At 37.6% G+C, this 420,298-nt stretch carries 379 protein-coding genes, 2 tRNA genes, 1 other RNA gene and 1 CRISPR repeat array; of the genes, 174 read left to right on the forward strand and 208 right to left on the reverse strand.

Annotated elements, in window-relative coordinates; all coding sequences use genetic code 11:
- Positions 1 to 166: 166 nt before the first annotated feature.
- Positions 167 to 3,706: a chromosome segregation protein SMC gene (gene smc / locus R2Q70_RS04520; RefSeq protein ID WP_316806459.1), complete on the reverse strand. Its 3,540-nt coding sequence runs from the start codon at positions 3,704 to 3,706 to the stop codon at positions 167 to 169.
- A 340-nt stretch (positions 3,707 to 4,046) separates the two neighbouring features.
- On the reverse strand, positions 4,047 to 6,344 hold the full coding sequence (locus R2Q70_RS04525; protein ID WP_316806813.1) for an ATP-dependent helicase: 2,298 nt from the start codon (positions 6,342 to 6,344) through the stop codon (positions 4,047 to 4,049).
- A gap of 308 nt (positions 6,345 to 6,652) precedes the next feature.
- Between R2Q70_RS04525 and R2Q70_RS04530 the strand changes: the two genes are divergently transcribed.
- Positions 6,653 to 6,976 (forward strand): DUF493 family protein, encoded by a 324-nt coding sequence (locus R2Q70_RS04530; RefSeq protein WP_316806460.1) that lies wholly within the window; start codon positions 6,653 to 6,655, stop codon positions 6,974 to 6,976.
- A 70-nt stretch (positions 6,977 to 7,046) separates the two neighbouring features.
- Here the strand turns inward: R2Q70_RS04530 and R2Q70_RS04535 are convergent, their stop codons facing one another.
- Genes R2Q70_RS04535 through R2Q70_RS04545 form a run of 3 tightly spaced genes read right to left on the reverse strand, consistent with a single transcriptional unit; the run spans position 7,047 to position 10,120 of the window.
- Positions 7,047 to 8,546: a PH domain-containing protein gene (locus tag R2Q70_RS04535; protein ID WP_316806461.1), complete on the reverse strand. Its 1,500-nt coding sequence runs from the start codon at positions 8,544 to 8,546 to the stop codon at positions 7,047 to 7,049.
- Entirely contained in the window at positions 8,539 to 9,090 is a 552-nt protein-coding gene (locus R2Q70_RS04540) for a PH domain-containing protein (protein WP_316806462.1), read from the reverse strand. Before R2Q70_RS04540 ends, R2Q70_RS04535 begins: the two co-directional genes overlap by 8 nt.
- A 55-nt stretch (positions 9,091 to 9,145) precedes the next feature.
- Entirely contained in the window at positions 9,146 to 10,120 is a 975-nt protein-coding gene (locus R2Q70_RS04545; RefSeq protein ID WP_316806463.1) for an SGNH/GDSL hydrolase family protein, read from the reverse strand.
- A 257-nt stretch (positions 10,121 to 10,377) separates the two neighbouring features.
- On the opposite strand from R2Q70_RS04545, the gene R2Q70_RS04550 reads away from it, so the two are divergent.
- Together R2Q70_RS04550 and R2Q70_RS04555 are read left to right on the forward strand one after the other, a co-directional pair.
- Positions 10,378 to 11,748, forward strand: coding sequence for a dipeptidase (locus tag R2Q70_RS04550; protein WP_316806465.1), 1,371 nt, complete (start codon positions 10,378 to 10,380; stop codon positions 11,746 to 11,748).
- Positions 11,749 to 12,833: 1,085 nt separating this feature from the next.
- Positions 12,834 to 13,814 carry a glycoside hydrolase family 43 protein gene (locus R2Q70_RS04555; protein ID WP_316806466.1) on the forward strand — a complete coding sequence of 327 codons (981 nt, stop codon included), beginning with the start codon at positions 12,834 to 12,836 and terminating at the stop codon, positions 13,812 to 13,814.
- A 40-nt stretch (positions 13,815 to 13,854) separates the two neighbouring features.
- On the opposite strand, the gene R2Q70_RS04560 is transcribed toward R2Q70_RS04555, so the two are convergent.
- The gene (locus tag R2Q70_RS04560; RefSeq protein WP_316806467.1) at positions 13,855 to 15,081 is read right to left on the reverse strand and encodes an MFS transporter; all 1,227 of its coding nucleotides are present in this window, start codon (positions 15,079 to 15,081) and stop codon (positions 13,855 to 13,857) included.
- A gap of 92 nt (positions 15,082 to 15,173) precedes the next feature.
- Between R2Q70_RS04560 and R2Q70_RS04565 the strand changes: the two genes are divergently transcribed.
- A complete protein-coding gene (locus tag R2Q70_RS04565; protein WP_316806468.1) occupies positions 15,174 to 16,043 on the forward strand; it encodes a glycoside hydrolase family 25 protein in 870 nt (289 codons plus the stop codon).
- A 461-nt stretch (positions 16,044 to 16,504) separates the two neighbouring features.
- On the opposite strand, the gene R2Q70_RS04570 is transcribed toward R2Q70_RS04565, so the two are convergent.
- The gene (locus tag R2Q70_RS04570) at positions 16,505 to 17,602 is read right to left on the reverse strand and encodes a dipeptide epimerase (RefSeq protein ID WP_316806469.1); all 1,098 of its coding nucleotides are present in this window, start codon (positions 17,600 to 17,602) and stop codon (positions 16,505 to 16,507) included.
- 186 nt (positions 17,603 to 17,788) lie between these two features.
- On the opposite strand from R2Q70_RS04570, the gene R2Q70_RS04575 reads away from it, so the two are divergent.
- A complete protein-coding gene (locus tag R2Q70_RS04575) occupies positions 17,789 to 19,810 on the forward strand; it encodes a thioredoxin domain-containing protein (RefSeq protein WP_316806470.1) in 2,022 nt (673 codons plus the stop codon).
- Positions 19,811 to 19,820: 10 nt separating this feature from the next.
- Positions 19,821 to 20,327, forward strand: coding sequence for a peptidylprolyl isomerase (locus R2Q70_RS04580; protein WP_316806471.1), 507 nt, complete (start codon positions 19,821 to 19,823; stop codon positions 20,325 to 20,327).
- 61 nt (positions 20,328 to 20,388) lie between these two features.
- Here R2Q70_RS04580 and R2Q70_RS04585 read toward each other — a convergent pair whose 3' ends face one another.
- From R2Q70_RS04585 to R2Q70_RS04620, 8 genes are all read right to left on the reverse strand, one after another.
- Positions 20,389 to 20,841: a hypothetical protein gene (locus R2Q70_RS04585; protein ID WP_316806472.1), complete on the reverse strand. Its 453-nt coding sequence runs from the start codon at positions 20,839 to 20,841 to the stop codon at positions 20,389 to 20,391.
- 203 nt (positions 20,842 to 21,044) lie between these two features.
- Positions 21,045 to 22,316 carry a hypothetical protein gene (locus tag R2Q70_RS04590; protein ID WP_316806473.1) on the reverse strand — a complete coding sequence of 424 codons (1,272 nt, stop codon included), beginning with the start codon at positions 22,314 to 22,316 and terminating at the stop codon, positions 21,045 to 21,047.
- Positions 22,309 to 22,893, reverse strand: a complete 585-nt coding sequence (locus tag R2Q70_RS04595) for an RNA polymerase sigma factor (RefSeq protein WP_316806474.1) — start codon at positions 22,891 to 22,893, stop codon at positions 22,309 to 22,311. The genes R2Q70_RS04590 and R2Q70_RS04595 overlap by 8 nt, the downstream gene beginning before the upstream one ends.
- A gap of 116 nt (positions 22,894 to 23,009) precedes the next feature.
- Positions 23,010 to 23,711, reverse strand: a complete 702-nt coding sequence (locus R2Q70_RS04600; protein WP_316806475.1) for a DUF4397 domain-containing protein — start codon at positions 23,709 to 23,711, stop codon at positions 23,010 to 23,012.
- 102 nt (positions 23,712 to 23,813) lie between these two features.
- Positions 23,814 to 24,467, reverse strand: coding sequence for a hypothetical protein (locus tag R2Q70_RS04605; RefSeq protein ID WP_316806476.1), 654 nt, complete (start codon positions 24,465 to 24,467; stop codon positions 23,814 to 23,816).
- Between the two features lie 40 nt (positions 24,468 to 24,507).
- Positions 24,508 to 25,167, reverse strand: coding sequence for a hypothetical protein (locus R2Q70_RS04610; RefSeq protein WP_316806477.1), 660 nt, complete (start codon positions 25,165 to 25,167; stop codon positions 24,508 to 24,510).
- Positions 25,168 to 25,242: 75 nt separating this feature from the next.
- On the reverse strand, positions 25,243 to 26,865 hold the full coding sequence (locus R2Q70_RS04615; protein WP_316806478.1) for an ABC-F family ATP-binding cassette domain-containing protein: 1,623 nt from the start codon (positions 26,863 to 26,865) through the stop codon (positions 25,243 to 25,245).
- Between the two features lie 204 nt (positions 26,866 to 27,069).
- Positions 27,070 to 27,291, reverse strand: a complete 222-nt coding sequence (locus tag R2Q70_RS04620; protein WP_316806479.1) for a hypothetical protein — start codon at positions 27,289 to 27,291, stop codon at positions 27,070 to 27,072.
- 8 nt (positions 27,292 to 27,299) lie between these two features.
- Here R2Q70_RS04620 and R2Q70_RS04625 point away from each other — a divergent pair, with 8 nt between their 5' ends.
- From R2Q70_RS04625 to R2Q70_RS04640, 4 genes are all read left to right on the forward strand, one after another.
- A complete protein-coding gene (locus tag R2Q70_RS04625; RefSeq protein ID WP_316806480.1) occupies positions 27,300 to 27,848 on the forward strand; it encodes a hypothetical protein in 549 nt (182 codons plus the stop codon).
- A 184-nt stretch (positions 27,849 to 28,032) separates the two neighbouring features.
- Entirely contained in the window at positions 28,033 to 28,605 is a 573-nt protein-coding gene (locus R2Q70_RS04630) for a nitroreductase (RefSeq protein ID WP_316806481.1), read from the forward strand.
- A 176-nt stretch (positions 28,606 to 28,781) separates the two neighbouring features.
- Positions 28,782 to 29,126, forward strand: a complete 345-nt coding sequence (locus tag R2Q70_RS04635; protein WP_316806482.1) for a DUF1801 domain-containing protein — start codon at positions 28,782 to 28,784, stop codon at positions 29,124 to 29,126.
- Between the two features lie 67 nt (positions 29,127 to 29,193).
- The gene (locus R2Q70_RS04640) at positions 29,194 to 29,646 is read left to right on the forward strand and encodes a 3-oxoacyl-ACP synthase (RefSeq protein WP_316806483.1); all 453 of its coding nucleotides are present in this window, start codon (positions 29,194 to 29,196) and stop codon (positions 29,644 to 29,646) included.
- A gap of 866 nt (positions 29,647 to 30,512) precedes the next feature.
- On the opposite strand, the gene R2Q70_RS04645 is transcribed toward R2Q70_RS04640, so the two are convergent.
- From R2Q70_RS04645 to R2Q70_RS04660, 4 genes are read right to left on the reverse strand one after another with little or no spacing between them, the layout of a single operon-like run.
- Positions 30,513 to 31,685: a DUF3298 and DUF4163 domain-containing protein gene (locus R2Q70_RS04645; RefSeq protein ID WP_316806484.1), complete on the reverse strand. Its 1,173-nt coding sequence runs from the start codon at positions 31,683 to 31,685 to the stop codon at positions 30,513 to 30,515.
- Positions 31,686 to 31,724: 39 nt separating this feature from the next.
- Positions 31,725 to 32,606, reverse strand: coding sequence for a polysaccharide deacetylase family protein (locus tag R2Q70_RS04650; protein WP_316806485.1), 882 nt, complete (start codon positions 32,604 to 32,606; stop codon positions 31,725 to 31,727).
- A 10-nt stretch (positions 32,607 to 32,616) separates the two neighbouring features.
- The gene (locus tag R2Q70_RS04655; protein ID WP_316806486.1) at positions 32,617 to 33,975 is read right to left on the reverse strand and encodes a M1 family aminopeptidase; all 1,359 of its coding nucleotides are present in this window, start codon (positions 33,973 to 33,975) and stop codon (positions 32,617 to 32,619) included.
- Positions 33,976 to 34,027: 52 nt separating this feature from the next.
- A complete protein-coding gene (locus R2Q70_RS04660) occupies positions 34,028 to 34,906 on the reverse strand; it encodes a polysaccharide deacetylase family protein (protein WP_316806487.1) in 879 nt (292 codons plus the stop codon).
- A gap of 174 nt (positions 34,907 to 35,080) precedes the next feature.
- On the opposite strand from R2Q70_RS04660, the gene R2Q70_RS04665 reads away from it, so the two are divergent.
- Positions 35,081 to 37,588 carry a S9 family peptidase gene (locus R2Q70_RS04665; RefSeq protein ID WP_316806488.1) on the forward strand — a complete coding sequence of 836 codons (2,508 nt, stop codon included), beginning with the start codon at positions 35,081 to 35,083 and terminating at the stop codon, positions 37,586 to 37,588.
- Positions 37,589 to 37,718: 130 nt separating this feature from the next.
- Here R2Q70_RS04665 and R2Q70_RS04670 read toward each other — a convergent pair whose 3' ends face one another.
- From R2Q70_RS04670 to R2Q70_RS04685, 4 genes are all read right to left on the reverse strand, one after another.
- Positions 37,719 to 38,180: a MarR family winged helix-turn-helix transcriptional regulator gene (locus R2Q70_RS04670; protein ID WP_316806489.1), complete on the reverse strand. Its 462-nt coding sequence runs from the start codon at positions 38,178 to 38,180 to the stop codon at positions 37,719 to 37,721.
- The gene (locus tag R2Q70_RS04675; protein WP_316806490.1) at positions 38,152 to 38,613 is read right to left on the reverse strand and encodes an EVE domain-containing protein; all 462 of its coding nucleotides are present in this window, start codon (positions 38,611 to 38,613) and stop codon (positions 38,152 to 38,154) included. Before R2Q70_RS04675 ends, R2Q70_RS04670 begins: the two co-directional genes overlap by 29 nt.
- Positions 38,614 to 38,623: 10 nt before the next feature.
- The gene (locus R2Q70_RS04680; protein ID WP_316806491.1) at positions 38,624 to 38,986 is read right to left on the reverse strand and encodes a VOC family protein; all 363 of its coding nucleotides are present in this window, start codon (positions 38,984 to 38,986) and stop codon (positions 38,624 to 38,626) included.
- Between the two features lie 175 nt (positions 38,987 to 39,161).
- The gene (locus R2Q70_RS04685; protein WP_316806492.1) at positions 39,162 to 39,527 is read right to left on the reverse strand and encodes a helix-turn-helix domain-containing protein; all 366 of its coding nucleotides are present in this window, start codon (positions 39,525 to 39,527) and stop codon (positions 39,162 to 39,164) included.
- Between the two features lie 98 nt (positions 39,528 to 39,625).
- On the opposite strand from R2Q70_RS04685, the gene R2Q70_RS04690 reads away from it, so the two are divergent.
- Both R2Q70_RS04690 and R2Q70_RS04695 read left to right on the forward strand, forming a co-directional pair.
- A complete protein-coding gene (locus tag R2Q70_RS04690; protein ID WP_316806493.1) occupies positions 39,626 to 40,156 on the forward strand; it encodes an NAD(P)H-dependent oxidoreductase in 531 nt (176 codons plus the stop codon).
- Positions 40,157 to 40,270: 114 nt separating this feature from the next.
- Complete coding sequence (locus tag R2Q70_RS04695; RefSeq protein ID WP_316806494.1) at positions 40,271 to 40,693, forward strand: PepSY-like domain-containing protein; 423 nt, start codon at positions 40,271 to 40,273, stop codon at positions 40,691 to 40,693.
- 57 nt (positions 40,694 to 40,750) lie between these two features.
- Here R2Q70_RS04695 and R2Q70_RS04700 read toward each other — a convergent pair whose 3' ends face one another.
- Both R2Q70_RS04700 and R2Q70_RS04705 read right to left on the reverse strand, forming a co-directional pair.
- Positions 40,751 to 41,170, reverse strand: a complete 420-nt coding sequence (locus tag R2Q70_RS04700) for a VOC family protein (RefSeq protein WP_316806495.1) — start codon at positions 41,168 to 41,170, stop codon at positions 40,751 to 40,753.
- A gap of 45 nt (positions 41,171 to 41,215) precedes the next feature.
- The gene (locus R2Q70_RS04705; RefSeq protein WP_316806496.1) at positions 41,216 to 41,644 is read right to left on the reverse strand and encodes a hypothetical protein; all 429 of its coding nucleotides are present in this window, start codon (positions 41,642 to 41,644) and stop codon (positions 41,216 to 41,218) included.
- Between the two features lie 103 nt (positions 41,645 to 41,747).
- Between R2Q70_RS04705 and R2Q70_RS04710 the strand changes: the two genes are divergently transcribed.
- Positions 41,748 to 41,936, forward strand: a complete 189-nt coding sequence (locus R2Q70_RS04710) for a winged helix-turn-helix transcriptional regulator (protein ID WP_316806814.1) — start codon at positions 41,748 to 41,750, stop codon at positions 41,934 to 41,936.
- On the opposite strand, the gene R2Q70_RS04715 is transcribed toward R2Q70_RS04710, so the two are convergent.
- Both R2Q70_RS04715 and R2Q70_RS04720 read right to left on the reverse strand, forming a co-directional pair.
- The gene (locus tag R2Q70_RS04715) at positions 41,877 to 42,194 is read right to left on the reverse strand and encodes a nuclear transport factor 2 family protein (RefSeq protein ID WP_316806497.1); all 318 of its coding nucleotides are present in this window, start codon (positions 42,192 to 42,194) and stop codon (positions 41,877 to 41,879) included. The genes R2Q70_RS04710 and R2Q70_RS04715 overlap by 60 nt on opposite strands.
- 21 nt (positions 42,195 to 42,215) lie before the next feature.
- Positions 42,216 to 43,010 (reverse strand): SDR family oxidoreductase, encoded by a 795-nt coding sequence (locus R2Q70_RS04720; protein WP_316806498.1) that lies wholly within the window; start codon positions 43,008 to 43,010, stop codon positions 42,216 to 42,218.
- 125 nt (positions 43,011 to 43,135) lie between these two features.
- Here R2Q70_RS04720 and R2Q70_RS04725 point away from each other — a divergent pair, with 125 nt between their 5' ends.
- Positions 43,136 to 43,495, forward strand: a complete 360-nt coding sequence (locus tag R2Q70_RS04725) for a winged helix-turn-helix transcriptional regulator (RefSeq protein WP_316806499.1) — start codon at positions 43,136 to 43,138, stop codon at positions 43,493 to 43,495.
- A gap of 42 nt (positions 43,496 to 43,537) precedes the next feature.
- Here the strand turns inward: R2Q70_RS04725 and R2Q70_RS04730 are convergent, their stop codons facing one another.
- From R2Q70_RS04730 to R2Q70_RS04845, 25 genes are all read right to left on the reverse strand, one after another.
- Complete coding sequence (locus tag R2Q70_RS04730; protein WP_316806500.1) at positions 43,538 to 44,446, reverse strand: helix-turn-helix transcriptional regulator; 909 nt, start codon at positions 44,444 to 44,446, stop codon at positions 43,538 to 43,540.
- Between the two features lie 35 nt (positions 44,447 to 44,481).
- A complete protein-coding gene (locus R2Q70_RS04735) occupies positions 44,482 to 45,342 on the reverse strand; it encodes a Bro-N domain-containing protein (RefSeq protein WP_316806501.1) in 861 nt (286 codons plus the stop codon).
- Between the two features lie 98 nt (positions 45,343 to 45,440).
- Positions 45,441 to 45,797, reverse strand: a complete 357-nt coding sequence (locus R2Q70_RS04740) for a hypothetical protein (RefSeq protein ID WP_316806502.1) — start codon at positions 45,795 to 45,797, stop codon at positions 45,441 to 45,443.
- A 38-nt stretch (positions 45,798 to 45,835) separates the two neighbouring features.
- A complete protein-coding gene (locus R2Q70_RS04745; protein ID WP_316806503.1) occupies positions 45,836 to 46,615 on the reverse strand; it encodes an SDR family oxidoreductase in 780 nt (259 codons plus the stop codon).
- Positions 46,616 to 46,808: 193 nt separating this feature from the next.
- Positions 46,809 to 47,849, reverse strand: a complete 1,041-nt coding sequence (locus R2Q70_RS04750) for a hypothetical protein (RefSeq protein ID WP_316806504.1) — start codon at positions 47,847 to 47,849, stop codon at positions 46,809 to 46,811.
- A gap of 95 nt (positions 47,850 to 47,944) precedes the next feature.
- Positions 47,945 to 48,499 carry a hypothetical protein gene (locus tag R2Q70_RS04755; protein ID WP_316806505.1) on the reverse strand — a complete coding sequence of 185 codons (555 nt, stop codon included), beginning with the start codon at positions 48,497 to 48,499 and terminating at the stop codon, positions 47,945 to 47,947.
- Positions 48,486 to 49,358: a hypothetical protein gene (locus tag R2Q70_RS04760; protein ID WP_316806506.1), complete on the reverse strand. Its 873-nt coding sequence runs from the start codon at positions 49,356 to 49,358 to the stop codon at positions 48,486 to 48,488. The genes R2Q70_RS04755 and R2Q70_RS04760 overlap by 14 nt, the downstream gene beginning before the upstream one ends.
- A gap of 236 nt (positions 49,359 to 49,594) precedes the next feature.
- Positions 49,595 to 50,227 (reverse strand): class I SAM-dependent methyltransferase, encoded by a 633-nt coding sequence (locus tag R2Q70_RS04765; protein WP_316806507.1) that lies wholly within the window; start codon positions 50,225 to 50,227, stop codon positions 49,595 to 49,597.
- On the reverse strand, positions 50,202 to 50,957 hold the full coding sequence (locus tag R2Q70_RS04770; RefSeq protein ID WP_316806508.1) for a hypothetical protein: 756 nt from the start codon (positions 50,955 to 50,957) through the stop codon (positions 50,202 to 50,204). Before R2Q70_RS04770 ends, R2Q70_RS04765 begins: the two co-directional genes overlap by 26 nt.
- A gap of 437 nt (positions 50,958 to 51,394) precedes the next feature.
- Positions 51,395 to 52,036, reverse strand: a complete 642-nt coding sequence (locus R2Q70_RS04775; RefSeq protein ID WP_316806509.1) for a DNA alkylation repair protein — start codon at positions 52,034 to 52,036, stop codon at positions 51,395 to 51,397.
- A 188-nt stretch (positions 52,037 to 52,224) separates the two neighbouring features.
- Entirely contained in the window at positions 52,225 to 53,043 is an 819-nt protein-coding gene (locus R2Q70_RS04780) for an AraC family transcriptional regulator (protein ID WP_316806510.1), read from the reverse strand.
- 14 nt (positions 53,044 to 53,057) lie between these two features.
- Positions 53,058 to 53,948, reverse strand: a complete 891-nt coding sequence (locus R2Q70_RS04785; RefSeq protein ID WP_316806511.1) for an SDR family NAD(P)-dependent oxidoreductase — start codon at positions 53,946 to 53,948, stop codon at positions 53,058 to 53,060.
- A gap of 298 nt (positions 53,949 to 54,246) precedes the next feature.
- Entirely contained in the window at positions 54,247 to 54,594 is a 348-nt protein-coding gene (locus tag R2Q70_RS04790; RefSeq protein WP_316806512.1) for a hypothetical protein, read from the reverse strand.
- A gap of 189 nt (positions 54,595 to 54,783) precedes the next feature.
- The gene (locus R2Q70_RS04795; protein ID WP_316806513.1) at positions 54,784 to 55,863 is read right to left on the reverse strand and encodes a cell division protein ZipA C-terminal FtsZ-binding domain-containing protein; all 1,080 of its coding nucleotides are present in this window, start codon (positions 55,861 to 55,863) and stop codon (positions 54,784 to 54,786) included.
- A gap of 179 nt (positions 55,864 to 56,042) precedes the next feature.
- Positions 56,043 to 56,687 (reverse strand): hypothetical protein, encoded by a 645-nt coding sequence (locus R2Q70_RS04800; protein ID WP_316806514.1) that lies wholly within the window; start codon positions 56,685 to 56,687, stop codon positions 56,043 to 56,045.
- Positions 56,688 to 56,697: 10 nt separating this feature from the next.
- Positions 56,698 to 57,141 (reverse strand): DUF1569 domain-containing protein, encoded by a 444-nt coding sequence (locus R2Q70_RS04805; RefSeq protein ID WP_316806515.1) that lies wholly within the window; start codon positions 57,139 to 57,141, stop codon positions 56,698 to 56,700.
- A gap of 11 nt (positions 57,142 to 57,152) precedes the next feature.
- Positions 57,153 to 57,503 carry a transcription initiation protein gene (locus R2Q70_RS04810; protein ID WP_316806516.1) on the reverse strand — a complete coding sequence of 117 codons (351 nt, stop codon included), beginning with the start codon at positions 57,501 to 57,503 and terminating at the stop codon, positions 57,153 to 57,155.
- An 85-nt stretch (positions 57,504 to 57,588) separates the two neighbouring features.
- Positions 57,589 to 58,170, reverse strand: coding sequence for a cyclic nucleotide-binding domain-containing protein (locus R2Q70_RS04815; protein ID WP_316806517.1), 582 nt, complete (start codon positions 58,168 to 58,170; stop codon positions 57,589 to 57,591).
- Positions 58,171 to 58,335: 165 nt separating this feature from the next.
- Positions 58,336 to 58,827, reverse strand: a complete 492-nt coding sequence (locus R2Q70_RS04820; protein ID WP_316806518.1) for a hypothetical protein — start codon at positions 58,825 to 58,827, stop codon at positions 58,336 to 58,338.
- A gap of 229 nt (positions 58,828 to 59,056) precedes the next feature.
- Positions 59,057 to 60,331: a hypothetical protein gene (locus tag R2Q70_RS04825; protein ID WP_316806519.1), complete on the reverse strand. Its 1,275-nt coding sequence runs from the start codon at positions 60,329 to 60,331 to the stop codon at positions 59,057 to 59,059.
- A gap of 192 nt (positions 60,332 to 60,523) precedes the next feature.
- A complete protein-coding gene (locus R2Q70_RS04830) occupies positions 60,524 to 61,210 on the reverse strand; it encodes a hypothetical protein (protein WP_316806520.1) in 687 nt (228 codons plus the stop codon).
- A 217-nt stretch (positions 61,211 to 61,427) separates the two neighbouring features.
- Positions 61,428 to 61,712 carry an addiction module antidote protein gene (locus R2Q70_RS04835; protein ID WP_316806521.1) on the reverse strand — a complete coding sequence of 95 codons (285 nt, stop codon included), beginning with the start codon at positions 61,710 to 61,712 and terminating at the stop codon, positions 61,428 to 61,430.
- A gap of 3 nt (positions 61,713 to 61,715) precedes the next feature.
- The gene (locus tag R2Q70_RS21885; RefSeq protein WP_410478356.1) at positions 61,716 to 61,892 is read right to left on the reverse strand and encodes a type II toxin-antitoxin system RelE/ParE family toxin; all 177 of its coding nucleotides are present in this window, start codon (positions 61,890 to 61,892) and stop codon (positions 61,716 to 61,718) included.
- 361 nt (positions 61,893 to 62,253) lie between these two features.
- The gene (locus tag R2Q70_RS04840) at positions 62,254 to 62,922 is read right to left on the reverse strand and encodes a hypothetical protein (protein ID WP_316806522.1); all 669 of its coding nucleotides are present in this window, start codon (positions 62,920 to 62,922) and stop codon (positions 62,254 to 62,256) included.
- Between the two features lie 168 nt (positions 62,923 to 63,090).
- Positions 63,091 to 63,558: a DUF6210 family protein gene (locus tag R2Q70_RS04845; protein ID WP_316806523.1), complete on the reverse strand. Its 468-nt coding sequence runs from the start codon at positions 63,556 to 63,558 to the stop codon at positions 63,091 to 63,093.
- A 297-nt stretch (positions 63,559 to 63,855) separates the two neighbouring features.
- Here R2Q70_RS04845 and R2Q70_RS04850 point away from each other — a divergent pair, with 297 nt between their 5' ends.
- Entirely contained in the window at positions 63,856 to 65,505 is a 1,650-nt protein-coding gene (locus R2Q70_RS04850; protein WP_316806524.1) for a M28 family metallopeptidase, read from the forward strand.
- A 429-nt stretch (positions 65,506 to 65,934) separates the two neighbouring features.
- Here the strand turns inward: R2Q70_RS04850 and R2Q70_RS04855 are convergent, their stop codons facing one another.
- Both R2Q70_RS04855 and R2Q70_RS04860 read right to left on the reverse strand, forming a co-directional pair.
- Positions 65,935 to 66,537: an outer membrane beta-barrel protein gene (locus R2Q70_RS04855; RefSeq protein ID WP_316806525.1), complete on the reverse strand. Its 603-nt coding sequence runs from the start codon at positions 66,535 to 66,537 to the stop codon at positions 65,935 to 65,937.
- A 429-nt stretch (positions 66,538 to 66,966) separates the two neighbouring features.
- Complete coding sequence (locus R2Q70_RS04860; protein ID WP_316806526.1) at positions 66,967 to 67,524, reverse strand: NAD(P)H-dependent oxidoreductase; 558 nt, start codon at positions 67,522 to 67,524, stop codon at positions 66,967 to 66,969.
- A 103-nt stretch (positions 67,525 to 67,627) separates the two neighbouring features.
- Between R2Q70_RS04860 and R2Q70_RS04865 the strand changes: the two genes are divergently transcribed.
- A complete protein-coding gene (locus R2Q70_RS04865; protein WP_316806527.1) occupies positions 67,628 to 68,830 on the forward strand; it encodes an MFS transporter in 1,203 nt (400 codons plus the stop codon).
- 83 nt (positions 68,831 to 68,913) lie between these two features.
- On the opposite strand, the gene R2Q70_RS04870 is transcribed toward R2Q70_RS04865, so the two are convergent.
- The 7 genes from R2Q70_RS04870 to pyrE form a co-directional block, all read right to left on the reverse strand.
- Complete coding sequence (locus R2Q70_RS04870; RefSeq protein WP_316806528.1) at positions 68,914 to 69,429, reverse strand: DUF6646 family protein; 516 nt, start codon at positions 69,427 to 69,429, stop codon at positions 68,914 to 68,916.
- Between the two features lie 383 nt (positions 69,430 to 69,812).
- Entirely contained in the window at positions 69,813 to 70,310 is a 498-nt protein-coding gene (locus tag R2Q70_RS04875) for a hypothetical protein (RefSeq protein ID WP_316806529.1), read from the reverse strand.
- Positions 70,311 to 70,320: 10 nt separating this feature from the next.
- On the reverse strand, positions 70,321 to 70,974 hold the full coding sequence (locus tag R2Q70_RS04880; protein ID WP_316806530.1) for a hypothetical protein: 654 nt from the start codon (positions 70,972 to 70,974) through the stop codon (positions 70,321 to 70,323).
- A gap of 300 nt (positions 70,975 to 71,274) precedes the next feature.
- On the reverse strand, positions 71,275 to 73,875 hold the full coding sequence (gene clpB / locus R2Q70_RS04885; RefSeq protein ID WP_316806531.1) for an ATP-dependent chaperone ClpB: 2,601 nt from the start codon (positions 73,873 to 73,875) through the stop codon (positions 71,275 to 71,277).
- A 224-nt stretch (positions 73,876 to 74,099) separates the two neighbouring features.
- Entirely contained in the window at positions 74,100 to 76,766 is a 2,667-nt protein-coding gene (locus R2Q70_RS04890; protein WP_316806532.1) for an alpha-L-rhamnosidase, read from the reverse strand.
- Between the two features lie 146 nt (positions 76,767 to 76,912).
- Positions 76,913 to 77,311 (reverse strand): SRPBCC family protein, encoded by a 399-nt coding sequence (locus tag R2Q70_RS04895; RefSeq protein WP_316806533.1) that lies wholly within the window; start codon positions 77,309 to 77,311, stop codon positions 76,913 to 76,915.
- Positions 77,312 to 77,343: 32 nt separating this feature from the next.
- Positions 77,344 to 78,003, reverse strand: a complete 660-nt coding sequence (gene pyrE, locus R2Q70_RS04900) for an orotate phosphoribosyltransferase (RefSeq protein WP_316806534.1) — start codon at positions 78,001 to 78,003, stop codon at positions 77,344 to 77,346.
- On the opposite strand from pyrE, the gene R2Q70_RS04905 reads away from it, so the two are divergent.
- Entirely contained in the window at positions 78,002 to 78,613 is a 612-nt protein-coding gene (locus tag R2Q70_RS04905; RefSeq protein WP_316806535.1) for an NUDIX hydrolase, read from the forward strand. The genes pyrE and R2Q70_RS04905 overlap by 2 nt on opposite strands.
- Positions 78,614 to 78,724: 111 nt before the next feature.
- On the opposite strand, the gene R2Q70_RS04910 is transcribed toward R2Q70_RS04905, so the two are convergent.
- The 5 genes from R2Q70_RS04910 to R2Q70_RS04930 all read right to left on the reverse strand — a co-directional run bounded on the left by R2Q70_RS04910 (position 78,725) and on the right by R2Q70_RS04930 (position 82,340).
- On the reverse strand, positions 78,725 to 79,330 hold the full coding sequence (locus R2Q70_RS04910) for a hypothetical protein (protein WP_316806536.1): 606 nt from the start codon (positions 79,328 to 79,330) through the stop codon (positions 78,725 to 78,727).
- The gene (locus R2Q70_RS04915) at positions 79,320 to 79,823 is read right to left on the reverse strand and encodes a sigma-70 family RNA polymerase sigma factor (RefSeq protein ID WP_316806537.1); all 504 of its coding nucleotides are present in this window, start codon (positions 79,821 to 79,823) and stop codon (positions 79,320 to 79,322) included. The genes R2Q70_RS04910 and R2Q70_RS04915 overlap by 11 nt, the downstream gene beginning before the upstream one ends.
- A 157-nt stretch (positions 79,824 to 79,980) precedes the next feature.
- Positions 79,981 to 80,451 (reverse strand): pantetheine-phosphate adenylyltransferase, encoded by a 471-nt coding sequence (gene coaD, locus R2Q70_RS04920; protein WP_316806538.1) that lies wholly within the window; start codon positions 80,449 to 80,451, stop codon positions 79,981 to 79,983.
- A gap of 555 nt (positions 80,452 to 81,006) precedes the next feature.
- Entirely contained in the window at positions 81,007 to 81,543 is a 537-nt protein-coding gene (rsmD, locus tag R2Q70_RS04925) for a 16S rRNA (guanine(966)-N(2))-methyltransferase RsmD (protein WP_316806539.1), read from the reverse strand.
- Entirely contained in the window at positions 81,534 to 82,340 is an 807-nt protein-coding gene (locus R2Q70_RS04930; protein WP_316806540.1) for a DUF3822 family protein, read from the reverse strand. The genes rsmD and R2Q70_RS04930 overlap by 10 nt, the downstream gene beginning before the upstream one ends.
- Positions 82,341 to 82,587: 247 nt before the next feature.
- Here R2Q70_RS04930 and R2Q70_RS04935 point away from each other — a divergent pair, with 247 nt between their 5' ends.
- From R2Q70_RS04935 to R2Q70_RS04945, 3 genes are all read left to right on the forward strand, one after another.
- Positions 82,588 to 83,727, forward strand: a complete 1,140-nt coding sequence (locus R2Q70_RS04935) for a putative sensor domain DACNV-containing protein (protein ID WP_316806541.1) — start codon at positions 82,588 to 82,590, stop codon at positions 83,725 to 83,727.
- 286 nt (positions 83,728 to 84,013) lie between these two features.
- On the forward strand, positions 84,014 to 85,447 hold the full coding sequence (locus R2Q70_RS04940; RefSeq protein WP_316806542.1) for an ATP-dependent RecD-like DNA helicase: 1,434 nt from the start codon (positions 84,014 to 84,016) through the stop codon (positions 85,445 to 85,447).
- 193 nt (positions 85,448 to 85,640) lie between these two features.
- A complete protein-coding gene (locus tag R2Q70_RS04945) occupies positions 85,641 to 86,309 on the forward strand; it encodes an MCP four helix bundle domain-containing protein (RefSeq protein WP_316806543.1) in 669 nt (222 codons plus the stop codon).
- Between the two features lie 71 nt (positions 86,310 to 86,380).
- Here the strand turns inward: R2Q70_RS04945 and R2Q70_RS04950 are convergent, their stop codons facing one another.
- Positions 86,381 to 87,226, reverse strand: coding sequence for a S1 RNA-binding domain-containing protein (locus R2Q70_RS04950; protein WP_316806544.1), 846 nt, complete (start codon positions 87,224 to 87,226; stop codon positions 86,381 to 86,383).
- Between the two features lie 70 nt (positions 87,227 to 87,296).
- Positions 87,297 to 87,428 (reverse strand): hypothetical protein, encoded by a 132-nt coding sequence (locus R2Q70_RS04955; protein WP_316806545.1) that lies wholly within the window; start codon positions 87,426 to 87,428, stop codon positions 87,297 to 87,299.
- Positions 87,429 to 87,600: 172 nt separating this feature from the next.
- On the opposite strand from R2Q70_RS04955, the gene R2Q70_RS04960 reads away from it, so the two are divergent.
- The 5 genes from R2Q70_RS04960 (at position 87,601) to R2Q70_RS04980 (ending at position 93,469) form a co-directional block, all read left to right on the forward strand.
- The gene (locus R2Q70_RS04960) at positions 87,601 to 89,337 is read left to right on the forward strand and encodes an ABC transporter ATP-binding protein (RefSeq protein ID WP_316806546.1); all 1,737 of its coding nucleotides are present in this window, start codon (positions 87,601 to 87,603) and stop codon (positions 89,335 to 89,337) included.
- Positions 89,282 to 91,081 carry an ABC transporter ATP-binding protein gene (locus R2Q70_RS04965; protein WP_316806547.1) on the forward strand — a complete coding sequence of 600 codons (1,800 nt, stop codon included), beginning with the start codon at positions 89,282 to 89,284 and terminating at the stop codon, positions 91,079 to 91,081. The genes R2Q70_RS04960 and R2Q70_RS04965 overlap by 56 nt, the downstream gene beginning before the upstream one ends.
- A gap of 73 nt (positions 91,082 to 91,154) precedes the next feature.
- A complete protein-coding gene (locus R2Q70_RS04970) occupies positions 91,155 to 92,036 on the forward strand; it encodes an SMP-30/gluconolactonase/LRE family protein (RefSeq protein WP_316806548.1) in 882 nt (293 codons plus the stop codon).
- Positions 92,037 to 92,147: 111 nt separating this feature from the next.
- Entirely contained in the window at positions 92,148 to 93,053 is a 906-nt protein-coding gene (locus R2Q70_RS04975) for a hypothetical protein (protein ID WP_316806549.1), read from the forward strand.
- Between the two features lie 47 nt (positions 93,054 to 93,100).
- On the forward strand, positions 93,101 to 93,469 hold the full coding sequence (locus R2Q70_RS04980) for a luciferase family protein (RefSeq protein WP_316806550.1): 369 nt from the start codon (positions 93,101 to 93,103) through the stop codon (positions 93,467 to 93,469).
- 166 nt (positions 93,470 to 93,635) lie between these two features.
- Here R2Q70_RS04980 and R2Q70_RS04985 read toward each other — a convergent pair whose 3' ends face one another.
- Positions 93,636 to 93,986 carry a hypothetical protein gene (locus R2Q70_RS04985; RefSeq protein WP_316806551.1) on the reverse strand — a complete coding sequence of 117 codons (351 nt, stop codon included), beginning with the start codon at positions 93,984 to 93,986 and terminating at the stop codon, positions 93,636 to 93,638.
- 323 nt (positions 93,987 to 94,309) lie between these two features.
- Between R2Q70_RS04985 and R2Q70_RS04990 the strand changes: the two genes are divergently transcribed.
- The 5 genes from R2Q70_RS04990 (at position 94,310) to R2Q70_RS05010 (ending at position 102,103) form a co-directional block, all read left to right on the forward strand.
- Entirely contained in the window at positions 94,310 to 94,951 is a 642-nt protein-coding gene (locus tag R2Q70_RS04990) for a hypothetical protein (RefSeq protein WP_316806552.1), read from the forward strand.
- A gap of 174 nt (positions 94,952 to 95,125) precedes the next feature.
- Positions 95,126 to 95,492: a transfer-messenger RNA gene (gene ssrA, locus R2Q70_RS04995) on the forward strand.
- A 501-nt stretch (positions 95,493 to 95,993) separates the two neighbouring features.
- Positions 95,994 to 99,281, forward strand: a complete 3,288-nt coding sequence (locus tag R2Q70_RS05000; RefSeq protein ID WP_316806553.1) for a SusC/RagA family TonB-linked outer membrane protein — start codon at positions 95,994 to 95,996, stop codon at positions 99,279 to 99,281.
- A gap of 14 nt (positions 99,282 to 99,295) precedes the next feature.
- The gene (locus R2Q70_RS05005; RefSeq protein ID WP_316806554.1) at positions 99,296 to 100,729 is read left to right on the forward strand and encodes a SusD/RagB family nutrient-binding outer membrane lipoprotein; all 1,434 of its coding nucleotides are present in this window, start codon (positions 99,296 to 99,298) and stop codon (positions 100,727 to 100,729) included.
- Entirely contained in the window at positions 100,730 to 102,103 is a 1,374-nt protein-coding gene (locus R2Q70_RS05010) for an MFS transporter (RefSeq protein WP_316806555.1), read from the forward strand.
- 89 nt (positions 102,104 to 102,192) lie between these two features.
- Here the strand turns inward: R2Q70_RS05010 and R2Q70_RS05015 are convergent, their stop codons facing one another.
- Genes R2Q70_RS05015 through R2Q70_RS05035 form a run of 5 tightly spaced genes read right to left on the reverse strand, consistent with a single transcriptional unit; the run spans position 102,193 to position 107,219 of the window.
- Positions 102,193 to 103,026, reverse strand: coding sequence for a glycosyltransferase family 2 protein (locus R2Q70_RS05015; protein ID WP_316806556.1), 834 nt, complete (start codon positions 103,024 to 103,026; stop codon positions 102,193 to 102,195).
- Positions 103,019 to 104,047 (reverse strand): glycosyltransferase, encoded by a 1,029-nt coding sequence (locus R2Q70_RS05020; protein ID WP_316806557.1) that lies wholly within the window; start codon positions 104,045 to 104,047, stop codon positions 103,019 to 103,021. Before R2Q70_RS05020 ends, R2Q70_RS05015 begins: the two co-directional genes overlap by 8 nt.
- Complete coding sequence (locus R2Q70_RS05025; RefSeq protein ID WP_316806558.1) at positions 104,040 to 105,104, reverse strand: glycosyltransferase; 1,065 nt, start codon at positions 105,102 to 105,104, stop codon at positions 104,040 to 104,042. The genes R2Q70_RS05020 and R2Q70_RS05025 overlap by 8 nt, the downstream gene beginning before the upstream one ends.
- Complete coding sequence (locus R2Q70_RS05030) at positions 105,101 to 106,123, reverse strand: glycosyltransferase (RefSeq protein ID WP_316806559.1); 1,023 nt, start codon at positions 106,121 to 106,123, stop codon at positions 105,101 to 105,103. Before R2Q70_RS05030 ends, R2Q70_RS05025 begins: the two co-directional genes overlap by 4 nt.
- A gap of 13 nt (positions 106,124 to 106,136) precedes the next feature.
- A complete protein-coding gene (locus R2Q70_RS05035; RefSeq protein WP_316806560.1) occupies positions 106,137 to 107,219 on the reverse strand; it encodes a glycosyltransferase in 1,083 nt (360 codons plus the stop codon).
- A 511-nt stretch (positions 107,220 to 107,730) separates the two neighbouring features.
- Between R2Q70_RS05035 and R2Q70_RS05040 the strand changes: the two genes are divergently transcribed.
- The 4 genes from R2Q70_RS05040 (at position 107,731) to R2Q70_RS05055 (ending at position 115,780) form a co-directional block, all read left to right on the forward strand.
- Complete coding sequence (locus tag R2Q70_RS05040; protein WP_316806561.1) at positions 107,731 to 111,000, forward strand: SusC/RagA family TonB-linked outer membrane protein; 3,270 nt, start codon at positions 107,731 to 107,733, stop codon at positions 110,998 to 111,000.
- Positions 111,001 to 111,012: 12 nt separating this feature from the next.
- Entirely contained in the window at positions 111,013 to 112,575 is a 1,563-nt protein-coding gene (locus R2Q70_RS05045) for a SusD/RagB family nutrient-binding outer membrane lipoprotein (RefSeq protein WP_316806562.1), read from the forward strand.
- Positions 112,576 to 112,592: 17 nt separating this feature from the next.
- Entirely contained in the window at positions 112,593 to 114,131 is a 1,539-nt protein-coding gene (locus tag R2Q70_RS05050) for a DUF5689 domain-containing protein (RefSeq protein WP_316806563.1), read from the forward strand.
- Between the two features lie 77 nt (positions 114,132 to 114,208).
- Positions 114,209 to 115,780 (forward strand): calcineurin-like phosphoesterase family protein, encoded by a 1,572-nt coding sequence (locus tag R2Q70_RS05055; protein WP_316806564.1) that lies wholly within the window; start codon positions 114,209 to 114,211, stop codon positions 115,778 to 115,780.
- 351 nt (positions 115,781 to 116,131) lie between these two features.
- On the opposite strand, the gene R2Q70_RS05060 is transcribed toward R2Q70_RS05055, so the two are convergent.
- From R2Q70_RS05060 to R2Q70_RS05075, 4 genes are all read right to left on the reverse strand, one after another.
- Entirely contained in the window at positions 116,132 to 116,500 is a 369-nt protein-coding gene (locus R2Q70_RS05060; RefSeq protein WP_316806565.1) for a hypothetical protein, read from the reverse strand.
- Between the two features lie 282 nt (positions 116,501 to 116,782).
- On the reverse strand, positions 116,783 to 117,013 hold the full coding sequence (locus R2Q70_RS05065; RefSeq protein WP_316806566.1) for a helix-turn-helix transcriptional regulator: 231 nt from the start codon (positions 117,011 to 117,013) through the stop codon (positions 116,783 to 116,785).
- A gap of 281 nt (positions 117,014 to 117,294) precedes the next feature.
- Positions 117,295 to 118,494 (reverse strand): pyridoxal phosphate-dependent aminotransferase, encoded by a 1,200-nt coding sequence (locus R2Q70_RS05070; protein ID WP_316806567.1) that lies wholly within the window; start codon positions 118,492 to 118,494, stop codon positions 117,295 to 117,297.
- Between the two features lie 60 nt (positions 118,495 to 118,554).
- Entirely contained in the window at positions 118,555 to 118,956 is a 402-nt protein-coding gene (locus R2Q70_RS05075; protein ID WP_316806568.1) for a DUF1573 domain-containing protein, read from the reverse strand.
- A 168-nt stretch (positions 118,957 to 119,124) separates the two neighbouring features.
- On the opposite strand from R2Q70_RS05075, the gene R2Q70_RS05080 reads away from it, so the two are divergent.
- Positions 119,125 to 121,548 (forward strand): thiamine pyrophosphate-dependent enzyme, encoded by a 2,424-nt coding sequence (locus R2Q70_RS05080; protein ID WP_316806569.1) that lies wholly within the window; start codon positions 119,125 to 119,127, stop codon positions 121,546 to 121,548.
- A gap of 343 nt (positions 121,549 to 121,891) precedes the next feature.
- Positions 121,892 to 124,099, forward strand: coding sequence for a tetratricopeptide repeat protein (locus tag R2Q70_RS05085; RefSeq protein ID WP_316806570.1), 2,208 nt, complete (start codon positions 121,892 to 121,894; stop codon positions 124,097 to 124,099).
- A 253-nt stretch (positions 124,100 to 124,352) separates the two neighbouring features.
- Here the strand turns inward: R2Q70_RS05085 and R2Q70_RS05090 are convergent, their stop codons facing one another.
- From R2Q70_RS05090 to R2Q70_RS05145, 12 genes are all read right to left on the reverse strand, one after another.
- A complete protein-coding gene (locus tag R2Q70_RS05090) occupies positions 124,353 to 125,105 on the reverse strand; it encodes a LytTR family DNA-binding domain-containing protein (RefSeq protein WP_316806571.1) in 753 nt (250 codons plus the stop codon).
- Positions 125,106 to 125,224: 119 nt separating this feature from the next.
- On the reverse strand, positions 125,225 to 125,833 hold the full coding sequence (locus tag R2Q70_RS05095; protein WP_316806572.1) for a DUF1684 domain-containing protein: 609 nt from the start codon (positions 125,831 to 125,833) through the stop codon (positions 125,225 to 125,227).
- A gap of 100 nt (positions 125,834 to 125,933) precedes the next feature.
- Entirely contained in the window at positions 125,934 to 127,031 is a 1,098-nt protein-coding gene (gene aroC, locus R2Q70_RS05100; protein ID WP_316806573.1) for a chorismate synthase, read from the reverse strand.
- 60 nt (positions 127,032 to 127,091) lie between these two features.
- Positions 127,092 to 128,363, reverse strand: coding sequence for a 3-phosphoshikimate 1-carboxyvinyltransferase (aroA, locus tag R2Q70_RS05105; protein ID WP_316806574.1), 1,272 nt, complete (start codon positions 128,361 to 128,363; stop codon positions 127,092 to 127,094).
- A 176-nt stretch (positions 128,364 to 128,539) separates the two neighbouring features.
- Complete coding sequence (locus tag R2Q70_RS05110) at positions 128,540 to 129,679, reverse strand: chorismate mutase (protein WP_316806575.1); 1,140 nt, start codon at positions 129,677 to 129,679, stop codon at positions 128,540 to 128,542.
- Positions 129,680 to 129,794: 115 nt separating this feature from the next.
- The gene (locus R2Q70_RS05115) at positions 129,795 to 130,628 is read right to left on the reverse strand and encodes a prephenate dehydratase (RefSeq protein WP_316806576.1); all 834 of its coding nucleotides are present in this window, start codon (positions 130,626 to 130,628) and stop codon (positions 129,795 to 129,797) included.
- Between the two features lie 338 nt (positions 130,629 to 130,966).
- Positions 130,967 to 131,296, reverse strand: a complete 330-nt coding sequence (locus R2Q70_RS05120; protein ID WP_316806577.1) for a type II toxin-antitoxin system RelE/ParE family toxin — start codon at positions 131,294 to 131,296, stop codon at positions 130,967 to 130,969.
- Positions 131,293 to 131,484, reverse strand: a complete 192-nt coding sequence (locus tag R2Q70_RS05125) for a hypothetical protein (protein WP_316806578.1) — start codon at positions 131,482 to 131,484, stop codon at positions 131,293 to 131,295. The genes R2Q70_RS05120 and R2Q70_RS05125 overlap by 4 nt, the downstream gene beginning before the upstream one ends.
- 30 nt (positions 131,485 to 131,514) lie before the next feature.
- Positions 131,515 to 131,763 carry a hypothetical protein gene (locus tag R2Q70_RS05130; protein ID WP_316806579.1) on the reverse strand — a complete coding sequence of 83 codons (249 nt, stop codon included), beginning with the start codon at positions 131,761 to 131,763 and terminating at the stop codon, positions 131,515 to 131,517.
- 57 nt (positions 131,764 to 131,820) lie between these two features.
- Positions 131,821 to 132,774: a sterol desaturase family protein gene (locus R2Q70_RS05135; RefSeq protein WP_316806580.1), complete on the reverse strand. Its 954-nt coding sequence runs from the start codon at positions 132,772 to 132,774 to the stop codon at positions 131,821 to 131,823.
- 1 nt (position 132,775) lies between these two features.
- Positions 132,776 to 133,834 (reverse strand): 3-dehydroquinate synthase, encoded by a 1,059-nt coding sequence (gene aroB, locus R2Q70_RS05140; protein WP_316806581.1) that lies wholly within the window; start codon positions 133,832 to 133,834, stop codon positions 132,776 to 132,778.
- Positions 133,834 to 134,040, reverse strand: coding sequence for an RNA-binding S4 domain-containing protein (locus R2Q70_RS05145; RefSeq protein WP_316806582.1), 207 nt, complete (start codon positions 134,038 to 134,040; stop codon positions 133,834 to 133,836). The genes aroB and R2Q70_RS05145 overlap by 1 nt, the downstream gene beginning before the upstream one ends.
- Positions 134,041 to 134,133: 93 nt before the next feature.
- On the opposite strand from R2Q70_RS05145, the gene R2Q70_RS05150 reads away from it, so the two are divergent.
- Positions 134,134 to 135,321, forward strand: coding sequence for a proline dehydrogenase family protein (locus R2Q70_RS05150; protein WP_316806583.1), 1,188 nt, complete (start codon positions 134,134 to 134,136; stop codon positions 135,319 to 135,321).
- A 337-nt stretch (positions 135,322 to 135,658) separates the two neighbouring features.
- Here the strand turns inward: R2Q70_RS05150 and R2Q70_RS05155 are convergent, their stop codons facing one another.
- On the reverse strand, positions 135,659 to 135,979 hold the full coding sequence (locus R2Q70_RS05155; RefSeq protein WP_316806584.1) for a DUF962 domain-containing protein: 321 nt from the start codon (positions 135,977 to 135,979) through the stop codon (positions 135,659 to 135,661).
- Positions 135,980 to 136,020: 41 nt separating this feature from the next.
- On the opposite strand from R2Q70_RS05155, the gene R2Q70_RS05160 reads away from it, so the two are divergent.
- Positions 136,021 to 137,256, forward strand: a complete 1,236-nt coding sequence (locus R2Q70_RS05160; protein WP_316806585.1) for a carboxypeptidase-like regulatory domain-containing protein — start codon at positions 136,021 to 136,023, stop codon at positions 137,254 to 137,256.
- On the opposite strand, the gene R2Q70_RS05165 is transcribed toward R2Q70_RS05160, so the two are convergent.
- Both R2Q70_RS05165 and R2Q70_RS05170 read right to left on the reverse strand, forming a co-directional pair.
- Entirely contained in the window at positions 137,233 to 137,868 is a 636-nt protein-coding gene (locus R2Q70_RS05165; protein WP_316806586.1) for an HAD family phosphatase, read from the reverse strand. The two genes, R2Q70_RS05160 and R2Q70_RS05165, sit on opposite strands and share 24 nt — an antisense overlap.
- A gap of 59 nt (positions 137,869 to 137,927) precedes the next feature.
- Positions 137,928 to 138,110 (reverse strand): hypothetical protein, encoded by a 183-nt coding sequence (locus R2Q70_RS05170; protein WP_116167787.1) that lies wholly within the window; start codon positions 138,108 to 138,110, stop codon positions 137,928 to 137,930.
- Positions 138,111 to 138,331: 221 nt separating this feature from the next.
- Here R2Q70_RS05170 and R2Q70_RS05175 point away from each other — a divergent pair, with 221 nt between their 5' ends.
- The 5 genes from R2Q70_RS05175 (at position 138,332) to R2Q70_RS05195 (ending at position 142,319) form a co-directional block, all read left to right on the forward strand.
- Positions 138,332 to 138,553, forward strand: coding sequence for a cold shock domain-containing protein (locus R2Q70_RS05175; RefSeq protein ID WP_316806587.1), 222 nt, complete (start codon positions 138,332 to 138,334; stop codon positions 138,551 to 138,553).
- A 499-nt stretch (positions 138,554 to 139,052) separates the two neighbouring features.
- On the forward strand, positions 139,053 to 139,238 hold the full coding sequence (locus tag R2Q70_RS05180) for a cold-shock protein (RefSeq protein ID WP_010599510.1): 186 nt from the start codon (positions 139,053 to 139,055) through the stop codon (positions 139,236 to 139,238).
- 6 nt (positions 139,239 to 139,244) lie between these two features.
- Complete coding sequence (locus tag R2Q70_RS05185; RefSeq protein ID WP_316806588.1) at positions 139,245 to 139,442, forward strand: cold-shock protein; 198 nt, start codon at positions 139,245 to 139,247, stop codon at positions 139,440 to 139,442.
- Positions 139,443 to 139,739: 297 nt separating this feature from the next.
- On the forward strand, positions 139,740 to 140,516 hold the full coding sequence (locus R2Q70_RS05190) for an AraC family transcriptional regulator (protein WP_316806589.1): 777 nt from the start codon (positions 139,740 to 139,742) through the stop codon (positions 140,514 to 140,516).
- A gap of 384 nt (positions 140,517 to 140,900) precedes the next feature.
- Complete coding sequence (locus R2Q70_RS05195) at positions 140,901 to 142,319, forward strand: arylsulfatase (RefSeq protein WP_316806590.1); 1,419 nt, start codon at positions 140,901 to 140,903, stop codon at positions 142,317 to 142,319.
- A gap of 40 nt (positions 142,320 to 142,359) precedes the next feature.
- Here the strand turns inward: R2Q70_RS05195 and R2Q70_RS05200 are convergent, their stop codons facing one another.
- The 3 genes from R2Q70_RS05200 to R2Q70_RS05210 form a co-directional block, all read right to left on the reverse strand.
- A complete protein-coding gene (locus R2Q70_RS05200) occupies positions 142,360 to 143,628 on the reverse strand; it encodes an Hsp70 family protein (RefSeq protein ID WP_316806591.1) in 1,269 nt (422 codons plus the stop codon).
- Positions 143,629 to 143,851: 223 nt separating this feature from the next.
- Positions 143,852 to 144,352, reverse strand: coding sequence for a peptide-methionine (S)-S-oxide reductase (locus tag R2Q70_RS05205; RefSeq protein WP_316806592.1), 501 nt, complete (start codon positions 144,350 to 144,352; stop codon positions 143,852 to 143,854).
- Between the two features lie 27 nt (positions 144,353 to 144,379).
- Entirely contained in the window at positions 144,380 to 144,649 is a 270-nt protein-coding gene (locus tag R2Q70_RS05210) for a hypothetical protein (RefSeq protein WP_316806593.1), read from the reverse strand.
- Positions 144,650 to 144,857: 208 nt separating this feature from the next.
- Here R2Q70_RS05210 and R2Q70_RS05215 point away from each other — a divergent pair, with 208 nt between their 5' ends.
- Both R2Q70_RS05215 and R2Q70_RS05220 read left to right on the forward strand, forming a co-directional pair.
- Positions 144,858 to 145,718 carry a PAS domain-containing protein gene (locus tag R2Q70_RS05215; RefSeq protein WP_316806594.1) on the forward strand — a complete coding sequence of 287 codons (861 nt, stop codon included), beginning with the start codon at positions 144,858 to 144,860 and terminating at the stop codon, positions 145,716 to 145,718.
- A gap of 153 nt (positions 145,719 to 145,871) precedes the next feature.
- Positions 145,872 to 146,954 (forward strand): acyl-CoA desaturase, encoded by a 1,083-nt coding sequence (locus tag R2Q70_RS05220; protein ID WP_316806595.1) that lies wholly within the window; start codon positions 145,872 to 145,874, stop codon positions 146,952 to 146,954.
- A gap of 2 nt (positions 146,955 to 146,956) precedes the next feature.
- Here R2Q70_RS05220 and R2Q70_RS05225 read toward each other — a convergent pair whose 3' ends face one another.
- From R2Q70_RS05225 to R2Q70_RS05250, 6 genes are all read right to left on the reverse strand, one after another.
- Entirely contained in the window at positions 146,957 to 147,532 is a 576-nt protein-coding gene (locus R2Q70_RS05225) for a DUF4833 domain-containing protein (RefSeq protein ID WP_316806596.1), read from the reverse strand.
- Positions 147,510 to 147,986 (reverse strand): GtrA family protein, encoded by a 477-nt coding sequence (locus R2Q70_RS05230; protein ID WP_316806597.1) that lies wholly within the window; start codon positions 147,984 to 147,986, stop codon positions 147,510 to 147,512. The genes R2Q70_RS05225 and R2Q70_RS05230 overlap by 23 nt, the downstream gene beginning before the upstream one ends.
- On the reverse strand, positions 147,979 to 148,656 hold the full coding sequence (locus tag R2Q70_RS05235; protein ID WP_316806598.1) for a CDP-alcohol phosphatidyltransferase family protein: 678 nt from the start codon (positions 148,654 to 148,656) through the stop codon (positions 147,979 to 147,981). Before R2Q70_RS05235 ends, R2Q70_RS05230 begins: the two co-directional genes overlap by 8 nt.
- 167 nt (positions 148,657 to 148,823) lie before the next feature.
- The gene (locus R2Q70_RS05240) at positions 148,824 to 149,630 is read right to left on the reverse strand and encodes a phytanoyl-CoA dioxygenase family protein (RefSeq protein ID WP_316806599.1); all 807 of its coding nucleotides are present in this window, start codon (positions 149,628 to 149,630) and stop codon (positions 148,824 to 148,826) included.
- Between the two features lie 218 nt (positions 149,631 to 149,848).
- On the reverse strand, positions 149,849 to 150,637 hold the full coding sequence (locus R2Q70_RS05245) for an SDR family oxidoreductase (RefSeq protein WP_316806600.1): 789 nt from the start codon (positions 150,635 to 150,637) through the stop codon (positions 149,849 to 149,851).
- Positions 150,638 to 150,653: 16 nt separating this feature from the next.
- Positions 150,654 to 150,725, reverse strand: a tRNA-Cys gene (locus tag R2Q70_RS05250).
- 152 nt (positions 150,726 to 150,877) lie between these two features.
- Here R2Q70_RS05250 and R2Q70_RS05255 point away from each other — a divergent pair.
- The 3 genes from R2Q70_RS05255 (at position 150,878) to R2Q70_RS05265 (ending at position 153,091) form a co-directional block, all read left to right on the forward strand.
- Positions 150,878 to 151,114, forward strand: a complete 237-nt coding sequence (locus R2Q70_RS05255) for a hypothetical protein (RefSeq protein ID WP_316806601.1) — start codon at positions 150,878 to 150,880, stop codon at positions 151,112 to 151,114.
- 83 nt (positions 151,115 to 151,197) lie between these two features.
- Entirely contained in the window at positions 151,198 to 151,704 is a 507-nt protein-coding gene (locus R2Q70_RS05260; RefSeq protein WP_316806602.1) for a DinB family protein, read from the forward strand.
- Positions 151,705 to 151,732: 28 nt separating this feature from the next.
- Positions 151,733 to 153,091, forward strand: coding sequence for a YeiH family protein (locus tag R2Q70_RS05265; protein WP_316806603.1), 1,359 nt, complete (start codon positions 151,733 to 151,735; stop codon positions 153,089 to 153,091).
- Between the two features lie 114 nt (positions 153,092 to 153,205).
- Here R2Q70_RS05265 and R2Q70_RS05270 read toward each other — a convergent pair whose 3' ends face one another.
- The 3 genes from R2Q70_RS05270 to R2Q70_RS05280 all read right to left on the reverse strand — a co-directional run bounded on the left by R2Q70_RS05270 (position 153,206) and on the right by R2Q70_RS05280 (position 156,862).
- Positions 153,206 to 154,786, reverse strand: coding sequence for a Na+/H+ antiporter (locus R2Q70_RS05270; protein WP_316806604.1), 1,581 nt, complete (start codon positions 154,784 to 154,786; stop codon positions 153,206 to 153,208).
- A gap of 38 nt (positions 154,787 to 154,824) precedes the next feature.
- Positions 154,825 to 155,844 carry a bestrophin family protein gene (locus tag R2Q70_RS05275; RefSeq protein ID WP_316806605.1) on the reverse strand — a complete coding sequence of 340 codons (1,020 nt, stop codon included), beginning with the start codon at positions 155,842 to 155,844 and terminating at the stop codon, positions 154,825 to 154,827.
- A 169-nt stretch (positions 155,845 to 156,013) separates the two neighbouring features.
- Positions 156,014 to 156,862, reverse strand: coding sequence for a hypothetical protein (locus tag R2Q70_RS05280; protein ID WP_316806606.1), 849 nt, complete (start codon positions 156,860 to 156,862; stop codon positions 156,014 to 156,016).
- Positions 156,863 to 157,285: 423 nt separating this feature from the next.
- Here R2Q70_RS05280 and R2Q70_RS05285 point away from each other — a divergent pair, with 423 nt between their 5' ends.
- From R2Q70_RS05285 to R2Q70_RS05310, 6 genes are read left to right on the forward strand one after another with little or no spacing between them, the layout of a single operon-like run.
- A complete protein-coding gene (locus R2Q70_RS05285) occupies positions 157,286 to 160,453 on the forward strand; it encodes a TonB-dependent receptor (RefSeq protein WP_316806607.1) in 3,168 nt (1,055 codons plus the stop codon).
- Positions 160,454 to 160,469: 16 nt separating this feature from the next.
- Positions 160,470 to 162,005 carry a RagB/SusD family nutrient uptake outer membrane protein gene (locus R2Q70_RS05290; RefSeq protein WP_316806608.1) on the forward strand — a complete coding sequence of 512 codons (1,536 nt, stop codon included), beginning with the start codon at positions 160,470 to 160,472 and terminating at the stop codon, positions 162,003 to 162,005.
- A gap of 48 nt (positions 162,006 to 162,053) precedes the next feature.
- A complete protein-coding gene (locus R2Q70_RS05295; RefSeq protein ID WP_316806609.1) occupies positions 162,054 to 163,136 on the forward strand; it encodes a glycoside hydrolase family 43 protein in 1,083 nt (360 codons plus the stop codon).
- A 1-nt stretch (position 163,137) separates the two neighbouring features.
- Positions 163,138 to 164,184, forward strand: a complete 1,047-nt coding sequence (locus R2Q70_RS05300; protein WP_316806610.1) for a glycoside hydrolase family 43 protein — start codon at positions 163,138 to 163,140, stop codon at positions 164,182 to 164,184.
- Positions 164,185 to 164,220: 36 nt separating this feature from the next.
- Entirely contained in the window at positions 164,221 to 165,297 is a 1,077-nt protein-coding gene (locus R2Q70_RS05305; protein ID WP_316806611.1) for a cellulase family glycosylhydrolase, read from the forward strand.
- A 50-nt stretch (positions 165,298 to 165,347) separates the two neighbouring features.
- Positions 165,348 to 169,376 carry a two-component regulator propeller domain-containing protein gene (locus R2Q70_RS05310; protein ID WP_316806612.1) on the forward strand — a complete coding sequence of 1,343 codons (4,029 nt, stop codon included), beginning with the start codon at positions 165,348 to 165,350 and terminating at the stop codon, positions 169,374 to 169,376.
- 28 nt (positions 169,377 to 169,404) lie between these two features.
- On the opposite strand, the gene R2Q70_RS05315 is transcribed toward R2Q70_RS05310, so the two are convergent.
- From R2Q70_RS05315 to R2Q70_RS05335, 5 genes are all read right to left on the reverse strand, one after another.
- Positions 169,405 to 170,880, reverse strand: coding sequence for a TolC family protein (locus R2Q70_RS05315; protein WP_316806613.1), 1,476 nt, complete (start codon positions 170,878 to 170,880; stop codon positions 169,405 to 169,407).
- 12 nt (positions 170,881 to 170,892) lie between these two features.
- Positions 170,893 to 172,248, reverse strand: coding sequence for an HlyD family secretion protein (locus tag R2Q70_RS05320; RefSeq protein ID WP_316806614.1), 1,356 nt, complete (start codon positions 172,246 to 172,248; stop codon positions 170,893 to 170,895).
- Between the two features lies 1 nt (position 172,249).
- A complete protein-coding gene (locus R2Q70_RS05325; RefSeq protein ID WP_316806615.1) occupies positions 172,250 to 173,254 on the reverse strand; it encodes an ABC transporter transmembrane domain-containing protein in 1,005 nt (334 codons plus the stop codon).
- Positions 173,255 to 173,345: 91 nt separating this feature from the next.
- Entirely contained in the window at positions 173,346 to 173,627 is a 282-nt protein-coding gene (locus R2Q70_RS05330) for a hypothetical protein (protein WP_316806616.1), read from the reverse strand.
- A gap of 212 nt (positions 173,628 to 173,839) precedes the next feature.
- Entirely contained in the window at positions 173,840 to 174,454 is a 615-nt protein-coding gene (locus R2Q70_RS05335) for a Crp/Fnr family transcriptional regulator (RefSeq protein ID WP_316806617.1), read from the reverse strand.
- A gap of 254 nt (positions 174,455 to 174,708) precedes the next feature.
- On the opposite strand from R2Q70_RS05335, the gene R2Q70_RS05340 reads away from it, so the two are divergent.
- Positions 174,709 to 176,541, forward strand: coding sequence for an MGH1-like glycoside hydrolase domain-containing protein (locus tag R2Q70_RS05340; RefSeq protein WP_316806618.1), 1,833 nt, complete (start codon positions 174,709 to 174,711; stop codon positions 176,539 to 176,541).
- Positions 176,542 to 176,688: 147 nt separating this feature from the next.
- Here R2Q70_RS05340 and R2Q70_RS05345 read toward each other — a convergent pair whose 3' ends face one another.
- Genes R2Q70_RS05345 through R2Q70_RS05360 form a run of 4 tightly spaced genes read right to left on the reverse strand, consistent with a single transcriptional unit; the run spans position 176,689 to position 183,036 of the window.
- Positions 176,689 to 177,606, reverse strand: coding sequence for a glycerophosphodiester phosphodiesterase family protein (locus tag R2Q70_RS05345; RefSeq protein ID WP_316806619.1), 918 nt, complete (start codon positions 177,604 to 177,606; stop codon positions 176,689 to 176,691).
- Position 177,607: 1 nt separating this feature from the next.
- Positions 177,608 to 178,876, reverse strand: a complete 1,269-nt coding sequence (locus R2Q70_RS05350; protein ID WP_316806620.1) for an ectonucleotide pyrophosphatase/phosphodiesterase — start codon at positions 178,874 to 178,876, stop codon at positions 177,608 to 177,610.
- 1 nt (position 178,877) lies between these two features.
- Complete coding sequence (locus R2Q70_RS05355) at positions 178,878 to 179,657, reverse strand: S1/P1 nuclease (RefSeq protein WP_316806621.1); 780 nt, start codon at positions 179,655 to 179,657, stop codon at positions 178,878 to 178,880.
- A gap of 46 nt (positions 179,658 to 179,703) precedes the next feature.
- Positions 179,704 to 183,036: a TonB-dependent receptor gene (locus R2Q70_RS05360; protein ID WP_316806622.1), complete on the reverse strand. Its 3,333-nt coding sequence runs from the start codon at positions 183,034 to 183,036 to the stop codon at positions 179,704 to 179,706.
- A 554-nt stretch (positions 183,037 to 183,590) separates the two neighbouring features.
- Between R2Q70_RS05360 and R2Q70_RS05365 the strand changes: the two genes are divergently transcribed.
- A complete protein-coding gene (locus R2Q70_RS05365) occupies positions 183,591 to 185,336 on the forward strand; it encodes a glycoside hydrolase family 13 protein (RefSeq protein ID WP_316806623.1) in 1,746 nt (581 codons plus the stop codon).
- Between the two features lie 98 nt (positions 185,337 to 185,434).
- On the opposite strand, the gene R2Q70_RS05370 is transcribed toward R2Q70_RS05365, so the two are convergent.
- Positions 185,435 to 185,508: transfer RNA gene (locus tag R2Q70_RS05370), tRNA-Ile, on the reverse strand.
- A gap of 123 nt (positions 185,509 to 185,631) precedes the next feature.
- Complete coding sequence (locus tag R2Q70_RS05375; RefSeq protein ID WP_316806624.1) at positions 185,632 to 185,877, reverse strand: hypothetical protein; 246 nt, start codon at positions 185,875 to 185,877, stop codon at positions 185,632 to 185,634.
- Between the two features lie 262 nt (positions 185,878 to 186,139).
- Between R2Q70_RS05375 and R2Q70_RS05380 the strand changes: the two genes are divergently transcribed.
- The 5 genes from R2Q70_RS05380 (at position 186,140) to R2Q70_RS05400 (ending at position 196,518) form a co-directional block, all read left to right on the forward strand.
- Positions 186,140 to 187,357: a Pycsar system effector family protein gene (locus R2Q70_RS05380; protein ID WP_316806625.1), complete on the forward strand. Its 1,218-nt coding sequence runs from the start codon at positions 186,140 to 186,142 to the stop codon at positions 187,355 to 187,357.
- A 9-nt stretch (positions 187,358 to 187,366) separates the two neighbouring features.
- On the forward strand, positions 187,367 to 189,400 hold the full coding sequence (ppk1, locus tag R2Q70_RS05385) for a polyphosphate kinase 1 (RefSeq protein ID WP_316806626.1): 2,034 nt from the start codon (positions 187,367 to 187,369) through the stop codon (positions 189,398 to 189,400).
- An 11-nt stretch (positions 189,401 to 189,411) separates the two neighbouring features.
- The gene (locus tag R2Q70_RS05390; protein ID WP_316806627.1) at positions 189,412 to 190,317 is read left to right on the forward strand and encodes an SdiA-regulated domain-containing protein; all 906 of its coding nucleotides are present in this window, start codon (positions 189,412 to 189,414) and stop codon (positions 190,315 to 190,317) included.
- A 39-nt stretch (positions 190,318 to 190,356) separates the two neighbouring features.
- The gene (locus tag R2Q70_RS05395) at positions 190,357 to 193,962 is read left to right on the forward strand and encodes a BamA/TamA family outer membrane protein (RefSeq protein WP_316806628.1); all 3,606 of its coding nucleotides are present in this window, start codon (positions 190,357 to 190,359) and stop codon (positions 193,960 to 193,962) included.
- A gap of 141 nt (positions 193,963 to 194,103) precedes the next feature.
- A complete protein-coding gene (locus R2Q70_RS05400) occupies positions 194,104 to 196,518 on the forward strand; it encodes a GAF domain-containing protein (protein ID WP_316806629.1) in 2,415 nt (804 codons plus the stop codon).
- A 64-nt stretch (positions 196,519 to 196,582) separates the two neighbouring features.
- On the opposite strand, the gene R2Q70_RS05405 is transcribed toward R2Q70_RS05400, so the two are convergent.
- Positions 196,583 to 197,185: a GIN domain-containing protein gene (locus R2Q70_RS05405; protein ID WP_316806630.1), complete on the reverse strand. Its 603-nt coding sequence runs from the start codon at positions 197,183 to 197,185 to the stop codon at positions 196,583 to 196,585.
- Positions 197,186 to 197,455: 270 nt separating this feature from the next.
- On the opposite strand from R2Q70_RS05405, the gene R2Q70_RS05410 reads away from it, so the two are divergent.
- Positions 197,456 to 197,812, forward strand: coding sequence for a two-component system response regulator (locus R2Q70_RS05410; protein WP_316806631.1), 357 nt, complete (start codon positions 197,456 to 197,458; stop codon positions 197,810 to 197,812).
- On the opposite strand, the gene R2Q70_RS05415 is transcribed toward R2Q70_RS05410, so the two are convergent.
- Together R2Q70_RS05415 and R2Q70_RS05420 are read right to left on the reverse strand one after the other, a co-directional pair.
- Positions 197,813 to 199,117, reverse strand: coding sequence for an AarF/ABC1/UbiB kinase family protein (locus R2Q70_RS05415; RefSeq protein WP_316806632.1), 1,305 nt, complete (start codon positions 199,115 to 199,117; stop codon positions 197,813 to 197,815).
- A 5-nt stretch (positions 199,118 to 199,122) separates the two neighbouring features.
- Complete coding sequence (locus R2Q70_RS05420) at positions 199,123 to 199,776, reverse strand: TetR/AcrR family transcriptional regulator (protein ID WP_316806633.1); 654 nt, start codon at positions 199,774 to 199,776, stop codon at positions 199,123 to 199,125.
- A 223-nt stretch (positions 199,777 to 199,999) separates the two neighbouring features.
- Between R2Q70_RS05420 and R2Q70_RS05425 the strand changes: the two genes are divergently transcribed.
- The 5 genes from R2Q70_RS05425 to R2Q70_RS05445 all read left to right on the forward strand — a co-directional run bounded on the left by R2Q70_RS05425 (position 200,000) and on the right by R2Q70_RS05445 (position 206,505).
- A complete protein-coding gene (locus R2Q70_RS05425; protein ID WP_316806634.1) occupies positions 200,000 to 200,854 on the forward strand; it encodes an HD domain-containing protein in 855 nt (284 codons plus the stop codon).
- A 65-nt stretch (positions 200,855 to 200,919) separates the two neighbouring features.
- Positions 200,920 to 201,057 (forward strand): twin-arginine translocase TatA/TatE family subunit, encoded by a 138-nt coding sequence (locus tag R2Q70_RS05430; protein WP_316806635.1) that lies wholly within the window; start codon positions 200,920 to 200,922, stop codon positions 201,055 to 201,057.
- Between the two features lie 56 nt (positions 201,058 to 201,113).
- Positions 201,114 to 201,320, forward strand: coding sequence for a hypothetical protein (locus R2Q70_RS05435; RefSeq protein WP_316806636.1), 207 nt, complete (start codon positions 201,114 to 201,116; stop codon positions 201,318 to 201,320).
- Between the two features lie 680 nt (positions 201,321 to 202,000).
- Entirely contained in the window at positions 202,001 to 205,492 is a 3,492-nt protein-coding gene (locus tag R2Q70_RS05440) for a PKD domain-containing protein (protein ID WP_316806637.1), read from the forward strand.
- Between the two features lie 2 nt (positions 205,493 to 205,494).
- Complete coding sequence (locus R2Q70_RS05445) at positions 205,495 to 206,505, forward strand: type IX secretion system membrane protein PorP/SprF (protein WP_316806638.1); 1,011 nt, start codon at positions 205,495 to 205,497, stop codon at positions 206,503 to 206,505.
- A 65-nt stretch (positions 206,506 to 206,570) separates the two neighbouring features.
- Here R2Q70_RS05445 and rpoN read toward each other — a convergent pair whose 3' ends face one another.
- Positions 206,571 to 208,043 (reverse strand): RNA polymerase factor sigma-54, encoded by a 1,473-nt coding sequence (gene rpoN / locus R2Q70_RS05450; protein WP_316806639.1) that lies wholly within the window; start codon positions 208,041 to 208,043, stop codon positions 206,571 to 206,573.
- A 163-nt stretch (positions 208,044 to 208,206) separates the two neighbouring features.
- Between rpoN and mscL the strand changes: the two genes are divergently transcribed.
- Positions 208,207 to 208,656 (forward strand): large conductance mechanosensitive channel protein MscL, encoded by a 450-nt coding sequence (gene mscL, locus R2Q70_RS05455; RefSeq protein ID WP_316806640.1) that lies wholly within the window; start codon positions 208,207 to 208,209, stop codon positions 208,654 to 208,656.
- Between the two features lie 41 nt (positions 208,657 to 208,697).
- On the opposite strand, the gene R2Q70_RS05460 is transcribed toward mscL, so the two are convergent.
- On the reverse strand, positions 208,698 to 209,570 hold the full coding sequence (locus R2Q70_RS05460; protein ID WP_316806641.1) for a ChaN family lipoprotein: 873 nt from the start codon (positions 209,568 to 209,570) through the stop codon (positions 208,698 to 208,700).
- A 129-nt stretch (positions 209,571 to 209,699) separates the two neighbouring features.
- Here R2Q70_RS05460 and R2Q70_RS05465 point away from each other — a divergent pair, with 129 nt between their 5' ends.
- From R2Q70_RS05465 to tsaB, 7 genes are all read left to right on the forward strand, one after another.
- Complete coding sequence (locus R2Q70_RS05465) at positions 209,700 to 210,461, forward strand: LiaF transmembrane domain-containing protein (RefSeq protein ID WP_316806642.1); 762 nt, start codon at positions 209,700 to 209,702, stop codon at positions 210,459 to 210,461.
- Between the two features lie 117 nt (positions 210,462 to 210,578).
- Positions 210,579 to 211,595 carry a sensor histidine kinase gene (locus R2Q70_RS05470; protein WP_316806643.1) on the forward strand — a complete coding sequence of 339 codons (1,017 nt, stop codon included), beginning with the start codon at positions 210,579 to 210,581 and terminating at the stop codon, positions 211,593 to 211,595.
- Positions 211,573 to 212,307, forward strand: a complete 735-nt coding sequence (locus R2Q70_RS05475) for a LytR/AlgR family response regulator transcription factor (protein ID WP_316806644.1) — start codon at positions 211,573 to 211,575, stop codon at positions 212,305 to 212,307. The genes R2Q70_RS05470 and R2Q70_RS05475 overlap by 23 nt, the downstream gene beginning before the upstream one ends.
- 163 nt (positions 212,308 to 212,470) lie before the next feature.
- A complete protein-coding gene (rpmH, locus tag R2Q70_RS05480; protein WP_010601723.1) occupies positions 212,471 to 212,629 on the forward strand; it encodes a 50S ribosomal protein L34 in 159 nt (52 codons plus the stop codon).
- A 66-nt stretch (positions 212,630 to 212,695) separates the two neighbouring features.
- Positions 212,696 to 213,094, forward strand: a complete 399-nt coding sequence (locus R2Q70_RS05485; RefSeq protein ID WP_316806645.1) for a ribonuclease P protein component — start codon at positions 212,696 to 212,698, stop codon at positions 213,092 to 213,094.
- Complete coding sequence (gene yidD / locus R2Q70_RS05490; protein ID WP_316806646.1) at positions 213,078 to 213,308, forward strand: membrane protein insertion efficiency factor YidD; 231 nt, start codon at positions 213,078 to 213,080, stop codon at positions 213,306 to 213,308. The genes R2Q70_RS05485 and yidD overlap by 17 nt, the downstream gene beginning before the upstream one ends.
- A gap of 119 nt (positions 213,309 to 213,427) precedes the next feature.
- Complete coding sequence (tsaB, locus tag R2Q70_RS05495) at positions 213,428 to 214,111, forward strand: tRNA (adenosine(37)-N6)-threonylcarbamoyltransferase complex dimerization subunit type 1 TsaB (RefSeq protein ID WP_316806647.1); 684 nt, start codon at positions 213,428 to 213,430, stop codon at positions 214,109 to 214,111.
- On the opposite strand, the gene R2Q70_RS05500 is transcribed toward tsaB, so the two are convergent.
- Together R2Q70_RS05500 and R2Q70_RS05505 are read right to left on the reverse strand one after the other, a co-directional pair.
- Positions 214,112 to 215,521: a DUF5723 family protein gene (locus R2Q70_RS05500; protein ID WP_316806648.1), complete on the reverse strand. Its 1,410-nt coding sequence runs from the start codon at positions 215,519 to 215,521 to the stop codon at positions 214,112 to 214,114.
- Between the two features lie 29 nt (positions 215,522 to 215,550).
- On the reverse strand, positions 215,551 to 217,119 hold the full coding sequence (locus R2Q70_RS05505) for a hypothetical protein (protein WP_316806649.1): 1,569 nt from the start codon (positions 217,117 to 217,119) through the stop codon (positions 215,551 to 215,553).
- Between the two features lie 90 nt (positions 217,120 to 217,209).
- On the opposite strand from R2Q70_RS05505, the gene R2Q70_RS05510 reads away from it, so the two are divergent.
- Entirely contained in the window at positions 217,210 to 217,596 is a 387-nt protein-coding gene (locus tag R2Q70_RS05510; protein ID WP_316806650.1) for a DUF423 domain-containing protein, read from the forward strand.
- Positions 217,596 to 220,076 carry a primosomal protein N' gene (gene priA / locus R2Q70_RS05515; protein WP_316806651.1) on the forward strand — a complete coding sequence of 827 codons (2,481 nt, stop codon included), beginning with the start codon at positions 217,596 to 217,598 and terminating at the stop codon, positions 220,074 to 220,076. The genes R2Q70_RS05510 and priA overlap by 1 nt, the downstream gene beginning before the upstream one ends.
- On the opposite strand, the gene R2Q70_RS05520 is transcribed toward priA, so the two are convergent.
- Positions 220,073 to 220,753, reverse strand: coding sequence for a hypothetical protein (locus tag R2Q70_RS05520; RefSeq protein ID WP_316806652.1), 681 nt, complete (start codon positions 220,751 to 220,753; stop codon positions 220,073 to 220,075). The genes priA and R2Q70_RS05520 overlap by 4 nt on opposite strands.
- 187 nt (positions 220,754 to 220,940) lie before the next feature.
- On the opposite strand from R2Q70_RS05520, the gene R2Q70_RS05525 reads away from it, so the two are divergent.
- Complete coding sequence (locus R2Q70_RS05525) at positions 220,941 to 221,597, forward strand: protein-L-isoaspartate(D-aspartate) O-methyltransferase (protein ID WP_316806653.1); 657 nt, start codon at positions 220,941 to 220,943, stop codon at positions 221,595 to 221,597.
- A 91-nt stretch (positions 221,598 to 221,688) separates the two neighbouring features.
- Here the strand turns inward: R2Q70_RS05525 and smpB are convergent, their stop codons facing one another.
- Entirely contained in the window at positions 221,689 to 222,138 is a 450-nt protein-coding gene (gene smpB, locus R2Q70_RS05530) for an SsrA-binding protein (RefSeq protein ID WP_010603102.1), read from the reverse strand.
- Positions 222,139 to 222,354: 216 nt separating this feature from the next.
- Here smpB and R2Q70_RS05535 point away from each other — a divergent pair, with 216 nt between their 5' ends.
- Complete coding sequence (locus R2Q70_RS05535) at positions 222,355 to 222,834, forward strand: TlpA family protein disulfide reductase (protein WP_316806654.1); 480 nt, start codon at positions 222,355 to 222,357, stop codon at positions 222,832 to 222,834.
- Here R2Q70_RS05535 and R2Q70_RS05540 read toward each other — a convergent pair whose 3' ends face one another.
- Positions 222,835 to 224,697, reverse strand: coding sequence for an Nramp family divalent metal transporter (locus R2Q70_RS05540; protein ID WP_316806655.1), 1,863 nt, complete (start codon positions 224,695 to 224,697; stop codon positions 222,835 to 222,837). It abuts the gene before it with no gap.
- Positions 224,684 to 225,346 carry a metal-dependent transcriptional regulator gene (locus tag R2Q70_RS05545; protein WP_316806656.1) on the reverse strand — a complete coding sequence of 221 codons (663 nt, stop codon included), beginning with the start codon at positions 225,344 to 225,346 and terminating at the stop codon, positions 224,684 to 224,686. The genes R2Q70_RS05540 and R2Q70_RS05545 overlap by 14 nt, the downstream gene beginning before the upstream one ends.
- A 126-nt stretch (positions 225,347 to 225,472) precedes the next feature.
- Here R2Q70_RS05545 and R2Q70_RS05550 point away from each other — a divergent pair, with 126 nt between their 5' ends.
- Positions 225,473 to 225,943: an Lrp/AsnC family transcriptional regulator gene (locus tag R2Q70_RS05550; protein ID WP_010602066.1), complete on the forward strand. Its 471-nt coding sequence runs from the start codon at positions 225,473 to 225,475 to the stop codon at positions 225,941 to 225,943.
- Positions 225,944 to 225,980: 37 nt separating this feature from the next.
- Here R2Q70_RS05550 and R2Q70_RS05555 read toward each other — a convergent pair whose 3' ends face one another.
- From R2Q70_RS05555 to R2Q70_RS05570, 4 genes are all read right to left on the reverse strand, one after another.
- Positions 225,981 to 226,331, reverse strand: a complete 351-nt coding sequence (locus R2Q70_RS05555; protein ID WP_316806657.1) for a GxxExxY protein — start codon at positions 226,329 to 226,331, stop codon at positions 225,981 to 225,983.
- A 120-nt stretch (positions 226,332 to 226,451) separates the two neighbouring features.
- Positions 226,452 to 227,120, reverse strand: coding sequence for an alpha/beta hydrolase (locus tag R2Q70_RS05560; protein ID WP_316806658.1), 669 nt, complete (start codon positions 227,118 to 227,120; stop codon positions 226,452 to 226,454).
- A complete protein-coding gene (ung, locus tag R2Q70_RS05565) occupies positions 227,121 to 227,801 on the reverse strand; it encodes a uracil-DNA glycosylase (protein WP_316806659.1) in 681 nt (226 codons plus the stop codon).
- A gap of 64 nt (positions 227,802 to 227,865) precedes the next feature.
- Positions 227,866 to 228,384 carry a TlpA family protein disulfide reductase gene (locus tag R2Q70_RS05570; RefSeq protein WP_316806660.1) on the reverse strand — a complete coding sequence of 173 codons (519 nt, stop codon included), beginning with the start codon at positions 228,382 to 228,384 and terminating at the stop codon, positions 227,866 to 227,868.
- Between the two features lie 116 nt (positions 228,385 to 228,500).
- Between R2Q70_RS05570 and R2Q70_RS05575 the strand changes: the two genes are divergently transcribed.
- The 3 genes from R2Q70_RS05575 to R2Q70_RS05585 all read left to right on the forward strand — a co-directional run bounded on the left by R2Q70_RS05575 (position 228,501) and on the right by R2Q70_RS05585 (position 231,237).
- Positions 228,501 to 229,040, forward strand: coding sequence for a DUF2892 domain-containing protein (locus R2Q70_RS05575; RefSeq protein WP_010602061.1), 540 nt, complete (start codon positions 228,501 to 228,503; stop codon positions 229,038 to 229,040).
- 149 nt (positions 229,041 to 229,189) lie between these two features.
- On the forward strand, positions 229,190 to 230,437 hold the full coding sequence (locus R2Q70_RS05580) for a sodium:proton antiporter (RefSeq protein ID WP_316806661.1): 1,248 nt from the start codon (positions 229,190 to 229,192) through the stop codon (positions 230,435 to 230,437).
- A gap of 245 nt (positions 230,438 to 230,682) precedes the next feature.
- Positions 230,683 to 231,237: a pyridoxamine 5'-phosphate oxidase family protein gene (locus tag R2Q70_RS05585; RefSeq protein WP_010602059.1), complete on the forward strand. Its 555-nt coding sequence runs from the start codon at positions 230,683 to 230,685 to the stop codon at positions 231,235 to 231,237.
- 67 nt (positions 231,238 to 231,304) lie between these two features.
- Here R2Q70_RS05585 and R2Q70_RS05590 read toward each other — a convergent pair whose 3' ends face one another.
- The 3 genes from R2Q70_RS05590 to R2Q70_RS05600 form a co-directional block, all read right to left on the reverse strand.
- Positions 231,305 to 231,517, reverse strand: a complete 213-nt coding sequence (locus R2Q70_RS05590; protein WP_316806662.1) for a hypothetical protein — start codon at positions 231,515 to 231,517, stop codon at positions 231,305 to 231,307.
- A gap of 101 nt (positions 231,518 to 231,618) precedes the next feature.
- Positions 231,619 to 233,328, reverse strand: a complete 1,710-nt coding sequence (gene lysS, locus R2Q70_RS05595; RefSeq protein WP_316806663.1) for a lysine--tRNA ligase — start codon at positions 233,326 to 233,328, stop codon at positions 231,619 to 231,621.
- Positions 233,329 to 233,749: 421 nt separating this feature from the next.
- The gene (locus R2Q70_RS05600; protein WP_010602057.1) at positions 233,750 to 234,208 is read right to left on the reverse strand and encodes a MaoC family dehydratase; all 459 of its coding nucleotides are present in this window, start codon (positions 234,206 to 234,208) and stop codon (positions 233,750 to 233,752) included.
- Between the two features lie 149 nt (positions 234,209 to 234,357).
- Between R2Q70_RS05600 and R2Q70_RS05605 the strand changes: the two genes are divergently transcribed.
- A complete protein-coding gene (locus R2Q70_RS05605) occupies positions 234,358 to 234,870 on the forward strand; it encodes a hypothetical protein (protein WP_316806664.1) in 513 nt (170 codons plus the stop codon).
- A gap of 52 nt (positions 234,871 to 234,922) precedes the next feature.
- Here R2Q70_RS05605 and R2Q70_RS05610 read toward each other — a convergent pair whose 3' ends face one another.
- From R2Q70_RS05610 to R2Q70_RS05625, 4 genes are all read right to left on the reverse strand, one after another.
- Positions 234,923 to 236,839 carry a long-chain fatty acid--CoA ligase gene (locus R2Q70_RS05610; RefSeq protein ID WP_316806665.1) on the reverse strand — a complete coding sequence of 639 codons (1,917 nt, stop codon included), beginning with the start codon at positions 236,837 to 236,839 and terminating at the stop codon, positions 234,923 to 234,925.
- A 290-nt stretch (positions 236,840 to 237,129) separates the two neighbouring features.
- A complete protein-coding gene (locus tag R2Q70_RS05615; protein WP_010602055.1) occupies positions 237,130 to 237,456 on the reverse strand; it encodes a HesB/IscA family protein in 327 nt (108 codons plus the stop codon).
- Between the two features lie 84 nt (positions 237,457 to 237,540).
- Positions 237,541 to 237,954, reverse strand: a complete 414-nt coding sequence (iscU, locus tag R2Q70_RS05620; protein WP_010602054.1) for a Fe-S cluster assembly scaffold IscU — start codon at positions 237,952 to 237,954, stop codon at positions 237,541 to 237,543.
- A gap of 225 nt (positions 237,955 to 238,179) precedes the next feature.
- Positions 238,180 to 239,391 (reverse strand): IscS subfamily cysteine desulfurase, encoded by a 1,212-nt coding sequence (locus R2Q70_RS05625; protein ID WP_316806666.1) that lies wholly within the window; start codon positions 239,389 to 239,391, stop codon positions 238,180 to 238,182.
- A gap of 119 nt (positions 239,392 to 239,510) precedes the next feature.
- Here R2Q70_RS05625 and mce point away from each other — a divergent pair, with 119 nt between their 5' ends.
- The 8 genes from mce (at position 239,511) to R2Q70_RS05665 (ending at position 245,859) form a co-directional block, all read left to right on the forward strand.
- Complete coding sequence (mce, locus tag R2Q70_RS05630; RefSeq protein ID WP_316806667.1) at positions 239,511 to 239,918, forward strand: methylmalonyl-CoA epimerase; 408 nt, start codon at positions 239,511 to 239,513, stop codon at positions 239,916 to 239,918.
- 236 nt (positions 239,919 to 240,154) lie between these two features.
- Positions 240,155 to 240,442 (forward strand): hypothetical protein, encoded by a 288-nt coding sequence (locus R2Q70_RS05635; protein ID WP_316806668.1) that lies wholly within the window; start codon positions 240,155 to 240,157, stop codon positions 240,440 to 240,442.
- A 520-nt stretch (positions 240,443 to 240,962) separates the two neighbouring features.
- Positions 240,963 to 241,211: a type B 50S ribosomal protein L31 gene (locus tag R2Q70_RS05640; protein ID WP_025142617.1), complete on the forward strand. Its 249-nt coding sequence runs from the start codon at positions 240,963 to 240,965 to the stop codon at positions 241,209 to 241,211.
- A 72-nt stretch (positions 241,212 to 241,283) separates the two neighbouring features.
- Entirely contained in the window at positions 241,284 to 242,456 is a 1,173-nt protein-coding gene (locus R2Q70_RS05645; RefSeq protein WP_316806669.1) for a putative sugar nucleotidyl transferase, read from the forward strand.
- A gap of 48 nt (positions 242,457 to 242,504) precedes the next feature.
- Positions 242,505 to 243,266, forward strand: coding sequence for a triose-phosphate isomerase (gene tpiA / locus R2Q70_RS05650; protein WP_316806670.1), 762 nt, complete (start codon positions 242,505 to 242,507; stop codon positions 243,264 to 243,266).
- Positions 243,267 to 244,106 carry a 50S ribosomal protein L11 methyltransferase gene (gene prmA, locus R2Q70_RS05655; protein ID WP_316806671.1) on the forward strand — a complete coding sequence of 280 codons (840 nt, stop codon included), beginning with the start codon at positions 243,267 to 243,269 and terminating at the stop codon, positions 244,104 to 244,106. It begins immediately after the preceding gene.
- A gap of 80 nt (positions 244,107 to 244,186) precedes the next feature.
- Positions 244,187 to 245,539, forward strand: a complete 1,353-nt coding sequence (locus R2Q70_RS05660) for a UDP-N-acetylmuramate--L-alanine ligase (RefSeq protein WP_316806672.1) — start codon at positions 244,187 to 244,189, stop codon at positions 245,537 to 245,539.
- Entirely contained in the window at positions 245,539 to 245,859 is a 321-nt protein-coding gene (locus tag R2Q70_RS05665) for a helix-turn-helix transcriptional regulator (RefSeq protein WP_316806673.1), read from the forward strand. Before R2Q70_RS05660 ends, R2Q70_RS05665 begins: the two co-directional genes overlap by 1 nt.
- 196 nt (positions 245,860 to 246,055) lie before the next feature.
- Here the strand turns inward: R2Q70_RS05665 and R2Q70_RS05670 are convergent, their stop codons facing one another.
- The 5 genes from R2Q70_RS05670 to R2Q70_RS05690 form a co-directional block, all read right to left on the reverse strand.
- A complete protein-coding gene (locus R2Q70_RS05670) occupies positions 246,056 to 247,174 on the reverse strand; it encodes a GNAT family N-acetyltransferase (protein WP_316806674.1) in 1,119 nt (372 codons plus the stop codon).
- 72 nt (positions 247,175 to 247,246) lie between these two features.
- Positions 247,247 to 247,438: a hypothetical protein gene (locus R2Q70_RS05675; protein WP_010601824.1), complete on the reverse strand. Its 192-nt coding sequence runs from the start codon at positions 247,436 to 247,438 to the stop codon at positions 247,247 to 247,249.
- 88 nt (positions 247,439 to 247,526) lie between these two features.
- Entirely contained in the window at positions 247,527 to 248,093 is a 567-nt protein-coding gene (scpB, locus tag R2Q70_RS05680; RefSeq protein WP_316806675.1) for an SMC-Scp complex subunit ScpB, read from the reverse strand.
- 252 nt (positions 248,094 to 248,345) lie between these two features.
- On the reverse strand, positions 248,346 to 251,339 hold the full coding sequence (locus R2Q70_RS05685; RefSeq protein ID WP_316806676.1) for a two-component regulator propeller domain-containing protein: 2,994 nt from the start codon (positions 251,337 to 251,339) through the stop codon (positions 248,346 to 248,348).
- A 1-nt stretch (position 251,340) separates the two neighbouring features.
- Positions 251,341 to 252,126 (reverse strand): LytTR family DNA-binding domain-containing protein, encoded by a 786-nt coding sequence (locus R2Q70_RS05690; RefSeq protein ID WP_316806677.1) that lies wholly within the window; start codon positions 252,124 to 252,126, stop codon positions 251,341 to 251,343.
- A gap of 125 nt (positions 252,127 to 252,251) precedes the next feature.
- Between R2Q70_RS05690 and R2Q70_RS05695 the strand changes: the two genes are divergently transcribed.
- Together R2Q70_RS05695 and R2Q70_RS05700 are read left to right on the forward strand one after the other, a co-directional pair.
- Entirely contained in the window at positions 252,252 to 252,974 is a 723-nt protein-coding gene (locus R2Q70_RS05695) for a ferritin-like domain-containing protein (protein ID WP_316806678.1), read from the forward strand.
- Positions 252,975 to 252,991: 17 nt separating this feature from the next.
- Positions 252,992 to 253,852, forward strand: coding sequence for a ferritin-like domain-containing protein (locus R2Q70_RS05700; RefSeq protein WP_316806679.1), 861 nt, complete (start codon positions 252,992 to 252,994; stop codon positions 253,850 to 253,852).
- 342 nt (positions 253,853 to 254,194) lie between these two features.
- Here the strand turns inward: R2Q70_RS05700 and R2Q70_RS05705 are convergent, their stop codons facing one another.
- Positions 254,195 to 255,223, reverse strand: coding sequence for a hypothetical protein (locus R2Q70_RS05705; RefSeq protein WP_316806680.1), 1,029 nt, complete (start codon positions 255,221 to 255,223; stop codon positions 254,195 to 254,197).
- Between the two features lie 126 nt (positions 255,224 to 255,349).
- On the reverse strand, positions 255,350 to 256,474 hold the full coding sequence (locus tag R2Q70_RS05710) for a CofH family radical SAM protein (RefSeq protein WP_316806681.1): 1,125 nt from the start codon (positions 256,472 to 256,474) through the stop codon (positions 255,350 to 255,352).
- A 175-nt stretch (positions 256,475 to 256,649) separates the two neighbouring features.
- Here R2Q70_RS05710 and R2Q70_RS05715 point away from each other — a divergent pair, with 175 nt between their 5' ends.
- Together R2Q70_RS05715 and R2Q70_RS05720 are read left to right on the forward strand one after the other, a co-directional pair.
- Positions 256,650 to 257,894 carry a pitrilysin family protein gene (locus R2Q70_RS05715; RefSeq protein ID WP_316806682.1) on the forward strand — a complete coding sequence of 415 codons (1,245 nt, stop codon included), beginning with the start codon at positions 256,650 to 256,652 and terminating at the stop codon, positions 257,892 to 257,894.
- Entirely contained in the window at positions 257,887 to 259,158 is a 1,272-nt protein-coding gene (locus R2Q70_RS05720; protein WP_316806683.1) for a pitrilysin family protein, read from the forward strand. Before R2Q70_RS05715 ends, R2Q70_RS05720 begins: the two co-directional genes overlap by 8 nt.
- Before the next feature lie 130 nt (positions 259,159 to 259,288).
- On the opposite strand, the gene R2Q70_RS05725 is transcribed toward R2Q70_RS05720, so the two are convergent.
- The 4 genes from R2Q70_RS05725 to cas9 all read right to left on the reverse strand — a co-directional run bounded on the left by R2Q70_RS05725 (position 259,289) and on the right by cas9 (position 269,393).
- Positions 259,289 to 259,570, reverse strand: a complete 282-nt coding sequence (locus tag R2Q70_RS05725; RefSeq protein WP_316806684.1) for a pyrimidine/purine nucleoside phosphorylase — start codon at positions 259,568 to 259,570, stop codon at positions 259,289 to 259,291.
- Positions 259,571 to 259,722: 152 nt separating this feature from the next.
- Positions 259,723 to 263,485: a CRISPR direct-repeat array (repeat unit 46 nt; unit sequence GTTGTGATTTGCTTTCATTCTTTGAACTACTGATATTTACAACAAC).
- Positions 263,486 to 263,597: 112 nt separating this feature from the next.
- Complete coding sequence (cas2, locus tag R2Q70_RS05730; RefSeq protein ID WP_316806685.1) at positions 263,598 to 263,927, reverse strand: CRISPR-associated endonuclease Cas2; 330 nt, start codon at positions 263,925 to 263,927, stop codon at positions 263,598 to 263,600.
- Between the two features lie 3 nt (positions 263,928 to 263,930).
- On the reverse strand, positions 263,931 to 264,962 hold the full coding sequence (cas1, locus tag R2Q70_RS05735; RefSeq protein WP_316806686.1) for a type II CRISPR-associated endonuclease Cas1: 1,032 nt from the start codon (positions 264,960 to 264,962) through the stop codon (positions 263,931 to 263,933).
- 3 nt (positions 264,963 to 264,965) lie between these two features.
- The gene (cas9, locus tag R2Q70_RS05740; protein ID WP_316806687.1) at positions 264,966 to 269,393 is read right to left on the reverse strand and encodes a type II CRISPR RNA-guided endonuclease Cas9; all 4,428 of its coding nucleotides are present in this window, start codon (positions 269,391 to 269,393) and stop codon (positions 264,966 to 264,968) included.
- Between the two features lie 327 nt (positions 269,394 to 269,720).
- Between cas9 and guaB the strand changes: the two genes are divergently transcribed.
- The 4 genes from guaB to R2Q70_RS05760 all read left to right on the forward strand — a co-directional run bounded on the left by guaB (position 269,721) and on the right by R2Q70_RS05760 (position 276,465).
- Positions 269,721 to 271,190, forward strand: coding sequence for an IMP dehydrogenase (guaB, locus tag R2Q70_RS05745; protein ID WP_316806688.1), 1,470 nt, complete (start codon positions 269,721 to 269,723; stop codon positions 271,188 to 271,190).
- Positions 271,191 to 272,584: 1,394 nt separating this feature from the next.
- Positions 272,585 to 275,164 carry a TonB-dependent receptor gene (locus R2Q70_RS05750; RefSeq protein WP_316806689.1) on the forward strand — a complete coding sequence of 860 codons (2,580 nt, stop codon included), beginning with the start codon at positions 272,585 to 272,587 and terminating at the stop codon, positions 275,162 to 275,164.
- Positions 275,165 to 275,337: 173 nt separating this feature from the next.
- Positions 275,338 to 275,931, forward strand: a complete 594-nt coding sequence (locus R2Q70_RS05755) for a TIGR00730 family Rossman fold protein (RefSeq protein ID WP_010602541.1) — start codon at positions 275,338 to 275,340, stop codon at positions 275,929 to 275,931.
- Positions 275,932 to 276,000: 69 nt separating this feature from the next.
- A complete protein-coding gene (locus tag R2Q70_RS05760; protein WP_116167907.1) occupies positions 276,001 to 276,465 on the forward strand; it encodes a MaoC family dehydratase in 465 nt (154 codons plus the stop codon).
- Positions 276,466 to 276,493: 28 nt separating this feature from the next.
- Here the strand turns inward: R2Q70_RS05760 and R2Q70_RS05765 are convergent, their stop codons facing one another.
- Positions 276,494 to 276,937 (reverse strand): DUF2721 domain-containing protein, encoded by a 444-nt coding sequence (locus R2Q70_RS05765; protein WP_316806690.1) that lies wholly within the window; start codon positions 276,935 to 276,937, stop codon positions 276,494 to 276,496.
- 622 nt (positions 276,938 to 277,559) lie between these two features.
- On the opposite strand from R2Q70_RS05765, the gene R2Q70_RS05770 reads away from it, so the two are divergent.
- The 7 genes from R2Q70_RS05770 (at position 277,560) to R2Q70_RS05800 (ending at position 285,350) form a co-directional block, all read left to right on the forward strand.
- Positions 277,560 to 279,188 (forward strand): acyl-CoA carboxylase subunit beta, encoded by a 1,629-nt coding sequence (locus tag R2Q70_RS05770; RefSeq protein WP_316806691.1) that lies wholly within the window; start codon positions 277,560 to 277,562, stop codon positions 279,186 to 279,188.
- 36 nt (positions 279,189 to 279,224) lie between these two features.
- Positions 279,225 to 279,770 (forward strand): hypothetical protein, encoded by a 546-nt coding sequence (locus tag R2Q70_RS05775; RefSeq protein ID WP_316806692.1) that lies wholly within the window; start codon positions 279,225 to 279,227, stop codon positions 279,768 to 279,770.
- A 16-nt stretch (positions 279,771 to 279,786) separates the two neighbouring features.
- Positions 279,787 to 280,953, forward strand: a complete 1,167-nt coding sequence (locus R2Q70_RS05780; protein ID WP_316806693.1) for a dipeptidase — start codon at positions 279,787 to 279,789, stop codon at positions 280,951 to 280,953.
- A 149-nt stretch (positions 280,954 to 281,102) separates the two neighbouring features.
- Positions 281,103 to 282,059, forward strand: a complete 957-nt coding sequence (gene trxB, locus R2Q70_RS05785) for a thioredoxin-disulfide reductase (protein ID WP_010601986.1) — start codon at positions 281,103 to 281,105, stop codon at positions 282,057 to 282,059.
- A 196-nt stretch (positions 282,060 to 282,255) separates the two neighbouring features.
- Positions 282,256 to 284,166 carry a beta-N-acetylhexosaminidase gene (locus tag R2Q70_RS05790; RefSeq protein WP_316806694.1) on the forward strand — a complete coding sequence of 637 codons (1,911 nt, stop codon included), beginning with the start codon at positions 282,256 to 282,258 and terminating at the stop codon, positions 284,164 to 284,166.
- Between the two features lie 60 nt (positions 284,167 to 284,226).
- The gene (locus R2Q70_RS05795; protein ID WP_316806695.1) at positions 284,227 to 284,829 is read left to right on the forward strand and encodes a hypothetical protein; all 603 of its coding nucleotides are present in this window, start codon (positions 284,227 to 284,229) and stop codon (positions 284,827 to 284,829) included.
- Between the two features lie 176 nt (positions 284,830 to 285,005).
- Positions 285,006 to 285,350 (forward strand): diacylglycerol kinase family protein, encoded by a 345-nt coding sequence (locus R2Q70_RS05800; protein WP_316806696.1) that lies wholly within the window; start codon positions 285,006 to 285,008, stop codon positions 285,348 to 285,350.
- On the opposite strand, the gene R2Q70_RS05805 is transcribed toward R2Q70_RS05800, so the two are convergent.
- The 3 genes from R2Q70_RS05805 to R2Q70_RS05815 are packed head-to-tail and all read right to left on the reverse strand — an operon-like array spanning position 285,342 to position 287,030.
- Complete coding sequence (locus tag R2Q70_RS05805) at positions 285,342 to 285,911, reverse strand: DUF922 domain-containing protein (protein ID WP_316806697.1); 570 nt, start codon at positions 285,909 to 285,911, stop codon at positions 285,342 to 285,344. The two genes, R2Q70_RS05800 and R2Q70_RS05805, sit on opposite strands and share 9 nt — an antisense overlap.
- 29 nt (positions 285,912 to 285,940) lie before the next feature.
- Positions 285,941 to 286,546, reverse strand: coding sequence for a hypothetical protein (locus tag R2Q70_RS05810; protein ID WP_316806698.1), 606 nt, complete (start codon positions 286,544 to 286,546; stop codon positions 285,941 to 285,943).
- Positions 286,533 to 287,030, reverse strand: coding sequence for an RNA polymerase sigma factor (locus R2Q70_RS05815; RefSeq protein ID WP_010601992.1), 498 nt, complete (start codon positions 287,028 to 287,030; stop codon positions 286,533 to 286,535). The genes R2Q70_RS05810 and R2Q70_RS05815 overlap by 14 nt, the downstream gene beginning before the upstream one ends.
- Positions 287,031 to 287,191: 161 nt before the next feature.
- Here R2Q70_RS05815 and R2Q70_RS05820 point away from each other — a divergent pair, with 161 nt between their 5' ends.
- From R2Q70_RS05820 to R2Q70_RS05835, 4 genes are all read left to right on the forward strand, one after another.
- A complete protein-coding gene (locus R2Q70_RS05820; RefSeq protein ID WP_316806699.1) occupies positions 287,192 to 288,565 on the forward strand; it encodes a dicarboxylate/amino acid:cation symporter in 1,374 nt (457 codons plus the stop codon).
- A gap of 162 nt (positions 288,566 to 288,727) precedes the next feature.
- Positions 288,728 to 289,228, forward strand: coding sequence for a hypothetical protein (locus R2Q70_RS05825; RefSeq protein WP_116167915.1), 501 nt, complete (start codon positions 288,728 to 288,730; stop codon positions 289,226 to 289,228).
- A 110-nt stretch (positions 289,229 to 289,338) separates the two neighbouring features.
- A complete protein-coding gene (locus tag R2Q70_RS05830) occupies positions 289,339 to 289,701 on the forward strand; it encodes a BlaI/MecI/CopY family transcriptional regulator (protein WP_307288361.1) in 363 nt (120 codons plus the stop codon).
- 4 nt (positions 289,702 to 289,705) lie between these two features.
- A complete protein-coding gene (locus R2Q70_RS05835) occupies positions 289,706 to 291,178 on the forward strand; it encodes a M56 family metallopeptidase (RefSeq protein ID WP_316806700.1) in 1,473 nt (490 codons plus the stop codon).
- A 221-nt stretch (positions 291,179 to 291,399) separates the two neighbouring features.
- Here R2Q70_RS05835 and R2Q70_RS05840 read toward each other — a convergent pair whose 3' ends face one another.
- Together R2Q70_RS05840 and R2Q70_RS05845 are read right to left on the reverse strand one after the other, a co-directional pair.
- Positions 291,400 to 294,063 (reverse strand): carboxypeptidase-like regulatory domain-containing protein, encoded by a 2,664-nt coding sequence (locus R2Q70_RS05840; RefSeq protein WP_316806701.1) that lies wholly within the window; start codon positions 294,061 to 294,063, stop codon positions 291,400 to 291,402.
- The gene (locus R2Q70_RS05845; RefSeq protein ID WP_316806702.1) at positions 294,060 to 295,013 is read right to left on the reverse strand and encodes a GLPGLI family protein; all 954 of its coding nucleotides are present in this window, start codon (positions 295,011 to 295,013) and stop codon (positions 294,060 to 294,062) included. The genes R2Q70_RS05840 and R2Q70_RS05845 overlap by 4 nt, the downstream gene beginning before the upstream one ends.
- Before the next feature lie 317 nt (positions 295,014 to 295,330).
- On the opposite strand from R2Q70_RS05845, the gene R2Q70_RS05850 reads away from it, so the two are divergent.
- The 3 genes from R2Q70_RS05850 (at position 295,331) to rpmA (ending at position 296,414) form a co-directional block, all read left to right on the forward strand.
- Complete coding sequence (locus tag R2Q70_RS05850) at positions 295,331 to 295,513, forward strand: hypothetical protein (protein ID WP_316806703.1); 183 nt, start codon at positions 295,331 to 295,333, stop codon at positions 295,511 to 295,513.
- A gap of 127 nt (positions 295,514 to 295,640) precedes the next feature.
- Positions 295,641 to 295,952 carry a 50S ribosomal protein L21 gene (gene rplU / locus R2Q70_RS05855; protein ID WP_010601215.1) on the forward strand — a complete coding sequence of 104 codons (312 nt, stop codon included), beginning with the start codon at positions 295,641 to 295,643 and terminating at the stop codon, positions 295,950 to 295,952.
- Positions 295,953 to 296,003: 51 nt separating this feature from the next.
- Positions 296,004 to 296,414: a 50S ribosomal protein L27 gene (gene rpmA, locus R2Q70_RS05860; RefSeq protein WP_316806704.1), complete on the forward strand. Its 411-nt coding sequence runs from the start codon at positions 296,004 to 296,006 to the stop codon at positions 296,412 to 296,414.
- 230 nt (positions 296,415 to 296,644) lie between these two features.
- Here the strand turns inward: rpmA and R2Q70_RS05865 are convergent, their stop codons facing one another.
- The 4 genes from R2Q70_RS05865 to R2Q70_RS05880 form a co-directional block, all read right to left on the reverse strand.
- A complete protein-coding gene (locus R2Q70_RS05865; RefSeq protein WP_316806705.1) occupies positions 296,645 to 297,619 on the reverse strand; it encodes a polyprenyl synthetase family protein in 975 nt (324 codons plus the stop codon).
- Between the two features lie 45 nt (positions 297,620 to 297,664).
- Complete coding sequence (gene rnr, locus R2Q70_RS05870; RefSeq protein ID WP_316806706.1) at positions 297,665 to 299,797, reverse strand: ribonuclease R; 2,133 nt, start codon at positions 299,795 to 299,797, stop codon at positions 297,665 to 297,667.
- A 238-nt stretch (positions 299,798 to 300,035) separates the two neighbouring features.
- Positions 300,036 to 301,739 (reverse strand): ABC transporter ATP-binding protein, encoded by a 1,704-nt coding sequence (locus R2Q70_RS05875; RefSeq protein ID WP_316806707.1) that lies wholly within the window; start codon positions 301,737 to 301,739, stop codon positions 300,036 to 300,038.
- On the reverse strand, positions 301,739 to 302,452 hold the full coding sequence (locus R2Q70_RS05880) for a 3'-5' exonuclease (protein ID WP_316806708.1): 714 nt from the start codon (positions 302,450 to 302,452) through the stop codon (positions 301,739 to 301,741). Before R2Q70_RS05880 ends, R2Q70_RS05875 begins: the two co-directional genes overlap by 1 nt.
- A gap of 73 nt (positions 302,453 to 302,525) precedes the next feature.
- On the opposite strand from R2Q70_RS05880, the gene R2Q70_RS05885 reads away from it, so the two are divergent.
- Entirely contained in the window at positions 302,526 to 303,029 is a 504-nt protein-coding gene (locus tag R2Q70_RS05885) for a DUF1579 domain-containing protein (protein WP_316806709.1), read from the forward strand.
- A 70-nt stretch (positions 303,030 to 303,099) separates the two neighbouring features.
- Here R2Q70_RS05885 and R2Q70_RS05890 read toward each other — a convergent pair whose 3' ends face one another.
- The 5 genes from R2Q70_RS05890 to R2Q70_RS05910 all read right to left on the reverse strand — a co-directional run bounded on the left by R2Q70_RS05890 (position 303,100) and on the right by R2Q70_RS05910 (position 306,843).
- Positions 303,100 to 303,999: a DUF72 domain-containing protein gene (locus R2Q70_RS05890; protein ID WP_316806710.1), complete on the reverse strand. Its 900-nt coding sequence runs from the start codon at positions 303,997 to 303,999 to the stop codon at positions 303,100 to 303,102.
- 9 nt (positions 304,000 to 304,008) lie between these two features.
- Complete coding sequence (locus tag R2Q70_RS05895) at positions 304,009 to 304,362, reverse strand: DUF5615 family PIN-like protein (protein ID WP_316806711.1); 354 nt, start codon at positions 304,360 to 304,362, stop codon at positions 304,009 to 304,011.
- Positions 304,355 to 304,591: a DUF433 domain-containing protein gene (locus R2Q70_RS05900; protein WP_316806712.1), complete on the reverse strand. Its 237-nt coding sequence runs from the start codon at positions 304,589 to 304,591 to the stop codon at positions 304,355 to 304,357. Before R2Q70_RS05900 ends, R2Q70_RS05895 begins: the two co-directional genes overlap by 8 nt.
- 120 nt (positions 304,592 to 304,711) lie before the next feature.
- Positions 304,712 to 306,100 (reverse strand): arginine decarboxylase, encoded by a 1,389-nt coding sequence (locus tag R2Q70_RS05905; RefSeq protein WP_056850254.1) that lies wholly within the window; start codon positions 306,098 to 306,100, stop codon positions 304,712 to 304,714.
- Positions 306,101 to 306,480: 380 nt separating this feature from the next.
- Positions 306,481 to 306,843, reverse strand: coding sequence for a hypothetical protein (locus tag R2Q70_RS05910; RefSeq protein WP_316806713.1), 363 nt, complete (start codon positions 306,841 to 306,843; stop codon positions 306,481 to 306,483).
- 180 nt (positions 306,844 to 307,023) lie between these two features.
- Between R2Q70_RS05910 and R2Q70_RS05915 the strand changes: the two genes are divergently transcribed.
- Positions 307,024 to 307,257: a hypothetical protein gene (locus R2Q70_RS05915; RefSeq protein ID WP_010601204.1), complete on the forward strand. Its 234-nt coding sequence runs from the start codon at positions 307,024 to 307,026 to the stop codon at positions 307,255 to 307,257.
- Between the two features lie 78 nt (positions 307,258 to 307,335).
- Here the strand turns inward: R2Q70_RS05915 and R2Q70_RS05920 are convergent, their stop codons facing one another.
- From R2Q70_RS05920 to R2Q70_RS05930, 3 genes are all read right to left on the reverse strand, one after another.
- Positions 307,336 to 307,914, reverse strand: a complete 579-nt coding sequence (locus R2Q70_RS05920; protein WP_316806714.1) for a PhnA domain-containing protein — start codon at positions 307,912 to 307,914, stop codon at positions 307,336 to 307,338.
- Positions 307,915 to 308,423: 509 nt separating this feature from the next.
- Positions 308,424 to 309,338: a citrulline utilization hydrolase CtlX gene (gene ctlX / locus R2Q70_RS05925; RefSeq protein ID WP_316806715.1), complete on the reverse strand. Its 915-nt coding sequence runs from the start codon at positions 309,336 to 309,338 to the stop codon at positions 308,424 to 308,426.
- Between the two features lie 113 nt (positions 309,339 to 309,451).
- The gene (locus tag R2Q70_RS05930; protein ID WP_316806716.1) at positions 309,452 to 310,897 is read right to left on the reverse strand and encodes an arginine deiminase family protein; all 1,446 of its coding nucleotides are present in this window, start codon (positions 310,895 to 310,897) and stop codon (positions 309,452 to 309,454) included.
- Positions 310,898 to 311,202: 305 nt separating this feature from the next.
- Here R2Q70_RS05930 and argS point away from each other — a divergent pair, with 305 nt between their 5' ends.
- The 3 genes from argS to R2Q70_RS05945 all read left to right on the forward strand — a co-directional run bounded on the left by argS (position 311,203) and on the right by R2Q70_RS05945 (position 314,485).
- On the forward strand, positions 311,203 to 312,975 hold the full coding sequence (gene argS / locus R2Q70_RS05935) for an arginine--tRNA ligase (protein WP_316806717.1): 1,773 nt from the start codon (positions 311,203 to 311,205) through the stop codon (positions 312,973 to 312,975).
- Positions 312,976 to 313,070: 95 nt separating this feature from the next.
- Positions 313,071 to 313,835, forward strand: coding sequence for a sulfite exporter TauE/SafE family protein (locus tag R2Q70_RS05940; RefSeq protein ID WP_316806718.1), 765 nt, complete (start codon positions 313,071 to 313,073; stop codon positions 313,833 to 313,835).
- A 2-nt stretch (positions 313,836 to 313,837) separates the two neighbouring features.
- Positions 313,838 to 314,485, forward strand: a complete 648-nt coding sequence (locus tag R2Q70_RS05945) for a DNA-3-methyladenine glycosylase 2 family protein (protein ID WP_316806719.1) — start codon at positions 313,838 to 313,840, stop codon at positions 314,483 to 314,485.
- A 1,176-nt stretch (positions 314,486 to 315,661) separates the two neighbouring features.
- Here R2Q70_RS05945 and R2Q70_RS05950 read toward each other — a convergent pair.
- The 3 genes from R2Q70_RS05950 to R2Q70_RS05960 all read right to left on the reverse strand — a co-directional run bounded on the left by R2Q70_RS05950 (position 315,662) and on the right by R2Q70_RS05960 (position 317,599).
- Positions 315,662 to 315,862, reverse strand: a complete 201-nt coding sequence (locus R2Q70_RS05950) for a YtxH domain-containing protein (RefSeq protein WP_316806720.1) — start codon at positions 315,860 to 315,862, stop codon at positions 315,662 to 315,664.
- Between the two features lie 72 nt (positions 315,863 to 315,934).
- Entirely contained in the window at positions 315,935 to 316,459 is a 525-nt protein-coding gene (locus R2Q70_RS05955; protein WP_316806721.1) for a protease, read from the reverse strand.
- 18 nt (positions 316,460 to 316,477) lie between these two features.
- Positions 316,478 to 317,599: an AI-2E family transporter gene (locus tag R2Q70_RS05960; protein ID WP_316806815.1), complete on the reverse strand. Its 1,122-nt coding sequence runs from the start codon at positions 317,597 to 317,599 to the stop codon at positions 316,478 to 316,480.
- A gap of 469 nt (positions 317,600 to 318,068) precedes the next feature.
- Between R2Q70_RS05960 and R2Q70_RS05965 the strand changes: the two genes are divergently transcribed.
- Positions 318,069 to 318,338, forward strand: a complete 270-nt coding sequence (locus R2Q70_RS05965; protein ID WP_316806722.1) for a hypothetical protein — start codon at positions 318,069 to 318,071, stop codon at positions 318,336 to 318,338.
- 71 nt (positions 318,339 to 318,409) lie between these two features.
- Here R2Q70_RS05965 and R2Q70_RS05970 read toward each other — a convergent pair whose 3' ends face one another.
- From R2Q70_RS05970 to R2Q70_RS05985, 4 genes are all read right to left on the reverse strand, one after another.
- Positions 318,410 to 318,775 carry a DUF3592 domain-containing protein gene (locus R2Q70_RS05970; RefSeq protein WP_316806723.1) on the reverse strand — a complete coding sequence of 122 codons (366 nt, stop codon included), beginning with the start codon at positions 318,773 to 318,775 and terminating at the stop codon, positions 318,410 to 318,412.
- An 11-nt stretch (positions 318,776 to 318,786) separates the two neighbouring features.
- On the reverse strand, positions 318,787 to 319,242 hold the full coding sequence (locus R2Q70_RS05975) for a hypothetical protein (protein WP_316806724.1): 456 nt from the start codon (positions 319,240 to 319,242) through the stop codon (positions 318,787 to 318,789).
- Positions 319,243 to 319,428: 186 nt separating this feature from the next.
- Positions 319,429 to 320,031: a hypothetical protein gene (locus R2Q70_RS05980; RefSeq protein WP_316806725.1), complete on the reverse strand. Its 603-nt coding sequence runs from the start codon at positions 320,029 to 320,031 to the stop codon at positions 319,429 to 319,431.
- 73 nt (positions 320,032 to 320,104) lie between these two features.
- Positions 320,105 to 320,590 carry a hypothetical protein gene (locus tag R2Q70_RS05985; protein WP_316806726.1) on the reverse strand — a complete coding sequence of 162 codons (486 nt, stop codon included), beginning with the start codon at positions 320,588 to 320,590 and terminating at the stop codon, positions 320,105 to 320,107.
- Positions 320,591 to 320,707: 117 nt separating this feature from the next.
- On the opposite strand from R2Q70_RS05985, the gene R2Q70_RS05990 reads away from it, so the two are divergent.
- Positions 320,708 to 321,370 (forward strand): TetR/AcrR family transcriptional regulator, encoded by a 663-nt coding sequence (locus R2Q70_RS05990; RefSeq protein ID WP_316806727.1) that lies wholly within the window; start codon positions 320,708 to 320,710, stop codon positions 321,368 to 321,370.
- A 185-nt stretch (positions 321,371 to 321,555) separates the two neighbouring features.
- Here the strand turns inward: R2Q70_RS05990 and R2Q70_RS05995 are convergent, their stop codons facing one another.
- Complete coding sequence (locus R2Q70_RS05995) at positions 321,556 to 321,819, reverse strand: helix-turn-helix transcriptional regulator (RefSeq protein WP_316806728.1); 264 nt, start codon at positions 321,817 to 321,819, stop codon at positions 321,556 to 321,558.
- A 253-nt stretch (positions 321,820 to 322,072) separates the two neighbouring features.
- Here R2Q70_RS05995 and R2Q70_RS06000 point away from each other — a divergent pair, with 253 nt between their 5' ends.
- Positions 322,073 to 322,639 carry a fasciclin domain-containing protein gene (locus tag R2Q70_RS06000; RefSeq protein WP_316806729.1) on the forward strand — a complete coding sequence of 189 codons (567 nt, stop codon included), beginning with the start codon at positions 322,073 to 322,075 and terminating at the stop codon, positions 322,637 to 322,639.
- Positions 322,640 to 322,715: 76 nt separating this feature from the next.
- Here the strand turns inward: R2Q70_RS06000 and R2Q70_RS06005 are convergent, their stop codons facing one another.
- Complete coding sequence (locus R2Q70_RS06005; RefSeq protein WP_316806730.1) at positions 322,716 to 323,162, reverse strand: GNAT family N-acetyltransferase; 447 nt, start codon at positions 323,160 to 323,162, stop codon at positions 322,716 to 322,718.
- A gap of 62 nt (positions 323,163 to 323,224) precedes the next feature.
- Positions 323,225 to 323,947, reverse strand: a complete 723-nt coding sequence (locus R2Q70_RS06010) for an SDR family oxidoreductase (protein WP_316806731.1) — start codon at positions 323,945 to 323,947, stop codon at positions 323,225 to 323,227.
- A 180-nt stretch (positions 323,948 to 324,127) separates the two neighbouring features.
- On the opposite strand from R2Q70_RS06010, the gene R2Q70_RS06015 reads away from it, so the two are divergent.
- Together R2Q70_RS06015 and R2Q70_RS06020 are read left to right on the forward strand one after the other, a co-directional pair.
- Complete coding sequence (locus R2Q70_RS06015) at positions 324,128 to 325,648, forward strand: choice-of-anchor I family protein (protein ID WP_316806732.1); 1,521 nt, start codon at positions 324,128 to 324,130, stop codon at positions 325,646 to 325,648.
- Positions 325,649 to 325,789: 141 nt separating this feature from the next.
- Complete coding sequence (locus tag R2Q70_RS06020; RefSeq protein ID WP_316806733.1) at positions 325,790 to 327,145, forward strand: ectonucleotide pyrophosphatase/phosphodiesterase; 1,356 nt, start codon at positions 325,790 to 325,792, stop codon at positions 327,143 to 327,145.
- Between the two features lie 49 nt (positions 327,146 to 327,194).
- On the opposite strand, the gene R2Q70_RS06025 is transcribed toward R2Q70_RS06020, so the two are convergent.
- Positions 327,195 to 328,091 (reverse strand): helix-turn-helix transcriptional regulator, encoded by an 897-nt coding sequence (locus R2Q70_RS06025; protein ID WP_316806734.1) that lies wholly within the window; start codon positions 328,089 to 328,091, stop codon positions 327,195 to 327,197.
- Between the two features lie 250 nt (positions 328,092 to 328,341).
- Here R2Q70_RS06025 and R2Q70_RS06030 point away from each other — a divergent pair, with 250 nt between their 5' ends.
- The 6 genes from R2Q70_RS06030 to R2Q70_RS06055 are packed head-to-tail and all read left to right on the forward strand — an operon-like array spanning position 328,342 to position 332,979.
- Positions 328,342 to 329,181: an aldo/keto reductase gene (locus tag R2Q70_RS06030; protein ID WP_316806735.1), complete on the forward strand. Its 840-nt coding sequence runs from the start codon at positions 328,342 to 328,344 to the stop codon at positions 329,179 to 329,181.
- Between the two features lie 21 nt (positions 329,182 to 329,202).
- The gene (locus R2Q70_RS06035; protein ID WP_316806736.1) at positions 329,203 to 330,186 is read left to right on the forward strand and encodes an aldo/keto reductase; all 984 of its coding nucleotides are present in this window, start codon (positions 329,203 to 329,205) and stop codon (positions 330,184 to 330,186) included.
- Positions 330,187 to 330,230: 44 nt separating this feature from the next.
- Positions 330,231 to 331,355 (forward strand): aldo/keto reductase, encoded by a 1,125-nt coding sequence (locus R2Q70_RS06040; RefSeq protein WP_316806737.1) that lies wholly within the window; start codon positions 330,231 to 330,233, stop codon positions 331,353 to 331,355.
- A 22-nt stretch (positions 331,356 to 331,377) separates the two neighbouring features.
- On the forward strand, positions 331,378 to 332,004 hold the full coding sequence (locus tag R2Q70_RS06045) for a flavodoxin (RefSeq protein WP_316806738.1): 627 nt from the start codon (positions 331,378 to 331,380) through the stop codon (positions 332,002 to 332,004).
- A 7-nt stretch (positions 332,005 to 332,011) separates the two neighbouring features.
- On the forward strand, positions 332,012 to 332,587 hold the full coding sequence (locus R2Q70_RS06050; RefSeq protein WP_316806739.1) for an NAD(P)H-binding protein: 576 nt from the start codon (positions 332,012 to 332,014) through the stop codon (positions 332,585 to 332,587).
- A gap of 2 nt (positions 332,588 to 332,589) precedes the next feature.
- Positions 332,590 to 332,979, forward strand: a complete 390-nt coding sequence (locus tag R2Q70_RS06055) for a cupin domain-containing protein (protein WP_316806740.1) — start codon at positions 332,590 to 332,592, stop codon at positions 332,977 to 332,979.
- 10 nt (positions 332,980 to 332,989) lie between these two features.
- Here R2Q70_RS06055 and R2Q70_RS06060 read toward each other — a convergent pair whose 3' ends face one another.
- Together R2Q70_RS06060 and R2Q70_RS06065 are read right to left on the reverse strand one after the other, a co-directional pair.
- On the reverse strand, positions 332,990 to 334,054 hold the full coding sequence (locus R2Q70_RS06060) for a glycoside hydrolase family 43 protein (RefSeq protein WP_316806741.1): 1,065 nt from the start codon (positions 334,052 to 334,054) through the stop codon (positions 332,990 to 332,992).
- 18 nt (positions 334,055 to 334,072) lie between these two features.
- Complete coding sequence (locus R2Q70_RS06065; RefSeq protein ID WP_316806742.1) at positions 334,073 to 334,897, reverse strand: ATP-binding protein; 825 nt, start codon at positions 334,895 to 334,897, stop codon at positions 334,073 to 334,075.
- Positions 334,898 to 335,266: 369 nt separating this feature from the next.
- Here R2Q70_RS06065 and R2Q70_RS06070 point away from each other — a divergent pair, with 369 nt between their 5' ends.
- The 6 genes from R2Q70_RS06070 to R2Q70_RS06095 all read left to right on the forward strand — a co-directional run bounded on the left by R2Q70_RS06070 (position 335,267) and on the right by R2Q70_RS06095 (position 342,774).
- A complete protein-coding gene (locus R2Q70_RS06070; protein WP_316806743.1) occupies positions 335,267 to 338,092 on the forward strand; it encodes an FAD-binding and (Fe-S)-binding domain-containing protein in 2,826 nt (941 codons plus the stop codon).
- 15 nt (positions 338,093 to 338,107) lie between these two features.
- The gene (locus R2Q70_RS06075) at positions 338,108 to 338,299 is read left to right on the forward strand and encodes a hypothetical protein (protein WP_316806744.1); all 192 of its coding nucleotides are present in this window, start codon (positions 338,108 to 338,110) and stop codon (positions 338,297 to 338,299) included.
- A gap of 318 nt (positions 338,300 to 338,617) precedes the next feature.
- Positions 338,618 to 340,708, forward strand: coding sequence for an FUSC family protein (locus R2Q70_RS06080; RefSeq protein WP_316806745.1), 2,091 nt, complete (start codon positions 338,618 to 338,620; stop codon positions 340,706 to 340,708).
- 99 nt (positions 340,709 to 340,807) lie between these two features.
- Entirely contained in the window at positions 340,808 to 341,602 is a 795-nt protein-coding gene (locus tag R2Q70_RS06085; RefSeq protein WP_316806746.1) for an SDR family oxidoreductase, read from the forward strand.
- Between the two features lie 33 nt (positions 341,603 to 341,635).
- Entirely contained in the window at positions 341,636 to 342,127 is a 492-nt protein-coding gene (msrA, locus tag R2Q70_RS06090) for a peptide-methionine (S)-S-oxide reductase MsrA (protein WP_316806747.1), read from the forward strand.
- 116 nt (positions 342,128 to 342,243) lie between these two features.
- A complete protein-coding gene (locus R2Q70_RS06095) occupies positions 342,244 to 342,774 on the forward strand; it encodes a DinB family protein (RefSeq protein WP_316806748.1) in 531 nt (176 codons plus the stop codon).
- Between the two features lie 40 nt (positions 342,775 to 342,814).
- Here R2Q70_RS06095 and R2Q70_RS06100 read toward each other — a convergent pair whose 3' ends face one another.
- From R2Q70_RS06100 to R2Q70_RS06125, 6 genes are read right to left on the reverse strand one after another with little or no spacing between them, the layout of a single operon-like run.
- Positions 342,815 to 345,943, reverse strand: a complete 3,129-nt coding sequence (locus R2Q70_RS06100; RefSeq protein ID WP_316806749.1) for a CusA/CzcA family heavy metal efflux RND transporter — start codon at positions 345,941 to 345,943, stop codon at positions 342,815 to 342,817.
- 28 nt (positions 345,944 to 345,971) lie between these two features.
- Complete coding sequence (locus tag R2Q70_RS06105) at positions 345,972 to 347,069, reverse strand: efflux RND transporter periplasmic adaptor subunit (protein WP_316806750.1); 1,098 nt, start codon at positions 347,067 to 347,069, stop codon at positions 345,972 to 345,974.
- 5 nt (positions 347,070 to 347,074) lie between these two features.
- Entirely contained in the window at positions 347,075 to 348,340 is a 1,266-nt protein-coding gene (locus R2Q70_RS06110; RefSeq protein ID WP_316806751.1) for a TolC family protein, read from the reverse strand.
- Between the two features lie 34 nt (positions 348,341 to 348,374).
- Entirely contained in the window at positions 348,375 to 349,745 is a 1,371-nt protein-coding gene (locus R2Q70_RS06115) for an ATP-binding protein (protein WP_316806752.1), read from the reverse strand.
- Positions 349,745 to 350,422: a response regulator transcription factor gene (locus tag R2Q70_RS06120; protein ID WP_316806753.1), complete on the reverse strand. Its 678-nt coding sequence runs from the start codon at positions 350,420 to 350,422 to the stop codon at positions 349,745 to 349,747. Before R2Q70_RS06120 ends, R2Q70_RS06115 begins: the two co-directional genes overlap by 1 nt.
- Positions 350,423 to 350,476: 54 nt before the next feature.
- Positions 350,477 to 351,175, reverse strand: coding sequence for an NUDIX hydrolase (locus tag R2Q70_RS06125; protein ID WP_316806754.1), 699 nt, complete (start codon positions 351,173 to 351,175; stop codon positions 350,477 to 350,479).
- A 152-nt stretch (positions 351,176 to 351,327) separates the two neighbouring features.
- On the opposite strand from R2Q70_RS06125, the gene R2Q70_RS06130 reads away from it, so the two are divergent.
- Positions 351,328 to 352,479, forward strand: coding sequence for a galactokinase (locus R2Q70_RS06130; RefSeq protein ID WP_316806755.1), 1,152 nt, complete (start codon positions 351,328 to 351,330; stop codon positions 352,477 to 352,479).
- A 135-nt stretch (positions 352,480 to 352,614) separates the two neighbouring features.
- Here the strand turns inward: R2Q70_RS06130 and R2Q70_RS06135 are convergent, their stop codons facing one another.
- Positions 352,615 to 352,935 carry an RNA-binding protein gene (locus R2Q70_RS06135; RefSeq protein ID WP_316806756.1) on the reverse strand — a complete coding sequence of 107 codons (321 nt, stop codon included), beginning with the start codon at positions 352,933 to 352,935 and terminating at the stop codon, positions 352,615 to 352,617.
- 394 nt (positions 352,936 to 353,329) lie between these two features.
- Here R2Q70_RS06135 and R2Q70_RS06140 point away from each other — a divergent pair, with 394 nt between their 5' ends.
- The 4 genes from R2Q70_RS06140 (at position 353,330) to treY (ending at position 360,519) form a co-directional block, all read left to right on the forward strand.
- Complete coding sequence (locus tag R2Q70_RS06140; protein ID WP_316806757.1) at positions 353,330 to 354,193, forward strand: OmpA family protein; 864 nt, start codon at positions 353,330 to 353,332, stop codon at positions 354,191 to 354,193.
- Positions 354,194 to 354,360: 167 nt separating this feature from the next.
- Complete coding sequence (locus R2Q70_RS06145) at positions 354,361 to 354,594, forward strand: hypothetical protein (protein ID WP_316806758.1); 234 nt, start codon at positions 354,361 to 354,363, stop codon at positions 354,592 to 354,594.
- 14 nt (positions 354,595 to 354,608) lie between these two features.
- Positions 354,609 to 356,483, forward strand: coding sequence for a malto-oligosyltrehalose trehalohydrolase (gene treZ / locus R2Q70_RS06150; RefSeq protein ID WP_316806759.1), 1,875 nt, complete (start codon positions 354,609 to 354,611; stop codon positions 356,481 to 356,483).
- Positions 356,476 to 360,519 carry a malto-oligosyltrehalose synthase gene (treY, locus tag R2Q70_RS06155; protein ID WP_316806760.1) on the forward strand — a complete coding sequence of 1,348 codons (4,044 nt, stop codon included), beginning with the start codon at positions 356,476 to 356,478 and terminating at the stop codon, positions 360,517 to 360,519. Before treZ ends, treY begins: the two co-directional genes overlap by 8 nt.
- Here the strand turns inward: treY and R2Q70_RS21890 are convergent, their stop codons facing one another.
- Complete coding sequence (locus R2Q70_RS21890; protein ID WP_410478357.1) at positions 360,520 to 360,726, reverse strand: DUF3606 domain-containing protein; 207 nt, start codon at positions 360,724 to 360,726, stop codon at positions 360,520 to 360,522.
- Positions 360,727 to 361,399: 673 nt separating this feature from the next.
- On the opposite strand from R2Q70_RS21890, the gene R2Q70_RS06160 reads away from it, so the two are divergent.
- The 5 genes from R2Q70_RS06160 to R2Q70_RS06180 all read left to right on the forward strand — a co-directional run bounded on the left by R2Q70_RS06160 (position 361,400) and on the right by R2Q70_RS06180 (position 366,613).
- Positions 361,400 to 362,035: a Crp/Fnr family transcriptional regulator gene (locus R2Q70_RS06160; protein ID WP_316806761.1), complete on the forward strand. Its 636-nt coding sequence runs from the start codon at positions 361,400 to 361,402 to the stop codon at positions 362,033 to 362,035.
- A gap of 371 nt (positions 362,036 to 362,406) precedes the next feature.
- Entirely contained in the window at positions 362,407 to 362,976 is a 570-nt protein-coding gene (locus R2Q70_RS06165; RefSeq protein WP_316806762.1) for a UbiX family flavin prenyltransferase, read from the forward strand.
- 121 nt (positions 362,977 to 363,097) lie between these two features.
- Positions 363,098 to 364,420 (forward strand): tRNA (N(6)-L-threonylcarbamoyladenosine(37)-C(2))-methylthiotransferase MtaB, encoded by a 1,323-nt coding sequence (gene mtaB, locus R2Q70_RS06170; RefSeq protein ID WP_316806763.1) that lies wholly within the window; start codon positions 363,098 to 363,100, stop codon positions 364,418 to 364,420.
- 194 nt (positions 364,421 to 364,614) lie between these two features.
- Positions 364,615 to 365,766, forward strand: coding sequence for a prolipoprotein diacylglyceryl transferase (locus tag R2Q70_RS06175; RefSeq protein ID WP_316806764.1), 1,152 nt, complete (start codon positions 364,615 to 364,617; stop codon positions 365,764 to 365,766).
- A 58-nt stretch (positions 365,767 to 365,824) separates the two neighbouring features.
- Complete coding sequence (locus R2Q70_RS06180; protein WP_316806765.1) at positions 365,825 to 366,613, forward strand: inositol monophosphatase family protein; 789 nt, start codon at positions 365,825 to 365,827, stop codon at positions 366,611 to 366,613.
- Positions 366,614 to 366,752: 139 nt separating this feature from the next.
- On the opposite strand, the gene R2Q70_RS06185 is transcribed toward R2Q70_RS06180, so the two are convergent.
- From R2Q70_RS06185 to R2Q70_RS06205, 5 genes are all read right to left on the reverse strand, one after another.
- Complete coding sequence (locus R2Q70_RS06185) at positions 366,753 to 367,304, reverse strand: NifU family protein (protein WP_010601945.1); 552 nt, start codon at positions 367,302 to 367,304, stop codon at positions 366,753 to 366,755.
- A gap of 87 nt (positions 367,305 to 367,391) precedes the next feature.
- Positions 367,392 to 368,738 carry an adenylosuccinate lyase gene (gene purB / locus R2Q70_RS06190; RefSeq protein WP_316806766.1) on the reverse strand — a complete coding sequence of 449 codons (1,347 nt, stop codon included), beginning with the start codon at positions 368,736 to 368,738 and terminating at the stop codon, positions 367,392 to 367,394.
- 164 nt (positions 368,739 to 368,902) lie between these two features.
- On the reverse strand, positions 368,903 to 369,100 hold the full coding sequence (locus tag R2Q70_RS06195) for a hypothetical protein (RefSeq protein ID WP_316806767.1): 198 nt from the start codon (positions 369,098 to 369,100) through the stop codon (positions 368,903 to 368,905).
- Between the two features lie 141 nt (positions 369,101 to 369,241).
- Positions 369,242 to 369,439 carry a hypothetical protein gene (locus tag R2Q70_RS06200; RefSeq protein WP_265799246.1) on the reverse strand — a complete coding sequence of 66 codons (198 nt, stop codon included), beginning with the start codon at positions 369,437 to 369,439 and terminating at the stop codon, positions 369,242 to 369,244.
- Positions 369,440 to 369,580: 141 nt separating this feature from the next.
- Positions 369,581 to 369,778 (reverse strand): hypothetical protein, encoded by a 198-nt coding sequence (locus R2Q70_RS06205; RefSeq protein ID WP_010601862.1) that lies wholly within the window; start codon positions 369,776 to 369,778, stop codon positions 369,581 to 369,583.
- Positions 369,779 to 369,984: 206 nt separating this feature from the next.
- Between R2Q70_RS06205 and R2Q70_RS06210 the strand changes: the two genes are divergently transcribed.
- From R2Q70_RS06210 to R2Q70_RS06225, 4 genes are all read left to right on the forward strand, one after another.
- The gene (locus R2Q70_RS06210; RefSeq protein ID WP_316806768.1) at positions 369,985 to 370,551 is read left to right on the forward strand and encodes a sigma-70 family RNA polymerase sigma factor; all 567 of its coding nucleotides are present in this window, start codon (positions 369,985 to 369,987) and stop codon (positions 370,549 to 370,551) included.
- Between the two features lie 8 nt (positions 370,552 to 370,559).
- Entirely contained in the window at positions 370,560 to 371,657 is a 1,098-nt protein-coding gene (locus R2Q70_RS06215; protein WP_316806769.1) for a S1C family serine protease, read from the forward strand.
- Positions 371,658 to 371,815: 158 nt separating this feature from the next.
- The gene (locus R2Q70_RS06220) at positions 371,816 to 372,451 is read left to right on the forward strand and encodes a peroxiredoxin (RefSeq protein WP_316806770.1); all 636 of its coding nucleotides are present in this window, start codon (positions 371,816 to 371,818) and stop codon (positions 372,449 to 372,451) included.
- A gap of 208 nt (positions 372,452 to 372,659) precedes the next feature.
- Positions 372,660 to 372,857, forward strand: coding sequence for a cold-shock protein (locus tag R2Q70_RS06225; RefSeq protein WP_010601866.1), 198 nt, complete (start codon positions 372,660 to 372,662; stop codon positions 372,855 to 372,857).
- Between the two features lie 62 nt (positions 372,858 to 372,919).
- Here R2Q70_RS06225 and R2Q70_RS06230 read toward each other — a convergent pair whose 3' ends face one another.
- Genes R2Q70_RS06230 through R2Q70_RS06245 form a run of 4 tightly spaced genes read right to left on the reverse strand, consistent with a single transcriptional unit; the run spans position 372,920 to position 376,554 of the window.
- The gene (locus R2Q70_RS06230) at positions 372,920 to 374,104 is read right to left on the reverse strand and encodes a THUMP-like domain-containing protein (RefSeq protein ID WP_316806771.1); all 1,185 of its coding nucleotides are present in this window, start codon (positions 374,102 to 374,104) and stop codon (positions 372,920 to 372,922) included.
- A gap of 11 nt (positions 374,105 to 374,115) precedes the next feature.
- Positions 374,116 to 375,384: an aspartate kinase gene (locus tag R2Q70_RS06235; protein WP_316806772.1), complete on the reverse strand. Its 1,269-nt coding sequence runs from the start codon at positions 375,382 to 375,384 to the stop codon at positions 374,116 to 374,118.
- Between the two features lie 3 nt (positions 375,385 to 375,387).
- Complete coding sequence (locus R2Q70_RS06240) at positions 375,388 to 375,855, reverse strand: GNAT family N-acetyltransferase (protein WP_316806773.1); 468 nt, start codon at positions 375,853 to 375,855, stop codon at positions 375,388 to 375,390.
- Positions 375,856 to 376,554 carry a YggS family pyridoxal phosphate-dependent enzyme gene (locus R2Q70_RS06245; RefSeq protein WP_316806774.1) on the reverse strand — a complete coding sequence of 233 codons (699 nt, stop codon included), beginning with the start codon at positions 376,552 to 376,554 and terminating at the stop codon, positions 375,856 to 375,858. It abuts the gene before it with no gap.
- 70 nt (positions 376,555 to 376,624) lie between these two features.
- Between R2Q70_RS06245 and R2Q70_RS06250 the strand changes: the two genes are divergently transcribed.
- From R2Q70_RS06250 to R2Q70_RS06270, 5 genes are all read left to right on the forward strand, one after another.
- Positions 376,625 to 377,182, forward strand: a complete 558-nt coding sequence (locus tag R2Q70_RS06250) for a DUF4296 domain-containing protein (RefSeq protein ID WP_316806775.1) — start codon at positions 376,625 to 376,627, stop codon at positions 377,180 to 377,182.
- 1 nt (position 377,183) lies between these two features.
- The gene (locus R2Q70_RS06255; protein ID WP_316806776.1) at positions 377,184 to 379,562 is read left to right on the forward strand and encodes an endonuclease MutS2; all 2,379 of its coding nucleotides are present in this window, start codon (positions 377,184 to 377,186) and stop codon (positions 379,560 to 379,562) included.
- A gap of 465 nt (positions 379,563 to 380,027) precedes the next feature.
- Entirely contained in the window at positions 380,028 to 380,729 is a 702-nt protein-coding gene (locus tag R2Q70_RS06260) for a CoA transferase subunit A (protein WP_316806777.1), read from the forward strand.
- 50 nt (positions 380,730 to 380,779) lie between these two features.
- Entirely contained in the window at positions 380,780 to 381,142 is a 363-nt protein-coding gene (locus R2Q70_RS06265) for a four helix bundle protein (protein WP_316806778.1), read from the forward strand.
- A gap of 29 nt (positions 381,143 to 381,171) precedes the next feature.
- Positions 381,172 to 381,834: a CoA transferase subunit B gene (locus tag R2Q70_RS06270; protein ID WP_316806779.1), complete on the forward strand. Its 663-nt coding sequence runs from the start codon at positions 381,172 to 381,174 to the stop codon at positions 381,832 to 381,834.
- A gap of 41 nt (positions 381,835 to 381,875) precedes the next feature.
- Here the strand turns inward: R2Q70_RS06270 and R2Q70_RS06275 are convergent, their stop codons facing one another.
- Together R2Q70_RS06275 and R2Q70_RS06280 are read right to left on the reverse strand one after the other, a co-directional pair.
- Complete coding sequence (locus tag R2Q70_RS06275) at positions 381,876 to 382,520, reverse strand: uridine kinase (protein ID WP_029204365.1); 645 nt, start codon at positions 382,518 to 382,520, stop codon at positions 381,876 to 381,878.
- 2 nt (positions 382,521 to 382,522) lie between these two features.
- On the reverse strand, positions 382,523 to 384,043 hold the full coding sequence (locus R2Q70_RS06280) for a LysM peptidoglycan-binding domain-containing protein (protein ID WP_316806780.1): 1,521 nt from the start codon (positions 384,041 to 384,043) through the stop codon (positions 382,523 to 382,525).
- Positions 384,044 to 384,325: 282 nt separating this feature from the next.
- On the opposite strand from R2Q70_RS06280, the gene R2Q70_RS06285 reads away from it, so the two are divergent.
- The 3 genes from R2Q70_RS06285 to R2Q70_RS06295 all read left to right on the forward strand — a co-directional run bounded on the left by R2Q70_RS06285 (position 384,326) and on the right by R2Q70_RS06295 (position 389,207).
- Positions 384,326 to 384,805, forward strand: a complete 480-nt coding sequence (locus tag R2Q70_RS06285; protein WP_316806781.1) for a DNA starvation/stationary phase protection protein — start codon at positions 384,326 to 384,328, stop codon at positions 384,803 to 384,805.
- A gap of 105 nt (positions 384,806 to 384,910) precedes the next feature.
- On the forward strand, positions 384,911 to 386,746 hold the full coding sequence (locus tag R2Q70_RS06290; protein ID WP_316806782.1) for a UbiD family decarboxylase: 1,836 nt from the start codon (positions 384,911 to 384,913) through the stop codon (positions 386,744 to 386,746).
- A gap of 46 nt (positions 386,747 to 386,792) precedes the next feature.
- Positions 386,793 to 389,207 (forward strand): hypothetical protein, encoded by a 2,415-nt coding sequence (locus R2Q70_RS06295; RefSeq protein WP_316806783.1) that lies wholly within the window; start codon positions 386,793 to 386,795, stop codon positions 389,205 to 389,207.
- Between the two features lie 51 nt (positions 389,208 to 389,258).
- Here the strand turns inward: R2Q70_RS06295 and R2Q70_RS06300 are convergent, their stop codons facing one another.
- Positions 389,259 to 390,788 carry a hypothetical protein gene (locus R2Q70_RS06300; RefSeq protein WP_316806784.1) on the reverse strand — a complete coding sequence of 510 codons (1,530 nt, stop codon included), beginning with the start codon at positions 390,786 to 390,788 and terminating at the stop codon, positions 389,259 to 389,261.
- Positions 390,789 to 390,806: 18 nt separating this feature from the next.
- On the reverse strand, positions 390,807 to 391,799 hold the full coding sequence (locus tag R2Q70_RS06305; RefSeq protein ID WP_316806785.1) for a hypothetical protein: 993 nt from the start codon (positions 391,797 to 391,799) through the stop codon (positions 390,807 to 390,809).
- 199 nt (positions 391,800 to 391,998) lie between these two features.
- On the opposite strand from R2Q70_RS06305, the gene proS reads away from it, so the two are divergent.
- The 10 genes from proS (at position 391,999) to R2Q70_RS06355 (ending at position 410,096) form a co-directional block, all read left to right on the forward strand.
- Positions 391,999 to 393,471, forward strand: a complete 1,473-nt coding sequence (gene proS, locus R2Q70_RS06310) for a proline--tRNA ligase (RefSeq protein ID WP_316806786.1) — start codon at positions 391,999 to 392,001, stop codon at positions 393,469 to 393,471.
- Between the two features lie 78 nt (positions 393,472 to 393,549).
- Positions 393,550 to 394,689: a cystathionine gamma-synthase gene (locus R2Q70_RS06315; RefSeq protein WP_316806787.1), complete on the forward strand. Its 1,140-nt coding sequence runs from the start codon at positions 393,550 to 393,552 to the stop codon at positions 394,687 to 394,689.
- A 98-nt stretch (positions 394,690 to 394,787) separates the two neighbouring features.
- Positions 394,788 to 395,597: a TIGR02757 family protein gene (locus tag R2Q70_RS06320; protein ID WP_316806788.1), complete on the forward strand. Its 810-nt coding sequence runs from the start codon at positions 394,788 to 394,790 to the stop codon at positions 395,595 to 395,597.
- A gap of 117 nt (positions 395,598 to 395,714) precedes the next feature.
- Entirely contained in the window at positions 395,715 to 396,329 is a 615-nt protein-coding gene (locus R2Q70_RS06325; protein ID WP_316806789.1) for a Crp/Fnr family transcriptional regulator, read from the forward strand.
- A 511-nt stretch (positions 396,330 to 396,840) separates the two neighbouring features.
- Entirely contained in the window at positions 396,841 to 403,935 is a 7,095-nt protein-coding gene (locus R2Q70_RS06330; RefSeq protein ID WP_316806790.1) for a hypothetical protein, read from the forward strand.
- 8 nt (positions 403,936 to 403,943) lie between these two features.
- Positions 403,944 to 404,450, forward strand: coding sequence for a hypothetical protein (locus R2Q70_RS06335; protein ID WP_316806791.1), 507 nt, complete (start codon positions 403,944 to 403,946; stop codon positions 404,448 to 404,450).
- An 11-nt stretch (positions 404,451 to 404,461) separates the two neighbouring features.
- Entirely contained in the window at positions 404,462 to 407,029 is a 2,568-nt protein-coding gene (locus tag R2Q70_RS06340) for a hypothetical protein (RefSeq protein ID WP_316806792.1), read from the forward strand.
- A gap of 4 nt (positions 407,030 to 407,033) precedes the next feature.
- Positions 407,034 to 408,326 (forward strand): gliding motility-associated C-terminal domain-containing protein, encoded by a 1,293-nt coding sequence (locus R2Q70_RS06345; RefSeq protein WP_316806793.1) that lies wholly within the window; start codon positions 407,034 to 407,036, stop codon positions 408,324 to 408,326.
- 10 nt (positions 408,327 to 408,336) lie between these two features.
- Entirely contained in the window at positions 408,337 to 409,311 is a 975-nt protein-coding gene (locus R2Q70_RS06350; protein WP_316806794.1) for a type IX secretion system membrane protein PorP/SprF, read from the forward strand.
- A 137-nt stretch (positions 409,312 to 409,448) separates the two neighbouring features.
- Positions 409,449 to 410,096 carry a response regulator transcription factor gene (locus tag R2Q70_RS06355; protein ID WP_316806795.1) on the forward strand — a complete coding sequence of 216 codons (648 nt, stop codon included), beginning with the start codon at positions 409,449 to 409,451 and terminating at the stop codon, positions 410,094 to 410,096.
- Positions 410,097 to 410,115: 19 nt separating this feature from the next.
- On the opposite strand, the gene R2Q70_RS06360 is transcribed toward R2Q70_RS06355, so the two are convergent.
- Positions 410,116 to 410,292: a hypothetical protein gene (locus R2Q70_RS06360; RefSeq protein ID WP_316806796.1), complete on the reverse strand. Its 177-nt coding sequence runs from the start codon at positions 410,290 to 410,292 to the stop codon at positions 410,116 to 410,118.
- Between the two features lie 77 nt (positions 410,293 to 410,369).
- Complete coding sequence (locus R2Q70_RS06365; protein ID WP_316806797.1) at positions 410,370 to 410,750, reverse strand: response regulator transcription factor; 381 nt, start codon at positions 410,748 to 410,750, stop codon at positions 410,370 to 410,372.
- A 343-nt stretch (positions 410,751 to 411,093) separates the two neighbouring features.
- Here R2Q70_RS06365 and R2Q70_RS06370 point away from each other — a divergent pair, with 343 nt between their 5' ends.
- On the forward strand, positions 411,094 to 411,411 hold the full coding sequence (locus tag R2Q70_RS06370) for a hypothetical protein (protein ID WP_316806798.1): 318 nt from the start codon (positions 411,094 to 411,096) through the stop codon (positions 411,409 to 411,411).
- Between the two features lie 313 nt (positions 411,412 to 411,724).
- Positions 411,725 to 411,919: a cold shock domain-containing protein gene (locus R2Q70_RS06375; RefSeq protein ID WP_316806799.1), complete on the forward strand. Its 195-nt coding sequence runs from the start codon at positions 411,725 to 411,727 to the stop codon at positions 411,917 to 411,919.
- A 248-nt stretch (positions 411,920 to 412,167) separates the two neighbouring features.
- On the opposite strand, the gene R2Q70_RS06380 is transcribed toward R2Q70_RS06375, so the two are convergent.
- From R2Q70_RS06380 to R2Q70_RS06395, 4 genes are read right to left on the reverse strand one after another with little or no spacing between them, the layout of a single operon-like run.
- Positions 412,168 to 413,139: an MlaD family protein gene (locus R2Q70_RS06380; protein WP_316806800.1), complete on the reverse strand. Its 972-nt coding sequence runs from the start codon at positions 413,137 to 413,139 to the stop codon at positions 412,168 to 412,170.
- Between the two features lie 2 nt (positions 413,140 to 413,141).
- Entirely contained in the window at positions 413,142 to 413,915 is a 774-nt protein-coding gene (locus tag R2Q70_RS06385) for an ABC transporter ATP-binding protein (RefSeq protein ID WP_316806801.1), read from the reverse strand.
- A 6-nt stretch (positions 413,916 to 413,921) separates the two neighbouring features.
- Positions 413,922 to 414,725 carry an ABC transporter permease gene (locus tag R2Q70_RS06390; protein ID WP_316806802.1) on the reverse strand — a complete coding sequence of 268 codons (804 nt, stop codon included), beginning with the start codon at positions 414,723 to 414,725 and terminating at the stop codon, positions 413,922 to 413,924.
- Entirely contained in the window at positions 414,716 to 415,057 is a 342-nt protein-coding gene (locus R2Q70_RS06395; RefSeq protein ID WP_316806803.1) for a hypothetical protein, read from the reverse strand. Before R2Q70_RS06395 ends, R2Q70_RS06390 begins: the two co-directional genes overlap by 10 nt.
- A gap of 282 nt (positions 415,058 to 415,339) precedes the next feature.
- Between R2Q70_RS06395 and R2Q70_RS06400 the strand changes: the two genes are divergently transcribed.
- Both R2Q70_RS06400 and R2Q70_RS06405 read left to right on the forward strand, forming a co-directional pair.
- Positions 415,340 to 416,206 (forward strand): S41 family peptidase, encoded by an 867-nt coding sequence (locus tag R2Q70_RS06400; RefSeq protein WP_316806804.1) that lies wholly within the window; start codon positions 415,340 to 415,342, stop codon positions 416,204 to 416,206.
- Between the two features lie 164 nt (positions 416,207 to 416,370).
- Positions 416,371 to 416,586: a hypothetical protein gene (locus R2Q70_RS06405; RefSeq protein ID WP_316806805.1), complete on the forward strand. Its 216-nt coding sequence runs from the start codon at positions 416,371 to 416,373 to the stop codon at positions 416,584 to 416,586.
- A gap of 177 nt (positions 416,587 to 416,763) precedes the next feature.
- On the opposite strand, the gene R2Q70_RS06410 is transcribed toward R2Q70_RS06405, so the two are convergent.
- Positions 416,764 to 418,197 (reverse strand): DNA/RNA non-specific endonuclease, encoded by a 1,434-nt coding sequence (locus R2Q70_RS06410; RefSeq protein ID WP_316806806.1) that lies wholly within the window; start codon positions 418,195 to 418,197, stop codon positions 416,764 to 416,766.
- Between the two features lie 717 nt (positions 418,198 to 418,914).
- Between R2Q70_RS06410 and R2Q70_RS06415 the strand changes: the two genes are divergently transcribed.
- Positions 418,915 to 420,298: hypothetical protein (locus R2Q70_RS06415; RefSeq protein WP_316806807.1), on the forward strand; the 1,384-nt coding region annotated here is incomplete at its 3' end.

Consider the following 420,298-nt stretch of genomic DNA (forward strand, 5'->3'; position numbering starts at 1 on the left):
AGATATTAATTATTAGCTTATTGGAAGGGAAACGTGGATTTTTATGCTGTATTGCGTAGCTGAAGCTTTGTCAGGCAGAGGATTAGTTTATTATACAAATCTCCTCGCTAGAAAGTCATTCGAATGATATGCTTTCAGCTTTAGTCTTTAAGCTCTTGGCTCAAGCTTAGGCTGCAACTTCCCTTAAATCGACCGCTACAACCCTCGAAACCCCTTGCTCAACCATCGTAACACCATAAATAATATCAGTGCTGGCAATGGTTCGTTTGTTGTGTGAAACGATGATAAATTGAGATTGATCGGAGAATTTCCGGATGATGTTGTTGAATTTATCGATGTTGGTATCGTCTAACGGCGCATCTACCTCATCAAAAATACAGAATGGCGCAGGTTTTAATAGATAAAGGGAGAATAACAAGGCTGTTGCCGTTAATGTTTTCTCTCCTCCGGATAACTGATTGATGGATAATGGCCTTTTGCCTTTCGGACGGGCAACAATATCAATATCGGCTTCTAAAGGGTTGTTAACATCAGAAAGGATTAAATCGCAGCTATCTTCTTCATTAAAAAGCGAACGAAAAACAATGATGAAATGCTCACGTGCCTGTGTAAAGGCTTGCATAAATTTATCTTTTGCAGTATCATCAATCTCTTTTATGGTTTGCAAAAGATCCGTTTTGGCCGCGTTGAGGTCTTTTTTCTGATTTTGGATGAACACGTAACGCTCTTCCATTTCTTTAAAAGCTTCCATCGCCATAGAATTTATCGCCCCGAATTCATCCAGCTGGCGTTTCATTTTTTCCACCTTCTGTCTGATTTCAAACTCGCTTTCCAGTGCCTCAACTTCCGTTTCTGTTTCCAGAAGATCGTTGATATCAATGTTGAATTCCACAGCCAGCCGCTCTTTCAATGAGTTCAAATCTATTTTCAACGTATTCTTTTTATCCTTGATTTCGTTTAAAAGGAAATCTGTTTCCTCCCGGTTTTTGCGGATATTGGTGAGGCTGTTTTCCAGTTCATTGATGTTGCCCTTTTGCTCAAAATACTCTTTTTCAACATCAGCAAGGCCTTTCTCCATGTCTTCACGTTGCTGGTACATCTCCAAAAGTGTATCATCACTCAGATCGGTATGTTGCAAGGTAGCCGTAATTTGCGTCAGCGTTTCCTGCAATTCCTTATCATTCTGTGCAACCCGTTTATTTAAAGCTTCCTCTTGCACAAACCGGTAGTCCAGGTCTTTTTCTAAACCGGATAATTTGTTTTGCTGCTGATGAAAACGAATATTATCCTGATTATACTTCCCTGCGGATTCATTTACCTGATCAGCAAGATCCTGATAATTCAATTGCTGTTCCTGCAGGTTAATATGTTCCTGTTGTTGCTTTCTCTGCAATTCTACCAGCGCTGGTAATTTTTCTGCCAAAGATTTTTCTATCGAAACAATTTTCTGTGCAATATCTGTTTTACGGTTTTCGCTCGTTGTAATAAATTCCTGGTATTGATCGCGACGGGTTTGAACTGAAATTTGTTCATTAATCAAACGGTTCAGCTCCTGCTGTAGCGTATTTATCTGACTGATTTTTGATGCTTCTTTCAGATTAGAAATTTGATCTGTTTCAGTAGTAATTGCCTGATTGTATTGATTAATCAAGGACTCGGACACTTTGATTTCTTTCGCTAAATTTTCAAGATTTTTAGCCCGGCCAATTCTTTTTCCTTCGAATAAACCAACAGAACCGCCTGCCAGAGTGAATTTGGTTTGTGCATATTTTCCATTTTTTGCCAGAATGGTTATACTTTCAGTTGGTGTTTCTTTGAAAATATTTTCCTGCTCAGCAATGGCGATGTATACGTTTTGTAATAAGAGGTTACAAAGTTGCTGGTACTTTTTGTCTACTTCAATAACTGATAAGGCAGAAATCAAGCCTTCATAAGTTGCCAGCGTTGCATTTTTATCCGGAATGTTTTCTAAAATAAAAAAGTTCGCCCGCCCGCGACTGGAATCTGTGAGCAGGTTAATCGCCTGAACGGCATCAGCATAATGATCCACCACATAGTGATTCATTACTGGTTCGAGATAATTTTCAATGGCGATTCGGTAATCCTCATCACAGAACAAAATATCTGATAGGAGTAAGGCGCTTTTTGAAAATGCACTGTTCTTTTTAAGGAAACGTATAGATTCCGGGAAGCCCTCCAGGCTATCTACAAGTGATTTTGTAAGGTTGTATTCATTCTGTTTGGCATCCTTTTTACGGTTTTCTGCCGTAAGTTTCTCCTTATTAACTGCGAGGTTAATTTCCGATTTCGCCAGGTTTTCCTTTAAAATTTCTTCGGCTTCTTTAAGTTGTTTAATGTTCGTTTGCTTTTCCGAAACCTGGATGTCAAGTTCGGCTAAGGCATGATCAAAAGCCTTTAGTTCTGATGTTTTAGTTTCCGTATCATCAACATTTCTGCTGGTTTCCTGCACCAAAGCATCTTTTTGAATGTTTAAAATATCAATTTCCTTTTGTGATTGATAAACCTGGTTTTGTAAATCGTTCACTGACTTTACGAGGTCGTCAATTCGGTTTTTTTCCGTCTGCTGTTGCTCACGAAGTGTATCAAGCGAAGACTTTAAGCCTTGCAAATCTGACGCTACCTTATTAAAAACTTCTGTTTCAGTTAAAACCTCTTCATTTAAACGCTTGATGTTATATTTAATGTGGTTGAGCTGATTTTTATCCTTTTCCAATTCGCCCGACAAGCGGGTTTCCTTTTCCTGTAAAAAACGCATCTGCTCATTCTTGACCTTTTTCTCACTTTCATAAGCACGGATTTTGGATACCAACTCATTGGTGGCTTTTTGCTGAACAGAAAGGTTTTTTTCCTGGTTTATACTTTCCAGTTTAAACTTTTGCAATTCCGCCTCTTGGGTATCAATTTTAGTGCTTAATTCAGTTCTAAAAATCTGCTGATTTTGCTCTTGAGATTCCAGTGCATTTAAATCGGTGCGGAAAAACGCAATGCGATGCGTTGCCAACTGAACGCTTAATTCGCGGTATTGCTCTTTCAGTTTGTAGTAACGTTCAGCTTTTCGGGCTTGGTTTTCGAGTGTTTTTAAGTTTTTTTCGATCTCAAAAAGCAAGTCTTCTACACGCTCTAAATCGGTTTCTGTATCTTTTAATTTGTTGAACGTTTGCTTTTTACGCAACTTATATTTCGAAATTCCAGAGGCTTCTTCAAATAACGAGCGGCGGCTGTGTTCCTTATTGGTTATAATTTCATCAACCATTTTCAGCTCAATGATGGAGTAACTATCAGAGCCAATTCCCGTATCGAGAAATAAATCTGTAATATCCTTTAAGCGGCACTGCACATCATTTAAACGATATTCGCTATCACCGTTCCGGTACAACTTTCGGGTAACGGTAACCTGAGAATAGGCCGTAGACAGAATGTTCTTTGTGTTATCAAAGCTCAGAGAAACCTCAGCCAGTTGTGCCTGTTTGCGGTTTTTTGTACCATTGAAAATGATGTTTTCCATCTTTTCAGAACGTAGTGCTTTGGTGCTTTGCTCACCCAAAACCCAACGCATGGCATCAATAACATTTGATTTTCCGCAACCGTTAGGGCCCACAATAGCCGTAACTCCTTCATTAAAATTGATGGTCACTTTGTCGCCAAAGCTTTTAAATCCTTTAATTTCTAACTTAGTAAGTTGCATGGTTTGTGATAGGAGGAACCGAGCTCAATAATAGGTATAAATTTGCTTTTTTTCAAGGCGATATACCGAATTTAACCGTTATTGATACTTAATTTAACACAGCTTCAAAAGGGATTTGCGATGGAGTGCATTGGCTATTTGAAAAGAATTGCCACGGAAGCACGGAATACAAAGAAAGTTGTTTAGGTAAGAAAACTTTCCACCTTAGTTTTGAAATTTTTGAATTTGATGGTGCTCTTCATCACCTGAATCATTTTAGGATTTTAAAATAAAAAAAGCACAAATTACTTTGTGCTTTTAATTTTTTGTGGTGAAAATTACGGCTTATTTGCTATTAAGCTTACTTTACAATCATTAGCTTAGCAAACTTTAATAACAATTGCTTGTTGCCTAAACCCTGAAAAAATACGGTTGCTTTTACATCGGGCAAAGCACCTTCGAGGCTGATAATTTTTCCGAAACCAAATTTTTCGTGTTCCACTTCCATTCCACCCTGAAATTCGTGTGGTTGTGAAGGCGCAAAACCAGGCGTTGGTACATGGGCTTTCGCCAGTAACGAAGTCGTTTTTGGGCGAGGTGGTGGGGCAGAAGTTGTACCTGCTGGTTTTGGTTTGCTAAAGAAATCACGGGGTTGCGAAGTCCATGTTTTACGTTCATCATCAAAACTACCTTCAAAAACATTACTCTTAGCAGGTTTAACATCCAACTCTAAAAACTTTGGGTTAATTTCATTAATGAAACGGCTTGGTTCGCAGTTGGTAAGTGTTCCCCAGCGATAGCGGGAGGTAGCGTAAGTGATCGTTAATTTTACTTCAGCCCTTGTAATCGCAACATAAAATAAACGGCGTTCCTCTTCTAAATCAGATCTTGAATTAACCGACATTTGAGAGGGGAAAAGGTTCTCTTCCAAACCCACAATAAAAACGTTCTTAAACTCCAATCCCTTCGCGGAGTGGATTGTCATTAGAGAAACTGTATCCTTGTTTTTATCGCCATCTTTATCATCATTGGTTAAGAGCGCCACATCCTGCATAAAAATATCCAGTCCTTTTTCTTCAATATCTTCACGCTCGGCAAACTCCTTAATACCATTTAACAACTCCTGTATATTTTCATATCTCGCTCGTCCTTCAACGCTATCATCGGTATACAATTCTTTTAAAATACCAGCATGCTGAGCAATAAACAAAGCAGAATCGTAGGCATCAAGCTTTTTTGCTTCCGCTTGAAAGCTCTGAACCATCATCGAGAAATCGTTCAGCTGGTTAGCCAAACGGCCATCTACATATTGGTGTGCATTCGAAATCACATCCCACATGGTGATGTTATTTTGATCTGCGGCTACAATAATTTTGTCAATCGATGTATCTCCAATTCCACGCTTTGGATAATTGATTACCCTTTTGATGGCCTCTTCATCCTTCGGATTAAAAGTTAAACGGAAATAGGCAATTAAATCTTTAATCTCCTTACGCTGATAAAAAGAAGTACCGCCATAAATTTTATAGGGAACATTGAGTTTGCGTAAACCTTCCTCCATGGCCCTGCTTTGGGCATTGGTGCGGTATAAAATCGCAAAATCATGGTATTGGTAACCCTTTAAACCACGTTCCTGGATAATGGATTCGGCAACTAATTTACCTTCCTCATTATCCGTAAACGCTCTGGAAACCTTAATCCGGTCTCCCTCAACATTTTCTGAAAAAACATTTTTCTCCAGTTGATTTTTATTATTGGCAATGATGCTGCTGGCGGCATCAACAATATTTTGGGTAGAGCGGTAATTTTGCTCCAGTTTATATACTTTTAAATCAGGATAATCGCGTTCAAAATTCAGGATGTTTTGAATGTTTGCACCACGGAAAGCATAAATACTTTGCGCATCATCACCCACTACACATATATTTTGGTAAGCTGCAGCCAGTTTTTTTACAATGGTATACTGCGAAAAGTTGGTATCCTGGTACTCATCCACCATTAAATACCTGAATTTTTGCTGGTATTTATTCAAAACATCCGGATGTTCTTTAAGCAGAATGTTCGTTTTGAAAAGTAAATCATCAAAATCCATGGCACCAGCCCTAAAACAGCGTTTAGCGTATTGCTCATAAATCTGCCCCATTAACGGACGTTTATTTTGAATATCTTCAGCCTGTATCTGGTCGTTCGATTGATATTCGCCCCATGATATCAGATTATTTTTTGCAGAAGAAATACGACCGTAAACAAAGTTTGGTGCATACAATTTATCATCAAGCTGCATTTCTTTCAAAATGGCACGAATTACACTTTTACTATCATCGGTATCGTATATGGTAAAGTTATTCGGATAACCGATTTTTTCGGCTTCAACACGCAAAATTTTTGCAAAAACAGAGTGAAAAGTACCCATCCAAATATTTTTAGCCTCCGCACCAACCACTTTCGAAATACGCTCTCGCATATCTTTACTGGCCTTATTGGTAAAGGTTAACACCAAGATATTAAAAGGGTCGGTTCCGGTTTGGATCAGATGTGCTACGCGAAAAGTAATCACACGTGTTTTGCCCGAACCAGCACCCGCAACAATCATTACCGGTCCTTTTGTATTCTCTACTGCTGCTCTCTGTTGTGGGTTTAATCCTTCTAAATAATCCAAATCGATTCCTGTTTTTTTGAGGTTCAAAAATAACAATTCTCAAGTCTTTTGCGAAAAGTGTTAGTAATTACTTTAATACTCATTGCAATCCTGTCTAGAATATTTTAGTGTTCTTAATCGTCCGCTAATAAATGTCGTCAAGCTGTTCTGAAATTTCGGAATCAACGTTATTTATGGAAGCAAACATTAATATTAACGCCGAAATAATTAGGGTGACGACCATTCAAACATTTTTGAGGGCGAAAACTTACAATTATGCCAAAATTACATATTGTTTTTTTAGGAATGGATTTTGATATACTGCTGTTATGGATGATAATAATATTAACAATAATATAGAGTTTACGGATATCCCAGAAGGATCGAGTACTGATATTTATGCTAATTTGAAAGAGAAATTAGAGAGCGTAGAAAAGTTTCCGGGTATTTACAACTTTAAGTTCATTATTACAGGCGGACTAGATAAAATTGAAGAGTTGCGCAAAGTTTTGCCTGATGATGAATTTATAGAACAGCCTTCTAAAACCGGTAAGTATGTTTCTATTACCGTTAAAAAGCAAATGCAAAATGCTGATGAGGTAATTGCCATTTATAAACAAACGGCAGACATTAAAGGCATTATGACACTTTAGGTTTTTCCGCAGATCTCGTAGATTGTTGCAGAACATTTGTGAGGTCTGCAGGAAACAAAGTAGGGTTCAGTTACATCCAATTTTCACTGCCACTTTCTACCTGGTAAAGCCAATAATTTACAAGACGTTTGATTTCGGTGTAATTTCCATATTTAAAATGGATTCTACCCGCCGCGGTATGCAGGCATAAATGGCCAACATCTACAGCCTTGTGCCATGGATATTGCGAAGCCGTAATGGCTTGTATTTTATGAGGCATGATAATTTCATTGGAAATATCCCAAATGCCGCTTGTTTTAATGATAAATTCCTGGTTTACAGCAATTCGATGTCTGCGGTAACTAATGTAAATCATGAATCCCCCAATAATGAAGTAAGCAAGACCAAATCCGATAAAAGGCTTCACTTCCGGAATATTAACTGCTACCAGTAAAAAGATTGCCAAGGGTAAAATCAGTTTAAAAAAAATCGGCAGGTTCAGGAAACGCCAGTCTGGAATAAAGGTTTTTCCTTTAACCGGAACCTGGCCTAATATCATACGCAGCAATTCATCACGCTCCACTGCATTGCAGCCAACAATTTCAAGGGTGTTGCCCTGCATTTCCTTTCCGTTTTTACTCACCCCGAAATTAGCCTGCTTTAAACTGATGTTGAGCATATTCAATTTCTTTTGAAAATAATTCTGGCTGTGTTTGGTAATCTGTACCTTATTCGGACTGATCATCGTATTCTTTTTCGCAACTAAACCCGATGACAGGATAAGGGAATGTTTGTGCTGTCCGATTTCAAGATCGAAATATTTATAAAAAGTTCTAACCAGATTGATAACCAGCAAAGCTACCAGAAGCACTACAATGATAATGGCCACAGAAAACAACGTAGCTAAGCCCATCACGGCACTTTCTACATAACCTTCTTCAAGTTCTAAAAGATCCATGATGTGCCTGGCCTCCTGAATGAGGTATATAAAAAACAGGAACATCAGTGCTAGGCTTTGCCCGTAGTTAGATGTTAAGCCAACCTTTAACAAGGTAAAAGTACTAATCTTTAAAACAGGTGTTGCCATTTCGGGCTCAGGTGCAAGTTCAGCGGTTTCATTTACCGAATTTGTTTTTCTGTTTAATAGATGTTCTTTCAGGTTATATGCTGAAGCTTCGTCTATCGCGTAAATAACTACTTCTTCTCCGCTGGCGCCGGCAGTATCGATCTTTAAACCATAAACGCCGAAAATTTTTTGCAAAACATTTTGGTTGATGTTAACCTGCTGTATCTTTTCGAGATGTATAATTACCTGATCACGGTTTAAAATACCCTTATTCACCACAAACTCTTGATTTTGTTTGTTAAGGAAAAAAGTAAAGTTGCGGTACCATAAGTAGGAGATGATAACAGCAATGATTAAAAGGGCTAAAAGACCTAACAAAAGGTAGTGTTTATTTTCTGATGTTCTGAAAAAAGCAATGATGATAGGAATAATAAGTGCCTTAATTACCCGAAATGAACCATGTACCACAATTACAATAATACCTGTTGCCGATTGACGCTGCGGTTTACTGAAATCGTTATTCATCAAGATTCGTTTCAGTTTCCACAGATTCAATTAAATCAAGTTTCCTGAGAATTATATCTCTGATGCTTTTCGCTTCATCAATCGGTATTCCACCAATTCGCAAATGGCCGCTTACTCCACCTGCAGTAAATATTTGTAGTGAGCCTAATTTAAACATCCGAGATAAAATACCTTCATTTAGTTCGATATGCTGAATCCTGTTCAGCGGTACAATGGTTGTCGATTCTGCAATAATCCCGTCTTTATAAATTACATCATGGGTTCTGATGGCGTAACCACGTTTGCTAAAACTCGCCCAAAAAACCAAAAAGAAAATAATCAGCAAAATAACATAAGCCGAAACAACTGCTAGGAGGTATGGCTTAATCTTTTCATTAAAAACTAACAACAGGCCAGCAATGATTCCAATAAATAGAAAGCAGATGATCAGATTAATACAAATGACTTTCCAGTAACTGGCGTGAGGTTTTTTTAACGCAATTTCCTGATACTTGGGAAGTGAATCAATATCAATTGCATCATTTGTAAAGTTTTCGCTAAGCATGGCTTAAATATTAAAGCTAATAAATCCTTATTCAGACGGATGGTTATACCTTTTGTTACCTCGCTACAATAAACTTTTTCGCAGCATTATATTGGCCTGAATCAGAAGTTAGTTTTAAAAAGTATATTCCGGGAACAAAGGTTGAAGTATTGATCTCTAAAGTATGTTTACCGATATTCAGGTATTCATTGAGTACCGTTTTGACCAGCCTTCCCATCATATCGTAAACTTGTATGGTTAGCTTATCAGTTTGTGGCAATACAAGATCTAGATAAGTTTGGCTTCCGGCAGGATTTGGATAATTTTGCGACACCACAAACATTAGAAATCTATCAAAAATAGCCTTGTTAATTGAGTCGAAGATTACATAACTAATCAATCGGTATCCTCTGGCATTCGGGTGAAATGCATCCTGGTACAAAGTAAAATCACGCCTCATGGCAGCATTAACATCGGCCAGGTAAATTTTATACTCCGTAACTAATCTCCTGTAAATCACATTCAAAGCCCTGATGGTGTTATTAACCGCCACTAGAGAGGGTGTACTGCGGTCGTCAGCGTATTGAAGTGTACAAAGAATAGGAACTAATTTTTGCCTCAAGGCTGTAGAAATCAGCGAGCGCATATTGGCTTCCGTTTCGGCAATACTGCCCCGGTTATTAGCAATGGCCAGCGCATCATTAATGCCCATAGAAATCACGATGAAACCGGTTCTGTCTTTAATGGCATTATCAATCCTTAGTAGACCCTGAAAGGTAGTTTGTCCCCCAATACCATGATTGGTAATGTCTACAACTTTGTTTGTATAACAGTTAACGAAATTGTTTTTCAGCATGGTTTGAAAGCCGGCACCATTTACCCCCTCAACAGTACTCGCACCGAAGGTTACAATATTAATACTGTCTCTAGCGTAAAATTGGGCAGCTTCCGGGCAACTTACTCTGGGTGGAGTAGTAGTTTGAGAAAAAGCAGAAATACCAAAAGAAAAAAGCAACACCAAAAGGAGATAAAGTCGCGTGCTAATTTTCATTACAATTGATTCATTCGGATTTTAATTATGGATATCTCTTAAATGGTGCAATTTAAGAAAAAATGGTTTAAAATATATTTCAATAAGTTGAATTTTATTTAAAAACAACAATTAATTAACAAATCTGGTTTGTGTGAAATGCTCGGGCTTTTATGATATAAAAATGGTAAGACCTGAAGTTGAAAATTATATCCAATTGACTTATTCCCTTATGCCTTTTGTGCTAAAATCATATATTTGCCCAAATTCATTTTGTTATGCAAGAGATTAAAAATTATGTAGAAACGCACAAAGAACGCTTTTTAGCAGAGTTGTTTGAATTATTGCGTTTTCCTTCGGTGAGTGCTGATCCAAAATATAAAGACGATGTTTTAAAAACAGCGGATTATGTGGCGCAAAAACTGAAAGATGCCGGAGCAGACCAGGTTGAGATTTGCCCTACAGCAGGATATCCTATTGTTTACGGAGAGAAAATTATAGATAGCGCTTTGCCTACGGTTTTAATTTATGGCCATTATGATGTGCAGCCTGCAGATCCCTTAGAACTTTGGCACACACCACCATTTGAACCAACCGTTCGTGATGGTAAAATTTATGCCCGCGGTGCCTGCGATGATAAAGGCCAGTTTTACATGCATGTAAAAGCATTTGAATTGATGATGCAAACCAATACTTTGGCTTGCAACGTTAAGTTTATGATTGAAGGTGAAGAGGAGGTAGGTTCTGCAAACCTTGGTATTTTTGTTAAAGAAAATGCGGAGCGTTTAAAAGCTGATGTGGTGTTAATTTCTGATACATCGATGATTAGCATGGAGCATCCATCTATCGAAACCGGTTTACGTGGCCTGGCTTACATGGAAGTTGAGGTTGTTGGTCCGAACCGCGATTTACACTCTGGCGTTTATGGCGGAGCAGTGGCCAATCCGGCAACTATTCTTTGCAAAATGATCGCTTCTTTACATGATGAAAATAATCACATCACCATCCCTGCGTTTTACGATAAAGTTGTAGAGCTCACCGATGAAGAGAAGAAAGCATTAAACTCTGCGCCTTATGATGAAGCTGAATACAAACAGGATTTAGCTATTGATGAAGTTTGGGGTGAAAAAGGCTATTCTACATTAGAGCGTACAGGAACCCGCCCTACGTTAGAGGTAAACGGAATTTGGAGCGGTTACATTGGCGAGGGTGCAAAAACTGTATTGCCGAGCAAAGCCAATGCAAAAATTTCGATGCGTTTGGTTCCAAATCAAAGTTCAGAGGAGATTTCAGAAATTTTTGCCAAACATTTTGAAAGCATTGCACCTAAAAATGTAAAAGTTAAGGTTACGCCACACCATGGCGGAGAGCCAGTAGTAACACCTACTGATAGTATCGCTTACCAGGCTGCTGAAAAAGCTATTGAAGATAGTTTTGGTAAAAAAGCTATTCCAACCCGTGGTGGGGGCAGTATTCCAATCGTTGCTTTATTCGAAGATGTTTTGGGTATTAAATCTGTTCTTTTTGGTTTCGGTTTAGATAGTGATGCCTTGCATTCGCCAAACGAGAAATACGATATTTACAATTATTACAAAGGGATAGAAACTTTGCCTTTGTTTCATAAATATTTCGCTGAATTAAGCAAATAATCGATTTATCTTCCAAGCAAGATAACCTAAAAATCCCTGTTTATTTTAATAAACGGGGATTTTTTTTTTGGGGAATGAATACTTTTTTTAATTGATCTGCAACCCTTGTGGTTCTTATTTACTAAATGTTTTGGAGCAGAAAACGACTCCAAAGCCCTCCTCGAAGACAAGACAGGAAGCTGGATCATACAGTTATTGGAGGGGGGAAGGATTCTAAAACTTTGAGGGGAACTCCCCTCCTAATTTAGGAGGGGTTGGGGGTGGTTAAAAACATTCATAGCAAAACAAGCCAAGCCACCTAAACCCGACCTGAATGTAAAATCCTTTACCGATTTTTTTTCGGTAAAGATTTGCAATGGGGGCGGGACTGAATTGAGCCATAAGCACAGCAACTGCTTTTCTAAAAAATAAAAATCGTTTTTGGCTATTTTTTTAAAGGGTTATTCTGGAGCAGAAAACGACTCTTAATCCCTCCTCGAAAACAAGATGGGGAGCTGGATAACGTAGTTATTGAAGAGGAAGGGGAAGGATTCTAAAACTATGAGGGGAACTCCCCTCCTAATTTAGGAGGGGTTGGGGGTGGTTAAAAACATTCATAGCAAAACAAGCCAAGCCACCTAAACCCGACCTGAATGTAAAATCCTTTACCGATTTTTTTTCGGTAAAGATTTGAAATGGGGGCGGGACTAAATTGAGCCATAAGCACAGCAACTGCTTTTCTAAAAAAGAAAAATCGCTTTTGGCTATTTTTTTAAAAAAAATATTTTGGAGCAGAAAACGACTCCTAAGCCCTCCTTGAAAACAAGATGGGGAGCTGGATCTACAGTTATTAGAGGGGAAGGGGAAGGATTCTAAAACTATTAGGGGAACTCCCCTCCTAATTTAGGAGGGGTTGGGGGTGGTTAAAAACATTCATAGCAAACCAAGCCAAGCCACCTAAACCCGACCTGAATGTAAAATCCTTTACCGATTTTTTTTCGGTAAAGATTTGAAATGGGGGCGGGACTGATCTGAGCCATAAGCACAGCAACTGCTTTTCTAAAAAAGAAAAATCGTTTTTGGCTATTTTTTTTTAAATTGTGCACATGAAATACCTATTCTCATCTCTTTTACTTTTGGCAGGATCTGTTTCTTTTGCTCAAAGTACTAAATCGATTAAGCAATCCGGAAATCCAATATTTCAAGGTTGGTATGCAGATCCTGAAGCTGCTATTTTTAATAACAAGTATTGGGTTTACCCTACCTACTCTGCAAAATATAGGGAACAGGTTTTCCTTGATGCTTTTTCGTCTGATGATTTGGTAAAATGGAAAAAACATCCCCATGTTTTAGATACGGCGGCGGTAAAATGGGCGAATAAAGCCATGTGGGCACCATCAATTGTACAGAAAGATAAAAAGTACTATCTGTTTTTTGGCGCAAACGATATTCAAAGTGATAACGAAGTTGGTGGAATCGGTGTAGCTGTGGCCGATAAACCTGAAGGGCCTTACAAAGATCATCTGGGAAAACCGCTGGTAGATAAGTTCCACAATGGTGCGCAACCTATTGATCAGTTTGTTTTTAAAGATAAAGACGGACAGTATTATTTAATTTATGGTGGCTGGAAACATTGTAACATTGCCAAATTAAATGCTGATTTTACAAGTTTTGTGCCTTTTGAGGATGGAACTACATTTAAAGAAATTACGCCAGAAAATTATGTAGAAGGGCCTTACATGTTTATTAAAGATGGTAAATATTATTTTATGTGGAGCGAAGGCGGCTGGACTGGTCCGGATTATTCTGTAGCTTATGCCATTGCCGATTCACCTTTCGGTCCGTTTAAAAGAGTGGATAAAATTTTGAAGCAAGACCCGGAAGTAGCGAGAGGGGCAGGACATCATTCTTTACTAATTAACGAGAAAAAAGGTACCTACCATATTGTTTATCACCGCCGTCCTTTAAGCGAAACAGATGGAAATCACCGTGTTACCTGTATTGATGAAATGAAATTTGATGCTGATGGAAAAATCCTTCCGGTAAAAATTACAAATGAAGGTGTTAAAGCGCAAAAGGTTAAATAAATTCTCTAAAGTCAGTTCTTAGCTTTTTTAAAAACTGACTTTACTTGCTTTCTGACACATTACCCGCCTGATTTTTATCTAACAAACTGAAGCCGTAAGCACAAATTAAAAGGATGCAGGCCAATCCGAACCAAAGCCAATTATAACCGAGGTGCTTTGCGATAAAAAAACCTGCCATTGGACCAACTACCTGCGCACAACTCCAGCTTAGCGTATATCCTGCAGCATATAAACCTCTATTATGCTCGTTACTTCTACTAATTACCACCGTATTTATAAAGGGAAGTACGAACATTTCGCCAATGGTAAAAGTCACGATGGTTAGTATTGCCGTAAAAACGTGAAAAATGATCGGTGCACTAAGCAGCAAATATGAAACTGCAAAGAAAATGGAACCGATTATGATAAAAAACATCGGCGACCTTTTCTTTTCAATTTTATTGATCATAATCATTTCAAAGAGGGCAATTATCGCTCCGTTTATGCCAATGATTATGCCGATGGCGAACTCATCAATATGCCATTGCTCCTTAAAAAATACCGGAACAACCCTAAACATCAGGAAAGCACACGTAATAAAGAGTGTGGTTAACAGTATGAAGCGAACATAAAAAGCATCTTGCCAGGGTTTCAAAATAACCATATTGCTGCGGTTTTCTTTTGCTTTTTTTATAAAATCTTTAACCTGAGGTAGTAAAAATAAAATGGCTATACCTACTAAAATGCTTACGCCGCCTTCTACAACAAATAATAGCTTGTAATTTATCGAAGCAATTATTCCCGCCATACTTATTCCCGCCGACCAGCCAATGTTTACGGCAAGTCGGTTTAACGAATATGAACGCGTTATTGTACCTTCCTTAGCGTAATGCGCTACTGCTGTAAAATTGGCCGGGCGAAAAGCTTCGGAGAAGAAACTGATCACAACTGCCAAAACACAGAGTGTAGAAAAGTGCGTTATGGTCGAAAATAAGATGAACAGCAGTCCGCCAATAACTGAAGAAAGTATTTGAACTGGTCTGAAACCAATGATATCAGTAAGCTTTCCCCCGGTAGCCGAACCCAAAATAGAACCGACACCAAACAAGGTAATGATTAAACCCGCATCGATTTCACTACGGTGCAAACTTTGGGTTACGTACAAACCCATAAACGGAACGGCCATACTGCCGCATCTGTTAAACATCATTACAATGCTTAGCAGCCAGGTTTCCCTGCTTAAACCGCTGAAAGATGATTTGTAAGTATCAAAAATAAGTTTGAACATAGAGATATTTGGTTTGCAAAAGTAGCGAAACCATTATCAAATAGATCAGCACAAAACTGATAATTTTTTACAAATTTGCAGTTGAATAAACTATGCCTCCAGAAAAAAGAAAGCCTGCTGTTACCCGGAAACCCGCAACCCGAAAAACCACGGTACGCAAGAAGAAATCAAAACCTTTTCCTACACAATGGAAGGTAGCTATTGCAGGTTTACTGTTGATTTTACTTTCTCCGTTTTACTACGGATATATTCTAAATGGATTTGTTTCTACCTGGCGATGGATAAAAGACTGGGGGCAAGATCCCAACTACCGGACTTACGAGAGTTTCAATATTAAGATACCCAAAAAATATGTAGTGCATGGCATTGATGTTTCTTATTACCAGGGCAAAATTAACTGGGGAAAGGTGAAGGCGATGAAAGAGGATGAAGTGAAAGTAAGTTTTGCTTTTATTAAAGCCACCGAGGGTATCTTAACAGTTGATCCGTATTTTCAGCGAAACTGGAGGGAAGCCCCAAAAGCGGGTATTGTTTGTGGTGCTTATCATTTCTTCAGGCCTAAAAAAAGCGGTAAAGCACAGGCAAAATTCTTTTTGCAGGTAGTTAATATTGAGAAAGGGGATTTGCCACCTGTAGTAGACATTGAAACTTTAGATGGTGTTTCGCCTTTAAGGATGCGTTTAGAGCTATCTGATTTCCTTACCTATGTCGAATTGAAAACTAAAGTTCGCCCCATCATTTACACCGGGCTTAAATTTTACGAAGATCATTTAGAAGGAAAATTAGATGATTATCCACTTTGGATTGCCCATTACTATCAGCCAAAATTACGACTGGATGAAAGCCGATGGAAGTTCTGGCAACATTCTGATAAGGCCAAAATTAATGGGATCGGCCATGTTGTGGATTTCAATGCCTTCAGCGGTGATAGTACAGCGCTGGCGGAGATGTTGGTGAAATAGAGCAACACTCATGGCAAGGGTGAAAATGACTAGGATTAGAAATCCTGTTTTATTTTTAAATTCGGTGAAAATGTAAAATAGGATTAGAAATCCTATTTTATTTCTAAGTTCGAGATGCGCTGCGCTAACATCTCGAACAGCAGCCTTTAGCGGCGATAGCAAAGCGCTGGCGGAGATGTTAGTGAAATAGAACTACGCTCCCGGAAAGGGTGAAAATGCGTACTAGGATTAGAAATCCTATTTTATTTCTAAGTTCGAGATGCGCTGCGCTAACATCTCGAACAGCAGCAATAGCAGCAACAGCAGCCAGTGGTGGCCATAGCAAGGTGCATTGGTAACTAAACAACCAATGAACCAATAAACTAATGAACTAATGAACGAATGATCTCGAACAGCAGCATCCTTTTCAATTTGCTAATTAACTAATGAGCCAATCAACCAATGAACTAATGACAAATCATCTAAATCGTCCAGCTTTCGCATTTCTCCAGGAAAAATTCATCCGCTTCGGCGCCAATGCCTATTTCATCAGAAACATCTAAAAAATACCCGTTATAGGTTAATCCACCAATGCAAGGATCGGCCAAATGGCCTAAAAGAGCGGTATCTAAATCAAAAAATTCTACATTAGGACTGGCCAAAGCAAAGTGAAGATTTGCCGTCAACGCAATTCTGCTTTCCAGCATACTGCCAATCATACATTTTACTCCTGTTTGTAAAGCTTCTTCGTGTATCTTCTGGGCTTCCAAAATGCCTCCCGATTTGGAGAATTTAATGTTCAGGTAAGTGGTTGATTGGCTATTGATCAGTTTACGTGCGTCATGATGATTGTAGCAACTTTCATCAGCCATTAACTTAATAGGTGAGTTTACATTTAATGCTGGCAATTGATCATCGTACCAGGTACGCATGGGTTGTTCGCAGAATTCAATGTCGTATTTTTCAAGTTCGCCCAATGCGAATAATGCATCGTCAAAACTCCAGCCCTGGTTCGCATCTAGGCGCAAAGTAATGTCGTTTCCAACTGCCTCGCGGATGTGTTTTACCCGTTCAATATCATCATGAATTTTTTTACCCAGTTTAATTTTGATGATCCTGCAGCCCTTTTCCACATATTTTAATGCTGTAGCAGCCATTCCCTCCGGACTGTCGATGCCAATGGTCATATCCGTTTCGATGGTTTTTTTTGAGCCACCCAAAAATTTATATAAAGGTAGTCCGGCATTTTTCGCTGCGATATCAAAAAGCGCCATATCAAAAGCACTTTTAATGGTGCTGTTATGATCTGCATAGCCCAGTAATTCATTCATCCGCTCGGGTATTTCCAGTGGATCTTTTCCTTTTAGAATTGCGGCGAAATCTTTGGCCATGGCAATGCAGGTTTCCTGAGTTTCACCCACAATCATCGGAAAGGCTGAGCATTCACCAATTCCGTGAATCCCGGCATCAGTATAAATTCTGATCAGCACATTCTGGGCAAAATGCATGGTTCCTGTAGCAATTACAAAAGGCTCCATCGGGATGCTGAAGCGGTATATTTCGGTATGTGTGATTTTCATGGTTGTTATTGATTGATGGTATAAATCAGAACATCTGGGATTTAAAATATATACTTGTTATCGATATATTATTCACCTGTTCCATTACTCAATAGATTTCCAACTAAAGTATAAAAACAAAACTAAAACAAAACAGCTTTGTAGATAATTAATAGCTTTACCAATTCATTTTTATACCGCAAATTCATGTCAAACGTACATTCTGAACCCAATAGCCTAATTAATGCTTCATCGCCATATCTACTGCAACATGCTTATAATCCTGTTCAATGGTACGAATGGGGCGAAGAGGCATTAGAAAAAGCCAAAACTGAAAATAAACTTATTTTAGTAAGTATTGGTTATTCGGCCTGCCATTGGTGCCACGTAATGGAACGTGAAAGTTTTGAAAACTTTGAGGTAGCCGAAGTGATGAACAAACATTTCGTTTGTATTAAGGTAGATCGTGAGGAGCGCCCGGACATCGACCAGATTTATATGTACGCCATCCAGTTAATGACGGGCAGTGGCGGCTGGCCTCTGAATTGTATTTGCTTGCCTGATCAACGCCCAATTTACGGTGGAACTTATTTCAGGAAAAATGACTGGATTAATATCCTTGAAAATGTGGCTGCGCTATGGACAAACGAGCCTGAGAAAGCCATTCAATACGCAGAGCGATTAACCTCAGGCATCCGCGATAGCGAAAAAATAATTCCATCGGTTACAAAAGAAGAGTACACTGATGAACATTTAACCGAAATTATTGAACCCTGGAAACGCCATTTTGATATTGGTTTTGGTGGTTATAACCGGGCGCCTAAATTTCCATTGCCTAACAACTGGGTTTTCTTATTGCGTTACGGCTACTTAAAAGATGATGAATCGGTTTTTACAGCGGTTTGCCATACACTAGAGGAAATGAGTAGGGGCGGAATTTATGATCAGATTGGCGGTGGCTTTGCCCGATATTCCGTTGATGATAAATGGCATGTGCCGCATTTCGAAAAAATGCTATATGATAATGCACAGCTCATTAGTTTATATACCGAAGCTTATCAATGTACCAAATTCGATTCTTTTAAGCAGACAGCTGTTGAAAGTATTAATTGGGTTTTCAATGAGATGACATCTGCTGAAGGTTTGTTTTTTTCGGCATTGGATGCAGATAGCGAAGGGGTGGAAGGTAAATTCTATGTGTGGGATAAAACTGAATTTGATCAAATATTAGGAGATGATGCATCACTATTGGCTGATTATTTTAATATTACAGAAGATGGTAACTGGGAAGAAGAACACACTAACATCTTAAGAAAAACCCTTACTGATGATGAGTTGCTATCTAAATATGATATAGATGCAGCAGCCTTGTATGATCGGGTAAACGCAGCAAAAGCGAAATTAATGGAAGTTAGAAACAAGCGGGTACGGCCAGGTTTGGATGATAAGTGTTTAACCGCCTGGAATGCCATGATGATTAAAGCACTGGCTGACGCGGCAACCATTTTAAGCCATGATTTATATTATCAAAAAGCAGCGGCAGCAGCCCGGTTTACTTTAGGTAATTTAAAAACAATAAATGGTGGTTTGTATCGTAATTATAAAAATGGAAAAGCTTCCATCACTGCTTTTTTAGATGATTATGCATTTTTAATAGAGGCTTTAATTGCGCTTTATGAATATGACTTTGATGAAAACTGGTTGAATGAGGCAAAATTATTAACCGATTATGTTATTGAAAACTTTAGTGATCCTGATTCACCAATGTTTTTTTATACCTCAGCAACCGGCGAAAGCCTGATTGCCCGTAAACATGAGGTTATGGATAATGTAATTCCAGCATCAAATTCAACAATGGCACAAAATTTAACAAAATTAGGTTTGTTATTCGATTTGGAAGACTACGCCAATAAAGCCTTGGAAATGCTGGCTTCGGTTCAGCCGAAAATTAAAACTTATGGCTCAGCCTATTCAAACTGGGCAATACAACTGCTTAATGAAGTTTATGGAATCAATGAAATTGCCCTCTCCGGCTTAGAAACAGAGGCCATTAAGCTGGAGTTAAGTATTTATTATATTCCCAACAAAATTACATTAGGCGGAACAAAAAGTAACCTGCCGCTGTTAAAAGGTAAGCAAAGCAATGAAACAAAAGTTTATATTTGCCGAAATAAAGTATGCCAGTTACCGGTTAACACTGTTGAGGACGCATTAGCATATTTACATTAAAAAAGATTAAATGAATATTTCACCAAACTCAGTAGTCGCAGTAACTTATGAATTGCACACTACAAACGAAGAAGGACAACAAGTTTTTGTTGAAAAAGCTGATGAGCAAAATCCTTTAGTATTTTTATATGGCGTTGGCATGATGTTGCCTAAATTTGAAGAGCATTTAGCTGGTTTAACTACTGGTGCTGAATACAGCTTTGAACTATCTGCTGCTGATGGTTACGGAGAAATTGATCCAGGCGCTTTCGCTGATCTTCCAAAATCGATGTTTACAGAAGCTGGCGGTGAAGTTCCATCTGTTGGTGATGTAATTCCTTTACAAGATAACAATGGTAACCAATTCAGAGCTGGGGTTACTGCTGTTCATGATGAAACAGTTGCAGTTGATTTAAACCACCCTATGGCTGGTAAAAATTTATTGTTCGCTGGAACCATTTTAAATGTTCGCGAAGCTACGCAAGATGAGTTGGCTCATGGCCACGCTCACGGTGCTGATGGCCACTCAGGTCACTAGAATATCTTGATTTTATAAATAATCAATAAAAAAATCCCGATGATGAATCGGGATTTTTTGTTTATAATAATTTTGATGTAGATAAGAGCACCGGAGGATTATCCATCGTGTTGGTGGTGCTCAATTTCAACACACCTTTCACCGTAATGGGTTGATAAGTGAACTTAATTGGTTCGGCCATTTCCACTAAAACCATAATCGGAATCCCATTTTTACCACAATAAAAACACTGATTAATGGGTAAAGTAGAAAGCATAAACTTCGTTTGCTTCATGCCATCTTTAATGGGGACAATATACCCCGAAAGCTCAAACGGTTTGTTTTCAAATTTTTTAATGCCCGGTGAGTAAACAGCATATTTTTCTGTCGGCTTTACAGTTTTAAAAGTGATGCCGCCAATTACATCCCAGTTTGGAGAATCCATTTGATCGCTGGGATCATGCTGTGCCTGGGCATTAAAGCCAATAAAAATTAACAATATAAATGCCAGTGCTTTCATTATTCCTTTTCTCATGTCAGCACAAATATAAGAAAGATGTAGGTTGGCTAGTGTAATTCATTTATAACAAAATCAACGTAACTGCTGCTGTAACAGGGGTTGAGTAAGGTTGCTGAATATGTTATTCCTTAGGTTTCGATATCAGCATCTTCCTGCGTATACAATCAAAAGACTTAGCAGATCAATTAAAAAACTTAATTTTTGATCCGCAATGAATTTTAAAAATCAATTTTTAGCCTTAAGCCGCCATTGGTTAGGTTGAGGTTATCATTCGAAAAAGTTTTCATTGGCACCCTCAGAAAAGGTTCTATGGCAAAGTCAGTTTTCTTCGATATTTTTTGCTTGTATCCTAAAGAGAAATTATAGAAGCCAATATATTTATCAGTTACACTTGATGCCTGGGCTTGCGGTTCAGAGATCCGCTCGGTAACAATAAGCATTCGCTGTTCAGCTACGCCCGCTGTGTTGGCTACGGTAACATTTTTTCCACTGCTTACCAGGTAATTATTGTCTTGCCTGTTGTTTAAAATGGCCAGTGCCGAAACACCAACTCCTGTATAAACCTTTTTGCTGATGTTATATTTTAATTCCAGTGGGATGTTTATTCCGCGAACACTGGCATTAACCGATTCCAGGCTTCGGGCATTATTAGACGAATATGTTGCCAGTGCCGCCGAACTTGGTACAGCACTCGCCATTGCATCATTACTGTTTCCATTTTGTGCCGATGGATTGCTTGTTGAACTCAACGATGAATATGCAATACCAGAACTGATGGAAAGTTTTTCGGCCAATTTGTAGGAAAGCGAAAAGCCATAATTCATGTTCACTTTATTGTCATTCCCCATCGCAGGCGCCACATACACTCCCGGTTCCCATTTTGCATTTGCCTGGGTTTTACTGGTATTTTTCAACTCATTTATTTTGCTGTCTTGTGCCAGCAAATCTTCAAAGGTTGGCTTTTTAAACGGTTTTTCTTTTTTAGGTTCGGCTTTAATTTCTAATTTCCTATCACCGTAAGAAGCAAGCGGTATGTTGATTAGCGCATTAGCTAACACGTTGTGGTTTTTAATTTCATTAACCGGATCATTTGTATTTGAAATTTCGGTAATAACCTGATCCGTTATCTGGCTATTTAGGCTTGCCGGGGCAACTCGAGCATGGCTATTTTTGATGCGGGGCGTATTTAATGATGTAACCATTTCAACCTCATCATTCTTAATCGCCGGTTTGTTATTTGGTGCTACAGGTTTTTCTTCGATCGTTTTTTTATTTAGGATGACTAAATCCTGTTTATGATTTTGATTATTTAATATCAAAAATGTACTGCTCAAAACTAAAATCAATGCAGCAGCTATCCATACAGGCCAAAGAACAAAACCTTTCGGTTTATTTTCCTTTTCAGCAAAACGCTCCCATGCACCCGGAGAATAAGATTCCTCATGGTGTTGAAGCTGTGTAGCAATATGGTCTATTAATTCTTTATCCATTTTTTTTATAGGAACCAACCATTGTATTCAGGTAAAGTGTACGTAATTTATTTTTCGAGCGGGTTAAATACACGCGGCTTGAGCTTTCGGGAATGTTTAACATTTTCGAAATTTCATCATGTGCGAAACCTTCAATTTCATATAAATTAAAAACCAGTCGTTGCGTATCTGGTAAATGATTAAGTAAGTTTAAAATATCATTTACATGTAACTCAGAAGCGATTGAAACCTGCGTTACAGGATGTTCGTCTTCGCCAAGGTCATCTACATAGTACTGTGTTTTTGCGGTCCTGATTTTATCAATTGCAGTACGCGATGCAATCTGCGCAATCCAACCTTTGAACGATCGTTGCAATTCTTCCGGGTTTTTAGGCGATTTAAAATTGCCGACATGTTTAAAAATTTTGATAAAACTATCATTTACAAGCTCTTCGCTATCTGAAGCATTTTTGGTATACCTTAAAATAATGCCCATTAAATAGCCATAAAATGATTTATACATCATTTCTTTACAGCTACTGTCGTTTTTTACACAGCCTTTTAAAATTTCCTCAAAACTGAGTATCTTTTTTATCACTCCTGTAAAGGACTATTTAAAGTTTGATTTTTTTATAAGCGTTTTAAACCCTTATTCAAAATTAACGAAATAACACCATTCCAGCTTTAGAATGGTGCTTATTTCATAAGTAGATATTATTTGTTTGTCATCACAGCTAGTCCAAATTTTGTGCTATCTGTTTTGCTGCTCAATCCTTTTGCCCAAATGGTGTAAATTTTTCCTTTTTCGATTTTTACTGCGGGTAAAGTTGCTTTTACCGTTGCCGATCCTGCTTCTTTTACCTGGAAAGTATAACTTTCTGATGGGTTGATGGATGCAAATGGGGTAAATTCTTTAAATGCTTTTGCAGTAAATAACGCAGTGGCATTTCCTTCAACAGCTAAATCTAAGGCGGTGGAACCTGGACTTAAGTTAATGAAACGTACTTTAGCTTTATCTGCATCCGGTGCTTTCAAATCATCTTCAACCAATAAAATTTTAGTCGATTTAAGAGTATCTACTACAAAAGCAGAATAAAAAGCACCTTGTTTCAAAGTTCCTGTGCCGCTGGTTAGGTATTTTAACGAATCTTTCTTGGCAACGCCGATAATCCTGTTTCCTGGATATGCTGCGTAGTAACCGCGATCGTTAGTGTAAGTAAAGCTGCCGATTTTTTGATTATCTAATACAAAATCAAGCGCAGCTGTACCTGGCGAAGCATGAACGAAGCCAATGCCTGCAGCTTCAATCGGATCATTATCCCAATCTTTTTTACAGGCAGAGAATATGGTGGTTATAGCGAGAAGAGAGAGTGCAATTTTTGTTGTTAAGCTAAAGTTTTTCAAATGAGTTTTCATGTTTTAAATCAATTTTAGAATTAAAATTGGTTAACGGCCATTAACACTTTTTTCTTCTAAAACGATAAACGGGGCGAAAACGCTACACAGACATAGAAGTTTTTAATTTATTGTTAATTTAGTTTCCCATACGAGGGTGCTAGGTACCGGTTTCCCATTTTTAATCGCTGGTGAAAACTCAAAATCTTCTTTTCGAAGTTTATCTAAATTGATCACATCAATTCTATTATAAACTGAAGAGGCAACTTTTGTTTCAAATTTTATGAGTTTTCCTGTATCATTTAAGGTAAAAATATAAAATAAGCTGGCAACTCCTGCTGCCGTTCTTAGCTCAAGCGGTGCTTTAAACTCACGCAATAAATAATATAATGAGTAAGTAAATCCGCCAATTTTAACGGGGTAGATTATTCGGTCATTAGTTTTTACAGAATCGATATAATATGTGAAATCCTTATTTGGTGCATTATATTCTATTTGTTTTGATGTATAGTTATATACTTGTTCTAAACTATCTTGAAGATTAAAGAACCTCCATCTACCAATGCGTTCATTATTTTTATAGATGCCAGAAGCAATAACTTTTCTTCCAGAAATCATTTCGCAGAACCCATTTTTGATATTTGGTTTAGATTTTAGTACAGTTTGATGCGAAATTATACCACGAGTGATCCGATAATGCATATGTGTTGAATCACTTTTTTGAGCAAATGCCGTAAAGCAAAGTGCAAGCAATAGGAATGTGTAGAGCGTTTTCATTATTTTAGATTATTTTTTTGGATGATTTAGAATATTCTTTTTACTGCACAGTTAGCTTAGCTTTTAACACGATCTTACTTTCTTTGGGTTTGCCATTCACATATGCTGGTATGAACCTGAACTCATCATTCAGAAATTTATTCAACTTAAGCGCAGTGGTTTTTGTGTTGTAATCTTTTGATGAAACCTTTTCCTCTACTTTGGTTAAAATTCCTGCTTCATTAACTGTGAAAATGTAGAACTGATCGTAAATTGCTGGGTTGATTGGAATTCCGTAATGGTGTGATTCCTGGAATATCGCCTTAAATGCCATTCTAAAGCCGCCAATTTTTACAGGTTTTATCACACGGTCTCCTTCCTTCAGGCTATCAATTACGTAAGATATCGTATTTATCGGGCGATTATAATCAACTTTGTTTAAATCATAATTAAAGATTTGTTCTACACTATCCTTGTGTTTAAAAAAACGCCATCGGCCAACCCGTTTATCATTTTTATACAAACCATAAGCTAATATTACTTGGTCTTGAAATATTTGAGTTAACCCATTTCTAATGCCAGGTTTAGAGATTAATTCAGTAAAATTCTCCTTAAAACCAAAGGCGTTCTTTTTAGAGCGTACTTTTGTCGAATCGCTTTCCTGAGCGACGGCCAAAAAAACAATAAAAAAAAGTAGGAGCGTAGAGAGCGTTTTCATCATGTTTGATTAGGCTATAAAGAAAAAGGGTTTTGACGTAATATCAAAACCCTTTTGAAAATATATTTTAGCAAAAAGTTAAGCGTACATTTCTTCGCGAAGTTTTGCCACATCAGGACTGTTGATGTACTCATCGTAGGTCATTAATTTATCGATGGTGCCTTTCGGTGTAATCTCAATAATTCTGTTGGCTACGGTTTCAGTTAACTGGTGATCTCGTGAAGTAAACAAAATCGCACCTTTAAAATCTTTCATACCATTGTTCAACGCTTCAATTGATTCTAAATCCAGGTGGTTGGTTGGTTCATCAAACATTAACAGGTTAGCTTGCTGTAACATCATCCTTGAGAACATACAACGCATTTTTTCACCTCCTGAAAGCACTTTTACATTTTTCAGAACTTCCTCACCCGAGAATAACATCCGACCTAAAAAGCTACGCACAAATTGCTCATCGGCATCCGTTCCAGAATATTCACGTAACCAATCTACCAGGTTTTCATCCTTGCCCGCAAAATATTCAGAGTTATCATTCGGAATATCAGCAGTGCTAATGGTAACACCCCATTTAAATTCACCTTTATCAGCAGGGGCTCTACCCGTTAACACATCATAAAATGCTGCGGTTGCTAAACTGTTTTGAGATAAAACGGCAATTTTATCGCCCTTATTTACCATAAAAGTCACTTTGTCGAACAACAGGCCATCGTTTCCAGATTTACCTAATCCATCAACCTGTAAAATCTGGTCACCCGCCTCACGACCGGTATTGTTGAAAATAATGGCCGGGTATTTACGGCTCGATGCTTTAATTTCAGTAATATCAATTTTATCTAAAGCCTTTTTACGTGAAGTTGCCTGCTTTGATTTCGATGCATTCGCACTAAACCTGCGGATAAATTCCTGCAACTCTTTCACCTTATCTTCCATCTTTTTGTTCTGGTCGCTACGTTGTTTTAACGCCAGCTGACTCGATTCATACCAGAACGTATAGTTACCGGTATAAATGCTCATTTTAGCAAAGTCGATATCAACAATGTGCGTACAAACTGCATCTAAAAAGTGCCTGTCGTGAGAAACCACCAATACTATGTTCTGGTAATCAGCTAAGAAATTTTCCAGCCAGGCAATGGTTTCAATATCCAAATCGTTGGTAGGCTCATCCAATAATAAAATATCCGGATTGCCAAATAAAGCCTGAGCCAATAACACACGTACTTTTTGTGTATTATCCAGTTCCTTTAATAATTTATAGTGGTTATCTTCCGTAATACCCAAGTTGCTCAACATGGTTGCAGCGTTGCTTTCCATGTTCCATCCGTCCATTTCAGCAAAAAGATTTTCCAATTCTCCGGCACGTTCGCCATCTTTTTCGGTAAAATCTTCTTTCATGTAAATGGCATCTTTCTCTTTCATAATGGCATAAAGTTCTTTATGGCCAATCATAACAGTTTCTAATACCGAAAACTCATCAAATTCGTAGTGGTTTTGTTTTAAAACCGCCATTCTTTCTCCTGGAGTAAAGGCTACACTACCTGAAGTTTGGTTCACCTCTCCCGATAAAATTTTAAGGAAAGTAGATTTACCTGCACCATTAGCCCCAATTACACCATAGCAGTTGCCCTGGGTAAATTTTAAGTTAACATCTTCAAATAATGTGCGTTTGCCGTATCGTAACGATAAATTAGAAACTGAAATCATATTAAATAGAAATAAGCCGCAAAGATAGGGTTTATAGTCCGAAGTCAAAAGCCAATAGTCGGTTAGTGTTTGCTTTTATTTGAAAATGAAGGCTCGGCATTTTATGGCAGTTGCAGTCCCGCTTTCACTTCAATCTTTTTGTTGTCGTCAGTCTGAGTCTGTTGAACACTGCAACAAAAAGTATTTTCATTCAATCGGGTTTATTTAACAATGGTTTGTGCTTTTGGCTAGAAAGAAAACCCAAAGTACTATTTTGCCTAAAGCCGATTTGGCAAATGTTTTTATCCGTTGGTTGAAACCAACGGCAATGAATCGCGTTAGGTTTAATGATTTAAAACCAACGGCAATGAATAAGCCATTGCCTGTACATTTAGCCATTTCATTGCCGTCTGCTTCAGCTGACGGAATTTTTTTTAATTTTATCATTCATGCGAATGTTAACAGATCTCTTACAAAAACCAGTTGGCAAAATAGAAGTGGAGCAGTTGGCCGCAAAGGCATCTGCGCAAACTTTTTCTGCAAAAGATTTGATCGATTTAAGTTTCCATCAAGATGAACAAATTGGTTTCAGGGCCGCGTGGATTTTGGAACGTATTTATTCCAATCATCAGGATCGGTTTTTGCCTCATGCTACATATTTCCTCGAAAAACTTCCGTTGCAACAAAATCTTTCTGCCTTACGCCATTACGTTAAAATTCTGGCTTTTATTACAAACAGAAAAACATCACCTGATATTAAAGCCATCATCACAGATTATGAAACTGACACTATTGTAGAAGTTGTGTTCGCCTGGTTAATTGATGAAAATATTCCCGTAGCGGTAAAATCACATTGTTTAAATATTCTCGCCAATTTGATTCCAAAACATCAATGGATTAAAGAAGAATTAATTGATACTATGGCGTTTCTGGTAGATAAAGAAAGTATCGCTTTTTTTGCAAAAGTTAAACAAATCAGGAAGCAGCTTAAGGTAAAAAGTTGAAAGTTTAAAGTGAAAAGTGCCAGCAGTAGAGCGAAATATTTAAGGTTTAAATTTTGCTTTCAGCATTGTCGTATACTATGGAATCCTTGTCTGGCAAGACATTAAAACGTCAAATCTTTTTGTTTAATACGTTTTATCAATTGCTTTCAACTTTAATCTTTTTGCTTTTAACTATTTTTACAAAATGAGCAATTATGAAATCGTATCTCAGGTTATAAAAGAACGACGCAGTATTTTTCCTGCCAGTTATATCAAAAAAGAAATTCCTGTTGAGGTGATCAACCAAATTTTGGAAACGGCAAATTACGCACCTACACATAAGCTAACACAGCCCTGGCGGTTTACTGTGATCAGAAAAGCAGGCTTGGCCAAACTTGGGAAAGAACTTGGTAGGTTATATAAAAATCTTGTTTCGCCACAAAATTTCCTTCAGAAAAAATATGATAGTTTCGCTGAGAAAACGGCGCAGGCAGATTGTATTATCGCCATTAATATGGCAGTAAGTGGTAAAATTCCGGAATGGGAAGAATTGGCAGCCGTTTCTTGTGCTGTACAAAATATGGCAATCACTGCCGAGAGTTTAAAAGTTGGTACTTACTGGAGTTCGCCACCCTTAATTCATGATTTGGGCGAATTTTTAGGTCTTGCGGAAAATGAAAAATGTATCGGCCTTTTTTACATGGGCTACCATAATGAAAAACCCTGGGCGCCTAACCGTAGCTCGATTGAAGAAAAGGTGAAGTGGATGGAGGAGTAAGGTTTATTGGTTCATTGGTTCACTGGTTTATTTGTTCATTGGTTCACTGGGTAACTGGTTCATTGGTTCATTGGGGAATTGATAACTGGAAACTGATAATTGGAAACTGAAAATTGGTAATTAGTTGAAAATGTCCAACAATTTAGCAATCAAACAATATATCCAATCTTTAAAAGATGCTTAATCCATTAGATAATTTCTTTGAGGAAAAAGATGAGCCAATGAAAGGCTGCCTGCAGTATTTAAGGCTGCTGCTTACTGGCTGTGAAAATATCACGGAACATTGGAAATATGGTTTGCCGTTTTATTATCATAAAGGAAAAATGTTCTGCTATCTTTGGATTCATAAAAAATATTATCAGCCTTACATTGGTTTTGTTGATGGAAACAAAATAGACCACGAAGACTTGCTACAGGAAAAAAGAGCTAAAATGAAAATTTTATTAGTCAATCACCTCGAAGATATATCAGAGGATAATATAAAATCTATGCTCAAGCAAGCCTTGGCCTTACGCAGTTAATCCATTTCCCATTATCCATTTCCAATTTACATTATCCATTTACCCTTTTCCACCTTCCATTCAAAATATGTCTACCTTAAAATCTCAATTGTATCAGCTTTGCCTAACATTTATTCAAAACCGAATTGAAAATATTGAGTATTCATTGCAACAGGCTAGGCAGGCATCTAACGACGACACCAAAAGTAGCGCCGGAGATAAGTACGAAACCACCCGAGAGATGATGCAGCAGGAAATGGATCGGAACAATAAATTGCTTTATGAAGCTGGTCAGCAGAAAATAGCATTACAGCAGGTTGAAAATGTTGACGCTGCTAAAGTGGTAAAAAATGGAAGTCTGGTTTTAACTTCCAAAGGAAATTTCTACATCAGTATCAGCGCAGGTGAAATCAAAGCAGATGGACAAAGCTTCATCGCCGTTTCACAGGCATCGCCTATAGGAAGGCTTTTTATTGGAGCCAAAGTAGGAGATGAGCTGATTCTTAATGGAAATAAATATGTTGTAAAAGAGATTCTGTAAATTTCTTCGATGGCTAGTCGAGATTTGTAATCTCGTCTTACGGTATTGGATTAAAAATCCACTGTTCGAGCATCTGGATTGCAAATCCAGACTAACACGACCAAAACAATGTCGCTAGTCGAGATTTGTAATCTCTTCTCACAGTATTGGATTAAAAACCATAGTTCGAGCATCTGGATTGCAAATGCAGACCAGCATTTTTGGCTAGTCGAGATTTGTAATCTCGTCTTACGGTATTGGATTAAAAATCCAAAGTTCAAGGATCTGGATTGCAAATCCAGACCAACACGACCAAAACAATGTCGCTAGTTGAGATTTGTAATCTCGTCTTACGGTATTGGATTAAAAATCCAAAGCTCGAGGGGCTGGATTGCAAATGCAGACCAGCATTTTTGGCTAGTCGAGATTTGTAATCTCGTCTTACGGTAATTAAAAACCGTAGTTCGAGGGTCTGGATTGCAAATCCAGACCAACATTTTGGCTAGTCGAGATTTGTAATCTCGTCTTACGGTATTGGATTAAAAATTCAAAGTTAGAGGATCTGGATTACAAATCCAGACCAGCATTTTGGCTAGTTGAGATTTGTAATTTCGTCTTACAGTATTGGATTAAAAATCCAAAGTTCGAGGATCTGGATTACAAATCCAGACCAGCATTTTGGCTAGTTGAGATTTGTAATCTCGTCTTACGGTATTGGATTAAAAATCCAAAGTTCGAGGATCTGGATTACAAATCCAGACCAACATTTTGGCTAGTTGAGATTTGTAATCTTGTCTTACAGTATTGGATTAAAAATCCAAAGTTCGAGGATCTGGATTACAAATCCAGACCAGTATTTTTGGCTAGTCGAGATTTGTAATCTCGTCTTATAGTTTCACACCAATTCTTTCCGCAAAGGCAGGAATTAAGTAATTTTTCAGTTCTGAAAAAGGGATAAAAACTACAATTTGCCCTTGTGCATAACTTGCTACCTCGTAAGGGTTGTACATAAATGCTAATCCGTTTTTATTGAAATAAAAGTTTTTATTAGGTTTCAGAAAGTTATCAAACAATACTTTAGTTAACTGATCTTGCGGCTTAATGTTATATTGCTTTCTCAAGTTTTGCTCAAGCAACTTTTGTAGAGAATTAGAATCAATTTTAACCACATCGTTCAATAGCATCTGTTTTTTATTTTTAACATCAAGGCAAAACATGGTGCTGGCATAGTTTCCATGGGCACCGCCGGTATACGCATCTGTAAGGTAATCTACTACAACAAATCCATTCTCATTATAAACAATACTCTGCTGACTGTCATCTGTATAATTCATCCAGGCTTCAAAGCCACGGTCAGGACCATCTTTTTGCTGCTTGGAAATCTGTTGTTTATAATCAGCAAAATATGCCGTAGCCATTTTTTTAAAGCCAGCCTCCCGGTTTTCATTCCCTGATTTCACTCCAGAAATGCTTTTCAATTGATCATTTAGCCAATTTCCAGCATCATCAGTTGATTTTGCCTGTAAGTATTCAAAACTAATGGATGCCTTTGGTGATTTTTCCCGGTCAGCGAATGCTTTCACCGAATCGGTGTAAACACCTGTGGTAAATTGATAACTGCCTTCAGGATATTTCTCCGTTAACTGAATTGGAAAATTCTTTGTTCCCTTACCGTCAGACCACGTCCCTTTAAAGCCATTTCCTGTCCATTTTAGCGCTAAGTGATTTTGCTTGGCGTCCTGATCAAAGTAATAATCGTAAAAGCTATTTTCAAACAGAACGAGGCTATCTTTACCCACCAGCGTATCAGTTGATAAATTTAACCATGGACCATCGTAGTAATAATTACCATCATATTCACCATCTAGTTTTTGTAAATTCATAACCACGCTTTTTCCGGCAATGGTACCTTCCAATCTTTTATAAAAATTTGCAGGCAACTCCGTTACGGCAGTAATTGTGCTATCGGAAGTTCCTTCGGTATCTTGGCTGTTTTTTGAATTGGTACAAGATGCGAGAATCAAAAAACTAAAAACGATAAGATGAATGTATTTTCTCATGAAAAGATGATTAAGCAATAACTTAATTTACATCTGAAACTATGATTTTGTTTTGTTAAAGCTTTTGTTGATACTATAATAAAGGTTTTTGGCTGAATATCTGCCCGGATCAATTATCCTGCGGATGGTATAAAGCGGATAGTTTTCATCACGGGCGGTAGACAAAATAAAGGCAGCCTTAAAGCCATGTTCTTTTAATTTATGCAAATTCGCAGCCTTGAATACACCATAAGGATAGGCAAAATATTCAACTTTTTTTCCAGTGATTTCTTCCAGCTTTTTAGTGGGTTCATCTATTTGGGTTTTCCAGTCTTCATCTTTAAATTGAGCAAAATTTTTATGATCATAAGTATGACTCGCAATTGTATTGCCTTCATCAGCTAGCTGTTTGATGTTTTCTTTGGTCATGTAATTGATTCTTCCTTTTCTGCCAATAGAAACCGTCATGATAAAATAAACCCCTTTGAAGCCATATTTTTTTAAAGTGGTGTTGCCGACTGTAAACTGATCCATGTCGGTATCATCAAACGTAATCATAATCGGCTTTTCAGGTAGTTTAGCGCCATAAATCAGGTAATCATAAAGCTGATCGGGTAAAACGGTATGGTAACCGCTATCAGCCAGCATCTTAATATGATCTCTAAATTTGTCTGGCGAAATAATGTCATCACCTGCTCGCTTACTGTCACTCGCCAAAGCATTTCTAATTTGGTGGTAGCATAAAACAGGCACTTCTTTGCGAGCCAGAATGGTTTTTGCATCAGCAGGTTTTCTTTTTGTGCTATCTGTTTTTAGGGCAGTAGTAGTTGTATCTTCTTTATCTTTTTTTGTTGCGGTTTGATCGCCACAGGCAGAAATAAATAAGCCTGAAAATAAGATGAATGTTAGGAGATGGGGCGCTGGTTTAAATTTCTTGTTCAATTTTTATCAATTATTTCACCAAAGATACTGCGTTTTCAGATAAAATAAAGTCCCTCTCAAAGGTGTCCCATTCTTTTGTTGATATACCTGATTTTAGTGCATTGCGTTTGAAAAAGCTATAATCAGTTGCCTCTGTTTTGGCCATTAAGCAGGTATTTAAAAATTTAAACATTTGCTTTTCTCCGACGATTTGTTCAAGACCCCGCAATAAAAACGGGCCATAGCTGTAGCGGTAAGTGCCAGAGATATCGTTCATGTTTATGATGGCATTTAAGGGTTTTGCCTTGAAGTTTTTAAGCTGTTTGCCTCTATCCAGAAAGTATTTCGTAGCAAATGTTTTTCCGAATTTTTCTTCACTGGCTTTTACGGATAAATATTCTGCAGTAGATTCCAGAAAAAACCAAAATAGGGTAGAATTGGGTTGCAACACATTTCCGAAATAATAATGGCCAATTTCGTGGGCGATAAACGGATAATCCGTAGAATCTTTCAGTTGCGGTTTTTGATCATCAATCATGTCACCAAGCCTGATTCCTGCAAAAGCGATGGTTGGAAAAGCGACAAAGCCCCAGCTGCGGCCTTTATTAAATTTTTCTACTGGTTCATGTTCCATAAAAACATTTTTCGTATCGTAAGGGATTTTAAGGTTTTTAGAAAAATAAGCTTTCATTTCGCCAATATTTTGTTCAAAAATAGATAACTGCCGCTGATCCATGTTGGTGTTTAAAAATAAGGCACCATTCGTTTTTTGTACGCCATAATCGCCAACAAACAACATCGGAGCAATGGCAATATCCGATTTAAACCTTGCGGTTGGCCCCGCTTGTGGTAAATCGCCATTCACAAAAATCGTTTTGGCACCATTAGCACTCACCTGAATATTAAAAGTAACCTGCTCAATCAGCCGATCGTTTTTTACATCGTAAATAATCGGATACCATTTTGATTGGTCAGCCGCTCGCATCGTTTTGCCATTGAAAGCGATTAAACCTTTAAAATCTATAAAGTTCAACGTGTCAGTATAAATTGGAAAAGCGCCTGTGTAGGTAATATGAAGCTGCTTCGGATTCACCATCGTACTATCTTTGGATAGTGGTGCGTAAGTTAAACCTTCGCCACGCATTGCTCCTCCGTAAAAACCAGAATATTTCAAGGTATTGTGATCAGCATCCTTAATCGCTTTAATATTGAAACCTTTATTCAATACTATCTGATAATCTTTACCCAGATCTGGAATTTTGCTTAATACGAAATCACAGGTAATCTGACCGCTTTTCATATCAATATTAACCTGGCCGTTAAGATGCGGTATTTGAGCGAATGTTATACCTGAAAGCAATGAAAGGATGAGGAAGGCGATTTTTTTCATTTTATTTTTCGTTTAAAAAAGAAAACCCCAGACAATGCCGGGGTTTGAATATTTAAAAGCTATTTTTAATGCTGTTGCTTAGCGTTTTTGGACTCCAGTAACCACTGGCAATAATTCTGCGAATGGTGAACAACGGGTCTTTTTCATCACGTTTAGTAGATAGTTGATAAGCCATTCTGAAACCACGTTTTTTAAGTTCAGGAATTCCCTCTGCGTTCCATAAGCCGAATGGATAAGCAAATTCTGTCATTTTTTTGCCGGTGATTTCTTCCAGTCTTTTCGTTGGTTTATCTAATTGTTCTTCCCAATCCTTGCCGGCATATTTCTTAAAGTTTTTGTGGTCGTAGGTATGAGACCCGATTACATTGCCTTCATCAGAAAGTTGTTTAATCTGATCGCTGCTCATATAATCTACAAATTTCCCTTTTTTACCAATAGATACAGTCATGATAAAATACACTGCTTTATAACCCAGTTTTTTTAGTGTTGGATTTACGATTGTGAACTGATCCAGGTCGGTATCATCAAAAGTAAGCATAATGGGTTTGCTCGGTAATGCAGCACCGGTGTTTAAGTAAGCATAAAGCTGATCAGGTAAAATGGTATGATAGCCACTATCAGCCAACATTTTCATCTGGTCTTTAAAGTTTTGAATCTCTACAATGTAATCCTTGCCTACTTTTCCATCTGTAGGTTTCCAGTTTCTTACCTGGTGGTAGCATAAAATAGGCACCTGCTTTCTGGCTAAAATGGTCTTGGCATCAGCCACCTTTATTTTTGAAACATCAATAGGTGTGGAGGTGTTCTCTGCTGTTTTAGTCACCTGCCCGATAGAGTCGGTTCCTTCGATATTTCCGGTTTGAGAGTTGGATTGACAGCTGGTGAATAAAATAATGCCAGCAGCTATAATAGTAAGTAATTTGTAGTTCATAGTATTTTAATTGCTACAAAACTATAAATTCTGGCAATTTATTGTACACCCAATGAACTGGTGTTGATAACTAATTAAGCATCTAGAAAATTTGATAAGCTAACTGTTTTATTACAATCTCCACCAATCATAATCAGCTTTTATTAAATAATTTAGCGCCTCAAACCAATTTTGATGAACAAACTTTACAAACTTTTTCTTTGTGCTCCGTTTCTATCCCTAACTGTTGCGGCACAAAATAAAACCTTTACGCTAACTGAAAATATCCAGGCGCAACCAAAGGCAAATTATCAGCTCGCTTCGCGATTTTCTCCAAATAAATTGAAGAAAATGGTTTATTCCACTTCGGTTGATCCACATTGGCTGAAATTGAGTAATCGTTTTTGGTACACTTTTGAAAGCCCAAAAGGGAAATTCTGGTACCTGGTAGATCCGAATGCGAAAACAAAAAAGTTGATGTTCGATAATGCGAAAATCGCTGCTGATATCACTTTGGCAGTTCGCGATCCATTTGATGCCGAACATTTGCCTTTAGAGAACTTAAAGTTTGCTGCAGATGAAAAAAGTATTTCTTTTGAAGTGAAAAGCACAATTGATGAAGTAAAGCCTGATCGCAAGGATAAAAAAGCTGCCGATTCGTTACAAAAGAAGATTTTCTCTTTCAAATATGACCTGGCTACAGCGAAGTTAACTGAAGTGCCAAATTTCAGCAAGCCTAAACCAAAACCAAGCTGGGGTTCCGTTGCTCCTGATTCATCTGCCATTATCTTTTCACGCAATTATAATTTGTATTGGATGGATAAAGAGAACTACAAAAAGGCGGTTAAAAACGAAGAAGACAGCACCATTGTAGAACATCAACTTACAAAAGATGGTGTAAAATTTTACTCTTACGGAAGTGATGGCGATGGTGAGAATAATGTTGAGAATGAAAAAAATAACAAAAAGCGCCGCGGTGCCTATGTGCTATGGTCGCCAAATTCCAGGTACTTTGTATTAGATCGTACTGACTCCCGTAAGGTTAAAGATTTATGGGTAATTAATAGTGTTACAGCTGGCCGGCCAACTTTAGAAACTTATAAATATCAAATGCCAGGAGAAGCAGAGGCACCACAAGATGAAATCCTGCTTTTCGATTTCCCGGCAAAGTCATATAAAAAACTGAATGTATCGGCCTTTAAAGATCAAAGCATTGGCGTTTGGGGCAAACCATCACTCGCTAAAGATCGTGATAACGAATTTCGTCCTTCGATTTGGCTAGGTGATGATAGCAGATTTTATTTTTCACGAACAAGCCGCGATTTAAAGCGGATTGATATCGGCACCGTTGATATTGCTACAAGTAAAGTAACACCCTTAATTGATGAGCGTTTCAATACTTATGTAGAAGTGAATCGTCCGGGTTTAATCAACAACGGAAAAGAACTGATTCACTGGAGCGAACGTGATGGCTGGGCTCATTTCTATCTTTTTGATGGAAACGGAAAGCTCAAAAATCAAATTACCAAAGGTTCTTTCCACTGCGAAAGTATCGTAAATATTGATGAGAAAAACAGGGTATTATATTTTACAGCAAATGGGAGAGAAGGCAAAGAAGATCCTTACTATTTGCACCTGTATAGCATCAATTTCGATGGTTCGAACATGAAACTGTTAAACGCCGGTAATTTCGATCATGCAATTAGTATGAATGATAACAACAGCTTTTTTGTCGATAACTACTCGAGGGTGAACACGGCGCCAAAATCTACTTTGTACGATAAAAATGGTTATAAAGTAATGGAACTTGAAGCTACTGATCTATCGTTATTAATGGCTGCAGGTTACAAATTCCCGGAGCCGTTTACCGTAAAGGCTGATGATGGGGTAACCGATTTGTATGGCGTAATGTACAAACCGTTCGACTTCGACCCAAATAAGAAATATCCTATTATTGAATACGTTTATCCTGGTCCACAAACGGAAGCTGTAAATAAAGCTTTTAGTAAAAGCATGGACCGTACAGAACGTTTGGCGCAGTTTGGTTATATTGTTATAACAGTAGGTAACCGTGGTGGAAATCCTTCACGTTCGAAATGGTACCATACATATGGCTACGGAAACCTGCGTGATTACGGTTTGGCCGATAAGAAAACTGCTATAGAGCAATTGGCATCAAAATTCAGTTATATTGATGATACTAAAGTGGGTATTACTGGCCACTCAGGTGGTGGTTTTATGTCTACCGCGGCCATGTTGGTTTACCCGAATTTCTTCAAAGCAGCAGTTTCTAATGCAGGTAACCATGATAATAGCATTTACAACCGTTGGTGGAGCGAGAAACATCATGGTGTGAAGGAGGTAATTTCTTTGAAAGGCGATACATCATTTAAATACAGCATTGATAAAAATCCTGATTTGGCTAAAAACCTGAAAGGGCATTTATTATTAATGCATGGCGATGTTGATAATAATGTGCACCCGGCAAATTCTATTCGTGTGGCAAATGCCTTAATGAAAGCTGGTAAACGTTTCGATTTTCTGATTATCCCAGGTCAGCGCCACGGTTTTGGCGATATGACAGAATATGCTTTCTGGAAACTGGCCGATCATTTTAATAAATATTTAATCGGAGATTTTTCCAGCCCGGAAGATGTGGATTTGGTAGAAATGGATCGGGATATCGAAAAGACCGGAAAGTAATATTTACCTATCCTTTTAAATTTTAGTGATGATTACAGCGAAGGCTTGCGTTAAAATGCAAGCCTTCGCTTTTCTAGGTTTTAAAAACACTGCAAGTTTAAAATCTAAATAAAAATAAGCTGATGGGTAGTTATATAGTTTTATTTTGATCAATAAGTTGTACCATATTTTTGTTGAATAAAGATAAGTTGGTATTTAAAGAAGCAAAGAAATCCTTATCCGCATTTTCTACCTCAACAAGTCCTTTCTGCAAAACATTTTCACCATCAGGAGTAAGCCGAATTGTTTTCGCTCTGGTGTCAGTTTCGTGTTCTTGTCGCGTGATAAAACCTTTCTCCTGTAATGTTCGTAAAACCTTCGAAACCATCATTCTATCGGCGTTACTCTGGTTTGCGATGTCAATTTGCGTAACCGCACTGCTTGTTTTTGAAAGCCAGCCCGATGCAGCAAGTAATACGAATTGGGTCTGTGTCAAATCCAACGGGTCTAAAACTTTCTTTAATTTACGTTGCCAAAGCATGGTAAGCTGCCCGAGCAAATAACCCGGACTATCGTTCGGGGTTTTAAACTGAAATTCTATTTCTTTCGCCATATTGATGTTGAAGCATTTTTGAAGATATTAACTTAAAATCGTTTTGCTTAATTTCAAAGAAACCAAATCGAAATGGATAACCCCAACTTTTTTTGTTTGGAATGAAATCTAAATCATCTATCAGCGGAAGAATTGAGACGTTCTTACATTCAAAAAACTCCATTTCACGTCGGGACGGGCAAAAGTCTTCCGAAACTTTAACTGTATAAGTTTCTTCAGTTATTACTTTTCCAATGGCCGTAAATTCCTGACATTTATCTGGTTTTCCCATCGTTTGTTTTCCAGAATAATAGATGACGGAATCTCCTTTTTTCATTCTCTTTAAAGGTGAAGATTTTCCGTGGCATGCCTGAGCAATCCCTTGTGCTACACCTACTTCAACATGATCTTTGGATGCCACAATTATCCAATATTTTGCTTTATGATCAATCATTACAAGCGTTTTAAATGGTTTCCAAAAATGTAATCACATAATCGTCGGGATCTTTCGCCATTAGCGTTCTTCCAAAGGGCGTATTGTTAATCGTTCCAACCAATGTTACTTCTTTAGCGATCAGCTGCTCTTGTAACTCCTCAATTTTCTCATCAATAGCAAACCAAAGCGAGGTGCCAATACCTAATTGTTTTCCTTCAATATCTCCAATTGGCGTTCTTATTGCAAAACTAGCTTCGCCTTTATTGTAAGTGAAAACACAGGCATGTGGATTACTCATTTCAGAAAGTTCAAACCCTAGTTTTTCTGTATAAAATACTTTTGATACCGCTAAATCCTTAACCTGAAGCGATGCAAATTCTAATCTTCTCATGATAAATTTATTTTGTTGTCACAAATATAGTAATCACGACAACAAAATAATTAATTTTTTTGTTTTTATTTTAATGAGGTGTTGTTCTTTTTTTAAATGAATAGAATAGACGTTGATATTACAGCAAAGGATTGTTTTCAGAAAAGGGCCAAAACAATATCCTTGAGAATAAAAATTAAGCTTCCTCAATCAAAGCCTTATGTTTTTCTCCCCAGTTTTCTAAGGCCTTAATAATTGGTTTTAATTCGTAGCCGATGGCGGTGAGTTCGTATTCTACCCGTGGAGGTACTTCTGCATAAACCGTTCTGGAAATAATTCTATTTTCTTCGAGTTTACGTAACTGGAGCGTCAGCATTCGTTCTGTAATATTGGGCAAATTTTTTTTCAATTCGCTAAACCTCAACTTTCCCTCCAATAGCCAGGAGCAAATTACCAATGTCCACTGGCCGCCAATAATATTAGATGCATAAGCTTCGGGGCATTCATCTGCCAGTGCTTGTTTATTGGCGAAATTGGTTGATGTCTCCTTAATCTCTGTCATACTTACATTTTATATAGTACATTACAATAGGCTGTTGATACAACAAAGCTACGGCCAGGGCATTACTTTTGTTTCAAATAAGTTAAAATTTTAATAAGATGCAAACATTAATTATTGTCACTCATCCAGATATTAAGAACTCTTTGGTAAATAAAAGATGGATTGAAGCACTCCGCCAATTTCCTGATCAGTACGTGGTGCACCAACTTCATGAAGCCTATTCAGATGGAAAAATAGACGTTAAGGCAGAACAGAAACTGATGGAAAAATATGATAAAATCGTGTTTCAGTTTCCTTATTATTGGTTTAACAGCCCATGGTTATTAAAAAAATGGTTTGATGAAGTTTTAACGCATGGTTGGGCTTATGGAAGTAAAAGTGGCTATCCATTATCCGGAAAAAAGATTGCGCTGGCGATCTCACTGGGTGTTGGTGAAGATGAACTTCGTCCTTCAGGAACATATAAATATCCTTTAGCAGAACTTACCCGTCCGTTTGAGCTTAGCTTCGAATATGTAAAAGCAGATTACCGACCGTGCTTCGCCTACTATGGAATAGAATATCAATCCACGCCAGCGTATATCGAAAAAAGTGTTCCACTCTATCTGGAATTTTTAAAGGCTTTGTAATTTAGTATTCCGCGTATTCTCTTTGCTTTAGTTAAAGATGAAAGGTCAGCTTGTAGGATGCAAACATTTGATTTGTTCTAATGTTATTTTAATATGAATTATAAAAGCACAATTATGGCAGCATTTCTCTTAGTTGGAGGAATTGCCAGTAGCAATGCTCAGGATATAGATCAAAGTAAAGTTCCTGCTGCGGTAAAAGCCGCTTTCGCAAAAGCCTATCCAAAAGCAACCGATGTAGATTGGGAAATGAAGGGTGGAAATTATGAAGCTGATTTTGATCTGGCTAAAGTTGATCACAAAGCCACTTATACGGGTAGTGGTAAAGTAGTTTCATTTGAAAAAGATATTCCAAACGGGCAGTTACCGGCTGCAATAGCAAAAAGTATCAAAGCTAAATATCCAAAGGGTAGGATAGATGATGTAGACTGGGTTAATACCGGAGGTAAAATTACATACAAGGTAGATATTGAAGGTACTCCTGATGTAAACGTTTGGTACGGTGCTGATGGCAAGTTTATTAAAGAAGTTGCTGATTAATTAGCTAAACTGCAGCCATTGACAACTTAATGGCTGCGGTTTTTTCAGTTTATGTTATTATCCTGCGGGTTGATCTGTCGGAAATTTAGACATATCCATAAAGAAAATTTCCCAGGTATGTCCGTCAAAATCTTCGATGGTTCGTTGTTGCATAAAACCGTAATCCCTGATTTCATTTGGTTCTGTTCCGCCGGCTTTGAGGCCATTTTCAACAATATTGTTTACTTCATCTACACTGTCTACAGCTAGTGAGAAAAGTCCTGCTACCGCCGATTTGGTATCGGCGATGGGTTTGGTTGCAAAAGATGAAAATTTTTCGTGCGAAAGCAACATCACAAAGATGTTTTCGCTCCAAACCATGCATTTGCCGGCATCGTCTGAAAACTGAGGATTGTTTTCGAAACCCAATGAGGAATAGAAATCCATTGATTTTTGAACATCCTTTACTGCTAAATTAATGAAAACTTGTTTTGCCATATCATGATATATTTTGGTTTACGTTTTACAATTTATAAAAAAAAATCATCGGTTTGTAGTTCGAGATTTCAATTTTGCATGACTGTTATTATAGATTTTACCTTTTTTAGGGTGGGTGAATTTGATGGCAGACCAGGTATCGTTTATACTTAAGCAAGTGCTTTCTACCAATCCAAATGCATAACCATTTTTAATCACTTTCGGTAAAGACAAATCTGTATGCAGTTGGCCGCCTTTGGGCCATGAAACCCAAAGCATGCCATCCAGTTTCAGGTGCGCTTTTAACTTAGCGAAAACAGCTACCTGTTCATCGCTTTGCGTTACAAATAAGTGAATATAATCGAACTCGCCGGTTAAGGTTTCAATCAATACTATATCAGGGAGAACAATTGATTCCATTGCATCTTCAGGAGCATTCATTAAAAACGTTTTTGCGTTTTCTTTAATTCCCATTTTTTGTGCTACCGTTTTCATTTAATTCAAAAATTATCAAAATAACTATGTTGTTGACTCACAACTTGTACCCTTACGCTAATTTAACAATAATTGATTTATTTGGGAGAATTGAAATTTCCTCCTGAAAGTTGATGCGCAAAATTCTTTTCCCGAAATACCGCCTAAAGTAGAATATACCTTAACAGATTTGGGAAAATTATCGCCTGTGATCAACCAAATTATTCAATTTGGCCTGCAACATCAGTTTCGATTATCCGGTAATTTTCAAAGATTCAATCAAATCATTTTTGATTTCCAGATGGTAGGATAAAACAATCGGGCTTCCCGGGAAATTTCCTGAAACTTCTGCTTTTAAAATTTCTTCCGCAGGCAAGTAATCGATTGGTTTCATTACCGCCTGATATTCTTCATTGGCTTTTTTAATCCATTGTTCGATTTCTGCTTTTCCTTGATGTGTTTTTCCTTCATCAAAAACTACGGCTGTTTCGGCAAAACAGCTGGCGTATGCCTGGCTGTCGAAATTGTTCTGCGCCTCTGTTAAATTTGCGATTACTTTTGGTAAGTTCATCTTTTCTTTTTTTTATGTTTATTAAATGGTTGGTATTGTTCCGCCGTCAATTACATATTCGGTTCCTGTTAAATAATTCGCCCTTGGCGAAACTAAAAAGCCAACAAATTCCGCTACTTCTTCCGGTTCGGCCGGTCTGCCGTACGGTATGCCACCCAACGCAGCTACTACACCTTGCTGCGCTTCCTCAACAGAAATTTTTGAATTTTCGGCAATGGTTTCCAGCCACACTTTTACATTTTCTGTCCTAATCCATCCTGGTGAAACCGTAAGTACGCGAACACCTTTTGGTGAAACTTCGTTGGATAAACTCTTACTGTAATTTCTCAGTCCCGCTTTTGCAGCTGCATACGGCAAAGTAGAATCATACAGCGGTAGTTTACCCTGAATGGAAGCGATATGAATGATCACGCCACTTTTTCGATCGATCATTTGTGGTAAAAAACCCCTGTCTAACCGTACAGGAGCAAGTAAATTTGCCTGTAATGTCGATTCCCAATCTTCATCGGTCAACACGGTAAAACCACCCGCTGGCGTTGACGAAGAACCAAGATTATTCACCAAAATATCAAGCTTTCCATAAGTTGATAGTACTTCGCCGATTACTTTCTGTGTTCCTGCTGCCGCACTTAAATCAGCAGCAATAAAGTGCAGGTTGCTGTTTTCGTTTTCAGGCGCATTTCTTGCCGTGATGATAACGGTTGCTCCAGCTTTCTGCAGTCGTTCGACAATGGCTTTGCCGGCACCTTTGGTACCACCTGTCACCAATGCTATTTTGCCTGCTAACTCATTATTAAAATTAAATTGCTGTTCCATGTTTGTCTTTATTTAGCACAAAATTGGGGCATACAAGCGGTTTAGGCAAGTACGGAAAATCGAATTGCATAGGGATAAATTTTTCCCCTATTGCACAATTTGGAACATAGGATTACTTTTGTTTAATGAAGGATAGAAAAATTCCGTTAAACCTAAATTGCGGGCTCGATTTGATTGGCGAAGTGCTTTATGGCAAATGGAAAATCCGTTTGTTGTGGTTTATTAACCAGGGCCATCAGCGCCCAAGCGAACTGCAGCGCAAAATTCCAGATGCTTCCCGTCGAGTCTTAAATATCCAGCTAAAAGAACTGGAGGAACATGAACTGGTCTCAAAAATTATTTATCCGGTTGTACCTCCAAAAGTAGAGTATTCGCTAACAGAATTTGGAAAAACGTTAATTCCGATAATTTCCGCTTTAGGTACTTGGGGCGATAAAAACGAAGAGCGATTGAGAAATCTAATTTTAAATGCACCTAATCGATAGCTGTATAAGTAGCGCTTAATTTTATAGAAATCTTGAGATTTTTTAGTTAAAACTTGATCGAAACTCCAAAGGGGAACTAGCTGTTTTGCTCTTAAATAATTTGTTAAAGCTCTGAGAGTGCTCAAAACCTAACTGATAAGCGATTTCGGAAACTGATAACGCTGTTGTAGAAAGTTTTTCTTTAGCCTTTTCGATAAGTTTTTCATGGATGTGTTGCTGCGTCGATTGGCCGGTTAGTTGCTTGAGTAACGAGCCCAAATACTTGCTGGATATGTTTAATTTTTCAGCTATAAATTGTACGGTAGGCAAACCTTTAGAAGCTAAATCTTCATTATTGAAATAGTTGTCTAAAACGTCTTCCAACTTGCCTAAGATTTGATGATTGGTAATTTTCCGGGTAATAAACTGGCGCTCGTAAAAGCGTTGTGCATACGTAAAAAGTAATTCCAATTGAGCGATGATCACATCCTGGCTAAATTTATCGATATTGGAATTGTATTCACTTCTGATGTTTTCGATAATTCCAGTCATCATCGTTTCTTCCTTGTCGGAAAGAAACAAGGCCTCGTTAGTTGCGTAGCCAAAATATTCGTATTGTTTTATCTTTTTCGCTAAAGGTGTGTTCCATAAAAAGTCGGGGTGGATAAACATCATCCAACCTTCCAGTTTTGGCGGTAACCCACTTTCTTCGCCACGCAGAATTTGCCCGGGCGCCATAAATGCCATCAAACCTTCATCAAAATCATATTGCTGTTGACCATACAACAAATGATCACAACCTCGCTTTAAGGACACTGCGTAAAAATCGAAAATAACAGCGTTTACATTGGTGTCATTGCTAAATTTAGAAACATCTACAATGCTAATTAAGGGGTGGTTGGGTTTTTCTATTCCAGCCAAACGGTGAATTTCTGTGATGGATTTTATACGGTGGAGGCTGTTATTTTCCATTAATAAAAGTTCTAAAGCCTGAGAATTTGATAAATTTAATTTTTACTTTTTTTATTGTTTGTTTTATCTGTTGCATCTTGCAAATTAAGGGTTGTTTTTGCATTCAGCGATGTTACTACTTTTTTACCCGTTTTGGCCTCCAATTCCATTCGGGCAACCTTGGCGACATTCCCACCTTGTCGAGCTACTTTTTTACTTTCGTTAAAATCTTCTGGGTTCACAGCTTGCGAAATATCTTTTGTGGAAGCTTCCGCAAGCATATTTAAAATCAGCTCTGTATTGGTCATATTATCTCTTAGGCTTTCTTTTTTCAAACCTTTAAGTATTTTATATTCTTTGGTTGTTTTGCCTGCCCAAGTCTTAGTAATAATATCAGTTAAGGTGGCAAATTGTTGCCCTTCTTTTAATCCTAGCTTTTTCCATTCGTTGGTAAGTTCTTTGCGAATTTCAATACTTTTCAAGCGTTGATTAATCCAGTTTTCTGAATAGCCTAGTTTTAGATATTGTTCCAAAGCTCTATCAATAGTAATTTCCGGGTCTTCCATTTCGTCCAATCGCTCAGATGCTAATTGTGCTAACCACAATTTAAAAGGTTCCGCTTTTGGAGACGGAATGGACTGGATGAGTCGGAAAATCTGCTCAGTATCAGCAACATCTGTAAGTCGCATTTTACCGTCTGGTGCAGTCATCTTCAACTGTCCGATTTTTTCGGACAGTTCACTTCCTTCTCTTTTGAGTTTGGTTTTTAGGTCGTTCCAGTATTTTCTGGGCCTGTCTGTTTGCGTCAGTGCTTCTATCACATCAATTATAGATATGTACCAAAGTTCTTTCGTCTCATCCCAATGAGTACGAACTTCATTTTGTTCGAATATTTTGATGGCGTTTTCTTTTGTCATTTTACGTTTTGCATGATAGCTAATCTACAAAAAACTCAAGTACTTTTTTGAATAAGTATCTATCTATTCATGATTAAATAAGACAAAGAAACATCAGGTCAGGATTTCAAAAATGGATATTTCAACCAAATTAATACCAAAGGCATAATTAAAAAAGGAATTTCCATTGCGACCATTTTAAAATTTCCAGCTCTTACGGCCAATGCCATAATTACCACAATGGATAGGGCATTGAGCACATTACCTAAAAAGAAAGTTTTCGGAATAAGCAACAAAACACCGATTAATAATGTGAGTCCACCAAACACTGGAATCATCGCTTCGCTGATGCCCAGCTCATTCATCATTTTTAAAGATTCAGGGTGTTTTTTATAATTCAGCGTGTCCCAACCGTGTTTAAATGCCAAATATACTGAGGCTAATAGTAGTGCTAAAGAGATTATACTTTTTATCATTTTTTTAAAATTTGAATACCAATTTATTGAATTTCTTATTAATTTTTTTGAAGTTTTTTAATTGCCTTAAATTCCCGGTGTCCAAAATTTAACAAGACATTGGGAACTAATCGTGTAGCCAATTTTATAATTCTGATGGGAAAAGGTTTCAGTTCCTTTTTGTCTTTTAAAAGTCTTTCGATGGCAACTTTTACCATTTTATCGGCAGTCATCATCATTGCCGGGTTAGGTTGTTTAACCCATTCGTTTTGTAAATTGGTTTTTACCCCTGGCGGAATCATCTCAAATACTTTAACATTTGTGTCTTCCAGTTGCAGTCGCAAAGCCTGTGTGTAGGCACGAACCCCAGCTTTTGTGGCGCTGTAAATAGGGGCAGGAGAATAGCTCATAAAAGCGATGCCTGAAGTAACGTTTACAATGCCTGCTGATTTTTGTTTAAGCAAATGCGGTAAAAACTGATGCACCATTTGAATTGTACCCGTAAGGTTAGTGGCAATTTCCTGGTTGATGTTTTCCAAATCCAGCGATTGATCCTGCAGGTCTATCAAACGCATCATGCCTGCATTATTGATGATGATGTTTAAGTCTGGGAAGAGCGGAGTCACTTTATCAAACAATTCTTTGATGTCTTTCGGATTACTTACATCACTTTGAAAGGTATGTACGTTTGGAAACATTTTTTTCGTTTCATTTAACGCTTCCAGTTTACGTCCTGTCACAATTATTTTGGCTCCAATTTCGGTGAGTTGTTTTACAAATTCTAAACCCATTCCGCTGGTTCCTCCGGTAATGAGGATGGTGCTGTTTCTTAAATCCATTTTTCTGATCTTTTGTTAACCCAAAGTTCTGCAGAAAATAGAAAGTAGATGTAGCCAAAAGTCGCATGGTTGTAGTAGAAAGGACGAAAGCGAATTTTGTTAATTTAATGTTCAAACAAAAGCATCTACTTCATACTAGAGCTATAGATTATGTTGTATCGTGACAGCAAGTAGCTGATTTTAGTATTAAACATTATTTTGAGTTTTTCTTAATTACATAAACTCCTTTTTTTCCGTTTTCGTGAAAATTGGTGCTGTAATCATATGTCAGAAAGCCAACCTCGCTTTCTTTGGCGTAATTTAAAGGCAAGCTAAAAAGATAAATATCACTCTGTGTACTTTCTCCAAAGCCATTATGCTGGTAAGCTACCGTTTTAAAATTTAATACGTTGTTACCCATATTTAACTCATAGTAGCCTGTGCCGTAAAAAGTATTAGGGATGCCGGGATTGTAGTAACCTTCGGTGGTATACTTTTCCTTAGCAAAGGCCAGTGTGTTTAGCGCTCCAAACGTTTGATATTTAAGTTTTTGGTCGGGAAAAAATGAAAAATCTGAATTGTAAGGCGTAATGTACTCGTCCGTATGGCGAAGTTCATTAGAATAAGTTGCCTTTGCTACATCTTTTAAAAAATGTTCTTCCTGCCATTTATGTGGTATTCTTTTGTTCCCTATTTTACATTCGATTTTTGGACCTTCGGCAAACACATACATCGGACCATCGTTTAAAAAACTGTAAAGTTTCGTCCATTTGCCCTCATTTCGAAAATAAACGCATTGCGCATTTTCCATATCGGTATGCCAGCCATAAAGCACTATATCTGCAGTTTGGAACCGCTCCTTAAAGATGTTCTCCCATTCTTCTGGCGTTGTATTTTTATCACGATTGAACACTTCGCTAAATGGTATCGCAACAGGTTTATCGGCAGAACAATCGTAAATGCCATTGGCGCCGATAACGAAACAGTTAATCGCTTCTACAAAATTAAAAGCATTTGTTTCTTTGAAATTGAGCTCAAAAACATTTTCTCCTGCACGATCTATTTTTATTAGATGGAACTGCCCATTGTTTTCGAAATCGCTAAGTAGAAAGAAATTTTGTTGAGGGAAATAGCGAATGTTCACATTTCTGGTTTCAGTAAGCCGGTTCATCACATAGTGGCTTCCCCGCAGTTCATCACCTAATTCAGAAAACTGCTTATATTTTGCCTGGTTAGAAAGTAATTTGGGCGACAAATTTATAACTGTGAAACGGTCAACGATCAAGATGATCAGAAGAAAAAGAAATATGAACAATATCATTTTTTTCATTTTGTTGGCGGATAAATTTTTTAATATACTTTACTTCCGGCAATGGTAAGTATATGTTCTGTTTTAATAGAAGGGCAGCACCTTCCATCAGTTTCGGCATAAGCTAGTTTTTCTACGTAAATTTTTCCTTTTTTTATTTGTACGAAACTGAATAAATAATCCGGTTCGTAACCTGCTATTACTTTAACTGCAGTTCCTGTATTTTTATAAAGCGTTAAACCCTGCGCAACTATGGTATTTCCTCCTTCATTTGGCGCCAGCGAAAAATAGATGGTAATATCTTCTATACCGTCTCCGGTAAAATCGCCGGTAAAAGTATCTTGACTATCTACATAAGCGTGGTGTGCATTAAGCATTGTTGGCAGATATTGCTTAAATTTCGTTTCTGCTAACTGGGTTGCTTCCTTTAAGGTTAATTTGTGTTTCTTTTCAACCGTTACCTGTATTGGCTTTTTTGCCTTCAATTCAGTATCTTTTTTATCCGCTGATGGATGACAACCTAATGCCATAAGGGTTGCTAACATTAAAGTAAGGAAACGTTTTTTGGTGATCATCAGTGTTTTAATAATACTCAAACTTCATTTTTTTAACCATTATACCATCTTTAGGGTTTATGATGATATAAACAATGCAATTTTGCTGTTGATCAAACTGTTTATAAACTTTTACGCTTTTATCATATTTACGTTTAAATACTTCATTTTTTTCTCCGCTTTTCGAATGCCAAATTTCTTTGCTTACATCGCCTAAGTGATCATATTCAAACTGCACACGGTTTTCTAAGCTTCCATCTTCATTGTAACGTTGACTTTCAATTTTTTGTCCGTATTGGTTATAGGTATATGTATTGTCAAATCGAAATTCACCATCTTCAGTATGCTGTGTGCGCACCTGATTTTTATCATCGAAGTAGCTATACAGCCAAATTTGTTTGTGATATTGTTGTTTAACTAGATGGCCTGCACTGTTGTATTCAAATTTTGTGTCTCCGGCAAAGTCGAAATCATCGCCAGATAGCCTACTCCTAATGACGCTTAATTCGCCCTTTCTATCGTAAATTAAAGCGTCGATGTTTATGCTTTCACTACCAAATCTTTTGCCAAAAGATTTTCTTTTAATCACGTTGCCATTTTTATCAAAGTCAACTGTACAGTCGTTATCCATTTCGGCCAGCATGGGGTAATCAGCTTCTTCATTTCTATCAAATACCTCGTATTTACTTATGTCAATAACCGAATCTTTCGGCAGATAAACCGTTCGTTGCGTTACTGATTTCAGCTTTCCTTTTAACCCATATTTTTCGGCCGTTTGATGAATTTCATCTTTAGTTGCCTGGTAAATACTTTTAGGCTGAAGGGGAATGTGTTCCACTTTGTTTTGAGCGCAACTTTGCAGGCAGATTATTGTAAATACGGCAGAGATAATTGTTTTCATCTTTATATGCTAGTTGACAGTTTTGTAATTAGGGATGTTTTTCAGGCATCACCATAATTAAAAATAAGCATAGCATTTTTAAGAAAACCAGTTAATTATAATCCGCGGCAAATTGTAAGCTTTCTGCCGAGTTTAAGCTATTATTCGCAACAAGAGGAAGTTGACGAAATGATTAAGCAGTAGTGTTGTCTTTTGGTAATTGAAGAATTACTTGCTGGGGTAGATTTTTTATGGAGTTATTTTTTCTTGGCTGTGATTATGGTATGAATTTCAGTTTCCGCTACTGTTCTTCGATATTCTACTTTCAGCACATGAAAGTCTCCATATTTGTGAGCTGTAAGCTGTTCTTTCAAGTCATTGAGATGATGGAAATAAAAAAAACTTCTTTCGCCATTGCTTGCTATTTGAAAGCCCGATTTATTTGGCTCACCTTCTACAAAACTTATATAAATGATTCCCTTAGCTGCTTGCAAATTACTGCAGTTCTTAATGAACTTTAAACTATCCGATTGAGATAGGTATGGCAAACAAAAACCACAAACAATCCCATCAAATTTCAATTTTATTTGGTCAATTTTCCTAACGTCCATCGATTGAAAACTTGCCCTTGGATTATTTTTTCTGGCAAGTTTTATCATATTAGGTGCAATATCAATCCCTAAAACATCAAAGTCTGGTCTTTTCGATAACAGATACTTGGTAATATTGCCCGGACCGCAACCTATTTCTAAAATTTTAGCGTTTTTTTTTGGAATGGAATTACAAATGAGGTCATAACTTTCGTTGTATAAGTCTAAGTCCATGAACTTTTCCTGATAGCGTATTGCTACTTTGTTCCAGGTTTCAAAAGTTTCTTTGTATCGATCCATCACAACTCTTTTTGTAAACGTTTTGGTTTCTACTTGTATTTTTTGATATAGGTTTGAAATCGGGTAACTTCTTATCTTTGTAAATTTCTACAAACTGCGAAAATTGGATATATCCATATTTACGAGGGTCAGACGCAAGTTTGCTATAATTTTCGGTAATATATTTTTTATAGTCTTCATGCTCAGGTACAGGATTTTTTAAAGTTTTGAGCATCTTTTGCGCATAGTCGTAACATTTTTTTAAATTTTTCTTTTCTTTTACTGATTGCCAGTACAAAACAGCAAACTTATTGGCTTCATACTCACTATCATAGGAATTGTCAAACTTTTTGCCTGCAATAGCAAAAAAGGAATGTCCCAATTCATGTGCAAGGTAAAACCCGTTAAAAAATAACCCGAAAACCTCTTTACCTTCGGTTTCCCCAACAGCAACGTCATGAAAAAATTTTTTTTGCGGGGTGATAACTTCATCCCAAAATGGAAGATTTACCGTGTTTTTTTTATAATTAATGAAAATGAGGTTTGGTGTTGTGTTTTTAACCGCAAAATTTTTGCTTAGATCGATTTTAACATCCGCTTTAGAAATTTTCTCTGCCAGTTGCTTAATAATTTTATCAGCATCTGTTACCAAAGCAATAGAGTCGCGATAGGTGCCAAACCATTTATCGGTCTGCGCAAATGAAAGTTTGCATAAACAAACTAGCATTAAGAGGGTTAATGTTCTTTTCATCGTCATATTTGGTTTAAAATTTCGTTTTTTAAATGATGTCGGAAGTTACTGCCATAGCGAAGCCAGAAACAAATCTTAATTCTTTCAAGTACCTTTTTTAAGTTTTGTTATTTAGCTCGCATGCTAGGAGGGGGCGGCTTGAATAAGAGAGCGGATCGGAGCGAAGACTGATATCTAAAATACAAAAAAAATATCCGAAGCACAAAGCATAAATTTAAAGCCTTATTCCCCATTGCAAGGGTAGAAAAAATAGGAGGGAATATATTAGGAGGACGCAGATGGAGAATGGCAAATCTTCAATATCGTCATTTATGCCTTGAATGTGAATAATTTGGAGCTGGGTGATGTGGAGCGGAACTTGAAAAGTTTCTTTATCCCGCCTGATGCCAAAGCCTTATGAGTGAAAAGCTTTTTAATTGTAGATTTTCTGCTCAAGTTTACAACTTTCTCTTTTCGCACTCAATGGCAATAAATTCCGGTAAATAGTCGGGGGTACAACCTTTTGAAACCATTTGTTCTTTGTAGAGTCCTGTTTTTTCTCCTATTGCAACACAACGATTTCGATGTTTTTTTTCATAAACGCCAATCCAACCTGTTGTAAAATTCATTGCCCACTGCACTTCTGGTTCTTCGTTTTCAATTTCCTTTTCAATTTTAAAAAGTAATTCTTCACTATCTGGTTGTATTTTCCCCATCCAACGCAAACGAGCCTGATAGTACCAATAAACCCTTCGCTTTAGTGAAGAAGGGTTATTTTCCCAACTTGTTATCAAAGCAGTGCTTGCTTTGTCTTTCATCAGTTGGTTTGCCATTAGCCAGTCTATAAGTTGCAGTTTTTCACTGTCTTCATGTTGATTAATGTCACTGATTAAATCGTCAATCGCCTCCTCTGAAAGTTGTTTTTTGTCCATGATGAGGATTGCCAATTGCCTGGCAAAAAAACCTGTTGTTGCCCAAAGTTCCATTGCCAATTCATGGTCATTTTTAATGTCTTTAGCAATGATTCGCAAATCCCCAAGTTTGGTATTTATCCCACCAATTTGGGTCAATATTTTTTGAGCTTTGGTTGAAGGTTTCATTTCAAGGTCGGTTTATACGGTTGAAGCAAACGTTTTGAGGCTTTGCATTAGTGAGAAAATACATAACCTGTCAATCTTACACAAAAGTTAGTTAGCACTCCGAATATCCGAATTTAATTTTTCTGGGCCAACTTCACAAAACACATATGCTGATAAGTTGCTTCTGTGTGCTGTCGCTTTCAGAAAAATTATTTTAATCTTGCTACTTCAGTTGGTGCATAACCAAATTGCTTTTTGAAAGCGTAAGAAAAATGGGATAAGCTTTCAAATCCAAGTTCTAAAAAGATTGAAGATGGTTTTTTGTTATATTTTACAATTTGGTAGTGTGCTTCCTTAAGCCGTTTGTGCTGTAACCATTGTCGGGGCGGTAGTTCAAATGTTTTTTGAAAATCGCGTTTAAAACCCGCAAGGCTTCTGCCCGTTAACTTTGCAAAGTTTTCAATCGGGACGTTAAATTTAAAGTTGCTCTGCATAAATTTTTCTAAATCAATTTTATGTGGCTCAGATAAGTCGAAAAGAAAATTTTTTAGTTCAGGTTTTGCAAGCAATAAAAGCTCTATGGCTTCTTTTATCTTTAATTCACTTAAGGGATGGTTAATGTGTTTCGGATTTAATGTATAAGGGATTAATGAATTAAAAAAGCCTTTTAAATAGGCGCTTTCGGGCAGAAGAATATTTGACTTGCCATGATATTTAGCTGTGGTATCCAATTGTTTTTCCAAAGCATATTCCCGCAAAATATCTTCTTTCAAGATAAACATCAAAGCCTTGTAATACTCGTTGTTTTTTGGCGTTTTAGTAGTTTTTACAAATTGGTGCTTTCTTACCAGGTATATTTCGCCAGACCTTGCCGTAATTCTATCGCTGGAAGTCTCAAAAGTCATCTCACCCGAAAGCTGTAACAATAAAACACTTTCCATAAGCAAGTTATCATATTCCGTTTCTTTTGCGGTTTCCAAAGAATAAACTATGGCCTCTGTAAATGGGTTTTCTGTATGCTTTTTCATCTTTAATCAGTTTTCTATTCAGGAAGCGCTACCATTTTGGCACTTTCTATCCATAATAAATCCCTTATGCTGTCGTCTTGTGCAAGATGAGAAATATTTGGAAATGTAAGTTTCCCTTTTACAAGTGATGCATAAATTTTGTCGCCTGGTAACGTAACTTTTCCTAATGCAAGTTCTGCCAAAGCCTCGCCAGAACGTTTTGCTGTGCCCATAAAGAAAGCAGGCTTAAACATACTGATAAAATAGAATAATGGGCGAATGACAGGTAGCAATATCTTTGTAAATGCCGATTGTTTGCCCATTAGGGATGTATCTCCAGTTAAGCCCGGGTTATAGGCAATTACACGAACACCATTGTTGTGCTTCGAACCAATGGCTAAAAGGGAACGTGCCGTAAGAAGATTACAAAGTTTCGTAGCTGCGTAAAAACGCATACCTTTCGGACTATTTTCATCGGGATAAGCCAATGCTTTAATGTCTAATGTTTTAGGTCCGAAAAAAATAACTTCAGGGTCGTGGGCATCACTTGTCGTGATCACGATTTTACCACCTTTTGCCAAATTTGGAAACAGTAACCTGGCCAGCAAATAATGAGCGAGATGGTTAGTGGCAAATGTCAGTTCAAATCCCTCGTTACTTTTTTGTATATTGTCAGTTGCCTGAATACCTGCATTTAATATTAAAATTTCGATTTTAGTATTTCCCAATTGTTGTTTTACTTCTTCGGCAAAATTACGAACGCTTTCTAAAGAAGAAAGATCAAGCGGAATAACTGCTGTTCCTTTGGGTACATCACGCCCTTTTCCACGTGCACCAATGTATATTTTTGTGTTAGCTAATGCTGCAAAATGTTTTAGGGCTTCAGCACCAATACCTGATGTTGCCCCTGTCATTACTATTGTCATCGTTTATTAGATTAGTTCGATACAAAGTTGCAGTTAAAGTGCTTGATAAACTTTCCTGTATGGCTCAATTTTCTATCCTGTACGGCTCATCTGGCATAAACTTTGGCAGGGAGCAACCTTTTCAAACATAATTTTTTTATTCTGCTGCGTTTGCCAATGGCCAGATTGTAGCTCACTGAATGGGAGGGGATTGGAGCATAGCTTTTAACGATTTTAGATCGGGAAATTTTCAAATTTAACTCGAAGCTGCTTAACAAAAAAAGCTGAAGTTTTCGCTTCAGCCTCCGTAACGCAAGACCTAAAGCCCTGTAAAGATGTCTGTAATTGAATTGCTAAAGATATATAAAACAGAAATTACCGTAGCTGTAATTAGATACGATTTTGAACGCCCGATTTCAAGCTTTTTAAAGTTATAATACATTGCTATTGTACAAAGCAATAAAATAAGAATTAACGCTCCCCAGTTTTCGATAAAGATATGTATGGGCATTTCAGATACCTTATCAAACGACGCACCTTCTCCATATATTGCCCAATATATTAGTGGAACGCCAAGCATATATAGAAAAACACAAATGAAAAGAGCTAGGATGAAGACAATTGATAAATGTCCGAAAGAAGTTTTTGCATTAATAATTTCCTTCATTTGTATTTAGGGTTAGAGATTTTGCAGTTGTTTATAACATTTCTGGGCTTTGCGAATGGTGCTTCATTTGAAAACCGTCAGCCCAACCCTGCACAAAAAGCCAAATAGGATTACAAATGTTGAATTTACAACTAGCTACCCCACTATTGCCAAACCGATGTTATGTGCTGTACATCTTTTGTTGATTGACTAAAACATTCTAAGCGCCTTGTCGGAACCCGCTTTTAAACCTTTTTGTTCCATTCGTTTGATAAACGCTGATAATTCTCTTTTTTCCTTTTCTTCATTAAGTGGCTTCATATTTCGGTCAAGTATTTGTCCGCCCAATCGCCTATGACAATATTTGACAGAGTTTAGCATAATCTCATAAATATTTTTAGGGTCTGCACTTCTTGGTATTGAAAATCCGAAAACTAAGTTTTGTGGGTTCATATTTCCGTCCTTTATTTCTTCGGGAAAAAAATAACCTGGCTCGGTCGTTGTCCAAACGCTAAAGTGTTGGTCGTGTCCATAATTTTTTTCGTTGCTCCAATGGAACAAGTCTCCATCTCCCCATTTTAAGCCTACACTTTGTAAAGCGTCCCACATTTCCAATCCTTTGAATTGTTTGTCGGCTTGCAAGACTATAACAGCGTCAAAATTGAATTCTTGATTTAATTGTACAAGTTTTTTTGCTTTTAAAATTGCTGATTCAAGTGTTTCAGTTTGCTCAATGCTTAATTTAGTTGGATACTTTTTTATTCTTTTTTCTAATTCGTCAATATAGCGTTTCAGTTTTTGAGGTTCATAGGTTGGATTTTCTTCATTAAATACTTCTTGTACATCAACTGCTACTTGAAGTTTGCTATAAATTTCAGGTGTTCCACCTGCATCAGCATATGTCCATCTATTTTCTTCATTTGAAAAACCATAAATTGTTGAAGAGAATTTGCTTCTCCAATCATAGTCAAACATCTTATTAAAGTCTTCCTTCTTAAATGAAGCACCATCTGCTGAAATTAAATTGATTATCCACTCTCTTTCAGGGTCAGCTTTATATTCAGCTTTTTCTTTCTGCTTATTTATGTTGGGAATTGAAAGTTTATTAGTGTCCAAAATATATGAAGCACCTTCTGAGGACTTGTTAAGATCTAAATTTTTAAGTCTGTTGTCGCTTTGTGATTGTGGCGAAATGAAATAATTGTCTAACCCTGATTTTGGCTTCTGTCTGAAAAAAAAGTAGGCAATAACTGCCAACACTAAAAGTCCTAAAAGAATGTATAGCGTCATTCTGTTCATTTATTGTAGGGTGTCAAATTGTATAGCATACAACGGTTTCGGGCTTTGCAATGGTGGGGCAATCGAAGCACAAAATCATCAATTTTGCACCAAAGATAAATAAAATTACTAAAGTTGAGCCTATGTTGGTCAGCCCCTAAAATGCTAATACCTTGTTGGCGTTATTACAGTTAGTCGGGTCTATTGCTCTTTATTGTCAAAATATGAGATAAAAAAACAATCGGAACGATGAACGCAGGTAAGTAGGTAAACGGAAATTGCAGTAAAGCAATATTAGGTTGGTCGAACGCCAATTGTTGTAGAGGCAATGGCGATGAAAGTATGGCAATGGCAACAATGATTATCAAGAATACGAGTCCAAACATATTCCAAACTAAAATGAATGTTTTGGAAAGTCTGTTTTTGGTAAGCCATAAATACACCAACAAAACTATTGAAGAGATGCCCATTATAATATCAAAATTGTATCCTTTAAAAGTCATTAAAATAGGAACTTGCTTCTGCAGGAATAATTGATAAAGCACCAATTCAATTGGCAGTCTAAGTGTATGGACGGCTATTAAAAGGTTGGCATTTCGCTTGTCCTTGTTAACTCTTTTAAATAGAAATACGGATAACAAAACCGCACCTAACAGCACTAACAAAAATCTTGGTGGTTTTGCCAAAGTGTTTGTAAAATATCCGCTGTAGGAAATTACACCAACAACGAGTATCCATAAAATACTCAAAAGCAAAACCTTTTTGTCTTTTCCTGTTGCATAATAAAACAACAGTAGCGACAAAAGAGTGATGCCAATAAAAATGAATGGTAACATCGTAATTTATTTAATTCCCAAACTGCCTTAAATGATGGTCGGTATGTTTGTACACATAATTCCCAATTTGTTCTGTTGTCATTTTCCCGAAAAACGGATGAATGAATTTATTGTTTGAAAACCTTGCGTAGCCTTGTAACAATTCAATCCATTTTGCCTTTTCTGCATCAAAGTTTCCTGTTCCCGTAATTTTCATTTCGGGATGTGTCGGTTGGTTTTTCTTCATCGGATCTTCGTTTTTGAGAATACCTTTTAAAGCCATAACGCCAAATAATCTGCCAATAAACAAACGCTCATACTGCTTCTTTCCCTGAAACATTTCTTCGCTCAAGGTGCAATGTTTCAGCATTTGATAAGCATCCATTTTGCCCCATTGAGCTTGGCTGTTTGCTTGTAGTGAGTTTATTCTACCCACCAATTCGCCAACGGTTTTTGTGTCAAATATCGTCTTCATTTTCAGCGGATTTAAGATTGCATTGGTATGGTATTTCTAACTTCTACCGAGCCGCCTAAAGCTAATATCGGACAGCCTTTGGCTATTTCGGTTTCCTCTTGTAATGAGGTAGCTTTTACCACCATATTGCCTGTTAGGGTTTCATTGTTGGCAACGCTGATGCCATTGGTTACAGCCAAACTGCTGTTGATTAGATTCCCCTCGAAACCCAATCGGCTGGTGCTTACGAGTTTTGCCTGAGCTGCAATACGACCAATGTATGCACCCCACTGTTGTTGCATAGTCGTCAATTGTTCTGCTGTTGGTTGTTCGTTACTTGGTTGCATACGGAACAATAACATAAAGTCTTGTAGATTTTCCATTTTTTTGAAAGTTTTATTTTTGAAGATTAATGATGCAAACCTACATTCATCAAAAAAAATAAAACTTGTCATAAGGCAAGAAAAGCTATTCGCCTGAAATTTCTTTTCGTATTCGGCTCAAAGAAGTGTCAGTTATGCCCAAATAAGTAGCAATATGTTTGAGGGAAATGTTTTGAATGATATGTGGTTTTTCTTTCAATAACCTGATGTATCTTTCTTTGGCTTGGTCGGCAATCATAGACACACTTTGCTTTTTCAAGGAAAAATAACTGTTTACAAGTGTGGTTCGTCCTTGTTCTCTAAAACTTTGTATGCTGTGAAAGAGTTGCTGAAAAGTTTCAAAGTCCAAAGCCCAGCAAACACAATCTGTCAAAGCCTGAATGTTTTCTCTTGTCGGGTTTCTAAGAAAAAAAGAAGTCCAATCAATAACGATGTCACCAACGGCATAAAAATTAGTGGTGATGTCGTTGCCCTCGGTGTCCACCACGTAAGAACGCACAAAACCACTTTCAATAAACCAATAATGATTTTCTGTTTTACCCTCGCTCAACAGATAATCATTTTTAGAAAATGTTACTTTTTTGAATTTTGGGATAATGGTGTCCAACTCTTCTTTCGTAAAGTCTTTCGCCTTAAAAATATTTACCAAAAAATGTTCTTCTGTCATTGTTTTGTTTTGTCGTAGGGTGTCGGGTTTGTTTTACCGCCAACGTTTTGCAGGTTTAAGTTGAGCCTAAATTTACCAGCACAAATTACCCACAGCACTAAGCTAAATAAATAACATCAAATTCTTGTGTTCGCACTTCGCCCGAGGCTTAACTTGAACCTGTTGTTATAGCCAGTTTGTTAGACCCACATCTTTCTTATATACAATACAGAAAGCTTCGTCAGCTTCTCCATAGAGCTTTTCAAAACCAACTAATTTATCTAAATATTTAATCAACTTTTGGTTAGTCAACGTATTTTCCGATTTCAATTTATTTAAAGCCCAAGGAAAGTTGTCGCGATTTGGATTTGGCGTATGCAGATATAGGGCGTCACTAGCGCTGTCGTTATCGAGTATTGTCGCCCAAATTTGATAGTCAGTTTTCAGTTCCGAGGCTTTTTGTTTTAGTAATTCGAAATGTCTGAAAAGTTTGTCGAGGTGTGGCTTTCGTTTGTCAAAACTATGATTGCCATAACCAAACCAGTCGAAATGAGTATGCCATAGGTCAAACCAAGTAAATTTTTGATCGGTAAAATTTAATCCAGACCAATCGTCAATCTTTGATGCAAGGTTTTTGTAGTAGCGCTTAAGTCCTCTACGCTTTTTAAATCCGTTCATTTACTTTATTTCGTTCATTTACAAATTGGCTATAACGTTTCGGGGCTTGGCGATGGTGGGGCAATCGAAGCACAAATCTTCAATTTTTTACAAAAGTTGAACCGAAGAATTCCGTACGTACGAGATTGATCTTTGCAGATCTTGTTCCGATCCTTCGGGATTCGCCCCGCTATTGCAAACGGCGAAGTCCTCACTGAAGGTTAACCCTTGTTACCTGCCGTTTTTGTTTTCATTTCGTCAGTTTTCTTGTTTGTAAGTCGCAGTCAAACTTAATTTCTCTTTTAATTTTGTCCGATAAAACTTTGTTCTCAATAAGAATTTCTACAATTCCTTTTCTGTGGATTGCACAATTCATTTTGTTGTACAAAATTTCAAGTGGCTCTGTACATTCTTTTGTTTTATTCGCTTTGTAGATTTCCGAATATATTCCTGCTAATTGTTCTATTTTATGTTTGTCGTTTGTCTTTTTTGCAATTGCACTTAAAAGTTTAATGTCACCACTTTTGTAGTTAGAAACTAAAATTTCAAAATAGTCAATTGGATTTTTAGTGTTTTGAATTTTGTCCAAGGCAAAGTTTCTAATTTCTTTGCTTTTCAAATGCTTTAATGCGTCAATAGCATTTTCAACTATTCTGTTCTTACTCGTCCGCTTTTGTTTTGCAAAGTTTAAAATTATTTGACTGCCGTATGGAAATTTGTAAAAGTCAAAAACGTCTAAAAGACGTTCAATGTTAGATTTGTCTGTTTCGTCAATCAGTCGTTTAGCTACTTGGTTTATTTCTTCGTCAGTTAGATTCCTTTTTCTTATAAATGAAATAAAAGGTTTACTGTTTAATACTTCGTCAATAATGTCTTTATATTTTGTAGGCTTGGTTCTGTGATTTTCTTGACTTGTCTTTGTTCGTTTTATGTTGTCAAGGTAAATGTGAATGAATTTATTTGTCTTGGCTTTCTTTTTAAGTTGTTCGGAAACTTTTATTTTTTTGTTTTCTTCTTGAAAACGTTTTATTATCCAATCGTCCTGCCAATCGTCAGGATTTTGTTCAATGTGTTTTCCAAACTTTTCGGCAACGTAAAATAATCCATTCAGCCCGTCAAGTTCTAATATTTCATAAGCACCAACCCAATCAGAACCTTCAATCGGATTGTTTAAAAATCTGTCGTAAATTGCTTGCTTTACTTCTGTGTCGTTTTGTTGTGCGTAAAGTTTGGCAATTGCAAATAAATGTGTCAAATTCCATGTGTCATTTTGTTCTGTTGCCAAACCTTGCAAAACAGCTTTACGAATTTTGTCTTTCTGTTTTGAAATTGAAATAATGTCAAAAATATATTTTGCTCGGTCGCTTTCACATTGTCCGTCATAAGCGTAAATGTTCAACACTCCTTTTATAATATGATTTGAAAAGTCAATATTTGGATTGCTTTTCAGTAATAGATATGCTTCGCCTGTCCCACGTTTTAGCGAGTTTAAAAATTGTCGTTTTATGTTTGTGGTATCGTTCATTTAAAATGACCGCTAACGTTTCGGGGCTTTTGCGATGGTGGGGCATTCGAAGCACAACTTGTCCCGATTTTACATCGGGAAATTTTCATTTTTGCACTAAAGTTGAACCGAAGAATCCCGTACGTACGGGATTGAACTTTGCAGATTTTGTACCGACCCTTCGGGATTCGCCCCACTATTGCAAAACCCTTGTTACCAGCAGTTATTATTTGGTTTTAACTTCAATTGTTGCTTCATTACTTTCAATTCCTTATTTGGTTCTTTAAGTAGAATAAGTTTTTTATTTACATATTTTGTAAAGTCTTTTGAATAATATTGTTTTTGTCCTAAAGCACTATCTGGAACAATTTCAAAACTCAAAGTTTTTATTGAATTTCCACCGCCAATTGATGTTCCGAAAAAAGTTGAATGATTAAAGCCAACAAGATTTTTGTCAAGATTTTTTCCATCTAATTGTTCAACTATTGGTCTTGAATATGTCTTGTTAAAAGTCCATTCATTTATATACCCAATTCCGTTGCTGTCAACAGTCAGAATGTTGTCTTTTACGTTTGATAAAACGAGATTAATTTCTCCTTTATATCCGTTTGGAACTTTAATTGTCAAAGTCGGGGAGTAAAGTTGATAATGGAATGCTAAAAATGAAATTGTTGTTGTGATAAATAATATTGTCAAAAACGATGTTCGCTTAAAAACTAATTTCAAAATTGCTGTCAAAATTAAACAGCCAATTATAATCCCGACTATCATCATTCCGCCTAAAAAAAGTCCAGATAAAATCATTCCGCCTGGAATATTTGTCAACTTAAAGAGTAAATTTGTCAAAAGTCCAACGGATAAAATTCCGAATGTAATTTTTAGTTTACGGTCTGTTGTCATAATTGCTGGTAACGTTTCGGGGCTTTGCGATTATGGGGCAATTGAAGCACAACTTGTCCCGATTTTACATCGGGAAATCTCCAATTTTTTATAAATGTTTAACCGAAGAAATGCCGTTGAGCTTTGCAGATCTTGTCCCGACCCTTCGGGATTCGCCCCACTATTGCAAACGGCGAAGCCCTCACCGAAGGTAAACCCTTGTTGTGCGTTCGTTTTTTTATGCAGTTACAGGATTTATGTGAATTTGTCCTCCAACAGCTTTCAAAACTTTCATTATGGTAGAAAATTGAGGTTTCGCTCCTTCAGACAATGCTTTGTACAAACTTGGTCTGCTCATTCCAGTTTCTTCTGCTATTTTGGTCATACCAATTGCTTTGGCAATATGTCCAATTGCAGTAACAATTTCAGCATCGTTTCCTTCTTCCAAAACTGCATTCAGATATTCAGCAATCATTTCATTGCTGTCCAAATAATCCGCAATATCAAATTTTGATGTTTCCATTTTCTATTTTTTTAATTTTTTCCAAATATTTTTTGCTTTTTCAATGTCTCTTTGTTGAGTTGATTTATCTCCTCCAATTAGTAGTATAATAACTTTTCCATCAGTTTCTTTGAAATAAACTCTGTAACCTTTTGCGTAGTTTATTTTCAATTCTCTAATGCCGTCCCAACAGGTTCGCAATCTCCAAAGTGTTCGTCTTTTTCCAATTTTTGAAGTCGGAACAAAATTTTAGCTTTTGCTCTCAAATCGTTTAATTTCTTAAACCACTTATCAAATTCTGTTGTTTTTTCAATAAAGTACATTTTTCAATGTGTATTCGTTTGGATACAAAATTATAGATTTTTTTCAATGTCACAAGTTTGATTTTGGAAGTTTCGTTTCAGTAAAATGACGCACAACGTTTCGGGGCTTGGCGATGGTGGGGCAATCGAAGCACAACTTGTCCCGATTTTACATCGGGAAATCTCCAATTTTTTACAAAGTTAAATCGAAGAAATACCGTTGAACTTTGCAGTTTCGCCGCACTATCGCAAAACCCTTGTTACCTGCTGGCTTTTCTCAGCAGTTCATTTTTTATAAGTTTAATTTTTCCAGTTCCTATTAATGTCTGACCTTCTAAAAATTCAAATGTCATTCCTTCTTTCAATTTGTGTGCAAAATGTTCCACTGCAATAATTTTTATTTCAGCATTTACAGTTTCTCCTGGAAATATGATTTCTCTTTCTATGAAAGTTTGTTGTCCAGATGTTTGCATTTCATCAAAGTCGAATTTAATTTGAGGTCTATAATTTGAGATTGCTGGTGTTTTTCGTCCACCATCTTCGGCTGTCAAGTAAGTTAATGTCGCTATAAAATCCGCTTCCGAATTATCAAACTCAAATTTATGATTGTGAAAATATTCATAAGCTTCTGCTTCAAGTTCTCCACAGTCTGAGATTAAATTTTCTTGTTCGTCATATATTTTAAAAACTTCTTGATTACTGTTCCCAATACTTGTCGAACCATCCAGTCCTAACAAAACTGTATAAAAAGTATCCGTTAGTAAGGAAGAAATGATATGTTTTAATTTTTCAGTCTGTTCAGTGTCGAGTTGTAACTCTTGGATTTTTGTTGAAACGTAAGTCATATTGTTCGCTTCAAAATCGAAAGAAGATTTTAATAAATTCTTTTTCTCTAAATAAAAATTTTTTGCGAATTCTTCTGTTGTCATTTTTTGGCAGTTGTTTGTTTAAGCTTGCAGGTAACGTTTCGGGGCTTTGCGATGGTGGGGCAATCGAAGCACAAATCTTCAATTTTGTACAAAAGTTGAACCGAAGAACTGTCGTTGAACTTTGCAGTTTCGCCCCACTATTGCAAAACCCTTGTTAGCGGTAGTTTGTCAATCACTATTGCTCCAGGTCAGTATTCCCTTCAATTCTTTAGGAAATCCCTCTAACAAGTATAAATTATTTATTTTAACGTGTATCCAAGCTTCGTGGGATTTTTCCATTTTGGATTTATTTGTGTCAATACTAATAAATTCGTTAAGTGAGTATATACTCAAAATTTCGGTAATGATGGTTGTGTCTTCTTCGTCAATACCTTTTGTCGCACCACTACCCATATATTTTTGTCCTACAAAATGCTTCATCAAGTCATTTTCTGGACTTATGAATTGTTTGTCGGTTTCTGAATAGTCATTGTGTAGGGGAACGTATATTCCCTCAATGCTTGGATGCTGGCAAGATGTTCCTCCAGTCTGATTTGAAAAGAATATTCCTGATGGGTACTCAATTATTAATCCAAGTCCCACTGTGTCCCAAAGTTCTATTTTTGGCCTCATTGGCTGTTCTGTTACGTTCTCCATAAAATTACCGCTAACATCTAAATCTACGCATTGCGTAAATCTAAATTATGATAATCAATTACGTAAAGCCATAAAATATTTCTGGCTTCACGCATGTTTAATTCAAATTCTGCAGTACATTTTTAATTCAAATGCGCAATGGCTTCCTTTGTTTCCTCTAAAATATAAAATAAATTCACTCCAACGTTACGGGAAACGGTATAGCGGTTTGCATTTAGAAATTCAGTATTTCGCTCCAAATCCTTCAAAATCATAAATCCCCAAAAATTCTTAAATTACCATCCTAAAATATCTTAAATGAACAAAATTTTATTTTACGGGGTGGCAATTGCCTTGTTCGCCAGTTCTTGCCAGCAAGCATCAGAAAGTGAAACAGGCGGGCCAGATTCTTTGGCCATCAAAGCAATTAACGATTCGAGCCTGACCAAATATTTGTCAGCCATTGCTGCCGACAGCCTGGAAGGGAGAAAACCTTTTACCAATGGCGAAACCAAAACCATTAATTACCTAAAACGTGAGTTTGAGCAACTTGGTTTAGAACCAGGAAACGGCAACAGTTTTTTTCAGGAAGTGCCAATGGTAGAAATTAAATCGATACCTGAAAGTAAAATGGTCATCAAAGGGAAAACGGGCAGTTTAAATTTAAATTACCTGACCGATTTTGTTGCCGGATCTCGCCGGGTGCAAAACGAAGTGAGTATTGCAAGTTCGCCTTTGGTTTTTGCCGGTTATGGCATCGTGGCTCCAGAATATGGCTGGAACGACTATAAAAACCTGGATGTAAAAGGTAAAATGGTGGTGGTGATGATCAACGATCCGGGTTTTGCCGATTCAACTTTGTTTAAAGGTAAAAACATGACTTATTATGGCCGCTGGACCTACAAATTTGAAGAAGCTTCGCGGCAGGGTGCGGCTGGAGTTTTGATTATTCATGATACGGAACCTGCTGCTTACCCATGGAGTGTGGTGAGGAGTGGCTGGTCGAAATCGAAACTGACACTGCAGTCGACAGACAATGGCATGAACCGGACCATTGTAGAAGGCTGGATCTCGCTGGATAAAGCCAAGGAACTTTTTAAAATGGCCGGACAAAGCGAGGCCTTATTTGAAGCCGCCAGGAAGAAAGATTTTAAAGCGGTTGATTTGAACGCAACAACATCGCTTGTGGTAAAAAATAACATCAAAAAATCGGTTACATACAATGTTTTAGCTAAAATACCGGGCGATAAAAAGAAAGATGAAGCCATCATTTATTCGGCACACTGGGATCATTTAGGTGTGGGCGAAAAAATTCAGGGCGATTCAATTTACAACGGTGCGGTGGATAACGCTACGGGTGTAGCTTCGTTGTTTGAGCTGGCTTCGGCATTTAAAAAGTTGCCTAAAAAACAGCAACGAACCATTTTGTTTATTTCTTACACCGCCGAAGAGCAAGGTTTGCTGGGATCGGAATATTATGCTAAACATCCATCTTTCCCGCTGGATAAAACCGTGGCCAACATTAACATGGATATGATGGGCATTGCCGGTAAAACAAAAGATATTGTGGTATATGGCTTCGGTCAGTCGGAGTTGGAAGATTATGCTGCGGCTTCGGCCAAAAAGCAGGGAAGGGTAGTGGTTCCGGATCCGGTTCCTTCTTCGGGTTTATATTACCGTTCTGATCACTTTAACCTGGCTAAAGTAGGTGTACCTTCTTTATTTACCGGTTCAGGGGTCGACAATGTGAAAAATGGCAGGGAATGGGGTTTGAAACAAGTGGCTGATTTCACCAAATTCAGGTATCATTCACCACAGGATAATTTCGATGCCAAAACCTGGGATTTATCAGGCATTGTGGAAGATGTAAGACTGGTTTTTGACATGGGCTATCGTTTAAGCAACGAAGATGTGTATCCGAAATGGAAAGAGGGCTCGGAATTTAAAGCAATAAGGGAGAAGAAGTAAAACATTTCGTTGTTCACTAGGGAAAAATTCATTTAAGCATTTGATATGAACTGTCGTCATCCTGAACTTGTTTCAGGATCTTAATAGCGGTTTCGAAAGTTGCATCGGTAGTTGGTGAGGACACCAACCACTAGGAATCAATATGAGTGACGTTCTTGAATATCTGTCATCCTGAGGCACGAAGGATCTCTGACCGATTAGCACTATCTCTGCCACTAAAGAATCGTTTTTTGTGGTGTTTTAACATCAGTATCTTATCGCTTGCAGATTCTTCACTGCGTTCAGAATGACACAAAACTTAATACCGTCCTCCTGAACTTGTTTCATGATCTTAGCTACCGGTTTTCAAAGACTAAACCTCGCTTACCCTAAAACAAAAAAGCCTCAGATCAGTAGATGAATCTGAGGCTTTTTGACTATAAATTCCAATTAAAAGTGGAACTGCACACCTAATTTCGGAGCGAAAGTATTCGCTTCTAAACCGAATGAATTTGCAGAAACCTCAGCACCAGTGATTTCATTTTTAACGTTAAGGTTGCTATAACCTAAACCGTTAACTGAAACCTCGATACCGATTCTTTTGGTTGGGAAGAAAGCAAAACCCGGTGCGATATTTACACCAATGCTGGTAGTGGTTGCTACTTTAGCACCCGTATCGCCATTGTTATTTACGATTTTATTGTTTCCAAAAGCCATTGGAACTGATAATTGTCCGAAGAATTTGAATTGATCTGACAAACCAACATAGTAACGCCCGAACGGCGCTACAACGAATGCCTGATTCAACACATTTTCACTTACTTGTTTGTCATAGTTGTAACCTACACCCGTACCAATTGCAAAGTTGTTGCTTACGAAATAACCCACACTTGGAACCACGCTGAAACTTACATCAGATTTTGCTGCAGTTTCTACTTTTGTAGAATTGAAGCCCACATTACCACCTAAAATTACTTTACCTTTTTCTGTTTGTGCATTTGCTCCATACACTAAACCTGCAACTGCTACTACTGATAATAATAGTTTTTTCATCTTTTTTATTATTTATTTGTTTGTAAAAAATAGCCAGTTTTTACAATTTTAATATCTGACTATATTTGGCTAAAAGTCAATACTGATGCCAGAAAACCCTGCCAGCGTCATCAAAAAATCAGGTTTCTTCCAACTCCTTAACTTTTAGTTAGATATGAAATTGCTGTTAAATCAATATTATTTTTGTGTGACTAAAAATTAATCGAGTGATTAAGTTTTGGAGTCTGTCAGATTGACAAACTGACTTTTTTTGTATAAATGTCAGCTTTTAACCGGAAGGTTTGACACCTTTTGAGAATATCACAAATAAAAAGAGCCACTTAATTTAAGCAGCTCTAAGTCTTTTTATGTATAGGAATTATAATTTGTGTTTCAATTTTCGCCTGCTTGGGGTAGCTTTTCGCCTGGACTATTTAATTCAGCCAATCATTATACTTTAGCTGCCACTATCAAATTTTCAATTTTCCTTTTGATTAAACTAATGTTTTTTTCGTCGGTTAAGTTTCCTGCTTCATCAAACTTTGTTTGTGCCTGTGCAATGAGTACTTCGGGCTGTAAAACAGGATTCATATTCAGGAAAGTGAAAACAGGGAGGAAAGCTGTTTGCATTCTTACCGTTCCCCACATGCCCTGCGTAGCACCCAGCATGGCTACCGGTTTGTGCATCAGTGGTGCATCTTTTCCACGGCTTGCCCAATCAATCGCATTTTTCAATCCACCCGGGATGGAATAGTTATATTCAGGCGAGGCAATGATAAAAGCATCTGCCTGAGCCAATGCATTTCTGAATTTAACCACACTTGCTGGCCGTTCGGCTACCTCTGGCGTATCGTCATCAGCATTGTAAACCGGAACATCATCAAAGGGAACAATTTCAAAATCAATGCCCTCAGGGACCAATGTACCTGCAAATTTGAGTAACAACGCATTGTACGAGCCTTTTCTCAAGCTTCCGCACAAGCCAACAATTTTTCTGTTTTTTTCCATAACGATAAAACCACAAGCTAATGAAAATGTTTGATAGCAGCGAGGACGCTTCGTTCGGGAGAAAAAAATATAATCCCTATTTTTGTGTACAATCAATTCCCTTATGACAGATCAAAATCCTTCCAAAGCAATTATCGAAAAAACAGTATTCCCGATTTTATTTGCGCTAAGTTTTTCCCATTTGTTAAATGATACCATTCAATCGTTAATTCCGGCGATTTATCCCATTATTAAAACCAATTACCACTTAAGCTTTTCACAAATTGGATTAATCACCCTCACGTTTCAGCTGGCGGCATCACTGCTTCAGCCTTTTGTAGGTTTATATACCGATAAAAAACCACAACCGTATTCACTGGCTATTGGAATGGGCTTCACCTTAATTGGATTGATAACATTATCTCAATCTACTCATTTTTATACGATGTTAATTTCTGTAGCCTTAATTGGCGTAGGTTCATCCATATTCCATCCCGAAGCCTCAAGAATGGCGCATGCCGCATCCGGCGGTAAGAGAGGTTTGGCGCAATCAGTGTTTCAGCTCGGGGGCAATGCAGGCAGTTCATTAGGACCCTTGTTAGCCGCGTGGATTATTGTTCCTTACGGGCAGTTCAGCGTCGTTTGGTTTTCAATCATCGCACTTTTAGCCATTGTAATTTTGAGCTATGTTGGCAACTGGTATAAGGGCTTCGTGTTGGCTAGAAGCAAGAAAACCTCCATAACGGCAATCGTAAATCAATTCTCCCGAAAAAAAGTAATTTTTTCTGTGGTGATTTTGTTGCTGCTTATTTTTTCGAAATACTTCTACATGGCCAGTTTAACAAGTTATTTCACCTTTTACCTGATTAACAAATTCCATGTTTCCGTTCAAACCTCACAAATTTATTTGTTTGTGTTCCTATTTTCAGTTGCAGCAGGAACATTATTGGGTGGGCCAATAGGCGATAAAATTGGAAGAAAATATGTGATCTGGGCATCGATATTAGGCACTGCACCATTCGCCTTGTTGTTGCCACACGCTAGTTTATTTTGGGTTGGTGTGTTAATTGTTCCTATCGGAATGATTCTGGCATCGGCTTTTTCGGCCATTTTAGTGTATGCACAAGAGTTGATACCTGGTAAAGTAGGTTTAGTGGCGGGATTATTTTTTGGCTTTGCTTTCGGAATGGGTGGAATAGGATCTGCCTTGCTGGGTAAACTTGCCGATTCGACCAGTATTGAATATGTATTTAATATTTGCGCTTTCTTGCCATTAATTGGATTGCTAACAGGCTTTTTGCCGAATATTGAAACAAAGAAGAAATAAAAAAATCCCACCAATCAGGCGGGATTCTTATTTAAAGTGGAAGTGAAAATCAGTTTACAATTTCCAGTTAATGATTTGCAGTTTTATTTTCCTAAATCGAAGGCTACACCGATGTTAAAAGAGAACTGATTGTTTAAACGCTCATAACCAATTGCATCCGAATTGTATTTCGCGATTGGGAATTGTGCTTCGGTAAATAAGCCAAAACCTTTGTCGAAAAATACCCTGCCACCAACATGACCGCCAAAGTTTTTCAGGCCAAGGTTTAAACCTGGGTACACATCTACGTTTGATGGTAAACCGATCACATTGCCTAAGTTGGCATTAAATCTAGCTTTAAGATCAAAACGGTCGCCAAAACCTGGCTTGTCAATGCCTGCGAAAGATTTAACGCCTAATAAATATCCAGCCTGCGCACCGATGGAAAAACTTTGCCCCAAGCCGTAATCAAGCGAGGTAACAATTCCTGTTCCCCATTTTTGCATATTGGCTCCAATCTGGAATCTTAAATCATCTTTTCCTTTATAGGCATCGATTTGAGCATTTGCTTGTGTAAAGCCAATAACCAGTAAAAATAAGCTTGTAATAATTTTTTTCATTTCTAAACAATTGATTTTATGGGTAATTAATAAATTCTCGTTCAATCTTTTAAAACCGGTTAAATACCGAAAACATGACGCATCGATGCCTAACTTTATTTCGTTATGGAAATAAACAGTCTTGAAAGAAATTTTAATTTTTTTGCAGCTATAAAAACAGCTGGTATTACAGGATGTAAATTGCTATAAGGATGTTTAGCAAGCCGATTTGACGCTGCAAATATATAAGAAAAGATTACGAAAGGGAATTATTACGATAAAATTATGTAGTCATGTTGTCTGAAAAGCTATTTGTCGGAACAGAAAGATGCTGCCTCATCAATACAAAATGTACGCTGGGCAGTGCTTGATGAGGCAGCTTCTTCAATTTTAACAAAGTTATTCTATTGCCGGTTGAGTTTTTCGATTAGATAATAGGTGTCTAATGCTTCTTCTGAAGCAGAATCTTCTCCATCATTTTGAATTGACTTTATTTTTCCATTACTTTTTGATGTAGATACATTGTAATACGCAAACCGGATATTGCCAATTGTTTTGAGCTTGCCATCTTCAGAAGGAAAAACTGAATTATAATACGATACCCGAACATCTCCTAAAGATTTAATTTTCCCGTCTTCTGAAGGAAAAACGCTGTTGTAATATTCAATACGCTTGTCGCCAATGGATTTAACCTTGCCATCTTCTGATTTAAAAACGGAATTATAATAGGTAATGCGAGTGCCGTTAATTGATTTAATCTTCCCATCTTCTGATGGAAAAACACTGCTGTAATATTCAATCTTGCCACGGAAACGTTGTGCATGAACTTGTAGGGAAGATATGAATATAAGTATGATTGCAAGGCTGCTATAGCTTGCAATTTTGATGATTATATTTTTCATGAGATGATAGTTAGAAATGGAAATTAATGGTGAAAGTAGGGGTGAAGTTGTCGAGCGCTAATCTTAAATTATTCTTTTTGTCGAAGTTGTACAAAGATTCCTCAGCGTAATAGTTCTGATGAAAAAATGCGACTATCGGGAAAGAAAATTCGAGGCTTGAGTCATCAGAGAGCAGATAAGTAAAGCCGGGAGTTAAACTTGCGCCCCATCCTTTTGCTCTGGCATCTGTTCTGATTAAATAACCTTCATCATCTATTCTATTAAAAGTATTGATTTGCAGCAGTAAATTAGCTTGTGCGAAAAACTTGAAACGCGGCTTTAAATCGACATACTTTCTGATGAAAGGAGATAGACCAAAACTAAATTCTTTCGGACCATAGCGATCTTCATATCTGCCATCTTCTTCATCCCAGGAAATGTAACTCTCGCCACGAAGTTTTGAAAGGTTTAAAGGAATTTCCAGTCCGATGGCAAGATTATCCTTTAGAAAATAACCACCTCTGGGTGTTGCAGTAAAAGTGTTAATTGCCGCTGTTGAATTGTTTTGCTTCGAAGTGCCAAAGCTTAAGCTGATGCCGGCGAAGCCACTGCCTTTTTCAGTTTGCGCATAGCTACGCCAACTGACGGCGCACAGCAGCGCCATGATGATTAATTTAGGTTTCATTGTGTTGTGTATTTGTGTGTAACCAATAATAATCATTATCGAAATAAAAAACAAGAGGGGAATATTGTTCATGCCAGCACTGACGTTTATATTCCGTCATTGCGATACCGATTCTTCATCGGGAGAAGCAATCTTGTTTTCGAGATTTACTAACAATCGCATTAAGATTCCCATCGGCGTGGGAATGACAACAGACTATAAATTGGCTATCACAGAACATTAGCCTTCCACACCACCAAACAAACAAAGGCATAAAAAAATCCTTCAGAAACTAATCTGAAGGATTTTCAATTGTATTTTTTAGTCCTCTTTTTGGTTCAGGAACACAAAATTATGATCGAACATGTCTAACTTAATTTTGCTGTCTTTATCTATCTTACCCGCCAGTATCTCTTTCGACAACTCATTTAAGATTCTTTTCTGGATGACCCTTTTCAATGGTCGTGCACCAAATTGCGGGTCGTAACCGAGTTGTGCCAGCCAATCTAAAGCTTCATCGCTTGCTTCCATTTCAATGCCCATTTCGGCAAGCGTTTGTTGTACATGTTTAAACTGCAAGGCAACAATATCCCTGATTTCACTGCGGTTTAACGGCGTGAACATAATCAGCTCATCTATCCTGTTTAAAAACTCCGGGCGAATGGTTTGTTTCAACACCTCAAACAATTCATTTTTGGTCTTTGCAATTACCTCATCACGGTTTTCATCACTCAAATTTTTGAAGTTATCCTGAATTAAGTGCGCACCGATGTTCGATGTCATGATGATGATCGTATTTTTGAAGTTTACCGTTCTGCCTTTGTTATCCGTCAAGCGGCCATCATCTAACACTTGTAACAAGATATTAAATACATCCGGGTGAGCTTTTTCAATCTCATCGAGCAATACAACTGAATAAGGTTTACGTCGAACGGCTTCGGTTAATTGTCCGCCTTCATCGTAACCTACATAACCCGGAGGCGCTCCAATTAAACGTGAAACGGCATGGCGCTCCTGATATTCACTCATATCAATACGCGTTAAAGCATTTTCATCGTTAAATAAAAACTCAGCCAGGGCCTTTGCCAATTCGGTTTTACCTACTCCGGTTGTACCTAAAAAGATAAATGAACCAATGGGTTTACGCTTATCCTGTAAACCTGCACGAGAGCGGCGAATGGCGTCAGAAATGGCTTCAATGGCCTCGTCTTGCCCGGCTACACGTTGGTGTAATTCCTGTTCAAGGTTCAATAATTTTTCACGCTCACTGGCAATTAATTTCGTTACCGGAATACCTGTCCAACGCCCAACCACACCGGCGATATCATCAGCAGTTACTTCTTCCTTCAGCATTCTGCTGTCTGTTTGCTGATTTTCCAGATCAGTTTTTAACTTCTCAACCTGATCTTGTGCTTCTTTAATTTTACCGTAACGGATTTCGGCAACCTTGCCATAATCTCCGGCACGTTCAGCTTGTTCAGCCTCTAATTTAAAATGCTCAATTCGTTCCAGTTGATTATTAACTGCATCAACCAGGTCTTTTTCACCCTGCCATTTGGCTTTAAATTCGTCACGCTCTGCAGATAAATTGGCGATCTCTTCAGACAACTCCTGAACCTTGCGATCGTCTTTTTCGCGTTTAATGGCTTCACGTTCAATTTCCAAACGCATAATTTCCCGGTCAAGCGCATCAACATTTTCTGGAACGCTATCCATTTCCATCCGCAATTTTGATGCAGCCTCATCCATTAAATCGATGGCTTTATCTGGTAAAAAACGGTCAGAAATATAACGCTGGCTCATTTCTACCGCTGCAATAATGGCTTCATCTTTAATCCTTACCTTGTGGTGGGTTTCATAACGTTCTTTTAAACCCCGAAGAATAGAAATGGCATCCTGCGTATCCGGTTCTTCCACCATCACCTTTTGAAAACGACGTTCCAGTGCTTTATCTTTCTCCAGATATTTTTGATATTCATCTAAAGTAGTTGCACCAATTGCTCTCAATTCGCCGCGGGCCAAAGCCGGCTTTAAAATGTTTGCAGCATCCATCGCACCCTCGCCACCGCCTGCACCAACTAAAGTATGGATTTCATCAATAAATAAAATGATATCTCCATCGCTTTGCGTTACCTCTTTTACTACAGCTTTTAGGCGCTCTTCAAACTCGCCCTTATATTTCGCACCGGCAATTAAAGCACCCATATCTAATGAGTAAACCGTTTTGCTTTTTAAGTTTTCAGGTACATCGCCCTTAATAATCCTAAACGCAATTCCTTCAGCTATGGCAGTTTTACCTACGCCAGGCTCGCCAATTAAAATCGGGTTGTTTTTCGTTCTACGAGATAAAATCTGGATGACCCGACGAATTTCTTCATCTCTGCCGATCACCGGATCGAGCTTTCCGCTTTCGGCGTACTCATTTAAGTTTCGGGCATATTTATTTAGTGCCTGGTAGGTGGCTTCTGCGTTTTGGTCTGTAACACGATTATCGCCACGTAATGCTGTAATGGCTTTTTTAAGGTCTTTTTCGCTAACGCCCTGTTCTTTCAATAATTTGGATGTGTTGTCGTTAACCGCCAGAATCCCTAATAACAAATGCTCTACAGAAACAAACTCATCTTTAAATTCTTTCAAAAATGTTTGCGCTTTCTGCAAAACGCTATTGGTATTTGATGACAGATAGACATTGCTTCCGCTCACTTTTGGGAACCTGGCAATTTCTGCGTCTAAATTTTGGTTTAAAGTATTCAGGTTTACGTTCAGTTTCTTTAGTACATAAGAAACCACATTTTCATCAACAGTAAGCAAACCTTTAAGAAGGTGTGCCGTTTCAATAGCCTGCTGCTGATTGCCCTGGGCTATTTCAGAAGCCTGTTGAATTGCTTCCTGGGCTTTTATTGTAAAATTGTTGAAGTTCATATAACTGTTTTAGTCAAAACAAATGCCACAGCAATTTTGATTTTCTAATCGGAAATTTTGTCGGTTAATGGTCTGTATTCATGACTAAATTACTGATTGCTAACGTTTTGTACTGAAAAATTGGCGGATTTGTTTGAGAATTTAGGTTCAACTCCGTTATTAGATATGAAAAATAACTTTATGAATCTTCTCTTCGCAAATAGCTAATTATAATGGTTTTATGTTTACCTCAATTTATGTTCGATAAGATATTTACCTGCTACTAAATTAATTTTTCCGTCCTTGGTTAGTTTTCCATTCACAAAAATATCCATTTGGCTCACTATATCCAGGTTAATTGTTCCAGTGGAGTTTGGAGGAATTGTGATATCATATTGAATGCCTTTATTTGTTCGCTGCCAGGCACTTGTAATTTTACCATATGGACCAATATGACTGGCTTCAAAAGAATTTAAGCCATCCACAGTGTGTGGATCTAAGATGACATGTTTAAATCCAGGCTGATTTTCATCAGGCCTAATGCCACCTGGAGATTTGTACAACCAGGCGCCAATTTCCCCAAACATAATGTGGTTCATGGAGATGTCGGATTTGGCATCAATCGGCCAGTTTTCATATAAGGTTGTGGCGCCGTTTTCCATCCACCAACCCCAGCTAGGGTAGGTTTTTTGAGCCGCCACCTGGTAAGCCGAATTGCTATAGCCATTTTCGCTTAAGGCGTTTAATATTGCCTTAGTGCCAAGCAAGCCCACATCCAGGTGATAACCATCGGCCGCTACACGTTTGGCTAAATTTTCTGCTACCAACTGCACTGACTCTTCCGGAACAATTTTCCAGTAAAGCGGCACACTCATATCTGTTTGTATCCCCGAACCATATATGCCTTTATTTTTATCAAGGTATTTTGCATTGAAGGCTAATTTAATTTTATTGGCCAACCTGGTGTATCTTTCACTATCAGCAGTTTTCCCCAATATTTTAGCTGCTTTTGCCAGGATCACTACATCAGCGTAATAATAACAAGTTGAGGTAAGTTCTACCGGAGATTTTGATTTTACAGGAATCCAATCTCCCAGCCCCCAGCTTGTTAAGCCTGTTGGATAGGTTTCATCAATATGGTTTACATATTTACGGATGTTTTCGTAACAGTCGGAGAGCAGCTTTTTATCGCCATAAAACAAATAAATATTCCAGGGAATAATTGCGATGGTGCTCGTCCAGTCTGGTCCGTTGCCCCATTCGTAACCCCAGCCATCCGTTGGAATAATAGAAGGGAGGACGCCATTCGGCTGCTGCTCATCGCGATGATCGGCCAGCCATTTTTCGTAAATGGTAATCCCATCAAAACCATAAAGCCCGGTTTCTATTGCAATCTGTGCATCACCCGTCCAACCGTTTTTTTCACGTTGCGGGCAGTCAGTAGGGTAGCCAAAAAGATTGGATAGGTAAGAATTATTTGTAGCGTAATATATTTTGTTAATGATGGGTTCCGATGCCTTAATATTTCCAGTTTGCGGCACATCGCTATGCATAAAATAGCTCACTAAATTCTCTTTTTTCAACTCGAGCGGAGTGGAACTTGTCACTTCTACATATTGAAAACCTTTATAATTGAAATGTGGCATAAAACTTTGCTCACCTTTTCCATTTAAGATCAAAATATCCATTTGAAAAGGGTCGGTATTATCGGTAGGACGATAATGTGCATCAATGTTTGAAATATCTAGTCGCCCGTTTGCATACAATCTTTCACCATGTTTAAGGCGAACAGTTGTTCCGGCGGGGCCATTTAAGGTGATTTTACTTACGCCAGAAATGTTCCTTCCTAAATCAAACAGGTAAGTGGTATCATTAATTTTTTTGATGGATTTTGTTGCAATCTCTTCCACATTTCGAATAGGATGTAATGCTTGTGCAACAATATTTCTTGATGGCGCAGAGCGATACATTACCGCCTTCCAGTCTTTATCATCAAAGTTTGCGGTGTTCCATCCTGGCTTCTCCATACGTGCATCATAATGTTCGGCCGTATAAATGCTGTTAAAAACGACGGGACTTAAAGCTGTTTTCCAATCTTTGCCTGATTTAATGGTTTCTGTGGTCCCATCTTCGTAGTTAATCCGAACATCTAAACAAAAAGTGGGACGGTTGCGCCAAGGTGCACGATCGAAATACCATACCGCGGTTGACTGATGATTGTACCATCCATTGCCTAACAGGACGCCAATACCATTTTTGCCCTGCTGGATGGCGCTGGTAACATCATAGGTTACGTATAGGGTACGCCTATCGAAACGGGTATACATCGGATCCATACGATGATTGCCAATCTTCTTTCCATTGATAGATAGTTCGTATAAACCGCCGGCGGCGATGTAAGCTCGTGCCGATTTTACTTTTTTTGTTGCGTTAAAGGTATTTCTGAAATAGGGTGCAGGTTTAAGTTTGATGTTTTCGTTGTCTGATATCCAAGCGCCCTGCCAGTTGGCCATGTTCATCATTCCCATTTCAAAACTGGCAATTTTGCTTAAAGTTTTTTTGCGACCGTTTGTAACATCAACCCTCCAAAAATACTTGGTAAAAGGTTTTAGTGGTTTTCCAGAAAAAATAACCAGGTTGACATCAGATTTAGCCCAGCCTGAATTCCAGCAGCTCGCTTTTTCTTGCGTCAGTGCAGCAGAATCAACATCGACCAAAATACGATAAGCTGTTTGTTTGGCGCCCATACTTGCATCATTCATTTGCCAGGTAAAACGCGGCTTGGCATTGTCTAAGCCAATGGGGTTTTTCAAATATTCTGTTTTAAGCGCAGTTAAAGATTGTGAACTTGCACTTAAGTAAATGAATGGTGCAAGAAATAACATTAAAATTCGAGGGAGATGAAATTTCATAGTTTGTGGTTATCAAAAACTAAGGTATCAAAATAAAAGGCTCGTGAATAAATATCAATGGAATTTTTACGCATAAAAAAAGCGAAGAGGAACCTTCGCTATATATTTTGAAATAATTGCCAGAAATTAGCCCGGCGTGTATTTGACTATCCTAAAATTTCTTTTAGCTTTTGCGTTTGATGATCAACCAGTTTTTGTAACGGACCTGAAGCCAACATTTTCATCATCATATTTAAATCTGCTGAGATGATGTGTTTTGCTGTAGTTGTACCGTTTCCATTGTCAGTAACTGTCCATTTTAGCTCTACCTCAAAAGGTGCTTTTTCGGTTGGGATGGCTGTTAATTCCTGATTTTCTACACGATTAGAGATTTTGATTGCCAGTTTAGCCATGTTTTGGATGGTGAAACGTGCCTCATCTTCTGTAGATTCCCAGTTGTAAATGTTTTCCGGCATCAATTGCTGATGATTGTTCATGTCAGAAAGAAAAGTGTAAACCTCTGAAACGGGTTTATTTACCTCTACAGCGTTTTCAATAATCGTCATTATATATTTTATCGGTTAGTTTTTTCAGGTATTTATGATTTGGGACTTACTGTTTGTCCCCATTCAGATGGATTTAAACGCCATTTGCTTAATAACTCCATATCACTTTTGGCGATAATACTGTGCTCAGCAGCATAATCAATTAAAGCGGCATAATTTGATAAAGTTAAATAACGGCATTTTGCAGCAGTGAAGTTCTCATCAGCTTTTTCAAATCCATAAGTAAAAATAGCAGCTAAACCGGCTACTGATAAGCCAGCAGCTCTTAGTGCTTCAACCGCCTGCAGGCTGCTTTTACCTGTGGAAATTAAATCTTCGATCACTACAACGCGTTGTCCTTCCACAACTTCGCCTTCAATTAGGCTTCCAGTTCCGTGTTCTTTAGCTTTAGCTCTAACATAAATAAAAGGTAAGCCCAATTCCTGCGCCACTAAAACGCCTTGTGGAATTCCGGCAGTGGCTACTCCAGCAATAACATCAACTGATCCAAATTCTTCCTGAATCGCTTGTGCTAACTTCTGACGGATGTAAGTTCTAACCTGAGGATGTGAAAGGGTGATTCTGTTATCGCAATAAATTGGCGACTTCCAACCCGACGCCCAAGTAAAAGGATTATTAGGTTGTAATTTAATTGCCTTTATTTGTAATAAAAATTCCGCTACCTTTAATTCAATATCACTTTTATTATACATGGCCCAAAAATACAGAATTTATATTAACGATAACACCCTCTTTATATCAGATGTTTTGCCTGAACAAAAAGAAAAAATTCAACAGCTTGAATTTCAGGATTTTGATTTGCAGACATTTTACAAAAAATTAAAAAACGGGTCTAAAAAAAGCTACATTTTTTTAACTAAAAACCCTCAGGAAACCTTTAGAAGGCTAAAAAAGAACTGTGAAATTATCAAAGCTGCCGGTGGCCTGGTGGAGAGTGTAAACGGAAATTACTTGTTTATTTTTAGAAATAAGAAATGGGATTTGCCAAAGGGAAAGCTTGAAGATGGCGAAAACATGAAAGAAACTGCCGTTAGAGAGGTAGAGGAGGAGTGTGGGATAAAGGTTGCTAAAAGGGAAGAGAAGCTTTGCAAAACTTATCATGTTTATCCGATGGGCTCAAAAATGGTAATTAAAAAAACCAACTGGTACAAAATGAAAGTGAAAGGCGAACCGAAACTGATTCCTCAAAAAGAAGAAGGTATTGATGAAGCGGTTTGGTTAGATAAAAATCACATCGGACCAGTGGTAAAAAACACTTTTCCTTCAATTATGGATGTGTTAAGGGCAGGTGGGATTTTGTAATCACAAAACCTTCCTTTCAGCTGAAATAGTGAAATTCTTTATGCTTTTTTTAATTGCGATGTAATCGCTACCCTATGATGCGCTCGTTTGAAACGAGCGCAAGCAAATTATTTATTCATAATCCAATTCATCAACCACTTTTTTAACCCTGGCTAAATACTTTCCATAATAATACCAAGCCCAGAGTTCGGTAATCAGGCCAATAATCACGATGGTTATAAAACAGTTTAATAGTATGTATGTGGGCGAAAGCTTAGCTAAAACCTTATTTACCGCACCCGTTTTTTCAATAAGTAAATAAACCGCTATAAAACCCACCCATATAAAAGCAATAATGTAGGTGAGTGCTTTGTATAACTCGATATTGAGTTTCATTTCGTAGAAAAACCAAAGGATACTTTTTCTACTATCCATGGTCATGTCGCATGAATTCTTGTAAAACCGATAGAATTTAAAAAAATAATGAGCGGTAAAACCACACGTTATCGCATAAAAAGCTAGATATACTAATTTCATTTGAGGAGAGAAACCGAATAAGTAAGGAAATGCAGCCATTAAAATTAATGCAACAATCTGGTACTTAAATTCATGTTTCATCTTTTTACGAAGGATATCAATAGGCGTTTTGGCTTGTTTTGTTTCAAGTATATCTTCTGAGATGTTTGGTTCAGCTGATTGATCAGCCTGCCAATCATTTTTTAAATCGTCAAAATTCATAACCGTTTTTCTTTATGATGAATTGTAATTTTTCTTTTGTTCTATTGAGTTTTACCCTGGCGTTTACTTCACTAATTCCGAGATTTTGGGCAATTTCCCGGTGCGATTGATTTTCCAGGAAAAGAAAGATTAATGCCTTTTCTACTGCATTTAATTCCTGAACGGCTTTGTAGAGATAAGCTAACTTTTCCTCTTTCGCTTCGCTATCGTCGGCATCAATAACATCAATATTTTCATTAAGTGGTGTTTTATCCACTTTCCGATGATCTTTTTTGAAATAAACTAAAGCCGTATTCAGGGCTACACGGTACATCCAAGTAGAGAATTTGCTGTTGCCCTTAAAAGTTGGATAAGCTTTCCAAAGCTGCATCACAATTTCCTGAAACAAATCCCGCTGTTGTTCAGCATCGTTCATATACATTTTTGAAACTTTATGTATAATCGCTTTATGCTGATTGATGAGAGAAAGAAATAGGTTTTCAGTTTCTTTCATTTCCAGCTTTTGCATGGGCTAGGTAAAAAGCTTTAGGGTGCCTGACTGTTGCCACAGCAGCGAGAATGACCAATCGAGTTTTCATACTTCAGTATTTTTACTCCATATGTAAACTATTTTGGAAAACGTTACACCAGTGGTAAAAATATTTTTAAGCTCAGGGTTTATACAAAAAATCCAACGCCTCTTTAGGCACAAAGGGACTAACATCACCATGATTTCTTAAGATGTCGCGAACGATGGTTGAGCTAATGGCAGAATATTCAGGTTTGCTTAATAGTAGAATGGTTTCTACTTCAGGCATCATGGTTTGGTTAATTTGAGCGATTGCTCTTTCGTATTCAAAATCTGATGCTGAGCGAATACCGCGAACCATGTAGGTCGCATTTATTTTACGGCAAAAGTCGACAGTTAAGCCTTCGTAGGTTTGGATTTCGATATTTTGGTAACCTTGGAAAACTGTTTCTAAAATATGTAGCCGTTGTTCGGCGCTTAGGAAGTTTTGCTTAGCACTATTTAAGCCAATTCCGATTACAATCTTATCAAAAAGGGGAGTGGCACGTTGTAAGATATTAACGTGTGCAATGGTGATTGGATCGAATGAACCTGGAAATAGCGCTACCTTCATATTCAAAGATAGATTTTTAAGCGGAAAGGTGAAAAATTAAAGTTTTATGCTTCTTGCAACCGGCATGTCGACCGGAGTGTAACGGAGCAGAGAGATTTTTTCCTACGGTTTATATGGTTCAAAGATTTCTCGGCTTCGCTCGAAATGACGGTGATTTTAATAGTAGCTTCTTGCAATCGTCATCTCGACCGGAGTACAACGGAGCGGAGAGATCTTTTTCGGCTGTCATCTCGATGGAATCGCAGTCCCGAAACTTTGGGAGAGTGAGATCTTTTCCTACTGTTTATATAGTTCAAAGATTTCTCGGCTTCGCTCGAAATGACGGTGATTTTAATAGTAGCTTCTTGCAATCGTCATCTCGACCGGAGTACAACGGAGCGGAGAGATCTTTTTCGGCTGTCATCTCGATGGAATCGCAGTCCCGAAACTTTGGGAGAGTGAGATCTTTTCCTACGGTTTGTATAATTCAAAGATTTCTCAGCTTCGCTCGAAATGACGGTAATATCTTATTGTTACAACTTTGCGTCCTTTGCGAGAACTTAGCGCTCTTTGCGGTTAACTAAACTCAAAAAAACTGAACGACGAATTACCGTATTTACGGGTTTCAGTATAACCCGGCTGGCTATTCAGTTTCATATTGCTTTGGTGTTCTACAACCAATAAACCATCGGGTTTAAGCAATTGCTGTGCGGCAACCATCACTGGAATTTGCGGGATATTAGGCATGTTATAAGGTGGGTCGGCAAAAATTAAATCATAAGCACCAGTCATTTGTTTTAGCAGTTTAAAAACATCGCCCTTGCGCACTTCTACCTGGCTAAATTCATATTTGCTGGCAGTTGTTTTAACCCAGTTTACACAGCCATAATCCATATCTACGGCCAAAATTTTTTCAGCATTACGCGATGCAAATTCAAAAGTCAGGTTTCCTGTTCCACAAAATAAATCCAAAACAGTGCAGGTTTCAAAATCAAACCTGTTGTTTAAAATATTAAAAAGCGCCTCTTTTGCCATATCGGTAGTTGGGCGTACAGGTAAATTCGCTGGCGGCTGTAAACGAATTCCTTTTAATTTGCCTCCAATTATTCGCATAAATCCAAAGCAAGCAATCCGCTAAAATAGTGTTTAGGCATATCAGCCAACAACTCACTGTTTTGTTTTCCTGCGGGAAAAAAGAAATATAGATTATTGAAATATTTTAGAAGCGTACTGTAATAATCATCGTCTTCATTGATAATGCCTTGCAGGTATACCGGAACTGATTCCGTTAACCCTAACTGCTCAATAATTAACAACAAAAAGTAATTAAATTCTTCAGCAGTTTCTGCCTCATAATGGTTTTGAAAAGTGATTTTATTGTCCTTTACAAACAGCACATTAAATGAAGAAGCGGTGAAATCAACTAGTAAAGCATCGCCCGATAAATGGCCAGATAAAGCAAGTAAGGGCGAAGATTGAGGATAAACAACCGTACTTTCAGGGAGTTTTTCTTGTACCTTTTCATCCAGAGAAAATAGGGTGTTAAAGCCTAATTGATCATGATGTTTGGTGTGAATTTTACGCTCCGAACCCATGAATTTGGCATAAACGGGCAAATTTTCCTTGTCAAACCATTCATCAGGAATAAAAATGAAGTTTGACGTATGAATTGCAGCCTTAATGGCGCCATAGGATTGTGATAAATGAGCATCAGTTTCAAAAGCAAACTTCAAATCCTGCTCCACATCATCACACCCTTGCTTATCGAAAATTACATTAATCTCATCTGACTCCTTATTTATTACCGCATAAGAAAAACTGTCATTCGTTATTTTTAACAATAAATGGCAATTTACTGATGCATCAGCTTTAAAATTCGGATCGACCAATAAAAGACTGTTGTTACTCATTGAAACAAAAATAGAGTTTTTTAGATATTAACCGCAAAGGCTACAAAGTTTTTTCGCAAAGGATGCCAGGTGGAAAGGATCAACTGGCGTAGGCCGCAAATAAAAAGATAATATACATTGTGGTCTTTGTGCCTCGTTGGTGATCAATTCTCTTGTGTTCTTTGCAGTTAAATCAAACCCAATCTTTTTACCAAAATCATACCTTTCCTTTATCTGAAATTTGAAATATTCAGCTTAAATTCGAAACATGAGTTACAAGCCTACTTATAAAGCAGCAAACACAGTTGCAGCTAAAATTGAGCAACATTTTGTTAAATTACATGCAAATGCAAAGGCGCAAGGAGAGTTAGATTTGGCTACGCAACCCGAGAAGAAAACCATAGAGGCGCTGATTGATGTTGCTTTTTGGAGTAGCTTGCGGAAAGAGGAGGGGCATTCACCTCGCATTTCTATTGCTTTTTTACCGCCCTCGCAAACCTCGAAACCGTTAAAATTTGCCAAACCTTTGCCGCTAAATGCCAATACACTAACTAAAATAGCACCTGGTATTGAGCGTTCGGGAATTCACCTGGGCGTTTGGGAAGAAGATGGTGAACTGTATATTTGGGGCACTACCTTAAATATTCCCAACTTTTGCTTCGTTGTAGATGTTTCGGAACCCGGGCTGATTGTAATTAAACACCGCCGGATTTATGGCATCGGAAAATATACCAATGTTGCTGTACTAAAAGGAGAGCAGATTAGAATTGTAGACGATACTTCATGCGGAAACCGCGATTGTCCGCCGATTTTAAAGGCGTTGCTCGATTTAACAGTGCTGGCAAGTTGGAACGATCCGATTAATATTTTAATCCAGTTTTCTGTTTCCATGCGTAGCCATGGGCGAGGTGGTGCATTATTAATAGTACCAAAAAATGATACCAAGTGGGAAGAGTCGATTATTCATCCGATACAATACTTGGTAGAACCTCCGTTTTGTGGACTATCAAATCTGGCAAAACAGAGTGGTAACCAGAGTGAAATTTTTTCTCAAGGTGCTTTGCGTAGAGAGGTGGAGCATCTTGCCGGCTTAACTGCTGTTGATGGTGCTACCATTATTAATGAAGAATTTGATTTGATTGCTTTTGGTGCGAAGATTGGACGAGCGAAAGGGAAACCAACGGTTGAACAAATTGCATTCTCGGAACCAATTGTGGGTGGCGAAGATAAGATTTTGTATCCTGGGCAATTGGGCGGAACAAGGCATTTTTCAGTAGCACAATTCGTTAACGACCAGCCGCAGGCAATTGGTTTGGTTGCATCGCAGGATGGGCATTTTACCATTTTTAGCTGGAGTAAACAGCAGAAAATGGTTATGGCACATCGGATTGAAACATTGTTATTGTAACATAAATTGTTCTATTGTCTGATGGTTCGATTGTTAAGCTGTGTTGCCGCAGACTTCATTCATTTAGCCATTTCGCAGGAGCTGACAATAAAAAGAGCTGCTATCTTTGCATGCTAAACCGTATTGCAGCGGCATCTTTTTGTTGCGATCTGGAGCGTAGCAGAAGGGCAACAAAAAATATAGCGGAAAGACGGACTGCTGCAGCCGATGATTGCAGCAATTGCTTTTCTAATAATTAATACAGGCGCTTTTCAAAACAATTTACCAATAAAACCATTCACCATACATGTACCTTAACAAAACTCATATAATAGCCGAAGCTTATGAACACATGCCCACTAAAGAGCAATTGCTTTTTTGCGAGCGGATGTCGAGGTTTTTGCAGGAGGACGACGAATACAGGTGTTTTGTTTTAAAAGGCTACGCAGGTACGGGTAAAACCACCTCGGTAGCGGCGTTGGTGAAGGTATTGGGTAAATTTGGTTTAAAAAGCGAACTACTGGCGCCGACAGGGCGGGCGGCTAAAGTGATGAGTCAGTATGCACAGCGGAAGGCCTTAACCATTCACAAAAGAATTTACCGGAAACGGTCGGCTGCATCGCCGGAAATGCAGTTTCAAATTGCGCCAAATTTATCAGAAAATACGCTTTTCATTATTGATGAGGCCTCGATGATTGCCGATGAGTTTAACGAAACGGGCTCTTCAATTTTAAGGGATTTGCTGGAATTTGTATACAACACTAAAAATTGTTTTTTACTTTTTGTGGGCGATACGGCACAGTTGCCGCCAGTTGGGAGCTTGGATAGCCCGGCGCTGAATGAACAATATTTGAAAGATAAATTTGCGCTAACGATAACTTCTGTAGAGTTAAAGGAAGTGGTTCGGCAGGAGAAAAAATCGGGGATTTTGGCTAATGCGACCATGTTAAGGAATCAGATTGCTAAAAATCCCGAAAATCCGTTGCCTAAATTTCTAACTAAAAGTTACCAGGATATTTACAATATGGCCGGCGCCCGGCTGGTTGAAGGGCTTGAATATGCCTACCGAAAATTTGGAATAGAAAATACCTTGGTGGTTTGCCGTTCAAATAAATCTGCAAATATTTACAATCAGCAAATCAGGGCGAGATTGTTATACCGGGAGGAAGAATTAACCGGTGGCGACCAGATTATGGTGGTTCGGAACAATTATTTTTGGTTGCCCGAAAATGAGGAAACCGCTTTTATTGCCAACGGCGATATGGCCAAAGTTATTCGCGTTCGTGGTGAAGAGGAACGTTATGGTTTTCGTTTTGCCGATGCCACGCTGGAGTTTTTAGATTTTCCGGCTGCGGGGCAAATTAGTTGTAAGGTAATGTTGGATACTTTGAATCTGGAATCGGCAAACCTGCCTTATGAGCAAAATAAAAAACTTTTCGATGGTTTAAATGAGGATTACGAGCACATTGCCAACAAGCGTGAACGAATGCTGGCCATCAAAGCCGATCCGTTTTATAACGCTTTACAAATCAAATTCGCGTATGCGGTTACCTGCCATAAAGCACAGGGCGGGCAATGGGATGCTGTATTTGCCGACCAAGGCTACCTAACGGAAGAGATGATTGATCTGGATTTTCTCCGCTGGTTGTATACCGCCGTTACCCGAGCCAAAAAGGAACTTTACCTGGTAAACTTTGCGCCACAGCTGTTTGCCAAAACGGCTCAGGCAGATTATTTTTAAAGCCTAAACTTTGCCACGGAAACACGGATTTACACGGAATCTTTTTCCTGATAAAATAACACTAATTGTGAACACAGCATTAAAGATATGAGCATATTTTAAACAAGTTGAAGATGTTGATCCCGAAGATCCTGAATAGCGTGAGTGTGCTAAATATAAAATTCTTATCTTGAATAGCTAACCAAATAACCCTATGAAATTCGCATTTAGTCTTAAAAATAAACTGAAAATTGCTTTTTTGCTGTTCTGTATCATGTGCTGTACGTTGCTTATACGTTTTCTGGAAGATAAGAGCGTAACTAAAATAAACGAATCGTTTATTTCGATGTACAACGATCGGTTAATTCCGGCAACGGATTTATATTTCATTGCTGAAAACCTCTATCATAAAAATGCAATCCTGCAAGATGCTTTGGCAGGTAATAAATTTCACCCATCGGCTAGCCTATCAAAAATCGACAGCCACAATCAAAAAATCGATTCGGTAATTAATAAGTATGAATTAACGTTGCTGGTGAAACAAGAAAAAACTTTTCTTGATGATTTGAAAATTGCTTTAAGTGCTCAACAGCAGTTGGAGCATAAAATATTAAGTTTAGCCGAAAGCGAAGGAAAAGAAATTTATGAAACGCTTGGAAGAAATGCTTCAAAACAAACACTCGCAAAACTTTCAGCATTAATTAAAATCCAATCGAAAGTAGGTGATGAGTTAATTAAGGATTCAAAAATATTCGTGTCAGGAACTAAAATTTATTCTACTTTTCAGGGCATTTTAGCCGTAATCATCGGTATCATGATTGTGTCGATTATCTCAGCTTCAAATATGGTGAAAATTCAAAATGATAAGTTTAACTTAAATTAGGTTTAAGCCGTTAACTCGCCATATAAGACATCTGAATCCGAATGTCTTATATGGTTTGAAAGTATACGTATTTATTCTGCGTCATCATCGGTTAACAACCTTATCGAATCATCAGAAAGCACAATTAGGCGCTCTTTGTACAAAGAACCAATCGTTTTTTTGAATGCACTTTTGCTAATCTGGAAACGATGATAAATTTCTTCAGGAGAACTTTTATCACCCAACTCAATTACGCCACCGCTTTTTTTCAGGGCTGCCAAAATCATTTCTTTCGAATCTAAAATGTGGCCATAACCACTAGGTTGTAAAGTTAAATCGATTTTGCCTTCTACTCGGATTTTTTTAATCCAGCCTTTACGTTGATCGCCAACCTGAATGTTATCAAAAACCTCATTGTGGTAAAGCAAACCAATGTAAGTGTTGTTTATAATTGCATTAAAGCCTAAATCCGTTTCTTCGGTAATCAACAAACTTACCTCATCACCTTCCTCAAAATCAAAATCTTCCTCTTCAACAAAATCGTATAATTTAGATGAAGCCAATAGGCGGTCGCTATTTTCATCTAAATACAAATACACCACATATTTGTAGCCTTTTTGCATGGGCCTTTTTTGTTCTTTGGTGGGTACGTAAACATCTTTATCAATACCTAAATCAATATAGGTGCCATCATCACCATCAGAAACCACTTTCAAGAAAGCAAAATCGCCTACCTCGGCATAAGCTTTTTGGGTAGTTCCGGTTAAACGACCGTCTTTCTGGATGTACACAAAAACGCTTACGTTATCTCCAATTTCCAGTCCTTGTGGTACATATTGGTACGGCAAAATGACCAGTTTATCGCCATCGGTTAAATTTAAGCCAGCTTCAGTTTTGCTTAAAACCCTTAATTCGTTGTATTTTCCTATTTCAATCATCGTGTGGGAACCATTTTCTTCAATGGCTATGTTACAAAGGTAGCAATGTTTGTCCGTAATCTATTTTTAATTATTTGGAAAGGTGCTGCGGCATTTCATCGGTGAGTTCAGTCGGGCCGTTCGCTAAATCTTTTATTGGTAAAACCAATAAAAGGATATCGCTGCCATCCCGTTTATTAACAAAGGCTAGTGCAAATGGCAAGCACCGCTCTTTTTAGGCACTGCTTACATCTAAGATATTTATGTTATCGCAATTTTACATTCCTATCAATCTGTGTTTATCTGTTCGCAACTGTGGTTAATAAATAAAAATAAACCTCCCATCTATCAGATAATTGGGTTAAATTTGATGTTTACAAAGTTCATATCATCACATGGCAAAACCCAAAGAAGCTAAAAAACCAAGTGTTTTTAGCTTACTTGCATCCTATAAAGGCTTAATTTTTTTATTGATTTTGTTTGCTCTATTAAGTAATGGCATCAACCTGTTATTACCCAAAATCATTGCCCACGGAATTGATTCATATACCAACAAAACGTTTGATTTAAATTCAATTTTATTTCAGTTTGCGTTGGCAATTGTGCTGGTTTTTATTTTCACTTATTTGCAGAGCATTGTGCAAACTTATGCATCTGAACGTGTAGCCAGAGACCTCAGAACCAAACTGTCAGACCAGATTTCGCGTCAGAGCCATGCCTACATTATTCAGGCCAATCCATCAAAACTGCTTACCAACCTTACTTCCGATGCGGATTCCATTAAACTTTTTGTTTCGCAGGCAATTGTTTCTCTGGCCTCATCTATATTTTTAATTGTTGGTGCCAGCATTTTGCTGCTCATGATCAACTGGAAACTCGCTCTCTGCATCATTGCGATCGTTCCGATTATTGGAGGGGCATTTTTCTTCGTATTGAAAAAGGTGAGGGTTTTGTTTATCAAAAGCCGCGAAGTTATCGACTGGTTAAACAAGGTAATCAGCGAAAGCATTTTAGGCTCCGCAATTATTCGGGTAATTAATTCGCAACAGCTCGAATACAATAAATTTTTAGATGCAAATGCAAAAGCCAGAGATTTAGGATTGTCTATTCTTCGTTTGTTTGCAGGTTTAATTCCGATAATTGTTTTCGTCGCCAACCTGGCCGGATTATCCATCCTGGTACTTGGAGGTCATTTCGTTATTACCGATAGCATGACTTTGGGTGAATTCACCGCTTTCAGCAGTTACCTCTCGCTGATTATTTTTCCGATCTTGGTTATTGGTTTTATGAGTAATGTGATTGCACAGGCCACGGCATCCTATCAACGGATTGAAAGTGTGTTAAACGCACCCGAAATTAAACACCCCGGAACTTTAAAAGATGAACTGACAGGTAATGTTGAAGCTAAACAAATATCATTAACCATTGGGCAAAAGCCAATACTAAAAAATATCTCATTTACTGCCAAAGCGGGTTCTAAAACTGCGATCATCGGCCCTACAGCTGCTGGAAAAACCCAGTTGCTTTATATCTTAACAGGTTTGATTCCGCTCGATAGTGGTGAAATTCTGTTTGATGAAAAAGAAATCAATCAATATCAACAGGAAGATTTTCACCGGCAGGTGGGTTTTGTTTTTCAGGATAGTATTATGTTTAACATGAGTATCCGCGAAAATATTGCCTTTAGCGATACCGTAACTGATGAATCGCTGGCAAAAGCCATTCAGACGGCAGAGTTAAAAGACTTTGTTGATCAGCTTCCGGAAAAACTAAATACCATCGTTTCTGAACGTGGCAACAGCCTTTCGGGTGGACAGAAACAACGTATCATGTTGGCCAGGGCTTTGGCTGTAAATCCAAAAATTTTATTACTGGATGATTTTACGGCACGTGTAGATACCAATACCGAGAAACGAATTTTGGAGAATATCCAAAAGAACTATCCAGATCTTACTTTATTATCAGTTACTCAAAAGATAGCATCTGTTGAAAATTACGATCAGGTGATCTTGCTGATGCAGGGCGAAATTATTGCTTCGGGAACACACCAGGAATTGTTAAAAAGCAGTCCGGAGTATGTTCAAATTTACAATTCACAACAGAGCACCAGCAATTATGAACTACAATCTTAACCAGCTTACTCAAAAGGAGGAAAAGCAATCCACCTATCAGGCGCTTAAGAGATTGCTTCAACTCATTTCTGCAGAGCGAAGAAACCTCTGGTTAGCACTCATAGCCATTTTATTAAACTCAGGTTTGCTCTTGCTCGGACCACTTTTAATCGGTCATACCATTGATGCCTACATTCGTACCAAGCAATTTAATGGCGTGCTCATGTTTGCCGGAATTATACTCGTGATGTATATCATTGCCATGGTTACGGGTTATATTCAAACGAAAATGATGGGCGGTATCGGGCAAAGGATGCTTTATACTTTACGAAATGCAATTTTTAACAAGCTACAAGAACTACCTGTTTCATTTTTTAATCAGAATAAGGCAGGTGATTTAATCTCACGGGTAAACAACGATACCGATAAGCTGAACCAGTTTTTTTCACAGTCGCTGATGCAATTTATTGGCAGTATCGTCACCATGATTGGAGCCGGCTTTTTTTTATTAACCATTAATTTTGAACTCGGCGCTGCGGCATTATCACCAGCTGTGGTTATTGTCATTTTTACCATGGCATTATCTCCCTGGGTTAAGGCGAAAAATGCTAAAAACCTAAAAAGTGTGGGCGGCATGAGTGCTGAAATTCAGGAAAGTTTAAACAACTTTAAAGTAATTATTGCCTTTAACCGCCGCGATTATTTTAGAAAACGTTTCGATGAAGCCAACAGAGAAAACTACAAAACAGCGATAGGTGCTGGTTTGGCTAATAATATTTTTGTTCCTGTTTATGGCTTGCTTTCAGGCGCCGCACAATTAATTGTTTTGCTTTTCGGGATTTATCTTATCTCCATCAATCAGTTCTCTCTGGGTTTATTGGTGAGTTACATTTCCTATGCTACCAATTTTTATAATCCGTTAAGGCAGTTGGCTGCATTGTGGACGAGTTTTCAGGTGGCTATGGCCAGCTGGGACAGGATTTCACAAATCCTTTTATTACAAAGTGATCTCGCTCAGGTTGATGGTGATGACCCAATCAAATCTGATTCTTTATTAGAATTCCGAAACGTTCATTTTTCTTATGATGATTCGAAGGAGATTTTGCACAACATCAATCTAAAATTCGAAAAAGGAAAAACTTATGCTTTAATCGGCCCGACAGGTGGTGGCAAAACAACCACTGCCTCCTTAATTTCCCGCTTGTATGATGCAACCAAAGGCACAGTTTTTTTAAATGGAAAAGATATTCGTTCCTTTAGTGCTGAAGAGCGTACGCAGAAAATAGGCTTTATCTTACAGGAGCCATTTCTTTTTTCAGGCACAGTAAAAGACAATATTCTGTACGGAAACAGCCAGTATAAAAATGTAACCGATGAAGAATTAACTCAAATAATAAACGATGCCCATCTTGATGCATTGTTAGCGATTTTTGATGAGGGATTGAAAACACCGATCACTTCAGCTTCTGATAGTATCAGTTTAGGGCAAAAGCAGTTAATTGCTTTCATGAGAGCTGTGTTACGTAATCCTGAATTATTGATTCTAGATGAAGCTACTGCAAATATCGACACCATCACCGAGCAATTGTTAACCAGTATATTAAATAAATTATCGAAAGAGACAACGCTGGTGATTATTGCACACCGCCTGAATACCATTGAAAACGCTGATGAAATTTATTTTGTGAATGAGGGCGAAGTACAAAAAGCAGGTACCCTGGATGATGCATTGAATATGTTGTTAAAAGGAAAGCGTGTAAGTTAATGGGCATTGCTGAAACAACGTTCGCTTTCAATCCTAAAGTATAATTTTCACCTCACAAGCCAAATATCAATTAATGAAAAAGTGTTTTTTGCTTTCTATTTTAAGTTTAATTTGTTTGTTGTGTAATGCGCAAAGTCCAATTTTCGTCCAGGATAGTTTAAAACTCATTTCCTCACAGTTTAAATTTACTGAAGGCGCTTCTGTAGACAAGGAAGGTAATGTCTTTTTTACCGATCAGCCGAACAATCAGATTTGGAAGTATGGCACAGATGGAAAGCTGAGTTTGTATCTGGATCAATCGGGCAGGGCAAACGGAACTTATTTCGATAGAAAAGGTAATCTTATTGTTTGCGCCGATGAGCAAAATCAGATCTGGTCTATTGATCAACACAAAAAGATAAAAGTTCTATTTTCTGATTTCGAGGGCAAGAAAGTTAACGGCCCGAATGATCTTTGGTTGGATGCAAAAGGTGGCATTTACTTTACCGACCCTTATTACCAACGAGATTACTGGACAAGGCAAAAAGCCGAAATTGAAAAACAACGCGTTTATTATCTTCCAAAGGGAAAAAAAACTGCCATCATTGTTGCAGATGATGTAATTAAACCAAATGGGATTGTAGGTACACCAGATGGAAAATTTCTATATGTTGCAGATATGGATGCTAATAAAACCTATCGTTACCAGATTAATGTTGATGCTACGCTAACTAATAGACAAACCATTTGTTCTCAGCACTCTGATGGAATGACCTTAGACAGCAATGGAAATATTTATCTTACGGGCAAGGGTGTAACCATCTATAAACCAACTGGTGAAAAAATTGGCCACATTGATGTTCCGGAAGAATGGTGTGGAAATATTTGTTTCGGCGGTAAAAATAAAGATGTTCTTTTCATTACTGCGTCTAAATCTATTTACCGGATCCAGACTTCTGCAAAAGGGGTAGAGTAGTTGAAGATAAAATTTAGCTGCAAAAGCAATATTTTGTTTTAATATTTTATTTTCAGTAAATTTTGAAAGTTTAAGATATTGTAATTATGTTTGTTCATAAATTAATGCAATATGAAAACATTTTTAAACAAACGGCTATTAGGTTTCATCATTCCAAATTTCATTGTACTATCCATAATTGGAATCAATAAAATGATTAACCCTTTGAGCGGGGGAATGCTCGTTTTTTCTGAATTTGTGATTCTGCCTATTTTGATGGGGATAATGAGTTCTTGGTTTTGGAAGGAGCTGAAGCTAAAAAGCGGGAGTTTAGTTGGCTATTCCATTTTAAATGGTGTGGTTGCAATTTTGTTGAGCTTCATTTTTTTAGGAGAAGGGAGCATTTGCCTGATTATTGTATCGCCGCTCATTTTCGCTTTTGTAATTACAGGCGCTTTTTTAGGCAAAGCCATGTTCAATAGAAATCATAAAACTTTAAATGTAAGCTTCGTTACTTTGTTGCTGGCAATATTTATTGTCGATTCAATTTCCGAACATCATTATGAGAATATGGTATCTGATGAATTGATTATTAATGCAAAGCCTGATAAAATATGGAAAAACGTTGTTGCCTTCGAGAAAATTAAAGCTCCGGATCAGTATTGGTTATTTAAAGTTGGGATGCCAAGCCCGATGCAAACCACCGTTACCGCGAATAAAATTGGCGCAGGTAGAAAATGTATATTTAGCAATGGTTACACTTTTGATGAAAAAATTGTAGTGTTTGATGTGAATAAAAACCTAACCTTCGATATTATTAACCAGCCTAAAGATCCTGAAATTATGGGGCATATTGATATCGATAGAGGACAGTTTATTTTAAAAGATAATGGAAACGGTACCACCACACTAATTGGTAACAGCTGGTACAAACTTCATGTTTTCCCGGTTTGGTATTATGATCTCTGGGCAGAAAGCGTTACAAGAAATGTTCACTTGCGGGTGATGGATCATATCAAAATTTTAAGCGAGAAGTGATATTTCGGTTTGTGGTTAAATACCTCGGTTTTTTAAAATCGATTCCTTTGCTTGCTTTAGTTTACGATAGTTTATTGAAGCTTCATTTAATCGTTTTTCAGCCTGAAAAGCTGAATTGGTTCGATGAATTGGAAGAAGAAATATCAAAGTGGGAGGGAACAACTATTCAATTACATAAATTTGGAGGAACGCAATTTAATTTTCAGCATAAGGAATTGGGGCATCTGCATAGTAATGGTGTCTTAGATATCTTATTCAATAGAAAACTGAAGGCGGAACTGATCGCTGATGGCAGGGCATCTGAACATCATGTGTTTATTAAATCCGGATGGGTAAGCTTTCAGATTAAAGCTCACGCTGATGTGAAAAAGGCACTGGAGCTGATGCAATTAGCCTATCAACGCACTCATAAATAAGGTGTTAGCTATTGTTCTCTATTATTCATTTTACCAGCTATTAATTATATTCTGTTCAGTTTATTCAAGCGGCAGAAATGTTAAAGCCAATATATAAATTTGTGTTCCTAACATATAGGGATAGACAACTAAAAAAGCCCTTTCAGGATTGAAGGGCTTTTTTAATTTAATTCGGTTGTTTCAGATATTCCGATATGAGATCGCGTGTTTCCTCGCTACATTCCTTTTTACTATGATTAACCAGGCGATGTTGCGAAGAATTGTACTTCTCAATAAAGGTTGCTTCAGTATCACTGAATTTCAGGTAGCCTTGCTCAAAATATCTCTCCTCTATTTCTGCTGATGAATCCATTGACCTAAACCAAAGTTTAACCATAGAAGAGGTAAGTCTATCAAAATATAACCAATGGTAAATCTGTGAAACGTCAGCATCATCAGAAAGATCAAGTCGCTGAATTTCCATAATCAGGGTATCCGCGTTTTCGAAAAGATAGCGTATTTTATAGTTAGAAGACATTGCTGGCAAAAGTAATACAAGAATGATAACTTATTTCAGGATGTTTTCAACATCTTGTGAAGTGTCACGGTTTGGTTCAACAATTACTAGAGCCAAGATAATTTCAAATGGATTATGGAGAAATTAATTAGGGACGCAATCTGTAAACAAAGCCATTCATGATTGTTTATTACAAATTATCAGATATTGTATTAGTGATAAGACAGTGAGTTTGATTATTGTCAACACAAATATTTCATTTTGTCTTCAAAATTGTAATATTAAACATACAACCTGTTCATATTTGGATTTTGTATTCCTATCTTTGTCGAAACTTAAAATAAATGAAAATCGTCCCATCAATTGCTTTCTTTCTCTCAGTTTTGCTCTCAGTTTTATCCGCTTCAGTTAATACTTTCGGTCAGCAGATTCGTAATGTAAATCATACACCATTAGCTGAGGTATCGACTATCATTGATGGCAATAATCTTATTGAGAAATTACTTAATCAAAGAGATGCTTTTACCAAAAGTTTAAATAAATCTAATGAAGTTGTAGCACTTCCACAGGCAGAATACATTATTGACAGAGATCATCAAACTACCATTAAATTTAATGGCCTTGACTTTATCATCAGAGATAATGAAGTATTGGCAATTAAAGGTTTAGTTCTTTCTAAAGAAGTGCTTGCACAAATCACTAAAAAATTAGTTTTCCTTGATCGGGTTCAGTTTTATTACGCTCAAAAATCAAATATGACTTATTTAACTCCGAATGCTGATGTTCAGGAGGTTAAATTTTTAGATAAGCAATTTATTTCTTCATTGAAGATTTTTAACACTACACTTAGAGATATCGCTGCTTTAACAAAAGCAGAAAATCCATCATTTTCAGTTGAAACAAATATTTCGAAAATGCGCCAGCCAAACATTGATAAAACGATTGAAAAACAAACGCTTCAATCGTTGGTACAACTTGCTAAGTAAGAGGTTACTAATAAGATATTTTTTTAAAGATCGATTTTTTGAAAGCCATTCGTTAGGATGGTTTTTTTTCGTTTTGAGCCATTTTATCGATAAATCGTGGATAATTGGTTGGCTTTGGCTTGTTTTTTGTATATTTGTTGTTCTGTTACGTGTAATAAACATTTAATGGAAACTGGGGCCGTTCTTGGATTTGACAGGGTGGCGAAGGTTATGTTAGCATGCAGTGCGTTGTACGGAGAGCACTTAAAGTGAACGTTCACATTTTAGTTGGCGAAAATACTTACGCCTTAGCTGCCTAGTTTAGAACTAGCATAGCTTTTGTCCCTCTAACTGCTGCATTGTTGGGTTAGAATCCGGGGCATCGAAACAACAAAGCTGGCTTCAAAGCGATGCGATTTGAAGTGAGATGAAGCATCTAAGGATTTAAATAAGGTCGGTTTTCAGCCCGTTTATTTCCCGAAAATTAATTGAAAAATAAGCATGTAGAAGGTATAGGTTATCTCACAACTGGACAAGGGTTCGACTCCCTTCGGCTCCACAGGAATTAATTCAAAATTCAAAAAAAAACAAAAACCCTGCAAATCATTGATTTGCAGGGTTTTTGTTTTTGCGATTTAGTGGCTTTTTCGCCTGAATATTGCCTATGGAAGGTGAATCATTTGCTACAATAAAAATGAAGCTTCTTTAAATTTAAAAGTTGCTATCTGGCTTTTCTTCCTTGACGAGGATATTTTAAAAGCGAGTCTTTTGAAATATACTATTGTGTAACGTGGATGTTTTTATACAAGGTTGCCCAAACTATTATAATTAGATCAATAAAGATTACCATTCGCTAGTTTAACATCACTTTTAGTAAAATTTGGAGTATGATTATCCGCTTTGGCACTAAACGTTTATATTTAAAAAATGCTAAATTTGTTCGAATTAGCAAATGTGTATGAGGTATCGGCTAATTTTATTAGTATTAATCTGTATCCCTTTTAACCGCCCTTATCCCTTAAATTTTAAACTTAGGTACTTCCAGCGCCTTATCTAATTACTTATGAATAAAAAATTACTTTATTTATTTTTATTGACTCTATTGCTTTCCAATTTACTTTATGCCCAAACTCGAATTCTATCAGGAACCGTTAAGGAATCAGAGAACAATTTTGTTCTACCCGGTGTGACGGTAAAGATACAGGGAACCAATTTGATAACTGTAACAGATAAGAACGGTTATTATCGAATTTCGGGTGCTGCTAATGAAGGTATAATCATATTTTCAGCAGTTGGAATGCTAACGTATAAAGAAGCAATCAATGATAAAACTTTCATTGATGTATTACTGAAAGCTGATTCTAGACAATTATCAGAAATAATTATTAATGCCATTGGTGTAGAAACCCAGCGGGATAAGTTTGGCTCCTCAGTTTCTACGGTGAAAGGTGCAGCTATTGCCAGTTCTGGTGAAACCACTTTGTTAACAGGTATCAGCAGTAAAGTTTCGGGAGTTCTAATTACCAGAAATGGTGGCGATCCGGGTTCGGGTGGTTATATACAAATCAGGGGGCAGAATACGATTAACGGGAATGCCCAACCGCTATTTATTGTGGACGGGATGCCGGTAAGTAATTCAAGCGATAATGCTGGTACTGCTGCAGGTAACGGGATTATCCAGCAATCCCGGATTAATGACATCAATCCGGAAGATATCCAGAGTATGGAAGTACTCAAGGGCGCATCAGCTGCGGCACTTTGGGGAACCAGGGCCGCAAACGGAGTAATCATCATCACCACTAAAAAGGGAAAAAATTCTGATGGAAAGGTAAACATTGCTTTCAAATCTACCTTATCGCTCGACAGGGTGAATAAGTTACCTGAGCTTCAAAGTACATATGGTCAGGGAACATCTGGATTTTACAATCAGGGCGATAAACTGAGTTTCGGCGATTTAATCTCAGGCCGGGCAGGCGGAGCTGATAACTACATCACTAACCCTGGCGCAAGCGGTTATCAGGGCTATACTTTGCTTCAGGATGGAACAAGAAGGTATGCCATTGCTGCTGGAAATGCTGCTAATCCACATGGAGGAAAAAATTCACGGGAGGTATTTGACAGGTACGCTGATATTTTTCAGACTGGTCACTTCCTAGACAATTCACTTGCTCTAAGTGGCGGAGATGCCAAGTCGAATTTTTTTATCAGTTATGCCAATCTCAGTCAGGATGGAATCATCAAAGCTTTTAGTGAGTATGACCGCAATACGGCCCGAGTGAATGCGGCTACAAAATTCAATTCATGGATCAAAGCATCGGTAAACCTGGGCTATACGAAAACAAAGGCATTCAGGGTACAGGAAGGTGATAATGTAGATGGTTTATTGTTGGGCGCCACCAGAACGCCGGCAGATTTTAATAATGCATTATACCAGGGAGTTTATACAAATGTTGCTAATGAGGTGTTGCAGAATGCACACATTTCTTACCGTAATCCCCTTGGAAAAGATCTAAGTACCATTTATTCCAATCCGGTATGGAACATCAATAACAACCGCAACAGTAGTAATGTTGATCGTTTGACAGGTGTTGTAGAACTAGGTTTAACGCCGCTTTCATGGCTGTCAATTACCGGTCGCTCGGGAATTGACAATTATGTAGATGATCGAACGGAACGTTTTGCAAGAAATTCCGCCTTGTTCTTGAATGGGTTTTTATCTAAAAACCAGATTTCGGAAAAACAGTTTAATACGGATTTTTTTGCTGCAGCCAATAAAAAATTTAATGAAGATTTTGGCGGTACATTATTGCTTGGTGTTAATTACAACAGCAGAAGAAGAGCCACACAATCTGACGCCATATCCAATCTAATTGTACCTACAGCCCCAGATATATTAACCAATGCATTGAATTCGAACCTTTCTGCAAGTAACTATAGCTCGCTGATCCGTACTTATGCCTATTACCTGCAGGCAGATGTAGAGGCGTATGACATGTTATTCTTAACACTTTCTGGAAGATCTGAAAGCGCTTCAACCTTTGGTACCAATGCCAACAGCAGTTTTTTCTTCCCATCTGCAGCATTGGCCTGGCAGCTTACCAAAATTAAAGGACTGGATAATATACCGTTTCTTGATTTTGCTAAGCTTCGCCTAAGTTGGGGACAGGTAGGAATTCAGCCTCAGCCATATCTTAATTTCACCACTTTTAGCCCTGCGATTTATGGTGATACCTTCACCCGTGGTTTATCTTCGGTGAGCAGTCTGTATGGCGGAGGTTATGTAAGAAGTTTGACCGAAGGCAACGATAACTTGCGCCCGGAACGCAAAACTGAAAGTGAAATAGGTTTAGATTTACGATTGTTTAATAACCGCTTAAATGTTTCCGCAACTGCTTATACCAATCAAACCAAAGATGTAATTCTACCATTAAATGTGCCTAGCGAGACGGGTTTTACCATCAAAAATGCAAATGCTGCGGTGCTTTCCAATAAAGGATTAGAGGTAGATGTAAACGGAGATGCCATTAAAATTGGCGCCTTCCGTTGGAATATCTCTGCAACTTTTGCCATGAACAGAAATGAGGTAAAATCTTTGGCAGGTGCCACCGTTTATACTTTGCCGGATAGCTATATGCAGAATGCATCGCTCATTCCAGGTCAGCCGTTTGGGATATTTTATTCAACAGATTTTTTAAAAGACAGTAACGGAAAATATATTCTGGATGTTAATGGTTTTCCGCAGGCGGGTATCAGCAATGAAATTATTGGTAATCCCAATCCCAAATGGCAGGGAGGTTTAGGAAGTACTTTTTCTTATAAAAATATATCGCTATTTGTACTTTTTGATCGCATCTCGGGTAACGATTTTTTCAACGGAACCAGAGGCTCGCTTTATAGTATCGGTACCCATGCCGACCAGGGGCAAACCGTTATTGCACCTTTAGGTGGATTAAAGGATGTGAATGGTAATTTAATCGCCGCAGGCACTTCATTTCAGGGACAGATTAAAGACTTTGGCGCCGGACCAGTTGCAATTAACCAGGCCTGGTGGCAAGGAAGAGGATCGGCATCCAATTCAGCTTCTTATAAACAATTTGTAGAAGATGCCAGTACTACAAGACTTCGCGAAGCAACCTTGAGATATTCAATTAATGTGAAATCAATTAAGTTTTTATCCAGTCTTTCTTCCATTGATTTAAGTGTAACCGGAAGAAATCTTGTTTTATGGACAAAATATACTGGTACAGACCCTGAGGTTAATATCTCTGGTGCAGGTTTGGCCCGGGGTCAGGATTGGTTTACCAATCCAAACACGAAATCTCTTCTCTTTTCAGTTCAGGTAAAATACTAACTAATAAAGCCTTTATGACAACGAAATATATACGAAATACTTTATATGTACTTTTAATGGGATGTACCATTGCCATTAGTGGTTGCAAAAAGTTATTTGATCAACCCGATATCAATAACAACCCGAATGCAGTCACAAATATCGATCTGCCTACGCTTTTTAGTGGAACCTTATTGGGCATTTCGCTATTACATGAAGATACTGACGTACGGATTGCAAGCATGTGGTCGGGTCAGCTTAACGGACTTAACAGGGCCCACCTTGGCTATTCTCAATATATTGTTTCTTCCCAAAACTTCTCCTGGAATACGATTTATGCTGTGGCCGGTCAGGCAAGATTGATCCAGCTTAAAGCAGATTCTGTAGGCAATAAGTGGGGGAAAGGAATAGGTCAGATTCTTGAAGTTTTCGCCATTCAAAAAGTTACGGATCTGTATGGTGATGTGCCTTACAGCCAGGCATTTGATGGTAAAAGATTTCCAACACCAGTTTTTGATCCACAGCAGGATGTTTACAAGTCACTTTTAAATGTGTTAGATGATGCCATCAGCAATCTTTCAGCTAGCTCTGGCTCAGCTTTTCCAACAAAAGATTTTATTTATAAAGGGGATGTTGCCAAGTGGAAAGCAGCCGCAAATACATTGAAAGCCAGGTTGAATCTTCACTTAAAAAATTATGCCGCTGCAGCAGAAAGTGCCAGGTTGGGAATCGGTACAGCAGGCGATGCTTTGGTACCTCACGGAAACAGTATTGGTGTAGACATGAACCAGAACTACGATTTTTTTGCAGTTTCCCGAACCGGAGATACTGGTTTTGATGGTGCTTATCTGCCGGTTCTGCTTAAAAGCCGCATCAATTCTTTAAATACAAAAACCGACGAAACCGCCATTTATAACTATTTCTTTAAAACCGGGATTACCGCTACCGGTAGTCTTGATCCGAACACAGTTGATGGCGCTTTTGTGGCCAATGCCGCTCACCCGATTTTGACCTATTATGAAAACCAACTGATCCTGGCGGAATCTCAGGCCAGACTGGGTATGTTGGATGAAGCTGTAGCGGCGCTGAATAACGTACGCTCCAGATTAAATAGTGGTGTTTTCAATGGCAGAACCTTGCCTGCCACTGGGCGAAAATATGACGCTTATACCTTGTCTGATTTTAATAGAAATGGTTTGGCAAATCCAACAGGATCGGGCAGTGTGCAGTATGCACTGCTGTACGAAATTATTGCTCAACGGTATATTACGTTATTGATGCAATATGAAGTTTTTAACGATTATCGCAGACTTTCATCAGGGGTGCCAGTGGTAGAACTACCAGTGCCTTTAAAAACAGGGTCTAAAAAACCCAATCGGTTTATCTATCCGCAAACAGAAATCAATACCAACCCCAATGTTCCAAAACCTTTGCCAGATCAGTTCACTAAAGTAGCCATCTACAACTAAATGCAGATCGTAAAAAAAACAAAATTGCCAGCATTGGCTGACAGTGCGGTGTTGCGGTACTTTAATTTCATCGCCCTTTATTTTGCTGAGGGATTGCCAATGGGTATGTTGTTTATAGGCATTCCAGCCTGGATGGCCATGAACGATAAAAGCATCGTCGAAATTGGTAGTTTCGATGTGGCATGTGCCTTCCCATGGACCTTTAAATTTTTCGTTGCGCCATTAATGGATCGTTACACTTATTTACCAATGGGACGTAAAAGACCCTGGGTAATTATTTGCCAGACGGGATTATTTTTGAGTATGGTTGGCTTTGCTTTTGTACCAGATCCACTCAATAATGTTCATTTGCTGGTTATTGGCGGCTTTATCGTTTCAATCTTCGGCGCCTCGCAAGATGCGGCTACTGACGGGTTGGCCGTAGATACCGTTCCAGCAGAAGAGCAGGCAAAAACCAATGCCTACATGAATGGATCCCGGATGATTGGAAGTTCATTTGCACTCACCATTGGAACCTGGTTGCTCACAGATTATAACTTCAAAATTTCTGTATTGGTAATTGCGATACTGATTGGCCTGATCATCTTTGTACCCTTATTATTGCGGGAGCGAAGTTCCGAACGGATTTTCCCATGGAGTTCAGGCGCACCTGATGAAGACAATGAGAAACTGCAGATCAATAGCTGGGCGGCGATGGTTAAGTCATTGTATATGGCTTTCAGTCTGAAAAACTCTTTTTTGCTTGGTCTTTTGCTTTTTACCTCTCAGGGCGCTTACAATTATTTTGAGAAGTTACTTCCCATCTTTGCCGTTAAGGTAAGTGGTTGGACGAATGTATATTATTCCCATGTCTTTTCCATCGCAGACCTTACTGGTGGCATATTAGGCATGTTGGTTGGCGGCTGGTTGATAGATAAATTTGGAAAGAAGCGAATGATCTATACTTATTTATTTTTCATTTTCTTTGAAACGTTATTGCTTGTATTTCTAAGTGAATATTGGACCAATGTTCCATTTCTATACAGCTTTATCATCATTTACAGATGGGTAAATGCCTTTGCTAAAATCGGAGTATTTGCAATTGCGATGCAGTGCTGTTCGAAAAAGGTTTCAGCGAGTCAGTTTACGTTTTATATGACGATTGGCGCATTAGGCTCAATGGTTGGTGCTTCCCTGATTGCGCCTGTGAAATCTTTTTTCAGCTGGGAAGTGTCTTTTGCGTTGTTTGCTTTGATGATGTTAATGAGTGCTTTTCTTTTACGCCTGTTAAACTTTAATAAACTGGAACAACAAATATCTGACATGGCTGAAATTGATGCTGAAGAAGACTATCAGAAAACAGGCTCAGATGCCTGGCAAATAAGTAAGCCTTAAAAGTTTTTCGATAACGAATCCCATTTACAACTGCTGATTATGAGGTGATTTTTCAGTTCAATTTTATTAAACAGAAAGCGCAATAACAATCAATACGGATGCTGGGAAATAGCACTTTCTATTTGCCTGGCGGAAGGTTTTTTAAGCACCGTAATGCAATTGGTAGCGTCAATTTTTATTAAGCCCATTTGCTCAAATGCTTTCAGCCAACGTTGCATAGGTAGAACCTTCCATTTTTGCTGGTAACGGAATGCGTTTTCGATAATCGACTCAAAATAATTTAATGGTGGATCGTATTTTTCGTGATATTGGTGGAGGATATAATCCCGAACGAAGATCAGGTCAATATGAGCCTGATGAAACATCATCGCGAAATCTGTATCCTCTGCACCATAACCTGTAAAGGATTCGTCAAAGCCACCAATTTTTTCGAATGTTGTTTTTTGAATCGCAAAAATTAAAGACCAGAATTGTAAATGTTCAACAGGCTCGCCGCTCGGTATTGCTTCCCTGCTGGGGTGTGCCACTGCCTGGCGCTTCAGGTCAGTGTAATTACCTGAATCTGGAAGCATGGGCAGATAAAGCGGGTAGGCCGTCACGATATTTTCTGCAGATAAATCTTCCAGCAAATTTGAAAATAGCGTTGGCGAAACAATGCAATCCACATCGATAAATATAATGTTGGTGGTTTTAGTCGCATATATTCCGACATTTCTTGCGGCAGCCAATGGCAATTCATGCGTTTCTTTGATCCTATGAAAGTTTACAGTCAAACCATCCGTTATAGGCAATTCTTCCAGATCATCCATGCAAACCACCTGAACATCGAATGGAAGCACAACCGATAACCGTATAGATTCAAGCAGATTAGCCAATTGCTTTCTTCTTCCTTTTACAATAGTTACAATACTAAATTCAACCATACCATTCCTGCATTTTTTGTGCTACACCTGCCGCTGCAGCAACGTTTACTAAATTTTTATAAGCTGGAGTAAATGCTTTCGTTTGATGGAGTAGCATTTGCCATTGCGCAGCGCTAAAGTTTTCCTCGCCTAAAAGGGCGATTTTCTGATCAGATAACATTTGAGCATGCACCTCTTGCTCCTCATAGGGCCTGGGTTCAGGAAGCAGGATCAATCGTTTATTCATTGATAATAGTTCTGCGACGGTATTTTGCCCGGCTGCTGAGATCACAATATTACCTGTTATGGCCTGACTGATATCCTTCACCAGTCCAAGCTGGTTGCAGTTTTTACCGAGATCGTAATATTGCTTATTTCCAATAATGGTGAAGTGTGTGTCCGGGTCCTCCGTCATTTTTGTAACCACGGCCTGATCGTAATTATCATAGCCTAACAATATGGAAACCTGATGGATATTTTCAGAAGTATCTGGATCGGATTTGCCGCAATCGTATTTTGACATATATCCACTGTAAAAAGTTTTAAATGAATATTTGTAGTCGGGTTGTTCAAGTATAAGAGGAAAATGAGCGATGATATGGTCAGCTAGCTCATGTGCAAATACCTGGGTGGGGTCGTTCGAAGTATTTCCAGGCAAGTGAACCAAAACAACTGGTACACCCATTCCCCGAACCATAACCGCCAGTTCAGGAACGCCATCGCAATAAAATGCTTTTGGTTGATGGCGCAATATTGCTTCAGCCAATGATTTTGTTCGCTCTGCAGGCTCCTGGGCATAAGGCGTAACTTCAAAAGCTTTTGAATAGGTGTGTACAGGGATTTCGTAGTCGGCTGGATACTTTGGCGGCAATTCAATGACTTGTACCTGGTGTTTATTTTGTAAATTGTTGGTGATACCTGAATGCGTAGTAATTGCAATCACCTCAAAAAAGGCTGACAATTCTGGATACAGCATACTGAACGTTGCCTGATGACCATTGCCATGCGCATGTACAAAATAGAATATTACTGGTTTATTCATGGCGTAGTGTTTTTGATAACCATTGATAAACCTTAACATAAGCTTCCGAAGTTTTTTGCATGTCGAAGGAATTGGCGAAGTCTCTACAGTTCTGCGGTGTTGCAGCCCCAACTTTCTCTAAGGGCTTGATTAAATCCTTCCAGTCATCTGAATCAACCGCAATAGCTACCTGCTCATCTCTTAATTCAGGAGGGATAGCGGTATAAAACCCTACAACGGGCAGGCCACATGCCAGCATTTCTAAAGTGCTCAGGCCAAAAGGCTCTTCCCACAGGGCAGTAGCCAGATAAGCTGAAGCACCTCCGGCCAGGTCGTTTAACTGCTGCTGATTTACATGGGAGATGTACTGAATTCTTTCGCTAAGCTTTGGCTCTACATGGATGCTGAAATACTGCTGATCGAATATCGGGCCGATGATTTTAAGTGGTCGCTTTAGGTGGTTAGCCAGGTGAATTGCGGCTTCAACGTTTTTTTCTTTGGTGATTCTTCCGCTCCACAAGAGGTAGCCATCGTTATTTCGATGATACAATTTCCACTGCTGAAGCACAATTCCATTTAAAATTACCTCTACCTCTTTGCCTAATGATGATGCCCATCCTTTGCTCATTCGTTCAGAAATGCCAATAGGCAAGGCTGGTGCATGTTTTAAGAAAAATTTGTACACCAGTTCAAATTTTTCCGTTGGTGGCAAATGTAAAGTTAATACGCTGGGGATGTTGAGCAGGGCGCCAACGGCATAGATTTCCGGTATAAATGAGTTGTAGTGAATAATATCATACTTACTCACGTCCAGCATTCCAAACTGTAAACTTTGATAGTGTTGTTGTCCAAGCCACTCGGGGCAGGGCCGGTATGCATCATCTTTCATGCTCAGAGGACTTTCCGGGAATTCAATCACTTGAAAGAGATTTTTCTCATCAGCATCTTTTGCAATCACATCAACAGTGTGTCCCAATCGTACCAATTGATTTGCATGCGCAACAACAAAGGCTTCAGTGCCTCCATTATAGGGTTCACGAAGGGAAATAAACGGTCCGGCAACTAAGAGTATTCTCATATCAGTTCCTCGAAGTAGTGAATGTATTGTTTAACCATTGCCGTTAAAGAAAACTTTTCGGCATGCAAACGAACCTTATGGCTTTCAAGCGGTATTGCAGATTTTATTGCTTTAACAAGTGATTGCACATTTCTTTGGTCTGAAATCACGCCGCTGTGTATGTCGATTAATTCGGGAAAAGCGCCCCGGTTAAAGCCGGCAACCGGTACACCCGAAGACATTGCTTCGATGTTGGTGAGGCCAAAAGGTTCTTCCCAGCGAACAGCGTTTACCACTACCGCTGCGCCGCTCATGTGCGCATGGATGTCGGACTGGTTTAAATGGCCAAGGTAGGTGTCGTTTTCACACAACCTCGGTTTGATCTGTTCATCAAAATACTTTTGATCATCAAGTGGCCCGGCAAACATTAAAGGCATATCCATTTCATGTGCTGCATCCAGCACAATATCTAGTCCCTTAGCATGGACAATTCTTCCAAACCAGAACAAATATTCCTGGCGGTTTCGAATCATTGGCCACTTCGCTAAATCAACGCCATTGTAAATAATTTTTGCACGCTTATCCAGGTATGGCCGCCAGGTTGCCTCAAATGATTTCGAAGGCATGACGAAATGAAGGTTTTCAGAACCGGAACAAATCTTTATTGCCGCTTTTAATTTGCTAATCGGCGGCGTGTGTAATGTCGTAATTACTGGGATTGATGCCTTTACACCCCAGAATATTGGAAGCTCATGCGTCGAGTTGTTGTGAACAAGATCAAATTCATTTTCTTCAATATTCTTCAATATCGAAAGGTATTCATCCTGCTCATAGATTTCATAATGTTTATCTTCCCGATGCTCATCACCGTAAAATCCCTTAATATGAAGTTTTGGATCACTATTCGCATGGGCGTATAACGTAATGGTGTGGCCCTGCCTGATATATTCTTCGCACAAGGAATGGGTAAATGCTTCAAGCCCGCCACGAAATGGCTCAGCTACAGGAAGTCTTGTTTTGGCTATCACAGCAATCTTCATATATTGGTAATTGCTATAATGTTTGAGGTTTAGATTGCGCTGCCGTTAACGTCCTCTGTTCTCCACTGATTTCCTGCGACAGCACTTCGCGGTATAGTTTAAGGTAACTTGCAGTCATTTGCTGAATACTCATGGAGGAAGCGAACTTTCTGCAAGTGTCGGCGCTGATGCTGTAACTTTCTTCTACCAATTTCACCAAGTCTTGCCACTGCAAGGAGTCGGTTATCAATACGCTTTCATCTGACCAATCTGGTGGAACAGCTGTACTATATCCAACAACAGGTATGCCGCTGGCCAACATTTCCAGGGCAGCTAATCCAAAAGGTTCTTGCCAGGTTGCCGTAGCGAGATACGCCGCTGCCTGTTGACTTAATTTGCTAAGTTCGGATTGTGTCAGGTGCCCAACATACTCAATTTGGCCGTTGAGATGGGGCTTAACCTGATCGTCAAAATAAGATTGATCTACAATTCTGCCAGCGATTTTGAGCGGTAACTGCATGTGTTTTGCCAGTTTAATGGCGTCAGCTACATTTTTCTTTTGATTAATTCTTGCCGACCATAGTAGATATTCACGTTTTCCTGAAGTTTTTGCCGGCCAAATATCCATGTTAATGCCATTATTAATCAATGGAATATCTTGATCTAATGCTTCATCCCATTGAAACTTAATTCTTTTAGATATGGCTACGAATTTTAATTTGCCATCGCTGGAAAGTTGCTTGTATGTCGACACCCGAGTTTCATCGGCTGGTGAATGCAACGTAATGAATGATAGCTTATCAAAATCCTGACCTGCTTTCAGCAAATGCGGATAAAACATATTGTAATGGATGAGATCATATCGATCAATTTGCAGCGCTGCAAATTGTCGCTCTTCTTTAGTACAATCGACAGCGTTTGGGCTATCAGATGTTGATTCAGTAAATGGGTTGATCAGTGTAAATCTAGAATTAGCATCCGCTTCAGCAGCAATAACATCCACAACATGGCCTGCTTTAATTAATTGGTTTGCAAAAGACACCATAAAAGCTTCTATGCCACTATTAAATGGTTCTTTAAGTGATATGCCAGGACCTGACACAAGTAATATCGTCATAATAAAAATCGGCAATCTTAAAAAAACAGTTTGTTAGCCAAACAAGCGATCCAATAGAAATCATTTAATAGCTTAATGGTACAGTTAAACGGCAGCTTTATACTATACATTATTTATAACAGATAGTTTGTATTCATCTGGTATTTTTTGCAAATGGAATGGTTTGATTTATTGTCATATTAGTTAAGGGTTCAGAAAGCAATTTAAGTTGGTAGGGGTGGTGCTTCGATGGGTAGTATTATTAAACAACCTTTTGATTTTTTGTAATCACTGCTAAAATTAACCTTAGGTTAAATTTTTCTAAAATATTCGTTGCAGTTATACTTTTCAAAATTCTGTCCTGCTTAGATGAATTTGTTAATTACCTACATAACAGTGTTTTAATGTTGTGATCCGGTGTTTTTAAGGGCGCCGTGGTTTTGTGTTTGTGTTAATCTTGAATTAACATTTTCTTGATCTTAAAAGTTAACCTTTGCGGCAAGGAAAGGATAACTAATTAAAACACAAACTGATGATGAAAAATTTACATGAAAAGTGTAGGAAACACCAATATGTTAAACTGCGGTTGATTGCAGTGAGCGGTGTGATCATGCTTTTTTTTGCCCAGCCTTTTACCCTAGTTGCTGGTGGAAAACTAATCTCAAATTACCAAACCCAACAAAATGTTACAATTAAAGGCAAAGTGGTTGATGACGCCGATAATTTGCCATTACCTGGAGTAACCATAATGGATGGAAACAAAAGGGTGTTTGGTATTACCAATAACGATGGGGAGTATGCCATCAGCGTGCCTTTAGGAACTGAGTTAAATTTCAGTATGTTGGGTTATACGGTAATTAAACGCCAGGTAACGCAAAATACAGGTACCCTAAACATTCGTTTAAAATCAGGAAATAACACCTTAAATGAGGTTGTGGTAACCGCTTTAGGTATCAAAAGAGAAGAACGTTCACTTGGATACGCGGCTACTGTGGTAGACAGCACGGCACTTACCAATGCTGTAGCCAGTAACTGGACTGAAGCCCTTTCGGGTAAGGTTGCTGGTTTAAATTTAGTTCGTAATAGTGGTCCTGCTGGCTCGAACAAAATTATTTTACGTGGAGAAAATAACCTTACAGGCGATAATGAGGCCTTAATTGTTATAGATGGTGTGGTGGCGAGCAGTAGTGCCCGACGCAGCAGCCCAACTGGCGGTGGCGTGTATGGTACTTCGGGCGATATTATGCCTGCCGATTTTGGCAGCGGATTGAACGATTTAAATCCAGATGATATTGAAAACGTTACAGTATTAAAAGGACCTGCAGCTTCGGCTTTGTATGGTCAGCGAGGAGCGAATGGCGCCATCATTATCACTACTAAATCAGCAACGCTAAATAGAAAAAAATTGGGCATTACCTTTACCTCAAATAGTGCTTGGGAAGAGGTAAACACTGGTCCGGACAGGCAACAGGAATTTGGCGCAGGAGTTTATGGCAATTCATATTTCTCTTATGGTACCAGTCCTGATGGACCAAGTACAAATGCAACAAGTTCTACCTGGGGTCCGCCTTTTTCTTTAGGAAGTTATTACTATCAGTATGATCCTGCTACCAAAGCAAGAGGTGTTGAGCGTACACCGTGGGTGGCTTACGAAGATCCGGTTGATGCTTTTTTTACAACGGGGTTCGAGTCGAGCAACTCATTAAGCTTAGATGGAACCTACAAGGGTGTTGGTTTGCGCCTATCGGCCAGCCACGGAAACAATGAGTGGATTGTACCCAATACAGGTTTGGAAAGGACAACGGTAGCCTTGAATGCTAATACCACAATCGCTAAAAAACTAACCATCAACTTTAAAGGACAATATAGCAACCGGCATAGTGATAACTTACCGGCCACAGGTTACGGTAATCAGTCGCTGATGTATTGGTTTATGTTTGCGCAGCCAAACGTAAACGTAGATTGGTACAGGGATTATTGGGCTCCGGGAAGAGAACTACTACAATTCCAAAATATTACGACAACCAATCCAGAAAGTCCTTATGCAATTTCAGAGCAATATTTGAACGGGCAGCGAAGAAATGGGTTTTTAGGAAGTTTATCGGCAAACTACAAAATCACTTCTGATTTAAGTTTAATGGTAAGGGCATCTGGTGATTTAAACAATGATGTACGTGAAACGAAACGCCCCTGGGATGCTTCGGGAAATAAATTTGCGCAAGGTTCATTCAGGTTGGCTAACATCCGCTCATATGAAATCAGTGCTGATTTCATGTTGAGATACAATAAAAAAATTGGTAAAGATTTCCAAGTTACGGCAACCGTGGGCGGAAGCCAGTTGCGTAACAGTTATAACAGGTTAGAAACACGTGCCGATGGGTTAATTATTCCAGGAGTTTATGATTTGAATAATAATAGAAGCCCATTAGTTTATGCCCCAGATACGGCCAGGTACAGAATCAACAGTTTTTATGGAACAGGATCACTGGCCTACAAAAATTATCTTTATTTAGATATTACAGCTCGCCAGGATTGGAACAGTACCCTGGCAACCATTACCAGAACCGATAATGTTGGCTTTTTTTACCCGTCGGCGAGTTTGGCCTTTATTGCATCAGATTTCTGGAAACTTCCAGCATCCATCAGCTATGCTAAATTAAGAGGTTCGATTGCTCAGGTAGGTAGCGGAAGTACAACACCTTTCCGAACAGAGTACACTTACCTTTCGGCAGCCGATGGAATTTATCCTGATGGCGCATTGAACAATACCAGAATTTTACCAAATCCGAATTTAAAACCTCTAATAACAACTACGGTAGAATTGGGATTAGACTTAAGGTTGTTTAAAAACAGATTAAACTTCGATCTTGCAGTATACTCCGGAAACACCAAAAATCAAATTCTGAATAGAATTGTAGATAAATCAACTGGTTACAATGTTCAGGTAGTAAATATTGGGCGTGTAGATAATAAAGGAATTGAGTTAGCTGTAAATGGTACACCCGTTCAAACTAAAAACTTCAAATGGACACTGAATGGAACTTTTACCGCGAACAGAAACAAAATTAAAGAGTTAGCGGATAGTTCTTTGGTATTGAGAACAGGTGCCTTGGGTAGCGGCCAGGTAGTGGCTAACGTTGGTGGAAGCATGGGCGATATTTACGGGAGGGGTTACCTGCGTGCACCTGATGGACAAATTATTTACAACCCAAGTACTGGCGTAGCTTTAGAAAACCCTGATTTAATTTATTTAGGCAATACCACTCCGCAGTTCAGGTTTAGTTTTGGAACAGGGGTAACGTATAAACAATTTAGCCTTTCTGCTTTATTCGATGCGCAATTTGGCGCTGTTGGTCACTCCTTAACTTTCTCGAGAATGGCCTCATTAGGGAAACATGCCATTACCGTTCCAGGCCGATATAATGGTGTAATTGGCGACGGCGTGCTGCAAAATGCTGATGGCACTTACCGTAAGAACGACGTGATCGCCACTGATATTGCGGCATATTACGAGTCGCTTTATGGAAGTGGCCAGGCAGAGGGCAGTATTTTCAAAACGGATTATTTGAAATTCAGAGAAGCTAACCTTACCTACACATTCGCCAGCAAATTCACTAAAAAATTAGGCCTGAACAAATTATCATTAGGTGTTTACGGCCGTAACTTATTCATCTGGTCTGAGTGGCCAGCCTTCGATCCGGAATTTGGAACACTTGCTGGTTCCGATATCGTACAGGGATTTGAAGTGGGTCAGTTACCTTCTACCAGAACTTATGGTGCCCGTTTAGTTGTAGGCCTTTAATTTATAGATATCATGAAAAATAATAAAAATATATTCTACTTTTTGTTAACCTTCCTTTGCTTATCCATAGTATCGTGTACAAAGGATTTCACAGCGGTAAACACAGACCCAATTGGCAGAAGAACTGCTGAAGCACACCAGTTGCTTACACCTGCATTGGTTAACGTGCTAAACGCCAACATGGTACGCAACTGGAATTTCAACAACCAGCTAATGCAGGTAACGGTTGAAATCAACGATTCTGAAGGCAGGGTATTTCGCTATGATGTACGAAGAAATCAGGCCGATTATACCTGGAATAACTGGTACACCAACCTGACGGATTTAAGAGACATTTATACCATCGCCAGCAGGCCAGAATCTTTAAATAAATCCTATCAGGCCATATCCCTGATTACGCAAAGTTGGGTTTATTCTTTACTTACTGATACCTACGGTGATGTGCCTTATTCGGATGCAAATTCTGGCAAGGCAGATATCATGGAGCCCGCATTTGATAAACAACGGGCAATTTATGAAGATATGTTTCTGAAACTGGAGCAGGCCAATCAACTTTTGAAAGAAGGTACTGCCATTGTGCCGACCAGTGATCCTGTTTTTAAAGGAGATGTTTCTAAATGGAGACGTTTTGGTAATTCTTTGTACTTAAGGTTGTTATTACGAGTAGCTGGTAAGGCTGAAGTTTCGGCAACTACCATCGCTAAGATTAAACAGTTGATAGATACTGCACCTGCAGAATATCCGGTAATGGAAAATAATTCCCATACTGCCAGAATTTTATGGAACGGAACAAACAGTAGTACGGCTGTATTTTCTTCCCCATTTATGGTAAATATCAGGGCCGTTGATTTTAGAAATATGCCAGTTTGCGATTTCTTCTTGGGGAAACTGGTAAACTGGGATGATCCTCGTGTAGATCCGGCTTTAGGTACGGCAAGCGTACCAAGGTTCGGGCTTGATAGAGGGCCTGATGGCTGGGTTGGCGTTTCAAGTGGTTATTCTCCAGGATCTGGAGTGGTGCAACAAACGCATTTTAACTCAGATACGGAAAACAAATTAACCTTACAAACCGACGTAAACACGGGCATTATCATGAACAGTGCCGAGGTTGCTTTTATAAAAGCTGAAGCTGCGGCTAAAGGATGGATTTCAGGTCCGGTTCAAAACTACTACTATAAAGGAATGGCCGATGCCATTAATTATTGGATGCCTGCGTACATTACCAATCCTACAGACGCTAATTTTCAGAATTATATAAATACTGCTGGCTTAACCTGGGATGCTTCTTTACCATTAGACGCCACTGCTTTTGGTAGCAAAAGCCAGATGGAATCTATTCTGGTACAAAAGTATTATGCAATGTTTCTGGTCGATTTCCAACAATGGTTTGAATACAGACGCACAGGGCACCCGATTCTTCCAAAAGGTCCTGGTTTGGTAAACGGCGGCCGGATGCCAGCCAGATTAAATTATCCATTAATTACACAATCTACCAACCCTACGAGTTACAGAAACGCTGTGGCTGCCCAAGGCGCTGACGACATTAATACATTAGTTTGGTGGCAAAGACCTTAAGCTCAATTTTATCAGATATGAAAAAGATCTTCAAAATAAATTTACTTTTTACAGGCGCATTGCTATTAATTCTGGCGGCCTGCAGTAAACAAGATCACCAGTTTGTGATCAGTACACCGAGTCCATTTATGTCAAATTTGGATATTCGCAAGCTTTATAAAGGGAGCGATGTTACCCTGACTAAGGAAGTAATGAGAGAAGCAACAGTCATTGCTGGTCAGGTTACCTCAGATCACACTGGCAAAAACTTACCAGAAGGATTACTTTTTGTCCAAAATTCAAGAAAAGTAAGTGCAACCATCGATTCGTTGCGGGGAATGGCCATTAATATTGGCGCTGCGGCTGCAAATTATCTTCCGGGTGATTCGGTACACATCAGAATTGAGGGTGGTGTACTCAAAAGGATAAACGGCATACTTCAAATTACGGGGATCCCAGCCTCAAACGTCGAAAAAGTAGCCAGTGGTATTAATGTGATCATGACTCCGGTATCTGCTGTAACCATGTTAGCTAAACCTGAAAATTTTGAGGGTTTATTTGGTGTTGTTTATAATTCGAACTTCGAACCAAATATTGGCGTAGAGCGCATTGAAGGTGTTAAAACTTTCAATGAAGGATCGGGCGATATTCAGATGAATGTGAATAGTACCGCCACTTTTAAAACTGAATTCCTCCCGTATTCGGCAAATGTAATGGGTTTAGTTATTCCTTCTGTCACTGGCGTACCGCAAATTTGGCCTCGAATTAAGTCTGATTTTATGGCGACAAGTATTGTTGTAGATCCTTCAATTCCTCTTGGTCCAAATCCTGCAATTATCACTGGTTATTTTGCAGACCCAGATGGAACGGATGCCAACTATGAATACATTCAATTAATGGCAACACAGGATCTCGACTTTAGAAGAACCTCGTTTAGTGTTTTTACCACCAACAATGCTGGTGCTTCTACACCAACAGGTGCACCAACAGGCGGTTGGGCTACGGGCGGTTTACGTACCTATAAATTCAATATCACCAGAGGAACTGTTGCAAAAGGTACATTCTTTTATGTAGGCGGATATAAGGTAATTGGTGGCACAAACTCAACAGATATTAGCCAGGCAAACTGGGTGGTTAGCAAGTTGTATAACAACCTGCCTGGCGATGATGGCGTGGGTGATGTTACTGCAAACTTACTGGCCAACAGTGGTAATGCAGCCGGAATGGCCGTTTTCGCAACAACTAATGTTGGTTTGAATACTGTCCCATCTGATGTTGCATTTTATGCAGGAACAGGAAATGCATTTGCAAGCGGAGTAGGTTATGCCATTGTTGACAACGATTTTTACAAAAGAAATAATGGAACAAGTTTCCAGCCTTTTTACCGTCAGGGCACCAATACCGATAAGGTTGGCGCCAATCCGGAAGCCGCCCAGTTTAGTTATTTAGGTGGTGTTTATAATGCCACAACCAAAACCTGGACCACCAAGCGCAGCCACAAAACGGTGGCCGTTCCTAAAACATCACCGCTCGCCGTGATTCAGGAAATGACCGGTGCAACAAGGGTAATTAACTAAATATTCAAGCTGCCTCAATTGGGGCAGCTTTTTTTTGAATTGAATTTCAGGTGCTATAATTTCAATAACAGTTTACAATGAAAAATATAATTTTACTTGGAGCGGGGATGATCTTCTCGTTGAGTGTTTTCGCACAGCAAAAGGTAACAGGTTATGTGTATCACGATGCAAATAAAAACGGAAAGCATGATCGGTCAGAAAAAGGATTATCCAGAATTTCTGTAACAAATGGCGTGGAAGTGGTGCAAACTGATGAGAAGGGCAGGTATGAACTTCCCATCAGCGATGATCAAATCATTTCAGTCATTAAACCCAAGGACTATAAAGTGCCGGTAAATGATGACCGGTTGCCTCAATTTTTTTATAATCACAAACCAAAGGGTTCCCCGGTTTTGAAGTATAAAGGGGTGTCGCCAACAGGTGAGCTGCCTAAATCAGTTAACTTTCTGCTCACATCATCTCAGGAAGATCCAAATTTTACAGCATTGATCTTTGGCGACCCACAAGCGTATAACCTAACGGAGATCGATTATTTTGCAAAAGGCGTAGTTGCTGAGGTAGAAAATATAAAAAATGTTCAATTCGGGTTAAGTATGGGCGATTTGGTTGGAAACGATCCATCATTATTTACTCCATATATTAAAGCTGTAAAAAAGATCGGTATTCCCTGGTATAACCTCATGGGTAATCATGATATCAATTTTGATGTAAAGGAAGATCAATATTCAGATGAATCTTATGAGGCACACTTTGGTCCGGCAGATTATGCTTTCAATTATGCAGATGTTCATTTTATTGTACTTGATGACATCATTTATCCCGATCCCAGAGGTGGAAAATCGTATTGGGGTGGCTTAAGGAAAGATCAATTAGACTTTGTTCGAAATGATTTAAAATTTGTTCCAAAAGATAGACTGATCGTGATTGCTTTTCATATTCCAATTGGTTTTGCTGGCGAAAATGACGCTTTCAGGGAGGCTGACAGAATAGAGCTTTTCAATTTGATGAGCGATTTCCCGAATACCTTATCTATGTCGGCTCATACCCATAACCAAAAACAAATGTTTTTTACTCAAAAAGATGGCTGGAAACAAGCCAAAGCTCATCACCACTACAATGTGGGCACCACCTCAGGCAACTGGTATTCTGGAGAACTTAATGAAATAGGCGTTCCCGTTTCTACCATGAGCGATGGTACGCCAAAAGGTTATGCCTTTATAAATTTCAATGGAAATAAATATAACGTTGATTACAAAGTTGCGGGTAAAGCGAAAGATTACCAGATTGAAATCTATGCACCCAAAGTGCTGGAAAAAGACAAAAAAACTTCAGCAGGAATTTATGCCAACTTTTTTATGGGTAGGGAGGAAGATGAGGTGCTTTTTAGAATAGACAATGGTAAATGGAAGAAAATGAGTTATGTGTTGGAGCAAGATCCGAATTTTCTTTCCACCCTGCACAAGTGGGACAACACGGAAACCTTACTTACCGGCAGAAGACCTAGTACTGCCGCGGAATGCAAACACCTGTGGAGAGCAGCCATCCCTATGAATTTGACGGTAGGAGAGCACCTTATTGAAGTAAAGGCAACCAACATGTATGGGAAAGTTTTTAACCAGCGCAAAACATATAAAATATTGGCAAACTAATTGGCGTTTGCTGTAGCAGGAGAGAAGATTATTTAATGTCACATTAAACTTGAGTTTATAGTGAATAGCTAGCTTTAGCACTGTATATCCGATTATACTTTTTCGTTTTGTTAAAAAGCGGTTGCAATGGACTTTGCAGCCACTTTTTATTATAAACCTAGTAATGGAATGTTACGTTTGGTGAAGTAGGAACAAAAAAAGCTCGCTGCAGGCATATTTCGGAGGCAATTAAGGTCTGCAATAAGGCATCATACTTGGGTAAGCACCTGTTATAATTTCGTACCCAATTTAACGAAAGGTGATAGAATAGCGAATCCACATGAAAGGCTTCCAGCGAAGTTTCTTGGTCCGCTATTTTTCCAGAGCATTAGCATAGAAAACGTTCCGTTGCATAAATGTAGATTTCTTTTTTGCAGGTTCACACTTCCATTTTCTACTGGATATCGGGAAGCAATTAAAGATAGCAACATTGCTATGTACGTCAGCACTGTCAAACGCTGACTTCATAACACTAATTTTATAGATCTTATCGTGATTGAGAATGCTATACCAGAAATAACCTTTGTTTACAAATTTGTCGATCAGCTTACCTTTGATTACCTGGCTGCCGGGTCGAATAGATTGACGAGGATATTTGCCCGACTGATAAATTTGCTGGCCAAAGGCAAATACTGAAACAGTCATGAGCATGATAAATAATTTGATTGTGTGAGCGTACATCAATTAGGGATTTAAAATTCCCTAAAGGTTGTCAGATCTGCTTTTATTATAAATGGCCTTTTTGGACTATAAGGTTTAGGTATCGGGATTGGTTAGAATACTATTATTATCTGGTCTGGCACGTTAAGAAATGGTATTTATTTTATCGCACTCGATGAGAGATTGATTGATTTGCGTTATTTCCTACAAATCTTTTGTTTTTAATGATCGGCAATACAATCTATTTGATCATCTCTAACATTTAGGTCTTCGTAAATAACTACAATTCAGGCGAAATTATTTCTATACTTTCAGTATTCCATATTTGTATGCAAATGAAACCAGTGAAGCAATGTTTTTTGTCCGCGTTTTGCTAATGAGGTTTTTTCTGAGGTTTAAAACCTTACTTGTTTTCAGATTGAGTTTTTCACTAATCTCAATATGCGTAAACCCATCTGCAATCAGTTCAATCATTCTGATTTCGTAATCATCCATCCCCATAATATGTGCTGAAATTCGTCTATCTTGATTCATATAGTAAAGCTACTATTTTGGTAGTATTATTAGTGTTTATTTGACTACCTACGCTTACAAATAATCATTATTTTGATATTTGTCATCACAATTCAATATCGCCTATCATGTCTGGTCAGATTCAGTGCAACAAATAAAAGTAATCGTTTATCTATAAAAAGGGGTAAAATAGATGGACTTGAGGTCAATGAATTTTATGCAGACATCCATCGCAGCATAGTATATTCATAAAAAAGGCTCACAACAATTGAGTTGCGAGCCTTTCTATTTTTTTCTTAGAATTATATCATTCTTCCGGGATATTGTTGAAGCGCAATTTCCAAGCAATCCATAGCTTTATTCAATTCCTCCGTATTCAATACGTAAGCCATTCTTACTTCATTTTTTCCTGATCCTTTGGTTGAATAAAATCCGGTCGCTGGTGCCATCATTACCGTTTGGTTTTCATGGCTAAAATCTTCTAAAATCCATTGACAGAATTTGTCAGCATCATCAATAGGGAATTTCGCAACCACATAAAAGGCACCTCCAGGGTTCGGGCAAAATACACCTTCAATATTGTTTAATCTGCTCACTAAGGTATCTCTGCGTAAAGTATATTCAGTATTTACTTTTTCGAAATAGCTATCTGGTGTATCAACAGCTGCAGCTCCGGCAATTTGTTCAACCATACCCGGACTAAGTCTGGCTTGAGCAAATTTTAATCCTGAAGCAATAACTTCTTTGTTTTTAGTAATTAAACATCCCAAACGGGCACCACAGGCACTGTAACGCTTAGAAACAGTATCCATAATTACCACATGCTCATCTAATCCATCTAAATGCATCGGAGAAATAAACTCACGCCCATCGTAACAAAATTCGCGGTACGCTTCATCTGAAAATAAAAACAAATCGTACTTAACACAAAGTGTTTTTAAAGCTTCCAGCTCTTCTTTCGAATATAAATAGCCTGTCGGATTATTTGGGTTGCAAATAATGATGGCCTTAGTTTTCTCTGTGATTAACTTTTCAAATTCAGCAATTGGGGGTAGGGCGAAACCATTTTCGATGTAAGATAAAATTGGTTTAACGACTACGTTGCTCATGCATGCAAAACCGTTATAGTTGGCATAAAACGGCTCCGGTATAATGATCTCATCACCCTCATTTACGCAAGTTTGCATGGCAATGGTGATGGCTTCAGAGCCACCAACGGTTACCAGAATATTTTCAGGCTTAATGTTGTAGCCCAGTTTGTTATAGTATTCAGTTAATTTTAAACGGTAAGCTAAAGTACCTTCAGAAGGTGTATATGCCCAAACATTAAAATCAATGTTTTTGATTGCATTCAACATCCCTTCCGGAGTTTCAATATCAGGCTGACCTATATTTAGGTGGAAAACTTTTTTACCATTTTGTTTTGCTTGATCAGCAAATGGGGTTAATTTTCTGATTGGTGATGCAGGCATCTGCAAACCTTTTTGTGAAATTTTTGGCATGGTACAAAAATAAAAAAGTCCCGGTGAAAACCGGGACTTTAAATGCTATTATTAAAAATATTACTTAGAACTTGCTGAGCTTGCAGCTACTGTTTCGCCTTTTATGTAAAGTACCTTAATTGGCGTTTTAGCATTCGAAGTAATGGTTACGGCTTTTGAAAAAGGAGATGGACCAGCAGCAGCATTGAAAGTAACCGAAATTACACCAGATTCACCCTTTTTAATAGGCGTAGTGGTATATTTTGGAACAGTACATCCACAGCTTGCTTCAGCTTTAGTAATAATTAAAGGCTCTTCTCCAACATTAGTATATTTAAAGTCGAACGTAACGGGTTTATTTAATGTGATTTTACCGAAATCATGTGTTTCAGCTTCAAATTTAAATTCAGCAGGTTTAGCCTGTGCATTTGCAGCAATACCAAAACCTAATACAAAAGCGAATAATACTAAGATCTTTTTCATGTTATGTTTGAAATTATTTATTTAAAATTTATTAAAACAAATTTAATGTTTTCAGCTTAAAACAAAAACTATTCCACTTATATTTTGCTCATCCATATATAATTTTACAATTCAACTTTAAGGCAAACTTTTAATTTTGTATATATTTGCCGCAACCAATATTTGATTATGACGCAGAATGAAAAATTTATAACCAACTCTATTGACCGTTCCGAATTAAGTTTTAACGACTTTAAAAGTATCGTTATTAGTGATTATAAAATCGCCTTTGAAAGCAGACAAGCTAGCATTTTAGGGCGTAGGGAAGTGTTAACGGGGAAGGCTAAATTTGGTATTTTCGGCGATGGTAAAGAAGTTCCTCAGTTGGCCATGGCGAAAGCTTTTAAAAATGGCGACTGGCGTTCTGGTTATTACCGCGATCAAACTTTTGCCTTTGCGGTAGGGATTTCTACAATAAAGGAATTTTTTGCTCAATTATACGCAAACCCAACAGAGGGCGCCGACCCTTTTTCTGGAGGCAGGCAAATGAATTGCCATTTCGCTACCAAATCAGTAAATGAAGATGGTAGTTGGAATGACTTAACCCAAATTAAAAACTGTTCCTCTGATATTTCTCCAACTGGTGGTCAGATGGCCCGACTGGTAGGTTTGGCCTATGCATCGAAGTTGTTTAGAAACAATAAAGAACTGGAGTACCTGAAGAATTTTTCGGTAAACGGAAACGAGGTGGCCTTTGGTACCATTGGCAATGCCTCAACTTCTGAAGGTGTATTTTTCGAAGCGATAAACGCTGCTGGCGTATTGCAAATTCCAATGGCTATTTCTATTTGGGATGATGCTTATGGTATTTCTGTACCGGCCAAATATCAAACTACAAAAGAAGATATTTCTGAGGTTCTTAAAGGTTTTCAAAGAGATAATAAACAACCTGGATACGAAATTTACAAAGTAAAAGGCTGGGATTATCCCGCTTTATGCGAGGTATATGAAAAAGCAATTGCGGTTTGTAGAGAAGAGCATGTTCCTGTGCTTATTCATGTTACAGAACTCACGCAACCTCAGGGGCATTCCACTTCCGGGTCTCATGAGCGGTATAAGTCTAAAGATCGTTTAACCTGGGAAAATGAGCATGATTGCATACTGAAGATGCGAGAATGGATGTTGGATTCAGCAGTTGCTACCGAGGAAGAAATTTTAGAAGTTGAAAAAAATGCAAAAATATTTGTTCGGAATGCGCAAAAAGAAGCATGGAATGAATTTTTAGATAGTATTAAACCAGAGCAAAAGCAGGTAGTTGACTTGATTAGTGGCATGGCGAAACACCAACCACAATTGGCAAAAATTTCTGCCCAGCTTGCTTCAACCGCTGATGCGCAAAGAAGAGAGGTTTTTTCGGCTGCCCGTAAGGCTATTCGGCTTTCTGCAAATAACGCTTCTGCAGAAAGGGATGAAATGTTGAAATGGTATCAAGCTCAGGTTGCTGTAAATGCCGATAGGTATAATTCTAAACTCCATACGCAAGGTAATGAAAGTCCCGATAAAATTGATATAGTTGACGCAGTTTACGATGACGTTTCGAAAATGGTAGACGGTAGAGAAGTTTTAAATGCCTGTTTCGATGAAAATTTTGCCCGTGATCAAAGACTTGTAGCTTTTGGAGAAGATTTAGGAAATATTGGCGACGTAAATCAAGGTTTTGCAGGTCTGCAAACCAAGTTCGGAGAATTAAGAATTACAGATACTGGCATCCGTGAAATGACCATTATGGGACAAGGCATTGGATTAGCCATGAGGGGTTTAAAACCAATTGCCGAGATTCAATACCTGGATTATTTGATATTTGCTTTAAATGTATTAAGTGATGATCTCGCATCTTTATCTTACCGTACAAAAGGCATTCAAAAAGCTCCGGTAATTGTTCGAACCAGAGGACATCGTTTAGAAGGAATCTGGCATTCAGGTTCACCCATTGGCATGTTACTGGGTTCTTTACGTGGCATGCATTTGTGTGTGCCCAGAAATATGACTCAGGCTGCCGGGATGTACAATACGCTTTTCAGAGCAGATGAACCTGCAGTAGTTATTGAGTGTTTAAATGGTTATCGTTTAAAAGAAAAACTTCCGAATAATGTTGGGGCGTTTACGGTTCCTCTAGGTAAGGCTGAGGTTTTAGAAGAAGGCACTGACATTACTGTGGTATCTTATGGCTCATCATTAAGATTGGTTCAGGAAGCAGCAGAAGAATTGGCAGGCATGGACATTTCGGTTGAAATTATCGATCCACAAACCCTTTTACCGTTTGATACCACCAATATTTGCGCAGCTTCATTATCAAAAACAAATAAGTTATTGGTTGTGGATGAAGATGTTCCAGGTGGAGCATCAGCATATATCCTGCAAAAGATTTTGGAAGAACAGAACGGATATTTCAATTTAGATGGACAACCTAAAACATTATCAGCGAAGGCACACCGCCCACCGTTTGGTTCAGATGGTGATTATTTTAGTAAGCCATCGGTAGATGATATCATTGAAACAATCTATGGAATGATGCATGATGCGAATCCTGTAAAATACCCGTCGATTTTTTAAAGGGTTATAGATCAAAAAGGAATATTCTGGCCTGATACTAAAATTTTAGTAGAAAAAATTCGATTATTCGTTAGTTTTGTAATAAAACCTTTATATTACATTAAGTTAACGTCTGTCATCCTGTTTTATGTTTCCAGTTTATCCCATTTGCTTCAACCGTATATTCTTTTTTTTCGGCAATAACCTTTCTTAAAATTAGATGTTGAGTAAAGGACTAACATATTGTTTCGAACATTTTTTTTCTTGCAAAAAAGATATCAGCAGGCAGTTTTACGTGTTCTTTTTATTATGCTTTCTGCTACAAACATCTAGCTTTGCCCAAACAGCTGATCAGCAAAAACGATTGGATAGTTTATTGCTTAGAAACCAAAGTTACAACCGGATTGATTCGACCAAGGTTAAAATTTTAACAGAAGTTTATCGGCAATACATGCGTATGAAGGATGCAGATCATGTGGAGGATTATGTCGACCGCACCATTCAACTTGCGCAACAACTTAAACTGAATGCCTTTTCGGCAATGGCTTATTACCGTAGAGGACTGTTTTATCATGGGCGGACCGACTATTTAAAAGCAGAAACAAACTACAAAAATGCAATTGGTGAGTTTACCCTTACAAAAAATTTAGACATGATCGCGGGTACTTACCTGAACATGGGTGCAATGTATGCCAACATACCTGATTATGCCAAATCGTTAGAAGTTAACCAGAAAGCCATAGCCATTTACGAGAGATTAGGGAATGACCTGGATATGGCAAGTTGTTATACCAACATATCAAGTATCTACCAGGATTTAGGCAAAGCCAGCCAATCTTTGGTTTATCTGCAAATGGCGCTCAAGGTATTTGCTGAAAATGAGCCTAATGGAAGAGGAGTTGCAGTTGTTTATAATTTAATCGGATCCGCTTATCTCGATGCATCGAAAGATGAGTTAGTGAAAATGGGAACTAATGAAAAGGATCGCCTGCAAATAGCCCTGTTTAATTTCGAAAAATCATTGTCAATTGCTGAATCGTTCAACGATAAAGGGTTAATTGCATCTAACAAACAAAATATAGGAAACGTTTATAATGAACTGGGCGAAGATGATTTAGCGCTCAAATCTTACCAGCGGGCAATTCAAATTAGTAAGGGCGGCGATGATAAAAATTTATATGCTGATTGTCTTTTCGCTTTGGGAAGTTTTTATCTAAAGCAAAAAGATTATGAAAATGCACTGGTGCTTTACGCTAACAGCTACGAAATTGCCAAGCAGAATAATTTACTAGAAATTAAAAAACAAACCGCATTGGGTTTAAGTGATATTTATGAGAGGTTAAACAAATACGACGAGTCTTTATCGTTTTATAAGGAGTACATCATAGTAAAAGATCAAATTTTTAACAAAGATAAAGAGAAAGAAATAACCCGGCGACAAATGCAAATTGATTTCGGGTTTAAGGAGAAAGATTATCAATTTAAACAAAAAATAACTGATATTGAACTTCAGAAACAGGTTTTACTTGCAAAACAGCAACAGCAAGAGCTATTTTTAAAACAGCAGCAATTGGCTTTAAGCGATAAAGAAAAATCACTTCAGCGCCTCACTTTTTTAAAAAAACAGGTGGATTTGGAGATAGATCGCGAAGTGCAGAAAAATAAATTTGAGCGAGCAAAGTTACAGTCGAAATACGAAACCTCACTGAGAGATAAACAAATCGTAAAACAGGATGAGCAAATAAAATTCGACTGGCGTGTAAAAATTTTCCTTACGGTAGCCATTACACTTGTTCTGTTAACCGCACTGGTTATTTTTCTAAACCAGCGGAAAACTACACGTTTAAACAAAATTATCAGCTCGCAAAAGAGAGAACTCGAGCAGTTAAGCCGTGTAAAGGATAGAATTTTCAGTGTGGTAAGCCATGATTTACGAACTCCGGTAAATTCAATTATTTCATTTATCCAGCTGCTTGAAGGTGGTACGATTGAGCAGGCTAAGTTAACGAAATACGCCTCATCACTAAGAAATAACCTTACCTATACTTCTACCATGATGGAAAATCTGCTTAATTGGGCAGCTAGCCAAATGCAGGGATTTAGTGCGCATCTGGAGTCGCTTGATATTGAGAAAGTGGTAGCAGATGTTATTCGGTCATTGCAAGAACTAGCCAACCAAAAAGGTATTGTCATAAATAATAACCTAAAAGAATGTGTGCATTGCAAAGCCGATGAGAACATGCTGTCGCTCGTAATTAGAAATTTACTAAGTAACGCAATTAAATTTACGGATACCGGTGGAAGTATTTTTGTAGATGCAACTGTTGTTGGTGATCAGCTTGCAATCAAAATTACGGATACTGGTGTTGGGCTAACAGCTGCGCAAATTACTCACTTTAACAAACCTGGCTATTTGGGTGCAGGAGTGAGCAGTTTAGGAACCAACAAAGAAAAAGGTACTGGGTTGGGGTTGATGCTTTGCCGAACGTTTATCGGTTTGATGGAAGGGGAAATTCAGGTTCAACAAAATCCATCAGGAGGAACTACTTTTACAATTATTTTGCCCAGGTAATTATGTTATCTCTACGATAACCTTCTTAAAATCTACTGTTTGCCTTAAAATAATCAACTTTTCACACGTGTTGTAACATATAGTTTGTGATTTCGACCTGTAAATAATACGTAATCAGTCACCTCTCACAAAAAATGTTATGCCTCAATTCAGAAAAATTGTTTATTTCAGTAAATTGAGTTGCAGTTTTATGGTTTATCTTCTAGATCAGGGATTAAATAAAGATAAATTAGAGCGCAAGGTTAAATCATAACTATTTAATAAATCTTGATAAGATTTTCTTGTCGATAGACTTTTCCATTAACTCCTGCCTGTTTGATGCACTAATTGGAACGATGAAATTATAATCTAGATGCACTTCGTGATTAGTTAATGTAGCAATATGGTTGGTGTTGATAATGTACTGTTTGTGTACCCGTGTAAAAATCTCTTCTGGTAGTTGTTTTTCAAGGTTTTTTAAGCTAACGAGTATTACATGTTTATCGTTACTGGTAAACAGCTTTGAGAAATCACCCATGCTTTCAATATAAACCACATCGCTATATTTCAGCTTGGTTATTCCTTTTGTTTCTCTAAAATAGAAGAAATCTTCATTATCTTTTTTAAGTTCTAGTTGATCATTTCCATCAAAAGTCACTTGTTTTTTAAGCTCTAAATACTCAATGGCTTTATTGGCTGCTTTTAAAATGCGCTCAAAGGTTGCTGGCTTTACAATGAAATCGATGGCATCTAAATCATAACTTTCTACCGCATACTCACTATGTGAGGTTATAAATATAAATAAAGGTTTGTTTTTCACACTTTTTAATAAAGCCATGCCAGATAGTTCGGGCATATCTATATCAGAGAAAACAAGATCAATTTCGGTAGTAGAAAGTACCTCAGCAGCTTCGATACCATTTGTACATACCTTAACGATTTGTAGTGATGAAATTTTTTTCAGATGCATTTCTAATGCGTCTCTTTCGATTTCATTGTCATCGACAATTATACACTTATATAACATTGGGATAGATTATTAATTTAGTATATACAGGTTTTTAAATTGTATTGTTTTAAATATACTCTAAAAATATGCCCTAAAAAATAAAATATTCTTAAAATAATGTTTCTAAGAGAAATGTATTACCTCTTGTGCTTTTTCTCTCCGGTATAAAGTTTTTCCCCCGCTTTAATCTCTATTGATAAATCATTTTCCTCTGGCGGAACCGGGCAACGGTAGCCATCACTATACGCACAATAAGGATTATATGCTTTATTAAAATCGACCTCAATTTTGTTATCGATGATTTCTTTCGAACTCAAATCAATATATCTTCCACCGCCGTAAGTTTCCTTGTTATTGGTTTCATCAGTAAAAGGCAGAAACAATAAATCTCTATATGCAGGATTACTGGCCAAAGCAACATTTTTATACAATGTCATTTCTGTATCTTTCCCATTTAAGCTGAACTTTATCTTCGCAAAGCGATAAAATTCCTTGCTTGTGCCATCGTAGGTTGGCATTTTAAACACCTTTTCATTTTTTAAAGGTTCAACAATTGCTAAAACTTTATAGCTACTATCAGCATCATAAAAATGAAGATTTTTTAAATCAGCTTCTTTAAGCGGGGAATTGGATTCTTTAATAAAATCCTGCATATAGCTATCGCGATGCTTGCTGATTTGTGCTGAATAGGATTGAGCAAAAGTATTGATGCTGATGAAAAGGAGTAGGATGGAGAGAAGTTTCATAATTGATTATAATTGAATGAAAGTATATGTTTTCATCATTGCGAGGTACGAAGCAATTTTTTTCTGAGTGAGATTGCTTCGTGCTTCGCAATGACGGATTTTAAACCACGCTCACTTTATTTCTCAAAAACTGGTCGGCTAACACTAATGCTGCCATTGCTTCCACAATAACCACTGCTCTTGGCACCACGCAAGGATCGTGGCGGCCTTTGCCTTTAATTTCAGAAGCTTCGCCTGCGGCATTTATGGTTTGCTGGTTGTGCATAATGGTTGCTACGGGTTTAAATGCTACTTTAAAAGTAATATCCATTCCGTTTGAAATGCCACCCAATATACCTCCAGCAAAATTTGTGGTGGTTTTGAAAACTTTTGAATCAGCAGCTTTTGGTTGAGGAATATCGTTGTGTTGAGAACCTCTTAGTTCGCTTCCGGCAAAACCAGAACCATATTCAAAACCATGAACAGCATTAATGCTTAACATCGCTTTGCCTAAATCAGCATGTAATTTATCAAATACCGGTTCGCCCAAACCCGCCGGGCAGCCTTTAATTATACAGCCGATTTTCCCACCAACGGTATCGCCATCTTTTCTAACTGAATCAATAAACTCTATCATTTCATGAGCCGTTGCCGGATCTGCACAGCGTACAATGTTTTCCTCTCTGATATCCAGCAAAGCTGATAAATCATTACTTTCTAAATTCGGAGCTTCAATGGTTCCAACGGAAGTGACATGAGCAAAAATCTCAATGCCTTGTTGTTTTAAGAACAATTTTGCGATCGCACCTGCAGCTACACGGGCAGCTGTTTCGCGGGCAGAAGAACGTCCGCCACCACGATGGTCGCGGATGCCATACTTCGCATCGTAAACGTAATCTGCATGGCTTGGGCGGTAAACATCTACATTATGGCCGTAATCTTTCGAACGTTGGTCTTCGTTAGGAATTAATAAAGCAATTGGTGTACCCGTACTTTTCCCTTCGAAAACACCCGATAAAATCTGAACGGTATCGCTTTCTTTCCTTTGTGTGGTAATTTTAGACTGACCTGGTTTACGTTTATCCAATTCTGATTGAATAAAATCCATGTCGATATCCAATTGCGCCGGACAGCCATCAATAATTACCCCAATGGCTACGCCATGAGATTCGCCAAAGGTGGTGATGCGAAATAATTGTCCGAATGAGTTGCCTGCCATTTTAAGTTGAAAGTTTTAGGTTATAAGTTATATGTTTCGTAGTCTTTAATCTTTGCTCTTTTATCCTTGTTCTTCTACTGAAAATCCCGCCTTTTTCAAATCTTCCCAAAAATAAGGATAAGACTTTTCTACCACCTGCATTTCTTCAATTTCAAGTTCGTTGATTAATAGCGCAAGTGGAGCAAAAGCCATGGCCATACGGTGGTCCTCGTAGGTAGCAATGGTAATTTTTTCAGGAAAATGAAGTTCATCCGTATTTAGGGTATAAACAAGATTATCTTCAGTTAAAGTAACACCGATTTTAGCCAGCTCGTTTTGTAAGGCCACAATTCTATCAGTTTCTTTAATTTTCAAGGTTTCCAAACCTGTAAATGACATGTTTTTGCCCAACGCAGCAGCAATAACTACAATCGTTTGAGCCAAATCAGGACAAGTTTTTAAATCCAAAACCTGATTGGTTTCTAAAGATAAACCCAGGTTTGTAATTAGAATTCCTTTTTCAGTTTTTTCAGTAGCAACGCCAAAAATCTTCATGATTTTTTGAATCTGGCTGTCGCCTTGTAAACTTTTTTCCTTTAAAGCTGGTAAGCTGATTTCTGCTTCATCAGCCAAAGCAGAAATGCTATACCAATAAGATGCGGCACTCCAATCTGGTTCTACAACCAAAGTTCCTGGATTGAAATTTTGTGGTGCTATCGAAATCGAATTGCCATTCCATGAATGTTCAATACCAACTTCGGCTAACATATCCAATGTCATATCTACATATGGTTTAGATGTTAATTCGCCCTCAATTTCCAGGGTTAAACCTTGAGGTAGGATAGGAGCAATCATCAGCAATGCTGAAATATACTGACTACTTATATCGCCCTTGATTTTAACTTGAGCAGTTTTTTGATGTAGGGGGCCACTAATATTTAGGGGAGGAAAGCCCTCAGCTTCTGCATAAGAAATATCGGCACCCAATGTTTTCAACGCTTCTGCTAAAATTCCAATCGGGCGTTGTTTCATCCGTTCGGTTCCGGTTAATAAGAAGTTACCGTTTTTAGCCGATAGGTATGCGGAAAGAAAACGCATTGCCGTTCCTGCCGGACCAACATCTACAGTTTTCGATTCCTGAATTTCTACTTCAAGTTCTTCTTCTAAAATATTCAGAATGCTATTTAACGTTACCGTATCGGCAGCATTAGATAGATTTTCTACTTTAACTAGTTTTTTACTCAGTGCGCTTATAATTAACGCTCTGTTACACTCGCTTTTTGAACCTGTTAATTGGATTTCCGTATGAATATTCTTGGTTCCTTTAAAAGAAACTAAGGCGTTTTTTGACATTTTATTCTGGTTTTGTTCTCAAATGCATTGTCAGATGCTTCCATCTGACAATGCATTGTAATTTATAGTATCACTTTGATTTTGTAGCTACCGTTTTAAGATTGCTTCGTACCTCGCAATGACGTGGTGCAGAGGACTTGCTTTTCGCTTTAGTCTTTCTGCTCTAAGCGTTAACCTTATTTTGAAACTTCAGTATGTTGTTCAGCAGCGATTCCTTTTTCAGCTTTACCAGCATTCATAATTTCAGTTTGTTTGCGGATCGATTCGCCGTGTACCAATTCTAAGAATTTCTCAGTAAAGTTTAAGTCTAATTTCAAAGCTTTTGCAAAAGCGTGACCTTTTTTGATAATTGAATCCCAACGATTAACCTGTAAAATGGTAACCTGATTATCGCGTTTGAACTCACCAATTTTTTCTACAATCGCCATACGTTCAGCTAGTTTCTGTAATAAAATATCATCAATTTTATCAATGTTTTTACGCAAATCAGCTAATTTATCAGCGAAAGCTTCGTTTGGTGCTTCAGGTTCGCGAACGGTTAAACGGTCTACCAATTCAGCTAAAGCAGCAGGCGTAACTTGTTGTTTAGCATCTGTCCATGCAACTGATGGGTCAACATGAGATTCAATCATTAAACCTTGCATATCTAAATCCAAAGCTTTTTGAGAGATGTAAGGAATTAACTCACGGTTACCACAAATGTGACTTGGGTCGTTAATGATTGGCAATTCAGGACATAAAGTTTTCAATTGAATCGCCATTTCCCACATTGGTTCGTTACGGAAAGAGCTTTTTTCGAATGATGAGAAACCACGGTGAATTGCACCGATTTTAGTAATACCAGCACCATTGATACGCTCAATTGCACCAATCCATAACTGTAAATCAGGGTTTACCGGGTTTTTAATTAATACAGGAACATCATGGCCTCTTAATGCATCGGCAATTTCCTGAACCGTAAATGGGTTTACTGTAGAACGAGCACCAATCCAAAGGATATCAACACCTGCAGCTAAAGCTTCTTCAACGTGTTTTGCATTTGCAACTTCAACAGCTGTTGGTAAACCAGTTTCAGCTTTAGCACGTTTTAACCACTCTAAACCAATACTTCCGATACCTTCGAATTCTCCCGGACGGGTACGTGGTTTCCAGATACCAGCTCTCAAAACTGATACTTTGCCAGTTGCAGCCAATAAATGTGCTGTAGTTAATAATTGCTCTTCAGTTTCTGCACTGCATGGTCCAGAGATGATTAATGGTTCGTTGTTAACAGTTAACCAAGTGTTTAAAGGTTGGATGTTTAAATTAAGTTTCATGATTTATGGCTTGTTTTTTAGTCCGTATTCGGTTGTTCGGAGTTATATTTTGATTTTAATTATTATACTTCTTACTATTTATCTTCGGACTCCTGACTCAGGACTTCCGACTTATTTATACTTTATCGTTCTTTAAATATTCTCCGAGGATGTTGAAATTCGAAGTATATTTTAATGCTTTTCTAACGGCTTTATCATATTTTTCTGTGCTTGGCCACTCTAAGTCGACATAAAAGTAATATTCGTTTCTTTTACCAAGCACTGGCATAGATTGTATTTTTGTTAAGCTTACCTCTTGCTCTGCGAAAATGTTGAGTACAGTTGCTAAAGAGCCAGCTTTATGACCAACCTGAAAACAAATTGATGCTTTGTTTATTTTCTTTCCCTCATCTGTTTTGTCTTTTTTAAGGATAAGGAAGCGGGTGTAATTTTTTTTGTTTGATTCAACGCGACGCTCTAAAATGTTTAAGCCGTAAAGTTCTGCAGCTAAGTTGTTTGCAATGGCCATCGTGTCGGTCAATTTTTCTTCCTGGATGCGTTTTGCGCAAGCAGCGGTATCATTGCTTTCTACAATTTTAATATGCGGGTAATCATAAAAGAAATCGATGCACTGACGAATTGCAATAGGATGGGAGGTTACAATTTTAATATCCTCGAATTTTACACCAGGTAATGCCATTAAGTGTAATTGAATAGGCAAATAAACCTCACCAACTACCGAGAAACCGTAATCGCGGATTAAGGTATAGTTCGGTAACAAGCTACCGGCAATAGAGTTTTCAATAGCCATTACTACGAAATCTGCATCATTTTTCTCCAGCTTGTCGCAGGTTTCTTTAAAGGAGTTGCATTCTACCGTTTCGATGTTTTTACCAAAGAATTTGTAGGCTGCTTCTTCATGAAAAGATGCTTTAATACCTTGAATTGCTACTCTTTTTGTCGTTTCCATTTTTGCGTAAAACAAAAAAGTCCCGGCTGTTTGCCGGGACTTTTTATACATTTTAATATTGTTATATATCTTTTTGCATATTAGCCCCGGCTCTTACTAAAAAAGTAAAAGTAACCAAAGTAATATGTGTTGAATAATTTCATTTTCGTTTTTGAATGAGCCAAATGTAATAACAAAATTTAATTTGTCAATAGGAAAATGAAAATATTTTTAATAAAATTTAATTTTGTTTGATTTAGGCTGTTTTTGAGATGGGTATGAAATGAGGTAGGGTGATGATTGAGAGCGATGGTGGTTTATGGTTTAGGTCTAAGCCCAAACGTTGACTTTAGGCACAGCTATAATAAACTATCAATAATTTTCTGAATATCTTGTTTTGAAATCGTTGCTTCTTCTGATTTATCATAGATGTAAATCATTGTGATTTCATCTTCAGTTTGTAAATATGTGATAACTCTATAACCACCACTTTTTCCTTTCCCTTTACTTTTAATGGCAAGCCTTATTTTAAAAATGCCATTACCCAAGTTGGTGCCAGTTTTTGGGTTAGTTATAAGTATCGACTCTAGTTGAGTTAAATCGCTAACTAATGATAAATGTTTCTTTTTGAGTTGTTTTGCTTTTTTTATGAAGATAGGGGAATAAATAATTTTGATTCCCTTTATCATATATCGCTTAAAGATAAAGGAGCAATTTTTCCGCTTTTAATTTCTTTCGCCTCTTTGATACCCTGTTTGATTCCATCAAGCAATTCTTGCTTTTTAGAACTTTGGATAACTTTTGCGTCAATTCTTTTTAAAACCTCTAAAAGAAATTGAGTGTCATTATCCTTTACTTGTATGGTTAATGTTGTCATAATAAAATCGACTTTAGTCAAAAATACGAATTAAATTACCGAATTGTAGCGTTGCATTAGTTTTTCTAAAGAAGCAGTTTCCTTACTTCCTAAACTTGATAGTAATGAAAATACTTTTTGTTGCAGCAACCCTGAATATGCTGTCATTATGAGGAACGAAGAATCTGTTTCATAGCTTGCAGATTCTTCGTTCCTCAGAATGACAGAAGTTTTTAAAAGATTGTAATCCCCAACAATGTTGGGGAGGGCTGCATAAGCCAAAAGGACTAAGCCATTCATTTCCAATATCACTTTAAAACAAAAAAACGGCCTGTAAAATACAAACCGTTTATAATATTATCCTGTCGAACTTAATGTTCGCCGTTTTTCGTTAAAATCTTTAACATTGCTATTTTTTGCTGCTTCTTCTGCTTCATGCAGTTCTTGTTGCATTATCTTCGCAATTTTTGTGCTTCCATCGTGGCTCCATCCAGGAGGATTGAAGAGATACTTCAGCTTATCCATAAATGTTGGTGCTTTTTTAACATCGGCTGTTAATGCAATAAACTCATGGAAAATAATGTTTACTGGTCCAGTATCTTTTGGTTGTGTGGTTAAACCGTATTTAATCTCATCTTCAGGTAATTCTGCCTGGAAAGTGCCAAACATTCTATCCCAAAGAATTAAAACCATACCCATATTTTTATCGAGGTAGCGAACGTTACTGGCATGATGAACCCGATGGTGCGAGGGCGTTACGAAAATATACTCGTACCATTTTGGGAAATTGATTTTGTATTGCGTGTGGACCAAATTACCATAAATCTGCGTGACAAGGTATGCAAAAAGAATATCCATGGCAGTAAAGCCCATAAATGCCAGAGGCAAATAAAAGAAAACACGATACAATGGTTCAAAAACAGTAGAGCGGAAACCAGTGGTTAAATTAAAATGTTCTGACGAATGGTGGGTAACATGCATCGCCCAGAAAAAGCGAACGTAATGCCCAACAGTGTGTAAAAACCAGTATAAGAAATCTTGTGCTAAAATTAAAACCAACCAATAAATCCAAACATTTGAGATTTGGAATAATCGGAATTGATAGCAATATTCTAACAAAAAGAATGTTGCTGTTTTCATGCCGAGGTTAATTACAATTGCTGAAACCATTAAGTAAATATTGGTCCAGGTATCTCGTTTGGTATATAACTTTCTATCATGCGCATAGCTAAAATACATTTCAACTAAAGTTAAAACGATTACGAAGCCAAATAGTGCGCCAACAGAAATATCACTTCCAGTATACTTCATTTTATAAACTATTATAGTAATCTAAACTGCTCAAAATTTCGGCTGTGCTTACACGGCAGTTAAATGTGCATTTGCCTGTGGTTTCTAAAAGAGAAAACAAAATATTTCCGTCTTCATTCTTTTTATCGCTTTGCATTAATGCTAAAAGCGTTTCGAAACTATCTTTTTTGATATGATATTTAGGATACAACGATAAAATATAATCGCTGATATCTTTCAGTTCTTCTTTTGTTAAACCACTATTTTTGATGGATAAAGCTGCCTCGCAAACAAAACCAATAGCAATTGCTTCGCCGTGTGTAAGTGGGTTTTCATCGTTTGCTAACGAATAACTTTCTACCGCATGGCCAATCGTATGACCGAAATTTAAAATCTTACGCAGGTTTTTTTCATGCGGGTCGATGGTTACTATCTCATTTTTAATTTCAACTGAACGATAAATATCTAATGCAGCTGGCGTTAAATAATCGGTAGTTTTTAGTTTTTCGTAATAAGCTTTATCATAAATTAAACCATGTTTAATCATTTCGGCAAAGCCTGATAAAAGCTCACGCTGTGGTAAGGTTTTTAAAAATGCTGTTTCGATGAAAACCATTTGTGGAAGGGTAAAAGTGCCCACCATGTTCTTCACGTTATCGATATCGATACCTGTTTTACCACCAACAGAAGCATCAACCTGCGAGAGTAGAGTAGTAGGAACGTTAACGAAATCGATACCACGTTTATAAGTTGAGGCAATAAAGCCACCCATATCAGTAATTACGCCGCCACCTAAGTTGATCATTAAACTTTTACGGTCGGCCTCAAAATCCAAAAGTGTTTTCCAGATGCCAATGCAAAAATCGATGTTTTTATTTTCTTCACCTGCTGAGGTTTCAATCAAATCGAAATCAGCAAAATCATCCATCATCGCCTGAAAAACCGGCAAACAAATTTCGCTCGTATGTTCATCAGCAAGAATAAAAACTTTGCTGTATTTATTGCTTTCTAAAAGGGTTTTTAAGGCGTCTAAATTGCTTTCGAAATAAAGCGAATGGCCTGCGCTTGTTAAGGTTTCCATTAAATTACTTCGATTTTATCTTGTTCAAAAATGATGATATCGCCAACCCTAACTTTATAGCGTTTGCGAAATTCTACCTCACCATTACATTTTACCAAGCCATCCATTACGGCAGCCTGGGCATCGCCACCGGTGCCAACTAAACCTGTTGCTTTTAACAGTTGGATCAGCGGAATAAATTCGCCTTCTAATTTGAATTGTATCATTATTGCTGCAAAAATACGATTATTTAGCTGTTTTTAATTTCTACAATCAATGCTTTTTATAATTTTGCATCCATCTGACTTATTACATAACAAATGATTGATTCATCTCCTAATAAACAACCCAATTTCGATAATACTGAAGTTGCCTTCCGTCAAAAAACCAATGCAGAATTAAAAAAGGCTTACTGGCTTTTTAAAATGATTGGTAGCAACTTTTTAACCAAGGTTGGTCCGCCGATTACCAATTTCTTTTTGAACATTGGTTTACCCATTCAGGGCGCTATAAAAACAACCATTTTTCAGCAGTTTTGCGGTGGCGAAACCATTGCCGAATGCGACAAAGCGATTGCTCAGCTGGCAAAAGGTGGCGTTGGTACCATCTTAGATTATTCGGTTGAGGGCGAAGAAGAAGAAATCGTTTTCGATGAAACCTGCCAGGAAATCATTCGCACCATTCTCCGTGCCGATGGCGATAAAAACATTCCAATTACCGTTTTTAAAATTACAGGCATTGGCCGTTTTGCTTTATTGGAAAAACTAGATGCAAAGCAAGCTTTAACTGCAGATGAGAAAGCGGAATTTGAAAAAGTGAAATTACGTTGCGAAATGATTTGTCGCACTGCTTTTGATAAAGGCGTTCCGGTTATGATTGATGCCGAAGAGACCTGGATTCAGAATACAATTGATGAATTGGCTTTAGATATGATGCGTAAATTTAACCAGGAACATATTATCGTTTACAATACTTATCAAATGTATCGCCATGATAAGCTGGCCGATATGAAAGCCGACCACTTGATTGCCAAAGCCGCCGGTTTTATTTTGGGTGTGAAAATGGTTCGTGGAGCTTACATGGAAAAAGAGCGTAAACGTGCCGCCGAAATGGGTTATCCATCGCCAATTCAACCTGATAAAGAGTCTTCAGATAAGGATTATAACGAATCGCTACGATATTGTGTAGACCATATTGAAGAAATTGCCATCGTTTGTGGTACGCACAATGAAGATAGCAGCCGCCTGTTAACTTATCTTTTAGAAGAGAAAAAAGTAGCCCATAATCATCCTCACGTTTATTTCGCACAGCTTCTGGGCATGAGCGATAACTTGAGTTTCAATCTTGCAGATGCCAATTACAATGTGGCCAAATACGTTCCTTATGGGCCGATAAAAGCTGTTATGCCTTATTTGTTCAGACGGGCACAGGAAAATACTTCTGTTGCTGGTCAGACGGGTAGGGAATTGGGTTTAATCGAAAGGGAATTAAAAAGAAGAAAACTATAGAAGTTTTGTCATTCTGAGGAACGAAGAATCTGTTTCATAGGTTGCAGATTCTTCGTTCCTCAGAATGACAAAGTGAGCGTAGTTGCAGCAAAATTACCTACTATATTTTTTTGAAAATGAAAGCAAGTAATTCTTCGGGAAATGCAGTCCCGCTTTTCGCTCCAATCTTTTCAAACCTATAAGGTTTTTAAAACCTTATAAGTTTAATCAAAAGTATTTCCGCTACAATGGGTTTAGAAACAAAGTTTTTGGCTAAAGCAGCCTGCAATGAATAGCGAATAACATTATACTTTTAATTCATTGCCGTTGGTTTCAACCAACGGATTATTATTTCTGATTATTTTTTCACCACAAACCCTTCTTTTCCAGTAAGCAAATCGTAAAACAGAATAAAATCGCAGGCTAAGCTATAACGCGGATATTTAAAGGTAGCAGGTTTATTTTTTTCGAAAAAGAAATGGCCAACCCAGGCAAAACCATAACCTAAAATCGGCATCGCCAGGAAAAAACGCCACTCATGAGAAAGAAACCCAGTAAAAAAGGCCAATATAACTAAGCCTGTTCCAATAAAATGTAGCACACGCGAAGTTGTATTGGTGTGTTCATTTAAATGGTGCGGATAGAACTGTTTAAGGGAATTAAAATTTTTATCTGACATTTGCGATTATTTAATAATTTTAGAATAACGAATTATTTTTCATGAAAAAATTGACGCTCCTCTTCATTTGCTTAGTTGCAATAATAGATGTTTTCTCTCAAAATATAATATATGGTAAAATTATAGATTCTGAAACTAAACAACCCATTCCTAGTGCTAGTGTTTACCTTAACAATACCACATTTGGTATGAAAACCAATGATCAAGGTGCATTTAGGTTACATAATGTAAATGCGTACAGCGAATTAGTAGTTTCCGCAGTAGGTTATGAAAAAATAATTACAAAAACTACAGGTGGCCAATCTTCCTATACTATTTTAATGAAACCGAAGGAAAATATTTTGGAAGAGGTTAATGTAAGTACTAACAGTAAAGCTTGGGAGAAATGGGGAGGATTATTCTCAAAACTGGTTTTAGGTTATGGTGCAGGCGAGCATGGATATGGTATCATTTCGAATCCAAAAGATATACATTTTTATTATAACGATGTAGAAAAAACACTTGAGGTAAGCATGAATAAGCCCTTGATCATTGATATCAAAGCTTTGGGCTATGAACTAAATATAGATATGGATTATTTTGTATATTCATTTGAAAATGAAGAGTTGAAATACAGCAGTACCATTCAATATAAAAATAGCTTTGATAAAAGTTATGTTGAACGTATACAGTACCTTACTGATTGGGTATATTATGGTTCAAAGATGCACTTTTACAGGTCTCTTTTTTTTAATCAATCAAAGGAGGAGGGTTTTTACATTTACCAGTATCATTCTGTAAGAAATCATGAAAAGGAAAGAGTAATGAAGACGGTAAGAAAATGGGCCTCTGAAAAGATTAACCTGAACTCATCTAAAGAAGATCTCTTCAAATTATCAGAAAATAAAGACTCTTCACGCTATTACAAAAAAGTGATGATGCAAAAAGATGTTTTTACGATAGATACAATTCCTGTAGACATAAAAAATTATGTTGCCTACAATAGCGATAGTAAAAAGCTAAACATTAATTTTAGCGAAACCTTGATGGTAGTATACAGAAGAAATAGGAACACAGCGACACCAAATTCGAATAGGTTTCCACACCAGCGTTTAAAAGTAAATACGTTAATGTTTTTAACAAATAAAAATGGAATTGATATATTGGAGGATGGCCGAAGTACAACCAATGAGCTCTATATGACTGGAGATATGGCTAACAGACCTCTTTCTAAAACACTTCCATTTGATTATGATCCAAAAGCTGGTAGAAAGTTATATGATGTTGTTGGCTTTTAAAAACGCTTCCAATTGAGCAGGTTTTTCAGTCATTAAAAGGGTGTTCAAACCAACTTTTTTTGCACCCTCAATATGCTGCGGACTATCATCAATAAACAAAGTTTCAGCAGGATTTAAGTTGTTATCTTTTAAAACTTGTTCAAAAATATTGGTATTGGGCTTACGTAATTTCATGTGCTGAGAAAAATAAGCTTTCTCAAAATAATCGTCGTAATTGTTAAGCTCGAAAGTTGTTTTTAGGTAATTGATAATCCAATCGTAATGGATTTCATTGTTATTGCTCAATAGAAAAGTTCTGTATTTCTCTTTTACAGCCAATAATAAATTATGATTTTGCTGATGGGTTCCAATCAGCAAGCTGTTCCATGCTTCGTCAATTTGCGCATCAGTTAATTCAGGTTTATGGGCAGCTTTTCTAATGCCCTCACGAAACGCTGCCGGAGAGATTGCACCAGTTTCAAAATCATCAAATAGCTGATTATGACCTTTGTGCGCAAAGAAATTTTCGATATCAGTGATACCTAATTTTTGGAAAGAAGCTTGGGCAATTCTAAAATCGATGTCGAAAATTACGTTTCCGTAATCAAATATGATGTTTTTAATATTTTGCATGGGACATAATTTTTCCGCAAATATCCTTAAATATTTCTAATGCCCAATAAATAAAGCGTTTATTTAATCACGAGAATCGTTCCGTCATTTTTGATCTTGTAATAGTATTGCGTTTCCTTTTTTCTATTCAAAATTTCTATGTCGGCAACTTCACCTTTTTTTCCGGTATCATCCTTAATGATGTCGCCCTCTTTAACTTCATTAAGTTCTTTTGTCGAACTTTTTTTATTTACATTTTTCATAGCGATGATATTAAACTCTTAAATAAACGTTTAAACTATTATTAAGTTTTAACTATCATCATCAACTAATCTCGTTTGGCAATTCAAATTTATCGCACACTGTCCGGTAATCAACTTAAGTATAAATGATATCTATTTATTGTTATTGAATATCTACTGCATTAGTTTTTTTAGCGTTAATCAACTATATTTATGGTAATAAACGCTCAAAACTAAACATAATGAACGGTGTCATCACGGCTTACAACAAGCAGAGAGGTTTCGGATTAATCTCTCAGGAATTAGTAGTTCAAAGTATTTATTTCGATATTTCAGATTGTAAAGCAAAAGGGCTTTACATAGGGAGCTCGGTGGAATTCGAACTTGCTATAACAAAGAAAGGGAAGGTTGCTAAAAACATAGTTGGTGTAACCAAAAAAAGGCTCAAGCTGAATACGGTTTAGTTTAAAAGTTCACTAAATTCTACGAGCAAGCTGTTTTCTAAAGCAATCACCTCCATTGTAATAACGCCAATGCGCTGAACTACAGTTTAAAGATTAATTGGTTTTAATCTCAATCCATTGAAACCATTTTAGTTGCCTTGAAATTGTGCGCAACGAATTATCTTAACCCCTCAGGTTGTATTTTATGTAAATCATCTGAATGTCATCTAAATTTTTGTAGCTTACAAAAATGGACGATAGGATGAACTTAATACTTGGAGTTATTTTTATAATTAGTGGGATCACTGTGTTTTGGATAATATTCGCAAGTAAAAAGATATAAACCATATAGAATTTTGTTCATGCAAATCTGATAGGCATCATTTCATAAATCTACATTGATTTTTGGAGTGAACTGCCAAAATCCAAGCTTCATCTATTAAAATGCTATCAAAATCTATTAGATTTTATAAACTTTTTTCAATTTGCTATGTTTAGAAATCTAAACTTTCTAAATTAAATGCAAGGAACAGTAAAATTTTATAATGAATCAAAAGGTTTTGGATTCATTAAATCTGAAAACGGAGAAGAGATCTTCGTACACATTACGGGATTAGTTGATAAAATTAATCAGGACGATCAGGTAGAGTTCGAAGTAACTCAAGGTAAAAAAGGTTTAAATGCAGTTAACGTTAAACTAGTATAAAATACCATGAGACTCGGAACTGTAAAATATTATGATGATGAAAAAGGGTTGGGATTGATTACGCCTTCTAATGGAGGCAAAGACCTAATCGTTTCAGCAAATGGTTTAATTGATAAAATTCAAACGCAAAATATCGTACTTTTCGATCTCAACTTTGCCTCAAATCATGTTGAAGTGGTAAAAGTTACCGTATTAAAATCTTAACAAAACGATTTCATTTACCGGAAAAGCAAACTCATTTATAAGTTTGCTTTTTTTTTGCGTTCTAAATCGTAGTTAAAATCTTACAAGTTAACAAAAAGTTGATTTAAGGATTAATATAATAATATCTATGTTTGCGACAAATCTTATTGAACCAATTATATCATAATGAAATTGAAACTTTGGTTCGTGGTAACAATTTATTAATGTAACATTTTATGTGCTCGGGTAGTCATAAAAATCACTAATATTTATAATGATAAACGATCTCTCACCAAACACTTTAAAATCTAGGTTGATATGATACAACTTGAGGTGATTAAAGGATTTTTTAAAAGGGAAAAAGCATTGCCGGCGGCTTATCCGATGCGTATTTTGGTTATTAAGGAAGCAGAGGGGTGTCTCCACATGAACTCTGGCGATTATCAATTAACTGCAGGACGCATATTTTTTATACCTGAAGAAGGATTGGTAAGGTTAGAAGGCGAGATACAATCTGCTTATTGGTTAACATTTAGCAGTGTGCTCTATGCTGAATTTTTATTGCAGCACCTGGATCCACTCGCCAAAAATTTATTTTTAAAACTTTCTTACAGAGATTTGGGTGCAAATGAGGTAAAAAAAACGCATAGCCTCATTGAGCAATTACGTAAGGAGGTAGATGCGAGGAGAGATGCAGCTTATTTATCTCAGTATTTATCGTTATTTTTAGGCTACACTGCAGATCTGGATGGCTATTTGGCTGCACTTTCATTAGATGAGTTACAACAGGTACTTCGTTTTAGAGCAATATTGGAACAGTTCTACAAAACAGAACGCTCAATCGAATTTTATGCAGAGGGAATGGGTATCAGTAGCAGGAAACTCAATTTGTTTTTGGGTAAGGTGTTAGGCAAAAGCCTATCTGGCCTTATTAAAGATAGAATCATGAGGGAGGCCGAAATGCTATTGCTTCATTCAGATTTTACGGTTGACGAGATTGCAAAAATGCTAGGTTTTGAGCAGACTTCGAATTTTCATTCTACCTTTAGAAGATACAAAGGCATTACAATTGGTCAATTTAGCCATCTAGGATAAAAATTAATGCGACCGTCAAAGAAATGATAATCATAATGATAAATTTCTTCCAAGAAACCAGGTTTTCCGTATCTCACAACATATTTTGCCTAAGCGCCACACGCGTAAAATATTGCTAACTGCTTCATGCTTTTATCAGTCGCATTAATTTAATGCTAAATTAAAAAAACTAGAACAAATTGGAAATAATATTCCAAAATCGATTAAATATGAGTAGTAGTACCAAGTATTTATGGTAACTTTTCGGAGTGAGAATGAAGTTTTTGTAACACATAATATCATTCTATAGCAACTATTTCCTGGAAAAATATTATTTTTAGAAGAACAAGTTCATGCAGGTTAAAATAGTCTGCTACGGCTTAAAGATCCCTAAATCATTCGTTAATGAAAGCATTATTTAAATCGATTTTATTATTGATTCTAGCTGGGAATTGTGCGTTTTCGTACGCTCAACAAAAGCGAAAGCCCAATGTAATATTTATTCTTGCTGATGATTTAGGATATGGAAATGTTCAAAGTTTCAATCCATCCTCTAAAATCCCGACACCTAATTTAGATAGGATGGCGAAGGAAGGAACCAAATTTACCCGCTTTTATTCCGGAAATACAGTTTGTGCACCATCACGCTGTGCACTGATGACCAGCAAAACCATGGGACATGCATGGGTTAGGGGAAATGCTAAAGGGAAAGATGGTTTAGGTGCGCTGCGAAAAACAGACACTACATTAGCAGAAAGATTAAAAGAAAATGGTTATACTACTGGAATGTTTGGAAAGTGGGGCTTAGGTGATGAGGACAGCCAGGGAGCGCCACACTTGAAAGGTTTCGATCGGTTTTATGGCTATTTGGATCAAAGCCATGCACACGACTATTATACCAATCGATTGTACGAAATTGTTAACGGTAAAACAGTAGCTGTGCCAGTTGATAGTACTAAATATACTGAAGACCTGATTATAAACAAGGCTGTTAATTTTATTGAAGAAAATAAAGGCAAACCGTTTTTCTTGTACTTGCCATTAACTGTACCGCATGCAGAATTAAAAGTGCCGGCTGCATTGTTGATACCTTTTCAAAATGCAGATGGATCAAGCAAATTTCAGCCAGAAACACCATTTGTTAAAAAAGGCAATTATGATAGCGCATTACAGCCTCATGCCACTTTCGCGGCGATGGTAAATAAACTAGATACCGATGTAGGTACAATTTTGGCATTGATTAAAAAACTGGATCTGGATAACGATACTTACATTTTCTTTAGTAGCGATAATGGTCCACATCAGGAGGGTGGAGCAGATCCAGAATATTTTAACAGTAGTGGGCCATTTCGAGGAATAAAACGAGATCTATATGAGGGTGGAATCCGGGTTCCAACTATTGTTAGGGCACCGGGTAAGGTACTTGCGGGACGAAACAATCAATCGCCCTGGGCTTTCTGGGATATTTTACCTACTATCAGTGAACTTACTGGCACGAAAGTTCCATCGAATATCGATGGCTTATCTTTTGCACCAGTTTTAAATGGTAAGCAGGCGTTAAAAGAACATGAATATTTCTACTGGCAATTTAATGAAGGCGGCTTAAAAGAAGCCATAACCAAAGGTGATTGGAAACTCATTCGTTTTAAAACAAAAGGCGTTGCAGAAAGATTCGAACTCTACAACCTTCAAAAAGATATTGCGGAACGTGTAAATCTGGTTTCGGAAAATCCCGCGATGGTAAAAACGTTATCCGCCTTGATGAAAAAAGCAAAAACGCCTTCAGAGAATCCCAGGTTTGCCTGGTTAGAGGTTGAGAAATAATATTTCCGCAGCTATTTGATATAATGTGGAAAGCTAATCATCAATCTTCAAATAAATAACCACTGTAAGCCAGGCCTTTCGCCACACTTTTAAAGTTATCTCCAGAATTTAAAGGGATATGCGGAAACTTACGTTTAAATAGTTGCTGTATGGCTGAAACCATCGATGTTCCTCCCGTTAAAAAAAGGCAATCGATTTCTTCAGGATTGATGTGATGTAAGGCCATAAATTGATTAAGATAGGCTTCAATTTTTAACACATCCTTTTCAATGATGGCATTGTATTGATCTAATTTGATTTGCACATCAATCTCTATCCCTAAATTCGAATATTCAAAATTAGAAACTGATGAGTCAGAAAGCTCGATTTTTGTTTTTTCTATTGATCTGAATAACGAATAGCCTAAATTATTTTCAACCAGCGTAATCAGATTTTTAAACTTTGGATCATTTCCAGAATAGTAGTAGTATTCTTCTATTTCCTTCTGGATTTTTAGTCCATTAAAAAAGTTCATCTTATCCCAGGTGCAAATATTTGCGAAAAGCGATTTCGGAACATTTAAAACCTTCCCAGGTGTGGCTTCATAAGTGGTGTTTTTTCCGAAGTAAGGTGTTCCTTTATCCCACATAAAAGCAGAATCTAAACTGTCGCCACCAATGTAAATGCCACCCGAAGCGATCATATCATTTTTTCGGTCTTTACTTCCTACTTTCTCAGGATCAAGAATTAAGTAAGTAAAGTCAGTTGTTCCGCCACCTAAATCGGCTACTAAAACGCGTTCTTTTTTCGTTATTGTTTTTTCATAAGCAAAGGCAGCACCAATCGGTTCAAACTGAAAGCGAACATCAGTAAAGCCTGCGTTTTCAGCAGCTTTCTTCAGCCTCGTTTGCGCCAGGGTATCTCGTTGTGAATTATCATCATCAAAAAATACCGGCCTCCCGATGACGGCTTTGATACAATCTTCGTTAATAATTTTGTCTGCCTTAGATTTCAAATCTTTCAAAATTAGCGTCACTAAATCGGCAGCGGTGTATCGTTTATTATGAATTCTGGTTTCAGTAAATGTGGTTCGCGACAAAATCTGTTTAATCGATTTGATAAAACGCCCCTTCATCCCGTCATTTAAATAACTTTCAATCGCTTTCTCTCCAACAATATGGTTTTCGCCATCAATGAAACTTTTCGTTTCAGTAAAATAGATTAACGAGGGAATGGAAATCGTATCTACAATTTCTTTCTTTTCTTGATCATAAATAGAAAGCGCAGAATTGGTTGTGCCAAAATCAATGCCGTACAAAAACTTGCTCATGGTAAACGAAATATTTTAATGTTTGGAAATCCTTATTTTAAGCAGGATTTTGGTTCAGTAAATCTGAACAGGTGGTTAAGCCGAAGTTCAAAGGCTTGTGTGTTTGCAGAAACAAAGTTGCTTTGCAAGTCGCAAAGGTTGTAAAAATAATCTTAATACAATAATCCGATTTAATATTATACCATTATACTTCTCAATTTGGAGGTGGTTTTCTTTTCCAAATTCAACACAAATCCATTTTGTCATTATTTACCAGATGAGGAAACGACTTGATAAGTGCTTTAAGTTTCGGACTTACAATATTTTTGCAAAAAGGCTTATCCTTATTACCATAATAGTAATTTAAATATCGACTTTGATTAAGCTTAAATTGCTTAAAGGGAATTACTTTTGTAATGATAGGCTGTGTAAAATCAGACTGTAGTATTGCGATGGCATTTTTAGCTAGTTGTTGCTGTGAACTATTAAACACATAAATTGCCGAACGGTATTTGCTGCGCATAACATGCTGTGCGGTGCAACTGTGTGTATGGAGGTGTATTTCAATCAATGATTTTAACTTAATTTTTTCTTCTTCGTAATGAACAATAACCGCTTCTGATAGTTCGTGGTCAGTGCCTGTAGATGAGATCCAGCCTTGTTCAACCTTCAATACGCCATGAATTGATAAAAATATAGCTTCAGTGCACCAATGGCAGCTACCTCCAAATCCAATTTTTTCCATAGCGTAAGCAAAAATTAACTAATAACATTATTTTTCTTTGTCAATAGCTTCTTTTAAGGCTTCCCAATTTTCAAAACCTAAAAAATTGCTAATGGCATTTTTTACAAACCTCGAAGAGTCTGACAATGTTGGCGCTGTTCCAAAAATACGTTTTATCGTAGACTTGCTAACGTAATGGCCAGTGCTTATAAAGATTTGCACTGATATTTCAGAACAATCGCCTGGACCTAATGAGGTAGAACCAATTTTTTCAAGTAAACGATTTCTCAAAGCAGAAAGTTCGTGATTTGGATACATGAGAATTTGATTTTAAGATTAACAATTGCCAAAGGATAATAGTTATAAGCAAAAGCATTCCTAAAAAGAGTTTTTGTATTTGAAAGCAGTATTAACACGTTACTTAGCATTTATAATTTTAGTATTTGTTTTTGGGTATGAATATTGTCAACCTTACCGAACAAGATATTTATTCGTTAATTAAAACGATTTATCAAAAGGCCGAAAAATGGATGAAAGACAAAAAGATGTGTTCTTAAGATTTAAACAGGATGACTTACTGGCACAACATATCAACCTTTTAAAAAGCGTATTTCACTCAAATTTTGTAGAAATCAACATTTACAAATATGCTTCGAAAGCTCCATCTCTTACAGCGGAAAATTATCTACGAAAGTCTTTGATTGATGCCTCTGACCAGTTGATAGGAGAAATTATAATAAAGGATATTAGCGCAAAAGGTTTAGAAACACATGGAAAAGAGATTTTAGACATCATTGCAGCCAATTTTATCAAGCAATATGAGTTTTTGGATGAATATTTTGCAATGAACCAACAGGTTGACATCTCGGCAAAAGAACTGGAAAGCCATCGCCTTGAGCTCGAAATGTTGTACGAAGATTTAAATTTGGCGCATGAAGAACTTAGTCAGGCGTTTACGGCTACCTTTCAATTAGGGAAAAGTTTATCTCAGTCGAAAAACAAAATAAGTGGCTTTTTGGAAAAAGCACCTATTGCCTTCGGTGTTTTGCGTCATCGTCAACTCAAAATTGAGATGGCCAATAATTTAATTCTTGAACTCTGGGGCAAAGATAAAACCGTTTTAGGAAAACCTTTAGCAGCTGGTTTACCCGAATTGCAAGGACAACCCTATCTTGAAATACTTGATCGTGTTTACACCAGCGGTGAAAGGTACATTGGCAAAGAAGCCAAGGCTATTTTAGAAAAAGATGGGCAGAAGGTAGACTGTTATTTTAATTTCATTTATGAGCCGCTTAAAAATGACCGGGGTGCAACAAATTCAATTATGATCATTGCTACCGATGTTTCTGATTTGGTTCGAAGTAGAAATGAATTGTTACCTAATTAGCTTTTATTCAATTAAAATGCAACGATTAAGTTTAATTTAAAACTAAACAATCTCAATTTACGTTCATATATTTACACGTCATCTAATTTAAGATGCGCATCTTGATGAACTCGGAGTATCGCCCCTGTGCAGCGGGTAAGGTAAACGAGAAATATGAAAGTCATCACAAAATTTCCTGCTTCAGGAAAAGTTAATTTTTATTCAGAAATCAGGCAGCGGGTAAACGAACAATTTCGCAATCGGGAATTGGAAGTTAATGCAAATAGTTTTATGTGGGTGAAAACTTTCATTTTCTTAAGCCTGTTCATCATCTTATATTTTACTATTCTACTTTCTGGGTTAAACTGGACATATTTGGCTCCACTTACTTTGGCCTTAGGAGTAACCAGTGCATTTATTGGTTTTAATGTATGCCACGATGCGATTCATGGTGCCTTTTCTCCCAATAAGAAGGTAAATAAATCATTAGGGATGATTTTTCATTTGCTTGGCGCTAGTCCTTATGTATGGAATATTACCCATAACGTAGTTCATCATACTTATACTAACATACCGGGGCATGATGAAGATATCGAGATTGCACCTGGCCTGATCCGTATTTGCAATGAAGATGAATTGAAACCACATCAGCGTTTTCAGCAATGGTATGCGTTTCCGTTGTATGGTTTAGCCTCAATTTCATGGGTGCTACGCAAGGATTATAAGAAATTTTTTCAGAAAAATATCGGAGCGAGGGAAAATATCCATCCGAAAATTGAATATTTTAACCTTTTCTTTTACAAGTTTCTCTATTACTTCCTCTTCATTGCGCTACCAATTTTAGTGATCGATTTAGCCTGGTGGCAGGTATTGATTGGCTTTGTTCTGCTTCACGTAGCCCAGGGGGTTACGATGGGATTGGTTTTTCAGTTGGCGCATGTTGTAGAAGGTACAGCTTTTCCAGTACCCAACCATTCGGGCAACATGGAAGAAGCCTGGGCTGAACATCAAATGAATACTACTGCAAATTTCGCTACCAATAGTCCCATGGCTGCGTTTTTTCTCGGTGGTTTAAACCGGCAGATTGAACACCATTTATTTCCGAAAGTATGTCACATTCACTATGGATGGATAGCTGTCATCGTGAAAAAAACAGCTTTGGAATACGGCCTTCCTTACCACGAAAATGCAACATTTTTATCGGCTTTGGCTTCTCATTACCGAATGCTGAAAAAAATGGGTAGCCCGGCGGCCTAATGCTATTTTATCAGAATTTTTTCCGTTATGGATTTTCCTGTGGTCAAATCACTTCCTTCAATTAAGGCATACCTTACGTTCGGTAGCCAAAATGATCCGCCCACTATCCGAACAAAAAGACGATTAATTTTAACTGTTTTGCCGTTAACAGCGATTGTAACGATATATTTTTGATCTACTTTGCTGAGGTAAATCGGTAATGCCTTATGTGAAACAAATTTTAATTCGAACTTATCTTTAGCGATTTCTTTGGTAATTAACCCATAAGCAAATTTCTTTTGGATGTAACTCAATTCTTTTTTTTCTCCATGTTCACCATAGCGAATCCAATAAATAGCAACAGGCTGCGAATGGTTAATGCTTCCATTCTCCTGCATATTTAGTGCGTAGATAAGTGTATTGGTATTCGGATCTCGCTGTAAATAGAACAGCATATTATCTATATTTTTTGGTGTAGGAAAATTGATGGGAGAGGGATCGGCCACTTGCGCCCATAATTTGCCAACCCTAAGTATTACCATTAGCATGAGGATAGCCAGGCCAAAGCAAATCTTTTTAAACGGCCTGGGTGCGAACATTATTTTCAGGATTTTCATTCTGGTAACTAAAGGTTTTCTGACTTTTTTTTGGTTCGGTTTTAAATACCCATAATTTCATAAGCGGGTAATTAAAGCCATAAGAAACCACACTATCAATTAACAATCTCCCAATACGATAATCTATATTGAAACTCCGGTGTAAAAGATATGTTCCGGTTGATTTCAATGTAATACTGCTGATTACCACTCCAAAAAAGCGAATGAGTTGCATTCGAGCCGACGTAAGGTAGGCCGATTGATCCCTAAAAGCCCAATACCGGTTGATGCAGAAGTTAACCACCCCGCCTAAAGCACCAGAAATCAGAATTGATACGGTAAAATGAATACCCAGCTTTTCGGTCAGCAAGATCATCATTCCATAATCTGTAACACCACCTGAAAAGGCTGACAGCTGTGCCTTAAGAAAAACTTTTACAGATTTTTTTTTAACCATTCGTTTTATCCTTCCCATCACGTTCGTTCCCGAAACGAAGCAACTCCATGGTGTCCGACACGTTGACTACAAATAAGGTAATCGTAATTAAAGCTGCAGCATAAATGATTGATCCGGGTATTATAACTTCGGTGAGCAGAATAAATGATATGATGATCCGAAGTTCTGTAGGACCAAATGATCCTGAATCAATGCGGTATACATCTGTAATTTTGTAACGAAGCAACGAAATAAGCATCGACCAGCCGTAAAACACCACGAAAAAGAAAGCTAAAACTTTTGCCGGTGCTTCAGCATAATAATAATAACCCAATCCAATTAAGACAATGCTGGCCCAATCCATGATAATGTCTAATGCAAAACCATACCATTTCCTTGGCGTTTGGCGATAGTAGGCGAGTCTTCCATCAAGCGAATCGCCAAACCAGTTGATTAATAATCCAGATATTCCGACAAGTAAAAAGTGCCTGCCAAAATATACTGCCAATAAAAATGATGCAAAAACTAGTACAGCGCCTAAAAATCCTAAACCTGTTAATATATTTGGAGAGATGAATTTTGGAATCCTTTTTAGTAAAAAATGGATAAACTTTTGTTCCGCATTTTTTAGCACATTGGTTCTTTTTCGGTCTGCAAATATCTTTTCACGCTCTTTTTGTATATCGCTCATTATGGGCTGTTTAATAACCTAAATGCATTATTCCTAAAATAATTGCTGCCTCAGGGCGAAAAACTTTTAAACTAATCTTTTTTTGAAAAGCTTTAAAATTAGAAACCTGTTTTTTTAGTTTTCCGGTTTTAGCCAGATAGCTGAATATTAATATAAATACCATGTGATTACTTTACAATTCCAGCGAAACGCTGATAAAAAACGGTTGGACTATTTTCATTTTTGGGTGCATACTTACCAGCAATAATTGGAATGTAAATTACTCGTCTGCGACTTTCTTCTCCACGGATAGCTGATTGCGCAACGCGATGCCACAACCTTCCATCGTGGATGGTCAAATCGCCAGCCTCGGGTAAAATCGAAACTTCATCCTTATCTGCCTTATTATCTAAAAAGTATTTCTTGCGGAAGAGCATTTGGTAAACACTTTGTTTGTGGGTGCCGGGGATGATCTTGAGACCACCATTTTCCTCTTTTTGTGTGCTCAAATGTATGCCAACGTTCAGCATTGGATTAAGCTTTCCGCCATAAAAAATGTCTCTCAATCCGTCGGTATGCCAGCCCATTTTGGTAAAAGTACTTTCAGGACCATTGATGTAGTGATTAAAAACCATTCCATCTTTTTCTTCTGTGCCTAAACGAGAACCATCACCTGCAAGTGGCAGTAAAGCGGCAATACGGGGATCTAATAGTAAGCCTGCTAATGTCATATGATGCTGGTTAATAAAGGCAAACCTTTGCACAATTTTCGCTCCATCTAAATCTTTTCCATATTTAATGGGCACGCCATTTACTTTTTTGATATCATTTTCAACCCAGTTTCGCTCTACTTCTTTTGAAGCATGGATAATAGAGGAGACTGTAGATTTTGTAATAAAATTCTTGAAATGAATAAAGCCGTGAGTATTGAAAAACTCAATTTGTTCGCTGCTTAATTGATCAGATAGGGTAAAGGTTGGATACGATGAAGCCATGGTTCAAAAGTTTAGGTGAAGAAATATAAATTGGTTGGAAGAAGAAATTATGCGCAACAACAGCACATTCGCATTCGCGAGTGGTTCTGTGCTGAAGTGAAATAAAACGAGATTGTTTTATTATACATAATCTATAGATTTAGTAGTATTTAATACAAACGTAACATTTTTTTAATATTCCAAAGCATATCGGGCAAATTTTTTTTAAAAAAAAATTGTTAGGTTTTATAAATTCCCGCCGCCATTTTTTCGATGAAGGCTTTTGGCAGAATCCGGTTAGCGAAAACGCTTATCCAGTTTGTAAAACCTGGAACAATTTCCGATTGCTTGGCAAATAAGCCCTGCAATGCAATTCTGGCTACTTCTTCTGGTCGCATATTAAACTTTTCGGCCATTTTGCTAAAGGCATCAAGTCCTGCCCGCTGCGCAAAACCAGTATCAATAGGGCCTGGGCTTAAACAACTTACTGCTATTGCCGTATTTTTTAGCTCAAACCTGATTGCCCTGCTAAATGAAAGTACAAATGATTTTGTTGCGGAGTAAATTGCCAGGGTTGGAACGGCCTGGTAGGCGGCAGTGCTTGATACGTTTAAAATATATGCCTTATCAGCCCGGGATAGGCGGGGAATTATCAAATAAGAAAGTTCAACAACAACATCGATATTTAAGTGGCACATGTTGATTTGATCTACGAGCGGTAACTCATCAAATCTTCCCCATAAACCGTAGCCGGCATTGTTGATGAGTATCGAAACCGGAAAGTCATTTTTTTCCACCCATTCGCTTACCGTTTTTGCGGAAGCTGCTTGCGAAAGATCAATTGGAAAATAAACTGCTTTTATCCCATAACTGGTTTCTAATTCATCAGCCAGTTTAGCCAATTCATTTTCCGAACGTGCTACCAGTAAAAGATGGTAACCTTTTTTAGCCAGTTCAGTTGCAATCGCTTTGCCCAATCCTTTGCTTGCTCCGGTAACCAAGGCAAATGTTCCTTGCAATGTAGTCATATTGTATTTCTAGTAGACGTCATGGGCGGATTCGAACCGCCGTAAAAGGTTTTGCAGACCTGTACCTCAACCACTCGGCCACATGACTAGGTAATCAAATATAGAAGAATCGTATAGAATTAAGCAGCTTCTATCAGATGATGGTTCAAAGATATAATAAAAAAATATAAAGTCTATAGATTTTGTAGTCTTTTTATTTTTTTAATACATTTGTTCCAGAAATTAACTAATTAAAATAACATGGCAACAATCGGACAATTTCAAAACAACTTAAAGAACAAAGCGAAGCGCAGCTTAATAGAACATGAATTGGGAAAAGATCTCATTCAGCGGATTGAATTAGCCGGAGGAGAACTTAAACTTTCTAATGGAAAGGAAGCATTTGAGTTTTTGAATATTTCAGCGGATCTTCAAACGGAACTTGAGAAAAAAATTCCAGGTGTACAGCGAGGTTTGCAGAAATGGCGACTTGATTAATTTTGAATGAGCTCTGTAAAATTAACGCTTGATAGGGTTTAGGCTTCTTCCAATTTCATAGATTAGCCACAAGAAAAATTATTATGGCAAAATTAGAAGTCTGGCAAAGAGGCCCTTTACCTGATCTTGAACCTTTATTGCAACCCGTTGGGCATGCCATTTTACAAGCGCAGGAAGAACTACATGAATATTTAACAGATTTTCCAGTCGAGCTGTTGTGGATTAAACCTGCAGGAATGGCTTCAGTAGGCTTCCATTTACAACATCTTTCCGGCGTTTTGGATCGTGTTTTTACTTACGCCAGGGCAGAGGCTTTGACTCCTTTTCAATTCGAACAATTGGAAGAAGAGGGGAAAGATTGTTTAGCCGGTTATTCAGTGCAGCAACTGGTAGATCGTTTTGACCAGCAAGTTGAAAAAGCAATGAAGCAACTTCGGGAAACCGATACAACCACGCTGACAGCATTTAGAGGAATCGGGAGAGCAGGTTTACCTTCAACCGTTTTAGGTTTGCTCTTCCATGGAGCTGAACACACCATGCGCCACCTTGGCCAGTTGATGGTTACCGCAGCAGTAGTCAAATCAAATTAATCGAACATACATCTAAGAAAACCATCCCATGCCCATTTCTGTAGCTGATCAACAATTAACCCATGATGATCAAATTACTCCCAAAAAACCGTTTTTAAATTTCCTCACCGAAGATTGGTGGGCGGTAATATTGGGCGGATTTTTAATTGCTGCTATTGTTTATTTCCATACGCAGGGGCTAAAAATTGATTTGCCGGTTTACAAGTGGGCAACGGTAAATGATCTTTCAGAAAAAATATTTACTGCAAAAAACATTTCGAAAATATTAGGTGTTTGGGCGGTGTTTCTCTCCTTAGCAACAATCGCAATTGCTTTATCAGGAGGTAAGGTTAAACGATTCATGCTTGGTTTTACTTTTATTTATGTGGTATCTATTTTATCATTCCTCATTGGTGGAAATAAAAACGTTTCTTACTATGGTTTGGAATATGTTGTATTTGCGCTGCTCATAGGTATTCTGCTTGGCAACCTCGTTCAGCTTCCCCTGGGGTTGAAAGAAGCTGTTCGGTCAGAATTTTACATTAAAACTGGCCTCGTTATTCTAGGCACAACAATACTTTCAGCTGATTTAGTTAAAGCTGGCTTACCCGGAATTTTACAGGCTGTTGTGGTGGTTAGTGCAGTTTGGTTTTTTTCGATGTGGTTGAGCCGGAAACTGAAGGTAGATGATGAATTCGGTGTGATTTTGGCATCTGCGGTTTCTATCTGCGGCGTTTCGGCTGCTATTGTAGCGGCAGGAGCCATCAACGGAGATAAGCGAAAACTATCTTACGTAACTACACTGGTTTTAATCATAGCCATTCCGATGATGGTTTTGCAACCCTGGGCAGTTAAATTTTTTAATATTCCCGAAGTTATTGGTGGTGCCTGGTTAGGCGGAACATTGGATACCACGGCAACCGTAACCGCTGCGGGAGATTTGATTGGACCCATTGCCGTGAAAGCTGGGGTAATTGCCAAATTTTCTCAAAACGTTTTCATTGGTGTCGCCGCTTTTTTTATCGCGATATGGTGGGCTTATAAAAAACCTAAAAATACAAATGGAGAAATTGCTGTTCAAAAAAAGAACGGCATTGGAATTGTTTGGGAACGATTTCCAAAATTTGTAATCGGCTTTATTGCCGCATCACTCATATTTTCATTTCTCTTGACTGCAGATACCTCCAAAGCAGTTGTTCCTACATTAAGTGGTTTGCGAACCGTTTGGTTTGCTATGGCCTTTGTATCCATTGGCATGGAAGCCAAGCTTTCATCGCTGGTTAAACTTCAGGAAGGTAAGCCCGCCGTGGTATTTGGTGTGGCACAATTGTTTAATATATTTTGGACATTATTATGGGCCTACATTTTATTTGGCGGATACATTTTCGAAGTGCCCGATTTTAAATAGGCTGGCTCATAAATATTTTTAGGGATCAATTGAATAAAAAACCTTTTCAACTGATCCCGATGGAAAACTTTAAATTGTATTTGCGGCTACTCTTGTCGAATTAGTTAGAAGGAACTAAATAATTTTCAATCGTTCTTCTTCTAAATCAATTTGATACAATTGCTGGCGAATAATTTCCTCATCTATTTTTGGATCTTTATTTAGTTCAACCAAATATTCGCGTTGGCTATCTAAAAGTTCCACAAAAATGGTTTTGGTGTCGTCATTCATCCAGCTGTCATCAGCAGCCTTGGCCCGTTCTTCCCATTGTTTCAGTATTTTTGCGATCTTCTCATTGCCCTGTAAACCATTTTCATATTTGTTTTTGAGCTCTTGATAAACATGTTGTTTAAGGCCTTGCTTCATTTTCAGCCTGGTTGCTTCTTCATTTTCGAGGCCAAATACACCATCAAAAAAACGTGTGCGTTTAATAAAATAGGGCAGGGTTAATCCTTGAATTAATAGCGTTAACAATATGACCACAAAAGTGATAAAGAGAATTAGATTTCTATGTGGGAAGGCAACGCCATTGAGCGTAACCGGAATGGCTAATGCTGCTGCGAGTGATACCACGCCCCGCATACCCGTCCATCCCAATAAAAGCGGCATCATCCAGCGTCTTATCCGCGAGGAGGCATGTGGTCGAACACTTGGCCGGAAGATGGTTGTGGCTATCAAAGCCGCATAAGAGCTGATCATCCTGGCGCCAATAAGTACAGCTGTAACCAACAAGCCATAATTAATAGCCGTGCTTAAAGAAATGCCTTCAGACCTAATACCGCCAACAATTTCCGGCAGTTCTAGGCCGATAATCATAAACACCACGCCATTTAGTATGAAAACGAAACTTTCCCAAACGCTGTATCCTTTTATCCTACTGGCGCTGTTTAAAAATACGAGTCGTTTCGCTGACATGTATAGGCCACCACATACAACTGCCATTACACCTGAGCTATGCACCTGTTCCGCTACCCAATACATAAAATAAGGCTCAATGAGTGTTAAAGCAATGTCAGATGGTGCATCGGTTGGTAAGCGTTTATGTGCCTGAACAAAAATCCATGCCAATACTAAACCTATCGCAGCACCTCCAAGTACCATCCAGATAAAACTTGCTGCAGCTTCTTGCCAAACAAATTGCCCTGTGCCTACTGCTACCAAGGCAAAACGGAAAATAATCAGCGATGAAGCATCATTTAGTAAACTTTCTCCCTCTAAAATGGCGGAGGTAGACCTTGGAATTTTCACGAATTTCATGATGGCACCGGTACTTACCGCATCTGGTGGCGAAACAATACCACCCAATAAAAAACCTATCGCAATGGTAAATCCAGGGATTAAATAATTGGTAATCAAAGCAACTGACAGCGCTGTAAAAAATACAACCAGGAAGGCGAAGCTGCCAATTATACGCCACCATTTTTTCATTTCTTTAAAAGAAATTGACCAGGCGGCTTCAAAAAGCAAAGGTGGCAGAAATATAAAAAAGATCAGGTCTGGATCAATTTTAACCGTCGGCAAACCCGGAATAAAACTGATGAATAAGCCTGCGATAACCAATAAAATAGGATAGGCTACTTTTAGTTTGGTAGCCCACATGTTCAATAGAACAATGGCGGCTATCATTGCTAATAAAAAGGGTAAAAGCGTATGCATTAATTATGTTTGTTTAATTTTTTTTGGAAAGATTTTACTTACATTAAAATGTCGTTAACAGGTTGTATGGGTTGTGGCAGTTCTGTTTCGCCCAGCATTTGCAACAGATCGATTTCGATGGTGCGGCAAATGGAAAGCATAGGGATGTCCGTTCCTAAACCTTCAAATGGGTTTTCAGAATAGTCACCAATAAGCTCCATTACTACATAAATCCAGCCCACAATGGTTCCAAAAGGAATCATTAACCAAACTCCTGCTTCTTCTAATTTTGCAAATTCTGCCACGATGCCCAATGGCAAAAGGAAAATAAAAATACAGGTAAAAATAAAACTCATGTTAGCGTATTGGCGGGGAATAGGGAATTTTTTAATGCGTTCTGCTTTACCCTGATGATCGTAAAAATCAGATAATACCTTTTGGAGCTCTAATTGTCTTCGCATGTGTAAGGTTTCAGCTTCATGAAGCTGCGCTAAATCCTGCGACTGTAAGTTGATGATTTGTGTGGCTTTATTCGCTGCCGAATCCCATTCAGCCGCGTCGGCATAATAGTTTGCCTTTTGCTTTTCGTTTAAGTAATTTTTAAACTGCCCAACACCAAATCGCTCTCTGCGTTGCAATGCAATTTTCCCGAAAAGATGTTTGAGGTTAACGTGTTCCCATTGTGTGGAAACCAATAATTGTTCTCTCAAAATATATAGCCAGGCAATATGACGGTAAATTAATCTGGTTTTGATCTTTTTAATTTCCTCGTCGGTGAGCTGACTGTTTAAGATGAATGAATTTACCATCACACCCCAGCTTCTGCTACTGTTTACAATGCCACCCCATATTTTCCGTGCTTCCCAAACTCTATCATAAGATTGATTGTTTTTAAAGCCAAGATAAAATGCTACGGCTGTACCAATTAACGATACGGGAAGCCATGGAATAGAAATCCACTGCCAGCCCACTACTTTGTACAATACGGAAACGATGAACATGTAGGCAATGAGCCAATAAATGTGGTGACCAGCAAATTCGAAAATGCCTTTGAGTGTTATGGTTTTTTTTACTATCATTTCTTAAAATAATCTTATAAATAAACGCCGGGCCTAATTGTTTACTTAAAATTAGGCTTTTATTTAACATACTGAAATCTCATTATTAAATGATTTTTACAGTATTTGGGATTAGAAATTAATAGGGAAAACCAAATTAATGGTGCTTGTAACGAAGTTTTGAAGCGTACTAACTCATATCTAAGCTAAGTATGTCTTCAGATTTAATACTATGCCTGGTTTCAATTTGCTTTTTGGCCTTCTCAAGTTCATCAAATTGGTCAGAAATTTGCTTAAAAAATAACTCACATTGCTTAACCGCTAAGAAAGCATAAATTTTAAGCCGAATCTGGTCAGCGAAAAATATTTGAATTGCAATTAACGAAATCAAAAAGATGTAATGTGAAAAAATTAGTGGGCCGGAGCCATTAATACCAATTTTGGAAGCAATGAAATCTAACAAAATAGGGATCACCAACATTGGCAATACTGATAACATTTTTGATCGCAATTCAGTTTGTTTCTGGGCAGTTTCAACCTGTGATAATTCTCTTTCTAATTTCGCTTTCAATGGAATTTCTCGATTTGATCTTGATTGATCGATCTCAGCCAGTTGTTTCCCAAAAGCAACATCAATCTGGCTCATGCTGTCGAGCAACGAAAGTTCATCTTCATTAAGTTTCTCCTGATCGGCAACGATGGCTTCTTGTTCAACAATCAGTTGTTCCATTTCATCAAGATCATCAGGAATACCTAAATATAGCTTTTGCTCAACAATCAGAATCCTGTCATCAATGGTTTGGCGAATATCTTTAAGTTTTTGGTGTTGTTTTTTAACAGCATCTTTTTGCAAATCGTGATCACCCTGAATTTTTAAAAGATTAACGGCAAATTCGAGTTTTTTTAATTCAGCTTCATTAATGGTTAAGCGTTGATGCAATTCTTTAATTACCGCAAAACTATCTTCGGTGTTGCCGAGCTGTGAAATTTGCTTTTGATAGGTTTGCAGATCTTTTGGTGAAAGAGAAAGGATTGGCATCAGGTATTGTAGTATTAGCTGGTAAAATTATAAAATTTATTGAATGGGCGATATTTATATAATGCCATATTTTTAAATATAGTTTTTGACATTTAAAATTTTGGGATTAACGGTGTTGTTTCTACTAAACTGGTTTTTAGGAATAGCTATAAAAATTAATCTTCAAAAACTTCATTTTATCGCTTCCAAGGCTATATTTCTATTTTGAATCCACATTTGTTATAGCTTTAGAAACAAATTTTATACCTGTTCCAATCTCAAAGCATTAACATTGCTCTAGTTAAATCTTCTACAGATTTGACACGACTAACCACTTATAAACTCATCTCAAATTATGAAGAAAAGGCGAAAATCTATTCTGAACTGCCCTTGTAATGGCAAGTTTGCTCTACACTCCGCTAACCAAAACCAAATGTAAATATTATGAAAAAAAGAAATTTACTCAATCTATTTCATGTTCATCAGGTTGGTAACCTAAAAGGAATACTTGCGCTGCCATTTGTTGTAGCTGCAATAATCTCTCCAGGTTACACCGCTGCAGCAACAGTAAACGCTTTTGAAATTAAGGCAAATAAATTCGACACTCAAATTACAGGAACCGTAAAGGCTGCTACCGGAGAAACCTTACCGGGCGTTTCAGTAAGTATTAAAGGTGTTGGAAGAGCCGTTGTAACCGATGCAATGGGGAAATATAGTATTTCTGTCCCCGAAAATGCGACCTTAGTTTTTAACTATATTGGCTTTACACCTAAAGAGGTTGCGGTAGGTAGCAATATAGTTGTAAACGTTACACTTGAATCATCTGATACCGCTTTAGATGATGTAGTTGTGATTGGTTATCAAACCATCAGAAGGAAAGATTTAACAGGTGCCACCGGTTCTGTAAGCACAGGAAATACAGAGAAATTGGTTTCCCGATCTCTTCCGGAGGCACTCCAGGGGCAAACACCGGGTGTTGCCGTAAGAAATGGGGGTGCACCAGGGCAGGAGGCTGTTGTTAACATTCGTGGTTTGGCAACCTTTGGTAATGCAAGTCCGCTTTATGTGATAGATGGAATGATTGCCGACCCGAATACTACCGTTAGTCCTAATGATGTGGAAGATATTCAGATTTTGAAAGATGCATCTGCAGCTGCAATTTACGGTTCAAGAGCGGGTAACGGTGTGATTTTAATTACAACTAAAAAAGGTAAAGAAGGACCAGCTAAAATTAATATTACAAGCAGATATAGCATTTCTCAAGTTCCAAAAACTTACGATATGATGGATGCTGCAGAATATGCTGCAACCAATACACGTGCTTATCAGGCATCAGGCATGGCTATTCAGCCAGGAGTGGCCAACTACAATGGCAGAATTAACACGGATTGGGTAGATGAAACCCTAAGAACGGGTTCTGTTCAGGATTATAATGCCAGTATTTCTGGCGGAGGTAACAGCTCGAAATACTTAATTTCAGGTGGTTATTTTAAAGATAAAGGTGTGCTTATTGCCAGAGAATTTGAGCGTGCATCTTTTCGTGTAAATACAGAAACTACAAAAGGACGATTTAAATTTGGAGAAAACCTCGCATTCTCATCATCTACATCGAAATCACCATTTCAAGGTGGCGCTTTTGCTGGTAACCCATGGTATGATATGTTTTCAAGTGTGCCATTAATTCCGGTTCAGGATAATGCATTAATCAGTACCAATAATCCTGGTGGCTGGGGTTACGGATCAAACGGTAACATCAATACTTTTTCGCGTAACCAGGTAGCAATTGCCAATATCACTTCAGTAAAATCGAACTTTGCGAAATTAATAGGTAATGCTTATGTTGATTTTAAGATCATTGATGGTTTAAACTATAAATTCAATGCAGGTATCGAAACCAGTTTTGATAAAAGTAAATCGATCAGAAAAGATGGTTCATGGTACCAAAATCAATCGCCTGATTTTAGTCAGCTGAGCGATAACCGCAACCAGTTTTTAAGTTACCTTTTAGAGCATACTTTGAACTACAACTATGTTATTGGTAAACATAGCGTTAATGGGGTAGTAGGTTATACGCAACAAACTACACAAACCGATAACACTTTTGGTAGTGGAATTAAACTGGCTCAGTTTGGAGGTGAATATTTTGATACTTTGACTTCAACAGCTGGTGAAGGTCGTACATCTTCAGGAACCAGATATAAAAACCTGTTAGATTCTTATTTAGGTCGTTTAAACTATACCTATGATGATAAATATTTATTAACCGCCACTTTCCGTGCTGATAAAGATTCCCGATTCTCTCCTCAGTTTAGAACGGGTTATTTCCCTTCAGGCGCTTTAGGATGGAGAATTTCTAAAGAGGATTTCTTTAAGGTGGATTGGGTTTCAGATTTAAAATTAAGAGCTTCTTATGGTGTGCTTGGTGTAAATACTTTAGGTGCATATCAGTTCATTGGTTTCCTTAACCAGGCACCAGATGTGGTTTTAGGCAGCGGACAGGTAACCAATCCAGGTGCAATTCAGGCTAAACTGGCTTCTGGCGATTTGAGATGGGAAAAGAAAAAAACAACCAACTTAGGTTTTGATGCATCGCTCTTTAAAGATCAGTTTACAATCAATTTTGATGCGTTTCGTTCTGTTTCAGAAGATGTACTATTAAGCCAACCTTTGCCAGGATACCTTGGTAATTTACAGGGAGATCCAATCGTTAACATCGGTTCGATCCAGAATAAAGGTTTAGAATTAAATTTAGGTTATCGCCCAAGATTAGACGGCGAATTTAAATGGGATATCGCCGGAAACATCAGTATTGTTAGAAACAAGGTATTATCATTAGGTAATTTAGGTATCGATACTGAAACTGGTCAACCTAAAGATTACATTCAATCGGGCAATACCAGAACACAGGTTGGCAGATCAATTGGTGAGTATTACGTATTGAAAACTGATGGAATTTTCCAAAATCAGGCAGAAATTAACGCACACAAAGCACAAAGTGCTTATGCCAAGCCAGGAGATATCCGTTATGTAAATACCATTGATGGTGGTACAAATGATGATATTAATGACAAAGATCGCGTTTTTGCAGGTTCAGCTTTTCCAAAATTCACTTCTGGTTTACAATTTAATTCGAGATACAAAGATTTTAGTCTGTCAATCCAGTTGTATGGTGCTTTCGGACAAAAATTATATAATGATGTACTAAGAGATTTAGATAGCTACGGAAACTCAAATTACAGAAGAGCAATTAACCCCTGGACACCTGGTAATACCGATACCACTTTCCCAAGATTAGGCTATCAGTTTGCTGCAAATGATAGAGGAATCAACGAAAATGCAAGAGGCAATACCGATCGCTGGATTGAAGATGGTTCATTTTTAAGATTGCGTAATGTAGAGTTAGGTTACAGTTTCCCTCAAAAATTAATCTCAAAAGCTAACATTAGCAGTGCAAGATTATACGTGAGTGGACAAAACTTATTCACCATTACTAAATACAGTGGTCTTGATCCTGATGTTGTGGGTGCAAATCCAAATCTTGAGCCAGGAGTTGATAATGGAAATTATCCCTCATCAAGAATTATTTCATTTGGTTTAAGCGTAGGTTTCTAATTAATTATAACAAATCATGAAAAAATACATATTCATATTAACCGCAACCATTATTGCACTGGCAGGTTGTAAAAGAGATTTTGATGCGGTGAACCCGAATGCACCAACCATTGCAAGTTTTTGGAAAACCGGAGACGATGCCACAAAAGGTATCAATGCCGTTTACAGTACATTCTACCGTACAGCAAGTTTATATTCCCGTTGGATGTTTTACCACGGAATTTTAAAATCTGATGAAGGTTTTGGATCTGGCGGCGACGGTGGATTAAACAACTTGATGCGCTTTAATCAAACCAATTATAATGATGGTTTAACAGCGCAAACCTGGCAAACACTTTATGTTGGCGTTTTTAGAGCAAACCAGGTGATTGCAAATGTGCCTAACATAGCGATGGATGAAACTACTAAAAAGAGAATTGTTGCTGAGGCTAAATTTTTAAGAGCGTTGTTCTACTTTAACCTTACGCTATACTACGGCAGACCGCCTTTAATGTTAACACCTTCGCAGCCAAAAGATGTTCCTGCGAATGCAACAACTGCTCAGGCTTATGCACAAGTTGCCAAAGATTTAACTGAAGCTATAGCTGATTTGCCAGTAAGTTATCCTGCTGCTGATTTAGGAAGGGCAACCAAAGGCGCCGCTTATGCGTTATTGGGTAAAACCTATTTACAACAAAAAATGTATCAGCAAGCTGCAGATGCTTTCGCTTACCTGGTAACCGGTGCCGGAAGTTCAACATATGCTTTAACTGCCGATTATCGTGATAACTTTATCATTACCAAAGAGAATAACAGTGAGTCTGTATTCGAAATTCAATTCAGTGAAAACCAGTCAGAAAGTACTGATGATGATGTGGATGAATCAAGAATAAATAACACAGGTACTTCCATTTCTCAGTTCTTTGCGCCTCCGGGTGTTGGTTTTTCTGATGGTGCTGCCCGCAGATGGGTGATTGATGAATTTTTGCAGGAAAGAACGGTTAGCAATGCTCAAGATCCTCGTTTAGCTGCATCATTCATTTTTAATAATGCAAACCCTGTTGGTCCAACTGCTACTATTGTTTACGGCCAAACTTTCCAAAGCAGATATGGAACTGGTCCTGATGCGAATGGTGTATGGTTCCGTAAGTTGTTAAATGATCACTGGAAAAATCAGGAAGGATTCCGTTCTCCAAATAACTATCGCTTAATTCGATATGCTGATGTATTATTAATGTATGCCGAATGTTTGAACGGTTTAAACAGAACTGCTGAAGCTTATCCATTGGTTGATAGGGTAAGACAAAGAGCTGGCTTAGCTACCTTAACAGTTGCTAAACCGGGCTTAAACCAGGCACAGTTTTTAACACAATTAAAACACGAACGTTTAACAGAACTGGCCGGAGAAGGATGGCGTTGGGCTGATTTACAACGTTGGGGCGATTTAAGTCCTGCTTTAGCTACAAGAGATGCTGATTTTACAGGGTTTATTGTTGGCAAGCACGAGGTTTATCCAATCCCACAAAGTGATATTGATTTAAACTCGAATTTAACGCAAAATCCTAAATATTAATTAAAAAAGGTTAGTGGCTTGCTTCTAACCTTTTAAACATTTCCTATTATGAACAAATTCACCCCAAAGGGATTAAACCTTCACATGCTTTGGCTTGCACTTTTTATTTCCGTAAGCCTTTCCTGTGGAAAGTCAAGTAATCCAACACCTGTTACTCCTGAACCGCCGACCACAGTAAGTACTTTTTCCAACCCGCTGATGAATGGGGCAGACCCTTCCGTTTTTCAAAAGGATGGTGTTTATTATTACCTTCAAACCAACGGCAGCTCCATTAATTTATGGAGTACTACGGCGATGTCTAAGTTGAGTACTGCAGTACCGAAAACCGTTTTTACGCCGGTAGCTGGCGCAGCAAATTCAAGGAATGTGTGGGCCCCGGAACTTTACTTTTTTGATGGTAAATGGTACATCTACTACACCGCAGGCAATGGTGCCGACCTGAGCCAGAGAACCTGGGTTTTGGAAAATAGCAGCCCCGACCCAACAACAGGAACCTGGGTTGATAAAGGCAAAATCTTTAGTCCAAGTGCTGACTTTTGGGCAATAGACGGTTCGGTGCTGGAGGTAAATGGAAGCAGGTATTTTCTTTGGTGTGGAAGGCCTGACGTAACAAATGTGAATTTGACACAAAATATTTACATCGCCAAAATGACAAATCCTTTTACCTTAGAGGGAACGGCAACAAAGTTAACAGAGCCAGAATTTACCTGGGAGAAGAATGGCTTTGGCGTGAATGAAGGCCCGCAAGGTTTAGTTTCTCCAGATAATAAGGCTTTTATTATTTATTCTGCGAGTTACTGTGGTACAGATGATTATGCTTTAGGACAGCTGGCGTTAAAAGCCGGAGGAAACCCATTGGTAAAAGCAGACTGGACAAAATCAACCCAGCCGGTATTTACTAAACAACCGCAAAGTAATGCTTTTGGTCCAGGTCATAATTCCTTCTTTAAATCTCCGGATGGCAAGGAAAACTGGATTATTTACCACGCAAACTCTGCAACCAACCAGGGTTGTGCCGATCAAAGGAATGTGAGGATGCAGAAATTTACATTTAAGGCCGATGGCAGTCCTGATTTTGGCGTGCCAGTGGCTACCGGATTACAAATTAGCAGACCTTCTGGAGAAAAGTAATATGAATAAACACCTAAAAAAAATAAAAATTGCCCTTGCTTTTTTAGTTCTTTTTATTGCTCAGGTAAGCATTGCGCAAACATTCACCAATCCGTTGCTTCCCTCTGGAGCCGATCCTTGGAGCATTTATAAAGATGGCTATTATTATTATACCCATTCCATGCAAAACAAACTGGTCATCTGGAAAACTAAAAATCTGGCTGATTTGAAAACAGCGGAGAAGAAAACCATTTTTGTACCACCTCCCAATACAGCATATTCAAAAGAGCTTTGGGCACCGGAAATTCATTATATTTCGGGTAAATGGTATGTTTATTTCGCTGCTGATGACGGCAATAACAACAACCACAGAATGTATGTACTTGAAAATTCATCAAAAGATCCGTTAAAAGGTGATTGGGTTTTTAAGGGCAAAGTGGGCGATGCCACAAATAAATGGGCCATCGATGGATCAGTATTTACGTATCAAAAACAGCTTTATATGGTTTGGGCCGGATGGGAAGGCGATATTAACCAGAAACAGGAAATTTATATTGCTAAAATGAAAAACCCCTGGACAATTGATGGTGCAAGACACAAAATCTCGTCGCCACAATTTGAATGGGAAAAACATGGTGATTTGAACGATCCTGGAAACCCACCGCATGTTGATGTAAATGAAGGCCCGCAGATATTAATTAACAAGGGCAAAGTTTTTCTGATTTATTCGGCCAGTGGTTGCTGGACAGATTTTTATGCACTTGGCATGTTAACTTTGAAAGGTAAAGATATTTTGGATGTAAACTCATGGGTAAAGAATACCCAGCCCGTTTTTAAGCAATCGCCAGAAAATGGCGTTTATGCACCAGGACATAATTCATTTTTTAAATCGCCAGATGGGAAAGAAGATTGGATTTTGTACCATGCAAACTCTGGCCCAGGTCAGGGCTGCGGCGGACAACGATCGCCGAGGGCACAAAAATTTACCTGGAATGCTGATGGATCTCCTAATTTTGGTATTCCCCTTAAAACTGATCAGGCACTTAAAATTCCATCACAAAACAAATAATATTTCCGGCTGATGATCAGCTAAATTTTATATCATATGAACAGATACTTTAAATACTTATTACTGGCACTGTGTACCATTACAACAGTTGCAATCGCTCAGGAAGCAACACCTGTTGTGGGCAAAGTTTGGTCGATAGAGAAAGCTAATGCCTGGTACAAACAATACAAATGGATTAACGGGGCAGATTTTTTGCCGAGTACAGCCATCAACCAGTTGGAAATGTGGCAGGCAGATACTTTTGATGCTGCTACAATTGATAAAGAACTTGGATGGGCAGAAAGTATTGGTTTCAACACCATGAGGGTGTATTTGCACAGTTTAGCCTGGAAACAGGACAAAGAAGGATTCAAGAAAAGAGTAGACCAATATTTAACCATTGCCGATAAACATAAAATCAAAACGGTTTTTGTGTTTTTTGATGATTGCTGGAACAAACAGGCTAAGCCGGGTAAACAACCAGCTCCGAAACCAGGGATTCATAATTCTGGCTGGGTGCAAGATCCGGGCGATCCTGATTCAAAACAGGAAGCAAATTTCCCTGCTTTGGAAAAATATGTAAAAGATGTAATGACTCGATTTAAATCAGATAAACGTATTTTGTTATGGGATTTATACAACGAACCAGGCAATTCGGGGAAACTGACAAGTTCGTACCCACTACTTAAAGCGGTATTTACTTGGGCAAGAGCTGTAAATCCGGATCAACCAATAAGTGTAGGGCTTTGGGCCTGGGATTATAAGGAACTAAACGCCTTCCAAGCGCTAAATTCTGATGTGATTACTTACCACGATTACGAAGAGCCGCAGTGGCACCAACGCGTAATTGATATGTTAAGATCACACGGAAGACCGATGATTTGTACGGAATATATGGCCCGTACCAGAGGCAGCCGTTTCGAAAACGTAATGCCAATATTGAAAAAAGAAAACATTGGCGCCATTAACTGGGGTTTGGTTGACGGAAAATCAAACACTAAGTATGCGTGGGATACGCCATTGCCAAATGGCGAAGAACCTAAAGAATGGTTTCATGAGGTTTTTAGAAAAGATGGAACACCGTATAAAAAAGAAGAGGTCGACCTGATTAAGAAACTAAATGACATAAAATAGTTAAGCAGCATGTTAAAGATTACTATCTTGTAATCCCTATCTAGCCATTTATGAAAATCAAAAAATTAAGCAGGGCGATAGCCCTGCTACTTTTTTTTGGTGTTTTTTTTACACCAATAGCCGAGGCGCAAAAAATATTTTTCAGGCATTATACTGTTTCCGATGGCCTGTGTGCCAACACCATTTGGGATATTGAGCAAGATGAGCAAGGTTACATGTGGTTTGGTACCAAATATGGCTTGAGCAGATTTGATGGCTATGATTTTAAATCTTTCCAATACCAAAAAGGTGTTTCGGGCAGCATTGGTAATAATTTTATCCGTAAAATATTTAAGTACGATGCAAAAACTTTCTGGATTGGTACCGATGAAGGGATTTACATCTTCAACCTGCAAACAGAGAAATTTACCCTTTTTAAACCACTTCAAAATTACTTTGTTAATGATATAATCCGGTCAAAGGATGGCAACATATGGATTGCAACGAAAGAAAAAGGAGTTTACTGCTTCTCTGCCAAAACACAACAGTTAAAACATTTCTCAACCTCATCGGCAACTAAAATATCTTCTAACGAGGTGCCAAAAATACTGCAGGATGATGCGGGAGATATCTGGTTGGGTACTTATGGAAAAGGGATTGATGTACTGAATCCTAAAACAAATCAAATACGGCATTACAGCACTTCATCCAGCTCAAAGTTATCAAGCAACGTAATTCTTGATTTGTACAAAGATAGTAATGGCGACATCTGGATCGGAACGATGGCAGGTGGTTTAAATCTCTGGAATAAAAAGACCGGTAGCTTTACCATTTACCAAAAATCTTCTGGAAATTCCATCAGTGATAATATTGTTAGAACAATTTATGAGCCAAAGCCTGGCTACATTTGCCTGGGTACTGAAAAAGGCTTAAACATATTTGATCGCAAAAACAACCGCTTCACGGTTTATCAGAATAAAAATAATGATCCATTCAGCATCAATGATGATGCAGTTTACAATGTTTTTAAAGATAAGGAAGGTGGCATTTGGGTAGGGACCTATTTTGGCGGCTTAAATTATTATCATGAAGGCAGTTCCGGATTTGAATTTTATTATCCTTCGGGAGTGAAAAATTCCCTTTCTGGAAATGCGGTTAGTGCTTTTTTAGAAACCAAGCCTGGCCAAATGTGGATTGGAACGGAAGATGGAGGCCTAAACTATTTTAACGCGATTGACAAAACCTTCAAAAAATTTCCCTTTTCAGCCGGGCAAGACAGTCTTTCTTATCATAACATTCATGCGCTTTATAAAGATAAATCGGGTAACATCTGGGTAGGCATGTATACCGGTGGTTTAAATATCCTCAACCCGGCAACCGGACGAATTAAACGATATAAAAGTGACCCTGCAAATCCGGCTACGCTTAGTGATAACAGTGTTTATTCCATTGAAGAAGACCGGCAAGGTAGAATTTGGGTTTCAACTATTTCTGGCCTAAACCTTTATGATCAGCAAAATGACCGGTTCATTCGCATCAAAGGAAAAAATCTGGATAAGAGCTGCATTTATCAGGTTTATCAGGATAAAGATAATGTGATCTGGATTGCCACCTACGATAATGGCTTGATTAGGATGGATACCCATAACCAGCTTACACAATATGCCTACTCCCGAAAACCGGGTTCCATCAGCTCAAACAAAATCATTTGTATGCTTGATGATGGCGAAGGCAACTTGTGGTTGGGAACAGATGGAAGCGGCCTGAATGTGCTGAATAAAAAGACAGGCAAATTCAAATCATCAGCCGACGAAAACTGGATAAAAAGTGCCGTAATTTATGGCATTGTAAAAGATAATGCAGGCAAGATGTGGTTTTCTACCAACAGCGGTATTTTTGAATTTGATCCGAAAACGAAGGTAAAAAGGAGCTTTGGGAAATGGGATAACCTGCAAAGCCAGCAATACAACTACAAAGCTTTTTACAAAGATTCATCGGGCAAGCTTTATTTTGGTGGGATAAACGGTTTCAATGCCTTTTACCCTGATCAGGTGCAAAACAGTACTTCAACGCCAAAGGTTTCATTTACTAACTTTCAATTGTTTAACAAGGATTTAGATTTAAACGATGAACAAAGTCCGCTGAAAAGTTCCATAAACTATACCAATGAAGTGGTGCTGGATTACAATCAATCTGTATTGAGTATTGAATATGCTTCACTAAGTTTTATTGCACCTAATAAGTTGCAGTATGCTTTTAAAATGGATGGTTTTGATAAGGGCTGGAACAATGTGGGTAGCCAGCGGAAAGCAACCTACACCAACTTGCCTGCAGGTGAATACAATTTTCAGGTCAAAGTAATTGATGATTTAGGTGCTGACATTGGCAAAGTTTCGAGTATTAAAATCACCATTCTTCCACCATTCTATAAAACTATACCTGCTTATATTTTTTACTTTTTAGTTTTCATATTTGGCGCATTCTGGCTTCGCCGGTATGTATATGAAAAGGAGCGTAAACGCAATGAAATTAAACTGGAAAGACTTAAAAATAAAAATGAGCAAGATTTTTATAAACAAAAGATTGAGTTTTTTACAGCCATGGCGCACGAAATCAGAACACCGCTGTCGTTAATTATTGCGCCACTGGAAAAACTTTTGTCGCGGAAGGAAAAGGATCGGGAAGCAATGGATCAGCTGCAGGTAATGGAAGAAAATTCTGACCGTTTACTTACTTTGGTGAACCAGCTACTTGATTTTAGGCGTATCGAAAGTGATATTTTTGAAATTCATCCAGAACCTGTAGAACTCATTTATCTGGTTAACAGCATTCGCGATCGTTTTTCGCCAATTGCTACCAAGCGAGGCCTGGAATTTTCGATAGTAAGTGCTTTTCAAAAACTTGATATTGATGCTGATCCGGAAGCTTTAATGAAGATTTTGAGTAATTTGTTGATCAATGCTTTTAAGTTCGCCAGGAATAAGCTGGAAATAAAAGTGAACGAGCTGCATACCGCTGATGATGGACAGCAAATGATTTCGATCAGTGTGGAAGATGATGGAATCGGCATTCCGAAAGCCCAGTTGGATTCGATTTTTAAGAAATTTTTCAAGGTTTCTACCGAGGAGCATCATTATACCAATCTTGGAGGCACCGGTATCGGATTGGCACTTGCAAAATCTTTGAGTGAGAAACATGGCGGCAAGCTTGAAGTAAAAAGTGAAGAGGGCGTAAAAACCATTTTTACCGTTTTGATTCCGTTTATGCAAAACGAAATTGCCCTGAGCAGCGATTTTGAAGAAATTGCAGAAGAGCGGGAAGGAAAACAATCTGTGCTCCTGGTAGAAGATGATCCATCATTATTGGATTTTCTCTCGAAAAGTTTCCTGGCCGAAGGTTATCATGTTTTAAGGTCAAAAAATGGAAAAGAGGCCCTGAAGCAATTGGATAATCACCAGGTTGATTTAGTTATATCTGATGTGATGATGCCGTTTATGGATGGCATTGAGCTGTGTAAAATCATTAAAAATGATATTGCTTACAGCCATTTACCTGTCGTTTTATTAACTGCAAAAACCAATACCGAAGCCGAAATACAAGGTTTGGAAAGTGGGGCAGATGCCTACATTTCCAAGCCTTTTAAATGGAAACAGCTTTCGTTGATTATTAAAAACCTGCTCGAACGGCAATCGAATTTAAAACAGCGTTTTGCGCAAAGCCCGCTTGAAGGCACTGAAATTTTAATTAGCGGTAATCGGGATAAAAAGTTTCTTGAAAAAATAACGCAGATTATCGAAGCCAGAATTTCTGATCCTCAGCTTTCTGTCGAAGATTTGGGTAGGGAAGTGGGCTTAAGCCGATCGAGTTTATACAAAAAAATTAAGGCCAAAACCGGGCATGTACCCAATGAATTTGTGCGATTGATCAGGTTAAAAACTGCCGCTAAACTGTTGGTAGAGCAGGAGTATACCATTGCAGAAATTGGTTATATGGTGGGTTTCAACTCGCACTCGTATTTTAGCAAATGCTTTTTTACCCAGTTCGAATTAACGCCTACAGAATTTGCTGAAAAGCATAAAAAAGATATTCCGGTAAACTAGTTTACCGGAATATCTTCATGGAAATAAGTTAGTTAAAGTTTTCGAGCTGCCTTGTTCCCGCTTTGTAATACAATTCGGCAATGGTTTTTTGATAACTGGAAATCATACTTTCCTGCTTGATTTTCATATCAATTAACTTCGTTTCTCGGCTGTTAATCAAAAACAGGGTACTTTCACCCAGTGTAAATTTCTGATTTTCTCCGGTTACTAAAATCTGTTGATTTTCGATGCTTTTTTGCTGTACCGCCAGCTGTGCGGAATAGGCCGAAAGGTCGTTGTAAGAAGCCAAAATATTATTTCGGATTTCCCTGCCCGATTGCTGCAATTCGTAACTTAACTCTTGCTGCTTGATTTTTACCTCACGAAGTTTCCCCCGTTCAGACCTCAAAAAAAGTGGAAAGGCAAATTCTACACCCAGTTTATAATTGCTCCAGTTAAAATCATAATAACCAGGAATATTGCTGTTGAAATTTGTGCGGTTGGAAATCAGGTTGCCAATTACATTTAGTTTTGGCTTGAGCAGTTCCTGGCGGTAGCCTCTTTCTATGGCGAGTTGCGCTCCCTTGGTTCTCAATTTTACCAAATCGGGATGTTGATTCGCCGACTGGCCCAATAAAGTATCTAACACCAGGGGATTTAGGCGATTGGGTACTTCTGTAATATTTTGCGGCAAGGCATCTGCTGGAAGTTCCAACGGGTTTCCGTTTTCGTTCCATAGATGGTTTGACAATACCAAACGGGCATTCTGCAGTTCAATAGCCGTTTTCTCTTTCTGAATCATTCTTTCCTGTACCGTAATATACGCTTCCACTGAATCTATTCCGGGTTTATCGCCCAATACCGTTTGTGTGCTCAGCGCTTTAAAGCGGCGTTCGGCCAAATCCAATCCTTCTTCAATGAGTTCAAACTGCTTGTAAGCATAATACCAGTTCCAGTAATCTTTGGCTACGCCGTACCACACGCTGTTAATTTGTTTTAACTGATCGGCTTCCGCATACTCAACCATAATTTTCGATTGCCTTAAGGTATTTCTACGGGCATCAATGATCAATCCCTGACCTAGGGGAATGCTGATACCAATTGCTGATAAGCCCGGGTTATTTGTTCTGGTTTCAGGGTTTACATACGTCCCGACATTGCGATCATAACCCACTTTTAAGTCGGCGCCGGCAAGCCATAAAGGAATTTTAAGCTCGCTATCCCATTTATTGTAATACTCAGTATTTCCGAATAGTTTTCTGGCGAAACCGGCTTTAAGTGTTGGGTCGAAATAACCCAATGATTGCAATACATTTGACCGTGCTGCCTCGCTCAGTAATGCAGCTTGTTTTATAATTGGATGATATTTGAATACAAGCATTTGCAAATCTTCCAAAGAAAAAACCCGGGCGGTATCGTAATTTTTTTTGATTACTGCATTCGGTTTCAATTGTGCAGCGGCAAGTTGGCTGATTAACATCATCCATATCAAGCAAATGCCAAAGCTTTTCAATTTTATATTCATGTTAAATTGTTCTTATTTTGCATCTGTCAAACTCTTAGCAGGTTCTCTGTCCAAACTTGGTGGAAAACCATTAAGTTGTCGCCAGATTTCATACCACAATGGAACCGATCTAAGAATAATTCGGCCATAAACACCTGATCCCTGACGTAGCTGAGGTGGCCAGGGTTCATCATTCTCCGGTACAGGGTTGGTTTGACTAATTAGCACACGATACTTCCCATCGGAGCTACTCACTTTATCAATTGAAAATATTTTTCCGGCGAATGTACCTACTGCTACCGATGGCCAGCCCGAAAACTGAACCGAAGGCCAGCCTTCAAACTGTAAACGAACATTGCTCGTATCTAAAATCAATGGAACATCCATGGCACTCACATATAATTCTGCCGCTACCATAGGCGATTTCGGTTGCAAAGTGGCTACTGATTCACCTTCTTTAATATTTTCGCCAATACCCGCTTTAAGTGTTTTTACAACATATCCACTTTGTGGTGCACGAACAACATATAAACTTCTCCTTACATTAATATTTGAGATATCATTTCTTAGTTTTGAAATTTCTCCCTGCGCACTGGCCCGGCTTGAAATTGCCGAACTCATGTCTGATTGTGCCTTTGCTAATGATTCCTGATATTTTGCCCTGATATTATCCAGTTCGATAATCGAATTCAATAAATTTTGGCGTGAGTTGCCTAATTTATTTTGCTGACTGATTACTTTGGCATTATCTTCCTGCAGTTTTAATCTTCTTGTTTCAATATCTGTTAGCGAGAATAATCCATTTTTATAACCAGCTTCATAGCGCTCTAAACGCACTTTTGCCGTTTCATAAAATTTTTGAACAGCCAACAGGTCAGCACTATCTATGCTTAAATAATTCCTGGCCTGGAGCACCTTATTTTCTGCAGCCTTTATCTGGAAACGTAAACCGTCGCTTAATGCATCGATCTGAGAACGTGTAGCATCCATTTTTTGTGCTGCTGCGGTTTCGCTACCCCGTTTGGCATCGAGCTGTTCATTAAGTCGTGTTGGTAATTCCGGGTCAAAATACGACTGACTGGTTTCTGAAATAACCAGGATGGTATCACCTTTCTTTACTTCCTGCCCTTCTCTCACTGCCCAATGTTCTATTCTACCGCCAATTTGATTTTGTACGGTTTGTGGCCTGTCTTCAGGACGCAGGGCTGTTACGGTACCACGTCCGGGTATGGTTTGCCGGTACGGAAGGAAAAGTAAAATGATAAAAAATACAAGTACAAATAACGCTACTTTACCTAACCTTTTAGGGCCTTTAGCGTCAATGATTCTGCTGTTAGCATGCGTCGAAAGTTCTTCCCAATTTTTAATCTGAGCCAAATTATTACTCATTCTACCCATTTTTCAGCTCTCCTTCCTCTAATTCCAAATCGGTTACAATGGCTAATTTTTCACTTCCTGTAACCATATCAAAAACCGTATTTAAGTTTGTCATCAGTTTTTCAATGGCATAACTAATTTGTACAATAATTACCTCTGCGGCCACAAACTGGCCAAAAGTCATTTGTCGCTCCACTACAAAATAAGACCCCATTAATAAAAGGGCTCCCATCAAAATGGTTCGTAGGGCTACAGCACTCATAAAAAAGTTCCTCAATACCGTAAAATGGTCATTACGAGCTTGAATATAATTTGCAGTAATTTCATCCGTACGATCGATGATTTCTTTACGTTTAGCTTTGCTTTCGCGGTAAGTGTCTAAATCTCCGGCAATTTCTTCCAGATAGGCTACAACTTCGTATTTATAGCTCGATTCTTCCATGCTCGTTTGTACGCCACGGCGGTAGTATAAAACTAAAACCAGTATAATTACCAGCAATACAAATGTGCCGAAAGCCATAAACACCGGGTGATAAAAGGATAGTAAAATCACACTAAAAAAGATTTGCACACCCGCCGCAATAATATCAACCAGTAATTTGGTTAAACCTTTCTGGATGGTGAGAATATCAAAAAAGCGGTTAATCAATTCTGAAGGATTTTCACCTTCCAAAGCTTTCTTTTTAATACGTGGCAAGCGAAATGCGAATTCTAAAGCCGCTTTGGTGAAAATCTTTTGCTCTAAAAACTCAACCAGGGTAAGTTGGCCAATTAACAAAATACCGCCCACCACAATACCTACTAATATTACGGCAATTAGAATATAGGTAGAGCTATACACCGCACCATTAGAAAGTAAATTAAAAACAGCACTGGTTCCTAGTGGTAACGATAAGCCAATTAAACCAATAAGCAAGGCATAGATGTAAATGTAATTAATGGTTTTACGCTCCAGGTGCAGCATACGTACCAATCTTTGCCAGGGCGTTGGCGCACCGACAATATGATGATTTTTCATTTGTGTATGATAATTTTTTAAAAGTTTGGGATGAAATTTCTGGGGATGAAATCTTTAGCTGACAAAATTAATCAAAAAATATAATTTAGACTTAATTTGTGTCAAAAGCTGGCCTATCCGGAGGCGGTGTAGGCACATTTTTGGGTGGAAAATTACCAATCCGATCGCGGTATGCCCTTGTCCTAACCGGTAAATGGTTGGTCCACAGTGGATGTTCGTGATTCATGATAGACGATTCATAAAGTAGCAGCTTCTTTTTCGTGGTATCAAATGATTCTTCTTCCTTGTCGTTTTTCTCTTCTGCATTTTTTTCAATGGAATAGGTTGCAGATGATGATAGCGAGGTAATGGAAAAACTGAAAAATTTAAGCATGAAGATGCCCAATAGCAAAAAGCCAAATATGCACTTCAAAGAATTTTTTCTTAATAACCTAATCATCGAGCCGCAAAGATATAACGACAATCGATTCCTTGACCCGCTTTTACTCATTTTAAAGTCACTTTCATCCGTATTTTTAAAAGATTAACCTAAATATTATACTATTATTAAAACGAAATTAGAAAAATCTGCATTGTTATTAAAACTCACTCGCCTCCTGATACCAAATCCAGTTTCGACCTGATTCGGCTAAGGGTTTCAACCCTCATCCCAAGATAACTTGCCTGAAATTTCACGGGCAAGCGATCGATGTAATCAAACCCTTTAGTAATAAACATGCTGTATCGATCTGCAGCGTTCGGAATTCTCGCCAGTATGGCACGCTGCGATGCGGCATAATATTGAATCGCAAAAAGTTTCCGCCCGATGATGTGGGCTTCAGGATACTTTGCATATGCCATTTCTACCAAACTATACGGAATACGGATCAGATTACAATCTTCCAGTGCCTGCAGGTATTCTGTAGAATAAGTTTCTCCACCATCAGGATGCATGATTGCGCCAATAATTTCATCCTCGAAACTGAAGCGAGTCGTAATTTCCTTGCCATTATTCCGGATAAAACCACGAACCAGCCCGCTGGTGATAAAAAAGAGATAGGCATTATGATCCAATGGGGAAATAATAAACTTGTTTTTCTTTACCAATAGCGGAGTGCAATGGGCGCTATAATCGTTCATCAGCTCTTCTGAAATAGCGTTAAAGCTTTTAAAGTAATCAAAAAGGGGTTTAATAAATACGTTTGGGTCGGAACTTTGCATACTAATTTGGAAACGGCTTTTATCTTCAAGATTTAGTTCATTAGATTTTATGGTGTCATTTACGTAATATTCCCAAAAGTGGTTTTTAACCTGTTTGATAAAATTTGAGATAAATTAAGGCGATTGTGGCAAATTATTTTGGCATAAATGACTTGATTGTATTTTATCGAAAAAAAAATTAGGTTGATGAAACACAAACCCGGATATTTAATTTTCAATAATCGATTTTCAGGTAATAAAACCTTCTACCAGATATGCGAAATTTTCTGTTGATAGTGATAACGGCATCTTTAATCATTTCCAATCTCCAAGCTTTTGCGCAACACATTTCTATTTATGATCAGGAATTAATGAGGTTAAAATCTGCAGCCAGAGAAAAATTGGCTCAACAGGTTGATGTATTCAATGAATACAAAAATCGTCCGGAATCCGACGGCCCGTATCGTAAAGAAAATAATAAAGAGTTTCTGCTTAACAATGTTCCGTTTTTTGATTGTGCCGATACGCTTCTGTCGGAAGTTTACAATTATCGCTGGTGGATGATAAGCAAACACCTTAAAGAATATGATGATCCGTATGATCATAAAAAGTATTGGGTGGTGACGGAGTTTTTTGGGGTAAAGCCCTGGGCATCGAGGAGCGGAGCTATTACTTGTCCGGCAGGACACCAGTTTTACGATGTGCGATGGCTAAGAGATGATCAGTACTTGAAATCCTATACCGACTATTTTATCAGTGGTTCGGCTGCTAACTTAAATCAAAGGGAAAACGCGAACTTTTTAACTTATTTAAGCAGACCGGAGAGTCACCACTTTTCGAGTTGGATGATTAACGGCGTGGATGCTTTCTTAAAAATTCATCCTGATAAAACATGGCTGAGAGCAAAGCTGCCCGATTTGGAACGTCATCAACAGGTTTGGGACAGTTTATTCACTGTGAAAGATAAAAACTCACCCACTTCAGGAATGTATAAAATTCTTGATTTGTATAATGGGATGGAATTTAGCCTTTCTGCGGTAATGGGATTGATTAAAAGCGGCGGCCCTTATAGCATTTACACAAATGAATCATGGCGGAACTATTATTTGGGTTGGGAAACTACCAATCGGGCCGCTCAATCGTTGCAGGCAAAACAATACCCTAAAGCGTTTCGCAGCGGATATCCTGACTTTTACATGGTCAGGCCATCTGTAAACAGTTATATTTATGGCAATTTGAAATCCTTAGCTGATCTTTATCAGCAGGATGCGCTTAAATTTAACGACCAACATTCAGCAGGTAAGGCAGTGAGTTATGATAAAATTGCCGGCAATCTTCAGAAAAAGATACTCACAGTTTTGTGGAATGATGAGGATAAATTTTTTAATTCGGTAACTGCCGGAGATAATGAATTCGGGGTTCGGGATTACGAAGCAAGGGTTCGCGAATCTGTTGGTTATTCACCATGGTATTTCAAACTGATTCCATTAAAAAGTTATCAAAAATTCGGTGAATCATGGAATATGTTTTCCGCCACAAAAGGTTTTTACCATACAAAGGGAATGACGACTGCAGAACGGCAGCACCCTTTTTATAATGAACAGGCTTACGCCTGGAACGGTAGGGGTTGGCCATATGAAAACTCGGTGGTTTATAAAGGCTATGCAAATTATCTTCGCGACTATAAAAAGAAAGCCTCGTTAGGCGAGAAACAATTGTTGATAGATTACGTGATGAAGCTTGCCAGAATGCATGGTTCGAAAGAAAAAAATATTGGCGAATGGTACATTCCAAGCGATGGAGAATCTTTCGGTGGAGAAAAAGATTATTTTCATTCCAGTTTTCCTGACATCATTATTGAAGATCTTATTGGCTTCAAGGCTTCACATGCAGATGAATTTGCTATTGAACCACTGCTTTCTGATGATCTTTGGAGCTATTTCTATCTGGGAAATATTAGATACCATAATCACGATGTCGATATCGTGTGGAAAAGAGATTGGGATCTTGCTAAAACCGGAAATCAAAGTAAAATATGCATTTGGGTAGATGGAAAGCTAATGGATTCAAAAAAATCACTATCTGATAGCATGAAGATTAAGCTTTAATTGGCAAAAGCTTTAACGTATAAAAAACCCTTCAGTTTTGCTGAAGGGTTTGGTCTATCTGGCCTCGAAATTATGAGTATTTTGTTGTGGCTTCGAAGTTTTTGATATTGGCAATACATCAGGTTGGGATACGTCGGAACAACTTTCTCAATTAATTTTTTCATTAAGGTGCTTTGTTCTCAAATTCTTTTCCTTGCTATATTTTTTCAGCACTTCTGCGCTTTCAAAACTTCTATCACTCGAAAGTATATCAGCGCCCTTTTCAATAAGTTCCTTGTAAAGTTTATCTCCATTTGTGGCTGCACTCTTGTCAAGGTTGCCCATTGTTCCAAGAATGCACCAAATTTGCTTACTATGCAAGAGTTCATACACGGCAGCATCAGCAGATGATGTACCAACAAATGCTACGATTCTATTATTAGGAATTCCCATTTGGTTTAGTCGTTCCAGGTCAGCCGCACTTCTGATGGAGGCAGAAATCATCATTTCCGGAGCGAGGCGATGAACTTCAGCAGCCTGTGTTGCGCTGTAAGTAATGATCACACTGTATCGCTCGGCTTTATTTTTCCGTACCGCTTCGATAATCTTTTGATATGGAACACCTCTCTTTACATCGATTGTGTAAACTACTTTATCTTTCCCCCAGGCCAGAACCTGATCTAGAGTGGGAATATGGAACGAAGTTAAAACCCCACCATTGTCTTTCAGTTGGAGTTTTTTCAATTCTTCATAAGGTTTGAGGCCAATTGGTCCTGACCCATTCGTGGTTCTGTCCAGTTTGTCGTCGTGCATCATAACCATTACCGAGTCGCTACTAAGGGCAACATCGCATTCAATAATTACTGGATGATGTTTTAAACTATTGGCGAAGGTCTCAATTGCATTTTCGGGAAATCCGGCAACTGGCCCACCCCGGTGTGCACTAATCAAAGGGTAGCGTTCAGGGCTCCATTGAAAAAACTGTTGCAGGGCTTCAACGTTTTTAAATTTTAAGGCAAATTGCTGCGCTCTGGTGGTAAAAAAACAAAGTGTTACGATTGCGGTAAGTAAAATTTTATTTTTCATCTTAATTAAGTATTTGATCTAAAACCTCGGCTTTACCATCAATTTGTTCCTGTATGGGTAACCCAAGTATTGTTGCAATCATCGGATAAACATTTACATTTTCAAATGATGGAATTTTGATTTGTTTTTTAAAGGCCGGGCCCCAGGCAAAAAATGTTGCATGCATGTCTTTGACGCTTAAAGGATCAAATCCATGATGGCCAATTCCAGGTTTACGGTTTGAAAATACCTTTGGCCATTCCGGAATCAGTAGAACATCACCTATTCTGCCCATTCTATCATCTTTGGTACTATAGTGGAAATTTGGCGGCATGTTGGTTTTAAGATATACCTTATAATCCTTTTGCTCTGCCTTAAGTTTTTCATATAAAGGCAATATATCGGTTTTATTTTTAGCATGCACATCCATTAGTGTGCCCGATGAGGCGATGATATACTTGGTGGTATCAATTGCCTTTGGTGTTGCAATAGGGTTTTCACGGTCAACAGCTGTCATACCATGATCAGAAACAAATACAAAATTTACAGGCAGGTGAAGCGGTTCAATTGCCTTGGTCAATTGATTAATTACGGAGTCGACCATTTTAACGGCCAATTCTGTTTGTTTTGCTTCAGGCCCAAAACTATGTCCTGCATGGTCAGGTTCGGATAGATAGAATGTGATTAGATGCGGCCTTGTTTCTTCGGGAAGGCTTAGCCAGTTTTTAACGATGCTTATCCTTTTATCAACACTGATTTTTTCGGTATAGTCATAATAATAAGTTGGGCGTAAGCCTTTAATTTCGGCCTCTGAACCTACCCAGAACATACTTGCTGAAACCATTTTTTGTTGCTCGGCTAATACCCAGAGTGGAGTGCCGCCATACCATTTCCCGTCTCTTACTTTAGCTTTGGCGCCCATTGAGTATCTTTCACCCGATTGCTCATCCAAAAAGCTGTTGTTTACAAGCCCGTGGTGCGAAGGATATAATCCGGTAACGATACTATAATGGTTCGGGAATGTAACCGATGGGTAGCTTGGAATCATCGATTCAGCCTGAACACCCTGATCACTTAATGCCAAAAGGTGTGCTGCCTGATATTTGCGGGCGTAATCATAGCGGAATCCATCTGCAGAAATCAGGATCACATAAGGTTTTTTCAACTGCGAAGCATTATTTTTACGACCCGCTGCCACATGTTCAATGGTGTCCGTTTGCGCATTAGCGTGATTTTGGAAAACAGCAAGGTACAAGCCTAAGATCAGTAAGGTTAAATATCTTCTTTTCATATTAGCGATAAATTTCATTTAAAACAGCTGCCAGCCGAATACCTGCTTGCGCAAGGCGTTTTTTTACGAGATCAGCGTGATGAGGATAGTAGTCATAATCAAAATCAGGATTTTTCGCTGCCTCGGCATAAAGCTGTTTACTCAATTCGTAGGATTCAAAAGCCCATTTCGCAATGTCATCTTTCACCCATATCTTCGTATCTTTTTTCTTTGTTACATCGCATGCTGTGGCAAGTTCCTGATAGCTCATTCCTGCATAGTCGATTAATCCACTATCCCACAGGCCATGTAGATTACCCTCTTTTCTCATGAGTTTAATCTTAATTCCGTTCCCGCCCGAATCTTCTGAATGTCCGGTATGCATAGGCTGATGAATATCTCCAACCAGATGAACCAAAAATTTGAGGGCAAAAACTTGCTCTTCTTTACTTTTAGATGGGTTTTTAAGATCAGCTATACAGTTGTTCAATGCTTTATAGATGTTGGGTTTCTCCATAGATTTCAATTGGCTACTGAAATCATTGTAGTTTAATCCTTCCGGCAGATTAACATAATGCCAGGGAGCGGTATAAGCGTATTTTGGATAAGGTCTGATTTCATCTGGATAAGTACTAACCATTGCGAGGCTTTCTGACCCCAACAAATGAACAACAGCTTTTTTAGCTTTATTGGTAAGATGACTCTCGGCAATTTTTCCGATTGCACGATGGCCAATTACACCCCAGGAAGTCAGCAGTACGCTGGCAAGCAAAAGGATTGGAATGAAGGTTTTTCTTAACATAAGGATGGGAGCGAAGGCCTAACCGACCTTCGCTTATAATGATTAATTAATTAAAAATATAGCGGAAGCCAAATTGCATTTCATAAGTAGATGCGTAACCTACAACATCTCTGGTTCCATTAACGATAGGGAAATTCCTGTCGGTTTGGATTCTGAAAGTTGGTTTGGTTGTACCTCCGGGAGTTAAGGCTGAAACATTCGTTGGTGTTAAGATTGAAGTGCTTCCAAAGTTTCTTTGCATGCCCCAGTCTTTATTCAAAAAGTTACCAAAGTTTTTGATATCAACACTAAATTGAATGGTGTTGCGTTTTCCCCCAACGTTGGTAAAAATGTCCTGCATAAATCTAAAATCCCATTGGCCGTTAAAAGGAGTGATGGCTGCATTTCGCTCGGCATACTGTCCTTTTCTTCCGCGAAGATATTTATCCTGATCCACATAACGGAAGAAAAGATCACTCTGTTGTTTAGGTGTGAAAGTAATGGCCTCTGTACCAGAACCAATGGTTAGCGGAACAAAGGTAATCTCTGATGCATCCTTTGGAACATAAATTAAATCTCCGTTTACGCCATCTCTGTTAATGTCTGTTGAATAGGTGTAAGATGTGCGTCCGTTTGAACCATCATAAACTAAGGTAAACTGGGTTCCAAGGTGTTTGATAAATTCTTTACGGTAATACACTGATGCAATAATGCGGTCAGGAGATACAAAGCCAGAATAGCCTAAGGTAGGATGATTGGCTCCGTCTACACTGCTGGTTCCCTGCCATGCAGATAGCGTCTGATCGCCACTACCTTCATAAAGACTTTTAGCTGCACTTCTCACATATGATATTGTTGCCCCAAATCCATTATCAAATCTTTTGCTCAATGTTCCTGATAAGGAGTAATAGTAACCTTTGTTGGAATTTCCAAGCACAATTACGTTAAATGCATCTGGTTGTCTTGCTCCTGTTCCCGGAATGATAGTTCCATTTGGAACTGCTTTTCCATTAAGAATGGGGTTGATAAATTTATCAGTCGCAGCATTAGGGTAGATCATTCTATTATCCGGATAACCAGCAACATTTAATGGTTTTGGATCAACCAGGTTTGCATTGCGGAAAAGAACAGTACGAAGATCTTTATTGTAGATTCCTTCAATAGAGGCTACTATACCGTAAGGTAGCTTGAAATCTGCCGCCAGACTAGTTTTGAAAGCCGCAGGCATTTTTAAGTTTTTATCCATTACTGTAATCGGATTGGGCAATACCGTTCCAGCAACCGGGACAACGGAAGGGCGATAGGCGCCTATATTTGGGTTGAAGGGACCTGGGGTATTGTTTTGTCCTGAATAAGTTTCAGTAATCTGCAACATTCCGGCATCACCTGCCTGTGCCACAATCCATACGTTTGGTATTCTTCCGGTAAAAATTCCGGCGCCTCCTCTAAGTTGTATAGAGCGGTCGCCTTTTACATCCCAGTTAAAGCCAACACGAGGTGAAATGGCCACTCTCGATTTCGGAAGATTTCCAGTATTCAGTCGTTCACCACCCGAAAAACTAAGTGCTGAAACCAATGGGTGTTCCTGCAATATATTCGGGTAAGTTCCTAATTCAAAACGGATACCTGCAGTTAGACGAAACCTTTCAGTTACCGAAATTTCGTCTTGAGCGTATGCCGAAAACTGCCAGAATTTATAGGTTGGAAAAGCCTGTTCATAGTTTGGCGAAAGAGAATAAGTTTGCGCAAATTCTATTGGTTTAGCGCCATTTTTGAAATCATCCCAGGAGTTAAATGTATAGTAACTTGTTCCAAAACGCTGGAAACCATTTTTCGTAATACTATAATCTCCCTGTAAACCTGCGGTGATATTGTGTTTGCCCACAGACCAGTTAACGTAGTCGTTCAGTGAATAAACCTGTACATCTCTTAAATTTCCGTATGTAAAAGGTTCATACCCAAAAGTTGTGAAAGGTGTTGGTGCAGTATTTCCATCTGCTTTAAGAATATCTACAAGTGGGAAAATATCACTGTCTGAACTTCTTGGGTCGTTCTGGTTGGTGTAAGATAAACGGAGCGTATTCGCGAAGCGATTGAAAACCTTGCTGTTTAGTTCTGCGGTAATGGAATAGAGGTTGCTTTCCTGGTAATAATTCGAGTTTTTGAAAGCCAGGGCTGTATTTCCTGTTCTTGAACCTCCACCCGGGAAAGCACCTAACGGGCTTCTGGATGTGCTTACAAAAGCTGGATTTTTAGTTTTTACATAACTTCCACGAATGTTAAAGCGGTTATCGTTATTAATGTTCCAATCCAAACGTCCAACCAGGTTGGTTCTTTCGCGTTCGGTGGCATAACCCTGATAAATACCCGGATCATAACCATAGGTTGTTTTTAAGTAATTACTGATTTCATCGAGTTCGGAAACCGTAGGGCGTACCACGTTGGGTATACCTGAACCGAAAGGGGCTTGAGGAGTTGCCGCAAGCCTGGTTTGTCCGGGGCTTACCTGGTTCTCCCGTTCAGCATTTAGAAAGAAAAACAATTTGTTTTTGATAATTGGTCCGCCTATTCTGGCTCCAAATGTCTTATAGGTTTGATCGGTAGGGTCGACCAATTCCGGATAGTTACTCACCTTTTTACCAATCTGGTTCTGATTTCTAAAGTAAGTATATGCAGAAGCCGAAAAGTCATTTGTTCCCGAACGCGTCACTGCATTGATCGAAGCACCAATGAAACCTGTTTGCTTTACATCGTAAGGCGTAACGTTTACCGATATTTCCTCCAGAGCATCAATGGATACAGGATTTCCATTTCCAGGAAGATTATTTCCGATTCCGAAATTATTGTTAAAGTCGGCGCCATCCACCGTAACATTGTTTTGGCGGGAGTTACCTCCTCCAATGGCTGCACCATTTGATTGAGGAGACAATCGGATCAGATCGCTTAAACTCCTGCTTAACGTAGGCAAGGCATTAATTTCTTTTTTGTTCAGGTTTGTCGAAGTGCCTGTTCTACTTGCATTCAGTGCCGAGTTTTTTGCTGCTCCCTTAACATTTATTTCACCAAGCTCATTTCCGTTCGAACTCAGGGTTAAGTTCAAGACGTAGGTGTCACCAAGCGGCAAGGTGATGTTTTCTACAGTTTTCGGATCCATACCCACATAGCTTATTATAACTTTATATGGACCTCCGGGGCGCATGTTGGAGATGGTAAAGCGACCATCTTCGTTACTGATCGCGATGTAATTCGTTCCCGATGGAACATGCAGGGCTTTGACGGTAACCCCTGGAATAGTTGTTTTGGTATCTTTTATTGTACCAGACATCGTGCCCGTTGTAACCTGTGCATGGGAATAAATCATGGCAAATAATAAAGACAAAAGCGTAAAGAGTCTTTTCATGTTAATCTTTTTTTAATGAATTAGTTGCGGCAAATTTCATTTTGTAGCTTGAAGCGTAGATTAACTAAAGGTTATCTTAATCTAGGATAGCGGTATTATATGTGTGACAACCAACATCATTGTAAAGCCAATATTTACCCAGAGATAATTTTGTAAGCCGTTTGAGTAACAGTTGGGATAGATAAGTGGCTATCAAATTGTGTTACAGGTGATAGGGATGGCTATTACTTCATACTATGATTTAAAAGGCGGAACTAGAAACCGCCCGTATGGTTTTCAAGATCACCCATACACGAATGGATCTGCAGATTCTTAAATTTAGCCTGACTGGCTTTATACAAAAATCGCCGAAATGAATTCATATAGCTAACTTGACAAATTAACAACAGGCTTTGATTTGCGCATGATGATTTGTTCAATTGTTTTTCCTTATCATTGCGTTTTAGATGAATTTACCTTCAATCAGGTATAATTATTCAATATTCCCTTAACTTATGCATTACCTAGTCAGATCATCCTTCCTTTTAGGAATATTATTAATCTCGCTCAATTCTATGGCTCAGAAGCGTTTCACGCCCGAATGGAGCAAGGGGATGGTGTGGTACCAGATTTTTCCGGAACGTTTTAACAATGGCGATCCCACCAATGATCCCAAAGCTGAAGACCAGGACGGGGCTTACCCGTTTAATACCACATCGCCTTTTCAAATCCATCCCTGGACGAGCGACTGGTATGAGTTGCAGCCTTACGAAAAACAAAATGGTAAGGATATTTACTATAACCTGCAACGTCGCCGTTATGGTGGGGATTTGCAGGGCGTTATTGATAAACTCGATTACATTAAGTCTTTAGGGGTCGATGCCATTTACATGACACCAATTTTTTGGTCTCCATCTTCTCATAAATATGATGCCCTGTGCTACCACCACGTTGATCCAACCTTTGGGCCCGACCCTAAGGGCGATATCGCCTTAATGGAAAAGGAGAATCCGCTGGATGTAAAAACCTGGGTATGGACAAAGGCTGATTTATTAGCCTTAAAACTTATTAAAGAAGTTCATGCCCGCAACATGCGCATTATTTTCGATGGTGTTTTTAACCACATGGGCGTAAAAAGTTTTGCCTTCCGCGATGTAGAAAAAAACCAGCAGGCTTCGCCATACGCGGATTGGTTTGCTGTGAATAGCTGGAATGATGCCGCCAAAGGCACCACTTTTGATTACAACGGATGGTTTGGCGTTAAAACACTTCCAGAATTTAAGGAAGATGAGCATGGTATCGTGGCTGGCCCTAAACAATATATTTTTAATGCCACTAAACGCTGGATGAACCCTATGAACAAGGGTACAAAAGATGGAATTGATGGATGGCGCCTGGATGTAGCTTATGATGTGGGGCATCCCTTTTGGAAAGACTGGAGAAAGTGGGTGCGCAGCATTAGCCCAACCGCTTACATGACAGCAGAGTTGGTATATCCTATAGATCAGACAAGGCCATACCTTGAGGGTGATGAGTTTGATGCGACCATGAACTACAATTTTGCGTTCATTATGCATGATTTTTTTATCCAGGATAAAACCGGGTCTTCGGTAACGGCGTTTGATACCCGTTTAAAAGAACTACGTGAAGCCTTTGGCAATGATGTGGCGCTAAATATGCAGAATCTGATGAACAGCCATGATGCCACCCGCCTGGCAAGTGCGGTTGCAAATCCTGACGGTATGAAATTTGGCGATTGGGGAAAATACTTTAACTGGAGCCAGAAGAGTAATAACAAAGATTATAACGCCCGCAAGCCTACAGCCAGTCAGATACAGAAACAAAAACTGATTGCTGCTTTCCAGATGCTGTATCTAGGGTCACCAATGATTTTTTATGGAGATGAGGCTGGGATTTGGGGCGGCAATGATCCTGACTGCCGTAAGCCCATGATTTGGGAAGGCAAAAAATATGATGCCGAAAGCTATAATCCGAACCAGACCAGGCATGATCCTGACCAGGTTGCATTCAATAAGGACCTTTTTGACTGGTATCAAAAATTTATGTTATTGCGCAAAAAGTATAAATCATTACAACTTGGAGACTATACTACCATTGAAAAAAATGATGCGCAAAGGTTTTACGTTTTTAGCCGTAAATACAATAGTGAAGAAGTACTTGTGCTGGTAAACCGATCAGATAAGCCTGTAAAATACGAAAATTCAAGATTGGCAGGTGGCAGGTATAAGGAAGTTTTCTCTAAAAAAGCGCTTAGGTCTGTAACGATTGAGCCTATGAATCTCGTAGTGCTTGCTAAATAAATGTTTAGGCTGTTTACCTTTAAACTTGTTGAAGACTTTAGATGACCTAAAGCAATTTTAACCCATAAAAAAACCCTTCAGTTTTACTGAAGGGTTTGTGGGCCCAGCTGGGCTCGAACCAGCGACCAAAAGATTATGAGTCTTCTACTCTAACCAACTGAGCTATAGGCCCTGAAAAAACATTCGTTTTTTTGCGAGTGCAATGTTACAAATTTGAATTCAATTTTGGAAAATGTTTTTAGCTAAAAATTAAATATAGACTCATTTTGAGCAAATTAAAATCAAATAGCAGTTATCAAAACAAATCAATCAGTAAAACTTTTCCAAAGCGATAACGAGTATCGGCATATCTTGAAATTAAACGCATATTTTTAACCAGCAATCTATTTTTGTGGAAACATATTTTGAACGAAATTAAATCGAGTTTGCTGAATGAAGTTAGATTTTTGGAAACTTCGAAGTCAATTTCCTGACCATTCGAATCCGTAATAACTCCTGTACCTAACTGATGATCGTATAATTTCAAAATTCCAAATCTCATTTTATAGTAATGTGCTGTAATTTAAGCCTTTATTTCATGATAAAAGCCAATTAAATTTTATTTATGAATATTGATGATTATTGGTAATGATATGCGAATTGTAAATTTGATGCGGTGATTTGCTTACAACGGTCGGTTTAGCCGCTTTTTATAAAATTTAGCGTAAATTTATCATCTGTAACCAAACAATTTTGGTTAAAAAGTATTTAAAGAAAATGCATTTCTTCCAAACAAATAATTTATATCAACCAGAAACACATTCATGAACTACAAACAATTGCAGGAAGATGTAGAACAGCACGTTAGCGATTACTTCCATACTCACAACGATCCGCGATTGGTTTATCATAATTTGGAACATACCGAGGAGGTTGTAAGTGCAGCCCAGCAAATTGCAAATCACTATCAATTAAACGAACAAGACTATTTTACCGTAACTGTTGCAGCATACTTTCATGATACAGGTTATTTTGAAGATGCATTTAACCACGAGGTTAAAGGTGCAGAATTGGCTGATCAGTTTCTGCTCACCCATAAGGTGAACGATGAAGTTAGGCAACAGGTGAGAAGTGCAATTCTGGCTACAAAAATTCCACAAACTCCTAAAAGTCAAATCGACAAAATTATTTGTGATGCCGATCTTTTTCATTTAGGATTAGCCGATTTCCGGAAAAAAGGAAAGCTCATGCATAAAGAAGCTGAGCTAATCCATAAAAAAGACATTAGTAAATTAGATTGGCGCAAAAGAGATATCCAGTTTATGGAATCTCATCGTTACCACACTGATTACGCCATTCTTTTGCTAAACGATCAAAAACAGGCCAATATCACCAAGCTAAAAAGCAAGCTAACGGCTCAACAGGAAATTAGTACCGAACTTGCCGAGCCACGTAATTTTGCGCCAACTATAGATCTCGGAAAGAGCAAAAAGAAAGATAAAGATGATCGGCCGGATAAAGGTATCGAAACCATGTTTCGCATTACATCGGCCAATAATCAGCGGTTAAGTGATATGGCAGATAACAAAGCACATATTTTAATTACCGTAAATTCTATCATGCTTTCCTTAATTGTGAGTTTGCTTTTACGCCGGCTGGAAGATCATGGAAACCTGATTATTCCAACTTTTATCCTTCTTATTGTGAGTTTAACCTGTGTGGTGGTTTCTATCTTGTCAACACGTCCATCTATCCCTAAAGGAGAGTTTACGCAGGAGGATATGGATAATAAAAAGGTAAACCTCTTATTTTTTGGTAATTTCTATAAAATGAGTTTACCAAGTTATACTGATGGGATGATCAAGGTAATGAATGATAAAGATTTTCTTTATGGAACTTTAATTACCGATGTGTATTCGCAAGGGGTGGTTTTGGGAAGAAAATATAAATTGATTCGCCTGGCTTACAACATATTTATGTGGGGTTTAATTGCTGCGGTATTTGCCTTTGTAATTGCATATGCAGCTTACGGTAAACTTTAAAGGCATAAAATGATTGAAACATCTTTTTTTAACAGAGATTTAAGCTGGCTGAAATTCAACGAGCGGATTATCATGGAGGCCGAACGCGATACGGTTCCATTGCTCGAAAGAATTAAATTTCTCTCTATATTTTCTTCAAACCTTGATGAATTTTATCGTGTGCGTATGCCTGTGCTTTTGGCTTTAGAAAAACTGAGCAACCGGGAAGATAATGATATTCACATTGAGGAGGATCTTTTAAAAACGGCTAATCAGTTTATTTCCGATCAGCAGCAGCGTTTCGGAAAAACTTTAAAGTCGAGCATTATTCCTGCGCTGAAAGAAAACCACATTACTTTGGTTTATGGCCATGCTTATCCTAAAGCGATTGAAAAACCTGTTACGCAATACTTTTTGAGTCAGGTACTGGCATTTTTACAGCCTGTTTATATTGATGGAAATACCAGTTTCTTTCCTGCTAACAATGAACTTTATTTTTTGATTACGCTTAAACGTGATTCGGGAACAAAAGCGGTGGTACTGAATATTCCATCGAACGAATTACCTCGTTTTTATAAAGTTGAAACCCCGAATGAAACTTTTGTTGTCTTTTTAGATGATATTATTCGTTTCCATTTGGATCGCATTTTCCCAAACGATGAAGTCTCTGGCTGTTTTAGTTTTAAAATTACACGCGATGCTGAGATCGATTTAAAAGATGAATATTCCGGAAGTTTGTCTGAACAGTTGGAAAAACAGTTGCAGAAACGGGATTTGGGTTTAGCAACACGTTTTCTGCACCAGCCAGGAATCCCACTGGAGGTTTTAACACTGGTAAAAAAAATATTTAACCTCAAAAAAGCCAATAATATCGAAGGTGGTCAGTATCATAACCTGAAAGATTTAATGGCTTTTCCGGTAAAGTCAGATAAACTTTCAAACGACTCATGGCCCAAAATATGCAATACTGACTTTATCGATGGAACGCTAACAGAGGCAATCGAAAAGAACGATATCATTGTACATACGCCTTATCAGAGTTACGATAGTGTTTTGCGTTTTTTTAATGAGGCTGCAATTGACGAATCCGTACAAGAAATCTATGTTACACTATATCGTGTAGCAAGCGATTCAAAAATTGTTAATGCCTTAATCAGCGCAGCTAAAAACGGTAAAAAAGTTACGGTTTTGGTGGAGTTAAAGGCTCGTTTCGATGAAGCAAACAACATCAAATGGGCAAAAAAAATGAAAGCCGTTGGTATAAACATTATTTATAGCGTTACGGCACTAAAAGTACATGCAAAGGTTGCTTTAGTGAAGCGAAAAGTTGATGGTAGAATGCGTTATGTAGGTTTATTTGCCACTGGTAATTTCAATGAGACTACAGCGGGTTTTTATACCGATCATATTTTAATGACAGCCAATAAGGAGATGCTTCGTGAGGTGGAATTGCTTTTTATATTCCTGGCTAAACGTATTAAACCTACCGCAGATAATTTCATAAACTTTAATGAGTTGTTGGTGGCACAGTTCAATTTGCAACAGCGTTTTCTTTCGTTAATCGATCGGGAAATTGAATTTGCGAAGCAGGGTAAAGCAGCAGTCATTACCATTAAAATGAACAATCTCGAAGAGAAGGTACTCATTAACAAACTTTACGAGGCATCACAAGCTGGTGTGAAAATCGAATTAATTGTTCGCGGAATTTGCCGCCTGGTTCCTGGTGTAAGCGGAATGAGTGAGAACATTAAAATTACCAGAATTGTAGACCGCTATCTGGAACATGGTCGGGTTTTTATTTTTAACAACCTCGGTGAGGAGGAAGTTTATTTGGGCTCTGCCGACTGGATGAACAGAAATATTTATCGCCGGATTGAGGTGTGCTTTCCAATCCATGATCAAAAAATAAAAAAAGAAATTTTAGATATCATCAATATTCAAAAACAGGATAATACACAAGCTGTTATTATTGATGATTTGATGAATAATGTGCCGATTAAGGATGGAGAAATCCCAATTGCGTCACAACATGCCATCTATCAATATTTAAAGAACAAGAATTAAATTTTTATCCAATGAACAAGAATAAAACAAAAATAACAACAGTTGCTGCATTAATGGCTTTAGCTTTTGCAGGGGTTTCATGTGTAAACGAAAAACACGAGGATAAAACGGCTTCAACTGAAGAAAGAGCAAAAACAAGTACTTCGAAAGCTGATTTGCCATACGATTTAGCTAATCCGGTAAAATACAACATGCCACAAAACCTGTTCGAAATTTCAGGAATTGTATTTCATAAAGGTGATCCGAGCAGAGTATTTGCCATTCAGGATGAAGATGGCGATTTATTCTATTTAGGTTTAGCGGATAAAGCATCTAAATTCACCAAATTCGGAGGTAAGGGCGATTACGAAGATTTAGCGATCATCAACGATCAGATTATTGTATTGAAGAGCAATGGAGAACTGCATACATTTCCAATTTCAGAAATTAGCAAACCAGAGGCGGCGAATGTGGTTAAAACGAAAGACCTGGTTCCGAAGGCAGAATATGAAGGTTTGGCTGCTGATGAAAAAGCCGGGATGGTTTATGTGTTAACAAAAGAAGTGAAGAAAGGTAAAAAAGATGAAACGGAGATTTTTGCCTTTAAATTCGATGGAGGTAAGTTTACACCAAGCGGAACCTTTGCACTGTCATCCAAAGAAATTGCTGATCTGGCTGGAGAATCAAAACTGAAATTTCGTCCATCAGCGTTGGCTAAAAATCCATCAACGGGCGAATGGTATGTACTATCCTCGATGAATAAATTATTAGTAGTTACCGATGCTGATTTCAAAATTAAAGCTACTTATCCGCTTAAAGGGAGCGCATTTAACCAGCCGGAAGGAATTGCTTTTGATCGGGATAACAATCTTTACATTTCCAATGAGGGCGGCACCCTGGCGGCAGGAAACATCTTAATGTTTAAGCTTAAAAAGTAGTCAGCCGAAAATTATCTATCTTTATACAAACGCCAGGCTATGATTAAAAGATTTACCCTTTTAGCAATTTTATTTTTAACTCATTTTATCACCTTTGCGCAAAGCGATGTCAAATATCGTGTTATTCTTTTTGGCGATGCAGGGGAGATGAATCCGGCGCAAGTGCAGGATTTAAAGCATGCGGCCAAACAGATTATCCCCAAAAAAACAACGGTAATTTACCTCGGAGACAATATTTATCCAACAGGGATGGGTTTGCCTGGCAGTATTGAAGAAGAAGAAACCAAGAAAATTCTTCGCTCGCAGTTTGAACCGATGCGTAAAGCTGGTGCTCCAGTTTATTTCATTCCGGGTAATCACGATTGGGATAAATCTGGTCCGAAGGGTTTAGCTAAAATCAAGGCGCAAGATGATTTTTTGAAAGCTCAGGGAGATCCGCTATTGAAATTGATTCCTGACAACGGTTGTCCGGATCCGGTAGCGATTAAATTAACGGATAAATTAACCATTATCGCTTACGATAGTGAATGGTGGTTGTTTCCATACAATAAGTCCAATCCGGCTGGCGAGTGCGAATGTAGAACCAAAGATGAGGTTTTAGTCAGGATGGAACAATTGCTCGAGCAGAATAAAGACAAAGTGATTTTGCTGGCTTCGCACCATCCGTTTCAAAGTTACGGACCGCATGGTGGCTATTTTAATTTGCGAAATCACCTGTTCCCATTAACTTCCCTAAATAAGAATCTTTATATTCCGATGCCTGTTTTAGGCTCGGTTTATCCGTTTTTAAGGTCTACATTATTAAGTCCTGAAGATTTAAATCATCCTGCTTATAAAGATATGATCAGGTCGGTAAACGGCGTTTTTGGAGATTATCCAAATGTCACTTATGTTGCTGGTCATGAACATGGTTTGCAACTTATCAAAGGAAAACAGCTTCAAATTGTAAGCGGCTCAGGTTCGAAAGTTTCGCCGAATAAGCAAGGTAAAACATCTTTGTTTCATGAAATGCAGCAGGGTTACGTGGTAGCAGATCAGTTGATGAATAACGATATGCGATACGATTATTATGTGTATTCAGACAGCAGCGTAAAAAAAGTTTATAGTTATACCAAGAAATTCGAATTGCTGCCAACAAAAGTGAGGAACAGGGACAAACCGATCACAGCAGATAGTATTTTCGTAAAAATTAAACCAGAATATGATAGCGTTGGTCGTTTTCATCGATATGTTTTTGGTGAGAACTACCGTAAAGAATACGCAGAGCGAACCAAAGTTCCGGTATTAAGGGTTTCAAAAATGATGGGCGGTTTAAAAGCTACCCAACGTGGAGGCGGAAACCAGTCACGCTCTTTACGCCTGGAAGATAACAACGGGAAAGAGTACGTATTAAGAAGTGTAGAAAAGTTTCCTGAGGTTTTATTACCGGAAGGATTGCGCAACACTTTTGCCAAAGATATTATTAAAGATAACATGTCGGCGCAACATCCTTTCTCGGCTCTGGTTGTGCCAGAACTGGCAAAAGCGGCCAATATCCCACATTCTAATCCGATCATTGGCTGGGTTTCTCCTGATGATGGTTTAGGAGAATTTGAGTCAGCTTTTGCCAATACCTTGTGTTTGTTTGAAGAGCGTGAACCCGTTGGCGAATCAGACAGTTCGCCGAAAATGGATAAGAAACTAACCGATGATAACGACAATAAGTTAGATGGTCCGGCTTGGGTGAGGGCCAGAGCGCTCGATGTTCTGCTGGGCGACTGGGACCGACATGAAGACCAGTGGCGTTGGAAAGAAACCAAAACGGAAGACGGTTCAAAATATACGCCGGTTCCCAGAGATCGCGATCAGGTTTTTTACATGGGCGATGGTAAAATACAACGTTTCACGCAATCATCATCTTTGCTGCCAATGATGCAGGGGTATGAGCGCCCGATTCAGAATATTAACTGGTTTTTATGGGAGGGGAGAGAGATTAGCAGCCGTTGGACTGCCAATATCGATGAAGAGGAATTTGATAAAATTATCAAAGAATTTTGCGCTAAGTATAATGATGAAGTTTTTGAAAAAGCATTAAAAGCGCTTCCTGAACCAAGTTATTCGCTTCATCACGATGTCTTTCTGGCAACGCTTCGGGAGCGGATTGCCAATATGCCAAAGATGATGAATGATTACTATCATTTCTTTAACCGTATTGTAGATATTGAATTGACCAACAAACATGAGTTAATTAAAATTTCAGATACCGATAATGATGGTTTAAGGGTAAAAATCAATAAAATATCCAAAGAAGGAAATATTAAGGAAGAGTTATTCGATCGCAAATTCGATCCAAAAGTAACCAGAGAGCTTCGGATCTACATGCATAACGGTAACGATAGCTTACTTCTTGATAATAAAAAATCAAATATTAAGATCAGGATTATCGGTGGCAAAGGTGATAAGTTTTATGATTTTGCCAATAGTAACGGAACCGTCAAATTATACGGAAGAACAAATAAGGCAACCTACCAAGGTGAGGATCAGAATAAAGTAAGTAAAATTATCTCCAATGATACCTCCAATTTCAGTTATATTCCAAAGGATATGTACCGCAGACGTTCGTACAACTTAAATGCAGGCTATAACCGCGATGATGGAATTTTATTAGGCTTGGTTTACAAGCAGACTAATCCTGGTTTTAGAAAGCAACCCTGGGGCAATTCTCAAACGGTTTCTTTTTTACACTCTTTCTCTACAAAAGCTTTCAGGTTTAATTATAAAGGCGAATGGTTAAAGGCGGTAGGCAAAGGAGATATTGTAGTAAACGGAAATGCTTATGCACCCAATAATACACAAAACTTCTTTGGCCTAGGAAATGATACACACTTTGATGAGCATGGCGATGATATCCGTTACTACCGGGCTCGTTTTAACCTCTACCAGGTAGATGCGGCAATCAGGTGGCGCAGACCCAAATCTACTTTTTCAGTTGGACCATCTTATCAGTATTATAAATTTAACAGGGAAGATAATGATGGACGATTTATCTTAAACCCGGGGGCACTACATTCTTCTGACAGTCTGACTGTTAGGAATGAAAAAATGTTCGCTGGCGCAATTGTTAACTTTACCAACAATACCCGTGATAATGATTTGTTACCAACGCTAGGCAGTTTTGTTGATTTTAAATTGTTGGGTTATAAAGGCGTAAATAAATATTCCAATTCAATTGGGCAATTTACGGCCAGCATTTCGCTTTACAAAAACCTCGATGGCCGGAAAAAATTCATTTTGGCCGATCGCTTTGGGGGCGGTGTAACCGTTGGACAACCAGCATTCTACCAGGCTTTGTATCTTGGTGGACAAGGAAATCTTCAAGGTTACCGTCAGTTTAGGTTTGCAGGTGAACACATTTTCTATAATAATTTAGAGTTAAGAGCAAAACTTGGCGATTTAGTGAGTTATGTTTTACCCGGACAAATTGGCTTAACAGGATTTTGGGATGTAGGAAGAGTTTGGAAACGAAATGAAGCATCGCAAACATGGCATCATGGTGTTGGTGGAGGGGTTTATTTCGCTCCGGCATCACTCACAGTTGTTCGATTTGTGATGGGCCATTCTTCTGAAGGCTGGTATCCTTACTTCTCACTAAATTTTAGGTACTAAATTTGTGTAACATCAATATAGATGTTTGATCCAAGTATTACGTTGTGCAGACTATTGTTGCTTCATGGAGTGCGTATCTTTGCTAAGCGTTTAATCATAAATCGATCACTATAAAATTTACACTATAGATAAACTTATACCATGAATACCAACGTAATAAAAATTCATAAAAATGAATGTATAGGTTGCCAGGTAGAATCTGCATTATCTTTTCGCCCCCTTGTGGAATATTTAAAAGATAGGCTTAAAACAGAAAAATCAGTTAAATCAGAATTTTACAGGTTTTTACTTGAGAAGATAGAAAAAGACGAGGTGCTTTTAAATAGCATCGATGCTGAAGAATTATCGAAATACAAAGATACATTAGAATTAATTTTTACCATTTTAACGCCTTTAATGGGCGATGAAGATGATTTGTTTTGGGCTTTAAGTACCCCAATTCCTGATCAGATTTTCTTCAGTACAAATGCTTTTTACAAGTTTTTTAAAGATCACGATCCTAAAAATAAAGTAAATAAAGACAGCGAGCCGGTAGAGAAAAAGCAGCTGAAGTTTATATACAATATTATTTTAAACCGTTTCTATAACTTTACTTATGTGCTTAAAAATGAAATTATTTATGCACATGTAAATGAAGAAACTAAACTTACCCAATATTATAATATCCAAACAGATACTAAATTTGTTGATATTAAACATAAAGGGAAATTGCCTGAATTAAATTTCGAGGCATTGGCTCAATATTTTCAGGAAGATAAGGAGTTGGAATACTTATTGGATAATCTGCCTTTAAAAGATTTCAAATTCGACGGTTTTAGTATCATTTCCATCACTGATGTAACGTTACAGCATTCAATTGATGGAATTCGTGATGCTTTGGTGAATCACAATTATCAAACTGAGGCCTATACACACGTGATCCAGGCTTTAAAAAGTTTGAGTGGTGATGGAGGTTTAGAGTTTGGTTTAATGCCTTTCTTAACCGTTAACAATAAACTGGTTTTCGATAACAAGGAGTTTTCGCAAAGTATGCTGATTAATTCGGCAAAGGCGGCAAACCTTGAAGAAGAAGTGTTTTATTCTTTGGTTGATAAATACAAAGAAAATCCAAAGGCGATTTTTGTAAGTGCCATCAATGACGATCAGATTACCAAAGATCCATTTTTACGGGTTTTAAAGGAAGCCGGTGTTTGCTCATATTCGGTACTACCCGTGTATTATAATAATCAACTGGCTGGGGTTTTGGAAGTTTATTCAAACCATGAGGTTCAGGTTGATGACAAGTTGCTTTCCAGATTACGTCCGGCGATGCCATTGATTGGACAGCTTTTTCAATACAGTATTGAAGAGTTCGATGCAAAAATGGATGAGGTGCTGATGGATAAATTTACCGCCTTGCAACCTTCGGTTCAGTGGAAGTTTAATGAAGCAGTATGGCATTTTCTTCAGAGCCAGAATAGCAATAGCAAGGTGAAAGAAATTGAAACGGTTACCTTCAAACACATGTATCCGCTGTTTGGCGCTGTTGATATCCGTAATTCAACTACGGAGCGTAACATTGCACTGAAAGATGATTTGAATGTGCTTTTAAATCACTTGATTGATGCTTTAAAGGCAATGAAAAAAACCGTGAAGCTCGATTTGATTGATAAACTTCTGTTCAATTGTAAAGATTGGATTAAACAGATCGGAAGTTTTGCATCGTCGAATGAAGAGAATCAGTTAAGAGAGTTTTTAGAGCTCGAAGTTTATCCTTTTTTATCAATTATTAAAGGTAACCATCCTGAAACTGCAGAAATTGTTGATCAATATTTCGAGGTAATTGTACCTGCTACCGGAGCAGCATACGCCAACCGCAGACAGTTGGAGATATCAATGCAATTAATTAATACAGAAGTCAGCCAGTATCTCGAAAAATCTCAGGCAAATTTGCAGGCTTCATACCCTTGTTATTTTGCAAAATTCAGAACGGATGGGGTAGAGTACGATATTTACATCGGGCAGGAAATAGCGCCTGAAAAACCATTCGATTTATTGTATCTGAAAAATATTCGCTTGTGGCAATTAACGTCAATGGTTGATATCGCTCGTTTATCAAAAAGTTTAATTGGCGAGATGCCTCGTAAATTAGAAACTACGCAGTTAATATTTATCCACTCAAATGCTATTGATATTAGCTTTAGAAATGATGAGCGACGTTTTGATGTGGAAGGTGCTTATAATATTCGATATGAAGTGGTAAAAAAACGTATTGATAAAGTATTAATCAAAGGAACAAATGAACGCTTAACTCAGCCACATAAAATTTCTATGGTTTATTTCAATCCGGATGAAGCGAAAGAATACATGGAATATATCAAGTACATGCAGGTTCAGGGTTATTTGAACGATGATTTAGAACAGCTTGATTTGGATGAACTGCAAGGTGTTTCAGGACTAAAAGCTTTACGTGTGGGTGTAAAATACTTGGATGCTAAAAAAGATGCGACTAAGAAGTTAAAACCAACGGAACTGAAATCAATTGAAAAAGAGATTGCAAAAATGCTGCAGAATTAAAAATAAGGTCAATAGAAAAAGGCTTTCTGTTAAATCAGAAAGCCTTTTTTTATGTGCTTTTTAATTAGTTTATAGATGCAATTTCTTTTTCAACCGCCACAGTTTCTACTGAGCTGATGTTAGTTCTTAAAGCCGCAAATTTATCTATGGTTAGTTTCTGAGTATTTCCCATTACTAATGTGTGGTTATCTGTCGATCCACTTAGTTTAAGGTCTGCATTGTCATTAATTACGGTATATAATCCTTCTGTGCTGGTATTAATTTCTGCATGCGCATTTCCTTTTAAAAAGATTTGAAGGTATTTAGAAGTTATTTTTCCTTCAGTTTTCACCACTGCATTTTCCGAGGCTTCAATTCTAAAAATGTCGTTCACATAAACCACTACCTTTGTTAAACTTTTATTTGGTGATGAAATTTTAAGGTTATCTCCATCCTGCATAATTTTTGCAGTTCCGGCATTATCTTCGGCATAATTAACGCCAGTTGTCGATCTTTGAATTAAAGTAACTTCCACATTTCCTTTTACAGAAATTCTTTTAAAGTTGCCAGTTTTTGAAATTTTTACGGGTGCAATTTCTGTTGCAGAAACAGCGGAAGAAAATACAGCTGTTGATAAAATAATTGCTGCTAATGAAGATGTGATTAGGGTTTTGATTGAGGTTTTCATAACGTTTTTTATTTAATAATTAAATGTTAATTAATTGTTATTGAATTGTTTAGGTGATTTTGTTATTGTTTTGTAGATAAGACGCAACCTGTAGTGAAACGTTGCAGCCTGTTAGTTGATTTTATACAAGCCACAGTTAATTCTCGACGAACAGGCTTTAATTCAAGACAAAAAGATTTGAATTTTTATAAACCTGAAGTAAAATATTTTTGAAATGATTATTCAATTATTCTTTTTCTTATATTTATAAATAATATTCCTATATAGTTTATGAAGAAAAAGGTTGTACTTGTTCAGGATAATAAGGATATCCTAGAGATAATGGATCAAGTATTGGAGGAAGAGGGCTTTGATGTAACGGCTTCGTTAACAACAGAACCGATTGAGAAAATTGATAAAATCGAACCTGATGTGGTGATTGTAGATGATCACATCAAGGGAAAAAAGAAAGGTTCAGAAGTGATTAAAGAATTAAAATCTGATCCAGAGACGGAAAATGTAGGCGCTGTATTAACCTCAACGTCTAATGATTTACCTGAAACTGCCAAAGAATGTAAAGCCGACGACTACATTGAAAAACCATTCGATATCGATCATATGGTAGAGGTAGTTAAAAAAAACGCCTAACTATCTGTTAAGCGTAGGTTCATAAGTGTCTGTATTTACCGTTGCACTCAATTCATGTAAAATTTGATATAAACCAAAGTTTGTACGGTTTACATAAATAAAATGCTTTACGCCACGTGCCTGTTTAAATTCAGGCATCTTTGAAATTTTTTCGCCGTAAGCATATAATTGATCAAAAAATTCTGGTTTGCTAAAGTCAAAAATCTTATTAATGTATGGTTTTGCAAAAAGGCTGATCATTTCCCGGTAAGACTTATAATAAAATTCTACCTGCTCTTCGGTATCATCAGCATGTATCATATCGAGTTTTCTAAAAGCATCGATCGTTTTTGCTTTATCATTAATCACATCAGTTGATATCAACGAGAAAAAAGGATAGTAAAAGTCGTTTGGCATTTCTTTGATACAACCAAAATCGATTACACCGAGATCCTCATTTGGGGTTATCATAAAATTACCAGGATGTGGATCGGCGTGTACCGCCCGCAATTCATGTTGCTGGAAATTGTAAAAATCCCACAATGCCTGGCCAATTTTATTTCTTAACTCCTGAGACGGATTGGTTTTTAAAAACTCCTTTAAATGCAATCCTTCAAGCCAGTCCATCGTAATGATACGCTTTCCTGACAACTCCGGATAATATTTTGGAAACACAACATGATCAAGATTCTGGCAATCTTGCGAAAACTGAATCGATCTTTTTACCTCCAACTCGTAATCGGTTTCTTCTAATAAACGTTCCTCAACTTCTTTGATATAGATGTTAAGTTCACGTTCAGACATGCCCAATAACCGAAATGCGAAAGGTTTAACCAGTTTTAAATCTGATGAAATACTATCGCCAACGCCAGGATATTGGATTTTGACAGCCAATTTTTTGCCATTTAATGTAGCCTGATGAACCTGGCCAATTGAAGCAGCATTGCTTGATTTAAGGTTAAAAGTATCGAAAATCTGCTCTGGAGTTTTACCAAAGTTTTTGGTAAAAGTTTTTACAATCAGCGGTCCGGAAAGGGGAGGAGCATTATATTGCGATTGCGTAAACTTATCTACATAAGATTTTGGCATGATATTCTTGTCCATGCTCAACATTTGTGCAATCTTTAACGCACTACCTTTAAGCTCACTCAAAGATTTATAAATATCAGTCGCATTATCTTCATTAAGCTGTTCACGATCCATATCGGGATTAAAAAGCTTTTTAGAATAATGTTTGATATAGTTACCGCCGATTTGGAAACCTGTTTTAACAAACTTAGCTGATCGCTCTACCTTGGTAGTTGGAATACTTTCTTGTGCCTTCATCTACTTTAAAATCCCATCTTTTCTTTAAACTTTCCATTTCGAGATAAAAACTTACCATAGTCAATTAGGTTGTCAATTGGCGAGTGCTGGAAAAGATCAAAAGTGACATTAATTCCCTTTTCAATTGCCTCATCGCTTTTTTCAAAACCGTCACTATCATCATTAATCCAAAAATTTACGATAAAAGCAAATTGAACCCAAAGTGCATCCTTGTAACGTTTGGTTAAAAATTTACGTTCAGCGAGTTCACCGGTATCTAAACCTTCATCAATAATTTCTTGTGCAAAATTTTCGAAGATGGGTTTAACGCCTGCTAAAACATTAGGCGTAGCAAATTTGCCCTGATGATTTTTTAAACTGTAAATAACGAAACTGCGATCTTTTTTTAAATTTTCGAGATAGCTGTAGAAAAAAGAAAGGATCTTTTCTCTGGAAGTGTACTGTTGCCACACTTCCTGTTCTTTAATCTTGCTGATGGTTTCAAAAGTAAGTTCAAACCAGATGGTTTTTTCAATGCTTTCGAAAGATGAATAAAACTGATAAAAGTCTGCTTCGGTAATTTTAAGCTTTTTTGCAAAACTATAAACCGATTTAGGTTTTTCGTTGTTGCTTAAAACATAATCTATATAAGCTGTTCTGATTTGCTGCGCAGTTGCCATAATCACTGTTTTTTACAATGATAACGTTTTAATCATTTGCTTGTTTTGTAGCACATAAATTTGTTAATCACAATTTTGTAATAATAGCTTTCAAAATAATTGAAAGTTGTTTTTTGGCTAAATTACTTAGTTTGTAAAATGATTTTGTGTAAAATTTTATTTTAATTAAGCTAAAAATATTAGTATAATTGTTTGTTAATTTTTTGATAGGATACGAAAGAATATGATTGAGCTAAACGATTTTTTATATGGCAAACTAGAATTTCCACAAATATTTGCCGAGCTTTTAGAAACAGATGCCATGAAGCGTTTAGCAGGTATTCATCAAAGTGGAGCCATTTTCTTAGTGAATCCGGATATTTGTCATTCCCGCTTGGAGCATGCAATTGGGGTTACCATGTTAATCAAAAAAATGGGTGGATCAGAATTGGAACAAATTGCTGGTTTATTACATGACGTTTCCCATACAGCATTTTCTCATGTTGGCGATTATGTTTTTGATCATGCTGATGAAGATTATCATGAAAAGGTTTTCGCGGAAGTGATTTATCGTTCACAAATTCCTGATGTTCTATTAAGGTATGGTTATGATGTAAACCAAATCCTTTACGGCGAATTTTCTATTTTAGAACAACCCTTGCCATCGCTGTGTGCCGATCGTTTAGATTATACGCTGCGTGATGCAGTTTACGGTGGTATTATATCCAGACAAAAGGCACGCGAGTTTCTTAACACAGTGGTATTAAGCGATGGAAAAATAGCGGTTACTGATGATGTTCAGGTTAGCTGGATTAATGAAGTTTTTGAGAAACTGAATAATGAAGTTTTTAAACTTCCTCTTCATTTATATGCCAACGGTAAAATGGCAGAATTAATTAGGAGTTTCCTTAAAAAAGGGTTATTAAAAGAAAGCGATATGTTTAAAACCGACACGCTGTTACTGAATAAAATCAGAACTACTTATGCCGGTTATGAAGCGATAAAATCCATTAAGCAATTACGAGGTTTTGCCGAATATATGCGATATGGTGCCATTCCTAAAATTAAATCAAGAACATTAAAGGCACTTTTGGTTTAACAATTGTTTATCGGCGCAAACATTATCAACCGTTTTATCGTATATTGTGAATAAATCTATTGGATATGTCGGCTGTTGAAATCATTTTAATTGGGGTGGTAATTTTGTTAATATTTGGTGGTAAGAAATTACCCGAACTCATGCGGGGAATAGGAAAAAGTGTGAAAGAGTTTAAGGATGCGAAAGATGAGCCATCAAAATAATCCGGCAATTAAAACTTTATAAGTTTCGGCATGTTTTCATTACAAATATTTTTATAATGGCAAATCCAACACAAGACCCAAATAAGTCAGAATCTGTAAACAAAAAACCAGAAAAACCGGCCCACGGATTAGATAACTGGAATAATCGCCTTGATGAAAATCTGGAGCCTGAAGGTCATAATGATCCTGTAGCCGATGAAAATGCAAAAGACTTTTCAGAAAGGCAAGGTAGCAGAAATCAATCTGACGATGCTAACGGATGAATATACATTGTTTAGGCGCTTTTGCTAAATTCATAGTTGTGTCTACATATTAATAGAAAATACCAGGTTGATATCAGATAAAATCCTCGTCAATTCAGTAATATCACATAAATGCCTCACAAGTTTTTTTATTAGGCATTCCAACTGATTTCTTTCAGCTACTTCTAAACTGGTTATTAATTAACTATAATCCATCATTAACAGCATCGCAGAGATGCTTTTTTAGCAAGGAAAAAGTATTTTCTATAATTTAATAACAAAGATTCATCGTCGGTTTCAGCATTTTCTAACAGGAATTGTGCTTTTAACAGCGCTTTATAAAATTGCATTTCTACTTTTTCGTTTGCACGAGCAGGATAAATTCTTCTGATAAAGTAATCATGTAGAACTTCAAATTTCTCTACCCTAAACTAATGTTTTAACCAAAATATTGGGATGGATTAGTATTGCAAAAATAGAGAGATTACCAGGTGAGCCTTGTATGGAAGAGAAGTTTATTTTACAGATTCGTTTTTATAAAAAATTTTTTACACGAACAACATGATTTATTATAGGAATAAGTGTTTTTAACTTAAAAAATGTTAATTATTGGATAGCTATTTTTCTTGTATGCTAGAAATGGTATATTGCATACCTATTAAATTTCCAAATGAACTACTTTTCTTAATTAGCTAATATCGATGAAACGAGCAGGATTATTAGCTTTACTGATATTTTTATTGGTTTCTTGGCGATCTTATGCCCAAAATGTTTCTAATGAAGGAACAGATTTTTGGGCAGTTTTCCCTACTCATGTTCCCAGTCAAAACAGCTTGGCAAACATTGCCGTATTTGTTACCTCCAAATTTAACACAGAAGTTACGGTAAGTTGTAACGGAACAGCTGAAACTAAAACAATTCCTGCAAATACAGCAGTTCAATTTAATGTTCAAAGAACATCGGCTTATGTGAATGAATATGAGTCAAATACCAATTTACCTAATAGGGGAATTCATATTAAGGTTACAGATGGAATGCCCAAAGTTTCTGCCTACACCCATATTTATGGCAGGGCAAGATCAGCTGCATCATTAATTCTACCTTTTGAAACCTTAGGCCAAACCTATTATTCGATGAATTATACCCAATCTGTTGAGGGTAAAAATTACATGGCTATCGTAGCGGTTGAAGATAATACCAGTATTCTGATTCATCAAAAAAGTGGAGTCGTTTTACCGGTAACATTAGCTAAAGCTGGTGATGTTTACGAATATATGTCTGGGAATAGCGATTTAACCGGCGTTTATGTAGAAACAGATAAAACAAAATCTTCATGTAAAAGATTTGCAGCGTTTTCAGGTGCTTCTGTAATCATGATTGGTGGCTGTACGGGTTCACAAGATCCCTTATATCAGCAACTTTATCCAACGGTTAGCTGGGGAAGAAATTATGGTGTGGTACCTTTTAAAAATAGAAGGTACATTTTGAGAGTATTAGCGCAGGAGGATAATACAACCTTCACCATGAATGGGGTGTCAACTACTATAAATAAAGGACAGTTTTTTGAAAGCAGCACATTAACACAATCAACATTTATTTCTGCTGATAAATTGATTAGTGTTGCCCAATATTCACTTACGCAAAATTGTTCCTCCATAAATGGAACAGCCATTATCGGCGATCCGGAAATGGTCATGTTAAATCCGGTTGAATTCAATATTAAAGCCGTAACTGTATTTTCATCATCTTTAGAGAATATTACTGAGCGGTACATCAATGTGCTGATTAGAAGTACTAAAACCAGCACTTTTAAAATTAACGGTATTGCGCCCAATACAAATTGGTCTGCATTGGTGGGAAACAGTTCGTATTCGTTTGCCCAAATTCCGGTATTGGAAGAGAGCCTAACCTTAACTGCTGATGATGGTTTTAATGCCATTGCCTATGGATTTGGGAATGCAGAATCATATTCCTATTCAGCGGGAACAAATTTATCATCCAATAATTATTTAACCGTTATTGATGAGACTAGAAAAGAGGAAAGTCCTAATGGTTGCATTGGCCAAACAGTAGATTTTAAAGTCAATCTCCCTTATCAACCCGACCGGATTACATGGACTTTAGAAGGAAGTGTTCCAGAAACCGTTACCAACTTAGTCCCGGAAACTAAAACCATCAATGGGCAAACAACTTACGTTTATAGGTATCCGATAAATAAAACTTATACGGAAGTTGGCGAATATCATTTGGAAGTGGTCGCACACGTTCCATCAAATGAATCGAATTGTACCAGTGGCGACATCACCACAAATTACGTGTTTAATATTTATGATCTTCCTATAACGGCGTTTGAAGCGCCTTCAACAAGTTGTGCAAGTTCTGAAGTCCAGTTTACTGATAAAAGCGATTCGAAAACAAAAGATTTCTCCATTACCAACTGGCTTTGGGATTTTAAAGATGGAAGTACATCAACTGATCAAAACCCTAAACATACCTTTACCAAAGAGGGAAAATATAAAGTACTGCTAACCGTAAAATCAGGTACAGGTTGTTATTCAGAACCGGTAGAAAAGGAGATTGAAATTTATCCGTTACCAGTTGCCGATTTCAAAGCGCCAGCTGTAACCTGTACCAATACCGAATTTACCGTTCAGGATTTATCTTCAATAAGCAATTTAATATCAGTAAATACTATTAAAAGCTGGAAATGGGATTTTGGAGACAGCTCGCCGGCAGTAACTGATCAGCATCCAAAACACAAATATGCTACAACGGGGAAATATACCATCTCATTGGTTACAACTTCAGCCAGAGATTGTGTTAGCGAGGTTAAAAAATGGGATATTACCGTTACCGAATTGCCAAAAGTAGGTTTTACTATGCCCGATATTTGCTTGAAAGATGCTGTTGCAACTTTTACAAATACCACGTTAAATGATAATGGCTCAACTTCTGGACTAACTTATGCATGGGATTTTGGTGATAAATATTTAAGCGGGAGCGATTTGGTTAAAAATGCCTCAAATGATAGAAACGGAACGCATACCTATACCAAAGCAGATGATTATGATGTTACTCTGACGATAACCAATGAGAACGGATGTGTTACAGCCATCAGCCAGAAATTTACTGTAAACGGATCGGTTCCAAAAGCGAATTTTGAACCACTAACAAACAGTACATATTGCAGTAATAACGTGTTTTCAATCAAAAATACTTCTACTGTAGATTTTGGAAAAATTACTAAAATTGAAGTGTACAAGGATGTTGTTAATGATCCAACTAATTTTGAAACATTTAACTATCCTATTCCGGAACAGATTGATTTAAATTATGAGGCTTTTGGTTTGCCGGATAGTAAAGATTATCAGATAAAGTTAATTGCTTACTCTGGTGGCCAATGTTCAGATTTTATGATTAAACAGATCACTTTAAAAGCCTCGCCAATAGTAGCTGTTGATGAAATTTTACCGATCTGCGAAAACGATGGCAATGTATTGTTGAATCAATTTCGTGAAACTACTGGTATTGCCGGTAATGGTGTATATTCAAGCGATGGAAAGGGAATACAAGAAAATGGAACTTTTAATCCGAAACTAGCTGGTGTTGGTGCGCATAACGTAAGTTATACTTTCACAGCAAGTAATGGTTGTACGACTACAATAACCAAATCTGTTTTTGTTAATAAATCTCCGATAGTAAATGCTGGGCCAATTATTTATATATTAGCGGGAGGAGAAATGCGAATTCCGGCAGAGGCAGTTGGAGATGGACTAACCTATGAATGGCTGCCTGCAACCGGGTTAAATAATAATAAAATACTTAATCCGATCGCTTCGCCAGAAAAAGATACTGAATACACCTTAACTGTGACAACAAATCCGGATCAATGCATGGCCGTAGCGAAAGTTTCCGTAAAGGTTTTACAATCGGTGAATCCGCCTAGCAGCTTTACGCCCAATGGCGATGGATATAATGATGTTTGGAACATTAAGTATTTAGAAACCTACCCAAATGCAACTGTCGAGATATTTAACAGGAATGGTAACAGAATCTTTTTTAGCAATGGCTATCAAATTCCATTTGATGGAAATTATCAAAATGAACAGCTTCCTGTTGGTGTTTATTATTATATGATCAACCCAAGAAACGGAAGGAAGGCAATAACCGGACCACTTACTATAATCAGATAAAATTGAAAAAGTACATCTTTATATTAGCAATTCTAATTTCAGTGAATGCTTTTTCACAGCAGAAGCCGCAATACACGCAGTATATTTTTAATCAATATCTCCTAAATCCGGCACTTTCTGGTATTGAGAACTATATCGACTTTAAAGCAGGGTATCGCAAGCAATGGGCGGGGATAAATGATGCGCCTCAAACCTCTTTTGTTTCTGCGCACTGGGCACTAGGCGATAACCAGTTATGGAGCAATGCATTAACATCTTTTCCTGAACAAACGGGTAACCCAATGGACAGAAATTATACCCAAAACTATACCGCATCTCCACCTCACCACGGAATGGGGGTAACCGCTGTTTTAGATAAAACAGGTCCAATAAGAAGGCTCGATGCAAATGTTACATATGCCTATCACCTCCAATTAAGCAATAACTTTAATTTATCGGCAGGTGTTGCGGCGGGATTATCAAGCATATCACTGGATATAAATGCATTAACTTTTGAAAATCCTAATGAACCCTCATTAAATCGGGCCATCACCAGCCAATTACGACCAGACTTGAGCGTTGGGCTTTGGTTATATGGCTCAAGAATGTTTGCAGGCATATCAGCACAGCAGATTTTATCACAAAAACTTAGTTTTTCTGGTGATGATTCTTATAATTTAGGAAAGGCGGTTCCGCATTTTTTTGCAACCGCGGGTTACAAATTTTTCCTGGATGAAGAAATTGCAGCCATCCCGTCGGTAATGGTTAAATATGTTCAGCCGAGCCCGGTTTCGGTTGATTTGAACATGAAACTTGCATTTAGAGACAAAATCTGGTTGGGTGGAAGTTACCGCAAAGATGATTCATTTTCAGCAATGGCCGGATTTAACATTGGAAAAATGGTGAATCTTACCTACTCATACGATTTTACAACTTCAGATCTGAATCAGGTAAGTAACGGAAGCCACGAAATCGTTTTAGGATTATTGCTGAACAATATTTATAAAGTACCGTCTTATATCAGAATGTGGTAGGTGATTTTTCCTATCGGTAATTGACGGTAATTAACCATCAAAAAAGCAATAACCTAAGCCAAAAATTATAGTTCTTTTCTAAGTCGGGCTACAGGTATATTCATTTGCTCTCTGTATTTAGCAACTGTTCTGCGGGCAATATTATAACCTCTTTCCTTTAAAATCTCCGTCAGTTTCTCATCGGCTAAAGGCTTGCGTTTATCTTCATTTCCAATGCAGTCTTCCAAAATTTTCTTTACCTCTTTGTTTGATACTTCTTCTCCATTTTCCGTTTGAATGGCTTCAGAGAAAAAAGATTTTAATAAAAATGTACCAAATTCTGTTTGAACGTATTTGGAGTTTGCCACCCTTGATACGGTAGAAATATCCATATCGATTTTGTCAGCAATATCTTTTAAAATCATTGGGCGCATTTTACGTTCATCAGCAGTTAAGAAATACTCATACTGATAATGCATAATTGCATTCATGGTTTTGAGCAAAGTTTGTTGCCTTTGCTTAATTGCATCTATAAACCATTTGGCTGAATCAAGTTTTTGTTTTACAAACTGAACAGCTTCTTTAAGTTTCTTATCTTTTGAAGAAGCTTTGTCATAATGCTCAAACATCTCCTGATAAGAACGGCTAACCTTCAGTTCAGGAGCATTCTTTGAATTAAGGGTTAAAATTAAAACGCCATCATTATTGCTGATATGAAAATCAGGTATGATTTGCATCTGCTTCGTAGTGACCTGGTTTGCATCACCGGGTTTCGGATTTAACCGTAGAATTTCATTAACAACTTCTTTAAGCTCTTCACTATCCAGGTTTAAACTCTTTTCCAGTTTATCATAATGCTTCCTGGTAAATTCATCCAGGTAGTTTTCTACAACATTCATTGCTTTAACGATTACCGGATTGTTCTGGTCTTTTCTTTTAAGTTGAATGAGCAAGCACTCTTTGAGATCTCTGGCCCCGATTCCCGGAGGATCGAAACTTTGGATTAATCTCAGCATTTCAAGTACATCTTCTTCCTCAACCATTACGTTTTGAGAAAATGCGAGGTCATCAATCATTGAACCGAGTGGGCGGCGTAAATAGCCATCATCATCCAGGCTGCCGATAATTTGTTTCCCAACGATGAAATCCTGATCTGATAAAGGAATGAGGTCTAGTTGTTCCTGAAGGCTTTCGAAAAAAGTACTTTCAATGGCAATGGGTGTTTCTTTTTTCTCCTCATCATCATCTCCGTTATTGTAATTGGTACTGTAATCGTTGGTGTTGTCGTCTTGCAGATAATCATCTACATTAAACTCATCCATACTATTATCTTCCGATGGTCCATCAAAATCATCGGGTCCATCATTCAGGTCATCGTATTCACTTTTTGGTTCGTCTTGGGTCATTAAGCTGGGGTCTTCCAAAGCAGGATTATCTTCTAATTCCTCTTTAACCCGAGTATCTAAAGCAACGGTTGGCACCTGTAACAACTTTATAAACTGAATTTGTTGCGGTGATAACTTTTGAAGTAATTTTTGTTGTAAATGTTGCTTTAGCATATTTTAATCTAAGAATAGGAGCAAAAATAAACAAATCATTTCAGATATTCTTTAGAATTGATCTAAATGCATTTGAATGTTTGGTTTTAAATTGTTTGCTAAACATTTGTATTGCGTATAATGTTTGTTACTTTTATAAATTATATAAACTAAACAAAAATTTATGAGTATTGTAAAAGAATTTAAGGAATTTGCTATAAAAGGAAATGCCTTCGATTTAGCCGTAGGGGTAATTATTGGCGGCGCTTTCGGTAAAATTGTTACTTCTGTAATTGATGATTTAATTATGCCGGTTGTTGCTGCTATGGTAGGTAAACCAGATTTTAGCAGTATTTATTTTGCAATGGGTAAAGGCGCTGAATTAATTCCAAAAGGTGCATCGCTAGCAGATGCGAAAAAAGCAGCACCAGATGCAGCGATATTTGCCTATGGTAATTTTATAACTGTAGCCATTAATTTCTTATTGCTGGCACTGGTTGTTTTTATTATGGTAAGAACCATAAATAAAATGAAAAAGAAAGAAGAGGCAGCTGCAGTAGTTGCTCCGGTAGCACCACCGAAAGAAGAGGTTCTACTAACAGAGATCAGAGATTTGTTAAAAGCAAAAGCATAAATAAAGAAAGATCTGCCAAGTTTGTTGGCAGATCTTTTTACTTAAAAGCTTCTTTTAACATTCGAATCTGTTATGATGATATAATCGCCTAGATTTTTATACTGCTCCCAATCTGGATGGTCAAAATCATCACTGCTGAAGGATGAAATGTTCAGGATTTTTAGTTTTGGCGCATACGTTTGAAGTTTTGCTAAAGTGCCTAATTTCTCGTCACTATGAAAACGGCCATTTAAATGGAAAATCTTATTGCCATTATTAATTTTTACGTATTTAGCAATTGACCAGGCCATTGTCGCATCCCAAAAGTTTTGGGTTTGGTAAACTTTCATCGAACCCATGTTGTGGCCACCCAATAAAGCAGTAAACTTCTCTAAATATCGGCCTGTAGCGGTATCTATCGGTAATGGTGGCAGTAATAAAAGGGATGATTTTGGGAAATTTTTTAAGATGCCCAAACCTTCTTTTGTTACGGCATTGCTATAGCGTGTTGCCGCATTTGCTGCTATTACCGATAATTGGTTTGCCTTCGCATATGCTACCAATGGTTGGTAATCTTTATAGTTAGACCACGCCCTTCCTTCCTTAATAAAATTCTTTTCTGATATCAAACCAGCCAAATATTCATCAACAATGGTTTGAACGTCAGTATGAAACATTTCTAAACTTAGCGTAATTTTGCCGGGATAAACTTCATTAAGTTTTTTGAAGATTCCGACTTCTAACAGGTGTCCAATTGAATCATTGTGTTCCTCGCCAAAAAATAATACATCATTATTTTTCATGTCCATAACAATTTCATCAACGGATATCTGTTTTTGTTTCTTGCTGTCGTAAATTTTATAGTGTAAACTAACCTCCTGGGAAAATGACTTTATCGAAATTAGAGTGAAAGTAATAAGTAGTAAATATTTCATGGCCTCAAAATAGGAAAATAATTTCACCGATGAAATGATGCAGCTTACCGCCTTTTCCATCATGTTCATCATAAAGTTATATACACAATTGCATAAAATAAATATGTTTGATTATTAATAATTCAACACATGGAAAATATACACGAAAATAAGCCAGTTAAAAGTTCAGGAAGAGTTTTAAGTGGTTTAGTAATTATCATTATAGGCTTAGCATTTCTTTTAGATAACATAGGTTTGAATATTCCTCATTGGGTGTTTAGCTTTTGGACATTTTTAATCGCTTTAGGGATTTTTATTGGGGTAAGGCGCAATTTCAAAGGTGTTGGCTGGCTAATACTAATCCTGATAGGTGTTTACCAAACGGTTGATGACATGGGTTTTGACTTTGATGTATCAAAATACGCACTTGGATTTGGCCTGGTAATTATCGGTGCGTTTTTAATATTGAAGCCAAAGGATAAAAAATCTTTTAAAGATAATTTGAAAAGTGAATTTGGGGGTGAAGTGGGTGAAGATGCAAAATTCAATGCTTCAGATAAAAATGCAAATTCGAACGATATTATTGATGTTACAGCTGTTTTTGGAGGATCAAACCAAACAGTATATTCCAAAAATTTTAGGGGTGGAGATATTACCACTGTGTTTGGTGGAGCTGATATCATTATGACCCAGGCAGATTTTAATGATTCAGTTTCTCTTGATGTTACCGCCGTTTTTGGAGGTATAAAGTTAATCGTTCCTCCGAATTGGGCAATAAAATCAAATGTATCAGCAATATTTGGAAGTGTAGAAGATAAAAGGGGGCACATGCTTCCTATTGATCAAATGCAAAAAACATTAATTTTAGACGGTACGGTGCTTTTTGGAGGTATTGAGATTAAAAGCTTCTAAACCTTAATCTAAATATGTAGCGGGCTACTCGCTCGCTACATTAAATCTAAACATTAACTAATCACATCTCCCTTGACAACTAGACCATTATCCATACCCCGAATACAGAAAACCGCTATGGCAATTGCCCTTGCGTGGTTTATTTTATGTAGCGTAGGTTTACATTATGTGGTAAACTTTTCATGGTTAATTTCTTTCGCTGATAGCTTTTTAAGTAATTTTTTATTGGTAATGGCTTGTATTGCCATCAGCAATATGTTGGGTTATTATCAGCCAAAAAACGAAAGGATCTTGTACGTGCTGATTATTACTTTGGCACTAACTTTTGTTATCATTTATGCGGCAAAATACGCCATGTTCTATGTATTTGCTGATTATAAGGAATATCTGGATTTTTATAATTTCTCATTTGCATTTCGTGGCTTAATTTCATTCATGTGTTTGGCTTGGTGCGCACTTGCTAATATTTTGTGGTACCGGTTAGAGGAACAATCTGAAACGCATGAACGGCTTTCGGCGGCTAAAAGCCTGGCTAAAGAAGCCGAACTAAATAAGCTAAGGCATCAGCTTCAGCCTCACTTTTTGTTTAACAGTTTGAATTCGGTATTTGCACTTACGATGGTAAATCCCAAAGAAGCAGGGGTAATGATTACGAAACTGGCTTCTTTTCTGCGTGGAACTTTAAAACGCGATGATGAATTATGGGTTTCGGTAGAAGAAGAAATGGAATACATTCAGCTGTATCTGGATATTGAAAAAGTGAGGTTCAGCCACCGTTTAAATATTGAAGTTAACGTTGCAGAAGAAACGCTCAATTTATCTTTGCCTGGAACTTTATTACAACCAATTGTTGAAAATGCCATAAAGTTCGGTTTATACAATACATCAGCCGGAATTACGATTAAAGTCGATGTAACGGTAGATCGTAATATTCTGGAGTTACGTGTTCAAAATCCATTTGATCCAGAAATGAAAGCTGCAGGAGGAACGGGTTTTGGATTAAGTGCGATTAAAAGAAGATTATATTTGTTGTTCGCAAATCCTCACTTGTTGCAAACAGAAATTGAGGCAAATAATTTATATATTACCACCCTAAAAATTCCCCAAGCAAATGATCAGAACGATACTAATTGATGATGAACCTTTAGCGAGAGATATTGTTAAATTTTATCTAACCGATCACCCTGAAATTGAAATTGTTGCGGAGTGTTGCGATGGCTTTGAGGGATTAAAAGCAATAAGCCTGCATAAACCTGATTTAATTTTTCTGGATATTCAAATGCCTAAAATTAGTGGTTTTGAAATGTTGGAATTGGTGGAAGATAAGCCAGCAGTGATTTTTACTACCGCTTTCGATGAATTTGCCATTAAAGCTTTTGAAGTTAATGCGGTTGATTATTTGCTTAAACCCATCGATAAAAGCCGTTTTGATGCCGCCATTAAAAAACTGCCTACAAGATTAAATCAATCTGAAAACACCGAAGCAGTATTGGATGCGGCAGCCTTAAGCCCGGCGCAAAATAATAGGGTAGTAGTTAAAAAAGATGGTGTAATTAAAATTATTCCAACTGGTGATATCAATTATCTCGAAGCGGACGATGATTATGTTAAACTAAGCACAGCTGATGGTGTTTTTTACAAAAATAAAACCATGTCATACTTCGAGCAAACGCTGGATTCAACGCAATTCATACGCATTCACCGCTCTTATATTATCAATTTAGCACAGGTTACCAAAATAGAACTAAAGGAAAAAGATAGTTATGTAGTACTGCTTAAATCGGATATTTGGTTGCCAGTAAGTAAAACAGGTTATGTTAAACTAAAGGCAGCTTTGGGTTTATAATAATTCAATATAAGTTTGATGGCATTAGAAACCGATTTTTAAAAAGAATTATTACATTTGTTTTTCAAATAAAAATAAAAACTAAACAGACTTGCATTTGTAGAGAAATCGCTTTATATTTGCACCTCTTAATTTTGAAATTATAATAAGATAATATACAGTCATGAAAAGAACATACCAACCTTCGCAAAGAAAGAGAAGAAACAAACACGGCTTCCGCGAAAGAATGGCAACAGCTAACGGCAGACGAGTATTAGCATCACGTCGTGCTAAAGGAAGAAAAAGATTAACAGTTTCTGACGAACGCAAGCATAAAGCATAATTTTTGATTGCTTTTCCGGGCAGCCGGAACTGGCAGATCAAATCTGCAATTATCAATCAAAAATATATGTACACATTCAAAAAAGAAGAACGGTTATGTAGCAGAAGACATTTAGATCTGCTATTTAAAAACGGTTCTTCTTTTTTATTATACCCATTTCGTATCTCTTACCTTTTTGTTGATGAGGCTTCAAGTGTTCAGGCACAAGTGGTGATCAATGTGCCAAAAAAGAGATATAAGCGAGCAGTTGATCGCAATCTGCTTAAACGCCGCATTCGCGAAGCATACCGCTTAAACAAAAAAGATTCTTTTTATACCCAGCTACCTACAGATAAAGGCTTGTTGCTTTTTTCAATACAATTTGTTGGAAAAGAGAAATATGAGTTTACTTTTATAGAAAAAAAGTTATTGGCTACTTTCAAGCGTTTTAAAACCTTAGTTCTTCCGAATGAAGTTCATCAATAGAATTTTTTCCTGGTTCTTTTTAGGCTTGATCAGGGTTTACCAATATGCCATTTCACCTATGTTAGGTGCAAATTGCAGATTTACCCCTACCTGTTCACAATACGGAATTGAGGCGATCCGCAAATACGGTCCATTTAAAGGTGGCTGGATGGCGCTAAAACGTATTGGTCGTTGTCATCCCTGGGGAGCGCATGGGCACGATCCGGTACCTTAATAAGTTTCTTCTTTATCAAGTATTTGGCGTATTATTATTGTTCCGTATTTTTCGATGGTTTTAATTCTGATCATCTTCCTCACACAAATCCGTTTTACATTTTTTAATATCTTTGCCGCATGGCTACAATACTTCAAATAGAAACTGCTACTCAGGTTTGTTCAGTTGCGTTATCAATTGATGGAAAAACAATTGGCTTAAAGGAAGAAATTGGACAAAATCTTCACGCCAGTAACTTGACGTTGTTTATTGATGATGTAATTAAAACTGCAGCACTAACCTATCAGGATTTGGATGCGGTAGCCGTAAGTAAGGGGCCTGGTTCATATACCGGATTGAGAATTGGGGTATCTACCGCTAAAGGTTTGTGTTATGCATTAGATAAACCTTTAATCGCTATTGAAACCCTAAAAATGATGGCTGCAGGTTTTGTAGTTGAGAATCAGTTTTCAGGATTAATCTGTCCGATGATTGATGCCAGAAGGATGGAGGTTTACACCTCTGTTTTTGATGCGGAACTGAATGTTTTCGAAAATACTTCCGCAAAAATTATCGACGAAACAAGTTTTGCTAATTTGTTAGCAACCAATAAGATTGCCTTTTTAGGTGATGGCGCTGCAAAATGTGCTGATACGCTACAACATGCCAACGCCAGTTTCAGCGAAGCCAATTTTAACTCAGCGAAATACATGTCGTCATTGGCAAATCATGCTTTTCAGCAGGCAGATTTTGAAGATGTTGCCTATTTCGAGCCTTTCTATTTAAAAGATTTTGTAGCTACTCAACCTAAAAAGAAAATTTGATTATTTTCTCTTAAAAATTGAAAACAAGTTTTTAAAAAAGCTGCCCTCGTTTTGATCATTAATGCCAGGCATGATATCGCTAAATTGAGGGTGATTTACCACATTCCCGAACTTAATTCCGATACCCATGTAAATGGAAGCACCATTCGGACCTTTACCAACATCTGCGGTGCTATTAATTATTCCTCTTGCCTGGTTTACGGTTGAGAATAGGTTATCTGTACCACCAAAAAGTTCGAAATTAGGTGTTTGGTACTTGCCTTGTAGTCCAACCATAAAAATGTTGTTTAAGTTATAAGTTGGGGTAACACTGGCAGAAAGGTTATTGTAATTAAAGGTGTTTATAAATGCAATATCTCCACCTTTGTAAAATAAGTTTTTAGATACCACTAACCCAGGTTTATAAAAACCATAGGTTTTGGAAAGGTATACATCGAGTTTTGCATTCGTAGCAGCCAAAAACTTTTTGCTTTGCTGCGAGAGAAGAAAAATATCTTTAATCTCCTGATTGGTATTTGATCGATTGTCGTTCAGTTCGTCAATAAATTTTTGAGTATTAACAGTTGTACGTTGCGTTCCGCTTCTCCACCAAATGAATCCAAGATCTTTAACATTTGCCATTAAAAATAATCCCTTCTTGGTGGTATAATTTGTACCAAAACTTAAAGATAAACCAGGGTTTTTGAAGTTAGGGAAAAATGTCTTTTTATCAACTTCATCTAAATCATAGAAGTTGCTGGAATAAGTTCCATTTACACCGATTAGTAAAGAGTTGGTTTCAGGACTGATATACAGATTTGAATTGGAGATATTTAAATCGGTATAAACAATTCCACTTAATAAACTTGCCTTAACACCGAAAGCGAGCCTTTTATTGTAGTTTTCTCTGTAGGTAAAACTAAATTGATGGTAAGCTTGCTGATACCCTTTTGTATTAAAAATATCCCTCAAATCGGTATTGGTAGGGAATCGGGTAAAAGTATCAAAAATGGCAAGGGTTTCGTTGGTGTAATCAATATGGGCATCAGATCTGATCTGCCATGCAAAACCCATCTCCTTTTGGTATTTATATGATTTGAATAATCTAAAGGTAGCTACATAAATATTACTGTTTGTATACAGATTATTGATTTCGCCATTGCCAATAGATAGTGATTCAGTATCATAAACTCCCGCCTGTGAAATTCTTCTGACAGAATAGGCTGAATTGCCTCTGTTTGCAGCATTCGTTCCAAAATAGGGTAGAAAAAAATTGGAAGAAAATTTTCTCGACGAATCCAGTGTAAATGACTTTTGAGAGGGGTTTTCAAAGGCATCGAACATGGTTTTTGTGCCAAAGAGCGCATACTGTTGGGCATCTGCATTTTTGAAGCTGGCAATAATGACTAAGGCAAGTAAGAGTTTCTTCATGTATAATTTAGGTTTCTGGCAATTTCTTATTAACGGATACTTAACGAATCTGGTATTGTAGCTTGTACATATTTGTTTAACAGTACATTAGTGATGAATTTGTTTTTATCGGCAACCAGTTGATAGCAAAACGTATCAAAACTTCTCAAACCGCTATCTGCCCGAAGGTGCTTGTAATATTTTAAAGATAAATTGTCTCTTAAAATGTCGCTCGAATTTTTCAAGTTGATATAATATGTAACATTCGATGTCGACGAAATTTGATTCATGGCATCAAGATATTCGGCCTCCTGAATAAGAAGTTTGTTGTTTTTATAACTGTTTAAAAAAGATTGTAAAGTGCTGGCGTTATTAGCCACAATCATGTAGTTATCAATAACGATATAATATGGTCTGCTGAAATGTTTGAAAGCCTCTCCATAATAACTGTAAAGGATATTAGACGATTTGAAAATTTTAATATCTTCATTGTAATCTGTACTAACATCAAACAAAAGCTGTTTAACCTTTTCTCCATTGCTAAGTTGAATGGCCGCTAATTTTTCTGAAGTACTTAATTGGAAGGTTGCAAATTGGTTTTTAGTGTAAACCGGCAATATAGAATTTAGATCTGTACGGTATTGATTTTTAACATCATTAATTATTGATTTTGCCCGATCAAGCTCTTTTGTTTGCGTTTGAAACAGGTTGAATTCCTTGTACCATGATGAGAAATCTTCAAATGCATATATCGTGTAATTTGCCGTATTATCTGGTAAGATATTTTGAATATTGGTAACCTGGGCTGCACTCGTTTCGAAAAGTTTCAGATAATTATCTTCGTTTTTTAGTGTTGTGTTTCCGTTAAAGAGAATTCGTTCCTTACTGAAGTTATAACTTAATGAGGCAAAACCATTTTGTTTATTGATGAAAGCAAGATTTCCGTTTAAATTTCCCGAGAGGACATTTTTTAGTAATAAAGGAGCCTGGTTAAAGTTCAGGTAAACCTGTGCCAATGCACTTTTGGCAGTGCCGCTGTGTTCCTTTATATAATCGGTAAATGGATTTTCCGATAGGCGAACAGCTGCATCGTTAATTAATTTCAGTGAAGTAGAAAGGGTAATTACCCGATCCTTTATTTGGGCGTAGGCAGAAATGGTATCGTTCAGGTTGATGCGGTACAGATCATTTTTAATTAATGAAAGGTATCGTTTTGATTTGATAATTTTACCAAGCCTGCCTTCATCTTCATCAGGTTTAATTTGAACAGTCAATAAAAAATTAATTGTTTGGTTCGAATCCGGAAGCAGGCTAATGTAAATGTGTTGATCTTTAATGTAACCATTCAAAGTGTTATCATCAATAATTAATGCTTTCAGTTTGTTTAAAAGGGCGGTTTTCTCTTCCCCCAAAACTTTTTGAATCAAACTCTGCGCTTTTATAATTTCGTAAAAGCTTTTATCATTTTGAAAGGAAACCACCAATGAGGCATTGTTGGTAGCACACTGAAGGGCCAGATCTTTCGCATTATTTTCCTGTCCTAATTTCGAAAAATATAGGTACGTCATGAAAACAATTCCAAGCAATAAGGCAACTATTAAAATTATGATCTTTTTCATTTGCTGTGCAACAAATTTAATTTATTACATTGATTAGAGCGAAGTTCTATGCCAATTTATTAATTTAGCGATTGCTTCAAGCAAAAAAATATGAATAAACGAATTATACTTACTGCTTCTTTTTTTGGTGTAGTGGCTGTTTTGCTAGGTGCTTTTGGTGCTCATGGTTTAAAAGCTTTAATAGATCACTCGTCAATGGAAATTTGGCAAAAGGGAGTTGACTATCAATTCTATCATACTTTCGCTCTTCTATATCTTTCTACTTTTGCTAGATACAGAAATAAGCTGATCAATATTGCTTATTTCTGTTTTACTTTCGGAATTATTTTATTTTCAGGATCTTTATATCTACTAGCCACCCGAAGTATTTTACACTTAGATTTCATTAATTTAATCGGCCCATTAACGCCAATTGGCGGATTGTTGTTCGTTTTAGGGTGGATCATGTTGTTTTTTGCGGCTTTTAAAGACAAATAATGGATAGTTTTGGAAATGATATTTTTGCAGAAAGAGAAACACTTTTTGTGGAAGTTATTTTGCCTTTATCTTTGGCAATAAACTATACTTATCGGGTACCTTTCGATTTGAATGACCAGGTTGCAGTAGGCAAAAGGGTTGTTGTTCAGTTTGGCAAACATAAAATTTATACGGCGCTAATCAGTGCGATTTCGAAAAAGCCACCCGGGGTATACGAGGCGAAATACATTATCGATATCATTGACGCAGAACCAGTGGTTACCTCAACTCAATTGAAGTTCTGGGAATGGATGAAAAATTATTACATGTGCAATGAGGGCGACGTAATGTCTGCCGCTTTACCCGCCAGTTTAAAACTTGCAAGTGAAACCATTCTCATTCTTCGTGATGATTTTAATGATGAAATTGCCCTTACAGAAAAAGAGGAAATCATTGTTTCTGCATTAAAAACGCAAGAGCGACTTACTGTTAATGATGTTTCAAAACTTTTAGGGCAAAAAACAGTTTACCCGATTATCAACGATTTGCTGGATAAAGAGCTTGTTTTAGTTGCCGAAGAAGTTGTGCAAAAATATAAGCCCTTATTAAAGTCTTTTATTCTATTAAATGATTTTTACGCTGACCAGGAAAATCTGAAACAATTATTTTCTGTTTTAGAAAGAGCACCTAAACAGTTAGATGCTTTACTTGCTTATCTAAAATTGCAAAAGTCAAACCTCCCGATCTCTAAAGAGCAACTGTTAGAGGAAAGCAATTGCGGACCTGCAGCACTTAAAGCACTTACCGATAAGGAAATTTTCATAGTAATGAAGCGTCCGGTGAGTAGGTTGGCAGCTCATGATGAAGCCTTCAGTGTAAATTTCCAACTCAATGATGGTCAAAAGGAGGCACTTGTCAAAATTCAAAATGCATTTGAAGATAAAGATGTAGTACTGCTTCATGGCGTTACTGCTTCAGGTAAAACCCAGGTATACATTAAGTTAATCGAAGAGGTTATTCAAAATACTGATGGACAAGTTTTGTTCCTGTTGCCAGAAATTGCTTTAACAACACAAATTGTAGAACGTATTAAACGTTATTTTGGTAATGCAATTGGTGTTTATCATTCTAAATTTAATAATAGCGAAAGGGTTGAGATTTGGAATAAAGTAAGAACCGGGGCATATAAGGTTGTACTTGGCGCCCGTTCAGCAGTTTTTCTGCCTTTTCAGCATTTGAAGCTAATTGTTGTTGATGAGGAACACGAGCCTTCTTACAAACAATATGATCCGGCTCCCCGATATCAGGCAAGAGATGCTTCAATTTATTTAGCACACCTGCATCAGGCAAAGGTTATTTTAGGTTCTGCCACGCCATCTCTGGAAAGTTATTACAATGCTTTGCAAGGTAAATATGCTTTGGTTGAAATGAAAGAGCGTTTCGGTGGAGTGCAATTGCCAAACCAACAAGTGGTGAGTATTTCGGAAGAAACAAAAAGAAAAACCATGGTTTCGTATTTTTCCAGTGTGTTGATCAAGGACATCGATCTGGCGCTTGCTAAGAAGGAGCAGATTGTACTTTTTCAAAACAGAAGGGGATATGCAACCATTTTGATTTGTGCGACGTGTGGCTACACCCCAAAATGTGTTAATTGTGATGTGAGTTTAACATACCATAAAAGTAGCGGTAAATTGCACTGTCACTACTGTGGCTATCAGCAAAGTAGTGTAAATATTTGCCCGGCCTGCGGCTCAGTACATGTTGAACAAAAAGGCTTTGGAACCGAGCGCATTGAGGAGGAGCTTAAATTGCTTTACCCGGATATCACTATCGCTCGTTTGGATATGGATAGCACACGCACTAAAAACGGTTTGCAGCAAATTTTAAATGATTTTCAGGAGAAGAAAACCGATATTCTGATCGGTACCCAGATGGTGGCTAAAGGTTTAGATTTTGATAATTTAAACTTAATCGGCGTAATCAATGCCGATACACTTTTAGGTTATCCAGATTTTAGGGCTTACGAACGCAGTTTCCAACTTCTGGCTCAGGTTGCCGGACGAGCGGGTAGGAGAGCAGACCAGGGCAATGTATGTATTCAAACTTATGACGCGGATAACCGAATTATCAAACAAGTTGTAAATAATGATTACGAAGGAATGTATAACGATGAGATTGCTGAACGTGAAAAATTTCAGTATCCGCCATTTTCAAGAATGATATTCCTTTACATTAAACACAAGGATTCCCACGTCTTAGATCATGCCGCGTTGAGTTTGGCAAATATCTTAAAAGCTAAATTCGGTAAACGGGTTTTAGGGCCCGAGCAGCCGTTGATTAGCCGTGTTCGTAACCTTTACATCAAACAGATTATTATAAAGGCAGATAAACACACTGCCATTCAAAAAGTTAAAGATGCCCTAAAGGAAACACTCACGCAGTTTAATGCCACTAAAGAATTTAAAGGCGTTTTTACCCAGATTGATGTAGACCCGTATTAATTTTTACTGTTGAAGTTAAACTGAATGCCAGCCGAAACAGGATTTAATAAAAATTCCCATTTAGTATAAGTGTTTACGGTTCTGTTTGCCGGGTTAGAGGGGGTGATGTCCTGTTTTTCATATGAGTAATTAAAATCTAAACTGCTCTCCGCAAAAATCGATAAATTCGGGATAATGTTGATTTTAAAACCTAAAGAAGGGGTGATTACCATCCCGTTTTTAGTAGCATCGGCTGATTGATTTGTATTGCCTGCAATAGGGTCAATCGGCGTAAGCGTTCCTGTAAACCGATTCGATCGGTACCCTAAATCAAAAGCGAAATAGGGTTGAATTCGTGAATAGTTGAAGTTTTTTTCAAAACCAATTTTGAATGAGTAATCAGTAATCTTGCCTCTTCCTATTTCGCAAGTTTCACACGTGTTTTGAAACTGAAAATCAGTACTTCTGTAATAGTTGCCACTTATCCTATAGCTTATCTGATTATCATTAAATTTTAAAATGCCACCATTTCCATACATTTTCGTGTAATCTTGTGTATTTGTTTGATTTAACACTTTCGGTAATTGCATTAAACTAAAACTCCTTATAGAAACTGAATAGTTATAATCAGCCCCAGTTTGAGCGTAAGTTATAATGGAGACACAGGTTACAAAAACAATAAGTAATATTTTTTTCATATATGATGGTGGCAAAAGCGCTATCGCAATTGATCTCAAAAGTAAAAATTAATTCTGTAATACACACAATTGATGTTTTCTGTGCCGATATTAAACATAACCTTTTAGTTTTGATTTACTGCTAGTTAAGTTAATGTTGATTTCTTTATCTTGTAAGAAAGTTTAAAAAAGCTAATTTTGAGACTTCATGGCCTATAAATTTGTTGATAATTACCGAGAGCGTGGTGCGAGAAAGAAGTTAGTTGAATTACTGAAATCTCGTGGAATTGAAGATAGGAACGTATTAGAAGCTATGGGCAAAGTGCCACGTCATTTCTTTTTCGATGAAACATTTTGGAATCAGGCTTACAAAGATATTGCATTCCCAATAGGAGATGGACAAACTATTTCTCAACCTTACACCGTTGCCTATCAAAGCGAATTATTGCACATTAAAAAAGGCGATAAAGTACTGGAGATTGGAACAGGCTCGGGCTACCAAACTTGTATTTTGATGGAACTTGGTGCGGAGGTATATACCATCGAAAGGCAAGAAAACATCTACAACAGAACCATTCAGGTGCTGCCGGGAATGGGCTACAAACCCACATTTTTTTGCGGTGATGGTTCAAAGGGAATTGCCAAACATGCACCTTATGATAAAATCATTGTAACAGCGGGTGCGCCTTTAGTACCTGAAATTCTTCTCAAACAGTTAAGAATTGGCGGTATCCTGGTTATTCCCGTTGGTGATGAGAAAACGCAAAAAATGGTAACAGTAATCCGCGTAAGCGAAACGGATTACGAGAAAATCGTTCTAGATACCTTTAGGTTTGTTCCGTTGGTAGGCGATCAGGCCTGGTAATCGTTGGCAATTGACAGTTTGCAGTTAACAGCTGTAAGTTCTAACTTGAAACTGAGAATGGGAAATTGAAAACTGGAAATTGAAAACTGAACTACCTTTTCATCGCCCGGTCCAATTCGCGTTTAGTGTCTCTATCTTTAATACTATCCCGTTTGTCGAATTCTTTTTTACCTTGAGCCAGGGCAATTTCCATTTTTGCAAATCCACGCTCATTAATGAAAATTCTCAAGGGAACAATGGTATAACCTTTTTCTTCGCCTTTTAAACGTAACTTTCTTAGTTCTTTCTTTTGAAGTAATAAAGCCCGGTCTCTTTTAATATCATGATGGTAAAAAGAACTGTGGCTATACTCAGAAACATGAAGATTTCTTACATATAAAATACCTCCAATAAACATGCAAAATGCATCTGTCATGTTCGCCTTGCCTTGTCTAATCGCTTTAATTTCTGTTCCTAAAAGTGCAATTCCGGCTACATATTTATCAAGTAAATTATAGTCGAAGTATGCTCTTTTGTTCTTTATATTGATATCGTTTTTCAAAATTGAAGTAAGTTATTGGTAGATAAAATCTACGTGGTGTAATTCGGCAAAAATGCCGGGCTGCAAATATCTTAAAATTTGATGTTATAATTTTGTTTTTCTTTATTTCAACATCAGGTATTGTCAACAAATAAAAAGTTCATCTGTTTGTAAAAGCTAAATGAATTATCAATTGGGTGAAAATTATTATTTAAGTTTGATTTTTTAAAAGTAAATATGAAGTTCAGAATCCTATTTTTAGTATTATCGCTATTCGTTTCGTTACAGGTAAAAGCCCAGCAACCTTCAATTTTACCACAGTTCACCTTTTTTAAATTAGATGGTAAAGCATTTTCTAACAAAAATTTAGTTCCTGGTAAAAAAAATCTTTTTATCCTTTTTGATTGTACCTGTGAACATTGCCAAAGAGAAACCAAGTTGCTTAATACCAACTATGCCCAGTTTAAGGATGTGAATATTTATATGATCACCCTGGATGAGGCTTATATCATCCCACAGTTTTTTAATACTTACGCAAAAGGTTTAAATACCAAACCTAACGTTACTGTTTTGCAAGATAAAAATCAGCTCTTTATTCCTTCTTTTTTACCTAAAATGTATCCGGCGATGTATTTGTATTCTCCTGCCGGTAAACTTTTGGTTTACAATGCCGGTGATGGTGGAATTAAAAAGCTGATACCAGCCGTAAAAAAATAATTATCGGATAATTAAGACAGGTATATCTACTTTGTGCCGAACAGAGTCTACTGTTGTGCCAAAAATCAAATCTTTTAAGCCTTTGTGACCGTGAGCGCCCATTACCAAAAGTTCTAAGTTATTGTTGTTACTAATTTCTGCTATTGATTTTGCGGTACTTCCAAAGCCTATGAAAGGCGTAGAATCATAACCCAGGTCTTCAAGATTTGTTCTATATTTTTCCAGGTTTTCGCGGTCACTCTGCGTTTCATGATCCATTACATCATTTCCATGATAACGGGCGGCGGCAGTTTCGACCACATGGATTAAAAAATAATGTGCGTCTTTTCCCCCTTGAATTAAAGCATGGCGAATGGTGTTTCGATCATTTTTCGAGAAATCAACAGCAATACCAATTTTCGAGTAACTGATCTTTTCGATTTTCCCAATATCCAAAGCATTACCATGTGGAACCATTTGACGTTCACGATTCTTCTTCTCAATCATGGGGTGGAAAAACACATAAAGCAGTAAAAAAACAATAAAAATTAAAGCCGGAAAAACAATTACATAAATCCACCAGGTATTGGCATCCTTTGCCCAACCACTTATTTCTTCAATAACCAATTTTACATTTAGTGCAACAATGGCAAAAGCACTTGCCCAGGCTAAAACCTTTACCCAGGTTTTAATGGCAAAGTCTTTCATTAGTTTTTTATCCGAATTGAAGTGAATCAATGGAATCACAGCGAAGCCTAATTGTAAACTTAAAACCACCTGACTTAACACCAACAGTCCTCCTAATGCATCATCGCCATAGTGGAGGATGGTAAAAAATGCAGGAATAATAGCTAATAGTCGGGTAATTAATCTACGTAACCAGGGTTGTATTCTTAAATTGATATGCCCTTCCATAATGATTTGTCCGGCTAAGGTACCGGTAACGGTAGAGCTTTGACCGGCAGCAATTAATGCGATAGCAAAAAGGGCAGGAGCTACATCACCGAAAATATTGGAAAGTAGTTTATGGGCATCCTGAATTTCTGCGACTTCATGCAATCCGTTTTTATAAAATGCTGCTGCTGCTAAAATCAAAATTGCCGCATTTACAAAGAAGGCCAGATTTAAGGCAACAGTAGTATCAATCAGGTTAAATTTTAAGGCCTCTTTAATTCCCTTGTTGGTACGTTCTATTTTTCTGGTTTGCACTAATGATGAATGCAGGTAAAGGTTATGAGGCATCACTGTTGCGCCAATAATTCCGATGGCAATATATAAGGCATCACCACCTAAAACTGAAGGTTCGAAACCCTTAACCACTTCCTTTAAGGAAGGTTCAACAATAAACATTTCCACCAAAAAAGATAATCCGACGATGAAAACCATCGAAACGATAAAACCTTCCATTGCTCTCATGCCCTTATTAAGCAGGAAAAGAAGCAAAATGGTATCAAATATGGTGATTGAAATCCCCCAAATTAAAGGAAGGCCAAACAGTAATTGTAAACCGATTGCCATGCCGATGATTTCGGCTAAATCGCAAGCAATGATTGCCGTTTGCGCCAAACCAAATAAAGGGATGTTTGCCCAACGTGGGTATGCATGTTTAGATGCCTGCGCTAAATCCAATCCTCTTACAATTCCCAATCTGGCACTAAGTGATTGTAGCAAAAGCGCTATTAAATTTGACATGAGTAAAACCCAAATCAATTGATAACCAAATTTACTGCCACCTGCTAAATCTGTCGCCCAATTTCCCGGGTCCATGTAACCAACGCTAATTAAATATGCTGGTCCAATGAATGCTAAAATCCTTCTCCAGCCTTTTCGCTTATCGGTACTTACACTTTGATGTACTTCACTTAACGATTCAGTTTTTGCCATTACTGCTAATTAAAATATGCTTTGCAACTTCTCTACTAATATTAATCTGTTTATCGGCTACCAGAATTTCTACTGAACCATCGAAATCCGTAACATCATTTATTTGAATTTGTTTGCCAAGGGTTAAACCTAATTTTTCTAATAATTTTAGAAAAGCAGAGCTGTGCTGACTTACTCCGGTTATCGTTCCGCCGTCGCCAACTTGTAGATCAATTAGCTTAGTAAAATGCGTTTTTGCAAACCGCCCATTTTTATCCGGTATCGGATCGCCATGAGGATCTGATTTAGGAAAGCCCAAAAACTCGTCTAATCTTTCAATTAATGTTTCTGATTTTATGTGTTCCAACTCCTCCGCAACATCATGAACTTCATCCCATTTAAAGTTGAGCTTATCTACCAAAAAAACTTCCCAAAGCCTGTGTTTGCGCACAATATCTATTGCAGCATTTTTCCCTTTTTCGGTTAAGGTTACGCCTTGATATTTAACGTAGTCTACATAGCCCTTGTCGGCAAGCTTCTTAATCATGTCTGTAACCGAAGCAGGTTTGGTTTGCATCTGCTCTGCAATGGCGTTAGTTTGAACATTGTTTGAGCTTTCGGCAAGATGATAGATGATTTTGAGATAATTTTCCTCGGTAAAACTCTGCATTTATGTTTATCTAATTTTATTTTTAGGTAAATCTAAAAAAAAATTATTAAAATATATTAGATAAATTTTGTTAAAATATAGAATATAATTTGGTTATGTTTGTGTTCTCAATACCTTTGAATTTATATGGCATCAGAATTAGATAAAATTGATTTTAAAATTTTAAGAATCTTACAAGAGAACGGTAGAATTACCAACTTGCTTTTATCACAAGAAATAGGATTGTCGCCAGCGCCAACATTAGAACGTGTTCGTAAACTGGAAATGGCAGGTTACATCAAAAGTTATCATGCTTTAGTAGATGAAGAAAAATTAGGACTGGGAATTAAAACATTCATCCAGATTCAGCTAGATTTCCATAAAAACAATACCATTCAAATCTTCTTAGATGAGGTTAATCAGATTAAAGAAATCACTGAATGTCATCATGTAACCGGTCAGGCAGATTTTCTGCTTAAAGTTTATGTGAAAGATATAAAATCATACGAACGTTTAATTATGGAGAAAATAAGCAAAATTTCTGTGGTTAAGACTTTTCAGACCATGATGATTATGTCGACTACGAAAAAAGAACCTATTGTTCCTTTGGAGTATTAATTGCTTTAACCACCTAAGAAACTATAGAACATCTTAGTCAGTTGTTATAATTGTACATAAATTCGCTAACAAAGGATTTTTTTCCATTCTGTACAATATTAGTACAGTTGAAATTTATTATCAATCCTTTGGGTGCCTTAAACAGTTTCATGTAGGTTAATATCTGAGCTTCATGTATGGGATGTATTTTCTCAACTGATTTTATTTCTAAAAGTAGACAGTTTTCAATATATAAATCTGCTCGTAACGCTGTATCGAGTAGTACATCTTTGTAAGTGAATAGGACGGGTTGTTCTGAAGAATAATGGATATTTTGTAGCTGCAGTTCTCGTATAAGACATTTGTGATATATACTTTCCAATAGGCCTGGACCTAAATTTTTGTGCACCTCTATGCAGGCTCCTGTAACTCTATTACTCTAAATTATCAATAAAGGATTTGTTTTTCATAAAAATCATCTAAAATGTTATGTTATCGGGGATGATTTTTTGGACTTTACTTAGATGTTCTAAGATGTCTTAGATGGTAAATTCAAATGTAAACTATTAATAATTCCTGAGATTTCTCCTGCATTTTGATAAACCATAAAATGTGTTCCATTTTTGATTACGAAATCGGGCTTAGCTGATTTTGAGTATAAAATTCTATCATTTGTGCCATGGATGTGGTATAGAGAATTTGGCCTAACGCTATTTCTCCAGCTTAAAATACTGCCGATAGCCCATTTTAAAAATCGAGAGTCAGTATCAGCTATAATTTTGCGAAGCAACTGCTTTTCACTGTGTGATTTTGTGCCAAAAAAGAAATTTTGGGTAAGCGAATTTGATGATTTGATCAACCAGGAAGGAATTAATTTGACTAACTGAAGTTTACCAGCAAAGCGATAAAGCAAGGGTAAATCTTGGCTGTACAGCGTACTGGATATGATAATGGTACACCGAGGCGCTATAAGTTTAGAGATTTCAACTGCAATCATTCCTCCAAAAGAGACGCCTACAAGTATAAAATCATTTGAAACATCAATTATAGAACTCAACCTTTTAGCGTAATTGCGTAGCGATTCATTTTTGATAGGGACAATCCATTCGATGTGAATGACTTCAATTTGAGGATCAAGTTTCAATTTCGAAAATATCCTTTTGTCAGCACCTAAGCCGCTAATAAAATAAGCTTTCATCTAAGCCGGCAAATTCCAATCGATAGGTGCAAGGTTATTCTGGATCAATAACTGATTAGCTTTAGAGAAATGTTTGGACCCAAAGAAACCACTATATGCCGAGAATGGAGATGGGTGTGCCGCGGTTAGCACATAATGTTTTTTCTGATCAATTAGCGTCGCCTTTTGTTGTGCATACTTTCCCCATAGCAAGAATACCAGATGTTCTCTCTTGGTTGATAGTGCTTTAATAATTTCATCGGTGAAAATTTCCCAGCCATGGTTTTGATGTGATGCTGCTTCTGAAGCGCGAACAGTTAATGTAGCATTCAAAAGCAGCACACCTTGTTCCGCCCAGTGTGTTAAATGGCCATGGTTTGGCGTTTTAAAACCTTCAATGTCCGTCTCCAGTTCTTTATAAATGTTTTTTAAAGATGGAGGTACTGCTACACCACGCTGAACGGAGAAAGATAATCCATGTGCCTGACCAGCACCATGATATGGATCTTGACCGAGAATAACAACTTTAACCTGATCAAACGGAGTAGTATTTAGCGCATTAAAAATATCAGCACCTTTTGGATAAACCGTGGCGCCGTTTTGTTTCTCTTCCTGTAAAAAAGCCTTTAGGCTTTTCATATAATCTTTCTCGAATTCGTCTTGTAAAACGGCTAACCAACCTGGTTCTAATGCAGCTGACATAATTAATTTTATTATGGATTTAGTTAAAGGTATTAGCTATTAACTTGTGAGCACGAAAAAATGTTTACGATTTCTTTTGGTAGATGGCTAAAAGATCTCCCTCAAGGGTTGTTTTCGGATGTTCCACAATTCTGCCCAGTTCTTTTCCTTTTTTATCATACACAATAAACGTAGGTACACGCTGAATGTTTAAGCCATCAATAATACCATTTTCAGCTTTTTTGGCTCCATCTACCGCAATAATTTCAACATTCTTTTCTTTGAACTGAAGGTTATCTAACACTTTGAAAAAGTTCGGAACGTTTACTTTGCTATCGCCGCACCAGGTTCCGAACACAATTTTAATTTTCTCTTTTTTAACCAGTTTTTTTAATTCAATCATTGTTGCAGCATCAGGAACATAAGCTGCATAAAGTGGATCGTACATTTCCTTAAATTCAGGAAAAGTAGTTATGCCTTCTCTGGTACAGACATTAATTAAAACATCTTTATTTCTGGCCTGATCGTGAATTTTTTTATTTAGTTCTTGTGCAGAAACACTCATGGCGATTGCGATTAAGGTGATTGATAAGAGGATTTTCATATTAAATAGATGAATTGTTTAACCTGTGAAATTTTTAATGAAATTATTATTTTAAAATCTAATTTCTGCCATTTAAAAACGATATTTGCAAAAAAAAATAATTAGAATAAATTTTTATGCCAAATATTATCAGATTAATTGCGGGGTTTGCTTTACTGGGTGGCGCAGTTGCTTTATTTGTTTTCGGTTTCTGGCCTTGGGGAATTGTGGCCATCTTATTAGGATTAATTGTGTTGGTTACATATTTCTTTAACGAGAATATGCTTTTAGCACAATGGTTTCTTAGAAAAGATAATATGCCTAAAGCAAAAGCTTATTTAGATAGAATAACAAATTACGAGAAACAGTTAATTAAAGTGCAGCATGGCTATTATAACTTACTTGTTGGTTTAATAGAGAGTAGAACTGCACCTTTAAAATCGGAAAAATATTTTAAAACTGCACTTAACTTAGGAATGCAAATGGAACATAATGTTGCGCTTGCCAAGTTAAGTTTAGCAGGTATTGCAATGGCAAAACGCAACAAGCGTGAAGCAACGATGTATCTTGCTGAAGCTAAAAAAGCAGATAAAAATAAACTACTTGCCGATCAAATTAAACAAATGAAAGATCAGATGGGCATGATGGACAAGCAACAGCAAGTTCGTTACAGATAGGATAAGATTAATAAGAGTATAAAAAAGCCGGGCATTCCCGGCTTTTTTTATGTAAACGTATCTCGTATTTAAGTAATAATCTAAAATTTAATTTAGGCTAGTCGAAATTTTTAGGTATTTTGGGAATTTACTGATCCTTTAAACTATTTATGGAATTATATTATTCATTCTCCGTTCTCATCGTACTTGCTTCATTTTTTTCTTACCTCAATCTGCGATATCTAAAACTACCTTCTACTATTGGAATCATGATTATTGCCATGTTAAGCTCCATCGTTCTGGTGTTTACAGGTAGTTTATTCCCCAAAACTTTTGATCATTTCTCTACGCTGCTTCAAGATGTTGATTTCACAGAAGTATTGATGGGCGCTATGCTAAATTTTCTGTTATTTGCGGGTGCCATTCATATTAACCTGGTCGATTTGAGAGAACAAAGGGCACCAGTAATTATTTTCTCGACTGTAAGTGTGGTTATTTCAACTTTTGCGGTTGGTGCCTTAGTGTTTTACATTACGCCGTTGTTTGGCTTTCAGATACCTTTTATCTACGCTTTGTTATTTGGTGCGTTAATTTCTCCAACTGATCCTATTGCGGTGATGGGTGTTTTAAAAGATGCAAATGTTAAAAAATCGTTGGAAACCAAGGTTGCAGGTGAATCGCTGTTTAACGATGGTGTTGCGGTAGTGATTTTCGCTGTAATCCTTCAACTGGCGCAAGGCAGTGATATTGATGTAAGTTTTACCAATATTTCCTGGTTACTCATTAAAGAAGCGCTTGGCGGCTTTTTGCTAGGAACACTTTTAGGTATAGGTGCCTCAAACGCTATGCGGAAAATTGATGACTACAAAGTTTCTGTTTTGATTACTTTATCGGTGGTAATGGGTGGTTACCTGATTGCTCATTCCATTCATATTTCTGGTCCGCTAACGATGGTTGCAGCGGGGATAGTAATTGGTAATTATGGTAAACGTACGGCTATGTCGGCAGTGACCAAAGATTACCTGAATAAATTTTGGGAATTAATTGATGAGATTTTAAATGCAATCTTATTTCTATTCATTGGTTTCGAGTTATTAATTATCCATAACATTACCGATTACTGGTTGATTGGAATCTGCTGCATTCTCATCGTACTTTTTTCCCGGTTCCTGTCAATTTATATTCCTGTAAAGCTAATTCCTTTTAAAAATAAATTTAGCAGTGGCACTATAAAAGTTTTGGTTTGGGGAGGCTTACGTGGCGGTGTTTCTATTGCGCTCGTATTATCAATGGATGAAGGCCCATACAAACCTTTACTGGTTGGAATTACTTATTTTGTGGTTGTGTTCTCTATCATTGTTCAGGGCCTAACTGTTGGCAAGCTGGCTAAAAAGGTTCTTTCTGTAGAAGAGGTTTAGCGTTCAGCTGTACAATAATTCACAGTTTGTTTAGATAGGCTTTTTGCTTTATAAGCACAGGTTTATGTGTATAAACCTGATAGAACGGCTATACTTTTTGTTGCAGTAACATTAAATTGGTTGAGTTACACACCCAAAAAGATAGTAGTGATAGCAGGGCTGACTTTAAGATGAGCAGCAGCTTGCTTTTCAAAATATTAAAACCAAAATGGATTTGCTTTTGTAGTATTTAGAAAATCTACATTATGGCAACATCACAAGAAGGAAGTACTAACAATACTCAGGAAGAAGACAATATTAAAGATTTAGGTGGCAACGACGCCATTGAAAAACTGCGTGATTTAGCAGGAAAAGCAGAAAGTTGCTTTTTTTGCACCAATATTAAAACCGGGGTACCATTATCAGTTAGGCCTATGGCTATTCAACAGGTTGATGATGAAGGTAATATTTGGTTTATGAGCATGAAAGATAGCCATAAAAATGACGAAATTTCTTCGGATCCATTTACGCATTTACTTTTCCAGGCGGGTGCACATTCTGGCTTTGTAAATATTTACGGCATTTCGGAAATCAGCAGGGATCAGGCTAAGATTGATGAATTGTGGAGTCCTTTTATTAAAACCTGGTTTCAGGGTGGAAAGGAAGATCCAAACATTACTCTGATTAAAGTAATTCCATCTGAAGGTTATTATTGGGATACTAAAAATGGAACTGCCGTAGCTTTCCTTAAAATGGCAGCTTCAGTAATTACCGGAAAGACAATGGATGATTCGGTTGAGGGAACGCTGGATATTGATTAGTAAGTTAAAAGTTAAAAGTTAAAAGTTAAAGGTATGGACTCACAACCCGTAACTGATAACTTTTAACTTACTTATCTTTCAAACTGTCGTATCCTTCCAGTTCTTCTCTTTGAGATCTTTTGCTGAGGATATCATCTTCTTCAACCTGAGCTCTGGAGAAAAACAATGCTTCGGCCTGGATTCTTTTGATCAATTGACGCACTAGGGTTAAATCAAATGCATCTTTACTTAATTTGATGCAGTATTCTCTTTCGTTAATTTCTAAACTTGAAGTATTCATAGGTAATTGTATTTATTTTCAATTACCGTAAATATAGAAAAGGCTTGCTAAAAAATTGTTAGCAAGCCTTTTAAGTTTATGTTATGTTTTTGTTAACCGATCTATTTATGCGACAGGAATAAACCATCATCTGTTTTAGATACTTTCAGAATTCCCTTACCAGTTAAAGCCTTCAATGTGGTATCCCACTTTTTGTTGCTCCAGTCTGTTAGCTTAGCTTTTACATCTGTTAAAAGTAATTGTTCGCCTTCGGTTACCAACGCAAATAATTCTGTTTCTTCAGCTGTTAGTTCAATTTTCTTTTTCTCCGGGCGCATTTGCGGGAAGAATAATACTTCCTGAATGGTGCTTTGGTTGGTCATTAACATCACAATTCTATCAATACCAAAACCTAAACCTGAAGTAGGAGGCATACCATATTCTAAAGCACGAACGAAATCATCATCCATTGCCATTGCCTCTGCATCACCGCGGTCAGCCAATTTAAGCTGATCTTCGAAACGCTCTTTTTGGTCGATTGGATCATTCAGTTCTGAATATGCGTTACCAATCTCTTTACCATTCACAAATATTTCGAAACGTTCTACCAAACCTTCTGAAGAACGGTGTTTTTTAGCTAACGGTGTCATTTCGATTGGATAATCTGTAATGAAAGTCGGCTGAATTAGATTGGCTTCAACTTTTTCACTAAAAATTTCATCAACCAATTTACCGCGACCCATTGTTGAATCGGTTTCAATTCCTAATGATGTACAGGTTTCAATCAATTGTTCTTCGGTCATTGCCGAAACATCAATTCCAGTGTATTTTTCAATTGAGCCATACATAGTTAATTTTTCGTAAGGACCTTCGAAATTGATTTCGTTTTCGCCAACTTTAACTACAGCAGAACCGTTGGTTGCAATGGCTACTTTCTCCAAACATTCTTCCACCATCGCCATCATCCAGATATAATCTTTATAGGCTACATATATCTCCATGGAAGTATATTCCGGATTGTGCGTACGGTCCATGCCCTCGTTACGGAACATTTTACCGAATTCATAAACACCATCGAAGCCTGCCACAATTAAACGTTTTAAATATAACTCATTTGCAATGCGCAAATAAAGTGGCATATCTAATGTATTATGATGCGTGGCAAACGGACGGGCAGCTGCACCACCGTGAATGGGTTGTAGGATAGGGGTTTCCACTTCCATCCAGCCCTGGTTATCAAAGTAATTACGCATGCTATTAATTACTTTGCTACGTTTAATAAAGATTTGTTTGTAATCTGGATTAACCGTTAAATCTACATAACGCATTCTGTAACGCAATTCCGGATTAGTAAACCCATCATATACATTGCCTTCATCATCGCGTTTAACAATTGGAAGGGGACGAAGAGATTTTGCTAGAACTTTAAACTCAGTAACGTGAATAGAAATTTCACCGGTTTGTGTTGTAAAAACATATCCTTTAATTCCAATGAAATCTCCAATATCTAAAAGCTTTTTAAATACGGTATTGTATAATGTTTTGTCTTCGCCTGGGCAAAGTTCATCTCTTTTTAAATAAACCTGAATACGAGCAGTAGAATCCTGAATTTCGGCAAAAGATGCAGCTCCCATGATATTTCTACCCATGATACGACCAGCCAAACTCACCGTCTTATAAGCCGTTTTATCCTTTTCGTAATTTTCTAAAATATCTGCGGCACTTACATTTACTTCATAAGATTCTGCAGGGTAAGGCTCAATGCCTAATTCGCGTAACTGTTTTAGCGACTCACGTCGTAATATTTCTTGTTCTGATAATCCTATACTCATTTCAGGTATTTTTTGCAAAAGTAAGAATTTTGCAAGTGGTTTAATAATTGTTTTTGCCCTTAATAAGGAGCTAAATTAAATTATTGAATGTGGGAATGAATTCTCTCAATTTTAATCTTCTTCTTCATATCGGGGGAAAAACAATAGTAGTATGAAATATGCTATAATAGGGCTTGTAAATATTGCTAGTAAAAGCGAACCTCCAAATCCTAAATATGTATTGCTCCCGTAATCTGCAACAGCCCAGTAAAAATAAATAATGATGGAGCAGATTAATAGTCCAAGAACTATTACTATGATTTCGGGTATTCCTATCATTGAGAGCATATATTTTTATTAGGGATGAAAATTATAGGGCTATAGCTTAAAATATGAAAACTGTACTAAAAAGCGTTGATCAGCAGTATTAATGCTATAACATTTATTTAAAGTGATAAAGAAAAACCACATTTCCGGTATAAGCGGTTTTTGTTTGACCTTTTATATCAAGATTAGCCTCGATAACCACTTTTGTAATTCCCCGCAAATCTGAAATGGCTATGAGTTTGGCTCTTAACTGTACCTCATCATCCACCAACACGGGTTTGTTAAATTTGAATTTTTCAATTCCATAGTTTACTTCCATCTTCACGTTTTGGATGTCGGCAATTTGTTTCCACAAATAAGGGATAAGCGATAAGGTTAGATAACCGTGAGCAATGGTTGAGCCGAAAGGCCCCGTGGATTTGGCTTTCTCCTGATCACAATGAATCCACTGAAAATCTAAAGTGGCTTCCGCAAATTTGTCTATTTGCTCCTGATTGATTTTATGCCATTGAGAGGCACCAATTTCTTTGTCCAAATATGATTTGTACTCTTCAAAACTATTAATTATTACCATAAGCTTAATCCCAGCCTCGCTCCGTTTATGAAGGCTACTTTATTGCCGAACTTTATACCTGACTTAATTCTGACAGTTGGAAGGTAACTAAATTTTAAAGATTTTAAAGAAAATTTAATTTTTAAGAGGTTTAATTTATATTATTGAAGATGAAATCTAAACTAATACTTTTAGGCTTATTAATGCTATCGCTTAATCTCCACGCTCAATCTGGCAGTCGAAAAGAAATAGCTTCATATATCAATAAAATCCTTAATCAGGGTTTGAACATAAAATTTACTGATAATAACAAGCGCTCCCCATTTAATTATATTAGATTTGTAGAGCGGAAAGGTGTGGTTATTTTAGGTTTTTGCGAATCAGATAATTCTAGTGATATCCGTGGACTACTATATCAATTTAACCCTGCTGATATTTTATCTTTTGAAAAGGTGTCAGAGATTCGATCAAATCCCATGGCTATATTGCGATTAACTTTTCCAGGTAAATCCGTTAAGTATAGCTATTCTTGGAGAATAAAGAAAAGCCGGGATTGGTTTTTTATGTTGACAGAATGCGTTGAAATTCCATATTTATCAATTGATGAATTGCAATATGATAATTTAGTTCAGGCCTTCAAAAATCTTCAGATTGATTACAGAAATACTAGAAATAAAAGATAGTCATAAGGAAATGATTTGTATAATTATTTTCTGATTGTAATTAACAACGGCATTAAGATTCTGCTTCAACGCCCTCTTCGTACATTTCATTGATTGCATCAGTATATTTTTTCTCTACAACCCGGCGCTTTACTTTCATCGTTGGCGTGATTTCTCCTTCATCAATGCTGAATGGATTACGTTTAATTTTGAAATTTTTAATGCGCTCAAACTTGGCCAGTTCGTTAGAGATTTTTTTGATGTCTTGTTCTATCCAATCGATAATTTCTTGTTCACGAATAAAAGGATCGGTATTTTCAAAAAAAGATGCTTTGAGTTTGAAAGTCTCTTCTAAAGTTTCTCTGTTTGGGATAATGATCGCGGTGATAAATTCACGTTTATCGCCAATTAAAAATAACTGATCTATTTTCGGACTTTTTAAATAAATATTTTCTACCGGTGTTGGATAAACATTTTTGCCATAGGCATTCACGATCATGTTTTTCAAACGATCGGTAATTTGGAGATTTCCTTTGTAAAAGCGGCCAATATCTCCGGTATGAAACCACATGTCTTTGTCAATGGCTTCAGCAGTTTCAGTAGGTTTGTTAAAATATCCTTTCATTACACAATGCCCGCGAACAATTACTTCACCTTCAGCGCATTCAAATTCTTCATTGAACGTATCGTGGGTTTGAATATTAATCATTTCTTTTGTTTCCACATCCTGGATTCCAACTTCAATTCCTGGAATAACACGTCCGACTGTTCCGTAAACTTGCCTGTGGTATTCCGTAACCGACATTACCGGAGAGGTTTCAGTTAAACCAAAACCCTCAAGAATTTTAATTCCTAAGTCGCCAAAAAACTCACCTACATTTTTAGGAAGCGCTGCTCCTCCGGAAATCATAAACTTTAATCGGCCGCCCGTTTTTTCTTTAATTTTACTAAATACCAGTTTTTCGGCAATGGCTTTTTTAACGCCTAAGATCAATCCAGGATTTTCACCCGCTTCTTTTGCAATACGATATTTATTTCCTGTTTCTAAAGCCCAGGTAAATATTTTGGCTTTGGTTCCGCCACCCGCTGTTCCCGATTTTATGGCTTTATCGTGAATGCGCTCCAATAATCGTGGTACGCAGCTCATCACCGTCGGACGAACTTCGCTCATGTTTTTAGCTAAAAGCTCTAAACTTTGTGCAAAAGCAATTTTACAGCCTTGAGCGCAGCAAACATGGTAGGTTGCAGTACGTTCAAAAACATGTGATAAAGGCAAAAATGATAAGAAAGTTTCCGTTTGATCTATTACTGGGATTTGCTGCAGGCAAACCTCAACATTCTTCACAAAATTACGGTGGGTTAGCATTACACCTTTTGGCGTTCCGGTGGTTCCTGATGTATAAATCAGTGAAGAAACATCATTCGGTGAAACTAAACTTCTGCATTGATCAATCTCCGCCCGTTCAGCGGCAGTAACCTGATGTTTAAGTGCTAATATATCAGCGAAGGCAATAATTTCAATGTCTAAATCTGCGGGCACATTTACTTTTTCGAAATCTTTGAAAGCCGGAATGATATATTGTAACTCTTTACAATTCGAAGCAACTTTGAGCACTTTGCGATAAAGAAAATTATTTCCTACAAGAATTCCTTTTATACCTGAATCATTAATAATATAAGCAACTTCCTGCTCTGATAAAGTTGGATATATGGAAACATTAATCACACCGATTTGCTGAATGCCCTGATCATAATAAACATATTCCGGAGAATTTTCGATCATTAAACCCAATCGGTCTCCTTTTTTAATCCCTTTTTCCAGAAAAAATGCAGAAACCGCATCAGCTCTTTTCAGGGTATCTTCAAATGAAATTTCAGCCCATTCTGCCCCTTGTTTGTGAATTAAAAAAGTTTCTTCAGGTTTGTGAATGTTTTTTACAACATTTCTCAACAGGGTAGGGACGGTTGAAAATTCGTTAATTAATGGCATTGCTCTTTATTTGGTGTTCGTTATAATTAACAATAATAATGCTTTTTGGTTTAAAATTACAAATTGATGTTTGTTGGATTTTAATCGTAGTAATATTTCCCGCAGATTTAAAAGGATAAGAAACGCAGATTTAAGCAGATTTATCGACGTTGCGAGGCACGAAGCAATGAAGTATTGATAAAAAGAACTTGAATTGACGGAACAGCGTTTATTTGCCAGAAATAAAAAATAGCCTAAAAAGGAAAAGGCTTCGAGATTTTCGAAGCCTTTAAATATTTTTTAAATGATCTTTAAACGGAGAAACTTTCACCGCAACCGCAACTTCGACTGGCATTTGGATTGATGAAGTTAAAACCTTTACCATTTAATCCATCAGTAAAATCTAACTCAGTTCCTGCCAGATAAAGGAAAGATTTCATATCCAATGCGATTCTGATTCCTCGATCTTCAAAAAACTGATCGCCTTTTTGCTCTTCATTATCAAAATCTAAGTTATAGGATAATCCAGAACAACCGCCGCCTTTTACAGAAACACGTAAGAAGTAATCAGCACCCATTTCTGAATCCTGCATTAAATGAACGATTTTTTCTTTTGCTTTATCTGTTATTGTAATCATGATAATTTACGATTTTAGATTTACGATTTTAGATTAAAGACAAATTGCAGATCGTAATTTGTCAATCTAAACTCAAAATTCTGTCTAGTGGTGCGATTTTTCCAAAACAATTGCTTCCAAACCATTTTTAACGCGGTAATCGTTAATGGCAGATTTAATTGCATCTTCTGCTAACACCGAGCAGTGAATTTTTACCGGAGGTAAAGCCAATTCTTCAACAATATCCATATTGTCGATTGATAAAGCCTCATCAATCGTTTTTCCTTTTAACCACTCTGTAGCTAAAGAAGAAGAAGCGATCGCCGAACCACAACCAAATGTTTTAAATTTAGCATCAGTGATTACGTTATCTTCACTAACTTCAATTTGTAAACGCATTACGTCGCCACACTCAGGTGCACCAACTAATCCGGTTCCTACAAATTTGCTGTCTTTATTTAATGTACCTACGTTACGTGGGTTATTGTAATGGTCAATTACTTTTTCTGAATATGCCATGATTTTATTTCTTTATATCCCTATCGGGATGATTATAATTTTTGTTGTATGTTACGAGTTATGAGTTACAAGTCATGTGTTTCAACCCTAAAGCGCTCTCACCAAAACTTTTAATTTTTTCCCTTTGCTACAGATTGTAAATCAGTGATTTTAAACGTATCGTTTAAGCTCCCAAACTTATAACTTTCAACCTATAACTTTTAACACATTAATTTGCTTTGCAAATTAATGTTCTGCCCACTCAATTTTACTCAAGTCAATTCCTTCTTTAAACATTTCCCAAAGTGGAGAAAGTTCTCTTAAGTGATTAACCGCTTTTTGAGTAACCGCAATGGCCTGGTCAATTTCTTCTTCCGTAGTAAATCTTCCTAAACCGTAACGGATAGAAGAGTGTGCTAAATCATCAGATAAACCTAAGCTTTTCAAAACATATGATGGTTCTAATGAAGCCGAAGTACAAGCTGAACCTGAAGATACAGCTAAGTCGCTCATAGCCATCATTAAACCTTCACCTTCAACATATTTAAAAGAGATATTTGCTACGTGTGGTAAACGGTGTTGTGTATTACCATTAACATAACTCTCTTCCATTTTGTTTAAAGTCGATTCTAACTTATCACGCAAAGCTGATAAACGAATAGTTTCACTTTCCATCTCTAAACGGCAAAGTTCGCAAGCTTTACCTAATCCAACAATACCAGGAACGTTCAAAGTACCAGAACGCATTCCACGCTCATGGCCACCGCCATCCATTTGTGAAGTAACTTTAACTCTTGGGTTTTTTCTACGTACGTAAAGCGCACCAACGCCTTTCGGACCATACATTTTGTGTGCCGAAAAAGCCATCAAGTCAATTCCATCTGCATTTACATCCACCGGAATTTTACCAACCGCCTGTGTAGCATCAGTCATAAACAAAGCGCCATGTTTGTGTGCAATAGCCGAAATTTCTTTAACCGGTTGAATCACGCCAATTTCGTTGTTGCCGTACATGATCGATACTAAGATCGTTTCAGGTGTCATTGCAGCTTCTAATTCAGCCAAATCAATTAAACCATCTTCTTTAACACCTAAGTAGGTCACTCTTGCACCGTTTTTTTCAAGGTGTTTACAAGTATCTAATACTGCTTTATGTTCAGTAACCGCGGTAATAATGTGGTTACCTTTATCTTTATACATTTCAAACACACCTTTAATCGCTAAGTTATCAGCTTCAGTTGCGCCTGATGTAAAAATTACTTCTTTTTCAGTACAGCCGATTAATTTGGCTACCTGCTCACGAGCATAATCTACTCCCTCTTCAGCCACCCATCCAAAAGCGTGATTACGGCTTGCGGCATTTCCAAATTTCTCAGTAAAGTAAGGTAGCATCGCTTCCAACACTCTAGGGTCTAAAGGTGTTGTTGCGTTATTATCTAAATATATCGGCTGTTTCATCTCCATTCTGTTAATTATGATTACAAAGATACAAAAAAAGTTTTCTAACAATTATAATTAATCACTATGAGGTTATAGAGAAAACACGCATTTTTACATTCAACCAACCTTTCAAAAAGATGAATAAGATAGAACATATCGGAATTGCCGTAAACAGCCTCAATAAGTCTGTTCCGCTCTACGAAATTTTATTGAATACCTCATGTTACAAAACCGAAATTGTAGCTTCAGAACATGTAAGTACCGCATTTTTGAAAACCGGTGAAAATAAAATAGAATTGTTAGAAGCTACATCTGAAGATAGCGCAATAGCGAAGTTTTTAACCAAAAAAGGAGAGGGGATTCATCATATTGCTTTTGCTGTAGATAATATTCTGGAAGAAATGGAGCGACTAAAAGCCAATGGTTTTACCCTTTTAAATGAGGTGCCAAAAAAAGGTTCAGATAATAAAATGGTTTGCTTTGTACATCCCAAAGAAACAAACGGCGTATTGATAGAACTCTGCCAGGAGATTAAGTGGGTTTAGGTGAATGAAGTGGAATGGGAAATTGAAAATAGGGAATGTAGCATAGATAATTGAAGAGTTGTTAATTTTGTAATGATTCTTTTTTATTTGAAAATGAAGGGTTCAGCTTCTCATCGCTTTGTAAAGTCCTGCTATCCACTTTATCCCGAGAAATTCGGGATGCTCGTTTCTATCAGGTTTATCTCACTTTGTTTGGTGTTTTATGGCAAAACCACAAACCGTATTAAAATTTAATTGTGAACACTATTAATTCTCTTGTAAAAATTATCAGCAATGATTTCGACATTCCAAATGAAATTAACGAAAATCAACTGCGGGAAGCCATGATAGATGCTTTTGCCTATCTCATTGATCATGATTTCCCTAAACTTATTCAAATCCTTTACAAAGCCGATGTAGACCAATACAAGCTGAAAGAATTATTGGAAACAACTGAAGGCAAAAGTTCTGCAGAAGTTATTGCTGATGCTTACCTCGCAAGGCAAAAGGCAAAAATAGCAACCTGGGCGAAATACTCTAAATAATAAACTTGTGAGTAAAACGGATGATTAATATTTAAATAATGATTTTCGCCAGTTAATACCTCGTATTTGTCATTTTAGGCTTTGGCATAGGCGAGTAGTGTTGCTGAAATAAGCAAAGCTGGTAAAGGTTAACACTTAAAACACTGATAACACAAGTGGTTACTATGTTTAGAAATATCCGCTAGAGGTTTGGTTAATGTTAATAATGCAAATGACGAAAGCTTATTTATTAACGAAGGGAAGGCGTTTGTTATCATTGATACCGATCAGGTTCGAAGGCAATTTTAATGTTTAAAATATTTATTCAAGTTGCTTGTAAATCAAAAATAAAATTAGGATATTTGCATCCTCTAAAATAGAGGTAGAAAAGACTAATAGAAAATGTCATAAGCGTTGTTGCCAGCAAATTGCAAAAATGTTCTTGATGCTTTCACACAAATGACTTAAAATAATATTCAAATGAAACCATCGAAGCACTAGCGAGATAGCTTCATCACAATTAAAAGAAAATAAAAACACGATGAAAAAAGATTTGCACCCTACTAGCTACAGACCAGTTGTTTTCAAAGACATGTCTAACGAATATGCTTTCTTAACAAAATCTTGCGTAGATACTAAAGAAACTATTAAATGGGAAGATGGTAATGAGTATCCTCTTTATAAATTAGAGATTTCTCATACTTCACACCCTTTCTATACTGGTAAAATGAAATTGGTTGATACTGCAGGACGTATTGATAAATTTAAAAACCGTTACGCTAAGAAATAATTTTAGCTGTAAAAAGCATTTTTTAAAGTCCCTTTGCCAAAAGCATCGGGACTTTTTTTATTTTTGCTGCTTATGATAATCAATCTATTTGATGATACTTGCTGGGCGTCTCTTCGTCCGCTAACGTTTACAAGGCCTGTTGCTGATTTACGTGTTGGTATTTTAACAATTGCTGAAAAATGGGCAAAATATTTAAACGCCGATTTCGGTTTTAACACTCAAGATTATCTCTCGATAAAATACGCTCCAAAATCAAACGCAGAATTATTTATCAACGGTGCCATATGTCCTGATCAGGAATTGCTTACTGCTATTTCTGGACTGCAAACAGGAGAAGTTCTTTTATCTGGCGATGATGTAATTGCTTACGCATGTAGTGAAAGTTTAACATATGAACAAGCTAAACAACAACTCAGGCCAATTAATTATCCAAGTAATTTTCTAAAAATCATTTATCCTGAAAACATTTTTACGCATAATCCTGCTGAAATAAGGAAAGATTTTGAACTTTTAACAAAAGGACGTACATCGGCCCAAATTAGTAACACTAACCAGTTGTTAGGCGACGATATCTTTTTCGAAGAAGGTGCAAAAGCCGAATGTAGTGTGTTAAACAGCGGTTATGGACCAATCTACGTGGGTAAAAATGCCGAAATTTGGGAGGGAAGTTTAATACGTGGATCTTTTGCACTTTGCGAAAACTCATCTATTAAAATGGGCGCAAAAATTTATTCAGGTACAACCATTGGCCCTAACAGTCGTGCCGGTGGCGAAATTAATAATTCGGTAATTTGGGGCAATTCGGCTAAAGGTCATGATGGCTATTTAGGCAATTCGGTATTGGGTGAGTGGTGTAATATTGGTGCAGATACCAATAACTCAAATTTAAAAAACAACTATGCCGAGGTTAAGCTTTATAATTATGAAAGCAAAAACATGCGTAATACGAACTTGCAGTTTTGCGGCTTAGTGATGGCTGATCATGCGAAATCTGGTATCAATACCATGTTTAATACAGGAAGTATTGTTGGGGTAAGCGCCAATATTTTTGGTGGAGGCTTACCACCAAACCACATTCCAGATTTCAGCTGGGGTGGTGCTGATGGTTTCGAACATTACAAACTGGATAAAATGTTCGAAACAACAGCAAAAGTTTTCGCAAGAAAAAACAGGGCTTTTGAAGATACCGAAAAGGAAATTTTAACTAAAGTTTTTGAATTAACAGCTCCACACAGAAACTTTTAATTTTAACCTTGATTTGAAAAAATCATCAAACCAATAAAATAAAATACAATGAGAAAACAAATCGTAGCAGGAAACTGGAAAATGAATTTAGACTATAACGAAGGCGTTTCGTTATTCAGTGAGATTGTAAATATGGTTAAAGATGAGCGCAAAGGCAATCAACTGGCTATCATTTGTTCTCCGTTTATCCACTTAAATAGTTTGGCTAAATTAGGTGGAAACGACGTGAAAATTGGTGCTCAAAATATCAGTGACAAAGAAAGTGGTGCTTTTACTGGCGAAACTTCGGCTAAAATGGTTAAATCTGTAGGTGCTGAATATGTAATTTTAGGGCATTCGGAGCGCAGACAATATTTTGCAGAAAGTGATGCTTTATTGGCAGAAAAAACTAAAGTTGCTTTGGCACATGGTTTAACACCGATTTTTTGTATCGGAGAAACATTAGATGAACGTGAAAACGGAAGTTATTTTGAAGTATTAAAAAAACAATTGGTAGAAGGTGTATTTGGTTTAAGCGATACTGACTTTTCGAAAATTGTAATTGCCTACGAACCAGTTTGGGCTATTGGAACAGGTTTAACGGCATCGCCAGAGCAGGCTCAGGATATTCATGCTTTTATCCGCTCGGAAATTGAAGCAAATTATGGTTTCAACATTGCTGATGATACTACAATTCTTTACGGTGGTAGCTGTAATCCTGGTAATGCTGCTAGTTTATTTGCCCAAAAAGATATTGATGGCGGCCTGATTGGTGGTGCATCATTAAAATCTCGTGATTTTACAGATATTATTAAAGCCTTAAATAGCTAAATGCAATATATAAAAGCAGTATTTACATTCGAAAATATTGAAGATTATCAGCAAGATTTATTGATTAGTGATCTTGCTGATTTAGGTTTTGATACTTTTGAAGACAGTGAAAATGGTTTCACGGCATTCATCATCAAAGATAATTTCATCGAGCAGGAATTAAAAGGTTTACTTTTTCGCTATGCGGATGATTTTGCTTGTGATTATCTTTTAGAAGATGTAGCAGATGAAAACTGGAATGCTGAATGGGAAAAAAACTTCAGTCCGCTGGTTATTGATGACGTTTGTTACGTTCGGGCAACCTTTCATGAACCACAACCATCTTTTCCATATGAGATAGTAATCGACCCGAAAATGTCGTTCGGCACCGGTCACCATCAAACCACTACCATGATGATGCAGTATATTTTAGCTGCAGATTTAAAAGATAAAGCAGTTTTGGATATGGGCTGTGGAACGGCGATTCTTGCCATTTTGGCGGCTAAACTAGGCGCTAAAAGTTTGGTGGCAATCGATTACGATGATGTTTGTTATGAAAGTACCATAGAGAATGCTGCATTAAATCATGTAACCAATCTGAAAGCGCTCTGCGGAAGTAAAGAAGCCATTCCTGATGAAGAATACGATGTGATTTTTGCAAACATTAACCGGAATATTCTATTGGATCAGATTCATCGCTATGCGGAAGTTTTGAAGCCTGAAGGAAAAATATTCTTTAGTGGATTCTATCTTGATCCTGATTTAGGAATGATCACTGCAGAATGTGCTAAATATGGTATCAAATATCTTGATCACAAGCAAAATGGAGACTGGGTTGCCGCTCAGTTTGAGAAAAAATAGTAGTGAGTTTTGAATGAGTGAATGATTGGATCAAACGTCATTCACTCATTCTTTCATTCTCAATTCAATCATTTATAAATATGCGCATACATTTTATTGCGATTGGCGGAAGTGCGATGCACAATTTAGCCATTGCATTACATAAAAAGGGTTATCAAATTACAGGATCTGATGATGTGATTTTTGAACCAGCTAAATCTCGTTTAGATAAATATGGCTTATTGCCGTCGGAAATGGGATGGGATGCAGAACGAATTACTACAGATCTGGATGCCATAATTTTAGGCATGCATGCCCGCACTGATAATCCAGAATTGTTAAAGGCACAAGAACTGGGTGTAAAAATCTATTCATATCCCGAATATATTTACGAGCAAAGCAAGAATAAATTAAGAGTTGTTATTGGTGGTAGCCACGGTAAAACAACCATTACCAGCATGATTTTGCATGTGCTAAACTATTATAACCGCGATTTTGATTATTTAGTTGGAGCGCAATTGGCAGGGTTCGAAACGATGGTTAAGGTTACAGCAGAAGCGCCGGTCATGATTATTGAAGGAGATGAATACCTTTCTTCTCCAATTGACAGAAGACCTAAATTTCATCTTTATAAAGCCAATGTTGCAGTGATCAGTGGTATTGCCTGGGATCATATTAACGTTTTTCCGACCTATTCCGATTACACTTCACAATTCGATAAATTTATCGATACCATCACAGAAGATGGCGTATTGATTTATTGCAAAGCCGATAATGATTTAAACGAGATTGTTGAACATTCTACAGCAAGGATAAATAAAATAGGTTATGCCATTCCTGATCATGAAATTGATAAGGGCATCACTTATTTATTGCCAGAAAAAACAGCTTTAAAAATATTTGGCGATCATAATCTGATGAACTTAAATGCGGCCAAATTGGTTTGTGCACAACTGGATATCAGCGCAGTCGATTTCGATACTGCAATTGCCTCGTTTACTGGCGCTGCCAAACGTTTAGAGGTAATCTCCGCTGATGAATCAACAAATGTTTACAAAGATTTCGCCCACTCTCCATCGAAATTAAAGGCTACGATCGATGCTGTTAAATCGCAATTTGCTGATAGAAAACTTACAGCTTGCATTGAATTACACACTTTTAGCAGCTTAAATAAAGACTTTCTGCAGGAATATTCCGGTTCAATGGATAAGGCCGACAATGCAATAGTTTTTATCGATTTAAAAAGCTTTGAACAAAAAAGAATGGAGCCCTTTTCAGAGGCTGATGTTCGTGATGCCTTTGCTAATCCAAACTTAAAATTCTTCAACGATGCATCCGAACTAAAAGCATACTTGCTGAGTTTAAATTACCAGAATACAAACTTATTAATGATGAGTTCTGGTAATTATGCAGGTTTTGATTTGCCTAAGTTAGCAGCCTCTTTGAAAAAATAATGAAAAGCATTGGTGATCATATTAAGAAGTGTAGGGTAGAAGCAGGTTTGAGTCAGGCTGATGTAGCGAAACTTCTCGAAATTTCCACCCCAGCATTTTGTAAAATAGAAACAGGCCAAACCGATTTAAACATTTCCAGATTACTCCAAATAGCTAAATTATTTAAAATTTCGGCGGCAGAATTAATTACAGGAATTGCTGCCGGACCTGAATCTTCAGAAGATACAACAGGTTTAAAACAACAGCTTCTGGAAAAAGATGAAGAGCTCAATAAACTTCGCAAAAAGGTTATTGAGCTTTATGATAAATTGGGGATGTAGCGGCAGGAGCAAAGAGCAAAGAGCAAGGAACAAAGAGCAAGGAGCAAAGAGCAAGGGGCAAAGAACAAAGAGCAAGGAGCAAAGAATAAGGAGCAAAGAGCAAGGAACAAGGATAAAAGAGCAAAGATAAATCATAAAAGAATAACGGATTTACCTTTCTAGATTTTGAATCTTTATTCCTTGCTCGGTATTCCTATTAAAAAACCTTTCTCATTGTTAAATGCTTTTTGCCGAATGTGGCGCCTGTTGCTTTATGGATGGCAAGCATCTGCTCATTAAAATCACCTACCCAGCTTAATTCCAACTCCTTATATTGGTTTTTCGGCAATACATATTCGCCCAACCTGATGAATAAAACCGATTCTAAGCCGTGCTTTTGAAATTTAGGTTTAGTGCCCATTACAATGGCCCGCATGCGGGTTACACCAACCCAGCGGCGATAGGCAAACCTCAACTTTTCTATCAGGCCGAGCTTACCATCAAACCCTTTAATCATTTGGTTCGCGTCAGGAATTAATACCACGAATGAAGCGGGTTCTCCATTAAAATAGGCAAACTGAATCAAATGTTCATCCATGATCGGTTCCATGCTTTTGAAACTCTCCTGTAAAGTTTCTTTTTTTATCGGAACAAAATTTTCGAAATTCTGCCAGCCATCGTTATAAATTTCCATTAAATCATCAATGTACTTTTCCGAATTGGCCTTGCTAAAATATTCGAAAGTGTAACCCGGTTTATTTCTAACCCAGTTGGCAATTTTGGTAAAACGTTCAGGAAACGGGATGGTTAAATTGATGTGGTTGGTTAATTGTTCATATTCGGTTACGAAACCATATGCATCAAAGAATTTCTGGTAATAAGGAAAATTGTAATTCATTCCGAAAGACGGCGGCGTAAAACCTTCAACCAGCAATCCCCAAAAAGAATCATTTTCACCAAAATTTATCGGTCCATCCATTGCTTTCATGCCGTTTTCAGAGAGCCATTTTTTTGCGGTATCAAATAGTAGAAATGCGGCTTTTTCGTCATCAATGCATTCGAAAAAACCTATCCCGCCAGTTGGCTGGTCATAATTAAATGCCTTTTTCTCGTTGATGAAAGCAGCGACACGACCAATCAGATTCCCCGCATCGTCTTTTAAAACCCATCGGGTGCACTTGCCATGATTAAAGAAATTGTTTTTCTCAGGATTGAAAACATTTTCAACTTCACTATCTAAAGGACATATCCAGTTTTTATCGTTTTTATAAAGAATTTTTGGAACTGACAGGAAATCCTTTTCTAGTGATGGAGTGCTTACTGGTATAACTTGCATGGGCAGATTTTAAAATTAAAAAGCATCCTACCAAGCGGAGGGATGCTTCTTCAAATATATAGTTTTTAATGATTAGTAATCGTCGTCGTCGTCATCGAAGTTGTCGAAATTGTCAAGATCGTCTAATGGCATGTCAAAATCATCTTCGTCTTCATCTTGAGATTTCTTTTTCGTAGTTTGAATATCGTCATCTTCAAGATCATCATCTTCATCTACCTGTTTCTTGGTAGTCGGCTTAGTAGGGAGTTTCTTTGGCGCTTTCATAACACAAAAATAAAAATTGCTTTTATAGTTTAAAAATACAAAAAAACTTTTTTTAATAACAAGCTGAAATCAAATAAATTAATTTGTGCTATTCAATATTTTCTCCAACCGTATTCTCTTCTCTGGAGATATCTTTAAGCTGTGGAAGTTGATTTAAATGGTTTAAACCGAAATAATCCATGAAAAGACTGCTGGTGCTATACAGGATAGGGCGTCCTGGTGTTTCTGCTTTTCCATCAATGCTGATCAATTCTTTTTCCAGTAACCGTTGCACAGAATAATCGGAATTTACACCTCTTATTTGCTCAATTTCGAGCTTGGTTATTGGCTGGCGGTAAGCGATAATAGCCAACGTTTCCATCGCAGCCTGGCTCAACTTTTTCTTTGATCGATGTAATTGAAGTTGATTAACTGTGGCGTGATATTCTTTTTTGGTTAAAAACTGGTAACCGTTGTTTAAATTAACCAACTCAATAGCAAATTCATCGGCACTATATTTTTCTTTGATTAAATCCAGGATCGCAAAAACATGTGTTTCATGATATTCTTCTTCAGCAACGGCGTTTAGCGCCAGTATCATTTCCTGAACACTTATACTTTGAACAGATGAGAAAATAAGGGCTTCAATGTGCATGGTAACATCAAATTTGGGCATATACAAAAATATAATTTTCGGACATAAAAAAAGCGGTCTCGCTTTTTAAAAAACAAGACCGCTTTCAACACACAAATGAAACCTGAATTAAGATATAGTTTTAGGTTAGGTTATTAAATATCTATATCAATTCTATAAGAACGTTTTGATAAACACTATCGTTTATTTCTATTACAAGTTTAAGGCTAAACCAGGTGCTGCGTTACTTCTATTTAGTGAGTGGTATTAATAATTGAGTAAACGGTAAAAATGCTATTTCAAGGGTATAGCTATTGACACAATTGTACCATTGGTAGTCATTTGTTTAACGCTAAGGTGTATAGGTTTTGCTGCAATCTGGCCAAGCAAGTTCAATCTTTCTCTGGTAAGTTGCATTCCTTTGCTAATATGTGTGCCGTTTTTATTTTTCAACGAATTCTCAATACCAACGCCATCATCAATAATTTCGATATTCAAATAGTCGTTATCTTTAATTTTGATGTTGATTTGAATTTCACCGCCCGTTTCCTTTGGCATAATGCCATGCCATATTGCGTTTTCAACGTAGGGTTGCAATAACATCGATGGAATCAAAGTCTCTTCTTTATCTATTTCTTCATCTACAGCAAAAGAATATTTTAACTTTTCTCCGAAACGATTCTTTTCGAGTTTAAGATAGAGATTTAAATATTCGAGTTCCTCTTCCAGTGTGATATAGCTTTTGGTGCAAATCTCCAGGTTCTTCCTGATTAAACGGGCAAAACCTGTTAACACACGGTTTGCTGACGCCGTATTCTGTGTGTTGATGTAATGCTGGATCGAATTCATCACATTGAATACAAAATGCGGATTCATCATGGCCTGCAAGGCTTGCTGCTCCAACATCAAAACCTTGTTTTTAAGCAAGAGCTGTTCTTGTTCTTTGTCTTTTTGCTTTCTGGTGATGTAAACGGCAACCTTATAGAAAATATAGGCAACCAATAATATTAAAATGGATAAAAACCAAAAGCTTTGCCAGAAGTGTTTGGTAATAGAAAAGGAAATTTTTGCCGATGGACCCCAATTTCCATTCTGGCTTTTTGCAGAAACTTCAAAAATATAATCGCCAGATTGCAGTGAAGAAAAATCGAGGCGCCTTGTTCGGGTTTCTACCCAGGCAGAGTTTTCATTTAATCGGTAGCGATAGGTAATGTCGCTTGTGGTAAAATCAACAGCGCTGAAGGTGAATAAAATGGTATTATTTCCGGTTTCAAAAGTGAAGTTTTTCTGGTTTACCGGCAACCGTTCATTATCTTTTATGATGGAGGTAACATATACTTTTGGCAAATTTCTACTGATATTTTTGTTGTTATATTTGAATAGAATTAAACCTTTGTTTGTAGCAAAATAAGCTGTACTATCATCAATAAATAAACTGTTTATATCGTCACTGAGTAAATCTTTACCATAATCAAAATTGGCCACACTTGGTTTTGCAGGGTAATCGGCAATTTTGTTAACTCCTTTGTTTGTCAATACCCAAATCTCGTTATTCTTTACAAAGATCTTTGTGCAGATGTTATTAGTTAAGCCATCCTTTTGCGTAATTTGTTTCGCGATTTGATTATTTTTATAAAACAGAAGGCCATAACCATCCGTAGCTAAAATTAATGTTCCATCTGCCAGTTGCTGAATATCATTGATTCTTTTGGTGAGCAGTGGATGTTTTTCAAAATGTTTAATCAGTTTCCCGTTTGCAAACTGCGACAAACCATTGATGTTGGAGAACCACAAAGTTCCATTCCGATCATAAAAAACATGATAGGAGCGATCTTTAATGAAATCTTCCTTTTCCCGGTATTTTAACGAATTAAACTCCAAAGCGTTTAACCGATCTGATAAGAAAACAACACCAGAAGAAAGCGCCAATGCCAGCCTGTTACTCTTTTCATCAACGCTAAAATGTTTAATTACAAACATGGAATTGTTCGTTTCTTTCAAATAATTTACTTCGTTAATGCTGTTGTAAATATTTTTAAAAACGCCCATTCCATAATCAGAAGAGAAATAAATCGATTGATTTCTCGAATCGAAATTAATCTGTTTGATGGTTTTGTATTTTTTGAAATCATCTAAACCAATTTCATTTACCTGATAATTGTTGATGCTTAGCACATCAATCACCGCATCATCAGTTCCAAGCCACAAGCGGTTTTTACCATCTTTAGTGATGCTTTTAATAACATTACTACTCAAACCCGATTCCGCATCGATAATGGAAAGCCGGTTGTTTATGTTTGGTAACATGTAAATTCCGGTATTGGTAGCAAACCACATGTTCTGGTTATTGTCTTTTATTACCTGATTAACCGGAATATCCTGCAAATACTGAACAGTTTTTCCATTTTTGTCTAAAGCAAAAGATCCATTTGCATTGGCAATCCATACCTCTTTTGCAAGGTTGTCATAGTAAAAATAACCCGACATATTTTTAATCAGGTTTTGTGGAATAGGAATGATGTTGTGGATTTTTCCGCTGGATAATTCTTTTAATCCACCTTTATCCAAATACAATAATGATTTGTTAGCCGTATTGGTGGCAGTCATGTAAGAGAGCGGTTGAACACCAGATTTTATGATGGAAAAAGTGTTTCCGTTAAATTTTTGAACACTTAAATCACTGTAAGAGAAAATGTTTCCCTGTTCATCTTCGTGGATGAAGGCGTTGATGAATTTATCTTCAGGATTAGGCGAAACGTATTTTTTTATTCTTTTTCCATCCCAGCAAGCAATTAGATTAGAATTTGTTCCCAGCCAGATTCTACCTTGCTTATCCATCAAAAATGAAACGATAACGGTATTAAAACTAAGTTTTTTTAAAAGCTCACTGTTATCACGATTGTAAAATTTTCCATCTTGCAAATAACTCAGCTGGCCATTTAACGCAAAAAACCAAATGCGTCCGAACTGATCTTCTTTCATTTGAAGAATTTGCGTATCGGGCAAACCATCTTCAATTGTAAAATTTTGAAAATTGGTACCGTCAAAACGACTGATGCCATTATCGGTTGCTATCCAGATAAAGCCTTTTTGATCTTGAAGGATGAAGTAGCAGTTGTTGCTGGCAAGCCCGTTTTTAGAAGTGTAGTGTGGCAAATAGGTCATTTGCGCCTGAGCGCTCTGTATATTTGTACAAAAAAGTATCGCAAATAAAAAGGCAATGAAAAGGCTTTTCCCAGTGGATAGGAGCGAAGCGCTACAGGCTACTTTGGCGTATCGTTTTATCACATTAATGATCACTGCCGGCTTTTGTGAATGATTTTATTTTGTCGAAGAAATCGCTTGCCCTTCTTCTGGAAATATTGATGCTTTCTCCATTTTTTAAAAAAACCTGCAAACCATTTTTAGAATTATATTCTTTCAAATGATTTAAATTGATGATGTTCGATTTATGTACCCGAACAAATTGTTCTGTAGGCAATAGCTCCTCAAACTCTCGTAAAACTTTCGAAACCGTTATTTTTTCCTGGTTACTTAGGTGAACAATTGAATAATTACTATCAGCCTCAATGTAAATGATATCATCAACATCGATCATCTTGAAACCTTGTCCATAAGGTAAAGTCAGTTTTCTTATTTCTGATTTTGATGCCAGGTTGGAAGCCAGATTGCTGATTCGCTCATCATTTCCATTTTGATTTTTAAAAAGCCTGATGTGTTGCGAAACCTTTTCTACAGCAATTTTAAGCTCATCGATATCTATAGGCTTTAATAAATAATCTAGCGCATTTGCTTTAATTGCTTTGAGGGCATATTGATCATAAGCTGTGGTAAAAATTACGGCGGCGTTATGCTTCTGCGCATCAGGTATTAAATCAAAGCCATTTCCTCCAGGCATGGCAATATCCAGGAAAATTAAATCGATGGCATGGTGGGCTAAAATATCTTTCGCTTCAGCCACAGATCTTGCTATGCCCGTAATTTCTACTTCCGGACAATTCTGTTGGAGCAGAAAGAACAATGATGATCTTGCAAACTCCTCATCATCAACAATAATGGCTTTTAATACAGTCATAGTTACAGGTTTGTGAATGTATCAAAATCGATTAATAAAAAAAAATGTAAAAACAAAAAAACCGGGTTCATAATTGTCACGTATGTATCATCAAATCGCATACAAAAACCCTAAACATAGTTACTATGAAAAACAATGAACTAGAAACAAAAACTGAACTTCAAGAGGAAAGTTTATTAAAAAGCACAGTAGGCAGGAGATCCTTCCTTCAGTATGCTGGTGCAAGTGCAGCCGCTTTAGCTTTGGTAGCTGCAGGCTGTAGAAAAGATCGTAATTACACCGATCCTATGCTTGGTGCAACACTCGATTTCAAGGATGATTTTGGTGTATTAAATTATGCTTATGCTTTAGAGCAATTAGAAGCAGCATTTTACATTCAGGTTGCCAACTCTAACCCGTCGGGTTTCACAACCGCACAAAAAGCTTATTTTCAGGATGTACAATTCCACGAAATTGCACACAGAGAATTTTTCAAAAAAGCGTTGGGTACAGCTGCAATTGGTAGTTTAGAGGTTAACTTCTCTTCAGTAGATTTTACCAGTGGTGCAAGTGTATTGGCTACAGCAAAAACATTCGAAGATTTAGGAGTAGCGGCTTACAATGGTGCTGGTGTAAGATTAAAAGAAACAGCGTATTTAGTATTGGCTGGTCAGATTGTTTCTGTTGAAGCACGTCACGCAGCATACGTTAGAGATCAGATTTCAAACGGAACATTTGCTGATTTAGGTACACTAACTGCATTTGGTGCTGTAGATGCAAATGGATTAGATGGTGCTTTAACACCAGATAAAGTGTTGCCATTGGCTGCGCCATTCATCAAAACAAAAATTAACGTTGTAAACCTATAATCTTAAACTCAGAAATCATGAATATCATAAATATATTAGACGAAATTGAAAAAGTTGATGGAGAGATCTATGAAAGATTAAATCCACGTAGAGCAGCAATGAAGAGTTTCTTCAACGTTGGAAAGAAAATTTCTTTGGCAGCTTTACCATTGGCTTTAGGTTCTATGTTCCAAAAAGCTTACGGACAATCAAATCCGGCAAACGTGACTGAAGTATTAAACTTCGCGTTGGCTTTAGAGCATTTAGAATATAACTTTTACAACAGGGCACTTTTAAGCACTGGCTTAATTCCCTCAGGTGCTGCTACAACTGCAATTACAACGATCCGTACGCATGAGATGGCTCACGTAAACCTGTTAAGAAGCGCAATTACTGGTGCTGGTGGTACGCCAATTGTATTAGCAGAGGCTAACTTTGATTTTACAGCAGGTGGAACTTTCGGAGATGTTTTCACTAATTATGGAACATTCTTAAAGGTAGCTACAGCATTCGAAGATACAGGTGTTAGGGCTTACAAAGGTCAGGCGCCAATATTAAAAGGTATGCCAGTATTGACTACTGCATTGCAAATTCACTCAGTTGAGGCTCGTCATGCTTCTCACTTACGCCAGATGACGGCAGCATTTTTAAATGTTCCGTTGAAACCATGGGTTGGTTTAGGTGCTAACGGTGTATCAAACGATACTGGTGTTTCTCAGGTTGATCCGGTTTATGCTCGTGAAAACAACACGATTCAGGCAAACATCGAAATCACTGGAATCAATGGAACTGCAGTAACAAGAGCAGCAGCAGCAGAATCATTCGATGAGTTTTTAACTGGTGCTGAAGTGAAAACAATTGCAAACTTGTTCATCAGAACGGGTTCGAAATTAACATAAGCCAAAAAGAATTTACATTATTGATTAGGTAATGTTTAGTTTAAGGTAGGGAGGCAGAACAGGGTTCTGTTTCCCTTTATTTTTGACCAGGATTTTTTAAGATTTAGGGATTTTAAGATTAGAGTTTACCTCTTTTTTAATTGGAAAATCAGGGTTCTGTTTTTCAATTTATGTTCGTCCTGCTTTGCGCTTCAATCTTTTACTGGCAAAGTTACTAACTCTAATTGACTAGAAGCAGATAGAGTTAGTAACTTTAAAAATGCCATTAAAAGTATTTCTGCTGCAATCAGGTTTAGTTGGCAAGGCAAATAAAAATATCAGAGGTGTATACCAGATGCTTCACTATTTTTTCTTACTCACTTTATATAAGTAATAAAGGCGACTTTCTGTTAGAAACACCAATGTATCATTGTCACTTTTAGGCTCATTAAGTTCAACACTATACACTGCAGTATGACCTTTTCTGTTGTCCTGCTTAAAAAAGGTTTTTAATTTATGTAATCTCAGTTGGAAATAATCAAGATAAGTCTGCTCAAATTTTGGATCTAAAAGCGGGCCACTGCCGCCTCCACTTCCAGCACTCCCACGTGTGTAAATGCCAAAACCAGAATCAAAAGTATTGGCAACAATAATGCTACTATCGGGTGTAGATATATGATTGGCTTTAGTTGGTTTACTCTTATCATCCCTAAACACATCATCGAAAAAGTTTCTACACAACATTTCTATACTTTCTTTATCAGAATAATCGATTTTATAAATTACCCCATCTTGATCTGTTTTTACGTATGATGAATTTCTATAGCCACCTTGTTGATCATCATCAAATGGATATAATTCATGAAGTCCATTTAGAATATTTGCAAGTTTTGTATACTTTTCCTTAAAAAGGGCCTCGGTTTCACCAGGTTTTAATTCGATTTGTGTTTGCTTAACACCCATAATATCCGTTTTTACCCCACGCTCTGTTTTTGAAAAACTATCGAAGCTTTGATCTATTTTTACATTCCTTGATCGGGCAGGGATGCGTTTAAATGTTTTAGCATCATAAGCTGTAAATATCGATGAATCGCGACTGTTGGAATTCTCTGCAATTAAACGGTTATGATATTCATCAATGTAAATCGTTGTATAATAACCAAGATCAATAACCAGTTTGCCATTTCTGCTCATTACCCCATATGTATTGTTTGCTGAATCAGGATTTTTATAGTAAATCAACAGTAAATCACTTTTAGGAATTGTTGCAAAATTTAAAATTTCCTTTTTGTCTAACTGTATTACTAAATCTTTGTTGGAATGATTTGGATATTCCGGCCAATCTTGATGCTTATCTTTTTGAGGTATTTTGTAGCCCCAGTAAAAACACATAAATACGATGAATGCGCATAACGCAGAACATATTATAATTTGCTTTGGATATTTTTTCATGCCCAAAAAAGATCAATATCCCGAAGGAAATAAATTAATGGGATGAATTTAAAGGGAGAATTTTTTTTAATAGGTAATAACCTGTTCTTCTAAGTGTTCTGGTAAGTCTCTATAATTATATTTCTGACCACGCAACTGAGGTTCAAAGCCAGCAGCCCTGATAGATTGTTGAATTCCATTGGCTGTGAAACGGTGTGGTGCACCCGCTGCTGAAACTACATTTTCCTCAATCATAATTGATCCGAAATCATTAGCGCCTGCATGTAAACAAAGCTGAGCAGTTGTTTTACCAACTGTTAGCCAACTTGCCTGAATGTTTTTAACGTTTGGTAACATGATTCTGCTTAAAGCAATCATTCGGATGTATTCATCAGCAGTTACTGTGTTACTTATGCCTCGTAAGCGTTTTAATAGTGTGCCATCATCCTGAAAAGGCCATGGAATAAATGCCAGGAAGCCATTTGCGTCAGCAGGTTTTTCACTTTGTACCTGGCGAATCCAAACCAAGTGTTCAAAACGCTCTTCAATGGTTTCAACGTGTCCAAACATCATGGTTGCCGATGTAGTAATATCCAATTGATGACAAGCCCTCATTACATCAAGCCACTCTTGTCCGCCACATTTTCCTTTAGAAATTAAGCGACGAACACGATCATTTAATATTTCAGCTCCAGCTCCTGGAAGTGAATCCATGCCGGCATCTTTTAAGGTTTGTAAAACTTCAGTGTGCGAAATACCTTCCAGTTTTGCAACGTGTGCAATTTCCGGCGGACCTAATGCATGGAGCTTTAAATCAGGATATAATTCTTTCAGTTTCCTGAATAGATCAGCATAAAAATTTAAACCCAAATCGGGATGATGCCCGCCTTGCAACAATAACTGATCGCCACCTAAACGGAAGGTTTCTTCAATTTTAACCTTATAAGTTTCAATATCAGTAATATAACTTTCGTCGTGGCCAGGCCTGCGGAAGAAATTGCAGAATTTGCAATTGGCAATGCAAACGTTAGTGGTATTTACATTGCGATCTATTTGCCATGTTACTTTACCACTCGGCACCTGGATTTTCCTTAACTCATTGGCTACAAACATCAACGATGCAGTATCCGCATGGTGGTATAAATGTACACCTTCTTCAAGGCTTAAAAAATCGAAATGTAGTGCCCGTTGCAGTAAATCGGCTGTATTCATAGCACAAAGATAGTTAAAAGTCCTAAGTCCAAAGTCTAAAGTCGTCAGTGTTTAGTCAAACAATTGGCGATCAAATTAAAGTATTTTCAATCCCATCTTTTTTGTGTCTTCCATCTTACATTTTCCATCCAACATTTTACCCTAAAAGTATATCTTTACGGTTCTAAAAAATTATATGGTAGATTTTAATCGTTTTACGCTTGCCAATGGATTAAAGGTTTTGGTTCATGAAGATCCAACTACGCCAATGGCAGTTTTAAATATTTTATATGATGTAGGTGCTCGTGATGAAAACCCGGAAAAAACCGGTTTTGCGCATTTATTTGAGCATTTAATGTTCGGAGGTTCCATCAACATTCCAAGTTACGATGAGCCTTTGCAAAGGGTAGGAGGAGAAAACAATGCCTTTACGAGCAACGATATTACAAATTATTACATAACCTTACCTGCCGAAAATATAGAAACCGCCTTTTGGTTAGAAAGCGACCGGATGTTGAGTCTGGCTTTCTCTGAAAAAAGTTTGGAAACGCAGCGTAATGTAGTGAGTGAAGAATTTAAACAAAGGTATTTGAACCAGCCTTACGGCGATGTTTGGTTAAAACTGCGCCCGTTGGCTTACAAAGAGCATTCATACCGTTGGGCAACCATTGGCAAAGAACTTTCGCATATTGAGCATGCCACGATGGAAGATGTGAAAGCCTTTTTTAAAAAGCACTACACGCCACAAAATGCAATTCTGGTAGTTGGCGGAAACGTGAAAACTGAAGATGTAAAAAAACTTGCCGAAAAGTGGTTTGAACCAATTCCCGCAGGCGAAAGGTATGAGCGTAACTTAATCCAGGAAGCGCCTCAAACTGAAGAAAGACGTGAAACAGTTAAAGCCAATGTTCCTTTAAATGCAATTTATGTCGCATTTAAAATGCCGGGTCGTTTAGATCCCGATTACTATGCTTTTGATTTATTGTCTGATATCATGTCTAGAGGTCAATCTTCCAGATTGTACAACAGCTTACTCAAAGAGCAGAAACTATTCAGTGATATCAATGCGTATATCTCGAGTAGTTTGGATCCCGGATTATTTATCGTTGAAGGTAAACTGGTGGAAGGTGTAACTACAGAACAGGCTGAAAAAGCAATTTGGGCTGAACTTGATAAATTAAAGGCAGAATTGGTATCAGATAACGAACTCACCAAAGTCAAAAATAAAGTTGAATCGGTGTTGGTATTTTCAGAAATGAGCTTGTTGGATAAGGCAATGAACCTGGCTTACTACGAATTGCTTGGCGACGCAGCGTTATTAAACCAGGAAGCCGCCGAATTTTTGAAAGTTAGCGCCGAAGACATCAAACGCATCTCGAACGATACCTTTAAAAAGGAATCGTCATCTACATTGTATTATTTAACTGAAGAAAATGCTTAACAGACAACAAGCGCCTGATTTTAAGCAGGTATCAACAATAAATTTCATCCAGCCACAGCATAAAAAACTAGATAACGGGGTTCCTGTTTATATTGTGTATTCGGGAGAGCAGGATTTAGTTCGAATTGAATTTTTGTTTAATAATGTAAACTGGAATCTGGAAAAACCTTTGCAGGCCATTGCAGCGAGTGCGATGCTGAATAACGGGACCAGCAAACGCTCATCAAAAGAAATAGCAGAACAGATTGATTTTTATGGTGCATTTTTTCAAACGGAATATGCGCAAGACCAATCAACCGTAACGCTTTATAGCTTGAATAAACATCTTGCATCGGTTTTACCAATTGTTAAAAATGTATTGAGCGATAGTCAGTTTCCACAGCATGAACTTGATCTCTATATCCAAAATCAAAAACAAAAATTACAGGTAAATCTTCAGAAAAACGATATTTTATCCCGGAAAGAATTTGCGCATGCGCTATTCGGCCATACTGCTTATGGGGTTGATATTCAGGCTAAACATTATGATGAACTGAAAAGGGAAGACCTTGTTGATTATTTTAAAGCGGCATATACTCCGAACAATTGTACCATAATTGTTTCAGGTAAATTTGATGAAGACAGTTTAGATTTACTGAACCAGCAGTTTGGAAATAATTGGGCAAGCAGTGATGCTGTTGTAAATAAATTCACATTTGAAGATTCAAATAAACAAACCGTTTACAAAGAAAGAGCAGAAGCTATTCAATCTGCCATTAGAATTGGAAAGATAGCGGTGAACCGTAAACATGAAGATTTTCCTGGATTACAGATTTTGAATACAGTTTTGGGAGGCTATTTTGGTTCAAGGCTGATGAACAATATCAGAGAAGATAAAGGCTACACTTATGGTATCGGATCTGGGATTTCTTCGCTGCAAGATGCCGGCTACTTATTTATTGCAACAGAAGTAGGTGCCGAGGTTTGTGCAGATGCACTTATTGAAATTTACAACGAAATAGAATTATTAAAAACCGACTTGGTTGGCGAAGAAGAGTTGACACTGGTTAAAAACTATATGCTTGGTTCGATGCTCGGTAGTTTAGAGAATATTTTTTCGCATGCTGATAAATTTAAAAACCTTCACTTTTTTGGCCTCGATTATGATTATTATGATCGTTACATTAACAAAGTAAAAAGTATAACTGCAGAAGAAATAAGAGATTTGGCTAACAAATATTTAACCACTGAAGATTTTACCGAAGTGGTGGTAGGCAAGAAATAGCATCTTTTCAGTTCGCAGTTCTAGTTGGCAATTATCAATTTAGTTGGCAAGTAACAGTTGGCAAACTTGTGAATGACTGATGCAAAAAGCGTATTATTAAGGAGCAGAGATTTAATCTGCTCCTTTTTTGTTATCGGTATTGGCAAAGATACGCTGTTTGTGTTTCTGCTTTAACGCTGAAAGACGCATTCGCAGGTACTGTAAAATGATCGCCAGCAGTAACCGTAATCCAGTTTTCAGTTTCAGGAAGTAGCACCAACAATTCACCCTCGATCACATGCATGATCTCCAGCTGTGCCGTACCAAATTTATATTCCCCAGGATTGATGATGCCAATTGTTGACTTTCCATCTGTGGTTTCATAACCTAAAGATTTTACATTGCCTTCGAAGTATGTGTTTTCTGTAATCATTATTTTAGTTTTCTGTTGTAGATCTTTTCTTGTCAAAATAAAAGTTTAAATCTAAAGGCGTTTGAATTTGTGTAAAAAAATCTAAAATAGAAATTATTCATAATATATAATGTGCGCCTTTTCTTGAATTTCAAATTAAATAAAGATTAATGGTTGTGATTTGCTTTCATTCTTTGAACTACTGATATTTACAACAACGCTGCATGCTGTATTATGTACGGTGTACCAGTTGTGATTTGCTTTCACTCTTTGAACTACTGACATTTACAACAACATAGTGGCGGCATTGCCATCATTGTAATTAGTTGTGATTTGCTTTCATTCTTTGAACTACTGATATTTACAACAACTTCAGGAATCAGGAAACGTTACAGGATACAGTTGTGATTTGCTTTCATTCTTTGAACTACTGATATTTACAACAACGCAATTGCAATTACCCATACCAAAGGTGTAGTTGTGATTTGCTTTCATTCTTTGAACTACTGATATTTACAACAACACTTAAGCCCAAATAGCCTTAGTTCAATTGTTGTGATTTGCTTTCATTCTTTGAACTACTGATATTTACAACAACTTATCGGCGAGGGAATGGTTGATAAGGAAAGTTGTGATTTGCTTTCATTCTTTGAACTACTGATATTTACAACAACTTTAGGCGCAGCACTACCGTTAGTATTCGGGTTGTGATTTGCTTTCATTCTTTGAACTACTGATATTTACAACAACAGCTATGCTACAGCAATCATCATGAAAGCAGTTGTGATTTGCTTTCATTCTTTGAACTACTGATATTTACAACAACAGATCGATTTCCACAATCTCACTTCCAAAGGTTGTGATTTGCTTTCATTCTTTGAACTACTGATATTTACAACAACGCGTATAGTAGAATTTGTTTACGGAATTATGTTGTGATTTGCTTTCATTCTTTGAACTACTGATATTTACAACAACCGGAACGGACAGAATAACAATGCCGAAAGCGTTGTGATTTGCTTTCATTCTTTGAACTATTGATATTTACAACAACAAAGAACTTAAATTGACAAAACCAAAAGCTGTTGTGATTTGCTTTCATTCTTTGAACTACTGATATTTACAACAACAAACTGTTGTTTTATAATCCTCGAAACGCTGTTGTGATTTGCTTTCATTCTTTGAACTACTGATATTTACAACAACAAGCTATACAACTCCTTAGTTCCGTTTGTAGTTGTGATTTGCTTGCATTCTTTGAACTACTGATATTTACAACAACGCTAAGGATGAAGACAAAGAAGAAGCAGAAGTTGTGATTTGCTTTCATTCTTTGAACTACTGATATTTACAACAACATTGATATAGTTGTTACTTTATCCATTGTAGTTGTGATTTGCTTTCATTCTTTGAACTACTGATATTTACAACAACTTTGAAAAACAAGTTCAACATGGCTTCTACGTTGTGATTTGCTTTCATTCTTTGAACTACTGATATTTACAACAACACAGAAGCTGAATTTAAAGCTTTCAAATCACGTTGTGATTTGCTTTCATTCTTTGAACTACTGATATTTACAACAACAACGAGAGATGCCTAAGTCGTTTACTTCTAGTTGTGATTTGCTTTCATTCTTTGAACTACTGATATTTACAACAACCTAAGGGAAGTGGAGAGTCTGCCTCAAGCAGTTGTGATTTGCTTTCATTCTTTGAACTACTGATATTTACAACAACGTTTAATGCACAAGAAAATATTATCCATTGTTGTGATTTGCTTTCATTCTTTGAACTACTGATATTTACAACAACGTCAGAATACAAATGCCACTTGTATGTATTGTTGTGATTTGCTTTCATTCTTTGAACTACTGATATTTACAACAACAACTAGACTTAGGAATGAGTATAGAAGATGTTGTGATTTGCTTTCATTCTTTGAACTACTGATATTTACAACAACATGGTTTACGTTCACGCCAACTCACAGGATGTTGTGATTTGCTTTCATTCTTTGAACTACTGATATTTACAACAACTAAACGAGCAATGGGCATCTAAGGAAACCCGTTGTGATTTGCTTTCATTCTTTGAACTACTGATATTTACAACAACCTACATATTCTTCACATCATTCGGAATCTGGTTGTGATTTGCTTTCATTCTTTGAACTACTGATATTTACAACAACCCCAAATCCTGAATTTGCGCCGCATATTTAGTTGTGATTTGCTTTCATTCTTTGAACTACTGATATTTACAACAACTATCTTTAGCGTTTCTTAAACTCCATGTATGTTGTGATTTGCTTTCATTCTTTGAACTACTGATATTTACAACAACAACCGTATTGCTATATCCCGACGTTGGTGCGTTGTGATTTGCTTTCATTCTTTGAACTACTGATATTTACAACAACTAAAACGGTTCCATCAGTAGTAGTCATCTCGTTGTGATTTGCTTTCATTCTTTGAACTACTGATATTTACAACAACACACAAAAAATAATTCCTTTAGCCTTGTATGTTGTGATTTGCTTTCATTCTTTGAACTACTGATATTTACAACAACATCTTTTGGATAAATGAGGCTGTTGAAGCCGTTGTGATTTGCTTTCATTCTTTGAACTACTGATATTTACAACAACGTGGCTTTGATTATAAGCTCGTTAAAAGAAGTTGTGATTTGCTTTCATTCTTTGAACTACTGATATTTACAACAACACCTATTTCAATGATCAACTCCTGATCTTGTTGTGATTTGCTTTCATTCTTTGAACTACTGATATTTACAACAACTAAAACTTCTGTTTCCGTTGCCTGGCCAGCGTTGTGATTTGCTTTCATTCTTTGAACTACTGATATTTACAACAACGGATATGTTTTTAAATCTATTATTTGGATTGTTGTGATTTGCTTTCATTCTTTGAACTACTGATATTTACAACAACCAAGACTTCGCCAGCAACATAGGCATAGTGTTGTGATTTGCTTTCATTCTTTGAACTACTGATATTTACAACAACGTACACCGCCGAAGATATCGAACTTATAGCGTTGTGATTTGCTTTCATTCTTTGAACTACTGATATTTACAACAACGGTGGAGAAGTTAGAGAAAACTACATCAAAGTTGTGATTTGCTTTCATTCTTTGAACTACTGATATTTACAACAACCAACGAAAACGAAGCAATAATTCTTATGTAGTTGTGATTTGCTTTCATTCTTTGAACTACTGATATTTACAACAACCGTTACTTGACACTTTGATTAATTATTGAGTTGTGATTTGCTTTCATTCTTTGAACTACTGATATTTACAACAACTCTTTCGCGGTAAATACAATATTGAAGCCCGTTGTGATTTGCTTTCATTCTTTGAACTACTGATATTTACAACAACCCGCCGAGGTAATGAATTTGGTGGAGCAAGTTGTGATTTGCTTTCATTCTTTGAACTACTGATATTTACAACAACTGTAGCGGCTATGCTCATATCTAAATCAGAGTTGTGATTTGCTTTCATTCTTTGAACTACTGATATTTACAACAACCGCGATTTTAAAGGCTACTGGTTGCCGAAAGTTGTGATTTGCTTTCATTCTTTGAACTACTGATATTTACAACAACCAACATTTTCCAAACCGTGCCATTTGCCCCGTTGTGATTTGCTTTCATTCTTTGAACTACTGATATTTACAACAACACCGCATCGCCAATAGCCTGACCCAAAGAAGTTGTGATTTGCTTTCATTCTTTGAACTACTGATATTTACAACAACTCATTATAGATTTCCCCGTTTTGGTCATAGTTGTGATTTGCTTTCATTCTTTGAACTACTGATATTTACAACAACTTTAAAAGAAAGAGGTATACTTGTCGAAGAGTTGTGATTTGCTTTCATTCTTTGAACTACTGATATTTACAACAACATAGCATAGTTCAAGAAATTCATTATCAAATAGTTACAGGGAAAATTAGAATTAAAAAATCCGGTGGTTTTATTGCCACTGGATTAAGTTCTACTAAGAAAAAATATTTCTGCTAAAATAACTCCAGCTGCTGCGGTGTATCGGGCAATGCTTTCTCTGCCTTGCCGTAAAATAGTTCCATTGCACCAAATTGTTTATCGGTTACTGTCATAATGCCAATATGCCCTTTTGATGGTAATAGATTTTTTACCCTTCGAATATGGACATCTGCATTCTCTCTACTGCTGCAATGACGCAAATAAATAGAAAATTGAAACATGCTAAAGCCGTCCCGTTGCAGCTCCTTCCTAAAGCGGGTATAAATCTGCCGCTCTTTTTTGGTTTCGGTAGGTAAATCAAAGAAAACTAATACCCACAAAATTCGATATTGGTTAAAACGCATAACCTAAAAAGGTAAATTCTGCTCATCGTCTAATTTTTTATCGTAGAATCCTTGATCTTCTGCAACTTGGTTTATTGCATGAATTGATGTCTTATCACGATGAACTAGCCGTTTTTCAAATTCCATCATCTGCGGATATACAATTTTTCGTAATACACCTTCATAGCATTTGGCTAAAGATGAGGTGGTTTGCTGCAGCCCAACCATTAATGGACTGGTGCCTCGTTCCATTTGCACATCTACAGTGGCAATTCCTAGCAGCCTGCTTTTAATTTCTGTTCCAAGTTCTAAAAAATTCAAACCTTCATCAATAATTTTTAATACTATTTCGTCTACATAAGGACGATAGGGTTCCATAATGTCATCAGCTAAACAGTAAGCATTATATTTATTTCTATGATGAATGCCGAGCGTAGGGAGTAGGCCAGATGAAACCAATCCACGGGCAACAATTGCCCTTAAAATGGCATACCCATAATTCAGCAAGTTATTCGGAGGATCGCCTTCTCTACCTCTAAAAAAATCGATTTTTTTAGGAAAAATATTTTTCCAATAATAGGCAGCCGCTCTACCTTCAAAATTGTCAGGATCACCAGAACGCACCGATTTTGCCCAATGTATCAGGTTTTCGAAAGCAATACCTCTTTTAGCTAGCACCGCAGCTTGATTAAGTATTTTGTATTGTATGGTTTGTTGCCATAAATTCTTTTTCAGAGGTTGCGAAGCATCAATTTGGTAACGAAATCGTTCGCTTTGAGTATGACCACCATCTAGGGGTAAAAACATACCTGTTGGATGATGGGTGTTGTTGCAGATTATAATGGCAGCATTATTGCCTAACAGGGCTGCCATGCAGGAGTGTGTAATGGTAATCTGCTGATGATCTAAGATGATTATACCAATATCTTCTATAGGGACATATTTTTTACTTTCTTTTTCACCGAGTAGCTTTAAATGTGGCAAATCAATTTGCAATTGTTTGTCTTTTAGATTGAGATAAGCAGGGTTGCCGAAGTGGAGTGTACGTTTAATCATAGCTTATGCTTCTGAAATATAGCCTAAACGGTCAACTTTTAGTTTGATGCAAACATCCTTAATTTGCTTTCCGTCTAAGCTTGCAGTTTTTGTGTCGTAAGAACCTGTTAGTTTGTTTTTCTTTGCATCGTATTTCATATCCACCTCTTTTGCAAAGATTGCCTTTGCAAGTGTATTAGGGTAAAAATAACAAGTAGATGAAAAATCATTCACGTTATACAAACGCTTAATTTGACTAATAGACAAATTTCCAAATTCAATGCTACTTTCATTTTCAATCTCCTCGTGGGTTGGAATATATACTAAGTCGTTCGGAGAAAGTGAAAATACAAATTGCCCATCTAGCCAAGCTTTAGGTATTTTTAAGATATTTTTCTGTTCTTCTTGCGTCAAAGTCGCTCTCCACTTTAAATGCTCAACAATTTCATCAAATGGAACTGAAGAAAATTTTCTTTTATTATCGCTTCCCAATACAACCGCATAAAACAAATTAGGAGAGCCTTGTACAAATTTTTTATGTTTACAGCCTTTTTCGCCTAAAGAAAATCTACCATTACCTACTTCATACATTCTTACTTTAAGGATTGGCTGATGGTATTTTCCTTTATTCAAAGCGATAATATTTTTATTCATATCCTCGATTCCTTCAGGAGAAAAAGCAATATCCGGGTTGTTATCACAGTTTACTAAGTGTCTGTTCAATATTTTTTGAATCCCTGTATCTGTAATTTTTGATATTTTCTCCATAGTAAAAGTATTGTCCAGACTTTTGCGAGTTGCTGTAATAAAATTACCTTTATCTACTTTTAGCCAAGGCAAATCTATTTTACCCGAAATAGTTTGTTCGTGTAAGGTCTTTCGTATTGCCCATCCTGCATTTTTTTGAGGGATGATTTCCTTCTTAGGTTTGCCATCTCCTCCAATTCTCAAGTTCCCATTCTCATCATGATAGCTTTCATAGTAGTTTGTGGCTTTATTGATTACTCTCAGGTTCTGTTTAAAGCTTACAATAATTTTTTCAAGATTATTTTTTGCATCAATGGTAAAGCTGCTCCAAGGCTTTAAAAATTGCTTTGGTATATCTCTTTCAATTCTTTCACCTGATTGAGGGTGATTATACACGGCTTTTTCAAACTGCATCAGCTTGCGTTTCAAATCATAGCGCTTGGTATCCGATTTTGCAGATTGGTTGTTGAGCAAATTCACATGATCTTTGGTAGCGCAGGCAATCACTAAAGCATCCAAAGCATGGTGACGATGGTCAATTCTTTTCTTTGAAAATCCTTTGGACAATTCAATCGGAACTGTTGGCAGAAACTTCTGATGATTTTCATTCCAGGCGGTGAAGTGTGTAGCATTGGTCAGTTGGTTTAGGCGTTCAAATCTAGGCAAAATCAAGTCATTCCACACATCATTCAAGCCCCAGTCTTGCTTAAGTTGAGAAGTTATTTTACCATTTCCGGGTACAATATTTTTAGAGTTTACCCCTTCGTCGGAACCGTCTTCTACACGAACAATGTTTGACAATACACCCGAAATGTATTTACTGATATGGCGGGTATCATTCAATTGTCGCTCAATCATTTTTTCAGGAATTTCATCCAGCATTAACTTATTTCGTTTACCGCGGTTCTTGGCGTAATGCTGTTTTACAAAATCTTCATAAGCTTCTTGTTTTAATATTGTAACCTTTTTCCCCATTCCACATTCTACAACAGAACCTCCAAACTTTTTAATAAAAGCCAAACCGATGAAGTTGTCTTTCAATTTGTTTACGGCTGCTTCGCAGATGATTTTGTTGCTAAAGCTATCATCAAAATATCGGCTCTGTGGGATAATATGTTCAATTTCATATTCAGGCGTAAACAATCTGTTGAGCGGTATGATTTCACCTGTGTAAGGCGAACGATATTTTTGCTCCAGCCAAAGTTTATACCGCTTCAAATCGGATGATGAGGGTTGTGCCGTTTTACTAATCTTTAAAATATCATCTTCAATTTGTATATCAGAATTTAAAACGCCATCCTCATATACTTTCAATATCTCTTGCTGCATTGGCGAGACCGGAAGTACATTTTCCACCGTTGTATCATTTAACATTTCAGCCAATAAAGCTTTTATGCGTAAATTGGTATTTTCATTTTCGCTCATTCTTTTCGTAGCACTTTCTCTTTCATCTTTTGTTAGCTTCATCTCACGCCCCAACTCAATATGGATCTCGTCAAAAAAATCTTTGGCGCCATTTCCATATTTTATCCAAATGTCTTTTACGACACGAAGCGTTTCAGTTATTACCTGTTCCACTATCGGGTTATGAAGTGAATGTTGCTTAAAGTCTTTTAAGAATGCTTCCAAATCATCGGCACTATTCCATTTGCCGGTTATTGCGGCTTCCGAATGTCGACCGTAAACAATATACTGTGCCAGCCACAATTGCAATCCTTGAAAATGATTTTCACTTGTAAGATTGATGGCTTTATCTCTTACCTTGTCCTTAATGTTTTCATCGTACTCTCCGGTAATAATTTTTTGAATGCGGTCTTTCGATTGTTCATTAATGGCATCATAGTTCCAGTATTTTCCCAACCTCATCAAAGGCAATAATTTTTTAATCGCTTTTTCTGAAAAAGAACCATACTCACTTTTGAACGGTGGAAATTTTTTGAACGCTTCGAAGAAAGAATTCTCATTCAAATTGTTTTTAGTGGCAAAGGATTTTAATGCTTTTTCATATTCTGTTTTATCATTTACAGAATAGATGATGTGCCAGATTTTCTGTTCTATTTCTCTCGTCAAAAAATCATCATTAATGTTTTCTACTTTATCTAACCTTGATGAAATCATTGTTTTGGTTTCGTTGCAAGGATACTTTTTATCCTCAACATAATTCCAACGGTATTTTTCAACTTCAGCATTCAGCAGTTTTCCTTTATGCCCTTTTTGTTCCAACAAAAATTTAAGCAAAGGTTTTTGCTCTATTTCTTTTCTGCTATTTAAGAACGTAAACAAGTTTTCAAAGTCTTCAGTCGTATTTAAAAATTCGTTGGTAAGGTTGGTAGTATCATCATCCTTTTTGTAGATGTTTAAATTGTACAACCATTGCCAGATGCGGAATTCCTGATAATAGGGATTGGACTTAGGAATAGCCTTTAGGTACTGCGTATGCTCCACGCCGTCACCATCTTTGTATTTTCTAAACTCCAAAGTGCAATTGGAAATGGACGATTTTTGGCTTCTCAATGGTCGCTGATAAAAAATAATATCCTCCACAAAAAGATGAACGAAATCTTTTTTACTCAGCGTTAATTGATGTGCTTCGTTATTACGGTATAGTTCACGCACACAATCATTATACAAATCTTCATTTTGTAATTCAGGATGAAACTCTTTTTGCTTTTCTAAAATCTGTTTGAGCTCCTGCTTGTAAAATTTCCGTTCGATAGTACGAACGAGTTTGCCTTTTATTTTTTGTTTCGGATTTTGAAGTAAGGTGTCATAGATATAGGTGCCTACAGTTTTTTGAGAATGATCAATTTCCTGTTCAGTTTTCTTTTTTACCAGTGTCCAGTCAGTTTCAGCAGGCGCTCTGAAACTGCGCTTTACATTACCTTCTTTATCTCTCTTTTCCGAACCGTCATCATTCAAGTCTGTAGTAACAATAAAATCCTTTGTTTTACCTTTCCAATCAAATAAAGGTATTTTGCTTGAACGCCTGTAAATCCAGCCATTTTCCAAAACCAACGAATACCAAATATCTGACTTGCCTTTTTGAGGTTCATCGGCCAAAACATCAACAACCTTTAAGGAATAAAACTCCAACAATTTATTTGGGTTTTCTTCTTCCTCTTCACCACGCAGTTGATAATAGCCACGCTTTTGATTAAAATTCAAAAGTATCCAGGCCAGTTCTTCCTTGTCAATTCGCTCACTTAGTGCTTTTTTGCGGAGATAATAAATTGTCCAGTCGTATGGCACTAACTTTTCCTCTCCTTTATCATTTTTCAGGATTTGTGGTTGATGCTCTTTACAATCTTCCAACATTTCATTGAATGAAATTTTGAAAACAAACCCTTCATTATTGTACGCCAATTTCGGTTCTGTTTCATCTAAAAACTTGCCCAGCCGTTTTTCAAAATCAATTTGCGAAGCATAATGTTTTGGAAGAAAATCCAAAACATTTAAAATCCTCTGCAATCTTTCCCTTCTTAAAAGAAATCTTTCACGCAATCTTCTCACGCTTCTATATCCTGTACGTTCAGCAGTTTGAGAAACGGAGTTTCCTTTTCCAAAATCTCCTAAAATATCTTGCGCCATCGGAATAACTCTGCTTCCCATCCCAAGAATTTCGCCCTGTTTATTGTCAAAATATTGTTGAACCAACGCCCAACCGATGCTATTAGTTCCTAAATCTAATCCTAAAATTTTTTTCATGTTAATTCAGATTTCCTTAAAAATAGAAATTAAAAATATTTAAAGATTACGGTTTCCCGTATTCTCCATGTTAAAAATTAATTCTATATTTGTTTCGAAAGCAAATCACAATAAGGATTATTCCGTTGTGAAAACATTTGGGTTGCCTCTTGTCCACAAATCAGGAGGCTTTTTTATGCATAAACATTTCCTTTGTAGATTTTAAGGCAGGGCAACTCGCCTTTTTTATTTTTAGCTTTTTACACTTTAAAAACATATTGCTGTTTTTTAAATCAACTTATTTCGTGTATCTTTGCCTGGCAAATAATAAATCGTAATTTATTTGCTATGCAACTCGACTCCACAAAATTTATTGCTACAGGTTTAACTTATGACGACGTACTTCTGGTACCCGCATATTCTGAAATTCTGCCTCGTGATGTAAATACTGCCACTTTTCTAACTAAAAAAATTAAGCTTAACGTTCCATTGATTTCTGCTGCAATGGATACCGTAACAGAAGCTGAACTTGCCATTGCGATTGCGCAAAATGGTGGGATTGGAATGTTACACAAAAACATGACCATTAACAGACAGGCCGAAGAGGTTCGTAAAGTAAAACGTTCTGAAAGCGGAATGATTCAGGATCCGGTTACTTTGTTGGAAACAGCTGTTGTTGCAGATGCTTTTAAAATCATGAAAGAGCATAAAATCGGCGGCATACCGGTGGTAAGTAATGATAATAAACTGGTAGGTATTATCACAAATCGCGATTTGCGTTTCCAGAAAAATATGCAACGCCCTATTGCAGAAGTAATGACTAAAGATAATTTAATCATTGCTCCTGAAGGAACTACGCTGGTTCAGGCAGAAGAAATTCTTCAAAACCATAAAATTGAGAAACTACCAGTAGTTTCAAAAGATGGTTACTTAAGCGGATTAATTACTTTCAAAGATATTTCTAAAGTTAAAAACTACCCGGTTGCGTGTAAAGATGAGCGTGGGCGTTTACGCGTTGGTGCTGCAGTGGGTGTTACTGCCGATACTTTACAACGAGTGGATGCATTAGTTAATGCAGGTGTTGATGTAATCACCATCGATACTGCACACGGACATTCGAAAGGCGTGGTAGATAAACTGAAAGAAGTGAAAGCCAAATATCCTGATTTGCAAGTGATTGTTGGTAATATTGCAACAGGAGCAGCTGCTAAATTTTTAGCCGATGCTGGTGCCGATGCTGTAAAAGTGGGTATTGGCCCAGGTTCGATTTGTACCACGAGAATTATTGCAGGCGTTGGTGTTCCGCAATTATATGCCGTTTATGAATGTGCCAAAGCATTAAAAGGTACAGGCGTTCCGGTAATTGCCGATGGAGGCATTAAACATACCGGCGATATCGCAAAAGCAATTGCATCAGGTGCAAGTACTGTAATGGCCGGATCGTTATTTGCAGGAGTAGAAGAATCTCCGGGCGAAACGATCATTTACGAAGGACGTAAATTCAAATCTTACCGCGGAATGGGTTCTATCGAAGCGATGGAGCAGGGATCTAAAGATCGTTATTTCCAGGATGTGGAAGATGATATCAAAAAACTGGTTCCTGAAGGTATTGTTGGTCGTGTGCCATTCAAAGGCACTTTAGCTGAAGTGATGTATCAATATATCGGTGGTTTACGTGCCAGTATGGGTTACTGCGGTGCTGCAAGTATTGAAGCACTACAGGAAGCACAATTTGTTCAAATTACTGCTGCGGGTATGCGTGAGAGTCATCCACATGATATTACGATTACCAAAGAAGCACCGAATTATACGAGGTAAGTAAAAAGTAGAAAGTGAAAAGTAGAAAGTAAAAAGGTTTGGGTTTAGCCGTCATTTTAACCGAAGTCGGGAAATCTTTTTAATTATAATAAAGAAACGGGGTATCGCTAAAGATAACCCCGTTTTATTTTTAGAGCCAAATTTTAATCTTTTGTAAACGAACGTTATCATTAATGGCTTTTGCAGTCCTGCCATTCGCTGTAGCCCTCGTAAAAAACTCGGGGCTGCCGCTGCTGTCAGGTTTAGGTACTAAATACCTGCAATTCCTGACTCAAAATTTTTCAATTCAACACAGCTATAATTCGTCGTTTCGACCGCAGTGGAGAAATCTTTTAATTGCAATAAAGAAACGGGTATTGCTAAAGATAATACCGTTTTATTTTTAAGTTCAAATTTTAATGTTTTGTAAATGAAAGTTATCATTAATGGCTTTTGCAGTCCTGCCATTCGCTGTAGCCCTCGTAAAAAACTCGGGGCTGCCGCTGCTGTCAGGTTTAGGTACTACAGACTGTGCATTTTGGCTGGAAATACCTCGAGTTCCCTAGCTCACAAATTTTCAATTCAATACAGCTATAATTTGTCATTTCGACTGCAGTGGAGAAATCTTTTAATTGTAATAAAGAAACGGGTATCGCTAAAGATAACCCCGTTTTGGTTTTAGACCCAAATTTTAATGTTTTATAAATGAACGTTATCATTAATGGCTTTTGCAGTCCTGCCATTCGCTGTAGCCCTCGTCAAAAACTCGGGGCTGAAGCTGCTGTCAGGTTTAGGTACTAAATACCTGCAATTCCCTGACTCAAAATTTTTCAATTCAACACAGCTATAATTCGTCATTTCGACCGCAGTGGAGAAATCTTTTAAGTCAGGTCTGAAAGGATGATCACCCATTTATTTCTAATGCTAAATTTCAATATTTTGAAAATGAATGTTATCATTAATGGCTTTTGCAGTCCTGTCATTCGCTGTAGCCTCGTAGAAAAACTTAGCACAGCCGTTGTTTTCAAAAAGTTACTAAACTTAATAAACATCATGCCTGTCAGAGTTAGTAACTTTATCAATAGTTTAGTGGAAAGCCAACTGATATCATAAGCTAAGCAATTGCTTTTCAAAAAAAACATCACATCGTTCGCGAATTTTAATATAGTGAAGATGCCGATTTAAGAAATTAAGTCGTTGATAATCCATTTTGAAAAACTATTTGCAAAATAAAATTTGGCTGCTGCTTTTTTTTAATATATTTGTCGACTAAATCCATAGATTTTATATAATTAAACATGAAACAGATCGCTCAAAATTTAAAAATATGTTGTTGTTGTACGCTCAGTGCCCAAATCAAACATTTCCGAACGGATAAATAATCAAAAATCTAAACCAGACATTTATAAATCATCATGAAACAAAGTTTACTCATCTTATTTTCAATTATACTCTCTGCAAGTACTGCATTCGCTCAAAATACAGTGAAAGGAATAGTAAAAGGTGCTAATGGCATCACAATACCAGGCGCAACTGTTACGGTAAGGGGAACAAAAATTGCGACCATTACCGATACGAATGGCGCTTTTAACATCGATGCCCGACAACAACCACCATTTTATATCCGCGTAAGCTACGTAGGTTACAAACCACAAGATTTTCAAATTTTACAGCTTCAGGAAAGTCCGATAGAATTAACGTTGGTAGAAGATACCCAACTTGATGAGATTGTGGTAACTTCAAGACGGCGATCGGAAGTTTTACAGGATGTGCCTATCCCGATCACCGTAATTGGCGGTCAGGCTGCAGAAAATGCAGGTGCTTTTAATGTAAACCGCCTAAAAGAATTAGTTCCATCGGTACAATTATATGCTTCAAACGCCAGAAATACAACCCTTAACATTCGTGGTTTAGGTTCTACATTTGGTTTAACAAATGATGGTATCGATCCTGGAGTAGGTTTTTATGTCGACGGCGTTTACCATGCCCGTCCGGCAGCAACCTCCACAGACTTTCTTGATATCGAACAAATCGAAGTAATTCGCGGTCCGCAGGGAACATTATTTGGTAAAAATACTACTGCCGGTGCATTTAATATTACTACTACAAAACCTACTCAAACGCCAACAGCAAAAGTAGAAATGAGCGTAGGTAATTATAATTTCATTCAAGCTAAAACTTCTGTATCTGGTGGTGTAGCCAAAAACCTGGCGGCAAAAATTTCAATTTCTGGTACGCAACGGGATGGTACAATTTGGAATACACGCGAAGAGCGAAAGTATAGCGGACAAAACAATCTGGGTTTTAAAGGGCAGTTGTATTTTACACCATCAGATAAATTGAAGATTTTATTAAGTGGCGATGTAAGTATTCAACATCCGGCAGGTTACCCTTTGGTAATTGCAGGAGTTACGCAAACCGAAAGAAGTGCTTACCGCCAATACGCAAGAATTGTTTCCGATTTAGGCTATCAACAACCTAAAATTGATCCATTTTCAAGAGAAATCAATACCAATACACCATGGAGACATAACCAGTCAATCGGTGGAATTTCATTAAACGTTGATTATAAAATTGGTGGCGGAACCTTAACTTCAACTACCGCATGGAGGTTCTGGAACTGGGATCCTACCAATGACAGAGATTTTTCTGAATTGGCTGCATTAACCAAATCTCAGGGTAATTCCCGTCATGATCAGTATTCGCAGGAAATTAGGTATGCCGGAAACATCACTGAAAAACTGAGTGGTGTAGTGGGCGTGTTTTTATTGGGCCAAAATTTACAGGGCTTAGGTCAAACGGAAGAAGTGGGTAAAGACCAGTGGCGATTTGTGCAAACCGCTAACACAGGCGCTCAAGCTTTATATTCAACACCAGGTTTATTAGACGGGTTCGGAATCAAAACCAACTCAACAATTAAATCGTTAAGTGCTGCGGTTTTCGGGCAAGTTGATTGGGAAGTGTTAAAAAACTTACACGTATTGCCAGGTTTGAGATTCACCTACGACAAAAAAGATGTGGATTACGATCGTAATACTTATGGTGGTTTACAAACTACCGATGCAGCATTGTTAGCGCTTAAAGCCGCTGTATACGCCAATCAGCAGTTTACTACTAATGTAGATAACAACAATTTATCTGGAAATATTACGGTATCATATCGCCCAACGCCTAAGTTAAATGCTTACGCAACTTTTTCTACGGCTTACAAACCAGTAGGTGTTAATGTTGGTGGTTTGCCAACTACGTCAAACGGACAAGCTGATTTATCAGTTGCTGTAGTTAAACCAGAATATGTAGAGCACTATGAGTTGGGTTTAAAAACAAAGCCATTTAAAGGGGCAATTTTAAACGTTACCGCATTTAATACCGACATCAAAGATTATCAAACAAATGTTCAATCGCCACAACTAGGGGTAAATAGGGGTTATCTGGCAAATGCCGAAAAGGTAAACGTAAAGGGCTTAGAGATTGATGGAACTTATCAGTTAGAAAGATTTTTAACTTTAAATGCAGCATTGGCTTACCTTGATGGTAAATATGTAACCTTTACCAATGCACCACTTCCATTAGAAGAAACCGGCCATACAGAAATAATAAATGGTGTGGCAACGCAGGTGGCATTTAAAGATGCATCGGGTGGTCGATTGCCGGGTATCTCGAAATGGAATATATCTGGAGGTGCGGAGTTTAGTACGCCGGGAAACCTCGCCACTAAACCTGGTCGGTATTTTATTGCTGGTGACGCGAGTTACCGCTCAACTTACTCTTCAAACCCTACGCCATCAAGTGTGTTAAATGTTCAAGGTTATTCATTATTGAATGCCCGTTTAGGATTTAAGTCTGATAAGTTCTCGGTATTTGTATGGAGCAGAAATATTGCTAACAAAAACTATTATGAACAACTGCAGGCGGCAGCAGGTAATTCTGGTTTATATGCCGGTGTACTTGGTGATCCGAGAACTTACGGTGCTACTTTCCGTTATAGTTTCTAATTTCTCTCACATATACATTGTTCAGGAAGGGTAGTGGAAGCTACCCTTTTTTTATATGATACGATTTTACTCATGGAATTTCATAATGCTGCCAAATGAGGTGTAACAGCATTGTGTAGAATTTGTATTTACAGAAAGCTGATAAAATCTTAACTTCGTGAAAAATTTTTTAAATGAATAAACTTAATTCTGTTTGCGTTTACTGCGGATCAAATTTTAATGGAGACCCGGAATTGCGCAAAGCGATTAAACAGTTAGCCGATGTTCTGGTAAAACAAAACATTAAAATGGTTTACGGAGGTGGAAGTGTTGGGGTGATGGGTGTGATTGCTGATGACATTTTGCAGGCTGGGGGTACGGTAACAGGTGTAATTCCGCAGTTTTTGATGGATAAGGAAGTCGGGCATAAAGGGGTAACTGAAATGATCATTACTGAAAATATGCACCAGCGGAAACAAAAAATGGCCGATTTGAGTGATGGGTTTATTATTTTGCCCGGAGGTTTTGGTACCCTCGAAGAATTTTTTGAAGTACTTACCTGGCTTCAATTAGGATTGCACAACAAACCAATTGGTGTATTAAATGTAAATGGTTTTTACGATCCTTTGTTTGCACAGATGGAAATGATGGTGCAAAGCAAATTTTTAAAATCAGCTAACCGCGATTTGGTTTTCAATGAAGCTGATGCCGAAGTTCTTGTTGATAAAATGGATCATTTCTCTGCCGTTCCGGATGAAGTTTGGTTTAGGGATAGAAATTTAACTTAAGAATTATTAATTTCATATAAACAATTTAAAAACCGCCAATCTTAAATACTGGCGAAAAGATATTTCCTAATGCAAATCATTACTTCACACGCAGAATTCGAACAATATTTAGGCAAAGAGCTTGGAGTTTCATCATGGCACACCATCACTCAAGAACAAATTAATAAATTCGCTGATGCTACCCTCGATCATCAATGGATTCATACCGATGAAGATCGGGCAAAAAATGAAGGGCCGTTCGGCGGTACCATTGCACACGGATATTTGACACTTTCATTAATTCCATTTTTATGGAAGGAAATTGTAGATATCCAAAACCTAAAAATGGAAATTAACTACGGTATTGAAAGTTTGAAGTTTGCGCAACCCGTTTTGGTTAACAGCAATATCAGGTTGAAAGCTAAGTTGGCTTCAATTGTGAACTTACGTGGGGTTACCAAAGTGCACATGGCAATAGAAATGGAAATTGAAAATCAGAAGAAACCTGCCTTTACCGGCGAAGTCGTTTTCTTATATCACTTCATTACGGCTTAACTTCTGGTGAATTAATAGATTGAAAAGACTATTCTTTTTTGAATTTTTTCTTGATGAATCCGCCAAGTGATTCCTCTTCTAGTTCTTCTAGTGTGCTGAGTTCCAGTTCTAATGCTTTGGTGCTGATTTGAATCTCGATTAAAGAGATAATCAACGATATCATAAAAAATATCAGGCTTAAAGCGAATAGGATTTCTGCAATAACATTCCATTCTAAATAGATAAAAAACATGCAGAACAAACAAAGGCAGAAACTCAACACCCCAAAAGCCTGCATGTTTTTGATCAGTCGCAAGCGATAGCGCAGGTTTTTGATTTGGTTTTGCAATCCAACATTTCTTTCTGTTTCTTCATATTTTGCTTTCAAACTTCTAACCAATGCCGCCAAAGCCAGAAAACGATTAGTATAGGCCAGCATAATTAAACTAATTGCGGGAAATAATAAAGCAGGAATATTTACGGTAAGTTCCATTAGGTAGCGTTTGCCTCAAAAATATTGTTTTAAATGGATATTTGTTGATTTAACCGCAAAGATCGCTAAGTTTTTCGCTGAGTGCGTTAAGTTTGGTAGTTTCAATTAACCACAGCGTACACGGAGATTTCACAGAGAAAAAAAGTGACAACGCCTCAATATTTGGAAGAAATAATTAAAATCTTTCTCTTTGAGATTAACCACAAAATTCATTAACTTTTTCGCAGCGTATGCAAAGTTGCGTGGTTGGATCGTTTAAAACTTCACCACAAAAAACATTTATATTTAGAAACGTAGCTCAAAGCGATGATGACTATTTCTGAATAAAATTTGAATTTTCCTCTTTGATCCGCAGCGTTATTTCTTTGTGTGCTTTGTGGTGAAAAAACTTTGTGTATTTTTCGAATGATCATTACAATTAAACTAATCAGGGATTTTTAAATTATATGGACTAAATCTTTCACTGTGACCCTCTCTACTATTTTCTTCGTATGCTTTGTGGTTAAAAATCTTTTGCGCACTTTGCGTTTTCCCTTCCCGAACTTTGCGGTTATAAAACGAGGTAGACCAGAAACCAATTCGGTCTCCACGAATTTTCTAAAATTAAATTTAAATTGCCTCCATGAATATCGAATTCAACAAAAACGAGGATGTAAATAAACAGTTGGTTTACGAACTGAAAACAAAACTTAAAAAAATCTATCAGGGTGGTGGTGAAAAAAATGCCGCTAAGCAGAAAGAAAAAGGAAAGTTATTGGCTCGTGAGCGTATTGCATACCTCATTGATAAAGGTTCAAACTTTTTAGAGGTTGGTGCTTTTACTGCCGATGGCATGTATGCGGAGCAAGGTGGTTGTCCTGCTGCTGGTGTAGTTTGCGGAATAGGTTATGTGAGCGGCAGGCAGTGTATGATTGTAGCCAATGATGCCACAGTCAAAGCCGGTGCCTGGTTTCCAATGACGGCGAAAAAAAATCTGCGGGCACAGGAAATTGCAATGGAAAACCGATTGCCTGCGATTTATCTGGTTGATAGTGCCGGCGTGTATCTGCCCATGCAGGATGAAATTTTCCCCGATAAAGAACATTTTGGTAGAATGTTTCGCAATAACGCCATCATGTCATCAGAGGGAATTGTACAAATTTCAGCCATTATGGGGGCTTGCGTTGCGGGTGGCGCATATTTGCCCATTATGAGTGATGAAGCGATGATTGTTGATAAAACGGGTTCCGTGTTTTTAGCAGGTTCTTATCTGGTAAAATCTGCTATCGGCGAAGACGTAGACAATGAAACACTTGGCGGTGCGACTACACACTGCGAAATTTCGGGTGTTACGGATTATAAACATCCTAATGATGAAGCCTGTTTAGATAGTATTCGCAACATTATGAGTATGCTTGGTGCACCTGAAAATGCAGGTTTTGATAGAATAAAATCCGTAAAGCCAAAGGAAAAAGAAGAAGAGTTATATGGCATTATTCCTGAAAACAGGGATAAACAATATGAAATCATGGATATCATCAACCGCCTGGTTGATGGATCTGATTTTGAAGAGTACAAACAAGGCTACGGGCAAAGTATCGTTTGCGGTTTAGGCCGTATTGATGGTTGGGCAGTTGGAATCGTGGCCAACCAACGTAAGGTAGTGAAATCAAAAAAAGGAGAAATGCAGTTTGGGGGCGTTATATATTCGGATAGTGCCGATAAAGCCAGCCGCTTCATTATGAATTGCAATCAGAAAAAAATCCCTTTGGTGTTTTTACAAGATGTAACAGGATTTATGGTTGGGAGCCGTTCAGAGCATGGCGGGATTATTAAAGACGGTGCTAAAATGGTGAATGCTGTAGCAAACTCTGTGGTACCTAAATTTACCATCGTGATTGGAAATTCATACGGTGCGGGTAATTATGCCATGTGTGGTAAAGCTTACGATCCAAGATTAATCTATGCCTGGCCGACAGCAAAAATAGCGGTGATGGGCGGGGCTCAGGCAGCGAAAACATTACTTCAAATCCAGGAAGCTTCACTAAAAGCGAAAGGCGAAGTAATCACTCCGGAGAAAGAAGCAGAAATGCTGAAAGAAATTACAGATAAGTACGATAGTCAAACAACACCATATTACGCCGCATCACGGCTTTGGGTTGATGGAATTATCGATCCTTTGGAAACCAGAAAGGTAATCTCAATGGGTATTGAGGCTGCAAATCAATCGCCAATCACAAAGAAATTTAGTGTAGGCATTATTCAAACTTAATTAAGCCAAAATTTTAAAAAAATAACTAAACGACCTATGTTCGGACTATTCAGAAAAAGAAATAAAGGCGTAACTGTATATGATAACATTTGGATCTCTGAGGAAGCTAAATTTCGTGCTTGCCTGGAGATGAATAAGGCCAACCCTACAATCGTTTTCATTGCCTGGTTTGAAGAAACCAGAATTGCATTAGAAAATTTTTTCCAGAAAAATAGTGTGGTCAAGCAGGTTCATCTAGCCGATCGCTTGAATGCAGGTTTTGCAGATAAGAAACTGATATTCGTAGAACATCATCCATTATCAAGCGAAGAACAGCGAATAGCAACGGAATTGGGTAAAAATGAAATTACCGTTTTATCTGCTTTATCAGAGCCCTTGTTCCAATTGTTTAATAGTGAAAAGATTATCGAGATGATGAAAAATATGGGGATAAACGAGGATGAAAAACTTGAAAATGAAATGATCAGCAATTCGGTAAGAAGAGCTCAGGAAGAAATTGCCAAAAAGAGAATAATTAGTGGATCGGCCCGATCGCAGGCAGATTGGATGCTGAATGCAGGAATAGGTCAACAGTTCAGTTAAATGCCATTGCTTTAATATGATGAAAACTTATGTTGTAGGTCTGCTGGTTAGTTTCAATAGTATCTGTGCCTTTGCTCAAAAATCAAATAAAATCCATCAGGAGGCTACCGTAATTGATACTCATGGCGATATTATTTTCAATCAGATTAAGTCAGGAATCGATATTGGAAAACCTCAGCCTAAAGGAAATTTTGATTTAGTTCGGGCAAGGCAAGGTGGTTTGGATGTTCAGTTTTTTTCTGTATGGTGTGATGAAAATGGCGGTTATGCTATCGCAAATCAACAAATAGATTCGCTTTATAGCTTGATTAAAAGATATCCGGATATGATTCAACTGGAAACAACGGCTAAACAATTGGAACAGGCAGTTAAAGGCCAACAGTTAGCTGCAATGATTGGGGTTGAAGGTGGGCATATGATTGAAAACCGTTTGGATTATATCGATAGTTTGGCCAAACGGGGAATGGCCTATTTAACACTAACCTGGAACAACAGCACATCCTGGTCGAGCTCAGCAGCAGATGAAACATCTGAAAAAGTAAAACCTGAAAATGCCGGATTGAATAACTTCGGGAAGCAAGTTGTTCAGCGATTAAATAAATTGGGCGTGCTGGTTGATTTATCACACGTAGGTGAAAAAACATTTTATGATGCCATTGCCACAAGTACAAAGCCCGTAATTGTTTCTCACAGTTGTGCTTACAGTATTAACCCTGTTCCCAGAAATTTAAAAGACGATCAGATTAAAGCCGTTGGCAAAAATGGTGGTGTGGTATGCATCAATTTTTATAGTGGTTTTTTAGATCCTACCTTCGGTAGTAAACAAAAAGCCTTTCTTGCAAAACATGATAAAGAATTGAGGTTGCTGTCCGTGAAATATGGTAGGAGTAATGCCATTGATACGCTAATAGCTATTCATCAAACTGAAGCCGATGCTATCCGGCCACCGGTAGCTTTAATTGTCAAACATGTCAATCACGTTGTGAAGTTGATTGGCATTGATCATGTTGGTTTAGGCGCTGATTTTGATGGGGCAGAATCTTTTCCTTTGGGAATGAATAGTGTGGCAGATTATCCAAAAATCACAGCAGAACTGATAAAGAATGGATATTCAGCAACCGAAATTAAGAAAATACTAGGAGGTAATGTGATCAGGTTGATTAGAGCGAGTAGAGGAAGTTAAATTAGAATTCATAATATCAAATTTCTTCGATCCTAGAAATGGCGAATTTGATGTTAATAAGTAAACTATGTTGACAATGCCTACTTGTCAACAATTGTTTAATGCATTAAATTTGCACTACAATTAATGAATTTCAAACACACGATATAATGTCACAAGAAAACGAACACGTTCAGTGTTTAATCATAGGTTCTGGTCCGGCAGGTTACACAGCAGCAATTTATGCTGCCAGGGCTGATTTAAAACCAATTATGTACACCGGAATGCAAGCTGGTGGTCAGTTAACACAAACTACCGATGTAGAAAATTTCCCTGGTTATCCGCAAGGGATTATGGGACCTGAAATGATGGAGGATTTTCGTAAACAGGCAGAACGTTTCGGTACCGATATTCGTTTTGGGTACATCAGTTCGGTAGATTTTTCTTCAACTCCGCATAAAGTTGTGGTTGATGAAATTAAAACCATTACCGCAGATACCGTAATTATTGCAACTGGTGCAACTGCAAAATGGTTGGGTTTACCAAGCGAGCAACAATATAATGGATTTGGTGTTTCAGCTTGTGCAGTATGTGATGGCTTCTTTTTTAAAGGGCAAGATGTTGCCATTGTAGGCGCTGGTGATACAGCTGCTGAAGAAGCAACTTATTTGGCTAAACTGTGTAAAACAGTTCACTTATTGGTTCGCCGTGATGAATTCAGGGCTTCGAAAGCAATGGTTAGTCGTGTTTTGGCTACTCCAAACATCGTTGTGCACTACAATACTGAAACTCAGGAGATTTTGGGTAATGGCAAAAATGTTACCGCTGTAAAAGTAATCGATAACAAAACAAATATTTCTTCCGAAATTCCGGTTGAGGGTTTCTTCGTTGCGATCGGTCATAAACCAAACACCGATATTTTTAACGGGCAGTTAGATATGGATGAAACTGGCTATTTGTTAACTAAGCCAGGCTCAACATTAACGAATGTAGAAGGGGTTTTTGCTTGTGGTGATGTTCAGGATATGTATTATCGCCAGGCAGTTACCGCTGCAGGTTCAGGATGTATGGCTGCGCTTGATGCGGAAAGATATCTGGCTGCGAAAGAGCATCCGGTAGAAGCTTAAAATAATTTATACCTCATATCAAAAAGAGAAATCAATACGGTTTCTCTTTTTTTATGGAGTTTTATTTCCGCAAGAATGCGATGATTTACAATCAGGCAAACGTTTGTGTTTGATTGTAACAAAAAAGTGAAATTATGGATGGGCTTGGAATTTCTATCTTGTATTAAATAACCTAATTCATCTTAAAAAATAAAACATGAACAAAGCATTATCGATTTTTATTGGAGTATTAATCAGTACAAGTGCGTTTGCGCAGAGCGATCCTAACCTCGGAATCATACCTGCACCCGTGTCCATTACCCGGGCAAATGGTAATTTTATTTTAGACAAATCAACAGTATTAATCAATCAAAGCATCGATGGCGCAAAATCGGCTGATTTATTAAATGCATTTATTGTAAACAAAGCTGGTTTTGCTTTACGGGAAAGCAAGGTTTCTCAGCCCAGTCAGAAAAGTATATTGCTAACCTCAGCCGGATCGGATAAATTACCTGCTGAAGGTTATACGATTAAAGTAACACCAAATCAAATCACGATTGTTGGAAAAGGAGCCGGCTTGTTTTATGGCGTTGAATCTGCCATGCAGATGATGCCGGATAAAATTGCTGATAAAATTTCCATTCCTGCTGTAACTATTGAGGATTATCCTCGCTTTAGCTATCGCGGAGCGATGCTCGATGTATGTCGTCATTATTTCCCGCTTTCATTTATCAAAAAATACATCGATCACCTGGCATATTACAAAATCAACACCTTTCATTGGCATTTAACCGACGATCAGGGTTGGAGATTAGAAATTAAAAAATACCCTAAATTAACAACGGTTGGTTCTTCCAGAAACGGATCTATTATTGGTAACTATCCGGGCAATGGTAATTACTTAACACCGGTGAAAGGGTTTTATACACAGGATGAGGCCAAAGAAATTGTAAAATATGCCGCAGAACGTTTTGTAACGGTTATCCCTGAAATTGAATTGCCGGGTCATGCTTCTGCTGCAATTGCTGCCTATCCCGAGTTAAGTTGTTTTCCTGATCGGGATACCTTCGTGAGCGATAAAACGCCTTGGGCTGGATCAAGAAAAGGAAAACAGGTGCAACAAACGTGGGGCGTTTTTGATGATATTTTTGTACCATCAGAAAATACTTTTACCATGTTAAATAATATTCTGGATGAGGTAATTGCCATTTTCCCTTCAAAATATATTCACATTGGAGGAGATGAGGCGCCAAAAACCTACTGGAAAGAATCTCCGTTTTGCCAGGCTTTAATGAAGGAAAAAGGTTTGAAAGATGAACATGAGTTGCAAAGCTATTTTATTCAAACCATAGAAAAACATGTGAATGCTAAGGGGCGTTCAATTATCGGTTGGGATGAAATTTTAGAGGGCGGTTTAGCACCCAATGCAACTGTAATGAGTTGGAGAGGAGAGGCCGGAGGAATCGCAGCAGCACAACAAAATCACGATGTAATTATGACACCAGGTTCAATGGGTTTGTATATCGACCACAAACAATCTAATTCTCCGGATGAACCTGTAACCATCGGTGGTTTTGCACCTTATCAAAAAATATACGCTTACGATCCCATTCCAAAAGTTTTAACAGCTGATCAGCGTAAATATATTAAAGGTGTTCAGGCAAATATGTGGACAGAATACATCAAAACGCCAGAGAAAGCTGAAAATCATGCTTTCCCTCGTCTGTTGGCGCTATCTGAAATCGCGTGGAGCCCGGTTGATCGGAAAGATTTAAAAAACTTCTCTGAAGAGCGTTTACCAAAACACCTGGCTCGGTTAGATCAGATGAACATTAACTATTGGGTTCCAACACCGATTGGGCAAAGCGATAAACCTTTAACAGGCAGCGATTTTACTATTGATCTAAAAGCTCCGGTTAAGGGTTCGAAAATTTATTATTCATTAGATGGATCAAGGCCTTCGGAAAATGCATTTTTGTACACCACACCAGTTAAGGTGACTGTTCCTCAGGGAGAAAAAAGATTGCTAAGAACTATCGTAATTGCACCAAGCGGAAAAAGAAGCGTAACCACTGAAACACTTTTAAACAACGGCGCTCCTGAAGATAAAACTCAAACCAAGAAGTAATAAATCGCTTGCATTGAAAAACTAAAATCATTAATTTGGGAGAAAAAAAAGTCCCAGCAAATGAAATTTAGAAGATATACATGGCAGCATCTCTTGTTAATTACAGGGATGCTGTTTTGTTTTGCATGCAGTGAAGATAAACCTGTAGAAACTAAAGCTGAAGTTCCGCCAGTGGCGAAAAATCCCTTTAAGTTTTACAAAGATATAGAGGTAAAGCCTGGGTTAAATATTGAGGTGCTAAGCTGGGGTAAAGGCCCTGATTCCATTGGCGGCTATCAGCTTTTGATGTCAGATTCGATTCGTAATAACTATAAATCAGAGGCTGTAGAGCGAAAAGGTATAATTACCGATGCCTGGAATATGGATTTAGACAATGATGGTAACCCGGAGTTTTATGTTCAGTTGTTAAGCAAAAAAAATGTTTCTGACCTAAATGTTTTCGAATTTGCCGGTGGAGATTTTAATAAAATTAATTTTCCATCGTTAAACAGTAGTCAAAAGAAAGGTTACGCTGGCAATGATAAGTTCTTCATTAAAAACGGGGATTTGTTTAGATCGTTTCCTGTAAAAGATGAAAGCGACAGTACGAAATCTACCTTAAAAACTTATCAATATAAATTGAGCGGAAATAGTTTTTCTACAAAGGAATTGGACAAACAATAGAGGTGATGGGTTTAAGCTCGTATTAGGAAGTAGATTGCCTATTGGCTGGAGACGCCCTCTCGAAACGACGACACATTAAGTCAAAGTGTTAAAACATATATCAACTGTCGTCATCCTTAATGTATTTCAGGATCTTTATAAAAGCTATTATGCAGGAAAATCGAAAATTCTCGATCATGGATAGAGTCAAAAGTTTCAAGTATGCCTTTAATGGCTTGAAACTTTTCTTCACTAACGACCACAATGGACGTATTCATTTGTTTGCTGCGGTAGTTGTTATTGCTTTGTCGTTCTATTTGAAGCTTTCCGGATTGGAGTGGATCGCTATATTATCAGTAATTTCAGCAGTGATCATAGCAGAAATAATCAATTCCTCCATTGAAAAACTTGCAGATGTAGTTTCGCCAGAAATTCATCCTAAAATTAAAATCGTGAAAGATCTGGCTGCTGCGGCGGTATTGTTTGCCGCTTTTCTGGCCATTGCAGTGGGTTTGATTATTTTTCTACCAAAGCTATTTTGAGTTATTGGCTAAGGTTGCTGCTCTTGATTCTTCCATTTTATCGCTAATGATCTTATCCCAGCGAGCCTGCATTTTATGATTGCTGCCATGTTCGGTTTCCTCATCGTAATTGCGTTGCATGGTATCGAAATAATTGCTGATTTCGTTGGCCAGTTGCGAGATTTGTGCCTTGTAGTTTTTAACGGAATAATTTCTGTTTTTTAAAACGCGTTCCGCTTCAGATAGTAAAATGTACTGTATATTCACATGGCCTTGTTCATGGTGTAGTAAGCTTGCACGAACATCAGGATCTTTGATTTTATCCCACTTCACCCATGATCTATCCTTATCAATCGTAACCTCATTTCTTAGATTTATGGCTACCCGGTTCCGATAAATGGTTGATTCGTAGCTGTATTTCCAGGTCATTGCAGTTAAAGCAAAAAAGGGCGAATTTTCTACCGCTTTGCCTTTAAAATGCGTTTCCCATTGTAGTTGCACAGGTTCAATAAAGTCCTGCTTAAAGCCAAAGGTAATTGGCAATATCAAAAGCAGTAATATGGATAAAATCGGTTTTTTCATGTGTGATTTTATCAATGAAAAAACCGTGCCTAAATTTGATCGATGGAAGAAATCTGACTGCTAATGCGTTCGAATTTTTCTATTAGTAGCGAAATTCTCTCTTTCTCTCTTTTAATTACTGCCTTTCTTAAAATGGTTGAACAGAAAAGAATCCATAGTGCGGTTGATCCAATTGCCACCATTTTTTGGTAGATATTGAAATGCCCCAAAATCTCAACAAAATAAAATATGATACCCAATGATAAGGCTACCGTGTAAAACCAATAAAGTGAATTATAAAGTTTATAACGATTTAACTGATAGCTTTTTAGGTTGTTTAAATATTCGTTCGGATGAAGTGTGTAGTCTGTTTTGGAAATTAGCCTGTGGTCGCGATATAAGATTAAAGTATAAACGCCAATCGCAATCATGGTGATGCTAATCCCAACATGGGTTGTCCATGAGTTGAAATGATAAAACATCCATAAGGCGGCAATTGCAATAAACGATGCAAGCATGCCAAAAATATTCAAGGCAGATTTGAACTTCAAGCCGTTCACTTCTTTTTTTGCTTGTTGCAGCATTTCATCAGCAGAAAGTTTAACTTCTACATCGTGTTTTTGCCACAACTCTTGTATTTGATCAAACGCTTGCATATTGGTTATATAGTTCTGTTAATTTTTGTTTAATACGATGAATTTTAACCCTCAAGTTGCCTTCGCTTATTCCGGAGATATCAGCAATTTCGTGGTAGGGGAGCTCATCAAGCACCATGGTGATAATCAAACGATCATTTTCTTCAAGCTTGGAAATGCATTTGTAAAGTAATGCTACCTGTTCATTCTTTTCCGAAAATTCTTCTATTTTATTCTCAATGATATTTTCGGTCAGCTCATCCTTTGCTTGCCTTTTTTCCGATCTTAAGTAAGTTAAACAGGTGTTAACCGCAATTCTGTATATCCAGGTCGAAATCAAAGATTTGTTTCTGAACTTATCCAGATTCTGCCAAACCTTTAAAAAAGTTTCCTGCAACAGATCGTTTGCGGCATCGGTATCGCCAGTATAACCATAACATAAATGGAATATTTTCTTGGAATTCGAATCGAAGATTTCTTTAAATAACTTGTCTTTTTGTTCCATTTACGGGATGATAAGTGCTTTTTAGATGGAGATTTGCGTTTTTTGTTACAGCGAAAATAGAAATTAAAATAATTTTTAAACAGCTGATGAATCAAAATTTGTTACACGCCTTAAATATCGTAGTTTTACCAAATTAACAGAGCCACAAACTTTTTATATTCATGAAGAAAAACAAACTCACGCTTTTCATTTTCCTGGCGCTGATCGCCGGAGTTGCATTAGGCTACATTCTGAACGTTAATTCGATCGATATTTATAATCAGAAAATTCTAAATGCTGATGCGAAAGTGAAAAGTATTGAAGTGAGCATTAAAAAAACAGCTGATACTACATCTGCAGTTTATGCTCAGCTCAAAGCCGAACGAAAAGTAAATGCCCAGATTAAAAAAGAAAATGAAGATATCAGGGAAAAAAAGCTTGAATATTTTACGCTGCTGAGTGATATCTTTCTGCGTTTGATTAAAATGATTGTAGCGCCATTAGTATTTACCACTTTGGTGGTAGGCGTGGCAAAAGTAGGAGATATTAAAGCCGTAGGACGTATTGGCGGGAAAACACTGGGCTGGTTTATGGCCATGTCGTTAATGTCACTTGTATTAGGTCTGGTTTTAGTAAACCTTTTCGAACCTGGAAAGCACATGCAATTGACTTTGCCAGATCAAATGGTAAATACTGGAATACAGAAAGCAGCGATGAGTATTAAAGACTTTATTGCACATGTTTTTCCTAAGAGTATCGCCGAATCAATGGCTACCAATGAAATTTTGCAGATTGTAGTTTTCTCTTTGTTTTTTGGCGTAGCCACTGCTGCCATTGGCGATTTGGGCCAGGTGGTAATCAAAGCTTTTGATGCGATAGCGCATGTGATTTTAAAAATGACGGGTTATGTAATGAACTTCGCTCCATTGGCCGTTTTTGGTGCCATGACCGCAATTGTTGCAAAGCAAGGTTTGAATGTATTAAATACTTATGCCATTTTCATCGGTGAGTTTTATCTGGGTTTAGGTATTTTATGGGCTGTTCTAATCTTTTTAGGCTTTTTAATATTGAAAAAACGTGTTTTCCGTTTGGTAAACGATATGAAAGAGCCAGCGATTTTGGCTTTCAGTACCGCAAGTAGTGAAGCTGCCTATCCAAAAACAATGATGCTTCTGGAGCGTTTCGGTTGCAAAGATAAAATTGTGAGTTTCGTTTTGCCATTGGGTTATTCATTTAATCTGGATGGCTCGATGATGTATATGACTTTCGCATCGCTATTCATCGCCCAGGCTTATGGCATTCATTTAGGTTTTGAACAACAAATTTCGATGTTACTGATTTTGATGTTAACTAGTAAAGGAATTGCAGGTGTGCCAAGAGCCTCACTGGTGGTAATTGCCGGAACCATTGCCAGCTTTAATATTCCGGAAGCTGGATTGGCTTTGTTAATCGGTATCGATCCGCTATTAGATATGGGCCGCTCTGCTACAAATGTAGTTGGAAATAGCATTGCAACTGCTGTAGTAAGTAAGTGGGAGGGAGAACTGAAAGATTAGTAGGGTGATGTTTAAGTGTAGACGATCTAACTCACAAATGATTTTGGGATGTCTTTACGTTCGGTAAATTTTTTAAACTTTGCATCGTTTTACTCATATGTCAAATTCACTCATTCAATAGTTCACTCATTTAATAATTCATTCATTCAATAATTAATCAAAGTGTCAAGTAACGCAAAAAAGATATTCTTAGCCATTACCATCATCGTTCCGATGATCATTTATTGTTATATCTATTACAAACCCATTATTCAAAATGCGCCTTTCCGCAAGGCAGATTTTGTTTCGATGCAGTTTAGCTATGGTTTAAAAGATACTTTAGAAAACAATTATGATTCGAAAACCGGCGTTTATCAATATGTGAATAACAGAGATTCGGTAATCACCAAGAAGTTTTTCTTAAAGAGCGACGACATCCTATACATGCATAGGAAAGCAAATGAAATCGGGCTTTGGAATTTTCCAGATACCATCGGGCAGAAGAGTGCAAAATCAAAACTGGTTCCCCGCTATGACATTACCTTTAATTATAAAGAGAAATCAAAACATGTGGTAATTTTTGGCGATTTTGATGGCAATCCGAAGCTGTTAGATGCTGCTGTTCAAATGCGTAAGGTTATCCAGGAAACTTTAAACCAGGCAGAAATAAGATCAGGAAAGTAAATTTATTTCAAATATTAACTAAGACTTTATTAAGATGCTAAAATTTAGTGTTTTAATAAAGTCTTTTTCTTTTTCGGAGATTTCGTATATTTACGATATATTCGTAATTGATGGAAAAGTTAACTATTCAGGAGGAAGAAGCCATGCTCGCGGTTTGGCAGGTAGGAAAGGGTTTTATCAAAGATTTTATGGATGTTTTGCCTGAGCCGAAACCGCCATACACCACACTGGCATCTACGATAAAAAACCTGGAAAAAAAGGGTTATCTGATTAGTGAACGCTTTGCAAATGCCAATCGGTATAGTGCAAAAGTGAAAGAGGTTGAATATAAAAAGCGTTTCATGAGTGGCTTCGTGAATAATTATTTTCAAAGTTCGTACAAAGAACTTGTTGCTTTTTTTGCGAAGGATAAAAAAATCAGTGCAGAGGAATTGAAAGAGATAATTAATCTGATCGAAAACCCAGAAAAGTAATGCCATGCCATATTTCTTCCTTGTCTTATTGAAGATTAACCTGGTGCTGATTTTATTTTCAGCAACTTATTATCTCATTCTTCGAAGATTAACATTTTACTACCTTAATCGAGTTTTTTTGATCTTTGGTATCGCTTTTTCTTCAGCATATCCATTCATCAATCTAACTAATTTCTTTGCTGGTCAGCCATCTGTTCCTGCCTTTATCCCGCAATTAAATCAAAATGTGAAGCAGTTTGTGCAACAGGATTCCATTTCTATCCTTTGTCAAGTGCTAACTGTTGTTTTTTATATCGGTGTTCTGCTCATGGCAGTAAGGCTTTTAACCCAATTCATTTCACTCAGGCAGATGCATCAAAAATCTGCTGCTGGCAAATTGCAAAATTTCAATGTCCGCATTTTGACAGAAGAAGTAAGTCCTTTCAGTTTCTGGCAAACCATTTATATTAATCCGGCCCTGCACAAGGCCCAGGATTTAAACAATATTTTGGAGCACGAAAAAGTACATGTGGAAGAATGGCATACGCTAGATATCATCCTTGCAGAAATTTGTGTGGTTTTTTACTGGTTTAATCCAGGAGTTTGGCTGATGAAAAAAGCGGTGAGAGAAAATATCGAATTCATCACTGATGCCAAAATACTGAAGAAAGGAATTGATAAGAAAGCTTATCAGTATAGCTTATTAGATGTTGGTAGCCTACAGCCGTCTATTGCGATTGTCAATAATTTTAACCTTTCGGATCTTAAAAAGCGAATTATAATGATGAATGCCAAACGTTCATCAAAAGTGAATTTGTCTCGTTATTTGTTGGTTTTACCAATTTTGCTTTGTATTACACTCGCCTTTACCATCGACAAAAAAAGTATTCATAAAACGATGGTGCCGCTTACCAATATGATTAAAAGCACTTTGCCAGATATTGAAAAGCAAATGATCATTAACAAGCCAGCAAAAAACAAACAAAAAGTTAAAATTAAAGCTGTCCGGGAGTCAGCAAAAGGAATTGACTCAGTTAGAAAGATGACTTTCGTTTTTAAGACAAATTTTGAAACTGCTGATACCACGCAGCAGTCGATTTCGAGTGAGTTAAGCAAGCTTGTTGGCAAAGTGATTGATTTGAAAACCGCAGAAGGAACAGAGATGAAAACCACGGTGCAGCGCTTTACTTTTAAAGATAGTTTGAAGATTGACCAGGCTACTATGGGCATATTTTTAAGAGATGCAAATTTAAAACAGACGGACAAACCTATAAAAGGTAGCATTCATAAAGTGGTGCTGATTAAAGCCACTGCAAAATCATCAGATGATAAAATAGAGGTGAAATTAAAAGGAAACCCAGCCAGCGAAATTGACTATTACATTAATGGCGACAAGGCATCGAATGCTGATTTTAAAAATCTTGATGTTAATAAAATAGCTGACATAAGCATAACTAAAGGAAGTCCCGGAATCATACACATCACAACCAAGCCTTAGCAAACAGCAGCGTAGATCACCAATGCCCTCAAAGTTTTATTGGATGTAATTTTAAAATCATGATCACAATTGGCTTTTAATACTTCTTATTAACCATCGTTTTAACCGAAGTCGAGAAATCTTTAAACTTTTATCGTTCGAAGATTTCTCAACTGAAGTCTTAAGCCATCCCATCAATCGAAAAGAGAGCATTTCCTAATTCAAGTGAAGCCTGTTTCATTCTAAAAATTGAAGGTTGCTTTCAGCATGGCTACTCGTCCGGGAATTAGATATGTTCCTGTTGTTAATGCGTTTGCTGATAGATAAATCGCATCAAACTGTTTAATATTCGCCAAATTCGTGATTCCAAACTCCAGATCGGTTTTCATCTTTAGCAATTTATATTTCACATTGGCATCAGCAAAGAGGTATTTCAGATTCGGCTGATTGGCCTGATGTGTAAATAGATGTTCGGCTGATAGATTGAGATATACATTTTGCACTGTGGTAATGGCCAATGTAGATTGTTGCCTTAACTGTCGAAAACTCGTTTTAATTGCATCGGCAACTTCAGCCTGATTATTGGTCACAGCATAAGTGGCACCGTACGACCAGTTGATGAAATTGTTAAGCTTGGCTTCAATGGCGGCCTTGTATGTAATCGTTTTCGTATTAAACGGCAAAAGTTCTCCATTTTGAAGTTGGCTATATTTGCTCTGCGAAAAATTTACACCTGCGTTAACAGTGCTTCTCAATGCAAACAGATATTTGCTTGCGTTTGCACTCGCTGATAAGCTTTTAATGTGGTTCTCTAACGGCAGTACAATTCTTTGCTGAATATTATTGCTCAGGTTAAAAGATGAAATGGTATTAAGTTCGGTATTGCTGTAACCGGCAGAAGCGTTAAAGAAAACCATCTGCATTGCTTTCCTGAAATTAAATTCCCCACGAAAGCTATGCGTTTTTGTTTCAGAAATAGGGGCATTGTTTGCAAATAACGATCGGTAGTTCTTCAAAACTGTTCCGCGGTATACGTCATCAATTCCACCCAGATCATTCTTATAAGAATAGTTAGCCGATACATAATTTTCTATTCCTGTTTGATATTTTATATTCAATGATGGATTGATGAAAAGCTTGTTTAAACTATTGTTCAATGCATTTCCAGGGTCGTTATAGTTAATGCGGTTATAGCTTAATGGTAAACTAAGTCCTGCTTTTATTTTATCATTGGTGTATTCGTAAGTGGCATCTGTATAAATTCTCCCTTTAAACCAATTTAAATCATTCACAGCATTTTGCGAAACCAGTTCAGAAGTTTGATCGTTTTGGATGCGATAAAGCTCAGCGTTTAAATTTTGTTGCTGAAGATTAAAACCCGCCTTATAAGTTTGAGCAAAGCCACCATTTACAAAAGCGAATGATACATAATTGTTGGTGTACCAGGTTGGTAATTTGATGTATTGGCTCAAACCTAAATAACTATTGCCATTATTCAGAATATCGGCATTTAAACCTGGCGTAATATTCAAAGTTTCAGGTTGCGAGGTTCTGTTTAAGTACGAATACAGCATTATTACATTTTCCGATTTAAGTTTCTTACGATAATTGAACTCGTTTGAAATATCGAAAGTCTCCTGTTTTAAAACCTGGTTTGCCGCCACGTTGTTAATGGAAAATGCTGAATTGGTTTTGAAAGGGGTGTAATCTACCATGAAGCTATTGTTAAAATAGTCATTGGCTGCATTTTTATTTAAGTTGAACTGGGCTCTTATTTTTTGTGGGTTAATTTCATTGTTTTGAAATTCGGCATAACTGATGGTTTGATCTGCTAAATACGTTTGCGAAAATTTATTGTATTGCTGCCTCCGCTCATCAAACAGATAAGCAATATTAGCCCTCAGCTGCAAATCCTGATTAAACTTGTATAGGTTATTTAAATTCACTACACCCGCTTTATTGAATAAATACCTGTTTTGTGGCAGGGAAGGTACACCAGCTGCGCCCGTAGACAATAAACCGCTGGGTTTGTTATTATCTACACGCTTTAAGTAATCGGCTAAATTGTGCGAGGTTAAATCGATACCAGGATCGTTACCGATGTTATTCCCTTTAATGTTATTGATGAATTTAAGTTTTTTGTTAAACAGCATGGCGGTCAGGTTTTCATCAAAACGGTTTGGCATTCCGGCTCCAACGGTAGCGTCGCCCATTACCTTAACTTTTGCGTCGTCTTTAATTACCAGGTTCAAAGCAACATCATCGCTCATGTTATTTTTACGCATCATTTTAATGGGCTGATCATTTTGAATAACCTGTACTTTATCAACAGCACCCTGAGGGATACTTTTTGTGCCAATGTTATACTTATCATCAAGTAAATTATCGCCGTCTACATATAAATTAGAAATGGATTTACCGTTGTAGCTAATTTTCCCATTTTCTGCAACCTCAATGCCGGGCATTTTTTTAAGTACGTCGCCGATGCTACGGTCTTGTTTGTCGGCAAAATCAGAAGTTCTATAATTTAATGTATCTCCTTTCGAGCTTAGCGACGGACGGTTTTTAACTGTTACCGTTTCCAAACTGGTCTCACTTGGTGTTAAAGTCAAATCCTGATTTTTACTTACATCTAAAATGGAAATGGATTGTTTTTTATAGCCAATACTTGATGCTTCAAGTCTGTAGCCCGTAATTTGATCATTTTTAACAGTAAGATTAAACACACCATCTTTATTTGTTCTGGTAAAACTAATGATGTTGCCTTCACTGTCTTTCAGGTTTACATTTACCGATTCAATGCCTTTGCCTGCGGCATCTTTCACGGTACCTTTAATTGTTTTTTGAGCGAAAGCGAATGTAATCCCCCACAAAAATATCAAGGTAGTTAAAGTAGCCTTTCTCATTTTTTCTCAGGAAGTTCTATAGGATTGTTAATTTCACGTTTAGCTACTGGCTGACCTGATGGTGTTGATACGCTTCTTTTAAATGTTCCCTGAATACCGTTGGCTGCCATTTGTGCCTGCATAAAACCCTGTGGATCTTTATCTCGTGCTGCTTTTAGCTTATCAAGGTCTTTTCGGGTAGTTTTAATGGCATCAGTAGGGAGTTTAATTTCCGAACCCAAATAGGCTGTGCTTGTTTCCATTCCTGCAATTTTTATTGTTCCAGGCGTACCATTTGGCATTATAATTTTCTGATCCCCATCTGAAGCGTTTTTGGCGTCGTCTGCAGTTACATTTTCTAGTCCGGCAAACTCAAACTTTACTTCGTTTTTATCATCATGAGCGGCTACAATTAAGCCAGGCAGGCCATTCAGTTTCCATGGACCACTTTGAAACGGAATTTCGGTAGCGAACCAGGCGATCCAGTTTCTACCTTTGAATTTAGCTGTAGCTTTCTGGCAGGAGATACCCGAAAAACTCATCGTATCTTTTGCTATTTTCCAGTCAATTTGTGGCGTATTTTCTTCAATAAGGTAATTGTTATATAGTTTTTCTTTGCTAAACATTTTACGCTCATTGGCAAAAAAGAAATAATCAACAGCGGTGGTTGGCGATTTCATTTCGCTTTTAATTTCTATTTTCATGGTGCCGCTGCCGGTCTGATTTCTGAGCTGTTCTTCAATTTGCTTCTTTGCATTTACCGCTTGATTCAATTTATCGTAACTGGTGTAAACGGAAGCGTTTTTTCCTGTTACCAGCAACATGTTTTCTTTATGTGGTTTTTCTTTTTGTGTGGTGTCTTGAATGTGTATATAGGTATACCTCACCCGGGCTAAGGCCTGGTCAGGGTTTTGTGCGAAAGATGAAATGGCGGAAAATGCCGCAATCGAAGTAATTAAGATACGTTTCATAAAATTTAAGTGTTTAGGTTGTCTATTTAGTTTTCGTAAATCTACGAAATATTCGTAATAACAAAAATGCTTTAACATTTTTTAACCATTTGTTTAGTTTACTTTGGAAACGAATGTTTAGTGTGCCTTGGCAGCGTGCTGTCCCGCTTTCATTGCAATCTTTTTGTGAGTGGTAGCGCTTAATGCTGTCACGCTGAGTTTATCGAAGCGCCTGCAAATATGGGCGAATCCTTCGACAAGCTCAGGATGACGGTGCTACAAAAAGTATTTTCATTCAATCGGGTTTAGTAACAAAGGCAGCACTAACCCAATGCAATTTGCCAGGTGCTAACAATAATAGAAATACCAACCTGCGTAAAATAAACCTGACAGAAGCGGGCATGCAGCCGAATTTTTATGAGGCAAATAAAGCGGATGGCAGGGCAGGAGCAACCTATATACACTTTGCCTTGCTTTCCAAGTTACTAGAGAAATGGCTGCAAATTGATTTTAAAACCTAAAATTTTAAAAATACTGGTTTCGGAGGATTATAGTTGAAAATATTTTCGATATGTGTTTGTGTGTTAATTGAATTTGTTCTATATTTGCACCTCGTTAAATAAAAATTAAAAAACTAATATTTAAACAATGTACGCAATAGTAAATATAGCAGGGCAGCAATTTAAAGTTGCTAAAGACCAGCACCTTTTTGTACACAGATTGCAAGGAGATGAAGGCGCTAGTATTGAATTTGATAATGTATTGTTGGTTGATAATGGTGGTGCAATCACTGTAGGAGCTCCTGCAGTTAAAGGTGCTAAAGTTTCAGCTACTATCGTATCTCATTTAAAAGGTGATAAAGTAATCGTTTTCCACAAGAAACGTAGAAAAGGTTACAAAAAGAAAAATGGTCACCGCCAGTTTTTCACAAAGATTCAGATCTCTGATATCACGTTATAATTAATTGTTAACCCAATAATTCGCTTTTAGCGAGTTAAAAAATATAAAATCATGGCACACAAAAAAGGAGCCGGTAGTTCGAAAAACGGACGTGAATCGCATAGTAAGCGTTTAGGTATTAAAATTTTCGGTGGTCAGTTAGCTATCGCTGGAAACATTTTGGTACGTCAACGTGGTACAAAACACCATCCAGATAAAAATGTTGGTTTAGGAAAAGACCATACATTATTTGCTTTGATTGATGGTACTGTTGTTTTCAGAAAGAAACAAGATAACAAATCTTATGTATCTGTTCTTCCTATCTCTGATGCTGAAATTGAAGCAGCATTAGTTAAAAAACCAGCTGCTCAAAAAGCAACTGAAGCTAAAGAAGTTGTTGCAGAAGCACCAGCTAAAAAAGCACCAGCAAAAAAAGCTGAGAAAAAAGACGAAGCTACTGAAGAAGCTGCAACTGCAGAATAATTAGTATCAACCGATATTCGAAAAGTCCTGATGAAAATCAGGACTTTTTTTGTTTTTCCATAATAGATAGGCTAGTTAGGTAACGTATTTCGGGACTTGTCAATAATAAAAGAAGCCAATGCTCTAGCATTGGCTTCTTTTGGTACATCGTCATTGCGAGGTACGAAGCAATCTTAATGGGCTAATTTTTACAACGCTTCTTCGTAGCTTGCAATGAGAATTTGTAAATTTTAATACTCTCTAGCCATTAACTGATTGGTAAGCGTTAGCAGATTGCTTTTTTGTTCATCGCTTACATTGATTTGCGCAAATAGATTCAAGGCATTATCCAAATATTTGTTCATGCTCTCTTTAGCGATATTCTGCACATTAAGCGTATCGTAAACTGATCTTACGGTGGCAACTTTCTCTTTAGTGTCGAAATCTTTATAGCTGGTCCAGGTATCCAGTGATTCTTTAATATCGCCTTCTGCAAGTTCAAAGGCCTTTAAAAGTAAAAATGTTTTCTTATTTGCAATAATGTCTCCACCAACCTGTTTGCCAAACTTTTCGGGGTCTGCGTAAACATCTAAAATATCATCCTGCAATTGGAAAGCAATGCCGATGTTTTCCCCGAACTGATAAATTAAATCGGCATCTTTAGCGGAAGCACCTGCAATGATCGCCCCCAGTTTTAAGGCACCACCCAAAAGCACGGCTGTTTTCAACCTGATCATATTGATGTATTCCTCGATACTCACATCATCACGACTTTCGAATTCCATATCGAGCTGTTGCCCTTCACAAACGCCTTGAGCGGTCGCATTGAAGGTATCCAATACATCTTTAAGGAAAACAGGATTAACTTTAGCGAGATTCTTGTTAGCTTCTACCATCATCACATCGCCACTTAAAATAGCAGTATTAGTGCTCCATTTTTCGTGAACGGTTGCTTTGCCTCTGCGTAGTGGTGCGTTGTCCATAATGTCGTCATGAACCAACGTAAAATTATGGAATACCTCAATGGCCATTGCGGCATGAATAGAATCGTTCGCATCGTTGCCAAAAAGTTCGGTAGCCATTAAAACCAAAAGCGGGCGAACACGTTTGCCACCCAGGTTGATAATATAAGTAATCGGATCGTAAAGCTGCTTAGGCTGATCGGGAAACTTTAAATTTTGTATTGCTGTATCTAGAATTTGTTGTAATTGTTCTGTAGTATGCATGCTTTGCGTAAACACTGTGTTATGATGGCACAAATGTCTTAATTTTTAATCAGGAATAAGTGTAAAATCAATCTGACGTTTAGAAAGATCAACTTTCTTTACACGGATCATCACTTCATCACCAAGTTGATATTTTTTCTTTTTTCTTTGTCCTACAATGCAGTAGTTTTTCTCATCGAGTACGTAAAAATCATCTGAAATATCACGCAGACGAATCATGCCTTCGCATTTATTTTCTTCAATTTCTACATACATGCCCCATTCGGTTACGCCAGAGATAATTCCTTTATACTCTGTACCAATATTTTCCTCCAGATACTCGGCCTGTTTGTATTTAATCGATGCTCTTTCTGCATCGGCAGCACGTTTTTCCATCGCAGAAGAATGTGCGCAAGCTACCTCGTAAAATTCTGCATCAGCAGATTTGCCACCATCTAAATAGGTTTGCAGTAACCTATGTGCCATCACATCTGGATAACGACGAATAGGAGACGTAAAGTGGGTATAATATTCAAAAGCTAAACCGTAGTGACTGGTTTTTTTGGTGGAATAAATTGCCTTTGCCATTGAACGAATGGCCAATGAGGTCAAAATGTTCTGTTCCTTCTTACCTTCAACATCGGCCATTAAGTGGTTTAACGATTTTGCAATTTCCTTATCTGATTTGGTGTTGATTTTATAGCCAAAGCGTGAAGCAAAAGTGGCAAAAGTGTTTAGTGTCTCCATATTTGGCGAGTCGTGAACACGGTAAACGAATGTGAGTTTCTTTTCTCCTTTTTGTTTTTTGGCCACAAATTCTGCCACTTTACGATTGGCCAAAAGCATATAATCTTCAATGAGTTTGTGGGCATCTTTACGTTCTTTTACGTAAACACCTATAGGTTTGCCTGATTCATCGAGTTTAAATTTAACCTCAGTACTTTCGAAACTGATGGCGCCATTTTTAAACTTACGATCGCGGAGGATGTAAGCCAGCTCGTTTAATTTTAATATTTCTGTTGCGTAATCGCCTTCTTTATTTTCGATTACTTCCTGGGCTTCTTCATAGCTAAATCTTCTATCAGAATGAATTACTGTTCTGCCGTACCATTCAGATTGGATATTTGCATGTTCATCCAACTCAAAAACAGCAGCAAAACACAATTTATCTTCATTCGGGCGAAGTGAACAAACGCCATTGCTCAAACGCTCTGGTAACATCGGAATCACGCGATCGACCAAATAAACGGAAGTTGCACGACTGTAAGCTTCTTTGTCTAAATCTGTTCCCTGGATCACATAATGAGAAACATCAGCAATGTGGACCCCAATTTCATGGTTTCCATTTGGGAGTTTTTGATAAGAAATGGCATCATCAAAATCCTTGGCATCCGCCGGATCGATGGTAAAAGTGAGTACATTTCTAAAATCTTTCCGCTTGGCAATCTCAGCAGCCGGAATTTCTTCAGGGATGGCATTCGCTTCTTTCTCTACCTGCGGTGGAAATTCTAAAGGAAAACCATATTGCGCCAGAATGGCGTTCATCTCGGTATTGTTTTCGCCTTGGTTACCCAACACGTGTTTCACAATACCAATTGGATTTTTAGCACTCTCAGGCCAATCAGATAAGGTTACCAAAACCCGCTGTCCATTTTTTGCCTCTAGCGTATCGGCCAATGGCACAAAAATATCATGCATCATCTTTTTATCATCAGCGATAACAAATGCGAAGCGATCAGATATTTTAATCACGCCTGTAAAATCCGATTTTGCCCTTTTAATGATTTCCACTACTTCGCCATCGTTTTTGCGACCGCTTTTCTTTGCAAAAACATAAGCCTTAACGGTATCGCCATGTAAGGCATTTTTTAATTTCCTTGGCGCAACAAAAACATCTTTTTCAAATTCATCTTCCGGAACGATGTAAGCAGAACCATCTGCGGTCATATCAACCGTTCCAATAATGAAGTTTTGCAGCTCTTTAAGTTTGAATTTGCCTTTTTCGGGTTCAAGATAAATTCCGGCACTTTTTCCATCTTTTAATATTTCGAGAATGGTTTCTCTTGATTCCTGATCATTCAGATTTAATTTGGCCGAAACCTGTTTATAATTGAGAAGCTGATTATTGTTTTTTTCAAATACATCACTAACCAATTGATTCAGAACCAATTTTATATTACCCGATTTCTTCTTTGCCATATGTTAAAACTGAATTTACCGAAGATACAGAAAAGATGTAAAGGAAGGAAAGATGGGGATGGAAAATGGTTGATAGCTGACGCAAAGGGATGGGAGATGTAAGAGGGATGATGGTTGACGGAAATGGAAAATGTAAGATTGGAAATGGAAGATGGAGATGGAAAATGTAAAAGGGAGGATGGTTGATGGAAAACTGTTCATCTCACATCATCACATTACCACCTTATCACATTTTCCATTAAGAACCTGGTATAGCCTCAATTAACTTCTTGGTGTAGGCGGCTTTCGGTGCGTAGAAAATTTGTTCCGGAAAACCCTCTTCTTCGATTTTACCTTTGTTCATTACCAAAATACGATCAGAGATATGTTTTACAACGGCTAGATCGTGGGAAATGAAAATATAGGTCAGGCCAAATTCCCGTTGAAGATCTTTAATCAAATTTAATACTTGCGCCTGAACGGAAACATCCAAAGCAGAAACGGATTCATCACAAATGATAAATTTTGGTTCCAAAGCCAAAGCTCTGGCAATGACCACCCGCTGGCGCTGACCACCGCTAAATTCATGTGGGTAACGATTAAAATGTTCCGCTTTTAAATCTACCTTATTTAATAACTCCAATACTTTCTGCTTCCTTTCGGCATCGTTTTTAAATAGTTTATGTACTTGTAGCGGTTCTAAAATAGATTGGCCGATACTCAATTTAGGATTCAGCGAAGCATAGGGATCCTGAAAAACGATTTGAATGTCTTTCCTTAATTTTCTGAGTTCCGTTTTACTAATATTTGTAATGTCTTGTCCGTTAAAAATAATACTGCCCGACGTAGGTTGAATTAACCTTAAGATCGTTCTTCCAAGTGTGGTTTTGCCACAGCCAGATTCGCCGACTAGACCCAATGTTTCTCCGGGAAAAACTTCAAAATTAATATGATCTACCGCTTTAACATAGTCGGTGGTTTTGCCAAACAGTCCGTTGTGAATAGGATACCAGGTACAAAGATCTTTCACTTTTAGCAAAGGTTCTTGCGCATAAAGTAATGTTCTTCGTGAGGCGATTTCCTCATCAGTAAGTTGGTTCGATGTTTGCAGATGAGCATTTGCATCATCAATTTTTCCCGTTAAAAAATCGGCAACCACGGGAAGTTTTTTTAACTGCAAGCCTGGAGATGGGCGACAGGCTAATAATCCTTTTGTGTAAGGATGTTGAGGATTTTCGAAAATAGCTTTCGCAGGGCCCTGTTCTACAATTTCGCCTTTATACATCACAGCAACTTCATCGGCAATTTCATTAACCACGCCCAAATCATGAGAAATAAAAATCATGGCCATTTGTCGCTCTTCTTTCAATTTTAGAAGCAATTGAAGAATTGTTTTCTGAACAGTTACATCTAACGCAGTAGTTGGTTCATCGGCAATAAGAAGTTTTGGATTGCAGCTTAAGGCCATCGCAATCATCACCCGTTGCTTTTGTCCGCCAGAAATTTGATGTGGATAGCTGTCGAATATTTTCTCCGGTCGTGGAAGCTGCACTTCATTAAATAGATCGATTGTTTTGCTTTTTGCAGTTTGTTTATCTACTTTTTGATGCAGAATAATTGCTTCTGCAACTTGTTCGCCACAGGTAAAAACAGGATTTAGAGAAGTCATGGGTTCCTGGAAAATCATCGAGATTTGGTTTCCCCTGATTTGACGAATTTCGTTTGAACTTAAGTTTAGCAAACTAATGTCTTCAAAATCAATATCTCCAGTAATTTTTGCTGATCTTTCATCATGCAAGCGCATAATGGAAAACGAGGTAACAGACTTGCCCGAACCCGATTCGCCAACAATACCTAAAACAGTTCCTTTTTTAACATTAAAACTAATAGTTTTTACAGCCTTGAACCAGGTTTTTTCATCCTGGTTGTAGAAATCGATAGTTAAGTTTTCAACGTTTAGCATCAGGATACAATGGTAATGTTTTCTGCTGAAATTATGTCCATCCCTTTAAATTTTAATAATACCTGCGCTGTGGTAACCACGTCTTTTTGACAATAAGTAACTATTCGCTCCAAATTTTTCTCTTCATAATAAACCTGTCTTACCTGGCTTCCATCAATATCATCTTTCGGCGTGGGGATGTTGAGGCTACAAGCCAATAAATTCAAAGAAGTATAATGTTTGTGATCACCGAATTTCCACATCTCCATCGTATCCAAATGATTGACTTCCCATGGTTTCTTGCCTGAGATATCGAGCTGTGATGGAATTTCTAAGCCGTTAATCAATAGTCTCCTACAGATGTAAGGGAAATCGAATTCTTTTCCGTTATGCGCACAGAACACTAAATTGGGTGTTTGTTTATTCAATAATGAAGAAAATTGCTCCAAAATTTTCTGTTCCTGCTCACCGTAAAAAGATTTCAGCCTTAATGAGTAGGTTTTATTATTGTAACTGAATATTCCGAGACTGATGCAGATGATTTTACCAAATTCAGCTAAAATACCTGCCCGTTCATAAAATTCGTTAGCCGTTTGCTCGGGTTTTCTTTGAAACTGAGTTTTCTGTTCCCATAATTCCTGTATATGAGGAGGCACATCATCAAAAGAGGGATATTGAGGAACAGTTTCAATATCTAATACAATTACCTGACTGAGATCTAGCGTCTTTAGCATAAAACAAGATAGTAAATTAATTTCCAGTTGTCAATTTCCCATTCTTTAAGCAGATTTATTTTTAAGTTTGATTATGGCAAAAAGCAAGTTTGAGCAATCTTTAGAAGATGGTGCTCATTACAGGATTAACAGCATTGTTGGCGATTGGAAAGGAACAACTAAAACCTGGTTCGAAAATGATGTTTTAGTTGATGAAGCACCAACAGAAGCAGAAATTAAGCCGATTTTAGGTAGCCGTTTCATTTCTTATGATTACAAAAGCAGTTTAGAAGGTAAACCACTAACGGGGAAAATGATTATCGGCTTTGATATCCCATACCAGAAATTTACGTTTAGCTGGATAGACAGTTTCCATATGGGTACGCAAATTATGCAGGCAAGCGGAGCGGCGACTGAAAAGGGTCTTTCAATTTTAGGTAGTTATGGAAACCCTGAATACGGCGATCAGTTATTCGGTTGGCGTACCGACCTTGAAATTATTAGTGGTGATGAAATTGTATTTACAGCCTATAATATTATGCCTGGAGAGGAAGAAACCAAGGCAATTGAAACAATTTTAAAAAGAGTTAATTTTTGAGGGTTGTCATATTGAGCTTGTCGAAATGCCATTATGAATTATTCGACAAGCTCAGAAAGACAGCAATTATCTAAAACAAAGTTGGTCCAGGGGTATTACCATTTCCCATTACCGGAATTTTTAAATCTGTTCCGATGGCTTTATTAAGTTTTTCTATAAAATAAGCAGAAAGTAACGGAGAGGCCAATTCTACATTCTGGTGTACAAAGAAATATAAGTTTTGTAAACCTTCTGCTTTCCATTGGGTAATTCGCTCTACCCATTCATCCAGTCTCGAGTAATCGCTTTCATGATTTGCACCAACATAACGCACAAACGCGGTAGGCGTTGTCAATCGCATGTGTAACATGTCTCTTCGGCCAGCCGTATCTACAATGATATTGGTAATATTGTTATCTTGAAATAATTTTTCAAATTCAGCAGCAATTGTTGCATTTGAAAACCATTCACCATTTCGAACTTCTACACCTAAAGGAATTACTTTAGGGAATTCCTGAATAACAGTTCTCAAGCGATCGAAATCCTTTGGTTTAAAGTTATCATGTAACTGAAGAAATGCCATGCCTAGCTTATCTTCGAAATTACTGATCGCATCGCAATATTGCTCAACCGGTTCCTTAACATTTATTAGTCTTTTAAAGTGACTAATGGTGTTGGTCAATTTAGGGAAAAATTTAAAATCTGCAGGCGTTTTTTCTGTCCAGGTAATTACTTGTTCGCTGCTTGGCATTCCGTAGAAAGTTGCGTTTAATTCAATCGAATTAAACTGTGTTGAATAATAAGTTAACTCATCTTTTGTTCCTTTCGGATAAAAGCCTTTTAAGTCAGCTTTATTCCATTTGGCGCAACCTACATAAGCTTTAAAATCCTGATGTAGTTTATTTGCTTTAAGAATTGCTGCCGTTTCTGGCGCATCAGCAGGAAGTGTGAAATCTATAATCGATGGGTCGTCTACTTTACCGAATTGCATGTTTAATTTTTAAGTGGTACTAACCATATTAATTTCTTCATTATCATTCAAGAGAACCTCCAATGCAGAATTGATCCAAGGTTCTAGCTTACGCCAGAATGTTTGATTTGAACAGTTTCCAAATTTAATTAATATTAATTTAGGCGGTGCCCCAAACCAATCAATAATTTCTACAAAATCCGAATCTTTTGAGATGATAATAATATTGCCATGAATCTTTGCTAATTTATATATCGTCAAATCTTGTACTGAATGAAGTTTTAAGCTGTAAGAGGATCTTGTTTTGAACTTTGTGTGCTCAGAAATCCATTTTGCAATAATAGGGGAGATATTGGTGTCAGTCCAAATTTCCCAATTATTCATACATTATGTCCTCATCAACTTTTATTGCACTAAAAAGCAAAACAGCTCTTATATCTTCCTTTTCAAGGATGGGATGTTCCTCTAGGATTTGTTCCTCACTCATACCGCTTGCTAATAGTTCAAGTACATCAGATACAGGAAAACGCAACCCTCGAATAGTTGGTCTTCCACCCATCAAGCCATCAGTAGCCATGATGCGATCAAATAGTTTAATTTGTTCTTGTCCCATATTCAAATATAACAAAAAAACTTTTCAATTAGAGATGGCAAAATTTCACAAAAAAAGCGCCAAGTATCATCTCAGCGCTCTTATCGAAAAACTTAAAGTTCCCTTTACGGGATTTAGGGGTTAATAACCCAGAATCTTCAAAACCTGCTTACTATTTTGTTCCTCTCCAAAAACCTCAAAATTAAAGCTTTCATCGCGGTTTCTGCGGATCAAAACATGCTTCGGGCTTGGTAACAAACAATGATGAATACCACCGTAACCACTTAATACCTCCTGGTAAGCACCTGTATGGAAGAAGCCCAAATACTGTACCTTACGTGTTTTAGGCATAAAAACACTGTTCATGTGGGCTTCCTGGTTGTAATAATCCTGACCATCGCAAGTGATACCACCTAAGTTTACTCGCTCATATTCAGCATCCCAGTTATTGATTGGTAATAAGATATATTTTTGGTTCAGAGCCCAAACATCGGGTAAGTTAGTGATGAAAGAACCATCTAACATTAACCAACGCTCACGGTCATTTTGCTGCTTTCTGCCGAGTACTTTATATAAAATTCCTGATGCTTCAGCAACGGTATATTTACCAAATTCGGTAATAATATCTGGTTCCATTACATCATGGATGGCACAAATTTCTTTAATCCGTTTTACAATTTCGTTTACCATATACTCGTAATCGAAATCGAAAACCAATGAATCTTTAAATGGCATACCACCACCAATATCCAAAGTATCTAAATCAGGATTAATCTTTTTGAACTTGCAATAAAGTGTTACATATTTTTCCAGCTCATTCCAGTAATAAGGCGAATCGGTAATACCAGAGTTGATAAAGAAGTGCAACAACTTTACGCGGAAGTTCGGGTTATGAACAATTTTATTGTTGTAAAAATCAATAATATCCTCCATACGCACACCCAAACGCGAAGTGTAAAATTGCGAATCAGGTTGTTCCTCAGCCGCAATACGGATACCTAAATTACAAGGGGTATCAATATCAACTTCGTCATCAAACAGGTTAAATTCCTCTTTATTATCCAATACCGGGATGATATTGGTATAACCATCATGCAACATATCAATAATATATTGCTTGTACTGGTAGGTTTTAAAACCGTTGCAAATAATTGTAGTATCCTTAGTTAAATGCCCTTTTTTCTCCAAAGCATCCACCATTGGCATATCAAAAGCCGAAGAGGTTTCCAGGTGAATATTGTTCTTTAAAGCCTCTTCTACAATGTGGCGGAAATGGGAACTTTTGGTACAGTAGCAATATTTGTAATCGCCACGGTAATTGTTCTTTAAAATGGCAGTCTGGAAAAGAATCTTCGCTTGCTGAATCTTCTTAGTTACCATTGGCAAGTACGTGAAACGTAGGGGAGTACCGTAAGTTTCAATCATTTCCATCAGGTTCAAATCCTGAAAATATAATTCATCATCTATTACATCAAAGCCTTCTTGTGGAAAGCCAACGCTTAGATCGAGAAATTCTGAGTAACTCTGCATTTACTTTTAAATAATTTTTGCAAAAATGTAATTTTAAATCGAGAATTAATCTTTATTGAAAATATTTTTACTGTATGGAAACGCTTTAGTTTTACACAGATATTTCCGCATTACCTCACTAAACACCGTTTGATCAAATGTGTTTGGTTAATTTTGGCAGTAGCGAAATGGTTTTCCGGAGATTAATAACATTAATTAGATTTAAAGCAGTCGGTTTTGCGTAATCATTTTAAATCTGGGGCAGAATTTTTTAAGAATTGGAAAGCAAAACCTGTGTTTCATCGCAGAGTTAGTCCCGCTCTCCGTTTTACTCACCCAATGAAGAATCGGGTTTCGTGTTCACTCCGCTCGGGTTTAGTACAATTAAGCTTTTGCTACTATTAAGGCTCTAACCTTAGTCGTGTGCCATATTGTTTTTCTTTGATTTCAGTATCTGATAAAATCTCAAATTTGAATTTGGTTTGGTCGGTGCTTACCGTTATATTTTTACCACTAATTTTGTAAGTTCCACGGTAATAAATATCACCACCTGGTATCACTTCGGCTACGCCATCAGGTTTAAGCGTTAATCCCCATCCGCCATTAAATGGAAATGAAGGATCGAATTTAAAATCTACTTCCGAAAATCTCTTTTCCTGATCGATAGTTAACTGGTCCTTTTTGCAAGCGCTCAGAACCAATAAAAACGAAATAATAAAGATGCTTGAAGTGATTTGTTTTAAAGAGATAATTTTAGATTTCATATCCTGAAGGTTAGTGTTTTACCAAAACGATCTCAACTGTTTAAACGCTACACACTAGCCTGGATTGATTTTTAATGTTCAGAAATCAGTTGATTGAAATTTTTATTAATTTTTTTTAGAGTAATTTAAAAGTTCATCCGTTTTCCTGAATGAAACCTTTACAAATTGTAAAAATACGTTATGATCTCTATTTTTAAAACCAATATTCAAACAGGAGTGGAACTCAATAAAATTGCGAATCACTTAAATAATTTGCTTTCTGGCGCAACATGGAGTGTAGATCTATCCGATTCGGATAAGATATTGAGAATAGATTCGAGTGTAGATAAGATTGGCGATGCCGTATCCTTATTAACCAAATTCGGTTACGATTGTGAAAATTTACAGAACTTCTATGCACCACCGGTATGGTAATAAGTTTGATCGTCATTGCGAGGCATGAAGCAATCTCATTTGTAAATAGATTGCTTCGTGCCTCGCAACGACGAATGGCTAGCCTTTCCTCAAATATTTGGTTAAAATCACGATGGTTTGTCCTTCTACCTTGCCTTCAATTTGTTCGGTATTATCATGAACCAACCTGATGTTTTTAACTACGCTACCCAGTTTGGCGCTTAATGTAGAACCTTTAACGTCTAACGTTTTTACTAAAACGACCGTGTCGCCTTCGTATAAACGCGTTCCGTTGCTATCCTGGTGAAATTCAACTGTACCATCTGATTCATGATCGCCTGTTTTTTTAGCCCAATCTAAAGTTTCATCGTCTAGGTATAAAATGTCTAAACTATCTGATGCCCAGCCCTCATTTCTTAACCTGCTCAATATCCTCCAGGCCACCACTTGCACAGGCGCAAATTCGCTCCACATGGTTTCGGTTAAAACCCTCCAGTGTTCCGGATTAATCTGTTCGGTTTTTTCAATTTGATCTAAGCAAGTTTTACAAACCAAAATACTATTATCGCTATTTGCATTACTAGCTGGCGGAACTTCATAAACACTTAACGTATTTTCTGATGTGCAAAGTTCACATTGGTTTCCCGAGCGTATTTGTAATTCTTGTACTAAAGACATATTGATTTTAAATTTCCGGCGAAAGTAACAAAACTTCTCGGAATAAATTCGAAACGTCGTCATTGCAAGGCACGAAGCAATCTTATTACTATAGGTTTAACTACTTTCGCATTAGGATTGCTTCGTGCCTCGCAATGACGTGAAGGTTATCAGGCAGCCTGTAAAATATTTTTGGAGTTATTTCGGCAGGTGAGGACACCAGCCGATAGGAAAATAAATTCGAACACTTCGTCATTGCGAGGCACGAAGCAATCTTACTACTATAGGTTTAACTACTTTCGCACTAGGATTGCTTCGTGCCTTGCAATGACGTGATGGTTATCAGGCAGCCTGTAAAATATCTTTGGATCTATTTCGGCAGGTGAGGACACCAGCCGATAGTCGTTAAATCATTCGTCATTGCGAGGCGCGAAGCAATCTTACGACTATGGGTTTAGCTACTTTCGCATTAGGATTGCTTCGTGCTCGCAACGTTTCGGCAGGTGAGGACACCAGCCGATAGAAAAAGGTTATTTCACAGGCAAATGAATTTCTGCCAGCATACATCTTGCACTGCCGCCACCATTTTTTTCAATGGTATAAATTGGTGCATGAACAATCCTTGCGTATTTTTCCAGTGAACTGATTTGATCTTTTGTTAAGGATAGATAAGCTTGTTCCGACATCACCAATAAACTTTCTGCGCTTTGGTTTGCAACTTGCAACATATTACCGGCGAAGTGGTTCATCTGATCTAAAGTAATTTCAATAACCTCTTTTCCTGAGCTGCTTAAGCTCATTGTCACCGCTAGTTTTTCCTCCTGATCCGGAATGGAATCCAGACAAATCACCGCAAAGCGATCGCCAATACACATCATCACATTAGTATGGTATATTGGGAAGTTTGTGCCATCAACTGCCTGAAAAGAAACCGGCTCGTATCCTGTAAGCATGCAGAAGTTATTCAACACTTCCTCATCTGTACGAACGCTCAAGCAAGCATAAGCTATTTTATTAACGCGATCCAAAACCATACTGCCTGTTCCTTCCAGAAAAGCATACTGCATTTCATAAAAACTTAAATCGCTTACATGGTTTACCTCGAACTTGTCTTTCAATCCTTCTAATATTTCCTTCTTTCGCTCCAGTCTGCGGTTTTCAGAGAACATAGGGTAGAGGTAAATCGATCCATCTTCATGAAAAGAAACCCAGTTATTCGGAAAAATAGAATCTGGCGTTTCGGGCTGTAAAGTATCATCCACTACGGTAACGTCAACGTCGTTTTTTCTTAATATTTCTACAAAACCATCGAACTCTTTTAGTGCCTGGCTTTGCACATCGCTTTCAGTTGAAGCGACCTGGAATTTGTTATTTCCAGCTGTTTGCTCGTTGAACTTAAAGTCAACCGGGCGAATCATTAATAGGTGGTTAGTTATCTGGTTCATTAGTTTAGTCGTTTATTAATTCAATGGTTCATTAGTTTTTGTAATTCATTCTATCATATTGCACAGTGCTTGAACGCTGTAACCAATGAACGAATGAGCCAATGACAAATAAACTATAAATCGTCTCTCCATATCGGTAAACTCATACAATGGAAACCACCGCGGGCCCGGGAAAGTTCTGCCGATGGCATTAAAATTAGAGTGTCAGTCATGGTTTCCGCATCGGCTTTACCACTTTCCAGATCCTGGATTAAGTCTTTCACATCAACTACGTTAAATCCGGCGGCTTTAAAAGCCTCAACAGTCTTATCGTTTCGGTCGTAACCCAAAACAACCCCTTCTTTTATCGCTAACAAATTACAAGAATCTGTCCATTGTTCTCTCGAATCGTAAGGAAACTGATTATTTCCACTGTAAATAATTTTTGTGGGTTCACTGTTATTTAAATCGTTCTGACTAATATCATTCAGCAATGCCTCTACATGTTCGAAGTGTTTTGGTTCTTGCGGATTGGCTTTAGTAAACTGAATGGCAGTGGTCGCTTCCAGTTTTTCCGGCTCTTTTAAGAAATTAATCGGTTCGTATGGATTGTATTTTGGCGAATGTGCAATGGAGTTTAAAATGACCCATGTATTGCGTTTTACTTGTGTGAAAACCGTGTCTAAATGCATATAATCGCGTTTACTTGGGATTTTCACCACCGTTACTTTTTCTACCACATTGTTGTCGAACAATAACTTGATGGCTTCATTTGCACCATGTTCAGATGTTCTTTCACTGCAACCAATCAATACATGGTTCGGGCTCACCATCATTACATCGCCACCTTCTAACGTGGTGCTGAATGCAGGTTCATCTCCCGGACGTAAGAAGTGCATCGTTACATCAGGAATTTCGAGTACATTGTTTTGGTAAGCGGCAAATAGAGGGTGGTTGAAGAAAATATAGCGCATTAAAAGCGTTTCGCGAACACGGGCTTTTTTTGCAGGTTTGTTTAATAAAATATGGTTATTGATGGTTGTGCCCACATCTCTGGTGAAAATTAAATTCGGGATGGGTGCAAAAATCATCGTGTCGTTGGCCAACGTTCCGGAAATAAATATCTCTGCCAGTTCCTTCGGATCGGTATTCGTCAATTGCATCTGAACTTTATAAGTACAACCTTCAATGGCAGAAACGGCGGCTACTAATTTCTTTCGAATGGATTCATTTTCCAGCATCTCGCTTAAGAGATTTTGAATTTCTATTACCGAATTTGAGTTATGGAAATCGGGATGATTGGGTTTGTAGAAATTTCTATTTCCTTCTTCTGAATCTATTTGAGCGAGCTTTCCTTTGATCTTTTCAGGATCTAAGAAATACATTAGCAGTTTGATGTAGTAATCGTATTCGCCCTTGCGGATGGTATCTAGGTGTACAATGTCTTCGAAAAGCCAGTCTTGTGCTTTCGAGGGTACCACTTTCCCCAAGCCGCTGTCTGGGCTATGAATTAGTAACCTGCGCAACCTTCCGATTTCGGTGTTTACGCTCACTTTAAAATTTGGATTTTGCTCGCTCATAAAATAAGTTAGTTATTGCAAATCTATCAGAAATATTTAGATATGGGAATCGGGATGAAGGATTTGCGCCAGACCTGCACCCTGAAGTTTGTTTCTTTGCAAAAACCTGACGGTTTAAACCTCATTGCAGCGGCAGCTACCGATTTTCGATTTTTCATCGAAATCAATCGGGACTTACAGCGGAAAGGAGGACTGTGTTGGCCGATTTGCAATACAGTACCTTTCCAAATGAAATAATTGCAATCGGCATTTGAACTTAGGACTGCCGACTGCCGACTTTCGGACTTTTTCCTTATTTTTACGCCATGAATTTTATTATTTCCGAAACACAAAAAGCCATCCTTGAACTTTATCAGGAAGAAGTTGCTGAAAGTGTGATCAATATACAAGAAACACGTAAAGAGTTTGAAGGACAAGCTACGATTGTTGTTTTTCCAATCACTAAAATATCTAAAAAGTCGCCCGAGCAAACTGCTAATGAAATTGGTGAATATTTAGTAGCAAACATTGAAAACGTTACCAAATTTAATGTTGTTAAAGGCTTTTTAAATTTAAGCATTGCTGAAAGTTATTTTTTAAACCAGTTTAACGAGGAAATTCTAGCGGAAGATTTTGGTGTTTATCCATCAAACGGTAAGAAAGTGATGGTTGAATATTCTTCGCCAAATACGAATAAACCACTCCATTTAGGTCACGTACGTAATAATTTACTGGGTTACTCCGTTTCCGAACTGCTCAAGGCTTTTGGCTATGATGTGGTTAAAGTGAATCTGGTTAACGATCGTGGAATTCACATCTGTAAATCGATGTTGGCCTGGCAAAAATGGGGCAATGGCGAAACTCCCGATTCATCGGGGTTGAAAGGCGACCACCTGGTTGGAAAATACTATGTGATTTTTGATAAGGAATACAAAAAAGAAATTGATACGCTAAAAGCGGAAGGGCAAACTGAAGAGGAAGCCAAGAGAAATGCACCTTTAATTAAAGAAGCACAGCAAATGCTTTTGAAATGGGAGCAGGGCGATGAGGAAGTGGTTTCGCTTTGGAAAACCATGAATGAGTGGGTTTATGCTGGTTTTAACGTAACTTATAAAAATCTTGGTGTAGATTTCGACAAGTTTTATTACGAGAGCAACACCTATTTATTAGGAAAAGATACGGTTGATGAAGGACTGGCGAAAGGTGTTTTCTTTAAAAAAGAAGACGGTTCGGTTTGGATAGATTTAACTGCCGATGGATTAGACCAAAAATTGGTTTTACGTGCTGATGGTACTTCCGTGTACATTACACAGGATTTAGGAACCGCTGAAATGAAATACGACGATTTCCATATGGATGAGTCGATTTACGTAGTAGGTAACGAGCAGGACTATCACTTTAAGGTGTTGTTTCTAATCCTTGAGAAATTGGGTAAAAGCTGGGCAAAAGGTTTGTATCACCTTTCTTACGGCATGGTTGATTTACCAAACGGTAAGATGAAAAGTCGTGAGGGAACGGTTGTTGATGCTGATGAACTAATTGAAAGCATGGTGACCACTGCCCGTGAAAAAACGGAAGAGTTGGGCAAAACCAACGATTTTAGTGAGGCTGATAAAGCAGAACTATATCAAAACATTGGTTTAGGTGCCTTAAAATATTTCCTTTTAAAAGTTGAGCCTAAGAAACGCCTGCTGTTCAATCCTGCTGAAAGTATTGACTTTCAGGGTAACACCGGGCCGTTTATTCAATATACACATGCGAGGATCAAATCTTTGCTGAGCAAAGCTGAATATAAGCCGGCAGTCGGCAATCCAAAGGCTGGGGAAATGTTGCCTGTGGAGTTGGAAATGATTTTACAGTTGGCTAAATATCCTACGGAAATTGCCATTGCGGCGAAAGCTTATAGTCCGGCGAGTTTGGCGAATTACTTATATGAACTGGCGAAGTTGTTCAACAAGTTTTACCATGAGGTTCCGCCGATTGTGAAAACCGAAGCAGGTGAAACCAAACAATTCCGTTTAAACCTTTGTAAGAAAACGGCTGACATTATTTATTCGGGCATGCTGATTTTAGGAATTACTTCTCCGGAGCGGATGTAAGGTGGAAAATGGAAATTGGATGAAGAGGAGTGGATGATGTGGAATGGGAAATTGAATAAGAGAAATGATCTTAAAATCCTTTAATCCTGACAATCTTGATTAATGAATTGATTTTACTTTGCCTGGTTGCCTTTGCAGCAGGTTTTATAGATGCTATTGTAGGTGGCGGTGGGTTATTACAAACTCCTGCCACCCTTTTAATTTTACCACACTATCCGGTAGCTACCTTATTGGGAACTACTAAAATTCCTTCCATTGCCGGCACTACATTGGCGGCATTTAAATACTCAAAACAAGTTAAATTTAACCTTAAAGTATTGGCGGCCTGCGCCAGTTCGGCATTTTGTGCTGCATTGCTTGGTGCATTCTTGGTTAGCCGTATAGATAATTCGGTAATTAAGCCCGTCATTTTGGTTGTGTTGATTTTGGTTGCACTTTATACTTATTTCAATAAGCAGTTTGGTATCCATCAGGAGAAAAATCATTCGGTAAAAAAGCAGGTGCTAATGGCTGCGGTTTTTGGTTTACTCATAGGCTTTTACGATGGATTGATTGGCCCTGGAACGGGATCTTTTCTCATTTTGGTCTTCATTGCAGTGTTGGGTTTTGATTTTATTGGTGCCAGTGCTCACGCAAAAATTGTCAATATTGCTACTAACCTGGCGGCAATCATCTATTTCAGTTCCACCGGACATATTCTATTTCAATATGCTATACCAATGGCGGCTTTTAATTTAAGCGGAGCTTATTTCGGAACGCGATTGGCATTACTTAAAGGAAATAAATTTGTGCGGATATTCTTTTTAATCGTTGTTTTTGGAACGATATTGCGGTTTGCGTATGATATCCTATTTAAATAGCTATGTTTCCTGTTTTCAGTGCCGATAACTTTCATCAGCTCTGCAATCTTCTTGCAGAAAAAGACGATGATCTGGCTTTCATTCTAGAGCAATACGGATATCCTCCTTTCTGGAGCAGACCAAATAATTTTGAATCTCTGGTCCATATCATTCTTGAACAACAGGTTTCGCTCGCTTCAGCTTTAGCAGCTTTAAACAAACTTAAGGCAAAAATCGGTGAGATCACTCCAACGAAATTTCTGGAGCTTAGCACGGATGAATTGCGGGCATGCTATTTTAGCCGGCAGAAGACTATTTATGTTAGAGATCTCGCTGAGAAATTAGTGAGCGGTCGTCTGGATTTATTGTTATTGGAAAGATTTTCTGATATTGAAATTCGAGCTCAACTTAAAGAAGTTAAAGGAATAGGAGATTGGACAGTAGATATTTACCTGATTTTTATTTTGCATCATACTGATGTTTTTCCCACCGGAGATTTAGCTGCTGTTAATGCTTTGAAAAGTTTGAAAAGGCTTCCTAAGGAAACTGCTAAAGAGGATTTATTAATGAGAATATTGCATTGGAAGCCTTACCGAACAATTGGTTTAATGATGTTATGGCATTATTATTTGGAGAAAAGGAAACCTTTAAAACGCAGAAATAATTTCTAAAATCAGTTGAACCAACGATGCTTTAAGCATTCCGTCTTAACGACTAACGACAAGAACTTTGCGTCTCTTCAATATCTATATTGAGATCAAGTCGGCTTTTACCTCTTCTCATGGCTTGCCTCGGCTAGCCGCCGAAAGGCTTTTACCTTTTTCTTGATAAAAAGGTAACCAAAAATCAAGGCTTGCATCCTTTTTTGAATTAAGGGATCGAAATTCTTAAAGCGGAAATATGAGGTCCCGAAGAAAAATCGGGACTGTATATTTCCTTGGTTATTCGAAGATGTAAATTTGTGCGAGAATTTCAATACTTAATTCTGCAAAAATCTGCTAGGCCGGATAGCATGATGCAGATAGCAAAGTGGAAATAGCGAGTGCGAAGTAAAGGCGTGTTGTAATTTTAGAAGGTTGATAGCAACCATATTTCCATAGAACAGTATCGCTGGTTAAGTGCTTGCTCGGCTAGCCGCTGAAAGACTTTTTCTTTTGGCTTAGCCCAAAAGAAACAAAAACCCAAGGCTTGCATCTTTTTTTGAATTAAGGGATCGAAATTCTTAAAGCGGAAATATGAGGTCCCGAAGAAAAATCGGGACTGTATGTTTCCTTGGTTATTCGCAGATGTAAATTTGTGCAAGAATTTCAATGCTTAATTCTGCAAAAATCTGCTAGGCCGTATAGCACGATGCATATAGCGATGTGGAAATAGAGAGTGCGAAATAAAGACGTGTTGTAATTGTAGAAGGTTGATGGCAAACATATTTTTCATAGAACAGTATCGCTGGGTAAGTGCTTCCTCAGCTAGCCGCCGAAAGATTATTTCTTTTGGCTTAGCCCAAAAGAAACAAAAACCTAAGGCTTGCATCCTTTTTTGAATTAAGGGATCGAAATTCTTAAAGCGGAAATACGAGGTCCCGAAGAAAAATCGGGACTGTATATTTCCTTGGTTATTCGAAGATGTAAATTTGTGCGAGAATTTCAATGCTTAATTCTGCAAAAATCTGCTAGGCCGGATAGCATGCTGCAGATAGCAAAGTGGAAATAACGAGTGCGAAGTAAAGGCGTGTTGTAATTTTAGAAGGTTGACGGCAACCATATTTTTCATAAAAAAAAAGCATCGCTGATTAAACCAACGATGCTTTAAGCATTCCGTCCTAATGACTAATGACTAATGACTAATGACTAAATACCCAAATCGTCTTTAGCGTACTCAGCTCTTTGAGCGAAATCATTTTTATAGCCTTTTGCTTTTTCGATCCATTCAGGAGCCTGATCTTTAATATCATCAACGATAGATTTTCCAGTAATTGGATCTTTTTTAGTTACATATTTAAAGCCGGCGTAAACTGCGGCACCTAATATTGCTGTTTTTAATAGTCCCATTTTCTTATCAATTTAATTTAATAATATAACATTAGATTAAGCTAAACAGTTTTAATTACAAAATTTTTAATATTAATTTTCTACTTTGATCTTCAAACTATCAGGCACTACAATTCCGCTCACATTTGTAGCGTTGTATTTGATGGTATAAACACCGGCTTTACCAATGGCGTATCCATCCATTAGATTGAAATTTACGCTGGTACTATCTCCCTTTTTTAAGCTGGTGTAACTGTCAGCAGGTGGCGGCATTACCCGTTTGGCCATAGCGCCCTGATATGGTACTTCTGTGTAATCTTCCAAAGCAACATCCAGGTATTTGCTTGATAGTCTTTCGAAAGGTGTATGCCACTTACAAAATTTGGCCACCGTATCGGAGTTGTTATAAACAGAAAATTTAATGTTGATGGGTTGTCCGAGTTTGGCCACACCCACCAAAGCCAGTTTTCCAATAATTGGATCCGGTATTTTTTCTGTAGCTGCCTCTGGCATTAAGGTAGTGTCATTTTCACCGCCAGCTTCGTTCTTTTCGTCTGATGAGCCGCAAGCAGAAAGCATGGCGGCAAAGAGCATCAGTATAGTGGTTATCTTTTTCATGTATTGCTAAATATTTACTTATCCTTTTTCAATTCCTGTTTTAGTAGCCACATTCTTTCTTTTCCTAAAAGTAGGGAAGGTCATCGGGCTTTTTGCCGGACGTTCATCGCCCAATAAAACTCCCCATTGTTTAAAAATTTCAGTACGATCGAAGATGATTTTCAGCACCGCTACAATTGGCAATGCCAGGAACATACCCGAAATACCAGCGATACTTCCGCCAATGAAAACGCCAAGGATAGAAAACAGTGCATTGATTTTTACCTTCGAGCCTACAATACGGGGCATCAAAATATTGTTATCTAAAAACTGCACCCCTGCGATTACGCCTAATACCGTAATAACAGGCCATAACTCCTGCGATGATGCAAGGGTTAATAACACACCGATTACGTTTCCAATCAGCGCCCCAACATAAGGTATTAAATTTAAGATGGCGAAAATTACACCAATTAATAAGGCATGTTCGATGCCAATTAACATTAAAATTCCGCCCAATAGTATTGTCATATAGGTAATCTGGATCAGCAAGCCAATCAGGTAACTTTTTATAATCGATTCAGTTTCATAAATCGCCTCTTTCACTTTAGGGTGATGATCTGGTTTAAACCACATGAAAATGAAACGTAACAAGATATCTTTATAGAAAAGCATTAGGTAAATGTAAATTGGCAACAAACCAATAAATACAAAAATACCGCTTAATGTTACAGCCGCACCGCCGGCCATTGATGTTCCCATATTCATCAGGTCATCACTCTTATCCTGAATAAAGGCCTTTTGTTCTGCAGAATCGTATCGGGTAATCCTGCTGATCCAATCGCTTAATGAGTTGATGTGCTGGGTGACATTGGCCTTAATTTGAGGGAAATCCTGTACGAGAACACCTATCTGATTGGAGAAAAACCAAACAATTAGTCCGACAAATATAGCAACCAATAAAATCGGTAAAATAATGGAAAATGATTCAGGAACTTTTTTTCTTTTTAGAAACCGGTAGATTGGCAGCAGCATAATGCTGATAAAAAATGCCATCAATATTGGCATAATAATATCGCGGCCTATCACCAATACGGCTACGAGTGCAATGAGACCAAGCAGTTCAATTGATCGCTTTACAGTTAGTGGTATAGTATTCATCATAAATGTTGTATTCGGATTTGTGAGATAAACAGCATGTGTTTAAAAATGTTTTAAATTCCCTATCTATACTGAATGGGTTATGATGTTTCGGCTATTTACCCTAGCTGATGTTTCTACCTACCAACCAAAGTAATTTATCCGTATTTCTTAATTGCAATGCAATGAGCTTTTTTAGGTGGTTATACAGGGTGGTTTTGAAGGAGTCAGGGCTCCGAAATCCCGAAGTGTACGTTATAAAATTAAATAACAGCTCATAAATTTGGCTATTGAGCTAAACTACAGTGTGTAAACTTTAAAGGTTTTGTTTTGTTAAGCTATAGATATGATTGAGCCAATCGAAAATGATGCGGGCAATTTCTTAATTGATAGATGTCAGTGATAAAAGAAAAATCTTTGAAAACATTTATTCGGGGTTTGACATTTCAATAAATAGTTTAGGTCAATGTTTTTCATTAGCAATTAAACAATGTTTAAAATCATAGGGATTAATTTATTCATATTTGCATTGTATGCCTTTCTGATCGTTTTTAGCTCGGCTGCAAGTGATCGGGGATTCAGTATAGCCATTGGCATGGGCTTTTGTATGTTTATACAAGTCGTATTGAACATTATTGCCGGAATTGTTTTTTTAATTATGGACAAGCAAGAGTGGGTTAAATCCTTTTTTATCAGCGCAGCAATACTGGCGCCAGTGGGATTCATCACCTGGCTAATATTACTGAGTATTTATGGCTAATGTTCTAAAAATGGTTTAAGTCTTACATTGAAAGACTTAAACCAGAGAAATAATCAGGGTGCCAACCTTTCCTAATGCATCACCTCATTATAGTGCTCTTCACTAATAATTGCATTAAGGTTTTCAGCGTTATAATAAATGTTTACCTTATCACCGTTTTCTTTTGTTGGAAGCGCATTTTTGTCCATTGTCGCGGTAACAACTTCTCCTTTTACGTTTTTGAATTGCATTGTCCAGATGGTATTTGCACCTTTTCCGATACGACCGTTACTTTCCTGACTAACAATCGTGGCTTCTGTTTTAACATAATTCTGGTAAGCCTTTTTTGCCTCATTATTCATTTCGGCAAATGGGCCATGGTTATAAAACCAATATGCACCAATTGCAAAAGCAATTAGTATTACGATAAATGCGATTTTTGCTCCTTTACTTTGCATCGTTTTAAGTTTTATTTGTGAATGGTTACGCTGTCTAGATGGTAGTCTTTTCCGTTGTAGATAATTATTCCGCTAAATTTTAATTTACCGTTTACAATTTCCTGATAATCATCAGTTATAAATTTTAGTGTACTGTTCTCGAAAGATTTGTCGGCTTGGGCGTAATTACGAAGCTCTTCGCCACTTAATGGGATCGAATTGCCTCCAAAGGCGATCTGGGCATCAATCAGTTTATCTCCTTTGCAAAACCCATCTGCATAAATGGTCATTTTGTTTTTTTTGCCCACGGTAACGCTACTAAATGCTCCACAAAAAGAGGCATATCCTTCTATGGTAACCAATTTCCCGTTCATTGATTGATTGATTGCCAATGTTCTAATTTGTTGAGGAACTAATATTTCGCCAGGCTTGTGCGGTTCGCCTTTACTGGTACAGCTTGCCATTGTAGCTGCAAGTGCGAAGCTCAAAAAAGTTGTTTTAATTGATGTCATAATACCTTCTTCATCGTAGGTTTTTATTGCTATTCTGGATTCTGTACCCTTGTGGTGGCCTGGTTGTCATGCTAAATATATTGTAGCAACTATCATGTATAAAAGGCCCCTGATTTACTTAAGCTTTAGGTTAAAAAAGTTTAGTCAACTTTGTAAAGGTTGTTATGGAGTTTCTACAGCTACTACTTTACCACGCTCATCTACTGCAAAGTTAAACTCGTAATAGTTTGTTCTTACCATTCTTCCTGTTTGAGTTTTTCCCTCACCTTTTTTGGTTACGTTAATTTTGAAGTTCTGTTTAGCTTTTCCATCCTTATCAAATGAAAAGCTATACTCATATAAATTGTGCGTATCACTTTCTTTAGGTAAGAGTAAAATGGCTTCGTTAACTTTGTTTGGGATTGGCTCTACATCAAATTCTTTTACAGCCATTGTTTTTGTTTTTTGCAACTGAAAATTCATTTTACGCTCAGAAGCAAAGGTTTCTTTAGGCGCTTGAAGTCCTTTTTCTACACTGTACACATGTTCCATTTGTTTTTCGCCCTCCCAGTAAACAATTTTTATCTCGCCTAACTCACCATAAAGCTCTTCTTTAGCTTTAATTTCTAATTCTTGTACTTGCTTTTCCGGGTCGAAGTTTTTTGCAATAATTTCTTTTACTGCTTTTCCTCCGCCTTCGTTTTGAATAATTACAGTGTCTGATCCGCAGGAAGATAGCGTAGCAGCCAGTGCTATGGCGCTAATTAAAAGGTTTACTTTTTTCATTTTTGATATATTTTGTTTAGTTATTTATTTCTGGTTACTTTTTTGATGATTCAGTGCATCATTGGCGATCGCCTTATCTTTTTATCAAGTGATAGAAGTCTGCGAACTGCGCTACTTCTTCTTCCTGATCTATTGCAATTTGGTTTTGGCTTAACATTGCGGTGAGGTTACCAGTAAATTTCGAAACGTTCATGGTAAAGCTGTTGTCGTCATTGTCTACAAATACATAACCTTGCGCTATAAAAGATTTCTTGAATTGTTGCAGATTATCTGGAAGCAGGTTGATCGGGTCACCAAACTGAGAAAAATCATTTTTAAAGGGAACGAGGGTTAAATAGGTCCCAATCTTGTTAAAACCTATGATGTAGCTGTTTGCCCAGTTAATTTTAATGAATGGAATTTTTGATTCTCCTTCGAAATTGCCATATAATATGATGATATCACCAAGTTCGATTTTGCCGGTAGATTTTAAAAAGATCTCCTTTAGTCGTTTTTTAGTTTCTGCATTTTGTGCTGGATTTGGTTTTATAATGCCCGAAAAAAAATCCTTAATACTCATGTCTGGTTTATAAATAGTTTGTTTTGTTTGTAATTCCTAAAAGTAGGAATTAAATTTATTATTCCTAATTCTTGGAATTATTTTATTTTTGTTACTCATCATCATCATTCCTAACCCATGAGCAATCAAAAAAGTGAACATCAGAGAAAGGTGGCTGAAGGCCCCATCAGAAATAAAGAGCGCACCAAGCAAAAAATGATTGATGCGGTAGGTGAAGTACTTAAAGAGAAAAGCTACGCCGGATTAACGATGAATAATATCGTAAAAAAGGCAAATGTAGATCGGAAACTGGTGGTACACTATTTTGGCAACCTTAATAACCTTATTGAAGAATATCTGAATAGCAGGGATTACTGGATGACTAAAGTGGCTCCGAAAGTGCGGGAGATTGCGGCCACATCAGAAAAAAATCTTGGCGAAAAGGAAATTGTACAAATCTTACATACGTTATACGATGCGGTAGATGGTTCCGCAGATTTGCAAAAAATGATTTTGTGGCAAATTAGTGAGTATAATGAAAACTTAAGTGCACTTTTAGAAAACCGGGAGAAATTAGGCGAACCACTCTTTAAAGCTACAGATGTTGATTTTAAAAACACAGACATCGATTTGAGGGCAATTTTAGCCGTTCAGATTGCAGGCATTTATTACCTAAACCTGCAATCAAAATCCAATAATGTCGCCTTTTGCGAGGTAAATCTTGGCACTGAAGAGGGAACAAGACGCATTAAAGATGCTGTTGCCAAAATGATTCAATTGGTTTACCAGCAAAGAAAGTAATTTAAACTCACGCTGTTAGGTTTTGCGAAGTTAATCGCCACAAATTAGCGACGGTTTTTAGCTGGTTCTGCGTTTTTTACAAATGTAAATCACTAAAACGAGGTTCTTAAGTTTAATATTAATAGCCAATTAAAAGCATTAATTTCTTGTTATACGCTTTGTAAGCATTCGAAATGATTTCCGGTTTAGTTGGCCGAAAAATGCGTATCGAATGCTTCGGTTATTTCTCTTAATTTTTTCAAACTGAAAGAATGTTTGCCCGTTAACCATCTCGAAATTTCATCTGGATTAATATCTACAATTCTGGCAAAATCATTAGCAAGTAGATTTTTCTCTGCCAGTAAATTTGACGTTTGATGCGCTACTTCAAGGTTTTTATTCGTTAATTCTTCAATTGCCGGGTTTCCACTTTCTTCCAACCAAATCGACACAAAGTCATTCTCTTCCATTATTTAATTTTTTATTCAGTTATCCTGATCTTTCCAAAGATTCGGCAAATTTAGAAAAAGTATCAACTTTTAATTGATGTTTTATCAAGATAAGCAATCAGGAAATGATTCAAAATTGCATGTATCAAACAGTATTGTCATTGTTAATGAATTTTAAAAACTTGATAATCAATACGTTATTTTTAATTGTGATTTTGAGAAAACCAGTATTTGGTGCTTATGCGTAAATGAGGACATAACAAAAACAAAAACCATGAAAAAAATTTTCTTATCTGCAGTGGCTATAGTAGCTATTGCTTTCGCAACAAATACAACAGTTCAGGCACAATCAACTGAAAAAACCAAAATGGTAGGCGGAGCAGCCATGTATCCATCAAAAGATATCGTTGATAATGCAGTAAATTCTAAAGATCATACTATTTTAGTGGCAGCAGTTAAAGCGGCAGGTCTAGTAGAAACCCTTAAGAGTGCAGGTCCTTTTACCGTATTTGCACCAACAAACAGCGCATTTGATAAATTGCCAAAAGGTACGGTTGATAATCTGGTAAAACCAGAAAACAAAGCAACCTTAACAAAAATTTTAACTTATCATGTAGTGGCTGGCAACATGGACAGTAAAGCAATTGCTGCAGCAATCAAAGCTGGAAACGGCAAAGCAGAGTTAACAAGCGTAGAAGGTGGTAAACTTTGGGCTTCAATGGATGGCAAGAAATTGGTATTGAAAGATGCAAAAGGCGGAATGAGTACCGTAACAATTGCTGATGTAAATCAAAAAAATGGTGTAATCCATGTAATTGATACCGTATTAATGCCTAACTAATTGGCTCTTAAGCGTAAAAAAAGACCGCTTTGAATGTTCAAAGCGGTCTTTTTTATGTATTGAATGTTCAGATGGTCTACCTATAAAGCATTTCTAAATGCGGTATGCCATCTTCTATAAACTCGATTTCGGTATCTTCAAAACCAAGCCCACTATAAAAGGCTTTGGTGTAAGTTTGTGCACCAATACGAATCGGAACATCTCCAAAAAGCCTCTTGCATTCCGCTATTGCAAGTTTCATTAATATTTTCCCGGCGCCTGTTCCTCTAACTTCAGCACTGGTAATCACCCTGCCAATCGATACTTCGTTAAATGAAAGTCCGGCCGGAACTAATCTGGCATAGGCCACTAAATTTTCTCCATTTAAAAGCATCACATGGTGGCAGTGCTGGTCTTTGTCATCCGCATCCTGATAGAAACACTGCTGTTCAATGATAAAAACTTCGATACGAAGTTTCATGATCTGGTAAAGTTCCTCAGGGCTCAGCTTTGCGAAAGATTTGATGCTGCTCGTGTATTCCATTAACAGGTAATTTTTATTAAAATATTTTAGCCAAAGATAGCCATCGAAATGAATGCCGAAAATTACGGGTTCATCATATTAAAATAATCCTGAATAATCTCATTATTTGCTTTTGTTCGGTCGGCACTTGTACCAAAGGTAAGTTCGGTTTTTCCTTCTTTCAATTGTTCAAAGATGGATGTTACGAAATCGCTTACTTGCGGGAAATCGTTGTGTAAGCCAGCTGCACCTAAATCAGTATTCAAGGCAGGAGGAATCATTTCAATCACTTCAATAGCTGATGATTTTAAGCTGTGTCTTAACGATAGGGTGAAGGAACGCATAAACGCTTTTGTAGCACAATAAACCGGTACTTTTGATAGTGGAATGAACGCCAATCCTGAGGTAACATTGATAATGGTTGTCAGAGCGCTCAATTGCATAAACAATTTTGTTAAATGAACCGGAGCCAAAACATTTGTGGTTAGTTCATCACTTGCCCGATCATAAAAGTCATCATCAGTGATGCTCATCCAATTTTGAATGCCCGCATTGTTGATTAAAACATTTAAATCGCTGTGATGTTGCGAAATCCAGTTAAAAAGTGATATGCGTTCCGCTTCATTCGATAAATCACAGGTTTTAACAATTACTGAAGGATACTGTTCAACTACCTGATTCAACAATTCTTCGCGTCTGCCGCAAATAATCACTTCATTTCCTTCTTTTAAAAATCGTTCGGTAAGTCCTAAGCCTATGCCACTGGCACCGCCTGTTATTAAAATTTTATTGTTTGATAATTTCATCTTCTCTTTTTTTATTCAATTACAAAATTAAGGCTGAATCGTTTTCTAAAATGGTGAGTAGTACAGTTTCTAACGGCCGTTTGTAATACTTCACAATTTCTTAATGATTTGATAACCAGACGGAACTTAAATCCAACGTTGTTCAGTTCTACTTTTGCGATTCAGATATTAATGTAAACCATGAACCGTAAAAAACTTTTTGTTGCCTTGCTAATGGCTGCAGTAGCCATCAGCGCTTGTAAAAAAACCTCAGAACCAATTGACGAATCCGAGCCAATTGTGGCAGAAGATATTGCCAGTTTCAAAGAAACTGCTTCTATTGATTTGGGTGGTGAAACTTCAGCTGAAATTTCTGCATACGACCCCAGTACAAAGAAACTTTTTGTGGTAAGTAATGAGGGTGGCGCAAAGGTTGAGGTATTGGACCTGACCAATTACCCAACGGTTACAAAAGCAAAGACACTTAGCTATCCAAGTAATGCCGGTATCAACAGTGTTGCCGTAAATAATGGCTTGTTAGCCATCGCTTTAGATGGTGCTGATAAACAAGGTAACGGCGATGTGGTGGTTTTAAAAACATCAGATTTATCAGAAGTAAAAAAGATTACAGTTGGCGCAATGCCTGATATGGTTACTTTCAGTCCGGATGGAAATTACATTCTTTCGGCGAATGAAGGCGAGCCAAATGATGATTATACCATCGATCCGATTGGAACGGTTTCGATCATCAATGTAAAATCTAATTACAGCGTTAAAACTTTAGATTTTGCAGGATTTGAATCTCAGAAAGCAGCGCTGGTAGCAGGGGGTTTCAGAATTTATGGACCTAAAGCCAGCTTTGCTCAAGATATCGAACCGGAATACATAACGGTAAGCAGCGATTCGAAAAAAGCCTATGTTACTTTACAGGAAAACAATGGCGTGGCAGAGGTTGATATTGTTTCAGGTACCATCACTAAAATTAATCCTTTAGGAACTAGAGACATCAGCCTTGCTGAAAATGCTTTTGATGTTAGTGACAAGGATAACAAAATTGCATTGGGTACCTGGCCAATTAAAGCCTTTTATCTTCCTGATGCGATTTCGTATTTTACCACAGGCGGCACCTCATATTTAGCTTTGGCTAATGAAGGCGATACCAGGGCCTGGAAAGGTTACGATGAAGAAGCCCGCGTGAAGAGTTTAAAATTAGATCCAGCTAAATTTCCAACTGCTGCCAGCTTACAGCTTGATGCAAACCTGGGTAGATTAACGGTAAGCAAGGCTTTTGGCGATACAGATGGTGATGGAGATTACGATGAACTTTATGCAACCGGTGGAAGAAGTTTGAGTATTCTTAACGCCAGCACAGGGGCTTTAGTTGCCAATATTGGAAAAGATTTGGAGCAGCGTGTAATCGATGCTGGTAAGTACGATGATGAACGATCGGACAATAAGGGTGTGGAAGTGGAAGGCGTAACTGTTGCAGAAGTAAACGGCAGAACGTTGGCATTTATTGGTTTAGAACGTGTAGATATGATTGCAGTTTACGATGTTACCAATCCGGCGTCTGCAAAGTTTGTACAGTTATTCGCCACCGGCGATGCGCCAGAAGGTGTATTGTTTGTTAAACCAAAAGATAGTCCGAATGGCAGAAGCCTTTTGGTTGTAGCCAGTGAGGGCGATGGAACCGTAAAGTTCTTTCAACCCAACAGAATATAACAAATTAAAGCCCCGAGAATATCGGGGCTTTAATTTTTAAGGTCGATTGCTTTGTATTCTTTTCGTTGCCTAACATTTTCTTAATATAAAATGAACATAAAAGGCATTTAGGCTGGATACCTTCGCCCAAAAATACAATTCATGAAAAAGAAGATTGGTGTAATATTTTCATTATTCCTGTTATGGGGATCGGTTTCTGCACAAGAAAACCATGTAGTGTTAATTAGTGTTGATGGTTTGCGTCCGGAGTTTTACATGGATGCACAGTGGGCCATGGTTAATGTTCGCCAGGGCATGAAAACAGGCGCTTACGCAGAAGGTGTTCGCGGAAGTTTTCCAACAGTAACTTATCCCTCTCACACCACCATAGTAAGCGGCGTGTTACCAGCCAAACATGGTATTTATTATAACACACCTGTTGAACCTTTAGGGATTTCGGGCAAATGGTTTTGGTATTACAAGGATATTAAAGTTCCTACCATTTGGACTGCTGCAAAAGAAGCCGGATTAACTACCGCAGGGGTAAGCTGGCCGGTTACAGTGGGTGCACCGATAGATTACAATTTGCCGGAATTTGTCATTCTTCCAAAAGATAAAAGTGAGAAAAAGGATGAGATAAAAGCGATGTACCAGGAGTCGAACCCGAAGCAGCTTTACGAGGAAGTGCAGGATTATGCCATTGGAAAATTTGGCGAATTTGGTGCAACCATTGATTATTCAACCAATGATCAAAACAAAGCCAGGATGGCCGCTTACATTTTAAAAAGGTACAAACCTGCTTTTTTGGCTGTACACATTGCTTTAACTGATCATTTTGAACATGAACAAGGCCGTGATGGCGACAAAGTCAGATCGGCAGTCCAAGGTGCTGATGTGGCCATTAAAACCATTATTGATGCTGCTGAAGCTGCTGGGATTAGCAAGAACACCACATTTATCATTACCGGCGATCATGGCTTTGTTAACATCCATACGCAGTTCAAACCAAATGTAATGCTGGCAAATTTAGGATTGTATGATGATGCTAAGAAAGAAAACTGGAAAGCATATTTTCAACAAAGTGGAGGTTCTGCTTTTTTACACCTCAAAGATGCCAAAGACAAAGCTACGCTTGATAAAATAAGAAAAGGATTAAATGAACTTCCTGTTGGTATACGCAATATGTTTCATGTATTGGATAAAGCTGCCGTTGCCAATGCTAAAGGCGATCCTACAGCGGCTCTGGCGCTCGCAGCGAACCAGGGTTTTAGCTTTGGCGCATCAGCCAAGGGCGATATGCTGGCTTCAGTAAGCGGCGGTACGCATGGCTATCTGCCAACAGATTTTAAAGAGATCCAAACAGGCTTTGTGGCTTTTGGAAAAGGAATTAAATCAGGTACAGTTTTACCATTGATGGGGCAGGAAGATATTGCACCATTAATTGCCAAACTCTTGAATTTGAAACTTCAGACAGATGGTGTCTTATATCCTGGCATTTTAGCACCTGTTAAAAAATAACCAAACAAAGCGCCTTAATGTTTAAGGCGCTTTGTTATTTAAGCCCTTTCTAATTCAAGCTTCTGTATTCATTTGGCGATACGCCAACATACTGCTTAAATGATCTTGAAAAATGCTGCGGATATTTAAAACCAAGTTCATAAGCGATCTCACTTACTGATTTCCGGGTATCGAACATTTTTTCTTTAGCAACATCCATCAGCTTTAACTGAATGTATTCCTGAGCCGATTTTCCGGTATCTTTTTTAATTAAATCGCCAAAATAATTGGCCGATAGGTTGAGTTGTTCAGCACAATAAGCTACGCTGGGCAGGCCTATTGATTGCGGTTTGTCTGATAGCAGATATGAATCAATCAGATTTTCAAAACGCTCCAGGATGCCCTGGTTTGCCGATTCTCTCGTAATGAATTGCCTGTCGTAAAACCTGATACAGTAATTCAATAATAATTCGATATTGGTTGCAATTAATGTTTTGCTGTGTTTATCAATAGATTGATTTAGCTCATACTGAATTTTTAAAAAGCAATCGATTACCAGTTGCCTTTCTTTTTCTGAAAGATGCAGCGCTTCATTTACATCGTATGAAAAAAACGAATAATCATGGATATGCCTGCCCAGGGATGTTCCCTTAATTAATTCCGGATCGAACAATAATGCCCAGCCTTTCGGCTCAAAGGTTTTAACCTTTGGCTGTACACCCAACACTTGCCCGGGTCCAACAAATACTAAAGTTCCTTCCTGGTAGTCGTAATGATTGCGGCCATACTTAAGCTCTCCACAATTCAGCTCTTTCAGGTAAATTGCATATAAACCAAAATTGAATGTTTGTGCCGGCATGGCTTTCGCCTTCGCTAAGTCAATAACCGTAATTAAAGGATGTTGGGTTTCCATGCCCCTCATTTTATTGTATTGATCTACACTTGCAATGTGTACAATGCTTTCCATAATCATAAAATCTTTTGTTAAACAAAAATAACGATTTCACAGCAGCGCACCATGCAATGTGGTCGGTATCAGTAATAATGGTATGAGATGCAGTAATTGGTATAACGATTTGCTCACCAATGATCTCGAACTTTGTCTTATCAATTATCGTAATCCATCACAAGTATAGATAAGGATGCATCTTTGGAGGATAATATCGGGGATTGTTAGGTTTATCTGAGGAATAGTATATAATTTTTAAAAAATAGAAATGAAAAATATCACACTGAATAACGGAATTGAAATGCCAGTTTTAGGATTTGGCGTTTACCAGATTAATGATGCTGCAGCATGCGAAAAGGCTGTGATCGATGCGATTGAAGCGGGTTACAGGTTAATTGATACGGCATCAGCTTACGGCAATGAAGAAGCTGTTGGTAATGCCATTAAAAAAAGTGGTGTTGCCCGGGAAGAATTATTTATCACTACCAAACTTTGGATCTCGGGTGCGGGTTATGATCAGGCTAAAAAAGCTTTTGAAGTTTCCCTGAACAAACTACAGCTCGATTATCTCGATTTATACTTAATTCACCAGCCTTATGGAGATGTTTATGGAAGCTGGAGAGCCATGGAAGGGCTATATAAAGAAGGAAGAATAAGAGCCATTGGCGTGAGCAATTTTCATCCGGATAGAATTATGGATTTGATTGTGCATAACGAAGTTATACCCGCCATTAATCAGATAGAAACACATCCATTCAACCAGCAAATAGAAACACAAAAATTCCTGCAGGAAAACGATGTTCAGATTGAAAGTTGGGGTCCATTTGCAGAAGGAAAAAATGATATGTTCAGTAATGAATTGTTGACTTCTATTGGTGCAAAATATAATAAAAGCGTTGCTCAAATCATTCTACGCTGGTTGATACAAAGAGGCGTAGTAGTTATTCCAAAATCAGTAAAAAAAGAGCGAATTATGGAGAATATCAATGTTTTCGATTTTGAGTTGGCTACTGAAGATATGAACGCAATTATGGCATTGGATACGAAACAAAGCGTGTTTTTTGATCATCGCGATCCTGCAATTGTGAAATGGTTAGGAACAAGATAATCAGCTTAAATAAATAACAAAATGGAAAAAAGAATATTAGGAAACCAGGGATTAGCGGTTTCGGCATTGGGATTAGGTTGTATGGGTTTAACATTTGGTTACGGACCAGCAACAGATGAAACAGAAGCAATAAGTTTAATTAGAAATGCTTTTGATTTAGGCGTTACATTTTTCGATACTGCTGAAGCCTACAGCCAGGGTGGTAACGAGATGCTTTTAGGGAAAGCAGTGCAGCCGTTTAGAGATCAGGTGGTAATTGCCACTAAATTTGGTTTCCAGGATGGCGATGCCACCAAAGGTTTGGATAGTCGCCCGGAAAGAATCCGTCAGGTAGTAGAAAATTCGTTAAAATATTTGCAAACCGATTATATCGATTTACTTTATCAACACAGGGTTGATCCAAACGTACCGATTGAAGAGGTCGCGGGAACTATACAGGAGTTGATTAAAGAAGGTAAAATTAAGCATTGGGGCCTTTCAGAAGCAGGCGTGGAAACCATTCGAAAAGCACATGCTGTTCAGCCAGTGGCGGCCTTACAAAGTGAGTATTCGATGTTTTTCCGTGATGCTGAAAAAGAAATTATTCCAACTCTTGAAGCGTTAGGAATTGGTTTTGTGCCCTTTAGTCCATTAGGAAAAGGATTTTTAACCGGTGCAATCAATGAAACCACGCAGTTTGATAAAGACGATTTCAGAAATATTGTGCCCCGTTTCTCGGAAGAAAACAGAAAGGCTAACCAAACATTGGTTGATTTATTAAAAAACATTGCTAATGAAAAAGAGGCTACGCCGGCACAAATTGCACTGGCCTGGTTACTGGCTCAAAAATCATTTATCGCACCCATTCCTGGAACCACTAAACTACATCGCTTGAAAGAAAATGTTGGCGGTGCGGCTGTTCAGCTTTCGGAGCATGATTTAGCTAAAATCCAGCAATCGCTAACGGAAATCGAAATCGTTGGCGAAAGATATCCACAGCATTTGCAAAACAGGGTAGGGAAATAATCATCAACTCAAATCAGCATAGAAACCGAATTAATTTAAAACACATGGAAAATCAAAATCGCAGAAATTTCCTGAAAGCCGGAACCGTTTTAGGCGGTGCAGCATTGCTTTCTCCGGCATTAAGTTTGGCAGCTTCGCAAGCGCAGGAGAACACCGATAACCTTGACCGTTATCCTTCAGGTTTACAGCGCCGTACTTTGGGTACGGGCAAGAATAGTATTGAAGTATCGGCATTAGGATTAGGTTGCATGGGCATGTCGTGGAACAGGAGTTTTGTTCCTGATCGCAAATACATGATCGAAACCATCAGGAAGGCTTATGAAATGGGCGTGAATTTTTTCGATACTGCCGAGGCTTACGGACCATTTATTAATGAACAATTGGTGGGTGAAGCCATCAAGCCGTTCCGTAAAAAAATCACGCTGTGTAGTAAGTTCGGATTTGAGATTCAGAATGGTAAATTCATTTCGGGTGCTTTAAATAGTAAACCTGCTCACATCAGAGATGTTGTAGAGCAATCTTTGAAACGTTTAAACACTGATGTGATTGATTTGCTTTATCAACACCGCGTTGATCCAAATGTGCCGATGGAAGATGTTGCAGGAACAGTTAAAGATTTGATTAAGGAAGGCAAGGTAAAGCATTTTGGTTTAAGTGAGGCTGGGCCGGAAGACATTAGAAAGGCACACGGTATTCAACCATTAACCGCCATTCAAACGGAATATTCCCTGATGTCGAGAGATCCTGAAAAGGATATTTTTCCGGTTTGTGAAGCGTTGGGAATCGGTTTTGTACCTTACAGCCCTCTGTGTCGGGCATATTTAACAGGTTATATCAATGAAAGAACAACCTACATTGATGGAAACGATAATCGTGGCAGCTTACCACGTTATGCACCAGAAGCAGTAAAAGCAAACTGGCCATTTATTGATGTACTTTCCAAATTTGGAAACGAGAGGGGACTAACCGTGGCACAAGTGGCGCTGGCGTGGTTACTTGCCCAAAAACCATGGATTATTCCTATTCCAGGCACTACAAAACTGGCACATCTTCAGGAAAATTTATGGTCAATAGATTACAAGTTTACTGCCGATGAATTATCACAACTTACTGCTGATGTTTCTAAAATCAAAATTACAGGAACCAGATTAGCACCACCTAAAAAATAAACTATTAACACAACACCATCAAATGAAGGCAATAAACATCATTACTCCGCTGCTCATGTTCTGTATTTTATTTTCCTGCACAAATGCTCAGGAAAAACCTGTTCAAAAAACAATCAGGAGTAAAGGTGTATTGATTGTTTATTTGTCAAGAACGAATAATACTAAAGCCATCGCCGAGATGATTCAGCAGCAGGTTGGCGGAGACTTGGTAGCCATAGAAATGCAGAAGCCTTATCCGGCAGATTATAAAACAACGGTAGCGCAGGTTGCGAATGAGAATGAATCTGGATTTCTTCCCTTACTGAGAACCAAAATTGAAAATATAGATCAGTACGATACCGTTTTTGTAGGTTTTCCAACCTGGGGAATGGCATTGCCACCACCAATGAAAAGTTTTTTACGCCAGTATAACTTCAAAGGAAAAACGATTGTTCCATTTAATACCAACGCAGGCTACGGCATTGGCAGTACTTTTGAAACCGTTAAAACATTGTGCCCAGAAAGTAATATACTCGAGGGTTTTACAACCAAAGGTGGCATAGAAAGAGATGGAGAACTGCTGGCAATCAAAGATGCAAGACGTAAACAAGCGGAACAGGAAGTATTAAGATGGCTTCAGAAAATCAATATCGTAAAACGTAAAAATTAATCTATTGATGAAAAAAGTAATCGTATTTGGTGCAAGCGGTAGCCTTGCTAAAGTTGTAATTGAAGCACTGCAAGTCATTTCGGATATAGAACTTACGTTATTTGTTCGTGATCAGAGAAATTTGTCAAAAGAAATTATCAAAGAAAATCATATTGTAGAAGGTGATGCCATGAATTTTTCAGCTGTAAAACAAGCAGTTGTCGGGCAAGACATTGTTTATGTAAATTTAGCTGGAAATCTCGAAGTGATGGGCAGCAATATCGTAAAGGCAATGGAGGAAACCGGGGTCAAAAGGATTATTGCCATCAGTTCAATTGGTATTTATGAAACACCTTTGAAACCTGTTTTGTTGCCATATCGAAAGCTTGCCGATCTTATTGAAGCTTCAACATTAACCTATACCATTTTGCGGCCAGACTGGTTTACCAACACAGACGAGATCAGTTTTGGATTAACCCAAAAAGGAGAACCAGAGGTTAGTACAGCAATTTCAAGAAAGAGCATTGCCACATTTGTGGCGACAACAATAGAAAATCCCGATTTACATCAAAACGAAAATTTGGGTATCAGTAAACAAATATAATCATGGAAAATTTAATAAATAGTGACTTTACACCTGCGCCAGCATCGTATTTTACCGGAAAAGCATTTCTAAAAACACTTGTTGCAGCCGATGAAATTACGAATTGCAACATCAGTGAGGTGGTTTTTGAGCAAGGTTGCCGAAACAACTGGCATACGCATCCTTCCAACCAGATATTAATTGTGAAAGAGGGGACCTGCTGGTACCAGGAAGAAGGAAAACCGATACAGAAGTTTTCAGCGGGTGAAGCGATTAATATTTTGCCGGGAATAAAACACTGGCATGGGGCTTCGCCAGATGCACCGATGGTTCACTTTGCCATCAATATCAACACTGAAAACGGCATGGTGAATTGGCTTGAGCCTGTAACCGATGCGCAATATCAGGCTTAGCCAGGTTAGTTTATTTGCTGGGAAAAGCTTTTAACAATGCATTGGCTTCGGCAGCTGATAATCTGGAAACACTTCCATGTCGGGCATCATCTGGCATAGAAGTGTTTTTTTCTAATTTCCAGTTAAATAAATCTATCGACGAGGAGATGCCATATCGGTCAACCATCGGGTAATCATACAACAATAGCCAACCATTTTTTAAAGGGTCTTTCATCACGCTCGGTCCTTCGGTAATGGTCGGGGCGATTTGTCCTTTATTCAAAGGTCCTTCGTAAACTTGGTAAGGCCCTTCGATATTTTTGGCCGTTGCCACCCGAATGCCTCGTCTTTCACCAGTTTTTGCGCCAAACTCTTCTTCTTTATGGAAAAGATAGTAAATACCTTTGTGCGTAATCAGCGTTCCATCTATGACCGAGTAGGGCGGATCGAACATTAATTTGGCAGGGCTGAACGATTCCCAATCCTTGGTTTTGCAGTACCATAACCTGCTTTCTTTCCAGCCCGCATCTTTAAAGGTAGATGACCAGAAAATGGTGTATTCCCGTGTTTTTTGATCGTAATAAAATTCCGGTGCCCAGATGTTTCCAACAAAATTTCCCGCATCGTCTTTTACATCTTTCATTAAGTGGATGTATTTTTCAAATTTCCAGCTGATTAAATTTTTGGAGGTGGCATAGGTAACGCTTGGCCCAAAGTTTTTTCTGTTTTCAGTTCCACCACCACCTCCTGTCGCAATCAATCGCCAGGTTCCGTCTGCTCCGCGGTGAATAAATTGATCACGCATAAAACGATCCCAAACTGGTTCGTTGTTATTTAATGCTTCCCAATGGCGACCATCTTTTGATAGCGCAATATGGAGTTTTGCACTCAACATTGGGTTTGGTAAAGGAACTTCTACGGTTTCACCTTTTTCATTAATCTCTATTTTGGTAGGATATCGCTGGCGGAAATACGTTAACATCCATACACTATCAGTTTTAGTGGCTATTCTTTTTATTACGGTTTTTTTGTCTTGTACGAATGAAAGTTGAATAAGCGTAAATAGCAGTAGGGTTAAGGCAAATATTTTTTTCATAGGTGGAAGTCTGATTGGCTAAAAGTCAACTTTGTAAGCAATTACCGAATTGGCATTGAACGTAGGAACGTAAAGCATCTTATTCCATTGATCGTAACAAATGTCTGCCGTATTCATCTTCCCCTGAACATCTAAAAGCTTATGTTTGGTGCCGTCTTTTTGGATATGGTAAATAATTCCGGCCCAGCAGGTTACAAGGAAGTCGCCATTGCCAAGAGGTTCCAAACCATCACCCGATTTTTCCAATCCTTCAGCTATTACCGTTTTGCTTTTATTTTTATCAAATTTAAGGAGTTGAAAACCTGATAAAACATGAAGTTCGTTATTGATAAATTTAATTCCATTGGCTGCGGTTACCTGATCGAGATAAACGCTGCTTTTTCCCTGCGTAATTTGATGAATTTTATTTGTCCGGGTATCAGAAACATAGACTGCTCCTTTTTTATCAATGGCAATGTCGTTAAGGAAAACGGCATCTGACACTTTCACGGTTTCCACTATTTTTGCTGTCTTTAAATCAATAGTGTGTACCACATCCAGATCGGCAACATACAGCTTACCATTATAAGCCGCCATTCCTTTTGGCGCATTCAGGCCAGTAACCCAGGTGGCGTTTTTGATTGTTCCATCTAAATTCAAAATGGCAACACCGCCTTTGCCATCTTTCACATTTCCCTCGCCATCGATAAGAGAAACGTATAGTTCTTTTTTATCTGTTCTGTAAACTACTGATTCTGTCACCGGAAGCTGTTTTGTTGATTCCCACTCTTTTTTCAAACTGATGGTTTGTGCATCGATTTGATTTGAAAGAAGAATGCAAATAAATAAAAAGAAATTTTTCATAAGGATTTAGCTAAAGGATGATCAAGCAAATTAGCCAATTTAACAAAGGGATACAAATTGTTATCAAAATCACCTCCTGACGTGTCGCTAACCTCACAAGGTGATATGCCATAAAAACCAGGCCATAAATTTTGAAAATAAATCAAGCTGCTAATACCTTTTCAGGTTTAATAACAAAGGTTAAGGTGATCATTCTGAAAAAGGATAAATTTGAAGATTGGTCAACCATTCCAACGATATCACTATTACAACCAAAGCCAAAAATTCTTTCGATGAAAAACTCAGGGTGATTAAACTAAACATCCTTTTTTATTGCACGAATGTTTAAGCTATCTTTGTTTTCCATAGAAAATTATCCTGGATAAATTGATGAACGAGATTGGAAAACTGCTTAGCAAAATAATTGCTGAAGATCGTGTTAAAACAAGATTAATTGATTTGGTTTCTTATGCCTCGGATGCGGGGTTTTATTACCTTCGGCCTAAAGCGGTCGTTCAGCCAATAGCTATAGATGAAGTGATTGCTCTTTTTGCGTTTTCGCATCAAAATCAAATTCCAATCACTTTTCGCACGGCAGGTACCAGTCTCTCAGGACAATCTGTTTCTGATGGTATTCTCGTAGACTTAAGCCAGTATTGGAATTTGGTTAGGGTTGAGCACAATGGTGCACAGGTTCGGGTACATCCGGGTGTTACAGGTTCGGTAGTTAATTCAGAACTCAAAAAATACGGTAAAAAAATAGGTCCTGACCCGGCAAGCATTAACTCGGCCATGATGGGAGGCATTCTTTCCAATAACGCCAGTGGAATGTGCTGTGGTGTAAGTAAAAATTCTTACCATACCTTGAAATTTATCAGGTTTGTGCTTCCTAACGGCAAGCAATATACAACGGAACAAGCCGGAGATTATCAACGTTTCGAGTTTGAATGTCCAGAACTTTTCAATGGTATACGATCATTAAAAGAAGAAATTACCACTAACCCGGAAATTTTTGAGCTGATCAGAAACAAGTATAAAACTAAAAATACGGTCGGTTATTCGGTAAATGCTTTTATCGATTATGAACATCCTTTAGATATTTTGGCGCATGTACTTGTTGGTGCTGAAGGAACTTTAGGTTTTATTGCGGAAGCCGTACTTCACACTGTTGATGATTATCCACGAAAAACTACAGCGTTATTATATTTTCCAAATATTTTTGCCGCTTGTAATGCCATCGTGCCCTTAACAATTTCAGGTGCGGAGGCCGTTGAATTAATGGATCGTGCTTCGTTACGTTCGGTTGAAGATATTAAGGGTGTTCCATCTGTACTGAAATCGCTGCCCGAAGAAGCTGCGGTACTTCTGGTAGAATATCAGGATCATACCCAGGCTCAACTCGACGCAAAATCGGCACAATTTCTTTCAGTTGTAGATCAGTTAGCGCTGATGTTTGCACCTGAGTTTACGAATGATCCGGTAGAGCAGGCTTTTTTGTGGAAGATCAGGAAAGGTATGTTCCCTTCAGTAGGTTCGGTTAGGGCAAGTGGAACAACCGTTATTTTAGAAGATATTGCCGTTCCTGTAGCCGAATTGGGCAATGCCATTTTGGATTTACATGGATTGTTTAGCAAATATCAGTACGACAACGCGATTATATTTGGTCATGCAAAAGACGGCAACATCCACTTTGTGGTTACCCAGGCATTCGATACCACAGCTGAAATTACGCGGTATAACAACTTTTTAAATGAAGTTGTAGTGCTTGTTACCGAGAAGTATAAAGGTGCGCTAAAAGCAGAACACGGGACAGGGAGAAATATGGCGCCCTTCGTTGCAACCGAGTGGGGCGAAGGAATATACCAGGTGATGAAAGCCTTGAAGGATTTGATTGACCCACATCATCTTTTAAATCCAGGTGTGATTATTAATGAAGATAAAAATGCCCATATCAAAAATTTGAAAGATCTGCCTCAGGTAGAGGAAGAGGTTGATAAGTGTATGGAATGTGGTTTTTGCGAATATAAATGTCCAAGCAGAAACATTACCCTAACCCCACGCAGGCGCATTGTAGTAAGAAGGGAATTGTTGAAGTTAAAACGAAATAACGAAAACAGTAGCTACAAAGAATTGCTTGATGAATATCAATATGATGGTTTAGATACCTGCGCCGTTGATGGGTTGTGTGCTACTGCTTGTCCTGTTGACATTAATACGGGTTCGTTAGTAAAGCGTTTAAGGAGAGAAAACCACAGCAAGTTTGCAAACGGACTGGCCTTAACTATTGCTAAAAACTTTAAACCGGTAACATCGGTCGTTAAACTCGGGATTACGGTAGCTTCAGGCATTAATAACGTTTTTGGTGCAAATGCAATGACTAATCTTACCAAAGGGTTTAAGAAAATCATTCCTGGCGTACCTTTATGGTCAAACCAGATTGTACCCACCCAATCATTTGCACAATATCAGCATAAAATAAACGCACAAAATGCGCCATCAGTAGTATACTATCCCACCTGTATCAGCAGAACGATGGGTGGAACGCTAGAAGGACAAAAAAATATCATTGAAACTTTTATAACAGTTTCTAAAAAGGCGGGCATCGATTTTAAAATTCCTGATAACATTGCAGGCACTTGTTGCGGGCAGATTTTTTCTTCGAAAGGTTTTAACGATGCTTTCCGTTTTACGGTGAATGATACCATCAGCAAATTATGGGAGTGGAGCGGAAACGGGAAAAGTCCGGTTGTACTTGATATTACTTCCTGCACTTATACCTTGCAAGAATGCAGACCATCCTTAACAGATGAAAACAAAAGGAAGTTTGATGCGCTAATCATCATCGACAGTGTGGACTACATTTTAGATTACGTGCTTCCGCATGCTAAAATTCTCAAAAAGAAAGATAGAGTTGCATTGCATCCCGTTTGTTCATTACAGAAGATGGGATTGGAAGGTAAATTTGTAAAAATCGCGAACCAATTGGCCAATGAAGTGATGATGCCGCTCCACGCAGGTTGCTGCGGCATGGCCGGAGACCGGGGGTTCTTATTTCCTGAATTAACTGCATCAGCCACGCTTCCAGAAGCCAATGAAGTTAAAAAAGCTGAGTATGATGGTTATTATTCTTCGGGCAAAACTTGTGAAATTGCCATGTCTGAAGCGGTAGGAAAAAACTATGAATCTATCGTTTACATGCTCGATGAATGTATATAAAACAATTGCAAATAAATGAAACTCCTACAATACTTATCAATCACCTTTATATCTTTTTACAGTCTCTCATCTGCAGCTCAGGTTGAGCAAGATGGTCCTTATGTTTCCCGCTCAGGGACTAAGATTATTTCTCGTTATATATTAAATGATGTAAGCAAAATAGATACTTTGAATGTTGCCAATTTTGCGGAATGTTTATACCGGTAAATACAAAAAAAGCAGATCCTAAAATCTGCTTTTCCATTAGTTTCTAAATCGTCCCGTTGATTTAATTCTAACTGCAATAAAATTAGCGTTTTCAAATAAATAGGCATAGGGTAAAAACACCTTAATTTATGCTGATATATGTATGAGTAATCATATGTAAGTTGTAATGCGAGTTTTATTTCTCTGCCTGTTATTTTGTAATTTTAATTGCTGATGCAACTTAAATTCTGCTTAATGTAACCTTAATACACGTTGCTGACTAAAAATATCTTCTGATGTCTTACCTTTGCGGCACTAACTGAAATAAATTATTCTAACTTGATTAAACACGGCAAAAAAGCAATTGCATTAAATATTAGTTACTTTTTTCTTGGAGAATACTTCTCAGATGCCCTTCGTACAACATTAACTGTTCTTTTTCCGATTATTTTATTTTTCTATTTGGGTAATCAGGAGGCAGCAACCGGAATTGGGGTTGGGGCTTTGCTTATAAGCTTGACGGATTTACCCGATAACAGATTAAACAAGCTTAAGAATGCACTGATTAGCATCGCAATTTTCTTTTGCACTACGTTTCTGGTTTCTCAAATATTGGATAATAAAATCTGGTCAGCCTTAATAATTACTTTGCTGGCTTTTCTTTTTTCCATGTTTGCCGTATATGGGCAAAAAATGAGTTTGATTGGAACCATGGCGCTAATTGTTTGCACTTTCGTGATGGGATTACATCCGGCCCGGCCGCTTTATTTTAGTGGCTACATGTTAATTGGCGGCGTCTGGTATTATTTAGTTAGCGTTATTCAAACTTTAATCCGTCCGTATCGTTCCTTAAATCATGCTATTTTTGAATGTTTGCTGGCCAGTGCAGCATTTTTAAAGGCAAAGGCCAAAAATTATGATCCTAAAATTCCGTTAGATCATCAGCAAAGGGAGATTATTAAACTGCACATTCAGGTAAATCAAAAGCATGAATTAATTCGAAGTTTATTGTTAACAGATCGCTATGCCATGGATCCTGACAATAAGAAGGGCAAAATTTTATTGGAACGGGCTGGCTTGTTAATTGATCTTTACGAACAACTTAACGCAGTTCATTTCGATTATGAATCTATCCAGAAGTCTTTATCTGGAGGCAAAAGTTTGGCGCTCATTGCCGATTTAATTCGGATCCTGGCCGAAGAAATTGAAGATCTTGGCAGGCATGTTCGAACCGTCAAAAATATCGAGTCAAAGTCAAAAATAAATTCATCATTCATTGCCGATCAAAAAGAATTGATCTCAGAGATGGATCACTTGAACGTGGAACAAAAGGAATTTATCGGAAGTGTAATTTCTAATATTGATGAAATTACGCAGATTATTATGGCTATCCGGAAGAGTGAGATTAATGATCAGCAACATGTACAATCAAAAGAGGTCATCGAATATCCACTCTTTGTAAGCTCAGATCGCCTTTCACTTAAAGACCATTTGGGTTTAAAATCGCCAATCTTCAGATTTTCACTTCGAATGGCAATTTGTTTTCTTTTCGGCTTCCTGCTGATTAATCAGTTAGAAACCAGCAGATACAGTTACTGGTTATTCCTCACTTTAGTAATCGTGGCAAGACCCAAATTCTCCATCACCTGGAAAAGGAATTTTCAGCGGTTAAAAGGAAGTTTAGGTGGCGTTGCCATCGGCTTATTGCTTATCTATCTGGTTAAAAGCCCTGCGATATTGTTGAGCATTTCTGCGATTTGTTTACTTGGCTTTTATGCTTTTAATAGAATTAATTACACCATTAGTGTGATGTTTATTACCCCAGCCGTAATTCTGACTTTAGGCAGTTACCATGGTCATTTTGATCATATTGTTCACGATAGGATAATATTCACATTGATTGGTTGTGGCATTGCAATTCTTGCCACTTATCTTTTCCCGATTTGGGATAGCAAACAAATGCACCAGAAAATTAAGGAAGCTGCAAATGGAAGTTTGAAATATTTTTTGATCACTGCAGATCAGCATAAAATGCATAACGAAAATATGGCCAGGATGGCTCGGAAAAACGCTAATTTGAGTCTTTCTGCTTTATCAGAATCCATTGAATCTGCAAGTCAGGAGCCCTGGCAATCGAGTCTTAATCTTCAATATTTGTATGAGGTTCAGGTAATTATTTATAAAATCAATGCCATGATCACCTCCATTTATTTGGCAGGAGAAAGACTTGATATCAATAGCGAAAACGACTTAATCATCCCGATCATAGGGAATTTAAAACTCGAAAAATCGATTCTGCCCGGAGAATCAGTGAGTGATAGTTCTCTCGAGTTAAATGATGGAAAAAAATCTGATCTACTCAGTCATAAATTGAGTGATATAAAAACATTGTCTTCAGCACTCTTCGCCGAATATCATTTGCATCATTAGTCAATCCATCAGGTTAATTTTTACATCTGTATGCTTTTTCTGATAAACAGATCAATCAAGGATTTGTTATCATTACATATCTAAAAGATAAAAGCTAAAATGGATTTACAATTAAAAAATAAAACTGCTTTCATCAGCGGATCAACTGCTGGGATAGGATATGCAATTGCCGAAAGTTTACTGAAAGAGGGGGCACATGTAATTATCAACGGACGATCGCAGGAAACGATAGACACCGCTATTGAGCAATTGAAAAAAGATACAGGAAATGATGCTGTTACTGGAATTGCAGCCGATTTCGCAAAAGCAGAAGAAGTAAACAAACTCATTGAAAGTTTACCTGATGTAGATATTCTGGTTAACAATGCCGGTATTTTCGAGCCGAAAGCCTTTGAAGAGATTAGTGATGAAGATTGGTTTCGTTTTTTTGAGGTTAATGTAATGAGTGGTATTCGCTTATCGCGGTCTTTGTTTCCGAAAATGTTAGCCAAGAATTGGGGGAGGATCATTTTCATTTCCAGTGAATCTGCAGTTTTTATACCCGATGAAATGATTCATTATGGAATGACCAAAACTGCCCAACTCGGCGTGAGCAGGGGTTTAGCAGAGTTAAGTAAAGGCACAAATGTAACGGTGAATTCAATTTTACCGGGACCAACAAAATCAAAAGGTGTTGGAGGTTTTATTGAAGATTTAGCCAAGAAAGGAAATATCAGCATTGCTGAAGTGGAAGAAGATTTCTTCAAAAATATGCGACCAACTTCACTAATTCAACGGTTTTTAGATGTTAGTGAAATTGCCAACGCTGTAACTTATTACGTTAGTCCACTGGCTTCGGGAACAAATGGCGCTGCCATAAGGGTAGAAGGTGGTTTAATCCGTTCAATATTGTAAAAAAAATAAATTCAAAAAATAAAACACATAAATATGAGTACTGAAAAAGCAATTTTAGCTGGCGGCTGCTTCTGGGGTGTTGAAGAATTAATTCGTCACCAGCCTGGTGTAATTTCAACTGTTGTAGGCTACACCGGTGGCGATGTTCCAAATGCCACTTATCGCAACCACGGCACACATGCTGAAGGAATTGAGATTGAGTTCAATCCTGAAGAATTATCGTATCGCAAATTACTGGAGTATTTCTTTCAGATTCATGATCCTACAACAAAAAACCGCCAGGGTAATGACGTTGGAACGTCTTATCGCTCAGCCATTTTTTACCTGAATGAGGAGCAAAAAAATACAGCACTGGAATTAATTGAGGAATTGGAAAATTCTGGCAAGTGGCCAGGCAAGTTTGTAACGGAAGTGGTGCCTGCTGGTGATTTTTGGAATGCGGAAGAGGACCATCAGGATTACCTGCAAAAGGTTCCGTATGGTTATACCTGCCATTTCGAACGACCAGATTGGAAATTGAGTTAATTTAAAAGAGTTTGCATGTCAAACTCTTTTTTTGTTTCCAGCCATTTTCTTACGGAAACATGCAGCAATTATAATCGATTCTTATTGTTATTTTTACGTTGATAAAACCAAATGATATGAAAACAATAAGATTATTAACCAGTTTATTGGTGCTGATGGCTGTATTTAATACAACGAAGGCACAAACTACTCCTGCTGATGTAGTGAAAGAATGGGAGCGGGCAAAGGCTTACACTAAAGAATATTTAGAAGCCATGCCTGAAAAAGGTTACGCGTTGAAACCTACCCCTGAAATGCGATCATTTGCAGAACAAATGCTTCACCTGGGTGCAGATAATTACGTTTTTACAGCAGCAGCTTTAGGTGATAAAACACCTGCAGGAATGGATCAGTTAGAGAAAACCAGCGAAAAAACAAAGGCCGCAGTAACTAAAAATGTATTGGATAGTTATGATTTTGTAATTGCAGCCCTTAAAAAATTAAACGCAGCCCAGTTAAATGAAAAGGTAAAACTATTTGATCGTTTTGAACTTTCAAGGGAGGCCGCTTTCGAAAAAGGTTTTGAACATCAAACACATCACCGCGGTCAAACAACTGTTTATCTTCGTTTGGCAGGAACTAAACCTCCGCAGGAGAAATTATTTTAATTAAACAACGAAGCCTTTCGAAAATCGAAAGGCTTTGTTTTTAAGCTTGTGCCGGGTTAATTTTTTGCACTTTTTTATTATACGACCAGTAAAATACAATCGGATAAACAAAAAGGTTAAATAGCGTATTGGTAATCAAGCCACCAATAACCACTATTGCTAAGGGTTTTGATGCTTCTGAACCAATTCCGGTTGATAGTGCTGCCGGCATTAAACCTATAGCAGCCATCAGCGCCGTCATTAATACGGGCCTGAATCTGCTGGCAATTCCATCACGCATGGCATCGGTGAAAGTCCATGTCTCGTGGTGTTTCAATTCTGCAATATTCGTTTTAAATCTGGTAATCAAAATTACACCATTTTGAACACAGATTCCGAACAGTGCAATAAAGCCAATACCTGCCGAAATATTAAAGTTTACGCCAGCAATAAGCAGCGCCAAAATTCCACCAATCATCGCAAAGGGAACATTGTTTAACACCAATAAGGCATCTCTGATATTTCCAAAAAGCACAAATAGAATGAAGAAGATTAACAACAAACTCACTGGAACGGCTTGTGATAATCGGGAAATGGCTCGTTGTTGATTTTCGAAATCTCCTGCCCATTCTAATTTGTACTCTTTTGGAAGTTTTATTTGTGCATTTACTTTTTGTTGTGCTTCGGCAATGACGCTGCCCATATCTCTACCACGGATTGAAAATTTAATTGCCCCATAACGCTTGTGTTTATCACGGTAAATCATACTCGGGCCCGTAATTTTTCTAATGCTTGAAATTTCTCCCAATTGCACATTTGAACCCGATAAAGTGGGGATGCGCAGTTTGCTGATGGAACTTTCATCATTCCTGAAATCTTCAGGATAGCGGATGATCAGATCAAACTTTCTTTCGCCTTCATAAATCTGTGTAGCTGCTTTACCACCAATGGCCATTTCAATTACGGCATTCGCATCAGCTGTGCTCACACCATAAAGTGCCATTTTTTTCTGATCGAGGTTAATTTGTAATTCTGGCTGTCCGAGATTTCTTAAAATCCCCAGGTCTTCAATACCATCAACAGTTTTCAAAATCTTTTCAATTTTTTCTTCTTCCTGCTCAATAAATTCGAAGTTTTCGCCAAACATTTTAACCACAATAGAACCCTTAACACCCGAAACCGCTTCCTCGACGTTATCGGAAATAGGTTGAGAGAAATTTAGACTGATGCCAGGGAAACTTTTGAGTTTTTCCTGCATGCGTTCAATCAGTTGTTCTTTGCTTTGTTTACGCTTCCATTCTTTGCGTGGATAAATATCTACATGGAATTCCATATTGTAAAAACCTGTTGCATCGGTTCCATCATTTGGGCGACCGGTTTGCGACATTACCTGCTTCACCTCTTCAAAACTCAAAAAGATCTTCCGCATATCGTTCGAAAGTTTTTTGGTTTCATCTAACGAGATGCTTAGCGGACCAGTCGCCCGAACGTAAATTGAGCCTTCATCCAGACTTGGTAAAAATTCAGTTCCTAAAAATTTAAAACTAAATGCACCCGTAACCAATATGATGATTGATATGAAAAATACAGTTCTTTTTCTTTTGAAACAGATGTCGTAAAACTTAAGTGTAACCTTGGTCATCCATTCGAGAAAAACATTGTGTTTCTCCTTAACATTCTTCTTTAACAAAACACTGGCCATTGCCGGTACCAGCGTAAAAGTTAAAATTAAGGCACCAAGAAGTGCAAAACTTAGTGTCCAGGCCAGGGGAGAGAACATTTTCCCTTCTACTTTTTCGAAAGTAAAAATCGGCAGTAAACCGGTGATGATAATCAGTTTCGCAAAAAGAATTCCTTTCCCGTTTTCCATGCAGGCTTTTTTTATAAAGCCAAGCTTGCTCATTTTATTGAAACGGTCCATTCCCAGCTTTTTGGCCTTCATATCCAGGGTTACGAAGATTCCTTCCACCATCACGACCGCACCATCAATGATAATTCCAAAATCTATCGCACCCATAGATAATAGATTCGCCGGCATCCCTTTTAATTTCAAACAGATGAATGCAAACAGAAGTGCCAGTGGAATAATGATGGATACGATTAGTGTGGTGCGCCAATCAGCCATAAAAAGGAATACGATCAAGGTGACGAATAAAATCCCCTCAAGCATATTACCCATCACCGTATGAACGGAATAATTCACTAAATCCTCACGGTCGTAAAATGGTTTTATCTTAACATCATCAGGCAAGATGCTGTTATTTATCACTTCTATTTTTTCTTTCAAACGGGCAATCACTTCACTCGGGTTGCCACCTTTTCGCATTACAACAATGCCTTCAACCACGTCAGGATCATGATCTCGGCCCACCTGACCTAATCTTGGCAAGGCTGATTCGGCCACCTCTGCAATGGTTTTAACATAGATTGGTGTTCCGTTTACATTGTCTACCACCACATTTCTAATCTCATCAATGTTGTTGAGCACACCAATTCCACGTACCACATAAGCCTGCCCACTTTGAACAATAACATCGCCACCTACATTAATGTTGCTCTTTGATACGGCTTCGAAAAGTTCATTAGCGGTAACGCCATATTGAATCGATTTTTGCGGATCAACAGTGATTTGATAGGTTTTTACCTCGCCACCGAAACTTACTACATCGGCAATGCCAGAAACGGATAGCAATTCGCGTTGGATGACCCAATCCTGCAAGGTTTTAAGTTCACGAACCGATTTTTGATCGCTGCTTAACGTATAGCGGAAAATTTCTCCGGTAGGGCCATAGGGTGGTTGTACTTCTGGCTGAATGCCTTCAGGTAAATCAGCTTCATCGAGGTGGTTGTTTACCTGTACCCGGGCTTCGGCATAATCAACATCATCTTCAAAACTTACTTTTACAATCGACAATCCAAATAGCGAAGAAGAACGGATGCTGGTTCTTTTTTCGGTAGGGTTCATGGCAATTTCAAGCGGGCGGCTTACGAATTTCTCCACCTCTTCGGCACTTCTGCCCGGCCACTGCGTAATGATGGTGATATTGGTATTGGTTACATCCGGAAAAGCATCAATAGTTGTGCTTTTAAAACTTAAGTAACCCGCTAAAATGAGAATGAAAGTGGCAAAAAAGATGAAATATTTATTCTTCAGCGCAAAGCCGATAATGCTTTTGATGAAATTATTCATGATATAAAATCTAGTAGATGAAAGGGATTTACTGCGTTTTTAAGTTCTCAAATAAGAAAACCTGTTTCGATGCGATCACCCGATCTCCAGCTTCAACACCTTTACTAATGAAAATTCCATCAGCGGTTTTACGGCCGATTTCTATTTCCTGAATCCTAACCTTGTTGTTTTTGTCTAATAGAAGCACATAGTTTTTGTTTTCGTCAAAAATGACGGCTCTGGCATTTACCACAGGCAAATTAACGCCAGAGCTTGCAGAAACCTTAACCGTACCCAACATGCCTGGCTTTAACAAAAAATCAGGATTTGAAATCACCACACGGGCATTCATTACTTTGCTGTCCTGATCAATCAGGTTGTAAATTTTATCTATTCTTCCTTTGAAAATTTGTTCCGGATAAGACAAAGTAGATAAATTAACTTCATCGCCTGGTTTAACCCTGGAGATATCTGATTCATAGATGTTAATCATTGCCCAAACATTTGAAAGATCGGCGACGGTGAACAAACTCTTATCATTGTCGCCTCGTAACTGCATGTTATCATTTACGTTTTTCTCGATCACAAATCCATTTAGCGGTGATTTTATGGCGTATAATCCTGTGCTGCTACCACCGTTAATTTTTAAAACTGAATTGGCTCTTTTTAGCTCGGCTTTTTTTATCTGATATTCGTTTTTCGCTTCTTCCAGCTCTCTTGCTGATGATAAACCACTTTCGAAAAGCTGCTCGGCTTGTTTTAAAATTCTATCAGCGGTTTTAAGTTCAGCATTTGCGGCAATTACTTCTTTATCAAATCCAGCCATTTCAGCACTATTTACTGTTGCCAGTGTTTGCCCGGCCTGAACCTGATCGCCTAAACGAACATTTACACGATTTACGGATCCGCTTACCATCGGGAAAAGTTCTGATTTCCGATCTTCATTTGCCGAAATTTTAGCAGAGAAAATAATGTCAGCCTTCCCGTTAGCTTGCTGTACGGTATCAATAATCAACCTGCTCAACAACGAATCGGTAATCGAGAATTTTTCAGTTGGTGTTTCTACCTTATTGTTGCTACAGCCAATGCCGAAAACTATTGAGGTGAGAATTAATCCTTTTATAATGTTGTTATGGATAGTATGCATATTAATTATTTGAAGATGTTTGTTCCGGTTACGTAGTTTAATTCTTCTCTAGCGTTCATTCTTTCGAACTGGAGGTTGTTGATTTGAAGGATATTTTCTTTATACGATTCGTATAAGTCGAGAAACTCAATCAGGCTGATGTTCCGCTCTCTAAAGTTTTTAATCAGCCCGTTGATAATTTTATTAAAGTCATCATTGAAGGAAGGATCGATCTCTGAAAAAAGCTTTTCATTCCTCATCGCAGTGCGATAACTGTTAAAAACCTCGTTCGACAATATGATTTCTTGTTTTTTGATGTTTGAACTAGCAGCATCAATACCAACCTTGGCTTTTTTAATTTCGCCCTGGTTTCGGTTAAAAAGTGGAATTGGGATTTTCAGGCCGATACCGGTGTATTTCTCCGGATAATTTCCTTTTAAATCGTATGCCAGAGAAATTTCAACATCAGGAATGGCCATTGCCTTTTGCAGTTTTAAGTTCAGTTCATTGTACTCCAAATCTGTTTTTGCAAGCTTTAAGTCTGCCCGGTTGGTTCTTGCAGAATCGAGTAGCCTTGCATAGGGAATTTGATCTACGGCAGTTGCTTTACTTTCTGCGACAGTCAACTTTAGATTTGCAGAAGGCTCCAGTCCGCATAACAATCTTAAATCTTTGTAGTGATCTTCTAAATCATTCAAAAGATTTGCCTGTTCTGCTTTTAAACTGATGATTAAAGATTTGATTCGGATCACGTCTTTTAAGGCAATGTTCCCAGCCTTCAGCTGAATTTCATAAGCCTTTAGCAAGCTTTCGGTTGATTTGACCTGATCATTATAAACCTGAACAGATTGAGTGGCGAAGTATGCTTTGTAAAAGGTGTTGCGCAGTTCAAATTTCAGTGTGCGCATCAAATCGAAATATTCCAGTTCGGCCAATTTAACGCCTGTTTGCGCCAGTTTTATATTCTTATTTCGCTTTCCGGCAAGCTTAATAAGCTGCGAAATAGAACCTGCGTACTGGCCGTAAGCATAAGAGGTTTGCAGAAATTTTTTGGTTTCGTGATTATAGAAGAGGTTTTCATATTCCAGTTCCGGATTATCAAAAAGTTTAGCCGTGATCACTTCAGCCTTTGCCTGATCAATCTGATAGTTACTGGCGAGTAAATCGAAATTATTCTTTAAAAAAAGAATTTCAGCTTGCTTTAAATCTAATGTGGTGGAATCGCTTTGCGCAAAAGTTGTTTTTATCGAAATTGTTAAGAGTAACAATACCAACTTACTAATTCTGGTCATACGGCAAAGCTATTCTTGCCGAATTAAATGCGAATTAATTGGAAATTAAAAGCGGATTAAATTGAGGGATATACACTGAGATCATGCTTTTATTTAACTCAGTTGATGATATTTCTATTTTGCCCTTAAACAAAACGATGATTTTTTGGGCCATGTACAATCCCATTCCTTCTCCTGTCTGACCTATATCAGCTGATCGGGAATAAAAGGGTTTAAAAACTTCCTCCTGTTCCATCAGCGGAATTCCGGGACCCTGATCAATTATTTCAATCACAAAATCTTCGTCAGACTGCTCCAATTTACATATTACACTTTGTTGGTTAGAAAACTTGAAAGCGTTAGAGAAAATATTATCCAGTACAATTTGCAGGAGAATTTCGTTGGCTAAAACCTGCGGATTGACTTCCGATAAATCATTTACAATTTCTACATCAAGGTTTTTACGCTGTTTCCATTCTGCCTGAATTTTGAACAACAATTGATCTAACCGGATAGGAGAGAGCTGAGCGTTTAGCAATTCCATATCCATCTTAGCCAGGGTAAGTAAACCAGTAATAATATGATCCATCTTCTCGGCGTCGTCTAATATGGAATAGATTACCTTTTGATAAGCTTCCGCATCACGATTTTTTGATAAAGCCAGTTCAGTAGCCATCATTATTCTCGTTACCGGCGTTCTTAATTCGTGAGAGGCATTTGCCACAAATGTTTTCTGAAGGATAAAAGCTTGTTCCAGTTCATTCATTAAGTGATTAAAACTTTTGGCGATGAGGTTAATTTCATCCTTCGTATCAGTTTCCTCCACTCTGAACTCCATATTTTCAGAGCCAATCTGCTTTACCTCCAGCATGAATTTTTTGAGCGGCTTTAACATTTTTTCGGCTATCCACCTGCTCAAAATCAACACAACCAGCGAGATGATGATAAACACGAAAACCATAATTTTAAGCAGTTTCGTTAATCTATTGTGCGATCCCTGATCGGATGCTGAAGCCAAAATGATGAAATCGCCTTGGTTATCTTTGTAATAAATACCTACAACCTGTCGTTCACCATCCGTATATTTAATCTGTTTGCGCTTTCTAACCTGTTCTATTGTTGCTTTCGTCCAGTATTGGGTTGTATCTCCGATAAAAGTTGCCCGGTTTTTATAATCGTAAATTCTGGTTACCTCGCCGTTAAGCTTTTGCAAATACTTGTGGCGAACATCATTCAACGCATCACGGCTAATTTCATCGGCTTCAAGATAAAGCTTTGCCGTAACCATTGTTCGATCGGTTAAGCGTTCAAAAAAATCGGCCTCCAGAAATTTCATGAAGGTAAAATAAACCACACAAAGCACAGCGAAAAGCATCGAAGTGCTTATCAGTGTAAAATAGAGTGCAATGCGATCTTTTATTTTCATTATTTTAGGATATAACCCATATTGATTTTGGTATGGATAAGCTTCCTGTCAAAGCCTTTATCTATTTTTTTACGGAGAAAGTTAATGTAAACATCAATTACATTGGTGCCGGTATCGAAATGGATATCCCAGGCGTGTTCAGCAATGTATTGTCTTGAAAGCAAACGGTTGGGGTTGCGCAGAAAAAGTTCCAGCAAAATAAACTCTTTTGCACTAAGCTCGATGTTTTTGCCCGCTCTGAATACTTCTTTGCTGTGTGTGTCCAGAACCAGATCTTCAAAACAAAGTTGATGATTGGGTTTGCTTATTACTGGAGATTGTCTTCTTAACAGCGCTGAAACACGGGCAAGTAGTTCTTTTAAATGGAAAGGTTTTACCAGGTAATCATCAGCTCCTGCCTCCAGGCCTGTTACCTTATCATCTACGGTTCCCAAAGCGGTAAGCATCAGGATAGGTGTCTGACTATCAATTTCGCGAAGACGTTTACACAATTGGATGCCGTTTAAACCGGGCATCATAATATCAATAATCAGCAAATTGAATTCCTTATTGGCAAATTGTTCCAGTGCATCTATTCCATTAAATACAGTAGATACTTGATAGCCGTTTTCTTCCAGCGCCGATTTTAAAAGATCAGCAATTTTGATATCATCTTCAGCTATCCCGATTCGCAGCATCTAACAAAAATAGGAATCTCATCTTAAATTGAGATTAAAATTGCGCTGTTTTCGTTAGGGTTTTAAATTGGGAATAAGATTCAGAAAAGCTTGAAAGTTAGCGTTGTATTTCTTTTTATCAACTTTGAAATAAAATGCGCCTTTCTTAGAACCCGATTTATCCTTTTCTGCCAGCTTAATTAATAACCCTGTTGAACCGATTTTTCTGCTGAAATTGCGGGTGTCGATTTTGGTATCGTTCACTTCTTCAAACAGGATCTGCAACTGGGGGATGGTGAATTTCTTAGGCAACATTTCAAATAAAATGGGATGTAATGCTGCTTTATACCGGAGTTTTTTCCTGGCATCGCTAACCATTTGATCATGATCAAAGATGAGTTTTGGCCGGTCGTTAATCAGAAACCATTCAGCATGATAATCATCATTTATCTGTGTCTGATATTTATGAATGTCGATCAAAGCAAAATACCCAACAGATAATGTTCTTTCAATCGGATCGCGGTTGGGTTCGCCGTAAATTTGAAGTTGTTCCAGGTAAATGCCTTCTAAACCCGTATTCTTTTTTAAAACCCGGTTTGCAGCATCATCCGGACTTTCGTTAGCCCCCACGAAACCACCGATTAAACTCCATTTATTTATTTCTGGCTCCAAACCTCTTTTAACCAGCAAAATTTTTAAATGCTCTCCGTCAAAACCAAACACAATGCAATCTACAGCAAGGAGATAATGTGGTTGACCAGAATATTCTATCATTTTGTTCGATTTGGCTTTTGAAGATCCTTAATTTTCTACGAAAATAGAAATTAATATATAAATTATTAATTGTCTTTTTGACAATTAATAATTTATCGATAGGTTTGCCAATACCTTTAGATCAAAGTTAGTAGGGGCAACATTATGTAATTATGGATATACAAACATTAAAATCTTCGTTTAGAAAAATTTTTCAAACGGAGCCTGTTTTAGTAAAATCGCCGGGAAGAATTAACATTATTGGTGAGCATACCGATTACAATAATGGCTTCGTTATGCCGGCTGCGATAAACAAAGCCATCTACGTGGCAGTTTCGCAACGCGATGACCAGGAAATACATCTCTACGCTGAAAGCTATCAGCAAAAACATGTTGCTTCAATTGATCAGATTGAAAAATCAGATAAAAGTTGGGCAAATTATATTTTAGGCGTTGCTGATCAGATCAAGAAGAGGGGTTTTGAATTTTCGGGTTTCAATTTGTATCTGGATGGGAACGTGCCTTTGGGCGCAGGCTTGTCATCGTCGGCAGCATTGGAATGTGCAACCGCTTTTGCTATTAACCACTTAAACAATCTTGGTATTTCACAGATGGATTTGGCGCTGATTTCGCAAAAGGCAGAACATGAATTTGCGGGCGTAAACTGTGGCATTATGGATCAGTTTGCCTCGGTTTTTGGAAAAAAAGATCAGGCAATGATGTTAGACTGCCGTTCTATGAAATACGAATATATTCCGTTAAAACTGGATGGTTACAGGCTTGTGCTGTTGAATACAAATGTAAAACATTCACTTGCAGATTCGGCTTACAACGAAAGAAGATCACAATGTGAACAAGGCGTAGCCTGGATTAAAGAATATGAACCTGAAGTTAATAGTTTGCGTGATGTAAGTTTGGAAATGCTTGAAAAGTACGTTAAGGCCAAAGATATGGAGGTTTATCGGAAATGTACTTTTGTTGTTCAGGAGATTGCAAGGGTGATTAAAGCTGCTGATCAACTGGCAAATGGTGATTTGACTGCTTTAGGTAAATTGATGTTTGCCACGCATGAAGGCTTGAGTAAGGATTATGAAGTAAGTTGTAAAGAACTCGATTTCTTAGTTGATTTTGTGAGAGATTTTGATGGTGTAATAGGCGCCAGGATGATGGGGGGCGGATTTGGTGGTTGCACCATTAATATTGTAAAGGACGAACAGATAGAAACATTAATCGATAAAATCACCATAGCTTACCAAAATACATTCAATTTGAATGTAGAGGCTTATGTAGTAGAAACCGGAGACGGTTCGTCGCTGCTCGGTTAACGGTGATTTAGAAGACTTAAAAGGACTTGGATTATAATTTCATCCTGATTGCTCAGCAGGATGTTTTAAAAAGCAATTAACAGAAAATAAAGCTGATGGCTGTTCTCAAGCTGCAAAACATTTTCTAGTTTAGAATTAACGCTGCACCCTAGGGCGTTTGCTTTTTGGTGGTTGAGATCCCGAAGGCTTTGGCTTAAACACTTTTTTGGGTGCTTCTTCTGCGCTTTGTTTAACGGTAATCACGTTGCCTTTAAAGGTTTCACCATTTAACATAGAAATTATGTTGCTGGCATCGGCTTGATTAATTACTTCTATAAATGCGTAACCTTTACATTTTCCGGTAGCCCGATCTCTTACCACCTTAATGGTTTCAATCTTTCCATGTAAGCTGACAAAAATTGCCAAATCCATTTCCTGAATATTGTCTGCAAGACCACCAATAAAAAGCTTAATCATAAGGAGATTGTTAACTTTAATATGAGGCTATTTTTAACTTCAAGTAGTAAAAAAAGCCATTTGTATCAATAAAGCTGCAAAATAACGATAATCGGTGCATAAAACAATGATTTTTTTAAAAATATAATCAGATTTATTGGTATATCGAATTCTAAGTATCAATTTCTTCTTTTAATTAAGCGTTAGAAGTAAAATATTTTGCATAGTTCAAATACAGACAATGTGTATATGGATTTGCCAGTCAAAAAATAAAGAAGCATTTTGAACCAAAACATCTTATAGGCAAACTTAGCGTTCTGGCTTGATTGAATTTGTAGGCTTTAAATACCTGTAGAGGCCCTTCGAAACATTACGGCAAGGAATTTGTTAAACGTTTAATCTAAAAAATAATATTATGAAATTATACAAATCATTTCCAATAGTACTTCTGGCAATTGTATTAATTTCTGGTTGCGTAAGCAATAAGAAATATACAGAACTTCAGGATACCTACGCTAAGTTAAGAGAGAGAAATCAGGAGTTGAGTAATAAATATCAGGATAGCCAGCGTGAACTTACCGGCGCAACAAGTCGTGTTAAAAGTTTAGAAGAACAAATTGCATCAGAGAAAGCTAATGTTACGGCATTACAAGATGCTTTAAACAAATGTTTAAGTTCAAGTAACCAGGGCAATGTTAACATTTCAAAATTGGTTGATGAGATTAACAGTTCAAATAAATACATCAAACAGCTGGTTAATGCAAAAAATAAAAGTGATTCACTTAATATGGTGTTAACAAATAACTTAACCCGCTCATTGAGCAGGGAAGAGTTGAGCGATGTTGATGTTCAGGTTTTAAAGGGAGTGGTTTATATCTCGTTAGCTGATAATATGTTATATAAATCAGGTGGATTTGAGGTAAGTGATAAAGCTGGCCAAACGCTAAGCAAAATCGCTAAAATTATTCAGGATTACAGTACCTACGACGTGTTGATTGAAGGTAACACCGATAATGTGCCGATTTCTCAACCTAACATTAGAAATAACTGGGATTTAAGTGCATTACGTGCTTCGTCTGTTGTACAGGTATTGCAAAACAAATATTCTGTTGATCCGAAACGTTTAACCGCTGGAGGTAGAGGAGAATATAATCCTGTTGCAGATAATTCAACGCCAGCCGGAAAAGCTAAAAACAGACGTACGCAAATCATCATTACGCCTAAGTTAGATCAGTTTATGGATCTGATTGGTAAAGCGCCAGAGGCATCTCAAAAATAAAATCGATTAAATATTTTATAAGGCAGCTTTTTAAGCTGCCTTTTTTTGTGCGTAATAATTGTATGATTGCTTTTGATTAAAAGCACACCATCTAATCAAACGGTCAACTTTAAAATCTTCCAAACTTTTTTTACCATTTATCGCTTATTCATAGTAAATATCACATTATGGAAGAGCTGATCAGTCAATTAAAATCTTTTTTAGGAAATAGAGTAGAAGCGGTTAGGGCAAAAGGGCCTGCAGAACTAGAAATAGTTATTGGCGAAATGGAAGATGTTGAAAGATTATCTGCCGAACTTAAGGAACATATTGTAGAATTAGCCGACGAGAATACCCTTGCTAAAATAGATTTTGTAACTGCCGAAGGTAGAGAGATAGACAGTTTTTCGCTTACTCAATAAAACCTAAATCACAGATGGAGATAAACATCCGGGAGCGAAAGATTGGATTGAACTTTTCAAGTGCGGGAAAGGCCGAAGTTTGGCTTTGGGCACCCTATGCTGCGATGGTATCTATGTTCCTTGTAAACAAGAAATTGAAATTACCAATGCTGAAACAGGATTTCGGTTACTGGTTTTTGAGTACCAATGAGATTGCGGAAGGAGATGAGTATAGTTTTGAGATATCAAAATTTTCCGAAGGTGGTCAAATTCTTTCACAAAATGAATCCTTTAATCGGGCCGACCCAGCCGCTGCATTTCAGGAAAAAGGTGTTGACGGAAATTCAACCGCAATAAATTTGAAAACATTCCCTTGGACAGATGAAAGCTGGAAGGGAATCCCGATAGAAAACTATATCATTTATGAACTGCATACCGGCACATTTTCACCATCTGGCGATTTTAAATCTATAGAAGAAAAGCTGGATTATTTGCTCGATTTAGGAATTACTGCTATAGAATTAATGCCGGTTGCGCAATTTCCAGGCAATAGAAACTGGGGTTACGATGGCGTTTTTCCGTTTGCCGTACAAAACAGCTATGGCGGACCAATAGCTTTACAACATTTGGTGAATGCTTGTCATAAAAAAGGTTTAGCGGTTATCCTAGATGTGGTATATAATCACATGGGGCCTGAAGGAAATTACTTTCATGATTTTGGCCCTTATTTCACCGATCAGTACCACACGCCGTGGGGAAATGCCATCAATTTCGACGATGCTGATTGTGATCCGGTGAGACAGTATTTTATAGAAAACGTACTGATGTGGTTCCGCGATTTTCATATTGATGCGCTGCGACTTGACGCTGTTCATGCGATCAAAGATTTCAGCGCCACCCATATTTTACATGAGATTAAAAAATATGTTAATCAGCTTTCAGGATTTACAGGACTAAAGCATCACCTGATTGTTGAACTCGATTTAAATGACAATAAATTCATTAACCCCTTTAAACAGGGCGGTTATGCTATGGATGCGCAATGGATTGACGAGTTTCACCATGCTTTGAGGGTAACATCTGGTCAGGCAAAAACAGGTTACTATGCTGATTTTAATGGTATCGAACATTTGGCGAAAGCTTTTACTGATGCTTATGTATATGATGGACAATATTCTGCCCACCGACAAAAGAAGTTTGGAATTGAAGCAAAAGGCAATGCAGGAAAACAATTCATCGTATTTTCTCAAAACCATGATCAGGTAGGCAATAGAATGCTTGGTGAACGAACGAGTAAGCTGGTTAGTTTCGAAATGCTGAAACTCCTGGCTGGAGCTGTTTTCTGTGGTCCCTATCTTCCTTTAATTTTTATGGGAGAGGAATATGGCGAAATTAATCCCTTTCAGTTTTTTATTTCACATGGTGATGAAAAATTGATAGAGGCTGTGAGAGAAGGGCGTAAGAAAGAATTTGAAGCTTTCCACCATGAAGAAGATACGCCTGATCCGCAAGCTGAAGCCACTTTCAATCGTTCCAAACTGAACTGGAATAGCTTAAATGAAAAAAAACACCAGCTAATACTGAAGTTTTATACCGCATTGATTAAACTTCGAAAGTCATTAACGGCACTTGCAACACTCAACCGAAATCAATTAAAAGTTGATGTTTTTAAAGAACAAAATTGCCTGATACTCAAACGATGGGAAGGCAGTCAACAGGTGCATTGTGTGATGAATTTTTCTCCTCAGCAACAAGTGCTACCAATCCTAAATGGATTGGATTACGAACTTCAATTAAACTCTGCCGCAATAGAATGGGGTGGATCAGGTAATCATCCCTTGGTTTTTACCGAAAATAATATCACTATTTCTCCAGAATCGATCCTAATTTTTACTAGCTCAAATGTTTAAACCGACCTCAACCTACCGAATTCAGTTTCATAAAGATTTCAATTTCAAATCATTCAAACAGATAATTCCATATCTTAAAAATCTTGGCGTAGATACCATTTATGCATCGCCAATATTCGAAGCAGTTGAAAGCAGTATGCATGGATACGATACGATTAATCCACATCGCATAAATCCTGAAATTGGTACAGAAGCGGAGTTATTCGAAATATCCAAAGCACTGACTTCATCAGGCATAAGCTGGTTGCAAGATATTGTTCCAAACCATATGGCCTTTTCGCCAAAGAATGAATGGCTGATGGATGTGTTGAAGAAAGGAGATCAATCTGAGTATTCTTCGTTTTTTGACATCACTATTCAGGATAATGCAAAATTAATGGTTCCATTTTTAGGTGATGACCTTGATCAGGTAATCGAAAAAAATGAATTAAAAATAGTGGCTGTTGATAATGAATACTACTTAAATTACGGTGATTCAAACTGGCCGTTAAAATCTTCATCCAATAAGAAATTAAAAGATAAAAGCCTAAAGGAAATTAAAGAAAAGCAATTCGTTAAAGAAATTGCAAACGAACAATATTATCGCCTTTGCAACTGGAAAGAAACCGATCAGGCAATTAACTACCGTAGATTTTTTACGGTGAATAGTCTCATTTGCCTGGCTATACAGGAGGAAGACAATTTCAATCTTTATCATCAGTACATATTAGATTTAATTGATAAAGGTATTTTTCAGGGCTTGCGTATTGATCATATTGACGGACTCTATGATCCAAAAGGTTATCTACATCGCCTGAGGGAAGCTGTTGGCGAAAATGTATATATCGTAGTAGAAAAAATATTAGAGAAAAATGAGCAGATGCCTGGAGACTGGCCTGCGCAGGGAAACACAGGCTATGATTTTCTGGCGATGGTAAACAATTTATTCACCAATCAGGACAATCGGGAAAAGTTTAACCAGATTTACAATGATGTTACAGGTAAGGTTCTTGATCCCAGCGAATTAATAGAGGTTAAAAAGAGTTCGATTCTCTTTGAGCACATGCAGGGCGAATTAAATAATTTATTTCAATTATCCCTCTCACTAAAACTTGTTCCGGCTGCTGAATTAAATTTAGTGGGCGAAGAAAAGTTTAAACAAGGCATCGCCGAAATGTTGATCCAAATGCCGGTTTACCGATATTATAATTACACTTTTCCACTGCCCGAAGTTGATGCAAAAAATCTAACCACCATTATAAAAAAGGTTGGCGAAAAGCAAAATTTAAAAGAGGTCGCTTCCATATTGCTACGCATTTTCATTGAGAGGCCAATAAAAGGAAGCATTGATCAAAATCAGGCATTAAGTAGTTTTTATCAGCGATTGATGCAGTTTACAGGGCCACTCATGGCGAAAGGCGTGGAAGATACGGTGATGTTTACTTATAATCGCTTTATTGGCCACTCAGAAGTTGGTGATTCACCAGATGCTTTTGGTTTAAGTGTAAACGATTTTCATGATAAAATGATCAATCGGCAGCAAAATTGGCCGCTTTCTCTTAATGGTAGTGCTACACATGATACCAAAAGGGGTGAAGATTTTAGGGCAAGGATCAATGTGCTTACTGATCTACCGGAAAAATGGAAAACAGCGGTTGATGATTTTATCAAGGCTATTAAACAATCAAAACAACTTCATCATATTTTCACGTCCGTTCATAATAATGATGCCTATTTAATTTTACAGACTATTTTAGGTGCGATGCCAATGCCGGGAGAACCCGATGATGATCTTCATAACCGACTGGAATTGTATATTGAGAAGGCGCTTAGAGAGGCGAAGAAAAGATCAGACTGGGCAGAGCCAAACGAAGAATATGAGCAGTTGGTTAAAAAATTCGCGAGCCAGCTGATCAATGAAAAAGAAGATACTTATCAAATAATAACGCACATTTTAGCTGATATTGTCGATTTTGGTATTCTAAACAGCTTGTCGCAGCTGCTACTGAAATTCACTTGTCCGGGTATTCCGGATTTGTACCAAGGCTCCGAATTATGGGATTTTAGCCTGGTAGATCCAGATAATAGAAGACCTGTTGATTATAAACGTCGGAATAATTTTCTGAAAGCAGACGCTGCCATAAATCAGCTATGGAAAGAAAGATATTCTGGCGGAATAAAACTGTGGCTCACTAAAAAACTACTCAAATTAAGGAAAGAAAACGAGGATGTTTTTGCATCAGGTGAATATATCCCGCTGAAGGTAGTTGGAGATTATCAATCGAACATTTATGCCTTTGCTCGAAGGTATCGCAACAAATATATTGTCGTAGTGGTACCTGTAGGTTTAGCATCAATTACATCGAAAGAGAATATTGAGGATTTTGATTGGCTAAACACACAGGTTATTTTACCGGGCGATTGGCCTAGCTCCTGGAAAAATCTCCTTGATGATAAGGATGGTGTAAAAGATGTACTGAATGAAGGAGTTTTGATTAATCAAATCTTTACGGATGTTCACCTCGGAATCATAGAACTGAAAGAGAAAAAAAACAAAAGAAGTGCTGGAATTCTGATGCACATTACTTCATTACCCTCTGCATATGGAATTGGTGATTTTGGCAAGGAAGCACGAGAATTTGTTGATTTTTTGAGTGAAACTGATCAAAAATACTGGCAACTTTTACCGCTTAATCCTACAAAAAAGGGTAATGGACATAGTCCGTATTCGAGTAATTCTTCAAAAGCGGGAAATATCTTATTGATTGATTTACAACAACTAGCTGACGAAGGCCTATTAGCAAAGTCCGATTTGAAGACCGCCGAAATTCCATTTAGTAATACAGTTCGTTTCACAACGGTAGAGCGTTCAAAAACTAAATTCCTACATCAGGCTTATCAAACTTTTAAAAAACTTTTACCAAAAAAATTGGTCGACGCTTTCAGACAATTTTGCGAAACCGAAGAGGAATGGCTTGATGATTTTGCTTTGTATACGGCAATTAAAAACCATCATCAGCAACTGGAATGGTATAACTGGCCATACGATTTTAAATTCCGCGATGCGAAAACAATCTCAGCTTTCGGAAATAAATTTGATGATGAGATTAATGAGGTTAAATGGCAACAGTTTGTATTTTTTAAACAGTGGCATAATTTAAAGGATTACGCTAACCTAAATGATATAAGTATTATTGGTGACTTGCCTTTTTACCTGGACTATGATTCTGTAGAGGTTTGGTCGCGGCCCGAGCTTTTTAAATTGGATGATCAACTGAAGCCAACTCATGTTGCAGGTGTTCCGCCAGATTATTTTAATGAAAAAGGCCAGCTTTGGGGTATGCCGGTTTTTAATTGGGAAATATTAAAACATAGCAATTATGAATGGTGGATTGGGCGGCTGAAGAAAAATATGGAAATGTATGATCTTTTGCGTTTAGATCATTTTCGGGCATTTTCGTCTTTCTGGGAGGTTCCAGCTGCAGATAGTGATGCCATTAACGGATCTTGGCAAATTGGACCAGGTAGCAGCTTTTTTAAAGTTATTAAAGGCAATTTCCCTGATATGCCATTCATCGCTGAAGATTTGGGAGAGATAACTGACGACGTTGAAAAATTGAGAGATGAGTTTATGTTACCTGGAATGAAAGTGTTGCAGTTTGCTTTTGGCGCAGATATGGTGATATCGCCGCACATTCCTCATAATTTTGAAACCAACAATTGCATTGCCTACTCTGGAACGCATGATAACAACACCTCGATAGGTTTGTTTAAAGATGAAATAGATGAGCAAACCATGCAAAGGGTACAGGCATACTTAGCTCATCCGTTTCTCGAAAACCAGTTTCATCACGAAATCATTCGCCTAACCTTTTCCTCCTCAGCAAAAACCGCTATTCTTCCAATTCAGGATTTGCTGGGCTTAGATGGGAATTCCCGAATGAATATACCCGGCCAGGCGCAAGGAAACTGGGTATGGCGATTAGACACAACACAGCTGATGCCAATTAAAATTTGGTTTAAGGCACAAACTGAAATTTATGGCAGGAAAAAATAATCACCTATGGGTAGACAAGTGTTTAATGTTATGTTGGTCAAAATAACGTGCTATATCTTTTAATGTCACGCATCTTGTAGCTCTGATAGCAGATTTTAGTACTTCCGTGGTAACTCCAAGTCTGGTTGTCCAATATCTGCAATCTTTTTCCTCTGAAACTTCTATGATCTCAGGTTTTTCGTCGATTTGGTGAAATGTATTGTTCATAATAATTTATTTTGAGGGTTTATTATAACAATTGATGATAAAAGCCGTCGCTTTTAAATAGGTATATGCTAATATAATAAATTCTGAAAAATTTTATATCATAATAGCGGTAATTTTATTTAGTAACTTTATCAGTGCTAACATGTTAAAATTATTTAAAAAAGATACTATGTTAACCAGAAGGTACAAAAATTATTTATTTTAGAGCTTAAAGTTGTTCAATAAATTTAAATTTTGTATGTTTAATTATACTTATATTGGTATAATTGCAAAGTTTTATTTGTTTATTCCAAATGGGTCAAAATAGGGTAGGAGTTGTATCCTGCATCGATATCGAAAATAATTGCGGTGTTATCCTCGACGAAAATTGTCAAGACATTGGTTTCACGCTAGAGGGTTTATCAGAAACAATTGACCTTGATAGCAGGGTTTCATTTGAAATTGAATTAAGCAGTAACGGTTTAGTAGCTACAAACATTTCTCCACTTGATTAATTTTATTTTAAGGTAATCAAGAAATTAATTTTTCGGACATTCCTAAAGGAAGTAATTTACTAAAACTGTTCGTTCTAAAAATTAAAACATTATCTTCACGGTTATTGTTAAAAAAGTATTCAATTATCATTTAATTTAACGGCTCAATCAATTACTTGCAGTTCCCTAAATTAAATTAAATGAATCCCGAAAGAATTTTTCCAGAAGATAAATGGTCTGAGTACGGAGGTTTTTCTCCGCTTATATCTGTTTTTCGTAGTTTTCACGACCTTTCCCCGGAGATCGAAAATATTATCAATAAGGAAACGTTTCCGGTTGCTTTCAAGAAAAATAAATTCATTTCATCTCCTTTGCATCGTAATAAGTTCATATTCCTTTTATTGAAAGGTGTAGCCAGAGGTTACATGAAAGATGAGCATGCGGAGATTACTACATGGATAGCTAAGGAGCACGAATTGATTGGAAATATCAGGAACTTATGGGAGGAAGATCAGCCGACTGAAGATTATGTTCAGGCATTGGAAGATGTTGTTGCCATTGCAGTTCCGCATGCAATGTCAAGACATTTATACAACAATTTCGATATTGCCAACTATGTTGGGCGAAAAATGACTCAAATCCATTACCTCCACGCCTGTGAACGAGCTTATATCTCCAGGCTTCAGACTGCAGAAAGCAGATATCTTCGTTTCCTGTATTCCTATCCTGATATTATTAATCGTATTCCACTTAAATATGTAGCTTCTTTTCTATGCATGCGTCTGGAAACACTATGCCGCATCCGGTCAAAACTCTCGGTAAATAATCAAAATTAAGTTTATAAGTAAGATTAATTCTACCTTAAAGATTGAATTTATCTAAGATAATAGGGTGTTTATACCTACTTAACTGCAGCATTTTAGTTCAATTTTTAGGTAAAAGCTAAGTTCTAATACCATTCAACTTATAATAAATGTTTTTTTATTGGTGTTAAGTGTTTGTAAATCAACTGTTTGTAATTATATTTTGAAAAAATAGGTCGATTTGATGGATTTAACACTTCTACATTATCTTTTTTTAAAAAATTATATATATTTGTTCTTACCCTTTCGGGGGTATGTTTTTCATAGGTAGATGTAGGGTCAGAACTTTGTTCTGGCCCTTTTTTGTTTTTAATAATGCTACTTATAAAAGCTATTTTTGTGCTATGAATAAAAAGAAAGTTATTGTTGCTGTAACTGGTGCTAGTGGTTCGGTCTATGCAAAAGTATTATTTGATCAATTAGAAAAGCTGAAAGATCAGATTGAAGCAGTTGGCGTAGTGATGAGCGATAATGCAAAAGAAGTTTGGCAGTTTGAGCTTGGTAATCAAAATTATAACGACTATAAAAAATTCACTTTTTATCATAAGAATGATTTTAATGCACCGTTTGCATCTGGTTCTGCTAAATACGATACCATGATTATTGTGCCGTGTTCGATGGGAACATTAGGTAGAATTGCTCATGGAATATCTAACGATTTAATTTCGAGAGCAGCAGATGTGGTTTTAAAAGAACGCAGAAAACTGATCGCTGTTGTTCGTGATACGCCGTTTAGCTTAATTCACATCAATAACATGAAGGCCGTTACAGAAGCCGGTGGCATTATTTGTCCTGCCAATCCCTCATTTTATAGTCTGCCAAAATCAATTGAAGAGGTAGCTGGAACTGTGATTAGCCGGGTTTTAGATTTGGCAGGCTTTGAACAAGATAGTTATCGTTGGAATGAAAAATAATCTATTATTGATTACGATTTTATTTGCAATGGCTTCAAATTCTGAAAATTTACAAATTACAAACTGACTAAAACTCGAAAGCTGCTAACTGAAAACTAATTTTGCTATCTTTGCAGGCTCAATGAAAAAGGTCGCATTTTATACATTAGGTTGTAAGTTAAACTTTTCTGAAACTTCCACAATTGGTAGATTATTTACTGATGCAGGTTATGCTGTAGTAGAATTTCAGGATCAGGCTGATGTGTATGTGATTAATACTTGTTCAGTTACCGATCATGCTGATAAAAAATGCAGAAAGGTAGTTAAGGAAGCGCTTAAATATTCTCCAAATGCATTTGTAACCATTGTTGGTTGCTACGCTCAACTTAAACCTCAGGAAATCGCCGAAATTGAAGGCGTAGATATGGTTTTAGGTGCTGCGGAAAAATTTAGAATTGTAGAATATATTACCGATTTAACTAAAAATCCGAAAGCTGTTGTTCACCAGCAAAACATTGAAAAAGTAAATCATAACTTTATTGCATCTTACTCTATCGGAGATAGAACACGTACTTTTTTGAAAGTTCAGGATGGTTGTGATTACCCTTGTACTTATTGTACTATCCCTCTAGCTCGTGGTGCAAGCCGTAGCGATACCATTGAAAATGTGGTTAATCGTGCTAAAATGATTGCGGAAAGCGGTGTTAAAGAAATTGTGCTTACCGGTGTAAACCTTGGCGATTTCGGGATCCGTAATGGGGAACGTGAAGATAAGTTTTTCGATTTGGTAAAAGCGTTAGACGAGGTTGAAGGAATCGAACGCATCCGAATTTCATCCATCGAGCCAAACCTGTTAAGCAATGAAATTATCGAGTTTGTATCTACCTCGAAACGTTTTGTTCCTCATTTCCATATTCCTTTACAATCAGGTTCTGATAAAATTTTAGGCTTGATGCGCCGTAGATATCGTACAGATTTATATGTTGAGCGTGTGGCTAAAATTAAAGAAGTGATGCCACACTGTTGTATTGGTGTTGATGTTATTGTTGGTTTTCCTGGCGAAACGAAAGAGGACTTTCTTGATACCTATCAGTTTTTAAATCAACTGGATATTTCTTATCTGCATGTTTTTACTTACTCTGAGCGTGAATTAACAGTAGCTGCAGAAATGAAAGGTGTAGTGCCTGGTAGCCAACGCAATGAACGAAGCAAGATGCTACATATTTTATCTGATAAGAAAAGAAGGGCATTCTATGAGTCGCAAATTGGCAGCAATGCCGAAGTACTTTTTGAAGCTGATCAGAAAATGGGATACATGCATGGTTTTACCAAAAACTATGTAAAGGTACGAGCTAAGTATGATCCAATTATGGTGAATGAACTTAAAGCTGTTAAGCTTATGGAAATGACTGCCGATGGTGAAGTGGAAGTTGCCGAATTGGAAACTGCCTACGCACATCACTAATCCATTTAGCCTTCGCTTGGAAGCTAAACTTATCGGGTTTGCTGTTGATAATTTTGCCTTGAGCGCATAGCTGCAATTTCATATTTTAAGCTTGTATCCTTTCTGCTTCAACCTTTAATCTACGGTCTTCCGGCAATCATCTTAATGCTTTCAGCTTTAACCTTTGTTTCCTATCTTCGCAACAAATAATTTTTATGTTTCCTACGGTTTCGCATTTTTTAGAATATTTATTTGGCATTAATTTGCCGCTACCCTTTAATACTTTTGGCGTGTTTGTAGCCATAGCATTTGTTGCTGGTTATTGGGCATTTACAAAAGAACTTAAACGTAAAGAAGCGTTAGGTGTCCTTCATCCGATAAAGAAGACTATCGTTATCGGCAAACCGGCCACCACTTCTGAGATCATCATGAATGCCCTTTTCGGCTTCATTATTGGTTATAAATTGGTTTATGCAATGCTAAATTATGCTCTTTTCGTTAGCGACGCACAGTCGATTTTAATGTCAACCAAAGGAAATTTGTTAGGTGGATTATTTTTTGCAGGTTTGTTTGCTTATTGGGATTATAAGGAAAAAGATAAAAATAAATTAGATAAGCCAAAAGAAACCCAAGTTACTGTACATCCGTACCAGATCATGAGTAATTTGATTGTTTGGGCAGCAATTTGGGGCTTTTTAGGCGCAAAATTCTTCGATAATTTAGAATATTGGGATGATTTTGTTCAGAACCCGATAGAGCGACTGCTATCTTTTAGTGGCTTAACATTTTACGGTGGTTTAATTTGTGGTGGTGCAGCAGTGCTGATCATTGCCAAAAGAAACGGAATTAAGCCTTTGCATATGCTTGATGTTGGAGGACCAGGAATGATGTTGGCTTATGCAGTGGGCCGTATTGGCTGTCATTTATCTGGCGATGGAGATTGGGGAATTGTAAATAATAATCCAAAACCATTTTCGTGGTTGCCAGATTGGTTGTGGTCTTATAAATATCCAAATAACGTAGTAGGCGAGGGCATTCCCATTCCCGACTGTACAGGCAAATTTTGTAATGAGCTTGCTCAGGGAGTTTACCCAACGCCAATTTATGAAGTAATTGTTTGTTTACTGTTTTTTGCTTTTTTATGGAGCATTCGCGATAAAATAAAGGCGCCAGGTTTAATGTTCGGTATTTACATGATCCTGAATGGCATCGAACGTTTCTGTATTGAATTAATTCGCGTAAATTCAAAATATCATGTATTCGGCTTATCATTTACACAAGCTGAAATGATCTCAACTTTTTTGGTGATTGGTGGTATTGCCTTAAGTGCCTACGCCTTAAGAAACAAGAATACTTTAGCGTCCTGAGATCCTCTCTAAAATCATATTAATTCCAACAACATCCCCAGGTTTTTGTTAAATAGCTATGAATTACGAATTATTATGCAATAAGGTAATCTCAATTGTGAAACTTACCGGAAATTTTATCCGTAAGGAATCAATGCAATTCGATGCCAGTAAAATTGAGTATAAGGGTTTAAATGATATGGTTTCGTATGTGGATAAAACAGCAGAGCAGAAACTTGTCCAGAACCTGGAAAAACTTATCCCAGATGCTGGATTTATTACCGAAGAAAAAACGATCAGCAGAGAAGGTAAAAATTTCACATGGATCATTGATCCACTGGATGGAACAACTAATTTTATTCATGGCATCCCGGCTTACGGGATTAGTGTTGCCTTATATGAGGATGGCGTGCCCGTAATTGGGGTTGTTTATGAACTTAACCGTGGCGAGATGTTTTTCACCTATAAGGGTGGAAAAGCTTTTCTGAATAAAAAAGAAATACGGGTTTCGGTTAATCCTGATTTGAAATCAAGTTTATTGGCAACGGGTTTTCCATATTATCAGTTCGATAAACAACCGCAATATTTAAAGCTATTGGAAGAAATGATGCAGAAGAGTCATGGTGTTCGTCGTATCGGAGCTGCTGCCATTGATTTGGTTTATACAGCATGTGGGCGCTTCGATGCTTTTTTTGAATATAATTTGCAGCAATGGGATTTCGCAGCGGGTTGTTTTATTGTTCAACAAGCCGGAGGAGAAGTTTTTGATTTTTCTGGTGGAGATGAATACTTCAGCAAACGGGAAATTCTCGCCACCAATGGAAAACTGACAAATGAAATGCTTCAAGCAATTAAAAAATATTTTTGATAAGAAGATTAGAACTTCCTACAATTAGCTTTTTCCTACAAGATCAACGGTGAACATTACCAAGAAAAAATGAATTAAAAAAGAATGGCCCGCTAAATCAGCGGGCCATTCTTTTTGATAAACTATGAAAAATGCTCAATTATAGTGCTTCCGAAACAACGTCAGTTACTTCAGGAACCATTCTTTGTAAAAGGTTTTGAATACCTGATTTAAGGGTAATTGTAGAAGATGGACAGCCACTGCAAGAACCACGTAACTCAACAGTAACCACACCTTCATCAAAAGATTTATAGGTGATGGCACCACCATCTTGCTCTACTGCAGGACGAACGTAGTCATGCAAAATTTGCTGGATTTTAATCTCAGTTTCAGAACCTTCAAATGCAGGAGCTTCTTCTGCAGTCGCTTCTTTAATCTTTAGTTCCGATTCCACCGCACCTTTAACAAATTCCTTTAAAATAGCTTCGATATCTGCCCAGTCTGCATCATCTGTTTTAGTAATGGTTACAAAGTTGCTGGCGAAAAATACACCAGAAACAAAGTTGAACTTAAATAACTCCTTCGCGAACGGAGAGTGCTCCGCACTTTCTTTTGTTGCAAAATCTTCACTTCCGTTTATTAATAGCTTATTCACCATGAATTTCATGGTAGCTGGATTTGGAGTTTGTTCTGTATATACGTTAATGGTCATGTCTTAATCAATTAGAATAAACAAAATTAACAATTAGTCGCCAATAAAACTTTTGCCTGCTGTCTGTTTAGCGTCAATTTAATTCGCCTAAAAAACGCCGGTATAATTAAAAGGTGTGATGGTTCTTAATTGAACTTTAACATCTTCTGAAACTGCTAAACCTTCGATAAAATCTGCAATACTGACTGCATTAATTTTTGAATTTGTTCTGGTTAACTCTTTTAATGCCTCGTAAGGATTTGGAAAGTTTTCTCTACGTAAAACAGTTTGAATAGCCTCTGCAACTACCGCCCAGTTATCATCTAAATCAGCATGTAAAGCGGCTTCGTTTAATAAGATTTTATTCAATCCCCTTAAAGTGGAGTTGATTGCAATAAGCGTATGGCCAAATGGAACACCAATATTTCTCAGCACCGTAGAATCAGTCAAGTCTCTTTGTAGTCTTGAAATTGGAAGTTTAGCTGCAAAAAATTCAAATAATGCGTTCGCTATTCCGGCATTTCCTTCCGCATTTTCAAAATCAATTGGGTTAACCTTATGTGGCATAGCCGATGAGCCAATTTCTCCAGCTTTGATTTTCTGTTTGAAATAATTTTTAGATATGTAGGTCCAGATGTCTCGATCTAAATCAATAATAATGTTGTTGATGCGTTTCAAAGCATCACATTGTGCTGCGAACTGATCATAATGTTCAATTTGCGTAGTATGTTGAGCCCTGCTTAATCCTAAAGTTTCATTTACGAGTTTGTTCGAAAAATCTACCCAATTCACTTGCGGATAAGCAATGTGATGGGCGTTGAAGTTTCCGGTTGCTCCGCCAAATTTGGCACTGTTTGGTATAGCTTTCAAGGCTTCAACTTGTATCGCTAACCGCTCTGCGAAAACCAAAAACTCTTTGCCTAACTTAGTTGGCGATGCAGGTTGGCCATGCGTATGTGCCAACATTGGAATATCTTTCCATTCAGTAGCTAATCCATTTATTTTTTCAATTAAGGAAGCAATGGCTGGATAATAACTTTCGTTTAGCGCCAATTTAATGGAATAGGGAATAGCAGTATTATTGATGTCTTGAGAGGTTAAACCGAAATGGATAAACTCTTTATAATCCTGTAGGGAGAGCGCATCGAATTTAGATTTGATGAAGTATTCAACCGCTTTAACGTCGTGATTGGTTACTTTTTCAGTTTCTTTGATTTCTAACGCATCTGCTTCCGAAAAATTTTCATGTATCTGACGGAGTTTTGGGAAAAGATTTTTATCAAATTTTTCTAAACCCGGTAAATTAATTTCGCATAAAGAAATGAAATATTCAATTTCTACAAAAACACGGTATTTTATTAAAGCTTCCTCAGAAAAGTAGTTGGCTAAATTTTCTGTGGTCTTTCTGTAACGACCATCAACAGGTGAGATTGCTTGTAGCGATGTTAAATTCATTATGCGGATTATAATTTTGCCGCAAATTTACTACAAATGATTGATTTAGACGTTTTAAATCAGATAAATTTTAAAGCAGTAGGGGAGATCGAAAACTTATAAAGCAAAATAACAAAAAAAGGCTCCAGAATTTCTGAAGCCTTTAAATATTGTTCTAAATCTAATTAGTTTTTTACAACAGTAGTGTCAGTTTTAACAACTGTATCAGCAACAGTAGTATCAGTTTTAACAGTTGTATCAGCAGTGATTGTAGTATCAGCGCCTAAAGTATCAGTACTTTCGCCTTTTTTCTCTGAGTTACAAGCAGCAACTGATAAAGATAAAGCGATAGCTAAAAAGCCTAATTTGAATGCATTTTTCATTTTAATTTTGTTTTAGGTGTTTAATTAATTTAACCTTTATACTGAAAAATTGAAAAGGTAACCCAATAAATTATTTAAAAATAAAAAAGCCTCAATTTTATTAAAATCAAGGCTTTTTATATATTTCTATTAAACTAGAAACTAGTGTTTAACAACAGTAGTATCAGTTTTAACAACTGTATCAGCAACAGTAGTATCAGCTTTAACAGTAGTATCAGCAGTGATTGTAGTATCAGCACCTAAAGTATCTGCACCTTCAGCTTTTTTTTCTGAGTTACAAGCAACAACTGATAAAGATAAAGCGATAGCTAAGAAGCCTAATTTGAATGCATTTTTCATTTTGAAATTTCGTTTTAGTGATTAATTAATTTACCCTTAATACAGGAAACCTGAAAAGGTAACCCGAAAAAATAAAAAAAAATAAAAAAAGCCTCAATCCTGCTGGAATGAAGCTTTTTTATATTTTAATTAAGCTATTGACTAGTGTTTAACAACAGTAGTATCAGTTTTAACAACTGTATCAGCAACAGTAGTATCAGCTTTAACAGTAGTATCAGCAGTGATAGTAGTATCAGCACCTAAAGTATCTGTACCTTCAGCTTTTTTTTCTGAGTTACAAGCAACAACTGATAAAGATAAAGCTAAAGCTAAAAAGCCTAATTTGAATGCATTTTTCATTTTTGAATTTTTTTAAGTAATTAATTTTCTTGTTAATGCCGCAAAGGTAAAAAGGTAACCCGACTATTTTCGAAAAAATAAAAATATTTTTTTTTAGTGCTTTTTGGGTTACCGATTTGATTGAGATTGTATTAAACATTCATAGCGGCTATAAATAATTTTTTATCTAATATTGGGTTACTATTTTTAGAAAAACGTATTAACGAGTGAATAACAGTTTAAAGAGTTCAGTTCCAACAGATAGAGAAGTTATTTTAGGTATACTAAATAACTCAGAAGATACGCTTAACAAGTTATACAAGGCATATTATGCAATGGTTTTGCAGTTCATCCTAAATAACAATGGAGATGAAGATGATGCAAAAGATGTTTACCAGGAAGCGATAATAGTTTTATATAACAAGATTAAAGAGGGGAATTTTGAACTAAGTAGTAAGCTCAAAACGTATATTTATTCAGTTTGTCGGCGAATTTGGCTTAAGAAATTAAGTCAGAATAGTAAGAAAGCCGGTAACATTACGGATTACGAAGATGTGCTTATTGTGGAAGAGGATGTTGAGGAACATGAGCAGAAGGATTTACAATTCGTTAAGATGCAATCTGCTTTAGATCATCTGGGCGAGCCCTGTAAAACCATTATTCAGGATTTTTATATCCACAATTTGTCCATGCAGGATATTTGCGAAAAGTTTGGTTATACCAATACCGATAATGCAAAAACACAAAAATACAAGTGCCTGCAGCGGTTAAAGAAAATATTTTTTCAACCATAATAATTGAAATGAGAAACGATTTGGAGTTAGATGCAATTATTGAAGATTATCTTTTAGGTAAACTTAATCCACAGGAAACTGAAGCTTTTGAAACTTTGCGCCGTAATGATGCGTCTGTAGATCATAAAGTAGTTTCGCATAAATTCTTTTTAGAATCTATGGAAATGTTTGCAGCGCAATCGCGTTTGAAAGATCAGTTAAATAGTATTCATGCTGAAATTGATGTTGAAACGTTAGCTTCTGCATTGAGGCCTCATCCATCTAAAGTGGTGCAATTATGGCGTAAGCACAAATCTGCCATCGCAGTAGCCGCTTCATTTTTGGTGTTATCGCTGGTTTCTGTTTACTCTATCCAACACAATAGCAAACAGAAAGAACAATTGGTTTTATTGAGCAATCAGGTTAACAAGGCAATTAAAACTCAGAATAGTCTAATCAGAAAAATTAATAATTCAGTAACTCCTGCAGGAAAACCTGTTGTGCAAAATAGTATTGGTGGTACCGGTTTCGCAATTTCCACAAACGGATATATTTTAACCAACTATCATATTATCAACGGTGCCGATTCTCTTTATGTTCAGAATAGCAAAGGGGAATCGTTCAAAGTTAAAGCCACTTATACCGATCCGCAAAACGATATCGCAATTTTAAAAATCAGCGATAAAAATTTTGCTAATTTATCTTCTATACCTTATACCATCAAACGTAATACGAGTAGTATTGGCGAAATGGTATACACTTTAGGTTATCCGAAAGATGATGCAGTATTGGGCGAAGGTTACGTGAGTTCTAAAAATGGTTTTGTGGGCGATACCACCCAATATCAGGTAGCTATTGCAGTTAACCCTGGTAATAGTGGCGGACCTGTTCTTGATAATGATGGTAACCTGGTTGGTATCATCAGCGGAAAACCAGATCAGACTGAAGGTGCTGCATTTGCGGTTAAATCTAAATATATTTTAGAAGCAATGAGAGCGATACCGCAGGACTCTTTAGGCAGGAACAAACTTTCAGCCAATAAAAAAAGTGGCTTATCTGGTTTAAAACGCACAAAACAGATTGAAAAAATACAAGATTATGTATTTATGATTAAGGCTTTCAATTAATTTACCCAAACAAATTAATATTCTTGAAACCCTGTTGATTAACCTCTTCAGGGTTTTTTGTTGTGAAAACAATTTCATGGCATAAAAATTATATTATGCCTATGTATTTAGTATAGTATTGTTTAGATTTGCTTATATCAACTTAAAAATAGAATATTATGAGTATAAGACTAGGCGATACCGCACCTAATTTTCAGGCAAACACATCCATTGGAGAAATAGATTTTTATGATTATCTGGGCGATAGCTGGGGTGTTTTGTTTTCGCACCCTGCAGATTATACCCCTGTGTGTACTACAGAACTTGGACGTACAGCCGCACTGAAAGACGAATTTGAAAAGCGCAATGTGAAAGTGCTGGCAATAAGTGTTGATACTGCCGAATCGCACAAGGGCTGGATCAACGACATCAACGAGACACAAAATACTTCGGTTGAATTTCCGATTATTGCTGACCCTGAAAAAACGGTGGCGAACCTTTACGATATGATTCATCCAAACGCTTCCGAAACATTAACAGTTAGATCACTTTTTGTCATCAGTCCTGACAAAAAAGTAAAGTTAATCATCACTTACCCAGCCTCCACAGGAAGAAACTTTAATGAAGTGTTAAGGGTGATCGATTCGTTACAACTAACAGCTAACTATAGCGTGGCCACGCCAGCAGATTGGCAGGATGGCGAGGATGTAATTGTCGTAAATAGTATTAAAACAGAAGATATACCCGCTAAATTTCCAAAAGGGCACCAGGTAATTAAGCCATATTTGCGTACAACACCTCAACCCAATAAATAATCAATTCATTTCGCAAAACTTTCGCAACTTTGTTGTTGAATTATGGAAAAAGGATTGCATTATATGCGTAAATTATTATATTTGATAGTTTTGTTTCAATATTAACGCTTAATCTGATTGTTTAATTAGCCTAGATAATAAAACGATTGATTAAAATGCTGATCAAAGCGTAAAAGTTTATTTATTTTATACAATTTTTTTATTTTTTATGGCAACCGGAAAAGTTAAATGGTTTAACACTCAAAAAGGTTTTGGATTTATTGTTCAGGAAGACAATAAAGACTTATTTGTACATTTTAAAGACGTATTAGGTGGAATTGATAGCCTAAAAGAAAACGATGCAGTCGAATTTGAAGTAGCTGAAGGCAGAAAAGGTTTACAGGCCGTAAACGTTAAGAAAGTTTAGCAATAATTATACAAGTTTTATCATCCCTACATCAGGCCTTTCTATGGAAAGGCTTTTTGCATTTAATAGTATTGTATGATTGTAGCTTGTAAAATAATATTGTTGCCGGCATTATCTTTTGCAAAAATTAAAAACTGATCGTCGGATGGCTTTATTTTGTATTTTTTGGCTAATTCTTCAGGTTTTGCAGGATAGTTTCTCACAATTATATTTCCCTTCAAATTTTGCATTTTCTTCAACTCAGCAGAGGTTAATATAGCTTGCACTTTAAATACTCTGCCAGCAAACGCTGTATTTAATTCTTTTGAACAATATAAATGTGTTTGCGGGTGTAATTTCTGTAGTCCGTATCTCGATCCGATTAAGTTAAAAGCTCCAGATTTCAGCAAAGCTGCATCTGGTTCGTATAAATAGTCAGCAGTAGAAATGCTTTCAGCGTAGTTTGCAGGTACATCTACTTCATCTTGTTGAAATACAAACTGTTTTTGCGAATCATTTATGGTTACTGCTATAAACTTTGTTGTGCCCTTAAAATCACGATCTATAACCCAAAGTAATTCTTTACATTCGTTTTTCAAGCTAACGATATGAACCTCACTTACGTTTTTCAATTCTGAAAATCCGGCTTTTATATCGAGCAAAGGAGCGGTTTTAATTATAATTCGGTTAGCTTTTGTTAAAAGCATATCGAGATTTGCAGCTACATCTGGCATACAATCTTTAAGCATAAACACTTTGCCAGTTTCAGATCGCCTTGCCGGATCGACGAAAATTGTATCGAAATTTTCGGAGCTTGAACTGAGGTATGCTATTCCATTAACTGGAAGAAAATTTATATTGTCAATCCCTAAAACGGCTGCATTATACTTGGCAATACCAGATAAATCTTCATTTATTTCGCAATGCGTTACAGTTTTCGCCTTTTTAGCAAAATAGTAAGCATCAACGCCAAAGCCACCGGTAATGTCAATCAGCGAATCTCCTTTCGCTAATTTTGATTTATACTTCGCAGTAATTTCCGAAGAAGTTTGTTCAATAGATAATGTTGGCGGATAATAAATTTCACTCGCATTAAACCAGGTAGGGAGTTTCTTTTGAGATTTTTTTTTCGAACCAATTTGTGTCACAATTTCTGCAGATGAAATGCCATCGAACGGGCTTTTAGCCAAAGCAATTTGTGCTACATCAGTATTCAGATTCGAATCGATATATTTTTGTACATCCTTGGCTAAAATTTTTTTATTCATCTACGGCAACACTAGGCGATTTTATTTTTCATTACCATCTGGCAGGTATGTCTGCTTTTTACTTCTAGCAAAATTTCTTTGTCAACGCTAACACGATCGATGGTATTTTGATTATAATACCTGATCGTTACGAGTTCTAATCCTTTATTATATTTTATGGTAAATTCTGTTGAAAGATCATTAATTAACTTTTCAATTTGAACAGGGCGATCATCAACACTCACCGAAAAGCTGATGGCAGAGTTCAACATGGTGTTAATTTTGATGTTGTGTTTATGAAAGAGCTCAAAAATTTTACTCAAATTTTCTTCAATAATAAAGGAATAATCTTTCGGGAAAATTGATATCAATGCCTGGTTAACTTTAAAAATAAAGGAGGGGACAGGGAGTGGATTATTATCCTTCGTAATGGCTGTGCCAGATCCCTCTGGTTGGATAAAAGACCGCACAAATAATGGAATTCCCTTATTTTGTAAAGGTTTAATCGTTTTTGGATGGATCACAGTTGCGCCGTAATAAGTCAGCTCAATGGCATCATGATAAGATAACTGCGCAATTTTCTCTGTTTCATCAAACCATTTCGGGTCGGCATTTAACACACCGGGAACATCTTTCCAAATGGTTAACGCAGCTGCATCCAAACAAGATGCAAATATTGCTGCTGAATAATCAGAGCCCTCTCTACCTAAAGTTGTGGTATAATTCTCACTCGTTCCACCTATAAAACCTTGTGTAACGATAATATTTTCCTGAAGAAGTGGAACCAGGTCTCGCTGGATGATCTGACTGCTCTTTGGCCAATCTACTTTGCCTTCTTTATAAGTGTTATCCGTTTGAATGAAGTTTCTGGCATCAACCCACAATGATTTGTTACCAGTTTCGTTCAGCCAGGCAGCTACAATTTTCGTTGATACCACTTCACCAATCGAAACAATCTGGTCATAAATATAATCAACATCATTGTCCGGTTCATCTTCAATTAACCAATCAATTTCTACGAAGGTATTGGCCACATCATCATAAACGGGGTTTGTTTTTCCCTCAAAAAGGGAATCGATAATCTGAAAATGAAAATCTTTAATTTCATCAAAAATGGCATGAGCTTCATCACTTTGTGAAAGGTAGGCGTGAGTCAAATCTTCCAGTCTGTTCGTAATTTTTCCCATGGCAGAAATCACAACTAACAGATCACCATTTTTATAATCGCGAACAATGTTGGCCAGATTTTTAACACCAGCGGCATCTTTAACAGATGCGCCACCAAACTTGAAAATATCCATATATTAAAATGCCTTTACTTGTTCTTGCGAGAGTGCTGCGTTTAACCAACCACTTTCTAAATGTGCTTTATATTTATTGTAAAAATTGATTGCTGGCTGGTTCCAGTCGAGCACCTGCCAAACCATTCCTGTATACTTTTCGTTTTTTGCTTCTTCGATTACCTGCTCAAAAAGTACTTTTCCAATTCCTTTGCCACGCATTTGCTCTGTAACAATAAAATCTTCCAGATACAATCTGCATCCTTTCCAGGTAGAATATCTGGTGTAAAACAAAGCGAAGCCTACAATTTGCTTATCGACTTCTGCTACAAAAGCCTTCCACACCGGATTTTGCCCAAAACCCGCTTCAATAAAATGATTTAAATCTACCGTAACCTCTTCAGGAGCTTTCTCGTAAACGGCCAGTTCATTAATTAACTCTAATATCCTTGGGCAGTCATCTGCCTTTGCTATCCTGATATCTAAATTCATCTAATTTGCCGAAAGGTTTTTAAAGTGTTTGATTATTCTTTTTCCAAAGATGCTACTGCCAATGCGTACCATCGTGCTTCCTTCTTCAATAGCAATTTTGTAATCGGCGCTCATACCGGTTGATATCTCTGTAAAACTATCTTCCTTGCGGAAAAAGCTGGCCTTTATGCCATCGAAAAATACTTTGAGTTCATGAAATTCAATAGTGATTTGTTTTTCATTCTTAGTATTGGTAGCGATACCCATTAAGCCGATAATTCTAACATTTTTCATTTCCTGAAATTCATCCGACCTAAGAATTTCGATCACTTCATCATAACCTAAACCAAATTTGGTATCTTCATCAGCAATATACACCTGTAAAAGGCAATCGATTACGCGTTTATTTTTTAGAGCCTGCTTATTAATCTCCTGCAAAAGTTTCAGGCTATCAACACCATGTATCAGTTTCACAAAAGGGGCAATGTATTTTACTTTGTTGGTTTGCAGGTGCCCGATTAAGTGCCATTCAATATCTTTAGGAAGTTTGTCTTCCTTCTCGACCATTTCCTGCACATGGTTTTCTCCAAAAATACGTTGTCCCGCGTCGTAAGCTTCCTGGATCGCTTCTTCTGTTTGTGTTTTTGAAACCGCAATCAGTTTAACTCCATCAGATTCTACTTCGCTTTTATATCGCTTAAGATTATCAGCTATGCTCATTTATAACTATTTTTGGGTAAAATTAACAACCTTGCCGCAATTTGGGCAAAAAAATAATGTTTAATTAAAAATGAAGAGAATAGTTTGGGCGTTTGTACTGGTGGTTTTAGGCTTTGGATGTAAAACGAAAGTACCCGAGGGCATTATAGATCGGGAGAGGATGGAAGGAATTTTATTCGATATTCATTTAGTTGATGGCTATTTGTCTTCCATTTATGTTCAGGATTCTGCCCGGAAAGTAGGTGCCTCCTATTACACTGGGATCTATAAAAAATATGATACCGATTCTGCCCAGTACGCCAAAAGCTTAATTTATTATAACCACAATCCGGAAGTACTTAAAGAAATGTATACTGCTATTTCGGGCAAAATTGAAAAACAAAAAATAGGTCTTAAAAAAGCAGATTCTCTGTGGCAAAAGAAAAATTTCAGGGCAGATTCACTTAAAATTATTAAAACTTTTAAAGCAGATTCGCTTGCGCTCGTAAAGAAATCGAAAACCGATTCCGTTTCGAAGGCGAGGACCGCTACACAAATTAAAAAGAAAAAGGCAAAAGCTGATTCATTGATTAACACCAAAAGAAGTAATGTTAACCTAAAAATTGCTTCGCCCACATTAGTACAATAATATGTTATATCCCGAAAATTGTTTAGAACGTTTAGGATTTGTAGAGATAAGAGCGTTGATTAGCAAACATTGCTTAAGCCCAATGGGGCAGGCAATGGTGCAAAAAATGCAGGTGATGAATCGTTTTGATCAAATCGACAAATTTTTACGACAAACCAACGAATTTAAGAGTATCCTGCAAAACCAGGAGCCGCTACAAATTAATTCATTTTTTGATATTAAATCTCTGGTAGAAAAAATCAGAGTAGAAGGAACTTACCTGCAGGAAGAGGAGTGGTTTCAGGTTTACACTTCTCTCCAAACTGTTTTTTCGGTGCTCCGGTTTTTTGAGGAGCGGGCTGAGGTGTATCCAACACTGGAAGCTTTATTTGAACATTTGCCAATCGAAAAAAATATCCTTCGCAAAATAGAAACAGTTATTGATCCGAAAGGCAAAATCAAACCAAACGCTTCGAAAGAGTTGCAGGAAATTACTTCGGCAATTTCTAAAACCGAGCAAGATGTTCGTAAGCGGATGGATTCCATCTACAAACAAGCCATTGCAAATAATTGGGTGGCTGATGGAAGTTTAACTATTCGCGATGGGCGGATGTGTATTCCCGTTCTGGCTGAAAATAAAAGGAAGTTGAAAGGTTTTGTTCATGATGAATCAGCAACTGGTCAAACCGTTTACATTGAGCCAGAGGAAGTTTTTACGCTGAACAATAAACTCCGTGATTTAGAATTTGATAAACGAAGAGAAATAATCAAAATTTTAATTGCCTTAACTGATGACCTGAGGCCATATTCACCGCTTTTACTTTCTTATCACGGCTTTCTAACAAAATTAGATTTTGTTCGGGCAAAAGCATTATTTGCTTTGGATATTGAGGCAGAAATGCCTGGCCTACTTAAAGAGCCGAAAACGAAATTGATTAATGCCCGGCATCCATTACTGGCAATTTCTTTCGCTTCAGAAAAGAAAACAGTTACACCTTTGAACATCCATATTGATGCTGAAACCCGGGTGGTATTGGTTTCTGGTCCCAATGCAGGAGGTAAATCGGTATGTATGAAAACGGTAGGTTTACTGCAGATCATGTTACAGACAGGCTTGTTAATCCCAGTTGATGCGAATAGCGAAGTAGGAATATTCGAAAATATTTTTGCCGATATCGGGGATGATCAATCTATTGAAAGTGATTTAAGTACTTACAGTGCGCACCTGAAAAAGATGCGTTATTTTGTGGAACACGCGTCGCCGAAGACGATGGTATTAATCGATGAATTTGGTACGGGAACCGATCCACAATTTGGTGGGCCAATGGCTGAGGCTGTTTTGGAAGTTTTAAACAATAAAAAGGTTCGCGGCGTAATCACTACTCACTACTCTAATTTAAAGTTGTTTGCCGGCAATACTCCTGGCTTGGAAAATGCGTCGATGCTATTTGATAACACTAAAATGAAGCCGCTTTATATTCTGGAAATGGGCAAACCTGGAAGTTCTTATGCATTCGAAATTGCCCAAAACATTGGTTTGCCTAAAGAAGTTATTCAACTGGCAAAGGAGAAGACGGGCTCAAATCAGAATCGTGTAGATACGATGTTGGTTGATCTTGAACGGGAAAAGAAAACGATTTACGATGCCAAAGTAAGTTTAGCGAATCAACAGAATAAGGCCAAAAACCTGGTTGAAGAAAATGAAAAACTTAGGGCATTTCTGGATGAAAACAGAAGGGTTTTAATCAAAGAAGCCAAACAAGAGGCACAGAATATTATCAAAAATGCCAACAAACTGGTTGAAAATACCATTGCTGAAATTAAAGAGAAGCAGGCTGATAAAATCGTAACCAAAGAACTCCGCCAGAATTTACAGCGTGAATTGGTGAAAAATACCGTTCCTAAAGAGCGTCCAAAACCCGTTCAGGTTGTTGTTGGAAGTGAAATTGCCGTTGGCGATTGGGTGAAATTTACAGATAGTGAAACTACCGGACAGGTATTGGAGATTAATCGCAATGAGCTGGTTTTAGCCATAGGTGATTTACGATCGAATGTAAAGAAAACCCGTGTTCAGAAAATTAGCAACAAAGAAGCGAAAAAGGTTATTCAAAGTAGTGGAGGTTCTTTTGCAGGCAGGATGAACGATGCCGTTTCTGGTTTCAGGGCCGAACTCGATCTTCGTGGCAAACGTACAGAAGATGCTTTATTCGAAGTAGAAAAATATCTCGATAAAGCCATTATGTTAGGATTTCCTTCCATCAAAATTATTCACGGCAAGGGAGATGGCATTTTACGTAAAATGATCAGGGAGTATTTACGAAAATATAGTCAGGTAAATAGGATGGAAGATGAGCATGCTGATAGAGGCGGGGATGGAATCACTTATGTTTATCTAAACTAATAACAACTATAGTACTATAAATTTTATGGTGCTATAGTCACTATGATTATAGATAAAGTGAATAGCGAATCCCAGAAAATTGGTATCGACAGGCTAACAAACTCGTATTGAATGTGGTTGAAGTATCTTTAATCGTAGAAATGATGCAGGATGAGGATTACTAAGTCAGGGCTACTTTTTCTTATTTCCCGGGCATTTATTGCAACGCTTCCCCTTCTTAAATTTTTCACAGCATTTTTTGTGTTCAGCAGTGCAGCTGAAAATATATCCCATGCCCTTCTGAAATTCAGGATCGGTTGGAATAATAAATGTTTTGTCGTCTCTCTCGTAAATCATTGCATTACAAAGGTAAGCGTTGTTTAGAACAATTCCAATTAAATAACACTCCCTGGAGATTTACCAACTAAATCTACCAGAAATTTGAAGGCAATTGTTAAATTAGCAAACTAACCAATAATTCATAAAATGATAAATAAGGTGGTATCAGGCGCTGAAGAGGCGATCAGCGATATTTCAGATGGGGCAACCCTAATGCTTGGAGGATTTGGGCTTTGCGGTATTCCAGAAAACTGCATAAATGCTTTGGTAACTAAAGGTGTGAAGCATTTAACCTGCATTTCTAACAACGCAGGGGTAGATGATTTCGGTATCGGGTTGATGTTGAAACAACGTCAGGTTAAAAAAATGATTTCCTCTTACGTTGGTGAAAATGCTGAGTTTGAGCGCCAGCTATTGAGTGGAGAACTTGAGGTTGACTTAATCCCTCAGGGAACTTTAGCCACCAGGTGCCTGGCCGCAGGATATGGTATGCCTGCAATTTTTACTCCAGCTGGCGTAGGAACGGAAGTTGCCGAAGGAAAAGAAGTTAGGAATTTCGATGGAAAAGATTATTTAATGGAATATGCCTTTGATGCTGATTTCGCCATTGTAAAAGCCTGGAAAGGCGACACGGCCGGAAATTTGATTTTTCGTTCTACCAGCAGGAATTTCAATCCGGTGATGGCCATGGCTGGTAAAATTACCATCGCTGAAGTGGAAGAATTAGTCGAGGCCGGAGAATTGGATCCGGATTATATCCATACGCCAGGGATTTACGTTCATCGCATTTTCCAAGGTAAGGATTATGAAAAGCGAATTGAGCAGCGGACAGTTAGAAAATTTGATTAGTGAATTTGATAATTAGCTATTTTGAAATTCCACGCATAATTTAATTATATATGGATGATGAAAAAATTAATAACAACCTAATTGTCAAGTTGAGTTTTGAGTTTGCTTTACAAATTTTGAAATACACCGAGGTTTTAGAGGAGCGGCGGAAATTTGTTTTGTCAAATCAATTATTGAAATCAGGCACAAGCATAGGAGCTAATATTTGGGAAGCTCAAAATGCTGAGTGCAAAGCCGATTTTATACATAAGATGAAGATTTCAACAAAAGAGGGTGAAGAAACCAAATATTGGCTTTTATTATGTAAACATTCGAATCAGTATCCAAATAGTGATGATTTACTCGAAAAATTAGAGATTTTACAAAAGATATTGAATAAAATCATCTCTACATCGAAACGAGTAATTAGCTAATTGACTAATTATCAAATTAACCAATTAATATGTTTAATAAAGAAGAAATAGCGCAGCGTATTGCGCAAGAAATAAAAGATGGTTTTTACGTTAACCTGGGCATTGGAATTCCAACCTTAGTTGCCAATTATATCCCAAAGGGGATTAACGTAGTTTTACAATCAGAAAACGGTCTTTTGGGAATGGGGCCATTTCCATTTGAGGGCGAAGAAGATGCAGATTTAATTAATGCCGGCAAACAAACCATCACCACTTTGCCCGGGTCATCAATTTTCGATTCGGCAATGAGCTTTGGTATGATCAGGGCTCAAAAAGTAGATCTTACTATTTTAGGGGCAATGGAGGTTTCTGAAAATGGTGATATTGCAAATTGGAAAATCCCTGGAAAAATGGTTAAGGGAATGGGCGGTGCAATGGATTTGGTTGCATCTGCTAAAAACATCATCGTAGCCATGCAGCATGTAAATAAAGCAGGGGAGAGCAAGCTGCTTCCATCATGTACTTTACCGCTTACCGGTGTAAAATGTATCAGGAAAATCGTAACCGAATTAGCTGTTTTAGATGTACTGCCAGAAGGGGGCTTTAAGCTTTTAGAACGGGCGCCTGGCGTAAGCGTTGAGTTTATCAAGCAATCAACTGCCGGGAGATTAATTGTAGAGGGAGAAATACCTGAAATGAAATTGAATGCATAAAAAGAGCGGCCAATTCAAAATGGCCGCTCTGTCTCTATTTTTTAGTGAATATCAACCAGGATACTATCTCTTAAGTCATTTGAAATAGCCTCTGTGATGGCTATAATCTCATCCGGCTCGTTCGTGTTATTCATGATCACCTTGTGACATTGTTCCCTGTAAGGAAGTAAATATTCCTTATAAGCCGGCACAACATGATTGTGCCATTTGTAAAGTACATCATCTTCAGGATAGCCACGTTCCAGGCCATCGCGTTTAATGCGGCGATCCAATGCTACCTGTTCATCGGCGTCTACAAAAATAGTATGATCCAGTAAGGCTGCAATTTCTTTGAAATGGAGGATGAAAAGTCCTTCAACAATGATAATGGGAGCCGATTTAATTTCCAGTATTTTTACAACTGCAAGCGGATTGTTGAAATTATATTCTTTTTTATAAACTACCTCACCACTTGTTAATTGTTTAATATCTCTTAAAAATTGTTCGCTATCAATAGTAGAAGGAAGATCAAAGTTGTATAATTTGTTCTCTTCCTGGGTCATGTCTCCGGCAGGAATGTAATAATCGTCCTGAGAAACAAGGGTAACCTCATCTTGTTTAAAGTGATGTAAAAAACAGTTTAAGAAAAATGTTTTACCTGATCCGCTACCGCCGGCAATACCAATTATAAATGGCTTTTTGTTCAAACTCATTGAGCACTATATGTTAAATTGCAGAAAAAACGTTTGTCTAAAGCGCCTAATGAATCGGCCACAGCTTTAGTCATCACAATAATAACATCTTTTGTTGATTCGTTTTCAGTGAATTTACCAACAACTTTTGCAAAAGTGGTTTTGTTCGTCATCGGATTAGTAATTTTAATCACTCTGCCAACAGGTGCTGTGCGGTGTAAAACCAACATCTTCGAGCTGTCCAGGTCTGCATCTGCAATCCATACTGCAGCACCCTTCTCTTCAATTTGGCTTAAACCATATACGCTTGGATCGCGACGTAGTTTTGGATCCTTTACCATGGTACTATCCGGCTCACTTTCCTGATCCTCTTTAGATGCCTCATTTACCGATTTAGGTTGAGGTGGTTTTGGAATCACTAGTTTTTGATCAACCTTAATTGAATTATCCGATAGTTTATTTGCCGACCTAATTTGATAGGCCGTAAGGTTATACTTTTTAGCTATGCTGAAAATATTTTCGCCTGTTGCTACCGTATGGATGAAACTTTCTTCCTTTGAAGTATTAACCGGAACTGCTACTGCTGGTTCAACCTGTTTTTCTTTCGGAACCTGAACATCAGTTACAATGCCTCCGGGTACTTTTAAAACCTGTCCGATGCTAATGGCATTATCTGGCAGATTATTTAACTTACGCAATTGGTAGGCTGTAACACCATATTGCTTCGCTATCGTAAAAATAGTTTCATTCCTTAGAACAGTATGTGTGCCAGCTGCATTTACAGGTTTGGTATCATCAGCAGGTTTTTCTTCAGCAACACTAACTACTTTACTTTCTTCTATGTTTTTCGTAGCCGGAATCTTTAGTTTCTGACCAATCCGGAGATTATTACTCGAAAGATTATTTGCTTTTTTTACCTCCTCTACCGTGGTCCCGTATTTCTCTGCTATTTTACCCAAAAATTCTTTCGGTGCAACAGTGTGTTCAATCATTGTTTGATCGGTGACGGTATTCTCCTGGGCAGGGATTGGTGTAACAACCTTTGCTGGCTGACTAGGAGCTGGATTTGGCGTTTCAGCAACGGCGCCTTTGGTAGCAATTTTTAGCACCTGCCCAATACTTAAGTTATTGCCGCTTAAGTTATTCAGGCGTTTAATTTCGATAATAGTGGTCCCATACTTTTCGGCAAGCATGTTTAAGTTTTCTTTGGCTTTTACCGTATGTTCAATTATACCGCCATCAGTAGATGAAGAAACCGGAGTTGAAACATTTGTAGATCCCCATGGAAGATTTGTTGGAACTTTGATGATTACGCCAACCTGAAGGTATTTATTCTCATTGTAGGCCATAATATCTTTGGGCGATACATTGTACCTTCTACCCACAGAATAATAAGTGTCTTTGGCTACGATTTGATGAACGATAAGTTTCTTGCCATTATTATTTTCAACGCCGATAGAGTCTCTACCTGTGTTTGCTTTGGCATTTGCAATGTTTAGAGCAAATAGAACAAAAGCAGATAAGTATATTTTGTGCATTTATTTTCTATAATTTTCTTAGTCAAAGGAAGCAATTATACGAATAATATTATTAACCATATTGAGTTTTATAACCGCTTCGATAGTAAAAATGATATGATCAAAATTTACATCAGTCTATATGTTATTCATACACAATAAATTGTAATAAGTACGGATTGGCTTCTTAATGCTTAATAAACGCACTTATAAATAAGGTATTGTATTGATGAAGATTTAGATTAAAACTTTTATAAATCTGAATTGTTAGGTACACATTAAAATCACATAAAAATTATTAAAATGGACGCCAAGGAAATAAGCTTAAATGAAAAAGAGGTAAAACCAGTAGTAGATCTTTTGAACGATTATTTGGCCAATTACCACATCCACTATCAAAAATTAAGAGGTTGCCACTGGAATATAAAAGGACAAAATTTTTTTACGCTTCATGTTAAATTCGAAGAGCTTTATACCAATGCCCAGTTAACTATTGATGAAATAGCGGAACGCGTTTTAACATTGGGTAAACCACCGCATAGCCGTTTTGCTGATTACATTAAAGAATCACAAATTAAAGAAATTGATACCATTGGAATGAAAGATCTTGATATGGTTGATGCCGTTTTGGATGATATGTCAAAGTTAATTGAAATTGAGCGGGAAATTCTTGACGCTACCGCTGAGGCAGGTGATGACGGATCGAATGATATGGTAAACCGTTTCATGCAGTTTAAAGAGAAAAACACCTGGATGTTGCGCTCATTCGCAGGGAAGAAATAATTTATAGCGTAGGTTAAATCAGCCTCAGTTAAATGGATGAATTGTCAAATCTGTTTATCTGAGGCTTTTTTGTTTTATAGCATAGCTATTTATTTATCTTTGGACATGGCATATAAAAGTTTAGCAGCATGTGTTTCCGACCTTGAAAAACATGGTCATTTAATCAGGATTAAAGAAGAAGTAGATCCATACTTAGAAATGGCAGCCATCCATTTGAGGGTTTATGAAAAACAAGGTCCGGCATTATATTTTGAAAAGGTAAAAGGAAGTCCCTTTCCGGCTGTTTCAAACTTATTCGGGACATTAGAACGCTCAAAATTTATCTTTAGAGATACGTTACCAAAGGTACAACAATTGGTTTCGTTAAGAAACGATCCGATGAAAGCATTGAAAAATCCTTTCAAATATGCAGGTTCGGCTATGTCTGCATTGTCAGCTTTACCGATGAAAACACCATCTGCTAAAAACAACTTTCTAAAAACCACGATTGATCAATTGCCTCAAATCGTGAATTGGCCAATGGATGGTGGTCCCTTTGTTACGATGCCGCAAGTATATACTGAAGACGTTGAAAAACCAGGCGTTTTAAACGCTAATTTAGGGATGTATCGTATTCAGCTTGGTGGAAATGATTATGTTCAAAACAAAGAGATTGGATTACACTACCAAATCCATCGTGGCATTGGCGTTCATCAATCAAAGGCTAACAAACTCGGCCAACCATTAAAGGTGAGTATCTTTGTGGGCGGGCCTCCATCGCATCCACTAGCAGCCGTGATGCCACTACCTGAAGGTTTATCTGAAATGACTTTTGCCGGTGCTTTGGGCGATAGAAGATTTCGGTATTTTTATGATGATGAAGGCTTTTGTATTTCAGCGGATGCTGATTTCATTATCACCGGAACAGTTTATCCCAACGAAAATAAGCCAGAAGGGCCTTTTGGTGATCATTTAGGTTATTATAGCTTAACACATCCATTCCCTTTAATGAAAGTGCACAATGTTTATCATAAGAAGGATGCCATTTGGTCGTTCACGGTAGTGGGCAGGCCGCCACAAGAAGACACCAGTTTTGGTGCATTGATTCATGAAATTACAGGTTCTGCCATTCCTCAGGAAATTCATGGCTTGAAAGAAGTTCATGCTGTTGATGCAGCAGGCGTTCATCCCTTATTATTTGCTATCGGAAGTGAACGTTACACGCCTTATCTAAAAGAGCGAAGGCCACAGGAAATCCTTACCATTGCCAATCACATCTTAGGGAAAAACCAATTAAGTTTGGCAAAATATGTTTTTATTGCAGCAAAGGAAGATGACGAAAAATTAAGCACACATCATATTCAAGCGTTTCTTACGCACATACTCGAACGGTTAGATTTAACCAGAGACATTCATTTTTATACCAATACCACCATCGATACTTTAGACTATAGTGGAGATGGACTGAACAGTGGTTCAAAAGTTGTTATCGCGGCGGCAGGAGAGAAGAAGAGAACATTATGGGATACGGTTCCCGAAAGCTTGAAAATGGGAGATGGATGTTATCAGTACCACGTTGCCATTCCGGGTATTTTAGTTATTGAATGCGACAAATATATTAGTGCAGAGAAAACGGCAGCTGAAATTGCGTTATTAAACATCTCTTTAATCGACCAGGATTTATCTGGCTTTCCGCTAATTGTATTGGCAGATGATTCAGCATTTACTGCAGCAAATATTGATAATTTAGTGTGGATTACCTTTACCCGAAGCAATCCTGCGGCCGATATTTATGGTGTTAATGACTTTACGATTAATAAACATTGGGGCTGTAAGGGTTCATTGATTATTGATGCGAGAAAGAAACCTCATCATGCACCGGAATTAATCAAAGACCAATCAATTGAGTTGAAAATTAATCAGTTGGCAAAAGAAGGAATGCCGCTTTACGGAATTATTTAGTTGGATGAATGAAATAAAATCATGATTTTTAGGCATACGCTAAATTATGCTTCCCAAAATCATACTAGTTTATTTCTTTATGCTTTTCGGCTACATCACCAGGGCACAAGTTCAAAGTGTTGATGTTGTTGCAGAAAATTTAAAAAGCTACCATTTACAACACAACCGCTCTACACTTTTTATCCATTTTGATAAAAATGTATATACCAATAATGATCAGGTTTGGTTTACTGCTTATTTGTTAAAGGCTGCTGTTAAGTCTGATCAATTTCACACGCTTTACCTATCGCTGGTTAACACGGCTGATAGCACAATAATTTTACAGGAAAAATTTCTGATAGAAGAAGGTATGGCTTTCGGCAGTTTCACCCTTCCAGATTCACTATTGAGTGGTCATTATAATTTTGTGGCCAATACCAACATCAAATTGAACAACGATTTTGATGGCGTTTTTACGCAGCCAATCATAATAAAGTCTACCACTATTAATCCACTTGTGCCACAGGTAGCAGTTTTTAAAAGCTACGATGAAAAAACAAAAATGGGAACAGCACTACTGATGGTACTATCAGGTGATAATCGCTTTGTCGAAAATGCCGAGATAAACTATAAAATTGGTAGAGGCAAGAATATTCTTCATGCAGGAAAGGCAAAAAGTAGTGTAATTGGAGAGCTGATGATCGATTATAATGCAGATCAAATTAATGAACAAAATAACCTGCTGCAGGCTTCTGTAAGGAAAGGTAAAGATGTTAGGCATTTGACGTTCAATCTTCCTGTCAGGAATGCGAAGAAATATAAAATCAAGTTTTATCCTGAAAGTGGTTATCTTGTTGATCAGTTGTATAGTAAAGTTGGTTTCGAGGTTAAGGATGAAAGCGGAAACGCAATTAAGGGAAAGGCTGTGCTTTATGATGGTCCTAAAGCTATCGATACCCTAAACACCAACTCGTTAGGTATGGGAAGTTTTATGCTTCAGCCTGATAAAAATAAAAAGCTGTACGCGAAAATTTTGGGTGTCGATTCGGCGGAACGGTTTGAATTACCATCAATCTTACCCAAGGGCTTGGCAGTTAGGGCTCGTAGTTTAGTTGTAGATAATGATTTGCGGGTTCAAATTGAAAGTAACGTAGCTTCAAAAATTCACCTCGTTCTTCACGATTTTTCAACGATTCACCTCCAATCCCATTTAGACCTTGATCCCTTTACTAGCAAAAATGTTCGATTTAAGCTTGATTCTGTTCCGATAGGGTTGTACGCATTAACTATTTTAAACGAAGCCTTCCAACCTGTTGCAGAGCGTATATTTTTTGCTCATTACGATCAAATTAATAAGGTTCAAATTGGTACAGATAAAGAAGAATATCAAACCAGAGATCGTGTAGAGATTGCTTTAAATGCTTTGGGTAAAAAGAACAAATCCATTAATGGCCTGGTTTCAATTAGTTGTGTTCAGGCAAATCGGCTTTCTCAGCCCAATAATCAAAACATCACTGATTTTTATTTCTTTCAGCAGCATTTGGTTGACTTACCGCAACATCCTCAAGGGTTAAAGTATATGAATCCTGAATATTTAAATCAGGTATTACTGATAAAAGGGTGGAGAAAATACAAATGGCAAACTGAAAAATTGGCATCAACTGAATTTATTCAGTCTTCTATGGAGTTGAGTGGCACTGTAAAAAGAGACATCGGCCGATTGAAAGCGCCAATGGCATTAAATACAATTGGAGGAACAAATATTAATGTGTTGGTGACAGATAGTGCTGGTCATTTCACTATTCCCTCAGCCAATTTGTTATCGACAGACCAGGGAAGGGTTTGGTTAAGTTTAAGTGATAAAAGAAGTTACAAATATGATGTGCTGGTAAATGATCCCTTAGTAGAAATTAAAAAATATGTTATAAAAAATGTTTCTAAACCGATGGAAACTGGAGTGAAGGTGCTTGAAGATAACGTTTTAAATATTTCTGCTTCCTCAGGAATCAAATTGAAAGACGTGATTATCAAAAGTAATAAGGATGATAGGGTTAATTTTGCATTAAGGGGAGCAAATAAATGTGGCGATTATGTGTGCAGGTCTAATATTTTAAACTGTGGCAATCATATCGGTGATCCTGAGAACAGGCAGCCTGAACGGGGCAGAACTTACAGACAAGCTGCGGGATCAGGTAGCATCATTTATTCAGGTTGCACAGACGATGAGGATAAGGCAAATTTTAAGATTTTGAAAGGCATTCGTCTCGCCAAAGATTTTTATCAGTCAGATATTTCGAATATGAACGAGCCTATCAACTTTGCCACAATTTACTGGAATTATCAAGTGGCAATAAGGCCATCTGACACCAAAGTTGTATTCAATACCGGCGACATTAGCGGAAAGTTTAAAATTATTGTTCAAGGCATTACAGCCGAAGGTGTGGCGTACGGAGAGAAGGAAATTACAATAAAGCAAAAATAACAAAGCCCTTAATTAATTAATCAAGGGCTTTGTTATTATCGTTGAGGAGTATTAAAACCTTACACCAAATGTTAGAAATACATTGTTTCTGTTGCTTTTTACATCAGCAACTGGTTCTGAATAGTCATCTAACAGGTACGGACTCGAATTGAAGTTCGTTTTGTAGTTCTGATAAGCTAAATCGAAATAATAGTTATCAATACGATAACCAATACCACCAGTAATAAACTGGCCCTGGTAGAATGAATTTTCTCCACCTTTAATGCCGTTTCCATTTACCGCATAACCACCTCTTAAACTTACTTCGTTGGTTACTTTAACTTCAGCACCAAGTCTGTAATTTACAGCCTCTTTATATGATGCTTTTATGAATGCATTATTATCATTAATTGTTGCAGAACTGCCGCCACCATCAGCAGAGAAACGCATTGATGAGTAATCGATATAATCTACATCTGCAGAAATTAATGCAACATTTCCAATTACATAACTTAAGCCAGCTGATGCTTTAAGCGGTGTACGGAGATTATAAGTGAAGTCGTAATATCTGCTCGGGTTATTAATTGACTGAGCGCTATTTGTTGCATTTCCAGCTAATCTTGCCTGTAAAGTTTCAGTCGTATTATCTTCAACACTCATCCACGTTGGCGTTTGGAAATTTAATCCAATTCTAAGCTCCGGAACCGGACGATAAATCATACCTAATTTCAAATTAAAACCATTACCTCTGGTTTGTTGGTACCGAAGGTGAGTTAACGAATAGTTCTCATTTCCGGTGTAAGCTGGTACTGTAAGTTGATCATCAAACGTGTTCACTATCCCAGTTTCAGTAAATGATGCATCGCTGGTATATTTCACATTTACAAAACTTGCAGTTGCTCCCAGATATAATTTATTTGAGAAATTCAGTGCGCCAGCGATATTAAATTCTGAGGTAGAACCTAATCTGCTTTCACTCCAGTTTTGATTAAAGTTAGCGTTGTTGTATGGCTCGGCAGAAAATCCATTAGGATAATTTGGTGCGTTTCTATTGATTAAATAGCTGTTGTAAGCATCACCAGCTACTGAATTGTCAGTACCGGAACCGTTCGCCTGGTCTACATATGCATCTCTGATTGAGCTATTGGTATTAATTCCGTTGTAATCAATATTGTTTAGGAAATCGTTGTTTCTGGTATAACTTAAGCCGAAAACAGTACTTACAAGTCCTTTGTTTACATCAGAACCTTTCATTTTCGCTGCCGGATTGTAAAATACAACCCCCAGGTTATTTAAATTGATTTGACTTTTATCGGATTTGATATTGTTTCCCAGATAAGCACTCTCATTAGAAACGCTATTAAATTCTGGCGTGATGTTAAATTCTGATTTTGTAAACAAACCAAGTCCTGCAGGGTTGGCATTAATGGAACCGATATCTCCACCCACACCAATCTGTGCGCCACCCATACCTTTAAATCTTGCAGAGCTTCCGTAATTTGTTTGCGAAAAGCGGAAAGCATCAGGAGCGTAACTTTGGGCGTATGTTGTTCCTATAGTAGCTACTGTAGCTACTATGGTTGCTAATATTATTTTTTTCATTTGTGTATCTGCTAAAAATTATCCTCTTCCTGCTCTTGATGGTCTTGAGCCACCGCCTCCACCGCCGCCATTAGATCCACCGCCGCTGCTTCCGCTCGAAGATGGTGGAGGTGAATAACTTGGTCTGCTCATCTCTGTTCTTTGAGGAGGAGAGTAAGATTCATTTCTGGTCGGTCTGCTACTTTGAGTGCCTTGAGGCGTATATCTTCCAGCACCGTTTGATGAACCAGATTGTTCATTACGTGTTGGTCTGCCCGCATTATAGTTTGGTGTATAACCTTGTCTGCCTTGTCCGTTTGGATTTGCAACACCAGATCTGCTTGGTCTGCCTGCATTTCCTGCAGTAGAACCACCGTATGATCTTGGAACACCTCTGTCGTTGCTACCAGGTCTTGGTCTGTAATTGTTGTTTGTGTAAACGCCACCACCATAGTAGCCGCCGCCTACACCCCAGCCACCGCCGTACCAACCACCGCCCCAGCCGAAGCGATCATAGTAAGAATATGGACCCCAGTTATTCCAGCCCCAGTTGTTCCAGCCAAATCCCATATTACCATAATAAAATGGGTTGTTCCAGATGCTGCCGTAGCCAAAACCACCGCCCCAGCCGAATCCGCCGCCCCAGCCACCTAAACCGTAACCGTTGTTCCAGCCCATGCCATAGCCTAAATAATTTGTAGCGCCGTAACTGTTTCCGTAATAAAAGTTTTCATAGTAAGGATCATAATAACCACGGAAACTGCTACCGTTGTAAAAACGGTTGATTCGTGAAGAATAATCCATGTCGTAATATGGATTGCTGGTTCCGTAATATTCGTCGTTGTAATCTGATTGTTCCTGTGCCTGAACTTGATTTTGAGGTGGAACGTAAGCTTCTACCTCTCTCGCCTTCGCAACAGAATTATAAACATCGTCATTGGCTTTGGTTTGAGCCAATTTCGTTGTAGAGCATGATGCAACCAACCCAGCGGCTGCAATCATTACAATGGGTAAAAATTTAATTGGTTTCATTGTGTTTATATTTAGTTGTGTGTGTTCACTAATTTACTAAAAATGGATCAAATTTACTAAAAATCAACTATTTCATTAGTCAGATTTATGTATTAATATAAATGCCTGCCTGCTATAATCGTTTTGTAGGCATAAATTTATAAATTTGTGATCTTATTTCACATATTTTAACACACAAATTACGTTCCAAATACATAATATGAGCAAAGAAATTACAAGCAGAGAGGCAGATTATTCTCAATGGTACAATGATATTGTTATAAAAGCCGATCTCGCTGAACACTCAGCAGTTAGGGGTTGTATGGTGATCAAGCCAAATGGCTATGCTATATGGGAAAAGATGCAAGCAGTACTTGATAAAATGTTCAAAGATACGGGGCATCAAAACGCTTATTTTCCATTGTTCATTCCGAAGTCATTTTTCTCAAAGGAAGCATCTCATGTTGAAGGTTTTGCAACGGAGTGTGCAGTGGTAACACACTATCGTTTGAAAAATGATGGTAATGGTAATATCGTGGTGGATGAAACAGCGAAGCTGGAAGAGGAACTTATCGTTCGTCCTACATCAGAAACCATCATTTGGAATACCTATAGAGGTTGGATCCAATCTTACCGCGATTTGCCGATATTAATTAACCAATGGGCAAATGTTGTTCGATGGGAAATGCGTACCAGGCTGTTTTTACGTACGGCTGAATTTTTATGGCAGGAGGGGCATACAGCACACGCAACTGCCGAAGAAGCAATTGAAGAAACTGAACGTATGTTACACATTTACGCTGATTTTGCTGAAAATTGGTTAGCCGTTCCGGTGGTAAGGGGAAGAAAATCCCCAAATGAGAGATTCGCGGGAGCGTTGGATACTTACTGTATCGAAGCGCTTATGCAAGATGGGAAAGCCTTACAGGCAGGAACTTCGCACTTCTTAGGGCAAAATTTCGCGAAAGCTTTTGATGTGAAATTTACGGGTAAAGATGGTAAGTTAGATCATGTTTGGGCAACTTCATGGGGTGTTTCAACCAGGTTGATGGGGGCTTTAATCATGGCACATAGTGATGATTCGGGTTTAATTATTCCACCAAAACTGGCACCAGTACAAGTAGTTATTGTGCCTATTTATAAAAGTGATGAAGATTTGGCGAAAATTTCTGCCTACGTTAATGAGTTAACCATGCGTTTAAAAGGACTAGGCGTTTCTGTTAAATATGATGATCGTGATACGCAACGTCCGGGCTTTAAATTCGCTGACTATGAATTAAAGGGTGTTCCTGTTCGTATCGCCATTGGGGGGCGTGATCTTGAAAACAAAACGGTTGAAATTGCCCGCAGAGATACCAAGTTGAAGCAAACTGTTCCTCAGGAGGGATTGGATATTTATATCGTAAAGTTATTGGAAGACATCCAAACGAGTATGTTCAACAAAGCGCTGGCTTATAGAGATGATCATATTACCGAGGCCAACAGCTATAATGAGTTTAAAGAACTGCTAGATGGTAAAGCCGGCTTTATTTCTGCGCACTGGGATGGAACTCCTGAGACTGAACAAAAGATCAAAGAAGAAACAAAAGCAACCATTCGTTGTATTCCTTTAGATAATCCTTTGGAAGATGGTATTTGTATTTATTCAGGAAAACCATCTACACAACGCGTATTATTTGCAAGAGCATATTAATTAGCATGTAAAATGTAGCGAGGTAAGGTGGTAAAAACTTACCTCGATACTTGATTTTTACATCTTAATACTAATAAAATGAAATTCGGAACAAAAGCTATACATGCAGGCCAAGAACCTGATCCAACAACAGGTGCAGTGATGACACCAATTTATCAAACCTCTACCTACTGGCAGAAATCTCCGGGAGATAATAAGGGGTACGAATATTCTAGAGGTACAAATCCTACGAGAAAGGCTTTAGAAGATTGCCTTGCTGCATTAGAAAACGCTAAATATGGTTTAGCATTTTCGAGTGGTATGGGCGCTACTGATGCAGTTTTGAAATTGCTTCAACCAGGCGATGAAGTAATTACAGGAAACGATTTATATGGTGGATCTTATCGCATTTTCACTAAAATTTTCACCAAATACGGCATCAAATTTCATTTTCTGGATTTATCAAAACCTGAAAATATGTTGCCTTATATCAATGATAAAACAAAGCTGGTTTGGATTGAAACCCCAACCAACCCGACCATGCAAATCGTTGATATTGAAGGAGTGGCAAAAATCACTAAGGAAAAAAAGCTGATTTTAACAGTTGATAATACTTTTGCTTCACCTTATTTACAAAACCCGATTGATTTAGGTGCCGACATCGTAATGCATTCGGTAACTAAATACATTGGCGGTCACTCTGATGTGGTAATGGGCGCTTTAATTACCGATGATGAACAATTGTATAAAGATCTCTGGTTTATCTACAATGCTTGTGGTGCAACACCTGGTCCACAAGATTCATTTTTGGTTTTAAGGGGGATTAAAACTTTGCACCTGAGAATGAAAGCGCACTGTGAAAATGGTGAGCGTATTGCGCACTACCTTAAAACACATCCCAAAGTTGATAAAATTTACTGGCCTGGGTTTGAAGACCATCCAAATCATGATGTTGCTAAAAAACAAATGCGTGGTTTTGGTGGCATGATTTCGATTACTTTAAAAGATGCCGATCTGCAGGAAACTTTTCGCATTTCATCCAATTTTAAGGTATTTACCTTGGCAGAATCATTGGGTGGAGTTGAATCCTTAATTAATCACCCTGCAACAATGACTCATGGTTCAATTCCAAAAGAAGAACGTGAGAAAGTTGGCGTTACCGATAATTTGTTGCGTTTAAGTGTTGGTGTAGAAGATATCGACGATTTGCTTGAAGATTTGGAAAATGCATTGAGATAAATATAAACCTTTACTATTGCTGCATTTGCAGATCATTTTGTCATCCAGTCGTTAAGCAATGTGCCTATCGGTTGGATGACATTTTATTATAAACACCAATGGATTTTTTAGACCTTAAAAATTTTCTGGATAGCAAAGTACAGCAATATAATCAGCCAGGCTTTATCGAGAATGATCCAATTTGCATTCCGCATTTATTTAAAAAGAAACAGGATATTGAAATTTCCGGTTTTTTTGCAGCGATACTGGCATGGGGGCAACGAAAAACGATTATTAATAAATGTAAGGAATTGCTAGCCAGGATGGATAATTCTCCTTATGATTTTGTATTAAATCATCAAGATCAAGACCTCAAAAAGCTGTTGAACTTCAAACATCGGACGTTTAACGATACCGATTTGCTTTACTTTATATCTTTCTTTAAGAATCATTATAAGGCGTTTGAAAGCTTAGAACAAGCCTTTATTCCAAAAGAAATTAATGATATCGAATCATCAACATCCTACTCAGTAGGAGCGCCTGGCTTCAACGTTGAACATGCGCTAAATCATTTTCGTGATTATTTCTTTTCTCTAGAAGATTTTCCTCACCGTACAAAAAAACATATTTCCTCACCAAAGCAAAAGTCAACCTGTAAACGTTTAAATATGTTTTTAAGGTGGATGGTGAGGAAAGATGAAATGCAGGTCGATTTCGGAATCTGGAACACGATAAAACCAGCACATCTAATTTGTCCTTGTGATGTTCATGTCGATCGGGTAGGACGTTTGCTGGGGTTAATAACAAGAAAACAAACAGATTGGCTTACAGGGGTAGAACTCACCAGTAATTTACGCCAGTTTGATGAAAATGATCCTGTTAAATATGATTTTGCACTGTTTGGTTTGGGGGTTGAAAAAGTCCTGTAAAACACTAAAAAATTGAGAAAAGTCAAAAAAAACTTCTTTTTATCGATCAATCTTCCTATTATTACGTAGTCGTTCTAGTGTTAATTAGAATATTGTCTATCTCCCAATTTGTTATAAATGATTGCAGTTAATTTATCTGATGAAGATAGGTGGAAGAAATACAATAATTTTTCTCCCCTAATTTCGATATTTAAAAAATTTCATCCACTCAATGATGAAATTGAAAAGCGCATCAATCAGCATACTTTTCCTATCAGCTACAAAAAAAATAAATACCTGGTTTCTCCTGTTGATCGTAATAAATATTTATTCCTTATTGTAAAAGGTGTAGTAAGAGGATTTATTAAGGATGGCGTTTCGGAAATAACGACCTGGATTGCTCAAGAAAACGAAATTGTAGGTACCATCCGTAACCTTTGGGTTGATGGTGATTCTGATGAATATTTGCAAGCCCTGGAAGATGTAGATTTGATTGCAATTCCCCATGTTTTATCCGAATACCTATACGAGAATTTTGCTGAAGCAAATATAGTTGGCCGAAAGATGATGGAGCTTTATTATCGGTCAGCTGAAGAAAGAGCCTATCTCTGCAGGATTTCCTCAGCAGAAAAAAGATATAAACGATTTTTAGTTTCTTTTCCTGATTTGATCAACCGTGTTTCATTAAAATACATCGCCTCATTCCTCGCTGTGCGACTGGAAACCTTAAGCCGAATCAGAGCTAAAATATAGTTCAGAAAAATTCATTCATATTTTACCTAGTACAAAAAAGGGCCAATTCCTCACAGGGAGATTGGCCCTTTTTCGCTATATAGGGTTATAAGTTTTCACTTTAAATTTGTACTATAAATACTACATGGTGTTAGAAAGTTGTTGATTATTATCAAAAAAGTAAATGCTCCGAAACTGGTCATTCATACTGATAATGGAATCAATTGCTTTTTTTATTTGCTTTGTAGTATTGATAATACAGTTTTTGACATTATTTGTACAATCAATCGCTCTAGAATCGACTGAATTTGCCACTTGTAGATGTCTTTATTTTAACATAGTTTTGCCGCCCTTAAAATACCATGATTTATAGTTGCTTTTTATGCTAAAACTTATTTCAAATCAGCTAGATAAGGCATTATTGAAATTAAACTTTTCCTAATGTAAATTGAATTTTAGGAAGAATTTTAGGGATGGTTTGAAAAACGAGGAATTACAAAAATAAGACAACGCTCACAATATCTATTAAAAAATGAAAAAACGTTTACTGCTGGTTTTGAGTCTTACATTAAGCATTTTAGGTGCTTTCGCTCAACAAAAAATGAAAGATGGTACTGTTGCGCAAAATAACTTGCCAAATAAAGACGCCATACTTGAGTTAGAAAGTACGAACAAGGGATTGCTATTTTCAAGAGTCTCCCTGAAGGGCTCCAAAGACCCATCGCCACTTGCTGCTCATACAGCAGGGATGATGGTTTATAATACGCAGACCGTAACTGATGTTGTTCCAGGTATTTATTATAATGATGGTACAAAATGGATTCTGGCTCGAGGAGGACAAGCATCAGCTATAGCGTATAATCCAGTAACGTATACCATAACTTTTACCGATCCTACTACAAACTTACCAGTGGTGGTTGATTTGAAAGATGTAGTGAAAAAGAATGAGACGCTTACGTTTTTAGTGAAGCAGGAAAACGGAACCTATCTATACACTTCTGAGAACGGAAACAAAACGATCATCAACGTACCGGCAGATGTTATTAATAACTTCCAGGCCATTGCCAATGATAATTCAGTAAGAACTATTCTTGAGAATATTTTGAAGAGTACTGGCGGTAATGTTTCTTACGATGGTACTAACTTTACCTACATTGATAACGCCGGTGTTAAACAAACCATCAATATCTCTCAACTCGTAAAAGCCAACGAAACAATCACTACTTTAATAGATAACAAAAACGGAACTTACACGTATACTGCTGAAGATGGTAAACAAACCATCATCAATGTTCCGGCTAATGTGATTTCAAACTTTCAAACCATCGCCAATGACAATTCGGTAAGAACGATTATCGAAAATATCGTTAAAAACACTGGTGGCAACGTTTTTTATGATGGCGCTAATTTTACCTATGTAGATAATAATGGTGTAAAGCAAACCATCAATATTTCACAACTCGTAAAAGCAAATGAAACGATCACTACTTTAATAGATAACAAAAACGGAACTTACACTTATACTGCTGAAGATGGTAAACAAACCATCATCAATGTTCCGGCTAATGTGATTTCAAACTTTCAAACCATTGCAAATGACAATTCGGTAAGAACGATTATCGAAAATATCGTTAAAAACACTGGTGGTAACGTTTTCTATGATGGCGCTAATTTTACCTATGTAGATAACAGTGGGACGAAGCAAACAATAAATATTTCACAGATTGTAAAAACGAACGAAACCAAAACCACTTTAACTTACGACAATACTAAAAACGAACTGACCTACACAGGTGAAGACGGTGTTGCGAAACTGATCGATTTGAACGATGGTGCTTTGGTTTACGATAAAGCAACCAACACGTTAAACTATACAGATGGCAAAGGTGTCGTAACTGCTTTACCCTTAAATACCACTGCTTTGGTTTACGATAAAGCAACTAATGCTCTAACTTACACAGATTCAAAAGGTGTTTCAACTACCATCGCGATTAAAGATTTAGTTGCGGCGAACGAAACCAAAACCATTTTAACTTACGATAACACTAAAAACGAACTGACCTACACAGGTGAGGACGGTGTTGCGAAAGTGATTGATTTGAACGATGGCGCTTTGGCTTATGATAAAGCAACCAATACGTTAAACTATACAGATGGCAAAGGTGCGGTAACCGCATTGCCTTTAAACACTACCGCTTTGGTTTACGATAAAGCTACCAACGCTTTAACTTATACCGATTCAAAAGGTGTATCAACCACGATCGCGATTAAAGATTTAGTTGTGGCGAACGAAACCAAAACCACTTTAACTTACGACAACACTAAAAACGAACTAACCTACACAGGTGAAGATGGTGTTGCGAAACTGATTGATTTGAACGATGGTGCTTTGGCTTACGATAAAGCAACCAACACGTTAAACTATACAGATGGTAAAGGTGTGATAACTGCTTTACCCTTAAATACCACTGCTTTGGTTTACGATAAAGCTACCAACGCTTTAACTTACACGGATTCAAAAGGTGTTTCAACTACCATCGCGATTAAAGATTTAGTTGCTGCGAACGAAACCAAAACCACTTTAACTTACGACAACACTAAAAACGAACTGACCTACACAGGTGAAGACGGTGTTGCGAAAGTGATTGATTTGAACGATGGCGCTTTGATTTATGATAAAGCAACCAATACGTTAAACTATACAGATGGCAAAGGTGCGGTAACTGCATTGCCTTTAAACACTACTGCTTTGGTTTACGATAAAGCAACTAATGCTTTAACTTATACCGATTCGAAAGGTGTTTTGACAACCATCGCGATTAAAGATTTAGTTGCGGCGAACGAAACCAAAACCACCTTAACTTACGACAACACTAAAAACGAACTGACCTACACAGGTGAAGATGGTGTTGCGAAAATGATCGACTTGAACGATGGTGCTTTGGCTTACGATAAAGCAACCAACACGTTAAACTATACAGATGGCAAAGGTGTCGTAACCGCTTTACCGCTAAACACCACTGCTTTGGTTTACGATAAAACCACCAACGCTTTAACTTACACGGATTCAAAAGGTGTTTCAACTACCATCGCGATTAAAGATTTAGTTGCGGCAAACGAAACCAAAACCACTTTAACTTACGACAACACTAAAAACGAACTGACCTACACAGGTGAAGACGGTGTTTCGAAACTGATCGACTTGAACGATGGTGCTTTGGCTTATGATAAAGCAACCAACACGTTAAACTATACAGATGGCAAAGGTGCGGTAACTGCATTGCCTTTAAACACTACCGCTTTGGTTTACGATAAAGCTACCAACGCTTTAACTTATACCGATTCAAAAGGTGTTTCAACCACGATCGCGATTAAAGATTTGGTTGCGGCGAACGAAACCAAAACCACCTTAACTTACGACAACACTAAAAACGAACTGACCTACACAGGTGAAGATGGTGTTGCGAAACTGATCGACTTGAACGATGGTGCTTTGGCTTACGATAAAGCAACCAACACGTTAAACTATACAGATGGCAAAGGTGTCGTAACCGCTTTACCGCTAAACACCACTGCTTTGGTTTACGATAAAGCCACCAACGCTTTAACTTACACGGATTCAAAAGGTGTTTCAACTACCATCGCGATTAAAGATTTAGTTGCGGCAAACGAAACCAAAACCACTTTAACTTACGACAACACTAAAAACGAACTGACCTACACAGGTGAAGACGGTGTTTCGAAACTGATCGACTTGAACGATGGCGCTTTGGCTTATGATAAAGCAACCAACACGTTAAACTATACAGATGGCAAAGGTGTGGTAACCGCTTTACCGCTAAACACTACCGCTTTGGTTTACGATAAAACCACCAACGCTTTAACATACACGGATTCAAAAGGTGTTTCGAAAACCATCGCGATTAAAGACTTGGTAGAAGCAAATCAATTAACTTCCAGTGTTGTGGAAAGCATGACTACGAGTATAACTTCCGCTGCGAGTGCTGCAAATAGTAAAAACACTGAGTATAAAGTTGAAGTAAAAGATTCAGCAATTACAACTGCTAAATTAGCCAACAATGCTGTCACAACGGACAAAGTTGCTGATAAGGCGATCACCGCTACCAAACTAGATGCCGGAGCGGGAACCATTGGAAGAGTAGGGGTTGCGGATGCAAATGGTGTAGTAACTTATCAAAATCTCAGCCCAGCTACTTTAACAGGTAAAAAAGACATCACAACTGATGGAATTATCAGCGTAAACAATTCAAATTCACTGGCTGGTGCAGTTTTAGAAACAACTGATCTGAAGATTAATGATAACTCCATTACAACCAAAAAAATCAATGCCCCAGCAGGAACCAATAAATTGGTTTTAGGATATGACGGCGCTGGAAATGTAGTATGGTCTACCGTAGATGGAATTGCCGGAAGTACATCGGTGAGTAATAACATCACGGGTACCGCTCTAACCACTACAGTAAATGGTACAACTGGTGCTGCGGTTGATCTGAAAGATGCGATTCAATCAGGACAAAAAACTTCGGTAGTAGCGGCGGGTTCAGGTACAACGGTTACAACAGCAACCGCTGGCAACGTAACCACATATACTGTTGCAGCTGATTTGGCAAACATTACTTTAGCTGGCGATGTAACTGGTGCTGCTAACGCAACTAAAGTTGTGAAATTACAGGGAACACCTGTAAGTGCTACCGCTCCGGCTGCCAACGAGGTGTTAACTTTTGAAAACGGAGCTTGGGTAGGCAAAAAGCCAACTGTCGGTGCTAATGATGTGTTGAATGCGGGTAACCTAACATCTGATCAGATCACATTTGCTGATGGCAATGGTGCGACTTTGAAAAATGTTGTGGCAACGGTAAAAGCTAAATCAATTACCGCAACCATGTTAAATTCTGACAGTGCTACTGCTGGTCAGTTAGCAACTGCAGATGGAACAGGAGGTGTAACTTACAAAACATTTGACGCAACATCCCTTGCGAATAAAAAAGCAATCACTGGAGATGGAATCACAGTAAATAGTCCGGCAGGTGATGGAACAGATGCTGTTTTAAAAGATGTGAAATTAGGTATTGCTGATAATGCGATTACTACTGCAAAAATCGCTAACGATGCGGTGGAGACAACAGATATTAAAGATAAAAACGTAACGGCTGCTAAATTAACCGCTGGTACAAGTACAAGTTTAAATAGAGTAGCAACGGCTGATGCAGCAGGTAATGTAACTTATACGGATTTAACAACGCTGGTAACAGGTTCAGAAACAAAAATAATCAATGGTACAAATACAACTGTTACAGGTTCAGGTACTGCAACTGATCAGTACAAAGTGAACGTTGCAACTGCAAATGGTACTGCCTTAGGTGTTGTAAAACAAGGAAATGGTTCAGTAATGGTAGCTGCAGATGGTGCGCTTTCTGTTGATGCTGCTGCAATTACAACTGGTAAAGCATTAAATTCTACAGATTTATCATTATCTGCTAATGCTGGTATTTCACTACTGAAAGATGTAACCATCAACATTAAAGATAAAGCTGTTACTGCAACAAAGTTAGGTGCAGCAACTGATGGAACGGATGCAAATAAAGTAGCTACCGCAGATGCAACCGGTAATGTAACCTATAAAGCCATTACTGATGCGAGTGTAGTGAGTTCGAAGGTGCTTTCAGGCATTGATATTATGGTGAATGGCGGCAACGGAGCAACTTTAAAAGATGTAAGCCTTTCGATAAAACCAGGTACAGCAGGTCAGATTTTAACAACCAATGCAGCTGGCACAGCTACAGAATGGGTTAATAAAGCTGATGCAACTTCGGTAAGCAATACATCTTCTGCAAATAGCTTAACCACTACAGTAAACGGTAAAACAGGAACGGCAGTAAATATTATCAATTCCAATACTTTAGCATTAGATGCTGACAAAAAACTAGTAAGCACTGTTAACGGTGTTGCAACAACACCGGCATTGGATTTATCACCAGCCATCGCAGCAGCACAAAAAACAACTTCAGTGAAAAATGCTACAGATAAAGTTTCGGTAGTGACAACGGGTGCTGGAACTGCTGGCAACAATACAGAATATTCAGTTGATGTAGTCGAATCAAAATTAACGTTATCTAACATAGGAGGGAAAGTAACCAATAACCAGATCACTACTGGTGCTGCCAATCAGGTATTAATTACTAAGGCAGATGGTACAACAACCCAATGGGTAGATCAATCAGCATTATTTCCTGCTACCACCAATGAACTTACTTTAACTGGCAATACCTTGAAAAGTAAAGTAAACAACGTTGAATCGACGGTAACACTGACCGATGCGAATTTAACTTCAACAAAAGGAATTACAGGTACCGGAATTACGGTAACCAACGGTGGAAACTCAACATTAAAAGATGTGAATGTGGCCATTACGCCAGGAACTACAGGTCAGGTTTTAACCACTAACAATACAGGTACAACAACCTGGGTAAATCCATCAACCCTGATTCCAGCAACTACAAACGTGTTAAGTTCATCAACAAATACGTTAACAAGTAATGTAAATGGCGTTTCGCAAACAGCTCCAATTATTAATACAAATACTTTAGCGCTAGATGCCGACAAAAAGTTAATAAGCACGGTTAATGGTGTAGCCACCACACCAGCTTTAGATTTAACACCAGCAATACAAGCCGCTCAAAAAACTACTACGGTATTGGCAGGCACAAATGTTACGGTATCGCCAACTACTCCGAGTACAACCGGCAATACAGCTTATACGGTGAATGTTGCTACGGCAAATGGTACAGCTTCAGGAGTGGTGAAACAGGGGAATGGTTCAGTTGTAGTGGCTACAGATGGTGCACTTTCAGTAAATGCTGCTGCAATTACTACCGGTGCAAATGTTACGGCTAACAGTAATAAAGTGTTGTTGGGTGGTAACCCAACTGGTGCTGCTTTAAAAGCTTTTTCAATAGATGTGGATGAGACTAAATTGAATTTGCAAAACATGGCAGGTAAGGTTACAAATAATCAGATTGCCACTGGCACAACGGGTCAGGTTTTAATTACAAACGCTGCCGGGACTACACAATGGGTAGATCAATCTACATTAGGCGACAATACAACTGCTAGCAATGGTTTAAATAAAACGGCTAACAACATTCAGTTGGGTGGTGCTTTAACTACACCAACTGCAATTACTACCAATGGTACAAATACTCTAGCTATCGCTGGCTTACCAACAACAAGTGCCACTACCGATAAACTAGTTGTAGCGGACCCAACAAGTGGGGTTTTAAGGTTGGTAAATGCTGCTACACCAAAATGGTTTTATATGCCATCAATTGTGTTAGATGTGGCAAGCATTAGTAACGGTAAAACGGTAGATCTTTATAATCTTTACAAGGCACAGTTCGAAAACGTACCTGCCGCTATGAATAGTACTGGTACACAAAAAAGCATTCCATTTTTACCAAATGCAACTGACCTCGAATACTATGTTACTTATGTAGATCCTGCGGTTATTACTGTAACTTCAGTTACAACTTCAGGAGTAATGACCTACAACGTAATTGGTAAAGCAAAAACTACCTCATTTGCTAACATTGTATTCGTTGTTAAATAATCAAGACCATGAAAAGATCAATTCAAATCCTATTTATATTATGCTTTTGCTTCACTTTGGGGCTAAAAGCACAAATTACAAAGATAGATACGTATAGCAATAAAATAAAAGGCTTAACAACTTCACAAAAAGAAGATCTTGAATTATTGTTTTTTGGCACTGTTCCTAAAATCTTCATCTCTCAAGAAGAAAAGCCTATTATCCTTTGGGCAGAAAAAGGCTCCGTTAGCGCCATAGAATTAAACTACAAGCAAATTGCGGCACTGAAAAATGGAAATTTATTAAATTCTTTCAAAAGTGTAGAAGTTATTTCATTAGCAATAGAAAAAAGCAAGTCGTTTACATTTGATGATAGTTATCTAACATACTTCCCGAACCTTAAATATCTGCTTATTAATTGCAAAGGTGAGCTGAGTATAGACGAAGTGAAAATATTGCTTGGTAATTTAAAATCGTCTTCTTCTGTATCAAAAGATATAGAGGTTATAATTAACGAAACCCGTACTTCTTCGTAATGTATGCAGCCATGAAAATCAATTTTAAGATCAACTTAATTGCTGCATTAAAAATTATAGTAACTATCGGGTTACTAGGCTTAAGTTTTAACGCATTTTCTCAAGCAATAATTAAAAAGGCATTTACGCCAAGAACTTCGCAATTAGCACCTGGTAGTTATCAAGGAAAGTCTATTTATAATCTTCAAGGAGATTTTAACATGATTGGAAATTCAAATGCTAAAAGTGCCACAGGACCAGATAATGGCTATAATATGGTGTTTAATAAGCTGGTTGGAGATTTACTAAATACTAATATTAAAAACTCGTCATCTGCCGATTTCGTTTTGCCTTCAAATGCTAATCTCGCCTGTACAAAAATTGTCTTTGCCGGCCTTTATTGGACTGGTCGAGGAGATGATAATTCTGGAGATATACTTAGTAAAGCAGGAAATGCCGGTAATGGAATGAACAAGAAAAATGTAAAATTTAAAGTTCCAGGTGCTGCAAATTATGTTGACTTAACGGCTACCGATATTTTTTATGGCGCATCGGATGTTTCCGGTATGTACACTGCATTTTATGATGTAACCGATTTGGTTAGTGCAGCAAAAACCGGTACTTATTCTGTCGCTAATATTGCAACTTTCGAGGGTTCAGATGGACTAACTAACCCAAGAATCGGCTATTATGCCGGATGGGGACTTGTAGTTGTTTACGAAAACGCTGCTTTACCATGGCGAAATATTACCGTTTTCGATGGTTTTGGATATGTGAAAGGCTCTTCATCCAGTAGTAATTATGGAACATTAAATGTATCTGGTTTTCAGGCTGTACAGAATGGGAATGTTAATATCAAAATGGGATTTATGGCTGGAGAAGGAGATCGTTCTGTTACCGGAGATTATTTCAGTATTCAGCGTAGGTTAACCTCTAGTTTTACACCACTTTCTCACGCATCTAACAGTACTGATAACTTCTTCAATTCATCCATATTTACGGGAGGCAATAATAGAGTTCCTAATAATGTTGATAATGACGGGATAGATATCGCTATGTTCAATCTTAACAATAGTGATAATGTCTTGATAAATAATAATCAGACTACTACATCTTTTCGCTATGGTTCTAGTGGTGATTACTATAATATTTTTAATATCACTTTTGCTGTTGATGCCTACATCCCAGAAGTTCAGGTTTACAACGCCAATGAATCCAGTGTTCCTAATAATGGAACTGTTGGTCCCAATCAAACCATTGACTTTACCTCAAATATTTATAACAAGGGTACTGAACCCATAACCAATGGGGTGGTTGAAATCCCTTTACCTCATAATGTGCACTATGTAAGTTCGAACGTAACTATAGGTTCAGGAACTTCAGTTGTTTGGTCGCACCCGTCTGGCGCAACTGATCCAAACATTACACCTGGAGGAAAACTAACCTGGACGGTGGGTAACTTAATTAAACCTGCTGATCCGAATACCATATTAGCCCAGTTAAAATACCGCATTAGGGTAACCAACGATTGTACCATTTTGACAACTGGAGGAGCTTGTGGTCTGGTTATTAATTTAGATGGTAGTTTTAAAGGTACAGGTACAAATTCCGGTATTGCGATTAATAACGGCTTCGTTATTGGATACAATCCAGATTGCGGCAATACACCTATCCGCGATCCATTCCAAATGAACATTGTACCATCGCAAGCTTTTATAGATAATTGCCCGGTAGGAGTGAACAATGGAATAAAGCAGTTTAAGGCCTTTTGTTCATCACCTGGAAATGCAATTCCACGCAGTACTATTACTTCAGCTTATCCATTGGGTAGCAAATTTTATTCAGTGAGTCCAGCGGTTGCAGGATATGAAAGTTCTTTAATTTCTGGAAATTTTCCTTTAAGCAATGATGGCAATGCAACACCATATTACGCCGTGTTAGAAGGCATGACTTCAGGGTGTTTCCTAAAGTTAGAAACTTCGCTTGAAAAGGTAACTACACAGCCGATAGTGAATAATCTTAACTGGTGTTCTGGAAGTCCGGTTGCTTTTAATAATCAATTGTCACCAGCAGGCGCAGCAAATGGTAATCAATTGTATTACTTCAATAATGCAAATGATACTAATCCGTTATCATCTGTGCCAAACCCAACAACGGCAGGTACCTATAATTATTTCGTTGCTGAAGGATTAACTAAAAATGGAACGACATGTTTTGGTCCAAAAGTGCCTTTCAGGGTTGATATTTATGCGTTGCCAGTGATCACTCAAGACTTGGCTGACAATTTCTTCGTGTGTGCTGACGACGAAAAAACGATTAGCCTACAAAGTAATGCAGCAACAGTGGTTTGGGAATATTTTAATAAAACCACATCTACGTGGTCGTCTTTAACTGTTAATACTTTTGTTAACGAGGTAACGCCTAATGGTTCAGCGGTGAAATTCACCAGTCCATCAATTGATCGCGATCAACTTAAAATTCGGGCAAAATTAAGTTCAGCAAACAGTTGTACAATTTATTCAAAAGAAGTTTCTATTGAAGTGCGCTTGTGCAACATCATCACCAATCCAATGCTTCCAGCTAAAATTATCAAGAATTAAGAAAATGAGAAAGAAAATTATCCCTATTCTACTTTTGATTTTTCTGTTCATCAGCAGTTCGAAAATTTATGCGCAAACGGGGGCGGGTAGTAAAACTGTCGACGACTCTGCCGTGATTGTATCGGTTGGAAATACTGAAACACGATATGCTGAGGGAACATATTTTGGACCCAATGCCAATTGGGTGATTAATGGAATATTAGAAATTTACAGCAAAAATATATGGATAGCTCCGGGCGCCAAGTTTTCTGGTTCGGGAAAAATTGTAATCTACAATCCAGCTGATAATCCGTTTTACCCAGACATGCCTGCCAGTTCAACCATGATCGATGGTAATAACAGCAATTTTATTGAGTTGATTATTGAGCATAGAAATAGAAATAACGCCACATTAACTGATGTAGCTGACCCGGGTTATAACACCGCAAATCCATCGGGTGTATTGGCTGCAACCTTAAATATTGGCGGCACCCTCGATCTGGCAACAAATGGCGCAAACATTATTTTAAATGGAAATAATCTTGCTTTTAATGCTGCGGGTAAAATTACAAACTATAACCAAAACAGAATGGTGGTTACCGGAAACAGCATTACCGGGCATATGGTAAAAGAATTTTCAGGTAGTACCGCATTTGTATTCCCGGTAGGTATTGCCGAAGGTGATTATACTCCTGCAACATTAACACCTCAATCGGCCAGCAAACTTTATGTAAGCGTACAAAATTATTCAGCTGCTAACCTTCCGGGAATTACTTCTGTACAAGGAATGGATCGTACCTGGAACATATATTCTTCAGCTCCTGTTCAAACCACGATTACGTTACAACATAATCAGAATACAAATGGCTCCAAATTTGTTGATGCGAGCGCATCGATTACCCGCTATTTAGGTAGCTCAAATTGGGATGTTGTATCTGGAACCAATCCTGCCCTTGGAATTCATACACGATCTAATGTATTGGTTGGTAATGATATGGCGGCGAACGGCGCATACTTCACAAAGTATTCTGTTGATGGAAGCAACCTTTTTGTTCCAAACTTATTTACACCAAATGGTGATGGGATTAATGACTTGTTTGAAATTCGCGGACTTAACCTGTTTGCTCAAAATGATTTAGTGATTGTGAACAGATGGGGTAATGAGGTGTATAAATCCAATAACTACCAAAACAACTGGTCGGGTGAGGGACTAAATGAAGGAACATATTATTATTTACTTCGGGTTAAAGAAAACGCTTCAGCGCCTTGGCAGGTATTTAAAGGATATATTACGCTAATTCGTGCATTTAAAAATTAAGGGCAAGGTAATGATGAAGAAACTATTATTGTTAGTTGGGTGTTCCATTTTATTTTTTGCAAGGCCGGTTTCGGCTCAGCAAGATGCCCAGTATAGCCAGTACATGTTTAACGGCATTTACATTAACCCGGCTTATGCAGGTTATAAAGAGGTATTGAATGTGCACAGTTTTTACCGTAGCCAGTGGACAGGCATCACAGGGGCGCCGAAAAGTATGTCGCTTGCCGTTGATGCGATTGCCAACAGCGGAAACGTAGGTTTGGCGCTTCAGGTATCGAGTGATAAACTGGGTGCACAAACCAATCTAGCCGTTTACGGAAACTATGCTTACCGGATTCGATTAAACGATGATGGTAGCTCCCGACTGGCTTTAGGATTGGGTGTGGGCATGGCGCAGCTGGGCATTGATGGATCAATGTTAAACCCTAATGATCCGGAACCTTTCCAACCGGTGGGTGTTCAAAGCACCATTGTGCCCGATGCCAGGGCAGGGGTTTATTTTGCCAACGATAAATTTTACGCAGGTTTTTCTGCTGATAACCTGATTGCAACTTACATCAATATCGATCGTTATGCTTTTATCCCTCAACCAAAACCACATTATTATTTAACAGCTGGTGCCTTGTTTCCGATTAACGAAAACTTTCAGCTAAAACCATCATTTCTGATAAAAGATGATCGGGGCGGGCCAACCAGTTTGGATGTAAATGCGTTTTTAATGATTAAAGAATTTTTATGGATAGGTGGATCTTACCGTACCGGAGTTAAACTTTACGATAAAAGTTATTTACAAAAAGATTTATCACAAAGAAATTCTGCTGTAGCAGCCATTCAGATTTTTCCATCTGAGAAATTAAGGATTGGTTATGGTTATGATTTTTCTATCGGGCCATTACAAGGTTATAGCGGTGGAACACATGAAATTTCAATTGCCTACTCATTCATTAAACCAAATATAAGGATAGCCACGCCACGCGTTTTCTAACTGTATAAAAGTGTAAACTTATGTATAATAAAGTTTACACATTGAATTGTGCAAAGGTAGTCGTTATTTGAATAAAAAGATTTACAAAATTAGTTAAAAACGTTACAAATTATTAAATTGCAACATAATCGTTAAACATGAAACCAAAGAATACAGGGAGTACATTTACGGTACTGATTGCCGATGACCACGAAATTATTCGCAGAGGCCTAAAAAGTTTAATATCTGACTTTTGGGCTGGTGTAGAAATCATTTGTGCCGGAACACTCGAACAAGCATTGGTTGAAACCGAGAAATCGCCAAATATGATCATCATCGATGTAAATTTACCTGGCGGAAATAATCTGAGGGTGATTGACCAAATCAAATTGGTTCAACCCAATGCCAAAATATTGGTTTTTTCTTCCTTAAATGAGAACATTTACGCAGTGCCTTACCTAAAATCGGGCGCATCAGGTTACCTTACCAAGAATGCAGAGGAATCTGAAATTGTTACGGCAATAACCACCATATTAGCCGGTAGCCGCTATTCAAGCAGAAATGTTAAAGAAAATATGTTTAATAGCATTTTGGGTAATGATGCAGATAATCCATTTACCAAACTATCAGGTAGAGAGTTAGAAGTTGCAGAATTGTTAACTAAAGGTGTTGGTGTTCTGGAAATTTCTAACCAGTTGAACCTACAAATGGGAACGGTAAGTACTTATAAACTCAGACTTTTTCAAAAGTTAAAGATCAAAAGTATTATCGAACTTGCTGAGAAAATGAGTATCTACGAAAAATAAGGATTGCTCAAAGCACTCCTTATTTTCGATTTTTATTTGTTGTACCAGCGCCTTCTTCCGCTTGCGATTCGTTTGGCGTTTCGCCTGCCTGGCCATATTTCTCCGAAGCACCTTTTCCATTCTGATCAAAACTAGCTTTCTCTTTAGAGGTTCCTTTCGTTTTAGCTTTATCGTCGCCGTTTTCTTTATTTGCCATATCCTTAGTGTTTGTAATATACAACACGGTGTTACTTACAAAGTTTTATTTCTTTGCATTTCGGCGTTCATTGAGGGCTAAGCAAGGTTATCGCTGCCAGTTGCTCCAATCAAAGCGTATACCTTAGTCAACATCACTTCCACGTCAAACGGTTTTTCAATAAAATCATCAGAAAATAGGGGCTTTTCTGCATCCTTATAAAATCCGTTTACAACCGACATCAATAATACCGGAATGTTTCGGTGTGGAGAATTTTTAAGTTCCTTGCAAATGTCACGGCCGTCAATTGAACCCATAATCACATCCATTAAGATGATGCTTGGCGAAAATCTGCTTATGGCCTCGTAAAGTTGCATACAGTTTTTCAAACCTAAAACCTCATATCCTTCCATTTCAAATAATAATGTGATTACATCAAGTGTCGAAGGATCATCATCGACAACCATTATTTTTTTCATATCGAGGCATTTAGGGGTTTCTAAAGGTAGTATTTACAATTCCTGGAATGAGGTAAAATCTGTGTGTTGAAGTATATTGGGTATTTATACCTCGAAAGAATGGCAAAAGCACAGCAATACCATCTATTATCAGCTTGGGTTTCGTATCTTTACTGCTCATTAAAACTCTTTTCGATCACGCTAAACTGTTTTTTGCAGTGAATCTGCGTGCAATATTGTTTCGATTTTGACTGATATTAGGAATAGTGCTTTGGCAATTGCTGAATGCTTGCTATCTGACTTGAATGTTATTTATTACAAATGAATAATGCCGTGCGAATGTGGAGAGCCCTTATTAAATATTATGCAAAAAGACAGTATCGCCCAGGCGGCAAAAGTATTTTTATTTCACCTGAATAATTCTAATGATGAAAATGGCATTCTTGCTCACGAAGGATGGAAGATCCATCAGGTAAATGAAGCCGAAAAGACGAAGATAGAACATGAATATTATCCAACAGTATCTGTTGAGGTTGATTCGAAATTCATCAATGATTTTTGTGATAGCGTGCTCACCAATATGAAAGCTTATGCAAAAATAAAGTTAACAGATGCATTGATTAGGGAATCAGCCGGTTCATCATATCTCATCGCTTTTTCACCGGCACGGATTAGAAGATAGCCAGGCATAACCACAATTTTTAGATTGGTCTATTTATTATGGCTTTTGATCGACTTGTTGATGTTTCTTACCACGTTGTGGTTATTTTTATGTTGTTAGAATAAATCAACGGGACGATTTAATTAACATGATTTATCAACCATTAGGTTGAGCATAAGTCAGTGAATGCCCTCCAGTTTTGGGGGGCATTTTCATTTAGGTTATTTAAGTAAATGATGTTAATGGATCTTCGAATAATCGACTAACAATTTATTGAACATTTAACCTTACCTTACCCAACGGGAAATGTATTCCGATCGGTTATTTAAAAAATATGGAACAAGGAAAAGTTAAAATGTATAACAGCGAGAAGGGCTTTGGTTTTATCACGCCCGATAGCAATTCAGAAGATTTGTTTGTGCATGTTACCGGGTTATTGGTGAAAGATTTAAAGCCCGGTGATACCGTGGAATACAATAGCGAACAGGGTAAAAAAGGCTTAATCGCTATTAATGTTAAGAAAATATAACATTTGTTTTCGGCTAATCGGTTGGGTTTTTTAAAAGATTAACTCGCTTAATGGCGCATCTCAATAACGCCCTTTAGCGGTTCCATGGTTTCGGCCGATGTTTAATAACTGATTTTTCTGGGCATAAAACAAGCCCAAAACCAATATCAAAAAAAGCAGGGCTATAATCACCCACTTCGGCATTCTAAATTATTGTATCATGAAATTATGCAATCAGACTATCTTAGAAAAGATAGTCTGATCATTTTTTATTTGTTTTTGATTGAATCGCGGGCTTTTTTCTTAAAGAAACCTCTAAATAAGAAATTGCTTTGCAGTGCTTCAAGGTCTTCATCAAGCTTTTTGCTTCCTTTTTCCAGGTTGGTCATAATGGCTTTTACCTGTTCTGCAGTTTTTGCATCATTTAGTAATAAGCCTGCGGCATTATCACTTGTATTTAGTTTGCCTGAAGCTTTTTCGAGGTTTGCGGCCATTACTGATGCAGATTGAGCAGTTTGTTGCAAGGTAGTGGTAGACCTTTCCAATTTGGCAAAAATGGCCGTGTCGGTCATCATTTTATTCACCAAGCCATCCTTGCTGTTCAAAGTTTTTCCAAATGTGTTCAGGTCTTGAGCCGTTTGGGCTGTTGAAGCGGTGATGCGGTTCAAATTTGATACCATGGTTTTAAAGTTCATGGCTAGTTGTTCATCAGAAAGCAAAGCACCTGCTGCACCTTTCCCGTCTACCAAATTTCGGGCAAGTATTTTAAAATCGCCGGTTACATCGACCAGATTTTTATTGTTCACCTGCAAGGTTTTCATCATGTCATCGGTAGATAATGAGCTGTTCACTTTTAACACATCGCCATCTTCAATAAAAGGGAATTTTGGATTTCCTCCGGTTAATACCACAATTTTATTTCCAATTAAACCATCAGCGCCAATACTTGCGCCAGCATCTTTATGGATATATTTGTGCACATCTTCTTCAATGCTTAAAAATACGCGAACCTGCGAGGTGCCGAAAAATTCAATCCGTTTAATGGTTCCGATTTTTACGCCCGAAAACCATACATTATTGCCTTTTTTCAATCCCTGAATATCATTAAAAACTACACTTAGGGTAAAGCTTTTTACAAAGGTTTTCTTTTGGCTTCCTAACGTAAAAATGCCTAAAACGAATATTAATATGCCAATGGCGATAAATATTCCAACCGTTATTTTCTTTTTATTGTCGTTCATGGTTATTGTATAAAGTTGTAATCAAAAAATGGTTGTGCCTGCGGATCTCCGGAATTGAAGATTTCATCAAAGCTTCCCTGGCGTTCAAAGCTGCGTTCTACCAGCATGGCAACCCGGTTTCCGGTTTCTTTTGCGCAGGTTAAATCGTGGGTAATTACAATGGCGCTGGTGTGGTAACGCTCTTGTACAGTATTAATCAATTTATTTATTTCTTTCGAGGTTATGGGATCGAGGCCTGCAGTGGGTTCATCGTAAAGCATAATTTCTGGTTTTAGCATTAAGGTTCTGGCAATACCAATACGTTTCCGCTGCCCACCAGAAAGCTCCGATGGCATTTGATTTATGGTTTGAGAAAGCCCTACTGCATCCAACATTTCTTCTACCAATGCATTCACTTCATTTTTACCCATGTCTCTCCGGTTTCTAACCAATGGAAACTCCAGATTTTCTTTTACCGTCATGCTATCATAAAGTGCACTGTTCTGGAATGAAAAACCAACCCTCAAACGTAAGGCAAGAAGTTCTTCATAAGATATTTCATCTACAACGTTGTTAAGCACTTTAACCAATCCGGAATCGGGGCGAAGTAAACCAACAATGATTTTAATTAATACCGATTTTCCTGTTCCTGATTTCCCCAATACCACGAGGTTTTCACCCTTGTATAAGTTTAACGAGGCATTTTCTAACACCTGGTAGCTGCCGAAAGCCTTATATAAGTGCGCTATTTCGATTACCTTTTCGGCATTTGCATGTATGTTATCTTTTTGTACCATTGGCGATTAGGTGTTGAATAAACTAAAAATCTGTACGCATACCACTTCTTCAATAAAGATGAGAAACATGGCAGTTACCACAGATGAATTGGCTGCTTTACCTACACCTTCAGTCCCTTTTGAAGAGTTGTATCCCTGGTAGCAACCGACAATTGCAATGGTGAAACCAAACAAAATGGCTTTAAAAGTTGAGGCGATTACATCAAGGAAGGTGATGCTTTCCAGTGCACTTTGAAAAAACGTTGTTGCACTTGTTCCTTCGTTTACGGAAACATTTAATAAAGCACCCAACATGCCTACCATTGCCGTGTAAAAAGTTAAAATGGGCATGGTAATGGTGGCTGCAAGCACCCGTGTAGTCACCAAAAACTTAAACGGGTTGGTTGCCGAAACTTCCATCGCATCGATTTGCTCACTTACCTTCATCGAACCCAATTCTGCGCCAATGCTCGAACCAACTTTTCCGGCGGCGATGAGGCCGGTAAGAAGGGGAGCCAATGTTCGTAAAAGGGCAATGCCAACCAAGGATGGCAACCATGATGTGGCACCGAACTCAGAGAGTGATGGGCGTGATTGTTTGGTGAAAACCAAACCTGTGATAAAACCTGTGGTTGAAATGAGCAGGGCAGAGCGGTAGCCAATTTCATAACATTGCCGCATCAGTTCTTTAAACTCGTAAGGCGGAAGGAAAGCTTCCTTAAAAAACCGTCCGATAAAACTAAAAACCTCATAAAGGTTAATGAATGTTTGAGCGAATTTGCCAGTTGGTTTAGGAGCGTCGTTACTATTCTCTATTTTGTTTATTCCCATCTTGGAGCTTTGTTTGATTTTATGGAATCTTTTTCAGCAGCCATTGCCCGCTCTTTCTGATAGGTTGCAATTTTTAAGGTATCGGCTGCTGAAAGGCTATTAAAAAGAACTTTAAAGGTGTTTTTAATCATCGTGTTTTGTTCGTTATAAGCCGTTTCGGTGATCTTTCCTTCGCTCAGTTTTTTCTGAAGCGCATATTTCTGATCAATGAGGGCCTTGGTCGAATCTACAATGGCATCATTTGATAGGGTAACCGGCTCATCAACCTTAATTCCTCCGGCGCCCTGTTCGGGGTTGGTGTTGTGGCATCCGATACCAAATAAAACGATCATTAACAGCATTAAAAATCTCATGCTCATAATACAGATATCTGATACAATTGTTTGTAACCGGTTGTTTTATTGTGATTTATTTTTAGCGCAAGTTTGCGTTTAAGAAATATGGGTTATGAATGTTCGTCTTGTATTAGGTGATCTCTAAACTTTATCGTAATCTTATAAGAAAAATCATTTATGTCCCTTCGAATCCTTTTCAAAATTGTCTTGGTCTTTATGGTTATGATCGGGCCCGCTTGTTCGCAAAGCCCGGCAATATCAGCCAAAAAAGATGTCGCCATGTTGCTAAATCTTGTGAAAATTAGTTTAAAACAGCAGTACTTTGATCAGGTTATGGCAAGCAAACTTGTAGATCAGCTGACCGCGATGGAAGACCAAAAAAAGTTTGAGCATGTATCTGCTGAAAAAGCCGCTCAAATGATTACCGATTTTCTTCGAAGCGAAACCCATGATAAACATTTCAACATTTCGGCATATACTTCCGAATCCATTACTCAAGAGGTTAGTAAAGGCCCGCAATTATCTGCTGCGGGAATTAGCGACTACCATATAGAAAAGAATAATATTGGTTACATCAAATGGAATTCCTGCATTGCAGGCGAAGCTGCCTTCCAGGAATTTAGAAAGGTGTTGGATAAATTGGCGGGATGTTCCAGTTTGATTTTTGATTTGTCGGAAAATGCTGGCGGAGATGGTGCAAGCAGTGCTTTTGTAAATCAGTTTCTTTATCGTGATAAAAGCTACCAAACGCTACTTCGAAAACGATGTAAGGGCGAGAAAGACTGGCATCAAAGTGAGGTGATCTTTAATTATACCGAAGGGCCAACTTTCTTCGATAAACCCATTTATATCATTGCTTCGAAGCAAACCTTCTCTGCAGCAGAATATTTTATTCTTACGGCAAAAGAAATGAAAAGGGCAACAATTTTAGGTGATACTACGGCAGGCGCCGGCAATCCGGGCAGCTCACAGGGAATTCGTTCGCCTGATACTGATACCATTTTCTGGCTTTTTATCCCTAACTGTGAAATCATTACCCGAAACGGGCATTCGATTGAAGGGGCAGGTGTTAAACCTGATGTTGTACTTCGAGGCAAAAACTGGCTAACACAAACCCTTGATTATGTTGCCAAAGCGACCAGGTAATCAGCGTTTTTATATTTCCTGTTGTTTTTTTGCAAAACGGTTAACGTTCCGTTTCTGAGTCTTTTGTGAAGGTAAGTTCTGCAAAATTTATGTGGTAAAGCAGAATGTGGTGCCATGGCATAAACATTTTTTGTAGCTTACCGCTACACACAAAAAGAAACGTTATGAAAATTACATTTGACTTTAAATCGCTCGCCATCGGTGGGCTTGCTGCTTCCCTTTGTCTGGTTCTAGTTAGCAGCAAAGATGCCCGTGAACAATTTTATCCTAATCGGTATTTCACCACCACTGGTGCGGCAAATATGGTGGTAATCGTTGATACTTATTCGGGAAGGTATCTTATTGCACCTGATGTTCGGGAGGTTGGGAAAGTACAGTGACTAAAAGGTAGTTTTGACTCGACTTATCAAAGCGCCAAGGACAACAAAAGAGAATAACCATTCTTTTGAATGTCATCAGGCGACAAAAACAAAATGGGGAACAAATCTATGTTCCCCATTTTTATTTTAATGAGTTATCGATTTTCGTGTCGATGTATTTCCTTTAATAGATTGATATTAGTTTCCACTATCTTTCACTTTTTCTACCACATCCTGAATGTTTTGCGGTAGGTTGGAAAGCAGGTTATAACCTGTTGCACTTTCGATATCACGTACAGAAACAATATAATCTTTCCAGCTTGCACTGGTGCTGTTGATGTTAGGTGTATTAATTGCAATCACTCTTGTTGAATTGGTGACACGGCTAATATCATTATCTCCGGTTTTCAATAACACTGCAACTTTCCAAACATTTGCCGGAACAGTTACCTTTCCGTTGTTAATGGTATTCACTACCGATGCACTTGCCGAACCAATGCCACCTGTACCATAACTGCCCATAATTACATAAACTTCGAAACCATTCAACGCCTGCGCACGCAGGTAACTTTCAAAAGATTCCCAGGTTTTTTGGTTGTTGTTTGGTGCCTGGGGAATCATGTTTGTCATTAAGAAAGTAGCAGAGTTGGCGTTACTTGAACTGGTACGGTCGCCACTTGGACAATTGTGCCCCCTGTCGAAACCGGAGCTTGAATAGCTATTGCTTTGCACCTGGTACCAATTGGTTGGCAAACCAGTAAATGAAGCAAAATCATTTTGTCTGGTTGCTGTACCATTGAAGTTATTGGGATCTAAATGCCAGCTAACCCAGTTTGGTGTACCACGAGACATGCTGTAACTTTCTACATAATATTTTTGATCGATCAGGTAATTTTCGGCGGAAACAACGGTAGCCTGGGCGCCAGATGGATTACCAAATAACAAATTTGAGTTATCGCCACCTGATGGAGGTGCATCTGCACCAGCGTCTGGTGTTCCTCTTCCAGGCGTTGGGGTGGTGGAGTTACCATTATCAACTGGGTCAGTATCAGGACCGCCAACGGTGATGCCGGGATCACCAGTTCCTTTAAAAATTATGTCATCGATATTAATCCTTGTGGTACCGGCTTTTTTAATCTGGAAACGGATTTTACCTGTGGTACTAACCTTAAAGGAATCAGTTACCAGGCTTGTACTGGTTTCTGCAATATCTGTGCCTAGCTGGGCATAGGTTTTACCGCCATCTGTTGAGGCCAGCAGTTGCCAGGTAGAATTGGCATCGGTACCGTACTTGGCGTGCGAAACGTAAATCATTTTTGCACCTGCCACATCAAAATTCATGGAAAGGTAACCTGTTCTTAACCTGACAGATTTTGCGCCATTTTTGGCATCTGCTGCCAGGTTACCTATCAGGGCATCGCTCATTGTCCATTTTCCGGTTAATAGCTGAACGCTGTCTAATGCATACGCACCTTTCGTACCAGATTCGAAAGTTTCGGTAATTGCATAAGCAGTTGGAGCTTTTGGCGGTTCAGCGGGAGTTTCTTCTTCAACGGCAGTTTTTTTCGAACAGGCGGATAGCGACAGGATTCCAATAAATCCTGAATAGATAAGGATGTTTTTAAATTTCATTGCTTTTTAAATGTCTAATGGGATGCGTTAACTAGATCATTTAAGTTTGGGCGCTAAGGTAGGAAGAAATGGCGTTAAGCAGGGTTGGTTTTTAAATAAAAATAGTGAGGCGAGATGAGCAGATTTGCTGGTTTAAGTGGATAACATTACTTGCAAATTTCTATTTTATTTTGAGACGTGAAAGGATCAGACCTTGCGGTAAATTTGCCTTTGAAATATGCTTTTAGCTGCTCATACGAAATGAAAATCAAGATGTATGGATATCATTTGCTAAACGGGAAGTTGAACTATGTCGAAGATTTGTCCAAATTTAGATCTGGAAGACGAGGATTAGAGCTGTAGTTTATTAGGCTAAGTTGAAATTCAATAATAAAAACACAACCAAAAGTTGTAAAATAAAAATTGACATAAATCAACCTTAGGTCTTGTTGGAAATTAAATAAACAGCCTTAAATAGTCAATGAACGTCGCCATTATGTCGAACAAAACAAATTTTTATTATTTTGTAGAATAAATAATACACAAAAATTAATCCTTGCATTAATTTGACAAAGCAATGTAATATCTTCGTAACCGAATTGCTATACCTGTGGGCAATGGTGGTAAAAGTTAATGCTTTTAAAACCAAAAGGTTTGAAATTTCGTAAAAGATTTATAGCCAACAGACTTGAAATAAATTGCATCATCCCAATTGTTGCAGCTCTTATCGTCCCGTATATGAATAAAACTTTACCCTCTTCGTGTGGCTTCACACGAAATTATTCTCGTCGTAACATTAATTTAACGCAAAAATTCGTTAAATGTTTTCTCCTACCGCTTATTTATTTAGCGTTTTTGAGCACTGCTGATGCGCAAATTATCTTTCCATATAAGAATACTTTTAAGACAAATTCTCAAACAGGTATAACTTTGGGCGAAAGTGCAGTTTTGACTAGTGGTAACGGAACAGATCCCGCGGGAGAAGGTGTGTTAAGATTAACTACTAATGAGGGAAATAAGAGAGGCACTGCATATATTAATCAATCTTTCCCTTCCAATAGGGGTATTCATGCGGAATTTGAATATTTCACTTATGGCGGGACGAGAGCTGATGGAATTGTTTTTTATTTATTTAATGCTACTTCTAGTTTTGATCCTGGGCAATTTGGAGGAGCTTTGGGATATGCTCAAAATGCTAATAGTGCCGCTGGTCAGGGGATGAATGGAGCTTTGATTTCTGTTGCATTAGATGAATATGGCAATTATGGTGTAGCCACCGAAACGAAAACCGGTGGTATACTAAATACTGCCAATGCCCCGATCACAAATAGGATAGATGTTAATGGCATTATTGCTGTGCGTGGCGCAGTTGGACCTAACGGAGAACGATTTGGTGGTGGTACGGGTAACGATGCTCCGTATCTGTTTTTAGGTGGTAAAGTTACCCAAGTTCCGCCTACGGCAAGCAATGTAAGAAATGATCAAGTACTTGCTGCGGCAGACCGATTTAATGTGTCTGTTTCAGGTAGGGTCACAAATGAGTTGAGCAATGGGTATAGGAGAGTTAAATTAGATATCGATCGTAACGCAAATGGATTTCTTGTAAATGCAGAAGTTTTCGTTGGCGAACTAAATAAATGGGTTTCTATTTTAAATAATTTCCAATATACAATTGCGAATGCAAGGATACCAGCTAATGTTCGGGCTGGATTTGCTTCATCTACTGGCGGTAGTACCAATTTTCATGAAATTAGAAATATTAATATTACGCCAGCTGCTACTGTATTAAATACTCCAACCGCTAATAATGATGTAGCAACAGGTAGTGCTAATAATAGTGTCGTATTGAATCCACTTGTTAATGACAATGATAAAGTAAACGCCGCCGATCCAACATTCGGCTATGCTGCTGGACAATATGCACAAGGTACCCTCGATTTAGATCCGACTACAGCCGGTATAGAAAATACATTTTTGGTTTCAGGGAAAGGAACTTTCTCTGTAACAGATGCTGGTGTAGTGACCTTTGTTCCGCTGACTAACTGGTCAGGTATTGCTACGGTAAATTACACATTTCAAGACACTTATCTGAAGACGTCAACGGTGGCAAGCATTACCGTTA

The sequence above is a fragment of the Pedobacter agri genome (assembly GCF_032678665.1).
In the GTDB taxonomy this organism is placed as follows: Bacteria; Bacteroidota; Bacteroidia; order Sphingobacteriales; family Sphingobacteriaceae; genus Pedobacter; species Pedobacter agri_A.

Coding starts and splice junctions, on each gene's coding strand:
- smc (WP_316806459.1), bottom strand. CDS start 3,706: ATGCAACTTACTAAGTTAGAAATTAAAGGATTTAAAAGCTTTGGCGAC.
- R2Q70_RS04530 (WP_316806460.1), top strand. CDS start 6,653: ATGGATGATAATAATATTAACAATAATATAGAGTTTACGGATATCCCA.
- R2Q70_RS04535 (WP_316806461.1), bottom strand. CDS start 8,546: ATGAATAACGATTTCAGTAAACCGCAGCGTCAATCGGCAACAGGTATT.
- R2Q70_RS04540 (WP_316806462.1), bottom strand. CDS start 9,090: ATGCTTAGCGAAAACTTTACAAATGATGCAATTGATATTGATTCACTT.
- R2Q70_RS04545 (WP_316806463.1), bottom strand. CDS start 10,120: ATGAAAATTAGCACGCGACTTTATCTCCTTTTGGTGTTGCTTTTTTCT.
- R2Q70_RS04550 (WP_316806465.1), top strand. CDS start 10,378: ATGCAAGAGATTAAAAATTATGTAGAAACGCACAAAGAACGCTTTTTA.
- R2Q70_RS04555 (WP_316806466.1), top strand. CDS start 12,834: ATGAAATACCTATTCTCATCTCTTTTACTTTTGGCAGGATCTGTTTCT.
- R2Q70_RS04560 (WP_316806467.1), bottom strand. CDS start 15,081: ATGTTCAAACTTATTTTTGATACTTACAAATCATCTTTCAGCGGTTTA.
- R2Q70_RS04565 (WP_316806468.1), top strand. CDS start 15,174: ATGCCTCCAGAAAAAAGAAAGCCTGCTGTTACCCGGAAACCCGCAACC.
- R2Q70_RS04570 (WP_316806469.1), bottom strand. CDS start 17,602: ATGAAAATCACACATACCGAAATATACCGCTTCAGCATCCCGATGGAG.
- R2Q70_RS04575 (WP_316806470.1), top strand. CDS start 17,789: ATGTCAAACGTACATTCTGAACCCAATAGCCTAATTAATGCTTCATCG.
- R2Q70_RS04580 (WP_316806471.1), top strand. CDS start 19,821: ATGAATATTTCACCAAACTCAGTAGTCGCAGTAACTTATGAATTGCAC.
- R2Q70_RS04585 (WP_316806472.1), bottom strand. CDS start 20,841: ATGAGAAAAGGAATAATGAAAGCACTGGCATTTATATTGTTAATTTTT.
- R2Q70_RS04590 (WP_316806473.1), bottom strand. CDS start 22,316: ATGGATAAAGAATTAATAGACCATATTGCTACACAGCTTCAACACCAT.
- R2Q70_RS04600 (WP_316806475.1), bottom strand. CDS start 23,711: ATGAAAACTCATTTGAAAAACTTTAGCTTAACAACAAAAATTGCACTC.
- R2Q70_RS04605 (WP_316806476.1), bottom strand. CDS start 24,467: ATGAAAACGCTCTACACATTCCTATTGCTTGCACTTTGCTTTACGGCA.
- R2Q70_RS04610 (WP_316806477.1), bottom strand. CDS start 25,167: ATGATGAAAACGCTCTCTACGCTCCTACTTTTTTTTATTGTTTTTTTG.
- R2Q70_RS04615 (WP_316806478.1), bottom strand. CDS start 26,865: ATGATTTCAGTTTCTAATTTATCGTTACGATACGGCAAACGCACATTA.
- R2Q70_RS04620 (WP_316806479.1), bottom strand. CDS start 27,291: ATGATAAAATTAAAAAAAATTCCGTCAGCTGAAGCAGACGGCAATGAA.
- R2Q70_RS04625 (WP_316806480.1), top strand. CDS start 27,300: ATGTTAACAGATCTCTTACAAAAACCAGTTGGCAAAATAGAAGTGGAG.
- R2Q70_RS04630 (WP_316806481.1), top strand. CDS start 28,033: ATGAGCAATTATGAAATCGTATCTCAGGTTATAAAAGAACGACGCAGT.
- R2Q70_RS04635 (WP_316806482.1), top strand. CDS start 28,782: ATGCTTAATCCATTAGATAATTTCTTTGAGGAAAAAGATGAGCCAATG.
- R2Q70_RS04640 (WP_316806483.1), top strand. CDS start 29,194: ATGTCTACCTTAAAATCTCAATTGTATCAGCTTTGCCTAACATTTATT.
- R2Q70_RS04645 (WP_316806484.1), bottom strand. CDS start 31,685: ATGAGAAAATACATTCATCTTATCGTTTTTAGTTTTTTGATTCTCGCA.
- R2Q70_RS04655 (WP_316806486.1), bottom strand. CDS start 33,975: ATGAAAAAAATCGCCTTCCTCATCCTTTCATTGCTTTCAGGTATAACA.
- R2Q70_RS04660 (WP_316806487.1), bottom strand. CDS start 34,906: ATGAACTACAAATTACTTACTATTATAGCTGCTGGCATTATTTTATTC.
- R2Q70_RS04665 (WP_316806488.1), top strand. CDS start 35,081: ATGAACAAACTTTACAAACTTTTTCTTTGTGCTCCGTTTCTATCCCTA.
- R2Q70_RS04670 (WP_316806489.1), bottom strand. CDS start 38,180: ATGGCGAAAGAAATAGAATTTCAGTTTAAAACCCCGAACGATAGTCCG.
- R2Q70_RS04675 (WP_316806490.1), bottom strand. CDS start 38,613: ATGATTGATCATAAAGCAAAATATTGGATAATTGTGGCATCCAAAGAT.
- R2Q70_RS04680 (WP_316806491.1), bottom strand. CDS start 38,986: ATGAGAAGATTAGAATTTGCATCGCTTCAGGTTAAGGATTTAGCGGTA.
- R2Q70_RS04685 (WP_316806492.1), bottom strand. CDS start 39,527: ATGACAGAGATTAAGGAGACATCAACCAATTTCGCCAATAAACAAGCA.
- R2Q70_RS04690 (WP_316806493.1), top strand. CDS start 39,626: ATGCAAACATTAATTATTGTCACTCATCCAGATATTAAGAACTCTTTG.
- R2Q70_RS04695 (WP_316806494.1), top strand. CDS start 40,271: ATGGCAGCATTTCTCTTAGTTGGAGGAATTGCCAGTAGCAATGCTCAG.
- R2Q70_RS04700 (WP_316806495.1), bottom strand. CDS start 41,170: ATGGCAAAACAAGTTTTCATTAATTTAGCAGTAAAGGATGTTCAAAAA.
- R2Q70_RS04705 (WP_316806496.1), bottom strand. CDS start 41,644: ATGAAAACGGTAGCACAAAAAATGGGAATTAAAGAAAACGCAAAAACG.
- R2Q70_RS04715 (WP_316806497.1), bottom strand. CDS start 42,194: ATGAACTTACCAAAAGTAATCGCAAATTTAACAGAGGCGCAGAACAAT.
- R2Q70_RS04720 (WP_316806498.1), bottom strand. CDS start 43,010: ATGGAACAGCAATTTAATTTTAATAATGAGTTAGCAGGCAAAATAGCA.
- R2Q70_RS04725 (WP_316806499.1), top strand. CDS start 43,136: ATGAAGGATAGAAAAATTCCGTTAAACCTAAATTGCGGGCTCGATTTG.
- R2Q70_RS04730 (WP_316806500.1), bottom strand. CDS start 44,446: ATGGAAAATAACAGCCTCCACCGTATAAAATCCATCACAGAAATTCAC.
- R2Q70_RS04735 (WP_316806501.1), bottom strand. CDS start 45,342: ATGACAAAAGAAAACGCCATCAAAATATTCGAACAAAATGAAGTTCGT.
- R2Q70_RS04740 (WP_316806502.1), bottom strand. CDS start 45,797: ATGATAAAAAGTATAATCTCTTTAGCACTACTATTAGCCTCAGTATAT.
- R2Q70_RS04745 (WP_316806503.1), bottom strand. CDS start 46,615: ATGGATTTAAGAAACAGCACCATCCTCATTACCGGAGGAACCAGCGGA.
- R2Q70_RS04760 (WP_316806506.1), bottom strand. CDS start 49,358: ATGAAAACAATTATCTCTGCCGTATTTACAATAATCTGCCTGCAAAGT.
- R2Q70_RS04765 (WP_316806507.1), bottom strand. CDS start 50,227: ATGGATCGATACAAAGAAACTTTTGAAACCTGGAACAAAGTAGCAATA.
- R2Q70_RS04770 (WP_316806508.1), bottom strand. CDS start 50,957: ATGAAAAGAACATTAACCCTCTTAATGCTAGTTTGTTTATGCAAACTT.
- R2Q70_RS04775 (WP_316806509.1), bottom strand. CDS start 52,036: ATGAAACCTTCAACCAAAGCTCAAAAAATATTGACCCAAATTGGTGGG.
- R2Q70_RS04780 (WP_316806510.1), bottom strand. CDS start 53,043: ATGAAAAAGCATACAGAAAACCCATTTACAGAGGCCATAGTTTATTCT.
- R2Q70_RS04785 (WP_316806511.1), bottom strand. CDS start 53,948: ATGACAATAGTAATGACAGGGGCAACATCAGGTATTGGTGCTGAAGCC.
- R2Q70_RS04790 (WP_316806512.1), bottom strand. CDS start 54,594: ATGAAGGAAATTATTAATGCAAAAACTTCTTTCGGACATTTATCAATT.
- R2Q70_RS04795 (WP_316806513.1), bottom strand. CDS start 55,863: ATGACGCTATACATTCTTTTAGGACTTTTAGTGTTGGCAGTTATTGCC.
- R2Q70_RS04800 (WP_316806514.1), bottom strand. CDS start 56,687: ATGTTACCATTCATTTTTATTGGCATCACTCTTTTGTCGCTACTGTTG.
- R2Q70_RS04805 (WP_316806515.1), bottom strand. CDS start 57,141: ATGAAGACGATATTTGACACAAAAACCGTTGGCGAATTGGTGGGTAGA.
- R2Q70_RS04810 (WP_316806516.1), bottom strand. CDS start 57,503: ATGGAAAATCTACAAGACTTTATGTTATTGTTCCGTATGCAACCAAGT.
- R2Q70_RS04815 (WP_316806517.1), bottom strand. CDS start 58,170: ATGACAGAAGAACATTTTTTGGTAAATATTTTTAAGGCGAAAGACTTT.
- R2Q70_RS04820 (WP_316806518.1), bottom strand. CDS start 58,827: ATGAACGGATTTAAAAAGCGTAGAGGACTTAAGCGCTACTACAAAAAC.
- R2Q70_RS04825 (WP_316806519.1), bottom strand. CDS start 60,331: ATGAACGATACCACAAACATAAAACGACAATTTTTAAACTCGCTAAAA.
- R2Q70_RS04830 (WP_316806520.1), bottom strand. CDS start 61,210: ATGACAACAGACCGTAAACTAAAAATTACATTCGGAATTTTATCCGTT.
- R2Q70_RS04835 (WP_316806521.1), bottom strand. CDS start 61,712: ATGGAAACATCAAAATTTGATATTGCGGATTATTTGGACAGCAATGAA.
- R2Q70_RS04840 (WP_316806522.1), bottom strand. CDS start 62,922: ATGACAACAGAAGAATTCGCAAAAAATTTTTATTTAGAGAAAAAGAAT.
- R2Q70_RS04845 (WP_316806523.1), bottom strand. CDS start 63,558: ATGGAGAACGTAACAGAACAGCCAATGAGGCCAAAAATAGAACTTTGG.
- R2Q70_RS04850 (WP_316806524.1), top strand. CDS start 63,856: ATGAACAAAATTTTATTTTACGGGGTGGCAATTGCCTTGTTCGCCAGT.
- R2Q70_RS04855 (WP_316806525.1), bottom strand. CDS start 66,537: ATGAAAAAACTATTATTATCAGTAGTAGCAGTTGCAGGTTTAGTGTAT.
- R2Q70_RS04860 (WP_316806526.1), bottom strand. CDS start 67,524: ATGGAAAAAAACAGAAAAATTGTTGGCTTGTGCGGAAGCTTGAGAAAA.
- R2Q70_RS04865 (WP_316806527.1), top strand. CDS start 67,628: ATGACAGATCAAAATCCTTCCAAAGCAATTATCGAAAAAACAGTATTC.
- R2Q70_RS04870 (WP_316806528.1), bottom strand. CDS start 69,429: ATGAAAAAAATTATTACAAGCTTATTTTTACTGGTTATTGGCTTTACA.
- R2Q70_RS04875 (WP_316806529.1), bottom strand. CDS start 70,310: ATGAAAAATATAATCATCAAAATTGCAAGCTATAGCAGCCTTGCAATC.
- R2Q70_RS04880 (WP_316806530.1), bottom strand. CDS start 70,974: ATGAAACCTAAATTAATCATCATGGCGCTGCTGTGCGCCGTCAGTTGG.
- clpB (WP_316806531.1), bottom strand. CDS start 73,875: ATGAACTTCAACAATTTTACAATAAAAGCCCAGGAAGCAATTCAACAG.
- R2Q70_RS04890 (WP_316806532.1), bottom strand. CDS start 76,766: ATGAAATTTCATCTCCCTCGAATTTTAATGTTATTTCTTGCACCATTC.
- R2Q70_RS04895 (WP_316806533.1), bottom strand. CDS start 77,311: ATGACGATTATTGAAAACGCTGTAGAGGTAAATAAACCCGTTTCAGAG.
- R2Q70_RS04905 (WP_316806535.1), top strand. CDS start 78,002: ATGGCCCAAAAATACAGAATTTATATTAACGATAACACCCTCTTTATA.
- pyrE (WP_316806534.1), bottom strand. CDS start 78,003: ATGTATAATAAAAGTGATATTGAATTAAAGGTAGCGGAATTTTTATTA.
- R2Q70_RS04910 (WP_316806536.1), bottom strand. CDS start 79,330: ATGAATTTTGACGATTTAAAAAATGATTGGCAGGCTGATCAATCAGCT.
- R2Q70_RS04915 (WP_316806537.1), bottom strand. CDS start 79,823: ATGAAAGAAACTGAAAACCTATTTCTTTCTCTCATCAATCAGCATAAA.
- coaD (WP_316806538.1), bottom strand. CDS start 80,451: ATGAAGGTAGCGCTATTTCCAGGTTCATTCGATCCAATCACCATTGCA.
- rsmD (WP_316806539.1), bottom strand. CDS start 81,543: ATGCGAATAATTGGAGGCAAATTAAAAGGAATTCGTTTACAGCCGCCA.
- R2Q70_RS04930 (WP_316806540.1), bottom strand. CDS start 82,340: ATGAGTAACAACAGTCTTTTATTGGTCGATCCGAATTTTAAAGCTGAT.
- R2Q70_RS04935 (WP_316806541.1), top strand. CDS start 82,588: ATGAGTTACAAGCCTACTTATAAAGCAGCAAACACAGTTGCAGCTAAA.
- R2Q70_RS04940 (WP_316806542.1), top strand. CDS start 84,014: ATGTACCTTAACAAAACTCATATAATAGCCGAAGCTTATGAACACATG.
- R2Q70_RS04945 (WP_316806543.1), top strand. CDS start 85,641: ATGAAATTCGCATTTAGTCTTAAAAATAAACTGAAAATTGCTTTTTTG.
- R2Q70_RS04950 (WP_316806544.1), bottom strand. CDS start 87,226: ATGATTGAAATAGGAAAATACAACGAATTAAGGGTTTTAAGCAAAACT.
- R2Q70_RS04960 (WP_316806546.1), top strand. CDS start 87,601: ATGGCAAAACCCAAAGAAGCTAAAAAACCAAGTGTTTTTAGCTTACTT.
- R2Q70_RS04965 (WP_316806547.1), top strand. CDS start 89,282: ATGTTCAAATTTACAATTCACAACAGAGCACCAGCAATTATGAACTAC.
- R2Q70_RS04970 (WP_316806548.1), top strand. CDS start 91,155: ATGAAAAAGTGTTTTTTGCTTTCTATTTTAAGTTTAATTTGTTTGTTG.
- R2Q70_RS04975 (WP_316806549.1), top strand. CDS start 92,148: ATGAAAACATTTTTAAACAAACGGCTATTAGGTTTCATCATTCCAAAT.
- R2Q70_RS04985 (WP_316806551.1), bottom strand. CDS start 93,986: ATGTCTTCTAACTATAAAATACGCTATCTTTTCGAAAACGCGGATACC.
- R2Q70_RS04990 (WP_316806552.1), top strand. CDS start 94,310: ATGAAAATCGTCCCATCAATTGCTTTCTTTCTCTCAGTTTTGCTCTCA.
- R2Q70_RS05000 (WP_316806553.1), top strand. CDS start 95,994: ATGAATAAAAAATTACTTTATTTATTTTTATTGACTCTATTGCTTTCC.
- R2Q70_RS05005 (WP_316806554.1), top strand. CDS start 99,296: ATGACAACGAAATATATACGAAATACTTTATATGTACTTTTAATGGGA.
- R2Q70_RS05010 (WP_316806555.1), top strand. CDS start 100,730: ATGCAGATCGTAAAAAAAACAAAATTGCCAGCATTGGCTGACAGTGCG.
- R2Q70_RS05015 (WP_316806556.1), bottom strand. CDS start 103,026: ATGGTTGAATTTAGTATTGTAACTATTGTAAAAGGAAGAAGAAAGCAA.
- R2Q70_RS05020 (WP_316806557.1), bottom strand. CDS start 104,047: ATGAATAAACCAGTAATATTCTATTTTGTACATGCGCATGGCAATGGT.
- R2Q70_RS05025 (WP_316806558.1), bottom strand. CDS start 105,104: ATGAGAATACTCTTAGTTGCCGGACCGTTTATTTCCCTTCGTGAACCC.
- R2Q70_RS05030 (WP_316806559.1), bottom strand. CDS start 106,123: ATGAAGATTGCTGTGATAGCCAAAACAAGACTTCCTGTAGCTGAGCCA.
- R2Q70_RS05035 (WP_316806560.1), bottom strand. CDS start 107,219: ATGACGATATTACTTGTGTCAGGTCCTGGCATATCACTTAAAGAACCA.
- R2Q70_RS05040 (WP_316806561.1), top strand. CDS start 107,731: ATGATGAAAAATTTACATGAAAAGTGTAGGAAACACCAATATGTTAAA.
- R2Q70_RS05045 (WP_316806562.1), top strand. CDS start 111,013: ATGAAAAATAATAAAAATATATTCTACTTTTTGTTAACCTTCCTTTGC.
- R2Q70_RS05050 (WP_316806563.1), top strand. CDS start 112,593: ATGAAAAAGATCTTCAAAATAAATTTACTTTTTACAGGCGCATTGCTA.
- R2Q70_RS05055 (WP_316806564.1), top strand. CDS start 114,209: ATGAAAAATATAATTTTACTTGGAGCGGGGATGATCTTCTCGTTGAGT.
- R2Q70_RS05060 (WP_316806565.1), bottom strand. CDS start 116,500: ATGTACGCTCACACAATCAAATTATTTATCATGCTCATGACTGTTTCA.
- R2Q70_RS05065 (WP_316806566.1), bottom strand. CDS start 117,013: ATGAATCAAGATAGACGAATTTCAGCACATATTATGGGGATGGATGAT.
- R2Q70_RS05070 (WP_316806567.1), bottom strand. CDS start 118,494: ATGCCAAAAATTTCACAAAAAGGTTTGCAGATGCCTGCATCACCAATC.
- R2Q70_RS05075 (WP_316806568.1), bottom strand. CDS start 118,956: ATGAAAAAGATCTTAGTATTATTCGCTTTTGTATTAGGTTTTGGTATT.
- R2Q70_RS05080 (WP_316806569.1), top strand. CDS start 119,125: ATGACGCAGAATGAAAAATTTATAACCAACTCTATTGACCGTTCCGAA.
- R2Q70_RS05090 (WP_316806571.1), bottom strand. CDS start 125,105: ATGTTATATAAGTGTATAATTGTCGATGACAATGAAATCGAAAGAGAC.
- R2Q70_RS05095 (WP_316806572.1), bottom strand. CDS start 125,833: ATGAAACTTCTCTCCATCCTACTCCTTTTCATCAGCATCAATACTTTT.
- aroC (WP_316806573.1), bottom strand. CDS start 127,031: ATGGCAGGCAACTCATTCGGACAATTATTTCGCATCACCACCTTTGGC.
- aroA (WP_316806574.1), bottom strand. CDS start 128,363: ATGTCAAAAAACGCCTTAGTTTCTTTTAAAGGAACCAAGAATATTCAT.
- R2Q70_RS05110 (WP_316806575.1), bottom strand. CDS start 129,679: ATGAAACTTAATTTAAACATCCAACCTTTAAACACTTGGTTAACTGTT.
- R2Q70_RS05115 (WP_316806576.1), bottom strand. CDS start 130,628: ATGGAAACGACAAAAAGAGTAGCAATTCAAGGTATTAAAGCATCTTTT.
- R2Q70_RS05120 (WP_316806577.1), bottom strand. CDS start 131,296: ATGATAAAGGGAATCAAAATTATTTATTCCCCTATCTTCATAAAAAAA.
- R2Q70_RS05125 (WP_316806578.1), bottom strand. CDS start 131,484: ATGACAACATTAACCATACAAGTAAAGGATAATGACACTCAATTTCTT.
- R2Q70_RS05130 (WP_316806579.1), bottom strand. CDS start 131,763: ATGAATGGCTTAGTCCTTTTGGCTTATGCAGCCCTCCCCAACATTGTT.
- R2Q70_RS05135 (WP_316806580.1), bottom strand. CDS start 132,774: ATGAAGTATACTGGAAGTGATATTTCTGTTGGCGCACTATTTGGCTTC.
- aroB (WP_316806581.1), bottom strand. CDS start 133,834: ATGGAAACCTTAACAAGCGCAGGCCATTCGCTTTATTTCGAAAGCAAT.
- R2Q70_RS05145 (WP_316806582.1), bottom strand. CDS start 134,040: ATGATACAATTCAAATTAGAAGGCGAATTTATTCCGCTGATCCAACTG.
- R2Q70_RS05150 (WP_316806583.1), top strand. CDS start 134,134: ATGATTGATTCATCTCCTAATAAACAACCCAATTTCGATAATACTGAA.
- R2Q70_RS05155 (WP_316806584.1), bottom strand. CDS start 135,979: ATGTCAGATAAAAATTTTAATTCCCTTAAACAGTTCTATCCGCACCAT.
- R2Q70_RS05160 (WP_316806585.1), top strand. CDS start 136,021: ATGAAAAAATTGACGCTCCTCTTCATTTGCTTAGTTGCAATAATAGAT.
- R2Q70_RS05165 (WP_316806586.1), bottom strand. CDS start 137,868: ATGCAAAATATTAAAAACATCATATTTGATTACGGAAACGTAATTTTC.
- R2Q70_RS05170 (WP_116167787.1), bottom strand. CDS start 138,110: ATGAAAAATGTAAATAAAAAAAGTTCGACAAAAGAACTTAATGAAGTT.
- R2Q70_RS05175 (WP_316806587.1), top strand. CDS start 138,332: ATGAACGGTGTCATCACGGCTTACAACAAGCAGAGAGGTTTCGGATTA.
- R2Q70_RS05180 (WP_010599510.1), top strand. CDS start 139,053: ATGCAAGGAACAGTAAAATTTTATAATGAATCAAAAGGTTTTGGATTC.
- R2Q70_RS05185 (WP_316806588.1), top strand. CDS start 139,245: ATGAGACTCGGAACTGTAAAATATTATGATGATGAAAAAGGGTTGGGA.
- R2Q70_RS05190 (WP_316806589.1), top strand. CDS start 139,740: ATGATACAACTTGAGGTGATTAAAGGATTTTTTAAAAGGGAAAAAGCA.
- R2Q70_RS05195 (WP_316806590.1), top strand. CDS start 140,901: ATGAAAGCATTATTTAAATCGATTTTATTATTGATTCTAGCTGGGAAT.
- R2Q70_RS05200 (WP_316806591.1), bottom strand. CDS start 143,628: ATGAGCAAGTTTTTGTACGGCATTGATTTTGGCACAACCAATTCTGCG.
- R2Q70_RS05205 (WP_316806592.1), bottom strand. CDS start 144,352: ATGGAAAAAATTGGATTTGGAGGTAGCTGCCATTGGTGCACTGAAGCT.
- R2Q70_RS05210 (WP_316806593.1), bottom strand. CDS start 144,649: ATGTATCCAAATCACGAACTTTCTGCTTTGAGAAATCGTTTACTTGAA.
- R2Q70_RS05215 (WP_316806594.1), top strand. CDS start 144,858: ATGGATGAAAGACAAAAAGATGTGTTCTTAAGATTTAAACAGGATGAC.
- R2Q70_RS05220 (WP_316806595.1), top strand. CDS start 145,872: ATGAAAGTCATCACAAAATTTCCTGCTTCAGGAAAAGTTAATTTTTAT.
- R2Q70_RS05225 (WP_316806596.1), bottom strand. CDS start 147,532: ATGTTCGCACCCAGGCCGTTTAAAAAGATTTGCTTTGGCCTGGCTATC.
- R2Q70_RS05230 (WP_316806597.1), bottom strand. CDS start 147,986: ATGGTTAAAAAAAAATCTGTAAAAGTTTTTCTTAAGGCACAGCTGTCA.
- R2Q70_RS05235 (WP_316806598.1), bottom strand. CDS start 148,656: ATGAGCGATATACAAAAAGAGCGTGAAAAGATATTTGCAGACCGAAAA.
- R2Q70_RS05240 (WP_316806599.1), bottom strand. CDS start 149,630: ATGGCTTCATCGTATCCAACCTTTACCCTATCTGATCAATTAAGCAGC.
- R2Q70_RS05245 (WP_316806600.1), bottom strand. CDS start 150,637: ATGACTACATTGCAAGGAACATTTGCCTTGGTTACCGGAGCAAGCAAA.
- R2Q70_RS05255 (WP_316806601.1), top strand. CDS start 150,878: ATGGCAACAATCGGACAATTTCAAAACAACTTAAAGAACAAAGCGAAG.
- R2Q70_RS05260 (WP_316806602.1), top strand. CDS start 151,198: ATGGCAAAATTAGAAGTCTGGCAAAGAGGCCCTTTACCTGATCTTGAA.
- R2Q70_RS05265 (WP_316806603.1), top strand. CDS start 151,733: ATGCCCATTTCTGTAGCTGATCAACAATTAACCCATGATGATCAAATT.
- R2Q70_RS05270 (WP_316806604.1), bottom strand. CDS start 154,786: ATGCATACGCTTTTACCCTTTTTATTAGCAATGATAGCCGCCATTGTT.
- R2Q70_RS05275 (WP_316806605.1), bottom strand. CDS start 155,844: ATGATAGTAAAAAAAACCATAACACTCAAAGGCATTTTCGAATTTGCT.
- R2Q70_RS05280 (WP_316806606.1), bottom strand. CDS start 156,862: ATGCCAATCCTTTCTCTTTCACCAAAAGATCTGCAAACCTATCAAAAG.
- R2Q70_RS05285 (WP_316806607.1), top strand. CDS start 157,286: ATGAAAAAAAGAAATTTACTCAATCTATTTCATGTTCATCAGGTTGGT.
- R2Q70_RS05290 (WP_316806608.1), top strand. CDS start 160,470: ATGAAAAAATACATATTCATATTAACCGCAACCATTATTGCACTGGCA.
- R2Q70_RS05295 (WP_316806609.1), top strand. CDS start 162,054: ATGAACAAATTCACCCCAAAGGGATTAAACCTTCACATGCTTTGGCTT.
- R2Q70_RS05300 (WP_316806610.1), top strand. CDS start 163,138: ATGAATAAACACCTAAAAAAAATAAAAATTGCCCTTGCTTTTTTAGTT.
- R2Q70_RS05305 (WP_316806611.1), top strand. CDS start 164,221: ATGAACAGATACTTTAAATACTTATTACTGGCACTGTGTACCATTACA.
- R2Q70_RS05310 (WP_316806612.1), top strand. CDS start 165,348: ATGAAAATCAAAAAATTAAGCAGGGCGATAGCCCTGCTACTTTTTTTT.
- R2Q70_RS05315 (WP_316806613.1), bottom strand. CDS start 170,880: ATGAATATAAAATTGAAAAGCTTTGGCATTTGCTTGATATGGATGATG.
- R2Q70_RS05320 (WP_316806614.1), bottom strand. CDS start 172,248: ATGAGTAATAATTTGGCTCAGATTAAAAATTGGGAAGAACTTTCGACG.
- R2Q70_RS05325 (WP_316806615.1), bottom strand. CDS start 173,254: ATGAAAAATCATCATATTGTCGGTGCGCCAACGCCCTGGCAAAGATTG.
- R2Q70_RS05330 (WP_316806616.1), bottom strand. CDS start 173,627: ATGCTTAAATTTTTCAGTTTTTCCATTACCTCGCTATCATCATCTGCA.
- R2Q70_RS05335 (WP_316806617.1), bottom strand. CDS start 174,454: ATGCAAAGTTCCGACCCAAACGTATTTATTAAACCCCTTTTTGATTAC.
- R2Q70_RS05340 (WP_316806618.1), top strand. CDS start 174,709: ATGCGAAATTTTCTGTTGATAGTGATAACGGCATCTTTAATCATTTCC.
- R2Q70_RS05345 (WP_316806619.1), bottom strand. CDS start 177,606: ATGAAAAATAAAATTTTACTTACCGCAATCGTAACACTTTGTTTTTTT.
- R2Q70_RS05350 (WP_316806620.1), bottom strand. CDS start 178,876: ATGAAAAGAAGATATTTAACCTTACTGATCTTAGGCTTGTACCTTGCT.
- R2Q70_RS05355 (WP_316806621.1), bottom strand. CDS start 179,657: ATGTTAAGAAAAACCTTCATTCCAATCCTTTTGCTTGCCAGCGTACTG.
- R2Q70_RS05360 (WP_316806622.1), bottom strand. CDS start 183,036: ATGAAAAGACTCTTTACGCTTTTGTCTTTATTATTTGCCATGATTTAT.
- R2Q70_RS05365 (WP_316806623.1), top strand. CDS start 183,591: ATGGCTCAGAAGCGTTTCACGCCCGAATGGAGCAAGGGGATGGTGTGG.
- R2Q70_RS05375 (WP_316806624.1), bottom strand. CDS start 185,877: ATGAGATTTGGAATTTTGAAATTATACGATCATCAGTTAGGTACAGGA.
- R2Q70_RS05380 (WP_316806625.1), top strand. CDS start 186,140: ATGAACTACAAACAATTGCAGGAAGATGTAGAACAGCACGTTAGCGAT.
- ppk1 (WP_316806626.1), top strand. CDS start 187,367: ATGATTGAAACATCTTTTTTTAACAGAGATTTAAGCTGGCTGAAATTC.
- R2Q70_RS05390 (WP_316806627.1), top strand. CDS start 189,412: ATGAACAAGAATAAAACAAAAATAACAACAGTTGCTGCATTAATGGCT.
- R2Q70_RS05395 (WP_316806628.1), top strand. CDS start 190,357: ATGATTAAAAGATTTACCCTTTTAGCAATTTTATTTTTAACTCATTTT.
- R2Q70_RS05400 (WP_316806629.1), top strand. CDS start 194,104: ATGAATACCAACGTAATAAAAATTCATAAAAATGAATGTATAGGTTGC.
- R2Q70_RS05405 (WP_316806630.1), bottom strand. CDS start 197,185: ATGAAAACCTCAATCAAAACCCTAATCACATCTTCATTAGCAGCAATT.
- R2Q70_RS05410 (WP_316806631.1), top strand. CDS start 197,456: ATGAAGAAAAAGGTTGTACTTGTTCAGGATAATAAGGATATCCTAGAG.
- R2Q70_RS05415 (WP_316806632.1), bottom strand. CDS start 199,117: ATGAAGGCACAAGAAAGTATTCCAACTACCAAGGTAGAGCGATCAGCT.
- R2Q70_RS05420 (WP_316806633.1), bottom strand. CDS start 199,776: ATGGCAACTGCGCAGCAAATCAGAACAGCTTATATAGATTATGTTTTA.
- R2Q70_RS05425 (WP_316806634.1), top strand. CDS start 200,000: ATGATTGAGCTAAACGATTTTTTATATGGCAAACTAGAATTTCCACAA.
- R2Q70_RS05430 (WP_316806635.1), top strand. CDS start 200,920: ATGTCGGCTGTTGAAATCATTTTAATTGGGGTGGTAATTTTGTTAATA.
- R2Q70_RS05435 (WP_316806636.1), top strand. CDS start 201,114: ATGGCAAATCCAACACAAGACCCAAATAAGTCAGAATCTGTAAACAAA.
- R2Q70_RS05440 (WP_316806637.1), top strand. CDS start 202,001: ATGAAACGAGCAGGATTATTAGCTTTACTGATATTTTTATTGGTTTCT.
- rpoN (WP_316806639.1), bottom strand. CDS start 208,043: ATGCTAAAGCAACATTTACAACAAAAATTACTTCAAAAGTTATCACCG.
- mscL (WP_316806640.1), top strand. CDS start 208,207: ATGAGTATTGTAAAAGAATTTAAGGAATTTGCTATAAAAGGAAATGCC.
- R2Q70_RS05460 (WP_316806641.1), bottom strand. CDS start 209,570: ATGAAATATTTACTACTTATTACTTTCACTCTAATTTCGATAAAGTCA.
- R2Q70_RS05465 (WP_316806642.1), top strand. CDS start 209,700: ATGGAAAATATACACGAAAATAAGCCAGTTAAAAGTTCAGGAAGAGTT.
- R2Q70_RS05470 (WP_316806643.1), top strand. CDS start 210,579: ATGGCAATTGCCCTTGCGTGGTTTATTTTATGTAGCGTAGGTTTACAT.
- R2Q70_RS05475 (WP_316806644.1), top strand. CDS start 211,573: ATGATCAGAACGATACTAATTGATGATGAACCTTTAGCGAGAGATATT.
- rpmH (WP_010601723.1), top strand. CDS start 212,471: ATGAAAAGAACATACCAACCTTCGCAAAGAAAGAGAAGAAACAAACAC.
- R2Q70_RS05485 (WP_316806645.1), top strand. CDS start 212,696: ATGTACACATTCAAAAAAGAAGAACGGTTATGTAGCAGAAGACATTTA.
- yidD (WP_316806646.1), top strand. CDS start 213,078: ATGAAGTTCATCAATAGAATTTTTTCCTGGTTCTTTTTAGGCTTGATC.
- tsaB (WP_316806647.1), top strand. CDS start 213,428: ATGGCTACAATACTTCAAATAGAAACTGCTACTCAGGTTTGTTCAGTT.
- R2Q70_RS05500 (WP_316806648.1), bottom strand. CDS start 215,521: ATGAAGAAACTCTTACTTGCCTTAGTCATTATTGCCAGCTTCAAAAAT.
- R2Q70_RS05505 (WP_316806649.1), bottom strand. CDS start 217,119: ATGAAAAAGATCATAATTTTAATAGTTGCCTTATTGCTTGGAATTGTT.
- R2Q70_RS05510 (WP_316806650.1), top strand. CDS start 217,210: ATGAATAAACGAATTATACTTACTGCTTCTTTTTTTGGTGTAGTGGCT.
- priA (WP_316806651.1), top strand. CDS start 217,596: ATGGATAGTTTTGGAAATGATATTTTTGCAGAAAGAGAAACACTTTTT.
- R2Q70_RS05520 (WP_316806652.1), bottom strand. CDS start 220,753: ATGAAAAAAATATTACTTATTGTTTTTGTAACCTGTGTCTCCATTATA.
- R2Q70_RS05525 (WP_316806653.1), top strand. CDS start 220,941: ATGGCCTATAAATTTGTTGATAATTACCGAGAGCGTGGTGCGAGAAAG.
- R2Q70_RS05535 (WP_316806654.1), top strand. CDS start 222,355: ATGAAGTTCAGAATCCTATTTTTAGTATTATCGCTATTCGTTTCGTTA.
- R2Q70_RS05540 (WP_316806655.1), bottom strand. CDS start 224,697: ATGGCAAAAACTGAATCGTTAAGTGAAGTACATCAAAGTGTAAGTACC.
- R2Q70_RS05545 (WP_316806656.1), bottom strand. CDS start 225,346: ATGCAGAGTTTTACCGAGGAAAATTATCTCAAAATCATCTATCATCTT.
- R2Q70_RS05550 (WP_010602066.1), top strand. CDS start 225,473: ATGGCATCAGAATTAGATAAAATTGATTTTAAAATTTTAAGAATCTTA.
- R2Q70_RS05560 (WP_316806658.1), bottom strand. CDS start 227,120: ATGAAAGCTTATTTTATTAGCGGCTTAGGTGCTGACAAAAGGATATTT.
- ung (WP_316806659.1), bottom strand. CDS start 227,801: ATGTCAGCTGCATTAGAACCAGGTTGGTTAGCCGTTTTACAAGACGAA.
- R2Q70_RS05570 (WP_316806660.1), bottom strand. CDS start 228,384: ATGAAAATCCTCTTATCAATCACCTTAATCGCAATCGCCATGAGTGTT.
- R2Q70_RS05575 (WP_010602061.1), top strand. CDS start 228,501: ATGCCAAATATTATCAGATTAATTGCGGGGTTTGCTTTACTGGGTGGC.
- R2Q70_RS05580 (WP_316806661.1), top strand. CDS start 229,190: ATGGAATTATATTATTCATTCTCCGTTCTCATCGTACTTGCTTCATTT.
- R2Q70_RS05585 (WP_010602059.1), top strand. CDS start 230,683: ATGGCAACATCACAAGAAGGAAGTACTAACAATACTCAGGAAGAAGAC.
- R2Q70_RS05590 (WP_316806662.1), bottom strand. CDS start 231,517: ATGAATACTTCAAGTTTAGAAATTAACGAAAGAGAATACTGCATCAAA.
- lysS (WP_316806663.1), bottom strand. CDS start 233,328: ATGAGTATAGGATTATCAGAACAAGAAATATTACGACGTGAGTCGCTA.
- R2Q70_RS05600 (WP_010602057.1), bottom strand. CDS start 234,208: ATGGTAATAATTAATAGTTTTGAAGAGTACAAATCATATTTGGACAAA.
- R2Q70_RS05605 (WP_316806664.1), top strand. CDS start 234,358: ATGAAATCTAAACTAATACTTTTAGGCTTATTAATGCTATCGCTTAAT.
- R2Q70_RS05610 (WP_316806665.1), bottom strand. CDS start 236,839: ATGCCATTAATTAACGAATTTTCAACCGTCCCTACCCTGTTGAGAAAT.
- R2Q70_RS05615 (WP_010602055.1), bottom strand. CDS start 237,456: ATGATTACAATAACAGATAAAGCAAAAGAAAAAATCGTTCATTTAATG.
- iscU (WP_010602054.1), bottom strand. CDS start 237,954: ATGGCATATTCAGAAAAAGTAATTGACCATTACAATAACCCACGTAAC.
- R2Q70_RS05625 (WP_316806666.1), bottom strand. CDS start 239,391: ATGAAACAGCCGATATATTTAGATAATAACGCAACAACACCTTTAGAC.
- mce (WP_316806667.1), top strand. CDS start 239,511: ATGAATAAGATAGAACATATCGGAATTGCCGTAAACAGCCTCAATAAG.
- R2Q70_RS05640 (WP_025142617.1), top strand. CDS start 240,963: ATGAAAAAAGATTTGCACCCTACTAGCTACAGACCAGTTGTTTTCAAA.
- R2Q70_RS05645 (WP_316806669.1), top strand. CDS start 241,284: ATGATAATCAATCTATTTGATGATACTTGCTGGGCGTCTCTTCGTCCG.
- tpiA (WP_316806670.1), top strand. CDS start 242,505: ATGAGAAAACAAATCGTAGCAGGAAACTGGAAAATGAATTTAGACTAT.
- prmA (WP_316806671.1), top strand. CDS start 243,267: ATGCAATATATAAAAGCAGTATTTACATTCGAAAATATTGAAGATTAT.
- R2Q70_RS05660 (WP_316806672.1), top strand. CDS start 244,187: ATGCGCATACATTTTATTGCGATTGGCGGAAGTGCGATGCACAATTTA.
- R2Q70_RS05665 (WP_316806673.1), top strand. CDS start 245,539: ATGAAAAGCATTGGTGATCATATTAAGAAGTGTAGGGTAGAAGCAGGT.
- R2Q70_RS05670 (WP_316806674.1), bottom strand. CDS start 247,174: ATGCAAGTTATACCAGTAAGCACTCCATCACTAGAAAAGGATTTCCTG.
- R2Q70_RS05675 (WP_010601824.1), bottom strand. CDS start 247,438: ATGAAAGCGCCAAAGAAACTCCCTACTAAGCCGACTACCAAGAAACAG.
- scpB (WP_316806675.1), bottom strand. CDS start 248,093: ATGCCCAAATTTGATGTTACCATGCACATTGAAGCCCTTATTTTCTCA.
- R2Q70_RS05690 (WP_316806677.1), bottom strand. CDS start 252,126: ATGACTGTATTAAAAGCCATTATTGTTGATGATGAGGAGTTTGCAAGA.
- R2Q70_RS05695 (WP_316806678.1), top strand. CDS start 252,252: ATGAAAAACAATGAACTAGAAACAAAAACTGAACTTCAAGAGGAAAGT.
- R2Q70_RS05700 (WP_316806679.1), top strand. CDS start 252,992: ATGAATATCATAAATATATTAGACGAAATTGAAAAAGTTGATGGAGAG.
- R2Q70_RS05705 (WP_316806680.1), bottom strand. CDS start 255,223: ATGTGTTTTTACTGGGGCTACAAAATACCTCAAAAAGATAAGCATCAA.
- R2Q70_RS05710 (WP_316806681.1), bottom strand. CDS start 256,474: ATGAATACAGCCGATTTACTGCAACGGGCACTACATTTCGATTTTTTA.
- R2Q70_RS05715 (WP_316806682.1), top strand. CDS start 256,650: ATGGTAGATTTTAATCGTTTTACGCTTGCCAATGGATTAAAGGTTTTG.
- R2Q70_RS05720 (WP_316806683.1), top strand. CDS start 257,887: ATGCTTAACAGACAACAAGCGCCTGATTTTAAGCAGGTATCAACAATA.
- R2Q70_RS05725 (WP_316806684.1), bottom strand. CDS start 259,570: ATGATTACAGAAAACACATACTTCGAAGGCAATGTAAAATCTTTAGGT.
- cas2 (WP_316806685.1), bottom strand. CDS start 263,927: ATGCGTTTTAACCAATATCGAATTTTGTGGGTATTAGTTTTCTTTGAT.
- cas1 (WP_316806686.1), bottom strand. CDS start 264,962: ATGATTAAACGTACACTCCACTTCGGCAACCCTGCTTATCTCAATCTA.
- cas9 (WP_316806687.1), bottom strand. CDS start 269,393: ATGAAAAAAATTTTAGGATTAGATTTAGGAACTAATAGCATCGGTTGG.
- guaB (WP_316806688.1), top strand. CDS start 269,721: ATGCAACTCGACTCCACAAAATTTATTGCTACAGGTTTAACTTATGAC.
- R2Q70_RS05750 (WP_316806689.1), top strand. CDS start 272,585: ATGAAACAAAGTTTACTCATCTTATTTTCAATTATACTCTCTGCAAGT.
- R2Q70_RS05755 (WP_010602541.1), top strand. CDS start 275,338: ATGAATAAACTTAATTCTGTTTGCGTTTACTGCGGATCAAATTTTAAT.
- R2Q70_RS05760 (WP_116167907.1), top strand. CDS start 276,001: ATGCAAATCATTACTTCACACGCAGAATTCGAACAATATTTAGGCAAA.
- R2Q70_RS05765 (WP_316806690.1), bottom strand. CDS start 276,937: ATGGAACTTACCGTAAATATTCCTGCTTTATTATTTCCCGCAATTAGT.
- R2Q70_RS05770 (WP_316806691.1), top strand. CDS start 277,560: ATGAATATCGAATTCAACAAAAACGAGGATGTAAATAAACAGTTGGTT.
- R2Q70_RS05775 (WP_316806692.1), top strand. CDS start 279,225: ATGTTCGGACTATTCAGAAAAAGAAATAAAGGCGTAACTGTATATGAT.
- R2Q70_RS05780 (WP_316806693.1), top strand. CDS start 279,787: ATGATGAAAACTTATGTTGTAGGTCTGCTGGTTAGTTTCAATAGTATC.
- trxB (WP_010601986.1), top strand. CDS start 281,103: ATGTCACAAGAAAACGAACACGTTCAGTGTTTAATCATAGGTTCTGGT.
- R2Q70_RS05790 (WP_316806694.1), top strand. CDS start 282,256: ATGAACAAAGCATTATCGATTTTTATTGGAGTATTAATCAGTACAAGT.
- R2Q70_RS05795 (WP_316806695.1), top strand. CDS start 284,227: ATGAAATTTAGAAGATATACATGGCAGCATCTCTTGTTAATTACAGGG.
- R2Q70_RS05800 (WP_316806696.1), top strand. CDS start 285,006: ATGGATAGAGTCAAAAGTTTCAAGTATGCCTTTAATGGCTTGAAACTT.
- R2Q70_RS05805 (WP_316806697.1), bottom strand. CDS start 285,911: ATGAAAAAACCGATTTTATCCATATTACTGCTTTTGATATTGCCAATT.
- R2Q70_RS05810 (WP_316806698.1), bottom strand. CDS start 286,546: ATGCAAGCGTTTGATCAAATACAAGAGTTGTGGCAAAAACACGATGTA.
- R2Q70_RS05815 (WP_010601992.1), bottom strand. CDS start 287,030: ATGGAACAAAAAGACAAGTTATTTAAAGAAATCTTCGATTCGAATTCC.
- R2Q70_RS05820 (WP_316806699.1), top strand. CDS start 287,192: ATGAAGAAAAACAAACTCACGCTTTTCATTTTCCTGGCGCTGATCGCC.
- R2Q70_RS05830 (WP_307288361.1), top strand. CDS start 289,339: ATGGAAAAGTTAACTATTCAGGAGGAAGAAGCCATGCTCGCGGTTTGG.
- R2Q70_RS05835 (WP_316806700.1), top strand. CDS start 289,706: ATGCCATATTTCTTCCTTGTCTTATTGAAGATTAACCTGGTGCTGATT.
- R2Q70_RS05840 (WP_316806701.1), bottom strand. CDS start 294,063: ATGAGAAAGGCTACTTTAACTACCTTGATATTTTTGTGGGGGATTACA.
- R2Q70_RS05845 (WP_316806702.1), bottom strand. CDS start 295,013: ATGAAACGTATCTTAATTACTTCGATTGCGGCATTTTCCGCCATTTCA.
- rplU (WP_010601215.1), top strand. CDS start 295,641: ATGTACGCAATAGTAAATATAGCAGGGCAGCAATTTAAAGTTGCTAAA.
- rpmA (WP_316806704.1), top strand. CDS start 296,004: ATGGCACACAAAAAAGGAGCCGGTAGTTCGAAAAACGGACGTGAATCG.
- R2Q70_RS05865 (WP_316806705.1), bottom strand. CDS start 297,619: ATGCATACTACAGAACAATTACAACAAATTCTAGATACAGCAATACAA.
- rnr (WP_316806706.1), bottom strand. CDS start 299,797: ATGGCAAAGAAGAAATCGGGTAATATAAAATTGGTTCTGAATCAATTG.
- R2Q70_RS05875 (WP_316806707.1), bottom strand. CDS start 301,739: ATGCTAAACGTTGAAAACTTAACTATCGATTTCTACAACCAGGATGAA.
- R2Q70_RS05880 (WP_316806708.1), bottom strand. CDS start 302,452: ATGCTAAAGACGCTAGATCTCAGTCAGGTAATTGTATTAGATATTGAA.
- R2Q70_RS05885 (WP_316806709.1), top strand. CDS start 302,526: ATGGCAAAAAGCAAGTTTGAGCAATCTTTAGAAGATGGTGCTCATTAC.
- R2Q70_RS05890 (WP_316806710.1), bottom strand. CDS start 303,999: ATGCAATTCGGTAAAGTAGACGACCCATCGATTATAGATTTCACACTT.
- R2Q70_RS05895 (WP_316806711.1), bottom strand. CDS start 304,362: ATGAATAATTGGGAAATTTGGACTGACACCAATATCTCCCCTATTATT.
- R2Q70_RS05900 (WP_316806712.1), bottom strand. CDS start 304,591: ATGGGACAAGAACAAATTAAACTATTTGATCGCATCATGGCTACTGAT.
- R2Q70_RS05905 (WP_056850254.1), bottom strand. CDS start 306,100: ATGCAGAGTTACTCAGAATTTCTCGATCTAAGCGTTGGCTTTCCACAA.
- R2Q70_RS05910 (WP_316806713.1), bottom strand. CDS start 306,843: ATGAAATCTAAAATTATCTCTTTAAAACAAATCACTTCAAGCATCTTT.
- R2Q70_RS05915 (WP_010601204.1), top strand. CDS start 307,024: ATGATCTCTATTTTTAAAACCAATATTCAAACAGGAGTGGAACTCAAT.
- R2Q70_RS05920 (WP_316806714.1), bottom strand. CDS start 307,914: ATGTCTTTAGTACAAGAATTACAAATACGCTCGGGAAACCAATGTGAA.
- ctlX (WP_316806715.1), bottom strand. CDS start 309,338: ATGAACCAGATAACTAACCACCTATTAATGATTCGCCCGGTTGACTTT.
- R2Q70_RS05930 (WP_316806716.1), bottom strand. CDS start 310,897: ATGAGCGAGCAAAATCCAAATTTTAAAGTGAGCGTAAACACCGAAATC.
- argS (WP_316806717.1), top strand. CDS start 311,203: ATGAATTTTATTATTTCCGAAACACAAAAAGCCATCCTTGAACTTTAT.
- R2Q70_RS05945 (WP_316806719.1), top strand. CDS start 313,838: ATGTTTCCTGTTTTCAGTGCCGATAACTTTCATCAGCTCTGCAATCTT.
- R2Q70_RS05950 (WP_316806720.1), bottom strand. CDS start 315,862: ATGGGACTATTAAAAACAGCAATATTAGGTGCCGCAGTTTACGCCGGC.
- R2Q70_RS05955 (WP_316806721.1), bottom strand. CDS start 316,459: ATGAAAAAGATAACCACTATACTGATGCTCTTTGCCGCCATGCTTTCT.
- R2Q70_RS05960 (WP_316806815.1), bottom strand. CDS start 317,599: ATGAATACTATACCACTAACTGTAAAGCGATCAATTGAACTGCTTGGT.
- R2Q70_RS05965 (WP_316806722.1), top strand. CDS start 318,069: ATGTTTAAAATCATAGGGATTAATTTATTCATATTTGCATTGTATGCC.
- R2Q70_RS05970 (WP_316806723.1), bottom strand. CDS start 318,775: ATGCAAAGTAAAGGAGCAAAAATCGCATTTATCGTAATACTAATTGCT.
- R2Q70_RS05980 (WP_316806725.1), bottom strand. CDS start 320,031: ATGAAAAAAGTAAACCTTTTAATTAGCGCCATAGCACTGGCTGCTACG.
- R2Q70_RS05985 (WP_316806726.1), bottom strand. CDS start 320,590: ATGAGTATTAAGGATTTTTTTTCGGGCATTATAAAACCAAATCCAGCA.
- R2Q70_RS05990 (WP_316806727.1), top strand. CDS start 320,708: ATGAGCAATCAAAAAAGTGAACATCAGAGAAAGGTGGCTGAAGGCCCC.
- R2Q70_RS05995 (WP_316806728.1), bottom strand. CDS start 321,819: ATGGAAGAGAATGACTTTGTGTCGATTTGGTTGGAAGAAAGTGGAAAC.
- R2Q70_RS06000 (WP_316806729.1), top strand. CDS start 322,073: ATGAAAAAAATTTTCTTATCTGCAGTGGCTATAGTAGCTATTGCTTTC.
- R2Q70_RS06005 (WP_316806730.1), bottom strand. CDS start 323,162: ATGGAATACACGAGCAGCATCAAATCTTTCGCAAAGCTGAGCCCTGAG.
- R2Q70_RS06010 (WP_316806731.1), bottom strand. CDS start 323,947: ATGAAATTATCAAACAATAAAATTTTAATAACAGGCGGTGCCAGTGGC.
- R2Q70_RS06015 (WP_316806732.1), top strand. CDS start 324,128: ATGAACCGTAAAAAACTTTTTGTTGCCTTGCTAATGGCTGCAGTAGCC.
- R2Q70_RS06020 (WP_316806733.1), top strand. CDS start 325,790: ATGAAAAAGAAGATTGGTGTAATATTTTCATTATTCCTGTTATGGGGA.
- R2Q70_RS06025 (WP_316806734.1), bottom strand. CDS start 328,091: ATGGAAAGCATTGTACACATTGCAAGTGTAGATCAATACAATAAAATG.
- R2Q70_RS06030 (WP_316806735.1), top strand. CDS start 328,342: ATGAAAAATATCACACTGAATAACGGAATTGAAATGCCAGTTTTAGGA.
- R2Q70_RS06035 (WP_316806736.1), top strand. CDS start 329,203: ATGGAAAAAAGAATATTAGGAAACCAGGGATTAGCGGTTTCGGCATTG.
- R2Q70_RS06040 (WP_316806737.1), top strand. CDS start 330,231: ATGGAAAATCAAAATCGCAGAAATTTCCTGAAAGCCGGAACCGTTTTA.
- R2Q70_RS06045 (WP_316806738.1), top strand. CDS start 331,378: ATGAAGGCAATAAACATCATTACTCCGCTGCTCATGTTCTGTATTTTA.
- R2Q70_RS06050 (WP_316806739.1), top strand. CDS start 332,012: ATGAAAAAAGTAATCGTATTTGGTGCAAGCGGTAGCCTTGCTAAAGTT.
- R2Q70_RS06055 (WP_316806740.1), top strand. CDS start 332,590: ATGGAAAATTTAATAAATAGTGACTTTACACCTGCGCCAGCATCGTAT.
- R2Q70_RS06060 (WP_316806741.1), bottom strand. CDS start 334,054: ATGAAAAAAATATTTGCCTTAACCCTACTGCTATTTACGCTTATTCAA.
- R2Q70_RS06065 (WP_316806742.1), bottom strand. CDS start 334,897: ATGAAAAATTTCTTTTTATTTATTTGCATTCTTCTTTCAAATCAAATC.
- R2Q70_RS06070 (WP_316806743.1), top strand. CDS start 335,267: ATGAACGAGATTGGAAAACTGCTTAGCAAAATAATTGCTGAAGATCGT.
- R2Q70_RS06075 (WP_316806744.1), top strand. CDS start 338,108: ATGAAACTCCTACAATACTTATCAATCACCTTTATATCTTTTTACAGT.
- R2Q70_RS06085 (WP_316806746.1), top strand. CDS start 340,808: ATGGATTTACAATTAAAAAATAAAACTGCTTTCATCAGCGGATCAACT.
- msrA (WP_316806747.1), top strand. CDS start 341,636: ATGAGTACTGAAAAAGCAATTTTAGCTGGCGGCTGCTTCTGGGGTGTT.
- R2Q70_RS06095 (WP_316806748.1), top strand. CDS start 342,244: ATGAAAACAATAAGATTATTAACCAGTTTATTGGTGCTGATGGCTGTA.
- R2Q70_RS06100 (WP_316806749.1), bottom strand. CDS start 345,943: ATGAATAATTTCATCAAAAGCATTATCGGCTTTGCGCTGAAGAATAAA.
- R2Q70_RS06105 (WP_316806750.1), bottom strand. CDS start 347,069: ATGCATACTATCCATAACAACATTATAAAAGGATTAATTCTCACCTCA.
- R2Q70_RS06110 (WP_316806751.1), bottom strand. CDS start 348,340: ATGACCAGAATTAGTAAGTTGGTATTGTTACTCTTAACAATTTCGATA.
- R2Q70_RS06115 (WP_316806752.1), bottom strand. CDS start 349,745: ATGAAAATAAAAGATCGCATTGCACTCTATTTTACACTGATAAGCACT.
- R2Q70_RS06120 (WP_316806753.1), bottom strand. CDS start 350,422: ATGCTGCGAATCGGGATAGCTGAAGATGATATCAAAATTGCTGATCTT.
- R2Q70_RS06125 (WP_316806754.1), bottom strand. CDS start 351,175: ATGATAGAATATTCTGGTCAACCACATTATCTCCTTGCTGTAGATTGC.
- R2Q70_RS06130 (WP_316806755.1), top strand. CDS start 351,328: ATGGATATACAAACATTAAAATCTTCGTTTAGAAAAATTTTTCAAACG.
- R2Q70_RS06135 (WP_316806756.1), bottom strand. CDS start 352,935: ATGATTAAGCTTTTTATTGGTGGTCTTGCAGACAATATTCAGGAAATG.
- R2Q70_RS06140 (WP_316806757.1), top strand. CDS start 353,330: ATGAAATTATACAAATCATTTCCAATAGTACTTCTGGCAATTGTATTA.
- R2Q70_RS06145 (WP_316806758.1), top strand. CDS start 354,361: ATGGAAGAGCTGATCAGTCAATTAAAATCTTTTTTAGGAAATAGAGTA.
- treZ (WP_316806759.1), top strand. CDS start 354,609: ATGGAGATAAACATCCGGGAGCGAAAGATTGGATTGAACTTTTCAAGT.
- treY (WP_316806760.1), top strand. CDS start 356,476: ATGTTTAAACCGACCTCAACCTACCGAATTCAGTTTCATAAAGATTTC.
- R2Q70_RS21890 (WP_410478357.1), bottom strand. CDS start 360,726: ATGAACAATACATTTCACCAAATCGACGAAAAACCTGAGATCATAGAA.
- R2Q70_RS06160 (WP_316806761.1), top strand. CDS start 361,400: ATGAATCCCGAAAGAATTTTTCCAGAAGATAAATGGTCTGAGTACGGA.
- R2Q70_RS06165 (WP_316806762.1), top strand. CDS start 362,407: ATGAATAAAAAGAAAGTTATTGTTGCTGTAACTGGTGCTAGTGGTTCG.
- mtaB (WP_316806763.1), top strand. CDS start 363,098: ATGAAAAAGGTCGCATTTTATACATTAGGTTGTAAGTTAAACTTTTCT.
- R2Q70_RS06175 (WP_316806764.1), top strand. CDS start 364,615: ATGTTTCCTACGGTTTCGCATTTTTTAGAATATTTATTTGGCATTAAT.
- R2Q70_RS06180 (WP_316806765.1), top strand. CDS start 365,825: ATGAATTACGAATTATTATGCAATAAGGTAATCTCAATTGTGAAACTT.
- R2Q70_RS06185 (WP_010601945.1), bottom strand. CDS start 367,304: ATGACCATTAACGTATATACAGAACAAACTCCAAATCCAGCTACCATG.
- purB (WP_316806766.1), bottom strand. CDS start 368,738: ATGAATTTAACATCGCTACAAGCAATCTCACCTGTTGATGGTCGTTAC.
- R2Q70_RS06195 (WP_316806767.1), bottom strand. CDS start 369,100: ATGAAAAATGCATTCAAATTAGGCTTTTTAGCTATCGCTTTATCTTTA.
- R2Q70_RS06200 (WP_265799246.1), bottom strand. CDS start 369,439: ATGAAAAATGCATTCAAATTAGGCTTCTTAGCTATCGCTTTATCTTTA.
- R2Q70_RS06205 (WP_010601862.1), bottom strand. CDS start 369,778: ATGAAAAATGCATTCAAATTAGGCTTTTTAGCTTTAGCTTTATCTTTA.
- R2Q70_RS06215 (WP_316806769.1), top strand. CDS start 370,560: ATGAGAAACGATTTGGAGTTAGATGCAATTATTGAAGATTATCTTTTA.
- R2Q70_RS06220 (WP_316806770.1), top strand. CDS start 371,816: ATGAGTATAAGACTAGGCGATACCGCACCTAATTTTCAGGCAAACACA.
- R2Q70_RS06225 (WP_010601866.1), top strand. CDS start 372,660: ATGGCAACCGGAAAAGTTAAATGGTTTAACACTCAAAAAGGTTTTGGA.
- R2Q70_RS06230 (WP_316806771.1), bottom strand. CDS start 374,104: ATGAATAAAAAAATTTTAGCCAAGGATGTACAAAAATATATCGATTCG.
- R2Q70_RS06235 (WP_316806772.1), bottom strand. CDS start 375,384: ATGGATATTTTCAAGTTTGGTGGCGCATCTGTTAAAGATGCCGCTGGT.
- R2Q70_RS06240 (WP_316806773.1), bottom strand. CDS start 375,855: ATGAATTTAGATATCAGGATAGCAAAGGCAGATGACTGCCCAAGGATA.
- R2Q70_RS06245 (WP_316806774.1), bottom strand. CDS start 376,554: ATGAGCATAGCTGATAATCTTAAGCGATATAAAAGCGAAGTAGAATCT.
- R2Q70_RS06250 (WP_316806775.1), top strand. CDS start 376,625: ATGAAGAGAATAGTTTGGGCGTTTGTACTGGTGGTTTTAGGCTTTGGA.
- R2Q70_RS06255 (WP_316806776.1), top strand. CDS start 377,184: ATGTTATATCCCGAAAATTGTTTAGAACGTTTAGGATTTGTAGAGATA.
- R2Q70_RS06260 (WP_316806777.1), top strand. CDS start 380,028: ATGATAAATAAGGTGGTATCAGGCGCTGAAGAGGCGATCAGCGATATT.
- R2Q70_RS06265 (WP_316806778.1), top strand. CDS start 380,780: ATGGATGATGAAAAAATTAATAACAACCTAATTGTCAAGTTGAGTTTT.
- R2Q70_RS06270 (WP_316806779.1), top strand. CDS start 381,172: ATGTTTAATAAAGAAGAAATAGCGCAGCGTATTGCGCAAGAAATAAAA.
- R2Q70_RS06280 (WP_316806780.1), bottom strand. CDS start 384,043: ATGCACAAAATATACTTATCTGCTTTTGTTCTATTTGCTCTAAACATT.
- R2Q70_RS06285 (WP_316806781.1), top strand. CDS start 384,326: ATGGACGCCAAGGAAATAAGCTTAAATGAAAAAGAGGTAAAACCAGTA.
- R2Q70_RS06290 (WP_316806782.1), top strand. CDS start 384,911: ATGGCATATAAAAGTTTAGCAGCATGTGTTTCCGACCTTGAAAAACAT.
- R2Q70_RS06295 (WP_316806783.1), top strand. CDS start 386,793: ATGCTTCCCAAAATCATACTAGTTTATTTCTTTATGCTTTTCGGCTAC.
- R2Q70_RS06300 (WP_316806784.1), bottom strand. CDS start 390,788: ATGAAAAAAATAATATTAGCAACCATAGTAGCTACAGTAGCTACTATA.
- R2Q70_RS06305 (WP_316806785.1), bottom strand. CDS start 391,799: ATGAAACCAATTAAATTTTTACCCATTGTAATGATTGCAGCCGCTGGG.
- proS (WP_316806786.1), top strand. CDS start 391,999: ATGAGCAAAGAAATTACAAGCAGAGAGGCAGATTATTCTCAATGGTAC.
- R2Q70_RS06315 (WP_316806787.1), top strand. CDS start 393,550: ATGAAATTCGGAACAAAAGCTATACATGCAGGCCAAGAACCTGATCCA.
- R2Q70_RS06320 (WP_316806788.1), top strand. CDS start 394,788: ATGGATTTTTTAGACCTTAAAAATTTTCTGGATAGCAAAGTACAGCAA.
- R2Q70_RS06325 (WP_316806789.1), top strand. CDS start 395,715: ATGATTGCAGTTAATTTATCTGATGAAGATAGGTGGAAGAAATACAAT.
- R2Q70_RS06330 (WP_316806790.1), top strand. CDS start 396,841: ATGAAAAAACGTTTACTGCTGGTTTTGAGTCTTACATTAAGCATTTTA.
- R2Q70_RS06335 (WP_316806791.1), top strand. CDS start 403,944: ATGAAAAGATCAATTCAAATCCTATTTATATTATGCTTTTGCTTCACT.
- R2Q70_RS06340 (WP_316806792.1), top strand. CDS start 404,462: ATGAAAATCAATTTTAAGATCAACTTAATTGCTGCATTAAAAATTATA.
- R2Q70_RS06345 (WP_316806793.1), top strand. CDS start 407,034: ATGAGAAAGAAAATTATCCCTATTCTACTTTTGATTTTTCTGTTCATC.
- R2Q70_RS06350 (WP_316806794.1), top strand. CDS start 408,337: ATGATGAAGAAACTATTATTGTTAGTTGGGTGTTCCATTTTATTTTTT.
- R2Q70_RS06355 (WP_316806795.1), top strand. CDS start 409,449: ATGAAACCAAAGAATACAGGGAGTACATTTACGGTACTGATTGCCGAT.
- R2Q70_RS06360 (WP_316806796.1), bottom strand. CDS start 410,292: ATGGCAAATAAAGAAAACGGCGACGATAAAGCTAAAACGAAAGGAACC.
- R2Q70_RS06365 (WP_316806797.1), bottom strand. CDS start 410,750: ATGAAAAAAATAATGGTTGTCGATGATGATCCTTCGACACTTGATGTA.
- R2Q70_RS06370 (WP_316806798.1), top strand. CDS start 411,094: ATGCAAAAAGACAGTATCGCCCAGGCGGCAAAAGTATTTTTATTTCAC.
- R2Q70_RS06375 (WP_316806799.1), top strand. CDS start 411,725: ATGGAACAAGGAAAAGTTAAAATGTATAACAGCGAGAAGGGCTTTGGT.
- R2Q70_RS06380 (WP_316806800.1), bottom strand. CDS start 413,139: ATGAACGACAATAAAAAGAAAATAACGGTTGGAATATTTATCGCCATT.
- R2Q70_RS06385 (WP_316806801.1), bottom strand. CDS start 413,915: ATGGTACAAAAAGATAACATACATGCAAATGCCGAAAAGGTAATCGAA.
- R2Q70_RS06390 (WP_316806802.1), bottom strand. CDS start 414,725: ATGGGAATAAACAAAATAGAGAATAGTAACGACGCTCCTAAACCAACT.
- R2Q70_RS06395 (WP_316806803.1), bottom strand. CDS start 415,057: ATGATCGTTTTATTTGGTATCGGATGCCACAACACCAACCCCGAACAG.
- R2Q70_RS06400 (WP_316806804.1), top strand. CDS start 415,340: ATGTTGCTAAATCTTGTGAAAATTAGTTTAAAACAGCAGTACTTTGAT.
- R2Q70_RS06405 (WP_316806805.1), top strand. CDS start 416,371: ATGAAAATTACATTTGACTTTAAATCGCTCGCCATCGGTGGGCTTGCT.
- R2Q70_RS06410 (WP_316806806.1), bottom strand. CDS start 418,197: ATGAAATTTAAAAACATCCTTATCTATTCAGGATTTATTGGAATCCTG.